The 454005-nt window shown below is 62.5% G+C and carries 407 protein-coding genes, 11 tRNA genes, 17 pseudogenes and 1 riboswitch (2 of these 436 cut by a window edge); of the genes and pseudogenes, 243 read left to right on the forward strand and 192 right to left on the reverse strand.

Annotated features, from left to right (window positions below):
- The 21 genes from rpmC to bfr all read left to right on the forward strand — a co-directional run.
- Nucleotides 1-129: the 3' portion of a 50S ribosomal protein L29 gene (gene rpmC, locus R6G97_RS22485; RefSeq protein WP_002555481.1), read on the forward strand. 63 nt of this gene lie to the left of the window's left edge; 129 of the gene's 192 nt are visible here — the last part of the coding sequence; its start codon lies off the left edge, out of view; it ends in the stop codon at nucleotides 127-129.
- 2 nt (nucleotides 130-131) lie between these two features.
- On the forward strand, nucleotides 132-398 hold the full coding sequence (rpsQ, locus tag R6G97_RS22490; protein WP_043210310.1) for a 30S ribosomal protein S17: 267 nt from the start codon (nucleotides 132-134) through the stop codon (nucleotides 396-398).
- A 23-nt stretch (nucleotides 399-421) separates the two neighbouring features.
- On the forward strand, nucleotides 422-790 hold the full coding sequence (gene rplN / locus R6G97_RS22495) for a 50S ribosomal protein L14 (RefSeq protein ID WP_008089810.1): 369 nt from the start codon (nucleotides 422-424) through the stop codon (nucleotides 788-790).
- Nucleotides 791-801: 11 nt separating this feature from the next.
- Nucleotides 802-1116, forward strand: coding sequence for a 50S ribosomal protein L24 (gene rplX, locus R6G97_RS22500; protein WP_013970637.1), 315 nt, complete (start codon nucleotides 802-804; stop codon nucleotides 1114-1116).
- Nucleotides 1117-1136: 20 nt separating this feature from the next.
- Nucleotides 1137-1676, forward strand: a complete 540-nt coding sequence (gene rplE / locus R6G97_RS22505; protein ID WP_043210306.1) for a 50S ribosomal protein L5 — start codon at nucleotides 1137-1139, stop codon at nucleotides 1674-1676.
- Nucleotides 1677-1689: 13 nt separating this feature from the next.
- Complete coding sequence (gene rpsN / locus R6G97_RS22510) at nucleotides 1690-1995, forward strand: 30S ribosomal protein S14 (RefSeq protein WP_013970638.1); 306 nt, start codon at nucleotides 1690-1692, stop codon at nucleotides 1993-1995.
- A 210-nt stretch (nucleotides 1996-2205) separates the two neighbouring features.
- Nucleotides 2206-2598 carry a 30S ribosomal protein S8 gene (gene rpsH / locus R6G97_RS22515; RefSeq protein ID WP_043210304.1) on the forward strand — a complete coding sequence of 131 codons (393 nt, stop codon included), beginning with the start codon at nucleotides 2206-2208 and terminating at the stop codon, nucleotides 2596-2598.
- Nucleotides 2599-2610: 12 nt separating this feature from the next.
- Nucleotides 2611-3144: a 50S ribosomal protein L6 gene (gene rplF, locus R6G97_RS22520; protein ID WP_043210302.1), complete on the forward strand. Its 534-nt coding sequence runs from the start codon at nucleotides 2611-2613 to the stop codon at nucleotides 3142-3144.
- A gap of 10 nt (nucleotides 3145-3154) precedes the next feature.
- Nucleotides 3155-3505, forward strand: a complete 351-nt coding sequence (gene rplR / locus R6G97_RS22525; RefSeq protein WP_011531893.1) for a 50S ribosomal protein L18 — start codon at nucleotides 3155-3157, stop codon at nucleotides 3503-3505.
- A gap of 3 nt (nucleotides 3506-3508) precedes the next feature.
- Nucleotides 3509-4009 carry a 30S ribosomal protein S5 gene (rpsE, locus tag R6G97_RS22530; RefSeq protein WP_023382626.1) on the forward strand — a complete coding sequence of 167 codons (501 nt, stop codon included), beginning with the start codon at nucleotides 3509-3511 and terminating at the stop codon, nucleotides 4007-4009.
- A gap of 2 nt (nucleotides 4010-4011) precedes the next feature.
- Nucleotides 4012-4188, forward strand: coding sequence for a 50S ribosomal protein L30 (gene rpmD / locus R6G97_RS22535; RefSeq protein WP_009397493.1), 177 nt, complete (start codon nucleotides 4012-4014; stop codon nucleotides 4186-4188).
- Between the two features lie 3 nt (nucleotides 4189-4191).
- On the forward strand, nucleotides 4192-4626 hold the full coding sequence (gene rplO / locus R6G97_RS22540) for a 50S ribosomal protein L15 (protein WP_003257107.1): 435 nt from the start codon (nucleotides 4192-4194) through the stop codon (nucleotides 4624-4626).
- Nucleotides 4627-5958, forward strand: a complete 1332-nt coding sequence (gene secY, locus R6G97_RS22545) for a preprotein translocase subunit SecY (RefSeq protein ID WP_043210294.1) — start codon at nucleotides 4627-4629, stop codon at nucleotides 5956-5958. It abuts the gene before it with no gap.
- A gap of 28 nt (nucleotides 5959-5986) precedes the next feature.
- Nucleotides 5987-6103: a 50S ribosomal protein L36 gene (gene rpmJ / locus R6G97_RS22550; RefSeq protein ID WP_011531897.1), complete on the forward strand. Its 117-nt coding sequence runs from the start codon at nucleotides 5987-5989 to the stop codon at nucleotides 6101-6103.
- A 131-nt stretch (nucleotides 6104-6234) separates the two neighbouring features.
- Nucleotides 6235-6591, forward strand: coding sequence for a 30S ribosomal protein S13 (gene rpsM, locus R6G97_RS22555; RefSeq protein ID WP_003255457.1), 357 nt, complete (start codon nucleotides 6235-6237; stop codon nucleotides 6589-6591).
- A gap of 18 nt (nucleotides 6592-6609) precedes the next feature.
- On the forward strand, nucleotides 6610-6999 hold the full coding sequence (gene rpsK, locus R6G97_RS22560; RefSeq protein ID WP_003255454.1) for a 30S ribosomal protein S11: 390 nt from the start codon (nucleotides 6610-6612) through the stop codon (nucleotides 6997-6999).
- 15 nt (nucleotides 7000-7014) lie between these two features.
- Complete coding sequence (gene rpsD / locus R6G97_RS22565) at nucleotides 7015-7635, forward strand: 30S ribosomal protein S4 (RefSeq protein WP_043210292.1); 621 nt, start codon at nucleotides 7015-7017, stop codon at nucleotides 7633-7635.
- Nucleotides 7636-7657: 22 nt separating this feature from the next.
- A complete protein-coding gene (locus tag R6G97_RS22570; protein WP_003255452.1) occupies nucleotides 7658-8659 on the forward strand; it encodes a DNA-directed RNA polymerase subunit alpha in 1002 nt (333 codons plus the stop codon).
- A gap of 42 nt (nucleotides 8660-8701) precedes the next feature.
- The gene (gene rplQ, locus R6G97_RS22575; protein ID WP_043210290.1) at nucleotides 8702-9088 is read left to right on the forward strand and encodes a 50S ribosomal protein L17; all 387 of its coding nucleotides are present in this window, start codon (nucleotides 8702-8704) and stop codon (nucleotides 9086-9088) included.
- 170 nt (nucleotides 9089-9258) lie between these two features.
- Nucleotides 9259-10698, forward strand: a complete 1440-nt coding sequence (locus tag R6G97_RS22580) for a catalase (RefSeq protein WP_043210287.1) — start codon at nucleotides 9259-9261, stop codon at nucleotides 10696-10698.
- Between the two features lie 164 nt (nucleotides 10699-10862).
- Entirely contained in the window at nucleotides 10863-11327 is a 465-nt protein-coding gene (gene bfr / locus R6G97_RS22585) for a bacterioferritin (RefSeq protein WP_028690240.1), read from the forward strand.
- Nucleotides 11328-11399: 72 nt separating this feature from the next.
- Here the strand turns inward: bfr and uvrA are convergent, their stop codons facing one another.
- Nucleotides 11400-14234, reverse strand: a complete 2835-nt coding sequence (uvrA, locus tag R6G97_RS22590; protein ID WP_043210283.1) for an excinuclease ABC subunit UvrA — start codon at nucleotides 14232-14234, stop codon at nucleotides 11400-11402.
- A gap of 129 nt (nucleotides 14235-14363) precedes the next feature.
- Between uvrA and R6G97_RS22595 the strand changes: the two genes are divergently transcribed.
- Together R6G97_RS22595 and R6G97_RS22600 are read left to right on the forward strand one after the other, a co-directional pair.
- Nucleotides 14364-15758 (forward strand): MFS transporter, encoded by a 1395-nt coding sequence (locus tag R6G97_RS22595; protein WP_317847542.1) that lies wholly within the window; start codon nucleotides 14364-14366, stop codon nucleotides 15756-15758.
- Between the two features lie 9 nt (nucleotides 15759-15767).
- A complete protein-coding gene (locus R6G97_RS22600; RefSeq protein WP_043210277.1) occupies nucleotides 15768-16313 on the forward strand; it encodes a single-stranded DNA-binding protein in 546 nt (181 codons plus the stop codon).
- A gap of 84 nt (nucleotides 16314-16397) precedes the next feature.
- Here R6G97_RS22600 and R6G97_RS22605 read toward each other — a convergent pair whose 3' ends face one another.
- Entirely contained in the window at nucleotides 16398-17780 is a 1383-nt protein-coding gene (locus tag R6G97_RS22605) for an aminotransferase-like domain-containing protein (RefSeq protein WP_182816577.1), read from the reverse strand.
- Nucleotides 17781-18054: 274 nt separating this feature from the next.
- Between R6G97_RS22605 and R6G97_RS22610 the strand changes: the two genes are divergently transcribed.
- From R6G97_RS22610 to R6G97_RS22645, 8 genes are all read left to right on the forward strand, one after another.
- Nucleotides 18055-18825, forward strand: coding sequence for an SDR family NAD(P)-dependent oxidoreductase (locus tag R6G97_RS22610; protein WP_182816575.1), 771 nt, complete (start codon nucleotides 18055-18057; stop codon nucleotides 18823-18825).
- A gap of 165 nt (nucleotides 18826-18990) precedes the next feature.
- Nucleotides 18991-22059 (forward strand): formate dehydrogenase-N subunit alpha, encoded by a 3069-nt coding sequence (gene fdnG / locus R6G97_RS22615; RefSeq protein WP_317847543.1) that lies wholly within the window; start codon nucleotides 18991-18993, stop codon nucleotides 22057-22059.
- Nucleotides 22059-23009 carry a formate dehydrogenase subunit beta gene (fdxH, locus tag R6G97_RS22620; protein WP_043210267.1) on the forward strand — a complete coding sequence of 317 codons (951 nt, stop codon included), beginning with the start codon at nucleotides 22059-22061 and terminating at the stop codon, nucleotides 23007-23009. The genes fdnG and fdxH overlap by 1 nt, the downstream gene beginning before the upstream one ends.
- A complete protein-coding gene (locus tag R6G97_RS22625; RefSeq protein ID WP_090346912.1) occupies nucleotides 23006-23662 on the forward strand; it encodes a formate dehydrogenase subunit gamma in 657 nt (218 codons plus the stop codon). Before fdxH ends, R6G97_RS22625 begins: the two co-directional genes overlap by 4 nt.
- A gap of 4 nt (nucleotides 23663-23666) precedes the next feature.
- On the forward strand, nucleotides 23667-24587 hold the full coding sequence (gene fdhE, locus R6G97_RS22630; protein WP_090346913.1) for a formate dehydrogenase accessory protein FdhE: 921 nt from the start codon (nucleotides 23667-23669) through the stop codon (nucleotides 24585-24587).
- Nucleotides 24588-24728: 141 nt separating this feature from the next.
- The gene (gene selA / locus R6G97_RS22635; RefSeq protein ID WP_182816571.1) at nucleotides 24729-26156 is read left to right on the forward strand and encodes an L-seryl-tRNA(Sec) selenium transferase; all 1428 of its coding nucleotides are present in this window, start codon (nucleotides 24729-24731) and stop codon (nucleotides 26154-26156) included.
- Entirely contained in the window at nucleotides 26153-28075 is a 1923-nt protein-coding gene (gene selB / locus R6G97_RS22640; RefSeq protein ID WP_182816569.1) for a selenocysteine-specific translation elongation factor, read from the forward strand. The genes selA and selB overlap by 4 nt, the downstream gene beginning before the upstream one ends.
- A gap of 6 nt (nucleotides 28076-28081) precedes the next feature.
- Nucleotides 28082-28177: transfer RNA gene (locus tag R6G97_RS22645), tRNA-Sec, on the forward strand.
- Between the two features lie 74 nt (nucleotides 28178-28251).
- On the opposite strand, the gene R6G97_RS22650 is transcribed toward R6G97_RS22645, so the two are convergent.
- Complete coding sequence (locus tag R6G97_RS22650) at nucleotides 28252-29241, reverse strand: asparaginase (RefSeq protein WP_317847544.1); 990 nt, start codon at nucleotides 29239-29241, stop codon at nucleotides 28252-28254.
- 70 nt (nucleotides 29242-29311) lie between these two features.
- The gene (locus tag R6G97_RS22655) at nucleotides 29312-30754 is read right to left on the reverse strand and encodes an alanine/glycine:cation symporter family protein (RefSeq protein WP_043210256.1); all 1443 of its coding nucleotides are present in this window, start codon (nucleotides 30752-30754) and stop codon (nucleotides 29312-29314) included.
- A 175-nt stretch (nucleotides 30755-30929) separates the two neighbouring features.
- Between R6G97_RS22655 and R6G97_RS22660 the strand changes: the two genes are divergently transcribed.
- The 3 genes from R6G97_RS22660 to R6G97_RS22670 all read left to right on the forward strand — a co-directional run bounded on the left by R6G97_RS22660 (nucleotide 30930) and on the right by R6G97_RS22670 (nucleotide 33709).
- Nucleotides 30930-31742, forward strand: coding sequence for a helix-turn-helix domain-containing protein (locus tag R6G97_RS22660; protein ID WP_070573912.1), 813 nt, complete (start codon nucleotides 30930-30932; stop codon nucleotides 31740-31742).
- Nucleotides 31743-31899: 157 nt separating this feature from the next.
- Nucleotides 31900-32784, forward strand: coding sequence for a sugar nucleotide-binding protein (locus tag R6G97_RS22665; RefSeq protein ID WP_043210252.1), 885 nt, complete (start codon nucleotides 31900-31902; stop codon nucleotides 32782-32784).
- A complete protein-coding gene (locus R6G97_RS22670) occupies nucleotides 32777-33709 on the forward strand; it encodes an NAD-dependent epimerase/dehydratase family protein (RefSeq protein ID WP_043210250.1) in 933 nt (310 codons plus the stop codon). The genes R6G97_RS22665 and R6G97_RS22670 overlap by 8 nt, the downstream gene beginning before the upstream one ends.
- A gap of 26 nt (nucleotides 33710-33735) precedes the next feature.
- On the opposite strand, the gene R6G97_RS22675 is transcribed toward R6G97_RS22670, so the two are convergent.
- Entirely contained in the window at nucleotides 33736-34182 is a 447-nt protein-coding gene (locus R6G97_RS22675; protein ID WP_043210248.1) for a winged helix-turn-helix transcriptional regulator, read from the reverse strand.
- A 136-nt stretch (nucleotides 34183-34318) separates the two neighbouring features.
- On the opposite strand from R6G97_RS22675, the gene R6G97_RS22680 reads away from it, so the two are divergent.
- Nucleotides 34319-35536, forward strand: coding sequence for an MFS transporter (locus tag R6G97_RS22680; protein ID WP_317848175.1), 1218 nt, complete (start codon nucleotides 34319-34321; stop codon nucleotides 35534-35536).
- On the opposite strand, the gene R6G97_RS22685 is transcribed toward R6G97_RS22680, so the two are convergent.
- The 5 genes from R6G97_RS22685 to R6G97_RS22705 form a co-directional block, all read right to left on the reverse strand.
- Nucleotides 35524-36207 (reverse strand): OmpW/AlkL family protein, encoded by a 684-nt coding sequence (locus tag R6G97_RS22685; RefSeq protein ID WP_043210247.1) that lies wholly within the window; start codon nucleotides 36205-36207, stop codon nucleotides 35524-35526. The genes R6G97_RS22680 and R6G97_RS22685 overlap by 13 nt on opposite strands.
- A gap of 109 nt (nucleotides 36208-36316) precedes the next feature.
- Nucleotides 36317-36829 (reverse strand): DUF3299 domain-containing protein, encoded by a 513-nt coding sequence (locus R6G97_RS22690; protein WP_317847545.1) that lies wholly within the window; start codon nucleotides 36827-36829, stop codon nucleotides 36317-36319.
- Nucleotides 36830-36838: 9 nt separating this feature from the next.
- Nucleotides 36839-38104 (reverse strand): ABC transporter permease, encoded by a 1266-nt coding sequence (locus R6G97_RS22695; protein ID WP_317847546.1) that lies wholly within the window; start codon nucleotides 38102-38104, stop codon nucleotides 36839-36841.
- Nucleotides 38104-38814 (reverse strand): ABC transporter ATP-binding protein, encoded by a 711-nt coding sequence (locus R6G97_RS22700; protein ID WP_043210239.1) that lies wholly within the window; start codon nucleotides 38812-38814, stop codon nucleotides 38104-38106. The genes R6G97_RS22695 and R6G97_RS22700 overlap by 1 nt, the downstream gene beginning before the upstream one ends.
- Nucleotides 38815-39387 carry a DUF2796 domain-containing protein gene (locus tag R6G97_RS22705; RefSeq protein ID WP_317847547.1) on the reverse strand — a complete coding sequence of 191 codons (573 nt, stop codon included), beginning with the start codon at nucleotides 39385-39387 and terminating at the stop codon, nucleotides 38815-38817.
- A 134-nt stretch (nucleotides 39388-39521) separates the two neighbouring features.
- Here R6G97_RS22705 and R6G97_RS22710 point away from each other — a divergent pair, with 134 nt between their 5' ends.
- Complete coding sequence (locus tag R6G97_RS22710) at nucleotides 39522-39866, forward strand: hypothetical protein (RefSeq protein WP_090346920.1); 345 nt, start codon at nucleotides 39522-39524, stop codon at nucleotides 39864-39866.
- Nucleotides 39867-39962: 96 nt separating this feature from the next.
- Here R6G97_RS22710 and trxA read toward each other — a convergent pair whose 3' ends face one another.
- The 3 genes from trxA to R6G97_RS22725 are packed head-to-tail and all read right to left on the reverse strand — an operon-like array spanning nucleotide 39963 to nucleotide 41982.
- Complete coding sequence (gene trxA, locus R6G97_RS22715) at nucleotides 39963-40835, reverse strand: thioredoxin (protein WP_043210233.1); 873 nt, start codon at nucleotides 40833-40835, stop codon at nucleotides 39963-39965.
- A 31-nt stretch (nucleotides 40836-40866) separates the two neighbouring features.
- Complete coding sequence (locus R6G97_RS22720) at nucleotides 40867-41526, reverse strand: class I SAM-dependent methyltransferase (protein WP_070573927.1); 660 nt, start codon at nucleotides 41524-41526, stop codon at nucleotides 40867-40869.
- On the reverse strand, nucleotides 41527-41982 hold the full coding sequence (locus R6G97_RS22725; RefSeq protein ID WP_043210229.1) for a lipoprotein: 456 nt from the start codon (nucleotides 41980-41982) through the stop codon (nucleotides 41527-41529).
- Between the two features lie 106 nt (nucleotides 41983-42088).
- On the opposite strand from R6G97_RS22725, the gene nrdR reads away from it, so the two are divergent.
- From nrdR to R6G97_RS22785, 12 genes are all read left to right on the forward strand, one after another.
- Nucleotides 42089-42553, forward strand: a complete 465-nt coding sequence (gene nrdR / locus R6G97_RS22730) for a transcriptional regulator NrdR (RefSeq protein ID WP_043210325.1) — start codon at nucleotides 42089-42091, stop codon at nucleotides 42551-42553.
- Nucleotides 42554-42555: 2 nt separating this feature from the next.
- Complete coding sequence (gene ribD, locus R6G97_RS22735; protein ID WP_317847548.1) at nucleotides 42556-43686, forward strand: bifunctional diaminohydroxyphosphoribosylaminopyrimidine deaminase/5-amino-6-(5-phosphoribosylamino)uracil reductase RibD; 1131 nt, start codon at nucleotides 42556-42558, stop codon at nucleotides 43684-43686.
- 43 nt (nucleotides 43687-43729) lie between these two features.
- Nucleotides 43730-44395 (forward strand): riboflavin synthase, encoded by a 666-nt coding sequence (locus R6G97_RS22740; protein ID WP_043210224.1) that lies wholly within the window; start codon nucleotides 43730-43732, stop codon nucleotides 44393-44395.
- A gap of 18 nt (nucleotides 44396-44413) precedes the next feature.
- Complete coding sequence (gene ribBA / locus R6G97_RS22745; RefSeq protein WP_043210223.1) at nucleotides 44414-45505, forward strand: bifunctional 3,4-dihydroxy-2-butanone-4-phosphate synthase/GTP cyclohydrolase II; 1092 nt, start codon at nucleotides 44414-44416, stop codon at nucleotides 45503-45505.
- Nucleotides 45506-45596: 91 nt separating this feature from the next.
- Complete coding sequence (gene ribH / locus R6G97_RS22750) at nucleotides 45597-46073, forward strand: 6,7-dimethyl-8-ribityllumazine synthase (protein WP_043210219.1); 477 nt, start codon at nucleotides 45597-45599, stop codon at nucleotides 46071-46073.
- A complete protein-coding gene (gene nusB, locus R6G97_RS22755) occupies nucleotides 46070-46570 on the forward strand; it encodes a transcription antitermination factor NusB (protein WP_043210218.1) in 501 nt (166 codons plus the stop codon). The genes ribH and nusB overlap by 4 nt, the downstream gene beginning before the upstream one ends.
- Before the next feature lie 18 nt (nucleotides 46571-46588).
- Nucleotides 46589-47551: a thiamine-phosphate kinase gene (gene thiL, locus R6G97_RS22760; RefSeq protein ID WP_317847549.1), complete on the forward strand. Its 963-nt coding sequence runs from the start codon at nucleotides 46589-46591 to the stop codon at nucleotides 47549-47551.
- Nucleotides 47548-48051: a phosphatidylglycerophosphatase A family protein gene (locus R6G97_RS22765; protein WP_043210214.1), complete on the forward strand. Its 504-nt coding sequence runs from the start codon at nucleotides 47548-47550 to the stop codon at nucleotides 48049-48051. The genes thiL and R6G97_RS22765 overlap by 4 nt, the downstream gene beginning before the upstream one ends.
- Before the next feature lie 15 nt (nucleotides 48052-48066).
- Entirely contained in the window at nucleotides 48067-48816 is a 750-nt protein-coding gene (locus R6G97_RS22770) for a substrate-binding periplasmic protein (protein WP_070573937.1), read from the forward strand.
- Nucleotides 48817-48957: 141 nt separating this feature from the next.
- Nucleotides 48958-49572 carry a GTP cyclohydrolase II gene (ribA, locus tag R6G97_RS22775; RefSeq protein WP_043210209.1) on the forward strand — a complete coding sequence of 205 codons (615 nt, stop codon included), beginning with the start codon at nucleotides 48958-48960 and terminating at the stop codon, nucleotides 49570-49572.
- A complete protein-coding gene (locus tag R6G97_RS22780; protein ID WP_090346923.1) occupies nucleotides 49569-49988 on the forward strand; it encodes an MFS transporter in 420 nt (139 codons plus the stop codon). The genes ribA and R6G97_RS22780 overlap by 4 nt, the downstream gene beginning before the upstream one ends.
- Nucleotides 49988-50800, forward strand: coding sequence for a cobalamin-binding protein (locus R6G97_RS22785; protein ID WP_043210206.1), 813 nt, complete (start codon nucleotides 49988-49990; stop codon nucleotides 50798-50800). Before R6G97_RS22780 ends, R6G97_RS22785 begins: the two co-directional genes overlap by 1 nt.
- Here R6G97_RS22785 and R6G97_RS22790 read toward each other — a convergent pair.
- The 4 genes from R6G97_RS22790 to R6G97_RS22805 form a co-directional block, all read right to left on the reverse strand.
- A complete protein-coding gene (locus R6G97_RS22790) occupies nucleotides 50778-52628 on the reverse strand; it encodes a TonB-dependent receptor plug domain-containing protein (RefSeq protein WP_317847550.1) in 1851 nt (616 codons plus the stop codon). The two genes, R6G97_RS22785 and R6G97_RS22790, sit on opposite strands and share 23 nt — an antisense overlap.
- A 108-nt stretch (nucleotides 52629-52736) precedes the next feature.
- Nucleotides 52737-54632, reverse strand: coding sequence for a 1-deoxy-D-xylulose-5-phosphate synthase (gene dxs, locus R6G97_RS22795; RefSeq protein ID WP_102082500.1), 1896 nt, complete (start codon nucleotides 54630-54632; stop codon nucleotides 52737-52739).
- A gap of 175 nt (nucleotides 54633-54807) precedes the next feature.
- The gene (gene ispA / locus R6G97_RS22800; protein WP_090346926.1) at nucleotides 54808-55695 is read right to left on the reverse strand and encodes a (2E,6E)-farnesyl diphosphate synthase; all 888 of its coding nucleotides are present in this window, start codon (nucleotides 55693-55695) and stop codon (nucleotides 54808-54810) included.
- The gene (locus R6G97_RS22805) at nucleotides 55692-55934 is read right to left on the reverse strand and encodes an exodeoxyribonuclease VII small subunit (protein ID WP_011531978.1); all 243 of its coding nucleotides are present in this window, start codon (nucleotides 55932-55934) and stop codon (nucleotides 55692-55694) included. Before R6G97_RS22805 ends, ispA begins: the two co-directional genes overlap by 4 nt.
- 243 nt (nucleotides 55935-56177) lie before the next feature.
- Between R6G97_RS22805 and R6G97_RS22810 the strand changes: the two genes are divergently transcribed.
- Genes R6G97_RS22810 through R6G97_RS22820 form a run of 3 tightly spaced genes read left to right on the forward strand, consistent with a single transcriptional unit; the run spans nucleotide 56178 to nucleotide 59845 of the window.
- Nucleotides 56178-57581 carry an MBOAT family O-acyltransferase gene (locus R6G97_RS22810; RefSeq protein ID WP_317847551.1) on the forward strand — a complete coding sequence of 468 codons (1404 nt, stop codon included), beginning with the start codon at nucleotides 56178-56180 and terminating at the stop codon, nucleotides 57579-57581.
- Nucleotides 57568-58647 (forward strand): SGNH/GDSL hydrolase family protein, encoded by a 1080-nt coding sequence (locus R6G97_RS22815; protein ID WP_317847552.1) that lies wholly within the window; start codon nucleotides 57568-57570, stop codon nucleotides 58645-58647. The genes R6G97_RS22810 and R6G97_RS22815 overlap by 14 nt, the downstream gene beginning before the upstream one ends.
- A gap of 1 nt (nucleotide 58648) precedes the next feature.
- Nucleotides 58649-59845, forward strand: a complete 1197-nt coding sequence (locus tag R6G97_RS22820; protein WP_317847553.1) for an SGNH/GDSL hydrolase family protein — start codon at nucleotides 58649-58651, stop codon at nucleotides 59843-59845.
- 132 nt (nucleotides 59846-59977) lie between these two features.
- On the opposite strand, the gene ribB is transcribed toward R6G97_RS22820, so the two are convergent.
- Nucleotides 59978-60628, reverse strand: a complete 651-nt coding sequence (gene ribB, locus R6G97_RS22825; RefSeq protein ID WP_317847554.1) for a 3,4-dihydroxy-2-butanone-4-phosphate synthase — start codon at nucleotides 60626-60628, stop codon at nucleotides 59978-59980.
- 79 nt (nucleotides 60629-60707) lie between these two features.
- Nucleotides 60708-60849: riboswitch (FMN riboswitch) on the reverse strand.
- Between the two features lie 95 nt (nucleotides 60850-60944).
- Between ribB and R6G97_RS22830 the strand changes: the two genes are divergently transcribed.
- Nucleotides 60945-62150, forward strand: a complete 1206-nt coding sequence (locus R6G97_RS22830; RefSeq protein ID WP_317847555.1) for an RtcB family protein — start codon at nucleotides 60945-60947, stop codon at nucleotides 62148-62150.
- 520 nt (nucleotides 62151-62670) lie between these two features.
- On the opposite strand, the pseudogene R6G97_RS22835 reads toward R6G97_RS22830, so the two are convergent.
- The 6 genes and pseudogenes from R6G97_RS22835 to R6G97_RS22860 all read right to left on the reverse strand — a co-directional run.
- Nucleotides 62671-63090, reverse strand: a pseudogene (locus tag R6G97_RS22835) (helix-turn-helix domain-containing protein); the annotation flags it as partial.
- A 16-nt stretch (nucleotides 63091-63106) separates the two neighbouring features.
- Nucleotides 63107-63346, reverse strand: coding sequence for a hypothetical protein (locus R6G97_RS22840; protein WP_317847556.1), 240 nt, complete (start codon nucleotides 63344-63346; stop codon nucleotides 63107-63109).
- Between the two features lie 41 nt (nucleotides 63347-63387).
- Nucleotides 63388-63738: a DUF6538 domain-containing protein gene (locus R6G97_RS22845; RefSeq protein WP_317847557.1), complete on the reverse strand. Its 351-nt coding sequence runs from the start codon at nucleotides 63736-63738 to the stop codon at nucleotides 63388-63390.
- Nucleotides 63739-63977: 239 nt separating this feature from the next.
- On the reverse strand, nucleotides 63978-66134 hold the full coding sequence (locus R6G97_RS22850; RefSeq protein ID WP_317847558.1) for a TonB-dependent siderophore receptor: 2157 nt from the start codon (nucleotides 66132-66134) through the stop codon (nucleotides 63978-63980).
- Nucleotides 66135-66312: 178 nt separating this feature from the next.
- On the reverse strand, nucleotides 66313-66690 hold the full coding sequence (locus tag R6G97_RS22855; RefSeq protein WP_043209812.1) for a hypothetical protein: 378 nt from the start codon (nucleotides 66688-66690) through the stop codon (nucleotides 66313-66315).
- A 231-nt stretch (nucleotides 66691-66921) separates the two neighbouring features.
- The gene (locus R6G97_RS22860) at nucleotides 66922-68109 is read right to left on the reverse strand and encodes an MFS transporter (RefSeq protein ID WP_090343751.1); all 1188 of its coding nucleotides are present in this window, start codon (nucleotides 68107-68109) and stop codon (nucleotides 66922-66924) included.
- A 107-nt stretch (nucleotides 68110-68216) separates the two neighbouring features.
- Here R6G97_RS22860 and R6G97_RS22865 point away from each other — a divergent pair, with 107 nt between their 5' ends.
- The gene (locus tag R6G97_RS22865; RefSeq protein WP_090343753.1) at nucleotides 68217-69095 is read left to right on the forward strand and encodes a LysR family transcriptional regulator; all 879 of its coding nucleotides are present in this window, start codon (nucleotides 68217-68219) and stop codon (nucleotides 69093-69095) included.
- Between the two features lie 44 nt (nucleotides 69096-69139).
- On the opposite strand, the gene R6G97_RS22870 is transcribed toward R6G97_RS22865, so the two are convergent.
- Nucleotides 69140-69889 carry a 3-oxoacyl-ACP reductase family protein gene (locus R6G97_RS22870; protein WP_043209818.1) on the reverse strand — a complete coding sequence of 250 codons (750 nt, stop codon included), beginning with the start codon at nucleotides 69887-69889 and terminating at the stop codon, nucleotides 69140-69142.
- 118 nt (nucleotides 69890-70007) lie between these two features.
- Between R6G97_RS22870 and R6G97_RS22875 the strand changes: the two genes are divergently transcribed.
- Nucleotides 70008-70946 (forward strand): LysR family transcriptional regulator, encoded by a 939-nt coding sequence (locus R6G97_RS22875; RefSeq protein ID WP_090343755.1) that lies wholly within the window; start codon nucleotides 70008-70010, stop codon nucleotides 70944-70946.
- A 46-nt stretch (nucleotides 70947-70992) separates the two neighbouring features.
- On the opposite strand, the gene R6G97_RS22880 is transcribed toward R6G97_RS22875, so the two are convergent.
- Entirely contained in the window at nucleotides 70993-71475 is a 483-nt protein-coding gene (locus R6G97_RS22880) for a GreA/GreB family elongation factor (RefSeq protein WP_043209822.1), read from the reverse strand.
- 2 nt (nucleotides 71476-71477) lie between these two features.
- Nucleotides 71478-71870: a hypothetical protein gene (locus R6G97_RS22885; protein ID WP_043209823.1), complete on the reverse strand. Its 393-nt coding sequence runs from the start codon at nucleotides 71868-71870 to the stop codon at nucleotides 71478-71480.
- Between the two features lie 131 nt (nucleotides 71871-72001).
- Between R6G97_RS22885 and earP the strand changes: the two genes are divergently transcribed.
- Entirely contained in the window at nucleotides 72002-73135 is a 1134-nt protein-coding gene (earP, locus tag R6G97_RS22890) for an elongation factor P maturation arginine rhamnosyltransferase EarP (protein ID WP_317847559.1), read from the forward strand.
- A gap of 48 nt (nucleotides 73136-73183) precedes the next feature.
- Entirely contained in the window at nucleotides 73184-73753 is a 570-nt protein-coding gene (efp, locus tag R6G97_RS22895) for an elongation factor P (protein ID WP_043209827.1), read from the forward strand.
- A 153-nt stretch (nucleotides 73754-73906) separates the two neighbouring features.
- Here efp and R6G97_RS22900 read toward each other — a convergent pair whose 3' ends face one another.
- The 3 genes from R6G97_RS22900 to R6G97_RS22910 form a co-directional block, all read right to left on the reverse strand.
- A complete protein-coding gene (locus R6G97_RS22900; protein WP_043209829.1) occupies nucleotides 73907-74335 on the reverse strand; it encodes an organic hydroperoxide resistance protein in 429 nt (142 codons plus the stop codon).
- A gap of 129 nt (nucleotides 74336-74464) precedes the next feature.
- Nucleotides 74465-74920: a MarR family winged helix-turn-helix transcriptional regulator gene (locus R6G97_RS22905; protein WP_043209831.1), complete on the reverse strand. Its 456-nt coding sequence runs from the start codon at nucleotides 74918-74920 to the stop codon at nucleotides 74465-74467.
- A 58-nt stretch (nucleotides 74921-74978) separates the two neighbouring features.
- Nucleotides 74979-75932: a LysR family transcriptional regulator gene (locus tag R6G97_RS22910; RefSeq protein WP_317847560.1), complete on the reverse strand. Its 954-nt coding sequence runs from the start codon at nucleotides 75930-75932 to the stop codon at nucleotides 74979-74981.
- Between the two features lie 111 nt (nucleotides 75933-76043).
- Between R6G97_RS22910 and R6G97_RS22915 the strand changes: the two genes are divergently transcribed.
- A complete protein-coding gene (locus R6G97_RS22915; RefSeq protein WP_182819132.1) occupies nucleotides 76044-76793 on the forward strand; it encodes a sulfite exporter TauE/SafE family protein in 750 nt (249 codons plus the stop codon).
- 9 nt (nucleotides 76794-76802) lie between these two features.
- On the opposite strand, the gene R6G97_RS22920 is transcribed toward R6G97_RS22915, so the two are convergent.
- Nucleotides 76803-77654, reverse strand: coding sequence for a LysR substrate-binding domain-containing protein (locus R6G97_RS22920; protein ID WP_052352446.1), 852 nt, complete (start codon nucleotides 77652-77654; stop codon nucleotides 76803-76805).
- 96 nt (nucleotides 77655-77750) lie between these two features.
- On the opposite strand from R6G97_RS22920, the gene R6G97_RS22925 reads away from it, so the two are divergent.
- Nucleotides 77751-77972 (forward strand): DUF1127 domain-containing protein, encoded by a 222-nt coding sequence (locus R6G97_RS22925; protein ID WP_043209839.1) that lies wholly within the window; start codon nucleotides 77751-77753, stop codon nucleotides 77970-77972.
- A gap of 102 nt (nucleotides 77973-78074) precedes the next feature.
- Here R6G97_RS22925 and R6G97_RS22930 read toward each other — a convergent pair whose 3' ends face one another.
- Complete coding sequence (locus tag R6G97_RS22930) at nucleotides 78075-79421, reverse strand: class II 3-deoxy-7-phosphoheptulonate synthase (protein WP_043209841.1); 1347 nt, start codon at nucleotides 79419-79421, stop codon at nucleotides 78075-78077.
- A 117-nt stretch (nucleotides 79422-79538) separates the two neighbouring features.
- Here R6G97_RS22930 and R6G97_RS22935 point away from each other — a divergent pair, with 117 nt between their 5' ends.
- Complete coding sequence (locus R6G97_RS22935) at nucleotides 79539-80294, forward strand: spermidine synthase (RefSeq protein ID WP_043209843.1); 756 nt, start codon at nucleotides 79539-79541, stop codon at nucleotides 80292-80294.
- A 319-nt stretch (nucleotides 80295-80613) separates the two neighbouring features.
- Nucleotides 80614-82324, forward strand: a pseudogene (locus R6G97_RS22940) (DEAD/DEAH box helicase).
- Between the two features lie 107 nt (nucleotides 82325-82431).
- Here the strand turns inward: R6G97_RS22940 and R6G97_RS22945 are convergent.
- Nucleotides 82432-83199 carry a DODA-type extradiol aromatic ring-opening family dioxygenase gene (locus tag R6G97_RS22945; RefSeq protein ID WP_043209848.1) on the reverse strand — a complete coding sequence of 256 codons (768 nt, stop codon included), beginning with the start codon at nucleotides 83197-83199 and terminating at the stop codon, nucleotides 82432-82434.
- Nucleotides 83200-83300: 101 nt separating this feature from the next.
- On the opposite strand from R6G97_RS22945, the gene R6G97_RS22950 reads away from it, so the two are divergent.
- On the forward strand, nucleotides 83301-83951 hold the full coding sequence (locus R6G97_RS22950; RefSeq protein ID WP_317847561.1) for a thiopurine S-methyltransferase: 651 nt from the start codon (nucleotides 83301-83303) through the stop codon (nucleotides 83949-83951).
- A gap of 60 nt (nucleotides 83952-84011) precedes the next feature.
- Here R6G97_RS22950 and htpX read toward each other — a convergent pair whose 3' ends face one another.
- Entirely contained in the window at nucleotides 84012-84899 is an 888-nt protein-coding gene (htpX, locus tag R6G97_RS22955; protein ID WP_043209852.1) for a protease HtpX, read from the reverse strand.
- 280 nt (nucleotides 84900-85179) lie between these two features.
- Nucleotides 85180-86391, reverse strand: a complete 1212-nt coding sequence (locus tag R6G97_RS22960; RefSeq protein ID WP_043209854.1) for a pyridoxal phosphate-dependent aminotransferase — start codon at nucleotides 86389-86391, stop codon at nucleotides 85180-85182.
- A 163-nt stretch (nucleotides 86392-86554) separates the two neighbouring features.
- On the opposite strand from R6G97_RS22960, the gene msrB reads away from it, so the two are divergent.
- Both msrB and R6G97_RS22970 read left to right on the forward strand, forming a co-directional pair.
- The gene (gene msrB / locus R6G97_RS22965; protein ID WP_043209856.1) at nucleotides 86555-86950 is read left to right on the forward strand and encodes a peptide-methionine (R)-S-oxide reductase MsrB; all 396 of its coding nucleotides are present in this window, start codon (nucleotides 86555-86557) and stop codon (nucleotides 86948-86950) included.
- A 13-nt stretch (nucleotides 86951-86963) separates the two neighbouring features.
- Entirely contained in the window at nucleotides 86964-87452 is a 489-nt protein-coding gene (locus tag R6G97_RS22970) for a glutathione peroxidase (protein WP_070573232.1), read from the forward strand.
- Here R6G97_RS22970 and R6G97_RS22975 read toward each other — a convergent pair.
- Nucleotides 87442-89798, reverse strand: a pseudogene (locus R6G97_RS22975) (response regulator). The gene R6G97_RS22970 and the pseudogene R6G97_RS22975 sit on opposite strands and share 11 nt — an antisense overlap.
- A 95-nt stretch (nucleotides 89799-89893) precedes the next feature.
- On the opposite strand from R6G97_RS22975, the pseudogene R6G97_RS22980 reads away from it, so the two are divergent.
- Both R6G97_RS22980 and R6G97_RS22985 read left to right on the forward strand, forming a co-directional pair.
- Nucleotides 89894-90013: pseudogene (locus R6G97_RS22980) on the forward strand (AAA family ATPase); the annotation flags it as partial.
- Nucleotides 90010-90492, forward strand: a complete 483-nt coding sequence (locus R6G97_RS22985; protein ID WP_090343767.1) for a GAF domain-containing protein — start codon at nucleotides 90010-90012, stop codon at nucleotides 90490-90492. The pseudogene R6G97_RS22980 and the gene R6G97_RS22985, both read left to right, overlap by 4 nt.
- A gap of 139 nt (nucleotides 90493-90631) precedes the next feature.
- Here R6G97_RS22985 and R6G97_RS22990 read toward each other — a convergent pair whose 3' ends face one another.
- On the reverse strand, nucleotides 90632-91399 hold the full coding sequence (locus R6G97_RS22990) for a hypothetical protein (RefSeq protein WP_090343769.1): 768 nt from the start codon (nucleotides 91397-91399) through the stop codon (nucleotides 90632-90634).
- A gap of 314 nt (nucleotides 91400-91713) precedes the next feature.
- Between R6G97_RS22990 and R6G97_RS22995 the strand changes: the two genes are divergently transcribed.
- The 5 genes from R6G97_RS22995 to R6G97_RS23015 all read left to right on the forward strand — a co-directional run bounded on the left by R6G97_RS22995 (nucleotide 91714) and on the right by R6G97_RS23015 (nucleotide 92272).
- Nucleotides 91714-91789, forward strand: a tRNA-Glu gene (locus R6G97_RS22995).
- 2 nt (nucleotides 91790-91791) lie between these two features.
- Nucleotides 91792-91867, forward strand: a tRNA-Gly gene (locus R6G97_RS23000).
- 88 nt (nucleotides 91868-91955) lie between these two features.
- Nucleotides 91956-92031: transfer RNA gene (locus tag R6G97_RS23005), tRNA-Glu, on the forward strand.
- A gap of 3 nt (nucleotides 92032-92034) precedes the next feature.
- Nucleotides 92035-92110, forward strand: a tRNA-Gly gene (locus R6G97_RS23010).
- Nucleotides 92111-92196: 86 nt separating this feature from the next.
- Nucleotides 92197-92272: transfer RNA gene (locus R6G97_RS23015), tRNA-Gly, on the forward strand.
- 115 nt (nucleotides 92273-92387) lie between these two features.
- Here the strand turns inward: R6G97_RS23015 and R6G97_RS23020 are convergent.
- Both R6G97_RS23020 and R6G97_RS23025 read right to left on the reverse strand, forming a co-directional pair.
- Nucleotides 92388-92798: a PA2817 family protein gene (locus R6G97_RS23020; RefSeq protein ID WP_043209867.1), complete on the reverse strand. Its 411-nt coding sequence runs from the start codon at nucleotides 92796-92798 to the stop codon at nucleotides 92388-92390.
- Between the two features lie 93 nt (nucleotides 92799-92891).
- Nucleotides 92892-95339, reverse strand: a complete 2448-nt coding sequence (locus tag R6G97_RS23025) for an acyl-CoA dehydrogenase (protein ID WP_317847562.1) — start codon at nucleotides 95337-95339, stop codon at nucleotides 92892-92894.
- A gap of 185 nt (nucleotides 95340-95524) precedes the next feature.
- Between R6G97_RS23025 and R6G97_RS23030 the strand changes: the two genes are divergently transcribed.
- The 3 genes from R6G97_RS23030 to R6G97_RS23040 all read left to right on the forward strand — a co-directional run bounded on the left by R6G97_RS23030 (nucleotide 95525) and on the right by R6G97_RS23040 (nucleotide 97997).
- Nucleotides 95525-96148: a glutathione S-transferase gene (locus tag R6G97_RS23030; protein WP_043214375.1), complete on the forward strand. Its 624-nt coding sequence runs from the start codon at nucleotides 95525-95527 to the stop codon at nucleotides 96146-96148.
- Nucleotides 96149-96288: 140 nt separating this feature from the next.
- On the forward strand, nucleotides 96289-97221 hold the full coding sequence (locus R6G97_RS23035) for an ABC transporter ATP-binding protein (RefSeq protein WP_317847563.1): 933 nt from the start codon (nucleotides 96289-96291) through the stop codon (nucleotides 97219-97221).
- Entirely contained in the window at nucleotides 97218-97997 is a 780-nt protein-coding gene (locus R6G97_RS23040; protein WP_043214381.1) for an ABC transporter permease, read from the forward strand. The genes R6G97_RS23035 and R6G97_RS23040 overlap by 4 nt, the downstream gene beginning before the upstream one ends.
- Here R6G97_RS23040 and R6G97_RS23045 read toward each other — a convergent pair.
- Nucleotides 97881-98522, reverse strand: a complete 642-nt coding sequence (locus tag R6G97_RS23045; protein ID WP_139205743.1) for a DUF2062 domain-containing protein — start codon at nucleotides 98520-98522, stop codon at nucleotides 97881-97883. The two genes, R6G97_RS23040 and R6G97_RS23045, sit on opposite strands and share 117 nt — an antisense overlap.
- A gap of 142 nt (nucleotides 98523-98664) precedes the next feature.
- On the opposite strand from R6G97_RS23045, the gene R6G97_RS23050 reads away from it, so the two are divergent.
- The 8 genes from R6G97_RS23050 (at nucleotide 98665) to murB (ending at nucleotide 105536) form a co-directional block, all read left to right on the forward strand.
- Nucleotides 98665-100884 (forward strand): DNA internalization-related competence protein ComEC/Rec2, encoded by a 2220-nt coding sequence (locus R6G97_RS23050; protein WP_317847564.1) that lies wholly within the window; start codon nucleotides 98665-98667, stop codon nucleotides 100882-100884.
- A gap of 109 nt (nucleotides 100885-100993) precedes the next feature.
- Nucleotides 100994-101629, forward strand: a complete 636-nt coding sequence (locus tag R6G97_RS23055) for a MotA/TolQ/ExbB proton channel family protein (RefSeq protein WP_043214385.1) — start codon at nucleotides 100994-100996, stop codon at nucleotides 101627-101629.
- Nucleotides 101626-102060 (forward strand): ExbD/TolR family protein, encoded by a 435-nt coding sequence (locus R6G97_RS23060; RefSeq protein ID WP_043214387.1) that lies wholly within the window; start codon nucleotides 101626-101628, stop codon nucleotides 102058-102060. Before R6G97_RS23055 ends, R6G97_RS23060 begins: the two co-directional genes overlap by 4 nt.
- Complete coding sequence (lpxK, locus tag R6G97_RS23065; RefSeq protein ID WP_182942604.1) at nucleotides 102060-103070, forward strand: tetraacyldisaccharide 4'-kinase; 1011 nt, start codon at nucleotides 102060-102062, stop codon at nucleotides 103068-103070. The genes R6G97_RS23060 and lpxK overlap by 1 nt, the downstream gene beginning before the upstream one ends.
- 42 nt (nucleotides 103071-103112) lie before the next feature.
- Nucleotides 103113-103298 carry a Trm112 family protein gene (locus tag R6G97_RS23070; RefSeq protein WP_003247142.1) on the forward strand — a complete coding sequence of 62 codons (186 nt, stop codon included), beginning with the start codon at nucleotides 103113-103115 and terminating at the stop codon, nucleotides 103296-103298.
- Nucleotides 103295-104059: a 3-deoxy-manno-octulosonate cytidylyltransferase gene (gene kdsB / locus R6G97_RS23075; RefSeq protein ID WP_070573253.1), complete on the forward strand. Its 765-nt coding sequence runs from the start codon at nucleotides 103295-103297 to the stop codon at nucleotides 104057-104059. Before R6G97_RS23070 ends, kdsB begins: the two co-directional genes overlap by 4 nt.
- On the forward strand, nucleotides 104059-104523 hold the full coding sequence (locus R6G97_RS23080) for a low molecular weight protein-tyrosine-phosphatase (RefSeq protein WP_043214393.1): 465 nt from the start codon (nucleotides 104059-104061) through the stop codon (nucleotides 104521-104523). The genes kdsB and R6G97_RS23080 overlap by 1 nt, the downstream gene beginning before the upstream one ends.
- Complete coding sequence (gene murB, locus R6G97_RS23085; RefSeq protein ID WP_317847565.1) at nucleotides 104520-105536, forward strand: UDP-N-acetylmuramate dehydrogenase; 1017 nt, start codon at nucleotides 104520-104522, stop codon at nucleotides 105534-105536. The genes R6G97_RS23080 and murB overlap by 4 nt, the downstream gene beginning before the upstream one ends.
- Before the next feature lie 115 nt (nucleotides 105537-105651).
- Here murB and rne read toward each other — a convergent pair whose 3' ends face one another.
- Nucleotides 105652-108840 carry a ribonuclease E gene (rne, locus tag R6G97_RS23090; protein WP_090343778.1) on the reverse strand — a complete coding sequence of 1063 codons (3189 nt, stop codon included), beginning with the start codon at nucleotides 108838-108840 and terminating at the stop codon, nucleotides 105652-105654.
- A 907-nt stretch (nucleotides 108841-109747) separates the two neighbouring features.
- Here rne and rluC point away from each other — a divergent pair.
- From rluC to R6G97_RS23105, 3 genes are read left to right on the forward strand one after another with little or no spacing between them, the layout of a single operon-like run.
- A complete protein-coding gene (gene rluC, locus R6G97_RS23095; protein WP_043214399.1) occupies nucleotides 109748-110704 on the forward strand; it encodes a 23S rRNA pseudouridine(955/2504/2580) synthase RluC in 957 nt (318 codons plus the stop codon).
- Nucleotides 110705-110710: 6 nt separating this feature from the next.
- Complete coding sequence (locus R6G97_RS23100) at nucleotides 110711-111400, forward strand: HAD family hydrolase (RefSeq protein WP_317847566.1); 690 nt, start codon at nucleotides 110711-110713, stop codon at nucleotides 111398-111400.
- Nucleotides 111393-112385, forward strand: a complete 993-nt coding sequence (locus R6G97_RS23105) for a S49 family peptidase (protein WP_317847567.1) — start codon at nucleotides 111393-111395, stop codon at nucleotides 112383-112385. Before R6G97_RS23100 ends, R6G97_RS23105 begins: the two co-directional genes overlap by 8 nt.
- An 82-nt stretch (nucleotides 112386-112467) precedes the next feature.
- Here R6G97_RS23105 and R6G97_RS23110 read toward each other — a convergent pair whose 3' ends face one another.
- Entirely contained in the window at nucleotides 112468-113046 is a 579-nt protein-coding gene (locus R6G97_RS23110) for a Maf family protein (protein ID WP_070573263.1), read from the reverse strand.
- 96 nt (nucleotides 113047-113142) lie between these two features.
- On the opposite strand from R6G97_RS23110, the gene R6G97_RS23115 reads away from it, so the two are divergent.
- From R6G97_RS23115 to R6G97_RS23165, 11 genes are all read left to right on the forward strand, one after another.
- Complete coding sequence (locus R6G97_RS23115) at nucleotides 113143-113670, forward strand: YceD family protein (RefSeq protein ID WP_043214407.1); 528 nt, start codon at nucleotides 113143-113145, stop codon at nucleotides 113668-113670.
- Nucleotides 113671-113683: 13 nt separating this feature from the next.
- On the forward strand, nucleotides 113684-113866 hold the full coding sequence (gene rpmF, locus R6G97_RS23120; RefSeq protein WP_008096416.1) for a 50S ribosomal protein L32: 183 nt from the start codon (nucleotides 113684-113686) through the stop codon (nucleotides 113864-113866).
- Nucleotides 113867-113869: 3 nt separating this feature from the next.
- Nucleotides 113870-114880, forward strand: a complete 1011-nt coding sequence (gene plsX, locus R6G97_RS23125) for a phosphate acyltransferase PlsX (RefSeq protein ID WP_090343783.1) — start codon at nucleotides 113870-113872, stop codon at nucleotides 114878-114880.
- Nucleotides 114881-115004: 124 nt separating this feature from the next.
- Nucleotides 115005-115943 carry an ACP S-malonyltransferase gene (gene fabD, locus R6G97_RS23130; protein ID WP_070573266.1) on the forward strand — a complete coding sequence of 313 codons (939 nt, stop codon included), beginning with the start codon at nucleotides 115005-115007 and terminating at the stop codon, nucleotides 115941-115943.
- Nucleotides 115944-115959: 16 nt separating this feature from the next.
- Nucleotides 115960-116700, forward strand: a complete 741-nt coding sequence (fabG, locus tag R6G97_RS23135) for a 3-oxoacyl-ACP reductase FabG (protein ID WP_043214411.1) — start codon at nucleotides 115960-115962, stop codon at nucleotides 116698-116700.
- Nucleotides 116701-116906: 206 nt separating this feature from the next.
- Nucleotides 116907-117143, forward strand: coding sequence for an acyl carrier protein (acpP, locus tag R6G97_RS23140; RefSeq protein ID WP_043214413.1), 237 nt, complete (start codon nucleotides 116907-116909; stop codon nucleotides 117141-117143).
- Nucleotides 117144-117295: 152 nt separating this feature from the next.
- Nucleotides 117296-118540: a beta-ketoacyl-ACP synthase II gene (gene fabF / locus R6G97_RS23145; protein ID WP_043214415.1), complete on the forward strand. Its 1245-nt coding sequence runs from the start codon at nucleotides 117296-117298 to the stop codon at nucleotides 118538-118540.
- A complete protein-coding gene (gene pabC, locus R6G97_RS23150; RefSeq protein WP_043214417.1) occupies nucleotides 118540-119361 on the forward strand; it encodes an aminodeoxychorismate lyase in 822 nt (273 codons plus the stop codon). The genes fabF and pabC overlap by 1 nt, the downstream gene beginning before the upstream one ends.
- 3 nt (nucleotides 119362-119364) lie before the next feature.
- On the forward strand, nucleotides 119365-120522 hold the full coding sequence (gene mltG, locus R6G97_RS23155; RefSeq protein WP_043214419.1) for an endolytic transglycosylase MltG: 1158 nt from the start codon (nucleotides 119365-119367) through the stop codon (nucleotides 120520-120522).
- Nucleotides 120523-120797: 275 nt separating this feature from the next.
- A complete protein-coding gene (gene tmk, locus R6G97_RS23160) occupies nucleotides 120798-121433 on the forward strand; it encodes a dTMP kinase (RefSeq protein ID WP_317847568.1) in 636 nt (211 codons plus the stop codon).
- A 62-nt stretch (nucleotides 121434-121495) separates the two neighbouring features.
- A complete protein-coding gene (locus tag R6G97_RS23165) occupies nucleotides 121496-123115 on the forward strand; it encodes a hypothetical protein (protein WP_317847569.1) in 1620 nt (539 codons plus the stop codon).
- 15 nt (nucleotides 123116-123130) lie between these two features.
- Here the strand turns inward: R6G97_RS23165 and R6G97_RS23170 are convergent.
- Nucleotides 123131-123238, reverse strand: a pseudogene (locus tag R6G97_RS23170) (IS3 family transposase); the annotation flags it as partial.
- 415 nt (nucleotides 123239-123653) lie between these two features.
- On the opposite strand from R6G97_RS23170, the gene rhtA reads away from it, so the two are divergent.
- Both rhtA and R6G97_RS23180 read left to right on the forward strand, forming a co-directional pair.
- Nucleotides 123654-124541: a threonine/homoserine exporter RhtA gene (gene rhtA / locus R6G97_RS23175; RefSeq protein ID WP_090345816.1), complete on the forward strand. Its 888-nt coding sequence runs from the start codon at nucleotides 123654-123656 to the stop codon at nucleotides 124539-124541.
- Between the two features lie 189 nt (nucleotides 124542-124730).
- Complete coding sequence (locus R6G97_RS23180; RefSeq protein WP_043213898.1) at nucleotides 124731-125012, forward strand: hypothetical protein; 282 nt, start codon at nucleotides 124731-124733, stop codon at nucleotides 125010-125012.
- 53 nt (nucleotides 125013-125065) lie between these two features.
- Here the strand turns inward: R6G97_RS23180 and R6G97_RS23185 are convergent, their stop codons facing one another.
- On the reverse strand, nucleotides 125066-126874 hold the full coding sequence (locus R6G97_RS23185) for an aminopeptidase P family protein (RefSeq protein WP_317847570.1): 1809 nt from the start codon (nucleotides 126872-126874) through the stop codon (nucleotides 125066-125068).
- Between the two features lie 175 nt (nucleotides 126875-127049).
- Here R6G97_RS23185 and R6G97_RS23190 point away from each other — a divergent pair, with 175 nt between their 5' ends.
- Nucleotides 127050-128162, forward strand: coding sequence for a DUF3182 family protein (locus R6G97_RS23190; RefSeq protein WP_043213895.1), 1113 nt, complete (start codon nucleotides 127050-127052; stop codon nucleotides 128160-128162).
- Nucleotides 128146-128916 carry an alpha/beta hydrolase family protein gene (locus R6G97_RS23195; RefSeq protein WP_043213893.1) on the forward strand — a complete coding sequence of 257 codons (771 nt, stop codon included), beginning with the start codon at nucleotides 128146-128148 and terminating at the stop codon, nucleotides 128914-128916. The genes R6G97_RS23190 and R6G97_RS23195 overlap by 17 nt, the downstream gene beginning before the upstream one ends.
- Here the strand turns inward: R6G97_RS23195 and R6G97_RS23200 are convergent.
- A pseudogene (locus tag R6G97_RS23200) lies at nucleotides 128895-129275 on the reverse strand (antibiotic biosynthesis monooxygenase). The gene R6G97_RS23195 and the pseudogene R6G97_RS23200 sit on opposite strands and share 22 nt — an antisense overlap.
- A gap of 88 nt (nucleotides 129276-129363) precedes the next feature.
- Between R6G97_RS23200 and soxR the strand changes: the two are divergent.
- Nucleotides 129364-129804, forward strand: a complete 441-nt coding sequence (gene soxR, locus R6G97_RS23205; protein ID WP_043213889.1) for a redox-sensitive transcriptional activator SoxR — start codon at nucleotides 129364-129366, stop codon at nucleotides 129802-129804.
- A 13-nt stretch (nucleotides 129805-129817) separates the two neighbouring features.
- On the opposite strand, the gene R6G97_RS23210 is transcribed toward soxR, so the two are convergent.
- The gene (locus R6G97_RS23210; protein WP_043213888.1) at nucleotides 129818-130798 is read right to left on the reverse strand and encodes a GlxA family transcriptional regulator; all 981 of its coding nucleotides are present in this window, start codon (nucleotides 130796-130798) and stop codon (nucleotides 129818-129820) included.
- Between the two features lie 82 nt (nucleotides 130799-130880).
- On the opposite strand from R6G97_RS23210, the gene R6G97_RS23215 reads away from it, so the two are divergent.
- The gene (locus tag R6G97_RS23215; protein ID WP_043213887.1) at nucleotides 130881-131438 is read left to right on the forward strand and encodes a cysteine hydrolase family protein; all 558 of its coding nucleotides are present in this window, start codon (nucleotides 130881-130883) and stop codon (nucleotides 131436-131438) included.
- Nucleotides 131439-131442: 4 nt separating this feature from the next.
- Here R6G97_RS23215 and R6G97_RS23220 read toward each other — a convergent pair whose 3' ends face one another.
- Nucleotides 131443-132006 (reverse strand): helix-turn-helix domain-containing protein, encoded by a 564-nt coding sequence (locus R6G97_RS23220; RefSeq protein WP_043213886.1) that lies wholly within the window; start codon nucleotides 132004-132006, stop codon nucleotides 131443-131445.
- 84 nt (nucleotides 132007-132090) lie between these two features.
- On the opposite strand from R6G97_RS23220, the gene R6G97_RS23225 reads away from it, so the two are divergent.
- From R6G97_RS23225 to R6G97_RS23255, 7 genes are all read left to right on the forward strand, one after another.
- Nucleotides 132091-133041, forward strand: a complete 951-nt coding sequence (locus R6G97_RS23225) for a DMT family transporter (protein WP_090345819.1) — start codon at nucleotides 132091-132093, stop codon at nucleotides 133039-133041.
- Between the two features lie 150 nt (nucleotides 133042-133191).
- On the forward strand, nucleotides 133192-136107 hold the full coding sequence (locus tag R6G97_RS23230; protein ID WP_317847571.1) for a monovalent cation/H+ antiporter subunit A: 2916 nt from the start codon (nucleotides 133192-133194) through the stop codon (nucleotides 136105-136107).
- The gene (locus R6G97_RS23235) at nucleotides 136107-136451 is read left to right on the forward strand and encodes a Na+/H+ antiporter subunit C (protein ID WP_043213881.1); all 345 of its coding nucleotides are present in this window, start codon (nucleotides 136107-136109) and stop codon (nucleotides 136449-136451) included. The genes R6G97_RS23230 and R6G97_RS23235 overlap by 1 nt, the downstream gene beginning before the upstream one ends.
- Nucleotides 136448-138127, forward strand: a complete 1680-nt coding sequence (locus R6G97_RS23240) for a monovalent cation/H+ antiporter subunit D (protein WP_317847572.1) — start codon at nucleotides 136448-136450, stop codon at nucleotides 138125-138127. Before R6G97_RS23235 ends, R6G97_RS23240 begins: the two co-directional genes overlap by 4 nt.
- Nucleotides 138124-138612 (forward strand): Na+/H+ antiporter subunit E, encoded by a 489-nt coding sequence (locus R6G97_RS23245; protein ID WP_070574068.1) that lies wholly within the window; start codon nucleotides 138124-138126, stop codon nucleotides 138610-138612. Before R6G97_RS23240 ends, R6G97_RS23245 begins: the two co-directional genes overlap by 4 nt.
- On the forward strand, nucleotides 138609-138887 hold the full coding sequence (locus R6G97_RS23250; RefSeq protein WP_043213878.1) for a K+/H+ antiporter subunit F: 279 nt from the start codon (nucleotides 138609-138611) through the stop codon (nucleotides 138885-138887). The genes R6G97_RS23245 and R6G97_RS23250 overlap by 4 nt, the downstream gene beginning before the upstream one ends.
- Nucleotides 138884-139249 carry a Na+/H+ antiporter subunit G gene (locus tag R6G97_RS23255; protein ID WP_043213876.1) on the forward strand — a complete coding sequence of 122 codons (366 nt, stop codon included), beginning with the start codon at nucleotides 138884-138886 and terminating at the stop codon, nucleotides 139247-139249. Before R6G97_RS23250 ends, R6G97_RS23255 begins: the two co-directional genes overlap by 4 nt.
- Before the next feature lie 28 nt (nucleotides 139250-139277).
- Here the strand turns inward: R6G97_RS23255 and R6G97_RS23260 are convergent, their stop codons facing one another.
- From R6G97_RS23260 to R6G97_RS23280, 5 genes are all read right to left on the reverse strand, one after another.
- The gene (locus R6G97_RS23260) at nucleotides 139278-139484 is read right to left on the reverse strand and encodes a hypothetical protein (protein ID WP_043213874.1); all 207 of its coding nucleotides are present in this window, start codon (nucleotides 139482-139484) and stop codon (nucleotides 139278-139280) included.
- Nucleotides 139481-139951, reverse strand: coding sequence for a hypothetical protein (locus tag R6G97_RS23265; RefSeq protein WP_043213872.1), 471 nt, complete (start codon nucleotides 139949-139951; stop codon nucleotides 139481-139483). The genes R6G97_RS23260 and R6G97_RS23265 overlap by 4 nt, the downstream gene beginning before the upstream one ends.
- 277 nt (nucleotides 139952-140228) lie before the next feature.
- The gene (locus R6G97_RS23270) at nucleotides 140229-140507 is read right to left on the reverse strand and encodes a hypothetical protein (protein ID WP_180962689.1); all 279 of its coding nucleotides are present in this window, start codon (nucleotides 140505-140507) and stop codon (nucleotides 140229-140231) included.
- The gene (locus tag R6G97_RS23275; protein WP_043213867.1) at nucleotides 140459-140653 is read right to left on the reverse strand and encodes a hypothetical protein; all 195 of its coding nucleotides are present in this window, start codon (nucleotides 140651-140653) and stop codon (nucleotides 140459-140461) included. The genes R6G97_RS23270 and R6G97_RS23275 overlap by 49 nt, the downstream gene beginning before the upstream one ends.
- Before the next feature lie 179 nt (nucleotides 140654-140832).
- On the reverse strand, nucleotides 140833-141237 hold the full coding sequence (locus tag R6G97_RS23280) for a TraR/DksA family transcriptional regulator (protein ID WP_043213866.1): 405 nt from the start codon (nucleotides 141235-141237) through the stop codon (nucleotides 140833-140835).
- A 327-nt stretch (nucleotides 141238-141564) separates the two neighbouring features.
- Here R6G97_RS23280 and R6G97_RS23285 point away from each other — a divergent pair, with 327 nt between their 5' ends.
- Nucleotides 141565-146109: a DUF6543 domain-containing protein gene (locus R6G97_RS23285; protein ID WP_317847573.1), complete on the forward strand. Its 4545-nt coding sequence runs from the start codon at nucleotides 141565-141567 to the stop codon at nucleotides 146107-146109.
- A gap of 35 nt (nucleotides 146110-146144) precedes the next feature.
- Here the strand turns inward: R6G97_RS23285 and R6G97_RS23290 are convergent, their stop codons facing one another.
- The 8 genes from R6G97_RS23290 to R6G97_RS23325 form a co-directional block, all read right to left on the reverse strand.
- Nucleotides 146145-146918, reverse strand: coding sequence for an enoyl-CoA hydratase (locus R6G97_RS23290; RefSeq protein WP_043213863.1), 774 nt, complete (start codon nucleotides 146916-146918; stop codon nucleotides 146145-146147).
- Between the two features lie 13 nt (nucleotides 146919-146931).
- Entirely contained in the window at nucleotides 146932-148059 is a 1128-nt protein-coding gene (locus tag R6G97_RS23295; RefSeq protein WP_090345830.1) for an acyl-CoA dehydrogenase, read from the reverse strand.
- Nucleotides 148060-148067: 8 nt separating this feature from the next.
- Nucleotides 148068-149261 (reverse strand): acetyl-CoA C-acyltransferase, encoded by a 1194-nt coding sequence (locus R6G97_RS23300; protein WP_090345832.1) that lies wholly within the window; start codon nucleotides 149259-149261, stop codon nucleotides 148068-148070.
- A gap of 12 nt (nucleotides 149262-149273) precedes the next feature.
- Entirely contained in the window at nucleotides 149274-150041 is a 768-nt protein-coding gene (locus R6G97_RS23305; protein ID WP_090345834.1) for an SDR family NAD(P)-dependent oxidoreductase, read from the reverse strand.
- An 11-nt stretch (nucleotides 150042-150052) separates the two neighbouring features.
- Nucleotides 150053-151699: an AMP-binding protein gene (locus R6G97_RS23310; protein ID WP_090345836.1), complete on the reverse strand. Its 1647-nt coding sequence runs from the start codon at nucleotides 151697-151699 to the stop codon at nucleotides 150053-150055.
- Nucleotides 151700-151820: 121 nt separating this feature from the next.
- Nucleotides 151821-156308: an NEL-type E3 ubiquitin ligase domain-containing protein gene (locus tag R6G97_RS23315; RefSeq protein WP_317847574.1), complete on the reverse strand. Its 4488-nt coding sequence runs from the start codon at nucleotides 156306-156308 to the stop codon at nucleotides 151821-151823.
- Between the two features lie 69 nt (nucleotides 156309-156377).
- Nucleotides 156378-157409, reverse strand: coding sequence for an AraC family transcriptional regulator (locus R6G97_RS23320; protein ID WP_317847575.1), 1032 nt, complete (start codon nucleotides 157407-157409; stop codon nucleotides 156378-156380).
- Between the two features lie 98 nt (nucleotides 157410-157507).
- Entirely contained in the window at nucleotides 157508-158371 is an 864-nt protein-coding gene (locus tag R6G97_RS23325) for a LysR substrate-binding domain-containing protein (RefSeq protein ID WP_043214119.1), read from the reverse strand.
- Nucleotides 158372-158484: 113 nt separating this feature from the next.
- Here R6G97_RS23325 and R6G97_RS23330 point away from each other — a divergent pair, with 113 nt between their 5' ends.
- Both R6G97_RS23330 and phnX read left to right on the forward strand, forming a co-directional pair.
- Nucleotides 158485-159591, forward strand: a complete 1107-nt coding sequence (locus R6G97_RS23330) for a 2-aminoethylphosphonate--pyruvate transaminase (RefSeq protein WP_043214121.1) — start codon at nucleotides 158485-158487, stop codon at nucleotides 159589-159591.
- A 37-nt stretch (nucleotides 159592-159628) separates the two neighbouring features.
- Nucleotides 159629-160456 carry a phosphonoacetaldehyde hydrolase gene (gene phnX / locus R6G97_RS23335; protein WP_043214125.1) on the forward strand — a complete coding sequence of 276 codons (828 nt, stop codon included), beginning with the start codon at nucleotides 159629-159631 and terminating at the stop codon, nucleotides 160454-160456.
- Between the two features lie 100 nt (nucleotides 160457-160556).
- Here the strand turns inward: phnX and R6G97_RS23340 are convergent, their stop codons facing one another.
- On the reverse strand, nucleotides 160557-161114 hold the full coding sequence (locus tag R6G97_RS23340; protein WP_090345844.1) for an NADPH-dependent FMN reductase: 558 nt from the start codon (nucleotides 161112-161114) through the stop codon (nucleotides 160557-160559).
- Between the two features lie 154 nt (nucleotides 161115-161268).
- Between R6G97_RS23340 and R6G97_RS23345 the strand changes: the two genes are divergently transcribed.
- Nucleotides 161269-161487, forward strand: a complete 219-nt coding sequence (locus R6G97_RS23345; RefSeq protein WP_043214129.1) for a hypothetical protein — start codon at nucleotides 161269-161271, stop codon at nucleotides 161485-161487.
- Here R6G97_RS23345 and R6G97_RS23350 read toward each other — a convergent pair.
- The 4 genes from R6G97_RS23350 to R6G97_RS23365 all read right to left on the reverse strand — a co-directional run bounded on the left by R6G97_RS23350 (nucleotide 161471) and on the right by R6G97_RS23365 (nucleotide 166014).
- Complete coding sequence (locus tag R6G97_RS23350; RefSeq protein WP_102081781.1) at nucleotides 161471-163732, reverse strand: Orn/Lys/Arg decarboxylase N-terminal domain-containing protein; 2262 nt, start codon at nucleotides 163730-163732, stop codon at nucleotides 161471-161473. The two genes, R6G97_RS23345 and R6G97_RS23350, sit on opposite strands and share 17 nt — an antisense overlap.
- Before the next feature lie 129 nt (nucleotides 163733-163861).
- Nucleotides 163862-164638: a DNA polymerase III subunit epsilon gene (gene dnaQ / locus R6G97_RS23355; protein WP_043214132.1), complete on the reverse strand. Its 777-nt coding sequence runs from the start codon at nucleotides 164636-164638 to the stop codon at nucleotides 163862-163864.
- Between the two features lie 131 nt (nucleotides 164639-164769).
- Nucleotides 164770-165216 (reverse strand): ribonuclease HI, encoded by a 447-nt coding sequence (gene rnhA, locus R6G97_RS23360; protein WP_317847576.1) that lies wholly within the window; start codon nucleotides 165214-165216, stop codon nucleotides 164770-164772.
- Between the two features lie 39 nt (nucleotides 165217-165255).
- Nucleotides 165256-166014 carry a class I SAM-dependent methyltransferase gene (locus R6G97_RS23365; RefSeq protein ID WP_043214136.1) on the reverse strand — a complete coding sequence of 253 codons (759 nt, stop codon included), beginning with the start codon at nucleotides 166012-166014 and terminating at the stop codon, nucleotides 165256-165258.
- A gap of 82 nt (nucleotides 166015-166096) precedes the next feature.
- On the opposite strand from R6G97_RS23365, the gene gloB reads away from it, so the two are divergent.
- From gloB to R6G97_RS23420, 11 genes and pseudogenes are all read left to right on the forward strand, one after another.
- Entirely contained in the window at nucleotides 166097-166864 is a 768-nt protein-coding gene (gloB, locus tag R6G97_RS23370) for a hydroxyacylglutathione hydrolase (protein WP_317848176.1), read from the forward strand.
- Between the two features lie 100 nt (nucleotides 166865-166964).
- On the forward strand, nucleotides 166965-168392 hold the full coding sequence (locus R6G97_RS23375; protein ID WP_090345848.1) for a lytic transglycosylase domain-containing protein: 1428 nt from the start codon (nucleotides 166965-166967) through the stop codon (nucleotides 168390-168392).
- 167 nt (nucleotides 168393-168559) lie between these two features.
- Nucleotides 168560-170392: an extracellular solute-binding protein gene (locus R6G97_RS23380; protein WP_202959342.1), complete on the forward strand. Its 1833-nt coding sequence runs from the start codon at nucleotides 168560-168562 to the stop codon at nucleotides 170390-170392.
- A complete protein-coding gene (locus R6G97_RS23385; protein ID WP_317847577.1) occupies nucleotides 170389-172236 on the forward strand; it encodes an extracellular solute-binding protein in 1848 nt (615 codons plus the stop codon). Before R6G97_RS23380 ends, R6G97_RS23385 begins: the two co-directional genes overlap by 4 nt.
- A 1-nt stretch (nucleotide 172237) precedes the next feature.
- Nucleotides 172238-173311: a microcin C ABC transporter permease YejB gene (locus tag R6G97_RS23390; RefSeq protein WP_317847578.1), complete on the forward strand. Its 1074-nt coding sequence runs from the start codon at nucleotides 172238-172240 to the stop codon at nucleotides 173309-173311.
- A 1-nt stretch (nucleotide 173312) separates the two neighbouring features.
- Entirely contained in the window at nucleotides 173313-174332 is a 1020-nt protein-coding gene (locus R6G97_RS23395) for an ABC transporter permease (protein WP_043214149.1), read from the forward strand.
- Nucleotide 174333: 1 nt separating this feature from the next.
- Nucleotides 174334-175932, forward strand: a complete 1599-nt coding sequence (locus R6G97_RS23400) for an ABC transporter ATP-binding protein (RefSeq protein ID WP_102081777.1) — start codon at nucleotides 174334-174336, stop codon at nucleotides 175930-175932.
- Nucleotides 175933-176201: 269 nt separating this feature from the next.
- Nucleotides 176202-176765 carry a TetR/AcrR family transcriptional regulator gene (locus R6G97_RS23405; protein WP_317848177.1) on the forward strand — a complete coding sequence of 188 codons (564 nt, stop codon included), beginning with the start codon at nucleotides 176202-176204 and terminating at the stop codon, nucleotides 176763-176765.
- Nucleotides 176766-176810: 45 nt separating this feature from the next.
- Complete coding sequence (locus tag R6G97_RS23410; RefSeq protein ID WP_043214154.1) at nucleotides 176811-177290, forward strand: nuclear transport factor 2 family protein; 480 nt, start codon at nucleotides 176811-176813, stop codon at nucleotides 177288-177290.
- Nucleotides 177291-177684: 394 nt separating this feature from the next.
- Nucleotides 177685-177930 (forward strand): DUF2790 domain-containing protein, encoded by a 246-nt coding sequence (locus R6G97_RS23415; protein WP_317847579.1) that lies wholly within the window; start codon nucleotides 177685-177687, stop codon nucleotides 177928-177930.
- 27 nt (nucleotides 177931-177957) lie between these two features.
- Nucleotides 177958-178973 (forward strand): annotated as a pseudogene (locus R6G97_RS23420) (alpha/beta hydrolase fold domain-containing protein).
- 161 nt (nucleotides 178974-179134) lie between these two features.
- On the opposite strand, the gene R6G97_RS23425 reads toward R6G97_RS23420, so the two are convergent.
- From R6G97_RS23425 to R6G97_RS23445, 5 genes are all read right to left on the reverse strand, one after another.
- Entirely contained in the window at nucleotides 179135-180169 is a 1035-nt protein-coding gene (locus R6G97_RS23425; RefSeq protein WP_317847580.1) for a GNAT family N-acetyltransferase, read from the reverse strand.
- Between the two features lie 877 nt (nucleotides 180170-181046).
- Nucleotides 181047-181364: a DUF2388 domain-containing protein gene (locus tag R6G97_RS23430; protein ID WP_043215867.1), complete on the reverse strand. Its 318-nt coding sequence runs from the start codon at nucleotides 181362-181364 to the stop codon at nucleotides 181047-181049.
- A 91-nt stretch (nucleotides 181365-181455) separates the two neighbouring features.
- Nucleotides 181456-182805, reverse strand: a complete 1350-nt coding sequence (locus R6G97_RS23435; protein WP_090346378.1) for an APC family permease — start codon at nucleotides 182803-182805, stop codon at nucleotides 181456-181458.
- 49 nt (nucleotides 182806-182854) lie between these two features.
- Nucleotides 182855-184489 (reverse strand): amidohydrolase, encoded by a 1635-nt coding sequence (locus tag R6G97_RS23440; RefSeq protein WP_317847581.1) that lies wholly within the window; start codon nucleotides 184487-184489, stop codon nucleotides 182855-182857.
- 9 nt (nucleotides 184490-184498) lie between these two features.
- On the reverse strand, nucleotides 184499-185635 hold the full coding sequence (locus R6G97_RS23445; protein ID WP_317848178.1) for an alginate export family protein: 1137 nt from the start codon (nucleotides 185633-185635) through the stop codon (nucleotides 184499-184501).
- Nucleotides 185636-185743: 108 nt separating this feature from the next.
- On the opposite strand from R6G97_RS23445, the gene R6G97_RS23450 reads away from it, so the two are divergent.
- A complete protein-coding gene (locus R6G97_RS23450) occupies nucleotides 185744-187162 on the forward strand; it encodes a hypothetical protein (RefSeq protein ID WP_317847582.1) in 1419 nt (472 codons plus the stop codon).
- Nucleotides 187163-187218: 56 nt separating this feature from the next.
- Here R6G97_RS23450 and R6G97_RS23455 read toward each other — a convergent pair whose 3' ends face one another.
- The 12 genes from R6G97_RS23455 to R6G97_RS23510 form a co-directional block, all read right to left on the reverse strand.
- A complete protein-coding gene (locus tag R6G97_RS23455; RefSeq protein ID WP_090346396.1) occupies nucleotides 187219-187830 on the reverse strand; it encodes a cell wall hydrolase in 612 nt (203 codons plus the stop codon).
- A 49-nt stretch (nucleotides 187831-187879) separates the two neighbouring features.
- Nucleotides 187880-188797 (reverse strand): AEC family transporter, encoded by a 918-nt coding sequence (locus R6G97_RS23460; protein ID WP_090346399.1) that lies wholly within the window; start codon nucleotides 188795-188797, stop codon nucleotides 187880-187882.
- A gap of 131 nt (nucleotides 188798-188928) precedes the next feature.
- On the reverse strand, nucleotides 188929-189237 hold the full coding sequence (locus R6G97_RS23465) for a DUF3077 domain-containing protein (protein WP_238556633.1): 309 nt from the start codon (nucleotides 189235-189237) through the stop codon (nucleotides 188929-188931).
- Between the two features lie 250 nt (nucleotides 189238-189487).
- Nucleotides 189488-190414 (reverse strand): LysR family transcriptional regulator, encoded by a 927-nt coding sequence (locus R6G97_RS23470; protein WP_241502446.1) that lies wholly within the window; start codon nucleotides 190412-190414, stop codon nucleotides 189488-189490.
- A gap of 66 nt (nucleotides 190415-190480) precedes the next feature.
- A complete protein-coding gene (locus R6G97_RS23475; protein WP_197853753.1) occupies nucleotides 190481-191356 on the reverse strand; it encodes a metal ABC transporter substrate-binding protein in 876 nt (291 codons plus the stop codon).
- The gene (locus tag R6G97_RS23480) at nucleotides 191353-192252 is read right to left on the reverse strand and encodes a metal ABC transporter permease (protein WP_317847583.1); all 900 of its coding nucleotides are present in this window, start codon (nucleotides 192250-192252) and stop codon (nucleotides 191353-191355) included. Before R6G97_RS23480 ends, R6G97_RS23475 begins: the two co-directional genes overlap by 4 nt.
- Nucleotides 192252-192998 carry a metal ABC transporter ATP-binding protein gene (locus R6G97_RS23485; RefSeq protein WP_317847584.1) on the reverse strand — a complete coding sequence of 249 codons (747 nt, stop codon included), beginning with the start codon at nucleotides 192996-192998 and terminating at the stop codon, nucleotides 192252-192254. Before R6G97_RS23485 ends, R6G97_RS23480 begins: the two co-directional genes overlap by 1 nt.
- A complete protein-coding gene (locus tag R6G97_RS23490; protein ID WP_090346407.1) occupies nucleotides 192995-193897 on the reverse strand; it encodes a metal ABC transporter substrate-binding protein in 903 nt (300 codons plus the stop codon). Before R6G97_RS23490 ends, R6G97_RS23485 begins: the two co-directional genes overlap by 4 nt.
- A 16-nt stretch (nucleotides 193898-193913) precedes the next feature.
- Nucleotides 193914-194483 carry a DUF6162 family protein gene (locus tag R6G97_RS23495; protein WP_043214085.1) on the reverse strand — a complete coding sequence of 190 codons (570 nt, stop codon included), beginning with the start codon at nucleotides 194481-194483 and terminating at the stop codon, nucleotides 193914-193916.
- Nucleotides 194480-194797, reverse strand: a complete 318-nt coding sequence (locus tag R6G97_RS23500) for a hypothetical protein (protein WP_043214083.1) — start codon at nucleotides 194795-194797, stop codon at nucleotides 194480-194482. The genes R6G97_RS23495 and R6G97_RS23500 overlap by 4 nt, the downstream gene beginning before the upstream one ends.
- Nucleotides 194794-195327 (reverse strand): thiamine pyrophosphate-binding protein, encoded by a 534-nt coding sequence (locus R6G97_RS23505; protein ID WP_070571318.1) that lies wholly within the window; start codon nucleotides 195325-195327, stop codon nucleotides 194794-194796. The genes R6G97_RS23500 and R6G97_RS23505 overlap by 4 nt, the downstream gene beginning before the upstream one ends.
- Nucleotides 195324-196496: a PepSY-associated TM helix domain-containing protein gene (locus tag R6G97_RS23510; RefSeq protein WP_043214078.1), complete on the reverse strand. Its 1173-nt coding sequence runs from the start codon at nucleotides 196494-196496 to the stop codon at nucleotides 195324-195326. The genes R6G97_RS23505 and R6G97_RS23510 overlap by 4 nt, the downstream gene beginning before the upstream one ends.
- Nucleotides 196497-196750: 254 nt before the next feature.
- Here R6G97_RS23510 and R6G97_RS23515 point away from each other — a divergent pair, with 254 nt between their 5' ends.
- From R6G97_RS23515 to R6G97_RS23535, 5 genes are all read left to right on the forward strand, one after another.
- On the forward strand, nucleotides 196751-205942 hold the full coding sequence (locus tag R6G97_RS23515) for a non-ribosomal peptide synthetase (protein ID WP_317847585.1): 9192 nt from the start codon (nucleotides 196751-196753) through the stop codon (nucleotides 205940-205942).
- Nucleotides 205943-206009: 67 nt separating this feature from the next.
- On the forward strand, nucleotides 206010-207059 hold the full coding sequence (locus R6G97_RS23520; RefSeq protein ID WP_043215871.1) for a TauD/TfdA family dioxygenase: 1050 nt from the start codon (nucleotides 206010-206012) through the stop codon (nucleotides 207057-207059).
- Nucleotides 207060-207071: 12 nt separating this feature from the next.
- Nucleotides 207072-210140, forward strand: a complete 3069-nt coding sequence (locus R6G97_RS23525) for a non-ribosomal peptide synthetase (protein ID WP_317847586.1) — start codon at nucleotides 207072-207074, stop codon at nucleotides 210138-210140.
- Nucleotides 210137-221875 carry a non-ribosomal peptide synthetase gene (locus R6G97_RS23530; protein ID WP_317847587.1) on the forward strand — a complete coding sequence of 3913 codons (11739 nt, stop codon included), beginning with the start codon at nucleotides 210137-210139 and terminating at the stop codon, nucleotides 221873-221875. The genes R6G97_RS23525 and R6G97_RS23530 overlap by 4 nt, the downstream gene beginning before the upstream one ends.
- An 85-nt stretch (nucleotides 221876-221960) precedes the next feature.
- A complete protein-coding gene (locus tag R6G97_RS23535) occupies nucleotides 221961-222920 on the forward strand; it encodes an alpha/beta hydrolase (protein WP_090346424.1) in 960 nt (319 codons plus the stop codon).
- A 211-nt stretch (nucleotides 222921-223131) separates the two neighbouring features.
- Here the strand turns inward: R6G97_RS23535 and R6G97_RS23540 are convergent, their stop codons facing one another.
- The 6 genes from R6G97_RS23540 to pvdM all read right to left on the reverse strand — a co-directional run bounded on the left by R6G97_RS23540 (nucleotide 223132) and on the right by pvdM (nucleotide 232318).
- Nucleotides 223132-225522, reverse strand: a complete 2391-nt coding sequence (locus R6G97_RS23540; protein WP_070571324.1) for a TonB-dependent siderophore receptor — start codon at nucleotides 225520-225522, stop codon at nucleotides 223132-223134.
- A gap of 131 nt (nucleotides 225523-225653) precedes the next feature.
- The gene (locus R6G97_RS23545; protein ID WP_317847588.1) at nucleotides 225654-227300 is read right to left on the reverse strand and encodes a cyclic peptide export ABC transporter; all 1647 of its coding nucleotides are present in this window, start codon (nucleotides 227298-227300) and stop codon (nucleotides 225654-225656) included.
- Nucleotides 227301-227327: 27 nt separating this feature from the next.
- Nucleotides 227328-228662: a lysine N(6)-hydroxylase/L-ornithine N(5)-oxygenase family protein gene (locus R6G97_RS23550; RefSeq protein WP_043211586.1), complete on the reverse strand. Its 1335-nt coding sequence runs from the start codon at nucleotides 228660-228662 to the stop codon at nucleotides 227328-227330.
- 83 nt (nucleotides 228663-228745) lie between these two features.
- Nucleotides 228746-229654, reverse strand: a complete 909-nt coding sequence (gene pvdO / locus R6G97_RS23555) for a dihydropyoverdine dehydrogenase (protein WP_043211588.1) — start codon at nucleotides 229652-229654, stop codon at nucleotides 228746-228748.
- A gap of 22 nt (nucleotides 229655-229676) precedes the next feature.
- Nucleotides 229677-230957: a pyoverdine-tailoring periplasmic protein PvdN gene (gene pvdN / locus R6G97_RS23560; protein WP_289717395.1), complete on the reverse strand. Its 1281-nt coding sequence runs from the start codon at nucleotides 230955-230957 to the stop codon at nucleotides 229677-229679.
- Nucleotides 230958-230974: 17 nt separating this feature from the next.
- Nucleotides 230975-232318, reverse strand: a complete 1344-nt coding sequence (gene pvdM / locus R6G97_RS23565; protein WP_317847589.1) for a pyoverdine-tailoring dipeptidase-like protein PvdM — start codon at nucleotides 232316-232318, stop codon at nucleotides 230975-230977.
- 185 nt (nucleotides 232319-232503) lie between these two features.
- Between pvdM and R6G97_RS23570 the strand changes: the two genes are divergently transcribed.
- Nucleotides 232504-232938 carry a hypothetical protein gene (locus R6G97_RS23570; protein ID WP_043211592.1) on the forward strand — a complete coding sequence of 145 codons (435 nt, stop codon included), beginning with the start codon at nucleotides 232504-232506 and terminating at the stop codon, nucleotides 232936-232938.
- A 124-nt stretch (nucleotides 232939-233062) separates the two neighbouring features.
- On the opposite strand, the gene pbpG is transcribed toward R6G97_RS23570, so the two are convergent.
- The 3 genes from pbpG to R6G97_RS23585 form a co-directional block, all read right to left on the reverse strand.
- Nucleotides 233063-233989 (reverse strand): D-alanyl-D-alanine endopeptidase, encoded by a 927-nt coding sequence (gene pbpG, locus R6G97_RS23575; protein ID WP_043211593.1) that lies wholly within the window; start codon nucleotides 233987-233989, stop codon nucleotides 233063-233065.
- 130 nt (nucleotides 233990-234119) lie between these two features.
- A complete protein-coding gene (locus R6G97_RS23580) occupies nucleotides 234120-235313 on the reverse strand; it encodes a tyrosine-type recombinase/integrase (protein WP_317847590.1) in 1194 nt (397 codons plus the stop codon).
- A 222-nt stretch (nucleotides 235314-235535) separates the two neighbouring features.
- Nucleotides 235536-235763 carry a hypothetical protein gene (locus tag R6G97_RS23585; protein ID WP_317847591.1) on the reverse strand — a complete coding sequence of 76 codons (228 nt, stop codon included), beginning with the start codon at nucleotides 235761-235763 and terminating at the stop codon, nucleotides 235536-235538.
- 175 nt (nucleotides 235764-235938) lie between these two features.
- Here R6G97_RS23585 and R6G97_RS23590 point away from each other — a divergent pair, with 175 nt between their 5' ends.
- Together R6G97_RS23590 and R6G97_RS23595 are read left to right on the forward strand one after the other, a co-directional pair.
- Nucleotides 235939-237102 (forward strand): invasin domain 3-containing protein, encoded by a 1164-nt coding sequence (locus R6G97_RS23590; RefSeq protein ID WP_317848179.1) that lies wholly within the window; start codon nucleotides 235939-235941, stop codon nucleotides 237100-237102.
- A 72-nt stretch (nucleotides 237103-237174) separates the two neighbouring features.
- Complete coding sequence (locus tag R6G97_RS23595) at nucleotides 237175-239727, forward strand: Ig-like domain-containing protein (protein WP_327150208.1); 2553 nt, start codon at nucleotides 237175-237177, stop codon at nucleotides 239725-239727.
- A 248-nt stretch (nucleotides 239728-239975) separates the two neighbouring features.
- On the opposite strand, the gene R6G97_RS23600 is transcribed toward R6G97_RS23595, so the two are convergent.
- Entirely contained in the window at nucleotides 239976-241733 is a 1758-nt protein-coding gene (locus R6G97_RS23600; RefSeq protein WP_317847592.1) for an FAD-binding protein, read from the reverse strand.
- Nucleotides 241734-241894: 161 nt separating this feature from the next.
- Here R6G97_RS23600 and R6G97_RS23605 point away from each other — a divergent pair, with 161 nt between their 5' ends.
- On the forward strand, nucleotides 241895-242485 hold the full coding sequence (locus R6G97_RS23605) for a TetR/AcrR family transcriptional regulator (RefSeq protein WP_052352527.1): 591 nt from the start codon (nucleotides 241895-241897) through the stop codon (nucleotides 242483-242485).
- A gap of 5 nt (nucleotides 242486-242490) precedes the next feature.
- Here the strand turns inward: R6G97_RS23605 and R6G97_RS23610 are convergent, their stop codons facing one another.
- Both R6G97_RS23610 and R6G97_RS23615 read right to left on the reverse strand, forming a co-directional pair.
- Nucleotides 242491-242664, reverse strand: coding sequence for a hypothetical protein (locus R6G97_RS23610; RefSeq protein ID WP_167358108.1), 174 nt, complete (start codon nucleotides 242662-242664; stop codon nucleotides 242491-242493).
- Between the two features lie 94 nt (nucleotides 242665-242758).
- The gene (locus R6G97_RS23615; protein ID WP_317847593.1) at nucleotides 242759-243685 is read right to left on the reverse strand and encodes an alpha/beta hydrolase; all 927 of its coding nucleotides are present in this window, start codon (nucleotides 243683-243685) and stop codon (nucleotides 242759-242761) included.
- Between the two features lie 203 nt (nucleotides 243686-243888).
- On the opposite strand from R6G97_RS23615, the gene R6G97_RS23620 reads away from it, so the two are divergent.
- The 3 genes from R6G97_RS23620 to nudE all read left to right on the forward strand — a co-directional run bounded on the left by R6G97_RS23620 (nucleotide 243889) and on the right by nudE (nucleotide 246856).
- On the forward strand, nucleotides 243889-244932 hold the full coding sequence (locus R6G97_RS23620) for a Rieske 2Fe-2S domain-containing protein (RefSeq protein WP_317847594.1): 1044 nt from the start codon (nucleotides 243889-243891) through the stop codon (nucleotides 244930-244932).
- A gap of 138 nt (nucleotides 244933-245070) precedes the next feature.
- A complete protein-coding gene (locus R6G97_RS23625; RefSeq protein WP_317847595.1) occupies nucleotides 245071-246198 on the forward strand; it encodes a helix-turn-helix transcriptional regulator in 1128 nt (375 codons plus the stop codon).
- A 106-nt stretch (nucleotides 246199-246304) separates the two neighbouring features.
- Complete coding sequence (gene nudE, locus R6G97_RS23630) at nucleotides 246305-246856, forward strand: ADP compounds hydrolase NudE (protein ID WP_197853676.1); 552 nt, start codon at nucleotides 246305-246307, stop codon at nucleotides 246854-246856.
- Nucleotides 246857-247364: 508 nt separating this feature from the next.
- Here nudE and dmpG read toward each other — a convergent pair.
- From dmpG to R6G97_RS23650, 4 genes are read right to left on the reverse strand one after another with little or no spacing between them, the layout of a single operon-like run.
- Nucleotides 247365-248399, reverse strand: a complete 1035-nt coding sequence (dmpG, locus tag R6G97_RS23635; protein WP_317847596.1) for a 4-hydroxy-2-oxovalerate aldolase — start codon at nucleotides 248397-248399, stop codon at nucleotides 247365-247367.
- A gap of 12 nt (nucleotides 248400-248411) precedes the next feature.
- A complete protein-coding gene (locus R6G97_RS23640) occupies nucleotides 248412-249320 on the reverse strand; it encodes an acetaldehyde dehydrogenase (acetylating) (protein ID WP_317847597.1) in 909 nt (302 codons plus the stop codon).
- A 16-nt stretch (nucleotides 249321-249336) separates the two neighbouring features.
- Nucleotides 249337-250128, reverse strand: a complete 792-nt coding sequence (locus tag R6G97_RS23645) for a fumarylacetoacetate hydrolase family protein (protein WP_043214685.1) — start codon at nucleotides 250126-250128, stop codon at nucleotides 249337-249339.
- Complete coding sequence (locus R6G97_RS23650) at nucleotides 250125-250952, reverse strand: alpha/beta fold hydrolase (RefSeq protein ID WP_197853673.1); 828 nt, start codon at nucleotides 250950-250952, stop codon at nucleotides 250125-250127. The genes R6G97_RS23645 and R6G97_RS23650 overlap by 4 nt, the downstream gene beginning before the upstream one ends.
- 171 nt (nucleotides 250953-251123) lie before the next feature.
- Between R6G97_RS23650 and R6G97_RS23655 the strand changes: the two genes are divergently transcribed.
- A complete protein-coding gene (locus tag R6G97_RS23655) occupies nucleotides 251124-251897 on the forward strand; it encodes an SDR family oxidoreductase (RefSeq protein ID WP_043214679.1) in 774 nt (257 codons plus the stop codon).
- A gap of 205 nt (nucleotides 251898-252102) precedes the next feature.
- On the opposite strand, the gene R6G97_RS23660 is transcribed toward R6G97_RS23655, so the two are convergent.
- The 18 genes from R6G97_RS23660 to R6G97_RS23745 all read right to left on the reverse strand — a co-directional run bounded on the left by R6G97_RS23660 (nucleotide 252103) and on the right by R6G97_RS23745 (nucleotide 269937).
- Nucleotides 252103-252489, reverse strand: a complete 387-nt coding sequence (locus R6G97_RS23660) for a steroid Delta-isomerase (protein WP_182818661.1) — start codon at nucleotides 252487-252489, stop codon at nucleotides 252103-252105.
- A 1-nt stretch (nucleotide 252490) separates the two neighbouring features.
- Nucleotides 252491-253693, reverse strand: a complete 1203-nt coding sequence (locus R6G97_RS23665; RefSeq protein WP_043214677.1) for an acetyl-CoA C-acyltransferase — start codon at nucleotides 253691-253693, stop codon at nucleotides 252491-252493.
- A 19-nt stretch (nucleotides 253694-253712) separates the two neighbouring features.
- Nucleotides 253713-254171: a MaoC family dehydratase gene (locus R6G97_RS23670; protein ID WP_317847598.1), complete on the reverse strand. Its 459-nt coding sequence runs from the start codon at nucleotides 254169-254171 to the stop codon at nucleotides 253713-253715.
- A 2-nt stretch (nucleotides 254172-254173) separates the two neighbouring features.
- Nucleotides 254174-254956 (reverse strand): SDR family oxidoreductase, encoded by a 783-nt coding sequence (locus R6G97_RS23675; protein ID WP_090345726.1) that lies wholly within the window; start codon nucleotides 254954-254956, stop codon nucleotides 254174-254176.
- A 15-nt stretch (nucleotides 254957-254971) separates the two neighbouring features.
- Complete coding sequence (locus R6G97_RS23680) at nucleotides 254972-256162, reverse strand: acyl-CoA dehydrogenase family protein (protein WP_317847599.1); 1191 nt, start codon at nucleotides 256160-256162, stop codon at nucleotides 254972-254974.
- The gene (locus R6G97_RS23685) at nucleotides 256159-257331 is read right to left on the reverse strand and encodes an acyl-CoA dehydrogenase family protein (protein ID WP_317847600.1); all 1173 of its coding nucleotides are present in this window, start codon (nucleotides 257329-257331) and stop codon (nucleotides 256159-256161) included. Before R6G97_RS23685 ends, R6G97_RS23680 begins: the two co-directional genes overlap by 4 nt.
- A 243-nt stretch (nucleotides 257332-257574) precedes the next feature.
- The gene (locus tag R6G97_RS23690) at nucleotides 257575-258450 is read right to left on the reverse strand and encodes an SDR family oxidoreductase (RefSeq protein WP_043214667.1); all 876 of its coding nucleotides are present in this window, start codon (nucleotides 258448-258450) and stop codon (nucleotides 257575-257577) included.
- A gap of 15 nt (nucleotides 258451-258465) precedes the next feature.
- Nucleotides 258466-259614 (reverse strand): acetyl-CoA C-acetyltransferase, encoded by a 1149-nt coding sequence (locus R6G97_RS23695; protein ID WP_090345716.1) that lies wholly within the window; start codon nucleotides 259612-259614, stop codon nucleotides 258466-258468.
- Nucleotides 259607-260686 carry an acyl-CoA dehydrogenase family protein gene (locus R6G97_RS23700; RefSeq protein WP_090345713.1) on the reverse strand — a complete coding sequence of 360 codons (1080 nt, stop codon included), beginning with the start codon at nucleotides 260684-260686 and terminating at the stop codon, nucleotides 259607-259609. The genes R6G97_RS23695 and R6G97_RS23700 overlap by 8 nt, the downstream gene beginning before the upstream one ends.
- Nucleotides 260687-260696: 10 nt before the next feature.
- Entirely contained in the window at nucleotides 260697-261863 is a 1167-nt protein-coding gene (locus R6G97_RS23705) for an acyl-CoA dehydrogenase family protein (protein ID WP_317847601.1), read from the reverse strand.
- A gap of 9 nt (nucleotides 261864-261872) precedes the next feature.
- Nucleotides 261873-262628, reverse strand: coding sequence for an enoyl-CoA hydratase family protein (locus R6G97_RS23710; protein ID WP_043214657.1), 756 nt, complete (start codon nucleotides 262626-262628; stop codon nucleotides 261873-261875).
- A 12-nt stretch (nucleotides 262629-262640) separates the two neighbouring features.
- Nucleotides 262641-263708 carry an NAD(P)H-dependent flavin oxidoreductase gene (locus R6G97_RS23715; protein WP_043214655.1) on the reverse strand — a complete coding sequence of 356 codons (1068 nt, stop codon included), beginning with the start codon at nucleotides 263706-263708 and terminating at the stop codon, nucleotides 262641-262643.
- A gap of 2 nt (nucleotides 263709-263710) precedes the next feature.
- Nucleotides 263711-264583, reverse strand: coding sequence for an enoyl-CoA hydratase (locus R6G97_RS23720; RefSeq protein ID WP_090345705.1), 873 nt, complete (start codon nucleotides 264581-264583; stop codon nucleotides 263711-263713).
- A 38-nt stretch (nucleotides 264584-264621) separates the two neighbouring features.
- On the reverse strand, nucleotides 264622-265425 hold the full coding sequence (locus R6G97_RS23725) for a CoA-transferase subunit beta (RefSeq protein ID WP_317847602.1): 804 nt from the start codon (nucleotides 265423-265425) through the stop codon (nucleotides 264622-264624).
- A gap of 12 nt (nucleotides 265426-265437) precedes the next feature.
- Nucleotides 265438-266319 carry a CoA transferase subunit A gene (locus R6G97_RS23730; RefSeq protein WP_043214650.1) on the reverse strand — a complete coding sequence of 294 codons (882 nt, stop codon included), beginning with the start codon at nucleotides 266317-266319 and terminating at the stop codon, nucleotides 265438-265440.
- Between the two features lie 11 nt (nucleotides 266320-266330).
- Nucleotides 266331-267227 carry a VOC family protein gene (locus R6G97_RS23735; RefSeq protein WP_317847603.1) on the reverse strand — a complete coding sequence of 299 codons (897 nt, stop codon included), beginning with the start codon at nucleotides 267225-267227 and terminating at the stop codon, nucleotides 266331-266333.
- Between the two features lie 280 nt (nucleotides 267228-267507).
- Nucleotides 267508-268632 (reverse strand): LLM class flavin-dependent oxidoreductase, encoded by a 1125-nt coding sequence (locus tag R6G97_RS23740; RefSeq protein ID WP_043214646.1) that lies wholly within the window; start codon nucleotides 268630-268632, stop codon nucleotides 267508-267510.
- A gap of 123 nt (nucleotides 268633-268755) precedes the next feature.
- Nucleotides 268756-269937, reverse strand: a complete 1182-nt coding sequence (locus R6G97_RS23745; protein ID WP_317847604.1) for an acyl-CoA dehydrogenase family protein — start codon at nucleotides 269935-269937, stop codon at nucleotides 268756-268758.
- Nucleotides 269938-270148: 211 nt separating this feature from the next.
- On the opposite strand from R6G97_RS23745, the gene R6G97_RS23750 reads away from it, so the two are divergent.
- The 5 genes from R6G97_RS23750 (at nucleotide 270149) to R6G97_RS23770 (ending at nucleotide 276013) form a co-directional block, all read left to right on the forward strand.
- Complete coding sequence (locus R6G97_RS23750; RefSeq protein ID WP_043214641.1) at nucleotides 270149-270667, forward strand: flavin reductase family protein; 519 nt, start codon at nucleotides 270149-270151, stop codon at nucleotides 270665-270667.
- A gap of 9 nt (nucleotides 270668-270676) precedes the next feature.
- Entirely contained in the window at nucleotides 270677-272374 is a 1698-nt protein-coding gene (locus R6G97_RS23755; RefSeq protein ID WP_317847605.1) for an FAD-binding protein, read from the forward strand.
- A 1-nt stretch (nucleotide 272375) separates the two neighbouring features.
- A complete protein-coding gene (locus R6G97_RS23760; RefSeq protein ID WP_052352513.1) occupies nucleotides 272376-273467 on the forward strand; it encodes a ferredoxin--NADP reductase in 1092 nt (363 codons plus the stop codon).
- Nucleotides 273468-273615: 148 nt separating this feature from the next.
- Nucleotides 273616-274362 (forward strand): SDR family NAD(P)-dependent oxidoreductase, encoded by a 747-nt coding sequence (locus tag R6G97_RS23765; RefSeq protein WP_043215143.1) that lies wholly within the window; start codon nucleotides 273616-273618, stop codon nucleotides 274360-274362.
- Nucleotides 274363-274429: 67 nt separating this feature from the next.
- Nucleotides 274430-276013 (forward strand): FadD3 family acyl-CoA ligase, encoded by a 1584-nt coding sequence (locus R6G97_RS23770; RefSeq protein WP_317847606.1) that lies wholly within the window; start codon nucleotides 274430-274432, stop codon nucleotides 276011-276013.
- Between the two features lie 123 nt (nucleotides 276014-276136).
- Here the strand turns inward: R6G97_RS23770 and R6G97_RS23775 are convergent, their stop codons facing one another.
- Both R6G97_RS23775 and R6G97_RS23780 read right to left on the reverse strand, forming a co-directional pair.
- Nucleotides 276137-277015 (reverse strand): SDR family NAD(P)-dependent oxidoreductase, encoded by an 879-nt coding sequence (locus R6G97_RS23775; protein ID WP_317847607.1) that lies wholly within the window; start codon nucleotides 277013-277015, stop codon nucleotides 276137-276139.
- 2 nt (nucleotides 277016-277017) lie between these two features.
- A complete protein-coding gene (locus tag R6G97_RS23780) occupies nucleotides 277018-278751 on the reverse strand; it encodes an FAD-dependent oxidoreductase (RefSeq protein WP_317847608.1) in 1734 nt (577 codons plus the stop codon).
- Between the two features lie 299 nt (nucleotides 278752-279050).
- Between R6G97_RS23780 and R6G97_RS23785 the strand changes: the two genes are divergently transcribed.
- The gene (locus tag R6G97_RS23785) at nucleotides 279051-280586 is read left to right on the forward strand and encodes a DUF1302 domain-containing protein (protein ID WP_317847609.1); all 1536 of its coding nucleotides are present in this window, start codon (nucleotides 279051-279053) and stop codon (nucleotides 280584-280586) included.
- Nucleotides 280587-280610: 24 nt separating this feature from the next.
- Nucleotides 280611-281993: a DUF1329 domain-containing protein gene (locus R6G97_RS23790; RefSeq protein WP_043215152.1), complete on the forward strand. Its 1383-nt coding sequence runs from the start codon at nucleotides 280611-280613 to the stop codon at nucleotides 281991-281993.
- A 77-nt stretch (nucleotides 281994-282070) separates the two neighbouring features.
- On the opposite strand, the gene R6G97_RS23795 is transcribed toward R6G97_RS23790, so the two are convergent.
- The 12 genes and pseudogenes from R6G97_RS23795 to R6G97_RS23850 form a co-directional block, all read right to left on the reverse strand.
- On the reverse strand, nucleotides 282071-283036 hold the full coding sequence (locus tag R6G97_RS23795) for a hypothetical protein (protein WP_043215155.1): 966 nt from the start codon (nucleotides 283034-283036) through the stop codon (nucleotides 282071-282073).
- Between the two features lie 14 nt (nucleotides 283037-283050).
- Nucleotides 283051-283836 (reverse strand): SDR family oxidoreductase, encoded by a 786-nt coding sequence (locus R6G97_RS23800; protein ID WP_090345679.1) that lies wholly within the window; start codon nucleotides 283834-283836, stop codon nucleotides 283051-283053.
- Nucleotides 283837-283866: 30 nt separating this feature from the next.
- Complete coding sequence (locus tag R6G97_RS23805; protein ID WP_317847610.1) at nucleotides 283867-285042, reverse strand: sulfotransferase family protein; 1176 nt, start codon at nucleotides 285040-285042, stop codon at nucleotides 283867-283869.
- Entirely contained in the window at nucleotides 285039-286154 is a 1116-nt protein-coding gene (locus R6G97_RS23810; protein WP_317847611.1) for a DUF1214 domain-containing protein, read from the reverse strand. The genes R6G97_RS23805 and R6G97_RS23810 overlap by 4 nt, the downstream gene beginning before the upstream one ends.
- Before the next feature lie 117 nt (nucleotides 286155-286271).
- Nucleotides 286272-286715: a hypothetical protein gene (locus R6G97_RS23815; protein ID WP_317847612.1), complete on the reverse strand. Its 444-nt coding sequence runs from the start codon at nucleotides 286713-286715 to the stop codon at nucleotides 286272-286274.
- Nucleotides 286716-287438: 723 nt separating this feature from the next.
- Nucleotides 287439-288074 (reverse strand): annotated as a pseudogene (locus R6G97_RS23820) (IS3 family transposase); the annotation flags it as partial.
- A gap of 193 nt (nucleotides 288075-288267) precedes the next feature.
- Complete coding sequence (locus R6G97_RS23825; protein ID WP_317847613.1) at nucleotides 288268-288558, reverse strand: hypothetical protein; 291 nt, start codon at nucleotides 288556-288558, stop codon at nucleotides 288268-288270.
- Between the two features lie 17 nt (nucleotides 288559-288575).
- Nucleotides 288576-289061, reverse strand: a complete 486-nt coding sequence (locus R6G97_RS23830; RefSeq protein ID WP_289717880.1) for a hypothetical protein — start codon at nucleotides 289059-289061, stop codon at nucleotides 288576-288578.
- A gap of 415 nt (nucleotides 289062-289476) precedes the next feature.
- The gene (locus R6G97_RS23835; RefSeq protein WP_047306864.1) at nucleotides 289477-290112 is read right to left on the reverse strand and encodes a recombinase family protein; all 636 of its coding nucleotides are present in this window, start codon (nucleotides 290110-290112) and stop codon (nucleotides 289477-289479) included.
- 232 nt (nucleotides 290113-290344) lie between these two features.
- Nucleotides 290345-290752 (reverse strand): hypothetical protein, encoded by a 408-nt coding sequence (locus tag R6G97_RS23840; protein WP_104833234.1) that lies wholly within the window; start codon nucleotides 290750-290752, stop codon nucleotides 290345-290347.
- Nucleotides 290749-291099, reverse strand: a complete 351-nt coding sequence (locus tag R6G97_RS23845) for a TrfB-related DNA-binding protein (RefSeq protein ID WP_047306872.1) — start codon at nucleotides 291097-291099, stop codon at nucleotides 290749-290751. The genes R6G97_RS23840 and R6G97_RS23845 overlap by 4 nt, the downstream gene beginning before the upstream one ends.
- Complete coding sequence (locus tag R6G97_RS23850) at nucleotides 291096-291365, reverse strand: hypothetical protein (RefSeq protein ID WP_192576887.1); 270 nt, start codon at nucleotides 291363-291365, stop codon at nucleotides 291096-291098. The genes R6G97_RS23845 and R6G97_RS23850 overlap by 4 nt, the downstream gene beginning before the upstream one ends.
- Between R6G97_RS23850 and R6G97_RS23855 the strand changes: the two genes are divergently transcribed.
- Complete coding sequence (locus R6G97_RS23855) at nucleotides 291366-291701, forward strand: hypothetical protein (RefSeq protein ID WP_192576888.1); 336 nt, start codon at nucleotides 291366-291368, stop codon at nucleotides 291699-291701.
- Nucleotides 291702-291832: 131 nt separating this feature from the next.
- Nucleotides 291833-292630, forward strand: coding sequence for a SprT-like domain-containing protein (locus R6G97_RS23860; RefSeq protein ID WP_048388313.1), 798 nt, complete (start codon nucleotides 291833-291835; stop codon nucleotides 292628-292630).
- 222 nt (nucleotides 292631-292852) lie between these two features.
- Here R6G97_RS23860 and R6G97_RS23865 read toward each other — a convergent pair whose 3' ends face one another.
- The 3 genes from R6G97_RS23865 to R6G97_RS23875 form a co-directional block, all read right to left on the reverse strand.
- Nucleotides 292853-293764, reverse strand: coding sequence for a type II toxin-antitoxin system RelE/ParE family toxin (locus tag R6G97_RS23865; protein ID WP_104833237.1), 912 nt, complete (start codon nucleotides 293762-293764; stop codon nucleotides 292853-292855).
- Nucleotides 293758-293991 carry a CopG family ribbon-helix-helix protein gene (locus tag R6G97_RS23870; RefSeq protein ID WP_104833238.1) on the reverse strand — a complete coding sequence of 78 codons (234 nt, stop codon included), beginning with the start codon at nucleotides 293989-293991 and terminating at the stop codon, nucleotides 293758-293760. The genes R6G97_RS23865 and R6G97_RS23870 overlap by 7 nt, the downstream gene beginning before the upstream one ends.
- A gap of 386 nt (nucleotides 293992-294377) precedes the next feature.
- Nucleotides 294378-295307: a trypsin-like serine protease gene (locus R6G97_RS23875; RefSeq protein ID WP_317847614.1), complete on the reverse strand. Its 930-nt coding sequence runs from the start codon at nucleotides 295305-295307 to the stop codon at nucleotides 294378-294380.
- Nucleotides 295308-295602: 295 nt separating this feature from the next.
- Between R6G97_RS23875 and R6G97_RS23880 the strand changes: the two genes are divergently transcribed.
- Nucleotides 295603-296742, forward strand: coding sequence for a glycosyltransferase family 4 protein (locus R6G97_RS23880; RefSeq protein WP_200929547.1), 1140 nt, complete (start codon nucleotides 295603-295605; stop codon nucleotides 296740-296742).
- 137 nt (nucleotides 296743-296879) lie between these two features.
- On the opposite strand, the gene R6G97_RS23885 is transcribed toward R6G97_RS23880, so the two are convergent.
- A complete protein-coding gene (locus tag R6G97_RS23885) occupies nucleotides 296880-298298 on the reverse strand; it encodes a mannose-1-phosphate guanylyltransferase/mannose-6-phosphate isomerase (protein WP_317847615.1) in 1419 nt (472 codons plus the stop codon).
- A 358-nt stretch (nucleotides 298299-298656) separates the two neighbouring features.
- Here R6G97_RS23885 and R6G97_RS23890 point away from each other — a divergent pair, with 358 nt between their 5' ends.
- The 8 genes from R6G97_RS23890 to R6G97_RS23925 all read left to right on the forward strand — a co-directional run bounded on the left by R6G97_RS23890 (nucleotide 298657) and on the right by R6G97_RS23925 (nucleotide 307840).
- Nucleotides 298657-299562 carry a DUF4214 domain-containing protein gene (locus R6G97_RS23890; RefSeq protein ID WP_317847616.1) on the forward strand — a complete coding sequence of 302 codons (906 nt, stop codon included), beginning with the start codon at nucleotides 298657-298659 and terminating at the stop codon, nucleotides 299560-299562.
- Between the two features lie 49 nt (nucleotides 299563-299611).
- Nucleotides 299612-300505 (forward strand): DUF4214 domain-containing protein, encoded by an 894-nt coding sequence (locus tag R6G97_RS23895; protein ID WP_317847617.1) that lies wholly within the window; start codon nucleotides 299612-299614, stop codon nucleotides 300503-300505.
- 231 nt (nucleotides 300506-300736) lie between these two features.
- Entirely contained in the window at nucleotides 300737-301624 is an 888-nt protein-coding gene (locus R6G97_RS23900; protein ID WP_289717885.1) for a DUF4214 domain-containing protein, read from the forward strand.
- Between the two features lie 132 nt (nucleotides 301625-301756).
- Entirely contained in the window at nucleotides 301757-302953 is a 1197-nt protein-coding gene (locus R6G97_RS23905; protein WP_317847618.1) for a trypsin-like serine protease, read from the forward strand.
- A 220-nt stretch (nucleotides 302954-303173) separates the two neighbouring features.
- Complete coding sequence (locus R6G97_RS23910) at nucleotides 303174-304412, forward strand: ABC transporter ATP-binding protein (protein ID WP_104833245.1); 1239 nt, start codon at nucleotides 303174-303176, stop codon at nucleotides 304410-304412.
- The gene (locus tag R6G97_RS23915; protein WP_234430015.1) at nucleotides 304396-305787 is read left to right on the forward strand and encodes a class I SAM-dependent methyltransferase; all 1392 of its coding nucleotides are present in this window, start codon (nucleotides 304396-304398) and stop codon (nucleotides 305785-305787) included. The genes R6G97_RS23910 and R6G97_RS23915 overlap by 17 nt, the downstream gene beginning before the upstream one ends.
- The gene (locus tag R6G97_RS23920; RefSeq protein ID WP_234430016.1) at nucleotides 305784-306890 is read left to right on the forward strand and encodes a glycosyltransferase; all 1107 of its coding nucleotides are present in this window, start codon (nucleotides 305784-305786) and stop codon (nucleotides 306888-306890) included. Before R6G97_RS23915 ends, R6G97_RS23920 begins: the two co-directional genes overlap by 4 nt.
- A complete protein-coding gene (locus R6G97_RS23925; protein WP_104833248.1) occupies nucleotides 306890-307840 on the forward strand; it encodes a GDP-mannose 4,6-dehydratase in 951 nt (316 codons plus the stop codon). The genes R6G97_RS23920 and R6G97_RS23925 overlap by 1 nt, the downstream gene beginning before the upstream one ends.
- A 244-nt stretch (nucleotides 307841-308084) precedes the next feature.
- On the opposite strand, the gene R6G97_RS23930 is transcribed toward R6G97_RS23925, so the two are convergent.
- Together R6G97_RS23930 and R6G97_RS23935 are read right to left on the reverse strand one after the other, a co-directional pair.
- Nucleotides 308085-308435, reverse strand: a complete 351-nt coding sequence (locus tag R6G97_RS23930; protein ID WP_289717888.1) for an O-linked N-acetylglucosamine transferase family protein — start codon at nucleotides 308433-308435, stop codon at nucleotides 308085-308087.
- Nucleotides 308436-308955: 520 nt separating this feature from the next.
- Nucleotides 308956-310508: pseudogene (locus tag R6G97_RS23935) on the reverse strand (IS3 family transposase).
- Between the two features lie 643 nt (nucleotides 310509-311151).
- Between R6G97_RS23935 and R6G97_RS23940 the strand changes: the two are divergent.
- The 7 genes from R6G97_RS23940 (at nucleotide 311152) to R6G97_RS23970 (ending at nucleotide 319845) form a co-directional block, all read left to right on the forward strand.
- Nucleotides 311152-312372, forward strand: a complete 1221-nt coding sequence (locus tag R6G97_RS23940) for a replication initiation protein (RefSeq protein ID WP_234429999.1) — start codon at nucleotides 311152-311154, stop codon at nucleotides 312370-312372.
- Nucleotides 312373-312750: 378 nt separating this feature from the next.
- On the forward strand, nucleotides 312751-313602 hold the full coding sequence (locus R6G97_RS23945) for a hypothetical protein (protein WP_317847619.1): 852 nt from the start codon (nucleotides 312751-312753) through the stop codon (nucleotides 313600-313602).
- 347 nt (nucleotides 313603-313949) lie between these two features.
- Nucleotides 313950-314906 carry a replication initiator protein A gene (locus R6G97_RS23950; RefSeq protein ID WP_104833254.1) on the forward strand — a complete coding sequence of 319 codons (957 nt, stop codon included), beginning with the start codon at nucleotides 313950-313952 and terminating at the stop codon, nucleotides 314904-314906.
- Between the two features lie 561 nt (nucleotides 314907-315467).
- Complete coding sequence (locus R6G97_RS23955) at nucleotides 315468-315782, forward strand: hypothetical protein (protein ID WP_104833256.1); 315 nt, start codon at nucleotides 315468-315470, stop codon at nucleotides 315780-315782.
- 561 nt (nucleotides 315783-316343) lie between these two features.
- On the forward strand, nucleotides 316344-317483 hold the full coding sequence (locus R6G97_RS23960) for an AAA family ATPase (RefSeq protein ID WP_104833257.1): 1140 nt from the start codon (nucleotides 316344-316346) through the stop codon (nucleotides 317481-317483).
- 124 nt (nucleotides 317484-317607) lie between these two features.
- The gene (locus tag R6G97_RS23965; protein ID WP_200929563.1) at nucleotides 317608-318603 is read left to right on the forward strand and encodes a ParB/RepB/Spo0J family partition protein; all 996 of its coding nucleotides are present in this window, start codon (nucleotides 317608-317610) and stop codon (nucleotides 318601-318603) included.
- Between the two features lie 711 nt (nucleotides 318604-319314).
- A complete protein-coding gene (locus R6G97_RS23970; RefSeq protein ID WP_317848181.1) occupies nucleotides 319315-319845 on the forward strand; it encodes a class I SAM-dependent methyltransferase in 531 nt (176 codons plus the stop codon).
- 120 nt (nucleotides 319846-319965) lie between these two features.
- Here R6G97_RS23970 and R6G97_RS23975 read toward each other — a convergent pair whose 3' ends face one another.
- Nucleotides 319966-321105 (reverse strand): glycosyltransferase family 4 protein, encoded by a 1140-nt coding sequence (locus R6G97_RS23975; protein WP_200929564.1) that lies wholly within the window; start codon nucleotides 321103-321105, stop codon nucleotides 319966-319968.
- A gap of 268 nt (nucleotides 321106-321373) precedes the next feature.
- On the opposite strand from R6G97_RS23975, the gene R6G97_RS23980 reads away from it, so the two are divergent.
- The 8 genes from R6G97_RS23980 to R6G97_RS24015 all read left to right on the forward strand — a co-directional run bounded on the left by R6G97_RS23980 (nucleotide 321374) and on the right by R6G97_RS24015 (nucleotide 335441).
- A complete protein-coding gene (locus R6G97_RS23980; RefSeq protein WP_104833227.1) occupies nucleotides 321374-323110 on the forward strand; it encodes a type I secretion system permease/ATPase in 1737 nt (578 codons plus the stop codon).
- Between the two features lie 16 nt (nucleotides 323111-323126).
- A complete protein-coding gene (locus R6G97_RS23985; protein ID WP_317847620.1) occupies nucleotides 323127-324449 on the forward strand; it encodes an HlyD family type I secretion periplasmic adaptor subunit in 1323 nt (440 codons plus the stop codon).
- Nucleotides 324446-325855 carry a TolC family outer membrane protein gene (locus R6G97_RS23990; RefSeq protein WP_104833228.1) on the forward strand — a complete coding sequence of 470 codons (1410 nt, stop codon included), beginning with the start codon at nucleotides 324446-324448 and terminating at the stop codon, nucleotides 325853-325855. The genes R6G97_RS23985 and R6G97_RS23990 overlap by 4 nt, the downstream gene beginning before the upstream one ends.
- On the forward strand, nucleotides 325855-326901 hold the full coding sequence (gene gmd / locus R6G97_RS23995; protein WP_234430002.1) for a GDP-mannose 4,6-dehydratase: 1047 nt from the start codon (nucleotides 325855-325857) through the stop codon (nucleotides 326899-326901). The genes R6G97_RS23990 and gmd overlap by 1 nt, the downstream gene beginning before the upstream one ends.
- A gap of 295 nt (nucleotides 326902-327196) precedes the next feature.
- Nucleotides 327197-330550, forward strand: coding sequence for a glycosyltransferase family 4 protein (locus R6G97_RS24000; protein WP_234430003.1), 3354 nt, complete (start codon nucleotides 327197-327199; stop codon nucleotides 330548-330550).
- Between the two features lie 573 nt (nucleotides 330551-331123).
- Nucleotides 331124-331900, forward strand: a complete 777-nt coding sequence (locus R6G97_RS24005; protein WP_317847621.1) for an ABC transporter permease — start codon at nucleotides 331124-331126, stop codon at nucleotides 331898-331900.
- Between the two features lie 427 nt (nucleotides 331901-332327).
- Nucleotides 332328-332585, forward strand: coding sequence for a DUF6124 family protein (locus R6G97_RS24010; protein WP_234430005.1), 258 nt, complete (start codon nucleotides 332328-332330; stop codon nucleotides 332583-332585).
- A 216-nt stretch (nucleotides 332586-332801) separates the two neighbouring features.
- Entirely contained in the window at nucleotides 332802-335441 is a 2640-nt protein-coding gene (locus R6G97_RS24015) for a DUF3616 domain-containing protein (RefSeq protein WP_317847622.1), read from the forward strand.
- 38 nt (nucleotides 335442-335479) lie between these two features.
- Here the strand turns inward: R6G97_RS24015 and R6G97_RS24020 are convergent, their stop codons facing one another.
- Together R6G97_RS24020 and R6G97_RS24025 are read right to left on the reverse strand one after the other, a co-directional pair.
- Nucleotides 335480-335716, reverse strand: coding sequence for an SGNH hydrolase domain-containing protein (locus R6G97_RS24020; RefSeq protein ID WP_317847623.1), 237 nt, complete (start codon nucleotides 335714-335716; stop codon nucleotides 335480-335482).
- Between the two features lie 224 nt (nucleotides 335717-335940).
- Nucleotides 335941-336048: pseudogene (locus tag R6G97_RS24025) on the reverse strand (IS3 family transposase); the annotation flags it as partial.
- A 2-nt stretch (nucleotides 336049-336050) separates the two neighbouring features.
- Here R6G97_RS24025 and R6G97_RS24030 point away from each other — a divergent pair.
- From R6G97_RS24030 to R6G97_RS24060, 7 genes and pseudogenes are all read left to right on the forward strand, one after another.
- Nucleotides 336051-336155: pseudogene (locus tag R6G97_RS24030) on the forward strand (IS3 family transposase); the annotation flags it as partial.
- 20 nt (nucleotides 336156-336175) lie between these two features.
- Nucleotides 336176-337342, forward strand: coding sequence for an alginate lyase family protein (locus R6G97_RS24035; protein ID WP_317847624.1), 1167 nt, complete (start codon nucleotides 336176-336178; stop codon nucleotides 337340-337342).
- Between the two features lie 2 nt (nucleotides 337343-337344).
- Nucleotides 337345-338529: a glycosyltransferase family 4 protein gene (locus R6G97_RS24040; protein WP_317847625.1), complete on the forward strand. Its 1185-nt coding sequence runs from the start codon at nucleotides 337345-337347 to the stop codon at nucleotides 338527-338529.
- Nucleotides 338526-339476, forward strand: a complete 951-nt coding sequence (locus R6G97_RS24045) for a UDP-glucose 4-epimerase family protein (RefSeq protein ID WP_317847626.1) — start codon at nucleotides 338526-338528, stop codon at nucleotides 339474-339476. The genes R6G97_RS24040 and R6G97_RS24045 overlap by 4 nt, the downstream gene beginning before the upstream one ends.
- A gap of 2 nt (nucleotides 339477-339478) precedes the next feature.
- Nucleotides 339479-340498 (forward strand): MraY family glycosyltransferase, encoded by a 1020-nt coding sequence (locus R6G97_RS24050; RefSeq protein WP_317847627.1) that lies wholly within the window; start codon nucleotides 339479-339481, stop codon nucleotides 340496-340498.
- Between the two features lie 135 nt (nucleotides 340499-340633).
- Complete coding sequence (locus tag R6G97_RS24055; RefSeq protein WP_317847628.1) at nucleotides 340634-342628, forward strand: polysaccharide biosynthesis protein; 1995 nt, start codon at nucleotides 340634-340636, stop codon at nucleotides 342626-342628.
- Nucleotides 342629-342806: 178 nt separating this feature from the next.
- The gene (locus R6G97_RS24060) at nucleotides 342807-343154 is read left to right on the forward strand and encodes a ComEA family DNA-binding protein (RefSeq protein ID WP_317847629.1); all 348 of its coding nucleotides are present in this window, start codon (nucleotides 342807-342809) and stop codon (nucleotides 343152-343154) included.
- A gap of 43 nt (nucleotides 343155-343197) precedes the next feature.
- On the opposite strand, the gene R6G97_RS24065 is transcribed toward R6G97_RS24060, so the two are convergent.
- Complete coding sequence (locus tag R6G97_RS24065; RefSeq protein ID WP_317847630.1) at nucleotides 343198-343365, reverse strand: DUF2897 family protein; 168 nt, start codon at nucleotides 343363-343365, stop codon at nucleotides 343198-343200.
- Between the two features lie 183 nt (nucleotides 343366-343548).
- On the opposite strand from R6G97_RS24065, the gene pyrF reads away from it, so the two are divergent.
- Nucleotides 343549-344250: an orotidine-5'-phosphate decarboxylase gene (gene pyrF, locus R6G97_RS24070; RefSeq protein ID WP_317847631.1), complete on the forward strand. Its 702-nt coding sequence runs from the start codon at nucleotides 343549-343551 to the stop codon at nucleotides 344248-344250.
- Nucleotides 344251-344401: 151 nt separating this feature from the next.
- Nucleotides 344402-345592, forward strand: coding sequence for an O-antigen ligase family protein (locus R6G97_RS24075; protein WP_317847632.1), 1191 nt, complete (start codon nucleotides 344402-344404; stop codon nucleotides 345590-345592).
- Here R6G97_RS24075 and R6G97_RS24080 read toward each other — a convergent pair.
- Nucleotides 345565-346479, reverse strand: coding sequence for a glycosyltransferase (locus R6G97_RS24080; RefSeq protein ID WP_317847633.1), 915 nt, complete (start codon nucleotides 346477-346479; stop codon nucleotides 345565-345567). The genes R6G97_RS24075 and R6G97_RS24080 overlap by 28 nt on opposite strands.
- Nucleotides 346480-346705: 226 nt before the next feature.
- Between R6G97_RS24080 and R6G97_RS24085 the strand changes: the two are divergent.
- Nucleotides 346706-346831, forward strand: a pseudogene (locus R6G97_RS24085) (orotidine-5'-phosphate decarboxylase); the annotation flags it as partial.
- Nucleotides 346832-346957: 126 nt separating this feature from the next.
- Here the strand turns inward: R6G97_RS24085 and R6G97_RS24090 are convergent.
- A complete protein-coding gene (locus R6G97_RS24090; protein WP_317847634.1) occupies nucleotides 346958-347959 on the reverse strand; it encodes an NADP-dependent oxidoreductase in 1002 nt (333 codons plus the stop codon).
- A gap of 197 nt (nucleotides 347960-348156) precedes the next feature.
- On the opposite strand from R6G97_RS24090, the gene R6G97_RS24095 reads away from it, so the two are divergent.
- A complete protein-coding gene (locus tag R6G97_RS24095; protein ID WP_182816014.1) occupies nucleotides 348157-348918 on the forward strand; it encodes an SDR family oxidoreductase in 762 nt (253 codons plus the stop codon).
- Between the two features lie 126 nt (nucleotides 348919-349044).
- Here the strand turns inward: R6G97_RS24095 and R6G97_RS24100 are convergent, their stop codons facing one another.
- Nucleotides 349045-350220 carry an MFS transporter gene (locus R6G97_RS24100; protein ID WP_317847635.1) on the reverse strand — a complete coding sequence of 392 codons (1176 nt, stop codon included), beginning with the start codon at nucleotides 350218-350220 and terminating at the stop codon, nucleotides 349045-349047.
- A 153-nt stretch (nucleotides 350221-350373) separates the two neighbouring features.
- On the opposite strand from R6G97_RS24100, the gene R6G97_RS24105 reads away from it, so the two are divergent.
- The 3 genes and pseudogenes from R6G97_RS24105 to R6G97_RS25040 all read left to right on the forward strand — a co-directional run bounded on the left by R6G97_RS24105 (nucleotide 350374) and on the right by R6G97_RS25040 (nucleotide 353850).
- Complete coding sequence (locus tag R6G97_RS24105) at nucleotides 350374-351771, forward strand: aminotransferase-like domain-containing protein (protein ID WP_317847636.1); 1398 nt, start codon at nucleotides 350374-350376, stop codon at nucleotides 351769-351771.
- A gap of 993 nt (nucleotides 351772-352764) precedes the next feature.
- A pseudogene (locus R6G97_RS25035) lies at nucleotides 352765-352941 on the forward strand (methyl-accepting chemotaxis protein); the annotation flags it as partial.
- A 204-nt stretch (nucleotides 352942-353145) separates the two neighbouring features.
- A complete protein-coding gene (locus R6G97_RS25040; RefSeq protein WP_371906669.1) occupies nucleotides 353146-353850 on the forward strand; it encodes a methyl-accepting chemotaxis protein in 705 nt (234 codons plus the stop codon).
- A gap of 63 nt (nucleotides 353851-353913) precedes the next feature.
- Here the strand turns inward: R6G97_RS25040 and R6G97_RS24115 are convergent, their stop codons facing one another.
- A complete protein-coding gene (locus R6G97_RS24115) occupies nucleotides 353914-355104 on the reverse strand; it encodes a benzoate/H(+) symporter BenE family transporter (RefSeq protein ID WP_317847637.1) in 1191 nt (396 codons plus the stop codon).
- A gap of 144 nt (nucleotides 355105-355248) precedes the next feature.
- On the opposite strand from R6G97_RS24115, the gene R6G97_RS24120 reads away from it, so the two are divergent.
- Complete coding sequence (locus tag R6G97_RS24120) at nucleotides 355249-355851, forward strand: glutathione S-transferase family protein (protein ID WP_070573183.1); 603 nt, start codon at nucleotides 355249-355251, stop codon at nucleotides 355849-355851.
- 113 nt (nucleotides 355852-355964) lie between these two features.
- Here the strand turns inward: R6G97_RS24120 and R6G97_RS24125 are convergent, their stop codons facing one another.
- The 5 genes from R6G97_RS24125 to R6G97_RS24145 form a co-directional block, all read right to left on the reverse strand.
- The gene (locus R6G97_RS24125; protein ID WP_043209755.1) at nucleotides 355965-356336 is read right to left on the reverse strand and encodes a glutaredoxin family protein; all 372 of its coding nucleotides are present in this window, start codon (nucleotides 356334-356336) and stop codon (nucleotides 355965-355967) included.
- 62 nt (nucleotides 356337-356398) lie between these two features.
- On the reverse strand, nucleotides 356399-356944 hold the full coding sequence (folE, locus tag R6G97_RS24130; protein ID WP_043209757.1) for a GTP cyclohydrolase I FolE: 546 nt from the start codon (nucleotides 356942-356944) through the stop codon (nucleotides 356399-356401).
- Nucleotides 356945-357015: 71 nt separating this feature from the next.
- A complete protein-coding gene (locus tag R6G97_RS24135; protein WP_043209758.1) occupies nucleotides 357016-357576 on the reverse strand; it encodes a Smr/MutS family protein in 561 nt (186 codons plus the stop codon).
- A 150-nt stretch (nucleotides 357577-357726) separates the two neighbouring features.
- Entirely contained in the window at nucleotides 357727-358047 is a 321-nt protein-coding gene (locus R6G97_RS24140; protein WP_043209760.1) for a hypothetical protein, read from the reverse strand.
- A gap of 79 nt (nucleotides 358048-358126) precedes the next feature.
- The gene (locus R6G97_RS24145; protein WP_043209762.1) at nucleotides 358127-358717 is read right to left on the reverse strand and encodes a cysteine hydrolase family protein; all 591 of its coding nucleotides are present in this window, start codon (nucleotides 358715-358717) and stop codon (nucleotides 358127-358129) included.
- Nucleotides 358718-358895: 178 nt separating this feature from the next.
- Between R6G97_RS24145 and prmB the strand changes: the two genes are divergently transcribed.
- Entirely contained in the window at nucleotides 358896-359804 is a 909-nt protein-coding gene (gene prmB, locus R6G97_RS24150) for a 50S ribosomal protein L3 N(5)-glutamine methyltransferase (protein WP_317847638.1), read from the forward strand.
- A gap of 64 nt (nucleotides 359805-359868) precedes the next feature.
- Here prmB and R6G97_RS24155 read toward each other — a convergent pair whose 3' ends face one another.
- Together R6G97_RS24155 and R6G97_RS24160 are read right to left on the reverse strand one after the other, a co-directional pair.
- Nucleotides 359869-360657, reverse strand: coding sequence for a hypothetical protein (locus R6G97_RS24155; RefSeq protein WP_043209769.1), 789 nt, complete (start codon nucleotides 360655-360657; stop codon nucleotides 359869-359871).
- Between the two features lie 198 nt (nucleotides 360658-360855).
- Entirely contained in the window at nucleotides 360856-361818 is a 963-nt protein-coding gene (locus R6G97_RS24160; RefSeq protein ID WP_317847639.1) for an alpha/beta hydrolase, read from the reverse strand.
- A 189-nt stretch (nucleotides 361819-362007) separates the two neighbouring features.
- On the opposite strand from R6G97_RS24160, the gene aroC reads away from it, so the two are divergent.
- The 3 genes from aroC (at nucleotide 362008) to R6G97_RS24175 (ending at nucleotide 364902) form a co-directional block, all read left to right on the forward strand.
- Nucleotides 362008-363099, forward strand: a complete 1092-nt coding sequence (gene aroC / locus R6G97_RS24165; protein WP_043209772.1) for a chorismate synthase — start codon at nucleotides 362008-362010, stop codon at nucleotides 363097-363099.
- Between the two features lie 112 nt (nucleotides 363100-363211).
- Nucleotides 363212-364366: an MFS transporter gene (locus tag R6G97_RS24170; protein ID WP_317847640.1), complete on the forward strand. Its 1155-nt coding sequence runs from the start codon at nucleotides 363212-363214 to the stop codon at nucleotides 364364-364366.
- A complete protein-coding gene (locus R6G97_RS24175) occupies nucleotides 364366-364902 on the forward strand; it encodes an oxidase (RefSeq protein ID WP_317847641.1) in 537 nt (178 codons plus the stop codon). Before R6G97_RS24170 ends, R6G97_RS24175 begins: the two co-directional genes overlap by 1 nt.
- 101 nt (nucleotides 364903-365003) lie before the next feature.
- On the opposite strand, the gene R6G97_RS24180 is transcribed toward R6G97_RS24175, so the two are convergent.
- Nucleotides 365004-365276, reverse strand: a complete 273-nt coding sequence (locus tag R6G97_RS24180) for a DUF3509 domain-containing protein (RefSeq protein ID WP_043209779.1) — start codon at nucleotides 365274-365276, stop codon at nucleotides 365004-365006.
- A gap of 270 nt (nucleotides 365277-365546) precedes the next feature.
- Here R6G97_RS24180 and R6G97_RS24185 point away from each other — a divergent pair, with 270 nt between their 5' ends.
- The gene (locus R6G97_RS24185) at nucleotides 365547-366068 is read left to right on the forward strand and encodes an ankyrin repeat domain-containing protein (protein ID WP_090343742.1); all 522 of its coding nucleotides are present in this window, start codon (nucleotides 365547-365549) and stop codon (nucleotides 366066-366068) included.
- A gap of 59 nt (nucleotides 366069-366127) precedes the next feature.
- Nucleotides 366128-366658, forward strand: a complete 531-nt coding sequence (locus R6G97_RS24190) for a hypothetical protein (RefSeq protein WP_043209784.1) — start codon at nucleotides 366128-366130, stop codon at nucleotides 366656-366658.
- Nucleotides 366659-366747: 89 nt separating this feature from the next.
- On the opposite strand, the gene R6G97_RS24195 is transcribed toward R6G97_RS24190, so the two are convergent.
- Nucleotides 366748-367689, reverse strand: a complete 942-nt coding sequence (locus R6G97_RS24195) for a ZIP family metal transporter (protein ID WP_043209787.1) — start codon at nucleotides 367687-367689, stop codon at nucleotides 366748-366750.
- 125 nt (nucleotides 367690-367814) lie between these two features.
- Between R6G97_RS24195 and R6G97_RS24200 the strand changes: the two genes are divergently transcribed.
- The 4 genes from R6G97_RS24200 to R6G97_RS24215 all read left to right on the forward strand — a co-directional run bounded on the left by R6G97_RS24200 (nucleotide 367815) and on the right by R6G97_RS24215 (nucleotide 371214).
- Complete coding sequence (locus tag R6G97_RS24200) at nucleotides 367815-368006, forward strand: PLDc N-terminal domain-containing protein (protein ID WP_070573200.1); 192 nt, start codon at nucleotides 367815-367817, stop codon at nucleotides 368004-368006.
- Nucleotides 368007-368228: 222 nt separating this feature from the next.
- Nucleotides 368229-370307 (forward strand): LTA synthase family protein, encoded by a 2079-nt coding sequence (locus R6G97_RS24205; protein WP_317847642.1) that lies wholly within the window; start codon nucleotides 368229-368231, stop codon nucleotides 370305-370307.
- Nucleotides 370308-370461: 154 nt separating this feature from the next.
- Nucleotides 370462-370698, forward strand: a complete 237-nt coding sequence (locus R6G97_RS24210; RefSeq protein WP_043209794.1) for a hypothetical protein — start codon at nucleotides 370462-370464, stop codon at nucleotides 370696-370698.
- Between the two features lie 183 nt (nucleotides 370699-370881).
- Nucleotides 370882-371214, forward strand: a complete 333-nt coding sequence (locus R6G97_RS24215; protein WP_043209796.1) for a ribonuclease E inhibitor RraB — start codon at nucleotides 370882-370884, stop codon at nucleotides 371212-371214.
- A gap of 60 nt (nucleotides 371215-371274) precedes the next feature.
- Here R6G97_RS24215 and R6G97_RS24220 read toward each other — a convergent pair whose 3' ends face one another.
- Entirely contained in the window at nucleotides 371275-372075 is an 801-nt protein-coding gene (locus R6G97_RS24220) for a cytochrome c (RefSeq protein ID WP_197853120.1), read from the reverse strand.
- A gap of 529 nt (nucleotides 372076-372604) precedes the next feature.
- Here R6G97_RS24220 and R6G97_RS24225 point away from each other — a divergent pair.
- Complete coding sequence (locus tag R6G97_RS24225) at nucleotides 372605-373339, forward strand: amidotransferase (RefSeq protein ID WP_043209801.1); 735 nt, start codon at nucleotides 372605-372607, stop codon at nucleotides 373337-373339.
- Nucleotides 373340-373415: 76 nt separating this feature from the next.
- Here R6G97_RS24225 and R6G97_RS24230 read toward each other — a convergent pair whose 3' ends face one another.
- The 3 genes from R6G97_RS24230 to R6G97_RS24240 all read right to left on the reverse strand — a co-directional run bounded on the left by R6G97_RS24230 (nucleotide 373416) and on the right by R6G97_RS24240 (nucleotide 376041).
- Nucleotides 373416-374387, reverse strand: a complete 972-nt coding sequence (locus R6G97_RS24230; RefSeq protein ID WP_043209804.1) for a magnesium and cobalt transport protein CorA — start codon at nucleotides 374385-374387, stop codon at nucleotides 373416-373418.
- Nucleotides 374388-374494: 107 nt separating this feature from the next.
- A complete protein-coding gene (locus R6G97_RS24235) occupies nucleotides 374495-375214 on the reverse strand; it encodes a lysophospholipid acyltransferase family protein (RefSeq protein WP_043209806.1) in 720 nt (239 codons plus the stop codon).
- 137 nt (nucleotides 375215-375351) lie between these two features.
- Nucleotides 375352-376041 (reverse strand): crotonase/enoyl-CoA hydratase family protein, encoded by a 690-nt coding sequence (locus R6G97_RS24240; protein ID WP_043209808.1) that lies wholly within the window; start codon nucleotides 376039-376041, stop codon nucleotides 375352-375354.
- Nucleotides 376042-376330: 289 nt separating this feature from the next.
- Between R6G97_RS24240 and R6G97_RS24245 the strand changes: the two genes are divergently transcribed.
- Nucleotides 376331-376420, forward strand: a tRNA-Ser gene (locus R6G97_RS24245).
- Between the two features lie 116 nt (nucleotides 376421-376536).
- Here R6G97_RS24245 and R6G97_RS25045 read toward each other — a convergent pair.
- On the reverse strand, nucleotides 376537-376746 hold the full coding sequence (locus R6G97_RS25045; protein ID WP_442800210.1) for a HEAT repeat domain-containing protein: 210 nt from the start codon (nucleotides 376744-376746) through the stop codon (nucleotides 376537-376539).
- 162 nt (nucleotides 376747-376908) lie between these two features.
- Between R6G97_RS25045 and R6G97_RS24250 the strand changes: the two genes are divergently transcribed.
- Complete coding sequence (locus R6G97_RS24250; protein ID WP_317847643.1) at nucleotides 376909-378333, forward strand: hypothetical protein; 1425 nt, start codon at nucleotides 376909-376911, stop codon at nucleotides 378331-378333.
- Between the two features lie 174 nt (nucleotides 378334-378507).
- On the opposite strand, the gene R6G97_RS24255 is transcribed toward R6G97_RS24250, so the two are convergent.
- Both R6G97_RS24255 and R6G97_RS24260 read right to left on the reverse strand, forming a co-directional pair.
- The gene (locus R6G97_RS24255; protein WP_317847644.1) at nucleotides 378508-379053 is read right to left on the reverse strand and encodes a recombinase family protein; all 546 of its coding nucleotides are present in this window, start codon (nucleotides 379051-379053) and stop codon (nucleotides 378508-378510) included.
- Nucleotides 379046-379156, reverse strand: a pseudogene (locus R6G97_RS24260) (IS3 family transposase); the annotation flags it as partial. The pseudogene R6G97_RS24260 and the gene R6G97_RS24255, both read right to left, overlap by 8 nt.
- A 250-nt stretch (nucleotides 379157-379406) precedes the next feature.
- Between R6G97_RS24260 and R6G97_RS24265 the strand changes: the two are divergent.
- From R6G97_RS24265 to R6G97_RS24275, 3 genes are read left to right on the forward strand one after another with little or no spacing between them, the layout of a single operon-like run.
- On the forward strand, nucleotides 379407-380066 hold the full coding sequence (locus tag R6G97_RS24265) for a paraquat-inducible protein A (RefSeq protein ID WP_043209687.1): 660 nt from the start codon (nucleotides 379407-379409) through the stop codon (nucleotides 380064-380066).
- The gene (locus tag R6G97_RS24270; RefSeq protein WP_090346945.1) at nucleotides 380053-380676 is read left to right on the forward strand and encodes a paraquat-inducible protein A; all 624 of its coding nucleotides are present in this window, start codon (nucleotides 380053-380055) and stop codon (nucleotides 380674-380676) included. The genes R6G97_RS24265 and R6G97_RS24270 overlap by 14 nt, the downstream gene beginning before the upstream one ends.
- Nucleotides 380669-382969 carry a PqiB family protein gene (locus R6G97_RS24275; RefSeq protein ID WP_102081568.1) on the forward strand — a complete coding sequence of 767 codons (2301 nt, stop codon included), beginning with the start codon at nucleotides 380669-380671 and terminating at the stop codon, nucleotides 382967-382969. Before R6G97_RS24270 ends, R6G97_RS24275 begins: the two co-directional genes overlap by 8 nt.
- Before the next feature lie 152 nt (nucleotides 382970-383121).
- On the opposite strand, the gene rpsT is transcribed toward R6G97_RS24275, so the two are convergent.
- Nucleotides 383122-383400 carry a 30S ribosomal protein S20 gene (gene rpsT, locus R6G97_RS24280; protein WP_010220592.1) on the reverse strand — a complete coding sequence of 93 codons (279 nt, stop codon included), beginning with the start codon at nucleotides 383398-383400 and terminating at the stop codon, nucleotides 383122-383124.
- A 250-nt stretch (nucleotides 383401-383650) separates the two neighbouring features.
- Here rpsT and murJ point away from each other — a divergent pair, with 250 nt between their 5' ends.
- From murJ to ispH, 6 genes are all read left to right on the forward strand, one after another.
- On the forward strand, nucleotides 383651-385189 hold the full coding sequence (murJ, locus tag R6G97_RS24285; RefSeq protein WP_090346937.1) for a murein biosynthesis integral membrane protein MurJ: 1539 nt from the start codon (nucleotides 383651-383653) through the stop codon (nucleotides 385187-385189).
- A gap of 118 nt (nucleotides 385190-385307) precedes the next feature.
- On the forward strand, nucleotides 385308-386258 hold the full coding sequence (gene ribF / locus R6G97_RS24290; protein WP_182816446.1) for a bifunctional riboflavin kinase/FAD synthetase: 951 nt from the start codon (nucleotides 385308-385310) through the stop codon (nucleotides 386256-386258).
- Nucleotides 386255-389086 (forward strand): isoleucine--tRNA ligase, encoded by a 2832-nt coding sequence (gene ileS, locus R6G97_RS24295; RefSeq protein ID WP_090346938.1) that lies wholly within the window; start codon nucleotides 386255-386257, stop codon nucleotides 389084-389086. The genes ribF and ileS overlap by 4 nt, the downstream gene beginning before the upstream one ends.
- Nucleotides 389079-389594, forward strand: a complete 516-nt coding sequence (gene lspA / locus R6G97_RS24300; RefSeq protein ID WP_043209674.1) for a signal peptidase II — start codon at nucleotides 389079-389081, stop codon at nucleotides 389592-389594. Before ileS ends, lspA begins: the two co-directional genes overlap by 8 nt.
- On the forward strand, nucleotides 389587-390024 hold the full coding sequence (gene fkpB, locus R6G97_RS24305; protein ID WP_043209672.1) for an FKBP-type peptidyl-prolyl cis-trans isomerase: 438 nt from the start codon (nucleotides 389587-389589) through the stop codon (nucleotides 390022-390024). Before lspA ends, fkpB begins: the two co-directional genes overlap by 8 nt.
- A 14-nt stretch (nucleotides 390025-390038) precedes the next feature.
- Nucleotides 390039-390986 (forward strand): 4-hydroxy-3-methylbut-2-enyl diphosphate reductase, encoded by a 948-nt coding sequence (gene ispH / locus R6G97_RS24310; protein ID WP_043209670.1) that lies wholly within the window; start codon nucleotides 390039-390041, stop codon nucleotides 390984-390986.
- On the opposite strand, the gene R6G97_RS24315 is transcribed toward ispH, so the two are convergent.
- Nucleotides 390987-391478 (reverse strand): GspH/FimT family pseudopilin, encoded by a 492-nt coding sequence (locus R6G97_RS24315; protein WP_182816442.1) that lies wholly within the window; start codon nucleotides 391476-391478, stop codon nucleotides 390987-390989. It abuts the gene before it with no gap.
- 108 nt (nucleotides 391479-391586) lie between these two features.
- Here R6G97_RS24315 and R6G97_RS25050 point away from each other — a divergent pair, with 108 nt between their 5' ends.
- Genes R6G97_RS25050 through thiO form a run of 5 tightly spaced genes read left to right on the forward strand, consistent with a single transcriptional unit; the run spans nucleotide 391587 to nucleotide 394613 of the window.
- Nucleotides 391587-391934, forward strand: coding sequence for a type IV pilus modification PilV family protein (locus R6G97_RS25050; RefSeq protein WP_148921582.1), 348 nt, complete (start codon nucleotides 391587-391589; stop codon nucleotides 391932-391934).
- Nucleotides 391931-392599: a PilW family protein gene (locus R6G97_RS24325; RefSeq protein ID WP_043209667.1), complete on the forward strand. Its 669-nt coding sequence runs from the start codon at nucleotides 391931-391933 to the stop codon at nucleotides 392597-392599. The genes R6G97_RS25050 and R6G97_RS24325 overlap by 4 nt, the downstream gene beginning before the upstream one ends.
- Nucleotides 392596-393081 carry a hypothetical protein gene (locus tag R6G97_RS24330; RefSeq protein WP_090346939.1) on the forward strand — a complete coding sequence of 162 codons (486 nt, stop codon included), beginning with the start codon at nucleotides 392596-392598 and terminating at the stop codon, nucleotides 393079-393081. Before R6G97_RS24325 ends, R6G97_RS24330 begins: the two co-directional genes overlap by 4 nt.
- Nucleotide 393082: 1 nt before the next feature.
- Nucleotides 393083-393481, forward strand: a complete 399-nt coding sequence (locus R6G97_RS24335) for a type IV pilin protein (RefSeq protein ID WP_043209663.1) — start codon at nucleotides 393083-393085, stop codon at nucleotides 393479-393481.
- Between the two features lie 34 nt (nucleotides 393482-393515).
- Nucleotides 393516-394613 (forward strand): glycine oxidase ThiO, encoded by a 1098-nt coding sequence (gene thiO, locus R6G97_RS24340; RefSeq protein ID WP_317847645.1) that lies wholly within the window; start codon nucleotides 393516-393518, stop codon nucleotides 394611-394613.
- A 95-nt stretch (nucleotides 394614-394708) separates the two neighbouring features.
- Here the strand turns inward: thiO and R6G97_RS24345 are convergent, their stop codons facing one another.
- Together R6G97_RS24345 and R6G97_RS24350 are read right to left on the reverse strand one after the other, a co-directional pair.
- A complete protein-coding gene (locus R6G97_RS24345) occupies nucleotides 394709-394939 on the reverse strand; it encodes a PP0621 family protein (RefSeq protein ID WP_043209659.1) in 231 nt (76 codons plus the stop codon).
- Between the two features lie 93 nt (nucleotides 394940-395032).
- Complete coding sequence (locus R6G97_RS24350) at nucleotides 395033-396052, reverse strand: outer membrane protein assembly factor BamD (RefSeq protein WP_043209657.1); 1020 nt, start codon at nucleotides 396050-396052, stop codon at nucleotides 395033-395035.
- A gap of 148 nt (nucleotides 396053-396200) precedes the next feature.
- On the opposite strand from R6G97_RS24350, the gene rluD reads away from it, so the two are divergent.
- The 6 genes from rluD to R6G97_RS24380 all read left to right on the forward strand — a co-directional run bounded on the left by rluD (nucleotide 396201) and on the right by R6G97_RS24380 (nucleotide 401311).
- Nucleotides 396201-397163, forward strand: a complete 963-nt coding sequence (gene rluD, locus R6G97_RS24355) for a 23S rRNA pseudouridine(1911/1915/1917) synthase RluD (RefSeq protein WP_043209655.1) — start codon at nucleotides 396201-396203, stop codon at nucleotides 397161-397163.
- Nucleotides 397160-397897, forward strand: a complete 738-nt coding sequence (pgeF, locus tag R6G97_RS24360; protein ID WP_317847646.1) for a peptidoglycan editing factor PgeF — start codon at nucleotides 397160-397162, stop codon at nucleotides 397895-397897. Before rluD ends, pgeF begins: the two co-directional genes overlap by 4 nt.
- A gap of 242 nt (nucleotides 397898-398139) precedes the next feature.
- On the forward strand, nucleotides 398140-400704 hold the full coding sequence (gene clpB, locus R6G97_RS24365) for an ATP-dependent chaperone ClpB (RefSeq protein ID WP_043209651.1): 2565 nt from the start codon (nucleotides 398140-398142) through the stop codon (nucleotides 400702-400704).
- Between the two features lie 368 nt (nucleotides 400705-401072).
- Nucleotides 401073-401148: transfer RNA gene (locus R6G97_RS24370), tRNA-Asn, on the forward strand.
- 4 nt (nucleotides 401149-401152) lie between these two features.
- Nucleotides 401153-401229: transfer RNA gene (locus R6G97_RS24375), tRNA-Pro, on the forward strand.
- A 6-nt stretch (nucleotides 401230-401235) separates the two neighbouring features.
- Nucleotides 401236-401311, forward strand: a tRNA-Lys gene (locus R6G97_RS24380).
- Between the two features lie 259 nt (nucleotides 401312-401570).
- Here the strand turns inward: R6G97_RS24380 and R6G97_RS24385 are convergent.
- The 3 genes from R6G97_RS24385 to R6G97_RS24395 form a co-directional block, all read right to left on the reverse strand.
- Nucleotides 401571-402866, reverse strand: coding sequence for an NAD(P)/FAD-dependent oxidoreductase (locus R6G97_RS24385; protein ID WP_253131678.1), 1296 nt, complete (start codon nucleotides 402864-402866; stop codon nucleotides 401571-401573).
- Nucleotides 402867-402950: 84 nt separating this feature from the next.
- The gene (locus R6G97_RS24390; protein WP_043209647.1) at nucleotides 402951-403124 is read right to left on the reverse strand and encodes a DUF3094 family protein; all 174 of its coding nucleotides are present in this window, start codon (nucleotides 403122-403124) and stop codon (nucleotides 402951-402953) included.
- Nucleotides 403125-403257: 133 nt separating this feature from the next.
- Complete coding sequence (locus R6G97_RS24395) at nucleotides 403258-403887, reverse strand: DUF1780 domain-containing protein (RefSeq protein ID WP_043209644.1); 630 nt, start codon at nucleotides 403885-403887, stop codon at nucleotides 403258-403260.
- A gap of 130 nt (nucleotides 403888-404017) precedes the next feature.
- On the opposite strand from R6G97_RS24395, the gene R6G97_RS24400 reads away from it, so the two are divergent.
- The 3 genes from R6G97_RS24400 to R6G97_RS24410 all read left to right on the forward strand — a co-directional run bounded on the left by R6G97_RS24400 (nucleotide 404018) and on the right by R6G97_RS24410 (nucleotide 407143).
- Nucleotides 404018-404701 carry an energy-coupling factor ABC transporter permease gene (locus R6G97_RS24400; RefSeq protein ID WP_043209642.1) on the forward strand — a complete coding sequence of 228 codons (684 nt, stop codon included), beginning with the start codon at nucleotides 404018-404020 and terminating at the stop codon, nucleotides 404699-404701.
- Nucleotides 404702-404873: 172 nt separating this feature from the next.
- A complete protein-coding gene (locus tag R6G97_RS24405) occupies nucleotides 404874-405131 on the forward strand; it encodes a hypothetical protein (protein ID WP_442800211.1) in 258 nt (85 codons plus the stop codon).
- A gap of 158 nt (nucleotides 405132-405289) precedes the next feature.
- Entirely contained in the window at nucleotides 405290-407143 is a 1854-nt protein-coding gene (locus tag R6G97_RS24410; RefSeq protein ID WP_442800212.1) for an invasin domain 3-containing protein, read from the forward strand.
- Between the two features lie 35 nt (nucleotides 407144-407178).
- On the opposite strand, the gene R6G97_RS24415 is transcribed toward R6G97_RS24410, so the two are convergent.
- Complete coding sequence (locus R6G97_RS24415; protein ID WP_043215366.1) at nucleotides 407179-408084, reverse strand: LysR family transcriptional regulator; 906 nt, start codon at nucleotides 408082-408084, stop codon at nucleotides 407179-407181.
- 109 nt (nucleotides 408085-408193) lie between these two features.
- Here R6G97_RS24415 and R6G97_RS24420 point away from each other — a divergent pair, with 109 nt between their 5' ends.
- From R6G97_RS24420 to R6G97_RS24430, 3 genes are all read left to right on the forward strand, one after another.
- Nucleotides 408194-409255 (forward strand): YeiH family protein, encoded by a 1062-nt coding sequence (locus R6G97_RS24420; RefSeq protein ID WP_090345774.1) that lies wholly within the window; start codon nucleotides 408194-408196, stop codon nucleotides 409253-409255.
- A 188-nt stretch (nucleotides 409256-409443) separates the two neighbouring features.
- On the forward strand, nucleotides 409444-410817 hold the full coding sequence (gene ppnN / locus R6G97_RS24425; RefSeq protein ID WP_043215370.1) for a nucleotide 5'-monophosphate nucleosidase PpnN: 1374 nt from the start codon (nucleotides 409444-409446) through the stop codon (nucleotides 410815-410817).
- A gap of 260 nt (nucleotides 410818-411077) precedes the next feature.
- The gene (locus tag R6G97_RS24430) at nucleotides 411078-411719 is read left to right on the forward strand and encodes a TIGR04211 family SH3 domain-containing protein (RefSeq protein ID WP_043215374.1); all 642 of its coding nucleotides are present in this window, start codon (nucleotides 411078-411080) and stop codon (nucleotides 411717-411719) included.
- A gap of 9 nt (nucleotides 411720-411728) precedes the next feature.
- Here the strand turns inward: R6G97_RS24430 and R6G97_RS24435 are convergent, their stop codons facing one another.
- From R6G97_RS24435 to R6G97_RS24445, 3 genes are all read right to left on the reverse strand, one after another.
- Nucleotides 411729-412418: an MOSC domain-containing protein gene (locus R6G97_RS24435; RefSeq protein ID WP_182818742.1), complete on the reverse strand. Its 690-nt coding sequence runs from the start codon at nucleotides 412416-412418 to the stop codon at nucleotides 411729-411731.
- 118 nt (nucleotides 412419-412536) lie between these two features.
- Nucleotides 412537-412806, reverse strand: coding sequence for a hypothetical protein (locus R6G97_RS24440; protein WP_043215378.1), 270 nt, complete (start codon nucleotides 412804-412806; stop codon nucleotides 412537-412539).
- Between the two features lie 97 nt (nucleotides 412807-412903).
- Entirely contained in the window at nucleotides 412904-413785 is an 882-nt protein-coding gene (locus tag R6G97_RS24445) for a LysR family transcriptional regulator (protein ID WP_043215381.1), read from the reverse strand.
- Nucleotides 413786-414001: 216 nt separating this feature from the next.
- On the opposite strand from R6G97_RS24445, the gene argC reads away from it, so the two are divergent.
- Nucleotides 414002-414934 (forward strand): N-acetyl-gamma-glutamyl-phosphate reductase, encoded by a 933-nt coding sequence (argC, locus tag R6G97_RS24450; protein WP_253132731.1) that lies wholly within the window; start codon nucleotides 414002-414004, stop codon nucleotides 414932-414934.
- A 57-nt stretch (nucleotides 414935-414991) separates the two neighbouring features.
- Nucleotides 414992-415678, forward strand: a complete 687-nt coding sequence (locus R6G97_RS24455; RefSeq protein ID WP_317847647.1) for a GNAT family N-acetyltransferase — start codon at nucleotides 414992-414994, stop codon at nucleotides 415676-415678.
- 28 nt (nucleotides 415679-415706) lie between these two features.
- On the opposite strand, the gene R6G97_RS24460 is transcribed toward R6G97_RS24455, so the two are convergent.
- From R6G97_RS24460 to R6G97_RS24480, 5 genes are read right to left on the reverse strand one after another with little or no spacing between them, the layout of a single operon-like run.
- Nucleotides 415707-416462 (reverse strand): ABC transporter permease, encoded by a 756-nt coding sequence (locus R6G97_RS24460; RefSeq protein WP_043215387.1) that lies wholly within the window; start codon nucleotides 416460-416462, stop codon nucleotides 415707-415709.
- Complete coding sequence (locus R6G97_RS24465) at nucleotides 416462-417667, reverse strand: ABC transporter substrate-binding protein (protein WP_090345761.1); 1206 nt, start codon at nucleotides 417665-417667, stop codon at nucleotides 416462-416464. The genes R6G97_RS24460 and R6G97_RS24465 overlap by 1 nt, the downstream gene beginning before the upstream one ends.
- On the reverse strand, nucleotides 417654-418481 hold the full coding sequence (locus R6G97_RS24470; protein ID WP_289717225.1) for an ABC transporter ATP-binding protein: 828 nt from the start codon (nucleotides 418479-418481) through the stop codon (nucleotides 417654-417656). Before R6G97_RS24470 ends, R6G97_RS24465 begins: the two co-directional genes overlap by 14 nt.
- Nucleotides 418478-419542 carry an acyl-CoA dehydrogenase family protein gene (locus tag R6G97_RS24475; RefSeq protein ID WP_182818730.1) on the reverse strand — a complete coding sequence of 355 codons (1065 nt, stop codon included), beginning with the start codon at nucleotides 419540-419542 and terminating at the stop codon, nucleotides 418478-418480. The genes R6G97_RS24470 and R6G97_RS24475 overlap by 4 nt, the downstream gene beginning before the upstream one ends.
- A gap of 48 nt (nucleotides 419543-419590) precedes the next feature.
- Nucleotides 419591-420151: a carboxymuconolactone decarboxylase family protein gene (locus R6G97_RS24480; protein ID WP_043215397.1), complete on the reverse strand. Its 561-nt coding sequence runs from the start codon at nucleotides 420149-420151 to the stop codon at nucleotides 419591-419593.
- A 102-nt stretch (nucleotides 420152-420253) separates the two neighbouring features.
- Between R6G97_RS24480 and R6G97_RS24485 the strand changes: the two genes are divergently transcribed.
- Together R6G97_RS24485 and R6G97_RS24490 are read left to right on the forward strand one after the other, a co-directional pair.
- Nucleotides 420254-421174, forward strand: a complete 921-nt coding sequence (locus R6G97_RS24485; RefSeq protein ID WP_317847648.1) for an AraC family transcriptional regulator — start codon at nucleotides 420254-420256, stop codon at nucleotides 421172-421174.
- A gap of 73 nt (nucleotides 421175-421247) precedes the next feature.
- A complete protein-coding gene (locus R6G97_RS24490; protein ID WP_090345748.1) occupies nucleotides 421248-421997 on the forward strand; it encodes a FecR domain-containing protein in 750 nt (249 codons plus the stop codon).
- Nucleotides 421998-422048: 51 nt separating this feature from the next.
- On the opposite strand, the gene R6G97_RS24495 is transcribed toward R6G97_RS24490, so the two are convergent.
- Nucleotides 422049-423458: an amino acid permease gene (locus R6G97_RS24495; protein WP_043215407.1), complete on the reverse strand. Its 1410-nt coding sequence runs from the start codon at nucleotides 423456-423458 to the stop codon at nucleotides 422049-422051.
- A gap of 439 nt (nucleotides 423459-423897) precedes the next feature.
- Between R6G97_RS24495 and R6G97_RS24500 the strand changes: the two genes are divergently transcribed.
- The 4 genes from R6G97_RS24500 to R6G97_RS24515 all read left to right on the forward strand — a co-directional run bounded on the left by R6G97_RS24500 (nucleotide 423898) and on the right by R6G97_RS24515 (nucleotide 427305).
- Entirely contained in the window at nucleotides 423898-425322 is a 1425-nt protein-coding gene (locus tag R6G97_RS24500; protein ID WP_102082487.1) for an aminotransferase-like domain-containing protein, read from the forward strand.
- A 61-nt stretch (nucleotides 425323-425383) separates the two neighbouring features.
- Nucleotides 425384-426292 carry a LysR family transcriptional regulator gene (locus R6G97_RS24505; protein ID WP_043215411.1) on the forward strand — a complete coding sequence of 303 codons (909 nt, stop codon included), beginning with the start codon at nucleotides 425384-425386 and terminating at the stop codon, nucleotides 426290-426292.
- Nucleotides 426293-426500: 208 nt separating this feature from the next.
- Entirely contained in the window at nucleotides 426501-427043 is a 543-nt protein-coding gene (locus tag R6G97_RS24510) for a WYL domain-containing protein (RefSeq protein WP_317847649.1), read from the forward strand.
- A 109-nt stretch (nucleotides 427044-427152) separates the two neighbouring features.
- Complete coding sequence (locus R6G97_RS24515) at nucleotides 427153-427305, forward strand: DUF3309 family protein (protein WP_043215415.1); 153 nt, start codon at nucleotides 427153-427155, stop codon at nucleotides 427303-427305.
- Nucleotides 427306-427448: 143 nt separating this feature from the next.
- On the opposite strand, the gene R6G97_RS24520 is transcribed toward R6G97_RS24515, so the two are convergent.
- Complete coding sequence (locus R6G97_RS24520; protein WP_043215418.1) at nucleotides 427449-428192, reverse strand: hypothetical protein; 744 nt, start codon at nucleotides 428190-428192, stop codon at nucleotides 427449-427451.
- Between the two features lie 311 nt (nucleotides 428193-428503).
- Between R6G97_RS24520 and R6G97_RS24525 the strand changes: the two genes are divergently transcribed.
- The 3 genes and pseudogenes from R6G97_RS24525 to R6G97_RS24535 form a co-directional block, all read left to right on the forward strand.
- A complete protein-coding gene (locus R6G97_RS24525; RefSeq protein WP_090345743.1) occupies nucleotides 428504-429007 on the forward strand; it encodes a VOC family protein in 504 nt (167 codons plus the stop codon).
- A 61-nt stretch (nucleotides 429008-429068) separates the two neighbouring features.
- Nucleotides 429069-429824, forward strand: coding sequence for a glucose 1-dehydrogenase (locus tag R6G97_RS24530; protein ID WP_043215421.1), 756 nt, complete (start codon nucleotides 429069-429071; stop codon nucleotides 429822-429824).
- A 630-nt stretch (nucleotides 429825-430454) separates the two neighbouring features.
- Nucleotides 430455-430934, forward strand: a pseudogene (locus R6G97_RS24535) (inverse autotransporter beta domain-containing protein); the annotation flags it as partial.
- A 12-nt stretch (nucleotides 430935-430946) separates the two neighbouring features.
- Here the strand turns inward: R6G97_RS24535 and R6G97_RS24540 are convergent.
- From R6G97_RS24540 to R6G97_RS24605, 14 genes and pseudogenes are all read right to left on the reverse strand, one after another.
- A pseudogene (locus R6G97_RS24540) lies at nucleotides 430947-431123 on the reverse strand (GTP-binding protein); the annotation flags it as partial.
- A gap of 30 nt (nucleotides 431124-431153) precedes the next feature.
- Nucleotides 431154-433301, reverse strand: coding sequence for an elongation factor G (fusA, locus tag R6G97_RS24545; RefSeq protein WP_043215341.1), 2148 nt, complete (start codon nucleotides 433299-433301; stop codon nucleotides 431154-431156).
- A 30-nt stretch (nucleotides 433302-433331) separates the two neighbouring features.
- Complete coding sequence (gene rpsG, locus R6G97_RS24550; protein ID WP_003246741.1) at nucleotides 433332-433802, reverse strand: 30S ribosomal protein S7; 471 nt, start codon at nucleotides 433800-433802, stop codon at nucleotides 433332-433334.
- A gap of 105 nt (nucleotides 433803-433907) precedes the next feature.
- Complete coding sequence (gene rpsL, locus R6G97_RS24555) at nucleotides 433908-434279, reverse strand: 30S ribosomal protein S12 (RefSeq protein ID WP_003257088.1); 372 nt, start codon at nucleotides 434277-434279, stop codon at nucleotides 433908-433910.
- Nucleotides 434280-434489: 210 nt separating this feature from the next.
- On the reverse strand, nucleotides 434490-438689 hold the full coding sequence (gene rpoC, locus R6G97_RS24560; protein ID WP_043215343.1) for a DNA-directed RNA polymerase subunit beta': 4200 nt from the start codon (nucleotides 438687-438689) through the stop codon (nucleotides 434490-434492).
- Nucleotides 438690-438753: 64 nt separating this feature from the next.
- Complete coding sequence (rpoB, locus tag R6G97_RS24565; RefSeq protein WP_043215345.1) at nucleotides 438754-442827, reverse strand: DNA-directed RNA polymerase subunit beta; 4074 nt, start codon at nucleotides 442825-442827, stop codon at nucleotides 438754-438756.
- A 219-nt stretch (nucleotides 442828-443046) separates the two neighbouring features.
- Complete coding sequence (gene rplL, locus R6G97_RS24570; protein ID WP_043215349.1) at nucleotides 443047-443418, reverse strand: 50S ribosomal protein L7/L12; 372 nt, start codon at nucleotides 443416-443418, stop codon at nucleotides 443047-443049.
- Between the two features lie 80 nt (nucleotides 443419-443498).
- The gene (rplJ, locus tag R6G97_RS24575; RefSeq protein ID WP_043215352.1) at nucleotides 443499-443999 is read right to left on the reverse strand and encodes a 50S ribosomal protein L10; all 501 of its coding nucleotides are present in this window, start codon (nucleotides 443997-443999) and stop codon (nucleotides 443499-443501) included.
- Nucleotides 444000-444199: 200 nt separating this feature from the next.
- On the reverse strand, nucleotides 444200-444895 hold the full coding sequence (rplA, locus tag R6G97_RS24580) for a 50S ribosomal protein L1 (protein ID WP_043215354.1): 696 nt from the start codon (nucleotides 444893-444895) through the stop codon (nucleotides 444200-444202).
- Nucleotides 444895-445326 (reverse strand): 50S ribosomal protein L11, encoded by a 432-nt coding sequence (gene rplK, locus R6G97_RS24585; RefSeq protein WP_043215356.1) that lies wholly within the window; start codon nucleotides 445324-445326, stop codon nucleotides 444895-444897. Before rplK ends, rplA begins: the two co-directional genes overlap by 1 nt.
- 119 nt (nucleotides 445327-445445) lie before the next feature.
- Nucleotides 445446-445979: a transcription termination/antitermination protein NusG gene (nusG, locus tag R6G97_RS24590; protein WP_011531880.1), complete on the reverse strand. Its 534-nt coding sequence runs from the start codon at nucleotides 445977-445979 to the stop codon at nucleotides 445446-445448.
- 9 nt (nucleotides 445980-445988) lie between these two features.
- Nucleotides 445989-446357, reverse strand: coding sequence for a preprotein translocase subunit SecE (secE, locus tag R6G97_RS24595; protein WP_070094637.1), 369 nt, complete (start codon nucleotides 446355-446357; stop codon nucleotides 445989-445991).
- A 43-nt stretch (nucleotides 446358-446400) separates the two neighbouring features.
- A tRNA-Trp gene (locus R6G97_RS24600) sits at nucleotides 446401-446476 on the reverse strand.
- A 55-nt stretch (nucleotides 446477-446531) separates the two neighbouring features.
- A pseudogene (locus tag R6G97_RS24605) lies at nucleotides 446532-446669 on the reverse strand (hypothetical protein); the annotation flags it as partial.
- Between the two features lie 242 nt (nucleotides 446670-446911).
- Here R6G97_RS24605 and eat point away from each other — a divergent pair.
- The 8 genes from eat to R6G97_RS24645 all read left to right on the forward strand — a co-directional run.
- Nucleotides 446912-448360 carry an ethanolamine permease gene (gene eat, locus R6G97_RS24610; protein ID WP_070573967.1) on the forward strand — a complete coding sequence of 483 codons (1449 nt, stop codon included), beginning with the start codon at nucleotides 446912-446914 and terminating at the stop codon, nucleotides 448358-448360.
- A 48-nt stretch (nucleotides 448361-448408) separates the two neighbouring features.
- Nucleotides 448409-449803 carry an ethanolamine ammonia-lyase subunit EutB gene (locus R6G97_RS24615; protein ID WP_070573965.1) on the forward strand — a complete coding sequence of 465 codons (1395 nt, stop codon included), beginning with the start codon at nucleotides 448409-448411 and terminating at the stop codon, nucleotides 449801-449803.
- 8 nt (nucleotides 449804-449811) lie between these two features.
- Complete coding sequence (gene eutC / locus R6G97_RS24620) at nucleotides 449812-450630, forward strand: ethanolamine ammonia-lyase subunit EutC (RefSeq protein WP_043210319.1); 819 nt, start codon at nucleotides 449812-449814, stop codon at nucleotides 450628-450630.
- A 107-nt stretch (nucleotides 450631-450737) separates the two neighbouring features.
- Nucleotides 450738-451196, forward strand: a complete 459-nt coding sequence (locus tag R6G97_RS24625; RefSeq protein ID WP_317847650.1) for a GNAT family N-acetyltransferase — start codon at nucleotides 450738-450740, stop codon at nucleotides 451194-451196.
- A 247-nt stretch (nucleotides 451197-451443) separates the two neighbouring features.
- Nucleotides 451444-452091 (forward strand): DedA family protein, encoded by a 648-nt coding sequence (locus tag R6G97_RS24630; RefSeq protein WP_043210180.1) that lies wholly within the window; start codon nucleotides 451444-451446, stop codon nucleotides 452089-452091.
- 6 nt (nucleotides 452092-452097) lie between these two features.
- Nucleotides 452098-452913 (forward strand): zinc-dependent peptidase, encoded by an 816-nt coding sequence (locus tag R6G97_RS24635; RefSeq protein WP_043210182.1) that lies wholly within the window; start codon nucleotides 452098-452100, stop codon nucleotides 452911-452913.
- Nucleotides 452914-453005: 92 nt separating this feature from the next.
- Nucleotides 453006-453533: an inorganic diphosphatase gene (gene ppa / locus R6G97_RS24640; protein WP_043210184.1), complete on the forward strand. Its 528-nt coding sequence runs from the start codon at nucleotides 453006-453008 to the stop codon at nucleotides 453531-453533.
- 186 nt (nucleotides 453534-453719) lie between these two features.
- Nucleotides 453720-454005, forward strand: the 5' end (the start) of a protein-coding gene (locus tag R6G97_RS24645; protein WP_317847651.1) for an XRE family transcriptional regulator. The gene runs 392 nt beyond the window's last position; the window shows 286 of its 678 coding nt (coding positions 1-286); it begins with the start codon at nucleotides 453720-453722; its stop codon lies beyond the right edge, outside the window.

The raw sequence follows: 454005 nt of genomic DNA on the forward strand, positions 1-454005 counted from the left end.
CTGCGCGACCAGTTCAATCTGCGTATGCAGAAGGCAACTGGCCAGTTGGGGCAGTCGCACCTGCTCTCGCAAGTTAAGCGTGACATCGCTCGCGTGAAAACTGTGCTCAACCAGCAGGCAGGTAAGTGATCATGGCTGAAGCTGAAAAAACCGTCCGTACGCTGACTGGCCGTGTCGTCAGCGACAAAATGGACAAGACCATCACCGTTCTGATCGAGCGTCGCGTCAAGCACCCGATCTACGGTAAATACGTTAAGCGTTCGACTAAGCTGCACGCGCACGACGAGACTAACCAGTGCAAGATCGGCGACAAGGTTTCCATTCGTGAAACCCGTCCGCTGGCCAAGACCAAGTCCTGGGCACTGGTTGAAGTCATCGAACGCGCTGTTGAAGTCTAAGGGCGAAGGGTCGGAGAAATTTTATGATTCAGACTCAATCCATGCTCGATGTGGCCGATAACAGCGGCGCTCGTCGCGTCATGTGCATCAAGGTGCTCGGCGGTTCCCACCGCCGTTACGCCGGTATCGGTGACATCATCAAAGTTACCGTCAAGGAAGCAATTCCTCGCGGTAAGGTCAAAAAAGGCCAGGTGATGACTGCCGTTGTCGTTCGTACCCGTCATGGTGTACGTCGCGCTGACGGTTCCATCATTCGTTTCGACGGCAACGCTGCTGTTCTGCTGAACACCAAGCAAGAGCCGATCGGCACTCGCATCTTCGGGCCAGTGACCCGTGAACTTCGTACCGAGAAGTTCATGAAGATCGTCTCGCTCGCCCCTGAAGTGCTCTAAGGAGATCCGACATGCAAAAGATTCGTCGTGACGACGAGATCATCGTGATCGCCGGCAAGGACAAAGGTAAGCGCGGTAAGGTGCTGAAGGTTCTCGCTGACAACCGTCTGGTTGTTGGTGGTGTCAACCTGGTCAAGCGTCATACCAAGCCTAACCCGATGGCGGGCGTCCAGGGCGGTATCGTCGAGAAAGAAGCGCCTCTGCACGCTTCCAACGTTGCCATTTTCAATGGTGAAACCAACAAGGCTGACCGCGTTGGCTTCAAGGTTGAAGACGGCAAGAAAATTCGTGTCTTCAAGTCGACCCAGAAAGCGGTTGATGCTTGAACACTGCTAGGTAGAAGACAATGGCACGACTGAAAGAGATTTACCGGAACGAAATCGCTCCCAAGCTTAAGGAAGAACTTAAGCTGGCGAACGTGATGGAAGTTCCTCGCGTAACCAAGATCACCCTGAACATGGGTCTGGGCGAAGCGGTCGGTGACAAGAAAGTCATCGAGAACGCCGTTGCCGACCTGGAAAAGATCACCGGCCAAAAAGCCGTTGTGACTTTCGCTCGCAAGTCGATTGCGGGCTTCAAGGTTCGTGAAGGTTGGCCGATTGGCGTCAAGGTAACCCTGCGCCGTGATCGTATGTACGAATTCCTGGACCGCCTGCTGGCGATCTCCCTGCCTCGGGTTCGCGACTTCCGCGGCCTGAATGCCAAGTCCTTCGACGGTCGTGGCAACTACAGCATGGGCGTGAAAGAGCAGATCATCTTCCCGGAAATCGACTACGACAAGATCGATGCTCTGCGCGGTCTGGACATCACCCTGACCACCACTGCTCGTACGGATGACGAAGGTCGCGCTCTGCTGCGTGCTTTCAAATTCCCGTTCCGCAACTGATTGGAGTAGGAAAATGGCCAAGAAGAGCATGAAGAACCGCGAGCTGAAGCGTCAGCTCACGGTAGCCAAGTACGCTAAGAAGCGTGCTGAGCTGAAAGCGACCATCGTCAACCTGAACGCCTCTCCTGAAGAGCGTTTCGCTGCCGTAGTCGCTCTGCAGAAGCAGCCACGCGACGCTAGCGCCTCGCGCCTGCGTAACCGTTGCCGCCTGACCGGTCGTCCTCACGGTGTATACCGTAAGTTCGGCCTGGGCCGTAACATGCTGCGTCAAGCTGCAATGCGTGGCGACGTACCGGGTCTGGTCAAGGCCTCCTGGTAATCGCTGCAGGTGTAGAACCGGCGGAAGGGGAGCGATCTTCCGACCGTCGGTAACTTCGCCAACGAACAAGCCCCTTCATGGGGCTTGTTTCGTTTCTGCCTTGTGTCTAGAATGACCGGCTCACCTGAGCCTGGGTTTTTTTACCCTGCCCGCTCGGGTGGTTGTGATAGCCGCAAGGCTAATAATTCTTGTATCAGGAGCATCTAGCCCATGAGTATGCAGGACCCGTTAGCGGACATGCTAACTCGCATCCGTAATGCCCAGATGGCTGAAAAGTCCGTCGTAAGCATGCCTTCCTCCACCCTGAAGGTCGCGGTTGCCAAAGTTCTGAAGGACGAAGGTTACATCGCTGGCTACCAGGTAACTGGTGAGGCCAAGCCTTCCCTGTCGATCGAACTGAAGTACTTCGAAGGCCGTCCGGTCATCGAGGAACTGAAGCGCTCCAGCCGTCCAGGCCTGCGCCAGTACAAGTCCGTCGCAGACCTGCCGAAAGTACGTGGCGGCCTGGGCGTGTCTATCGTCTCCACCAACAAAGGTGTGATGACTGATCGCGCTGCGCGCGCTGCCGGTGTCGGCGGCGAAGTTCTGTGCACAGTGTTCTAAGGGGAGATAGGCATGTCTCGCGTCGCTAAGAACCCCGTTAAGCTGCCAGCTGGCGTCGAAGTCAAATTCGCCGGCCAACAGCTTTCGGTTAAGGGTGCCAAAGGCACTCTCGAACTGAACGTTCACTCGTCTGTTGAAGTTACCGAAGAGTCTGGTGAGCTGCGTTTCGCCGCTCGCAACGGTGACCAGCAAGCCCGCGCCATGGCCGGTACCACCCGTGCTCTGGTCAACAACATGGTTCAGGGCGTAAGCCAAGGCTTCGAGCGTAAGCTCCAGCTGATCGGTGTTGGTTACAAAGCACAGGCCAAGGGCTCCGTCCTGAACCTGGCTCTGGGCTTCTCGCACCCAGTGGACTACGAACTGCCAGCCGGCATCACCGCTGAAACTCCCAGCCAGACCGACATCCTGATCAAGGGTATCGACAAGCAGCTGGTTGGTCAGGTGGCCGCTGAAATCCGCGACTTCCGTCCGCCAGAGCCTTACAAAGGCAAGGGTGTGCGTTACGCGGACGAAGTAGTCCGTCGTAAAGAAGCCAAGAAGAAGTAGGGCCTAGCAAATGACCGACAAAAAAGTTACTCGACTGCGTCGCGCTCGCAAAGCACGCCTGAAAATGCACGAGCTCGAAGCCGTGCGTCTCTGCGTGTTCCGCTCCTCGCAGCACATCTACGCCCAGGTCATTTCGGCCGACGGCAGCAAGGTTCTGGCAAGCGCCTCTACCTTGGACAAAGAACTGCGTGATGGCGCCACCGGCAACATCGACGCGGCCACTAAGGTTGGCAAGCTGGTAGCTGAGCGCGCGAAAGCCGCCGGCGTCTCTCAAGTTGCTTTCGACCGTTCTGGCTTCAAGTACCACGGCCGCGTCAAGGCGCTGGCTGATGCTGCTCGTGAAGGCGGGCTGGAGTTCTAAGTTATGGCAAATAACGACCAAAAGCGCGACGAAGGCTACATCGAGAAGCTGGTTCAAGTTAACCGCGTTGCAAAAACCGTCAAAGGCGGCCGTATCTTCACCTTCACCGCGCTGACCGTGGTAGGTGATGGCAAGGGCCGTGTCGGCTTCGGCCGTGGCAAGTCGCGCGAAGTACCTGCTGCGATTCAGAAAGCCATGGAAGCTGCCCGTCGCAACATGATCCAGGTTGACCTGAAGGGCACTACCCTGCAGTACGCCACCAAGGCCGCCCACGGCGCCTCGAAGGTTTACATGCAGCCTGCCTCGGAAGGTACCGGTATCATCGCCGGCGGCGCAATGCGTGCTGTCCTGGAAGTTGCTGGTGTCCAGAACGTTCTGGCCAAGTGCTACGGTTCGACCAACCCAGTGAACGTGGTTTACGCCACCTTCAAGGGTCTGAAAGCCATGCAATCTCCTGAGTCCATTGCTGCCAAGCGCGGCAAGAGCGTTGAGGAGATCATCTGATCATGGCAACCGTAAAAGTAACGCTGATCAAAAGCACCGCCGGCCGCCTGCCTAACCACAAACTGTGCGTTAAGGGTCTGGGTCTGCGTCGCATCGGTCACACTGTAGAAGTCCAAGACACTCCCGAAAACCGCGGGATGATCAACAAGGCTTACTACATGCTGCGCGTCGAGGGTTAATCGATGAAACTCAATGATCTGAGTCCAGCGCCGGGTTCCCGTCGCGAGAAGCATCGTCCGGGTCGTGGTATCGGTAGCGGTTTGGGCAAGACCGGTGGCCGCGGCCACAAAGGTCAAACCTCCCGTTCCGGTGGTTCGATCGCTCCGGGCTTCGAAGGCGGTCAACAGCCGCTGCACCGTCGTCTGCCGAAGTTCGGCTTCGTTTCCCTGAAAGCTATGGATCGCGCTGAAGTGCGTCTGTCCGAGCTGGCCAAGGTGGAAGGCGACGTGATCTCCGTGCAATCCCTGAAGGATGCCAACGTGATCGGCCAGAACGTACAGCGTGTGAAAATCATGCTGTCGGGCGAAGTCACTCGCGCAGTCACCATCAAGGGTATCGCAGCCACCAAGGGTGCGCGTGCGGCTATCGAAGCAGCTGGCGGCAAGTTCGAGGAATAAATGGCTAAGCAAGGTGCTCTCTCTTCGCTCGGTAAGGGCGGGATGTCGGAACTCTGGGCTCGTCTGCGCTTTCTGTTCATGGCGATCATCGTCTATCGAATTGGCGCGCATATCCCGGTGCCTGGCATCAACCCGGACCGTCTGGCGGATCTGTTTCGGCAGAATGAGGGGACCATTCTTAGCTTGTTCAACATGTTTTCCGGTGGTGCGCTGGAGCGCATGAGCATCTTTGCACTGGGGATCATGCCGTACATTTCGGCATCGATCATCATGCAGCTCATGACCGCGGTCAGCCCACAGCTGGAGCAGTTGAAGAAGGAAGGTGAAGCTGGCCGTCGCAAGATCAGCCAGTACACCCGCTACGGCACCGTTATCCTGGCACTGGTTCAAGCCATTGGCATGTCCATCGGCTTGGCCAACCAGGGCGTGGCGTTTTCTGCAGGCCTGAGCTTCTATGTTGTCGCCGTTGCCACCTTCGTGGCCGGCGCGATGTTCATGATGTGGCTGGGCGAGCAGATCACCGAGCGCGGTGTGGGCAACGGTATCTCGATGTTGATCTTCGCAGGTATCGTTGCCGGTCTTCCGAGAGCAATCGGGCAGTCTTTCGAGTCTGCGCGTACAGGCGATATCAACATCTTCGCCCTGGTCGCTATCGGTTTGCTGGCAGTAGCGATTATCGGCTTCGTGGTGTTCATTGAGCGTGGTCAGCGTCGTATCGCCGTTCACTACGCCAAGCGTCAGCAGGGCCGTAAGGTCTTTGCTGCGCAGACTAGCCACTTGCCGCTCAAGGTGAACATGGCGGGGGTTATCCCGGCTATTTTCGCCAGCAGCATTTTGCTGTTCCCGGCTTCGCTGGGTGCCTGGTTCGGTCAGTCCGAAGGTATGGGCTGGCTGCAAGACATCTCGCAGTCGATCGCTCCTGGTCAGCCGTTGAACATTCTGCTGTTTAGTGCAGGGATCATTTTCTTCTGCTTCTTCTACACAGCATTGATGTTCAATCCGAAAGACGTAGCGGAAAACCTGAAGAAGTCCGGTGCCTTTATTCCGGGTATCCGTCCTGGTGAGCAGTCGGCGCGCTATATCGATGGCGTTCTGACTCGTTTGACCATGTTCGGTGCTCTTTACATGATGGCCGTCTGCCTTCTGCCCCAGTTCCTGGTGGTGGCAGCAAACGTGCCGTTCTACCTTGGCGGGACCTCGTTGCTGATTGTGGTAGTGGTTGTGATGGACTTCATGTCCCAAGTACAATCGCACCTCGTTTCGCACCAGTACGAATCCCTGATGAAGAAAGCCAACCTGAAAGGCTACGGTGGCAGCGGCCTGCTGCGCTGATAGTCCCCTAAGGTTCGAGGAGTCGGTAATGAAAGTTCGTGCATCGGTGAAAAAGCTGTGCCGCAACTGCAAGATCATTCGTCGCGAAGGTATCGTGCGCGTGATCTGCAGCGCGGAACCGCGTCACAAGCAGCGCCAAGGCTGAGTGTGATCCGCGCTTCAAACCCAGCAGCTAGTGTGCTGCTGGGTTGATTATTCGTTTCTACAGCGATATTATCTCGCGCCCTATTTCTTGGCTTCCGGGGCGTAGGTAGCTGTCAATTGGAGTCCCACTGAATGGCCCGTATTGCAGGCGTCAACATTCCAGATAACAAGCACACTGTTATCTCGCTGACCTACATCTATGGTGTCGGTCGCACAACTGCACAGAAGATCTGTGCAGACGCTGGTGTAAATCCAGCCGCTAAGATCAAGGATCTGAGCGACGAGCAAATCGAAACCCTGCGTGGCGAAGTCGCGAAGTTCACCACCGAAGGTGACCTGCGCCGTGACATCAACATGAAGATCAAGCGCTTGATGGACCTGGGTTGCTACCGCGGCCTGCGTCATCGTAAAGGTCTGCCGGTTCGCGGTCAGCGCACCAAGACCAACGCACGCACCCGTAAGGGCCCGCGTAAGCCGATCCGCAAGTAATCGCCCAGGAATATAGACATGGCAAAACCTGCTGCTCGTCCTCGTAAGAAAGTCAAAAAGACAGTGGTTGATGGCATCGCCCACATCCATGCGTCTTTCAACAACACCATCGTGACCATCACCGACCGTCAGGGCAACGCACTGTCCTGGGCTACTTCCGGTGGTTCGGGTTTCCGTGGTTCGCGCAAATCCACCCCGTTCGCAGCCCAGATCGCTGCTGAGCGTGCTGGTCAAGCTGCGCTGGAATATGGCCTGAAGAACCTCGACGTCAACGTCAAGGGTCCAGGTCCAGGTCGTGAGTCCGCCGTTCGTGCACTGAACAGCTGCGGCTACAAGATCGCCAGCATCACCGACGTGACGCCAATCCCGCACAACGGGTGCCGTCCGCCGAAGAAGCGTCGCGTGTAATCAGGAGACAGATAAATGGCACGTTACATTGGTCCAAAATGCAAACTGTCTCGTCGTGAAGGCACCGACCTGTTCCTGAAGAGCGGCGTTCGCGCTCTGGAATCGAAGTGCAACATCGAAGCAGCCCCAGGTATCCACGGTCAGCGCCGTGGCCGTCAGTCCGACTACGGTACCCAGCTGCGCGAGAAGCAAAAAGTTCGTCGTATCTACGGTGTACTGGAGCGTCAGTTCCGCGGTTACTACCAGACTGCTGCCTCGAAAAAAGGCGCTACCGGTGAAAACCTGCTGCAACTGCTCGAGTGCCGTCTGGACAACGTTGTCTACCGTATGGGCTTCGGTTCCACTCGTTCGGAATCGCGTCAGCTGGTTTCGCACAAGGCAATCAGCGTCAACGGCAAGACCGTAAACATTCCATCCTACCAAGTTCGTCCGGGTGACGTGGTCGCGGTTCGCGAGAAGTCGCAGAACCAGCTGCGCATTGTTCAAGCCCTTGAACTGTGCGCCCAGCGTGGCCGCGTTGAGTGGGTTGACGTGGATGCTGCCAAGAAGTCGGGCGTTTTCAAGAACGTTCCTGCTCGCAGCGACCTGTCCGCCGACATCAACGAAAACCTGATTGTCGAGCTCTACTCCAAGTAAGGGCTAGAAAATAGGTGCATCCATGCAGATTTCGGTAAATGAGTTCCTGACACCCCGCCACATTGATGTGCAGGTTGTCAGTCCGACCCGCGCCAAGATCACGCTCGAGCCTCTCGAGCGTGGTTTCGGCCATACCCTGGGCAACGCGCTGCGCCGCATCCTGTTGTCCTCCATGCCTGGCTGTGCAGTAGTCGAGGCCGAGATCGATGGCGTACTCCACGAGTACTCCGCGATCGAAGGTGTACAGGAAGATGTCATTGAAATCCTGTTGAACCTCAAAGGCCTGGCTATCAAGCTGCACGGTCGTGACGAAGTTACGCTGACCTTGTCGAAAAAGGGTTCGGGGGTGGTTACCGCTGCCGATATTCAGCTGGATCACGATGTCGAGATCGTCAATCCCGATCACGTAATCGCGAACCTGGCGTCCAACGGCGCCCTGAACATGAAGCTCACCGTAGCTCGTGGTCGCGGTTACGAGCCGGCCGACTCCCGTCAGACCGACGAAGACGAAAGCCGCAGCATCGGCCGTCTGCAGTTGGACGCTTCGTTCAGCCCGGTGCGTCGTATCGCCTATGTGGTCGAGAACGCCCGTGTTGAGCAGCGTACCAACCTGGACAAGCTGGTCATCGATCTGGAAACCAACGGCACCCTGGACCCTGAAGAGGCTATCCGCCGCGCCGCGACCATCCTGCAACAGCAGCTGGCCGCGTTCGTCGACCTCAAAGGTGACAGCGAGCCTGTTGTAGTCGAGCAGGAAGACGAGATCGATCCGATCCTGCTGCGTCCGGTTGACGATCTGGAACTGACCGTACGTTCGGCCAACTGCCTCAAGGCGGAGAACATCTACTACATCGGCGACCTGATTCAGCGTACCGAAGTAGAGCTGTTGAAGACTCCTAACCTGGGCAAGAAGTCCCTGACTGAAATCAAGGACGTCCTGGCCTCTCGTGGTCTGTCTCTCGGCATGCGCCTCGACAACTGGCCGCCTGCAAGTCTTAAGAAAGACGACAAGGCGACCGCCTGATCGTCGTAATCACCGAACGTAGTGTTTGGTAAGGAATGAATCATGCGTCATCGTAAAAGTGGACGTCACCTGAGCCGTACCAGCTCTCACCGCAAGGCTATGTTCCAGAACATGGCAGTGTCGTTGATCGAGCACGAGCTGATCAAAACCACCCTGCCGAAAGCCAAGGAACTGCGCCGCGTTGCCGAGCCGCTGATCACCCTGGCCAAGGAAGACAGCGTCGCCAACCGCCGTCTGGCTTTCGACCGTACTCGTTCGAAAGCTGCCGTTGGCAAGCTGTTCAACGATCTGGGCAAGCGCTACGCCACCCGTCAGGGCGGCTACCTGCGTATCCTGAAGTGCGGTTTCCGCGCTGGCGACAACGCGCCTATGGCGTACGTCGAGCTGGTTGATCGTCCGGTCGGTGGTGCTGTAGAAGCCGCCGAGTAAGACGTCAGTCTGCTACAAGAAACCGGGCCTAGCGCCCGGTTTTTTGTGCTTGCGAGGATTATCAATTTCTATTGATGTGAATCAATCAATGAATTAGTTCTTGTAACCAGGGTTGCCCATACTTGTCAGCACGCCGATCAGCGGCAGCTAAAAACTGATAAGGAGAGCCCATGAGCAAGATTCTCACCACCGCCAGCGGTGCCCCAGTAGCAGACAACCAGAATTCCCGTTCGGCCGGGCCGCGCGGCCCGCTGTTGCTCGATGATTTTCATCTGATCGAGAAACTCGCCCACTTCAACCGGGAGAACATCCCGGAACGCCGTGTACACGCCAAGGGCTCTGGCGCATACGGTACCTTCACTGTCACCCGCGATATCACCCAATACACCAGCGCCAAGCTATTCGAGCGTATCGGCAAGGAAACAGAGACCTTCCTGCGTTTCTCCACCGTAGGCGGAGAGCGCGGCTCTGCGGACACCGAGCGTGATCCGCGTGGCTTTGCAGTGAAGTTCTATACCGAGGAAGGCAATTGGGACATCGTTGGCAACAACACACCTGTATTCTTCATTCGCGATCCGCTGAAATTCCCGGACTTCATCCATACCCAAAAGCGGCACCCGCAGTCCAATTTGAAGAATGCCCAAATGATGTGGGACTTCTGGTCTCATTCGCCGGAGGCGCTGCACCAGGTCACCATTCTGTTCTCTGATCGAGGCATTCCGGATGGCTACCGCCACATGCACGGTTTTGGCAGTCATACCTACAGCCTGATCAACGCCAAGGGCGAGCGCACTTGGGTCAAGTGGCACTTCAAGACCCAGCAAGGCATCAAGAACCTGTCGCCCGTCGAGGCCGCCCGTTTGGCAGGTACAGACCCGGACTACGCTCAGCGTGACCTGTTCGAGGCCATCGAGCGTGGTGATTACCCGCGCTGGACTGTATGCATCCAAGTGATGAGCGAGGCAGAGGCAGCAGCTCGGGAGGAAAACCCCTTTGATGTGACCAAGACTTGGTCGCAGAAGGAATACCCGCTCATCGAAGTTGGTGTGTTGGAGCTCAACCGTAACCCGCTCAACTATTTCGCTGAAGTCGAGCAGGCCGCCTTTGGCCCGAGCAACATGGTCCCAGGTGTGGGCCTCTCGCCGGATCGGATGCTGCAAGGGCGCGTGTTCGCCTATGCCGATGCGCACCGCTATCGCGTTGGCACCAACCATCAGCAGCTGCCAGTCAATGCGCCGCGTTGCCCTGTGCACAGCTACCAGCGCGATGGCGCGATGGCCTTCGGTAACTATGGCAGTGCGCCGAACTACGAGCCCAACAGCTACAGTGATGCGCCCAAACAGTCTTCGCGTCACGCCGAGCCGGCACTGGCCCTGCAGGGCGCCGCTGATCGCTATGATCACCGTGAAGACACGGACTACTACAGTCACGCCGGTGCACTGTTCCGCTTGATGAGTGACGAGCAAAAGGCACTGCTCATCAGCAATATCGCCGGGGCGATGGCGGGGGTTAGCGATGATGTAGTGCAACGTCAGTTGCAGTACTTCTTCAAGGCGGATCCTGCCTATGGCGAGGGCGTTGCAAAGGCTCTGGGCGTCAATCTCGCCTAAGTCGAAGTGATAAGAAGAACCGCCCTCATTTGGGCGGTTTTTCAATGAATATCACTACTGTTTAACCGATTTTTTGCTTCTAATTGCGCCTTTGTCCGTGACCGTAGACAAATCCTGGTTCAAACTATGAGCCATAAGCCGTTTTCACAGGGAGAAGCAGGGCGATGCAAGGTCACCCGGACGTAATCAACTACCTCGTCACGTTGCTGAAGGGCGAACTGGCAGCACGCGATCAATACTTCATCCACTCTCGCATGTATGAAGATTGGGGCCTGACCAAGCTCTACGAGCGTATCAACCACGAGATGGAAGAGGAGACGCAGCACGCCGATGCTCTGATGCGTCGGATCCTCATGCTCGAAGGTACGCCCGACATGCGCGCCGACGATCTGGAGGTCGGCAGCACCGTGCCGGAGATGATCGAGGCCGATTTGAAGCTCGAGTACAAGGTGCGTGCCGCACTGTGCAAAGGCATCGAATTGTGCGAGCTGCACAAGGACTACATCAGTCGCGACATTCTGCGTGCGCAACTGGCCGATACTGAAGAAGATCACACCTATTGGCTGGAGAAACAGCAAGGCCTGATCAAAGCGATCGGCCTGGAGAACTACCTGCAGTCGCAGATGTAATGCCCCACGCCTTCCGCGAGGAGGTGGCGCCAAGCAAAGCCCCTGGCATCAACATGTCAGGGGCTTTTTTCGTCACACTCGGTCACGCTCCAGCAGCGGCTTGAGGTAATGGCCGGTATAGGACTGTTTCATCTCGGCCAGTTCTTCAGGCGTACCGCAGGCGATGATTTGCCCGCCCTTCGAGCCTCCCTCCGGACCAAGGTCCACAAGCCAGTCGGCGGTCTTGATCACATCCAGGTTGTGCTCGATCACCACCACGGTGTTGCCGTGATCGCGCAAGCGGTGCAGCACATCGAGCAGTTGCTGGATGTCAGCGAAGTGCAGGCCCGTGGTCGGCTCGTCGAGGATGTAGAGCGTCTTGCCGGTGTCGCGCTTGGACAGCTCTCGGGACAGCTTGACCCGCTGCGCTTCGCCGCCGGATAGCGTTGTAGCCGATTGCCCGAGCTTGATGTAGGAAAGCCCGACATCCATCAGCGTTTGCAGCTTGCGCGCCAGGGCGGGGACCGCGTCGAAGAATTCACGGGCGTCCTCGATGGTCATTTCCAGGACCTCGTGGATGTTCTTGCCCTTGTACTTGATCTCCAGCGTCTCGCGGTTGTAGCGCTTGCTCTTGCACACATCGCACGGCACATAGATGTCCGGCAGGAAATGCATTTCCACCTTGATCAGACCATCGCCCTGGCAGGCTTCGCAGCGACCACCCTTGACGTTGAACGAGAAGCGCCCTGGGCCATAGCCGCGGGCGCGCGACTCCGGCACGCCGGCGAACAGCTCGCGGATCGGGGTGAAGATACCGGTGTAGGTCGCCGGGTTGGAGCGCGGCGTGCGGCCGATGGGGCTCTGGTCGATATCGACCACCTTGTCCAGGTGTTGCAGGCCGTCGAGGCTGGTATGAGCAGCCGCTTCCAGGCTGCTGGCGCCATTGAGGGCCGTGGCCGCCAGTGGGAACAGAGTATTGTTGATCAGTGTCGATTTGCCCGAGCCGGAAACCCCGGTGACGCAGGTCAGCAGGCCGATCGGCACTTCGAGATCAACGTTTTGCAGGTTGTTCCCGCGGGCGCCTTTGAGCTTGAGGGCAAGCTTCTTGTCGCGGGGGGTGCGCTTGGCCGGCACGACGATTTTCTTGCGCCCGGACAGGTATTTGCCTGTGAGCGAGTCGGGGTGAGCCATGACTTCCTCAGGCGAGCCTTCCGCGACGATCTTCCCTCCGTGCACGCCCGCGCCAGGGCCGATGTCCACCACATAGTCGGCTAGACGGATCGCGTCCTCGTCGTGCTCCACCACAATCACGGTATTGCCAAGGTCCCGCAGGTGATTGAGGGTCGCCAGCAAGCGGTCGTTGTCGCGCTGGTGCAGGCCAATGGAGGGTTCGTCGAGAATGTACATCACCCCCACCAGGCCAGCGCCGATCTGGCTGGCCAGGCGGATGCGCTGGGCTTCGCCGCCGGAGAGGGTCTCGGCGCTGCGGTCCAAGGTGAGGTAGTCGAGGCCGACGTTGACCAAGAACTGCAGTCGCTCGCAAATCTCCTTGAGGATCTTCGCCGCGATTTCGCCGCGTCGGCCTGTCAGGGTCAGGTCGCTGAAGTAGTCGCTGGCTTCGCCGATCGGTAGGTTGGTGACGGCCGGCAAGGTCTTCTCGCCCACCCACACGTGACGCGCTTCACGACGCAGGCGAGTGCCGCGGCAGTCCGGGCAGGGTTGGGTGCCCAGGTACTTGGCCAGCTCTTCGCGCACAGTGGCTGATTCGGTCTCGCGGTAACGCCGCTCCAGGTTGGGCACGATGCCCTCGAACGGGTGCGAGCGCTTGACGATGTCGCCACGGTCGTTGAGGTACTTGAAGTCGACGCTTTGCTTGCCACTGCCGTGCAGAATGACTTTCTGGTGCTCGGCCGACAGCTCACCGAATGGCAGTTCGAGACTGAAACCGTAGTGTGCCGCCAGGGAGCCGAGCATCTGGAAGTAATAGACGTTGCGCCGATCCCAGCCACGAATGGCGCCCTCGGCCAGGGTCAGTTCAGTGTTGACCAGGCGCTTGGTGTCGAAGAACTGCTTGACCCCCAGGCCGTCGCAGGTCGGGCAAGCGCCGGCCGGGTTGTTGAAGGAGAACAGCTTCGGCTCGAGCTCGCTGATGGCATGCCCGCACACCGGGCAGGCGAAGCGCGCGGAGAAGATCATCTCTTCTCCTGTCTCGTCGTCCATCGGCGCTACCAAGGCGATGCCGTCGGCCAGCTTCAAGGCCGTTTCGAACGACTCCGCCAGGCGCTGCTGCAAGTCTTCGCGGACCTTGAAGCGGTCCACCACCACATCAATGCTGTGCTTTTTCTGTTTATCCAGCTTGGGCAGCTCGTCCAGCTCGTAGAGCTTGCCGTTGACTCGGGCGCGCACGAACCCCTGGGCGCGCAGTTCGTCGAACACCGCCAGATGCTCGCCCTTGCGTTCGCGCACTACCGGCGCCAGCAGCATCAGTTTGGTGCCTTCCGGGCGCTCGAGCACCAGGTCGACCATCTGGCTGATCGTTTGCGCCTCCAGCGGAATGTCGTGGTCCGGGCAGCGTGGCGTGCCGACGCGGGCATAGAGCAGGCGCAGGTAATCGTAGATCTCGGTGATGGTGCCGACAGTGGAGCGTGGGTTGTGGGAGGTCGACTTCTGTTCGATGGAGATGGCCGGCGACAGGCCTTCGATGGTATCGACGTCAGGTTTTTCCATCATCGACAGGAACTGCCGGGCATAGGCCGACAGGGATTCCACATAGCGCCGCTGGCCCTCGGCGTAGAGGGTATCGAACGCCAGGGACGACTTGCCGGAGCCGGACAAGCCGGTGATCACGATCAGCTTGTCCCGGGGCAGGGTCAGGTCGATGTTCTTCAGGTTGTGGGTACGTGCCCCACGAATCAGGATCTTGTCCACTGCGGCCTCGCTCGGCGGGCATAAACAAGGGAGTATAAGGCGCGCTGCCAGTACGCGGCAAAGCGTCGCGTAGATGCTGTTACGCTGTCGGACTGATAGAATCGCCGCCGGTTCACACGAGGTTATTCCATGCACGACACGCACAACGAGCGCATGAGTGGCAGCGAAACCCGCGCTGCTGGCGGCCTGGCCCTGGTCTTTGCCTTTCGTATGCTGGGCATGTTCATGGTCCTGCCGGTGCTGGCGACCTACGGCATGGACCTGGCCGGTGCCACGCCGGCGCTGATTGGCCTGGCCATCGGGGCCTATGGCCTGACTCAGGCTGTCTTGCAGATCCCGTTCGGGATGATTTCCGATCGCATCGGCCGCCGTCCGGTCATTTACCTCGGATTGGTGGTGTTTGCGCTCGGCAGTTTGCTGGCGGCCCAGGCGGACTCCATCTGGGGCGTGATCGCCGGTCGCATCCTGCAAGGTGCCGGGGCGATTTCGGCCGCCGTCATGGCGCTGTTGTCCGACCTGACCCGTGAACAGCACCGCACCAAAGCAATGGCCATGATCGGCATGAGCATCGGCCTGTCGTTCGCGGTTGCCATGGTCGTCGGCCCGTTGCTGACTCGTGCCTTCGGCCTGTCAGGATTGTTCCTTGCCACGGCAGGACTTGCCCTGGTGGGTATCGTGCTCATCGCCTTCGTCGTGCCTAGCGCACACAGTGCCCTGCAGCACCGAGAGTCGGGCGTGGCCCGCAAGGCGCTCGGCCCGACGCTGCGTCATCCGGACCTTCTGCGCCTGGATGTGAGCATCTTCATCCTCCACGCCATCCTCATGGCCAGCTTCGTCGCGCTGCCCTTGGCCTTCGTCGAGCGTGGCGGCCTGCCGAAAGAGCAGCATTGGTGGGTGTACCTGACCGCGTTGCTCGTTTCATTTTTTGCAATGATCCCCTTCATCATCTATGGCGAGAAGAAGCGCAAGATGAAACGGGTGTTGCTCGGCGCGGTCAGTGTGCTGCTGATGGTCGAGGTGTTCTTCTGGCAGTGGGCTGACAACTTGCGCGGACTGGTGATCGGCACCGTGGTATTCTTTACGGCATTCAACCTGCTGGAGGCATCGCTGCCTTCGCTGGTGAGCAAAGTGTCGCCCGCAGGCGGCAAAGGGACGGCCATGGGGGTATATTCCACCAGTCAGTTCCTAGGCGCCGCACTGGGAGGAATCATCGGTGGCTGGTTGTTCCAGCACGGTGGTCTGGGCATGGTGTTCCTCGGTTGCGCAGGGCTGTGCGCCGTCTGGTTGGCCACGGCATTGAGCATGAACGAGCCGCCGTATGTAACCAGCCTGCGCATGCCGCTGTCGCCTGAAGGTGTCCGGGAAGCCGGGCTGACCGAGCGCCTGCTGGCTGTGCCGGGTGTGACCGACGCCGTAGTGGTGGCGGAAGAAGCCGCCGTCTATATCAAACTGGATACGAAAATTTTGGACCGTGCGACCCTTGAGCGTCTGGTGAACCCAGCGTCTTCGGCGTGCGAAGCCTAGGAGAACGTTATGGCCCGTGGGGTTAACAAAGTCATTCTGGTCGGCACTTGCGGTCAGGATCCCGAAGTCCGCTACCTGCCCAACGGTAACGCCGTGACCAACCTGAGCCTGGCCACCAGCGAGCAGTGGACCGACAAGCAGTCCGGCCAGAAAGTCGAGCGCACCGAGTGGCACCGTGTTGCCATGTTCGGCAAAGTCGCCGAAATCGCTGGCGAATACCTGCGCAAAGGTTCCCAGGTGTACATCGAGGGCAAGCTGCAGACCCGCGAGTGGGAAAAAGACGGCATCAAGCGCTACACCACCGAAATCATCGTCGACATGCAGGGCACCATGCAGCTGCTGGGCGGTCGTCCGCAGAACCAGCAACAGGGCGGCGACCCGTACAACCAAGGTGGTGGCAACTACAACCAAGGTGGTGGCCAGCAGCAGTACAACCAGGCGCCACGCCAGCAGGCTCCGCGTCCACAGCAGGCTCCACAGCGTCCTGCGCCACAGCAGCCAGCTCCGCAACCGGCCGCTGACTTCGACAGCTTCGACGACGATATTCCGTTCTAACGGATCGCTGCCCGATCAGTACTCGAAAAAAAGCCGCAGCCAGGCAACTGGCTGCGGCTTTTTCATGCGCGCTCTAAAACGGGGTCAATAGAACAACCGTGGCTCTGGTGAGTCCAGCAAGCTGGCCAGTTTGGTCAGCGCAAAGGCGAGCTCGTCCCGGGTGGGGGCCATCAGCGCAATGCGCACGCCGTTGGGCGCGTCGCTGCGTTGAGGCAGGAACTGGCTACCGCTGACGACAGTTACGCCGTTGCTGCGTGCCAGGTGGGCGAATTCATCGCTGGTCCAAGGGGCTGGGAGTTCGAGCCAGAGATGGAAACTGTGGGGTTGGCTGCGGATCGAGTACTTGCCGAGGATGTTCTTGGCCATCTGCTGGCGTGCGGCGGCTTCCTCCTGCTGGGTTCTTAACAGTTGGTCCGCCCTGCCGCTGTTGATCAAGTTGCTGGCGAGCTGGGCCATCAAGGGCGAGGGCATCCAGACGCTGCTGCGCACCATCGAGGACAAGCGCGACAACATGTGTGGCGGTGCATACAGATAACCGATGCGCAGCGCCGGCAACACGCTCTTGGACAGGCTGGTCAGGTAAATGGAACGCTCCGGTGCATAGGCGGCCAGGGGCTTGTAGCTGGACGTCGGCGCCAGGAATCCGTAGATGTCGTCATCGATGATGACCAGGTCGAACTCGCGGGCAATAGCGGCGATGGCCTCACGCCGGGCGTGGGGCATGATCGAGTTGGTCGGGTTCTGGTGTGTAGTTACACAAACCAGCAGGGTAGGGCGATGCTCGAGGCAGGCGGCGCGCAGCGCCTCAGGAATCAGGCCATGCTCATCCACGGCCACGCCCTGAAGGCGCCGGCCCAGGCTGTGGGCCAAGGAAATGATACCGGGGTAGCAGAAGGATTCGCACAGAATCACATCGTCGGTTTTCGACAGGCTGCTGAGGGCGACCAACAGGCCGTGCTGGGCGCCGGAGGTCAAGACCACCTGCTGCCAGCTGGCATCCGGCAGCCAGCGCCTGATCCAGGCCGCGCCCGCTTCCTTGTGGACGGCATGACCACCGTCGGTGACGTAATCGAGCGCCTGGATCAGGTCGGCGGCGTCGGCCAGCTCGTGGAGCGAGCCGCGCAACCACTGTGTCATGTGGGCGTCGTTTGGCTTGATGATCGACAAATCGATCTGGCCGTTTTCATTGCTGATGCCCGTGCTGCGAGTTGCCGGGGCAGCAGGGGCTTTTGAGGCGCGTACAAAGGTGCCGCGTCCTACTTCGCCGATCACCAGACCCCGCTTGGCCGCCTCATCATAAGCCCGGCCAATGGTGCCTGGCGTCACGCTCAGGCGCTCGGCCAAGTCCTTGAGCGTCGGCAATCGGTCGCCGGCTACCAGCTTCCCGCTGGCAATGTCCTGTTCAAGGGCATCGGCGATCATCAGGTAAACCGGTTGCGTCAGGGCGCTGTAATGAGGAACCCACATGAAATGGCACCAGTATAGGGTGAGCGGGCAAGCCTAGCATGAATGTAATAGGGGTGTAATCAAGGTGAATTACTCCCCAAGTCCATTACATGAAGTCACTTGATTTTCGCATATACAGACAATAATTACTTATCAATCAAAGGGTTGTGCGAATTGGTAAGATCAAGGAAATAAAGTAATTGAATCGATGATATTTTCCTGATTACCATCATTGGATCGATGTAATCTCGCCGTAACAAGCACCTGACCTGATGTTCGACCTCTGGAGATCCTTATGAAAACCGCATTTGTAACTGGCGCTTCCGCAGGCTTTGGCCGCGCCATCTGCCGTACGCTGGTCGCAGAGGGCTACCGGGTCATCGGTGGCGCTCGGCGCATGGACAAACTCAAGGAGCTCGAGAGCGAACTGGGCGACTCGTTCATCCCGCTGGCGCTGGATGTCACTGATCCGGCCTCGGTGGACGCGGCTGTCGAGTGGATCGGCAAGGCCTCGTTGAACATCGATGTGCTGGTCAACAATGCCGGGCTGGCGCTGGGCATTGATCGGGCGCAGCAGGCCAGTGCCGAGAACTGGCAGCGGATGATCGACACCAACATCACCGGCCTGACGATGGTCACACATAAAATCCTCCCCCGCATGGTCGAGGCCGACAGCGGCCTGATCGTCAATATCGGCTCCATCGCCGGCACCTATCCGTACCCGGGCGGTAACGTGTATGGCGCCAGCAAGGCATTCGTCCGACAGTTCAGCCTCAACCTGCGCGCCGACCTCGCCGGCACCCGGGTACGGGTGAGCAACATCGAGCCGGGCCTGTGTTCGGGTACCGACTTCTCGGTGGTTCGACTCAAGGGCGACCTGGACGCCGTGGAAGCGCTGTACCGCGACGTCGAGGCGCTTCTGCCCGAGGACATCGCCGCCACCGTAGCCTGGATCGCAGCCCAACCGGCGCATGTGAACATCAACACCATCGAGATCATGCCGGTGGCGCAAAGCAGCGCGGGGCTGAACGTGGTGCGTAATCTGCCTCGTACCGCGCAGGCGTGAGGGGCAAGGGCTGTTTCACTGATGAAACAGTCCTTTGAGCCATGTCATCGCGTATTAAGGATTCTTGGCTAGAGTTAGGGTTGGTGGCCATCCGTTGGCCGCCACCGTGAAGTCCTTGAGGCGTCGGCGATGTCCCGACGTCCAGAACCTGATCAGGAGTGCACGATGGACCTCAACCGTCGGCAGTTCTTCAAGGTCGCCGCGATCGGCCTTGGAGGCTCGAGCCTTGCGGCGTTGGGCATGGCCCCGACCCCCGCATTCGCCGAGCAGGTGCGCCACTTCAAGCTGGCGCACACCAAAGAAACCCGTAACACCTGCCCCTACTGCTCGGTCGGCTGCGGCCTGATCATGTACAGCCAGGGCGATGCGGGCAAGAACGTCAAACAGAACATCATCCACATCGAAGGCGACGCGGACCATCCGGTCAACCGCGGGACCTTGTGCCCGAAAGGTGCGGGCCTGCTGGACTTCATCCACAGCCCGAACCGCCTGCAATACCCCGAAGTTCGCAAGCCTGGCAGCAAGGAGTGGACCCGGATCAGCTGGGACGAGGCGCTCGATCGCATCGCCGATCTCGTGAAAAAGGACCGCGACGCCAACTTCATCGAGAAGAACGCCCAAGGGCAGACGGTCAACCGTTGGCTCAGCGTGGGCTTTCTCGCAGCGTCCGCCGCTTCCAGCGAAGCTGGCTATCTGACGCATAAGGTCATTCGTTCATTGGGTGTTCTGGGGTTCGATAACCAAGCGCGTGTCTGACACGGCCCGACGGTGGCAAGTCTTGCCCCGACGTACGGCCGTGGTGCCATGACCAATCACTGGTCCGATATCGCCAATGCGAATCTGGTCCTGGTGATGGGTGGCAACGCAGCAGAAGCGCACCCGTGCGGCTTCAAGTGGGTGACCGAGGCCAAGGCGCACAACAAGGCGCGGCTGATCGTGGTCGACCCGCGGTTCACGCGTACCGCCTCGGTGGCGGACTATTACGCGCCGATCCGTACCGGAACCGACATCGCCTTCATGGGCGGGTTGATCAACTACCTGCTGAGCAACGACAAGATCCAGCACGAATACGTGCGCAACTACACTGACGTGTCGTTCATCGTCAAAGAAGGCTATGGCTTCGAGGACGGGCTGTTCAGTGGCTATGATGCGGACAAACGCATCTACGTCGACAAGTCCGGCTGGGGCTATGAGTTGGGCGAGGATGGTTTTGCCAAAGTCGATCCGACCTTGCAGCACCCGCGTTGCGTCTACCAGTTGATGAAGCAGCATTACAGCCGCTACACCCCGGAAGTGGCGAGCATGACCTGCGGCATGCCCCAGGACGCCATGATGAAGGTCTGGGAAGAGATCGCCACCTGCTCGCAGCCGGGCAAGACCATGACGATCCTGTATGCACTGGGCTGGACGCAGCATTCGATCGGTGCACAGATCATCCGTAGCGCGGCCATGGTCCAGCTGCTGCTGGGCAACGTCGGCATGCCGGGGGGCGGGGTCAACGCCCTGCGCGGTCACTCCAACATCCAGGGCCTGACCGACCTGGGGCTGCTGTCCAACTCGCTGCCCGGTTACCTCACCCTGCCCGGCGATGCCGAGCAGGACTACGCCGCCTTCATCGACAAGCGCGCCTCCAAACCGCTACGCCCAGGGCAGTTGTCCTACTGGCAGAACTACGGCAAGTTCCATGTCAGCCTCATGAAGGCCTGGTACGGCCCCAACGCTACCGCCGAGAACCACTGGGGCTATGACTGGCTGCCCAAGCTCGATGTGGGCTCCTACGACGTGCTGCGCATGTTCGAGATGATGAGCCAGGGCAAGGTCAACGGCTACTTCTGCCAGGGCTTCAATCCGATCGCCGCGTTGCCGGACAAGAACCGCGTCACCGCTGCGCTGGCCAAGCTCAAGTGGCTGGTCGTGATGGATCCGCTGGCCACCGAGACGTCCGAGTTCTGGCGCAATGCCGGGCCCTTCAACGACGTCGATACCGCCAATATCCAGACCGAAGTGATCCGCCTGCCCACCACCTGTTTTGCCGAGGAGGATGGCTCGCTGGTCAACAGCAGTCGCTGGTTGCAGTGGCACTGGAAGGGCGCCGATGGGCCGGGCGAGACCCGCACCGATGTGCAGATCATGAGCGAGCTGTTCCTGCGCTTGCGTCATCGCTACAAGACCGAGGGCGGTGCGTATCCTGATCCGCTGCTCAACATCAACTGGCCTTACAAGATTCCCGAAGAGCCTTCGCCTGAGGAGTTGGCCAAGGAAATGAACGGCTGGGCGGTCAGCGACTTCACCGACCCTACCGGTGCCACGCTCAAGGCTGGCCAGCAACTGGCAGGCTTCGGCCAGCTCAAGGACGACGGCAGTACGGCGTCCGGCTGCTGGATCTTCGCCGGTAGTTGGACCGAGCAGGGCAACCAGATGGCCCGGCGCGACAACAGCGACCCTTACGGCATGCATCAGGTGCAGAACTGGGCCTGGGCCTGGCCGGCCAACCGCCGCATCCTCTACAACCGCGCCTCCAGCGACCCGCAAGGCAAGCCTTGGGATCCGGAGAAAAAACGCCTGGTGTGGTGGAACGGCAAGGCCTGGACGGGGACCGACGTGCCGGACTTCAAGGTCGACTCGCCGCCGGAAGCGGGGATGAACCCGTTCATCATGAACCCCGAGGGGGTAGCGCGGTTCTTCGCCATCGACAAGATGGCCGAGGGGCCGTTCCCCGAGCACTACGAGCCGTTCGAGACGCCCATCGGCATCAACCCGCTCAACCCGCAGAACAAGAAGGCCATCAGCAACCCGGCCGGGCGCGTGTTCGACTCGGTATGGGACACCCTGGGCAAGGCCGACGAGTTCCCTTACGCGGCGACCACCTACCGACTGACCGAGCACTTCCACTTCTGGAGCAAGCACTGCCGCCTCAACGCCATCGCCCAGCCCGAGCAGTTCGTCGAGATCGGCGAGGTACTGGCCAACGAGAAAGGCATCAAGGCGGGCGACCGGGTGCGGGTCAGCTCCAAGCGCGGGCATATCGAGGCGGTGGCGGTGGTGACCAAGCGGATCCGTCCGCTGAAGGTCAACAACCAGACCGTTCACCAAATTGGCATTCCGCTGCACTGGGGCTTCACCGGCATCACCCGGCACGGCTACCTGACCAACACCCTGGTGCCGTTCCTGGGTGATGGCAATACCCAAACGCCGGAGTCCAAGTCGTTCCTCGTCAACGTGGAGAAAATCTAATGGCCCAGCAAGACATCATCGCCCGCTCGGCCACCACGACCGTACCGCCTTCGGTGCGCCAGCAGCAGGAAGTCGCCAAGCTGATCGACACTACCAAGTGCATCGGCTGCAAGGCCTGCCAGGTGGCGTGCTCGGAGTGGAACGAACTGCGTGACGAGGTCGGCCACAACCATGGCACTTACGACAACCCCCAGGACCTGACCGCCGAAACCTGGACCCTGATGCGCTTCACCGAGCACGAACGCGACGATGGCAACCTGGAGTGGCTGATTCGCAAGGATGGCTGCATGCACTGCGCCGAGCCAGGTTGCCTGAAGGCCTGTCCGAGCCCGGGGGCGATCATCAAGCACGCCAACGGCATCGTCGACTTCAACCAGGACCACTGCATCGGCTGCGGTTATTGCATCACCGGCTGCCCGTTCAACATCCCGCGGATTTCGCAGAAAGACCACAAGGCCTACAAATGCAGCCTGTGTTCCGACCGCGTGGCCGTGGGCTTGGAACCGGCCTGCGTGAAGACCTGCCCGACCGGGGCGATCGTCTTCGGCAGCAAGGATGAAATGAAGGTGCATGCCGCCGAGCGCATCGTCGACTTGAAGTCCCGGGGCTTCGACAAGGCCGGGCTGTATGACCCGGATGGCGTCGGCGGTACCCACGTGATGTATGTGCTGCACCACGCCGACACGCCCAAGTTGTACGCCGGGCTGCCGGATGCGCCGGTAATCAGCCCGTTGGTGGGGTTGTGGAAAGGCATCAGCAAACCGCTGGCGCTGCTGGCGATGGGCGCGGCAGTGCTGGCGGGGTTCTTCCACTATGTGCGGGTCGGCCCGCAGCGGGTCGAGGAGGACGACGCCCTGGCGCCTGCCGATGACAGCGTGCATCAGGTGGACCCGTCGGTGCATGTCTATGATCCGACCAAGCCGGGTGGGCAAGGGGGGCCGCGGCCATGAGCGACAACAAACCGATCCTGCGCTACAACGCCAACGAGCGCAGCAACCACTGGGTCGTCGCGATCCTGTTCGTGATGGCCGGGCTGTCGGGGCTGGCACTGTTCCATCCGGCGCTGTTCTGGCTCAGCCATCTGTTCGGCGGTGGTCCGTGGACGCGCATCCTGCACCCATTCCTGGGCGTGGCGATGTTCGTGTTCTTCCTGGGGCTGGTACTGCGGTTCTGGCGAGCCAACTTCATCACTGCCAATGATCGTTTGTGGCTGCGCCGTATCGACCGGGTGATGCGCAACGAGGAGGAGGGCGTACCTCCGATCGGCAAGTACAACGCTGGGCAAAAGCTGCTGTTCTGGACCCTGCTGCTGTGCATGCTGGTGCTACTGGTCAGTGGCGTGGTGATCTGGCGCGCCTGGTTCAGCCAATACTTCGACATCGGAGCGATTCGCCTGGCGACCTTGCTTCATGCGCTGGCGGCGTTCGTGCTGATCCTCAGCATCATCGTGCATATCTATGCCGGCATCTGGATCAAAGGCTCGGTAGGCGCCATGCTGCATGGCTCGGTCAGCCGCGCTTGGGCACGCAAGCACCATGAGTTGTGGTATCGCGACGTGACCGGCGACAAGTCTCCGGGCAATCACGGCAGAAAAGAAGGATGAGCGCTTGAGCACGATACTTGAACCCGGGCAGATCGAAGCGTCGGCCGTGGCGCCGCCGTTTCTGAACCTGCCGCCCGCCAACCTGTTCGAACGGCGCGCCGAGCGCCTGGAGCACCTGGCCGAGGGCAATGCCCTTGGCCAGTACCTGATGCTGGTCGCGCGGTTGTGCCGCCTCCAGCAGCAGCTTGTGGATAACCCGCCCGGTGACTTGCCGGTGGCACACGAGCGCCAGCGCCTGTGCATAAGGCATGGCTTGCCGCCGCTGGCAGCCGACAGCCTGGTACGCGAGGGGTCTTGGCTGGCTTGGCTGCAGGCGCTGCTCGAGCGCTTCGATGAGGCGTCCGACGGGCCCTTGGGCGAGGCGCTGCGGACCTTGCGGGAAAGCGACGACAGTCAGCGCAAAGGCTGGGCCATTGCCCTGCTGGCCGGCCAGTACGATGCCGTGCCGGCGGCGCTGGTGCCCTTTATCGGCGCTGCGCTGCAGGCGGCCTGGTCCTATTGGCTGCTGGCGCTGCCGGAGGCTGAACTCAAGCCCGCCGACAGCCTGGCCCAATGTCCGGCCTGTGGATCACCGGCCATGGCTGGGGTGGTGCGCAACCGCGGCAAGCACAATGGCCTGCGATACCTGGTCTGTTCACTGTGTGCCTGCGAGTGGCATGTGGTGCGGGTCAAGTGCGTGTACTGCGAATCGAGCAAGGACTTGCGTTACACCAACCTCGAGGATGACCGGCACGCGCCAGGCAAAGCGCCACTGCGCGCCGAATGCTGCCCTGGATGCCAGCGTTACCTAAAGCAGAGCTACTTGGAGAACGACGCTGCGGCCGAGCCGCTGGCCGATGACCTGGCGAGCCTGGCGCTGGATATCCGCCTGGACGAGGAGGGCTTCCAGCGGCTGGCGCCGAACCTGATGCTGGCGCCGGGATAGAGGAGAGTGTCTACACTGCAACATCGAGTTGCCCTGTTCGCGGGTAAGCCCGCTCCCACAAGGTTTGGCGCATTGCGGTGGGAGCGGGTTCGCCCGCTAGCAGGGCACAACAGACTAAGGATCAGTTTAAGGTAGTACTGCATGTCCTCGAGCCCCGCCAGCGACACCCCACGCCTGCCGTCCATCGACACCCTGCTACGCCACCGAACCTGCGAGCCGCTGATCGAGCGCCATGGCCGCGAGGCAGTACTAGCCACCCTGCGTCAGCTGCTTGGCGATCTGCGCGAACCCGCTCGCCTTGGCCAGATGAGTGCAGTCGAGCTGGCGCCGGATGTCCTCAATGGCCGCGCCGGCGAACGCCTGGCCATCCAGCAGCGCAGCCAGGTCCGCCGTGTTTTCAACCTTACCGGCACGGTGCTGCACACCAACCTTGGCCGAGCGCTGTTGCCTGAGGAGGCAGTGGAGGCCATGCAGATCGCCGCGCGCCACCCGCTGAACCTGGAGTTCGACCTGGCCACCGGCAAACGTGGTGATCGCGACGACCTGATCGAAGGTCTGATCCGCGAGCTCACCGGGGCCGAGGCCGTGACGGTGGTCAACAACAATGCCGCTGCCGTGCTGCTGGCACTCAACAGCCTGGGCGCGCGCAAGGAGGGCGTCATCTCCCGGGGCGAGCTGATCGAAATCGGCGGCGCCTTCCGTATCCCCGACATCATGGCCCGCGCTGGTGTCCGCCTGCATGAGGTCGGCACCACCAACCGCACCCACGCCCGTGACTACGAAGGTGCGATCAACCCGCGTACCGGCTTGCTGATGCGGGTGCATTGCAGCAACTACAGCATCCAAGGCTTCACCACCCAGGTATCGACCGCCGAGCTGGCAGCCATCGCCCACGCCCATGGTTTGCCTCTGCTGGAGGACCTGGGCAGCGGCAGCCTGCTCGACCTCACCCGCTGGGGCCTGCCGGCTGAGCCCACGGTGCGCCAGGCCCTGGCCGACGGCGCCGACATCGTCACCTTCAGCGGCGACAAGCTGCTCGGTGGACCCCAGGCCGGCATCATCGTCGGGCGCAAGGAGCTGATCGCCAAGATCAAGAAGAACCCCCTCAAGCGCGCTCTGCGGGTCGACAAGATCACCTTGGCCGCGCTGGAGGCCGTGCTGGCGCTGTACCGCAATCCGGATCGGCTGGCCGAGCGCTTGCCCAGCCTGCGCCTGTTGACTCGCCCTCAGGAAGAGATTGCGGCCCAGGCCGAGCGCCTGGCTCCGGCACTCGCAACCTGCCTGGGGGCGCAATGGACCGTGAGCGTCGAGCCGGCCTTGGGCATGATCGGCAGTGGTAGCCAGCCGGTGGCGCGTCTGCCCAGCGCCGCCCTGTGCCTGCGTCCGCAGGTGTCGAAGAAGCTGCGTGGGCGCAGTTTGCACGTGCTGGAGCGCGCCTTGCGCGATCTGCCGGTGCCGGTGCTCGGACGCATCGACGACGACGCCCTGTGGCTCGACCTGCGTCAGCTCGACGATGAGGCCCACTGGCTGGCGCAACTGCCAGCACTGCGCCTGGGGCCGGTCCAGTGATCGTCGGCACCGCCGGCCATATCGACCATGGCAAGACTGCACTGCTCCAGGCCCTGACCGGCCAGGCCGGTGACCATCGCCAGGAAGAGCGCGCCCGGGGCATGACCATCGATCTCGGCTACCGCTATGCTGCGCTGGCCGAGGGGGCGCCCTTGACGGGTTTCATCGACGTCCCCGGACACGAGCGCTTCATCCACAACATGCTCGCCGGTGCCCATGGCATCGACCTGGTGTTGCTGGTGGTGGCCGCGGACGACGGCGTCATGCCGCAGACCCGTGAGCACCTGGCGATCATCGAGCTGCTGGGCATCCCCCAGGCCTTGGTGGCGATCAGCAAGTGCGACCGGGTCGAGCCGCAGAGGGTGACGCAGGTCCAGGCTCAGGTGTCGGCGCTGCTGGCGCCCGGGCCCTATGCGCAGGCGAAGCAGTTCCCGTTGTCCAGCCTCACCGGGGAGGGCGTCGAGGCGTTGCGCCAGGCGCTGCTGGACGCTGAACACACTGTAGGTCAACGCAGCGCACGCGGCGGTTTCCGTCTGGCCGTGGATCGGGCGTTTGCCGTGGCCGGCGCCGGCGTCGTGGTCACCGGCACCGCCTTGGCCGGGCAGGTCAGCGCGGGTGATACCTTGCTGCTGGGCAAGGCCGGCAAGCCGGTACGGGTGCGCGGGCTGCACGCGCAGAACCAGGCCGCGTTGGTGGCCCAGGCCGGCCAGCGAGTGGCGCTTAACCTCCACGCCGAGCGCCTGGCGCTGGAGCAGATCCATCGGGGCGACTGGCTGGTACCGGACTGGCTGCATGCACCCTGCATGCGGGTGGATATCGATCTCACGTTATTGCCCAGCGAGACGCGTACCTTCGAGCATTTCAGCGCCGTGCACGTGCATCTGGGCACTCAGGATGTCACGGCGCGTGTCGCGTTGCTTGAGGGGGAGAAACTGCAGGCAGGCCAACGGATGTTCGCCCAGTTGCTGCTCAACGCACCTTTGCAGACGGTGCATGGCGATCGGCTGGTGCTCAGGGATCAGCGCGCCCAACGTACCTTGGGCGGTGGGCGTGTGCTCGACCCCTTTGCCCCGAGTCGGCAGCGGCGAAGTGAAATGCGCCTGCGGCAGTTGCAGGCTCTGAGCGAGGCCCATGCCTTGGAGCAGGCCTTGCCGGCCTTGCTCGATGCCGCTCCTGGCGGGCTGGATCCGCAACGCTTGGAGCGTCAGTTCAACCGACAGCGCGAAACCTGGGCATTACCTGAAACGGTCCAGGTCATCGCCACGCGGCAAGGGCCATTGCTATTCGCCAGGCACCACTGGCAAGCGCTGAAAGAGCGGATCACGATGCAGTTGGCGCTGTTCCATGAGCAGGAGCCTGACCAGCTGGGGCCGGATCGCGACCGCCTGCGCAGGTTCGCCGCGTTGCCCATGGAGCGTTCGGCGTTCGTCAGTTTGCTGGAGGAGTTGCTCGAAGCCGGCGTAGTCGTCAGTAGCGGGCCGTGGTTGCATCTGCCGGAACATAAAGTGCAATTGAGCGACGCCGACGCTGTCTTGTGGGCGCTGCTGGAGCCTGAGTTGTCGAGGGGGGAGTACGATCCGCCCTGGGTCAGGACGTTGGCCGCGGCGCAAGGACGCGATGAAGCCGACGTGCGCCTGTTGCTGCGCAAGCTGGCGCGGCTGGGGCTGGTGCACCAGGTGGTGCGCGATCTTTTTTACCCTGAAGCGACTGTCCGGCGCATGGCAGACATGCTGTTGCAGCTGTCGGCCAGTACGCCGATAGTGCAGGTGGCCGCGTTTCGCGATATGTTGGGCATCGGTCGCAAACGCAGTGTTCAGATCCTCGAATACTTCGACCGAATCGGCCTGACCCGGAGGGTCGCCGACCAGCGTTACATCCGAGCCGACAGTGCACTGGCCGAGCAGCAGACCAGGCACTGACTACAAGGAAGGCAATCGCGCCCGGTGGCGCGGCCGGGCTTCAAACCCGGTTGGGGACGGCATCCGTTCCCGGGCAGGTTCGACTCCCGCTGCCTTCCGCCATTTCTCCGAGAACCTCTGGGGAGCGAGTTTATCGAGGCGTCGAACCGCCGCGAATGCGTCAGTCTGGACGACCTTCAGGCCCGCTCACCGCACAGGTCCAGGGCAAACCAGTGCTCTGCCGCCTGCACATCCAGCCCTGCGCCCAGCAGTGCGAACAGCTTGCCCAGCGCCGCCTCGCGGGTCATGCCGCCGCCGCTGACCAACCCGGTATCGCGCAGGCGGCTGCCAGCGGCATAAGTATCGAACACCACCGAACCTTCAGAGCACTGGCTGATCGCAACGATCATTACCCCGCCTGTGCGGGCTTCGTGCAGCGCGTCCAGCAGCGCCTGGTCATCCGAAGGGCCGGTGCCGCTGCCATAGCATTCCAGCACCAGACCCTGCACGCCGGTAGCGAGCATCGCCTGCACGAAGCCGGCCTGCAGGCCAGGCACGACCGGCAGCACCGCAAGGCGCACCGGCTGGCGGCGTTGGCGATAATCCAGTGTCGGCGGGATCGCCGTGGCGCGCTCGCCTTCGCGGTGGCGGGGCAGAGCTGCGAAGGCATCGAAGGCTTCGCTGCGCAGCTTCGAGGCCCGGCAGCCATGCAGCAATTGGCCATGGAAGTACAACTGCACGCCATTGCCCAGGCCGCTTTCGAACAAATTCAGGGCGCCAAGCAGGTTGTCCCAGGCGTCGCTGTCCGGCGCACCGGCCGGCAGCATCGAGCCGGTCAGCAACACCGGTACAGGCAAGCCCAGCAGCAGGAACGACAATGCCGCCGCGCTGTAGGCCAGGGTATCGGTGCCATGCAGCACCAGCACACCGTCATGGCCGTCGTGTTCCACCGCCTCGACGATGGCATCGCGCATGGCCAGCCAGTTGGCCTGTTGCATGTTGGCGCTGTCGATCAATGGGTCGAGTTCGCGCAGCGACCACTGAAGGCGGGGCGCCACGGCGTGCAGCGCCAGGTGCTCGCGCATTCGCGCCTCGAAGCCGCTGGCCGGCGCCAGGCCCTCAGGGGTCTGCAGCATGCCGATGGTGCCACCGGTATAGAGGACGAGAAGATTCTTGACTGCACGCATGGAAAGCATCCGTAGCGATGAGCGGAGAAGGAAAGCCGCCCCGGACGGGGCGGCTGGGCAGCAGAGGATATCAGCGCTGTGGCTGAGCTTGGGCGACGGCTTTGTCAGCGGCGGTTTCAGCCTGAGGATTGGCCGGCCAGGCGTTGCGGTCCAGGTCCAGGTCAGCGAACTTGCTGGAGTCGAACACCGGCTGGTCGATGCCCGCGCGGCGCTGTTCGTCGTAGTCGCGCATCACACGCAGACCGACCTTGAATAGCAGGGCCAGAGCGATCAAGTTGACGAACGCCAGGCAAGTCATGGTGATGTCGGCGAAGGCGAACACGGTCGACAGGTCTTGCATCGAGCCCCATACCACCAGCGCCAGTACCAGACCGCGGAAGATCATCAGCACGACGCGGTTGCGGCTGAGGAACTGCAGGCTGTTCTCGCCCAGGTAGTAGTTGTAGAGGATGCAGGTGAAGACGAACAGCGACAGGGCGATGCTGACGAACAGACGGCCCCAGTCACCGACCACGGCGGCCAGCGAGTTCTGGGTCAGGACGATGCCATCACCTTCGAAGCCCGGGGTGTAGAAGCCCGACAGCAGGATCAGCAGCGCGGTGCAGGTGCAGATCACGAAGGTATCGAGGAACACGCTGAAGGCCTGGACCACGCCCTGGGCGCCCGGGTGCTTCACGGCGGCCACGGCGGCGACGTTCGGCGCACTGCCCAGGCCCGCTTCGTTGGCGAACACGCCACGCTTCACACCCATGACGATGGCGCTGCCGAGCAGGCCGCCGAACGCAGGGTCGAGGCCGAAGGCGCTCTTGAAGATGGTTTCCAGCATGGCGGGGACGTGTTCGATCTGGGTGCCGATCACGTACAGGGTCACGCCGATGTAGGCCAGGGTCTTGATCGGAACCAGCAGGTCCGACACCGCGGCGATGCGCTTGATGCCGCCGATGAAGGTAATGGCCAGCAGCACGGCCAGGACGATGCCGGTGTGCTTTGGATCGAAGGCAAAGGCGTTCTGCAGCGAGTGGGTCACGGTGTACGACTGCAGGCCGATGAAGGCGAAGCCGTAGGTGACCAGCAGCAGGATCGAGAACACGATCGCCATGCTTTTGAGCTTCAGGCCGTGCTGGATGTAGTACGCCGGGCCGCCGCGGTACAGGCCGTCGCCGTCGGCGCGCTTGTAGACCTGGGCCAGGGTGCATTCGAAGAAGCTGCTGGACATGCCCACCAGCGCGGTGACCCACATCCAGAACACGGCGCCTGGGCCACCGAGGGTCACGGCGATGCCGACGCCCGCGATGTTACCGGCGCCTACACGGCCGGCAAGGCTCAGCATCAGGGCCTGGAACGAGCTCAGTTGGCCTGCCTGGCCGCGGAGGGATTCCTTGAAGACCCCGAACATGTGGCCGAAATGACGGAACTGGACGAACCGAGAACGGATGGTGAAGTAACCGCCGAGTCCGACGATCAGCACGATGAGGAGTTTCCCGGAAAGGAAATCGTTGAGTGCTTCGAGCATTGAAAAATGACCTCGATTCTTATTGTTCGTGTGGAAAGACCAGCGGGCGGCAGGCGCACCGCTATTGGGGGCGCATGGTTGGCCATGACAACAACGGTTACAATTTCGCGTGTTGCTCTGACTTGATGCGACTTGATGCTAAACTTGCACCACTCGCATCATCTGGACCCTTCTCATGGGCGATCATTTCGCTATCAATCTCAAACTGGCGTGCAGTCATTACCGCTCTATTTCAGAGGTTTGCCGACAGCTTTCGATCAACCGCGCGCAGTTCAACAAGTACCTCAGCGGCCAGAGCCGTCCGACGGCTTACAACCTCAAGCGCATCGGCGACTTCTTCGGTGTCGAGGAATACGAATTGGGTCTGCCGCCTGAGCAGTTCGCCCGCCTGATCGGGGCTCGCAATCTGTCGGCCGAATCCGGACCGCAGAACGACCCGATCAGCGAGCTGTTCAAGCCGCTGCATGCCCATGCGGGCAATCTGTCGCGTTATTGCGGCTATTACTTCGAATATTCCAACTGCATGTCGGTCCCAGGCTCGATTCTGGTGTCGCTGGTGCACCTGTGGGAGGAGCGCGGCAGCTTTCTGTTCGAGCGCCAGGAGCGACAGGAGCGCTCCAGTGCCACCGATCTGCATGCAGAGGTACGTTGCCGCTACCTCGGCGCAGCCTTCCAGTTGCAGGACCGGGTCTTTCTGATCGACTACGAATCACTGACGCTCAACGAGATGAGCCAGACCGTGCTCATCCCCAGCTTCAAGAGCCGCATCACCCGGCTCAACGGTTTGAAGACCGGAGTCTCCAGTGGGGATCGGCGCAACCCGGCCTGTACCCGCGTGGTATGGGAGTACCTGGGCGAGGAGATCAACCGCATCAACGCCTACCGCCAGGTGAGGCTGTACCGCCCGGAGGACCCGCGCATCGATGACGACGTACGCGAGCGCCTGAAGGCAGGGCCGATCAGCAACGGCTTGTTCGAGATCGAGTGAGCGCGGTCCCGCGACGCATGCGCCGCGCTGCTTGGCAATTCGTCATCGACGCCGGATGTCCTGTCGCGCCCAGGCATGTGCTGTGGTTGGACTTCCCCGAGAGGAACCCGCAAAATGTCCGCTTCCTTCTATCAACCTGTTCGGATCTGCTGACTCTATGCGTATGCGCCTGATGCTGTTGGGTGGTGGCAATGCCCTCGGGCAAGCGCTGATTCGTCTCGGGGCCGAAGAGGACATCGGATTCCTGGCGCCGCGCCCACCGGAGAACGGCTGGGGGCCGGCCAGTCTTACGCAATTGCTTGACGATCACCGTCCCGATGTCGTGGTCAACCTGGCGTACTATTTCGACTGGTTCCAGGCCGAGTCGGTCAGCGAACAACGCCTGGCGTTGCAGGAGCGGGCCGTTGAGCGGCTGGCCGAGCTCTGCCAGCACCACCAGATCATTCTCGTGCAGCCTTCGAGCTACCGAGTGTTCGATGGCTCAAGGGCCACGGCCTACAGCGAAAAGGATGAGCCGGTGCCCTTGGGCCTGCGTGGCCAGGCGCTCTGGCGGATCGAACAGAGCGTTCGGGCGACCTGTCCGCAGCATGTGCTGCTGCGTTTTGGCTGGGTGCTCGACGAAAGCATCGACGGCGTGCTCGGCCGCTTCCTCACCCGCGCCGAACAACCCCAGGAGCTGCTGCTGGCCGATGACCGCCGCGGCAATCCGACGCCGGTCGACGACGCCGCACGGGTGATTCTCTCGGTGCTCAAGCAGCTCGATTGCGACGCACCCCTGTGGGGTACCTACCACTACGCCGGCAACGAGGCGACCACGCCGCTGGCGCTGGGCCAGGCGATCCTCGGCGAGGCGGCGCAGTGGCACAAGCTGGCCGTGCAGGCCCCTACGCCCCAGGCCCATGCCGCGCGCCCCGATGCCAGCGAGGAACCGCAGAACGCGGTGCTGGCCTGCAAAAAGATTCTTCACACCTTCGGCATCAAGCCCCGCGCCTGGCGCGCCGGCTTGCCGTCTCTACTGGACCGGTTCTACCGACATGGCTGACGCCCCCATCCTGATCACCGGCGGTGCCGGCTTCATTGGCTCCCACCTGTGCGATGCGTTGCTGGATAAAGGCTATGCGGTACGGGTGCTCGATGACCTCTCCACCGGCAAGCGCGCCAACCTGCGTCTGGACCATCCCGGCCTGGACCTGATCGAAGGCGACGTCGCCGATGCCGAACTGGTACGCCGGGCCACGGCAGGCTGTCGCGCCGTGGTGCACCTGGCCGCGGTCGCGTCGGTACAGGCGTCGGTCGAAGACCCGGTGCGTACCCACCAAAGCAACTTCATCGGTACCCTCAATGTCTGCGAAGCCATGCGCCTGGAAGGCGTGCGGCGTGTGTTGTTCGCCTCCAGCGCGGCGGTTTATGGCAACAACGGCGAGGGCCAATCGATTGCCGAGGACACGCCCAAGGCGCCGCTGACCCCTTATGCGGTGGACAAGCTGGCCAGCGAGCAGTACTTGGACTTCTATCGTCGTCAGCACGCGCTGGAGCCGGTGGTGTTCCGTTTCTTCAATATCTTCGGACCGCGCCAGGATCCATCTTCGCCCTATAGCGGGGTCATCAGTATCTTCTGCGAACGTGCTACCCAAGGCCTGCCGATCACGGTCTTCGGCGATGGCGAGCAAACGCGAGACTTCCTATACGTGGGCGATCTGGTCCAGGTGATGGTCCAGGCGCTGGAACTTGAACAGGTCGAGGAAGGCGCGGTGAACATTGGCCTGAACCAGGCGACCTCGCTGAACCAGTTGCTGGCGGCGCTGGAAAAGGTAGTCGGCAGTTTGCCTGCCATCCAGCACGGGCCGGCGCGCTCGGGCGACATCCGCCATTCACGGGCGGACAACTCCCGCCTGCTGGCGCGTTTCGACTTCCCGCAGCCTACCTCGATGGTCGACGGATTGGCCCGGCTGTTGGGCAAAGCCTGATCTCCTTGATCAGCGCGCGTCACGGGTCATTGCCCATGGCGTACGCGCTGGCGATGGCAGTCCTGCGGGCCGAGTAAACGGCCATCCTTGGCCCGCACCTGCAGGCGTTCGATGGGTTGGCCGCTGACGTTGTCCAGCAGCACCGAGCGCTCATCCCCCGCCTTGAACAGGAAGCGCTCCCCCCACTGGCGTAAGCCAATGACCACAGGAAAGACCGCGCGCCCTTGCTCGGTCAGCACGTATTCCTTGTAGGCACTGCCATCGGACGCCGGCTGCAGTTCGAGCAATCCGCTTTCCACCAGCAGCTTCAGCCGCGCGGCCAGGATGTTCTTCGCCAGTCCCAGGTTTTTCTGGAACTCACTGAAACGTCGCAGGCCATCGAAGGCGTCTCGCAGGATCATCATCGACCAACGGTCGCCGATTACGTCCAGGGCACGGGCCACCGGGCAGGGGTCGTTTCTCTCGTCGGGCATGGGCGTACTCTGTGCGGGATAACTGGTTGCAGATTAAAACCAGCTTTGCTAAATAGCCAGCAGCTGGTTTCTATTTGAAACCAGATTGCCTGAGGAGCTTGCCATGCCTTCCCTGACATCCGCGTCGCCTGGCCACATGCAGCCAAGCCGGGCGCTGACCTTGCTGCTCGCGGCCGCCTGTGCCCTGGCGGTCGCGACGGTGTACTTCGCCCAACCTTTACTCGAATCCATGGCGCGCAGCCTGGCGATACCCCAGGCCTACATCGGCTTAGTGGTGGGCGCGACCCAGGCGGGGTACGCCATTGGCTTGCTACTGATTGTTCCGTTAGGCGATCTGCTTGATCGCAAGCGCCTGATTCTTGGTCAGTTGCTGATGTCGGCGTTGGCATTGCTGGCAGTGAGCATGGCCTGGGATTGGGCCGTGCTGCTGGCAGCCATGGGAATGGTCGGGCTGATGGCGGTGGTGGTTCAGGTAATGGTCGCTCATGCCGCAACCTTGGCTTCGCCGTCCAGACAAGGGCAGGTGGTGGGCACGGTCACCAGTGGCGTGGTGGTGGGTATCCTGCTGGCGCGTCTGGTCGCAGGTGGCCTTGCCGACCTGACCGGCTGGCGTGGTGTCTATGTCGGGGCGGCCGGCTTGTCGCTGGCGATGGCATTGCTGTTGTGGCGGGCGTTGCCTGCTGTCGCGCGCAATCAACAGGGGCCGGGGTACTGGAGACTGCTGGGCTCGCTGGTCGGGTTGTATCGGCATGATCGGCTGTTACGCCAGCGTGGCCTGTTCGCGTTGCTGGTCTTCGCCGTCTTCAGTGTGTTCTGGAGCGCCATGGTATTGCCCCTGAGCGTTGCGCCCTTGGCCCTGAGCCCTACCCAGGTTGGCCTGTTCGGTCTGGCGGGCCTGGCCGGTGCTTTGTCGGCATCGTGCGCTGGACGCCTGGCCGATCGCGGGCTGGGCAACCGTACCACTGGCCTGGCATTGGCGCTGCTGGCGTTGTCATGGCTGCCGAGCGCCCTGCTCGAGCAATCACTATGGGCCTTGGTGGTGGGGGTGTTGATTCTGGATTTAGCAGTGCAGGCGGTGCATGTGACCAACCAGAGCCTGCTGCTGGCCGGACGTGGCGAAATGGCGAGTCGGCTGATCGGCGCCTACATGTGCTGTTATTCGATCGGCAGTGGGTTAGGGGCGGTGGCCGCGACCTGGGTATATGCCCGATGGGGCTGGCTGGCGGTGTGTGGCCTGGGCGCGTCGATCAGCGCTTTGGCCTTGGGCTACTGGGGGTACCTGGAGTTTGGCGGGAGCGTGAAGCGTGACATGGCGGCCGAGGCCGCCATGTCGGGTGGGGGTCAGAACTTGTAGCCCAGGCCCACCATGTAGACCCACGGATCGACATCCACGTCGACCTTGGTCTTGCCCACGCTCAGGGCGCTTGGGCCGTCCACGGTGGCCTTGGTGTCGATGTCGATGTACCAGACCGAGGCGTTGACCAGCAGATTCTCGGTGAGCATGTAGTCCATGCCCAGCTGGGCAGCCAGACCCACCGAATCTTGCAGCTTCAGGTTGCTGAAGCCCTGCTTCTTGCGGGAGCTGCTGAGGTCTTCATCGAAGAAGGTGGTGTAGTTGATGCCAACGCCCGCGTAAGGCTGGAACTTCGAGGAAGGCTCCATCGGGTAGTACTGCAGCGACAGGGTCGGCGGCAGTTGCTTGATGTCGGCCAGCTTGCCATCCAGGCCAGGGCCAAGGCCTTTGACAGCCACGGTGTGGTTGAACGGCGTGGCAGCCAGCAGCTCCAGGCCGACGTGGTCGGTGAGCATGTAGGCGAAGGTCAGGCCCAGCTGGGTGTCGCTGTCCAGGGTCGCCTTGGTGCCCGATACCTTGGTGCCATCGAGCTTGAGGTCGCTGCTGTCTTCGTTCGGCGCTACGGTGATGGCACCGGCACGCATGATGAAGTCACCGGCCTGGTGGGCATGGGCGACGGGGGCAGCGAGCGCCAGGGCAATGAGCGAGGCGCCGAGCAAGGACTTGTTCATGGAAGCTCCCAAAGGACGTAAGTAATCGAGTAGTCCAATGGTAAGGAGCCGGCCGAAACGAACTGTTGATTCAGCTCAACGAAGACGTGTCACAACGCCTAAACAGCGCTCATTGAAGCTCGTAGGCGTAGATCTTTTCAGCTTCCATCTGGTAACCGGCATCGGCCAGTTCACTGCTGGTGGTTTTGACCTGCATCCGGCCTTCGATCCAGTAGGGCTGGTAGAGGTCTTCGATGCGCACGCCCATCTCGCTGACGATATGCACGATCTGGTTCGGCGGTGGCGGCGGCACGTGGATGCAGGCGCCGTAATAGGGCACCAGGAGGAACTCGGTGGTACGGCCTTCCTCGCTCACTTCCAGCGGCACGATGTAGCCGGGCAGCTTGACCCACTGCCCATCCAGCGCCTTGACCACCGGAGCGTGGGGCGCCTGCTGGCGCGCGGCAGGGGCTGATTCGGCCAGGGCGTTACCCAGTTGTGACAAATCATGCAGCGGTGCCATCTGGGCTGGGACCACCGGCGCCCCCTCCGGGATCAAGGCAGGCCAGTCCAGGGTTCTGGGCTCGTCGCCCCAGGCAGGGGACAGAATGAACAGCAGCAACAGTACAAGTTTGCGACGCATGATCGATTCTCAGAGATGGATCGACAGGCCATCGGCCAAAGACTGACGATAGGCACGCCAGGCCGGCACGCTGCCCATCAGCAGCGCGGCACCCAGGATGATCGCCAGCAGCGTCCATTCGTGGGCGCTCGGCCAAGCCAGCGGCAGGTAGAGGCCATAGTTGGCCTGCACGTAGCCTTGGGTCAGGACGATTCCCGCATACAGCAAGCCTAGCCCGGCACCGATACCGGCCAGTGCCAGGGTGAGCGCTTCGAGCACCAACAGCCCGGCTATGTGCCAGGGGCGCGCGCCCACCGAGCGCAGGATGGCCATTTCCCGGCGGCGCTCGTTGAGGCTGGTGAGGATCGCCGTGAGCATGCCAATCAAACCCGTCAGTACCACGAACAGCGACACCACGAACAATGCCTGTTCGGCTGTGCCCATCAGGCTCCAGAGTTCCTGCAGAGCAACCCCAGGGAGGATTGCCAGCAGCGGCTCGCTACGGAATTCGTTGATTTCTCGCTGCAGGCTGAAGGTGGCGATCTTGTTGTTCAGGCCCAGCATGAACGCCGTGATCGCGGCGGGTTGCAAGTCCATGCCGCGCGCCTGGTCGGCGCTGATGCGTCCGGCGCCACGGGCTGGAACGCCGTTGTGCCAATCGACGTGGATTGCCTCCATGCCGGCCAGGCTGATGTGCAGGGTGCGGTCCACAGGCGTGCCGGTGCGTTCGAGGATGCCGACGACGGTAAAGGGTTTGTCGTCGTGCTTGACCAGGCTGATGGCGGCCACGCCGTGGGCCAGCACCAGCTTGTCACCGAGTTTGTAGTGCAGCGCCTCGGCCACTTCGGCGCCCAGCACCACTTCGAACGGGTCCGCTGCGAAGGGTCGGCCTTGGCTCAGGGCCAGATGTTGCTGGCGTGCGAACTGGTAATGGTCGAAGTAATCGCCTGTGGTACCCATCACCCGATAGCCGCGATGGGAGTCGCCGAGGGAAATCGGGATGGCCCATTTCACCCGCGGGTCCTTGGCGTAGTGTTCGAAGCTGTCCCAGCGGATGTTGTTGGTGGCATTGCCGATGCGAAACACCGAGTACAGCAACAGGTTCACCGACCCCGAGCGGGCGCCGACGATCAGGTCGGTGCCGCTGATGGTGCTGGCGAAGCTGGCGCGGGCCTCCGTGCGCACACGCTCCACAGCCAGCAACAGGCACACCGACAGTGCGATGGCAAAGGCCGTCAGGAAGGCGGTGAAGCGGCGGTTGGCCAGGCTGGCCAGGGCAAGGCGGAGCAAGTACATCAGGCCTCCTGGGGCTTGGCCGCGCGATTGAGTTCGACCAAGGACAAGTGACGGTCGAACAGCGGAGCCAGGCTCTGGTCATGGCTGACGAACAGCAGGCTGGAGCCGGCCGCACGGCATTCGTCGAACAACAGGCGGATGAACGCCTCGCGGGTATCGGCATCCAGCGCCGAGGTGGGCTCGTCGGCGATCACCAGCTCGGGCTGGCCAATCAACGCCCTGGCGGCGGCGACCCGCTGCTGCTGGCCGATCGACAGGCTGTCTGCGCGCCGGGCAAGTAGCGCCGGGTCAGTCAGGCCCAGGTGGGCCAACAGCGTGGCGGCCGCCTGGTCGATGCTGCCATGGCGCTGGACCGCCCGTGCGGCGCGGCTGCGTGAGAAGCGGCAGGGCAACTCGACGTTCTCCCGTACCGAGAGAAACGCCAGCAGGTTGAACTGCTGGAAGATATAGCCGGTGTGGTCGACCCGAAACCGATCACGGGCGCCCTGGCCCAAGGCGGCGAGGTCCTGGCCGAGCAGCAGGATCCGGCCTTGATCGGGGCGATTCACTCCGCCCAGCAAGCCGAGCAATGTAGTCTTGCCGCTACCGCTAGGGCCCTTGAGGAACAGCGCTTCACCGGCTTGCAGGCGAAACGCGGGAATGTCCAGCAAAGGTGGCTGGCCGGGCCAGGCGAACCGCAGCCCTTGTAGGTCGATCAGCGCCTGGCTCATTCAGAACGCGACCACGCTGTTGATGGGGGAGGCTTGCAGGCCTTTCTGGCCGTTCGGGCCAATCAATTGCACATTGATCTTCTGGATCGCCGGGAAAGCCCGGAACAGCGGGGCGAGGTCTACCTGGGCGAGCTTGCCAGGCGCTACGCATTTGAATTGGTAATGGGCGTTGACGTCGGCGTGTTCATGCCCGTGCTCGTGACCATGCTCGTCATCGTCGTGGGCGTGTGGTGCATCGCCAAACAGCGGGCTGCCGAGTTCCTGGGCGTCCTCCGTGCAACCGGCGGCCTGGTCCACGCCGAATAACTTCAACGGTTGCTCAAGTTGCTGGCGTACGGCGGCGACCTTGGCCTTGTCGGTGTCGCGGGTGGCTGCATGTTCGAAGCCGACCAGGTTCATCGCCGGGCTGTCCAGCTCCAGTTCCAGGGTATTGCCATCGAGCACCACGTTGAGCGTGGCCACACCATGTTCATGGGCGCCGAGGGTACCGTGGGCATGATCGTGATCATCGTGGGCCTGGGCTGCAACCAAGGGAAGCAGGGCGAAGGGTAGGGCGAGAAGCAAGCGGCGCATGGAGGACTCCAGGGGCGGGCAAGAAATGGTTTCGTAATGTTATAACAAGTTTTTCGGCGCTGACCACCTGCCTGGCGCAGGTTTCATGTTCATGGGAGCATGAAGCCATCGACCCTGTAGGTAAGGAAGGTAGCGTGAGAATACGTGGACAAATCGGCGATTGGCCGGTGGACCTGACCATCGAGCTGGAGCCTGCGGAGTGGGCGCAGTTGGGACATCAACTGGAGGCGCCGGCCATTGCCGAAGCGGCGGCTACGAACGCAACCACCCCACCACAGCAGGACGATGGACAATGGTTGGCTGCCTGTGAGCTGCTGCGTCAGGCCGTGCAGATCAGCGGGCCGGAGTTGCTGGGGCGCCTGGAAGGACTCGCCGGCAGCACGGCAGCGGGCAAGCGGCTGTTGGTGCGTTTGCGCCACAGCAATGAGGTGAAGGTGGAAAGCGGCCCGGACGCGCCGGTGTATCACTGGGTAGGATGAGCGAGGGCCGCTGTGCGGCCCATCGCAGGCCATCCCGACAGCACATTGGGAGCTGGCGTAGCCTGCGCTTGGGCTGCAAAACAGCCGCAATGACGATCAGAACATCGCCGCCGACAGCTTACGCCGATAAACGCTCACCAGCGGATGATCATTGCCCAGCAGCTCGAACACCTGCAGCAACGCCTTCTGCGGCAGGCCATCTTCGTAGCCGCGGTTGCGCTGGAATAACTTGAGCAGGCCCTCGAGCGCTGGCTCGTACTGCTGGCGAGCCAATTGCTGGATGCACAGCTGGTAGGTTGCTTCGTCATCCTGCGGGTTCTGCGCCAGGCGGCTCTTGAGCTCGGCAACTTCCGGCAGGCTGGCGGCCTGGCGCAGGAAGGTCAGCTGGGCCTTGGCGCCGGCCAGGGCGGCCTTGTGCTCGTCGGTCTTGACCGCATCCAGCACCACCTGGGCTTCGCCCAGCTCGCCTCGCTCGGCCAGGCAACGGGCATAGAGGATCAGCCCCTCGACATTGCTGTTGTCTTCGCTCAGCAGCGCCTGGAGCAGCGCTTCGGCTTCGCTGAAGCGGCTTTCGGCGAACAGTGCCTTGGCCTGCTCCAGCGGCGAGGCGGTCGGTGCGGCGGGCATTTGCACGTGGGGTTCGAGCATCGCGCGGATGGCCGACTCAGGCTGGGCGCCGGCAAAACCGTCGACCGGCTGACCGTCCTTGAACAACACCACGGTCGGCAGGCTGCGGATACCGAACTGGGCGACGATCTGCTGCTCCACATCGCAATTGACCTTGGCCAGCAGCAACTCGCCCTGGTAACCCTCGGCGATCTTGGCCAGCAGCGGCATCAGCGCCTTGCACGGCGCGCACCATTCGGCCCAGAAATCCACCAGCACCGGCTTGTGAAAAGAATTCTCGATGACCAGTTGCTGGAAGGTGGCATCGCTGGCATCGAAAATGTACGGCGTGTCTTGGTTCATCGCGACTCTCGCAAATCCTTGAATGGCACCACTATAAAGGCTCGCGGCTGGCGTGGTACAGGCTGACCCGGCGGAATTCGTGTGGCTCGGCCAGGTCCGGCAGGGTCAGCGCCTCGAGCACGCCAAGCGCCTGATAGCGCGGATGATCGAAGTTGCGCACCCGGGAATCGGCCACCAAGGCCTGGCGACCGCGGCTGAGGAATTCATCGAGCAGTGGCAGGTTGGCGCGGTCGTAGAGCACGTCGGCGACGAGGATCAGGTCGAAGCGGTCTTGCTCTGCGAAGAAATCGCCGCTGTAGCCAAGTTTCACGCCGTTGAGCGCGGCATTGGCGCGACAGGCATCCAGTGCCAATGGGTCGAGGTCGCAGGCCACGACTTCCAGTGCGCCTGCACGTGCGGCGGCGATACCGGCGATACCTGAGCCTGCGCCGAAGTCCAGCACCCGCTTACCGCGTACCCAGTGCGGTTGCTCGGCCAGGTAGCGGGCCATGGCCAGGCCGCTGGCCCAGCAGAAGCTCCAGTACGGCGGTTCGTCGAGGATGCGCCGGGTTTCCTCGGGGCTGAAGGCGCGGTCCATGTTGTCGGCGTCGATCAGCCACAGCTTCAGTTCGCAGTCAGGTAGCTCGCTCTCGACCAGACGCGCCTCGCCGATCAGACCGCTCAGGGCCCGCTGCAGATGCAATGGGGGCATCTAGGGCGCCTTCTCGAAGCGCAGGGGACCAGTGACCTGGGTGGTGGCCTGGGCGATACGCAGAGGTGGCAGGTGCAAGATCAACTGCCCAGAGCGACTGGCCCGGCCGCGCAACTCCACGCGAGCGCCGGCAGGGAAGGCTTCGGGGCTGAAGCGCAGGCGATAGGGCAGGTCCTGTCCGGTACCGGTGAGGTTGCTGCTCGCCAGCAGGCGCTGCGGGCGGCCACGCTCATCGATGACCAGCAGCGCCAGTTCCACTTCGGCGCCGGCCGGCACTTGTAGCAAGGTGCCGCTCAGTTCGCGCTGATAGGCCGGCAGCGGGCCCAGCTCCTCGCCTTTTTTCTTCACGGCCTTGGCCGGGGGCGCGGTGACAGTTTGCTCGGGCTTGGGTTGGTCGCTGCCGCAGGCGGCGAGCAGGCCGGTGAGGCACAGCACGACGAGCGCTCGGTAATGCATGGGGGTAATCCTTCGCAGGCAGAATTCCATGGATGGTAACCCCTTTGGCTTGTCTTGCCAGTGGGATGCGCTACCATGGCCCTCCCTTTTTTTGTTGCCTGCCACCATGCACTGTCCCTTTTGCGGTGCCAACGACACCAAGGTCATCGACTCGCGCCTGGTCGCCGAGGGCGAACAGGTGCGCCGCCGCCGTGAATGCGTCGCCTGCGGCGAGCGCTTCACCACCTTCGAGACCGCCGAGCTGGTCTTGCCCCGGCTGATCAAGCAGGACGGCACCCGCCAGCCCTTCGATGAAGAAAAACTGCGCGCTGGCATGCAGCGAGCGCTGGAAAAACGTCCGGTCAGTGTCGAGCGCCTGGAAGCGGCGCTGGCGCACATCAAGCACAAGCTACGCGCCACCGGTGAGCGCGAGGTCAAGTCGCTGGTGGTGGGCGAACTGGTGATGGCCGAGCTGCGCAAGCTCGACGAAGTCGCCTACATCCGTTTCGCATCGGTCTACCGGCGCTTCCAGGATCTGGACGAGTTCCGCGAAGAAATCGACCGCCTGGCCCGAGAGCCCGCCAAAGAATGACCATGCCAAGCCAAACCGCCATCCTCGATGCCCACTACATGGCGCGAGCCCTGGAATTGGCCCGCAAGGGCCTGTACAGCACCCATCCCAATCCGCGTGTGGGGTGTGTGATCGTGCGGGACGGCGAGGTGGTCGGCGAAGGCTGGCACGTGCGAGCCGGCGAACCCCATGCCGAAGTCCATGCCCTGCGCCAGGCCGGCGAGCGCGCACGAGGTGCGTGTGCCTACGTGACGCTCGAGCCTTGCAGCCACCATGGCCGCACTCCCCCATGCGCCGAGGCGTTGGTGCAGGCTGGCGTGGCCCGGGTCGTGGCGGCGATGCAGGACCCCAACCCGCAGGTGGCAGGCAACGGCCTGCGTCGCTTGGCCGAGGTCGGCATCGAGGTCAGCAGCGGCGTGCTCGAGGCTGAGGCCCGGGCGCTCAATCCGGGCTTTCTCAAGCGCATGGAGCATGGACTGCCATTCGTACGGGCCAAGCTCGCCATGAGCCTGGACGGTCGCACTGCCATGGCCAGCGGCGAGAGCCAGTGGATCACCGGCCCTGCAGCGCGCGCCGCGGTACAGCGCCTTCGCGCCCGTTCCAGCGTGGTGCTGACCAGCGCCGAAAGCGTGCTGGCCGACAACGCCCGCATGACCGTGCGCGGCGCCGAACTGGGCCTGGACCCAGACACCACCGCCCTGGCCCTGGCACGTCCGCCATTGCGTGTCCTGATCGACGGACGCTTGCGTCTGCCGCTGGACGCTCCGTTCTTCCAGGCCGGCCCGGCCCTGGTGGTGACCGCCGTCGCCGCCGACCCTCGCTACGCCCAGGCTGGCCACGAACTGCTGAGCCTACCAGGCGAGCATGGCAGGGTCGATCTCCCAGCCTTGCTGCGCGCCCTGGCTGCCCGTGGTGTCAACGAAATCCTGCTGGAGGCCGGCGCTGGCCTGGTCGGCGCCTTCGCGAGCCTGGGTTTGGTGGATGAGTTCCAGTTGTTCGTCGCTGGCACCTTCCTGGGCAGCAGTGCTCGCCCGCTGCTGGACTGGCCGCTGGCAAAGATGAGCGAGGCCCCGCGTTTGAAAATCACCGAGGTGCGCGCAGTCGGCGATGACTGGCGGATCACGGCCATTCCCTTGCCGGCGTCCGGCGTATAATGCCTGGCTTGCCACGCGCAGCCCTGTTCCCGAGGAGGACACAATGTTCACCGGCATCATCGAATCCATCGGCACCATCCGCAGCCTGACGCCCAAAGGCGGTGACGTGCGCGTCTATGTAGAGACCGGCAAGCTTGACCTGGCCGACGTCAAGCTCGGCGACAGCATCGCCGTCAACGGCGTCTGCCTGACGGCCGTGGAACTGCCAGGTGACGGCTTCTGGGCCGATGTCAGCGTCGAAACGCTCAAGCGCACCGCCATGGTCGATCTCAAGAGTGGCAGCCGGGTCAACCTGGAAAAAGCCCTGACCCCCACCACCCGCCTGGGCGGTCATCTGGTCAGCGGCCACGTCGACGGCGTCGGCGAGATCATTTCGCGCAGCGATAACGCGCGCGCTATCCAGTTCCGCGTGCGTGCGCCCAAGGAGCTGGCCAAGTACATCGCCCACAAAGGGTCGATCACCGTCGACGGCACCAGCCTGACGGTCAATGAGGTCGATGGCGCTGAGTTCGAGCTGACCATCGTCCCGCACACCCTGTCCGAAACCATCATGGCCGACTACCGCGCAGGTCGTCGGGTCAACCTTGAGGTCGACCTGCTGGCCCGTTACCTGGAGCGTCTGCTGCTGGGCGACAAGGCTGCCGAGTCGAGCAAGGGCAGTGGCATCACCGAAAGCTTCCTGGCCGCCAACGGCTACCTGAAATCCTGATTGAGAAGGGGGTGCCGAGTGGCGCTCAACAGCATCGAAGAGCTGGTGGAAGACATCCGCCAGGGCAAAATGGTCATTCTCATGGACGACGAAGACCGTGAGAACGAAGGCGACATCATCATGGCCGCCGAGTGCTGCCAGGCCGAGCACATCAACTTCATGGCCAAGCACGCCCGTGGCCTGATCTGCATGCCGATGACCCGCGAGCGCTGCGAAACGCTCAAGCTGCCGCTGATGGCGCCACGCAACGGTTCGGGCTTCGGTACCAAGTTCACCGTATCGATCGAAGCGGCCGAAGGCGTCACCACCGGCATCTCCGCCGCCGACCGCGCGCGCACCGTGCAGGTGGCCGCCGCTCGCGATGCCAAGGCCGACGACATCGTCAGCCCAGGCCATATCTTCCCGCTGATGGCCCAGGCCGGCGGCACCCTGGCCCGCGCCGGGCACACCGAAGCGGCCTGCGACCTGGCGCGCATGGCTGGGTTCGAGCCCAGCGGTGTGATCTGCGAAGTGATGAACGACGACGGCACCATGGCCCGTCGCCCGGAACTCGAGGCCTTCGCCGCCGAGCACGGCCTGAAGATCGGCACCATCGCCGACCTGATCCACTACCGCATGATCCACGAGCGCACCGTGCAGCGCATCGCCGAGCAGCCGCTGGACAGCGAGCTGGGTCAGTTCAATCTGGTCACCTACCGCGACGCGGTGGAGGGCGATGTGCATATGGCCCTGACCCTGGGCACCATCTGCGCCGAGGAGCCGACCCTGGTGCGCGTGCACAACATGGACCCGCTGCGTGACCTGCTGATGGTCAAGCAACCGGGCCGCTGGAGCTTGCGTGCAGCGATGAGTGCCGTGGCCGAGGCCGGCAGTGGCGTGGTACTGCTGCTGGGCCACCCGCTGGATGGTGACGTGCTGCTGGCGCACATCCGTGAAAGCGCCGGTGACGCCCAGCCCAAGACCCCGACCACCTACAGCACCGTCGGTGCCGGCTCGCAGATCCTGCGTGACCTGGGGGTGCGCAAGATGCGCCTGATGAGCTCGCCGATGAAGTTCAACGCGATATCCGGATTCGATCTGGAAGTTGTAGAATACGTGCCCTCCGAGTGACACAGGCGTAACTGTCGTCCTGCCGCTCGTGTCCAAACCCTCCCGCAGGCCGCGTGTGCGCGGCCTCGCTCTTTAAGATGAGAACACCGGAATGACCCTGAAGACCATCGAAGGTACCTTCATCGCCCCCAAAGGTCGCTATGCTTTGGTGGTTGGCCGCTTCAACAGCTTCGTCGTCGAAAGCCTGGTGAGCGGTGCCGTTGATGCCCTGGTACGCCATGGCGTCAGCGAAAGCGACATCACCATCATTCGTGCCCCGGGCGCCTTCGAGATCCCGCTGGTTGCACAGAAAGTCGCCCAACAAGGCGAATACGACGCGATCGTCGCCCTGGGCGCGGTGATCCGCGGCGGTACCCCGCACTTCGAATACGTGGCGGGCGAGTGCACCAAGGGCCTGGCCCAGGTGTCCATGGAGTTCGGTGTTCCGGTGGCCTTCGGTGTTCTGACCGTCGACTCCATCGAGCAAGCCATCGAGCGTTCCGGCACCAAGGCCGGCAACAAAGGTGCCGAAGCTGCCCTGTCCGCCCTGGAAATGGTCAGCCTGCTGGCGCAGTTGGAGGCCAAGTGATTAGCGACGAAAGCGATCGTTTCAACCCGCGCGAGCCACGCGCGGCGGATGCCGGCAAGCCCTCGAAGAGCGCCAAGCGCCGCGAAGCCCGCAAGCTCGCGACCCAGGCGCTGTATCAGTGGCACATGGCCCAGCATTCGCTGAACGAAATTGAGGCTCAGTTCCGGGTCGACAACGATTTCTCCGATATCGATGGCGCCTATTTCCGCGAGATCCTGCACGGGGTTCCGGCAATCAAGGGCGAGATCGACAAGGCCCTGGCTCCGTGCCTGGACCTGCCGCTTGAGGAACTCGATCCGGTCGAGCTCGCGGTGCTGCGCCTGTCCACCTGGGAGTTCATCAAGCGCGTCGACGTGCCGTACCGCGTCGTGATCAACGAAGGCGTGGAACTGGCCAAGGTCTTCGGTGCCACCGATGGTCACAAGTTCGTCAACGGTGTGCTGGACAAGCTGGCTCCGACGCTGCGTGACGCGGAAGTCAAGGCGAACAAGCGCTGATCGCGGCGCTTTCCGACCATGGGTGAGTTCGAGCTGATCCGCCATTACTTCGCTGCCGCGTCCTGTGCGCAGGGCGGCGAAGGTGTGGTCCTCGGCATCGGTGACGACTGCGCCCTGCTGGAACTACCGGTCGGCGAGCAGTTGGCGGTGTCCACCGACACCCTGGTCGAAGGCGTGCATTTCCCTGCGGCCTGCGACCCACTGCTACTTGGCCAGCGTTCCCTGGCGGTAGCCGTCAGCGACTTGGCGGCCATGGGCGCCGACCCGATCGGTGTCACCCTGGCCCTGACATTGCCCGGGGTTGGCGCCGACTGGCTCAGGCAGTTTGCCGACGGCCTCAACCTCATGGCCCACCGATGCGGTGTCAGCCTGATCGGCGGCGACACCACCCGCGGCCCCTTGAGCATCACCGTCACCGTGTTCGGCAAAGTGCCCGCCGGGCAGGCCCTGCGCCGTTGCGGTGCCCGGCCGGGCGATTTGCTGTGTGTCGGCGGTCATCTGGGCAATGCCGCAGGTGCCTTGCCGCTGGTGCTGGGCCAGCGCCAGGCGCCCGTCGAGGTCGCCGAGCCGCTGCTCGCCCACTACTGGTCGCCGATGCCCCAGCTTGTCTTGGGCCGGCAGCTGCGCGGTCGGGCCACGGCAGCACTGGATATCTCCGATGGGCTGCTCGCCGACTGCGGCCACATTGCCAAGGCTTCGGGCGTTGCCTTGGAGGTGAACGCCGAGCAGGTGCCCGTCTCGCCGGCCCTGGAAGCCTTTCTGGGGCGCGAGGCGGCCCTGTACGCCGCGCTCACCGGCGGTGACGACTACGTACTGGCGTTCACCCTGCCTGAAGCACTTCTTTCATCCTTGCCTGAAACGGGCGTCATCCATGTCATCGGCCGCGTGCGCGAAGGGCAGGGTGTGAGCCTGCGCGACCGGCAGGGCCAGGACATCACCCCGACGCAACGGGGCTATCAACATTTTAGGGAGACACCGTGACCGACCACCCCAACCAGGTGCCTGCGGAGTTCGTTCCGCCTTCGGTCTGGCGCAACCCCTGGCATTTCATTGCCTTTGGCTTCGGTTCCGGCACTTTGCCCAAGGCGCCCGGCACCTGGGGCTCGCTGGTCGCCTTGCCGTTCATCCCGCTGTGGCAGATGCTGCCGGACTGGGGTTACTGGCTATTGCTGGGCATCACCATGCTGTTTGGCTTCTGGCTGTGCGGCAAAGTCGCCAATGACTTGCGGGTGCACGACCATGAGGGCATTGTCTGGGACGAGATGGTCGGGATGTGGATCACCCTGTGGCTGGTGCCAGAAGGCTGGCAATGGCTATTGGCGGGGTTCTTGATGTTCCGCTTCTTCGACATCCTCAAGCCGTGGCCGATCCGCTGGGTCGACCGTCACGTGCACGGCGGTGTCGGGATCATGCTCGACGACATCCTGGCTGGTGTGTTCGCCTGGCTGGGCATGCAGGTGTTGGTATGGGTGGTTGCCTGACTTAAGGAGTGGGTCATGGGCATAAGGACGGTGCTGCTGGCAATGGTGTTGCTGCTTGGCCCAGGGGCGAGCGCGGTCATGGCTGAAAGCCTGCCCAGGCAGATCCATCTGGTCAGCGAAGAGTGGCTCGACTACACCAACGCCGATGGCACCGGCGTGGCGTGGGATGTGCTGCGCAAGGTCTTCGAGCCCGCAGGCGTGAAGGTACTGACCCAGAGCGCGCCTTACAGCCGGGCGGTAGGGTTGGTCAAGCGCGGCGAAGCCGATGCCTGGGTGGGCTCCTACCACGAGGAAAACGACGACAACCTCTATCCCCGCTGGCATTTCGATGTGGATCACATCTATGCCCTGGGCCTGGTCAGCAAGCCTGTGCCGACGCCCGAGAGCATCGGCCAGTACCGGCTGGCCTGGGTACGCGGCTATGAGTTCCAGAACTACCTGCCTCATGTCAAAAGGTACCGCGAGGTCCAGCGCCGCGAAGGTATCCTGCCGATGCTCGAGCACGATCGTGTGGACTTCTACATCGATGCCTTGACCGAGGTCGACTATGTCTTGGACCGGGCACCTGATCCTGACCGCTGGCGTCGTACCCATGTTGCAGAGCTGCCGCTGTACCTTGCCTTCGCTCGCAACGACAAGGCCAAGGCGCTGAGCGAACTGTTCGACCGGCGCATGCAGGAACTGGTGCGCAGCGGAGAGCTCAAGCCTATTTTCGAGCGCTGGCAGCAGCCGTACCCTTTCACGCCAGAGAGCCAGCCGTACTGATATGGCGTGAGACGCTGTGAGAGCGCCGGCGTCTGAACATCGAACTTTTCGATCTTAAGCGGCGATATTCAGCCTGCGCATGCTCTGCAGCCTGCTGATACAATCGGGCCATTGAAAATTGCCTACTTTTAGGAGCACAACGTGCCCGTCGTCTTTGTCGCCGCCTCGAAACTCCCGACTCCCTTCGCGATCTTCACCATGCATGGTTTTCTCGATGAAGCCACGGGCCGCGAGCACGTGGTGCTCAGCCTGGGTGATATCGCCGATGGTCAGCCGGTGCTGGGGCGCCTGCATTCCGAATGCCTGACCGGCGATGCGTTGTTCAGTCAGCGCTGCGACTGCGGCTCGCAACTGGAGGCCGCCCTGCAGGCCATCGCCCGCGAAGGCCGTGGCGTGCTGCTGTACCTGCGCCAGGAAGGTCGCGGGATCGGCCTGTTGAACAAGATCCGCGCCTATGAACTCCAGGACGGTGGCGCCGATACCGTCGAAGCCAACGAACGCCTGGGCTTTGCTGCGGACCAGCGCGACTACGCGATGTGCCTGCCGATGCTCGAACACCTGGGCGTGCAGTCACTGCGTCTGATGACCAACAACCCGCGCAAGGTCAAGGCACTGACCGACATGGGCATCAAGGTCGCCGAGCGCGTCCCGCTGCACACTGGGCACAACCCGCACAACCGTCACTATCTGGCCACCAAGGCCGGCAAGCTCGGCCACATGATGGGCAACGAGCACCAGGGCGAGCCCCAGGCGTGACCCGCGGCCAGGTGAAGCGGCGCCTGGCGCTGGCCTGGTGGCAATACCTGGCGGTGGGCCTGGTGCCGTTGCCAGTGATGGCCTGGGCCTTTGGCGGCGGCGATGCCTTGATTCCCGTCTTGGCGATGCCCCTGTTCATTGCCGGTGCTGCGACCATGTTCCTCAGCCTGCCGCGCTTTGGCGCGTATAAGCGCGCCTTGATCGCGACGTCCAAGGCGCTGGGTTCGCCGGAGGAGCCGCAGGCCTGGATCGTACTGGCCCAGGTGCGGCGCATGGCCATGCTGTTCGCCTGCTTCCCGGCCTGGGTAGCGGCGCTGTCGGTGCTGGTGGGCCTGGAGACAGTGCCTCAGGTGCTGCTGGCGCTTTCCACGGTGGTACTGCTCTACCTCTACCGCATCCCTCGCCAGCTGGGCTGATGCGCGTACTTCTCTGCCTGTTGGCCCTGCTGGCCTTCGGCGCCCTGGCCGAAGACAGGCCAAGGGTCATCAGCCTGGCGCCCTCAATGAGCGAAATCATGCTCGAACTGCACGCCGAGGACTTGCTGGTGGGTGTGCTTGATGGCGGTGAGCGGCCTGCGGCGTTGTCTGGCCTGCCATCGGTGGGACGCCATGGGCAATTGGACATGGAGCGCCTGCTCAGCCTCAAGCCTGATCTGTTGCTGCTGTGGCCCGACAGCGTGGCCCCGGCCCAGCGCGATCAACTCAGGCACCTTGGGATCGCGACGTTCGTCGGTGAACCCAAGGATATCGACCAACTCATCGGGCAGATCGAAACCATCGGACAGCGGGTCGGGCGAGCGGAGCAAGGCCGGCAATACGCACAGGCCCTGCGTGAGCGGCTGCGCAGCTTGCGCGAGCAGTACCATCGTGAACGACCGCTGCGAGTGTTCTACCAGGTTTGGGACAAACCGCTGTACACCCTCGGCGGGCGGCAGATCGTCAGCGACGCTTTGACGGTTTGCGGTGCCAGCAACCTGTTCGCCGACCTTCCCCAGCCTGCACCACAGGTGAGCGTGGAGGCCGTACTGTTGCGCGATCCTGACGTGATCCTGGCCGGTGATCCGGCGCAACTGGCGAGCTGGAAGGCCTGGCGTACGCTCAGTGCGGTGAAGGCCGACCGCCTGCTGGTGGTGCCCGACAAAGGCCTGGAGCGCCCCAGCGGTCAGATGATCGACGCCACGGCACGTTTGTGCGCGTTGCTGGAGGCTAAAGCACCGGTGTCCAGGTGACGCTCAGCAGCCAGGTGCGGCCTTCTTCGCGATACCCGTAGTTGGCGCCCTCATAGTTGTAATGGGTGCGGCTGTATTGCTTGTCCAATAGGTTGTCCAGCTTCAGGTCGAACTTCACCTCATTGGTAGCTGCCCAGCTGCCGCGCAGTCCCAGTAGACCGTATCCGCCAACAGTGTCGGTGTTCGCTTCATCGTTGTAGCTGCTGCTGACCGCCTGCCAACTGGCGCCTAGCGCGAAACGTTCGAACTGCCGATCGAGGTCCAGGCTCACAGTACGCCGGGCACGGCGGGAGAGGGTGTGGCCGCTGTCGCGGTCGCGTGGATCGATCAGCGAGAGGCCCAGTTGGGAGGTCCAGCCGTCCCAGTCCTGGCTCAGAGCCATCTCGAAACCATTGACCCGCGCGGAATCGACATTCTCCGGGCGTACGCTGTAGTTGATAGCGTCCTGCAGGTCGGTGCGATACAGCGAGGCTTCCAGCTTACTGCGCTCGCTCAGCTGGCTGCGCCATTGCAGCTCGTAACTCTTGGAACGTTCAGGCTTGAGATCCGGATTGTTGTAGCCCGGGAAGTACAGGTCGTTGAAAGTCGGTGCCCGAAAACCTTCGCTGTACGAGAGCAGCACATCGTTATTCACGTTGAGCGGTACTGTCAGGCTACCGCTCCAGCTGGTCTGGCCGCCGAACTGCTGGTTGCGGTCATGACGTACGCCAAGCTCGGTGGAAAAGTATTCGCCACGGAATCGGTGCTGGGCGAAGGCGGCGCGGTTCCAGCGGCTGTCTTCGGTGAAATCGGCACTGGCATGGACACGATCTTCGTACCAGTCGCCTCCCAGCAGCAGGCTGTTGCGGTCATCCAGTGTCAGGTCGTTCTGCCAGGTGGCTTGGTCGCGGTAGGTATTGAATGGATAGCGGGTCCCGGCGAGTTTGTCGCGGCTTTCGTCGCGATTCTCGCTATGGGCCAACTCCAGCCGACTATTCCATCCCTCGCTGACCTGAGCGTCCAGATAGCTGCCGATGCTGCTGACGGAAAAGTCCGAATAGGGCTCTTGTGCGCTGAAACCACGAGGCTCGTCGTACTCGCGGCGTCCACGGCTATCGAGCACATTCAGCCCTGTCTCGAAACGTTCGCTGAAGGTGTGGCTTAGACTCAGGTTGAATGACTTGTTGCGGTAGGCGTCATGATCCGCGTCGCTGGCAAAGGATGGCCCGGTCGAATCGATGCCTGCCGTCTCATCCAGGCTGGCGCCGAGGTTGAAGCGGGTCGCCTCGCTGCCGCCGGAGAGCCCGAGGCTGCGCTGGAAGCTCTGGTTGCTGCCCGCCGCCAGGCGCAGGCGTGGTTGCAGGCCAGGACCTGTGCCGCGACGGGTGAAAATCTGGATGACCCCGCCAATGGCATCGCTGCCATAGATCGCCGAGCGTGACCCGCGCAGCACTTCGACCCGCTCGATCTGGTCGACGTCCAGGTATTGCAGGGCGCTGTCCCCGGATGTGGCATTGGCGATGCGCACGCCATCGACCAGCACTAGGGTCTGGGCCGCCTTGGTGCCGCGGATGAAGATCCCTGGCAGGCTGCCGCGTCCACCGGTGGGCGCTACCTGAACGCCAGGCACACGGGTCAGCAGGTCGGTGACATTGGAGGGTTGCAGGCGATCAATGTCGTGACGGGTGAACACGGTATTCGCGGCGCTGGTGGCGCTGCGCGACTCGACCTGGCGACTGGCGCTGATCAGCACGTCGGGGAGTTTGAGGGCATCGTCGCGATCCGGTTCGGCGGCCAGCAAGGCGGTGGGCAGGCAGAAAACTGCAGTGGCGAGGGACGAAATCTTCATCGGTAGTTCCATAACATTCGCGGGCAAGCCCCGCTTCCCCAGGGCTTGAGAGCAACCCTGTGGAAGCGGGGCTTGCCCGCGAATGCGTCAATCAGACAGCGTAAAGGCTTACAGGCCGAGCTTGGCCATCCGGGCCTTCACCGAGGCTTCGATACCGGCGGCATCGAGCCCGCACTCGGCCAGCATCTGCGCAGGCTTGGCGTGTTCGACGTAAATGTCCGGCAGGCCCAGGTGCAGCATCGGCTTGAGCACGGCTTCCTGGGTCAGGAACTCACTGACCGCAGCCCCCGCACCGCCCATGATGGCGTTCTCTTCGATGGTCACCAGCAGATCATGGTGGGCGGCCAGTTCCAGCACCAAGGCCTCATCCAAGGGTTTGACGAAGCGCATGTCGACCACGGTGGCGTTGAGGCCGTCGGCGACCTTCATGGCCTCGGCGAGTTGCACACCGAACACCAGCATGGCGACTTTCTCGCCTTTGCGGCGAACCACGCCCTTGCCGATTGGAAGCGGCTCCAGGTCGCCACTGATCGGTGCGTTGGGGCCGGTACCACGAGGGTAGCGCACTGCCGCCGGGCCGTTGTACAGGTGGCCGGTGCTGAGCATCTTGCGCAGTTCGTTCTCGTCGCTTGGGGTCATCACCAGCATGCCCGGGATGCAACGCAGGTACGAGAGGTCGAAGCTGCCCGCGTGCGTCGGGCCGTCTTCGCCGACCAGGCCTGCGCGGTCGATGGCGAACAGCACGTCGAGGTTCTGTACCGCCACATCGTGGATCAACTGGTCATAGGCACGCTGCAGGAAGGTGGAGTAGATCGCCACCACCGGCTTGGCACCTTCGCAGGCCATGCCTGCGGCCAGGGTGACCGCGTGCTGCTCGGCAATCGCCACGTCGAAGTAGCGCTCCGGGTAGCGTTCGCTGAAGGCCACCAGGTCCGAGCCTTCCTTCATTGCGGGGGTGATGCCCACTAGGCGATTGTCGGCCGCGGCCATGTCGCACAGCCATTGGCCGAACACCGCCGAGTACTTCGGCCCGCTGACCTTCTTCGGTGCGACCGGTTTGTCGGCAGGTTCGAGCTTGGTGATGGCGTGGTAGCCGATCGGGTCCACTTCGGCCGGGGCGAAGCCTTTGCCTTTTTTGGTGATCACGTGCAGGAACTGCGGGCCCTTGAGGTCACGCATGTTGCGCAGAGTGGCAATCAGGGTCGGCAGGTCGTGGCCGTCGATAGGGCCGATGTAGTTCCAGCCCAGTTCCTCGAACAAGGTGCCGGGCACCAGCATGCCTTTGGCGTATTCCTCGGTGCGGCGGGCGATTTCCCAGGCGCCGGGCAGGCGCGACAGGACCTTCTTGCTGCCCTCGCGCATGCTCGCGTAGGTGCGGCTGGACAGGATCTTGGCCAGGTAGTTGGACAGGCCGCCCACGTTGCGCGAGATCGACATGTCGTTGTCGTTGAGGATCACCAGCATGTCGGCGTCGACTTCCTGGGCGTGGTTCAACGCCTCGAAGGCCATGCCGGCGGTCAGCGCGCCGTCACCGATCACCGCGATCGACTTGCGTGGGTCGTTCTGCAGGCGGGCGGCAATGGCCATGCCCAATGCGGCACTGATCGACGTGCTGGAGTGGCCGACACCAAAGGTGTCGTACTCGCTCTCGCTGCGCCGCGGGAAGGCGGCGATACCGTCCTTCTGGCGCAGGCTGAGCATACGTTGGCGGCGGCCGGTGAGGATCTTGTGCGGGTAGGCCTGATGGCCCACGTCCCAGACCAGACGGTCGTCCGGCGTGTCGAAGACGTAGTGCAGGGCGATCGTCAGCTCGATGACGCCCAGGCCGGCGCCGAAATGCCCACCGGTCTGACCAACGGTATAGAGCAGCTCCTGGCGCAGCTCGTCGGCCAGGGTCTCCAGGTCGGCTTCAGCCAACCGGCGCAGGCCGGCAGGCGTGTCGGCGCGGTCCAGCAGCGGCGTGACCGGGCGTTCGCGGGGGATCTCTTGAAACGTCGTGGGCATCAGGCGAGTCGTTATAGATGTGAAGACGCGGCAGTTTACCCCATTGTAGGAATTACTGCCCATTCAGACGCAGGTTGCATGCCCCCTGTGCGGGCCGGCTCACCCGCGAATGCGCAGGTCAATTGAGCATCGCATTTGCGGGCTAGCCGGCTCTCACAGTCGAGGTGTCAGGGTTTCAGTGGCGACGTTCGACGATGTAGCGGGCCAATGCGCGAAGGGGGGCTGCGCTGTCACCGAAGCCTTCGAGTGCTGCCAGCGCCTGGTCGCGCAGCTCGAGCGCGTAGGCTTTGGCCGCTTCCAGGCCGAGCAGGGCCGGGTAGGTCGGTTTGTCGCGGGCGATATCGGCCCCCTGGCGTTTACCGAGGGTGGCGGTGTCGCTCTCCACGTCGAGAATGTCGTCCTGCACCTGGAAGGCCAGGCCAATGGCCTGTGCATAACGTTGCAAGGCCTCGAGCTGCGCTTGGCTGGCGCGGGCGCTGGCCAGGGCGCCAAGGCGCACGCTGGCTTCGATCAGGGCGCCAGTCTTGTGCCGGTGCATGTATTCAAGGGCGCGCTGGTCGAGCTTGAGGCCCACCGAGCCCAGGTCGATGGCCTGGCCGCCGACCATGCCCGCTGGCCCAGCAGCCTTGGCCAGAGCCTGGACCATGGCCAAGCGAGTGGCGTCGTCCTGAGGGCTCAGGCGCGCATCGAGCAGGGCGCTGAAGGCCAAGCTCTGCAGGCCGTCGCCGGCCAGAATGGCGCAGGCCTCGTCAAAGGCTTTGTGAGTGGTGGGCTGGCCACGACGCAGGTCGTCGTCATCCATGGCCGGCAGGTCATCATGCACCAGTGAATAAGCGTGGATCAGCTCCACAGCGCAGGCGGCGCCATTGGCCTGCTCGGCCGGGGCACCGAAGGCCTCGCAGGCAGCGTAGGCCAGCAGTGGGCGTACGCGCTTGCCGCCGTTCATCACGCTGTAGCGCATGGCGGCGTAGAGGCGTTCGAGCTCCTTGGAAGGCGCCTGGAACAGCGGTTCGAGCGCAGCATCGACACGTGCCTGGCAGTTGGCCTGGTAGGCGCTGATCATGCTTCGGGCTCCGCATCGAAAGGCTGGGCCGCCAGTTCGCCATCGCGTTCGAGCAGGATCTGCACCTTCTGTTCGGCCTGTGCCAGGGCGCCCTGGCAGTCACGGGTCAAGGCAATGCCTTGTTCGAAGGCGGCCAGCGACTCTTCCAGCGACAACTCGCCGTTCTCCAGGCGCTCAACCAAGGCTTGCAGGTCGGCGAGGGATTGCTCGAAATCGATGGAGGCTTTTTTGCGGGCCATGGCGACTGTCTCGGTGGCATTCAGAACGGCGCGACACTAGCAGAGCGGGGCAGGGGGAGCAAACCGGGGAGGGTAATCATTCGTCGCATTTTGTTGCATTTGTGTCGGAGGCGGCAGCTTGCAAATTGCAAAGCGCTCAGATTGTGAGCGTTTTGGCCCTCTGCCATAATCCCGCGCGCTCTGCGCCGCGGCCTACAAACCGTCGGCATCTCTCCTACTCGATGTCACGTAACGGATTACGTTGTGAGCTTCCTTTCGATCGAATTCGGCCTCTGCTTCACGCTGTTCTTCATTGTCTATTGGAGCCTGTGCTGGAGCATACGTCTGCAGAACGTGCTGCTGCTGGCGGCCAGCTATGGGCTGGTGGCGAGTTTCAGCCTGCAGTCGCTCTACATACTGCTGGGTTACAGCGTGCTGGTGTACCTGCTCGGGTTGCTGGCGGCGCGTTACCCGGGGCGCTGGTTCAGCCGGGCTTTGTTGCTGGGGTTGGTGCTGGGCTGCTTCTACCTATTCAAGTACCAAGCGTTCTTCGTCGAAGGCGTGCAGGCCGCCCTTGCCCAGTCGGGATGGCGCGTGTCCTTGCCGGTGCTGGAAGTGCTGGTGCCGATTGGCATGTCGTTCTACATCTTCCATTCGGTGAGTTACTTGGTGTCGATCAACCGGTGCGAGCTGGCGCCAGCCGCGCCACTGAATCTTGCGTTGTACCTGGCATTCTTCCCAAGCCTTGTGGCTGGCCCGGTCAACCGTGCCCTGGACATGCTGCCCCAGATCCGTCCAACTGCGATCCGCCAAGTGCTGGAGCCACAGCGGGCCTTGGGGCTGATTGCCCTGGCAGTGGTCAAAGTGTTTTTACTCGGTGGTTGGCTGGCCAGCGAATGGGTGGATCCGGTGTTCGACACGCCTGGCAGCTTCACGCCCGAGCAGGTGTTGCTGAGTGTGTATGGCTACAGCTTCCTGATCTATTTCAACTTCAGCGGTTACACCAACCTGGTGACCGGCATCGCCCTGCTGCTGGGTTTTCGCCTGCCGGAGAACTTCAACGCGCCCTATGCGGCGCACAACCTCAAGGCATTCTGGGGGCGTTGGCATATCAGCTTGTCGCGCTTCATCCGTGACTATGTCTACATCCCCTTGGGCGGCAATCGCCAGGGCGTGTGGCGCGGCAACCTGAACATGTTGCTGGCCATGTTGGTGTCCGGCCTTTGGCATGGTGCGAGCCTGAACTTCATTCTCTGGGGCGCGCTTCATGGTTTGGGGCTGGCGGTCTACAAGCTGTTCGATCAACTGCTGCCTGGGGCCAAGGCACTGCCGGGGGCAGGGCTGGCTGCGCGATTGCTGACCTTCCACTATGTGGCATTCGCCTGGGTGTTCTTCCGCAGTACGACACTCGAGGGCGCCTGGGAAATGCTCGGCAATGTCGCCCAGGTGAGCATCGCCGGATTGTCGTCCTCCACGGGTTTGGCGGTGCTTGGCTGCGTGTTGTGCGTGGCGACTTATCCACAGTGGCTGGCGATCTTGCGCCAGGGCTTTGCCGCCAGCCAGCGCCTGCCGTGGCCGTTGTATCCGGTGCCGCTGGCGGTATTCGTGTCGTTGGTGATCTTTGCATCGCAATCGGGCGTGCCGGGGTTCATCTATGCCAGTTTCTGATATCCGACAGTTGTTCCAGGCGCAGTTGGGCGCTGCCCGGGTGCTTTACGCGTTGGTCATCGCTACGCTGCTGCTGTGCTGGCTGAACCAGGACTCGATCAAGCTGTATTGCCAGCAGAAATACCACCAAGGTTGTGAGCTGCCGGTCATCGGCCAATCGCCTGCCTGGCGCTTTGGCGCAAGCCTTACCTTGGCACTGGAAGACGCACGCGACAGCTTTGTCGACAGCCTGCGGCGCAATACGCAGGTGGCCGCGACCCCGGCGCCTGTCGTCCTGCCGCCGACCATGCCGGTGGTGACCGTGGATCTGCAATCGGTCGCTCCGCCTGCCAAGCCTCGGCCAGCGCCCACGGTACAAGTGCCGCCGGCCAAGGCCATGCTGCCGATCGTAGCGCCCTCCGGCACGCTGGCGAGCCTAGCCACCGGCGATGAAGTCTTTCTGGTGGGGGACTCGCTGATGCAGGGCGTGGCGCCGCACCTGGCCAACAGCCTGCGCAAGCGCTACCAGATCAAGACGGTCAACCTTAGCAAGCAAAGCACCGGCCTCGCCTACCCGGGGTTTTTCAACTGGCCCAAGACCGTGACCGACACCCTGGCTGCCAATCCGAACATTCGCCTGATGATCGTGTTCATGGGGCCGAACGATCCCTGGGACATGCCCCAGGGCAAGGGCAAGCCGTTCCTGCGTTTCAAGTCGCCTGAGTGGGAGGCGATCTACCGCTCGCGGATCGACGCGATCCTCGAGCAGGCCCGCCAGCGCAAGGTCCAAGTGATCTGGGTTGGCCCGCCGAATATGGAACAGCCTCGGCTGTCCACGGCGATGGCTTACCTCAGTGGTCTGTATCAAGAGCGTACGGCGTTGTTCGGCCAGCACTATGTCTCGGCCAACCCGTTCCTTGGCTACCCTGACGAGCAGTTCACCTATGCAGTGCAGACACCAGAGGGGCAGCGGGTCAAGGTGCGGGGCGACGACGGCATTCATTTCACCATCACCGGTCAGAAGATGATCGCAGCACAGGTGCTGTCGCTGATCGCCTTCCCGGGTTTGACTGTTACAGGACATTGAAATGCGCCAATGGCATCACCTGCTGGGCCTGACCCTGCTGATCTGCGCCCTGCCAGGCTGCAGCACCGGTGCGGGGGCTGCCGCGCAGGCACAGCCTGCGGCCAGGACGATTCCCGCACAGCCGGCGCGTCAGGATGGCAACATCGCGCTGCTGGCGAACAAACTGCGCGGCGCCAATCGAGCGGGCGTCTCCATCGTCCAGTTCGGTGACTCGCATACCGCCGCCGACCTGTTCAGCGGCGAGCTGCGTCGGTTGTTGCAGCAGCGCTATGGCGATGGGGGTATCGGCTTGATACCGGCATCGTCCGTGCCGGGAATCCGCAACGACCGGGTGATCGTCGCCAGTGCGCGGCAACAGTGGGAGTTGGTGTCGGCGCGCAATCAGCAGAGCAGCCAGTTTCCCCTGGGTGGATACTTGTCGCGGCCGGTGCTGGCAAACGCCAGCGTGACGCTTCAGGCCCGCGACCCCGATACGCAGCGCTACCGAATCTCGGCGTTGTACCAGGCAGCAGGCAACAGCACGCTGGTGGCCAATGGCAACCAGCGGCGCATGCTTTCGGCCAGCAATGGGCAGTGGCGCTTCAGTCCGGCGTTCACCAATCTGAGCTTGCCGGTGCGGCTCGGCGTGGAAGACAGTCAAGGTGTGATACTGGGTGGCTGGTACATCCAGGGCCAGAAGAACGCCGGCGTGACCTATTCGTCCCTGGGCATCAACGGTGCTCGGCTGGAGGTGGTGAACAAGTGGCAACCCGGTTGGCAGGAGAGCCTCAAGACCCTGCGACCGGACTTGGTGATGCTCGCCTACGGCACCAACGAAGCCTTCGATGACACTCTCGACCTGAGTCTCTACCAATCGCAGTTGGACGCGGCCCTCAGCGGACTGCGTCAGGCGCTGCCGCGTGCGGCGATCCTGTTGATAGGCCCGCCCGACTCGATCAAGCATCGCAAGGCTCGCACCTGTACGGCCCGCCAGCCGCAGCCGTTGGCGTCGGTGATTCGCATCCAGCGCCAGGCCGCGCAGAAGCACAAGGCGCTGTTCTGGGACTGGCAGGCATACATGGGTGGGCCGTGCTCGATCGCGGCCTGGCAAGCGAGTGGGCTGGCGCGTCCGGATCTGGTGCACCTGACCGCCGAGGGGTATCGAAAAAGCGCGGCGGGGCTGTATCAATTCTTGAAAGGGCCGCTGCAGCTGCGCTGACAGCGGCAGCATTGTGAGCGCCGAAGACGGCCCGCTCCCGCAAAAACCACGATGCTCTCGAGAGCGCCTAGGATCTAGTGGGAGCGGGTTCACTGCGCAGAAGTCGCCGCGCAGCAAGCATGTTGCGCTGACTCAGGCCGGCACGGCTTCGCGCTCGGCCATCGCCTCGCGATAGCGCGCCAACTCCTCGATGGTCAGCACCGGCAGGTTGTACTGGCGGGCATAGACCGCCACCTGCTCGCCCCGGGCCATGCTGCCGTCGGGGTTCATCAGTTCGCACAGCACCGCCGCCGGGCGCAGGCCGGCCAGGCGTGCCAGGTCCACCGAGCCTTCAGTGTGGCCACGACGTGTCAGGACGCCGCCATTGCGCGCACGCAGCGGGAACACATGCCCGGGGCTGACGATGTGGCGCTGCTCGGCAGTGGAGCGCAGCGCGGCTTCGATGGTGGTGATGCGGTCCTGGGCGGACACGCCGGTGCTGACGCCCTCAGCCGCTTCGATGCTGACGGTGAAGCCGGTGCCATGGCGCGCCTGGTTGTTCTGCACCATCGGCGCCAATTGCAGGGCGTCGACCGTGGCTTCGTCCAGGCACAGGCAGACGATGCCGCTGCAGTCGCGGATCATCATGGCCATGGTCTGCAGCGAGATGTTCTCGGCGGCGGCGATGATGTCCGCTTCGTCCTCGCGGTCGTCATCGTCGAGCAGCAGCACAGGACGCCCGGCCTGGAAGGCGGCGATGGCAGCGGTGACATTGGGGAATTGGGGATGATGCGTGGTGGACATGAAACGCTCCTCGTAAATGATCGATGAACGTCTCGGGGCGAACAAAATGCGCGCGCAGGAGCACCGGATGGCCCCCGCCTGACGCCTTCTTTCATCCGGACTATGACCGTCGGCCCTGGAATCTCACCAGGTCTGCTGACCCCCGGCATGGCCGGGGCGCTCGCGGGCTTATCTTTCGATTTACCGCCGGTGGGGACTTTCACCCCGCCCTGAAGACCGGGCAAGCATACCCCACTGTGCCACCCCGCTGGCAAGCCGGCGGTGTACGACCTTCGGCGGTATCATGGCCACCAAGGCTTTTGTGAGGCAGTACATCATGGACATTCTCGACGTCGCCGGCGGCAAGCCGGTCAAGCTGTGGACCGAAGGCGTGCCGGTGGAGGACGACGCCCGCAAACAACTGATGAATACCGCGCGCATGCCGTTCATCTTCAAGCACCTTGCGGTGATGCCGGACGTGCACTTGGGCAAGGGCTCGACCATCGGTAGCGTCATCCCTACCGTCGGGGCGATCATCCCGGCTGCGGTGGGGGTGGACATCGGTTGCGGCATGATCGCCGCGCGCACCTCGCTGCACGCCCGTGACTTGCCGGATAACCTGCACGGCCTGCGCAGCGCCATCGAAAAAGCCGTGCCCCATGGCAAGACCTTCGGGCGGCGTGACCAGGGCGCCTGGGACGCGGTGCCTAACCATGCCGACCAGGCTTGGCGCGGGCTGGCCGCGCGTTTCAAGGCGATCACAGACAAGTACCCGCGCTTGGAGAAAACCAACAATCGCCATCACCTGGGCACCCTGGGTGGCGGCAACCATTTCATCGAGGTTTGCCTGGATGAGGCCGACCGCGTGTGGTTCATGCTGCACAGTGGCTCGCGCGGTGTCGGCAACGCCATCGGCAACCTGTTCATCGAACTGGCCCAGGCCGACATGCGCCAGCACTTGGCGAACCTGCCCGACAAGGACCTTGCCTACTTCGAAGAAGGCAGCCGGCATTTTGCAGACTACGTGGAGGCGGTGGAGTGGGCCCAGGACTTCGCACGGCACAACCGCGAGCTGATGATGCAGGCGGTGATTGCCACCACGCGCAAGGTCTTGGGCAAGCCTTTCGAAGCGAATCTCGAGGCGGTCAATTGCCACCACAACTACGTGCAGCGTGAGCAGCACTTCGGCCGTGAGGTATTGGTCACCCGCAAAGGCGCGGTGTCAGCGCAAAAAGGCCAGTTGGGTATCATTCCCGGATCCATGGGCGCCAAGAGCTTCATCGTGCGTGGGCTGGGCAATGAAGAGTCGTTCTGCTCCTGCAGCCATGGCGCAGGTCGGGTGATGAGCCGCACCAAGGCCATGAGCCAATTCACTGTCGAGGACCAGCGGCGGGCCACGGCACACGTGGAGTGCCGCAAGGACAAGGACGTGATCGATGAGATCCCGATGGCCTACAAGGACATCGATGCGGTGATGCACGCCCAGCGAGAGCTTGTGGAAGTGCTTCACACCTTGCGTCAGGTGGTGTGTGTCAAAGGCTAAGCCTTGTAGGTGCGGGTTCGGATGATGATTGCGCCGAGCCCTTGATTGGGTGCGGAGAATCCTCCACCGGCGAAAAAAGTAGGATCTCGAGCACCCCTCGTTCTCTTTTCGGAGAGAAGCTTTTAGGACCCTTCCCAAACCACTGAACACCTACCTACGGCCCGATTACCTGTTGGTTTAATCCCGCCCCTACTGGATATCGGATGATCAGAAGGGGCACAGGGATGTCGCATGTTTTTTCGGCCTGGGTGCTCGTTGCCGTTGGCTGCACGAGCTTGATCATTGCCGCAGCGCCCATGTCACGCAGGGGATAGGAGCATTTGCGGACAATTAAAAAGCCGGCTTGTGGCCGGCGATTTTTGCAAATAACTACATGATTTTATGAGTATTTATGGTGTGCTTTTGTTTTGTCCCCACATTTGTCCCCCCATGTCGATGCAGCGTGCCTTCGGTCGAAGGTGACATTGTATACAGTTGATTTAACAGGCCTTGAGTTAGGGAGCCCTTCCAGAGTTTCGTTGGTGCGGCTGAGGTGCGGCTTGATGTCGTTGGCAGCCCAGATCCGCTGAACGCTGGCAGGAGAAATGCCAGCGACACGCGCCATGCTACGGCAGCTTCAGCGTAGCTGACCGATGCGCGGTTGAGTGACCTGCTAAAGTGTTCGCTTCAAGGGTTCGGCAGGCAATCAAGGCTTGCGGCCTCGTCCCGGTAAATCCAGCAACCCCTGAAGACGCAGTGCTAGAAACCGCTTGCACCAGCGCGTGACGGACACCACGGAGAGGCCCGTCAGCTCAGCGATTTCATTACGTGTCTGACCTTGAGCGGCCAGCAAAATTACACGCGCTCAACAGCCATCGCGTTGGCTGATGGTGGCAGACCGAACTTGTCGGCTCAGCTCAACTTGTTGATTGTCACTGAGCTCGATGTCTTGAGAATTCATCGCTCCACTCCGTGTCCTATCTGACCAAGGAAGCGTAGCTCAAACGGAACACTTCTTTTTGAGACAGTGAATCGCCCCTGGTTTCGTAGACACCTCCAAGCCTCATAATGAGGCCCAAATAGGAGGTGCCATGAGTCGTCAGCGTTACCCCGAAGAATTCAAGATCGAAGCGGTCAAGCAAGTGACCGAGAAATTTCTCGGTCACTTGCTTGACCGCTTCGATCTTGAATTCTTCGGGGTAACGCTGACGACTCATGGCACCTCCTATTTGGGCCTCATTATGAGGCTTGGAGGTGTCTACGAAACCAGGGGCGATTCAATCTGAATTATCCCGACGTCTCGAATCTCATGCGGTTCACTCAGGTCGTCGGAAGGTGCTTTAGCAATTGCAGCAAAAACCTTTTGACGAAGTTCTTCAGCCTCTACCTTCCATATTGGAGAATCTTGACCGTCTCTGGCCGCTTGAATCTTTCGTTTCCAGTCTGCGAGGATGGACAAACTAGCGGTTTTAGCGACGTTGCGGTTCCCCGTTCTCAAGCTTTTCGTAAGAACCTTTTTGAAGAAAAAGTCGGGGTGTGTTCGTACGTCCAGAGGGATGTCCAGGCGGACGTGCCAAGTGCCGCCTTTCAGAATGAGATGATCTGCCATGGGTGGCGCTCGGTGGTTTCTATCCACTGATTCTACCCAAAATGCGGTTTTGCTCCAATGGTGCCGGTTTTGAAGGGTTTGTATCATTTATGGCGGTGAATCCCTTCTTCACCGCCACATTCCACAAGAAGCCCCCGCGCAGAAATGCCGGGGGCTTTTTGTTTGTTCGTCTTTTGGCTCAGGGCTGCTGTGCAACCCGTCCTGTCCCGCAATGGGGCTGCCAGGCAGCCCCTGATCTCTCAGAAGCTGACCGAAGCCGACAGTCGCGCTATGCGTGGTGCGCCCTGGAATAGGTAGTTGTCGCCCAGGTAGTTCCCCACATCCCGCCAGTAGCGTTTGTCGAAGACGTTATCCACCGTCAGGCGCAGCACAGTCTCATAGCCGCCGATGCGGGTGCGATAGCGGCTGCCGAGATCGAACACCGTATAACCACCCACCTCCACGTTCCCCGCCTGGCTTGCATACTTGCTGGCGCTGTAGCGGGCGCCGCCGAGCAGGGCCAGGCCTGGGACCGGCAGGCTGTAATCGGCCTGCAGTGCCGCGCGCAGACGCGGGACGTTGATCGCCTGGTGCCCTTCGTAGTCATCGGTGCCACTGTTCTGCACCCGGGCATGAATCGCCGCAGCGCTGGCCTGGATTTGCAGGCGCGAGGTCACCCAGCCGCTGGCACCCAGTTCCAGGCCGGTATTCTTCTGCTGGCCTTGCTGCACATAGGTGAAGCCGCCGTTTTCCGGGCGTGCGTATTGATAGGCCTGGCGGATCTGGAACAGCGCGGCGCTGAAGCTCATGCCCTGCCAGTCATGCTTGATGCCTAGCTCCGTCTGGTGCGACAGAGTGGGGGCGAGGATTTCAGAGGCATTGCTGGCGAACCAGGGCGCGGTACCGCCGGCGGACAGGCCTTTCGAGTAGCTCGCGTAGAGCGTGGTGTCCGGCTGCGGCTTGTAGATGAGCGCGGCGTTGGGCAGCAGCTGGTATTGCTGGGTATGGCGACCAGCATCGCCGTTCTCGTTCCAGGTTTTTTCGTCCAGACGCACTTCGCGGGCACCGATGACGCTTTGCCACCGTTCGTTGAAGGTGATCGTGTCGTTGATGAATAAACCGTATTGGCGGCTGTCCAGGCGGCGTTCGCTGGAACCGACGGGAGCGGTGGCCGGAGGGACTGCAGGTACATCTTCGTTGATGTTGCCGCTTCCGACGCCAATGTTGTAGTAAGGGCGTTGATCCAAGGTGCGACGCTGTGCACTCGTTCCCACCGTCAGCTCATGACCCACGCCCAGGGCGTCGAAGCGGCCATTGAGCATGGCCTGTGCTTCGTCGATGCGACGGGTGTCGTCCGGGCTTCGGAAGTCATAGATGTCGTAGTCGCCTTCGGGGCTGAAATAATTGGGTACCGCGGCACTTGCACAACTGGCTGCGCCGTAGCAACCCCAGGCGAATGCGCTGTAATCATCGATCACTACCTTGCTGCGCGAGGCGCTCAGGGTGCCGCTCCAGGCATCGCTGAAGCGGTACTCGAACCGCCCACCCACGTTCAGCGAGTCGTTCTGCACAGGCTTGGCCCAACGCTGATAGGCCAGATGGTCGTCAGGGTCCACGCCATGGGGCACTTCGGTACCGCCCAGCAGTTGATACCCTGGAACCGACAGTTGCTCGCGATGTTGGTACTCGGCATCGAGTTGCAAGATGGCATCGGGGTTGATCTGCCAGTCGAACGCCAGGGAGGCGAAATCGCGCTTGCCGTCGGCATGCTCCACGTAGGAGCGGATGTCTTCATGGGCCAGGTTGGCGCGCAGGCCAAACTGGCGCTCGCTGCCGAACCAGCCCCCGAGGTCGGTGGCCAGGTAGCGCTCGCCTTGTTCGTTGGTCGATACGCTGACGCTGCGCACGTCCTCCGGGCGCTTGGTCACGTAGTTGATAAGGCCGCCAGGCGCCGACACACCGCTCTGCAGGCCCGACAACCCCTTGAGCAGTTCCACTTGCTGCTTGTTCTCCAGAGCCACGTTCTGCTCGCCAGCGATGGTCTGACCGTTGATGCTGTAGCTGCTGGCGGCGTTGAGCTCGAAACCCCGCACATTGAAGTTCTCGTAATAGCCGACTGGGGCGTAGCTTTCACCGACCGAAGCATCGCTTTGCAGCACTTCGCTGAGCGTGCGGACCTGGCGATCATCCAACAACTGGCGACTGAACACGCTGACCGAGGCTGGTGTGTCGAGCAGCGGGCCTGGTTGCAAGCCGCCGACCTGGGCTTCGCGAGCCTGATAACCCTCGTCGCCGTAAACCTCCGATACGCGCAGCGGCGCCAAGGTCACGCTGTCATCGGCTAGCCCTTGGGCGCTGTGCAGGGCAAGGCCCAGGCCGAGCAGGCTGAGGGGCAGACGAGGGCGAAGCGAGGTCATGCAGGGCTCCTTGAAGGCTGGGCGCGGGGGGCGCAGATGCCGGGATGTCAGGCAGGATGGGCGCCGTCGGCGTTGCGTCGGACGGGCAAAAGGGCGCCATGGTAGCAGGCGCGAACGCCCCAGGCGCCAGCATTTCGCAGGCACCTGGGGACTGAAACGATTGGGTGAAGAAAAAAGATCAGCGAGCGGCGGAGCGCTGATGTTTTCGCCAGTTGTCGTCGATCTTCGACCAGGTCTTGCCGTCGGTAATGGCCATCAGTTTGCGGCCGTCCTTGAAGGTGGCCAGGAAGGTAGCCTCTTCATCCTTGCCGCCTAGCCAGAGCCCGGCAAGCAGGCCGACGGGCCCTGCTACCAAGGCACCGGCCACTCCCCAGCCGATGGCGCTGCCCAGGCTGCGACTGGGCTCGAGGCTGGCGAGCCTGAGGTCCTTGATGCGAGTGAGGGAAATCCGCTCGCCTGGGGATGGGCTGCGCGGGGTCTTGAGTGTGAGCGATCCATTGCGATACTCGCCTTCACCTTGCAAGAAATCGCCGGATTGCACCGTGAGTCTTGTCATTGTGTCGTCCTGTCCGGGAAAGGGCTTTGACCAGCGCCTACTGAGCGCTGTGGCGCTCGGCAAGTCAACGGGCAGGCGACGGAGGGTTGGTGGCGCACTGCCGCAGGATTTTTGCTGTAGCCCACGGGCAGGTACAACGATGTTCGTCTGCGCCGGCTGTTTCGCGGTTAACCCCCCACAAGGCTTGCGTAGGCCCGATGGGAGCGGGTTTACCCGCGAAAGATCAGACCGTCACGCCGACTGCATGGCCAGCTTGCGCTTGCGTTCGGCCAGCGCCCATACCACCAGGGCCAGTGTGCCGATGACCAGGCCGGCCACGACGATCCCCATCCAGCCCTGGCGTTGGAACAACTGGGTGCCCAGCAACGAGCCCAGCGCACCACCGATGAAGTAGCAGGTGATGTACCCGGCGTTGAGCCGTGTGCGGGCTTCTGGGCGCAAAGCGATCACCGCGTTCTGGTTGCTGACGTGTATCAGCTGCACCGCAAGGTCCAGTACCAGCACTCCGATCAGCAACGCCATCAGCGAGCTCTGGGCAAAGCCCAGCGGCACCCACGACAGCAGCAGGGCGACCAGCCCGACGGTAGTGCCCAGCGAGCCCTGGCCACGGTCGGCCAGGCGTCCGGCCCAATTGGCCGACAATGCACCGGCCGCCCCCGCCAGACCGAACAGGCCGATCACGGCATCGGAGTACTGGTAAGGCTCACGGGCCAGGAGGAAGGCCAAAGGGGTCCAGAACAAGGCGAACAGACTGAACGCCAGCAGGCCCAGCAGCGAACGCAGGCGCAGTACCGGTTCTTCGACGAACAGGCGGAACACCGATCCGATCAGGGCCGGGTACTTGAGTCCCGCGTGGGAGTGGTGCTGCGGCAGGCTGCGATACAGGGCGATGGCGGTCACCGCCATCAATACCGCGGCCAGTACATAGATGCTGCGCCAGCCGCCGATCTCTGCCATGAACCCTGCGGCAGTACGTGCCAGAAGAATGCCCAGCAGTAGCCCGCTCATCAGCGTGCCCACGGCGCGGCCGCGTTGCTCTGGGGCGCTAAGGGTGGCGGCCATGGGCACCAGCACTTGGGCCACCACTGAGAACAGTCCGGTCAGCGCCGTGCCGAGCAACAGCCAGGGCAGGCTCGGCGCGCAGGCGCTGATCACCAGGCCCAAGGTGGCGATGGCGACCATGCAGACGATCAAGCGGCGCTGTTCGAACAGGTCGCCGAGCGGCGCCAAAAGCAACAGGCCAGCCCCGTAGCTGAGCTGGGCGGCGATGACGATGGTCCCGGCGCTGGCAGTGTCCAGGCCAAATTGTTCGGCGATGCTGTGCAGCAGCGGTTGGGCGTAGTAGTTGCTGGCCACGGCCAGGCCGGTGGCGGTGGCCATCAGCAGGATCAAGGCGCGGCTCAGGGAGGGGGTGTTCATGGTTGCTCTCATTGCGGGCAATCGGAAGTGAAGGCAAGTATCGGGAAGTGCACGGCATGACGCCAATGTATAGTTTTCAACTTATCTATCTCGAAAACAGATCAATCATGAACTTCAAGCAGCTCGAATATGCCTTGGCCGTGGCCGACACCGGCAGTTTCACCCGCGCGGCCGAGCGCTGCCATGTCGTGCAGTCGGCACTCAGCCATCAGGTGGCCCGGCTGGAGGCGCAACTCGGGGTGAACCTGTTCGAGCGAAGTTCGCGGCGGGTGCGGCTCACGCCAGCCGGTGAGGCCTTCGTGCGCAGTGCGCGGCCGGCGGTGGAAGCGGCGCTGCGCATTCCAGAGGACGTCGCGGCGGCCTGCGGCCAGGTGCGAGGACGCTTGGCGATCGGTGAAATCAGTTCGCTCACGGCGCTCGATCTGGTTGATCTGCTGGCGGTGTTTCACCAGCGCTACCCAGACGTGGACATCCGCTGGTTGACCGCCAAGAGCGAATGGCTGGTAGCCGATGTCAATGAGCGGCGCCTGGATGTCGGCTTCATCGGCCTGTGGCAGGGCGAGACGTTGCAGGGCGTGCAGCATCGTTTGCTGGCCCGTGAGGCCTTGGTGGCGGTACTGCATCCGGATCATCCTTTGGCAAATCGTGGGCAACTGGCCCTGGCAGCGCTCTCGGACCAAGTGTTGGTGGACTTTCCCGAAGGGACCGGTGCGCGCCGGCAGACCGATGAGGCGTTCCTGGCAGCGGGTGTGCAGCGTCGGGTGCAGTTTGAGATCGGTCATATCCGCCTGGTGGAAAAATTCGTCCAGCGCGGCATGGCCGTGGGCTTGGTCCCCGAGCGCATCGCCCAGGGTTTTCAAGGCGTGGCCATGGCGTACCTGGACGAGGCGCCTGTGCGTCACTTGTACGCGGTGTGGTCGAGCAGCCCGACGCCGGCGGCGCGGGCGTTCCTCGAGTTGCTCCAGGCGCATCTGCAGCCACTGTGAGATGTCGCCTATTCGCGGGCAAATCCGAGAAGAGGCGACACGACTCAGGCGGCAAAGCCGCCGTCGGCCGTCAGGCTTGCGCCGGTGATATAACCGGCTTCAGGGCCAGCCAGGTAGGCAACGAAGCTGGCGATCTCTTCGACTTTCCCGTAGCGCCCGATGGCCATCAGTGGGATCAGGCTGTCGGCGAACTCGCCCGACGCCGGGTTCATGTCGGTGTCCACCGGCCCGGGCTGCACGTTGTTCACGGTAATGCCCTGTGGGCCCAGGTCGCGAGCCATACCCCGGGTCAGGCCGACCAGTGCCGATTTGCTCATGGCATAGGGCGCGCCGCCTGCGAACGGCATGCGCTCGGCGTTGGTGCTGCCGATGTTGATGATCCGTCCGCCTTGGCCCATATGACGTGCCGCCGCCTGGCTGGCGACGAACACGCTGCGCACGTTGATGGCCAGCATACGGTCGAACTCGGCCAGGTCGAACTCGGTCACCGGCGCCACGGCGAGCACGCCGGCGTTGTTCACCAGGATGTCGAGGCGGCCAAAGGCTTCGACGGTCGCCTGCACGGCCTGCTGCACGGCGGCGGCATCGGCGCTGTCGGCGCGCAGCGCCAGTGCCTGGCCGCCTTCGGCGTGGATGTCGGCAACCAACGTGGCAGCGGTCTCGGTAGCGCTGACATAGGTGAAGGCGACCTTGGCGCCTTCCTTGGCCAGGCGGCGGACGATCGCCGCGCCGATGCCGCGAGAACCGCCCTGGACCAGAGCTACCTTGCCGTTGAGGTTGAATGTGTTGGACATGCTGATCTCCTGCTTCCAAGCAAGGCCCGATGCCTTGGATGGACGCAGTATCGACCCTGGATTACCTGCTGATAAGATGGCAATCACGATTAGCAGAGTAAACCTTAGGTTGATAATCATGGCCATGGAATCGTTCAGCACACTGGAGTGCTTCATTCGCAGTGCCGAGGTGGGCAGTTTCGCTGAGGCGGCCCGACGCCTGTCCCTGACCCCGGCGGCCGTCGGCAAGAACGTCGCCCAACTGGAAGCACGATTGGGCGTGCGGCTGTTTCAGCGCAGCACGCGCAAGCTCACCCTGACCGAAGCAGGGCAGCGGTTTCTGGGCGAGGTCAGCGACAGCTTTCGCACCATCCAGTACGCCATGGCTAACCTGGCCAGCGCCGAAGGCCAGCCGGCCGGGGCGTTGCGGGTGAGCATGGGCACGGTGTTCGGGCGGCTGTACGTATTGCCATTGCTGGGAGAGTTTTTGCAGCGATACCCGGCGATCATCCCGGATTGGCACTTCGACAACCGCCAGGTCGATCTCATAGGCCAAGGTTTCGATGCAGCCATCGGCGGCGGCTTCGAGCTGCCGCCGGGCGTGGTGGCGCGCAAACTGACGCCTGCGCATCGGGTGCTGGTGGCTGCACCTGACTACTTGCAACGCCACGGGCCGATCGAGGCACCTGAGGCGTTGCCGCGCCATACCGGTATTCTCATCCGTTCGCCCCAGACCGGCCGCGTGCGTTCCTGGCCGCTGACCAGCCGCTGGCAGGAACAGCGGCCTTTGCAACTGCACCAGGCGATGACCATGAGCGATTCGGACGCCGCCTGTGTGGTGGCCGAGCAGGGATTGGGCATTGCCTTGGTCAGCCTGCCGTTCGCAGTGCCCTATCTGGTGGCCGGGCGTTTGCGTAGAGTGCTGCCGGATTGGTACGTCGACGATGGGCATATCAGCTTGTACTACGCCGAGCACAAGCTGCTGCCGGGCAAGACCCGGGCGTTCATCGATTTTGTGGTGCAGCGGTTTGCCGAACAGGGGTTGGCGAGGCGGTTCAATGCTCTGGAAACGCTGTAGATTTGCGGGTTTGGCGTGGGTGGATTCACCCCGCCGATGGGCCCGCTCAGACCACCTCGACTACCACCTGAACCTGAGCCACGCCGGCCACCACCAAGCTCACTTCGTCATCGACCTTCTTGCCCAGCAACTGCTGCCCCAAGGGCGAGCGCGGGGTGATGACCGTTACCTGTCCATCCCCTGCATCGATCTTGAGCCCGGCGGCCTCGGGACCTAGGAACAGCAGACGTTGCTCACCGCTTTCGTCTTCCAGAGTGACAAGGTTGCTGATCTGGATACCGCGCGCCGGATCATAGTCGCGTAGCAGCAACTGCTGGTACGCCAGCAGCGACTGGCGGATCTCGGCTGTGCGTCGGGCCTGGCCGGTGGCGAGATACGAGGCCTCGAGACTCAGGGTGTCGTATTTGTTCTCGGCGATGTTCTCCTCAGCGGTAGCCGCTTCGTAGGCGGTCTGGGCCGCACGACGGAGCACATCCTCATCGCGTGCGAGGGTCTCGACGATACGGGCGAGCAGGGCAGTCTTGTCCATGGTCAGTAGCAGAATTCCAGCACGTTGGCCTGGCTCTTGTCGGTGGGGGCGGTGCGGTTCTGCTGCAGCCAGAACTGGCACTTGGGGTTGTTCAGGTTGCGCGGGTTGCCCTGTGCGGCATCGGCGGCCTGGCGGGCCTGTTGCTCCTGCAGGATCACCTTGTAGCGTTCGAACATCTCGGCCTGGGCATCGGCGGGCTGGGCGGGTGCTGGCGCAGCGGGGTAGAGGGCCGGTGCAACGGTCTGGGCCACCGGTTGCACCTGCTGCGGCCACCACCGCCAGGCCAGCCATAGGCTCAGGGCGATGGCCACGGCGCCGAGCCATAGGCCAAAGGCCACGCAGAGGATCAGCTGCGCAGGCTTGAGGGTAATCTTCAGTTCGCGGTGACGGGGCATGAGGGCCTCCTGGCAGGCAGTTCTTGGCCTGCATTGTCGCATGGCGGCGGTCGATATTTTCAGCTTCGCGCTTTCGTCTGCGACAATTTATCCGCAGAATCCGCGGTTTTTCCGCGGTGAGGGGAGTGGGCATGAAAGCCACCTGGGACATCTTCTGCACAGTCGTGGACAACTACGGCGATATCGGCGTGACTTGGCGCCTGGCCCGGCAACTGGTGGCCGAACAGGGCCTGGCCGTACGCCTGTGGGTGGATGATCTGACCGCGTTCGTGCGCTTGTGTCCGCAAGCCGATGCCGGTGCCTCGCAGCAATGGCAGGCAGGTGTCGACGTGCGGCACTGGCCGGCCCTGTGGCAGCCGGTGGAGCCCGCCGATGTGGTGATCGGCGCCTTTGGTTGCCGGCTGCCTGCGGACTACGTCGAGGCCCTGCGGCTGCTTCCCCAGCCTGCGTTGTGGCTGAACCTCGAATACCTCAGCGCCGAAGACTGGGTGGAGGGCTGCCACGGGTTGCCTTCGCCACAGGCCAATGGCCTGCGGACGGTGTTTTTCTTCCCAGGCTTCACCGACAAGACCGGCGGCTTGCTGCGCGAGGGCTCGCTGCTGGCTCGGCGTGAGGCCTTCGAGGCGGATCCAGCGGCACGCCGGGCGTTTCTCCAGCGCCTGGGTGTGCAGGTGGAGGAGGGCACTCGGTTGATCTCGCTGTTCGCCTACGAGAACGCGCAACTGGGGAACTGGCTCGAGGCGCTGGCCGAGGATGCCCAACCCAGCCACCTGCTGGTGCCAGAGGGGCGCATCCTGGCCGATGTGCGTCGTTGGCTCGACGCGCCAACCCTGGGCGTTGGCGATGTGCGGCGCAGAGGCGCGTTGACCGTGCAGATCCTGCCTTTCGTCAGCCAGGATGACTACGACCGGTTGCTCTGGGCTTGCGACTTCAATGCCGTGCGTGGCGAAGATTCGTTCGTGCGCGCCCAGTGGGCCGGCCGGCCCATGCTGTGGCACATCTATGTCCAGGAAGAGAACGCCCATTGGGAAAAACTCGAGGCGTTTCTCGCACTTTATCGCCAAGGCCTATCAGAAAAAGCAGGGGATGCGCTGGTCGATCTTTGGCGTGCCTGGAACAAGGATCAGGGCATGGGCGCCGCCTGGCGCGGGGCGCTTGGGCACTGGCCGGAGCTCGTGGCCCATGCCCGCCAATGGAGCGCCGCACAGGCCGCTCGGCCGGACCTTGCCACGACGCTGGTACAGTTTTACCGAAATTGGCTATGATACGCGGCCTCGATTTTTATAAATCCATCCAGATTCGGATACTTCGTAATGAAAACTGGTAAAGAACTGAAACCCGGTACCGTACTGCGGATCGACAACGACCCGTGGCTGGTACAGAAAGCCGAATTCACCAAGTCCGGTCGCAACAGCGCGATCATGAAGACCAAGCTCAAGAACCTGCTGACCGGCTACAAGACTGAAACCGTCTACTTCGCCGACGACAAGCTGGACGACGTGATCCTCGATCGCAAGGAAGTCACCCTGTCCTTCATCAGCGGTGATGCCTACACCTTCATGGACACCACCGACTACACCATGTACGAACTGAACGCCGAAGACATCGACGCCGTTCTGCCGTACATCGAAGAAGGCATGCAGGACGTCTGCGCCCTGACCATGTACGAAGAGAAAGTCGTATCGGTCGAACTGCCGACCACTATCAGCCGTCAGGTCACCTACACCGAGAACGCCGCCCGTGGCGACACCTCGGGCAAGGTCATGAAGCCGGCCAAACTGGCCAACGGCACCGAAATTCAGGTTGCCGACTTCATCGAGATCGACGAGTGGATCGACATCGACACTCGCGACGGCAGCTTCAAGGGCCGTTCCAAGAAGTAATCCTTCTTGCGATCGCAAAAAACCCGGCCTCGGCCGGGTTTTTTTATGCCACTGCAAAATCTTCATGTGATGCCTGGCAGTGCCTTTTACGGGGATGAACCCGCTCCCAGGAGACACCGTGGCCCTGTAGGGGCGGGTTTCGCGCGAAGAGGCTCAGACGGTCACATGCAGCCTGACATCCACATTGTTGCGGGTGGCGTTGGAGTAAGGGCACACGTGGTGCGCCTTCTCGACCAGGTCCTCGGCTTCGGCCTGGGCCAGGCCTGGCAGGTTGATGTGCAGATCGATGTCCAGACCGAACCCGCCGGGGATCTGGCCGATGCCGACCTTGGCCGTGATCGAGCTGTCTGCTGGCAGTTGCTTCTTGGCCTGGCCTGCGACGAACTTCAAGGCGCCGATGAAGCAGGCCGAGTAGCCGGCGGCGAACATCTGCTCAGGGTTGGTGCCTTCGCCGCCTGCGCCGCCCAATTCCTTGGGAGTGCTCAGTTTGACCTCGAGCTTGCCGTCGCTGGAGCGGGATTTACCATCGCGACCGCCGGTGGAGGTTGCTTCAGCGATGTACAGGGGAGTGACCTTTTGCATCTTGAGCCTCGCTTGTGTGCTGTGCGCCATGGCGCTGGGGTGGGTACGGGACTTAAATTAGCGCTCAATTATTTTGCGCGCAAGATAAATTTGCCACCGCTCATCGGAACGGCCCTACCAGCATAGCCCTCAGAGGTTTTTTTGCAGGCTGGCGCGCAACTCCAACAGGTCGGCTTGCAGTTGTTGCAGACGTTCGACGCTACGCCCGCTGGCTTGCAGGATGCACGGGGGTACGCGCTTGGCCTCGTTCTGCAGGGCGCGGCCCTTGTCGGTCAGTTCTACCAGTACCACCCGTTCATCCTCACGGCTGCGGGTGCGCTTGAGCAGGCCTTCGCTTTCCAGGCGTTTGAGCAAGGGTGTGAGAGAACCGGGATCGGTGAGCAGGCGTTGGCTGATCTCGCCCACGGTCAGGCCGTCCTGCTCCCAGAGCACGAGCATGGCCAGGTACTGCGGATAAGTCAGGCCCAAGGCTTGCAACAGGGGCTTGTAGACCTTGGTCATCAGCAACGAGGTGGAGTGCAGGGCGAAACAGACCTGGTTGTCCAGCAGCAGCTCGTCGCAGGGGGCTTTGGTGGTGGCGTTCATGCAGGTCCTTCAATGAGTTCAAGGTGAAAATCTAGCACGCTGATGGTTAGCGCGCTTACTACCCGCGCATTTCGCTGCGCAGGGCCAAGTCCCATGGTGGTATCGGGCTGAATCGGCTCTTGAGGAATTCGAGCAGCAAGCGACTGCGAGAGTTCGTTTCATGTGCCAGGCGCATTGCATAGATGCCGCTGCTTTCTGCTGGCGGCAGGCCGTTGTCGCAGAACAACGGCACCAGTTCACCCCGCAGCAGGTAGTCGCTGATCAACCACGTGGGCAGGTGCGCGATGCCGAGCCCGGCCAGGGCGCCGAACAGCAGGGTTTCGGCATTGTTGGCTGCCATGCGCATGCGCGCGGGGCGGTACAGGCGTGCCTGGCCATCTACCGTGAAGCGCCAGGCGAAGGGGGGAGCCAGTCCGTCCCAGTCCAGGCCGTGGTGCTCCGGCAGTTCGCTGGGGCAGGCCGGTACGCCGCGGCTGGCCAGGTAGGCGGGGCTGGCACAGGCAATGCGCACCATGTACGCCAGGGGTGTGGCCACCAGGCGGGTGTCGGCCAGGGGGCCTGCACGCAGTATCAGGTCGACCTCTCCCAGGTGGCTGCCGTGCAGGTCGACGAAGCTGTCGATCAAGCGTAGTTGCACATCCAGGCCCGGGTAGGCCGCCAGGAAATCGGCAATCGCTGGGGCCAGGTGGCGACGCCCGAAGGCAGCCGGGGCATCGACGCGGATCAGGCCTTCCGGCGCGCTGCTCAAGGACACCGCTTCGGCCCGCGCCAGGCGCAGCTCCTCGATGATGCGCCTGGCACGTTCGGCGAAAGCCTTGCCGGCGGGCGTGGCTCGAACCGCGTGGGTGCTACGGTCGAACAGGCGGCTGCCCACCGCCTGTTCGAGATTGTCGATGCGCCGCGCCACGGCCGAAGGCGTCAGCGGGTGACGCCGGGCGGCGGCGGAAAAACTGCCGGTTTCCAGTACATCGAGGAACAGGCTCAGTTGTTCGGTGAGAATATCGGGGCTCATGGTGGCTCTGCTTGTGCGAATAACGCAAAGCCATTGTGCGCTGCTGTGCGTTTCCGTGCCAGGCATCAATCGCTAGCATGCGGATAATCGTTGAATGTGGATGAGGCCCTGATGATCGAGTGGTTGATGAACATAGCGTTGGGCGCGGCCCTGGGTACCCTGGGTGGTCTGTTCGGCATCGGTGGCGGTCTGATCGCCATACCGGCCCTTGGAGTGCTGTTCGGCCTCGACCAGCAACTGGCCCAGGGCACGGCCTTGGTCATGGTGGTGCCGAACGTGTTGCTGGCGCTGTGGCGCTATCACCAGCGCAACCGCATCGAACTGCGCCACGCGCTGCCGTTGGCGGCGTGCAGCTTTTTGTTCGCTTGGCTTGGGTCGATCTGGGCGGTGGGCATCGACGCCCATTCCATGCGCCTGGGCTTCGTGGGCTTTCTGGTGGCGCTGGCGGTGTGGAATGTGGCGCGGATGTTCCTACCGGTCGCCCCGCCGAGCACCGAGCTGCGCTACCCCTGGCCGTGGCTGGGCGTGCTGGGCAGTTTCGCCGGTGCCATGGGCGGGTTGTTCGGGGTAGGCGGGGCAGTGGTGGCCACGCCGATCTTGACCAGCGTATTCGGCGCCACACAAGTTGTGGCGCAAGGGTTGTCCCTGGCCTTGGCCGCGCCCAGCACACTGGTGACACTGGTCACTTACGGCGTGCACGGGAGTGTTGACTGGCACGCGGGTATCGCGCTGGCCATCGGGGGCCTGCTCAGCATCAGCTGGGGAGTGAAGCTCGCCCACGCGCTCCCGGAAAAAGTACTGCGTACGCTGTTCTGTGCCTTCCTGGTGGTCTGTGCGGTGATGCTGGCGTACGAGCTGTAGTTGCCGGCCTTACTTGAATCCTTCCACGATGTAATCGGCCATGCAGTCGGTGATGGGCGACTGATGCTGGGTATTTCGCAGCAGCATCACGTTGGCCAAGGGCAGTTGCGGCAGGCCTTCCTGCTCACCGAGGGTGCGCAGATTGCCGCTGATCAGGCTCTGCAGTTGCGCTGTCACCGCCAAGCCAGCGGTGACGATGGCGAAGATCGCCGCGAGGCTGGGGCTTGTGTAGGCGATGCGGTAGTCGATGCCTTGGCTTTCCAGGGCATTGCAGGTCCAGGCGCGGCAGAAGCAATCGGTGTTGAACAAGGCCAGAGGCATGGGCCGCTGCTCTTGCGGGCAAAAGCCCTGGGCTGCGGCCCAGACCAGCCGCTCCTGGCGCAGCAATTGGCCAATCTCGTTGCCAGGCTCGCGGGTGACGATGGTCAGGTCCAGATCCTGGCGCAGCATCAGTTGCTTGGACGAGTCGCAGTGCACCTCCACCTGGATCAGCGGATACGCCTGGGCGAAGCTTGAAAGAATGGTAGGCAGAAAGCGCATGGCGTAGTCGTCCGGCGTGCCGATGCGCACCACGCCGACCATGTGCGGCATGCGCAGGGTGTTGAACACCTCGCCCTGCAGCTTGAGGATGCGCCGGGCATAGCCGAGCAGGACCTGGCCTTCGGCGGTCAGGCGGACTTGGCGGCCGTCGCGCTCGAACAGCTGGCGTTGGAGGATGTCTTCTTCCAAGCGTTTCATCTGCATGCTCACCGCCGACTGGGTGCGGTTGACCACCTCGCCGGCGCGGGTGAAGCCGCCTTGCTCGGCAATTGCAACGAAGGTGCGCAGCACATCCGAATCCAGGTTCTGGTACTGGGACATTGCATCAATCTCCGAGATGCATGGCATCAGAAACATTCGTTGGATTGATCTTAAGCCTGGCGAGAGACTGAAGCCATCTTCACGGAGGGCTTCAAGATGAAAGGTCAGATCACTTCCCTGTACGTCAAACCTGCCTTTTCGATCACCCATCTGGGAGAGGCCGCACTGGCGCGGATCCTTCGCTGGTATCAGCTGTACCGTCAGCGCCGCGAGCTGCTGAGCCTGAGCGATGCGACCTTGCATGACCTGGGGTTGAGCCGGGCGGATATCCAGCAGGAGGCCGAGCGGCCATTCTGGGATGACCCACTGCGCAAATGACCGGGTGTTGCGGTGGTTTTTTGCGGGTTAACCCGCTCCTACAAGGGTATTGCCACCCTTGCGGTAGCGGGTTTACCCGCGAAGCCGCGACGCGATGCGCCCTTAGCGACGCACTTGCTTGAGCGTTTCGGCAATCAGGAAGGCCAGTTCCAGCGACTGATCAGCGTTGAGCCGTGGATCGCAATGGGTGTGGTAGCGATCCGACAAGCCATCCTCGGTGATCGGGCGCGCTCCGCCAATGCACTCGGTGACGTTCTGTCCGGTCATCTCGATGTGGATGCCGCCGGCATACGAGCCTTCGGCCTGGTGCACCTGGAAGAACTGGCGTACCTCATCGAGAATCTGCGCGAAATCCCGCGTCTTGTAGCCGCTGCTGGCCTTGATGGTATTGCCGTGCATCGGGTCGGAGCTCCACAGCACTTTGCGGCCTTCGCGCTCGACGGTGCGGATCAGCCCGGGCAGGTGATCGCCTACCTTGCCGGCGCCCATGCGCACGATCAGGTTCAGGCGGCCGGGGTCGTTGGCCGGGTTGAGGGTGTCGATCAGGCGGATCAGTTCCTCAGGGTTCATGCTCGGGCCGACCTTGACCCCGATCGGGTTGTGCACCCCGCGCAGGAACTCCACATGTGCGCCATCCAATTGCCGGGTACGGTCGCCGATCCACAGCATGTGCGCCGAGCAGTCGTAGTAGTCGCCGGTCAGGCTGTCGCTGCGCACGAAGGCTTCCTCGTAGTTGAGCAGCAAGGCTTCGTGGGCGGTGAAGAAGCTGGTTTCGCGCAATTGCGGCGCGCTATCCAGGCCGCAGGCACGCATGAAGGCCAGGGTTTCGTCGATCCGTCCGGCCAGTTGGTGGTATTTCTCCGACAGCGCCGAGTTGGCGATGAAGTCCAGATTCCATTTGTGCACCTGGTGCAGGTCGGCAAAGCCGCCCTGGGCGAACGCGCGCAATAGGTTCAGGCTGGCGGTGGCCTGGTGGTAGGCCTGCAGCAGGCGCTCGGGGTCCGGAACGCGGCTTTGCTCATCGAAACCGATGCCGTTGACGATGTCGCCCCGGTAGGCCGGCAGTGTCACCTGACCGATGGTCTCGTCGCCTGCGGAGCGCGGTTTGGCGAATTGCCCGGCCATACGCCCGACCTTCACCACCGGGCAGCCGGCGGCGAAGGTCATGACGATCGCCATCTGCAGCAATACCTTGAAGGTGTCACGGATCTTGGCTGCCGAGAATTCGGCGAAGCTTTCGGCGCAGTCGCCACCCTGAAGCAGAAACGCCCGGCCCTCAGTCACCTCGGCGAACTGCCGGCGCAGCTCCCGGGCCTCACCGGCGAACACCAGGGGCGGGTAACTGGCCAGGGTCTGCTCGACCTTGAGCAGGTGCGCAGCATCGGGGTAGGTCGGTTGCTGCTGGATCGGCAGGGCGCGCCAGCTATCGGGACTCCAGGGTCGGTTCATCACAGGCTCGGTGTTGTCGGCTATAGGCATGATCGCCATGGTATCAGTTGGCGACGCGCTTGTTGCACCGGGGGCATTGGCGGAGAATGTCGGCTTTTGCGCGCACAGGTGTCGGTCATGGGGACGGAGCGGGAAGAGCGGTTGTTGGCCCGGGTCGAGGACGCCTTCGGGGTCATCAGCGTCTATGAAGTGGACGACTACCGCTTCCTGGAGTTTGGCGATGCCATCGAGCAAAGCTGCACGTTTACCGCCGACCCCAGCTGGCTGGAGTACGACTACACTCGCGCCATGCTGGTAGGCGCACTGTGCCATGAGCAGCCCGAGAGCGCGTTGTTCCTCGGCTTGGGGGCCGGCACCCTGACCCAGGCGTGTTTGAAGTTCCTGCCCTTGGACGATGTCGAAGCCATCGAGCTGCGGCCGGATGTGCCGCGCCTGGCCATGGAGTACATGGGCCTTGACGATGATCCGCGGCTGTACGTGCGGGTTGGCGATGCCCTGGAACTGCTGCCGACCGCCGAAAAGGCCGATCTGCTGTTCGTCGACCTGTATACCGACCACGGGCCGGGCGTCGGTCATCTGGCGTGGGGCTTTTTGGAAAACTGCCAGAAGCAGCTAAACCCTGGCGGCTGGCTGGTGATCAACCAGTGGGCTGGCGATGATGGCAGGCCGCTGGGCGCGGCCTTGCTGCGTGGGCTGTACCATCGCCATTACTGGGAACTGCCGGTGAAGGAGGGCAACGTCATCCTGCTGGTACCGGCCGATCTCGAGCAAGTACTGGACCTGGACGGCGTGGGTGAGCGCGCCGCGGCCCTGGCGCCGCGTCTTGGGTATTCGCTGGAGTATCTGATCAAGGCGATCCGGCCCGCGACCTGACGGTTGACGAGCGTCTGGGAGGCGTCGCTTTCCATCGAGGCTGTAGAAACGATTCAGCGGCGACGACGCGATAGCGGCAAGGTGGCCCTCTCCACTGAAAAAAATCTCACGGTCGGGCACGGATTCGGGTATAGTACGCGCCGGTCTTTTAGCGGACCTCAAAATCAGGTGGTGCAAACCCTCCGAGTCCAGCTTCGGCTGCACGTCCGCTAGGCGGACCTCCCCAAGACGTTCCTTTTTCAATCGTTTTCGCAAATCCCCGCCGCCAAAGCTGCCTGGGTGACCTTTTGGTCTTTCAAGGCATGTGCAGCTTTGGAGCATGGGTCTTTGCGGATGCACATAGAGGCAGACCCATGACCCAGGAAACCGGCGGATTCGCCGCTCTCGATCTTCATCCGAACATCGTTGCCGCCGTGCTGGCCACAGGCTATGAAGAGCCATCGGCCATCCAGCAACAATCGATCCCGATCATCCTCGCCGGTCACGACATGATCGGCCAGGCGCAGACTGGCACCGGCAAGACCGCTGCCTTCGCCCTGCCGATCCTCAACAAGATCGATGTGAGCAAGCGCGAACCGCAAGCCCTGATCCTAGCGCCAACCCGCGAGCTGGCGCTGCAAGTAGCCACCGCCTTCGAAACCTACGCCAAGCAGATGCCTGGCGTGAACGTGGTGGCTGTCTACGGTGGTGCCCCGATGGGCCCACAACTGCGCGCCATTCGTAACGGCGCACAGATCGTCGTCGCCACCCCGGGTCGCCTGTGCGACCACCTGCGCCGCGACGAGAAAGTCCTGTCCACCGTCCAGTACCTGGTACTCGACGAGGCAGACGAAATGCTCAAGCTCGGCTTCATGGACGACCTGGAAGTCATCTTCAAGGCCATCCCGGAGTCGCGCCAGACCGTACTGTTCTCCGCCACCCTGCCGTCTTCGATCCGCTCCATCGCCGAGCGTCACCTGCGTGAACCGAAGCACGTCAAGATCCAGAGCAAGACCCAGACCGTCACCGCGATCGACCAGGCCCACCTGATGGTCCATGCCGACCAGAAGATTCCGGCTGTGCTGCGTCTGCTGGAAGTGGAAGAGTTCGACGCGCTGATCGCCTTCGTACGGACCAAGCAAGCCACCCTGGACCTGGCCGCCGCGCTGGAAGCCAAGGGCTACAAGGCCGCCGCGCTGAACGGCGACATCGCCCAGAACCAGCGTGAACGTGTCATCGACTCGCTCAAGGATGGCCGCCTGGACATCGTCGTCGCGACCGATGTCGCCGCCCGAGGCCTGGACGTACCGCGCATCACCCACGTGTTCAACGTCGACATGCCGTACGACCCGGAGTCCTACGTGCACCGTATCGGCCGTACCGGTCGTGCCGGTCGCGATGGTCGCGCACTGCTGCTGGTCACCCCACGTGAGCGTCGCATGCTGCAGGTCATCGAGCGCGTGACCGGGCAGAAGGTCGCTGAAGCCCGCCTGCCGAACCCGCAGGCCGTGCTCGATGCACGTATCAAGAAGCTGACCGCAAGCCTGGCACCGATGGTTGCCGAGGCAGAAGCCAGCCATGGCGAGCTGTTCGACCGCCTGACCGCAGACCTGGGCTGCAGCCCGCGTGCCCTGGCTTCGGCCCTGCTGCGCAAGGCCACCAACGGCCAAGCCTTGGACCTGGCTTCGGTCGAGCGTGAGCAGCCTCTGGTGCCGACCTTCACCCCGCGTGAGCGCGGCGAGCGTTCCGATCGCGGTGAGCGCAGCGAGCGTGGTGATCGCGAGCGCCGTGCGCCAATGCCGCTGGCCGAAGGCCGCGTGCGGTGCCGCACCGCCCTCGGTGCCCGTGACGGCATCGCCGCCAAGAACCTGCTCGGCGCGATCCTCAACGAAGGTGGCCTGGCGCGTGACGCCATCGGCCGTATCCAGGTACGTGACAGCTTCAGCTTGATCGAGCTGCCTGAAGACGGCCTGGAGCGTCTGCTGTCCAAGCTCAAGGACACCCGTGTGGCTGGCAAGCAGCTGAAGCTGCGCCGCTACCGCGAGGATTGATCCTGGCGCAATGAAAAAATCCCCGGCCTAGGTCGGGGATTTTTTTGTCGGTGCATTGGTGTGATGGGCTGTACAGGGCCGCACAGGCCTGGGACGTGAAACGTTCCTCAGTCGAACCGATAGATGTCCATCCCAAGCGCCCCCAAGGTGAATCCTTGATGGACGACACCAAACCGCTCGCCAGCCCCCAGGGCAAAGAACAACGGCAACAGGTGTTCGTCGCTGGGGTGATTGCGCACGGCAAATGGCGCCTGTTGTCGGTAGTCGAGCAGCGCCTGCCGGTCATTCTGCGTCAGCTTTTCCACTACCCAGTCCCGAAACGCCAGCGCCCACGGCTCGATCACGTCCGGCCCGGCGTGCCAGTCTAGCTCGCTCAGGTTGTGAGTAATGCTGCCGGAGCCGATCAGCAGTACGCCTTCGGCGCGCAACCCGGCAAGCGCTTCGCCAACTTTGAGCTGCAGGGCTGGGCCAAGTTGGCTGGGCAACGACACCTGGATGACGGGAATGCTGGCATCCGGATACATCAGCGACAGCGGCACCCAGGCGCCGTGGTCGAAGGGGCGGTGGGTATCCAGGCGGGTGGGCAGGCCTGCTGCCGTCAGGCGGTCGCTCACCTGTCGGGCCAGTTCCGGCTCACCGGGGGCGGGGTATTGCACGGCATACAGCGCGGCAGGAAACCCATGAAAGTCATGCCAGGTTTGTGGCTGTGGATTGCCCGTCACCAGCAACTCGCGGCTCTCCCAGTGCGCCGATACCACGATGATCGCCTTCGCAAGCGCCAGGTCATTGGCCAGCTTGGACAATGCGGGCCCGCTGGCGCCGGGTTGCAAGGCGAGCATGGGCGAACCATGGGAAATGAACAGGCTGGGCAGCATGGCGATATCCTGACGGGTAAGATGCGTTCATCTTCGATCAGTTACCGATCGATATCCAATATAAGTTTTCAGCGCATTTCATCGAAAAACCGGGAGGAAGCATGGAGCCGGCGTTCTGGCACAAGCGATGGGCGGACAATCAGATCGGCTTTCATCAGGCGCAGGTCAATCTTTATCTGCAAACCTATTGGCCTGCATTAGGCCTGGCGCAGGCTAGCCGCGTGCTGGTGCCCTTGTGTGGCAAGAGCCTGGACCTGGCCTGGCTGGCGGGGCAGGGGCATCAGGTTCTGGGCGTTGAGCTGTCCCGGCGTGCAGTAGAGGACTTTTTCAACGAACACGGCTTGGCGCCGCAGGTGACCCAGCAGGGCGCCTTCGAAGTATGGCGCAGCGGTGATGTGGAACTGTGGTGCGGGGATTTCTTTGCGCTGACGGCGCAGGATGTGGGCGATTGCGTCGGCCTGTATGACCGTGCGGCGGTCATTGCCTTGCCCCCTGCCATGCGCGAACGTTACCTGGCGTTGCTGTCGCGGCTGTTGCCGGATGCCTGCAAGGGCCTGATGGTGACGCTCGATTACGATCAGGCACGGCTCGACGGGCCGCCGTTTTCGGTAACGGATGACGAGGTACGGACTGGGTTCGCTGGCTGGCGGGTGGAAACGCTCGAAGAGCGGGAGATCATTCAGGAGAGCCCAAAATTCGAACAGGCCGGAATCACGAGTCTGATCGAGCGGGTATATCGACTGATGCGCTGAACGAGCGTCCAGCGTGCACGAAAAAGGGCGACCGAAGTCGCCCTTTTTCGTGCGCTTGGATCAACCGCGGCGGCGCAGCGCCTCGATGCGGTCTTCCAGTGGCGGGTGGCTCATCAGCAGGCCTGCCAGGCCGTGCTTGAGGCCGCCATTGATGCCGAACGCCTTCAAGGTGTCGGGCATGTGCACAGGCATACCTTGCTCCACGCGCAGGCGCTGCAGGGCGCCGATCATCGCGCCGGTGCCGGCCAGCTGGGCGCCGGCTTCGTCGGCACGGTATTCGCGGCGGCGCGAGAACCACATGACGATCATGCTGGCCAGGATACCCAGGATCAGCTCGGCGACGATGGTCGCCACATAGTAGGCGATGCCTTGGCCTTCTTCGTTCTTGAAGATCACCTTGTCGACGAAGTTGCCGATGATGCGGGCGAAGAACATCACGAAGGTGTTCACCACGCCTTGCACCAGCGCCAGGGTGACCATGTCACCGTTGGCCACGTGGCCGATTTCATGGGCCAGCACGGCACGCACTTCATCAGGCGAGAAGCGCTCGAGCAAGCCCTGGGATACGGCCACCAGAGCGTCGTTGCGGTTCCAGCCGGTGGCGAAGGCGTTGGCTTCGTAGGCTGGGAAGATACCCACTTCCGGCATCTTGATGCCGGCCTCGCGGGACAGTTCCTCGACCGTCTGCAGCAGCCACTGTTCGTGGCGGGTGCGAGGTTGGCTGATGATCTGGGTGCCGGTGGTCATCTTCGCCATCCACTTGGAGATGAACAGCGAGACCAGCGAGCCGGCGAAGCCGAACACGGCGCAGAAGACCAGCAGTTGGCTGAGATTGAGGTCAACGCCGTTGGCCGCCATGAACCCGTTGAAGCCGAACAGGCTCAGGGTAATGCTTGCAACCAGCACCACCGCGAGGTTGGTGGCTACAAACAACAGAATGCGCATCATGGTTGTTACGTTCTCCTGACGGATGAAAATGTCGCGTACTGCGGGCTATATAAGGGGCGGGTCACACTGATTCAACCGGCCGACTATTTCAAACTGTGTACGGCGGAGTATGGCAGAGGATAGGGCGTGGGCTGTGGGATAGAGCGTTGCAGGATGTAAGAACTCTCCTGCAGAAAACGCTCCATGACGGCGCTGCGAATCATCGAGGACTATCGCCGACACCGAAGGCAGTCGGGCGACGGCGATAGCCTGGGAACGGACACAGTCCCCCTCCGATAGCTTACTGCTGGTAGGTGCGCAGGAAGTTGCCGATCCGTCCGATGGCCTGCTCCAGATCGTCCACCCGTGGCAAGGTCACCACGCGGAAGTGGTCCGGCCAAGGCCAGTTGAAGGCCGTGCCCTGGACGATCAGCAGTTTTTCCGACAACAGCAGGTCGAGGACGAACTTTTCGTCATTGTGGATCGGACAGACTTTCGGGTCGATCTTGGGGAAGGCGTACAGCGCGCCCATGGGCTTGACGCAGCTCACCCCGGGAATGTCGTTGAGCAACTCGTAGGTGCGGTTGCGCTGCTCGAGCAAGCGGCCTGGCGGCAGTACCAGGTCGTTGATGCTCTGATAGCCGCCCAGGGCAGTCTGGATCGCGTGCTGGGCCGGCACGTTGGCGCACAGACGCATGTTGGCCAGCATGTCGATGCCTTCGATGTAACTCTGGGCGTGCTGCTTGGGCCCGGAGATGATCAGCCAGCCGGAGCGGAAGCCCGCCACCCGGTACGACTTGGACAGGCCGTTGAAGGTCAGGCAAAGCAGGTCCGGGGCCAGCGACGCGGTGCTGATGTGCACGGCTTCGTCGTAGAGGATCTTGTCGTAGATCTCGTCGGAGAACACCACCAGGTTGTGCTGGCGGGCCAGCTCCAGCATGCCCAGCAGCAGTTCCTTGGAGTACACAGCGCCGGTCGGGTTGTTCGGGTTGATGATCACCAGGGCCTTGGTGTTCGGGGTGATCTTGGCCTTGATGTCTTCCAGGTCCGGGAACCAGTCGGCCTGTTCGTCACACAGGTAGTGCACAGGCTTGCCGCCCGCCAGGCTGACGGCGGCGGTCCACAGCGGGTAGTCCGGGGCCGGGATCAGCACTTCATCGCCGTTGTTGAGCAGTGCCTGCATGGACATCACGATCAGCTCGGACACGCCGTTGCCGAGGTAGATGTCCTCGATGCCCACACCCTCGATCTGCTTTTGCTGGCAGTACTGCATGACCGCCTTACGCGCACTGAACAAGCCTTTGGAGTCGCTGTAGCCCTGGGCGGTGGGCAGGTTGCGGATCACATCCTGGAGGATCTCGTCCGGCGCCTCGAAGCCAAACGGCGCCGGGTTGCCGATGTTCAGCTTGAGGATGCGATGGCCTTCCTCTTCCAGGCGTTTGGCGTGCTTGAGCACTGGGCCGCGAATGTCGTAGCAGACATTGGCGAGCTTGTTCGATTTGCTGAACTGCATGATGTGATCCCGATTGAGAAGTCGCGGCGCGCCGCCGTCAAAAGGTTTGAAAAGGGCGGAGTGCATGCCAGACTGGCTGGCAAAAGAAGCCAACTAATATACGTGTCACCCCCGCCATAAAGAAAGACGGCGCGAGTGAAATTCAGCCTGCCGAGGTTCCCCCATGCAAAAGATCGACAAAACCCTGGAAGAATGGCGCCAGATGCTGGATCCGGCCCAGTATGAGGTGTGCCGTTTGAAGGGCACCGAGCGCCCCTTCAGTGGCAAGTACAACAGCGAGCGTCGCGATGGCATCTACCACTGCATCTGCTGCGACCTGCCATTGTTCGACTCGCGAGCCAAGTTCGACTCCGGCTGCGGTTGGCCCAGTTTCTACGAGCCGATCGAGCAGAGCGCCATGATCGAGATACGCGACACCTCCCACGGCATGATCCGTACCGAAGTCACCTGCGCGCGTTGCGATGCCCACCTGGGCCACGTGTTCCCCGATGGCCCGCCACCGACCGGCCTGCGCTACTGCATCAACTCAGTGTGCCTGGACCTCAAGCCGCGTGACTGACCGGAGACCTGCGATGGCCGATACGCTGAAGAACATCCGCTGCGTCACCTTGAAGGGCGAGCAAAAGGTGCTGGGCGACTTTCCGGGCAAGGCGCTGCTGGTGGTCAACACCGCCAGCCAGTGTGGTTTCACGCCCCAGTACAAGGGCCTGGAGCAGCTGTGGAAGCAATACCGCGAACGCGGGCTGGTGGTCCTCGGGTTCCCCTGCAATCAGTTTGGCAAGCAGGAGCCCGGGGATGCCTTGGACATCGCGCAGTTCTGCGAGCGCAACTTCGGTGTGAGCTTCCCGTTGTTTCGCAAGATCGAGGTCAATGGCCCGGATGCCCATCCCTTGTTCGTCGAGCTGAAAAAGCGTGCACCCGGCATCCTGGGCACGCAGCGGATCAAGTGGAATTTCACCAAGTTCCTGGTCGACCCTGCCAGCGGCAAGGTTACCCGCTACGCCCCCAACACCAAGCCTGAGGCGCTCAAGGCGTCGATCGAGGCCTTGCTCAGCCGCTGATCGGCACCCAGTGGTCGACCAACGCCAGCAACTCCTCGCGACGAAACGGCTTGGCCAGGTAATCGTTCATGCCGGCGGCGCGGCAACGCTCGCGCTCCTCGGGCATGGCGTTGGCGGTCAAGGCAACGATCGGCAGTGCTGGCCATCGCTCGTCCTGGCGGATGCGCCGGGTGGCCTCGTAGCCGTCCATCACCGGCATGTTGCAGTCCATCAGCACCATGTCCACCGTCTCCTGATCCAATTGCGCCAGGGCCTCGGCGCCTTGGGTGGCGAGCAGCACCTGGCAACCGAGTTTGACCAGCATGCCTTTGGCCACCAGTTGGTTGACCGGGTTGTCCTCTACCAGCAGGACGCGAGCCCGTATTGGCTGGTGCTGGGCCTGCAGGTGGCGCCGGGGGACGTCGGCCTCGACACCCTCCAATGCGCGGCGCAGCGTCTGATACAGAGTGTTGCGTGCCAGGGGGCGCGCCAGTTGCAGCAGGGGGGCCAGTTGCGTGGCGTGCTCCTGGGTGAGGAAGTTGCCATACGCAGTCACCAGCAGAATCGGCGCCTGCAGGCAGGAGCGCAAGGTGTCCAGGTGGGCCACATCGTCGGTGATTACCAGGTCGGGCGTGGCGTCGGCGGCCTGCGCTGCATCATCGAAGCCGTGATAGGACAGTCCCCAGCCAGGCAGCAGCTTGTGCAACAGTTCGGTCAGGCCACTGGCGGCGTTGCTCAGAACGATGACGCGCCCATGCAAAGGGGCGGGCGGGATGGCCTCGGTGTGCGCGAGCAGCGGCAGCTCAGCCGTGAAGCGGCTGCCAAAGCCTGCCTCGGAGTCGATGTGCAAGTGACCTTGCATGGCCTTGCACAGGTTGCGGGTCAGGGCAAGGCCTAGCCCCGTGCCGCCGTACTGGCGGGTGATGCCGGCGCCGGCTTGGGTGAAGGGCTGGAAGATGCGCGCTTGGGCCTGTTCTGGGATGCCGATGCCGGTGTCGCACACTTCCAGGCGTACGCCCCCGACGATCGGCGTCAGGCGCACATCGACCCGGCCAAAGCGGGTGAATTTGAGAGCGTTGGACAGCAAATTACTCACAATCTGCCTTACCCGGGTCGGGTCGCCCAGCACCGTGCTGGGAAAGTCGGGGCTGATCAGGCAGGTCAGTTCGACGTTGGCTGCCGCGTTCTGCGACAGCAGATTGGCGGTGTCCTCGACCATCGCGCCCATGTCGAAGGGGATGCGCTCAAGCTCCAGTTGCCCGGCATCGAATTTGGACAGGTCGAGAATATCGTTGAGCAGTTCTACCAACACCTTGCCCGAGTCGTGTGCGATGGATAGCTGCTGGCGTTGTTCGGCGGCCAGCGGGCTGTCCAAGGCCAGGGAAATCATGCCGAGCATGCCGTTGAGCGGCGTGCGGATTTCATGGCTCATGTTGGCCAGGAATGCGGCTCTGGCCTGGGCCATGTCCAATGCCTGTTGGCGGGCGTGCTCCAGCTCTTGGTTGGACTGGCTGAGGCGGTTGTTGCTGGCCTTGAGCTCGTCGGTACGGGCCGAGACGATATCCTCCAGTTCGTTCAGGTACTCGGTCAGGCGGTTTTCGGCATGGCGGCGTTGCTGGATCTCGGTGGACATGCTGACGAACTGCTGGTTGGCGACTTTGACCAGCACGCCGATCTCATCCTGTTCATGGCCATGGGGGCATGTCAGGCGTCCTTGGTGGGGATGGCGCGGGTCGCTACTGCTCAGAGCGGCGATCACCGTTACCAGCGGCTTGGTCAGCATCATATAGAACAACGCCAGGAGAATGCCGGCCAGCACCAGGCTGCGGGCGAAACCACTGACCAAGGTGACGCCTGCGCGGTCCAGAAAGCGACCGCCAAAGGCATAGGTGTCGATGTCCAGATACAAAGTGCCGAGGTATTCATTGGGCAGGCTGGACAGAAACAAGCGTTCCTGAAACTGGCGCTGTTCGCCAAACAGGAAATCGCTCAGTGGCCGGTAGCGGTCTTCCTGGCGAGGGCGGCTGGCGTCGGCCAGCACGGTGTCGTTGTTGTCGACCAGGCGCGCGCGGATCACCGCCGGCGATTGCAGCAGGCCACCGATCAGCTCTTGGGCAAGCTCTGCGTCGATGTTGTAAGTGATGCGCGACAGCGGATCGTGGCTGATTTGCAGCAGCGCCTGCACCTCGCGGTTGATGGACGCGTCTTCGCTGGCATAATCGATGCCGATCTGCACGAGGCTGAGCAGCGCCCCCAAGATGAAGCCGACCATGACTGTCAACCGGGCTTGCTTGTATGACAGGCGATTGGTGAACTTGATATCCATGGAGTCCGAGCCGGTTTACGTCCCTTGCGCTGCGCAAGCATAGTCGATACAGCCAAGCTGCTCGCGTTGGTGTCAGGTTCTTTACCGCTCGATCATGGGCTTTGGCGGCACCTCTAGCCCGGGGGCGGCATCGTGCGAAGCCTTGGACAAACTCGTCGTGCGCCGGTCGTCCGGCTGCGGCATCCGTAATGGCCGTTGTGCCTATCAGTTCGCCCGGTATTGGTTCGGGCGGCAATTGTTGGAGCAGAAACAATGATCGACCTCAACGCCAGCGGCTCCGGCCTCGATGGCTACGACCTGCTGGCCGCGCAAGTGCAGGCGCTGTTTGCCGACGAACGCGACTTCATCGCCAATGCCGCGCAGTTTTCTGCGTTTCTCTATCATCAGATCGAGGACCTGAACTGGGCTGGCTTCTATCTCAACCGCGACGAGCAATTGGTGCTCGGCCCGTTCCAGGGCCAGGTGGCCTGCGTACGCATCCCCTTCGGCAAGGGTGTGTGCGGAGCGGCCGCGGCATCGCGTCAGACCCAGCGGGTCGAGGATGTGCATGTCTTCCCAGGCCACATCGCCTGTGACAGCGCATCCAATAGCGAGCTGGTGATTCCACTGGTGAAGGCGGGCAGGCTGATTGGTGTGCTGGACCTGGACAGCCCGAAGCTGGCGCGGTTCAGCGAGGCGGATCAAGCCGGGCTGGAACGCCTGACGGCGATTTTCCTTGAGTTGACAGACTGCTGAAAACGACAAGGGGCCTATGAAAGCCCCTTGTCTTTGCTGCGCTTTTCTGTGGGAGCGGTTTTGTCCGTGCACACTGGCGTAGCGCGTTATCTGCTTCGCGCAACGAGCAGTTTGACGAAGTGGTCGCGAGGATCAGCCCTCAGTCGTAGAGCGCTTTCTTTTTCCAGTTTTCGCTTTCGTCGGTCTTCAGACCTTGGGTCAGCGCATTTTCGTCGTTTTCCGCAGGTTCCATCTTGTCCTTCACCAGTGCGTCGGCACGGGCCAGGAGCTTTTCCAGGTAGATGCGCTGTTCGTCGTATTGCTTGGGGTCCTGCTGTTTGCGCAGGTATTGCACACCCCGGTCGAAAGCCAGCCGCGCCTGACCGGGTTGGTTCTGCTGCAGGGCTTGCTGGCCCAGGTTGTTGAAGAACTCGATGTGCAGCAGGACCAACAGGTGGCGAATCTCCTTGACCCAATACTTGCCTTCATTGGTTTGCAGGAAACCCTCCTGAGTGGCGCGTACGATCTGGTTGTGCAACGACTCCAAGAGAAAACGCACTTCCTTGGCTTTGGCCTCGGTCTGGATCGGACTGGGCGGGTTGTTGATCGCAATGCCGTCGCCTTGGGCAACGAGGCTTTCCAGCTCGCTGATACGTCCCTTGATCTCGGCGTTGTGCTTGTCCAGTGCCAATTGACGTTGATAAAGGTTGAGCTCCAGGCGGGTCAGCAGCACCTTGAGGGCTGGCGTCATGAGTTGCCGGGGGAAGGTTTCGCTGATTTCGCCGCAGCGACGCAGGCGTTCTGCCAGTTCTATTTTCAGGCGAGCGCGCTCAAGCTTGGCGTTTTCCACGACATTATTGAGGTAGCCGATCACGATCAGTAGCGCGATACCTGCCACGATGAGCAAGGTGATCAGAAGTGGTGTCACCGTTAACGCCTCGTCAAATAGATAATTTCCGACTTGAGTGTAGGAGAGTTCGCCTATGGCCGGGTAGGGCTATCCGACAGGATTGCGAATTGCTCTGCTAGCACTTTGCCACGAGCTTGCCGACCTGCTGTCAAAAAATCAACGCCAGCCGTTGGGCGCATCATGCCTGTTGTCTTTCTAAAGCCGGAAGTCATTGATTTAAATAAATTTCCAGAAAGGGGTTGACGCCCCCTCAAGGCATCCATAGAATGCGCGCCACTTGCAGCGTAAAGCTCACAGCAAAGCGCGGCAGGGAGTGAAAAGTTGTAGTGTGTGTCCCCTTCGTCTAGTGGCCTAGGACACCGCCCTTTCACGGCGGTAACAGGGGTTCGAGTCCCCTAGGGGACGCCAATGCGGGAATAGCTCAGTTGGTAGAGCACGACCTTGCCAAGGTCGGGGTCGCGAGTTCGAGTCTCGTTTCCCGCTCCAGTTTTCCTGAGTTCTGCCTCTGGCAGAGCTTGAAAATCCAGTCGCTGTCGAAAGGCATTGAGCTGGTGCGCTGAAAAGCGTTGGGTATGTCCCCTTCGTCTAGTGGCCTAGGACACCGCCCTTTCACGGCGGTAACAGGGGTTCGAGTCCCCTAGGGGACGCCATTTGCGGGAATAGCTCAGTTGGTAGAGCACGACCTTGCCAAGGTCGGGGTCGCGAGTTCGAGTCTCGTTTCCCGCTCCAATTCAAAGCTGTATCGTCCATGGCGATGCAGTGGCGATGAAGGCCAGTACGGCGCTTCATGCCAAATAGCGGTTTGCTTCATATTTGCGGGAATAGCTCAGTTGGTAGAGCACGACCTTGCCAAGGTCGGGGTCGCGAGTTCGAGTCTCGTTTCCCGCTCCAAATCGAAAACGCCCTCTCAGACGAGAGGGCGTTTTTTTTTGCCGTTTCTGGCGTCGGCACCTGCGCTCCCGTTTTTTTGGGGGCAGGGCAAGCCTGTGCTTGCCCTGCTGGGGCATCAATGCTTCGGTGTCTGTTCAGGCAGGCTCAGCAGTTGCTTTTGCTGGTTCCAGTCGAAGGCTTCACCGTTCTGTTCGGCTTCGTAGCGCAGGTCTTCGAGTTGCTGGTACACGGCCAGTTCTTCATCGGGCATGAAGTGCAGGCAGTCGCCGCCGAAGAACCAAAGCAGGTCTCGTGGTACCAGGTGGGCAATCTGCGGGTAGCGCTGGATTACCTGGCAAATCAGGTCTTGGCCCAGGTACTGGCTTTCCAGTGGATCCTGCGGCAGCAGGGTGAGCAGTTCATCGAAGCGTTCGAGGAACAGGGCGTGGCTCTCTTCCGGCACCTGCTCGGCTTCACCCAGGGCGACCAAAATGGTGCGCAGGTGCTGAAGCAGTTGCAGGTGATACTCCAGGTGCGGGTTGGCCATGGAAGGGTCCTCGGTATGGCTGAAACGGGGGCGGAGTATACGCCGGTTGCGCGGGTTGTGCTGAGCGTGTCAGCACAACCCGATCGCCAGGAGTCAGCGTATCGCGTCTTTGATCGGGCGCAGCGCCTCCTTGTCGAATGCGTCCACATCGATCACCCGTCGCCGAGCTGCCTGCGCCTCATGCAAGCGCTGCCCCTCGGCAGCTTGCAGTACGCCAGCCTCGACGGCAGCGTCTATCGCTGACTGCCCGGGTGCGGGATGGACCTTGCCGTGCCTGATCGCCTCGTGCAGCGCCTTGTGCAGAGGGGCGCACTCTGCCAATAGGTCGCTGGCCCGTTGCAAGGCTGCCACCGGGTCGGCTTCTGCCTGCGGACGGAAGCAGCCGCTCAGCAGCTCTTCAAGCGCAGGGTCTCCCTTGCGCCGCCCAATCAACTCCGCCACCTCGGCATCCAATTCATCGCTTGGCCCGGTGTGGCGACGTCCCAGAGGGAAGACCAGCATACGCAAGGCGCAACCGACGAAGCGGTTAGGGCAATTGTCGAGCAGGCGATCCAGTGCGGCCTCCGACTGGCCCAGGCTTTCCTCCAGGGCCCAGCGCAGCAATGGTTGCAGGTGCTCCGGTGAGCCCAAGTCGTGGTAGCGCTTGAGAGACGCCGAAGCCAGGTACAGATAGCTCAATACATCGCCGAGGCGCGCACTGAGGCGTTCCCGGCGTTTGAGTGCACCGCCGAGCATCATCATCGACAGGTCCGCCAGCAGTGCAAATGCCGCAGCTTGTCGGTTCAGTGCGCGGAAATAGCCTTGGCTGAGGGCATCACCTGGTACCTGCTCGAAGCGACCCAGGCCGAGCCCCAGTACCAGGGTGCTGGCGGCATTGCCGGCGGCGAAGAGGATATGTTTCATCAACAAGTCATCGAACTCGGCGAGCGCCTGCTCGTGGTCCTCGCGCCCGGCAAGGGCCATTTCCTCGAGCACGAACGGATGGCAGCGGATCGCGCCCTGACCGAAGATCATCAAATTGCGTGAAAGAATGTTGGCCCCTTCGACGGTGATGGAGATCGGTGCGCCCATCCAGTTGCGTGCCAGGTAATTGTTCGGGCCCAGGATGATGCCTTTGCCACCATGTACATCCATGGCGTGCTGGATGCATTCGCGACCTCGCTCGGTAAGGTGGTACTTGAGAATCGCCGACAGCACCGAGGGTTTTTCGCCGAGGTCGACGGCCTGGGCGGTCAGTATCCGGGCGCTGTCGGCCAGCCACGCGTTGCCGCCAATGCGGGCCAGGGAGGCTTGGATGCCTTCGAAGGCGGCCAAGGGAACATTGAACTGTTCGCGAATGCGTGCGTACTGACCGGTCACCAGGCTGCTGTACTTGGCTGCACCTGTGCCTCCCGCGGGCAGGGAAATGGAACGGCCCACGGACAGGCAGTTCATCAGCATCATCCAGCCTTTGCCGAGCATGTCCTTGCCGCCGATCAGGTAATCCAGCGGTATGAAGACATCTTTGCCGCTGTTGGGGCCATTCATGAAGGCCGCGCCCAGCGGGAAGTGGCGCCTGCCGATTTCGACACCCGGTGTATCGGTGGGCACCAGCGCCAGGCTGATGCCCAGATCCTGCGTGTCGCCCAGCAGGTGCTCCGGGTCATAGGCCTTGAAGGCCAGGCCCAGCAGTGTCGCGATCGGACCAAGGGTGATATAGCGCTTCTCCCAGTTCAAGCGCAGGCCGATCACTTCTTCACCTTGCCATTGGCCTTTGCAGATCACGCCGGTGTCTGGCATGGCGCTCGCGTCCGAGCCGGCCAGTGGGCCGGTGAGGGCGAAGCAGGGGATTTCCTCGCCGCGAGCCAGGCGAGGCAAATAATGATTGCGTTGTTCCTCAGTGCCGTAGTGCAACAGCAGCTCGGCCGGGCCCAGGGAGTTGGGCACCATCACCGTCGAGGCCAGGTCGGCGCTACGGGTAGCCAGTTTCATCACGATTTGAGAGTGGGCATAGGCCGAGAAACCTTTGCCGCCGTATGCTTTGGGGATTATCAGAGCGAAGAAGCCATGGGCTTTGATATGCGTCCACGCTTCTGCTGGCAGGTCCAGGTCCTGACTGATCTGCCAGTCGCTGACCATGGCGCAGAGGGCCTCGGTGGGGCCGTCGATGAAGGCCTGTTCTTCGTCGGTCAGCGTGGCTGCCGGATAGTCGAGCAGGATATTCCAGTCGGGGCGGCCGCTGAACAGTTGGCCATCCCACCAGACCGTGCCGGCGTCGATGGCCTCGCGTTCGGTTCGTGACATCGGCGGCAGCGTGCGCCGGAACCATTGGAACACAGGGGTGGTGAACAACTTGCGCCGCCATTGCGGCAATACCAAAAATGCGGTCTTGAAGGCCAATACCAGCCAGATCAATGCCAGCAGCCAGGCAGGGGCGTGCCCCCAGATGCCCATCAGTAACACATATACCGCGACGGCCCCCAGGATCTTCAGGGGAGCCAGGCGCCGATGCGTGAGGTACGCCGCACCGATCACCAACACCACCAACCACAGCAGCAACATAATCCTTCCTCCATGGAACATTGGGTACGAGCTATCCCACAGAGCTTAGACCTGCCTGGCGGGACGGCCTGACCTGAACAGTGACAGGGTATGGCGGCGAGCGTTCAGCGCAGTCCGGTGTTTCACCAACCAGGCCGGCGGATTGGAGTAGACTATCGGGCCTCTGCATACCAAAGGACGCTGTCATGCTGAAGATCTGGGGCCGCAAGAACTCGAGCAATGTGCGCAAGGCACTGTGGATTGCCCATGAACTGGGCCTGGACTTCGAATCGATCGACGCTGGCGGCGCCTTCGGTGTGGTGGACGAGCCGCATTATCGGGCGCGCAACCCTAATGGCTTGGTGCCGATGCTCGAAGATGACGACTTGGTGCTCTGGGAGTCCAACGCCATCGTTCGCTACCTGTGCGCCCAATATGGCCGCGACCAAGGCTGGTATCTGGACGATCCGCGCCAGCGCGCCTTGGCGGACAAATGGATGGATTGGACCACCTCGTCCTTCGCTACGCCATTCCGGCCGTTGTTCTGGGGCCTGCTGCGCACGCCGGAGGACCAGCGCGACTGGGTGGCCATCAATGCTGCCCACAAGCAATGCGCGCAGTTGCTGTCGATCGCCGACCAGGCCCTGGCGGACCAGCCTTACCTGTCCGGCCAGCAGATTGGCATGGGCGATATCCCCCTGGGCTGTTTTATCTACGCCTGGTTCGAAATGCCGATCGAGCGCCCGCAGATGCACCATCTGAGGGCCTGGTATGAGCGCCTGCGCCAACGCCCGGCCTACCAAGCAGCGGTAATGACGGCATTGACCTGAACACCGTGGTCATTTCGATAGTCATTATCGATACACATGACTGTACTTGCGCGGCCAGGGCTTGCACCATTGGCCGCACTCACTGCGCCAGTGATCAGCCCTGGCGTGTCCTGAACCCTTTTCTCGGTACCTGACCCGCTATGAGTTCCGCCCTGTCCATACGACAGCTGACCAAGACCTACGGCAACGGCTTCCAGGCCCTCAAGGGCATCGACCTGGATGTCGCCGAGGGTGACTTCTTCGCTTTGCTTGGCCCCAACGGCGCCGGCAAGTCCACCACCATCGGCATCCTCTCCACCCTGGTCAACAAGACCAGCGGCACGGTGAATGTGTTCGGCCATGACCTGGATCGCGACCCTGCCGCGCTCAAGCGTTGCCTGGGCGTGGTGCCGCAGGAGTTCAACTTCAACCAGTTCGAGAAAACCTTCGATATCGTGGTCACCCAGGCGGGCTACTACGGCATCCCGCCCAAGCTGGCCAAGGAGCGCGCCGAACAGTACCTGACCCAACTGGGCCTGTGGGATAAGCGGGATGTGCAGTCGCGCTCGCTCTCCGGCGGCATGAAGCGCCGCTTGATGATCGCCCGGGCGCTGATTCACGAACCGCGCTTGCTGATTCTCGATGAGCCGACCGCGGGTGTGGACATCGAGCTGCGCCGTTCGATGTGGAGCTTTCTCACCGAGCTGAACCAGAAAGGCATCACCATCATCCTGACCACCCATTACCTGGAAGAAGCTGAGCAGCTGTGCCGCAACATCGGCATCATCGACCATGGCACCATCATCGAGAACACCAGCATGCGCAAGCTGCTGAGCAAGCTGCACGTGGAAACCTTCGTTCTCGACCTCAAGCAGGATCTTGCCCAGGCGCCGGTGCTTCAGGGCTACCCGTGCCGGCTGATCACGCCGCACACCCTGGAAGTGCAGGTGGACAAAGCGATGGGCATCACCGCGCTGTTTGGCCAACTGGCATTGCAGCAGATCGAAGTGCAGAGCCTGCGCAACAAGACCAACCGACTCGAGGAGCTGTTCGTGTCACTGGTAGAAAAAAACCTGTCGAAGGTGGCCGTATGAGTCTGGACCTGCGCACCAACTGGGTCGCCCTCAACACCATCGTCTACCGTGAAGTCCGGCGCTTTTTGCGCATCTGGCCGCAAACCCTGTTGCCGCCGGCGATCACCATGGTGTTGTATTTCGTGATCTTCGGAAATCTCATCGGTCGACAGATCGGCGACATGGGCGGCTTCACGTACATGGAATACATCGTGCCGGGGTTGATCATGATGTCGGTGATCACCAACTCCTACGGCAACGTGGTTTCGAGCTTCTTTGGCAGCAAGTTCCAGCGTTCGATCGAAGAGCTGATGGTCTCGCCGGTATCGCCGCACACCATTCTCGTCGGCTATGTGCTCGGAGGCGTGTTGCGTGGCCTGGCTGTCGGGGTGATCGTGACCATCCTGTCGATGTTCTTCACCCATCTGCAGGTGCATCACCTGGGTGTCACTGTCGCGGTGGTGCTGCTGACCGCGACCATCTTCTCGCTGCTGGGCTTCGTCAACGCCGTGTTCGCGCGCAATTTCGACGATATCTCGATCATTCCGACGTTCGTGCTGACGCCGTTGACCTACCTCGGCGGGGTGTTCTATTCGATCAGCTTGCTGCCGCCATTCTGGCAGACCGTGTCGTTGGCGAACCCGGTACTGCACATGGTCAACTCGTTCCGCTACGGCATCCTAGGGGTGTCGGATATCCGTATCGGCACTGCGATCACCTTCATGTTGGTGGCCACTGCAGTGCTTTACCTGCTGTGCGTTCGTCTGCTGGTTAGCGGCCGTGGCATGCGTGCCTGAGGCGTGCCTGGCTGCCCCCTGGGCCTTGCGCCGGCGCCATTGCCGGCCTACCCACCAGCGCCAGTACAGCATGGTGGCGAAGTAGGCGAACAGGCCCAGCACCAGCCCACACACCACCGAGCCCAGCAGGAAGGGCTGCCAAATCGTCGACAGTTGATCGGTGACCCACTGGACGGTGATTTCGTCCGGCAGCGTGCGGGGCGGCACCTGCATCAGCCAGGCGCCGGTCATGTAGGTGACGAAGAACACCGGCGGCATGGTCAGTGGATTGGTCAGCCAGACCAGGCTGACCGCGATTGGCAGGTTGCCCCGCAGTGGGATTGCCAGGCTGGCGGCCAGCAACATCTGCATGGGCATGGGAATCAGTGCCGCAAACAGGCCGACGCCCATGGCCCGCGCCACCGAATGGCGGTTCAGGTGCCAGAGGTTGGGATCGTGCAGCAATCTGCCGAAAAAGCGTAAGGACTTGTGTTCGCGGATGCTGGTTGGATCCGGCATGTAGCGTTTGAAGAGACGGCGCGGCATGTACGCTCCCGGCAGGTGAATGAGGGCAGTATGCCTTTTTTGCCTGACGACCTTGTTCAGAGTTTGTGACAATTATTGAGCAAGGTCGGCCGACTTTTCAGCTAAGCCTCAGAGGGCTGTTTCGCTTCTGGAGCTCTATCTCATGCGCACAGGGATGTTCGCGCTCGCACTCGGGCTGTTGAGCCTGCGTTTTCTGCCTGCATTGCCATCGGTCGGCGCGATGCTGACGATGCTGTTGCTCGGCGTGGTTTGTCTTCCTGGCAGAGCCAGGGCTGTAGGTTGCTTTCTCCTCGGAATGAGCTGGGCCTGTTGGTCGGCGCAAAACGCCTTGGATGATCGTCTGGAATCCGCGTTGGATGGGCGAACCCTGTGGCTGGAGGGGCGGGTGGTGGGATTGCCCGCACTACGAGGGCGATCCGTGCGCTTCGAGCTTGCGGAGCCTACCTCGCGTCGCACCGCCTTGCCGCGTCGGCTTCAGTTGAACTGGTTCGAGGGGCCACAACTGAGCGCCGGCGAGTACTGGCGCCTGGCTGTCACGCTCAAGCGACCCCATGGCCTGCTCAACCCCCATGGTCCCGACTGGGAGGCGCTTTTTCTCGCGCGGCGGATCGGCGCCGTGGGCACCGTCAAGGCTGGGCAGTTATTGGCACCCGCCACGAACAACTGGCGCGACGCGGTGCGCCAACGCTTGCTGGCAGTCGATGCCCAGGGGCGCGAAGGTGCCCTGGCGGCGCTGGTCCTGGGGGATGGCTCGGGGCTTGCGCGCTCGGAATGGCAGGCGTTGCAGGCCACCGGTACGGTGCACTTGATGGTGATTTCCGGCCAGCACATCGGCTTGGTGGCCGGGCTGGTCTATGGCTTGGTGGCGTGGCTGGCGCGCCTGGGCCTGTGGCCCCAGCGTCTGCCATGGTTGCCTTGGGCGTGCGCGCTGAGTCTGGTTTCAGCGTTGGGGTACGGCGGGCTCGCAGGGTTCGGTGTGCCGGTGCAGCGAGCTTGCCTGATGCTGGCGATGGTCCTGCTCTGGCGTCTGCACTTCAGTCATCTGGGGGCGCTCCTGCCGTTGCTGGCTGCCCTGTGTGGCGTGCTGCTGATCGAACCGTTGGCGAGCCTGTTGCCCGGGTTCTGGCTATCGTTCGCCGCAGTCGCCGTTCTGGTGTTCTGCTTTGCCGGGCGCCTCGGCGGCTGGCGGCCGTGGCAAGCCTGGAGCAGGGCGCAATGGGTGGTCGCGGTGGGCTTGTTGCCGGCCTTGCTGGCGCTGGGTTTGCCGATCAGCCTGACAGCGCCGCTGGCCAATCTGTTGGCGGTACCCTGGATCAGTTTTGCCGTGTTGCCGTTGGCGCTGCTGGGCAGTGCGCTGTTGCCGCTGGGCCAGCCCGGTGAGCTGTTGCTGTGGTGGGCAGGCGGGTTGCTGGAAATATTGTTTCAGCAGTTGGCGCTGTTGGGGCAATGGCGTCCGGCCTGGGAGCCCCAGGCATTGACGCCGTGGGCGGGACTGCTGATCGGATTGGGGGCGGCGTTGCTGTTGCTGCCCCGGGGTGTGCCGCTGCGTGGACTGGGGGGCGTGATGCTGATGGCTCTGTGGGCTCCACGGGAGCCAGTGCCGCAGGGGCAGGTTGAAGTCCTGCAACTGGATGTGGGGCAGGGCCTGGCCGTGCTGCTGCGAACCCGCACGCACAGCCTGCTTTACGATGCCGGCCCCGCCAAGGGTGACATGGACCTGGGGGACCGGGTGGTGTTGCCGACCTTGCGCAAGCTTGGCGTCAAGCACCTGGATCTGATGTTGATCAGTCATGGCCACGCCGATCATGCCGGCGGCGCAGCGGCTATCGGGCGCGGTCTGCCGCTGGGTAGGGTGCTTGCGGGGGAGCCTGAACAATTACCGGAGGCTTTGCGGGCACGCCGGTGCGTCAGTGGCGAGCGCTGGCACTGGGATGGGGTGGACTTCATGCTTTGGCAGTGGGCAGGGGGGCCGGCCGGTAACGAGCGTTCCTGTGCGCTGCTGGTACAGGCCCAGGGCGAGCGGTTGTTACTGGCCGGCGATATGGAGGCTGGTGCCGAGCGGGCTTGGCTGGCAGCGACCGATGCGCCGCGCATCGACTGGTTGCAGGCGCCGCACCATGGCAGTCGCAGCTCGTCCACCGAGCCGTTCATCCGCGCTACGTCGCCAAGGGGCGTGATGATTTCCCGGGGGCGTTACAACAGCTTCGGTCATCCGCATCCGCAGGTCGTGGAGCGTTACCGGCGGTACGGGTTGAGCGTTCATGACACCGCGATCGAAGGCGCTTTGCGCCTACGCCTGGGCACCCATGGCGAGGTCGAGGGACTGCGGGCGCAGCGGCGGTTCTGGCGACAGGGGCAATGAATGCCCATGCGCAGGTCATAATGTGAACGGCCGGCTCCCTGACCTTCGGCAGATGAGCCCCCCACGGTCCTATGGTAGAGTGGCGGCCTTTTTCAAGGGGATGCTTACTGTGTGGGAATTGGTCAAGTCCGGTGGTTGGATGATGCTGCCGATCATTCTGAGTTCCATCGCCGCCATGGCTATCGTCGCCGAGCGCCTGTGGACCCTGCGCGCCAGTCGCGTGACCCCACCGCACCTGCTGGGCCAGGTGTGGATGTGGATCAAGGACAAGCAACTGACCAGTGACAAGCTCAAGGCCCTGCGCGCCGATTCGCCGTTGGGCGAAATCCTCGCTGCGGGCCTGGCCAACTCCCGCCATGGTCGCGAGATCATGAAAGAGTGCATCGAGGAGGCCGCCTCCCGGGTCATCCATGAGTTGGAGCGCTATATCGGTACATTGGGCACCATCGCCGCGATGGCCCCCTTGCTCGGCCTTCTGGGTACGGTGCTGGGCATGATCGATATCTTCAGCGCCTTCATGGGCTCGCAGATGACTGCCAACCCGGCCGTTCTCGCGGGTGGTATTTCCAAGGCCCTGGTCACCACAGCCGCCGGCCTGATGGTGGGGATCCCGGCGGTCTTCTTCCACCGGTTCCTGCAGCGACGCATCGATGAGCTGGTCGTCGGCATGGAGCAGGAGGCAATCAAGCTGGTCGAGGTGCTGCAAGGCGATCGCGAAGTGGAAGTGGCCGGAGGCAAGGCGTGAAGTTCCGGCGCAACCGGCAACGGGAGAACGTGGACATCAACCTGGCGTCGTTGATCGACGTGGTGTTCGTTCTGCTCCTGTTCTTCGTGGTCACCACCACCTTTACCCGCGAGACCCAGTTGCGCGTCGAGCTGCCCGAAGCCGCCAGTGCCACCCAGGCACCGGCAGAGGAGGGCAAGGTTGTGGAAATCACCATCAGTGCGGACGGCGTGTATTCGGTCAACAACCACTTGTTGCCCAAGAGCGATCTGGCGACCTTGACCGAGGCGCTCGAGCGCGAATCGGGCGGGGACATCACCCTGCCGCTGGCGATCAGCGCGGACGGCAAGACGCCGCACCAGGCTGTGGTTACCGCAATGGATGCGGCCGGCAAGCTCGGCTTCAGCAAGTTGCGCATGACCACCGTCGAGGCCGCGCAGGGTACTCCTTGATGGCTTTCGCTGACCGTCTGCTCGCGGCCTGGTATGCCGGGCATCCGGCGCTTGCGCTGTTGCGCCCGCTCGAGGCCCTGTACCGGCGGGTGGTGACGCGCAAGCGTGCACGTTTTCTCAGGGGTGACAGCGCCAGCTACCGAGCGCCGGTGCCGGTGATCGTAGTGGGCAACATCACGGTCGGCGGCACCGGAAAGACGCCGATGATTCTCTGGTTGATCGAGCACTGTCGTCTGCTTGGGCTCAAGGTCGGGGTGGTCAGTCGGGGTTATGGCGCAGCGCCGCCCAGCCTGCCTTGGCGTGTCCGGGCAGACCAGAGCGCGCAGCACGCCGGTGACGAACCGCTGTTGATCGTTCAACGTACAGGCGTGCCTCTGATGATCGACCCCGACCGTTCCTGCGCCGTGCAGGCGCTGCTGGCCAGCGAGCCGCTAGACCTGATCCTGTGCGATGACGGCATGCAGCACTACCGCCTGGCGCGTGACTTGGAGCTGGTGCTGATTGACGCCGCCCGCGGCCTGGGCAATCGCCGTTGTCTGCCGGCGGGCCCGTTGCGGGAGCCGGTCGAGCGTCTGGCCGAGGCCGATGCGGTGCTGTACAACGGCGCAAAGGTGGACCTGGACGACGGCTTCGCTTTCGGCCTGCGGCCCTCGGGACTGGTCAATCTGCGCAGCGGCGAGCGTCGCCCACTCGATCACTTTCCGGCTGGCCAGGCGTTGCACGCCGTGGCTGGCATCGGCAATCCACAGCGTTTCTTCAATACATTGCAAGGGCTAAACTGGCAGCCGATACCGCATCCCTTTGCCGATCATGCGCAGTTCAGCGTCGAGAACCTGGCGTTCAGTCCGGCGCTGCCGCTGGTGATGACCGAGAAGGATGCAGTGAAGTGCCGGCCCTTTGCGGCCGACGACTGGTGGTACCTGGCGGTCGACGCCGTGCCATCCCAGGCCTTTGCCAACTGGTTCGACGGACAGTTGCAGCGTCTGCTGCCTGAACGTCTCCAGCCCTGAGCCTTTTTCTTTTTTCCGGCCTTTGGCCTCAAGGAAGCCTCCATGGACACCAAATTGCTCGATATCCTGGCCTGCCCGATCACCAAGGGCCCGCTCAAGCTCAGTGCCGACAAAACCGAGCTGATCAGCAAGGGCGCGGGCCTGGCTTATCCGATTCGTGACGGCATCCCGGTGATGCTGGAAAGTGAAGCGCGCACCCTGACCGACGACGAGCGCCTGGACAAATGAGCTTGAATTTCACCGTGGTGATTCCTGCCCGCCTGCGCTCGACCCGCCTGCCGGGCAAGCCACTGCTGGCGATTGCCGGCAAGCCGATGGTCCAGCATGTCTGGGAACAGGCCCGCAAAAGCGGCGCCAGCCGCGTGGTCATCGCCACCGACGATGCCAGCATCGTCGAGGCTTGCCAGGCATTTGGCGCCGAGGTCCTGCTGACCCGTGCCGACCACGAGTCCGGCACTGACCGACTGGCCGAAGTGGCCTCGCATCTGGGCCTGCCGGCTGACGCCATCGTGGTCAATGTGCAGGGCGACGAGCCTTTGATTCCGCCGGTGATCATCGATCAGGTGGCCGCCAACCTTGCAGCCCATCCGGAAGCGGGCATCGCGACGTTGGCCGAGCCGATCGCCGAGCCTGAAACCGTGTTCAATCCCAATGCGGTCAAGGTGGTCAGCGATAAGCATGGTCTGGCCCTGACCTTCAGCCGTGCACCGCTGCCTTGGGCGCGAGATGCGTTCGCCAAGCGCCGCGACAGCATCCCCGAAGGCGTTCCTTACCGCCGTCATATCGGTATGTATGCCTACCGTGTGGGTTTTCTCCAGGACTTCGTCAGCTGGGGCCCTTGCTGGCTGGAGCAGACCGAAGCGCTGGAGCAACTGCGCGCCCTATGGCATGGCGTGCGCATTCACGTAGCAGACGCCATCGAGGCCCCGGCCGTCGGCGTGGATACTCCTGAAGACCTGGAGCGCGTTCGGCGCTTGCTGGAGGCCTGATGCGCGTTCTGTTCGTCTGCCTGGGCAATATCTGTCGTTCACCGACTGCCGAAGGTGTATTGCGCCACCAATTGCAGGCCGCAGGACTTGCCGAGCTGGTGCACGTGGCCTCGGCCGGCACCGGTGACTGGCACGTCGGCAAGGCGCCCGACAGCCGTACCTGCCGCGCGGCCTTGGCGCGTGGCTATGACTTGTCCCGTCAGCGTGCCCAGCAGGTCAAGGCAGAGCATTTTGCCGAATACGACCTGATCCTGGCGATGGACAAGAGCAACCTGGCTCATCTGCACGCCATGCGTCCCCACGCCGCGCCCGGTGAACTGGATCTCTTTCTGCGCCGCTATGGCGCAGCCTTGGATGAGGTACCGGACCCGTACTATGGCGGCGCCGAAGGTTTCGAGCAGGTCTTGGACCTGATCGAAGCTGCATGCCAGGCGCTGGTCGTTGAAATCAAGGGGCGGCTATGACGAGCTGGCAGGAACGTGTCTCGCTCAAGCCCTACAACACCTTTGGCATTGACGTGAAGGCACGCTATTTCACCCAGGCCCATGACGATGCGCAGGTCCGTCAGGCCCTGGCTGAGGCCATCGAGCGGCAAGTGCGTGTGCTGGTGATCGGTGGCGGCAGCAACCTGCTGCTGACTGGTGACATCGATGCCTTGGTGTTGCATATGGCCAGCCGAGGCCGTCGGGTGTTGCAGGACGATGGTGATCGGGTCGTGGTGGAGGCCGAGGCAGGCGAGCCTTGGCATCCCTTCGTGCGGTGGAGCCTGACACAGGGCTTTTGCGGTCTGGAGAACCTCAGCCTGATCCCGGGCACCGTTGGCGCCGCGCCCATGCAGAACGTCGGTGCCTATGGCGTAGAGATCAAGGACGTATTTGCCGGCCTAACCGCCTTGGATCGTGAAACCGGCGAGTTGCGGGACTTTGCTCTGGAGGAATGTGCCTTCGCTTATCGGGACAGCTTGTTCAAACGCAACCCTGGGCGGTGGCTGATCCTGCGGGTGCGTTTTGCTCTGAGTCGAACCCTGCATGCGCATCTGGATTACGGCCCGGTTCGCCAGCGTCTGCTGGAGCAGGGCGTTCATGGGCCGACCGCCATGGCCATCAGCGAAGCTATCTGCAGCATTCGCAGGGAAAAACTGCCTGACCCGGCCGAGCTTGGCAATGCCGGCAGCTTCTTCAAGAACCCTGTGGTAACGGCGGCGCTGGCCGAGCAGATTCGCGAGCGCTTCCCGGGCGTGGTGGCTTATCCGCAGGCAGATGGGCAGGTGAAGCTGGCTGCAGGCTGGCTGATCGAGCAGGCGGGGTGGAAAGGGTACCGGGACGGGGATGCCGGGGTGCATCGTCTGCAATCGCTGGTCCTGGTGAACTATGGCCGGGCAAGCGGGGCACAGGTGCATGACTTGGCGCGCAGGATACAAGCCGATATCTACGAGCGCTTCGGGGTCGAGCTGGAGATGGAACCGAACCTGTACTGATCCTTGGGGGCTGCTACACAGACCATCGTTCAAGTCAGTCTCGCGGTAAATGTTCCCGAAATGAAAAAGCCCCGCCAGTTCACACTGGCGGGGCTTTTTCATTCAACCGATGGCATCAACCGTGATTAGGTTTCTGCTCATCGGTGGTCGCCAGCGCTTCGGCAGCCTGTGCCTCGGCGGCAGCCTTGGCAGCGGCTTCGGCTTCGCGCTTGCGGCGACGCACTTCACGTGGGTCGTTCGGTGCGCGGCCGTTTGGCAGCATCACAGTGGCAGGCTCGGCCGGAGCCGGGGCTTGCTCTTGTACGCTGGCCTGGACAGCTACCGGAGCGGGCTCGGCCACTTCCGGCTTGGCCTCGGCAGCCTCGGCAGGCTGCTCGGCAACCGGTGCTGGTGCGGCTTGCTGCTCAAAGGCAGGGGCTTGCTCAGCTTCGCCGGATTCCACGACAGCAGCTTCTGTAACCGCTTCGGTAGTTGGCGCTTCGACGACCGGTTGTGGGACCACTTCGACCACGGGCTCGGCGCTTGGCTCGGTCACCGCGACCGGCTCGCTGAGCGGTTGTTCGACCACGGGTGCGATGGCGAGCTCTTGAGCCTGGTCGATCTGCTCGACGACCTGCTCGGCAGGCTGGGCAGCTTCCTGGGCTTGGGCAACCACGTTGGTAGCCTGTTCGGCCTGCTGGTTGGCCTGGGCTTCGGCTTCGGCACTGATGTTGCTGGAGGCAACGGCAGCGGTGACGGCAAGGCCAGCGGCCAGCTCTGCACCCAGCTCGGTAGCCTGGTGTTGCTGTGCTGGTTGCTCTTCGCCGGTGGCTTCGTCTTCACCACCTTCGATCAGCTCGCCATTGGCATTGCGTTGGCGCTCGCGACGGTTGCTGCGACGACGCTGGCCGCGGGAGCGACGACGTGGGCGTTCGCCATCGGCGCCGTCCTGTTGCTCTTCCTGCAGCAGCTCTTCGTTTGGCAGTTGTTCCTCGGCGGCCTCGGCGACCTCGGTACCTGCGCGAGGCTGACGCTCTTCACGAGGTGCGCGTGGTTGACGCTCTTCGCGTTCGGCGCGCTCTTCGCGTGGTGCGCGTTCTTCGCGCGGGGCACGCTCTTCACGAGGTGCACGCTCTTCACGTGGCTGACGTTCTTCACGAGGCTGACGTTCTTCGCGCGGTTGGCGCTCTTCACGTGGCGCACGTTCCTCGCGGGCTACACGTTCTTCGCGCGGGGCACGTTCTTCACGTGGCTGGCGCTCTTCACGGGCGGTAGGGGCGGCATCCAGAGGTTCACGCAGTTCGCGCACGCGCTCTTCACGGTTGCCGCGGCGGTCTTCGCGCGGCTGACGTGCTTGGCGCTCTTCGCGTGGAGCACGCTCCTCACGGGGGGCGCGTTCTTCACGCGGGGCACGCTCTTCACGTGGCTGACGCTCTTCGCGCGGGGCGCGCTCGCTGCGTTCTTCGCGTGGTTTGCGGTCTTCGTCGCGACGGCCGTTGCGATTGCGGCTCTGCTGACGACCGTTGCGGCGCTCTTCGTTGCGCTGTGGGCGCTCGGCAGCCGGTTTCTCGGTGTTGGCGACCGGTGCGGCTACAGGTTCGTCCTTACCGGCGAACAGGCTTACCAGCGATTTGACCAAGCCTTTGAACAGGCTTGGCTCCGGAGCGCTTGGTGCCGGTGCGACTGGTGCGGCCGGTGCCGGCTCGGGTGTGCTGGGTGCCGGCGCGTTGGCGCGGGCCGGGGCGGTCTTGACCGCGGCTTCCTGGCGAACCAGGGTGCGGGTGGCAGTCGGCTGCGGCGCTTCTTCGGTTTCGGCGGCGGCGATCTCGTAGCTGGACTGGTTGTTCAGCACGTCCGGATTGTCGTCGCGCAGGCGCTGGACTTCGAAGTGCGGCGTTTCCAGGTGATCGTTCGGCAGGATGATGATGCGGGCGCGGGTGCGCAGTTCGATCTTGGTGATCGAGTTGCGTTTTTCGTTGAGCAGGAAAGCTGCAACCGGGATCGGTACCTGGGCGCGTACCTCGGCGGTACGATCTTTCAGGGCTTCTTCCTCGATCAGGCGCAGGATGGCCAGGGACAGCGACTCGACGTCACGGATGATGCCGGTGCCGGAGCAGCGTGGGCAGACGATGCCGCTGCTCTCGCCCAGGGAAGGACGCAGGCGCTGACGGGACATTTCCAGCAGGCCGAAGCGCGAGATGCGGCCAACCTGGACGCGGGCGCGGTCGGCCTCGAGGCATTCACGCACGCGCTCTTCAACGGCGCGCTGGTTCTTGGCCGGGGTCATGTCGATGAAGTCGATGACGATCAGGCCGCCGATATCACGCAGACGCAGTTGGCGGGCGATTTCCTCGGCCGCTTCCAGGTTGGTCTGCAGGGCGGTTTCTTCGATGTCGCTGCCTTTGGTGGCGCGCGCCGAGTTGATGTCGATGGAGACCAGGGCCTCGGTCGGGTCGATGACGATGGAGCCACCGGAGGGCAGGTCGACCACACGCTGGAAGGCGGTCTCGATCTGGCTTTCGATCTGGAAGCGATTGAACAGCGGGACGCTGTCTTCGTACAGCTTGACCTTGCTGGCGTACTGCGGCATGACTTGGCGGATGAAGGTCAGGGCTTCTTCCTGGGCGTCAATGCTGTCGATCAGCACTTCGCCGATGTCCTGGCGCAGGTAGTCGCGGATGGCGCGGATGATGACATTGCTTTCCTGGTAGATCAGGAAAGGTGCGGCGCGATCTTGGGAGGCCTCCTTGATGGCGGTCCACAGTTGCAGGAGGTAGTCGAGGTCCCACTGCATTTCTTCGCTGCTGCGGCCAAGGCCGGCAGTGCGCACGATCAGGCCCATGTCGCCTGGGACGGTCAGGCCGTTGAGGGCTTCGCGCAGCTCATTGCGCTCTTCGCCTTCGATGCGACGGGAGATGCCGCCGGCACGTGGGTTGTTGGGCATCAGCACCAGATAGCGACCGGCCAAGCTGATGAAAGTGGTGAGGGCGGCGCCTTTGTTGCCGCGCTCTTCCTTCTCGACCTGGACGATGACTTCCTGGCCTTCGCTCAACACTTCTTTAATGTTGACGCGGCCTTCTGGCGCCTTCTTGAAGTATTCGCGGGAGATTTCCTTGAGCGGCAGGAAGCCGTGACGTTCGGAGCCGAAATCGACGAAAGCGGCTTCGAGGCTGGGTTCGATCCGGGTGATCCGGCCTTTGTAGATGTTGGCCTTCTTCTGCTCGCGCGCCCCGGATTCGATATCCAGGTCGTAGAGACGTTGGCCATCCACCAGGGCTACACGCAACTCTTCGGGTTGAGTTGCGTTAATCAGCATTCTTTTCATGTTGTACCGTCGGTTTCCGGGCTGCCGGAAACGGCGTTCGGCACACACGACTTCTCATGGTCGGTGCCAAGGTGCGCAAAGGGTGGCGGGCCACCCCCGTGTCCAACGACATTCGGCACCAGCCGGTTGCCCAGCCTGCCGTGGTCGCGACGACGCGTCCTGTTTTGCGGTGCCTGGCGGCCGGTGTGGTCGAACCGAGTACTTCATCTCGGTGCCTGGGCTTGCCTCGCTGCATTGCCATTGCTCGGCGTAGCTTGGCTACGACGGGGCGTGGCGCCTTGCCTGGCAAACCCTGGCACTCGAAGGTGAATCCTCGAACAACCGTACAGGCCACTTGCACTCAGTCAGGAGGAGGAATCAGCCGTGGGCCGTGGACACTTTCGGGGGTGTCTGCGAAGCCCGGGTCCGCTTGCCAGGCCAGCCTGGGGCTGGTGGCCGGATGCCGTGCTACACGGTCCGAGGTCTGTGCATCTCCACCCTGCACGTATCCCTGATAGTTCGGGTGCTGCCGCGCGCTGAATCCGCAACGGGTTGCATTTTTCGTCAGTTCCGATTCGGGAACTGGCGCCATTTATGTCCAAGGCAGGTATTTCCGAAGCATTCGCCGGGCGATGCGTGCAAGCGCCAAGGGGCGGGCAGAGGTACGGCGAAAAGAAGCGGGTAAGCAGGTGAAACACCGCACTTGTCGTTTTTTTTCGGTCTTCTCTACACGGCGCTGGTGGCGATTCCAGGCATTTCGGTAAACTGGCGAAAACCCCGTCGGACGGCCTCGCGTCCTCGAGAATTGCGATGGTCAGGGGCGGGCCTGTAGCCTGCTGCCGCTGGCCTGCCGCTTTTGGCGGCGTTCGCGACTATAGCAGCAATGATTAAGTGCTTCAATTCCATAAAAAATTGTTATGATTCCTCCATGACGACCAATACCCCTCCGACTTCCGGCGTTCAGCTGATCGAAGTCGCGCCGGAGCTTGCCGGCCAACGCATCGACAATTTCCTCATCACGGCCCTCAAAGGCGTGCCCAAGACCTTGGTTTACCGCATCCTGCGTAAAGGCGAGGTGCGGGTCAACAAAGGGCGGATCAAGCCTGAGTACAAACTGCAGGCTGGCGACATCGTACGAGTGCCGCCTGTCCGTCTGCCTGAGCGCGACGAGCCGGCGCCGGTGGCCCAAGGCCTTTTGCAGCGTCTGGAGGCGGCTATTGTCTATGAAGACAAGGCGCTGATCGTGCTCAACAAGCCAGCCGGCATTGCCGTGCATGGCGGCAGTGGTCTGAGCTTCGGCGTGATCGAGGCACTGCGTCAGCTGCGTCCGGATGCCAAGGAGCTGGAGCTGGTGCATCGCCTCGATCGTGACACCTCCGGGCTGCTCATGATCGCCAAGAAGCGCAGCATGCTGCGCCATCTGCATGCCGCGTTGCGTGGCGACGGTGTCGACAAGCGGTACATGGCGTTGGTGCGTGGCCACTGGCCAACGTCCAAGAAGCAGGTCAGCGCGCCGCTGCAAAAGAGCAACCTGCGCTCCGGCGAGCGCATGGTCGAAGTCGATGAGGAGGGCAAGGAAGCGCTGACGCTGTTCCGCGTCCTGCGTCGCTTCGGCGACTTCGCGACCATGGTCGAGGCGCGTCCGGTGACGGGGCGTACCCACCAGATTCGTGTCCATACCTTGCATGCCGGGCATAGCATCGCCGGGGACAGCAAGTATGGTGACGAAGACTTCTCCAAGGAGATTCGCGATCTGGGTGGCAAGCGTCTGTTCCTGCATGCCTATGCCCTGACCGTGCCGCTGCCCGATGGCGGTGAGCTCAAGCTCGAGGCTCCGGTGGATGAGGTCTGGTCCAAGACTGTGGAGCGCTTGAGTGCGACTTGATCGTTCATGAATAAACCCTATGAGTTGTTGATCTTCGATTGGGACGGCACCCTGGCCGATTCCATTGGGCGTATCGTCGAGGCCATGAATGCCGCGGCTGAGCGTGCCGGCGAAGCCTCCAGCAGCGATGCTGCGATCAAGGGCATCATCGGTCTGGCGCTGGGGGAGGCGATCTCCACGCTATATCCTCACCTGGATGCCGTTCAGGTCGAGGTTTTCCGGCAGCACTACGCCGATATCTACATGGCCCTGGATCAACAGCCTTCGCCGTTGTTCGATGGCGTGGCCGAGTCGTTGGAGGCTTTTCGTGCCGACGGCTACCGTCTGGCGGTAGCCACCGGCAAGGCGCGTCGTGGTCTGGATCGGGTGCTCAAGGCCAATGGCTGGGAACGTTACTTCGACATTACCCGTGCCGCCGACGAGACGCGCGGCAAGCCACATCCGCTGATGCTCGAGCAGATCCTGGCTCACTGCCAGGTCGAACCCCATCAGGCGCTGATGGTCGGAGACTCTGCATTCGACTTGCAAATGGCCAGCAACGCCGGGATGCATTCGGTTGCGGTGGGATATGGTGCTATGTCATTGCAGGTCTTGAGCGAATTCGGTCCACAGGTGTGCATCGATCATTTTTCACAATTGCGCGAGTGGCTCGCTTGTTCGCGCACGGTCAATTCCAAGGTAGGTAAGCATGGCTGATGAGTGGCGGGCGCCCGAGCCCGAAGAGTCGGAAGAACGCGAGGAGCGCAAGAGCTGGAAGTTGCTGGAAAAGACCCTGCTTGCAGGTGTCCAAGAGCAGCGTCGGGCGCGGCGCTGGGGCATTTTCTTCAAGCTGCTGACCTTCGTTTACCTGTTCGGGCTGTTGGTGCTGTTCACGCCCATGATGGATGTGGACAAGGCTGCGTCGCGCAGTGCCAACCATACAGCGTTGGTAGAGGTGCGTGGCATGATTGCCGACGAGGAGCCAGCCAGTGCCGACAATATCATCAAGAGTCTGCGAGACGCCTTCAAGGATGCCAAGACCAAGGCTGTGATCATGCGCATCAATAGTCCTGGCGGCAGTCCTGTGCAGTCGGGTTACGTTTACGACGAGATCCGCCGACTGCGTGCTGAATACCCTGCGATCAAGCTTTATGCGGTGATTGCCGACCTGGGCGCGTCGGGGGCTTATTACATTGCCAGTGCGGCTGATGAAATTTATGCCGACAAGGCGAGTCTGGTGGGCTCCATCGGTGTGACCGCTGCAGGTTATGGTTTTGTCGGCACCATGGAAAAACTGGGTGTGGAGCGGCGGACCTACACCGCAGGCGAGCACAAGGCGTTCCTGGATCCGTTCTCGCCGCAAAAGCCAGAAGAGACCGCGTTCTGGCAGGGCGTGCTCGATACCACGCATCGTCAGTTCATCGCCATGGTCAAGCAGGGGCGCGGCGGTCGCCTGAAGGACAAGGAGCATCCAGAGCTGTTCAGTGGCCTGGTCTGGTCGGGCGAGCAGGCCAAGGAACTGGGGCTGGTGGATGGGTTGGGCAGTGCCAGCTACGTGGCGCGTGAAATCGTGGGCGAGAAGGAGTTGGTGGACTTCACTGTCCAGGAGTCGCCGTTCGATCGCTTCTCCAAGCGCTTGGGTGCCAGCGTGGCTGAGCGCCTGGCTATGTGGATGGGTTTCCAAGGGCCATCGCTGCGCTGACATCAAGCCCGCTCCAGTCATTGGGCATCGCTCGCGCATGTGAGGCGATGCCCCTAGGGGCTGGGTTACTTCGTTCAGACCTTCAGGGAATCTGCACACCTTCTTTCAAAAGCATGTCGACCAGTCGGATCAGCGGTAGCCCGATCAGGCTGGTTGCATCGCAGCCGTGGGTGCTCTGGAACAAGCTTACCCCCAGGCCTTCGGCCTTGAAGCTGCCTGCGCAATCCAGAGGCTGTTCCGCTGCCACATAGCGCTCCACGCTTTCGCGATCGAGTTCGCGCAAATTTACGGTAAAGGGCACGCAATCCACCTGGCATTGGCCTGTGGTGCTGTTGAGTAGCGCCAGGCCGGTGAGAAAGGTGACCTGCTGGCCGCTGGCGGCCAGCAGTTGTTCGCAGGCGCGTTCGAAGGTATGTGGCTTGCCCAGGATCTGCTCGCCGAGCACCGCTACCTGGTCGGAGCCGATGATCAGATGGTCGGGGTGGCTGGCCGCAAGCGCCTCGGCTTTCTGGCGGGCCAGGCGACGAACCAAAGTGGTGGCCGGCTCGTCATCCAGGCGCCGCTCGTCTATATCGGGGCTTGCCCAGCTGAAGGGCAGGTGCAGGCGCTCAAGCAGTTCGCGCCGGTAGGGGGAGCTGGAAGCCAGTAACAGGGGAAGCATGGTAGACTCCTGGGCAGATGAACCAAATTCTAACATGTGAGATGCCGCCGAATTTCCTTTGACAGGGGCGGGGGGCATCCCTAGAATGCTGCGCCTATGTTGAATGACCCGATTCCACCTCACGTTGACCCGCGCAAATTGGCCGATCGTGGCGTAACCATCCAAGGTTCGCTGCAACTCGCTGATTTGGAAAGACTCTGCGACCCGCTGTCCGACGATGTCGGTACGGTGCAGGCGAAGTTCGATTTTGAGCGAGACGAGCAAGGCGCTGTGGTGTTTCACAGCGAACTCGATGTCGAAGTCAAGATGGTTTGCCAGCGTTGTCTTGAGCTGGTCACCCTGCCGATTCACAGTGAATGTACGTACGCTGTGGTGAAGGAGGGTGCGAATACCCAGTCGTTGCCGAAAGGCTATGACGTGCTGGAACTGGGCGAAGATCCTTTGGATCTGCAGGCGTTGATCGAGGAAGAGCTCTTGCTCGCCTTGCCTATCGTGCCTGCTCATCATCCGGAAGAATGCCAGCAGCCGGCGGGCGCAGATGAGCCCGAATCGAGCAAGGACGAGGTATCGCGGTCCAACCCGTTCAGTGTTTTGGCGCAGTTAAAGCGTGACCCAAACGTTTAGGAGTTAATCAATTATGGCTGTTCAGCAGAACAAAAAATCCCGCTCTGCCCGTGACATGCGCCGTTCCCACGACGCCCTGTCGGAAAACGCGCTGTCCGTAGAGAAGAGCACCGGTGAAGTACACCTGCGCCACCACGTTTCGCCAGAAGGCGTATACCGTGGTCGCAAAGTGATCGACAAGGGCGCTGACGAGTAATCCTTGTCCGCTCAGATCATCGCGATCGACGCAATGGGCGGGGACTTCGGTCCCCGCAGCATTGTTCAGGCAAGTATTGCTTGCCTCTCGGCTACCCCCTCGTTACACCTGACCCTCGTCGGTCAACCCTCCCTCCTCGAAGATCTTGTCAGCAGTCTGCCGGCTGCGGATCGCGCGCGCCTGCAAATCGTAGCGGCAAGCGAAGTGGTGGGTATGGACGAGCGGCCATCACAGGCATTGCGGGGTAAACCTGACTCGTCGATGCGCGTCGCCCTGGAACTGGTGCGTGATGGCAAGGCGCAGGCCTGCGTGAGCGCCGGAAATACCGGTGCGCTCATGGCGCTGTCGCGCTTCGTGCTCAAGACGCTGCCGGGCATCGACCGGCCGGCTATGGTGGCGGCGATCCCCACGCAGGCAGGGTATTGCCAGCTGTTGGATCTTGGCGCCAATGTCGATTGCAGCGCCGAGAACCTCTATCAGTTCGCCGTGATGGGATCAGTGGCCGCCCAGGCGCTGGGAATCCATCGTCCGCGGGTAGCGCTGCTCAATGTTGGCACCGAGGACATCAAAGGCAATCAGCAGGTCAAGCTTGCAGCGAGCCTTTTGCAGAATGCTCGCGGGCTCAACTACATTGGTTTCGTCGAGGGCGATGGCCTCTACCGTGGTGAGGCCGATGTGGTGGTGTGCGACGGTTTCGTCGGCAATATCCTGCTCAAGTCCAGCGAAGGTCTGGCCACCATGATCGGTGCGCGCATCGAGGCGCTATTCAAGGGGAGTGTGTTGGCCCGGGCTGCTGGTGCCATGGCCATGCCCCTGCTCAAGCGACTGCAGGCCGACCTGGCCCCGGCGCGGCACAATGGCGCGAGCTTCCTCGGTCTACAAGGTATCGTCATCAAGAGCCATGGTTCTGCCGGAGTGCAGGGCTTCCAGAGCGCCATCCAGCGTGCGCTGATCGAAATCCAGGAGAACCTGCCGCAACGCCTGCATGGTCGCCTGGAAGATCTCTTGCTTTAATTCCCGCCGTGAAATGGTTAAATGTGACCGCTTGGTCTCTTTTCCCATCCAAGTTTTCAGTTTCCGCGTCCAGCCCTGGGCTCGACGCACCCTATCCGACGACAAGATCATAAGGGCTTGTTCAATGTCTGCATCCCTCGCATTCGTCTTTCCCGGTCAAGGTTCCCAGTCGCTGGGCATGCTCGCCGAACTCGGCGCAGAGAAACCGGTAATCGTCGAGACCTTCAAGGAGGCTTCCGAGGCTCTGGGCTATGACCTGTGGCAGCTGGTCCAGCAAGGTCCGGAGGAACAACTCAACCAAACCGACAAAACCCAGCCGGCAATCCTCACTGCATCCATTGCCCTGTGGCGCCTGTGGCTGGAAGAGGGTGGTGCGCAACCAGCCTTCGTTTCCGGCCATAGCCTGGGCGAGTACAGCGCGTTGGTCGCTGCTGGCAGCCTGAGCCTGAAAGATGCCGTTCGCCTGGTCGAGCGTCGTGGCCAGCTCATGCAAGAGGCCGTTCCTGCAGGTCACGGTGCCATGGCGGCAATCTTGGGCCTGGATGATGCCGATGTTGTGGCGATCTGTGCAGAAGCGGCTGAAGATGAAGTGGTCAGCGCGGTCAACTTCAACTCGCCAGGCCAGGTGGTCATCGCCGGCAACAAGGCCGCGGTGGATCGCGCCATGGAACTGTGCAAGGCCAAGGGTGCCAAGCGTGCGCTGCCGCTGGCGGTCAGCGTGCCATCGCACTGTGCATTGATGAAGCCTGCCGCCGAGCGCTTCGCCGAGGCGGTCAACGCCATCGAGTGGAAGGCCCCGCAGATTCCGGTCGTGCAGAATGTCACCGCCGCGATCGCCGCCGACCTGACTGCCCTCAAGCAGGACTTGCTGGCCCAGCTGTACCAGCCTGTGCGTTGGGTCGAGTGCGTGCAGACCCTGGCCGCCAATGGTGCGGTCAACCTGGTCGAGTGTGGCCCTGGTAAAGTCCTGGCTGGTCTGAACAAGCGGTGCGCCGATGGCGTGACCACCTACAACCTCAATACCCCTGACGCCGTCGCCGCCACCCGTGCGGCGCTGGCCTGAAACTGGAGAAGCTTGCATGAGCCTGCAAGGTAAAGTTGCCCTGGTCACCGGCGCCAGCCGCGGTATCGGCCAGGCTATCGCCCTGGAACTGGGCCGCCAGGGCGCGACCGTGATCGGCACCGCTACCTCGGCCTCGGGTGCCGAACGTATCGCCGCGACCCTGAAGGAACACGGCATCAATGGCACCGGCATGGAGCTGAATGTGACCAGCGACGAGTCGGTCAGTGCCGTGCTCGCGGCCATCGGTGAGCAGTTCGGCGCACCGGCCATCTTGGTCAACAACGCGGGTATCACCCGCGATAACCTGATGCTGCGCATGAAGGATGATGAGTGGTTCGACGTGGTCGACACCAACCTCAACAGCCTCTACCGTCTGTCCAAGGGCGTGCTGCGCGGCATGACCAAGGCACGCTGGGGTCGTATCATCAGCATCGGCTCGGTCGTCGGTGCCATGGGTAACGTCGGTCAGGTCAACTATGCTGCCGCCAAGGCCGGTTTGGAAGGCTTCAGTCGTGCCTTGGCGCGTGAAGTGGGCTCGCGCAACATCACCGTCAACTCGGTGACTCCGGGCTTCATCGATACCGATATGACCCGTGAGCTTCCAGAAGCACAGCGCGAAGCTCTGCAGTCGCAGATTCCGCTGGGTCGTCTGGGTCACGCCGACGAGATCGCCAAGGTGGTTTCCTTCCTGGCATCCGATGGCGCGGCCTACGTGACGGGCGCCACCGTGCCGGTCAACGGCGGGATGTACATGTAAAAACCTGCAGCACCAATGTGACGGATTGCTTCAAAAAAGTGTCATACACGGAGCCTAAAATCCGTTATAAAGCTGCAACCAGATTCCAGGCAGAGGGTCAGGTGTCTTCGAGATCGGCGCGTTCCGCTTGAAAAGCAGGCGTCTTTCTATAAACTTGGTCACCGGCCAGCTGCCTGACATATGTCCATTAGGAGTGAAAACTAGGTATGAGCACCATCGAAGAACGCGTCAAGAAAATCGTCGCCGAGCAACTGGGCGTCAAGGAAGAGGAAGTGACTGCTGAGAAGTCCTTCGTCGATGACCTGGGTGCCGATTCGCTTGACACCGTTGAGCTGGTGATGGCTCTGGAAGAGGAATTCGAGACCGAAATCCCTGACGAAGAAGCCGAGAAGATCACTACCGTTCAAGCTGCTATCGACTACGTCAAAAGCCACCAGGCCTAAGACGCAGTAGTCGACGCTTCTTGTCGGGAAAAACCGCACTGCCTTTGCCGGCGTGCGGTTTTTTCTTTGCGAGTGCCGAGAGCCTGTTGCCATTTCATTCCATTGCCTGAATGCAATGGCAAGAGACTCTGTTATTAGAAGAGGAGAGTACTGTGTCGCGTAGACGCGTCGTGGTCACCGGTATGGGTATGCTGTCGCCACTGGGTACCGATGTACCGAGCACTTGGCAGGGCATTCTGGCTGGCCGCAGTGGCATTGGGCCGATCGAACACACGGACCTGTCTGCCTATACCACCCGTTTTGGCGGCTCGGTGAAGGGCTTTGAGGTTGAGCAGTACCTGTCGGCCAAGGAAGCTCGCAAGCTCGACCTGTTCATCCAGTACGGCCTGGCGGCCGGTTTCCAGGCGGTACGCAATGCCGGCCTGGAAGTCACCGACGCCAACCGCGAGCGTATCGGCGTGGCCATGGGCTCGGGCATCGGCGGCCTGACCAACATCGAAGAAACCAGTCGCACCTTGCATGATCAAGGGCCGCGGCGGATTTCGCCGTTCTTCGTGCCGGGTTCGATCATCAATATGATCTCGGGCTTCCTGTCGATCCACCTGGGTCTGCAGGGACCGAACTACGCTATCGCCACTGCATGCACCACCGGCACCCACTGCATCGGCATGGCCGCGCGCAACATCGCCTACGGTGAAGCCGACGTGATGATCGCCGGCGGTGCCGAAATGGCAGCCTGTGGTCTGGGCATGGGGGGCTTTGGCGCCTCCCGTGCACTGTCGACGCGCAATGATGAGCCGACCCGCGCCAGCCGTCCATGGGACAAAGGCCGTGATGGCTTCGTGCTTTCCGATGGTGCTGGTGCCCTGGTTCTCGAAGAACTCGAGCATGCCAAGGCCCGAGGCGCGACGATCTATGCCGAGCTGGTTGGCTTTGGCATGAGCGGGGATGCCTACCACATGACTTCGCCGCCCGACACCGGTGATGGCGCTGCGCGCTGCATGACCAATGCCCTGCGTGACGCTGGCATTCAGCCGGAAGAGGTCAGCTACATCAACGCCCATGGTACCTCGACCCCGGCGGGCGACATCGCCGAAGTGGCCGCGATCAAGCGGGTGTTCGGCGAGCACGCCTACAAGCTGGCCGTGAGCTCGACCAAGTCGATGACCGGCCACCTGCTGGGCGCCGCCGGTGCGGTGGAAGCGATCTTCAGCGTACTGGCGATCAACAGCCAGATGGCGCCGCCGACCATCAATCTGGACGAGCCGGACGACGGCTGCGACCTTGACTTCGTGCCTCACGAAGCCCGCAGCATGCCTATCGATGTAGTGTTGTCCAACTCCTTCGGCTTTGGCGGGACCAACGGTTCGCTGGTGTTCCGCCGGTTCGTCGGCTGATGCACAGTTGGATCGACGGCCAGGCCGCGACTGCACTCAATCTGCAGAACCGCGGCTTGGCCTATGGCGATGGCCTGTTCGAGACCATCGCCGTGCGTGCGGGCAGGCCTAGCCTGCTCACGCAGCACCTTGATCGCCTGGCATTGGGTTGCCAGCGACTGGCGATCGAGGCTGACCTGCCACTGATCCGCGACGAAATCATCGCTTACGCCAGCCAGCTCGGTGAAGGCGTGGCCAAGCTGATCCTCACCCGTGGCGACAGCCTGCGTGGCTATGCACCTGCTGCCGGTGCCGCGCCCCGTCGTATCCTCCAGGGCAGCCCGTTGCCTGCCTATCCTCGGGAAAACGCCGAACACGGCATACGGCTGTTCGACTGCCAGACCCGCCTGGCGGAACAACCGCTGCTGGCCGGGCTCAAACACCTGAACCGCTTGGAACAGGTATTGGCCCGCAGTGAATGGCAAGGCACCGATCACGCCGAAGGGCTGATGCGCGACATGCAAGGGCGGCTGATCGAGGGGGTGTACAGCAACCTGTTCCTGGTGCGCGACGGTGTGCTGCTGACGGCGGACCTGAGCCGCTGCGGTGTCGCGGGCGTGATGCGTGCGGCGTTGCTCGAGCAGGCCGCAGCACTCGGTGTCCAGACCCAGGTGCGCGACCTCGCGTTGGCGGAGTTGGAGCAGGCTGACGAAGTGTTCCTGTGCAATAGTGTGTACGGCGTCTGGCCGGTGCGCGAATTCGCGGCACTCAAGCTTAACTGGTCGCCAGGCCCGCTCACCCGTAAACTGCAGGCCGTTGCCCGTACGTTACTGGAAACCTGATTCGTGAGACGCAAATTCCTGCTGTTGCTGGAAATGGGGTTGATCCTGGCTGGCCTCGCTGTGGGCTGGTCGGCCTGGAAGGTCAACTCGGTTCTGGAGCAGCCTCTGCACGTGACGCAGGAGCAACTGCTCGACGTGCCCAGCGGCACCACCCCTAATCGTATGTTCTATCGCATGCAGAGCGAAGGACTGCTCGATGATGCCGTCTGGCTGCGCCTGTACTGGCGTTTCAACATGGCCGGCACCCCATTGCACACCGGCGAATATCGTCTGTCTCCGGGCATGACCGTGGCCGAACTGTTCGAGGCCTGGCGCCGGGCCGATGTGGTGCAGTACAACCTGACCCTGGTCGAGGGCTGGACCTTCCGCCAGGTGCGCGCCGCAGTGGCCAAGCACGAAAAGGTCAAACACACCCTTGACGGCCTGTCCGACGCCGAGGTGATGGAAAAGCTGGGGCATACCGGCGTGTTTCCTGAAGGTCGTTTCTTCCCCGACACCTACCGTTTCGTGCGGGGCATGAGCGATGTCGAGCTGCTGCAGCAAGCCTACATGCGCCTGGAGGAAGTCCTGGCCAAGGAATGGGCCGAGCGGGCCACTGATTTGCCTTATCGTGACCCATACCAAGCACTGATCATGGCATCGCTGGTGGAAAAGGAAACCGGTATTCCCCAAGAGCGCGGGCAGATCGCCGGTGTGTTCGTGCGTCGTCTGCGCCTGGGCATGATGCTGCAGACCGACCCGACCGTGATCTACGGCATGGGTGAGCGCTATAACGGCAAGATCACCCGGGCCGACCTACGTGAGCCGACGCCCTACAACACCTACACCATGACGGGCTTGCCGCCGACACCGATCGCCATGGTCGGTCGCGAGGCGATCCATGCCGCGCTGAACCCCTCCGATGGCACGAGCTTGTATTTCGTCGCCCGCGGCGATGGCAGCCATGTGTTCTCGGATGACTTGGATGATCACAATAGCGCGGTGCGTGAGTTCCAGCTCAAGCGCCGCTCCGATTACCGCTCCAGCCCCGCGCCGCAGACGCAGCCGGATGCGAGCGAGCAGGCGCCGGCCGAGTCGGGTCAGAACCCGATCCCTGAGGGCGATGCACCTGCCAGCGACCCTGCGCCGGGCGATGCGCCGGCACCTGACGAACAACAGTAAGGACTGCCAGTGAGCGGCTTGTTTATTACCCTGGAAGGCCCCGAAGGCGCGTTATATTCGCTTTGACTACTATGTAAACCAAAAAAAATATATTCAGTAGTCGTGCGATGTAAACCAAAGCTATCCTTCCCCGACCAAGTCCTCCGAGCCCGAAAGCAAAAATCAGAGGGCATGGTGCTGCTGTCAGAAAGGGAGGATGTGGACTTGACGATTACATTCTCTTCTACCACGATGTAAACCAATGCCCCCTCCACCAAAGCCACTAGGACAAGCGAATGGCGCAAGGCTGTCTGATCGTATGTGACGGAAATAACGGGGCAGGTAAGTCTTCGGTTATCCGTGCCATCGAAGAATTTCTCCACTCACGAGGCAATTCTTATCTCGTGACTCGCGAGCCTGGCGGAACCCGCATCGGTGAAAAGATCCGGAGCGTGGTGCTTGATCCTGAGACCCCAGAGCTTTGCGATACGACCGAGCTGCTCCTATTTGCTGCTGCTCGCGCTCAGCACTTGAAAGAGAAGATCATTCCAGCGATCCAGGCCGGTAAGGTAGTGGTTTGTGATCGCTTCACTCCCGCGACGGTAGCGTTCCAGCACTACGGAAGAGGGATTCCCCTAAGCCTGGTGCAGAGCATCAACGGTTTCGCGCTTGAGGGCTTTTCTCCGAACCTCAATATCATCCTGGACGTAGATCCGGAGATCGGGATGAGGCGGGTGGCGTCCCGTGGCGAAGGACTAGATCGTATGGAGATGCAGAAGCTGGAATTTCTAACACGAGCCCGTGAAGGCTTCCTGCGGCAAGCAGAGGAGGCGCCAGACACTTTCGTAGTGATTGACGCTTCTCAGCCTTTTGACGCGGTGAGCGAAAACGTGCTCGCTGCAGTCAATGCCCTGCTAGCAAAACTCGCGTAGGTGCCGTTATGCGATACCTCCACAAGTATCGCAGTGAGACAAGCGCTAGCTCCACGGATCAAGTGGATATTTCGTCCAACTATTTGGAAAGACCAGATTTCGATTTCTCAATCCCCCTGCATTCTGGCCTGCATTATGTCTTTATTCGAGGCGCGGGCATGGCAACGAATGCAAAGGGATATGAGCTACGAATGGCAATCAATAAATTCCTAGATTTTTCATCAGACTATAATTCTAAAACCCTACCCGCTCTACAGATTTTAGCTCTTAATGATATTGGGGCGGAAGAATATCTATGTTTCGAAGATTATTTGCGACGCAATGACCTCAGGGTCTACCTAGCTATTCGGTTAAAGTCAGCGCTTGTCCATGTGGCGCGGCGGTTTGATGATGGAATGCCTATTCTCAAACTTCCTGTAATCGAAGAGCCAAAAACTACCCCAACTGAACCGCTAACCGATCAAACGGATGACGACTTTTATACGGCTATGTATAAGGAAGTCGATCTGTTGCGGGAAAAGCTTGCTTTTCAAGAGCAAGAACTTACTGCAAAGCCTTATGATAAATGGGAGGTTTGGGAGTTAAGTCGCGAGCTGATGACATTGCCCAAAGGGGAACGCTCAAGTTGGGTTATCGACCCGCTGAGGGCTGCAGCCACACTAAGTTACGAGGGCTTCCCTTTTTACACTCGTCCCGAGTGGATCGAATGTATGAGTGTCGATGCGCGAGCTAACACTCTGAGCCCTATCGGTAGGACACCTTTAGAATTTGTCTTGTCCTGTTGCATGCACAAAGGATTCTTACGGCTGAGAGCGCCTGGTTGTATCGGTTTTCAAGAACTGTTCCAGCTCATGTATCCATGTGCTCAAGACCAAGCTACTCTCGCTATTTTCATCCAGAGACAGTTAGGGTGGAATAAAGAGTCGGTATTGGCTTTGGATAAAGATAAGTATATACATCCTATTTCCGAGTTGGCAAAGGATGATGTTGTGTTACTCGTCTCAAGTAAGATTAGATCCCAAGGACAAGGCAAGGCCTACATCACCCCCAAAGCAGCCTTGGCTACTAGCAGCAGATCTGACCCTTACTCTGGCTACAATCTTATAAAGCTCGCATGTGATCTTTCAGAAGGTTGCAGAAGGTACCTGAAGCTCGATCCCAGAATCGAAACGGACGATAAACGTCATCAATCTCCTTTCCTATTCTGTCAAGACCCAAGATCACCTTGGAGTGTTCATGACCGGCTGGGTACGTTAGATGCCCAAGGCCACTGGAATGCCGGCGTGAAAGCTTTTTTGTCCAAAGCACAGTTGACGGAAAATGGTGAACTTCTTCAGAACGTGGAAAGTCTGCCGTCGCGGTTGCGCGTAACATCACTTCAAAACAACAAGAACAAGCGCCGTCAGCCAGTGGCCCTAACAGCCCTGCTTTATGGTCATTCCGACCCGGTCACCACGGACACCCATTACGATAGTTCTGCAGCCGCTACGGTCATGCGCAGAAAGCGTTTTCTTGATTTTCAGGAACGTTTCATCAAAAAAGGGCAAGAGGGTGAATTCAAAGGACTCATGGGCAAGCCTGCAGGACAGGAGTCTAAATATCCTAGGTTCAGAATATTCACCCTGATCGGGCACGATAGACCGCTGTGGGCATGCTTGGACTCTACTCAGCCCTCATACTGAATCGCCCCTGGTTTTCTAGACACTCTCCAAGCTCAGGAAATAGCGTTTCTCATACTCTACTGGAGACAGCTGCATAGCACTGCTGTGTCGGCGTTTAGGGTTATAGAACATCTCGATGTAATCAGCGCTTTGCTCAACCGAGGCCGCGCATTCTACGCTTTCCTCTAAGTCTGTCAAGCGTTTATTTTGAAGTTTTTTCCGAGAAACCCGTTCAACTTCAACCGCTTAACTCGCTGCGATCTCTCGTAGCAGGAGGCGAATCATACAGCGTTAAAACCTGCTGTCAACTGCCTTTTTCACCGCTGCCGATCAGAAGACCGAAGCCCTTCCGATATTACCTGAAGCGTTCAACTCGTTGATTATCAAGGAGTTTTGCGTTTCGACTACGTCGGAAGTGGGGCGCATTATAAGGAGATTCGAACCCCCGTCAACAGGTATTTAAAAAAACATCACCTTTATACTCTTGCGACCCACCTGCCCCATTGCGCACTATAGTGCGCACACCGCGTTACCCTCTCAAAAGGATTGCCTGCCCTAAATGAACATCCAGCCCCGCAGCCTGGCCGCCACACTCTTTCCTATCGGCTTGCTGATCATTGCCATGACGTCGATTCAATCTGGCGCTTCTCTGGCCAAGACCATGTTCCCTGTCGTCGGGGCCCAAGGCACCACCGCGCTGCGCTTGGTGTTCGCCAGTATCATCATGTTACTGCTGCTTCGACCATGGCGAGTGCGCATGAGCACCGCAGCCCTGCGCAGCGTGGTTATCTACGGCTTGGCACTGGGCGGGATGAACCTTCTCTTTTATATGGCTGTGCGCACCGTCCCGCTGGGAATCGCTGTCGCTCTGGAATTCACCGGCCCCTTGGCCGTGGCACTCCTGGCCTCGCGACGGGTCATGGACTTTCTCTGGATCGGACTGGCAGTCATCGGCTTGCTGCTATTGATCCCGATCGGCCAATCCGATCATGCCATCGACCCAACAGGCGCTGCGTATGCCTTGGGCGCCGGGGTCTGCTGGGCGCTCTACATTCTTTATGGGCAACGCGCAGGGTCCGAACATGGCATCCAGACCGCCGCCCTTGGCGTGTTGGTCGCCGCACTATTCGTCGCCCCCATTGGCATCGCCCATGCCGGCAGCGCACTGCTGACCCCTGCCCTGCTTCCGGTGGCCCTCGGTGTCGCGATTCTCTCGACAGCACTTCCCTACAGCCTGGAAATGATTGCCTTGACCAAGATGCCCGCACGGACCTTCGGCACCTTGATGAGCATTGAGCCTGTCATTGCGGCGCTTTCTGGCCTGCTGTTTTTGGGTGAAGTGCTGACAATCGCCCAGTGGCTGGCGATTCTGGCCATCATCACTGCATCGGTAGGCGCAACGTTGTCCATGCGCCGGGAAGCACCGGCCGCCGTAGCGGCAGACTGACATGAGAAATCTTTTCATTTGACAGGGAATTTCCGATTGTCTCACCCTGCCTGCCTGACTAAGCTGTCATAAAAATTTGATCTTTACGCTATCTACTGTAAAAACAGGGATGTTGGAGAACCTTCAGGAAGAAAAGAGCGAAAACGACAGAGCCAGACGTGCTGGTCGGCTCTGCTTTTAAGGACAGGAATGAAACGTATTTTTCTCATCCTGGTCATCTTGGCCATTGCTGGATGCGCCGCCACCTCCAAGACGGAGGTGAAACGGGGAAAGAAGGGCTTGCACATCAACTGCTCAGGCTTGTCCTCTTCTTGGGACAAGTGCTACAGCAAAGCGGCCACCTCCTGTGGCAAACGTGGCTACAAAGTCATCGCCCGCTCCGGCGAAACCGATGAGGAGCCGGGCGACTACCTATTCGGCATCAACCCTGCCGGCTACACCAGCCGCAGCATGATCGTCCTGTGCAAATGACATGAAAAAAGGGCAGCCCATCGGCTGCCCTTTCTCGTTACTGCCCTTCCCCATCAAAGGGGCGCAGTGCGTGCCTCGAGCCAGGCCAAGGCTTCGTCCTTGAGCAATGGCGCCAGTCGTTCACGTACCGTCGCATGGTAGCTGTTGAGCCACTGCACATCGTCCTGCCCAAGCAACTCTGGGATCAAGCAACGGGTATCGATCGGGCACAAGGTCAAGGTTTCGAAACAGAGAAAGTCGCCAAACTCACTCTTGCCAGCGTCGCGGTTCACAACGAGGTTCTCGATCCGCACCCCCCAGGCTCCTGGCCGGTAGGTACCAGGCTCGATGGAGCTGATCATGCCCACTTGCATGGCCGTCTGTGGCAGAGTCGGCGCCTGATAGGCAATCACTTGTGGCCCCTCATGGACATTCATGAAATAGCCCACGCCATGCCCGGTGCCATGCCCATAGTCGACCTGGTCAGCCCAGATCGGCGCGCGGGCGATGGCATCGAGCAACGGCGACAGGATCCCGCGGGGGAAGCGTGCCCGCGACAATGCAATCATGCCCTTGAGCACACGGGTACAATCCTGCTTCTGCTCGAGGCTGGGAACGCCGATCGGCACCATCCGGGTGATGTCAGTGGTACCCCCTACATATTGGCCACCAGAATCGATCAACAGCAAACCATCGCCTTCGATCACCGCATGGGACTGCTCAGTCGCCCGGTAATGCGGCATGGCACCGTTGGCGTTGAACGCTGCGATGGTGGAAAAACTCAACGACACGAACCCCGGCCGGCGCCCACGCGCCGCGCTCAATCGTTCGTCGATAGTCAGCTCGGTGATGGTTTGCTTGCCTAAGTTGGCCTCAAACCAGGCGAAGAATTCGCACAACGCCGCGCCGTCCTGCTCCATTACCTGACGGATATGCACCAGATCTTCTTCGCCCTTGCGGGACTTGCTCAAGGTGGTCGGATTGATACCCTCGAGCAATTGCACATCGGCGCTCAGGTGATCCAGCAAGCCACAGGTGACACGGGCCGGATCCACCAGCAAGCGGGCATTTGGGGGTATCGCGGCCAAGGCCCGGCCGATTTCTGCATAGTCGCGCACCGAGATCCCATCGACCGCCAGCACATGGCGCAGGTGATCGTCGACTTTGTCCAGGCCGACGAACAGCGTTGCCTGCTCCTGCCCGATCAACGCGAAGGAGACAAATACCGGGTTGTAGGACACATCGCTGCCGCGCAGGTTGAACAACCAGGCAATGTCGTCGAGAGTGGCGATGAAGTGCCAATCGGCGCCGCGCTCAGTCAGGGTCTGCCGCAGTTCGGCAAGTTTTTCCGCACGACTGACGGTCGCATGAGGCGGTAGATGCTGGTAGACCGGATTGCCTGGCAGAGCCGGCCGCCCGTCCCAGACCCGCTTCAGCAAATCCAGATGGGTCAGCAAGCGCACTTCGCGGGCCTTCAGTCGCTCCTGCAACTGCCGGGCGGAGGCCAACGCCATCACTGCTCCATCGACGGCCACCGTTCCCTGGTACCGAACATGCTCACCAAGCCACTCCAGCGCCCCTGGTTGGCCAGGCAGCAACTTCATCAGCTCGATGCCACTGCCCGCCAGTTCATGCTGGGCCTGCTCCCAGTAGCGGCTATCGGCCCACAGCCCGGCGAAATCGGCCGTGACGACCAAAGTCCCTACTGAGCCATGAAAGCCAGACAACCACTGGCGGCCTTGCCAGTGCCCTGGCAGATACTCGGATAGATGGGGGTCAGCCGAGGGGACCAGCAAGGCATCCACGCCTTCGCCGGCCATTATCTCGCGCACACGCGCCAGGCGGGCCGGGACGCTTTGCTGAATCGGGGACTGAATGTTCATGCGCACTCCTGCGGATACACCATCGGCTATTCCAAGCCGTTGATAATGGAGCAGCCGGCCATGCCCTGCAATCGCCGCGCGGCATCGGCGAGCCACGGCCATTGATCATGTCGGCTGAACTTTGCCCGCCCAAGTGCCTTCAGACTCCATACATCCCAGCGGACAGACTTCGCCTATGCCCCAGTCCAGCGACCCGAAAACCGCCGTTGTCCTGCTCGACACACGTGAACACACCCCCGAGCACGAGCACGCGGTCCATCTCAAAATCGCCAATTACCTGGCTCGACTGCTGGGTATCGATCGTGTGGAAACCCGACTGCCCTCGACCAGCACCGGTGCCTTCTATTATCTGCCCACCGAAACCCTGGTTGATTCACAACGCTACCGCGCCATGGGCATCCTCGACGAAGACGACCTGTTCGGTGGTGTGGTGCCTTTCCCATTCGTGGCGACCAAGGCGATTTCCCACCCTTTGCCGGCCAATGCCAGCTTCCCGCCCGGCTGGAGCGACGCCTTCGCCCAGGACGCGTGCGATGCCCTCTTGCGGGGCTATACCGTTTTCAGCAAAGCCGACGCTCGGCAAGCTGCGCGCTTGCTGCTAAACGAGGGTCCGCTGCGGGTCAAGCCGGTACTGGCCTGCGCCGGGCGAGGACAAGCCGTGATCGAAGAGGCACAGGACCTCGAACCGATGCTTGCGCAAATGGACGACAAGGCGTTGGCGCTCGTTGGCCTCGTGCTCGAAGAGCATCTGGAACAAGTACAGACCTTCAGTGTCGGCCAGGTGCGGGTGGGACAATTGAGCTGCAGCTACTACGGCACCCAACGCCTGACTCACGATCACTCGGGCACCGAAATCTACGGTGGCTCGGACCTGATCGTGGTTCGAGGGGGCTATGAGGCCTTGCTGCAACTGCCACTGGAAGATCATCTGCGTCTGGCGATCACCCAGGCCATGACCTACGAACGCGCCGCCCAGCAGCACTTTCCAGGCTTCATCGCTTCGCGCCGCAACTACGATATCGCCCGCGGTCTGGACGCGCGCCAGCACCTGCGCAGCGGGGTGTTAGAGCAATCCTGGCGCCTGGGCGGTGCCAGCAGCGCCGAGGTCCTGGCCCTGCAGGCCTTCGCCGATGACCCAGCCCTGTTGCAGGTACGCGCTTCGAGCCATGAAGTCTTCGGTACCGCCAAATTGCCGGCCGACGCCACACTTTTCTACCAAGGAAACGACAGTGAACTTGGACAACTCAGCAAATATGCACGGATACGCCACCATGACCATTCAGAGTGAAACCGTAGAGTTGCAGGTCGAGGACGGCCGCATCGCCGGCACCGTGGTCAGCCCCGGCAGCAAGATGCCGGCCATTCTCTTCGTCCACGGCTGGGGCGGCAGCCAGCAACGCGACTTGGCACGGGCACGACAGATCACCGGCCTAGGCTGCGTGTGCATGACCTTCGACCTGCGCGGCCACGAGAAGACCGAAAGTCAGCGATTGACCGTCACCCGCCAACAGAACCTCGAAGACCTTCTGGCCGCCTATGACCGCCTGGCCAGCCACCCAGCAGTGGACCCGAGCGCCATCGCGCTGATTGGCAGCAGCTATGGCGGCTACCTGGCGACTTTGCTCACCACTCAGCGGCCAGTCAGATGGCTTGCCTTGCGGGTCCCGGCATTGTATTGGGACGAAGACTGGGGCACCCCCAAGCAAGCCTTGGACCGCCAGCGCCTGAACAACTATCGCCAGCGGATTCTGGGCCCAGCCGACAATCGCGCCCTGGCAGCTTGCGCCGAATTCACAGGCGATGTGCTGCTGGTGGAGTCCGAGCATGATGATTATGTGCCGCACAATACGTTGATGAGCTATCGCTCGGCGTTCGTTGCTGCCCATTCCCTGACCCATCGCATCGTCGATGGGGCGGATCATGCGCTGTCCAGCGAAGAGAGCCAGAAAGGCTACAGTTCGATCCTCGCGTCCTGGATCGCAGAAATGGTCATCGGCGCCCGTCTGGACCGTTACCCGCATTACGCCCCGTGGTATGCCTGAGGCTCACCGACCTGGCAATGCAGACCGCCATCCTCGCCTCGTACGAGGCTGCGCAACGTCTGGAAGGCGGCGAAGTTCACGCCCCGTGCTTAGTGCTGGCACAACAGGTCGAGAAACGGCTCCTCGACGAAGAAGCTGGCAGCCGCTGCCCATTCATGGCGTGATTGCCATTGCAGGTATTGGAGCACCCGACTGCCGTCATCGCTGGCTTGAATACTGACGCCAAGCAAACCGTCACAACGCACTGCCAGCTCTTCACTGCGCACTACCAAGGCATCAGCCAAGGCATGCTGGCAAGCTGCCGGCACTTCGTATTCAATCATCTGGGTAAACCATAAAGAATGGGGCTGAGCCGCCATGGACAGTCTCCTTGTTGCGGATGCTTGCTGCACGATGGCTAACAAGGCTAAAACCTCCAGTTAACTCAAGGTCAAGGGATTTTTTTCCATGTCTGGCACCCATCAGATGATGCTGAGCGTCGGCCAGTTGGCGGCCCGAAGCGGCGTGGCGGTCACCGCATTGCACTTCTACGAAACCAAGGGGCTGATCCACAGTACGCGCAACGCCGGCAACCAGCGCCGCTATCCGCGCTCGATGCTGCGTAGAGTCGCCGTGATCAAGATGGCCCAGCGATTGGGTATCGCCCTTGCCGACATCGCCAAAGCCCTCGACAGCCTGCCCAACGATCACGTACCGACCGCCGAGGACTGGCGCCGGCTGTCGGCGCGATGGCGTGAGGACCTCAATCGCCGTATCGACGAACTGACCCTGTTGCGCGACCAGCTGGACGGCTGTATCGGTTGCGGCTGCCTGTCACTCAAAGAGTGCCCGCTGCGCAATCATCAGGACCGCCTGGCCGAGGAAGGGCCAGGGCCGCATCCGCAATGACAACCGCAGTCTGTCATGCCTGGACGAAGCGCCGGCGGTAATCGCTGGGTGTCGATCCGGTGATGCGCTGGAAGACCTTGCGAAACGCTCCCGGATCCTGATAGCCCACGCCCCAGGCGATCTGATCCACGCTGCGCCGCGTGAACTCCAGTAGCCGGCACGCCCTCACCACCCGTACCTGTTGGCAGTATTCGGTTGGCCGCATGCCGGTCGCCGCTCGAAAGCGACGCAAGAAAGTGCGCGGCTCAAGACCTGCGCACAACGCCATGGTCGTAAGGTCCACCTCCTGCGCGCCACTTCCCTGCAACCAGTGCTGGACTTTGAGCACTGCTTCGTCGCCATGGTCCAGCCGCGGGTTGAAGCGTGCGCCGGGTGAGGTCGTGGCAAGAGGCTCGACGGCCAAATAGCGTGCGGTCTCACGGGCCAGGGTCGCGCCGAGAAAGCGCTCCAGCAGGCGCAGTCCCAGGTCGGTCCAGGCCATCAGACCTGCCGAGGTCATGATGTCGCCATCATCGAGCAACGGCTGATTGGCCACCACCTCGATATTGGGAAAGCGCTCGGCCAGTGCCTGCGCGTAGTTCCAGTGAGTGCTGGCCTGACGGCCATCGAGCAAACCACTGGCGGCAATGAAGAACACTCCGATGCACACCGAGGCGAGCACCGCGCCCTGCCCATGCCATTGGCCGAGCGCGGCGCGATGATGCTCGAGCACCGTAGGCCCGGGGGCCGACGCCAGGCTTGGCGGAATCACCAACGCACGTACCTCATGCGAAGGTTGCGGCAAGCTGTCATGGATAGCCCGAACCTGCCCGTCGCCCTCGACCTGCCAATGGCTGACGCGCAACCTCGGCAGATCGCCCGCTCCAAGTTCCGCGGCCACCCGGTTGGCTACCGCGAACAGATCCGTCAGGCCCATCACCGCCGCACCCTGGGCGCCGGGATAGATCAACACGCCGATTTCCAGGATGTTGGGGCTGTCAGTTTTTGCCGTCATTGTGTCGATCGCGCCAATCCCAGAGGTGGTCGTCCAAGCCTATAACTATCCACATCCAACCACTACTGCCATAGGAGGCAGCATGAGCAAGCAGGCCCTGATCATCATCGACATCCAGAACGACTACTTCCCCGGCGGCAAGTGGACCCTCGACGGCGCCGATGCAGCCGCCGACAACGCCGCCCACCTGCTCGATGCCGCTCGCGAGCGGGGCGACTTGGTGGTGCATGTACGCCATGAGTTCGACAGCGCCGACGCGCCGTTCTTCGCTCCGGCCTCCAAGGGCGCGCAGATCCATCCCAAGGTCGCACCAGCGCCGGGAGAACCGGTGGTGCTCAAGCATCAGGTCAACGCCTTCCGCGATACCGATCTCAAGTCCCTGCTGGACGAGCATCAGGTCAAGGCCGTGACCATCGTCGGCAGCATGAGCCATATGTGTATCGATGCCGCGACGCGCGCCGCCGCCGATCATGGCTACCAAGTCACAGTGGCCCATGATGCCTGCGCCACGCTACCTCTGGAGTTTGCCGGCGAGCTAGTTCCTGCCGCCCAGGTCCACGCCGCTTCCATGGCTGCCTTGGCGTTCGCCTATGCCCGCGTCGCGAGCACCGAGCAACTGCTCGGCGAATACGGTGCCTGAAAGGTCATATCACCACATTGCGCACGAACCGCGTGGGCTCGCTGCCGTCGTTGCGATAGGCGTACCGGCAATTGCTGGGAAACACGTGGAACTCGCCGACCTGCAAGCGAAGCTCGCGCGATTCGATCAGTAGTGTCAAGCAACCTGCGACCACGTAGATCTGCTCGCTCCACCCCTCGGCGTCAGCGTCGCTGACATAGCACTCCCCTGGCGCCAGGGTCCACTCCCACAATTCGACTTCACGCATGGCGGGGCTGCTGCCCAACAGTACGGCCTTGCTTAGTGGATGCTCGCCTGCCCAGGCCAGCTCGTTGATTCGGCTCGGATCGCGTTGTCCAGGCGCCTGGATAAGCGTGCTGAAGACCACTCCGAGCGCTTCGGCGATCAGGTCGAGCGTCGTCAGGCTGACGTTCTTTTCACCCGCCTCGATGGCGACCAGCATGCGCCGGCTGACCCCGGATCGTTCAGCCAGGGCCGTCTGGCTCAACCCCGCGGCATGGCGCAGTTGGCGGATGTTCTGACTGACATGTTGCAGCACCGAAGCACGGTGCGAGGCATCTTTGTGCACTATATTGCTCACAGATTAGGATTGCGCAGTATACTGCCCACTTTGCGGCGGATTGTGCGCCGCCCTCTTTGAGCGCGCAAGACCATGACTCCATCCTCCAGCCCGTCGAAAACCACCATATCCCTGCGTTTGAGCAAGGCAGAACTGGTACTGGTATTCATCACCATGCTCTGGGGTGGCACTTTCCTGTTGGTGCATAACGTCATGACTGTCAGCGGCCCGATGTTTTTCGTCGGCCTGCGTTTTGCCGCCGCAGCGCTGTTCGTGGGCCTGGTGTCGGCGCGCTCACTACCGGGGCTGACCCTGACCGAGCTCAAGGCCGGCATGCTCATCGGCGTATCGATCATGCTGGGGTATGGCTTGCAGACCATGGGCCTGCAGACCATCAGCAGCAGCCAGTCGGCGTTCATCACAGCCCTTTATGTCCCCTTCGTGCCGCTGTTGCAGTGGCTGGTGCTCGGGCGCCGCCCGGGGCTGATGCCAAGCCTCGGGATTTGCCTGGCCTTCATCGGCTTGGTGCTGGTGGCAGGCCCTGATAGCGGAACCTTGAACCTCAGCGAAGGTGAGCTGCTGACCTTGGTCAGCGCCGTGGCCATCGCAGCCGAGATCATCCTGATCAGCCGGTATGCCGGCCAAGTCGATGTGCGTCGTGTCACGGTGGTTCAACTGCTAACCGCCTCGGCCCTGGCCTTTCTCATGATCGTTCCGACCCAAGAGCGCATCCCGGACTTCTCCTGGCTGCTTCTATGTAGCGCCATCGGCCTGGGCGCCATGAGCGCGGTGATCCAGGTAGCGATGAACTGGGCGCAGAAATCCGTATCCCCCACCCGCGCCACCCTCATCTACGCCGGCGAACCGGTGTGGGCCGGCATCGTCGGGCGCATCGCCGGGGAGCGACTGCCAGGCCTGGCATTGCTTGGGGGCTTGCTGATCGTGATCGCCGTGGTGGTCAGCGAATTGAAGATCCGCCGCACCGACGAGGGGCCGGCCACGCAAGAAAGCCGCGACGCTCACGAACGCGAACCAGGCCTGTGAAGTCCCGCTCAGCAGCTATGCTTTGAAAAAAACTGTTATAAAAAAACAGCTTTTCACACCCCATATGTAGGAATGTTCAACCGCTTGCGTGTTGGTGATCAACTCCTCGGCACGTATGATCCTTGGCAAACTCCTCCAGATTAGAACGCTATGTCATTGATAGTGCTATTGCTTCTGCCGTTCGTGGGCAGTTGCCTGGCAGCCGTGCTGCCGCACAACGCACGCAACGCAGAGTCCATTCTCGCCGGGCTCGTCGCCCTGGCGGGCACCATCCAGGTAGCATTGCTGTACCCGCAGATCGCCCATGGGGGCGTCATCCGCGAGGAGTTCCTCTGGTTGCCCAGCCTCGGGCTGAACCTGGTCCTGCGCATGGACGGCTTCGCCTGGCTGTTCTCCCTGCTGGTGCTCGGCATCGGTACGCTGGTGTCGCTGTATGCGCGCTACTACATGTCGCCCCAGGACCCTGTGCCCCGCTTCTTTGCCTTTTTCTTGGCGTTCATGGGCGCCATGCTCGGCCTGGTGATTTCCGGCAATCTCATTCAGCTGGTGTTCTTCTGGGAGTTGACCAGCCTGTTCTCCTTCCTGCTGATCGGCTACTGGCACCACCGCAGTGATGCTCGCCGGGGCGCCTACATGGCGCTCATGGTCACAGGTGCCGGCGGTTTGTGCATGTTGGTCGGGGTGCTGCTGCTCGGCCATGTGGTCGGCAGCTACGACCTGGACAAGGTCTTGGCTGCCGGCGACCTGATTCGCCAACATGCGCTGTATCCCGTCCTGCTTCCCTTGATCCTGATCGGAGCGCTGAGCAAGAGCGCCCAATTCCCTTTCCAGTTCTGGCTGCCCCATGCGATGGCAGCGCCAACCCCCGTCTCTGCGTACCTGCACTCGGCCACTATGGTCAAGGCGGGAGTGTTCCTGCTGGCCCGGCTGTGGCCGGTGCTTTCGGGCAGCGAGGAATGGTTCTGGATCGTCGGCGGTGCAGGTGCCATGACCCTGCTGCTCGGCGCCTTCTGCGCCATGTTCCAGAACGACCTCAAGGGCCTGCTGGCGTATTCCACCATCAGCCACCTGGGCTTGATTACCCTGCTGCTGGGCCTGAACAGCCCGCTGGCCGCCGTGGCCGCGGTGTTCCACATCCTCAACCATGCCACCTTCAAGGCCTCGCTGTTCATGGCCGCCGGCATCATCGACCATGAAAGCGGTACGCGTGACATTCGTCGCCTGAACGGGCTGTTCCGCCTGATTCCGTTCACCGCCACCTTGGCCATGGTGGCCAGCGCCTCGATGGCCGGCGTTCCGCTGATGAACGGTTTCCTGTCGAAGGAGATGTTCTTCGCCGAGACCGTGTTCATCAGCTCCACCGCCTGGGTCGAGGCCACATTGCCGGTGATTGCCACCCTGGCGGGCACTTTCAGCGTGGCATACGCGCTGCGCTTTACCGTCGACGTTTTCTTCGGCCCCACCGCCCAGGATCTGCCGCATACCCCCCACGAGCCGCCGCGCTGGATGCGCGCACCGGTCGAACTGCTGGTGCTGACGTGCCTGGTGGTGGGCATTTTCCCCGCTCAGTCGGTCGGCCCGTTGCTGGCCGCAGCCGCGTTGCCGGTGGTCGGCGGGACCTTGCCTGAATACAGCCTGGCCATCTGGCACGGCTGGAACGCCCCGCTGATCATGAGCCTGATCGCCATGTGCGGCGGTGTGGTGCTCTACGTGCTGTTGCGCGAGCAACTGCGTCGAGGCCGCTTCCCACACCCACCGCTGATCGAACGCTTCAACGGCAAGCGCCTGTTCGAGCGTGGCCTGGTGCGCCTGATGCTGCTGGCCCGCCGCCTTGAAGGGCTGCTGACCACCCGCCGCTTGCAGAAGCAACTGTTCATGCTGGCATTGGCGGCCTTCCTCGCCGGGCTCCTGCCGATGCTAGACAGCGGCCTGAGCTGGGGTGATCGACCGAAAATCCCCGGGTCGGGCGTGTTCGTCGCGCTCTGGCTGATCGCGATCGCCTGTGCCATCGGCGCCGCTTGGCAGGCCAAGTACCACCGCCTGGCGGCACTGATCATGGTCAGTGTCTGCGGCCTGATGACCTGCATCACCTTCGTCTGGTTCTCCGCGCCTGACTTGGCGCTGACCCAACTGGTGGTCGAAGTGGTGACCACCGTGCTCATCCTGCTCGGCCTGCGCTGGCTGCCACGACGTATCGAAGGCGTCTCGGCGCTAGGTGCTACTCAGGAGCGTGCGCGCCTTCGCCGCCTGCGCGATCTGCTGCTGGCCGTATTGGTCGGCGGTGGCATGGCCTTGCTGTCCTACGCCATGCTGACCCGTCCTACGCCCAACGACATTTCTTCGTTCTACCTCAGCCGAGCCCTGCCTCAAGGCGGCGGTACCAACGTGGTCAACGTGATGCTGGTGGATTTTCGCGGCTTCGATACCCTCGGCGAAATTACCGTCCTGGTGGCCGTGGCCCTTACCGTATTTGCCCTGCTGCGGCGCTTCCGCCCACCGAAGGAAAGCATGCAGTTGCCGGCCCAGCAGCGCTCGCTGGCGCCAGATGTGGTCACTGATTTGATCAACCCGCGCCATGCCACCGACACCGCCCTGGGTTTCATGATGGTGCCGGCCGCGCTGGTTCGCCTGCTGTTGCCGATCGCATTGGTGGTGTCGATGTACCTGTTCATGCGCGGCCACAACCAGCCAGGCGGAGGATTCGTCGCTGGCCTGGTGATGTCGGTGGCGTTCATCCTCCAGTACATGGTCGCCGGTACCCAGTGGGTCGAGGCCCAGATGAGCCTGCGACCGCTGCGCTGGATGGGCACGGGCCTGCTGTGCGCCACCCTGACCGGCGCCGGAGCCATGCTCCTGGGCTATCCGTTCCTGACCACCCACACCGCCCATCTGCACTTGCCTGTGCTGGGTGACGTGCACGTGGCCAGCGCGTTGTTCTTCGACATCGGTGTCTACACCGTCGTGGTCGGCTCCACGCTGTTGATCCTCACTGCCCTGGCGCACCAGTCGGTACGCGCCTATCGACCGGGCACGCCCACTAAATCCAGCCAAGCAGGAGCCGCCTGATGGAAGAAGTCATTGCCGTGGCCATTGGCGTGCTAGCCGCCTCCGGGGTCTGGCTGATCCTGCGCCCACGTACCTACCAGGTCATCATGGGCCTGTGCCTGCTGTCCTATGGTGTCAATCTGTTCATCTTCAGCATGGGTAGCCTGTTCATCGGCAAGGAGCCGATCATCAAGGAAGGCGTGACACAGGATCTGCTGCATTACACCGATCCTCTGCCTCAGGCGCTTGTGCTCACCGCGATCGTCATCAGCTTTGCCATGACCGCACTGTTCCTGGTGGTGCTGCTGGCTTCGCGCGGTCTGACCGGCACCGACCACGTCGACGGCCGGGAGCGTGAAGAATGAGCCTGATGAACCAACTGATCATCGCCCCCATCCTGCTGCCGCTGGTCACAGCCGCCTTGATGCTGTTGCTGGGCGAAAAGCGTCGTCCGCTCAAGGGGCGCCTGAACCTGTTGTCCACGCTGATTGGCCTGGGCATCGCCATCACCTTGCTCACTTGGGTACGCGGCCAGGGTCAGGCCGAATCGATCGGCGTCTACCTGCCCGGCAACTGGCCCGCACCGTTCGGCATCGTCTTGGTGGTGGATCACCTATCCGCGCTGCTGTTGACGCTCACCGGCATCATCGGCGTCAGCGCCCTGCTCTTCGCCAGGGCCCGCTGGGATGGCGCGGGCGCCAGCTTCCACGCCCTGTTCCAGATCCAACTCATGGGCTTGTATGGCGCCTTCCTGACAGCGGACCTGTTCAACCTGTTCGTATTCTTCGAGGTGCTGCTGGTCGCCTCCTACGGCTTGCTGTTGCATGGTTCGGGACGGGCTCGGGTCAAAGCTGGCCTGCATTACATCGCCATCAACCTGTTCGCTTCCTCGCTGTTCCTGGTGGGCGCAGCGATGCTCTATGGCGTGACCGGTACCCTTAACATGGCCGACCTGGCGCTGAAGATCCCGCTGGTGCCGGAGGCCGATCGCGACTTGCTGCACGCTGGCGCGGCAATCCTGGCCATGGCCTTCCTGGTCAAGGCCGGTATCTGGCCGCTGAATTTCTGGCTGGTGCCGGCCTATGCCTCGGCCAGTGCACCGGTCGCGGCACTGTTCGCCATCATGACCAAGGTTGGCCTGTATGCGGTGCTGCGCCTGTGGACCCTGCTGTTCTCCAGCCAGGCCGGCGCTTCGGCGCACTTCGGCGGCCAATGGCTGGTCTATGGCGGCTTGGCCACTTTGGCGGTGGCGGCACTGTCCATCCTCGCCGCCCAGCGCCTGGAGCGCCTGGCCGGCCTGAGCATCCTGGTCTCCGCCGGCACCCTCCTGGGGTCCATCGGTTTCGGCCAGCCGATCCTCACCGGCGGTGCATTGTTCTACCTGGTGAGCTCGACCCTGGCCCTGTGCGCGCTGTTCCTGCTTGCCGAGCTGGTGGAGCGCTCGCGCTCGGCCAACGAGGCGCCGCTGGATGAAGAGGACGATGCGATTCCTTCGCCACTGGAGTCGCTGCACCCACCCAAAGGCATCAATCTGGACGACGAACAAAAGGCGGTGATCGGCCAGATCATTCCTTGGACCATGGCATTCCTGGGGCTGAGCTTCATCGCCTGCGCCTTGCTGATCATCGGCATGCCACCGCTGTCGGGCTTCATTGGCAAACTGAGCCTGATCAGCGCGTTGTTCAATCCCCAAGGTTTGGGTGTGCCGGCCGATCAGCCGCTGTCCGCCTCCGCCTGGTGCCTGGTGGCGCTGTTGATCCTGTCGGGCATGGCCTCGCTGATCGCCTTTGGCCGTGTGGGTATCCAGCGTTTCTGGAAGCCAGAGGAGCGTCCTTCTCCCCTGCTGCGCCGCTATGAATGCCTGCCCATCGTCATCCTGCTAGGTCTGTGCATCCTGCTCAGCGTCCAGGCCGAACCCTTGCTGCGCTACACCCAGGACACCGCCGCCAGCCTGCAAACGCCCGATACTTATATCCAGGCGGTGATGGCGACGCGTCCGGTCCCTGGCCCGACCACCGCCGACATACAGGTGCAGCCATGAGCCGATTGATTCCCGCCCCACTGCTATCACTGTCGCTGTTTGCCCTGTGGCTGCTGCTCAACCTGTCAGTCAGCCCCGGCAACCTGTTGCTCGGCGCTGCCCTGGGTATCCTTGCGCCCCTGCTGATGGCCCCGCTGCGTCCCCAGCACGCCCATGTCCGGCGGCCGTGGGCGGTGGTGCGGCTGATCTGTCGTGTCGGCCTGGATGTCATCCATTCCAACCTGCTGGTGGCCCGTGGTGTGCTGTGCGCCGGCCATCGCCCGCCGCGCTCGGCATTCGTCCATATTCCCCTGGCGCTGCGCGATGCCCATGGTCTGGCGGCGTTGTCGATGATCACGACGGTGGTACCAGGCACGGTCTGGTCGGAGCTGGCGCTGGACCGCAGCGTCTTGCTGCTGCATGTGTTCGATCTGGAGGACGAAGCGGCTTTCATCGAGCACTTCAAGCACACTTACGAGCGCCCGCTGATGGAGATTTTCGAATGACCGGCCTGCTTGCCAACGCCGTCCTCGCCAGCCTGTTCATCTTTGCCATCGCCATGGCATTGGCACTGGTCAGGCTGTTCCGTGGTCCCTCCGCTCAAGACCGGGTCCTGGCCCTGGACTACCTCTATATCCTAGGCATGCTGATGATGTTGGTCCTGGGTATCCGCTATGCCAGCGACACTTATTTCGAAGGCGCCTTGCTGATCGCGCTGTTCGGCTTCGTCGGGTCCTTCGCCTTGGCTAAATTCCTTCTGCGTGGCGAGGTGATCGAATGAACGAAGCCTTCGATATACCGCTCTGGCTGGAGCTGGTCACCGCCTTACTGCTCTTGGCGGGCAGTCTGTTCGCCCTGATCGGCGCTGTGGGAATGTTGCGATTGAAAGATTATTTCCAGCGCATGCACCCACCGGCCCTGGCCTCGACCTTGGGCGCCTGGTGCGTGTGCCTGGCCTCGATCCTGTATTTCTCCTGGCTCAAGCAAGGCCCGGTATTGCACGCCTGGCTGATACCGGTGCTGCTGTCGATCACCGTACCTGTGACCACGCTGTTGCTGGCCAGGGCGGCGCTGTTCCGCAAGCGCACAGCGGGAGAGGCTGTACCAGAAGAAGTCAGCAGTGGGCGGGACGGCGGAAACTGACGCCCGCATCAAAACCTCGGGGGTGGCCTCACCCCTGCGACAGGCGTTGCAGCTCCCGGCGCACCATGGCGGCGAATTCAGGCGGGCTGAGTTGGTACAGCTGGCCTGCAACCCAGGCCAGCCAGGCATTGCCCAGTGCCTCGCGCTGCGCCAGCAGCCGCTCAGCCTGCTCGACGGCCTGCGCCTGATATTCTCGATGAAATTGCGCCCTGCCGGTGGGTGCTTTGTCGCTCATTCGCTGGCCTTGAACGTGGTCAGCTCGCCCTTTCGCCATTTGGCGACCTTGCCGGTCACGGCCTTGAGCAACTTGCCGAGGCCTTCCTGCACTTGTTGCTGCGCCGCGAACACCAGCATCACGCCATGGCCTTCACGAAAGACGATACCTTCACCTTCCGGCACCGAAACGAAGGCATAGTCACCAACGCCATAGACGTTCAGCTTGATTTCCCGAAAGCGCAGCTCCAGCTTACCGCCCTCGCGGCTGGGCAATACTGCCGCACGGAAGTGGTCGCCCACTTTCAATTCAAGGTGCTGCTTGTTGTCGACCACCAGAGCGTCATCGGTATCGATTTCGGCCATGTAAAGGCCATCGGGGCTCTGCTCGGTGACATAGACGAAACGCCCGTGAAACAGCTTGGCCAACTTGGCCCGCAAATCGCCCAGGGCGAACAACGCGTGGGTATCCAGTGTACTGACTGCCAATGAAGAATTCCTCGAACCGGTTACAGGCGCCCCAACCGAAGCCGGGGCGCAGACATATCAAGTCGATGTCATGAAAGACTAATGAAGCGATGCACGAAACGTCTGTGCAGGCATGCGATGCGGCAGGCAGGAATCGTTACTCTAGCTTGCCAGCCAAGACCCCAAGACGGCTTTTCGGCAGTTTCTTCAATAGGAAACGTAATGTTCTGACAACAAATTTGCAGGAAAAGATGCAATAGATAATGTCAGGCCCTTTGCAGTACAGGCCCGGTATCCATCAGCGCATTACAGGGGAAAGAATATGCACGAAAACACCGAAATCCGTCGAGAGTCCAAGCGCATTTCTTGCCTTAGCAGAAGCGACCCCCGGTTTATCGTCATTCCCGCCGGCATCGATTTCTTTCATATTGCCGAACGCACCACCGGCCGCATCAAGGGTTTTCGGCGTCGCCATCAGGACGCCTGCGACCTGGCACGCCGGCTTGAACAATAACGCCTGGCCACTGCTCAGGCTGCTTTGCCCTTTTCCAACTGTGCCAACCATGCCGCCTGGCATTCGACTGCCTCTTTGCGACTGCCAAAGGCCGTACCGCGGCGCTCGCCGTTCACCAACACCACCCAGCAGACACGCCGGCCCATGGCCTGCAGTGTCGCAGGTACACCTGAACCAATCATGACAGCGACATCGACTCGGCTATTCATCATCCCCTCCGGAACTTAATTAGCAACCTAACGATATCGCCATCATACGCCCGCCCGGCAAGCGGAAAAAGCGCGCACCAGCACAGCTGTATTGCATCTACGGCAACAAATGCGCCCAGCAGACGAAAACGCAAAAGGCCCCATGAATCGCTTCATGGGGCCTCTGCTGGACATGACGATCAGATCTGGCGCTGGTGGCGGTCGAGCTGTTCGTGACGTTCCTGGGCTTCGATGCAGTATTTGGTGGTTGGGCTGATCAGCAGACGCTGCAGGCCGATAGGCTCACCGCTGTCGTCGCACCAGCCGAAGCTTTCGTCAGCGATGCGGCCCAGAGCCATTTCCAGCTGCGGCAGCAGGCGCTGGTCACGCTCGATGGCGTTGACCAGCCAGTGGCGCTCTTCTTCCACCGAGGCCACGTCGGCCGGATCCGAAGGCGTGTCCAGGCTTTCGATGGTGGCGCGGCTCAGCTCGATGCGCTCGTGGGTTTCGACTTTCATCGCTTGCAGCAGGCCAGTGAAGAAAGCCAACTGTTCGGCATTCATGTAGTCATCGGCCGACATAGCCAGCAACTGTTCCTTGGTCATCGATTTCTCTATGAAAATATAGGCATTTTGGGCGATTCGGGTGTCGCCAACGACAGTTCGTGGGCAACGAAATTCTTAAAGCGCCAACCGGCTCTGTTTTACAGGGGGCGGCAGTCTAAGGCGGCGGGCCGTGTGGGGCAACACCATTGATCCGTGAATTTACCCGAAATGCCCCTTGTTGCGACCAGCACCACGGCATCAGCTCGTCGGTTTTACGCTGCAAAAGGCAAAGCCAGGCGAGGCGCATGCACAACGTGGTAGCGGGCTACCGACCTCGGCGTCACGAAGGCGGCTTTGCTAATGGACCGTTCATATTCGGAGCTGTCCATGAGCAACCCTTCCCAACGCCCCGCAAGCCCAAGCCTGGAATGCCAGGTGGCGATCCGCTTCAGCACTCGCCCGAGCCTGTTCGACATCGCTGACCAGGTGCTTGCCGAACAATGGCTGACACGCCGCCTGCCGTCCAGTGCGGACCCTCGTGAGCTGTTTCTGGTCAGTCTCGGCCCGGCGTCGGCGCCACCTTTTATCCGCCCGTTGAGCCATGTGCTCGTCGAGCGTTATTGCCTGCGCCGTACGCTGAATCTGACGCCTCACGAAGATTACGTCACCTCCGTACCAGAACATGCGCCCCAGAAGGCATTGTCACTGGATCTTGACCCTCTGGCACTCATGATCAATGAATGCGGCCCGTTCATGCTGGAAGCCTATCAGCAAGCCCTGATCAGCTTCTGGAGCGATACCGATGACAAGGGACAGACGCCCTGGCAGTGGTACAGCGATTACCTGCAACAACAGTTCACCCAGGCCGTTCTGGACAGCAAACGTGACACGACACTGCCTGAGCAGGCCCTGACGACGGCGCAATGGGTGCAGGCGCATCCTGACCCACGCACACACGCCAGCCTGGAGCCCTTCCAGATTCAGGTCAACAATCTGCGCATGGACTTCATGAACAACTGGCAGCTGGATCCGGAGCTCTCCAGTGCGCTATTGATCGAACACGGTGGCGCCCCAGCCGAGAAGAACACGACATTGCTCTTCACCCCTACCGGGAAATTGACGTCCTTCCCTTCACGCCAAGCGCTGCTGGCCCACACCGCCAGGCCCTGGCCATCGTTGCCCGGTGTATCCGGGCCAGACGTACACCTGATTGTTCCGACCTTGCCCTATTTTCAAAGCCAGGCACTCGGGGTGCTGTGCCAGCAGTTACATGGATCGCATCTGACAGCCTGGCCAGAAGACGATCTGGTCCGCGCGACCGATCTGTCGACCGCCCTGGACCGCCTGACATCGATGTTCGGCCTGTGCAGCCCGGCCGAGGCCACCCTGCACGAGCGCCTGGCAGGCCATTTGCCCGTCTGGCTGAAGGAGGCTTCCCCGAAAAAACTGTTGCGCTACAGCACGCTGCTGACCCAGATCGCCCAAGGCTATCATGACGCCCAGTACACCTCCTGGCTCGATGGCGTGCCCGATGCCCAGACATTCGCCACGCAGCAACTTCTGGCGCGCATTCAGAAGGATCACCCCGAGGCCAACCTGGACCTCTCGACGCTCAGAGTCGTCAATGCCCAAACCACCGTAGCCGCACTGCCGGTCCAGGAAACCATCGCCACGGACAATGCGCCACACACCGAAACCTTCACCCTGCCTCAACTGGCAATCAGCAACCTGGGGCTGTTACGCCCAGGCAAGGTCACGGTCCAGGCACTCGACGGCAAGCCGGTGCCGGACTGGTTCGATGAATCCTACTTGCGCAACCTCATCACCAAGGTGGATGTCGCACAGCACTACCCGGCCATGCTGCTTTCCACGCTGCTCGATGATCCGATGCAACGGTCTCGTCGGGAATCGTTGCTCAGACGGCAGTTGCACACACAACTCCCCGCCCTTGCCTTGGAACTGAACCTGCGAGGCAAACCAATAGGCTTCGACGTCATCAAGGATATCGGAGACGTATTTGGCGAGGCCCCGCAACGCAGTACTGCCTGGCAAATGCGCCCACTCGGATTGCTTAGAAGCCTGGATGCCAGCCCCGACCATCCGCTCAACACCTGGCTGATCGAAGCACAAACCGCCACCTCACAGCCCTGTCTGCTCTACCGCCCGCTGCACAGCGAGCCCTTGTTAGCTTTCGAGGACAGACAGGCGCTGCTTGACGCAATTGCCGCCCCCGGTCCACTACAAGATGACCTGCTCGAGCGTTTGCCCGAACAGGCCCGCAAGGTCTACGCCCATGGGGGCTTTCTCGAACCGCACCTGTTCCATCCCCTGGAAGATGACTGGGCCGTCCCGTTCGGCGCCCCCGCCCCGGTCACCCTGGCGCAGGAGCCAGCACTGACCGACCCGGCCCACGCCATCTACCACGGGTGCATCGATGAAACCATCAGCCAATTCCAAGCCCATGCCCAGACCAGCGCCCAGGCCCGTTGGGAGCGCTGGAAATCCCTGGGCTGGCTGCTGCTCAATACTGCACTGCCCTTCGCAGCCGAACCGTTGGCCGCACCGATCTGGACCATCCAGCTGGAAACCGCCTTCCTCGAACTGGTGGGCGAGCACCAATACCAGAGCGCGGGCGAACGCATCGCCTCCCTCGTGGAGTTTCTCGTCAATCTGGCGCTGCTTCTACTCAACCATGCTTTCAAGCGTATCGAGGTGGTGCGTGAAGCCGCTTCGCGCGGTTCTCAAGCCGACTCTGCCACAGCCTTGCTACCGGCCCTGCCGACCTTGACAGTGTCGCCACGTGAGCAAGTCCTCGACTTTTCCTGGGCAAACCCCAAACGCACGCTCGACCCGCTACAGCGAAAGACTCTAGAAGGACTCTGCGCGGATATCCCCTTGGCCCGGTTGGGCAAGCCCATCCCCAGCGGCCCCTTGAAGGAGCTGTTTCTCTATAAAGACAGAAGCTGGGCTGCGATCGACGACAAGGTCTACCAGGTCGAGTTCGACGCCAATCAGCAATGCCCGCGCATCGTCAACAGCAAAGACGAACTCATCAAAGGCCCTTGGCTGCGACGCGATGAAGCCGGTCGCTGGCAACTGGATCTGGGCCTGCGCCTGCGCGCTGGCATGCCCCTGCACCGCCGGGTCGAACAGTTGCGCAACGCCAACCAACAAGAGTTGGCAGCGCTGCAGGCTCAGATCCAGCAGGACGTGACCTACCAGAAAAGCCAACGAGAATACCTCGACAAGGTGGCACGGCTCGCCCACCGCCACGCACCCGACAGCATCCTGCGCAACTATCTGGCAAAGCTCGAGGACTTCACCACGTTCTGGCAAGAACACTTGAAACGCATCCATCAATTCAACGGCCTCAAGCCGCTGCACGAATACAAGATCAAACGCGCCTACGCCCTGTACCAGCAATTGCACTATGCAAAGAAAGTCGATGAAACCCTGACTTGGTTGCACGCGCCCATCCGGGAGCAAATCGATGAAATGATCAAGCGTCATCACGGGGGCTACGAGCTTACCGAGGCCGACAAACGTAGCCTGGGCCAACGCATCGAGACCTTGCTGCCACTGCTGAACAAGTTGCTGGACAACAGCCAGCACCTGGTCGATAGCATGGAGCAACTTCAGCGCCTTGCCAGCCGTTCGCAACCGAAGATCGTCGAGTATCGCGACGCGGCCGCGATCGATTGGGAGTTGGTCAAGTCGCCACTGGCGTGGCGCTGGTCGCGCATCGAGGCTTGCGTCAACCGCTTGTCGCTGCTCGAAGCACTCGACGACGACAGTGAGTATTGGCTGCAGCGCTGTGGCGAAAGCCTTGATCTGGCGTTCGCCCAGCGCCAGCAACTGCTTACCCTCGGGCAACCTAATGACGATGTGATCAGTCGGTTGGCCGTCAGCATCGACCGCCACTTCAAGACGGCTCGTCGTCAGCTGGGCAACCTCAAGACACACTTGGACCAGGACACAGCCCGACAGACCCTTGCCCGCCTCCAGGAAGACATCGACAGCGCTGCCCAGGAGCTGCAACCCACGCTCGACGAGCACGCGGCAACGCTCCCCCGCACCACCGTCAACCAGCTGCGCAAACAAGTGCCAGGCCTGATCGAAACCCAGGAAGGCGATGTGCTACTGGGCAATGTCCGTCCAGATGACGACACTGTCGTCGATATCCCCATTGCCTCGCACAATGCCGGTGCTCGCAGCTACAAACTGGAGAACGATCGGTGGGTGCAGTTGGCGACGAAAACACCTGCCAAACCCACAGCCGTGCGCAAGCTCAAACACGTGCTCAAGGACAGCCAAGCGCGCCTACAGAGCGCACGCAAAGAACTGCAACGCCTGGAAGGCGGCACCTTCAGCCAGTACCTGCCCATTGAGATCGAAGAGCTGCTGCACCACCAGCGCGATCGCCTGCGTACCTTGCGCGAAGCGATCGAACAGCACCTGACGGCCGACAACCAGACAGACGAGGTCAGTGGCAACCGCGATGCCGCGGGGACGATCAAGGAACTGGAAGACCTGGACGCCCTGCTCACCCGCAAAGCGATCGAGCTGCGCACCAACGCGGCGCTGGAGCAAAAACCGCGCATGGCCGAGCTGCGTTTTCTGATTGACCAAGGAGTAGTGACCGTCCGCAGGGAGAACCCGCGCAAGCTGCTCGCCCGGGTCAAGGGCAGACCCGCGGACTACCTGGACGACTACGGGGTCTACAAGGGCGAATCATTGCTGTGGGTCGCGCACTTTCACTACCGTACGCTCGAGGCCGACCAGCGTGCCTTCGTCGCTGGCCACCTCAAGCCGGCAGCGCAGCGATACGCCCAAGGCGCGCAGGTCAATCGGCCGGACACGGGCCAGACCGAAGACGTCTACCGCAGCCCAATTTCCCTGGCCGACGCACAGCAGTACTTCTTCAACATCTGAAACGACCGGGGCGCCCTCAGGCGCCCCGACTGTTCTCAACGATCCTTGAATTGCGCCTCGCGCTTGGCGATGAAGGCGGCCATGCCTTCTTTCTGGTCCTCGGTGGCGAACGCTGCATGGAACACCCGGCGCTCGAAGCGCACCCCTTCGCTGAGGGTGACTTCGAAGGCGCGGTTGACGCTTTCCTTGACCATCATGCTCACCGGGATGGATTTGCTGGCGATGGTCGCGGCGACCTTCAGGGCCTCCTCGAGCAATTCAGCCTGCGGCACCACGCGGGCCACCAGGCCAGCGCGCTCGGCCTCTTCGGCGCCCATCAGGCGACCGGTCAGGCACAGTTCCATGGCCTTGGCCTTGCCCACCGCACGGGTCAGGCGCTGGGTACCGCCCATGCCAGGCAGCACGCCGAGGTTGATCTCAGGCTGGCCGAACTTGGCGTTGTCGGCGGCCAGGATGAAGTCGCACATCATCGCCAGCTCACAACCACCGCCCAAGGCAAAGCCGGACACAGCAGCGATGATCGGCTTGCGGCGGTTGGCGATACGGTCGGCGTCGCTGAACAGGTCTTCGACGTAGATCTGCGGATACTTGAGCTCGGCCATTTCCTTGATGTCAGCACCCGCGGCGAAGGCCTTGGCCGAGCCGGTGAGCACCACGCAGCCAATGTTCGGGTCACGCTCGAGCTGGTCCAAAGCCTGGTTGATCTCGCCGACGATCTGCGCGTTCAGGGCATTGAGCGCCTGGGGCCGGTTGAGGGTGATCAGGCCGACCTTGCCATGGATGTCCAACAGGATGGTTTCGAATGCCATGCAGACTGCTCCTTCAAAGATTGCGCGCAATGACCATGCGCTGAATGTCGCTGGTGCCTTCGTAGATCTGGCAGACCCGAACGTCGCGGTAGATCCGCTCCAGCGGGAAGTCGCTCAGATAGCCATAACCGCCGAGCGTCTGCAAGGCATCCGAACAGACCTTTTCTGCCATTTCCGAGGCGAAAAGCTTCGCCATGGAGGCTTCGACCAGCGCCGGACGGCCTGCGTCGCGCAGTGCCGCGGCATGCAGCACCATCTGCCGGGCCACGGCGATGCGCGTGGCCATATCGGCCAGGCGGAAGGCCACGGCCTGATGCTCGATCAGTGGCTTGCCGAAGCTCTGGCGCTCATTGGCGTAGTCGCGCGCCACTTCGAATGCCGCCCTGGCCATACCCACGGCCTGGGAGGCAATGCCGATGCGCCCGCCCTCAAGGTTGGCCAGGGCAATCTTGTAACCCTCGCCCTCTTCGCCCAGGCGATTGGCCATCGGCACACGCACCTCGTCGAACACGATCTGGCAAGTGTCGGAAGCATGCTGACCCAGCTTGTCTTCGACCCGCGCCACCTGGTAACCCGGCGAATCGGTGGGCACGATGAACGCACTGATGCCACGCTTACCGGCCTCAGGGTCGGTCACGGCGAAGACAATCACCACCCCGGCGTTCTGTCCGGAGGTGATGAACTGTTTGCTGCCGCTGAGCACATAGTGGTCGCCGTCGCGGCGTGCGCGGGTTTTCAGGCTGCTGGCGTCGGAGCCGGCCTGGGGTTCGGTCAGGGCGAACGCGCCGAGCATTTGGCCGCTGGCCAGCGGCGTCAGGAACTGCGCTTTTTGCTGCTCGTTGCCAAAGCGCAGGATCGGCACGCAGCCGACCGAGTTGTGCACGCTCATGATGGTCGAACAGGCACCATCGCCCGCGGCGATTTCTTCCAGCGCCATGGCATAGGCCACATACCCGGTGTCGCTACCGCCCCATTGCTCCGGCACCAGCATGCCGAACAGGCCCAGCTCAGCCATCTCGGCGATGGCCTCGCGAGGGAAGCGGTGCTCCTTGTCCCACTGCTCGGCAAAAGGTTTCAGGCGCTCCTGCGCGAATGCACGGACGGCGTCGGCGATCTGTTGTTGCTCGTCAGTTACCAGCATGGTTCACCTCAATACAGGCACTCGACGGCCATGGCCGTAGCCTCGCCACCGCCGATGCAGATGGCCGCCACGCCGCGGCGCAGATTGTTCTGGCGCAAGGCCGATAGCAAGGTCACCAGGATGCGTGCGCCGGAGGCACCGATCGGATGGCCCAGGGCGCAGGCGCCGCCATGGATATTGACCTTCTCGTGCGGCAGGTCCAGGTGTTTCATGGCCGCCAAGGTGACCACCGCGAAGGCCTCGTTGATCTCGAACAGGTCCACCTCGGCCAGGTTCCAGCCAGTGCGCTTGATCAATTTGTCGATGGCGCCAATGGGTGCGGTGGGGAACAACGCCGGGGCGTCGGCGAAGGCCGCGTGGCCATGGATCACCGCCAGCGGCTTGAGCCCGCGCTTTTGCGCCTCGGAGCGGCGCATCAACACCAGCGCGGCAGCGCCATCGGAAATCGAGCTGGAGTTGGCGGCCGTCACGGTGCCGCCGTCGCGGAAGGCCGGGCGCAGTTGCGGGATCTTGTCCAGGCGAGCCTTCGGTGGCTGCTCGTCGTCACTGACCAGGCGCTTCTCTTTGCCCTCGGTGACCTCCACCGGCACGATCTCTGCGGCGAAGCGGCCGTTCTTGATAGCGTCCTGAGCGCGGGTCAACGAGGCGATGGCGAACTGGTCCTGAGCCTCGCGGCTGAACCCATTGGCCTGGGCGCAATCCTCGGCGAAGGTGCCCATCAGACGGCCCTTGTCGTAGGCGTCTTCCAGACCGTCCATGAACATGTGGTCGATGATCTTGCCATGGCCCATGCGGTAGCCGCCGCGGGCTTTGTCCAGCAGGTATGGCGCATTGGTCATGCTTTCCATGCCGCCGGCCACCACCACATCGGCGCTGCCGGCTAGCAGCAGGTCATGGGCCATGATCGCCGCCTGCATGCCCGAGCCGCACATCTTGTTCAGGGTGGTACAGGTGGTGTGCTTGTTCAGCCCCGCGCCAAGCGCAGCCTGGCGTGCCGGTGCCTGGCCGAGGCCTGCCGGCAGGACACAACCGAACAGCACCTGCTCGACGCTGTCGCCCTGGATACCGGCACGCTCGACGGCGGCACGGATGGCGGCAGCGCCCAGCTGCGGCGCACTCAGGCTCTTGAGGTCGCCCTGCAGACCGCCCATGGGCGTGCGCACGGCGCTGACGATGACGATCGGGTCGTTGGCGAGTGTCATGTGCGGATCTCCTTACTTGGCAGCCATGCGCAAGGCACCGTCGAGGCGGATCACCTCGCCGTTGAGCATGCTGTTCTCGATGATATGGCGGGCCAGGGCTGCGTATTCCTGCGGGCGCCCAAGGCGCGGCGGGAACGGCACGCCAGCGGCCAGGGAGTCGCGGACCTCCTGGGTCATGCCGGCCATCATGGGCGTCTCGAAGATGCCTGGGGCAATGGTCATCACGCGGATACCGAAACGCGCCAGCTCACGGGCCGTCGGCAAGGTCAGGCTGGCGATGGCGCCTTTGGAAGCGGCATAGGCGGCCTGGCCGATCTGCCCGTCGTAGGCGGCGATCGAGGCGGTATTGATGATCACCCCGCGCTCGCCGCCTTCGTCCGCCGCCCCTTCGGCCATGGCCGCCGCCGCCAGGCGCAGCAGGTTGAAACTGCCGATCAGGTTGACGTTGATCACCTTGGCGAAGCTGGCCAGGCCATGGGGGCCATGTTTGCCTAGGACCTTCTCGGCGCCGACGATGCCGGCGCAATTGACCAGCCCGTGCAGGCTGCCGAAGGCGCTGACCGCAGCATCGACGGCCGCTTTGGCCGCCTGCTCGTCGCTGATGTCGGCGACGGCGAAGCGGGCCTGCTCGCCCAGCTCACGGGCCTTGGCCTCGACCGCTTCGGCATTGAGGTCGACCAGCATGACCTTGGCACCGGCGGCGACCAGCATCTGCGCGGTGGCAGCACCGAGCCCGGAAGCTGCGCCACTGACGATGAAATGCTTGTTGGCTATCTGCATGATGTACTTCCTCAGGCGCTGGCGTGTGAAGCCTGCGCGGCTTGTTGTAGGGCAATTTCCTGATTACGCAGGATGAAGCGTTGCAGCTTGCCGCTCGGCGTCTTGGGCAGCTCGCTGACGAATTCGATTTCCCTCGGGTAGGCATGGGCGTACAGACGCTGACGCACATGCTGGCGCAGGGCTTCCTCCAGTTCGGCGCTGCCTTCGAACCCCTTGGCCAGCACCACGAATGCCTTGATCAGTTCGGTACGTTCCGGATCGGGTTTGCCGATCACCGCAGCCTCGATCACCGCTGGATGTTCGATCAGCGCACTCTCCACGTCGAACGGCCCGACCCGGTAGCCTGAGGTGGTGATCACATCGTCACTGCGACCGACAAAGCTGATGCTGCCATCGGCATTGAGCTCGACGGTGTCACCGCTCAGGTAGTACTTGCCGACGAAGGCCTTGGTCGGCAACCCGTGGTAGCCCCCGAACCAGCATAGCGGCGACTGTTCGCGATCGACGGCGAGGATGCCGGGCTGTCCGGACGGCAACTCGTTGCCCTGCTCGTTCAGCACCACGATGCGGTGGCCGGGGATGGCGAAGCCGGCCGAGCCTGGGTGGACGGTATGCTTGAGCGCGTGGTGGTTGCACAGCACCATGCCGAGCTCGGTCTGGCCGTAATGGTCGTGGATGGTCACGCCCAGCTCGTCCGCGAACCAGCGAATGACCTCCGGGTTCAGCGGCTCGCCGGCACTGCTGACCACCCGCAGACGACCTTTGATCGGTGCCGAGAAATCGCTGCCGGCGGCTATCAGCAGCCGATAAGCAGTCGGTGAGCCGGCCAGGTTGGTGATGCCGTGCTTGTCGATCATCCGTGCGCAGCTCTCGACGCTGAACGGGCCGTCGTAAAAGGTGGTGGCGTGCCCCAAGGCCAACGGGCCGGTGACGGCGTAGTAAAGACCATAGGCCCAGCCCGGGTCCGCCAGGTTCCAGAAGTTGTCGTCCGGGCGCAGATCGATGGCATCGCGCATGTAGCCTTGGAAGGCGACGATGGCCCGCAACGGCACCTCCAGTGGCTTGGCCGGCCCGGTGGTGCCGGAGGTGAACATCAGCAGGAAGGGGTCGTCCCCAGTACGCCACACAGGCTCGCATTCGTTGGGGGCAGCGTTGAGCTCGGTATGAAAATCCAGCTCACCGGCCGCCGCGCCCACCGTGATGATCGTCGGGCAATCCGCGACATCGTTGAGCTTGGGCCGGTTGTTGCGCTCGGTGACCACCACACGGGCGTGGGACCGCTCCAGGCGATGCTCGATCGCCTTGGGACCGAAGGCGGTGAATAGCGGCTGGTAGACCGCCCCCAGACGCCAGGTGGCGAGAATGCTCACCAACAACTCAGGGGTGCGTGGCATCAGGCCGGCGACCCGGTCACCGGCGCCGACGCCTTGAGCCTTCAAGACATTGGCAAAGCGCTTGGCCAGGGCCTGCAGTTGGTCGAAGCTGTAGACCGCGCCATTACCGTCGCGATCCTCCCAGATCAACGCAGGCCGATCGCTGCCCACATGGCGGTCGCAGCATTCGACACAGGCATTCAGGGCCTGCAGGTTGCCCTGCAACGCAGCCTGGACAGCCTGGGTGTAATCGAACGAACGGGCGGCTTCGGCGTAGTCACGCATCGTCAGACTCCTGGTTATTGTTGTTGGAGTGGACCCTTTGTCTGACGATGTTCGCGCCGGTCACCCAGGCCGGCAATGGCCAAAGCTGTCAATCTGGATGACCGGTTTGGCCGTTGTCATCTCACGCCTGATCGAGGGCCTGCGACTCGAGGATTTCGCAGGTCAACAGCTCGACCCTCTTCTGCACCGCCGCCTCTCGCGCCTTCTGCAAACGCGCCCATCGCTCGGTGTACTCCTGGCTGGAGAGCCCTGTGCGGGCGTCGTCCAGTTCCGAGCCTTGCGCCTCGAAAGACGCGCCAAGATCGGCAAAGGCCGCCGGATGGCGGGCTTGCACGTAGTCGCGCCAGAACTGCCTCCCCCCCAGGCTCTCGGCCAGCGCTTGATTGGTTTGCGCAGCCTGCACGGTGCGCAAGGCCTCTTGCAACTGTGCTTCGCTGACGTTGGCCAGGTTCGTGAAGCGCATCGTGCGCGGCTGGAAAGGCAAGTCCAGTGTCTGGGCCAGGCGCACCCGGTAGAACAGATCGATCTCGACGGCATCGACGGCCCGCCCGGCAGCCACCCGCTGGGCAATGTCCCGGGAGGCGAAACGCTGCACCTGATCCAGGCGGAACAACTTGCGGCCCAGCTCCAGCAGCGCTTCGCCTGCGTCTTCAATACCCGTTCGATTTTCCACCTCGACCACCTGCCGGTGCACCAGCAGGTCACTGAACTGACGGGCAACGCTGTCGCTGCAGGTGCGCGGCTGATTGGCCCACGCATACAAACCGTCGCGCAGGGACGGGTTGTCGGCCAGGAACCCAATGAGTTCCCAGACTTGCTCGGCCAGATCCGCTGGCGTGCGTTGGTAATCCGATGTGCGTCGCAGTTCGCCCAATAGTTCGAACAGGCCGTTGCTTTCGGGTGTCGCGGCAAGGCTGTCCCATTGCGCCTGTCGAGCCTCGCGCAGATCGGCCTGGCCATCGTGCAGCCACCGGTCACGGGTTGTGATTGCTTCCACAACCTCGATGTCCAGCGGGTCATGGGGCAAATGGTCGATATCCAGCGCAACCAGGCGAGCCAATTCCCAAGACGGCAGCGGATTGCCCTCGATGATGAACGCCATCCGATGCGCCAAAGGCATGTGCAGCGTCTCGGTCGGAACACTGGCGATCAGGTTGTCACGCAGATCCACGTATGTGAGCCGTTCGCACAACTCGAGGCCCGACGGCCAGGTAGCCAGGCTGCATCGGCGCAGGCGTAGCTGATCCAGCCTTGGGAGATGGTTCCAGCGCATCTCCTGCGCCCCCAGTGGATTGAAGCTCAGGTCCAGCACCTGAAGCTCGGGCAATGTCGTGAGAATAGCGATGCCGGCGGCATCGAGCCGAATGCCGTTGCGCGCCAGCTGCAGGCTGCGCAGTTCGGACAGATATCCCAAGCCTTGGGGCACACGGCGCAGGCGGTTGTCCGCCAGGTTCAATCGCCGTACGGAACCGAAGCAGCGCAGGAACGGCGTAGGCACCTGCTCAAGATCCATGCTCGACAGTGACAGTTCCGTTACGTGCGCGAACTCGACCTCCGTGGGTATCTCAGGCAGGACCTGCGACGCGAAACCGCTCAGGTCCAAGCGCATGCCTTGTGGCTGCCCGTCTTCCCCGGTCACCGACTCCCCCTGCAGCCGCCAGCATTGGCGCAACCGCTGGCCCAGGTGTTGGCGCAGCGTGCGCCTGGATGCGCTCCCTTCAGCCGACACCCATCGGTTGAGCGCCTCGTCGAGCTGGGCATATTGGCTCTCCTGGACCAGCAACACTTCGAACGGCGAACCCGGTAAGCTGAGCAATTGCGCGAGAAATGCTTCCACCCGCTCGTCATCGAACTGCGGGTAAAGGCTGCGAATACGTATCCGCAAGGTGTCCGCCGCACGCTGACGCACCGCGCCACGGCCACTGAGTGGATAGCCGAGCCGGCCATCGGTCAGGCGCCGGGGCAGATTGAGCGACGCTGCATGCTCCGGCCAGCTGAGCAGTTGCAACAGTGCCTTGCGCGTCGTCGGCAGTCGACCTTGAACCAGCAAACGCAACGCCTGTGGCACATCGCCGGCTGCCAAGCCCAACCGAGTGGCCTGCTCGGACGTCAGCGCGGCGCTGACCGCCTCGAAGATCCCGCCCGGCTCGGCGACGTCTGTTTCCAGCTCACGCCCATGGTAGTCATAGAGACGGAACCGGCCTTCCTTGCGCACCAGCAACGTTCGGGCCTCGTCACGCCTGGCCGTGGGCGCGATCACCGCCAGACGCGGGCCGGTGTCCGAACCTTCACGCAGCTCCAGGTTCACCTCTTGTGGCCAGTTGGGCACACGCGACAGCACGGCCAACACCAGTTCACCACACAGGTTGCTGTCGGCATGGGACAGGTAGACCCCTTCCAAGGCGCGCGCCAATCGAGCGTGCTGACTGAGCACGCGCGCCCTGCGCGCGAGCGCCAGAGGTATTCGGGACTCGGCCAACGCCAGGCTACGCTGCGCCGCGGACACATCGCTGATCGCGTCCTGAGCATAGGCCTCCGGTAATCCGGGAAAATCCCGCTTCAGCAGGGTGCGCAACGCATCGTCGGCCAGGGTCTCCTGGCTCAGGTGCTGGAGCAGTTGCTCGCGTAGCAGCGCCTGGTCACCCAGCAATTTTTCACGTCGGGCCGTCGGGCTCAGCGTCTGCAGTTCAGGTCGGGCATCGCACCATGCCTGGATCTGCGCCTCGCCCTCGGTGCCGGCGACCAGGTGATCGAAGAACGCCTCGATTCGTCCATGGGCCTCGAAACGCCGCAAGGTGCTGCGCAGTTGCACTGGCAATGGGCGGTTCTCCACCAGTAACGCGCGCAACTGGGTTTGGTCCATCACCGCGATGCGCAGAATCTGCTCGGCATGCTCGGCGTCCAGGGGCTCGGGCATCGGCCACAAGGTATCGAGCATTTGGGCGCTGTCGCTCCACTCCAGCGGGTTGTCCTGGCGCAGACGCCAGCAGCGCTCGCCATTGGTCTCGACGATTGGACCAAACGCGTCCTGGCGCTCAGGATGACGCAGACGCCAGGGGCCGTCCGATACCGGCCGGTGTACTTCGTAGTAGCGTTGCCCCCGGCGCAGCCAGCGCCGCTCGCCCGTACCACAGAGCCCATCCGGCGCAGGCTGGGGGTCGGCCGGCGAACACGCATAGACACTCAAGTCGTTGTTCCAGAGCCGAGCCGTGCTGCCATCGACCGTCACCGGTTCCAGCGCATCGACGAACGCGCTGCGCTCAAACCCACTGGCCACGGCCTGGGCGCCGGTGGCCACCACGCCGGCCACCGCCAGGTTCTCTGCAACACCCAGCATATGATCAAGCGCCTCGTGCTGATGACCGCGCTGCCAGTCCACTGCCCCCTCGAACACATGAGCCAATGTCTGCATGACGAACTGCCCCAGCAGCACGGCCCCGACAGTAGGCACGAACAACCCGGCCAGATTGGCCAAGCCAAGCCCCGCGTCCTTCCAAGCCTGCAGCCTGGACTTGCTGGCCTGGTGGTCCACTTCGGCGGTCGGTACCAACAGCAGGCGGGCATCGGCTTTCAGGCGCTCAACCTGGCGCTGCACAAGGCCATCGAATACATCGCCAGTCACCGGTTCGCCTTCGATCTGCAGATCAGGCTGGGTATCGGCCAGGCGCAGTTTGAGCAGTGCCAGCCATTCTGGCCGCTGGCCGAGCGCGATTCGCTGGCTGAACGATTGTTGATACTCCGGCCGCTTGAGTGACTCAACCAGGGCCTGGTTCAAGGCCGAGCGGGAAGAATAATGGCGCACGGCATGCTCCGGATCCCCTCCCAGGTAGAGCACCTGCCCCACATCCTCACCTTCACTGTCGCGCAGTTGCACCAGCAACCCATCCACCAAAGGCTGCCCGAGTACCGTCAGCAAGCCGGGATAGGCGAGTGTCTGCTCGCCCTGCTCGCTGCCAGCATCCACCACCCGCTCCAAGGCCGCCTGCGCGCTGCTGTCCAGCCGTCCTTCCAGCCCAGCGACAGCGGCCGCAAGCTTCAGACCTGCGCGCTTTTCGCCAGCCAAGGCGGTGCAAGTGGACGGGTCGAATACCTTGTTCAGCAAAGCCTGATAGCCAGCACCGGCGTCCAGCGCGCGGCATTGCCGGACCAGCTCGGTCAGGTCAGGTGTCAGCACGGTGTCTTTGCCTTCGGCCACCAAACCACTGCCGTCGTAGAACCGGGCGCCCTCGGTGAAGTTCTGCATCAGTCTCAGCAGACCGGGATGGCGACGCTCATCGGGCGTGTAATCCAGCCAACCGGTGCTCAATGGAACCTGCAGACTGGGCAGGATCTCGCGCCATTGCAGCGTATCGGGGGCCGGCGTGGTGGGCAGCAGCGGGCGCAGTTTTTCCTCCGCATACGCCTTGAGCCCGACCAGGGCTTCGGTCGCCTTGCTCACCTTGGCCTGGCTGGCCTTCAGTGCCTTGTAATGCGTCCGAAGCGCGCTGATCTGCCCAGGCGTGCCCTGCTCCAGCCAAGCAGGCAATCGCTTGATGATGAAGTCATCGGTAGCCGTGGCCAGCTTGGCTTTTTTTGCCGCATCCAGGGGTAGCTTGTCGCGCTTTGTCATGGTGAACCCTTCGTGTCGAAAGGCGCCACCTTGGCGACAGGCCGTCTCGCGCGGCAGACGGAAATCCGCCTAGGGCAGTGCCTTGGCCGGGCCGGACGTTCCGCTCAGCTCGCGGTAGTGCCCTGGGTTGCACCCAAACCATTTACGAAACGCCTTGTAGAAGGAGCTGCTGTCAGCGAACCCCAGACGTTCGGCGATAGTGCCCAGCCCTACCTCACAATCGGCCAGCCATTGGATCGCCAATTGGCGCCTTACGCTGTCCTTGAGGCCCTGGTAGGTTTGGCCTTCTTCGGCCAGACGACGGCGCAGCGTCGATGCAGACAGGCACAGCTGGCGTGCCAGCGTTTCGGCATCCGGCCAGGAGGCCGGGTCCAAGACCAGCAGGTCGTGGCGAATGCGCCGTGCCAGGCTGGCCGGATCGCGGTACTTGACGAGGATGTTGCCCGGCGCTTCGGCCAGAAAACGCTGCAGTTCCTCTGCTGTGCGCTTGAGCGGTACATCCAGGCAGTCGGCGGCGATGATCATGCGCGTGCGGGGTCGGTCGAACTGCAGGTTTTCCGAGAACATCACCCGATAATCGTCGCAAAACGGCGGCTCGGCACAGCGCAAATCGATGGCCAGGATCGGGATGCGTCGCCCGGCCAGCCAGCAGGCCACGCCGTGGACGATCATCCAGAAGGTGAAGTAGGTAAAGGCGCGGCGCGGTGTCTCCCGCGGCTCGTTGATGACGATTTCGGCCAGGCTCTGCTGGCGCACCAGGCTCGGCTGCAGGTCCTCGAGCATCAACGACAGAAACGCCAGGGCAGTTTCCAGCCCTGCAGCGAGGGTGGGTTGGGCCATGCTGGCCCGGCACAGGAACGCCAGGCTGCCACTGCGCAGGCCGCGCGGGTCCATGGCGAAGAATTCGTCATTGCAACGGCGCGCCAGCAGGCGCCAGAGCCGGGCGTAGGCTTCTGCACTGACCCGTGCCTGGGGCAGGTCGAGCTCGCTGGCGTCGATGCCAGCACGGGCCAGCAAGGGCGCGTCAGCCTGCCCGGCCGGGCAGGTCTGCAACAGCGCCTCGCGCACCAGTTGCATGGAAATGGTGTCTTTCTCGCTCATTGGCCATCCAGCGCCTGTGTTGTTTCAGCCGGCCATCTTAGGCCCGTGGGGGAAAAACGCCAGCGCCGAGCAGCGGGGCTTGCTGCGTGGCGCTTGCTTCAAAGGCTTGCGGCCAACCCCAGGAACGCCTGGATCAGCCGCAATTCCCGGCGCCGCTCCAGGCAGCCGATCATGTGCCGATTGACCAAGCCTTCCCCGGCCAATGGCCTGGCCACCACCCGAGGGTCGTGGGCCACCTCCATCGACGAGACGATGCCAAAGCCCAACTCGGCCGCCACCGCCTCGGTGACCGCCTCGCGGCTGTCCAGCTCCAGCAACACCCGAGGCTGCACCTTGGCCGCGGTGCAGGCCTGGTCGAAGGTGCGCCGGGTCATGGAGCTGGGTTCGCGCAGTACCATGATCTGGCGGTCCAGGTCAGCCAGAGGCAACTCGCCCTCGCCTGCAGCCCAAGGATGGCTGGCCGGCAACAACACGCACAGCCGCGAGTCCCCCAGGCTTTGCAAGTACAGGCCCTTGCGCGGCTCGACCTCGGTGAGCACGGCCACGTCGGCGTGCTCGGACAACAGCGCCGCCAAGGTCTCCTGGGCGTTGCCCAGGCGCAGGTTGACGGTGATGCCCGGATAGCGCGCCCGCAGCATGCCAAGCATCGGCATCACCCGATGCGGGCCATCGGCCGCGACCTCCAGGCGCCCAGTGAGCAATTGCCGATTGGCCTCGAGCATCGCCTGGGCCTCTTCGGCCAGGCTGAACATCGCCCGGGTGATGGCCGCCAGACGCGTGCCCTCCTCGGTCAACTCCACCCGTCGCGCGGTCCGGCGCAACAACGTGATCTGGTAGTGCTCCTCCAGCGCCTTGACGTGTCCGGTCACCGCCGGCTGGCTGATGAACAGGCGCGCCGCGGCGCGGGTGAAGCTGCCTTCGCGGGCCACCGCATCGAAGGCGCGCAGTTGGAACAGGTTCATAGCTATCGGCCTTACTTATGGCTGGCATAACGACAAACAATTTGATTGATAACTCGGCAAATTGCAATTTAGGCCCCGTAAGTTTCAGCCCACCGCTTGTGAGGAATACCGGAATGAGCAACGCCCCGATCCTGCTGACCCCTGGCCCATTGACCACCTCGTCCCGCACCCGCCAAGCCATGCTGGTGGACTGGGGCTCCTGGGACCGCGACTTCAACCAGCTGACCGCCAGCCTGTGCGAGCAACTGCTGGCCATCGTCAACGGCGCGGCCACCCACCACTGCGTCCCTCTGCAGGGCAGCGGCACCTTCGCCGTGGAGGCCGCCATCGGCACCCTGGTGCCACGCGACGGCAAAGTGCTGGTGCTGATCAACGGTGCCTACGGCCAGCGCCTGGCCAAGATCTGCAAGGTCCTGGGCCGTGCCTACAGCACCTTCGAGACCGCCGAAGACCAACCGACCACCGCCGCCGATGTCGACCGCCTGCTGGCCGCCGACCCGGCCGTCACCCACGTGGCGCTGATCCACTGCGAAACCAGCACCGGCATCCTCAACCCGCTGCCCGAGATCGCCCAGGTGGTCAAACGCCACGGCAAGCGCCTGATCATCGACGCCATGAGTTCCTTCGGCGCCCTGCCGATCGATGCCGCACACGTACCTTTCGAGGCCCTTATCGCCGCCTCCGGCAAGTGCCTTGAAGGCGTACCGGGGATGGGCTTCGTCTTCGCCGAGAAAAACGCCCTGGCCGCCTCCGAAGGCAACTGCCACTCCCTGGCCATGGACCTGCAAGACCAGCAGGCGTACATGGCCAAGACCGGCCAATGGCGCTTCACCCCGCCCACTCACGTAGTGGCGGCGTTGCATGAAGCCCTGGTGCAATACAACGAGGAAGGCGGCCTGCCCGCTCGTCACCAACGCTACGCCGACAACTGCAAGACCCTGCTCGAGGGCATGGCCAAGCTCGGCCTGCGCAGCTTCCTGCCTGCCGAGATCCAGGCGCCGATCATCGTCACCTTCCATGCTCCGCGAGACGCTCGCTACCAGTTCAAGGACTTCTACGAGCGCGTCAAGGCCAAGGGTTTCATCCTCTATCCGGGCAAGCTGACCCAGGTGGAAACTTTCCGCGTTGGCTGCATCGGCGTGGTGGGTGCCGAGGGCATGCAAGCTGCCGTCGATGCCGTAGCCCAGGTGCTGCGGGAAATGGAAGTGCTGGACATCTAATTCAACGACCGACCCTTTTCTTCAGGAACCCGCGCATATGAACTACAGCAACCCAACCCAGCTGCAAGCCGCCATCCTCGACTGGGCCGGTACCGTGGTCGACTTCGGCTCCTTCGCCCCGACCCAAATCTTCGTCGAAGCCTTCGCCGAATTCGATGTCCAGGTGTCCATCGAAGAAGCCCGTGGCCCGATGGGCATGGGCAAGTGGGATCACATCCGTACCCTGTGCGATGTGCCCGAGATTGCCGAGCGCTACCGCAAAGTGTTCGGCCGTACGCCGACCGATGACGATGTCACCGCCATCTACGAACGCTTCATGCCCCTGCAGATCGAGAAGATCGCTGTGCACTCGGCGCTGATCCCAGGCGCCCTGGACACCCTGACAGGCCTGCGCAAGGATGGCCTGAAGATCGGCTCCTGCTCCGGCTACCCGAAAGTGGTGATGGACAAGGTGGTGGAGCTGGCCAAGCAGAATGGGTATGTCGCCGACCACGTGGTGGCCACCGACGAAACCCCGAACGGTCGTCCGTGGCCGGCCCAGGCCCTGGCCAACGTGATCGCCCTGGGCATCGATGATGTCGCCGCCTGCGTCAAGGTCGACGACACCGTGCCAGGCATACTCGAAGGCCGTCGCGCCGGCATGTGGACCGTCGCTCTGGTCTGTTCGGGCAACGCCCTGGGCCTGACCTGGGAGGGTTACCGCGCCCTGAGCGCCGAGAAGCTCGAAAGCGAGCGCAAGCGCATCCACGCGATGTTCGAAAGCTCCCGCCCACACTATCTGATCGACACCATCAACGAGCTGCCAGAGGTCATCGCCGACATCAACCGTCGCCTGGCCAAAGGGGAAATGCCACAGGCCTCGTAAGCCTCAGGTGCCGCTCGCGGACAAGCCCCCACTTACAAGGGATGCACTGCCCCGTCAGTGCGGGCTCGTCCACGAATGGGTCGGATCGCTCATGCAGATGTCAGACCGCGCGGTTGAGCTTCACCCAGGCCGCGAACTTGTCGATGAAGGCCTGCAGGAACGGGCGAGTCTTGTCATTGAGCTTGCCCGAATCTTCGAACAGGCTCGCCGCCCCCCCGAGGTAGGCCTCCGGCATCTGCATGCAGGGCATGTCCAGGAACACCAGCGCCTGACGCACCGCATGGTTGGCCCCGAACCCTCCAATCGCGCCCGGCGATACGCTCACCACCGCTGCTGGCTTGCCGCTCCAGGCGCTTTGCCCGTAGGGTCGCGAGCCCACATCGATGGCATTCTTCAACCCACCAGGCACCGAGCGGTTGTATTCAGGGGTGACGAACAGCACCGCGTCGCTGCGCCGGATCTCGTCGCGAAAACGCTTCCAGGCCTCCGGCGCATTGGCCTCGACATCTTCGTTGTACAACGGCAGGTCGCCGATTTCGACGATCTTCAGCGCAAGGCTGGAGGGCGCCAACTCTCCCAGGGCCCGGGCCACCTTGCGGTTGTAGGAATCCTTACGCAAGCTGCCGACGACGACCGCTACCGAATAAACCTGGCTCATGGTGGTGTGCAACCTCTATTGGTTGGGGAAGTTGTAGTTATAGATGACCGCTCCCCATTCCCGGAGTTTTTTTCCCACCTGCGGAAAACTTCCCCCCGGTTTCATCGGTCTATGCCTGCAGATGTTTCCGATAATTTCAGAGGTTTTCTCGCAAATGGCAGCAATCCTGGTCGGCCAATTCCACGCTCGTGACGCCGAAGGCCGCATCTATCCCGTGCACGAGTTCCAGGAGTCGACGCTCCAGGCCGACGGCAGCACCCTCGGCGCCCCCATCGTCACCTACCGACTGCCCGTCGGCGACCGGGTCAATCACCTGGGCGAAGACCGCTTCGAACTGGCCCGCAGCGGCGTTGAACTCATCCGCATTCCTTGATGCAGTCGACCGTATAGACGGGGCCCTGGCCAGCGTCTTCGCATTGCAGGCCATGGACATCGGCGACAAAACCCGGAAAACCGCTGTTGAAGGCCCGGGCGAAGGCCAGATAGTCGATGATTGCCCGCGTGGAGTCGGTAAAGCGCTCCCCCGGCATGATCAACGGAATGCCCGGTGGATACGGCACCAGCATGACCGCCGAGACACGCCCCAGCAGCGCCTCGATCGGCACGGCCTCCACCTCTGCCCGCACGAGTTGGTCATAGGCTTGGGCCGGGCTCATGGCCATCTCCGGCAAACGGGTGAACAGCCGCTTGAGCTGCTTGGCCGTTGCATTGGTCCGGTAGCAGTCATGCAACTGCTCACACAGATCACGCAGCCCTAGGCCCTGATAGCGTGACGGCGCTACCGCCATCACGCTGGGCAGACAAAGACTCAACGGTGTGTTGCCATCGTAGTGGCGCTTGAACTCCAGAAGCTCGGTGAGCAAGGTGCTCCACTTGCCCTTGGTAATACCCATGGAGAACAACACCAGGAAGCTGTACAACCCGGTCTTCTCCACCACCAGCCCTCGCTCCCAGAGAAACTTGCTCACCACCGCCGCCGGAATGCCGTGCTCGCCCAAGGCGCCCCCTGCCGTGAGCCCCGGCATCACCAGGGTGACCTTCAGCGGGTCGAGCAGCACGTAGTCCTGCTCCACTTCGCCAAAACCGTGCCACTCGGCGCCCGGCTGCAGCAGCCAGTCCTGCGCCGCCAGGCGGTGGATCCCTTCGGCTGCAGGTGGCTGCCAGATGCTGAACCACCAGTCATCAGCGGCGATGTGTTCACGCAGGTTAGCCAGTGCACGACGAAAGCTCAGGGCTTCGTCAAACATCTCCTGCAACAGCGAGCGCCCGGCCGGGCCTTCCATCATGCTCGACGCCACGTCCAGTGACGCCAGAATGCTGTACTGCGGCGAGGTGGAGATGTGCATCATGAAGGCTTCGTTGAAGCGGTCGCGGTCCAGTTGCCGCTGGCTGCCATCCTGCACGTGGATCATCGACGCCTGGCTGAACGCTGCCAGCAGTTTGTGGGTGGAATGGGTGCTGAACACCAGCGGGCTGCCGTCGCCACGCGCTGTGCCCATGGCATAGCGCCCGGCAAAGAACTCGTGGAAGGCGGCATAGGCGAACCAGGCTTCGTCGAAGTGCAGCACCTCGACACTGGCGCCGAGCTCCTGCTTGATCAGCCCTGCGTGATAGCACAAACCGTCATAGGTGGAGTTGGTCACCACGGCCAGGCGAATACGCGCCGCCCGCCCCCGGGCCAGAGGGTTGGCCTTGATTTTCGCCTGAATCGAGGCCGCGCTGAATTCGCTGAGCGGGATCGGACCGATGATGCCCAGTTCGTTGCGCTCCGGGCACAGGTAGACCGGGATGGCGCCAGTCATGATGATGGCGTGGACCACCGACTTGTGGCAGTTGCGATCCACCAGCACCAAGTCGTCGCGACCGACCATGGCATGCCAGACGATCTTGTTGGCGGTCGATGTGCCGTTGATCACGAAGAACGTGTGGTCGGCGCCGAAGTTACGCGCAGCTCGGGCTTCGGCCTCGGCCAAAGGGCCTGTGTGGTCGAGCAGTGAGCCGAGCTCGGGCACCGAGACCGACAGGTCCGAGCGCAAGGTGTTTTCCCCGAAGAACTGATGGAACGCCTGCCCCACCGGGCTCTTGCGGTAGGCCACGCCACCGCCATGACCAGGCGTGTGCCAGGAATAGTTCGATTGCGCGGTGTGCTGCACCAGGGCCTTGAAGAACGGCGGTAACAAGCCGTCGAGATAATTGTGGGCGGCGCGGGCGACTTGACGGGCAAGAAAGGGGACGGTGTCTTCGAACAGGTAGAGGATGCCGCGCAACTGGTTGAGCTCGCTCATGGCTTCAGCCGGGGCATATTCGAGGGTGACCTGTTCACCGAGGGCGAAGATCGGCAGGTCTGGCGCACGTTGTCGCGCCAGGCGAATCAGCTCAGCCATGCTTTGCAACAGATGAGCGTCTTCTCCGACGCCTTCGGCGGCGATCAACATGCAGGCCAGGCCGTGATGGGTCGCCGCTACCAGCCTGGCTTCAGCCTGGTCGGCGGCGGCCAGGATGGCGAAACCGTCCTGGGCGAGCTCCTCGGCAATGCCGCGCACGCGCTCACCGGCGACGCTGTCGGCCTTGATCGCGCGGTGGACGATGAGGATGGGGAACTTGAGGTCCTTGTACATCGGCAACTACTCCCTTCGCAGGACAGGTCCGTCCTTTCAGGGTAGAAGCTGGCCGATCAGGCTGCGCATCTTTCTGCGGGCGCTGGCGTCGCCTGGGAAAGGGCCGCAGAGCGGCCCCGGTATAGCCAATCAGCTGGCGGCAGGCTCCGTGAGCGCCTGCCACATCGACGGCGCCCCCGCCGATTTGGCGATCGCTGCCAAGCGCTCGGCATGTGCTTCGAGCTCCTCGGCACTGGCCAGGATGACCCGCCCCGGCTGGCGCCCGACAATGCGGCGGATCTCGCTGCCGGTACCGCCTTCGCCGGACTCGTCGCCGTCTGCCCCATGGGCCGCCAGCGACAGGCTGGTCTGGCCACCGGTCATCGCCAGGTAGACGTCGGCCAGCAGTTCGGAGTCGAGCAGTGCGCCGTGCAGCTCACGACCGGAGTTGTCGATGCCATAGCGTTTGCACAACGCATCGAGGCTGTTGCGCTGGCCCGGGTGCCGCGCCCGCGCCAGCATCAGGGTGTCGATGACGGTGCAGTATTGGGAAACGTCGGCGCGGTCGTGCTGGCCCAGCAGGGCGAACTCGTTGTTGATGAAGCCAACGTCGAACGCCGCGTTGTGGATGACCAGGTGCGCGCCTTTGATGTACTCGAAGAACTCTTCGGCGACATCGGCGAATCGCGGTTTGCCGATCAGGAAGGCATCGGTGATGCCGTGCACCCCGATCGCGCCTTCGTCACTCTCGCGGTCCGGTTGCAGATAGACGTGGAAGTTGCGCCCGGTCAGGCGCCGGCCGATGACCTCGACGCAGCCGATCTCGATGATCCGGTGGCCTTCGGTGACCGGCATGCCGGTGGTTTCGGTATCGAGGACGACGTACCGGTTGACTTGCTGCTCCACGCGGGTGGCTCCAACTTGCATCAGGACAAAGCCGGGATTGTACCCCAAACGACAGGGTGGGGCGCTACGTCGGGTGAACCCGCTACCACCTGACCAACCCAGGCTTTGTGGCAGCGGCCATACCCGCTGCAGTGCACCTTTGACTCAAGGACTCAGCGCTTGGCACGCACTTCGTCGACACCGCGGTTGGCCAGTTGGTCGGCACGCTCGTTGCCAGGGTGGCCGATGTGTCCACGCACCCACTTCCAGGTAACCTTGTGACGGTTGACCTGCTCGTCGAGCTGCTGCCAGAGGTCGGCGTTTTTCACCGGTTCCTTGGCCGCCGTTTTCCAACCGCGCTTCTTCCAGTTGGCCATCCACTCGTTGATGCCTTTCATGACGTATTGCGAATCGGTGGTGAGCACCACCTCGCATTCACGCTTGAGTGCCATCAGCCCCTGGATCGCAGCCATCAGTTCCATGCGGTTGTTGGTGGTGTCGCGCTCGCCGCCCCACAGCTCCTTCTCGACGCCTTTGTAAATCATCAGCACACCCCAGCCACCCGGGCCCGGGTTGCCCTTGCAGGCACCATCGGTGTAGATCTCGACGCTCTCGCTCATGTACCGCCTTTTCGCTCTGTGATATCGACCGCAGGCCCCTCAGGGCTCACTGTGGCGACGATTGACCTTGGCCAGCGGCAACGGCAGCAGTTTGCCCATGGGCTCGCGGCGCTCCAGGCGCAGCGGCCGCAGGCCCACCACCATCTTGCGCGCCACCACCAGGTAAACCCCGCCGCCAGCAGTCTGCCAACCGCCGGCCATGCGCTCCCAACCGGCCAGGCGCTGGTGCCAGGCCGGCGAAGCAAGCGGCGGACGATAGCACCCGAAGCGGCGTTTCTCCAGCGCGAAGCCCAGCAGGTTGAGCCAGTCGCCAAGACGCGACGGCGAGATGCAACGAGCCTTGCGCAACGCCCCGTGACTGAAGAAATGGCGCACGCCCCAACTGCTCCAGGGGTTGATCCCGACGATCAGCAGATGCCCGCCCGGGCGCACGGCGCTGGCGGCTTCACGCAACAAGCCATGGGGCGAGAGGCTGAAATCCAGGCCATGCTGCAGCACCACCACGTCGGCGGCATGCTCGGAAAGCGGCCAGGCCTGTTCTTCGCAGACGATTTCCACTCCCGGCAAGGGGGCGCCCAGGCGCACGTTGCGCTGCACTTGAGGCGCATTGGGCGGAGGCTCGGCACAGGGGCCGTAATGCACCAAGAAGCCGCCGAAGAAGCGGCCGAGTTCATCCTCGAGGAGTTTTTCCTCCTCGCGCAACATCAACTGCCCGAGCGGCCCGTTGAACCACTCACGGGCCAGGCTCATCAGCGCGATCCAGTCAGGATCGGCCTGGGCAAAGGCTTTGTCGGTCATTGCGTTCTCCCTCGAAGGTTCTCCGTCCGCGCCATCGCGGCTAAGATGCCTTCATGTTCACGCCAGGCGATTCGGTACGCACATGATACAGATCGATGCTCTTCCCGCTTTCTCCGACAATTACATCTGGCTGTTACAGGATACTGCCAAACGCCGCTGCGCGGTGGTCGACCCCGGCGATGCCGCCCCGGTGCAAGCCTGGCTTGCGGCCAACCCCAGCTGGGTGCTGGAAGACATCCTGATCACCCACCACCACCACGACCACGTCGGCGGCGTTGAAGCCCTTAAGCACGCCACCGGCGCACGCGTCTGCGGCCCGGCCCAGGAACGCATTCCAGCCCGCGACCTGGCGCTGGACGACGGCGACCAAGTAAAGGTATTGGGCCTGGACTTCGACATCATTGCAGTGCCCGGCCACACCCTGGGCCATATCGCTTACTACAGCGCGCCGCTGCTGTTCTGCGGAGACACCCTGTTCGCCGCCGGATGCGGTCGCCTGTTCGAAGGCACGCCCGAACAGATGCACCAGTCCCTGTCGCGGCTGGCCGCACTGCCCACCGAGACCCGAGTGTACTGCACCCACGAATACACCTTGAGCAACCTGCGTTTCGCCAAGGCCGTGGAGCCGGAAAACCTGCACGTTGCCCAACGATTTGCCGACGTTACCCGGTTGCGCGATGAAGATCGCATCAGCTTGCCCTCGACCATCGGTCTGGAACGGCTCACCAACCCCTTTCTTCGCACGGCTGAAACATCAGTTAAACAAAAAGCAGACGAATGGAAGGGACATTCCAATACAAGCCAAGCCTCTGTTTTTGCTGCCTTGAGGTCTTGGAAAGACACCTTCTGATAACCCCAAGATATATCGCAACCCGTTGTCAACGGTTGACCCGGGGGGGACCGGTTTCTAGAATCGCCGAAATTTTTCGCCCGGAAACCTGTCCCAGCCGATGTCTTCCCGTAGCCGCAGAACCTCTCATTCCGTCGCCCTGACGCGTCTGGCCCAAATCAGCGCGCTGGCTCTGGCCGCCACCTTGGTGGGCTGCCAGAGCACCCGTCAGCTCGACGAATCCGACAGCGTTCGCGCAAGCTACCAGGCGCGCGTCAAGCACAAGCCTGCCCCGCTGATGGTCAAGAAAGCCGAGCAAGCCCCCCAGGATGTCTGGGAGCGCATGCGCCAGGGCTTCGCCTTGCAAGACAACATCGACGTCAACCCACGCATCGAGCAGCAACGCCTGTGGTTCGCCAGCAACCCGTCGTTCCTGGAAAACGCTGGCGAGCGTGGCAGCCTCTATCTGCACTACATTGTCGAGCGCCTCGAAGAGCGCGACATGCCGCTGGAGCTGGCTCTGCTGCCAGCGATCGAAAGCGCCTACAACCCGATGGCCTACTCCCGCGCCCATGCGGTCGGCCTGTGGCAGTTCATCCCCTCGACCGGTCGCCACTTCAATCTGCGTCAAACCAATTTCTACGATGGCCGCCGCGACATCACCGCGTCGACCAACGCTGCGCTCGATTATCTGGGCCGCCTGCACGACATGTTCAACGGCGACTGGCTGCTGGCCCTGGCGGCCTACAACGCCGGTGAAGGTACCGTGAGCCGGGCTATCGAGCGCAACGAGCGCCTGGGCCTGCCCACCGACTACTGGAACCTGCCGCTGCCCCAGGAAACCCGCGACTACGTGCCCAAATTGCTGGCCCTGTCGCAAGTGGTCATGACTCCGCAAGCCTACGGCGTCAGCCTCAGCCCCATCGCCAACGAACCTTACTTCGAAGCCGTGGCCATCAACGATCGCCTGGACCTGTCGCGTGTTGCGGCGTTCGCCGACATCGACGAGGACGAGCTGATCCAGCTCAATCCGGCCTTCAAGAAACGCATGACCGTGGACGGTCCCAAGCAGCTGCTGGTGCCCACTGCCAAGGCCCAATTGCTGACCGACAGCCTGTCCAACCTCAAGCCTGAGGAACTGGTTAGCCTGCAACCGAACAAGGCCGTGTTCCAGGCTGCCCTGGCCGAGACCAAGGCACCTGCGGCGACCCGCAGCTACCGGGTCAAGCGTGGCGACAACCTGGGCGCCATCGCCAAGGCCAACCGCGTGTCGGTGAGCGACCTGAAGCGTTGGAACCGCCTCTCGGGCAACCACCTCAAGGCCGGCCAGGTGCTCGCCTTGCGCGGTGGCAACCCATCGAGCGGAGCCGCCAACCGTGTCGCGGCCTCCAAGCAGCGCTCCACTCAATACAAAGTCCGCAAGGGCGACTCCCTGTATGCGGTGGCCAAACGCTTCAACGTCGAGATGAAGCATCTCAAGCGCTGGAATCCACGTAGCGGCCATGCCCTCAAGCCTGGCCAGACGCTGACCGTCTACCTGTCGCACTGATCCGATTGCCTTGGGGCCGCTGCGATGGGTGACAAAGCAGCCCCCGAGGACAAATCCAGTCACACTCCCCCGCGCCCAGCCCCGCGCCAGACACCCTTTTTCCATCCCAGACAAGCTGTTACTGTAGCCCGACCAACGCCCCACGCTGCCTGGATCGGATCACCGACTTGATACGTCCCCTCCTGTTGCTTTCACTCAGCCTCGCCATGAGCCTTCCCGCTGCCGCAACGGTGAGCGAAAGCCACGGTTATGCGCAGTTCGGCACCCTCAAGTATCCAGCCACGTTCACCCATTTCGACTGGGTCAACCCGCAAGCACCCAAGGGCGGCACGTTGCGGGCAATGGCGTTCGGCACCTTCGATACGCTCAACCCTTACACCTTCAAAGGCTCGAGCCCGGTCACCACGCCGAATTTCCTGCAGTACGGGGTCAACGAGCTTAATGAGCCGCTGATGGTCGGCACTGGTCAGTACGATCCTTCCGGAGACGAGCCCACCTCCAGCTACGGACTGATCGCCCGCTCCGTTGAGTACAGCGAGGACCGCAGCTGGGTCGTGTTCAACCTGCGCCCCGAGGCGCGATTCCACGACGGCCACCCCATCACCTCAGCGGATGTCGCGTTCTCCTACCGCACCCTGCTCAAGGAAGGCCATCCGATCTACCGCACCAACCTGCAGGAAGTGCAGCGCGTGGACATCCTCGGCCCGCTGCGCATCCGCTTTGTCTTCAAGCGCGCCGGCAACCCGCTTTTGATCCTGCGCCTGGGCGAGATGCCGGTGTTGCCCAAGCACTACTGGAAAGGCCGCGACTTCAAGGCCACCACGTTCGAACCACCGCTGGGCAGCGGCCCGTACCGTATCACCGAAGTTCAGCCCGGCCGGCGTCTGGTGTTCGAGCGAGTGAAGAACTACTGGGGCAAGCACCTCGCCGTCAACCGCGGCAAGTACAACTTCGACCGTGTCGAGTACGAGTTCTACCGCGACGCCACGGTCGCCTTCGAAGCCTTCAAGGCCGGCGAGTTCGACATCTACATCGAGCATCAGGCCAAGAACTGGGCCAACGGTTACACCTTCCCGGCCATCCGCCGCGGCCAGGTGATCAAGGCGCAGATCCCGCACCGCATCCCGACGCAAACCCAGGGGCTGTTCATGAACAGCCGCCGGGCCAACTTTAGTGACCCGCGGGTGCGCCAGGCCCTGGGCCTGATGCTCGACTTCGAGTGGACCAACCGCGCCCTGTTCAGCAGTGCCTACCGCCGCTCGACCAGCTACTACCCCAACAGCGAGTTCGCCGCCAGCGGTCTGCCCAAGGGCAAGGAGTGGCTGCTGCTGGCGCCGTTCCGTGACGAACTGCCGCCCAAGCTGTTCACCGAACCCTACACGGTGAGCCACACCGACGGGCGCGGCATCAGCCGCCAGACCCTGCGCCAGGCCCTGGCGCTGTTCGCCCAGGCCGGCTGGAAGCTCGATGGCCAGCGTCTGGTCAATGCCAAGGGCCAACAGTTCCGCATGGAGTTGCTGCTGGTCAACCCGAACCTCGAACGCATCCTTCAGCCCTACGTGGAAAACCTCGCCAGCATGGGCATCGACGCCCACCTGCGCACGGTCGACCGCGCCCAGTACAAGCAGCGCCTGGATCAGTTCGACTTCGACATGATCCTCATGACCCTCAACCAGACCCTGAGCCCGGGCCTGGAGCAATGGCTGTACTTCCACTCGAGCCAAGCCTCGGTCAAGGGCAGCAAGAACTACGCTGGTGTGAAAGACCCTGTGGTCGATCACTTGCTCGACACCCTGCTCGCCGCCCGCACCCGCGCCGACCAGGTCGCTGCGGCCCGCGCCCTGGACCGGGTGCTGTCGTGGCAGTACTACATGATTCCCAACTGGTATCTCGACAATCACCGCCTGGCCTACCGCAACCGGTTCGCCTTCGTCACCACGCCGCCCTATACCCTGGGCCTGAACAGCTGGTGGCTCAAGACTTCGGAGAAAGCCCAATGATGCCAACGCACCCTTTGCGCCTGCTGGCCGGCAGCCTGTTGCTGGCCTGCCTGAGCCTACCGGTGATGGCCGCGCCGCAACACGCCCTGACCCTCTACGGCGAGCCGCCAAAATACCCGGCGGACTTCAAGCATTTCGCCTATGTAAACCCTGACGCCCCCAAGGGCGGCACCTTCCGCCAGTCCAGCTTCGGCGGTTTCGACAGCCTCAACCCGTTCATCAACAAGGGCGTGCCAGCCGACGACATCGGCCTGATCTACGACACCCTGATGCGCCAGAGCCTCGATGAGCCCTTCACCGAGTACGGCCTGGTGGCCGAGAAGATCGAAAAAGCCCCCGACAACGGCTGGGTACGCTTCTACCTGCGCCCCGAGGCACGCTTCCACGACGGCCACCCGATGCGCGCGGACGACGTGGTGTTCACTTTCAACGCGCTGATGAGCAAAGGCGCACCGCTGTACCGCGGCTACTACGCCGACGTCGCCGAGGTGATCGCCGAAGACCCGCTGCGGGTGCTGTTCAAGTTCAAGCACAAGAACAACCGCGAGCTGCCACTGATCCTCGGCCAGCTGCCGGTGCTGCCCAAGCACTGGTGGGAAGGCCGCGACTTCGACCGTGGCAACCTGGAGATTCCGCTGGGCAGCGGCCCGTACAAGGTCGCCCAGGTCAAGGCTGGGCGCTCGATCCGCTACGAGCGGGTCAAGGACTACTGGGCCAAGGACCTGCCGATCAACCGCGGCTTCTACAACTTCGATGTCATGACCTACGACGCGTATCGCGATAACACCGTCGCACTGGAAGCGCTCAAGGCCGGGCAGTTCGACTATTGGCTGGAGACCAGTGCGAAGAACTGGGCCACCGCCTACGACATCCCGGCGGTGCGCGAAGGCCGGCTGATCCGCGAGCAATTGGCCAACGGCAACCCCACCGGCATGCAGGGTTTCATCTTCAACTTGCGCCGCCCTGTGTTCCAGGACGTGCGGGTGCGCGAGGCGCTGAGTCTGCTGCTGGACTACGAATGGACCAACAAGCAGTTGTTCAACGGCGCCTACACTCGCACCGGCAGCTATTTCGAGAACTCCGAGATGGCCGCCAGCGGCCTGCCAGGGCCGGATGAACTGGAGATCCTCGAGCCCCTGCGCGGCAAGATCCCCGAGCAAGTCTTCACCCAAGCCTTCCGCAACCCGGTCAGCGATGGCAGCGGCATGATCCGCGACCAACAACGCAAGGCCTACAAACTGCTGCAGGAAGCCGGCTGGAAGATCGTCGACGACAAGATGGTCGATGCCCAGGGCAAACCGGTGTCCCTCGAGTTTCTGCTAGCCCAGACCGAGTTCGAGCGCATCCTGCTGCCGTTCAAGCGCAACCTCGCCGACCTTGGAATCGAGCTGAACATCCGCCGCGTCGACGTTTCCCAATACATCAACCGCCTGCGCTCGCGCGACTTCGACATGATCGTCGGCGGTTACCCGCAATCGAGCTCGCCGGGTAACGAGCAGCGTGAGTTCTGGACCAGCGCCGCCGCCGACAACCCAGGCAGCCGCAACTTCATCGGCCTGCGCGACCCGGCCATCGACCAACTGGTTGAGCAGTTGATCAACGCAGACTCGCGCCAGAGCCTGATCGCCCACACCCGCGCGCTGGACCGCGTGCTGCTGTGGGGCTACTACGTAATCCCCAACTGGCACATCAAGACCTGGCGCGTGGCCTACTGGAACCACATCGGCCATCCTGAGGTGTCGCCCAAGTACGACATCGGCATCAACACCTGGTGGATCAAGCCAGGTGCGAAGCCGGCCGAGGCCCAGGCCGAAGAAGCGGCAGCCGCGCAAGAGGCGAACTGACATGCTGGCCTACATCCTGCGTCGCCTGCTGCTGATCATCCCGACCCTGTTCGGCATCCTGATCATCAACTTCATCATCGTCCAGGCCGCTCCCGGCGGCCCGGTGGAACAGATGATCGCCAAGCTCGAAGGCTTCGAAGGCGCTACCAGCCGCATCGCCGGCGGCGGCGCTGAAGTCTCGGTGGCCGGCTCCAACTACCGTGGCGCCCAAGGCCTGGACCCGGCCCTGATCGCCGAAATCGAGCGCATGTACGGTTTCGACAAGTCGGCGCCCGAACGCCTGTGGATCATGATCAAGAACTACGCCCGCCTGGACTTCGGCGAGAGCTTCTTCCGCGATGCCAAGGTCATCGATCTGATCGCCGAGAAGATGCCCGTGTCTATCTCCCTGGGGCTGTGGAGCACGCTGATCATGTACCTGGTGTCGATCCCGCTCGGGATCGCCAAGGCCGTGCGCCATGGCAGCCACTTCGATATCTGGACCAGTTCGGCAATCATCGTCGGCTACGCCATCCCCGCCTTCCTGTTCGCCATCCTGCTGATCGTGCTGTTCGCCGGCGGCAGCTACTTCGACTGGTTCCCCCTGCGCGGACTGACCTCCAACAACTTCGACGAGCTCTCCACCAGCGGCAAGATCCTCGATTACTTCTGGCACCTGGTGCTACCGATCACCGCGCTGGTCATCGGCAACTTCGCCACCATGACCCTGCTGACCAAGAACAGCTTCCTCGACGAGATCAACAAGCAATACGTGGTCACCGCCAAGGCCAAGGGCCTGAGCCGCTCGCGGGTGCTGTACGGTCATGTGTTCCGCAACGCCATGCTGCTGGTGATCGCCGGCTTCCCCTCGGCGTTCATCGGCATCTTCTTCACAGGTTCTCTGCTCATCGAGGTGATCTTCTCCCTCGACGGCCTGGGCCTGATGAGCTTCGAGGCAGCGATCAACCGCGACTACCCGGTGGTCTTCGGCACCCTGTTCATCTTCACCCTGCTGGGGCTGGTGGTGAAACTGATCGGCGACCTGACCTACACCCTGGTCGACCCCCGCATCGACTTCGCCAGCCGGGAGCATTGACATGGCACTCTCCCCTCTCAATCGCCGGCGCTTCGAGCGCTTCAAGGCCAACCGCCGCGGCTGGTGGTCACTGTGGATCTTCATCGTGCTGTTCGGCCTGAGCCTGGGCGCCGAACTGATCGCCAACGACAAACCCATCGCCGTACGCTACGAAGGCCAGTGGTACTTCCCCGCCTTCAAGCGTTACCCGGAGACCACCTTCGGCGGCGAATTCCCCCTGGAAGCGAACTACAAGAGCCCCTACATTCGCGAACTGCTCGCGGCCAAGGACAGCTGGGTGCTGTGGGCGCCCATCCCGTTCAGCTACCAGAGCATCAACTACGACCTCAAGGTCCCGGCCCCGGCACCGCCCTCGGCGGACAACTGGCTGGGCACCGACGATCAGGGCCGCGACGTGATGGCCCGGGTCATCTACGGCTTCCGCGTCTCGGTGCTGTTCGCCCTGACGCTGACCGTGCTCAGCTCCATCGTCGGCGTCATCGCCGGCGCCCTGCAGGGTTTCTATGGCGGCTGGGTGGACCTGGCCGGCCAGCGTTTCCTGGAGATCTGGTCGGGCTTGCCGGTGCTGTACCTGTTGATCATCCTCGCCAGCTTCGTACAGCCCAACTTCTGGTGGCTGCTGGGCATCATGCTGCTGTTCTCGTGGATGAGCCTGGTGGACGTGGTGCGCGCCGAGTTCCTACGCGGGCGCAACTTGGAATACGTGCGCGCCGCCCGTGCCCTGGGGATGCGCGACGGCCCGATCATGTTCCGGCACATCCTGCCCAACGCCATGATCTCCACCATGACCTTCATGCCGTTCATCCTCACAGGTGCCATCGGCACCCTCACTGCCCTGGACTTCCTCGGCTTCGGCCTGCCACCGGGCGCCCCCTCGCTCGGCGAGCTGGTGGCCCAAGGCAAGTCCAACCTGCAGGCACCGTGGCTTGGCATCAGCGCCTTCGCCGTGCTGGCGATCATGCTGAGCCTTCTGGTGTTCATCGGCGAATCCGCCCGCGATGCCTTCGACCCGAGGAAATGACATGAGCGAACACAACCTGATCGAAGTGCGCGACCTCTCGGTGGAGTTCGTCACCGGTGAACACGTGCATCGCGTGGTCGATGGCATCAGTTTCGACATCCGCAAGGGCGAGACCCTGGCCCTGGTCGGCGAAAGCGGCTCGGGCAAGTCCGTCACCGCGCATTCCATCCTGCGCCTGTTGCCCTACCCCCTGGCGCGCCACCCCAGCGGCAGCATCCGCTACAACGACCAGGACCTGCTGCAGCTCGGTGAAAAGCCCATGCGCCGCATCCGCGGGGACCGCATCGCGATGATCTTCCAAGAGCCGATGACCTCGCTGAATCCGCTGCACACCATCGAAAAGCAGGTCAACGAAATCCTCCTGCTGCACAAAGGCCTCACCGGCAAGCAGGCCACTGCCCGTACCCTGGAGCTGCTGGAGATGGTCGGCATCCCCGACCCGCACAAGCGCCTCAAGGCCCTGCCCCACGAGCTGTCCGGCGGCCAGCGCCAACGCGTGATGATCGCCATGGCCCTGGCCAACGAGCCCGAGCTGCTGATCGCCGACGAGCCCACCACCGCGCTCGACGTCACCGTGCAATTGAAGATCCTCGACCTGCTCAAGGAGCTGCAGGCCCGCCTGGGCATGGCCCTGCTGCTGATCAGTCACGACCTGAACCTCGTGCGACGCATCGCCCACCGCGTGTGCGTGATGCAGTGTGGCAAGATCGTCGAACAGGCCGACTGCACCACCCTATTCAAAGCCCCGCAGCACCCCTACACCCAAATGCTGATCAACGCCGAACCCAGCGGCGCCCCCGCCCACAACCCCGTGGGCGACCCCTTGCTGGAAGTCGAAGACCTGCGCGTGTGGTTTCCCATCAAGAAAGGCCTGCTGCGCCGCACCGTCGACCACGTCAAAGCCGTGGACGGCATCGACTTCAGCCTGCCTCAGGGCCAGACCCTCGGCATCGTGGGTGAAAGCGGCTCCGGCAAATCCACCCTAGGCCTGGCCATCTTGAGGTTGATCGCCAGCCGCGGCGGCATCCGCTTCCACGGCCAGAACCTCGAAGGCCTCAGCCAGAAAGACGTGCGCCCCCTGCGACGGGAAATGCAGGTCGTGTTCCAAGACCCCTTCGGCAGCCTCAGCCCCCGCATGTGCGTGGCCGACATCGTCGGCGAAGGCCTGCGCATTCACCGCATCGGCTCCCCTGCAGAACAGGAAGCGGCGATCATTGCCGCGCTGGAGGAAGTCGGCCTGGACCCCCGCACCCGACACCGCTACCCACACGAATTCTCCGGCGGCCAACGCCAACGCATCGCCATCGCCCGCGCGCTGGTGTTGAAGCCTGCGTTGATTCTGCTGGATGAACCCACCTCCGCGCTGGACCGCACGGTACAGCGGCAGGTGGTGGAGTTGCTGAGGAATCTGCAGCACAAGTACAACCTGACGTACCTGTTCATCAGTCATGACCTGGCGGTGGTGAAGGCGTTGAGTCATCAGTTGATGGTGATCAAACATGGGCATGTGGTTGAACAGGGGGATGCGCAGACGATTTTTCATGCGCCGCAGCATGCGTATACGAAGCAGTTGCTGGAGGCGGCGTTTTTGGAGGTTTAGGGGCCAGGACGGACCTGTTACGCGCGTTTTAATGGCTAAGTGCAGGAGAGGTCTCGCCTGCACCTGGCTTTTGAAAGAGCCCCACGCGCAAAACGTACGTAAACCTCACCAGCATCCGTCAGGCGCACCGTCCTGAACGGCATCTCTATATCCTATCGAGCCAGATAACGTTGTATAAGCGCTTGTAAATCAAGCATATTTTATTTTTCTTTGAAACTGCTGTAGCGAGGGTATTGACCATGGAGAACGATCGTTCTACCGTTGCCGACATGAACAGCGAAAGTAGTAACGACACCAAAGAGCGGCTATTGAAGATCGGGGAAGACTTGATCTATCGCGGCGGAATTGCTGCAACCGGAATGGATCTTTTAGTAAAGACATCTGGTGTCGCTCGCAAGAGTATCTACCGCTATTTCGGCACTAAGGAAGCGCTCGTAATAGAAATTTTAAAGCGCCGCGACAGAAACTGGATGCGATGGTTCGAGTCGGAAGTAAATAAAGCCGATTCAGCAGCAGACAAGCTGCTACGCATGTTTGATGTGCTTTGCGACTGGTTCGCCTCTGAAAATTTCAGAGGATGCGCATTCATTAATACCGCCGGTGAAACAGGCGACCCAGAAGATCCAGTACGACGTGTGGGTAAAGAGCACAAAGAAAACGTAAAAGCGTTTGTGCTCTCTCTCTGTAAAGAATATGGCTTCGATGATCCAGAGGCGCGTGCGCGCCAATTTCTGATTCTGATCGACGGCGCCATCACCGTTGCCCATTTACTTGGTGACAGCCGATCAGCAGTTGATGCAAAAGCCATTGCACAGCAACTGCTGAATCGTTAATCGCCAGTAGGCGGGCGATACCAGCCCAGTAAGCGAGGAATTAAAATGTCCGCTCATAACGAAGTACGCCCGCCCGTACCGCCATTCACACGTGAAACCGCCATTCTCAAAGTACGTCTGGCCGAAGATGGTTGGAATAGCCGCGACCCAGAAAAAGTCTCTCTGGCTTACTCCCTTGATACCCAATGGCGTAACCGCGCTGAATTTGCATTTAACCGTGAGCAAGCAAAGAATTTCCTGACTCGTAAATGGGCCAAAGAACATGAGTACCGTTTGATCAAGGAGCTGTGGGCATTCACCGAGAACCGCCTGGCCGTTCGCTATGCTTATGAATGGCACGACGATTCTGGTAACTGGTTCCGCTCGTACGGTAACGAAAACTGGGAGTTCGGTGATGACGGTCTGATGATCAACCGCTATGCCTGCATCAATGACATGCCCATTAAGGAATCCGAGCGCAAGTTCCATTGGCCTCAGGGCCGTCGTCCAGACGATCACCCAAGCTTGTCCGATCTGGGCTTGTAAACGTTTCCCGTGTACACGGAAGTTCACCCTATTTTCTCTATGTTCTCTCACTCTGTAATTGGCGTGGCGCCCGATGGGTTCCCAGAGGGTAAGCCACGCCTTTAAATGCTTTTGAAGCATGGCGCTGATACGCCGCTCTCCTTCCCTTCTGCTGCATGCTCGCTAGCGCGCGCTCTGCGTGGCTGACAGGCGGCCCTCGGTACTGACCACCAACGCCATCCGGCGGTCCTTTCTGCCTGACTGCGGGACGCTTTCACACCGTGGGTTGGGTGATGCGATTGTTCAATGAGAACAATAGCGCAAATATATTTTGCGCGCTAACTATTCAGACACAAAATAAACCCACGCAGTAAGCAGTCGCTGATCCCAATATCCACGCTCACGGAGAATCATCATGACTTTTAGCAAAGCACTCGCCATCGCCACCCTGACCTTTGGCACCAGCGTCGGCGCCTTTGCCCAGAGCGCCACCTCCTACCACTACGGCATGAACTTGGACATCGCTCGAGTGATCGCTGTAGACGCGCCGGCCAACACCGCCAGCTACGCCAGCACCGCCACCCTCACCTACCGCGACAGCCACGGCAAGCTGCAGAAAATCAGTTACCTGCGCCCCACCACCTCCGCCAACCAGAACTAATGACTCCAGCGTCCCAGGAACTTGACCATGAAAATGTCCCGCACCCTCACCGCCGGCCTGCTCGCCCTCGCCGTCAATAGCGCCTTCGCCGCTGGTAGCCCCGGTGTTGAAACCACCACTCAAGGCTTCCTGCAGGCCCTAGCCGCGGGTGGCGGTAAACCGTTGGAAACTCTGTCCCCGAAAGATGCCCGCGGCGTGCTCACTGGCGCCCAGGCCAGCGTGAAAGTGGATGTCTCCGGTATCCAAATCGAGCGCCGCAGCATTCAGGTCGACAGCCAGGCGCTGGAGATCCGCGTGATACGGCCACAAGGCGCGAAAGGCGAACTGCCTGTGTTCATGTTCTTCCACGGAGGTGGCTGGGTGTTGGGTGACTACCCGACGCACGAGCGCCTGATCCGCGACCTGGTGGTCGGCTCCGGTGCAGCAGCGGTCTATGTCGACTACACCCCGTCGCCGGAAGCCCAATTCCCCACGGCCATTAACCAGGCTTACGCCGCCACCCGCTGGGTTGCCGAGAATGGCAAACAGATTGGTGTCGATGGCAGCCGCCTGGCGGTGTAGGCAACAGTGTCGGTGGCAACATGGCGGCGGTGGTCGCGATCAAAGCCAAGGAGGCCGGCACGCCCAAGCTGCGGTTCCAAGCCTTGTTGTGGCCGGTGACTGACGCCAACTTCAACAACGGCTCGTATAACCAGTTCGCTGAAGGTCACTTCCTGACCCGCAATATGATGCAGTGGTTCTGGGACAGCTATACCACCGATCCGAGGCAGCGTAACGACATCCATGCATCGCCACTGCGCGCCAGCCTGGATCAGTTGAAAGGCTTACCGCCAGCATTGGTGCAGACCGCCGAGATGGACGTGCTGCGCGACGAAGGCGAAGCCTATGCCCGCAAGCTGGAGGCTGCCGGTGTACCGGTGACCGCCGTGCGTTACAACGGCATGATCCACGACTTCGGCCTGCTCAACGTACTCAGCCAGGTGCCTGGAACCCGCAGTGCATTGGACCAGGCTGCCCAGGCGATCAAGCAACACCTGAAGTAATCGAGAGGGACCGAACCGGGGCGGCATTGACGCCCCGGTCGTGCTTGTAGGCTCATCGGCACCTTGTACCGGCCAGCCCACCGATCGGCATACCGTTCCCTGCGCGAAACGGTGCAAAGCCTTGAGCAGCCTCGGCTCTATTCGTTCACCAACAAAGAAGGTCAATCACCGAGCCGCCACTCAAGGATCGGAAGACTTCGGGCCCCGCCATCGATCGGGCGCGATACATCGCCCACATGCCGGGCCCCGAGCCGCTCGTAGAAGGCCCTGGCGGAAGGATCCGACTCAACCGCTAGAATGGTTACGCCCAGCCCGCGTGCTACAGCCAGGGCGTGGTCTACCAGGCGCCGTCCGTGCCCTCTTCCCATGGCCGAGGGATCAACCCAGCAATGCTCCAGTTGCCAGCCATCCTCGCCGTGCTCCAGCCCATAGAAGCCCAACAATGCGCCATCCGCTGCGGTCAGCACCGCATAATGGCCGGTCAGTTGCGTAGAGTGGATGGTCAGCGCGCCCTCCCACGCATTCATCCAAGCTTCGGGATAACCCCAATGAGCCTTGCTGCGCCGGGCCAAGGCGCTCAGAGCCTGCGCATCCGCCTCACGTGCCGGACGCAGCGTTGGGGTGTCGTCCATCAGCATCGCTAGCGCCGCCGGGTCGGTAGCCAGCAGACTGAACTGGTGCAGGCTGAGGAAGCGCCCGCCCTTGTACTCCACATCTCGCAACGTTCCCTCCAGCACAAAGCCGAGGCGCTCCAGCAAGCGGGTACTGGCGGAGTTTTCAGGCTCGACATCTGCATGGATGCGGTGCACGCCGAGGGTATCGAAGGCGAAGCGGAGGATGGCGAGCAGGCAATCCTGCATCAGCCCCTGACCCCAGTTTTCAGGCACCAGCCAATAGCCGATATCCACGCTGCGATCGGCTTTAGACCAATCATTGAAGCCACAAGCACCTATCAGTTCGTCTCGACCCGGTAAGGCGATACCCCACCAGATGCCTCGATCCTCCTCCAGCAGCGCGTCGTACCAAAGCATTTGCTCGTGGGTCGCCTCGATGCTATCGAAAGACACACCATAGTGAGCAATAACTTGCGGGTGGGAAAGTCCGGTAAAAATCGCCGCTACATCGCCGCAATGTATCCGGCGCAGTGTGCAACGCGGGAGCAAGAATTCGGGAAACTCGACAGAAAAGTCCATCATTATCAAATTCACAGGCCTGGATCACCGGAAAATCTTCTCAACAAAGGACGCGGGTCTACAAGGACTGTCAGGAGAGGGATGGCACAACAGAAAAATAGGGCGATTGCGTGGTGTCGCCATCAAGCGGTTTGGGACGGCAGTTGCTGAAAGCGACTGGCAGGTTGAATCGCCCCTGGTTTCGTAGACACCTCCAAGCCTCATAATGAGGCCCAAATAGGAGGTGCCATGAGTCGTCAGCGTTACCCCGAAGAATTCAAGATCGAAGCGGTCAAGCAAGTGACCGAGAAAAGGTGTGAAGACGGGAAGGCGCGGGTGATCGCTTGGCCGGTTCAGTGGTGGGGGCGGCACTGGCTGAAGGCGTGGCCAATGCCAGGGTCAACGGAAGGACCGCCTGGACGCCGATGTTGAGCCAGGCAACGGTCCGGGTCGCGAAGGGCGGCCCGCCGTAAAAAATGTGCTTTTTCAATGAAGTTATCATTCCCTGAAGGCCTGAAATGTAACTTCGCGATGGAGCTGTTTATTCGCCCGGCCATTGCCCGTTCGCAAGCAATGGACAGTTTTAGGTGCACTGGATGAAAAGTGACAAAGAGGAAATAACCAACACCAAGGCGAAGCGGTTGAAAGCAACTTCCATCTTTTCGATAGATGTTACGAGGCCGCCAAACGCAATGGATTGGAAATGCAGTATTTGCGAGTTTCTAACAGCGTCAGGAGGCTTTCAGGGGCAGAATTTACGAAAACGAAAAGAGCGGATCTGTAGGGGGAATCGCATGGAGGTCTTGAATAACGGGATTGGTGTGTTGCGCATCTTCAACGAAAAGGGCCGCAGGAATGCGGCCCTTGGTTTGACGCAGCGTCGAGTGAACGCAGGTCGACGTCAGTTATCAGTCAAGGGATCATCCTGGGAGAGCAGCGCATTGGCCAGTTCCTCGTCACTGGCCTGCAACCCAGGGTTGTCCTTGCGGGCCTGCTCCAGCGCCGATTCCACATAGGCACCGCGAATGACGCCGCCGCTGGCCACGAAGGCCGACAGCTCATCGCGGGCCGGGATGATCCGTTTGTCGTCCTTGAAGGTCGAGTACAGCGAGGCGGAGACCCCCGCAGATGTGGCGACATCGCCCGCATCCACACCAGCCAGGGCAGCCCCTGCCGGGAGCAGGAGCAAGAACGAAGGAACGAGCAGTAGACGGCGCATGGCAAGACCTCCAGGTGAAGCCCAAGGGATTTACTGCATGTTGTTAAGAGCGGTGGCGGTGCTCAGGAGTTCCATTGGCCGCGCCTGTCTGTCACACCTGTAGCGCCATGCGCCCTTGACCACGCAGGTAGAGGCCGTAGCCCAGGCCCAGTGCCAGCCACAGGCTCCCGAACGCCAAGGTCGCGGCGCTCATCCCACCTATTACCGTCAGTACAACGGCAATCCCCACCACGGGCACCAGCCAGTGGGCGAACCACCGCCGGCTACGGCCTTGGATGCCCAGCTTCACCAGCACCGAAAGGTGCAGCAGCACGAATGCACAGAGCGCACCGAAGTTGACGAACGACGCCAGACTGTCGATCCGCTCGCACATCACGATGGCGATCACCAGCGACAGTGCGGTCGACAACAGCAGCGCCACGTGAGGCGTGCCATGGCGCCGGTGCAGACGGGCGAACAACCCCGGCAACTGGCGATCGCGGCCCATGGCGAACAACACCCGGGACACACCCACCTGCATCGGCAGCACATTGGTGAACCCACACATCAAGGCGATCAGCCAAGCCACCGCCACGGCGCTGAAGGGGCTGATCTGCACGGCCAGCAGTTGATAGATCGCACCGGAGGCATCCGCGATGCGTAACCCCGGCATCAGGTTGCCCAGCACCCAGGTGCTGAGGACGAACAGCACCGCGCAGATCAGCAATACCGCCAGAATGGCCCGCCCGACCAGGCGCCGGTCGCCACCCTTGACCTCCTCCGAAAGGGTCGAGATGGCGTCGAAGCCTAGGAACGACAGCACGCAAATCGAGGTGGCCGCGAACACCTTGCCCAACTCGAGCTGGTTGGCGTCATACAGCGGCGCCAAGGTCAGCGCACCGGCGCCTTTGCCGTCGGCCAAAGCATTTACCGCGAGCATGATCAGCCCCAGCATGACCGCGAACTGCACGACCACCGAGACCAGGCTGATGCGGGTGGTCACCGATACGCCGAACCAGTTCACCGCCAGCGAAACCACCACCAGGCCCACCAGGCAACTGGCGCGGTCCAGGCCCGGCACCAGCGTTTGCAGGCCGACCGCCATGACCAGGAACACCAGCGCCGGAATCAGCAGGTAATCGAGCAGAATCAGCCAGCCGGCGATGAACCCCGGCAACTCGCCCAGGCTGTGCCGGGCAAAGCCGTAGACCGAGCCTGAGCAGGGCACTTCGGCCGACATGGTGGCGTAGCTCTGGGCGGTGAAATACATACACAGGGCGCCGAGCAGGTAGGCCAGGGCGATCAGCCCGCCCGAGGCCTCCCAGACGAAGCCGAAGGTGGTCAGAGGCGCCATCGGCGCAATGTAGGCCAGCCCGTAGGCGAGCAGGTCTTTCATGCCCAGGGTGCGCCGCAGTGTCGCGCCGCCCTCAAGGCTCACAGGTTTCTCGGTGGCAAGGCCCATGGTGAGCTCCGGTTCTTGTCGTTGTTGGAGGGGGCGGCGCAGGTGCGGGTCAGCCGACGAAGCCTGCGTGGCGGTGGACTTCCTGGCCTTCCAGGAGGGTGAGCAGGACCTCGGTGGCGCCGATCTCATGGGGCGCGATGCTGTACAGGTCGCGGTCGAGCAGGATCAGGTCGGCGTACTTACCCACGCTCAAGCTGCCGGTGCTGTCATCGCGCCAGGCGGCATGGGCGGCGTTGAGGGTGTAGCCACGGATCGCCTCGTCGATGCTGATCCGGTGCTGCGGTGTGTGCGCCGGACTGTCGGGGCCGTGGGCAGGGTTCTGGCGGGTGACCGCGCACTGGATGATCTGGAACGGGTCGAAGGTGGTCACGCCCCAGTCGCTACTGACCATGCAGGTCACGCCCTGGCGGATGAACTCGCCGATCGGGTAGGTCCATTGCGCACGGGCCTCGCCAAGCATGGCATCGACCAGCGGGTCGGCGTCGGGGTTCGGTTGTGCCCAGAGGGTCTGGTAGTTGGCCAGGATGCCCAGTTCGCGAAAGCGTGGGATGTCCGCCGGATGCACCACTTGTAGGTGGGCGATCTGGTGGCGCGCGTCCCACGGGCCATTCTGGCGCCGGGCATGTTCGATACCGTCGATGGCCGCACGGGTGGCGCCATCGCCGATGCTGTGCACGTGCAACTGGAAGCGCTCGCGGTCGAAGGCGGCGAAGCACTCGTTGATCTGCGCCTGGGTGAACATCAGTTCGGCATTGCCGCCCGTGTCGCAACGCGGTTCGAGCAACACGGCGGTGCCGTTCTCCAGCACGCCATCAAGGAAGAACTTGGCCGAATGCAGCGACACGCGCTCGCCCTGATAGGTGTTGCGCAAGTCGATCAGTTCGCGCAGTTGCTCATCCAGCGGCTTGTGGGCGAACACCTTGGCGGTGGCGCGCACGCGCAGGGTGAGGTCACCGCGCTCAAGGCACGCCTGGTAGTTCTTCATGTAGTTGCGGCTGACCATCGCATCGAGCACGCCGGTGATACCGCGGCTGTTGAATACTTTGCTGTAGTGGGCCATGGCTTGGAGGTAGTCCGACTCGCTGTAGCCTGGGGCAATGCGGCCCATGGCCCAGATGGCGTCTTCGACCAGCCAACCTTTGGGGGTGCCGTCGGCCAGGCGCAGGTAGCTGCCGTTGTCCGGCTCCGGACTGCCGGGTCGTACGCCGGCCGCTGCGAAGGCGGCGCTGTTGGCCCAACCGTTGTGGTAGTCGCTGGCGAACATCAGCGCCGGGCGGCCGTCGGTGACGCTGTCGAGCCGCTCTTTGGTCAATTGCTCGGGGGTGAAGCGCGCCGAAGAAAAGCCCACACCACGGATCCAGGGTTTGTCCGGGTTGGCCTGGGCGAAGTCGCGGATGATCGCCAGCAGGTCCTCGACGCTGGTGGCGTCGTACAGCGCCGCGTTGTGGTAGAGGTCGGCGCTGCTGAGCTGGAAATGCACGTGGGTATCCTGCAGCCCCGGCAGCATCAGCTTGCCTTGGGCATGGATGCGCCGGGTGGCGGCATCGGCCAGGCGTTCGATGGTGGCGTTGTCGCCCACGGCCAGGATGCGGCCGTCGCGCACGGCGATGGCCTCGGCCCTGGGCAGGTGCGGGCCCTGGGTACGGATGTCGGCGTGGGTGATGATCAGTTCGGCGGTCTGCATGGCAGGTCCTCAGTAGAGGTAGGTGAAATACATTTCCAGGGCGCGGAAGGTGTCGTCGCCCAACGCCTGCTTGGCTGCGCCCTGGGGTTTGACCCAGTTGTAGGCCAGCGAGGTGTGCAGGTGGGGCGTGGGGTTCCAGTCGAGAAAGACCACGTTCTCGTCGGCGAAGCGGCGATCGTCCACGGGCATGCCGTTGAAGTGCTTTTCGTCCAGCGAGAACTGGTAATGGATGCCGCCCAGCGTCACGGTATCGCTCAGGTGGGTCTTGAGGGTCCACTGGCTGACCCGCTCGTTGCTGTTGAACAGCAAGTAGTTGCCGACCACGTCGCCGATCAACCAGGTGCTCCAGTCGATGAAGCCCTTGCTCAGCGGGTCCCAGCTTTTCTGGGTGCGATCGCCGGGGGCGTCGTCACCGGAGAAGCGCGCATGGCGATAGCTGAGGATCGGCGTAAGCGGCAGGTGCGCGAACCGGTAGTCGGCCTGGGCGTACCAAGCGTCGGCGTGGTAGTGCTTGCCTTCGCCGCTGCCGCGTTGCGCGGCGTACTCACCGTGCAAGGTCAGGGCATCCAAGCTTGGCAGCTGGCCGTTCAGGGCACGCAGATTGAAAACCTGCATGCCATCGCGGGCAGTCAGGTTCTCGCCATGGCCGGCCAGGGAGTCGACCGCCATGGCCATGGCACCGAGGGTGACGCGGTCGGCCAGGCGGTAATCGAGGTTGATGCCGTTGAGGCGAAAGTCGCCTTGGTGATTGTCGCTGCGCAGGCTGAAGACCTGGGCCTGGAGCACGTCGTGGGTATAGCCGAGCAGCGCCGAGTCGCGAAACGCGGTGCGCGGGGCGAGCCAGTAGGCGCCGTCATCGAACATGTCGAGGTTGCCGTCGGCGACGATGAACCCCGTGCCGACCATGAAGTTCTGCCGGCCTGCGGTCAGGCGCCAGTCGCCTAAGCGCAGTCCGCCGTAGGCTTCTTCGAGGGCGAAGCGGCCATCGGCGCTGCGGGTGTAGCCACCGGCATCGCCGTCGCCCTGGGTGGTGGCGCCGATCACCGACGCACCGCCAAGCACTTCCACATCCGGCGCCAACGCATAAGCCAGTCGAAACTCAAGTATTGGCTCGCCTTCGATGACTCCGGTTCGCTGAGCAGCCAGCAGGTAGGGTCCGTTCCAAACTATGGCAACCAATTCAGTGGCCACACCAATCCGGCATGGACGGTCACGGGAACGGACGTCAGCGGCACCTTTGGTCTGCAATTGCACATGGAAGGCTTCACGACGCCTGTGAAGCGAGGACTTTGGCTGCTTCTGTCGCAAAAGGTGGAGGATGAATTCGATCTTTTGTTGGAAGGTTCGCCTGCGACTGAGGTGGGGTACTTCTGGCGGGGCCAGCCGCAGCGGGTCACGCTCAAGCCCAAGGACACGAGCCCGTTGAGCGCAGGTACGGCGCTTAAAAGCCGACTGCAATTCCGTGATGCCCAAAGTTTGCCCGTATCGAAGCTGGTGGCGAACCCGGATTACGGTGTCCCGCGCCCGATACCGGTCGATGGCAACGAATGGACACTGACTGGGGCGTCGGATACCAGTGGACGGTTCGGTCTGGAAGTCTGGGTGGAGGACTTCGATACCCCAAGGGTGCTGTCCACAGCTGTACTGATGTCGAGCCACTTGGACGATGAAGTGGATTACACGTTGTCAGGCTCCGATATAAGCGAACCGCCCATCTTCCGACGCAATGTGGGGCGCACGATCAGCTTGAAGCCCAAAGCTGGCAGCCCGCTCACCCAGTTGGATCTCGTCGCCCGTCTGTCATTCAACGATGGCGGCACGTTGAAGCAGGCCGATATGAACGCTGTACCTGGATATGGTCAGCCCACGACGGTCGCCAAAGGACTGAACTGGACATTGACCGGGACAGATGTCAGTGGCGTGTTCGGTGTAACGGTGACGATGGAGCGATTCCAAACGCCCTTTGTGCTTGGAACGTGCGGGCTGTTGTCTACCCGGCTCGAAGACGATGTGAGTAACGGCCAACGCACAGGTGTATTCATCAAGCGGGGGGCGAAAAATCCTCGCGGGGCGGAGGCGACCTATCCTGCAGACAGCCCGCTCATAACGCTGGGGGCCAAACTGTCGCTCAAGATCACTGACAGTACCACTGGACTCGTGACTGCCGTACCAAGCGAAGGCAAGCCGGCGGACATGAATGCGACGGGTGTCACCAGCTGGGCGTTGACAGGCGCCTCCTCGAAAAGTGGTCAAGGCATGGCGAACATCCATTGCTCGCTTTACCCGGACTCTTTCATCAAGGCGAATCTGTTCTTCGTGCACATGCCTGATATCGCGGATGAAGTGGAGATATCCTGGAAGGGCGTTGTGATACCACGAGCTAAGTGGACAGAAAATGCCTTTGAAATAACCGCCAAAGCAGAAAAGCTGTCGTTCAGGTTCAAGAACTTCAAGGGCGATCCTCTCGGACTCAAAATAGAGCGTCTGACGTCCGATGCAACGGTGACCTGTAATCCTGGCGTGTCTTCGAGTGTGCCGGCGTCCAAAGGCTATTGGGAAATAAAGGGAGCCACTGACCGCAAACGCACCTGCTCGATGCAAATCAGTGTGACCTATAACTCGACAACGATCGGGCTGGGCGGGTTCACCCTCTGGTCATCGGTGATGCCTTGAGAGAACAGGCGCGCTTTCAGCATCGCCTGGGAAGGGCAGGTCGATGATCCGTGCGGTCATCGCGCCAACGCCTGATTAGGCCTGTAAAACAAGAAATGCGTGGTCTCGGCCGTCTTGCGATAGGCCTTGGCCCACTGCGGCCGCACCGTGCGGTCATGGAAATACAGCGCGCCGCCCGTGGGGTCCTTCAACTGCTGGTTGAGGGCCTTGCGGGCGATTTCTTTGGCCACGGCATAGCGCTGCTCCTCCTCGACCTGATCAGGTCGCCCATCGCACCACCAGGAAAACTGGCAGGCCTTGGTTTCCACCCCTTGCTTGACCACCCCGCAAATCGTATCGGGGAAGCCTTCGTGGCCCAGACGGTTGAGTACCACACTGGCCACGGCGCTCATGTCCTGGGCGTTGGCGCCTTTCGATTCCCAATAGATGGTGCGCGCAAGGCAGGTGATGCTGTCATCCAACGGCGCCTGGCCGGCGGGGTCGACCGCTTTCACTTCACCGGGCGTGAGGGTTTCTTTCTTCTTGGGCGGTGGCGCGTCATCGACCACTTTCTCTTCCAGCACTTGCGCCTTGTCCTCGGCCACGGCGGCCTTGGGGCTGTCGGCTGCGTGCAGCGGGCCTGCGAGCAGGGCCAGGGTCAGGCCGAACACCAGCGACGAGGTGCGCATGGTCGAGTTTTCCGCGAGGTGAGGTGAATCACAGTCTAGCCAAGCGGATTCAACTCAGCGCCAGGCTCAGCACCAGTGGCAGGGTGACGGCGGCAGCGACGGTCTGCAGGGCGATGATCGTGGCCATCAGCGGTGCGTTGCCGCCCATCTGTCTGGCCATCACATAGGACGACGACGCGGTCGGCAGGGCCTGGAACAGCACGGCCACCACCGCCGCCTGACCGCCCAGGCCCAGCAGTCGGCACAGGCCCCAGGTGGTCAGTGGCATCACCAGGAACTTGAACGCCGAGGCCGCCACCAAGGGCCGCACCTGCCGGCCCAGGCGAGCGCCGCCCAGCGCTGCGCCCACGCACAACAACCCCAGGGGCAGGGCGGCCTGGCCCAGGGCCTTGACCGTGGGCTCGAGCCCTGGCGGCAGGCCCAGCCCGGTCACCCGCAACAGCAGGCCGCCGGCGCAGCCGACGATCAACGGGTTGGCGAAGATCGCCCGCAGCACCGTGATTGGCGAGCTGTGCCGGGCGCTGAAACGGGCGAACACCAGCACACACAGCAGGTTCACCAACGGCACGATGGCAGCGTTGGCCACTGCCGCCAGGGCGATGCCGGCACTGCCGTAAAGACCTGCGGCGAGGGTGGCACCGATGTAGTTGTTGAAGCGCACGCCTCCCTGGAACACCGAGGTGAAGTCAGCGCCGTCGTGGTTGACCGCGCCCTGGTAGAGCACCAGCAGCAGCGCGCCGAGCACGGTCGAAAGCATCAGCACGCCGACCATGCCCAACACTGGCACGCCGTCCAGGTTGGCCGTGGCCAGGCCATGCAGAAACAAAGCGGGCAGCAGCACGTAGTAGCTCAGACGCTCGGCACCGGGCCAGAACGTCTCGCCCAGAACCCCCCGCACCCGCAGCACGGTGCCCAAGGCGATCAGCAGGATGATGGGGAGCAGGGTAGTCAGGAGCAGAGGGAGCATGGCGGCAGTCCGTGTCGGGTTCCGGCACAGACTAGCCGCGCCAGTCAGCATAAAAAAACGTTGTTTTCTGCAGTGACCCTTGAGGAAAACTGCACGGTCAGCGGTCAGGTCTCGTGCAGTCACAGCCATGGCTAGTCGATGGTCTTTGTCACCTGCTGTCTCTCCAGCCCATCCAGCAGCGCCTCCACCAATGCCTTGCCGGCCTCCAGTGCATGGTCATTGCCCAGCAGCAGGTCATGGCAGGTGCCGTCGGTTATTTGCAAGGCTTTGAGGTTGCTGGCGCAGGCGCCTTTGAGCAGGGAACTGAGATGGACCAGGGCGTCTTCGAGTTCGACGCCAGCGCAGACGCTGAACAGGGGAGGATGGCTGTGTTCGCAGCTGCCGAATGCGGCGGGAGCCGTGGTGCTGCGGTGGGGTGGGTCCGGGATGGCTTTCGTCATTGTGTCGCTCCTTGATTCAATGGAGCCGCCACAATTCGCTACCAAACGAATGGTGACGGCTGTACGCAGGTTGGTAGACCGGGAATCAAGGAAACCGGCGCGCACGAGTGCGCCCTACGCACAGCCGCCATGACACGAAACAGCCAGGCACTAAAAAAGCGCCAGCTGAAACGCAGAGCGGGCGCTTGTGCGCCTTGATTGATCGCGGGCTACCAAACCCGGCTGCTGGATTGACAGCAGCGCGCACAGGTTACCGGCCTAGGGCAGGCGATTCAAGGCGCGATTCCGGCAGGGGGCCGCTGCGCGGCCCATCGCAGGCCTCCAACGCGGTCTTGAGCACGGCGCTCAGGTGCCGCCGCTGGCTCTTCTCATGCTCGAGCAACACCACCCGGCGGACTAGCTGCGGCTCGCCGAACGGCAGGCGGATGGCCGGGGGGAGGCGTTCGAGGTCGTCGTCGGCCATGGGGATGATCGCGACCCCAAGCCCCATGGCCGCCATGCGCGCGAGCGCCTCCTGGCTGTCCAGCTCCATCTGTTCGTGCACTTGCAAGTGCTGGCGGCGCAGCTCCTGTTCGATCTGCCGCCCGGCCCAGGCGCGCTTGTCAAAACGCAAGAAGGGCTGGCTGGCGAGCAGCTCGGGCAGGCTTTGGCCAGCGAGCTCGGGGCTGGCGATGGCCCAGAAGCGGTCTTCGAACAGTGGGGTGTGGTTCAGGCTCTGGGGGTAGGGTGGCACTGGCTCGGTGGTGATCGCCGCATCCAGCTCGCCATCCTCCACGCGCCGGGCCAGCTCAGCTGACATGCCGGAAAAAACGCTGATGTGCAGCTGCGGATGATGGGCCTTGATCCACACCAGGGCCTTGGGCAAGCGCCGGGCCAGCACTGTGTGGATCGCCCCGAGGCGCAGGCGCCCCCGCAGGCTCGGGCCATTGGCCAGGGCATCGGCCAGCTCGTCATAGGCGGCCAGGATGCTTTCGGCGCGGGCCACGGCCAGTTGCCCGGCCTCGGTCAGTACCACCTGACGCCGGCTGCGGTCGAACAGCGGGACCTGCAGTTCGTCCTCGAGGGTCTTGATGTGCAGGCTCACCGCCGAGGGCGTCAGGCTGAGCAGATCGGCGGCGCGGGCGAAGGTACCGTGGCGGGCGATGGTCACCAGGGTGCGCAGGGCTTTGAGGGACACGCAGGCGGCTCCGGGCTGGAATGAGCGCACGTTACAAGTTCGCAGCCGCGCACGGCAAGGGCCGGCTCAGCCTTGGCGCAACGCGGCCACCACCTGCTCGACGCTGGCCTTGAGGCCACCGACGGTGTCGTCCGGGTCGCTGTCGAGCACCAGCAACCGGGCGCCCGCGGCCTTGATCGCCTCGGCCACCGGAGGGGCGGGCTGGCGGTGGTGCAGCACCAGGGCCACGTCCTGGGCCTTGAGGGTGTCGCCCAAGGCCTTGAGGTCGGCCTCGTGCCAGGTGTCCTGGGCGGGCACCGGTTGCTCCACTACATCCAGGTTCAGACCGCTGGCCAGGTAACCCAGGCGGTCGGACAAACTCACCACGCTCAGGTTATCGACCTCGGCCAACTGCGTCTGGGCCTCGGCGGCCAGGCTCAGCAACTGACGCTTGAGGCTGGCGAGGTTGGCCTGGATCTTTGCTTTGTCCGCCGGCGACAGGCGCTCCAGGTCATTGGCCACCACGTCGGCCATGCGCCCGAGGTTGGTCGGGTTGAGCCAAGGGTAGGCGGTGAAGGCGTCTTCACCTGTGACCGCGATGCCCGGCAGCGCACCATCGACCGGCCGCGCCGCATCGATCTCGACGATACGGATGTTGCTGCGCCGGGCCATGGGGTAGAGCGGGTCGTCGCGCCAGATCGAGCGCACGCCGATCACCGCGTCGGCCTGTTGCGCCGCCTTGTGCAGACTGGCGCCGCCCCTGCCGCTGAAGTACGACGGCTGGCGCGTGGCTGGCAAGTTGGCCGGTGCTGCGCGCTTGAGCTGCACCGAGGTGCCGTCGAGCAGAGCCTGCGCCAGGCTGTGGGTGACCGGTAACGTGGTGAGTACTTCGGTGCTGTAGGAGAGCGTGGGCACGCCGGCCAGGGCGAGGGCCAGCGTCAGGTGCTTGAGGGAGAGGGTCATGCCGGGTTTCCTTGCAGGCGGGGGACGAGGGCGCGGGCCAGGGCGGCGAGGGCGAAGCACCCGCCGGCCACCAGGATGATCGCCGCGCCCGAGGGCACAGGCAGGTCGAAGACGATCGGCAGCAAGATGCCGAGCAGGGTGCTCAGGGTGGCGATGAACACCGACAGGAAGAAAAACCCCTTGAGCGACTGGCTGACCAGCCGGGCCGCCGCCGCTGGAATCACCAGCAGGGCGCCCACCAGGATCGCCCCGATCACCTTCACCGAGGCCACGGTGACCAGCGTCACCAGCACCACGAACAGGTAGTCCAGGGTCTTGACCGCCACCCCGCGTACCGCCGCCAGTTGCGGGTTGAAGCTGGCCAGCATGATGCGGTTGTGGAGCGGCAGGGCCAGGGCCAGGACCAGGAGCGCGACGATGCCCAGCACCACCAGGTCCTGGGCGCTGACGGTGAGCACCGAGCCGAACAACACGTTCTCCAGAATGTGTACGTTGATCTTGCCGGCCAGCATCAGCAGCAAGCTCGCGCCCAGCGCCAGGGACACCGAGAGGAACACGCCGATCAACGTGTCCGGCGAGAGCCCGGTGCGGTTGCGCAAGAAATTGAGCAGCAGGCCAAACAGCAGGCAGTAGCCGAACAGGCTGCCATAGGGCCCGGTGTAGGGCTCGCCCAGCAGGATGCCCATGGCCACGCCGGTGAGCGCCGCGTGGCCGACCGCCTCGGAAAAGAAGGCAAAGCGCTTGACCACCACCAGGGTGCCCAGCCCGCCCAGCACCGGGCCGATCATCAGGCCTGCGAGCAGGGCGTTGATCACGAACCCGTAGGCCAGGGCCTCGGGCAGGTAGCCAGCGGTGGCCCAGGCCTGGACCAACTGGCGGAAGGCGTCATAGCTCATCAGGCAAGGCTCCCGCTGCGAGGGTGAACGCTGAACAGGCCAAGCAGGCGCTGCGGTGTGAGGGCGTGGGCGGGTGGGGCGTCGAACAGCACCTGGCGGTTCAGACCGGTGACCCGGTCGGCCAGGCGCAACACGGCTTCAAGGTCGTGCTCGATCCACAGCACCGTGGTACCCGCCTGGCGCCAGGCCGTGAGCAGTTGCTCGAACACCTGGATACCGGCTTCGTCCAGGGCCGACATGGGTTCGTCGAGTACCAGCAGCTGAGGTTCGGGGATCAGCCCTTGGGCCAGCAGCACGCGCTGGCGTTCGCCCCCGGAGAGGGCGCCCATGCGCCGGTTGCGTTTCTCGAGCATGCCGACCCGCGCCAGGGCCGCGTCGATGGCTGGCCGCACGCGACCGGCCAGGCCCAGGAAGGCCGGGCGACGCTGGCACAGGGCGGCCATGAAATCGTCCACGGTCATCGGCAGGCCCCGGTCGAACTCCAGAGCCTGGGGCACATAGCCGATCACTTCGCGCTCGGTCGGCCAGTGCAGGGTCAACTGGCCCTGGTGCGGCATCTGCCCAAGCAAGGTCTTGATCAACGAACTCTTGCCGCCGCCATTGGGGCCGACGATGGCATGCACGCTGCCGGCGGCGACGCTGAAGGCCACGTTTTCGAGAATGCGCGTACGCCCCAGGGTCAGGTCGATGCCGGCGAACTCGATGCGCGGCCCGCAGGCGGCGCCGAGGTGGGCGGCTGCGGTCATGTGCGGGTCTCCTGGATGGCGCGTACCACGGTGTCCAGATTGCGCTTCATCTCCACCTCGTACTTGTCCTGGGTGTACTCGCCGTAGGAGATGTGGGTCAGCGGGTAGATGCGCACGCCCGCTTCGCGCTGGATGGTGTCGACATAGGCTGACGGGAAGTCCATCTCCGAGAAGATCACCTGCACATCCAAGGCCTTGAGCTGGTCGATGGTCTTCTTGAGCTGCGCCGGGCTCGGCTCGATGCCATGGGCCGGCTCGACCACGGCGGTGACTTCCAGACCGAAGTCGCGCACCAGGTAGTCGTAGGCGGCGTGGATGGTGGCTACGCGCAAGGTGGCGTCCGGTGCCTGGGTGACCTGGGCCAGGGCCTCGGCGCGCAGCGTGCGCAGGCGCTTGGCGTAGGCGCGGGCGTTCTGGGTGTAGGCCTTGGCGTTGTCCGGGTCGAGCTTGCCCAGCTCGCGGGCGATGTTGTTGACCTGGGCGATGGTCGCGCTGATCGACAGGAAAGTGTGCGGGTTGACCACCTTGCCCGCGCCCCGGGCGGCGATCCCGGTGGCGGCCAGCAGCGGCACGTTGGCGTTGGACTCGATGGTCTTGATGTCGGGTTTTTCGCTGGCGGCGATCATGCGGTCGGCAAAGTCATCGTGGCCCACACCGTTGAGCACGATCACATCCAGGGTGCCGATGCGCTTGATGTCTTCGGCCCGCGGCTCGTAGGCATGGGGGTTGAAGCCTGCCGGAATCAGCGGTACCACCTCGGCCTTGTCGCCGACGATATTGGTCACATAGCTGTAGTAGGGGTGCAGGGTGATGCCGATGCGCAGGGGCTTGCCGTTGTCGGCCTGGGCCAGGGCCGGCAAGGCGCAGGCCAACAGCAGGGTGAGGACGAAGCGGAGCATGGGGGTATCCTTCGGTTCAGTGGCGGTGTTGGCGGGTGACCCCGGCGTCGTAGTGGCTGACCACCTGCTGCCAGCCGGCGGCGATCAGCGCGGTCTGGCCCAGGTCGTCCGGGGCCAGGGCGCTGCGGTCACGGCGCAGCCAGACATCCGGCTGTTCGCCGTCGCCAGAAGGCAGGATCAGCAGCAGGCTGCCCGCCACCTGGGCGTCCTGGCTGCGGCCCAGGTAGGCGCCGCTGGGCAGTCGCTGCCAGTGGTGACCTCCGCGGCGCTGGCTGCTGGCGTCGGGCACGAAGGGCGGCAGGCCTTCCTCGGCCAAGGCCTCCACGTCCGGGACCTGGCCGCTTTCCTCGCGCAGCAGCGCGATCTCCTCGACCGCTACCCACAGGTCGGTGTACAGGCCTTGCTCGGCGGCGGTGAGGTCGCGGCGGGCATCGATCTGGTGGGCCGCGATGGCCACTTCGTCTTCGCGCTCACCGCGCAGCACCACCACCGTGGTGGCGAGGGTGATGATCAGCAGGGCGGCGAGCAGCACGTACAAGGTCTCGTGCCCGGCACCGGCCGGGCGTACCACCTGGGCCCGGCTCATGGCGCGCCTATGTCGGCATGGTCGACTTCCACCACATGGCCGGGGCCTGCGTCGAACAGCACATAGAACTCACCCTCGGGGCGCTTGAAGGTCAGGGTGGAGTCTTCGCCGAGCTTGCTGGCCAGCAGCACCTGTTCGTCATAGCCGATCACGTCCAGGGTCACTCCCGGTGCGCCGCTGCCGTCGGAGAACCCGCCTTTGCAGGTGATCTGGTCGGCCGATTCGGTGCATTCGCACATGGGGTTATGGGCCTGCGCAGGCAGCGCGACGCCCAGCAGCAGGGGCAGGGCGAGGACGCCCATCCAGTGTTTCATTGCTTGCCTCCTTGTTTCTGAAGCCACGCCACGGTGGCCGGCGATGCCTTGGCCAGCGGAATCGAGGCCTGGTGCATCTGCCCGTCCCAGCCTTCGAAGGTGAGCCACAGCTCGGCGTCGGGCCGGGTCTTTTGCGGAATGTTGACCTCGCCGGTCATGCGATAAGGCGTGCCGACGAACAGCGCGCCGGCTGCCCGCAGGCTGCGCGGTTTGCCCACGCGCAGGTACACCGCCTTGATGTCGCTGCACTGCTCGCACAGGGCGATCTTGAACTGCTTGAAGTAGCCCGCCGGGCCGTCGGAGCGCGGCGCCTCGTCGAAGCGCTCGGCCAGGCGCACGCTCCACGGGCCGGCATTCAGTTCGCCCAATTCACGTTCGCCCAGGCCGATTTCGCCACGGTCCATCGAGGCTTCATGCAAGTACTTGGGCATCAGCCCGAGGGGAATCAGCACCAGCAGGATGTTCAGGTGAAATCGCCACTTCAGCCAGAAACGTTTGACTGGCGACTGGGGTGGGGTGTGCTTGCTCATAGGCTGGCCTCCGACGCGGTCGCCGCGCGTGCCCGGGGCTGGCGCTTGAGCGCAGCGGCGGTGGCCTGGGCGGTGCGCTTGGTCCAGATCAACAGGCCGCTGAGCACCATCAAGGTCAGCATCAGGCCAAAGAAGGCCCAGATCAGCTTGACCCAGATACCGCCGAAATCACCGGTGTGAAGCGGGCGCATGGACTCGGTGACGAACTCCAGGGCCGAGCGGTCCGAAACCATGAACGAAGCCTCGACCTTGCTGTTGTAGGGGTTGACGTTGACTGTTTCGAACATCAGCGGATACCAGCCGCGCCCGCCCATGTAGTAATGGCTGTAGGCATTGCCCGGCAGGGTGATGAAGGTCACCTCGAAGCCTGGGAAGCGCTCGGTGGCGGCGCGCTCGGCCTCGTCCAGGCTGATCGGCGTGGGCGCCTGGCCGTCGGCGGTGCGCGGCACGTCTTCGCGGGCGATGGCCGGCACGATCGGCTCGCTGGAAATCGTCACGTGGTTATCGGCCAGCGTGGCCTGGATCAGGAACCAGGTGCCGGTGATGGAGATGGTGGCGATGAACCAGATCGACCAGACCCCGCTCAGGCGGTGCAGATCGCCCCAGAAGATCCGCGAACCGTGGCCCAGGCGCGGCAGCTTGAAAAAGCCTTTCCAGAAGCGCTTGTACACCACCAGCCCGGTGACCAGCGAGGCGAGCAGCGGCAGCCCCAGCAAGGACACCAGGTACCAGCCCCAGCTATAGCCGTTGGTGAACGGCACCAGCCACCAGCCGTGCAGTGCCCGGGTGAAGGCTTCGAAATCGAAGGTCGGGCTCTTGCCCTGGATCGCTCCGGTGTAGGGGTTCACGTACAGGATCGGTGACGTGCCGTCGGGGTAGGTGACGCTGGCGGTGAGGGCGAAGTGCGCCTCGCCCGGCTTGCTGATGTAGTTCACCGCGATGGCCGGGTCGGCGCGGTGGATCGCGTCGAGCACCTGCTGGTAGCTCAGCGGCTGGGCGTCATCGTGGGGCTTGCTGGCGCGCACGTCTGGGTTGGCCAGCCAGACGATTTCTTGGCTAAGCACGGCCAGGGTGCCGGTCACGCAGACGATCAACACGAAGAACCAGATGGGCAACGCCAACCAGCTGTGCACCAGGAACCAGGTTTTGGAGCGGGACTTTTTCGACATGAGTACCGGTCTTGTTGGGCAAATGAGCCACGACATCGCGCAACGGCCCAGGCGGGCTTTTCGCGACTGAATCGCATTCGTTTCTATATGTGACGAATGAGCGGCAAAAACCTGCGGGGCAAAATGCAAAAAAATATTTCAAAGCCTCTGGGCCGCGGCGTTGCGCCGAGCCTAAATCCGCCGAATTGAGTTTCGTTCCTAACTGCATGCGAGTGCCCCGGCACTACGAATGAACTTTTAGGAAGACGCCCAGCATGAAACCTGAAGACGCCGAGAAGCTTGCCCGTCGCTTTATCGCCCTGCCGTTGGACAAGCGGCGCCTGTTTCTTCAGGCCTTGGCGCGAGAAGGGGTGGAGTTCTCGCTGTTGCCCATTCCTGCGCAGGTCGAGGGCATCGCCTGCGCGCAGCCGTCCTACGCCCAGCAGCGCATGGGGCTGTTGTGGTTGCTCGATCCAGAAGGCGCAGCCTACAACCTACCCGGAGCGGTGCGCCTACAGGGCGTGCTGGACCTGGACGCACTGAGCGCGGCCTTCGAGGCGCTGGTGGCGCGGCATGAGCCGCTGCGCACGCTGTTCCGCCTGGAGGAGGGCATCTGGTATCCCCGCGTGCAGGCGCCTGGGCCACTGGCGCTGGAGCGCCACGATCTTGCAGGTTGCGCCGAGCGCGAGCAGCGCTTGCAAGACATCGCCCAGCAGCAGGCGGGCCTGCCGTTCGACCTGCAGGAAGGGCCGTTGCTACGGGTATGCCTGGTACGCCTGGCCGAGGACGAGCACGTGCTGTTGCTCACCTTGCACCACATCGTCGCCGATGGCTGGTCGATGAACGTGCTGATCGACGAATTCAGCCGCCTGTACGCCCAATGCGTGGCGGGCCAGGTATCCCAGTTGCCGCCGCTGCCGATCCAGTACGCCGACTACGCCCTGTGGCAGCGAAGCTGGCTGGAGGCGGGCGAGTTGCAGCGCCAGCTCGACTATTGGACGGCCCAGCTGGGCGATGAACAGCCGGTGTTGGAATTGCCGACCGATTTTCCCCGGCCAGCCGCACCGAGTTATCGCGGCGTGCGCCTGGAGTTCGCCATCGACCCTGCGTTGGCCACGGGCCTGCGCACACTGGCCCAGCAGCAAGGCGTGACCTTGTTCATGGTGCTGCTGGCCTCGTTCCAGGCCCTGTTGCACCGCTACACCGGCCAGCAGGACATTCGTGTCGGCGTGCCGGTCGCCGGGCGCGGCAAGGCCGAGACCGAAGGGTTGATCGGCTTGTTCGTCAACACCCAGGTGCTGCGCGCCCAGCCGCGTGGGGATCAGCCGTTCAACGCGCTGCTGGCTGAAGTCCGTACGGCAGTGTTGGGCGCCCAGGCGCACCAGGAGCTGCCGTTCGAGCGTCTGGTCAACGCCCTTGAGCCTTCGCGCGATGCTGCCCATTCGCCGCTGTTCCAGGTGCTCTACAACCACCAGCCCGTGGTCGCCGACCTCGAGCAGTTGTACATCGCCGACGGGCTCAAGGCCTCGCGCCTTGAGTTGGGTGGGCGCACCACCCAGTTCGACCTGGCCCTGGACACGCTGGAAAAGTCTGGCGCCCTGCACGCAGCCTTGACCTACGCCTGCGACCTGTTCGAGCAGGCCAGCATCGAGCGCTTGCGCGAGCACTGGCTGAACCTGCTGCAGGGCATCGTCCAGGCGCCGGATGCACGCCTGGGCGACCTGCCGCTGCTGGGGCATGCCGAACGCGAGCGTCTGCTGCGCGGCTGGAACGCCACCGCCGAGCACTACGAAAACGGCCCCTGCGTGCAGCGCCTGATCGAGGCGCAGGCCCTGCGCACGCCGGATGCCCCGGCCTTGGTGTTCGGCAGTACGCAGTTGAGCTATGCCGAACTGAACGCCCGAGCCAACCGCCTGGCCCATCGCCTGATCGAGGCAGGCGTCGGCCCTGAGGTGCTGGTGGGCATTGCCCTTGAGCGTTCGCTGGAGATGGTGGTCGGCCTGCTGGCAATCCTCAAGGCCGGCGGTGCCTACGTGCCGCTGGACCCGGACTACCCCGCCGAACGCCTGGCCTACATGCTTGAAGACAGCGGTGTGAACCTGCTGTTGACCCAGACCGCGCTGCGGACACGCCTGCCGCTGAACGCCGACCTGCGCATCTTGTGCCTGGACAGTGCCGCCGCCGACTGCGCCGGGTATCCGCACAGCGATCCCGCCTGCCAGGTCAGTGGCCACAACCTGGCCTATGTGATCTACACCTCCGGTTCCACCGGCCGCCCCAAAGGTGCTGGCAATAGCCATCAGGCGTTGTTCAACCGCCTGGCCTGGATGCAGCAGGCCTATGGGCTGCAGGCGTGCGACAGCGTGTTGCAGAAAACGCCGTTCAGCTTCGATGTGTCGGTGTGGGAGTTCTTCTGGCCGCTGATGGTCGGTGCGCGCCTGGTGGTGGCCCAGCCCGGTGCCCATCGCGACCCGGCACAACTGATCCAGATCATCACCGAGCAGGGCATCAGCACCTTGCACTTCGTGCCCTCGATGCTCCAGGCCTTCATCCATGAGCCGGGCGTCCAGGCCTGCACCAGCCTGCGACGCATTGTCTGCAGCGGCGAGGCCCTGCCGGCCGAAGCCCAGGCCCAGGTGTTCGCCCGTTTGCCTGGGGCGGGCCTGTACAACCTCTACGGCCCGACCGAAGCCGCCATCGACGTGACCCACTGGGCCTGCATCGAGGATGGCCGCCACAGCGTGCCGATCGGCCGGCCCATCGCCAACCTGCGCACCCACATCCTCGATGCCGAACTCAACCCGGTGCCGGTTGGCGCCGCCGGTGAGCTGTACCTGGGCGGCGTGGGCCTTGCGCGTGGTTACCACCGCCGCCCGGCGCTGACCGCCGAGCGCTTCGTGGCCGACCCATTCGGCTCCGGTGAGCGCCTGTACCGCACCGGCGATCTGGCGCGTTACCGCGAAGATGGCGTGATCGACTACTTGGGGCGCCTGGATCATCAGGTGAAGATCCGTGGCCTGCGCATCGAACTGGGCGAGATCGAGGCCGGCCTGATGGCTCACCCGGCGGTCAAGGAAGCGGTGGTGCTGGCCCAGGACAACAAGCTGTTGGTCGCCTACCTGGTGCCGTCGGCGCAGGTGGCCGATAGCGGCGCGCTGCAGGCGCAGCTGCGAGCCCATCTACAACTGAGCCTGCCGGTGTTCATGGTGCCGGAGTGCTTCATGCTCCTGGAGCGTCTGCCGGTCACTGCCAACGGCAAGCTCGACCGCAAGGCCCTGCCACGCGCCGGAGCGGTACGCCAGCAGCACGAGGCGCCGCACAGCGAACGCCAGCGCGCCTTGGCGCAGATCTGGCAGCCGTTGCTGGGCGTCGAGGCGGTCGGGCTGGACGATAACTTCTTCGCCCTGGGCGGCGATTCGATCATCGCCATCCAGGTGGTCAGCCGCGCCCGCCAGGCCGGCCTGCGCCTGAGCCCCGCCGATGTGTTCAAGCACCAGACCCTGCGCGAGCTGGCCGAAGCCGTGGAGCAGGCGCCGCTGGTGCAGGTCGAGCAAGGGCCGCTGCAGGGCGAGGTGGCGTTGACGCCCATCCAGCATTGGTTCTTCGAGCAGACGATTCCGACGCGCGAGCATTGGAACCAAGGCCTGCTGCTGACCCCGCGCGAGCCGCTGCAGCCCGAGGGTCTGGAGGCGGCCCTGGTGCGCCTGGTCCAGCAACACGACGCCTTGCGCCTGCGCTATCGCCACACATTGACCGGCTGGCAGCAAACCCACGCCGAGGCGGCGCCTGTGCAGCTGTGGCATCGTCAGGCTGCGTCGGCCCAGGCCTTGCGCGCTCTGTGCGACCAGGCCCAGGCCAGCCTGGACCTCGCCGACGGCCCACTGCTGCGTGCGCTCTTGGTGCAGATGGCCGATGGCAGCCAGCGGCTCTTGCTGGTCGCCCATCACCTGGTGGTGGATGGGGTGTCCTGGCGCGTGCTGCTGGAGGACCTGCAGCAGGCCTACCGTCAGCAGGCCTTGCCGGCCAAGACCAGCGGCTACCAGCACTGGGCTGCACGTTTGGGCGATTACCTGCCTCGAGCTCGTCAGCAATTGCCGTTCTGGCTGGCGCAGCGCGCCAGCGCGCCACTGCCGCACGACAACCCGAATGGGCGCAGGGTCAACGCCAGCGCGGCCGTGCTGACCTGGCGCCTGAGCGCCGAGCGCACCCGCCAATTGCTGCAGCGCGCAGGCCAGGCCTACCGCACCCAGGTCAACGACCTGCTGTTGACCGCCCTGGCCCAGGCCGTGGCTGACTGGAGCGCTCAGGCGGACTGCCTGGTACTGCTCGAAGGCCACGGTCGCGAGGCGCTGTTCGACGACATCGATCTGAGCCGCACCGTGGGCTGGTTCACCAGCCTGTTCCCCGTGCGCCTGAAGGCTGCGCCGACGCCGGGCGAGGCGATCAAGGCGGTCAAGGAGCAGTTGCGCGCGGTGCCGGACAAGGGCGTCGGCTATGGTGTGCTGCGCTACCTGGATGCCGAGGCCGGCGCACAGCTGGCCGCCCAGGCGCAGGCGGGCATCCTGTTCAACTACCTGGGCCAGTTCGACCAGCAATTCGGAGACGACGCCTTGTTCGCCCCGGCCATCGAAGGCAGCGGCCAGTCCCAGGATCCTATGGCGCCGTTGGCCAGCGCCTTGAGCTTGGAAGGGCAGGTGTACCAGGGCCAGCTGGTGCTGGAGTGGCGCTACTGTCGCGAAAGTTTCGACACCTCCACACTCGAGCGTCTGGCCGAGGGCTTCGGCCAGGCCCTCGAGGCGTTGCTTGACCATTGCCTGGCCCCCGGCACCCTCGGCGTGACACCTTCGGACTTCCCTTTGGCGCGGCTGAACCAGGCACAACTCGATGGCCTGGCCTTGGACTGGGCTCACGTCGAGGATGTGCTGCCGCTTTCGCCCTTGCAGCAGGGCATGCTGTTCCACAGCCTCTACGCGCCCGAGACCCGCGCCTACATCAACCAGTTGCAGGTGTGCATCGACGGCCTGGACGTGGCGCGCTTCGCCGCCAGCTGGCAGGCCGTGCTCGCACGCCACGACGTGCTGCGCAGCCAGTATCACTGGGAGGCCCTGGCGCAGCCGGTGCAGTCGATCGCCCGCGAGGTAGCACTGCCACTGCAGGTGCTGCCGGGTGAAGGCGCGGATATCCAGCGTATTGCCGATCAGGAGCGCACCCGCGCCTTCGCCCTGGACCGCGCACCCTTGCTGCGCCTGGTGCTGGTGCACCTGGGCGGCGAGCGCTACCAGTTGATCTACACCAGCCACCACATCCTCATGGATGGTTGGAGCAACGCTCAGCTGCTGGGCGAGGTGTTGCAACGCTATGCAGGCGGCCAACCGCCGGTGAGTGCGGGCAAGTACGCCGATTACCTGGCCTGGCTGCAACGGCGCGACCCGGCCTTGGACGAGGTCTTCTGGCGCGGCCAGCTCCAGGCGCTCGAAGCACCGACCCTGCTGGGCGAAGCGCTGCCCCGCGAGGCGGGCGAGGAGGGTTTCGGCGAGTTGGTCCACGGCTTGGACGAAGCCTTCAGCCAACGCCTGGCGGCGTTCGCCCGGGCCCAACAGGTGACCGTCAGCGTGGTGTTCCAGGCGGCCTGGGCGTTGCTGCTGCAGCGCTACTGCAACCAGCCATCGGTGGCCTTCGGCGCCACCGTGGCCGGGCGCCCCGCGCAGTTGCCGGGCATCGAGCAGCAGGTCGGGTTGTTCATCAACACCTTGCCGGTGATCTGCGCGCCGCGTGCGACCCAGCGCGTGGCTGCCTGGCTGGGCGAGGTGCAGGCGCTTAACCTGCAACTGCGCGAGCACGAGCACACTTCGCTGGTGGACATCCAGCGCTGGGCCGGCCAGCAGGGGGCCTTGTTCGACAGCCTGCTGGTGTTCGAGAACTTCCCGGTGGCCGAGGCGCTGCGCCAAGGCGCACCGGGCGGCTTGCGGCTCTCGCAGGTCAGCAACGTCGAGCAGACCAGCTATCCGCTGACCCTGGGCATCGAGCAGCACCAGGGCCTGGTACTGACCTTCAGCCACGACCGCACCCGGATCGGCAGTGCACAGGTGGCGCAGCTGCGCGATGCCCTGGTGCACCTGCTTGCGCAGTTCGTGGCCGCGCCTGAACAGCCGCTGGCGAGCCTGGGCCTGCTCGATGCCGCGCGCCACGCCGAGCGCCTGGCCCAGGGCGGGCAGCCGCGGCTGACGCTGGACAGCCCGCTGTTGGCGCACCAGCGCTTCGAATGCCAGGCAGCGCTCACGCCACAGGCGCTGGCCCTGATCGCCGGCGAGCAGCGCTGGACCTACGACAAACTCAATGCCCAGGCCAACCGCCTGGCCCATCGCCTGCGCGCATGCGGCGTGGGTCCTGGCCAGCGCGTGGGGCTGTCGGTGCGACGCGGGCCGATGATGATCGCCAGCCTCTTGGCGGTGCTCAAGGCGGGCGCCGCCTATGTGCCGCTGGACCCCGACTACCCGGCCGAACGCCTGACCTACATGATCGAGGACAGCGCCCTGAGCCTGTTGCTCATGCAGCCTGGTTTGCTCCAGGCGCCGGCCGGGCTGCCTTGCCTGCTGCTGGAGGCGGGCGAGGGCTGGCTGGAGGGCTACAGCCCGGAAAACCCGGTCAACCTGGCCAGTGCCCAGGACCTGGCCTACCTGATCTACACCTCCGGTTCCACCGGCCAGCCCAAGGGGGTGTCGATTGCCCATGCGGCACTGCGCGAATTCTGCGTGATCGCCGCCGACTATTCGCAACTGGTCCCCGAGGATCGAGTGCTGCAGTTCGCCACCTTCAGCTTCGACGGCTTCGTCGAGCAGTGCTACCCGCCGCTGTGCGTGGGCGCCTGCTTGGTGCTGCGCGGCGATGAGCTGTGGGACACCACGACCCTGTACGAGCAGATCATCGCCCAAGGCATCACCCTGGCCGACCTGCCGGCGGCGTACTGGTTCCTGCTGGCCCAGGAGTGGGCCGCCAGCGCGCCGCGTGAGGCCGGGCGCCTGCGCCAGGTGCATGTGGGGGGCGAGGCGATGTCCGCCGAGGGGCTCAAGCTGTGGCACGCGGCTGGGCTGGAGCATGTGCGGCTGGTCAACACCTACGGCCCCACCGAGGCCACGGTGGTGTCGAGCACGCACCTTTGCACCTTGGCTGACAGCGCGGGCGCCATCCCCATCGGCCGCGCGTTGCCGGGGCGGGCGCTGCACATCCTGGACGGCCACGGCCACCTGGCCCCGGCAGGTCTGGCCGGCGAGCTGTGCATCGCCGCAGGCGCGGGCCTTGCCCGTGACTACCATGGCCGTGCGGCGCTGACCGCCGAGCGCTTCGTGCCAGACCCGTTCGCCGGCACCCCGGGTCAGCGCTTGTACCGCAGCGGCGATCTGGCGCGGGTGCGCGCCGATGGCGTGGTCGAGTACATCGGCCGGGCCGACCATCAGGTGAAGATCCGTGGTTTCCGGGTCGAACTGGGTGAGCTGGAAGCGCACCTGCAAGCGTTGCCCATGATCCGCGAAGCAGCGGTGCTGGTGCACGAGGGCGCCACCGGCAAGCAATTGATCGGCTACGCCGTGCCCACCGCGCCTGCGCATACCAGCGCCGAACTGACCCGCGCCGTGCGCCAGGCGCTCAAGGCCCGCTTGCCGGACTACCTGTTGCCGGCCCAGGTGGTGGCGCTGGCAGCGCTGCCGCTCAACCGCAACGGCAAACTCGACCGCACGGCCTTGCCCGCGCCCGAGGCCCTGGCGCTTGAGGGTGGCGAGCCGCTGCGCGAAGGCCTGGAGCAGCAGCTCGGGCAGATCTGGCAGCAGGTGCTGGGCCTCGATGGCCTGGGCCGCGAGGACAACTTCTTCGACCTGGGCGGCCACTCCCTGCTGGCCACCCAGATCGTTTCCCAGGTGCGCCGGCAACTGGGGCGTGCAGTGAGCCTGCGGGCGCTGTTCGAGCATCCGCGGCTGTGCGATTTTGCCGAGCAGGTGCGCGCCAGTGCCGATCAGGCCGTGCTCGCCCGCCCGGCCATGGCGCGAGACCCAGGGCCGGGCGAGCAGCCATTGTCGTTCGCCCAGCAGCGCCTGTGGTTCCTCTGGAGCCTGGAGCCGCACAGCTCGATGTACAACATGCCCGGCGCCCTGCGCCTGCGCGGCCCACTGGATCCGGACGCCCTGCGCCGTACCTTCGAAGCCTTGCTGGCGCGTCATGAAGTGCTGCGCAGCACCTACCACGAGGCGCGCGGAAGTACCTGGCAACAGGTGCGTGACGACCTGCCGCTGGCGCTGCGTTACCGCGACTTGCGTGGCCTGGCCGATGCCGAGGCCAGTGCCCAGGCACTGGCCCGCGAGGAAGTCGCGCAGCCGTTCGATCTGGCCAACGGCCCACTGCTGCGTGTGCAGGTGCTGCAACTGGCCGACCAGGACCATGTGCTGCTCATGACCTTGCACCACATCGTCGCCGACGACGGCTCGTTCCGTGTGCTGATCGACGAGTTCGTGAGCCTCTACAGCGCATTCGCGGCAGGCGAGCAGCCGACCCTGCCAGGGCTGAACCTGCAATACGCCGACTTCGCCCGCTGGCAGCGCCAGTGGTTGGAGCAGGGCGGCGAACTGCAACGCCAACTCGCCTGGTGGCAGGCCCATCTGGGCGAGCATCACCCGGTGCTGGAGCTGCCGCCGGACCCGACCGCCGAACCCGGCGAAGCCGGGCAGGGCGCGACCTGCCACTTCACCTTCGACCTCGCCCAGAGCGCGGCCTTGCGCCGGTTCGCACGGCAACGCCAGCAGTCGCTGTTCAGCGTGCTGCTGGCCGCGTTCAACGTGGTGTTGCAACAGCGCACCGGGCAGGCCCGCCTGCGCATCGGCACCGACATCGCCAACCGCAACCATGCCGAGCTCGAGCGCATGGTTGGCTTCTTCGTCAACCAGCTGGTGTTGCAGGTGGAGCTTGTGCCGGCGATGACTGCCGATCAGCTGCTGACCCTGTGCAGCCGAACGTTGATCGAGGCATCCGAGCACCAAGACCTGCCGTTCGAGCGCCTGGTCGAGGCCCTGCGCCTGCCCCGGCGCAACGGCCGCTCGCCGCTGTTCTCGATCAAGCTGATCCACCAGGAAGGCGTGGGGCGCCTGCCGTCGATGGGGGCGCTGCAGGTCAGTGACTTCCCGTCCGGGCGCCAGGCCGCCGAGCTGGACCTGGTGGCGGCGTTCTACAACGACGACGAGCACCTGCACCTGAGCTTCGAGTATCCGGCCGGGCGTTTCGCTCCGGCCACGCTGGAGGCGATGTTCGAGCAGGTCCGGGCGGTGCTCGCGGCGCTGGTCGGGGGCGCAGCCACCCTGGGCGAGCTGTCGGCCCGGGCCGAGCAGGTCTGGCGTGACCACCAGCAGCGCCAGAGCAGCGAACGCGCCGCCCGCCTCAAAGGGCTGCACCCGATCCGCCGGCGTCGTTCCAGCGCCGTCGAATGACCTGATTGTTCAACGACTTTTGCGGCGGCTCGCGACGAGCCGCCATGGTCCAGTTCCAGGAGGCGTCATGTCTGTCACTTCATTGTCCTCTCGCCCCATGCGCGGTGCGCGCAAGCGCATTTCCAGCGACACGTCCAGCCTGGTCAGCTTCCGCCCGTTGTTCGAGGCGGGCTTTCCGCTGCTGTGTACGCCCACCGTGCCAGGGGTCGATCTAGTCGCCTGGGCGGCGCAGAACCGCGCGCTGATCCAGCAGCAATTGCACCAGGGGGCGGCGATCCTGTTCCGCGGCTTCGATGTGGCAGGTATCGATCAATTCAACCAGTGTATCGACGCGATTTCCGGCGGCGCCCTGCAGTACCTGTTCCGCGCCTCGCCACGCACCCAGATCACGGGCCAGTTCAACATCTACAGCTCCACTGACTACCCGGCCGGTGAGCGGATCTTCCCGCACAACGAGCACTCCTATTCGCCGGTGTTCCCGCTGCATTTGTACTTCTACTGCGACACCCCCTCCCAGACCGGTGGCCAGACGCCGCTGGGCGATACCCGGCTGATCCTCGACCGCGTCGATCCGCAGGTGCGCGAAGCCTTCGCCCGCAAGGGCATTCTCTATGTGCGCAACTATGGCGACGGCATGGGCCTGCCGTGGCAGACCGTGTTCCAGAGCGAGGTGCGCAGCGAAGTGGAAGCCTACTGCGCGCAAATCGGTGTAGAGGCCGAGTGGAAACCAGGCAACCGCCTGCGCACCCGTCAGCGCGGCCCGGCCATCGTCCGCCACCCGCAAACCGGCGAGCGCATCTGGTTCAACCACGGCACCTTCTTCAATGCCCTGACCCTGCCTGACAGCATCCGCGACAACCTGCTGCGCGAGTTCGGCCCGCTGGACTTGCCGCAGAACACGTTCTTTGGCGATGGCACGCCGATCGGCGATGACGTGGTGCGCCACCTGCAACAGATCTACCGCGACGTGATGGTCGAATTCGACTGGCAGAAGGGCGACGTGGTGCTGCTGGACAACATCCTCACCGTGCATGCGCGCAACGCCTTCACGGGCCGTCGAAAAATTCTCACCGCCATGGCGATCGCGCAGAAAAGCGCCGATCTGGCCCACGATTAAGGAGCTCCACACATGACCCTCTCCCTCCAGCCAGGCCATGACGACGTAGGCGGTGAACTGTTCCAGGCCTCTGCCCAGCAGGCGCTGGCTTTGGCCAACCAGGGCGAGCACCCAGGGCACGCTTGGGTGGTGCTCAGCGTCGCACGCCTGCCCGATGCCGGCGCGCTGTCCGCGCACCTGGCGACCCTGGGTGCGCGCCACGAAATACTGCGCACCCTATACCGCCGCCTGCCGGGCATGGCCTGGCCGCTGCAGGCCGTGCAGGCGCAAGTGCCTGGCGCCGTACATGCCGAGGCCGACCGCGACCTGGACCAGGCGCTGGCCTGGGCCAGGGCCCAGGTGGGTGCAGCCGGTGCCTGCAGCGTGGCGGTGAGCGCCCTGGCCGGTGCCCAGCCACGCCTGTTGCTGCTGGGCAGCGCGGCCAGCCTCGACCGCGCCAGCCTGCTGATGGTGGCGGGCGAGTTGGCCGTCTTGTGCGAGGGCCGCGTGCTCGCCGACAACCACGAGGCGTTGCAGTACGTCGACTTCGCCGCCTGGCAGCAGGAACTGCGCGAAGATGAGCTGGGCCGCCAGGGCGCGGCGTTCTGGCAGGCGCTGGTGCGCAGCCATCAGGTCAACCACCGCCTGGCCTTCGAAACCCCAGGCCACGCCAACGCTCGCCACCAGGCCAGCCGTGCCGATCGGACGCTCGAGGCGCTGCTGTCGAGCGACGGCGGCGAGGCGCGGGTGCTGGCGCTGTGGGGCGCTTTCCTGGCCCGTATCAGCCAGCAGGACCGCTTGCTGATCGGCCTGCACGTGGAGGGCCGCAACGAGGATCTGGCCGATGCCTGTGGCGTGTTCGCCCGGGCCCTGCCGGTGGCCTTCGACCAACGCCAGGGCGCCAGCCTCGATGGGTTGACCGACGAGATGACGACCCGCCTCGAACAGTCGCGCTCCTGGCTGGACTGCCTGAACGAGTTCGACCTGGGGCTGTGCCGCTACGGCTTCGTCCATCGCCCGAGCGCCGCTGAACAAAGCGTTTTGGCGCTGGACGCCGAAGGGCCGGCCGAGCGCCTGCGCCTGGTGCTAGGCGAAGGCCTGGTGCGCCTGGATGCCGATGCCGCTGCCTTCAGCGTCGAGGCCTTGCAGATGCTGCTGGGGCAGTTCCTGCACTTTGCCGGTCAGGCTCTGGTCGCGCCAGCGCAGGACCTTGCCGAGGCCGGCTTGCTCGATGAGGCTGGGCGCCGGCTGGTGCTGCAGGGCTTCAACCCCCAGGCCGCCTCCCTGCGCCAGGCGCGGCAGTTGCAAGCGTTGTTCGCCGAGCAGGCCGAGCGTCAGCCCCAGGCCATCGCCTTGAGCGTGGGCGGCGAGCGGCTGACCTATGGCGAGCTGGAGCGCCTGTCGAACCAGGTGGCCAACACCTTGCGCGCCCAGGGCACAGGCCCGGACCAGGTGGTGGCGGTGTATGGCCAGCGCAGCCGCGAGCTGGTGGTGGCACTGCTGGGCATCCTCAAGGCCGGAGGCGCCTACCTGCCGCTGGACCCGAACTACCCGGCCGAGCGCCTGGCCTTCATGCTCGCCGATGCCGGTGCCGAGCAGGTGCTGGCCTGCCTGCCGCTGCCTGCGGCCTGGCAGCAGAACCCGCGTTTGACGGTCACTTCCCTGGCCACCGATGCGCCCGTGTGGTCGGCCAGCGAGCAGGCCCCGGCGCCACTGGGCGATGCCGACAATCTGGCCTACGTGATCTACACCTCCGGCTCCACCGGCAAGCCTAAGGGGGTCATGGTCAGCCACGCCAACGCCGTGGCCTCGACCTTGGCCCGTGGGCATTTCTACCGCGAAGCGCTGGGCAATTTCCTGATGCTGTCGTCGTTCTCCTTCGACAGCTCCGTGGCCGGTGTCTTCTGGGCGTTGAGCCAGGGCGCGACACTGACTCTGCCGGAGGAGCACAGCTACAAGGATCCGCAACAGCTGGCCGCGCTGATCGCCCGGGAGGGCGTGACCCATTACCTGACGTTGCCCTCGTTCCACGGGCAGATCCTCGAATACCTCGATGCACCGAGCCTGCGCTGCGTGATCGTCGCCGGCGAGGCCTGCACCCAAGAGCTTGCGCGGCGCCACGGCGAGCGTCTGGCAGGGGTTTCGCTGGTCAACGAGTACGGACCGAGCGAAGCCACCGTGTGGTCCACCGCCACCTACCTGGACCCGGCCGACGGCCATGGCATCGCCATCGGCAAGCCGGTCCAGGGCCTGCGGGTGCATGTGCTGGACGCGCAGTTCGAACCGGTCGCGCCGGGTGTCGAGGGCGAGCTGCACGTGGCCGGCGATGGCCTGTGCCGTGGCTACCTGGCGCGGCCGTCCCTGACCGCCGAGCGCTTCTTGCCGGACCCGTTCGCCCAGGAACCGGGGCAGCGCCTGTACCGCACAGGCGATGTAGCGCGCTACCGGGTCGACGGTACCCTGGACTGCCTTGGGCGCCTGGATCATCAGGTCAAGCTGCGCGGTTTTCGCATCGAGTTGGGCGAAATCGAAAACGCCCTCCGCGCCGGGCGCGGCGTGGACGATGCGCTGGTGATCGCCCATGACACCGCGGCGGGTAAACAATTGCTGGCCTTCGTCGTTTCTACTCAGGAAGGTCACGAGCAACTGGGCCTGGACCTGCACAGCCACCTCTCCCAGGTGCTGCCCGAGCACATGCTGCCGGCGCGCATCCGGGTGCTGGAACGCTTCCCGCAGACCCCCAATGGCAAGCTCGACCGCAATGCCTTGCTGGCCCTGGACAGCCGACGCAGCCAGTACATCGCCCCGCGCACGGACCTTGAGCGCACCCTGGCCGGTATCTGGGCCGAGGCCCTGCAGGTGGACAAGGTCGGTGTGCAGGACAGCTTCTTCGAGCTCGGCGGCCACTCGCTGCTGGCCACCGCGATCCGTACCCGGATCCAGGAAGCCTTGGGCCTGACGATCCCGCTGCGGGTGTTCTTCGAGGGCGAGACCCTCGAGCGCCTGGCGCAGGAGATCGATGCATTGCGCGAGCAAGCCGGTAATCAGCAAAACACAGTGGACTCCCTGGAGGCGCTGTTCGACGAGGTTGAAGCTCTATGAATGCGGTACCGGACAGAATGCTGGCGCTGGCGCAACGGTTTGCAGGGATGTCGGCCGAAGCCCGACAGGCGCTGCAAGGCAAGATGCGCGAGCAGGGCCTGACCCTGGAAGCCCTGCCGATCCCGCCGCGTGCGGCGGGTTTGCAGGTGGTGCCGGCGTCCTACGCCCAGCAGCGGCTGTGGTTCATCTGGCAACTGGAGCCACAGGCCAGCGCCTACAACCTGACCGGTGCCTTCCGCCTGCGCGGCCCGCTGGACCGTGCGGCCCTGGAGCAGACCCTGGCCGCGCTGCTGGCGCGCCATGAAGTACTGCGCACCACCTTCCGCCTGGAGGCGGGGGCTGTGCAGCAAGTGATCCACCCTGCGATGGCCTGCCCGCTGGAGCAGGTCGAGGCGCACGAGGCAGGCCTTCAGGCTGCCATCGCCAGCGCTGCCCGGGCACCGTTCGACCTGGCCCACGGCCCGCTGATGCGCGCCCGGTTGGTCCGGCTCGGCGCCCAGGATCATGTGTTGGTGCTCACGCTGCACCATATCGTCACCGATGGCGCCTCGTTGCCCATCCTGATCGAGGAATTCACCCGCCACTACGCGGCGTTCGCCAGCGGCCAGGCGCCGCAGGTAGAGGCCCTGCCGATCCAGTACGCCGACTTTGCCCTGTGGCAGCGGCTGTGGCTGGAGGCGGGCGAGGGCGAGCGGCAATTGCAGTATTGGCGCGAGCAGTTGGGCGATGAACACCCGCTTTTGAGCCTGCCGCTGGACCGCAAGCGCCCGAGCGTACCCAGCCAGCAGGGCGATTGCGTCAGCGTCCAGGTGCCCGCCGCAACCTTGGAAGGCCTGCGCCAGTTGGCCCGCGAGCAGGGCTGTACGCTGTTCGTGGTGCTGCTGGCGTCGCTGCATGCGTTGTTGCACCGCTACAGCGGCGAGCACGACATCCGTGTCGGCGTGCCGGTGGCCAACCGCACACGCCAGGACGTGCAGACGCTGCTGGGCTTTTTCATCAACACCCAGGTGCTGCGCAGCCAGCCGCAGCCCGAGCAACCCTTCCTGGACCTGCTGCAGGCCCTCAGGGCTGCGGCCGTGCAAGCTCAGAGCCATCAGGACGTGCCGTTCGAACAACTGGTGGACGCGCTGCAGCCAGAACGCAGCTTGAACCAGAGCCCGCTGTTCCAGGTGATGCTCAATCATCAGCAGGCCGCCGAGGGCAGTGCCCGCTGGTCGTTGCAGGGGCTGGAGGTCGAAGTGCTGGCGGTCGATGAACGCAGCACCAAGTTCGACCTGATGCTCGATACCGTCGAAGGGCCCGAGGGCCTGAGCGCGGCGTTCACCTATGCCACCGACCTGTTCGAGGCCGCCACCCTCGAGCGCATGGCGCGCCACTGGTTGAACTTGCTGCAAGCGATCGTGCGCAATCCGGCCACGGCCCTGGGCGAGTTGCCGATGCTCGATGCCGCTGAGCGCGCTGCCACCCTGGCCGAGTGGAACCCCAGGCCGGCCCGGCATGAGCTGCGCGAGTGCCTGCACCAGCGCATCGAGCGCCAGGCGGCCTTGCGCCCAGCGGCCACCGCGGTGGTCTGCGAGGGCGAGCGCCTGAGCTATGGCGAGCTCAACCGCCGGGCCAACCGCCTGGCCTGGCACCTGCGTGCCCAGGGTGTGGGCCCGGACGTGCGCGTGGGCATCGCCTTGCCACGCTCGCTGGAGATGCTGGTGGGGCTGCTGGCGATCCTCAAGGCCGGTGGCGCCTATGTGCCGCTGGACCCTGAATACCCCGAGGAGCGCCTGGCCTATCTGCTCGAAGACAGCGGCACGCGCCTGCTGATCAGCCAGGCGCCGCTTGCCGTGCGCCTGCCGCAGGTCGAGGGCCTTCAGACGCTGTTGCTCGACCAGGCCGGTGCCTGGCTGAGCGAGGCGCCCGAGCACGACCTGCCCAACCTGACCGACCCCGACAACCTGGCCTACGTCATCTACACCTCAGGCTCGACCGGCAAGCCCAAGGGCACCTTGTTGCCCCATGCCAATGTGTTGCGCCTGTTCCAGGCCACCCAGCAGTGGTTCGGCTTCGACGAGCACGATGTGTGGACGCTGTTCCATTCCTATGCGTTCGATTTTTCGGTGTGGGAGATCTTCGGCGCATTGCTGCATGGCGGCACGTTGGTGGTGGTGCCCTATGCCACCAGCCGTTCGCCCCAGGACTTCCACCGCCTGTTGCGCGAGGAGGGCGTGACGGTGCTCAACCAGACGCCGTCGGCCTTCCGCCCGCTGATCGAGGTGGCGTGCGCGGCCCGCGACCAGGGGCCGCTGGCCCTGCGCACGGTGATCTTCGGCGGCGAGGCCCTGGCGGTGGCCGACCTGCGGCCTTGGTTCGAAGCCTTCGGCGATCGCCAGCCGCAACTGGTGAACATGTACGGCATCACCGAGACCACGGTGCACGTGAGTTACCGGCCACTGGGCTGGGCCGACCTTGAATCGAGCAACAGCAGCCCGCTGGGCGAGCCGATCGGCGATTTGTCGTGGTACGTGCTCGACAGCCGTTTGAACCCGGTGGCCAAAGGCTGCGTGGGCGAGCTGTACGTGGGCGGGGCGGGCCTGGCACGGGGCTACCATCAACGCGCGGATCTGACTGCCACGCGCTTTGTGGCCGACCCCTTCGCCGAGCGCCCTGGGGCGCGCCTGTACCGCACGGGCGATCTGGCCCGCTACAGCGCCGACGGCAGCCTCGAGTATATCGGCCGGATCGACCATCAGGTGAAGATCCGCGGTTTTCGCATCGAGCTGGGCGAGATCCAGCGCTGCCTGCAACAGCATCCGCAGGTCGCCCAGGCCCTGGTGCTGGTGCACGAGGCTGGCGCCAGCAAGCAACTGGTCGGCTACCTGGTGGCCAAGGCTGGCGTCGAGGCCGGCAGCAGCACCTTCGGCCAGGGCCTGCGTGACTACCTGCGCGGCGAGCTGCCTGACTATATGGTGCCCGCACACTTGATGGTGCTCGACGCCTGGCCGCTGACCAGCAACGGCAAGCTCGACCGCAAGGCGCTGCCCGCGCCGGGCCTGGCGCCGTCGCGAGGGGCCTGGCAAGCGCCGCAGGATGCGCTGCAGGCTGACCTGGTCACGCTCTGGGAAGAGGTGCTCAAGCGTGCGCCGGTCAGCATCGATGACAACTTCTTCGAGCTCGGTGGCGACTCGATCATCGCCATCCAGCTGGTCAGCCGTGCCCGTCAGAGCGGCATCCGCTTCAGCCCCAAGGATCTGTTCCAATACCAGACCGTGCAAAGTCTGGCGCGGGTCGCGGTGCGCAGCGAGGCGGCCGTCCACAGCGATGCGCCGGTGGTTGGGGAGGCGCCGCTGACGCCGATCCAGCAGTGGTTCTTCGAGCAGCCCGTGGCCCATCGCGCCCACTGGAACCAGTCGGTGTTGCTGGACCTGCGCCAGCCGGTCGATGCGCAGCAGCTGCGTAGGGCGCTGGCCTGCGTGATGCGCCAGCACGACGCCCTGCGCCTGCGCTTTGTGCAGCAGGCCGGCCAGTGGCGTCAATGGCATGCCGAGGAGGGCGCCGAGCAGCCAGTGCTGCAGCACGCCCACGCCTGTGACGAGCAGGCCTTGCTGGCGCTGTGCAACCAGGCTCAGGCTAGCCTGGATCTGGCCGAGGGACCGCTGCTGCGCGCCCTGCTGGTGGACATGGCAGAGGGCGGGCAGCGCTTGCTGTTGGTGGTCCATCACCTGGTGGTGGACGGGGTGTCCTGGCGGGTGCTGCTGGAGGATCTGCAGCAGGCCCTCCAGCAATTGGCCGCCGGCGAGCAGCCGCGCCTGCCGGGCAAGACCAGCGCCTACCAGCAGTGGGCCGGGCGCCTGGTACAGCATGCGCAGAGCCCGTCATTGCTGGCCGAGGCCGCGTACTGGCACGCCCAGTACCAGGACGTGACGCCAGGCCTGCCGAGCCAGGCTGTGTCCCACCCGGTGGCGCAGGAGATCTGCGCCGTGCAGACCTGCCTGGACCCGAACCTCACCCGCCAATTGCTGCAGCAGGCCCCGGCAGCCTACCGCACCCAGGTCAACGACCTGTTGCTGACCGCCCTGGCCCAGGTGATCTGTGCCTGGACCGGCCAGGCCTCGACCCTGGTGCAGCTCGAAGGCCATGGCCGCGAAGACCTGTTCGAGGACATCGACCTGAGCCGCACGGTGGGGTGGTTCACCTCGATCTTCCCGGTCAAGCTGACCCCGGCGCTGGATGCCGGCGCCAGCATCAAGGCCGTCAAGGAGCAACTGCGTGCGGTGCCGAACAAAGGTATCGGTTTCGCCATCCTGCGCTATTTGGCCGACGTGGGGCTGGGGGCGCTGCCGGCACCGGCCATCACCTTCAACTACATGGGCCAGTTCGATGCCAGCTTCGATGCACAGGCGGCTTGGCAACCGGCACGCGAGCGCGGCGGTGACGAGCAGGCGCCGGGCAACACAGTGCTCGAAGGCCTGAGCATCAATGGGCAGGTGTATGGCGGCGAGCTGTGCCTGAGCTGGTCGTTCGACCCGCGCCGCTTCGCCCAGACCCAGGTGCAGGCCCTGGCCGACGCCTATGGCCAGGCCTTGCGTGCGCTGGTCGAGCACTGCCTGGCCAGCGATGGCGGGCTGACACCGGCCGATGTACCGCTGGCGCAACTGCACCAGGCGCAGCTCGATGCCCTGAACCTTGTGGCGCGCGACGTCGAAGACCTTTACCCGCTGTCGCCGATGCAGCAGGGCATGCTGTTCCACAGCCTCTACGACGATGAGCCAGGCGCCTACGTTCACCAACTGCGCCTGGACGTCGAAGGCCTGGACGTCGAAGCCTTGCGGGCGGCCTGGCAGGGGGCGCTGGACGCCCATGACACCCTGCGTGCGCGCTTTTTGTGGGGCGATGAACTGCGCCAGCCGTTGCAGGCGATCGGGCGCCAGGTGCGTCTGCCGCTGGAACGGCTGGACTATCGCGGCCAGCCGCGCAGTGCCCTGGAGGCATTCGCCGAAGCTGACCGTCAGCGCGGTTTCGATCTGGCCCAGGCACCGCTGCTGCGGGTCAGCGTGCTGGACACCGCCGAAGGCCGGCAGCACCTGATCGTCACGCACCACCACATCCTGCTCGATGGCTGGAGCACCTCGCAGTTGCTCGGCGAAGTGATGCAGCGTTATGCCGGCCAGACCCCGGCCAGCAGTGCCAGCCGCTACCGCGACTACATGGCCTGGCTCGTCGTCCAGGATGCCCAGTCCGCCCAGGACTTCTGGAGCGCCCAGCTGGCGCCGCTCGAAGAGCCGACCTTGCTGGCCAATGGTGCTCAGGCCGAGCCTGGCGCAACGGGCTTCGGAGAATATTTCCAGGTGCTCGACCCGGCGACCAGCGAGCGCCTGGGCGCGTTTGCCCGGCAGCACAAGGTCACCCTCAACAGCTTGGTGCAGGCCGCCTGGCTGCTGCTGTTGCAGCGCTACAGCGGGCAAGCCTGCGTGGCTTTCGGCGCCACCGTGGCTGGCCGTCCGGTAGACCTGCCGGGCATCGAGCAGCAGTTGGGCCTGTTCATCAACACCCTGCCGGTGATCGCCCGCCCTGAACCCGGGCAATCGGTGGCGCAGTGGGTACAGGCGATCCAGGCGCTGAACCTGGACCTGCGCGAGTACGAGCACAGTCCGCTGGCCGAGGTGCAGCGCCTGGCAGGGCTGGGCAATCTGTTCGACACCTTGCTGGTATTCGAGAACTACCCGCTGGCCGAGGCGCTGCAGCAGGGACCGGACACGGGCTTGCGCATCCTCGATGTGCAAGGTCGCGAACAGACCCATTTCCCGCTGACGGTTTCGGCCGACTTCGGCGCGCGCCTGTCGCTGCGCTACAACTATGCCCGCAGCGCCTTTGGCGACACCTTCATCGCCAGCCTGCACGAGCACCTGTGCAACCTGTTGCAGGCCATGGCCGCAGCGCCTGAGCAGGCGCTGGGCCAATTGACGCTGCTGGGGGATTCGGAGCGCGATTTGCAACTGCTGGCCTGGAACGACACCCAGGTGGCCTTCGCGCCAATGCAACCGGTGCATCGGCTGTTCGAGTCGCAGGCCGAGCGTGCGGGGCAGGCGCCGGCACTGGTGTTTGGCGATCAGCAACTGGACTACGCCGAGCTCAACCGCCAGGCCAACCGCCTGGCGCACCGCTTGCGCGCGCACGGGGTGGGCCCGGAGGTGCTGGTCGGCATCGCCGCCGAGCGCTCCCTGGAACTGGTGATTGGCCTGTTGGCTGTCCTCAAGGCCGGTGGCGCCTACGTACCGATGGATCCGGACTACCCGGCCGAGCGCCTGCAGTACATGCTCGAGGACAGCGGCGTGGGCTTGCTGCTCAGCCACAGCACCCTGGTAGCGCGCTTGCCGCTGGTCGATGGCGTCCAGGTGCTGTGCCTGGATCAGCTGGACCTCACCCAAGGCCCGGACCACAACCTGGACCTGGCCCTGGACGGCGCTTCGCTGGCGTACATGATCTACACCTCGGGTTCCACCGGCCGACCCAAGGGCGCGGGCAACCGTCACGACGCTTTGTACAACCGCCTGGCCTGGATGCAGGCGGCCTACCCGCTGGGCGCGGGGGACACGGTGTTGCAGAAGACGCCGTTCAGCTTCGATGTGTCGGTGTGGGAGTTCTTCTGGCCGCTGATGGTCGGCGCCCGCCTGGCCATCGCCGAGCCCGGGGCGCATCGGGACCCGGCGCAACTGGTGGCGCTGATCAACCGTCACCAGGTCGATACGCTGCATTTCGTGCCGTCGATGTTGCAGGCGTTCGTGCGCGACGAGGGCGCGGCCTCCTGTCACAGCCTGCGCCAGGTCATCTGCAGTGGCGAGGCGTTGCCCGCCGAATTGCAACGCCAGGTGCTGCGCGTGCTGCCCAAGGCCGGGCTGTACAACCTGTACGGCCCCACCGAGGCGGCCATCGACGTGACTCACTGGACCTGCCGCGACGACGGTGGGCACAGCGTGCCGATCGGCCGTCCCATCGCCAACCTGCGTACCTATATCCTCGACGACAGCCTGCAGCTCCAGGCCGTGGGCCGGGTCGGTGAGCTGTATTTGGGCGGCGTGGGCCTGGCGCGCGGTTACCACCAGCGCCCTGGGCTGACCGCCGAGCGTTTCGTCGCCTCGCCATTCGACGCCGGCCAGCGGCTGTACCGCACCGGCGACCTGGCCCGCTACCGCGCCGACGGGGTGATCGAATACATCGGCCGAATCGACCATCAGGTGAAGATCCGCGGCCTGCGCATCGAACTGGGCGAAATCGAGGCCGCCCTGGTCGAACAGCCCGGCGTCGCCGAAGCCGTGGTACTGGCGCTGGAGGTGGGCAAGAGCACGCAACTGGTGGCGTATCTGGTACCCAGTGCCGGCGCGCTCGACCCCGCGGTGCTCAAGGCTGCCCTGGCCGAGCGACTGCCCGAGCACATGCAACCGGCTCAATTGATCGAACTCGAACGCATGCCGGTGACGGCCAACGGCAAACTCGACCGGCGACGTCTGCCGGCACCTGAGGCCCGCACGCGTCAGGGGCGCGCACCGGCCACGCTTGAGGAAGCGAGCTTGCTGGCGGTCTGGCAGGCGCTGTTCGAGCGCGACGACATCAGCGTCGAAGATGACTTCTTCGAACTCGGTGGCGACTCGATCGTGTCGATCCAGGCCGTGGCCCTGGCGCGCAAGGCGGGGCTGTCGATCACGCCCAAGGATGTGTTCAGCCACCCGACCCTGGAGGCTTTGGCCCAGGTCGCCACCGCCCTGGCACCGGCGCTCGAGACGCCGGTGGCGCGGGTGTCGGTGGGGCTTTCGCAGGCCCAACTGGCGCGCCTTGGGCTCACTGCCGCGCAAGTGGAGGACGCCTACCCGCTGTCGCCCATGCAGCAGGGCATGCTGTTCCACGCGCTGCAGGACAGCGACGATGGCCTGTACGTCAACCAGATCGAAGTGGGCGTGGTGGGCGTGGATCCGCAGCGCATGCTTGCGGCGTGGGAGGCGGTAGCCCGCCGCCACGCGATCCTGCGCACCGCGTTCCTCTGGGAGGGTGAGCAGGAGCCGCTGCAGGTGGTGCTGCGCGAAGTGCCGCCGCTGCTGACCGTGCTCGACTGGCGCAACCGCGCCGACGCCCGGCAGACCGTGCGCGTGCTGGCCGATGCCGAGCGCGAGCAGGGCTTTGCCCTGGGGAGCGCGCCGTTGCTGCGGGTGCTGTTGGTGCGCATCGATGAGCAGCGGTACCGGCTGATCTGGACCTACCACCACATCCTCATGGATGGCTGGAGCGTCTCGCGGCTGATCGGTGACGTGCTGCGCCACTACAGTGGCCAGGCGCTGTCTCCGGTGGCCGAGTACCGTCATTACATCGGCTGGCTGCAGCGCCAGGATCCGCTGACCAGCGAAGCGTTCTGGAAGACTGCGCTGGCAGCGCTGGAAGGGCCGACGCACCTTGCCCGTGCCGTACCGGTCAAGCAGCCGCAGGCGGGCTATCACGCGCTCTACACCCAGCTGGATGCAACGCAGACCACGCGCCTGCAGCAGTTCGTCCAGGGGCAAAGGGTGACCCTCAACACCTTGGTCCAGGCGGCCTGGCTGCTGCTGTTGCAGCGTTACAGCGGCCAGCGCACGGTGACCTTCGGCGCCACCGTGTCGGGGCGTCCGGAAACCCTGGAAGGCGCCGAGCAGATGCTTGGGCTGTTCATCAACACCTTGCCGGTGGTCAGCAGCGTACCGACCACCCAGGCCGTGGGCGACTGGCTGCGTGAGCTGCAGGCCTACAACCTGCGCATCCGCGATCACCAGCACACGCCACTGGGCGACATCCAGCGCTGGGCCGGGCAGGGCGGCCAGGCGCTGTTCGACAGCATCATCGTGTTCGAGAACCAGCCGGTCGATCGCACGCTGCGCGAGTGGGACGGCGACTCACTGCGCTTTGAGGAGGTATCGGACTTCGGCCTGACCAGCTTTGCCATGGACCTGATGGTCAGCGTGGAGGAGGGCGGTCTGCGCATCGAGTACATGCACCAGCGTTCGCACTTTGATCTTGCGACGGTCGAGCAGATACGCGCGCACATGGAAAGCCTGCTTTGCAGGCTGTGCGACGATGCCCTCCAGCCGGTCGGCTGTCTGGGCCTGGTCGAGGGCGCGCCACGCCAGTTGCAGGCGGCCGCGCCAACTGTGGTCAACACCCCGGTGCATGAGCTGATTGCCCGTCGCGCCCGGGAGCTGCCACAACACCCGGCGTTGGTGCTGGGCGAGCAAGTGCTCGACTACGCTACCCTCGAGCGCCGCGCCACGGCCTTGGCCGTGCGTCTGCAAGCGCTGGGTGTTGGGCCGGAAACCGTGGTGGGCGTGTTCATGGAGCGCTCGCTGGAGCTGGTGGTGTCGCTGCTGGCGGTGCTCAAGAGCGGCGGTGCCTATGTGCCGCTGGACCCGGAGTACCCAGCCGAGCGCCTGCGCTACATGATGGCCGACGCGGGCATGGCGGTGTTGCTGACCCAGCATCGCCTGCAGGATCGGGTGACCCTGGCGCCATCGGTGACCTGCCTTGCGGTCGATACGCTGGTACTCGATGAAACGGTCGATGCCTCGGGCTTGCCGGCGGTTCAGGACCTGGGCCTGGCCTACCTGATCTACACCTCGGGTTCTACCGGCAAGCCCAAGAGCGTCGCCGTGGCCCATGGGGCGATCAGCATGCATGTGCAGGCTATCGCCCAGCTCTACGAGATGGACCACGACAGCCGCGAGCTGCACTTCATGTCGTTCGCCTTCGATGGTGCCCATGAACGCTGGATCGCCACGTTGATCAGCGGCGGCACCCTGGTGATCCGTGACAACAACCTGTGGACCGCCGAGCAGACCTTGCAGGTGCTCAAGGCGCAGCGCATCACCATCGCCTGCTTCCCGCCGGCGTACTTGCTGGAGCTGGCCGAGCAGGCCGAACGCCAAGGCGAGGCGCCGGCCGTGCGCATCTACTGCTTTGGCGGTGATGCAGTACCGGATGCCAGCTTCGAGCGGGTCAAGCGCAGCCTGGCGCCACAGTACCTGGTCAACGGCTATGGCCCGACCGAGACCGTGGTCACGCCGCTGCTGTGGAAGACCCCAGCGAGCGGGCATTGCCAGGCAATGTATGCGCCGATCGGTCTGGCGGTGGGGGCGCGGACCCTGTACGTGCTCGATGGCGACCTCAATCCCTTGCCGCCGGGCCTGGTCGGTGAGCTGTTCATCGGTGGCGAGGGCGTTGCCCGCGGCTACCATCACCACCGCGGCCAGACCGCCGAGCGCTTCATCGCCGACCCGTTCGGCGCGCCGGGAGCGCGGCTGTACCGCACGGGCGATTTGGTGCGCATGCGCGCCGATGGCGTAGTGGATTACGTGGGGCGCGTCGACCATCAGGTCAAGGTTCGGGGCTTCCGGATCGAGCTGGGCGAGATCGAGGCGAGGCTGCGCGAACAGACCGGGGTCAAGGATGCCTTGGTGGTGGTGCGCGACACACCGCAAGGCCGCCAGCTGATCGGTTATGTGGTCGCCGCTGCCGAACAAGGGTTGAGCCAGCGCCTGCTGGCGGCCCTGCGCGAGCGCCTGCCGGACTACATGGTGCCGGCCCAGGTGGTGGTGCTGGCGCAGTTCCCCCTCACGCCCAATGGCAAGCTCGACCGCAAGGCGCTGCCGGACCCTGACTTCGGTGCCCGCGAATTCGTTGCACCGCGCACGCCCCTGCAGGCGGCGCTGGCGCAGGTCTGGCAACAGGTGCTGGGTGTCGATCAGGTGGGCATCACCGACAACTTCTTCGAGCTGGGCGGCGATTCGCTGCGCACCTTGAAGGTGATCTCCCAGGTACGGGCGATGCCGGGGCTGGGCTTCGAACTCAAGCTGCGCGACATGATGGCCAACCCGACCATCGCCGGCCTGACCGCCGCCCAGGGCCAGGCGCCGGAGCCGTTGCTGCTGCTCAACCAACCGGTGACGGATGCAGCGCCGCTGTTCTGCCTGCATGCAGGGTTCGGCACAGTGTTCGACTACGAGCCCCTGGCCCGGCGCCTGGAAGGGCAGCGCACGGTGTACGGCGTGCAGTGCCGGATGCTGCTGGACCGCCAGTGGCAAGACTTGTCGCTGGCGCAGATGGCCAGTGACTACGCCGCTGCCATTCGCGCTCGCCAGCCCCAGGGGCCGTATCACTTGCTGGGCTGGTCGCTCGGCGGCAGCCTGGCCCTGTTGGTGGCTCAGGTCCTGGAGGGCCAAGGGCAGAGCGTACGCTGGCTGGGCCTGGTGGACAGCTACGTGCCGCTGGGCACCCGTGAGCAGGCCGAAGCGCTGCGCGAAGACCTGCAGGCCTTCCTCTGCGCCACCCTGGGGATGGACCCGGACGCGGTGCAACCAGTGCTCGACGGGCACGGGGCGATCGAGGCCCAGGAGGTGGGTGGGTTGATTGCCGAGGTGATCCAGCGTCAGCCACAACAGGGCGCGGGTTATGCCTTGCTCGGGGCCGATGAGCTGGCGCATACCTTCATGGTCAGCCAGCGGCTCAAGCAACTGTCGCGCGAGCTGCCGATGTTGCCGGTGGTCAAGGCCGAGCTGCGTTGCTGGTGGGCCAGTGCCAACCCGACCGGTGAGCGAGCGGCGCTCGAAGCGCAGCAACCGCGTATTGCCCACACCGAGGTGGTGCGCGCCAGCCACTACGACATCCTGCATAGCCCCGGCTGCCTTGATGGGGTGTTGGCGACCCTGGAGCCGGTGCGGCTGCCTCAAGCCTGACCGGCCAGTCTGGCGGTTTGCAGTAAATAGCCACGCCCGGCTTACGTTAGTGAGTCGAGCGTGGTTTTTTTTTGGAGACCGATCGATGCCGCTGCACCCTGATATTGAAGGATTTCTCGAACTGGTGGAGTTCGGTCGCCTGACCGGCAAGAGCCAGCCCATGCATGAACTGTCGCCGCAACAGGCACGCGAGCAGTTCGCCCAAGCTTCACGGCTGCTGGACAGCGCCCCAGCCGGCAACCTGGAAATCACCCAGCTGACGATCCCCAGCCGCGACGGCCAGCCCCTGGCGGCGAGGGCCTATCAGCGTGCCCAGGGTGCGGAGCGACTGCGTCCGGTATTGGTGTATTTCCATGGGGGTGGCTATGTGGTAGGGAGCCTGGACTCCCACGACACCCTATGTCGTCGCCTGGCCTTGGCGGGGGACTTCGTGGTGCTGTCGGCGGACTACCGGTTGGCGCCGGAGCACAAGTTCCCCACCGCATTCAACGATGCCGAGGACGTGGCGCTGTGGCTGCTCAATGAAGGCGCCCGTCATGGCCTGGATGCCGGGCGGGTGGCGTTGGCAGGCGACAGCGTCGGCGGCAGCCTAGTGGCCGCGCTGGCGATCCGCGCCGCTTCGGCCCCGGAGCAACTGGCGTTGCGGCCGAAGGTCCAGGTGCTGCTGTACCCGGTGCTGGACGCGGCGGTGGAGCGACCCTCGCTGGAACGCTTCGCCGAGGGCTACCTGCTGGAGAAGCAGTCGCTGCGCTGGTTCTACCGGCAGTACGAACGTGATACTGCAGACCGGCTGGACTGGCGCTTCTCGCCGATCCATGCCCAGCTGCCAGCGCAACTGGCGCCGACGATCCTGTGGCTGGCCGAGTTCGATCCATTGCTCGATGAAGGCCTGGCTTATGCCGAACGGGTGCGCGGGGCTGGGCTCGAGATCGACTGCGAGGTCAAGGCAGGCATGACACACGACTTTGCACGCATGGGCGAGGTGGTAGGCGAAGTGCCCGAAATGCTGACGACGCTGGCGCAGGAAATCCAGCGGCGGCTCTGAGCGCTTGGGGGCCGCTGCGTGGCCCATTAGGGGCGCAGCGGTTTTGCTTGCTTTTTCCAAGAAAAAAGTAAGCCGCCGTAAGGGCGCAAGGGTGAATCAGCGTCACCCAGCTCAATGGCTAAGCCCACAAACCTCAGAACCGACACAGCCCCAACGAAAAAGCCGGAGCCCACACACGTGGCTCCGGCCTCCTGGTCCTGCCTGGCGCCGATCAGTAGCGGGCGCGCAAGGTCAAGGTCAGATTCCGCGGTTCGCCATAGAAGTTCGACCCCCAGGCACTATCAACCCGGTCGTAGTACTTGCGATCGAACAGGTTGTTGGCGGTCAGGGTCGAGCTCAGGTGCTCGCTGAATTTGTAGCCCACCTGCGCGGTGGTCACCGCGTAGCCACCCTGAACGAAGTCGACATCACCGCGTCTGTAGGAGGTTTCGCTGACCACACGGGTACCCCCGGCCACATGGAAGCCTTTGAGCGCGCCGTCGAGGAACTCGTATTTGGTCCACAGATTGAAGTTGTGCTTGGGCGTGATGGTGCTGAACTGGCTGCCTTTGCTCACGCCGTTGGTGGTGTCGTCCTCCAGCAGCTTGGTCATGGTGAAGGCATAGCCGGTGGCGATGCTCCAGTTGTCGGTCAGGTTGCCGGTCAGCTCGGTTTCCCAGCCTTGGCTGCGCACCTTGCCGCTGGCTTCGTAGCCATTGACGCCGTTCCACTGGGCACGGTTCTCGTCGAAGATCTGGAACATCGCCAGGGATGCGTTCAGGCGACCATCGAGCAGTTCCTGCTTCAGGCCCACTTCATACTGCTTGCCCTTGTGCGGGCCGACCATCTGCTTGCCGGTGGCGTCGGTTTCGCTCTGGGGCTTGAACACGCTGGTGTAGCTGGCGTAGGCCGAAAGCTCGGGGGTCAGCTTGTAGACGATGGCGCCATAGGGAATGGCCTTGGCGTTGGTCTCGGTGGACGGGTTGCCGAAGTTGTTGAAGAAGGTGTTGGCGTTCTTCGCGTCAGCTTCGAACCAGGTCACGCGGCTGCCCAGGATCACGTCCAGCTCGTCGGTGACACTGAGCTTGGTGCGGCCATAGATCCCGTACTGCTCACTCTTGGAGTAGTTGAAGTTGGTGTGCGGCATGTCCAGGTGCGGCAGGTCGTTGGCGCCGCCGATGCCGATCGGAAAGCCGTCCGCCCAGCCGTCGCCGTCAAGGTCCGCTGTGCCGTAGGTGAAGGCTTTGTCCAGGTGCTGGTATTCGCCACCGAGGGTGAACTCGTGGGTACGACCGGCGAAGGTGAATGGCGAGGTGACGAAGCTGTCCAGACCCATGGTCTTGATGCGGGTGTAGTAGGAGTACATCGACGCGATGGCGGTATTGGTCGCCGGGTCCACGCCGTCGGTGGTCCAGGTGAACTCGCGGGTGGGGGTGCGGGCATCGCGGTAGGTCAGCGAGGTCTTCCACTGGCCGCCATTGTCCAGGGCGTGGTCGAGTTCGGTGAAGGCTTCCCAGGTCTCTTCCTTGAGCGTGTTCCACTTGGCATCGATGTAGGTGTGACGGCCCACATCCAGCAGCTTGCCGTTGGCATAGGCCGGCAGGCCGAACGCCGGAGTGGAGTCGTTCTTCTGGTAGGCACCACCGAACGACAGGGTGGTGCTCGGGTCCAGGTCCATTTCCAGGCGACCATAGAACATCGGGCGCTCGTTCTCGACATAGTCGACGAACGATTTGTTGTTCTCGTAGGCGGTGACCGCACGGCCGCGGATCGTGCCTTCGGCATTCAGCGGGCCGGTGACGTCGACCATGGTGCGATAGCGGTCCCAGGAACCTGCGGCCACCTCGCCGTTCAGGGCGAAGGTGTCCAGGGCGCGCTTGCGCACCACGTTGATGGTACCGGCCGGCTCGCCGGACCCTGCGTACAGGCCGCTCGGGCCGCGCAGCACTTCGACGCGGTCATACATGGCCAGGTCGAAGCTGGTGGCCATGTCGCCTTGGCCGGTGATCTGCGAGACGCCATCGACCTGCACCTGGTCCACCAAAAAGCCGCGCATGTACACGTCGTTCAGGCTTGAGCCGGTGTTGTAGGTCTTGATGGTGGCGCCGGTGACCTGGCGCATCGCGTCCTGCAGGTTGTTCATGTTCTGGTCATCCATGCGCTGGCGGGTGACCACGGTCACCGACTGCGGGATGTCCTTCAGGCGCTCGGTGCCTTTGCCGATGGTGACCGCCTGAGCCGCGTAGGAGTGCGTGCCTTCGGAGGTGGCGCTCAGGGCCTGGCCGTCGATCTGGATGTTCCCCAACTCCAGAGCGTCGCCCGCCGAGGGCCCCTGCAAGGTGACCTGGGAGCCGTCGATGCTGTAGCGCACGCCGGTGCCTTGCAGCATCTGGCGCAGCGCTTGCTGCGGCTCAAGGCGACCGTTCACCGCGGTGGAGCGCTTGCCGCCGACGGTGTCAGGGCTGAACAGGATCTGCAGGTTGGTCTGCTGGCCGAGGGCTTGCAGTGCCGAGCCCAGCGGTTGCGACGGGATGTTCAACTGAATTTCCTGGGCCTGGACCAGCGCTGCGCAGGGCAGCATGAGGGCCAGGGCCAACGGTGACAGTGCGTGTTTGACAGACATCGTGCTTCCTTTGAAGGAACTTGTAATTTTTTGGGTGAATGAGAGTTGTTCGTATTCAAGGAGAAGACGCATAGCCTTCTGGAAACCGGAAAAAATTCTTGCAGGTAGGGGTAAAAAAGACGCGCCTGGGGTCAGGCGCGCTCGGTCAAGGGATGCAATTGGCCGCCACGTACTTCGATGAGCTGGTCGGCCAGGTCGAAGTAGCGGTCGTCGTGGGAGATCACGATCACGGTCTTGCCCTGGCGTTTGAGGTCCGGCAACAGCTCGGTGTAGAAGACCTTGCGAAACGCCGGATCCTGATCGGCGGCCCACTCGTCGAACACCAGCACCGGACGCTCGTCGAGCCAGGCGTGCAGCAGGGCCAGGCGTTTGCGCTGACCGGTGGAGAGGTCGGTGGTCGAGAACGCGCCGTCGCGGATGGTCACCTTGTGCGCCAGCTCCAGGCGCTCGAGGTAGGCCTGGGTGTGCTCGGGGAGCACGCCCTTGCGTTCGAGCAGTTCCTGGAAGAGGAAGAAGTCGGCGAACACGGTGGTGAACAGCTGGCGATAGTCGTCACGCTGGGCAGGGCCGACGGCCTGGCCGTTGAGCAGTACCTGGCCGCTGTCGGGTTCGTACAGGCCCAGCAACAGCTTGATCAGGGTGGTCTTGCCGCTGCCGTTCTGGCCGACGATGAACAGCAGTTCACCTGGCGTGACCGTCAGATCGAATGGCCCCATGCGAAATGGTGGCAAGCCGTCGACGCTGGGGAAGGCATAGGTCAGTCCACGCAGCTCCAGGCTTTTGAGCACAGGGCGTGCGCCGGTCTCGTTGGCGGAGAGCAGGAACGGCTCGGGCGTGGAGAACGCGGCGTTCATGTCGGCGATGCGCTTGAGGGCGACGGCGTTGCGGCTGATCAGCGGCAGCAGGCTGAGCACCGATTCCATCGGGCCTTTCATGAACAGCAAGGTCATGATGAAGCCGCTGAGCACGCTGTTTTCGACCGGCACCCCCCAGGTCTGCTGGGCCAGGCACAAGCCGATGACCATGAAGAACAGCAGCGAGCCGAAGGTGCTGGCACTCAGGAAGATGTTCACCGAGCGGATTTGCAGTGCGGCGATGCGCTGCACGGTGGGAATCACCTGCTCGCGGTACAGCGTGTGCCGGCGCTGGCGGTGCATGCGCAGTTCCTTGGCGCCCTCGGCCATGCTGCGGTAGTACTTCTGCAACTGGTCTTCTTCTTCGCGGGCGGCTTCGAAGCCGCCCATGCCATGGCTGCGCGCCACGTACTGGGCGATGCAGCCAAGCACCACAGCGCTGGCGGTGATCAGGAACAGCGTCCCATCGAGCATGGCCAGGTAGCCCAGGCAACCCAAGGTCACGGTCAGCGAGACGATCAGCTGCGGCAGGCCGAAGGTGAAGTCGCTCACGGTGTCGATGTCGTGGGTCAGCACCGGGATCAGGCGATGGCTGCGGTAGCGTTCCAACTGCTCGATTGGGGCGCAGAGTACCTTGCCGCCCAACGAGATGCGCAGGCGCGCGATCACCTGCTGGCCAACGTAATTGGTGCCGATGTTCGCGGCGATGGCGCAGCCCAGGGCCAGCGCGCACAGTCCGGCGAAGCCGAGCATGACCGCGCTGGCGATAGCCTGCTCGCTGTGCATCAGGGCGTTGATCCTCGCCAGCAGTGCGGTCACGCTCAGGCCGCCGACGATCCCCAGCACGATGGAGACGGCCAGGGTGGGCAGCAGCGGGCGCAGGATCGACAGCAGTTCGCGGGATGTAGCCTTTGTCGAGCTCATGAAGCGTCCTCAAAAAACGGCCGCGCGTTACGCGCGGCTCAGGGCGACGGCTTCACGCAGCCCGGCACGCTGGCCGGCCAGGGTCTGGTACAGCGACTGACCGATTTCGCTGGCGCGCATCGGCAGCACCGAGAGCAAGGTGTCGGACAGGCCGTGTGAGCTTTCGCAGAACCCTTGCAGGTACACCGCCGCCTGCAGGTCGTCGCTGGCCAGGGCCCGGTAGTCGCGATCGACCACGAAGTCCTTCAGGTGCTGCTGCAGGGGCGCCAGAAGCTCGCGGTGCGAACGGCGTTCGTAGCCGGTGGCAAGGATCACCGCGTCGTAGCGATGGGTCTGCTGCTGGTGTGTGGCCAGGTCCTGCAGGGTCAGCTCGATGCCCTCGGCAGTGGCGGTGGCCGCTTCGACTTGACGGCGGCAGAGCACGGCGTGACGGAACTGGTGGGCGACTTTCTGGCGATAGAGGATGCCGTAGATGCGCTCGAGCAGGTCGATGTCCACCACCGAGTAGTTGGTGTTGTGGTACTCATCGATCAGTTTCTTGCGCTCGGGCTGGCTCTGGTTGAACACCAGGTCGGTGTACTGCGGCGCGAAGATTTCATTGACGAAGGGGCTGTCGTCGGCGGGTTTGAGCGCCGAGGCGCGTACGATCATGTCGACCTTTACCGATGGGTAGCTGTCGTTCAGGTCGATGAACGCCTCGGCCGCGCTCTGGCCAGAGCCGATGATGGCGATGCGCATCGGCTTGCCGTCGCTGCAAGGCAGGGCCGCCAGGCTCTTGAGGTAGGTGGAGTGGTGGAAGACCCGTGGATCATGCTTGAACGCGGCGAAGGTCGCCGGCACTTTCGGCGTGCCGCCGGTGCCGACCACCACCGAGCGGGCCAGGCGGCGGCGCTCCTGGCCGCCCGCCTCGCGGGAGATCACTTGCAGGTGCTGGATGCGCCCGGCTTCCAGGACCGGCTCGATGCGCACCACTTCCTCACCATAGGCCGCCTGGGTGGCGAAGTGTTCGGCAGCCCAGCGCAGGTAGTCGTTGTACTCCAGGCGGCAGGGGTAGAAGGTGCCCAGGTTGACGAAGTCCACCAGGCGCTGCTTCTGGTGCAGGTAGTTGACGAAGCTGTAGGGGCTGGTGGGGTTGCGCAGGGACACCAAGTCCTTGAGGAAGGAGATCTGCAGTTCGCTCTGGGTGGCCAAGGTGTCGCCGTGCCAGCGGTAGTTGCGCTGCTTGTCGATGAACAGGGCATCGAGGGCGTAGCCGTGGGTGTCGGCGAGTTCTTCCAGGGCGATGGCCAAGGCCAGGTTGGAAGGGCCGAAGCCTACGCCAATCAGGTCGTGAAGGGGCTCGGAGGTTGGGTGCTGGCTCATGGTGACGATTCCTCGGGGTCTGTCGGAGGTGGGTGCCTTGAAGGCACCCGGGTCCTGCGCATGTACACCGATAGAACGAGCCGTCAGCCGTGCAATTTAGAACTCTTCTCGTTCTCCAGTTCCCGGACGACGCGAAAGCCGATCCAGTCGCCGCGATCGTCCGGATAGGTCTGGTTGCGGTTGCCCGAGCGGGAGAAGATCGGTGCTTCGCCCCAGTCGTTGCCGCGCAGCTGCACCAGCTCGCAGTTGGGTTCCTTCCAGGCGCTGCCATCGCTGGGCGCGCCGACGTAGCTGTCGTGATAGCAGTCGGCAGTCCATTCGTAGACGTTGCCGTGCATGTCGTACACGCCGAAGGCGTTAGGCGGGTAGCTGCCCACGGGAGCGGTATAGCTGAAGCCGTCCTTGGGGCCGTAGACGTTGGCGTGGCGGGTGATTTCGTAGTCGGCATCCGGGTCCAGAGGGAAGGGGAATGGCCCAGTGCTGCCGGCACGGGCCGCGTATTCGCGTTCTGCCTCGCTGATCATGCGGTAGGTATGGCCAGTCTTTTTCGACAGCCAGGCGACATAGGCCTCGACGTCCTTGTAGCTCATGCACACGGCAGGGTGGCGGTCGGCGGTTTTGGGGTCGAGCTTGTAGCTGGGGACGCTGTTGGTGCAGCGCCGGCCTGGGCGATCGTCACCGTCGGCGATCACCGTACCGGTCTGTTTGAGGTAGGCCTGCCACTCGCCTGCGGTAACGTGGAAGCGGCTGATGGCGAAGGGCTTGTCGAAGGTCACCAGGTGCAACGGGCCCTCGTCAGGCTGACGGCCGACCTCATCGTCCGGGGTGCCCATCTGGAAGCTACCGGCGGGCAGTACCACCATCTGCGGGCAGTCCTTGCAGTCCTGGAACACTTCGCCGGGCTTGTGGTCGTGCGCGCCTCGGGCCGGGCCTGCGAGCAGGCAGCCGAGCAGGCCGAGTAGGGATAGCGGGCGTAGCAGGTTCGTGGGCATCGTGGATTCCTTGCTGTGGCGGTCATAGCGTGCGCTTGAGCAGCGCGAGGGTACGGTCGAGTTCCTGTTCGTCGTTGAGCAGGCCCGGCGCGGTGCGGATCACCGGGCCTGCGTCGCGGTACACGGCGTCGACCATCACCCGGTGTTCGATCAGGTAGTTGGCGAACCGGTCCTGGTCTTCCTCGGCCTTGACGCGGAAGAAGGTGAACCCGGCCGAATGGGTGCTGCCTTGGGGGGTGACCAGTTGGAGTTGGTCGATTTCCGCCAGGCGCTGTTTGAAGTAGTCGTTGAGCTGGTGGATACGCGCCTGCACATCGGCCTTGCCCAATTGCAGGTGCAGCTCGAAGGCTTTGCCGACTGACCAGCGGTGCTCGAAGCTGTGATAGCCCCCGGGGGTCATGATGGTGGCGAAGTCCTCGTCCTCGGAGAACGTGGCGAAGGTGGGTACCAGATGGTCTTGCAGTTTTTCGCTGGCGGCGCAGATCAGGCCGGTGCCCCGGGGGCCGAACATCCACTTGTGGGTGCCGGCGATGAAGTAGTCGCAGTTGAAGTCGGAAAACTGCGCATCTTCCACGCCGAACCCATGCACGCCATCGACCACGTAGACGATGCGATCCTGCTCGTCGCGGTCGCGATTGTGCCGACGCACCAGCTCGCCGATCTGGCCAATGGGCAGTTTCACGCCGCTGCCCGAATGCACCCAGGTCATGCCCAGGACGCGGGTATTGGGCCTGATGGCGCGGTCGATGGTCTCCAGGATGCGCTCAGTGCTGACGTTCCAGGCCTCGTCGAACAGGCGAAGCTTTCGCACCTGGGTGCCTTGCCGGCGTTGGCGAAGGTCGAAGCTGGTGTTGGCCGAGTAGTGTTCGTGCTCGGTGGTGAGGATCTCCTGGTGCGGCGCCACCTTCAGGCCCGCGTAGATCATCCCCAGGCCTTCAGTGGTGCTGCCGGTCAGGGCAATCTGGCGGGGTTTGACGCCCAGATAGCGTGCGGCCCACTCGCGGACCTCGGCCTCGCGCTTCCACACTGCCTGGCTGTGCCAGTCCATCCACTGCGCCGGGTTGCGGTCGAGTTCGGCGCGGTAGCGGTCGATGCTCTCCTGCACTGGCCGAGGGTGGGTGGTCACCAGGAAGTTGGACAGGTGAATCACCTCCGGCGCCTGGGGAAACAATGTGCGCAGCTGGCGCCATTTGTCCTGGCCGGTCAGCGACGCGGGCGCGGCGACGGCCAGGGCGTGGGGCATCATGGGAAGGCTTGCGGCCAGCAGGCCGGCTTGCTTGAGGAAGGTACGGCGATTGCTCATGAGCGGTCAGGCCTTGATCAGCGGTGGGCGACAGGGTGGGCGGATTTCTGGACCTGCTCCCACACGCGCAGGAAGTTGCCGGCCCACAGCTTGGCGATGTCGGTTTCGCTGTAGCCGCGGGTGAGCAGTTCGGCGGTGACATTGCGGATTTCGCTGACGTCCTTCCAGCCGTCCAGGCCGCCGCCGTCATTGAAGTCCGAGCTGATGCCGACATGGTCGATGCCGACCTTCTTGACCGTGTAGTCGATGGCATCGACGTACTGCTTGAGGGTGGCCTTGGGCTCTTCCTCGAGGATGCCGTAGAGCGAACTTGCGTACTCGCCGAAGCGCGCCTCGGGCCAGATGGCGATCACCGCATCGCCTGGCATCAGGGCGTTGGCCAGGCCCTGCAAGGGCGGCAGGTCGAAACGCGTGCGCAGGGCCTGGAGCTTGTCGAGTACTGGCTTGCCCAGCGGTTTGAGGTACTGGCCGAAGCCGACCACCTGGATCACGCCGCCGCTGTCCTTAATCAGTTGCATCTCCTTGTCGGACAGGTTGCGTGGAATATCCACCAGTGCCCGGGGCGCGGAGTGGGAGGCGACGATCGGCGCGCGGGAAAGACGGGCGACATCTTCCAGGGCCAGCGTGGACATCTGCGACACATCGATGATCACGCCCAGATCGTTCAGGCGCTTGACCGCCTGCTCACCCAGCGGCGACAGCCCGCCAAGGGCATCGGCGGTGTCGTTGAAGAACGGCAGCGGTCGCGAGGAGTCGGCCCAGTCGTTGTTGCCGGTGTAGCTGAAGCCGAACATGCGCATGCCACGCGCCGCCCACAGGTCGAGCTGGGACAGGTCGTGGCCGAGCGGGTAGGCATTGAGCATGCTGATGAAGATAGCGAACTTGCCTTCGCCGTTCAGGCGTCGGAAGTCTTCGGGGGTGTAGGCGATGCCCACTTGGTTGGGGAAATCGCGGACCATGCCGGTGATGATCTTGTAGCGCACTTCCTGCTGGTGGCGGGCCTCGTCGACGAAGCCCGGGGTGGGACGGTGCGGGGCGTTGGGCCCGTTCCAGATCTCCGGCCAGCCGAAAATCGTCAGCGCCGCGCCGGAGAGTCGTCCACGGCCGGCCTTGACCAGGTCGAACTGGCCCGGACCGTCCTTGTCGAGCTCGTTGCCTGCTGTACCCAGGTCCAGTGGCACGGTCACATGGCTGTCGAAAGAGAGCATGTGCTCGTGCAGGGCATTGGCCTGCTCGACGATGGGGCGCGGGTAGCCAGGATCCTGGCCGAACCAGTGGAAGTAACCGGCAGCGCCAAGGGCGGCTGCCAAGGCCAGGGGCAGGCCGATGTACAGGGCTTTGCGGGAGCGGGTCGTGGTCATTGCCATCTCGTTGCAGGGCTGATCGGGGCGAGGTGCCGGGCAGGTGTGGGCCAGGGCAGGGCTCGGGTATCAGGTGGACGAATGGCGGGACGGCAAATTTATTGGCGGGCGCTGACGCTCAAGAAGTGCGCCGGGCGGCCGATAGTTACTGCGTCTAAATGGCCCTAATGGGCAGGGAGAAACACATGGTAGGCATCACAGGGATCAACATCGCTAGCCCATCGCTGGCCACGACCACCCAGGCGGGCGAGGCGGACAAGACCGAACAGGGCAAGGCGACGGGCGTGCAGGTCGATCTTTCCGGGCTGCGTGATACCGCGCAGGCCAAACAGGCCAAGCAAGCGGAAAGTGCCGAGGACAGCGGTGAGCCGCCGCACATCAAGCAATTGCGGGAGATGATCAAGAAGCTGCAGAAGCAGCTGGCCGAGGAGCAAAAGCAACTGGCTCAGCTGGCGGCCCAGAACATGGACGAAACCAGCAAGCTGGCAGCGATCACCGCCAAGCAGGCGAGCATCGCCACGATCAGCGGTGAAATCCAGGCGGCCACCGCGCAACTGTTGGAAGCCCTGAGCAAAACCGGCGGCAGCAGCGCCGGTGGCATGGTCAGTACCCAGGCTTGATACCGGGGATGCGCATTCGCGGGTAAATCCGCTCCCACAGGTTTTGCGGTGCTCTCACGAACCCCGCCATACCTGTGGGAGCGGATTTACCCGCGAAGCAGGTGCCGCGCAGCATGGTCGCGGATCAGTCGTTGGCTAGGCGCGGACGGCTCTGGCGCTCGGCCTTGTACTGCATCGCCACCGCCGGTGCCGGCTTGGCGCTGCCGGTCTCCAACCACTGGCGCATGCGACTGGCATCGGCGAAGTGGGTGTACTTGCCGAAGGCATCGAGGATCACCATGGCCACTGGGCGATTGTCCATCTTGGTCAGCAGCACCAGGCAGTGGCCGGCCTCGTTGGTGAAGCCGGTCTTGGTCAGCTTGATGTCCCAATTGCTCTTGTTCACCAAATGGTCGGTGTTACGGAAGCCCAGTGTGTAGTTGGGCTTGCGGAACGCCACGGTCTTTTCGCGGGTGGTGGAAAGCTCGCTGAGCATCGGGTACTTGCGCGAAGCCATCAGCAGCTTGGCCAGGTCACGGGCGGTGGAGACGTTCTGGGTCGAAAGGCCGGTGGGCTCGACATAGCGCGTGTGCGCCATGCCCAGGCTGCGCGCCTTGGCATTCATTGCCTTGATGAACGCGCTGTAGCCACCCGGATAGGCGTTGGCCAGGCTGTTGGCGGCGCGGTTCTCCGAAGACATCAGGGTGATCAGCAGGGTCTCGCGACGGTTGAGCTGGCTACCGAGCCGCACACGGGAATAGACACCCTTCATCTCCGGGTTGTTGGCAATGGTCATGGTGAGCATCTCATCCATGGGCAGCTTGGCGTCCAGCACCACCATGGCGGTCATCAGCTTGGTGACCGAAGCGATGGGCACTACGCGGTCGGCATGGCTGGAATACAACTCCTGGTTGGTGTTCAGGTCGATCAGCAGGGCGCTGCCGGAGGCCAGGTGCAGCTTGGCGGGGTCGCGTTGTACCTGGGCCGGGGGTTGTGCAGCAGCGGTCGACGGAAGGGTCGCGGTTCCTGTGAGCAACAGCAGCAGGCTGAGGATGGACAGGGAAGTTTTCACGTTGAGGCTCACTAAAAGTTGGTATGTCGTTGGCTGTGCAAGGGTTTCCCCCAAAAAACCGATGCATTCTGGAGTATGGCCGAACGGCTGTCGAATGCCTTATATCCAAAGGGCGCAAGGTGAAGGAAATTTAATCCTGTACCAATTCTGTACCAATTAGCTGCTGCTCCAGCTTCGCCAATTCGGACCAATCGTTGGCCGAAGTAAGCCACTTTGCATAGGTGGAAAGAAGCACTTGCACCGAGTGCCCAAGCTGCCCTGCAATGAAGGCAGGATTCATCCCTGACATGAGACACATCGTGGCATAAGTGTGCCGACAGTTGTACTGGGGCCGATGCCTCAAGCTCAGCGCTTTCATCGCGTGGCCGAAGTGGTTGGCCGGCGTTTCCGGCACGGTCATATGCGGCGAGGCGCCGGACGGCTGGAAGATAAAAGGCGAGGTCGTCGAGACGCGCCGCTTCTGCCGGGAACGGTAGTGCGCGATCTCCTTGGCCCGCTCAAGCGCCGCCAGGGCCCGGCTGTTCAGCATGACGGTTCGGGTGTACTTGGTCTTCGTGCGCTCGATGACCTGTTTTTCAACTACGATCCGGCAGATGTGCGCCGTCTTCTTTTCCCAGTCGATCTCGTCCCAGCGCAGGGCCATGATTTCTCCGGTGCGCATCCCGGTGTAGAAGGCGAACTCGTAGAAGGCTGCGTAGACTTGGTGACACCGGGTCAAGTTGGCATACAGCCACTCAATTATCGAATCCGCCTCTTCCACAGTGAAGGGGTCTACCTGCTTCCTGCTCTTCTGTGGCAGCTTGATAGGATCCGCCGGGTTCTTATCGACTACCCCATCAAACACAGCCTGCTTGAAAAGCCGCTTCGCAATGGCAATTGCTGCGCGCTTTACGGTAGAGCTCTTCCACTCGGTCGCCGTGACCACCTTCCTCAAGTCCATGGTTGATATGCCCTTGATGGGGCGTACCGCCAGGCTGGGCATCCAGTAGTTGTTCAACAAGCCCTTGTAGTTCACCCGCGTGTCATTCACCACTTCCAGGCTATCCAGCCAGCTTTGCGCGTATTCGCCGAACAGCAGTTCATTGGTCCTGGTGATGTAGCCCGAGCTTGGGAAAAGCTCGGCGTACCGTTGCTCATCCAGCACGCCGTGCTTGGCCAGACTGACTACCTGAGCGCGTAGATCGGCTGCCGCTTTGATCCCCTTGGCGGTCTGGGGGTGCGCGAGTGTTTCGGATCGACGCTCACCGTTGACAGTAAAACGGATGCGGATTGATTTGCCGATGAATTCGACTCCAGTGGGTAGCCCCAGCTTCCTTCCAGCCACGCTTCGTATCTCCTGATGCTGTAAAAAATCCGGCCGTCGATCTTCTTCCAGACCCCCTCAGGGATCACGCCGCGGCTTCGCTTGCCTTCCAAGGCCCGCTTGGTCGTCCCGACCAGCTCGGCCATTTTCTCCTCCGGCACCTTGTCAGATACATAGGCCACCGGCTGGCGCTCTTCGTCTTGCATGATGGTCTCCACGCCGCCGGTGGCGGCAGGTTGGTGGTCAGTATTCGTCTTCTGTAATGGTGTGCTCGACGGATTGAGAGCGAGCGTCAGCCGCCCCCACGAAGACCTGGTTCAGAGCGGTGTCCTGCAGGGCGCCGACCGCGTCAGTGCCCTCGTCGTCTTCGCCGAGTACTGGCAACGCCTGGTGGCGGATTAGATCGATGCCCACGCCTTCTGGCACATCGAATCGGGTAACGACTGTGGTGGTCACGGTGATGATTGGCATGGCAATAGCTCTCCACGCCCGCGCATGTCGGCGGGCTTGAGTAGTTGGGGGAGGGGTTAGGCTGGAATCAGCCGCAGCGGACGCGCGACGAGTGGAACGTCTGCGGGCGAGCGGGGCGGACAGCCTCGAAGTAGAGGCTCCACATGTCGTCCCAGGCCTCTTTCATCGTTGAGCCCTGGCCGGTGCACCCCATCCTCCGGCACCACCAGGAGCCGAGAGCTGGAGCAAGCAGACCGACCCAAGCAAAGTCGCCGCCATGCGCACCCTGGCCGGCAGCCGCTACGACCTGGTCGAGCGCAACAACAACATCGTGCTCGAATACCGCAAGAAAGAAGTCATTCGTCTGAACGTTGCCCGCCAGCTGGCCGGGGCCAGTGGCGAACGCAAGTCCTTGCAAGTGACGGTGCAGAGCAAGTACGGCCTGGAGCGCATCGACTGGAGCGCCGCCACCTTGCTGCAGGCCGGTGGCAAGATCGAGCATCTGGGCGGCAGCGACTATCAACTGACCCTGCCCCAATACCGCACCGGTGCCCAGGCCGTGAACACCTACACCCTGCATGGCGTGGCCGTGGACAAGCAAGGCAACCGCTCCAACCGCAGCGAAACACAAGTCACGGTCAACGCGCCGGTGTTCGATGCCGCGCGCAGCACCTTCCTGCCCACCGACAGCGTCGTGCCGACCAAAGATGGCGTCCAGGTGGTGACCTTGACCGTGCGCGACGCCCAGGACGGCCTGATCGATGTGCCGCTGAGCGACCTGAGCATGGCCGTGACCCGTGGCACCGCGAGCACCGGCGCCAAGGTCTCGGACTTCAGCCGTAAATCGGTCGGGGTGTACGAAGTGACCGTCACCGCCGGCACCCTGCCGGAGGCCCTGACCCTCACGCCGTCGGTCCAGAACACCGCCTTGGCTCAAGCCAACATCGCGATCATGGACCGGGTACCCGACGCCGGCACCTCCACTTTCAAGATCGCTCCCGACGAGATCGACACCACCGGCACCGACGTGGCCACCCTCACCCTGACGGCCAACGATGCCGACGGCAATCCGGTCCCGGACATCGCCGATCAACTGACCTTCGCCATCAAGGATGCCGCAGGCACCTCGCCAGGCACCGGCATCACCCTCGGCCCAGTGACCGAAACCACCGCTGGCAGCTATAGCGCACGCCTCTCCGGCACCAAGGCCGGTGTGTGGACCGTCACCCCGCAATTCAAAGGCAGCGCCCTCGGTACCCTCAAAGGCACCGTGACGCTGACTGCCGGCCCCATCGCGGCAGCACGCTCGACCCTCACCGCCGCGCCAAACAAAATCATCGCCGGCGGCGGCGCCATCTAGGTCCTGACGCTGACCGCCAAGGACGCCGAAGACAACCCGATCTCCGACATCGCCAGCAAACTGTCTTTCAGCGTGAAGAACGACAGCGGCGCGGATGCAGGTTCCGACGTCACCGTCACCGCCTTGACCGAATCCGCGCCAGGCGTCTACAAGGCGAACCTGAGCGGGACCAAAGCCGACACCTGGACAGTAACGCCGCTCTTTGAAAGTGCCGCCCTGGACCTCGAAGAGAAGGTAATCGTGGAGCCGGGCGCAGTGGACGTCGGCAAATCGGTTTTCACTGCCAACCCACTCTCCGTCGTGGTAGGGACTGGCGAACCCGACCTTAAACTGGAGGCCAAAGATGCCCAGGGCAATCCTGTTTCCGGCATCGCGGCAAACCTGAGCTTCGATGTGCGCGACAGCTTCGGCACACCGGCGGGTTCCGAAGTGACCATCACCCGTCTGCAGGAAACCACCCCAGGCATTTACACCGCCAAGCTCAGCGGCACCAAGGCCGAAGTCTGGACCGTGACCCCACAGCTCGAAGGCAGCGCCTTGAGCGGCTTGGCCACCGACGTGACCTTGGTTGCCGGTACCTTGGACACTTCCCTGTCCAAATTCACCGCCGCACCAAACCCTATCGTTGCCAACGGCGGCGACAGCTCGCAGCTCACTCTCAGCGCCAAGGACGCCAAGAACAACCCGATCTCTGGCCTGGCAACCAAGCTCACCTTCACCGTGAAGAACGACCATGGCCAGGAGGCCGGCACAGCCGTCACCATCGAGAACCTGAGCGAGTCCGCGCCAGGCACCTATACCGCGACCCTCAAAGGCAGCAAGGCCGACACCTGGACCGTGGCGCTCATCCTCGACGGCGCCGCCACCGGCATGAGCGAGAAAGTGATGCTGATCGCTGGCGTGGTGGACGCAGGCACCTCGACGATCGCCGCCGCCCCGGACACCATCACAGCGAATGGTTCCACCCCGTCCGAACTGACCTTCACGGCCAAGGACGCCAAAGGCAACCCGGTCACCGGTATCGTTGGCGACCTTGCCTTCAACGTAACTGACAGCGCTGGCGGTGCGGCGGGTAGCGACGTGACCGTGGAACCCCTCAAGGAAACCACCCCGGGTACGTACACCGCGACGCTCAAAGGGAGCAAGGCCGATGTCTGGACCGTCACCCCACAGCTCAAGGGCAGCGCCATCGGTAGCCTCGCAGCCAAGGTGACCCTGACGCCCGATGCACCGGACGCCAGCCGGTCGAGCTTTGCCGCCGCACCGACCCCCATCGAAGCCAGCGGCAGCGCTTACTCGGTTCTGACATTCACCGCCATGGACGCCAAGGACAACCCGGTCACCAAGAGTGCCGACAAAGTGACCTTCAGCGTGAAGGACAGCAGCGGCGGCGATGCTGGCTCTGATATCACTGTCACCGAGGTGAAAGAAACCTCACCGGGCGTGTACGAAGCGAAGCTGAGCGGGACCAAGGTCGATACCTGGACCGTAAGGCCAGTGTTCGAGGGTGCCGCTGTCGGCAGCCTGAGCGAAACCGTGACCCTGATAGCCGGCCCGGTCGCACCGGGTACGTCGAGCTTCACCGCCAATCCACCCCGCGTCCTCGCTGGCAGCGGAAACACCAGCAAACTGACGTTCACTGCCCAGGACGCGCACAACAACCCGGTCACCGGCCTCGCGAGCAAGCTGAAGTTCAGTGTCGAAGGCACTGCCGGCACACCGGCGCCAGGAGATGTCGATGTCAGCGCGATCACGGAAATCGGCACCACCGGTGTGTACGAGGCATTGTTGGGTGGCACGCTGGTAGACACCTTTACCGTGACGCCACAGGCTGATTCGGTGGACCTGACTGCTCTGGCGCAGCCTGTCGAATTGTACTCGGCTGCACCGCCAGCGGAGGCTCACTCTGACATCAAGGTAAGCAAGGACAAGATCCTTTCGGATGGTGTCGATCAGAGCAAGATCACCTTCACCGTGGCGGACGATGCCGACCGCCCTGTCAGTGGTATTGCGGATAAAATCATCTTTGTGGCAGTGGATAACGGCGGCACTCCAGAAACCAATATCCAATTCGGTGCCATTACTGAAGAAGGAACTACAGGTGTCTATACCTCTTGGGTGTCGGGTGATGTGGCTGGCAAATTCAAGGGGCAATACAGGGTCGTTCCACGTATCGAGGGTAAACAGTGGCGTATAGCTGCGCCGTTCGAATTGCTCGGTATCGAGTTTGCCAGCGCGACCAATGCCTATGGCACGGTTCTTCCGTTCCCGAAAAACATCGGCTTCCCAAGCTCATCTTTCTTAAACGCAGAATTCACTTTGACGCTCTCGGAGAATGTCGACCCTAATGACTACGAATGGACATCTAGTGTGGATTGGCTGGCCCCTCAAGGAGCAGGCCGCTTCAAGTTCATTTCCGAAGCGCCCAAAGGTAGGACGAGTGTGACACTCAAGGCCAAGCGAAAAGGCAGCAACTTCGAGCCAACATATACCTTCGACAAGAAATATTGGTTCCATATAGGCGAAGACAATGTGCCGATCACACCCGATGAGGTTATCGCTCAATGCAACGCGAAAGGAATGAGCCCTGTATCAGCAATTCTGTATGCGGCAGGGGGGGGCTGACAAGACAAGACGGCCTGCTCGCAGAATGGGAGGAGGTGCGACGAGATGATTATTTTATAGTAGCCGTAGACCTAACTCATGATTGGGGCCGTGTACCAGGAACAAAATACTTCACCTCGCCTGACGATCCCAAAGAACTGGACAAACCGAGCCGCCTCCTTTGTTTTTACTAAATTGATCCTATAGAACAAGCCCCGGTTTTTACCGGGGCTTTTTATTTGATCAGTAAAAGACCAGGAGCCCCCACGCTATCTAGCGTATGACCTCTCGTCCCCACTCCCCCGCTCAATCGGCACCCGCCGCGCCAGATGATCGGCCGCGATGAAACCAAACGTCATCGCCGGCCCGATCGTCGACCCCGGCCCTGGGTAGGTCTTGCCCATCAACGCCGCGCTGGTGTTGCCGATGGCATATAACCCTTCGATCACCGCCCCGTCCGCGCGCAACACGCGGGCGTCGGCGTCGGTGCGCAGGCCGCCTTTGGTGCCCAGCTCGCCGGCATCGATGCGCAAGGCATAGAACGGCCCGCGCTCCACCGGCCCCAGGCACGGTTTGGGCCGGCAGTTGCTGTCGCCGTAATAGCGGTCGAACAGGCTGTCGCCTTTGCCGAACTGGGTGTCCACGCCCTGGGCTGCCATCTGGTTGAAGCGCTGCACGCTCTGCCCCAGCCCCGCCGCGCTCACGCCGATTTTGCCCGCCAACGCCGCCAGGCTGTCGGCGCGGTAGATGACGTTGTCCAGCCAACCCTCGGGGATCTTGCTGTCCGGCTGCACCGAGCCAGGCAGCAACACGCCACAGGGGTAGCGCTTGCGGTATTCGGCATCGAAAATCAGCCAGGCCGGCACGTTGGCGCCGGTGCGCGCCTGGTCGGCGTACATGGCGTAGATGATGTCCGGGTACGGCGCGGCCTCGTTGACGAAGCGCTCGCCCCGGCCATTGACCAGGATGCACCGCGGAAACGCCCGCTCGACGAACAGCGCACGCTGCTTCTCCTCGCCCGGCACCCGCACGGTGGGTGCGCCCCATACATGGTCCATCAGCGCCACGTCCGCGCCCTGCGCAAGGCCTGCGCGGATGCCGTCGCCCGTGTTGATCGGCGGCGCGGCTGTCCATTCGGCGCGGGTCGGGCTGGGCAGGTACTGCTCGCGCATTGGTTGGTCGGCTTCGAAGCCGCCGCACCCGAGGACCACCCCAAACGCCGCGCGCACGTTCAACGGCTGGCCCTGACGCTCGACCACCAACCCCGTCACCTTACCCCCATGGCTCAACAGGTTGCGCATCGGCGCTTGCAACCACAACTCGATCTGCCGCGCCTGCATCGCCACGCGCAGGCTGGCGACCAGGGCGTTGCCCAGGGTCAAGCGCCGATCACGCCGCGTGCGCCGGCGCCAGGCAAAGTCGGCCATGTATTTGAGGCCCAGGCGCGCGGTGAGCCACAGCCAGCCGGGCTCCTTGGCCAGAATGGTGTGGGCCTCGACCTGAGTCATGGCGATGCGCCCGGCGATCAAGGTCGCAGGCGACGGCGCGCGCAGACGCTGGAATTCATCCCCCAGGCGCGCCGCATCGAAGCTCGCCGGCTCCATGGTGCGGTAGCCGGGCTTGCCGCCCTCGCGTTCGGGGTAGTAGTCCGGGTAGCGCTCCACGGCGCGAAAGTACGTCTGCGCCTGGGCGGCCAGGTAGCCGACCATGCGCGGGCCATGCTCCAGATAAGCCTCGATGCGCGCTGGGTCGTAGTCCTCGCCGACCGTGGCACGCAGGTAGGCCCGGGCCTCTTCCCGCGAATCATTGCCACCGAGCCCTTCGATCTGGTCGTTACAGGGGATCCAGATCCCGCCCCCGGAGATGGCGGTGGTGCCGCCGTACTCGGCGGCCTTCTCCACCATCAATACCGACAGCCCCTGGTCGTGGGCCCGTAGCGCCGCAGTCATGGCCCCAGCGCCTGAACCGACCACGACCACGTCGTAGACGGCGTCCCAGTGCACAGCCTGCTGATTGTCATTGTTCATCGATGCACCTCCCCGCTGGCGGCCGCTGGCCGCGATTCCATGGAGATCGCACTATGTCACATATTTTTATTTGTGAGCCATTGCGATGACACAAAAACTTGCAGCCGTGCCATTAAGTGCGACAATCGCCGCCACTCCCAATGATCACAGAAGGTTCCGCCATGACCCGACAACTGCGCTGGGGCGATGCCAGCCGTATGGACAGTGCCGAGCAAGGGCGCCAGCAAATCCTCGAATGCGCCCTGGCGGCGATGAGCGAGATGGGCCCGGAGGGGTTTGCCATCGACGACGTGGCGCGCCGGGCGAATATTTCCCGACGCACGCTCTACCGCTACTTCGCCACCAAGCAGGCACTGGTACAGGCAGTGATCAGCAGCGAGAACGCCGGATTCTTCAGTGCCATGCAGGAGCAGTTGGTCAGCTTCGAGGACGACTTCGAGCGCTACCTGGAGGAATGCCTGTGCTTTGCCGTGCGCTACCGCGACCAGCACCGGGGTGGGTTTCACCAGGGCTACCTGGCCAAGGCGGCCAGCCCCGAGGTGTTCGCCTACATCCTTGAGGACATCGCGCCGTTGTGGCAGCAAGTGCTGGCAGGCCCCTTCGAGCGGCACGTGCAGCGCCACGGCGCCAGCGTCAGCCTGGACGACAGCATCGCCCTGATCAGCCGGCTATGCCTGGCCTACTGCCTGGTGCCCGAGGCGCCCGAGCAGATCCGCAAGCAATTGCGCCTGCTGCACCACATCGGTACCTGAGCCCGTCAGGGCAACAGGCGCATGGAACTGGGTACCGGCATGTAGCACGGCTGGTAATTGGGCTGGCAGTAGTAGGCCATGCTCAGCGGCATGGGCAAGGGGCGTGTGACCGCGGCCACATAGGCGGCGGCGAAGGCACACACGATCAGGGTCAGGCAAAATCTTGTTGTTGTTTTCATGGCCATGCCTCTATGCGCGAGGGAGACGTTGTGAAGCCAGACTAGAAGCGACGTTCTCGGCCCGCCTCGTCCAAACGGACGAGGCGGATCAATTTCACGACAGCGCCCGACGGATGTCCGCCGCAGCCCCCTGCAACGCTCGGGCGGCCGCCTCGACGAACGGCGCCAGGCTGACGAAGCCATGCACCATGCCGTCGCAGCGCTGCAAACGCACCGCCACCCCGGCCGCCTGCAGGCGCTCGGCGAAGGCCTCGCCCTCATCGCGCAGCGGGTCGTACTCGGCGGTCAGCAGCGTGGTGGCCGGCAGGCCCTGCAAATCGTCATCGCGCAGCGGCGAGGCCAAGGGGTCGGCGCCCTGCTCCGGGCGCTCCAGGTACTGCGCCCAGAACCATCCCATCATTGCCCGCGACAACAGGTAGCCCTCGGCGAAGTCGCGATAGGACGCGCTGTCGCACGCCGCGTCCGTCACCGGGTAGAACAGGCATTGGTGACGGATCGCCGGGCCCTGGCGCTCCCGGGCCAGCCGGCTCACGGCAATGGCCAGGTTGCCGCCGGCGCTGTCCCCGGCCACCGCCAGGCGGCGGGCGTCCACCCCCAGCGCATCGGCCTGCTCGACCAACCAGCACGTGGCGGCGTAGCAGTCCTCGGGCGCCGCCGGGAAGCGCGCCTCCGGCGCCAGGCGATAGCCCACCGACACCACCACCGCGCGGGTCTCAAGGGCCAGGGCGCGGCACAGGTTGTCGTGAGTGTCGAGGGTGCCGATGACAAAGCCGCCGCCATGGAAGAACACCAGCAGCGGCAAGTCCTCCCGGGCCACCGGGCGGTACAGGCGCGCCGGCAGCAGGCCCGCCGCCCCGGCCACTTGGAGGTCGCGCACTTCGGCCATGTCCGCCCCCGGCAGCGGCGGCATCAGGTTGTCGGCGTGCAGGCGGTATCGCACGGCATCGAGGGTGGCGTAGTCCGGTTCGCCCTGGGCGGTGAAACCCTGGAGCACGGCGGCCAACTGGTTATCGAGGGGCATGGCGCTCTCCTTGAACGTTGCGAGGTAGGCATGCACGCCAGTAGATCGGCACCGTCGATAGCGGCCATCGTCCGTTCAGACGATGACCGATGCGTCACGCGCGGCAGAATCACTCGGGTGCATCAGTACCGCCAACCGAGCTGCCAATGACCAAGGTGGCGTGGTACGGCCGGCGGCCCCAACAAAGACCGGAGAACAACAACATGAGCACGCTGCACCGTATCGAAGCCAAACTGCTGGAGGACCGCTACGCGCGCGGCTGGCATTGCCTGGGCCTGGCGGCGCAATACCGTGATGGCAAGGCGCACCGCCTGGATGTCTTCGGCACCCGCCTGGTGGCCTTCCAGGGCGAGGACGGCCAGCTCAACATTCTCGACGGCTATTGCCCACACATGGGCGCTGACCTGAGCACCGGCTGCATCGAAGGCAACGCCATCCGCTGCCCCTTCCACAGCTGGCGCTGGAACGCCGACGGCGTGTGCGACGACATCCCCTACGCCAAGCGCATTCCTCCACGGGCGAAGATCAAGCGCTGGCCGATCATGGAGCAGAACCATCTGCTGTTCGTGTGGAACGATCCCGAAGGCAACCCGCCGATCGCCGAGCAGGCCATCCCACGCATCGACGCCTGTTTCGACGACGCCTGGGCCCACTGGGAAATCGCCGATCTGAAGATCGACACCAACTGCCGCGAACTGATCGACAACGTCGCCGACATGGCGCACTTCGGCAGCGTGCATGGCGCACCGGTCGATGAATTCAGCAACGTTTTCGAGGGCCACACCGCCGCCCAGATCATGCGGGCGCGCAGCGAGCGGTTGTCCGGTGACAGCGAGCTGACCACCGTGGCCACCTACTATGGCCCGGCCTACCAGATCACGGAAATGACCGGTGCCATGGGCGGGCAGCCGATCCACTCGATCCTGCTCAATTGCCACGTACCGATCGACCTGAACAGTTTCACCCTGCGCTATGGCGTGCTGGTCAAGAAAATCCCAGGACTGTCCGAGGAGGAAAACCAGGCCATCGCCAAGGCCTACGTCAAGCAGGCCCAGGAAGCCTTCTACGAGGATGTGGCCATCTGGCACACCAAGACCCGCGTCGACAACCCACTGCTGTGCGACGGCGACGGCCCGGTGTACCAGCTGCGTCGCTGGTACGAGCAGTTCTACACCGACGTCGCCTTGCTGGCCGATGAGACCCGCGACTGCAAGCAATTCGTCGTGCGCAGCCGCGAGCGCGTTTGACCGTTACACCGCCTGGCACAACCTGGCAACCGCCCGAACGGGCGGCTGTCGGGCCCCCGCAACAGGACATTGCGCGCGGACAAGGGCTGCCTATATGCTCGCGGCGCCAATGCTAATAATAAGAAGCGGTAACCACCGATGCAGACTCTCAGTTTCGAAGACTTCAGCGAGCTGGTCGGCCAGCTCTACGAGGGCCCGCTGGAATCCATCCCCTGGGTCACCTTTCTCTATCAGCTCAACAGCCTGCTGCACAGCAAGTACGTCACCTTCATCCTGCGCCCGCCCAGCACCCAGGTCGACGGCCTGATGGTCAGCACCACCGGCAGCTCCAGCGACGCCACCGCGTCCTACAACAAACACTTCTTCGCCTTGGACCCGTTCGTCGGGCTGCCCAACCGGGAAGTGGTGGCCCTGGCCGACTTCATGCCCGAGGCCGAGCTCAAGCAGTCGGAGTTCTTCCGCAATTTCCTGGAGCCGGTGGATGTGTTTCACATCCTGGGGGTGGACATCAACACCAACGACGGCGCTCAGTGCCGCCTGCGTATCAGCCGCGGGCGTGACGATGCGCCCTTCGTCGAATCGGAAAAACACCTGCTGGCGCGGTTCATCCCGCACCTGGAACGTTCGATCAAGCTGCACATGCAGCTCAACCGCATCGAGACTGAACGCAACCTGTATGCCGGCGCCGTGGACCAGATGGCCGTGGGCACGATCATCCTCGACGACACCGGCAAGGTGCTGCAGACCAACCAGGTGGCCGAGCGCCTGCTGCAGGAAAAGGACGGCATCAAGCAGGTCAATGATGGGTTGCAGGTCGGCAGCGCCCGGGATACCCAGGAGTTTCGTCGCCTGGTGCGCCAGGCCATGCTCTCGCAGAAGGGCAACCTGGCGTCGGTGGTCGAGGCCATGCGCGTCAAGCGCCCCTCCGGGCGTGCCGACCTGGGCATCATCGTGCGTTCAGTACCGCTGTCGGCCTGGAGCGAGGGCAAACAATGCCCGACCGTGGTCATTTTCATCAGCGACCCGGAGCAGCAATCCTCGGCGCCCCAGGAGATCGTCCGCGCCCTGTTCGACTTCACCCCGGCCGAAACCCAGTTGGCGATGCTGCTGGCCAACGGCCTGACCCTCGACGAAGCCTCCGAGGAACTGGGCATCAGCCGCAATACCTCGCGTGCGCACCTGCGCTCGACCTTCTCCAAGACCGGCGTCACACGCCAGACCATGCTCGTGCGGTTGATCCTGCGCAGCGTCGCCACCTTGGGCTGAAGCCCCGCCCTACCCCCCTGCCTGGCCATCGTCCGCTCGGACGATGGCAGGTGCCGACTGGCAGCGCACAGTAGCCCTGTCGCTTTCCGTCGCCAGAGGCCCCGCCATGCGCCAGAGCCCAACCATCCTCAAGACCGAGCTGCTGGCCCAGAGCAGCCACTTCCAGATCGAAGCCCTGCACCTGCGCTTTAGCAATGGCCAGCATCGCGTCTACGAGCGCCTGCGTGGTACCGGCTACCGCTCGGTGCTGCTGGTGGCCATGCCGGATCCGCAGCATGTGCTGATGGTGCGCGAGTATGCGGTGGGGGTCGAAGGCACCATCCTCGGCTTGCCCAAGGGCGGTGCCGATACCGGTGAGGGCTATTTGGAGGCGGCGCAGCGTGAGTTGGGTGAGGAAGTCGGCCTGCGGGCCGGTCGGCTGACCGAGCTGGGTGAGCTGACCTTGGCGCCGGGGCATCTGTGTCACCGTTGTCGGGTGGTGCTGGCTGAGCAGCTGAGTCCTTGCAGCAATGACGGTGGGGATGAGCCGGAGCCTTTGGAGTGTTTGGCGGTGGCTTTGGCGGACGTTCCCAAGCTGGTGGCCACGGGTGAGCTGCATGAGGCTCGGGCTATTGCAGCGTTGTTCATGGCGATGGGGGTCCTGGCTGAGCGGGGCTGAACTCAAGTTGGGCATGGGCTTGGGCTTGAGCTTTCAGATTGGGTGAATATCCGGTGTTGGCGGTGGCGCCACCGGCGCTTTTCGCCTTTACGGCGACCTACTTTTGCTCTTGGGCAAAAGTAGGCAAAAACCGCTGGCTCCCACATCCGGCCCGGCGCTTCGCACCGGGTCCCCTCGCTGCGGTGTCTTACGGGGCTTCGCGGCCTCCGGCTGGCTACGCCAGCCTCCATCTCGCGACTTCGGCTACGCCGAAGGGCGCTGCGCGCCTGCCCCTCCAGACACCTCCTCTCGGCCTTCTGAGGTCGCGATCGGTGGTGGCTGAACCGTCGCGCATCAAAAGCAACGGCAACGGCAAGGGCAAGGGCAAACAAGCTGATTATTTGTTCTGGTCTGCGCTGGAGACTGTGGGAGCGGTGGTTCGGCGCTCAGGCGCCGACCTGACGGTCGGCGCAAATGCTTGGGGGTGCTGGCGCAGTTGCGATGGGCTGCAAAGCAGCCCTTTGGGGTTTCAGGTTGGCAGGAGGTTGCGGGCGCGGGAGAGGGTCAGGGCGAGGTCTTCGATCATGTCTTCTTGTCCTCCCACGGTGCCGCGGCGGCCTAGCTCTACCAACAGGTCGCGGGCGGGAATGCCGTACTTGAGCTCGGCGCGCTTGGCAAACAGTAGGAAGGAGCTGTACACACCGGCGTAACCGAGTGTCAGGGCGTCGCGGTCCAGGCGGATGGGCTGGTCCATCATCGGCACCACGAGGTCTTCGGCCACGTCCATGATGCGGTACAGGTCCACGCCGCTGTTCACGCCCATGCGCTCGAGTACGGCGACGAACACTTCCAGCGGGGTGTTGCCGGCACCGGCACCCAGGCCAGCCACGGAGCCGTCGATACGCACCGCGCCGGCTTCGATCGCGGCCAGGGAGTTGGCAATCGCCATGCCCAGGTTGTGGTGGCCGTGGAAGCCCACCTCGGTTTTCGCCTCCAGCCCTTGGCGCAATACGCCGATCTTCTCGCTGACTTCATCGGGCAGCATGTAGCCGGCCGAGTCGGTGCAGTAGATGCAGTTGGCGCCGTAGCTTTGCATCAGGCGCGCTTGCTCCAGCAGCTTCTCGGCGCTGACCATGTGCGCCATCATCAAGAAGCCCACGGTGTCCAGGCCCATCTTCGCCGCCATGCCGATGTGCTGCCCGGAGACGTCCGCCTCGGCGCAGTGGGTGGCCACGCGGATGGTCGAGACGCCGTGCTCGTGGGCCATCTTCAGATGATCCAGAGTGCCGATGCCTGGCAGCAGCAAGGCCGAGACCTTGGCCTGCTTGAGCTTGGGGATCACCGCGCTGAAGTACTCCTCATCGCTGTGCGCCGGGAAGCCATAGTTCAACGAGGCCCCACCCAGGCCATCGCCGTGGGTGATTTCGATCAGCGGCACGCCGGCGGCGTCCAGGCCGGTGGCCACATCGACCATCTGCTTGAGGCTGATCTGGTGGCGCTTGGCATGCATGCCGTCACGCAGGCTCATGTCGTGCAACAGCACGTTCTTACCTTGAAGGTTCATCACCACCTCTCCTCAGCGGGCTGGCAATTGCAGGGTGCCCTTGTGGGCTTCTTCGGCGAACATCTCGGCGGTGCGCAGGCCGGCGGCGGTCATGATGTCCAGGTTGCCGGCCGACTTGGGCAGAAAGTCCCCCAAGCCTTGCACCTCGATGAAGATCGATACCTTGTTGCCGTCAAACACCGGGCCGTTGACTAGCTTGTAGCCGGGCACGTAACGCTGGACCTCTTCGACCATGCTCAGCACCGACGCGCGGATGGCGTCCTGGTCGGGGGTGTCGTCGGTCAGGCAATGGATGGTGTCGCGCATCATCAGCGGCGGCTCGGCCGGGTTGATGACGATGATCGCCTTGCCGCGACGGGCGCCACCGATACTTTCCACCGCGCCTGCGGTGGAGCGGGTGAACTCGTCGATGTTCTGGCGGGTACCGGGGCCCACGGAGCTGGACGACACGGTGGCGACGATCTCGCCATAGGCCACTGGCTGCACCCGCGACACTGCCGCCACCATCGGGATGGTCGCCTGGCCGCCGCAGGTGACCATGTTGACGTTCATCGCGAGCTTGGCCGCGTGCTCCTTGAGGTTGACCGGCGGTACGCAGAACGGGCCGATGGCCGCCGGGGTCAGGTCGACCATGATCACGCCCAGCTCGTTGAGCTTGCGGCTGTTGTGCGCATGCACGTAGGCCGAGGTGGCGTCGAAGGCGATGCGGATGTCATCGTCCAGCACATGGGGCAGCAGGCCGTCGAGGCCGTCGGCGGTGGTCTTCACCCCCATCGCCCAGGCACGCTTGAGGCCTTCGGACTCCGGGTCCACGCCCACCATCCACACCGGCTCGATCCACTGCGAGCGGCACATTTTCATCAGCAGGTCGGTGCCGATGTTTCCCGGGCCGATAATGGCCGCTTTTAGTTTCTGGCTCATGGGCCTTGCTCCTCGATCAGGCTCGGAAGGACACCTGGGCACTGCCCAGGCCGTCGATGGTCAGGGAAAAGCGGTCGCCTGCCCGCACCGGCTCCAGCGGCACCAGCGAGCCGGAGAGGATCACTTCGCCCGCCTTGAAGGGGATGCCGAAGGCGCCGAGGGTGTTGGCCAGCCAGGCGACCGCGGTCAACGGGTTGCCCTGCACCGCCGAGCCCAGGCCCTCGCTCAGCAGCTCGCCGTTCTTGAACACGCGCATGTGCAGCGCCGGCAGGTCGAGTTCGCGCGGGTCGACGCGTTCCTGGCCGAGCACGAACACGCCGCACGAGGCGTTGTCGGCCACGGTGTCCTGAATGCGGATGCGCCAGTCATGGATGCGTGAGTCGACGATCTCGAAGCACGGCGTAACGTAATCGGTGGCCGCCAGCACATCGGCCTCGGTCACTCCCGGGCCGATCAGGTCGTGCTTGAGCACGAAGGCGATCTCGCCCTCGGCGCGCGGCTGGATCAGGCGGTTCCCGGCGAGCGAGATGTCGGCGCCATTGTCGAAGGCCATACCCCGGGTGATGAAGCCGAAGTCCGGCTGGTGCACATCGAGCATGCGCTGCACGGCAGCCGAGGTGACGCCGATTTTCTTGCCGACGATGCGATCGCCCGCCGCCACCCGGCGTTCGATGCAGTGCAGGGAAATATGGTAGGCGTCTTCGATGCTGATCTGGGGCCAGCGCTCGGTCAGCGGGGCCAGGGTCTGGCCGTCGCACAGGGCCTGGTAGAGTTCGTCGCCGTGCTGGCGGCGCAGTTCGAGGCTCATGCTCGGCCCTCCGCGAGGAACGCCAGGCATTCGCGGTTGAACAGCTCACGGTGCTCGACCATCACCCAATGGCCACACTCGCTCAGCAGCACGAAGCGGATGCGCTGGCAGGCCAGCATCAGGGTGTTGGCCCCGGACACCGGACAGAACTTGTCGTTCATGCCCCAGAAGCCGAGGATCGGGCAAGCCAGCTGCGACAGCTGTTCGGCCATGTTCGGCACCTCCATGGTCGAGAGCACGCACGGGGGCTGCTCAGCGACCACCGCGACCCGCTCGGCGACGGTGTCATCGTCGATCAGCGAGGGGTCGAACAGTTGCAGGCCCAGCAGGCGCCTCATGCCGGCAGCGTCGCGCAGCTCGCCACTGGCAAAGGCCGCGGCCATGCGCTGGATGCCTTCCATCTGTAGGTAGTACTGGGCCTTGTCCATCAACCCGCCGGGGGCCATCAGCACCAGGCGCGCCACCCGCTGCGGTTGGCGCAGGGCGATGGCAATGGCGATGGCGCCGCCCAGGGAGTTGCCGACCAGGGTGCAGCGCTGGATGTCCAGCGCGTCGAGCAGCCCCAGCAACGCCTCGACGAAGAAGTCCAGGGTGTAGGCGGTCTGTGGTTTGTCCGAGGCGCCGTAGCCCGGCAGGTCCGGCACGATGGCGCGGTAGCCGGCGGCGGCGAATTGCGGGTAGTTGCGCTTGAAGTTGCTGTGGCCGCTGGCGCCTGGACCGCTGCCATGGATGAATACCACCACCTCGCCCGTGCCGACGTCCTGATAGTGCAGTTGCAGGCCATCCGCCAACCTGACCTTGTGCCCTTGCGCTGCTGCGCCCATGGGGAAACCTCCCGGCTTGTTGTTGTACCGGGATTATTCAGAGCGGCCAGGGCATACGGCATCGTCCAACAAGACTACAAGCGGCGCCCCTAGTCCCTTTGGACGTTGGCCGCACGGCAATGGCTGCCTAGCATCGAGGCAACCTTCCGACAGACAAGACAAGGCATTTCCATGCATGACCCATTGGATTTTCGCGGCAAAGTGGTTCTGGTCACAGGTGGTGCCAAAGGCGTGGGCCGCGGTATCACCCGCCGCTTCCTGGAGTGCGGTGCGAACGTGGTGATCTGCGGCCGCCAGGCACCGGAGCGGCTGCCCAGCGGCGGCGGCAAGCAGGCGGTGTTCATGCAGTGCGACGTGCGTGACCTGGAGCAGCTTGAGCAATTGATCGGCAACGTGCTCAAGTTCTTCGGCCGCCTCGATGTGCTGGTCAACAACGCCGGCGGCGCGCCGTTCGCCGAAGCGGCCACGGCCTCGCCACGGTTTTCCGAGTCCATCGTGCGGCTCAACCTGCTGGCCCCGCTGAACCTGTGCCAGTTGGCCAACCGGGTGATGCAGGAGCAGGCCGAGGGCGGCGCCATCGTCAACATCTGCAGCGTCAGCGCCACCCGCCCCTCGCCCGGCACCGCCGCCTACGGCGCCGCCAAGGCCGGCTTGCTCAACCTGACCCGCTCGCTGGCGGTGGAGTGGGCGCCCAAGGTGCGGGTCAATGCGGTCACTGCCGGGTTGATCCTGACCGAACAGGCCGAACTGCATTATGGTGACGCCCAGCAACAGGCCCAGGTGGCCGCGACCGTGCCCTTGGGCCGCTTGGCCGAGCCGGACGACATCGGCGACACCTGCCTGTACCTGGCCTCGCCGCTCGCCCGCTATGTCAGCGGCGCCGACCTGATGGTGCACGGCGGCGGCGAACGCCCGGCTTTCCTCGATGCGGCGAAAAGCCAGTGACCTGGGCACAGCGAAAAGCGCCGAGGACTTCCCGGTGTTCGCGGGTAAATCCGCTCTCGTAGACGCAGGCAAAGCCTGCGATGGGCTGCAAAGCAGCCCCATTTGCACCGACTCCACAGACCAGAACGCAGCGTAGCACCTGTGGGAGCGGCGGTTCGGCGCTCCGATTCACCCGCGAACACCGGCGTAGCCGGTGCAATCGCTCTCAACGCGACTGGAGGTTCACTTCGCTCCAGAAGGCCTTCATGCTGCGGATCAGGCCGTGCTCATCGAACTCCATCACATCGATCACCTGCAGCGAGCATTCGCGCCCGTCCCAGGTGAGGTCCACCCGAAACGGCACGGCGCCGCAGCCGTTGTGGGTAGCGCGCACAGGTCCGGTGAGGGCTGCGGACACATTCATCTGCCCCAACCCTTGCCGATAGAACGCACTGATCGCGTCCATCCCACGCAACGGCGGCTGGCCCACCGGGTCTTCGACGGTGGCATCCTCGGCGTACAACGCCAGGATGCCGTCGATGTCCCCGGCGTCCACCAGCTCGACGTAACGCTGCATGCTCGCCTGCACCTGCTCTGGCGTCGGTAGGGCCATCTCAAGCCACCTCGAACAGCGCAGCAGCGCCCATGCCACCGCCGATGCACATGCTCACCACCACATAGCGCACACCCCGGCGTTTACCCTCGATCAACCCATGCCCGACCATCCGCGCCCCCGACATGCCAAACGGGTGGCCAATGGCAATTGCGCCGCCGTTGACATTGAGGCGGTCGTTGTCGATGCCCAGTGTGTCGCGGCAGTACAGCACCTGGCAGGCGAACGCTTCGTTGAGCTCCCACAGACCGATGTCATCGACCTTCAGGCCATGGCGCTTGAGCAGTTTGGGGATCGCGTACACCGGCCCGATGCCCATCTCGTCGGCCTCGCAACCGGCCACCGCCAGCCCGCGATAGATCCCCAGCGGTTGCAACCCGCGCTGCTCGGCCAAGCGCGCGCTCATCAGCACCGAGGCCGAGGCGCCGTCCGAGAGCTGGGAGGCGTTGCCAGCGGTGATGAAACGCCCGGCTTCGGTCCACTGCCCGCCCCCCCACACCGGCTCCAGGGCCGCCAGGCTGGCGGCGGTGGTGTCGGGGCGGTTGCACTCGTCCTGCAACAGGGTCACCGCTTCATGACGGCTCTCGCCGCTTGCCTTGTCGACGATCAGCTTCTGGGTGGTCAACGGCGCCAGTTCCAGGTCGAAGCGCCCGCCCTGTTGCGCGCTGGCGGTGCGCAGTTGGCTCTGCAGGCTGTAGGCATCCTGTTCTTCACGGGTGATGCCGTAGCGCTGGGCGACGATTTCGCCGGTCTCGAGCATCGGGATGTAGGCCCGCGGGTCGCGTTCACGCACCAGGGTGGACTGCCAGCGGTAGAGGTTCTTGTGCTTGTTCTGCACCAGGGAGATCGACTCCAGGCCACCGGCCACGGCAATGTCGAGCTCGTTGCAGAGGATGCCCTTGGCAGCGATGGCGATGCTCATCAGGCCCGAGGCGCACTGGCGCTCCACCGCCATGCCGGACACCTGCACCGGCAGCCCGGCGGCCGTGGCGCACAGGCGCCCAAGGTTGTAGGCCTGGGTGCCCTGCTGGGCGGCGGCGCCGATGATCACATCGTCCACTTCGTCCGGCGCGATGCCTGCGCGGCGTACCGCTTCGGCTACCACGTGGCCACCCAGGGTCGGGGCCTCGGTGTCGTTGAAGGCGCCGCGAAAGGCCTTGCCGATGGGCGTACGCGCCGTGGAAACGATCACTGCTTCGTTCATGCTGGACTCCTTGGATGACTCATGCCGGGTAGTACCGGCTGATGGTGTCGACCACGCAGCCAGGACGCTCCTGGCCTTCGATCTCGACGCTGACGCGGATCACCGCCTGCACCCCGCTGCCGACCGCCTCGGTCGAGACCAGCAAGGCACTGCCGCGCACCCGCGCCCCCACACGCACCACCGACGGAAAACGCACACGTTCACAACCATAGTTGACGCCCATGGCGATGCCCTGAACCTCGATGATCTGCGGCAAGAACAGGTTGACCAGCGACAGGCTCAGGTAGCCGTGGGCGATGCAGGCGCCGAATGGCCCCTGGGCCGCGCGCTCGGGATCGACGTGGATCCATTGGTGGTCGCCACTGGCCTCGGCGAACAGGTCGATGCGCGCCTGGTCGATGCGCAACCAGTCGCTTTTGCCAAGCTCCTGGCCCACCGCTTCGTGCAACGCCTCGGGTGTGCGGAAGATACGCGCCATGTTCAGGCCCTCTGGCTGGAAACCGACAGCACTTCGCCGGTCATGTACGAGCTGTAGTCGCTGGCCAGGAACATCATCACGTTGGCCACTTCCCACACCTCGGCGGCGCGGCCAAAGGCCTCGTTGGCCGCCAGCTGGTCGAGCACCGCCTGGGGCGCGGAGCGGGCGAGAAAATCGTGCATGGCGATGCTCGGGCTCACCGCGTTGATGCGGATGCCATGCTCGGCAGCTTCCACCGCCGCGCAGCGCGTCAGGGCCATGACCCCGGCCTTGGCCGCGGCGTAGTGAGCCTGTTGCTTCTGCGCGCGCCAGCCGAGCACCGAGGCGTTGTTGACGATGACGCCGGCGCGACGCGCCATCATGTACGGCAGCATGGCGCGGGTCATGCGCATGGTGCCGGTGAGGGTCACATCGAGCACCCGGTTCCATTCATCGTCGGGCATCTCCACCAGTGCCCGCGACCCACCCAGGCCGGCGTTGTTGATCAGCACATCGACGCCGCCCAAGGTACCCTCGGCGACCTCGACCAGGGTACGCACCTGATCTTCGTCGGTGACATTGCACAGGCGCCCATGCACCTGGGCAAGGCCGGTGGCCTCGCGGATGCGCGTGACCGCTTCATTGAGCCGGCCTTCGTGGATGTCACTGATCATCAGGGCCCGGCAGCCCTCCTCGGCCGCACGCAAGGCGGCAGAAAAACCGATGCCGGAACCGGCCGCAGCGGTGATCAGCACCGACTTGCCGCGCAGCAGGCCATGGCCGGGAACATAGTGTGGAACGGACATGCGAAGACTCCTCGATCAGGGACGCGGGCGCGGCTCCCGGGGCATGCCCAGGGCGCGTTCGGCGATGATGTTGCGCTGGATCTCGTTGCTGCCGCCGTACAGGGTGTCGGCGCGGCTGAACAGATACAGCGATTGCAGGCGGTTGAGCTGATACGGCGCAGCCTCGAGCAACTCGGCCTGGGGGCCGAGCACGTCCATGGCCAGCTTGCCGAGGCTGGCGTGCCAGCTCGACCAGCCCAGCTTGTAGATGGTCGCCTCGCGGCGCAGCGTGCCGTCCTGAGGCCCGGAGAGCATGCGCAGCGAGTTGTAGCGCAGGATGCGCAGGCCACACCACGCCTCGGCCAGGCGCTGGCGCAGGTGCGGGTCACGGTCGGCGCCGTTGGTACGAGCGATGGCGATGATCTCGTCGAGCTCGTTCTGGAACTGCATCTGCTGGCCCAGGGTGGACACGCCGCGCTCGAAGCCCAGCAACGCCATGGCGATCTTCCAGCCCTCGCCCGGCTGGCCGACGATGTTCGACGCCTCGGTGCGGGCGTCGTCGAAGAACACCTCGTTGAACTCCGAGGTGCCGGTCATCTGCTCGATCGGCCGCACGCTGATGCCCGGCTGGTCCATCGGCACCAGCAAGAACGACAAGCCCTGGTGGCCGACGCTGCCCGGCTCGGTGCGGGCCAGCACGAAACACCAGTCCGATTCGTGGGCCAGCGATGTCCAGACCTTCTGCCCGTTGATCAGCCAGTCGCCGTTGGCATCCTGTGCGGCGCGGGTCTTCACCGCCGCCAGGTCCGAACCTGCCCCCGGCTCCGAATACCCCTGGCACCAGAACGTGGTGCCTTGGACGATGCCCGGCAAGAAACGCCGCTTCTGTTCGTCGCTGCCAAACGCCGCGATGGTCGGCCCGGCCAGGCCCTCGCCGATGTGCCCTATACGACCGGGCCCTCCGGCGCGGGCGTATTCTTCGTGGAAGATCACCTGCTGGCTGATCGACAGCCCTCGCCCGCCATGCTCCGGCGCCCAGCCCACGCAGGTCCAGCCGCCCTCGGCGAGCTTGCGCTCCCAGGCTTTGCGCGCCTCGGGGAACATGTGCTCATCCCCCGGGCCGCCGCGAAAACGCAGGGCTTCGAACTCGCCCTGCAAGTGGGCGGCCATCCATTGGGCGACCTCCTGGCGAAAGCGCTCGTCCTGCTCACTGAAACGGATCTTCATGGCTGCTCCCCGATAATCACGCTGGCGATTTGTTGCAGATGCCAGGCCGGTGCGCCGAGGTAGATCTCGCTGGCCCGGGCACGCTTGAAATACAGATGCGGGTCGTATTCCCAGGTAAAGCCCACGCCGCCATGCAACTGGATCGACTCGGCAGCGCAGTGGAAGTACGCCTGGGAGCACTGGGACTTGGCCAGGGAAGCGGCCAGTGGCAACTCTGCGGCCACCTGGGCGTCACCGGCGGGATCCAGCGCCTCCTGGGCGACGCAGGCGGCGTAATAGCTCGCCGAACGGGCACATTCGACTTGCAGCATCATGTCGGCGGCGCGGTGCTTGAGGGCCTGGAAGCTGGCCAAGGGCCGGCCGAACTGCTGGCGCTCCTGCAGGTAGGCCACGCTCAGGTCCAACGCCTGTTGGGCGCCGCCGACCTGTTCGGCGGCCAGGCCCACGCAGGCCAGGCGCAGCATGTCCTGCAGTTTTGGCCAGGCCGTACCGGCCTCGCCGAGCACCGCGTCCGGGCCCACGTACAGACGCGTGAGGCGCACGCGGCCCAAACGCCGGGTCTGGTCCATGGTCGGCTGCCACTGACGCGCCAGGCCCGTCTGCCCGGCCTCGACCAGGAACAGGCTCACGCCCGCCTCGCCCGTGCTGCCGGCCAGACGCGCGGCGACCACCAGCAGGTCGGCGCTGTGGCCGTCGATCACCTGGGCGTATTCGCCGTCCAGCACGTAGCCTTCGCCTTCGGGCGTTGCCGTCACGCCAATACCTTCGGCGGACCAACCACCCCCATCGCCCCAGGCTGCGGTGCCGCGCACACGGCCTTCGGCGATGGCCGGCAGCCAGCGCTGTTTTTGCGCCTCGGTGCCGGCCAGCAGCAGCGCTGGCGTGGCCAGGCAGGTAGTGGCGAAGAACGGCGAGCACAACAGGCGCCGGCCCATCTGTTCCAGGAGGATGGCCAGTTCGACGAAGCCCAGGCCCAAACCGCCGTAGGCTTCGGGAATGTGAATCGCAGGCCAGTACATTTCGTTGCACAGGCGCTGCCAGAGGTCGGTGTCATAACCGGTTTCGCTGACCATGGCCGCGCGCACGGCGGCACAGTCGGACACATCGGCAAGGAAGCCCTCGGCCGATGCGCGGATCATTTCCTGTTCGTCGCTCAATGCAAAGTCCATCGCGGCGTCTTCTACTCGTCTGGCCCAGGTGCCTGCGAGTGTGGCCAGATGCGCTGGCGGTCGAATCGGCCAAGTGGACTAGGCGCGGTGGTGTCTGCTTCGCGGGTAAATCGGCTCCGCCGGTTATCACAAGACAACCCCGCACCAGCGAAAGGACCACGCATAGATTGTGTGTAGGCAAAAAAAAACCGCACCACCCTGGCATGTGGTGCGGCCCCGCCCTAATGGCGAAAAAACCTCGAATCAGCTGCCGTAGACTTTCTGTGCCGGCACGGCACGCTCCAGCAGCTCACCGACCGCCGCGCCCACCTGGGCCACGGCCCAACGGCCTTGGTTGTCGACCAGCGGGCCGCGCCGCCAGCCGTCGGCGATGGACAATTTGCCGCCTTCGACCTCGAACATCTGCCCGGTGACGCCAGCGGATTCGCGCGAGCCCAACCACACCACCACTGGCGCGACGTTCTCCGGAGCGAAGTAATCAAAGCCTGCTTCGGGCTTTTTCATCACCTCGCCAAACACCCCTTCGGTCATGCCGGTACGGGCCGCCGGGGCCAGGGCGTTGACGGTGATGCCATAACGCGCCAGCTCCGCCGCCTGAACCAGCGTCAAGGACGCGATACCGCCTTTGGCTGCGGCGTAGTTGGACTGCCCGATCGAGCCCTGCAGGCCCGCGCCGGAGCTGGTGTTGATGATGCGCGCATCGACCTTGACGCCATTTTTGGCCTGCTCGCGCCAGTGGCGTACGGCATGGCTGGACAGGCAGAAGTGCCCCTTCAGGTGCACCGCCACCACCGCGTCCCAGTCCGCCTCGGTGAGGCTGGCGAACATGCGGTCGCGGCAGATGCCGGCGTTGTTCACCACCACATCGAGGCCGCCGAAGGCCTCCAGCGCGGCGGCGACGATGCGTCCTGCGTCTTCGTAATGCGTGATGTCGTTGCTGTTGGCGATGGCCTGGCCATCCTGCTCGCGGATCTGCGCGACCACCGCTTCGGCTGCGTCGCGGTTGATGTCGTTGACCACCACCTTGGCGCCCTCGGCCGCGAAGGCCAGGGCGTAGGCGCGGCCCAGGCCGCCGCCTGCGCCAGTGATGACCACGACTCGGTTGTTGCAACTGCTCATGGGACTCTCCTGCGCTTACAGGCGCTCGATGATGGTGACGTTGGCCTGGCCGCCGCCTTCGCACATGGTCTGCAAGCCATAACGCCCGCCGCTGCGCTCAAGCTCGTGGAGCAGGCTGCACATCATCCGGGTGCCGGTGGCACCCAGTGGATGGCCCAGCGCGATGGCGCCGCCGTTGACGTTGGTCTGGGCGTGGGGGTAGCCGGTCTCGTTGATCCAGGCCATGGCCACCGCGGCGAAGGCTTCGTTGATCTCCACCCGGTCGATCTGCTCCAGGCGCATGCCGGCGCGCTTGAGCGCATAGGCGGTGGCCGGGATGGGCGCGGTGAGCATCCACACCGGGTCGGCGGCACGCACGCTCATGTGATGGATGCGCGCCCGGGGTGTGAGGTTGTAGCGCTTGAGCGCCGCCTCCGAAACCACCAGCAGCGCGCTGGCCGCGTCGCAGGTCTGGCTGGAGACGCCCGCGGTGACGCGGTCGCAGCCAAACAGGATGTCGAGCTCGGCCATCTTGTCCAGGCTGGTGTGACGTGGGGTTTCGTCATGCTCGACCCCGGCCAGGGGCACGATCTCACGGGTGAAATAGCCCTGCTCGATGGCCCGCAGCGCACGGCGATGGGACTCCAGCGAATAGGCCTCCAGCGCCTGGCGGCTGAGCTGCCAGTGCTCGGCGATCATCTGCGCGGAGCGGAACTGGGTCGGCGGGGTCGAGCCGTAGCGGCGCACCCAGCCTTCGGAACCGGTGAACGGGTTGGTGAAGCCCAACGGCTCGGCGGCGGTCATGGCCGAGGAAATCGGGATCTGCGTCATGGTCTGCACGCCGCCTGCGACCACCACGTCCTGGGTGCCGCTCATCACCGCCTGGGCGGCGAAGTGCAGCGCCTGCTGCGAAGAGCCGCACTGGCGGTCGACGGTGGTGCCGGGCACCGCGTCGCTGAGGCCGGCCGCCAGCCACGCGGTGCGGGCAATGTCGCCGGCCAACGGGCCGATGGTGTCGACGCAGCCGAAGATCACGTCGTCATAGTCTTCATCGGGGATCGAATTGCGCTCGACCAGGGCGCGCAGCACGTGGCCGCCCAGATCGGCCGCGTGGATATGGGCCAAGCCACCTTTGCGTCGCCCGGTGGGCGTGCGCAGGGCATCGACGATATAAGCTTCAGGCATCTTCTACCTCTGCCGACATGAACGTGGTGCCGGCCCCTATGGCCCGGCGTGAGTCGAACAGCGCCTGGCGGATCCGCGCCTTGTGCAGGGCATGGTCGCCCCAGGCCTTGTCCAGAGCCCAGGCGCGCTTCATGAACAGCTGCAGGTCGACCTCCCAGGTGTACCCCATGGCGCCATGGGTCTGGATGGCGTTGCGGGCGGCCAACAGCGCCGCCTCCGAGGCCGCCAGGCGCGCGTGGGACACCGCCAGCGCCTGCCCGGCCTCACCGTGGGCCACCGCGTGGGCGGCGCGGTACAGCGGGCCTTTGGCGAACTCGATGCGCACCGCAACATTGGCCATCAAGTGCTTGACCGCCTGGAACGAGCCGATCGGCTTGCCGAACTGCTTACGCTCGAAGCTGTAGTCCACGGCCAGGTCCACCATGCGCTTGGCCAGGCCCAGCAATTGCGCCGCGCAGCCCAGCGCGCCGCGCTCGAAGGCGCGCGCCAGCAACCGCGCGGCCTCCTCGCCACGGGCTACGCAGGTGGCCGCGCCCGGGGTCCACAGCACCTGGTACAGCTGGCGGCTCGGGTCCACAGACAGGTTGCGCACCAGCTCGACATCTTCGCGCGGCACGGCGTGCAGCTCATCGGCGTGGCTGAGCAGCAGCAGGTCGGCCACGTGGGCGTCGCTGACCAGCGGATTGCCCGGCTCGCTCACCGCCAGGCGCGCCTGGCCCTCGGCCACGCGCCCCAGCCAGTCCGCCTTCAGGCCCTCGTGCGCCGCGCCCAGTTCGGCCAGCAGCGGCACCGCCACCAGCATGGTCTCCACCAGCGGCTCCGGCAGGCCCGCATAGCCGCATTCCTGGGCCAGCAAGACGAAGTCCAGGGCGCCCAGGCCCATGCCGCCGTACTGCTCCGGCACGGTCAAGGCAGTCAGGCCCAGCTCCACCAGTTGCCCCCAGAGCCGGTCGCAACGGCCGCTGTCGCTCTGCCACAGCTCGCGGATGCGCTCGGGCGTCACTTCGTTGATAAAGAAACTGCGTACGTTGTCCTGGAAGAGCAACTGGTCGCTGTTGAAACTAAAGTCCATGGTCTGCTCCTCAGGCACGCGGCATGCCGAGCATGCGGTCGGCAATGATGTTGCGCTGGATCTCGTTGGTGCCGGCGTAGATGGGGCCGGCCTGGGCGAACAGGAAGCCGTCCAGCCATTGACCGACGTCCCCAGCAGCCGGCGCCTCGGGCAGCAGCTCGCCGCGCAGGCCCAGGATGCTCATGGCCGTTTCGTGCATGCGCAGGTCAAGCTCGGACCAGAAGATCTTGTTGGTCGAGGACTCCGGCCCGATGCGCCCGCCTTTGACCAGCTGCGAGGCGGTCATGTAGGTGGACTGGGTGTAGGCCTCGGCATCCAGCCAGGCGCGCATCACCGCCTCGCCGATGGCCGGGTCCCGGTCGGCGCGTTCGCGGTTGGCCTGGTACAGCTGCACCAAGCGCCGGGCGGTTTCCTGGAAGCGCGCCGGCGAGCGCAGCATCAAGCCACGCTCGAAGCCCGCCGTGGACATCGCCACGTGCCAGCCCATGCCCTCCCCGCCGAGTACGTTCTCCACCGGCACGCGCACATCGTCGAAGAAGATCTCGGCAAAGCCTGGCAAGCCGTTGAGCTGCGCAATCGGCCGCACGGTGATGCCGGGGCTGTTGAGCGGCACCAGAATGAACGTCAGGCCGTGGTGACGCTGGGAACCCGGGTCGGTGCGGAAGATGCCGAACACCCAATCGGCCCATACCGCCCGAGTCGACCAGGTCTTCTGGCCATTGATCACATAGTGGTCGCCGTCACGCTCGGCGCGCGAGCGGATCGCTGCCATGTCCGAGCCTGCGCCCGGCTCCGACCAACCCTGGGCCCAGATGTCCTGGCCGGTGGCCATGCGTGGCAGGAAGCGCGCCTTCTGCGCCTCGGTGCCGTACTCCATCAGGGTCGGGCCGAGCAGGAAGATGCCGTTCTGGTTGACCCGCGCCGGTGCACCGGCCCGGTAGTACTCTTCTTCGAAGATCAGCCATTCGATCAGGTCGCAGCCGCGCCCGCCCAGGCGCGTGGGCCAGGTGACCATGCCCCAGCGGCCTTCGTTCAGGCGCGCTTCCCAGGCGCGGTGGGCGGCAAAGCCTTCCTCGGTGTCGAACGAAGGCAGCGGTTGGCTCGGCACATTGGCCTGGAGCCAGGCCCGCACTTCGGCGCGAAAGGCCTGCTGGGCAGGGGTGTAGGTAAGGTCCATGGTCTGCCCTCAGCCGTTGAAGTTCGCGTGGCGCTTCTCGACGAACGAGTCGCGGGCTTCCTGGGAGTCCTGGGTGCGGTAGGCCTCGAGGGTGAAGCCCTGCTCCCAGCGGTACTTGTCTTCCAGGTTGCCGTCCTCGATGCCGGTGAGCGCTTCCTTGGCCAGGCGGATCATCGCCGGGCTCTTGGCGGCGATGGATGCGGCGATGCCCAACGCGGTCTCGCGCAACTGCTCGCGCGGCACCACCCGCTCCAGCGCGCCCAGGCGGTAGGCCTCGGCGGCGTCGATCATCTCGCCGGTGAAGTACATGTGGCGCACCTTCTGCACTGGGAACAGCCGCTGCAGGTGGGCACCGCCGCCCATGGCGCCACGGTCCACCTCGGGCACGCCAAAGCGCGCGCAGTCGGACGCGACGACGATGTCAGCGGCACCGCAGATGCCAATGCCACCGCCCAGGACGAAACCGTGCACGGCGACGATCACCGGCACCTTGTTGCGATGCACGGCCTTGAAGGTGTCGTAGTTGCCCTTGTTGACCGCGACGATCAGGTTGCCGTCTGCAGCCAGCTCCTTGATATCGACCCCGGCGCAGAAGCCACGGCCTTCGGCGCGGATGACGATGGCCCTGACCTGCGCGTCCTCGCCCAGCGCCTGCAGGGTGCTGGCGATGTCGGCCCAGCCCTGGCTGTTGAAGGCATTGACCGGGGGATGGTTGAAGACCATCTCGGCAACGCCGTTATCGATGCTCACGTTGAATGGTTGCACTGGGAGTCCCCCTCACGAAATTCGGCGACACAGCGCGCCCAGGCGCTGCTCGGCGTCCCGGACGATCTGCTCTATCAATTCGGCGCAGCCCGGCAGGCTGTCGATGCCTGCGGCCACCTGCCCGGCCGGCAACACGCCTTCGGCGGGCAGACCTTCGACCATGGCTTTCTGGATGACCATCGGCGCGTTGGCCGCCATCAGGCTCTGGGCGGCGCTCAGGCCGCCGTCGCGGCGCATCTTCAGGGCGCTGCCCAGCAACTGCCCCAGGCCCAGGCCCGTGTGACGGCGGTAGGCCAGGCCACTGCGCACGGCCAGCAGCCAGCGACGCAGGCCGCTGCTGGTTTCCAGCTCATCGAGCAGCTCGTTGCGGATCATGCGTTGCGGCAAGCCATCGATGGCCCGGCTGACGATCACCGCCGCCGGGTCCTTGACCGCCAGGTAGCGCGCCAGGGTGGCCTGGGGCACCGGGCTGTCGGCGGTCATCAGAAAACGCGTGCCCATGGCAATACCATCGGCGCCCTGGGCCAGGGCAGACACCAACCCGCGGCCATCCTTGAAACCACCTGCGGCCACCACCGGCACCTGCACCGCGTCGAGCACCTGGCCCAACAGCATGGCCGTGGGCACCGCACCGGTGTGGCCACCGCCCTCGCCGCCCTGCACGGTCACCACGTCGGCGCCCATCTCCACGGCCTTCTGCGCGTGCTTCAGCGCGCCCACCGTGGGCATGCAGACCACCCCGGCATCCTTGAGCCGGGCGATCATCTGCTTGCCTGGCGAGCGGCTGTAGCTGACCGCGCGCACCTGGTGGCGCACCACCAGTTCGACGATCTCTTCGGCGTTGGCCTGGTACATGTGGAAGTTGACCCCGAACGGACGGTCGGTCAGGCGTTTGGTCTCGAGGATCGCTGCCTCCATCTGCCGAGGTTCGATGGTCGCCCCGGCCAGAAAGCCAAAGCCCCCGGCGTTGCAGGTGGCGGCCACCAGGCGCGGGTCGGCGACCCAGCCCATGGCGGTCTGGATGATCGGGTAGCGGCAGCCGAGCAAGGCGGTCAGGCGGGTATCGAGCGACACGGCCATGCTCACGCCCTCCCCGGTTCGCGCTGGGAGCTGGCCATGGCCTTGGCGTCGTAGCCGCCCAGACGATCGCCGGACACCAACTCGTTGTGAGCGTGGGCGAAGTGGTGCAGGCCGAACACCATGTCCATGGTCGAGCGCTTGCCCATCAGGTCTTCGGCGTTGTTCACCGCCTGTTTGCTCAGTTGCAGGCCCAGGCGCGGCATCTGGGCGATCTGCCCGGCCATGACCAAGGTCTCCTGTTCCAACTGCTCGCGGGACACCACGCGGTTGAGCATGCCCATCTGGTAGGCACGCGCCGCCGGCATCGGCGCGCCGAGGAAGAGAAACTCCTTGGCGATACGCGGATTGAGCTCATGCACGTGGGCGAAGTACTCCACCCCCGGAATCCCCATGCGCACCACCGGATCGCGGAAGTACGCATCGTCACTGGCCACGATCAAATCGCACACCCAGGCCAGCATCAGGCCGCCGGCGATGCAGGCGCCCTGGACCATGGCGATGGTCGGCTTGGGCATCTCGCGCCAGCGCCGGCACATGCCCAGGTACACCTCCTGCTCACGGGCGTAGAGGAACTCGCCGCCAGGCTTGTCGACATGGTCGTACCACAGGCTCACGCGCTCGAAGCTCTGGTTGACGTCACGCCCTGGGGTGCCGATGTCGTGCCCGGCGGAGAAGTGCTTGCCGGCCCCGCGCAGGACGATGACCTTGACCTGGTCATCGGCGCACGCACGGGCGAAGGCCGCATCCAGGGCATAGGTCATCCGCGAGTTCTGGGCGTTGTGGTACTCGGGGCGGTTCATGGTGACCAGGGCTACCGCGTCCCGCACTTCGTACAGCACCACCTCATCGGCCTCTTTATTGTTTTGCTCGCTCATTACTGCACTCCGGCAAGGCGGTTGGCTGGAACGGGCTGTCAGCGCGCGGAGCGCTGGCCCGGTGGGTTGTCCTTGAGCTGGCTGGCGCGCAGGTTATGCGGGTCCAGTCGCTGGATCAGCTGCAACTGCGCCTCGGTGGGCGCGGTGGTCACCGGGCAGTGCTCAGGCACATGCAGGGCAAAGCCTGTGTTGTCACACACCTCGTCCAGGCTCACGCCAGGATGCAGAGAGCGCACGCGCACCTGGTGCTCAGGCCCGAGGAAGTCGAGCACGCACAGGTCGGTGACGATCAGGCGGATGTCGATGTCTTCCAGCGACCAGCCACGGGCCAGGCGCGCGGGGTTGTAGCCCACCGAGGCGACCACGTCGCACTCGCCTTCGACGAACACCCGGCGGTTGTGGCTGGGCACATAGAACGAGTTGGCATGACTGATGGAGTTGCCCGGCAGGCCCCGCACGCCCAGCATCTGCGCCTTGGGCTTGTGGTAGTCGCCGCCGATGCAGGAGATGTTGGCCTGGCCGAAGCGGTCGACCTGGATCGGGCCGATCATGGCGTGGCGCTTGCCGCTCCAGACGTTGTCGAAGATGCGCGAGAAGCCCATCCAGCTGTCGCGTTTGGGCACGTAGCCATTGCGCGCACCGACCGGCACGGGCTCGGCGACCATATAGGCTTCCGAGTCGGTCATCATCAGTCGTGGGTTGTTGTCGAGCATGCTCAGGGACGCCGCCAGGCGTGGGATCACGCCGATGCCGGTGGCCAGGACTTCGCCGTCGTCGCGCCAGGCTTGGGCGGCGGCGCAGATCATCAGTTCGGCGAGGCTGTAGGTGCTTGCGGTGGTCATGACGTTCCTCGCTTAGAAAACCGGCAGGGGCAATCGACGGATGGCCTCAAGGCCCCCGCAACGCTCCAGGTACTGGGAGTGGGAACAGGCCACGTACTGATCGACATAGGCCTGCCAGCCCTCTTCGCTCTGCGCCGAGGCGGCGTAGGCCTTGAAGTGCGGCACGTCGAAGCCATACAGCGGCGCGCAGGACGAGGGGTGCGCGCCACCGGGCACGTGGGCCACGGCGGTGGTCAGGTTGCGCTCCCAGAACACCTGGTGCGCACGCGCAGGCTCCGCGTGGAACCACGCGCTGTCGACCCACTCGTCGCAAGTGACATAGGTGCGCGCCGCAGCCCGCACGAACAGATCGTCCATGTAGTGGTCGGGGCCGGCGATCTGGCACACGCCGCGCGCATCGGCGCGGTCCACGTGCACCAGGGCGGCGTCGAGCTTGAGCGCTGGCATCGCGACCCAGTCACGGCCATCGGCGTAGGGCGAGGCGATCAGCTTGATCTCGGGGTTGTGGCGCAACACGTCGGTGCCCAGGCCCACCGCGGTGGGGATGAACGGCACGTTCATGGCGGCGGCACGCAGGCCCAGCAGCAGCATGCCTTCGTCGATCTCCATCACTTCCAGGGCGCCTTCCTGGCGCGCCTTGCGAAAGTACGGCTCGAGTGGGATGAAGTCGAGGGAGACAAAGGCGAACACCAGTTTCTTCACCTTGCCGGCAGCGCACAGCAGGCCGACGTCAGCACCGCCGTAGGCGACGATGGTCAGGTCCTTGAGGTCCGAGCGCAGGATCTCGCGCACCAACGCCATGGGCTTGCGGCGCGGGCCCCAGCCGCCGATGCCGAGGGTCATGCCGTCGCGCAACTGGGCGACCATCTCGGCCGTGGTCATCTGTTTATCCATGGGTGTTGTCCTCATTGGCGGCCGACGCTGAAGTCGTGGCCCCACTGGCTGACCACCGTGCTTTCGAACGGGGTGTGCCGGCTCCAGTCGACCACCAGGCCGTCGCAGCCGTACTCCAGGTCGAAACCGGACGGGGTCTTCATGTAGAAGGAGATCATCTGGTCGTTGGTGTGCTGGCCCAGGGTCGCGGAGAGCTTCACGCCGTTGGCGTGCATGCGGTCCAGGGCGCGGCCCACGTCTTCCAGGCCCGCGACCTCGACCATCATGTGCACGCAACCGCTAGGCACCGGGCATTCGAAGATCGCCAGCGAGTGGTGACGGCCGTTGTTGCAGTGCATGAAGTAAATGCGTTTTTCCGGCTCGGCAGGGCCCGGGGCGAAGCGCACTTTCATCAGGTCCGACAGGCCAAAGCCCATCACCTGCTCGTAGAAATCGCGGCAGCGGTCGAAGGTCGGTGCCGGCAGGACCACATGGCCCATGCCCAGCCCGTCGCTGACGAAACCGCGCACGCCCACCGGGGAGACGAAGCGGGCGAAATCCTGGCGCGGGCCCCAGTACAGCTCGTGGCGGTTGCCATCAGGGTCGGCGAACAGCGCCAGCGCCTGGACCTGGCGCAGCGCAGCTTGCTCAGCGCTGCCCTGCTCCACCGCCACGCCGGCGGCGTGCAGCTCGGCCACGGCCTGGTCGAAGGCGGCCTGGCCGGCTACTTCCCAGCCACAGGCGCCGAAACCATCCTGGGCGCTGCGCTGCACCAGGATGCGGTACGGGCGCTCGTCCATCTTCAGGAACAGACGCTCGCCGCGCTCGTCCTCGACCACCATCATGCCCAGCACTTGGGATGCGTAGTGACGCCACTGCGCCAGGTCGCTGGAACGTACGGTGACGTAACCCAGGCCACGGATATCCATGCACGATCTCCTCGTTTTGTACTTGGCGTATTCAAGCCAGTCAGGGGGTTGGCGGCATCGTCCAATAGGACTACCGGCCCGCAGGCCGCGTGATACCGGCAGAGCAACGGCCTTGCTCGGCGGCGAATGCTTCGCGGGCAAGCCCGCTCCCACTGGTTTGGCGCCATGCGCACCAACAGCACAGAACCTGAGGGAGCGAGTTCACCCGAGAACACCGGCAAGGCCGGTGCCATACCCCGCGCTTGCGCAAATGGGGCTGCGTTGCAGCCCCCCGATGGGCTTACTGCTTGTTGCGAAAATGCGGGATGACCTTCTCGCCGATGTTGCGCAAGGTCTCCAGCTGAGCCCACTGCGGCACGGTGCCCATCTGGCAGATGAACAGGATCTCGTCGGCGCCGGCATCGATCAGGCGCTGCACATAGCCAATGCAGTCCTCGACGGTGCCGTAGGCATGGTTGGGGTTCATCATCGCCATGGTCGGGTCGGAGAAGTCCACGCTCACTTCCTCGGAGGCAAAGCGCGACTTGATCACCGCCTGGCCATTGCCATCGACGTAGGTGTCGTCTTTCCACTTCTGCGGATCCGGACGCTCGCCGCCGCCGTACCAGTAGCCCAGCGACTCCATGAAGTAACGCTGGCCGCGAATACCGATGCGGCGCGCGGTTTCGTTGTCATCCAGCACGATGGCCGGGCACAGCGCAGCGATGTGGCGGTTCGGGCGGAAGCCCACCTGATTGCGCGCCTCACGGTTGTCGAAGGCCTGGTGGTAGACCTCGACCTTCTTGGCGATTTCCTCGGGCCCACCGAAACCCAGCACCAGCGCGCCCATGCCACGGCCGCCGGCGTTTTTCAGCGAGTCGGTGTTGGTGCAGGCCAGGTACATCGGCGGGTGCGGATCCTGGTAAGGCTTGGGGTGGATCGGGCGCTTGGGGATCTTGACGAAGTCGCCGTGGTGCTCGATCTCATCCTGCACGAACATTTTCGGGATCAGGTACATGGCCTCGTCGATCTGCGGCTGCAGGGTCGCCAGGTCATAGCCGAAGGTGCCGGCCTCCTGCTGGGTGCCGCCCTTGCCCACGCCAAAATGCACACGGCCTTTGGACAGCAGGTCCAGGGTGGCGATGCGCTCGGCCACCTTGACCGGGTGGTTCATCGCCGGCGGCAGGCACACCACGCCGTGGCCGATGCCGATGCGCTCGGTCTTGCCGGCCACGAAGGCGAGCATGGTTTCCGGCGCGGACATGTGCGAGTAGTTGGTCAGCGCAGTGTGCTCCACGCACCAGAAGGTGTCGAAGCCCAGCTTGTCGGCCAGCACCGCCTGCTCGACGGTGTCATCGAAGATCTTGCGGTCACCCTCGCGGCTGGCATCGATCGTCTGGGCTTCGTATATCAACGAGAATTTCATGTGCGTTCCTTGTTGTTCTGTTGACGTTGGCCGGCAACGCCGGCCTTGGTCACATCCTCTGGCATCGCGGGTGGGCTCGAATCCCTAAAACGGACTAGCCGGTTTCGGTGAGCGCCCGGCGGTTCAGAGGAAGAAGTCGGTAGTGTCCTGGCCCATGCTCACGCCGCCGAGGTTCCAGGCGTACTTGGCCGGGCTGTTGGCGACGTGGGCGCGACCTGTGTGGATGTCGCGGAACGCACGGTTGATCGGGTGGCCACGGAAAATGGTCGATGCACCGCTGTTGAACATCATCTGTGCCGCCGCCTTGGCGCAGCGGTCGGCCACCAGGGCCGAGTCGTAGCGCATCTTCACCCGCGCCTGCATCCCAAGCGCGGTGCCGGCGCAGGCATGGTCGAGCATCACCTCGAAGTTGCGCAGCAGCACGGTGCGGCACTCATCGACGCAGACCATGGCATCGGCCAGGGCGCTCTGGGCGGCCGGGTCCTGGAGCATCTTGCGGCCATCGTTGACCGCCACCCGCGCCTTGTTGTGGGCGATGAAGTGATCGACCGCGCCCTGCAACGCACCGATCGCCGAGGACGACACCGCGCGCACGAAGATCTGCCCGAACGGCAGGCGGTACAGCGGCGAGGTGTTGACCGCATTGCCCGGGCTGTCTTGCATGAAGCCATCGACGGCGCGGTGGGTGCGGTACTCGGGCACGAAGGCGTCCTCGACCAGCACGTCATGGGAGCCGGTGGCCTCCAGGCCCATCACGTTCCAGTTGTCGAGGATCTGGTAATCGCTGCGCGGCACCAGGAAGGTGCGGTAGTCCGGCGCGCCGCCCGGCTCAGCCGGCGGCACCATGGCCCCAAGGAACGCCCACTGACAATGCTTGCTGCCGGAAGAGAACCCCCAACGCCCACTCAGACGGAAGCCCCCTTCGACCCGCTGGACCTTGCCCACCGGCATGTAGGACGAGGAGATCAGCACGGAGGTGTCCTGCCCCCAGACATCCTGCGCGGCGCGGTCATCGAACAGCGCCAGCTGCCAGTTGTGGATGGCCACCACGCCCAGCACCCAGGCTGACGACATGCACCCCTCGGCCAGGGTCATCTGCACCTCGAAGAAGTCCTTGGGTTCGAGCTCCAGGCCCTGCCAGCGGGCCGGTTGGAGAATGCGGAAGAAGCCTGCCTCGTGGAAGTCAGCGAGGGTCTGTTCCGGCAGGCGGCCCATCTGCGCGGCCTGCTCGGCACGTTCACGCAGCACCGGCACCAGTTCACGGGCGCGCTGGCGCAACTGTTGGCGTACGAGGTCTTGATTCATCTTGTTGTTCTCCTCTGATCGCCCCGATCCCCGGAGCGTGCGAGAGAGGCGTTGGGCCTCCACCGTGGCCATTGCAACAAGGTCAATCGCGCGCGACATCCCTCAAACGGACCATGTGGGGTGCGCATTGACTAGTCCCCTCGGACGATGTTGCCCCTTGCAGTCGTTGGAAGAATTCATCCCACTGAGACAGCCAACCCGAGGGCGTGCGATGAACGACAACAACAATTTGAAAGCCGACATGCTCCAGGCCATGCGCCGCCTGGCCAAGTCCGTGACCATCATCAGCACCAGCGACGGCAGCCAGCGCTTCGCCATGGCCGCCACTGCGGTGGATTCGCTGAGCACCGAGCCGCCATCGCTGCTGATCTGCGTCAACCAGAGCGCCTCACCTCACGCCGCGCTGGCCGCCGGTGCCAGCTTCTGCGTGAACATCCTGGGCCTGGAGCAGCAGCACCTGGCACACCTGTGCAGCGGCAGCATCAAGGGCGAGGCGCGCTTCGGCCAAGGTGAGTGGCTGACCAGCGACGAAGGCATCCCGTACCTGGCCGACGCCCAGTCATCGATCCTCTGCCGCCAGGATGGCCAGTTCGCCTACGGCACCCACACGGTCTTCATCGGTCGCATCCTGCGCATCCACACCACCCCGACCATCACCCCGCTGGTGTACCTGGACGGCCACTACACCACCACTGCCAAGCCTGCGCCCCTCGCGGCCAGTGTCGGCTGAGGCGCGGCCATGGCGAAGCACGCGGTGACAGCACCGCTGCGCGTCGACAACGCCGAGCAACTGCACTGGCAGCAGCGCGCCGACCTGGTGGTGGTCGGCTTCGGCGGCGCCGGTGCCAGTGCCGCCATCGAGGCCGCCAGTCGCGGCCTTTCGGTGTTGGTACTGGAGCGCTTCGCCGGCGGCGGCGCCACGGCCCTGAGCGGTGGCGTGGTCTATGCCGGCGGCGGTACGCCCCAGCAGTTGCAAGCGGGCTACCCGGACAGCAGCGAGGCGATGTTCAACTACTTGCGCAAGGAGGTAGGCGATGCGGTCAGCGAACAGACCCTGCGCACTTTTTGCGAAGGCAGCCGGGAGCAACTGGCCTGGCTGGAGCGCCAGGGCGCGGTGTTCGAGGGCAGCATGGCCCCACACAAGACTTCCTATCCCAGCGACCGCTACTACCTCTATTACTCGGGCAACGAGGCGGTGCCAGCCTATGCCGTTGATGCCGCCGCCGCGCCCCGCGGGCACCGCACCAAAGGCACAGGCATGTCCGGTTCGGCGCTGTTCCGTGCCCTGGCCGACAGCGCCCGGCGCCGTGGCGTGCAGGTGCGCACCCAGTGCCAGGTGCGGCGTTTGGTGATCGACCGTGACAACCAGGTGATCGGCGTTGAAGCCTGGCAATTGCCCGCCGGCAGCCGCGCGGCACGCAGCCATGCGCGATTGGCGCGCTGGGCCGCCGCCGTGCACATGTACGTGCCGGCGTTGTCCGCCAGGCTGCGGGCGCGCATGCAGCGCCTCGAGCAACGCCATGCCCGGCCGGTGCGGGTCCGTGCCGATCATGGTGTAGTGCTGGCCAGCGGCGGTTTCGTGTTCAACCGCCAGCTGTTGGGAGAGTATGCGCCGCGCTACCTCGATGGCCTGCCCCTGGGCAGCAGCGGCTGTGACGGCAGCGGCATCGACCTGGGGCGTAGCGTGGGCGCCAGCCTTGGGCGCATGGACAAAGTCAGCGCCTGGCGCTTCATCAATCCACCGCGGGCTTGGGCGCGCGGATTGATCGTCAACGCCCGGGGCGAGCGCTACTGCAACGAAGAACTCTACGGCGCCACCCTGGGCCATGCCATGGTCGAGGAACACGACGGCCGTGCACTTTTGATCCTCGACCGCACCTTGCGCAACCAGGCCCTGGCGCAGGTCGGGCCAGGCAAGGTGTGGTCGTTCCAGCGTTTGCCGGTGCTGCTCAACCTGCTGTTCAACTGCCGCCGAGGCAACACGCTGGAGCAGTTGGCCGACCGCTGCCGGTTGCCCGCCGACACCCTGCGCCGCAGCGTGGAGACCTACAACCTGGCGGCCCGTGGCGAGACCACCGACCCGCTGGGCAAGTCCGCCTCGATGCTGCATGACTTGGGCCAGGGCCCCTGGTATTGCCTAGATCTGTCCTACGACAGCCGCCTTTACCCCTGCCCGACCCTGACCTTGGGCGGACTGCGGGTGTGCGAGCAAAGCGGCCGGGTGCTCGACCAGCAAGGCGCCCCCATCGCCGGGCTGTACGGCGCCGGCCGCTGCGCCGTGGGCGTTGCGTCGAACCTGTATGTCTCGGGCCTGTCCCTGGCCGATTGTGTCTTTTCTGGCCGGCGCGCCGCGGCCCATGTGGCCGAGCTTGCCGCAAGCCAACGTGCCTCTGAAGGAGAACACCCATGCAACGCGCAACTGACCCGTGGCCGCTGACATGAACATCCAGGCCACCCCAGACCAGACCCAGGCCAGCCCGGCGCCTGCCAGCACGCTGCGCCTGCAGGTGAGCGCGGTGATCGACGAGACCGCCGATGCCCGCTCGCTGGTGTTCGACGTCCCGCAGGCACTGCGCGAACGCTTTGCCTACAAACCCGGGCAGTTCCTGAGCTTTCGGGTGACCGTGGACGGCAAGCGCCTGACCCGTTGCTACTCGATGTCCAGCTCGCCGTGGACCGATGCACAGCCCCAGGTGACCATCAAGCGCGTCGAAGGCGGGCGAGTGTCGAACTGGATGAACCAGCACGTGCAGGCCGGCGACTGGCTCGACGTGCTGCCGCCGGCCGGGCACTTCTGTCTCGACCAGCGCCAGGCGGCCGACGCCAGCCGGCCCTTGGTGCTGTTTGGCGGCGGCTCCGGCATCACCCCGGTATTCTCCTTGCTCAAGGCGGTGCTGCACAGCGGCCAGCGCCCGGTGCTGCTGGTGTATGCCAACCGTGACGAGGCGTCGGTGATCTTCCGCGATCAATTGCGCCTGCTCACCCGGGCCCACCCGGAGCAATTGCAGGTGGTGCACGTGCTGGACTCGGTGCAAGGCTTTCTCGATGCCGCCCAGGTACGCCAGCTGGTGCGCCATTGGCGTGGCGCGGACTACTTCATCTGCGGGCCAGGGCCGTTCATGGACACCGTGGAAACCACCCTGCTGGCCTTGGGCGAAGCACGCGACAGCATCCATGTGGAGCGTTTCGTCTCGCCGCCCGACCCGGACAGCCAAGGCGCCGCACAGGCCCCGGTGCCACTTGACGGCACCGGCTGCGAGCTGCTGCTGGTGGAGCTGGACGGTGTGACCCACCAGATCGTGCCGCGCCCGGGCGAAACCCTGCTGCAGAGCTGTCGTTCGGCGGGGCTGGATGTGCCGTACTCGTGCGAGGAAGGGTTCTGCGGGGCCTGCATGTGCACCGTCGAGGAAGGCCAGTCGCAGCTGACCCGCAACGATGTGCTCAGCCAGGCGGAGCTTGCGGCCGGGTGGACCTTGGCGTGCCAGGGGCATCCGCAGGGCGCGCGGGTGCGATTGAAGTTTCCTGCCTAAGGCTTTCGAGGTCGCCCTGGCCAATTCGCGGGTTTACCCGCGAAAAAGCCAGTCCCCCCTAGTCTCTACAGACGATCCCACCCGCCCCCGCAACAGGTAGACTCGCCACAGCAGCAGCTTCACAACAATAAAAGACAGAGGTTCGAATATGGCTCGTTTGCAAAACAAGGTCGCGGTGGTCACCGGGGGCGCGTCGGGCATTGGCCTGGCCTGCGTGCGTCGCTTCAGCGCCGAGGGCGCCCAGGTGGTCGGGCTGGATGTCGGCCAGGCGCCAGCGGACTTCCCGGGCCTGTTCATGACCCTGGATGTCCGCGACGAAACCCAGGTGCAGCAGGTGATGGCCGAGGTCGTCCAGCGTTTCGGCCATATCGATGTGTTGGTCAACGCCGCCGGCGTCGCCAGCCAAGGCAGCGTCACCAGCGCCAGCACCGCCGACTGGCAGCGGGTCCTGGACATCAACCTGACCGGCAGCATGCTCACCAGCAAGCATGTGCTGGGGCAGATGCAGGCCCAGCGCAGCGGCTCGATCATCAACATCGGCTCGATCTTCGGCCTGCAGGGCTGCGACGGCAACGTCGCCTACAACGTCTCCAAGGGCGGCATCAACCAGCTGACCCGCAGCATGGCCATCGACTATGGCTACGCCAATATCCGCGTCAACGGCCTGTGCCCAGGCCTGATCGAAACGCCGATGACCAGCATGGTCCGCGAGAACCAGGCGTTCCATGATTTCTTCGCCTCGCAGCACATGCTCAGCCGCCCCGGGCAGCCGGAAGAAGTGGCCAATGTCGCGCTGTTTTTGGCCAGCGACGAGGCGTCCTTCGTCAGCGGGCAGATGATCGCCGTGGACGGTGGTTTCTCCGCCGGCCGCCGCTTCGCCCCGCCCAGCGCCTGACCGACCCGGCCGGGCCTGGCGCCCGGCCTTTCCCTTCGTCTATCGATCCTCTGCCTGAGTAGGCCACATGCCGTCCGTGGAAAACGCCCAGACCTTCCCGCAACTGTTCGCCCTGGCCGCCGAGGCCTACGGCGAGCGCCCGGCCATCGAAGACGCCGGCGATCCCATCAGCTACCAGCGCCTGGACCAGTTGCGCCGCCAGGCCGCGCGTGCCTTGCTGGCCCTGGACGTGCCGGTGGCGGCGCGGGTGGCAGTGTGGGCTCCGAACCTTTGGGAGTGGATCGTCGCGGCCGCCGCCCTGCACAGCGTCGGCGCCACCCTGGTGCCGCTGAACACCCGCATGAAAGGCGCCGAGGCTGCGCAGGTGCTGCACGACAGCGGCACCTGTGTGCTGTTCTGCATCAGCCGTTTTCTCGACACCGACTACCCTGCCCTGTTGGCCGACCAGACCTTGCCCACGCTGCGCCAGGTGATCCACCTGCGCCCTGAGGGCGATGTCGGCCAAGGCCTGGCCTGGGAGGACTTTCTCGCCCTCGCCGAGCAGGTGCCCGACGCCTGTTTGAGCGAACGCGAACGACAGGTCACGGCCGACACCTTGTCGGACCTGCTCTTCACTTCCGGCACCTCGGGCAAGCCCAAGGGCGTGATGAGCTGCCATGGCCAGAACTTGCGCGTGGTGCGTGACTGGAGCGCAATCGTCGGTCTGCAGGCGGGCGATCGCTACCTGATCGTCAACCCGTTCTTCCATTCCTTTGGCTACAAGGCCGGCTGGGTCGCAGCGCTGATGCGCGGCTGCACCCTGCTGCCGCAGCAGGTGTTCGACACCCAGGCGCTGCTTGAATGTATCCAGCGCGAGCGCATCAACGTGCTGCCCGGGCCGCCCACGTTGTACCAGTCATTGCTGGCCCACCCCGAGCGCCAGGCGTATGACCTGGGCAGCCTGCGCATTGCCGTGACGGGCGCGGCGTCGATCCCGGTGCAGATGATCCGGCGCATGGCCAGCGAGCTGGGCTTTGCCACCATCGTCACCGCCTACGGCCTGACCGAGGCCTGTGGCTTCGTCACTATCTGCCGGGCCGGCGACAGCGCCGAGCGGGTCGCCACCACCTGTGGCCGGGCGATGCCTGATGTCGAGGTGTGCTGCGTCGATCCCCAAGGCCAGCCGGTGCCGGCCAATCAGCCGGGCGAGGTGCTGGTGCGCGGCTACAACCTGATGCGCGGCTACCTGGACGATCCGAGGGCCACCGACGAGACGATCGACGCCCAGGGCTGGCTGCATACCGGCGATGTGGGGGTGCTCGATGACGAGGGCTATCTGCGCATTACCGATCGCTTGAAGGACATGTTCATCACCGGTGGTTTCAACGTGTACCCGGCGGAGATCGAACAGACTCTGGTGCGTTATCCCGGTGTGGCCCAGGCGGCGGTGATCGGCATTGCCGACGAGCGTCTGGGCGAGGTCGCCATGGCCTTCCTGCTGCCGGTGCCGGGGCAGCGGATCGACGAATCAGCGTTCTTGGCCTGGTGCCGGGTTCAGATGGCCAATTACAAGGTGCCACGGCGGGTCCAGGTGCTGGACAACATGCCGCTCAATGCCACCGGCAAGGTGGCCAAGCAGGTGTTGCGCGCTTGGGTCGCGGAGCCTGTTTGAGAACCACGGGGGCGCGTTGCGCCCCATCGCTCCGCTGACGCCCACAGCTACCGTGCTGCTCAGCAGGGCGAGATTCGGTAGCGCTGGCGGAGCCTGCGATGGGCCGCAACGCGGCCCCGGGGTTCAGATGACCCGCGCGGGATGCTGCTGGCGGGGCTCGCCCAACATGGCGCGGTGCGACGGAGGCTGGCGGCCGTCAGCTTCGGTGATGCCGTAGCGTGGGGCGACCTCGGCGCTGATGAGGGTCTGGCCGCTGTAGTCGGCCAATTGCGGGTCATTGAGCAAGGCATGGATCAGGCGCCCGTTGAACTGCGGCGTCTCGGCGTTCTCCAGGAACGCACGGTACTGCTCACCATGCTGCTCCCCGGCAATGCGCGTGCGTTCGGTCAGCTGCGGCCCGAGCCACAGCGAGACCGCCGCCACGCCACGGCCTTCGAAGTCGATGGCCATGTCCGCCGCGAACTTGTCGCAACCGGCCTTCTGCGCGCCATACGCCGGCCCGTGCATGTAGCAACCGGCCCCGAAGGACGAGGTGAAGCACACCAACGCACGCCCGCTGCGCAGTAGCAAAGGGGCCGCGTGATAGCTGGCGACATAGGCCGAGCGCAAGCCGACGTCGAGGATGCGCACCAGCGACAGCGGTTTTTCCCAGAACGGGCCCGGCTCGATCAGCTGGTCATGGATATGGGCAACGTTGTTGACCAGCAGATCCAGCTGGCCGCATTCGCGCTCGATGCGTTCGAACAGCGCCCGCACCTGCTCATCGTCGCCATGGTCACAGGCCAGGGCGATACCCCGTCCGCCCGCCGCGTCGATGGCATCGGCCGTGCCCTGCAGGTCACCCTCCAGGGCCTGGCCATAGAGCGTCGAGCCGCCCTGCCCGGCCATCCGCCCTGTGACGTACACGGTCATGCCCGCCTCACCCAGTGCCTTGGCAATACCGCGCCCGACACCGCGACTGGCGCCTGTGACCAACGCTACCTGTGGCCTTTCGTTGTGCATGCTTACCTCCCAGTGGTGGCCAGGGTCGGTTGACCCTGGTTGTGTTCGCTATGGGCATGGATATGGTTGGCCGCCAGGTAACCGAAGGTCATGGCCGGGCCAAGGGTGGCACCGGCGCCGGGATAGGTGCGGCCCATCATCGAAGCGGCGCTGTTGCCGATGGCGTACAGCCCCAGGATCGGCCCGCCATCCTGGTGCAGCACCTGGGCGTGCGTATTGGTGAGCAAACCGCCCTTGGTGCCGATGTCGCCGGCATCCACCCGCACGGCGTAGAACGGCCCCTTGGTCAGCGGTGCAAGGCATGGGTTGGGCTGCACGCCGGGGTCGCCGTAGTAGCGGTCGAACAGCGACTCGCCCTTGCCGAAATCGTCGTCGCGGCCCTGGGCGGCCATGGCGTTGAAGCGCTGTACAGTGCGGCCCAGGCCGGTGGCATCGACGCCGATCTGCGCCGCCAGCGTGCCCAGGTCATCGGCCTTGTGCAGCACCTGGCGCAGATGCGCCGGCAATCGCCAGTCCGGCTGGGCATAGCCGGGCAGCAACGGGCCACAGGGGTACTTGCGCCGGAACTGGGCGTCGAAGACCATCCAGCACGGCACGCTGGTGGCGCCTTCGCGGTTGTTCGCGTACATGGCGTAGACAATGTCGCTGTAGGGCGCACCTTCGTTGACGAAGCGCTCACCGGCCGAGTTGACCAGGATGCAGCCAGGCAGGTTGCGCTCGACGAACAGCGCGCGCTGCTTCTCCTCGCCCGCCACCTGCACGGTCGGCGCCCACCAGCTGTGTTCCATCAGGGCCGTGCGTGCGCCAACGGCCACGGCCGCGCGAATGCCATCACCTGTGTTGTGCGGCGGTGTGGCGCTCCAACCGGCATTGGACGGTTGCGGGTGATACTGCTCGCGCATCGCCTGGTTCCGCTCGAAACCGCCGGCGGCGATGATCACCCCTTGCCGGGCCTTGATGTTCAGCCATTGCCCGTCGCGCAGCACTCGGGCGCCGCCGATGCGCTCGCCGACGATCAACAACTGATCGAGCCGGCAATCGAGCCACAGTGGCACGCCTCGGTCGAGCAACGAGCAGCGCAAGGCGCCCACCAAGGCGTTGCCCAGGGTCAGGTAGCGGTCGCGGCGCGACAGCCTGCGGCCCTTGCGGTCGCGCCAGTAGCGCCACAGCACCTTGGCGGTCAGGCCCATCCAGCCTTTGCCTCGGCACAGCAAGACCCGCGCTTCCTTCATGGTCATGGCCATGCGCCCCATCATCAACGTACCGGGGGATGGTGCGCGCATCCGCAGGAATTCATCACCCAGCTGCGCGGCGTCGAACGGCAACGGGTCCATGGAACGGTAGCCGGGCTTGCCGCCCGGCACTTCGGGGTAGTAGTCGGTGTAGTGGGCCTGGGCTTCGAAGCGCACGCGGGTGTCGCGCTCCAGGTACTGGACCATGGACCGGGCATGCTCGACGTAGGCCTCGATGCGCCCGTCGTCGACCTCGCCTTGCGTCACGGCCTTGAGGTACGCCACCGCCTCGGCGGCCGAGTCCGCCCCACCCAGCGCGGCCACGCGGTGGTTGTCGGGGATCCAGATCCCCCCGCCGGACACCGCCGAGGTGCCGCCGTACTGCTCGCTCTTCTCGATCACCAGGGTATCGAGCCCCAGGTCATGGGCTCGCAACGCGGCGGTCAGGCCGCCCGCACCCGAACCGATCACCAGTACATCGCAACATTCGTCCCACCTGATCATGCACGCACCTCCTCGGGGCAGACGCCTCCAAAGCCCGCGCCGGAAAAGGAAGAACGCGGCCGGGGCCAAGGGCTCGCTCGATTGTCTGGCGCGGTGCATGACCGGACATCGTCCGATGGGACTAGCGGGTCACCACCGATTGCGCGTAGTCCACTTGGACGATGTTGGTCCAAGGGTCCGGTCCCATAGTCGGCCCTGCTTCACCTCCCAAAACCGGAACGTCGGTCGGGCAGGCATGCCCGCGCATGAGGACGACAATGATAAAAACAACAATCGCCCCCCAACCCCTTAACACGTACGTGCGTCTGTCCCTGTTGCTGCTGGCCGGGGGCCTCGGCCAGCAGGCCAGTGCCTTGACCTTCCAGCCCAGCGATGACCTGAGCATCGATTGGGACACGACGTTGTCCTACAGCCTTGCCTGGCGTACCGAGAAGCGTGACCACAAGCTGGTGAACAACGCCGACGGCAACGACGGCGACAACGCCTTCGACCGCGGCAGCCTGATCACCGACCGGGTGGGTTTCCTCACCGAAGCCAACCTGCGCTGGCAGGAAAACTACGGCCTGTTCATGCGCGCCTCGGGCTTCTACGACAAGGCCTACGACCAGAGCAACGACAACGACACCGGTACCTCCAACTGCTTCGCCAGCGGTGTGTGCAGCAAACCGAACCAGTTCCCCAAGGACACCGTCGACCAGCACCGCGACGACCTGCGCCTGCTCGATGCCTATGCCTACGGCACCTGGGACATGGCCGGGCACAACCTCAACCTGCGCGTGGGCGACCAAGTGGTGAGCTGGGGTGAAAGCCTGTTCTACCCAGGCGTCTCGGGCGCACAGAGCCCGGTGGATGCCACCAAGGCGACTACCCCCGGCGTCGAGGTGAAGGAAGTGCTGCTGCCGGTCGGCCAGGTGTTCGGCCAGTTCAGCCTAACCGACGACCTGGATGTGGAAGCCTACTACCAGTACAAGTGGGAAAAGACACAGTTGTTCGGCGTCGGCAGCTACTTCTCCACCACCGACTTCATCGACCGTGGCGGCTACAGCGACGCCAGCGGCTTCGTCAAGCGCCTGCCCGACGACGAGCCCAGTGACAGCGGCCAGTACGGCCTGGCCCTGCGCTACAGCGCAGCGTCGCTGAACAACACCGAGTTCGGCCTGTACTACGTGCGCTACCACGACAAGACCCCGACGCTGGACTTCCAGAGTGACCTGGGCTTCTACCGTGCGCGCTACTTCGACAACATCGACCTGTACGGCGCAAGCTTCGCCACCGTGCTCGGCGATACCAGCCTGGCCGGCGAAGTCAGCTACCGCGACGGCCAACCGGTGATGGTCGACAACGGTTTCTCCAGCGCGGTACGCGCCGAGACCTTGCAGGCCCAGGTGTCGGCCATCCACGTGTTCGGCCCCAATGCCTTCTCCGATAACACCACCCTGACCGGTGAGCTGGTCTACAACACCGTGCTCAACAACGACAAGTCCGACCCGCTGACCCTGGCCCCTGGCTTCTCGCTGCCGGGCACCGACTCGCTGGTCGGCGATCGCGATGCCTGGGGTTACACGGTGCAAGTCAACTTCGACTACAACGACGTGTTCAGTGGCTGGGACATGTCGGTGCCGATCAACTTCAGCACCGCCGCCCAGCACGACAGCGCCCTGACCGGCTCGATCAACTACGGCCAAGGCGACGACCGCGCCAGCATCGGTACCACCTGGCGCTACCTCGGCAACTTCACTGTCGAGGCCCTCTACAGCGCCTACCTGGGCAATGCCAACAACTCGCCCTGGGCCGACCGCGACAACGTTGCCCTCAACTTCAAATACCGGTTCTGAAGCCCCCGACGGAGGATCATCGACATGTCCAATCTCAAGCATCCCTGGATACGCACCACCCTCGCCGTCGCCCTGCTCGGCAGCAGCCTGGCCCTGCAGGCCAACGTCAGCGGCACCAGTGCCGCATCCCTGGGCAAGGACCTGACGCCCATGGGCGCCGAGCGCGCCGGCAACGCCGACGGCAGCATCCCGGCCTGGACCGGCAAATGGCGCGGCGCACCGCCCCAGGTGAAATTCGCCGGCCCCGGCACCCCCTACCCGGATCCCTATGCCGACGAAAAGCCGCTGTTCGTCATCACCGCGCAGAACATGGACCAGTACGCGGCCAACCTCTCTGACGGCCAGAAAGCGTTGTTCAAGCGTTATCCCGACACCTTCAAGATGCCGGTCTACCCCAGCCACCGGGATTTTCGCGTCGATCCGGACACCGAGGCGGCCATCAGCCGCAACGCCGCCAGCGCCAAGCTCAGCAGCGACGGCAACGACGCCCTGGACGCCTTCGGTGCCTCGCCGTTCCCGGTGCCGAAGAACGGCAACGAGCTGATTCTCAACCACACCATGCAGGCCCGTGCGATCACCGAGGAGGCCAACTACAACCAGGTGGTGGTCTACGCCGATAACAACCGCGTGCTGGAGAAGGTCAACTACAAGATCTACTCGCTGTGGTCCGACCCCAAGCAGAATGCGCAAAGCACCAACGGTGTGTTCACCGACTTCCTGCTCACCACCCTGGAGCCTGTGCGCAAGAAAGGTGAGATCGTCGTCGGTCACGAGTTCATCAACGCCGCCGCCCAGCCGCGCCAGGCCTGGCAGTACACCCCTGGCCAGCGCCGCGTGCGCCGTGCGCCGACCGTGGGCTATGACTCCCCGACCGGTGCCGGTGGTTTCCGCGTGTACGACGAGGACCGCCTGTTCAACGGTGCCACCGACCGTTACGACTGGAAGATCGTCGGCAAGAAAGAGATCTACATCCCGTACAACAACTACAAGATCGACAGCCCGCAAGTCAGCCAGGCCGATATCATCAACGCCGCCGGTCACATCAACCCTGACCTGATGCGCTACGAGAAGCATCGCGTCTGGGTCTTGCAGGCCACCCTCAAACCGAGCGCGCGTCACATCTATGCCAAGCGTACCTTCTACATCGACGAGGACAGCTGGGCTGCCATCCTGGCCGACAACTACGATGCCCGTGGCCAGCTGTGGCGCACCAACATGCAGACCTCGGTGTATGCCTATGACATCCAGCGCTTCCATGCCCGTCTGGGCCTGTACCACGACCTGATCGCCGGGTCCTACATGGTCGACCGCCTGCTCGACGGCCAGACCCCGGCCAAGCTCAACGCCAGCAACTTCGGCGCTGACGAATTCACGCCAGGCAACCTGCGCAAGCTCGGCACCCGCTAAGCAGCGACCACCTCAAAGCCCCGTGTCGAAAGACCCGGGGCTTTTTGTTTTGCCTTGTGCTTTTGGGGTGGGAGGGATCAGCCGGGGTAGCAGGCGGCCAGGCGCTGGGCGAGTGCTGGCAGTTGTGCGGGGCTCAGGCGATTGATGCCCGCGGCACGCACCCGGCCGCCCCCGCTGGGGAACTGCCGGCAAAAGGCATCGGCGGACCAAAGCGCACCGTCCGGCACGCGCAGGCTGAACATCCAGTCGCCATCAGGCTTGGCGCTGAGCAGCCCCACGGCACGTCCAGGCGCGGCAGCGGCCAGGTCGTTGGCCAGCACACCGCTGACTCGCCGCGCCCAGGCCTGTTCCGGCAAGCGGAACAGGCGCATGCCCGGCCCTTCGCACCACGGCGAAAGCCCCGCGGCGGCGGCCATGTCCGCGGCGTAACCGGCCCGCAGCACGGCAAAGCTTGCGCTGTGCTGCACGAAATCCAGCGGGTCGGCATAGGGCAACAGCTCGGCGGCCAGGGCCAGCGGATCGAAGTGCAAATCGGCCACGCTGTCGCCATAAGCGTTGTAATTGAGCAATTCGCCCAACTGCGCCAGGGCCGTCAGCTCAGGTGCGCCCAGACCATGGCGTTGCGCCAGGGCCCGTGCCGGCCCGGCCATGCCATCGCCAAAGGCCGCCACCACCGCCCAGCGGTGGGCCTTGCCTTGCAGCCAGGTGTCGACCAGCAGGCTGGTACACACGTGCGCCGCCGTGTCGATGTGCGCATCGAAGGCCGGATGCTGGGGCAGTTCCCCGGCAAAGTGATGGTCGAAGTAGCGCACCTGGGCGCCGTCGGCCAGCAAACGCTGGACGTCTTCGCGGTTCTGCTCGTGACCGATGTCCAGCACCGTCACCCGCTCGCCGGGGCGGGCCTTGACCCGGCCCAGCAATGCAATGTCGCGCTTGACCCCGCTGACCAGTTGCACGTTTGGGTCGAGTTCGCCCGCCAGGCGCAACTGCTGCAGGGCACACAGGCCATCGGCGTCGCCGTTGAAAGCGCAATGATCGATCATGACCGCCCCCTTCACTACATCACTTCGCCGCCATTGGCGTCGAGCTGCGCGCCGTTGATTGCGCTGGAATAGTCCGAGGCCAGAAACAGCGCCGCCCGGGCGCATTCATCATCGGTGCGCATACGCCCGCCGGGGATGCCCGCGCTGAACTCGGCCTTGACCTGCGCCTCGCTGATCCCGCGGGCCTCGGCACTCTGACGGACCACCGCCTGCACCGGCGCCCCCCACATCCAGCCGCAGGCCAGGGCATTGACGCGGATGCCATACCCGGCCTGCTCGCAGGCCAGGTACCGCACGCTGGCGGCCAGGGCCGCCTTGGACGCCGAGTAAGCCGCGCCGCCCGGGTAAGGCTTGCGCACACCGAGCGTATTGATCATCACGATCGCCCCTGCGCCCTGCTCGCGCATCGCCGGCAGCACGGCCCGGGACATGTTCAGCGAGCCCAGCAGGTTGACCTCAAGCGCCTCGCGCAGCGGCGCGTTGTCGGCCTCTTCCACGGCCTGGAAACCGCCGTGGGAGAACGCGCTGTTGACCAAGGCATCGATGCGCCCGAAGGCCTGCAGGGTGGCTTCGGCAAACCGGGTGCAGGCCTCGGGCTGGGTGATGTCGGTGGGCACGCACAGCACGTCGCAAGCGTGGCCCAGGGCGAGAATGCGGGCGCGGGCGTCGGCCAGCCGCTCGGCGCTGCGAGCCCCGATGGCCAGGGCGCGCGCACCTTCGCGCGCGGCCTCCAGGGCCAGCTTGATACCCAGGCCCGGGCCGATGCCGGAGATCATCACGACTTTGTCGTTCAACAGCATGGAGTGTTCCTTCTTCTGGTTGTGAGGGTGTCAGGCACGGGCGCGCAGGTGGCGGCTGCGGTATTGGGCATAGTCGCGCTGCAAGATGGCCTCGGTAAGGCCGAAGCGCTCGGGGGTGTAGTGGTGGCTGGCGCGCTTCTCGCGGCCGTTGTCGGCCAGCCAACGCACGATGGCTTCGCGCACCGCGTCGCTCAGGTCCAGGCCGGCGAACGCGTAGATACGCTCGACCACCGCCAATGGCTGGCCAAGGGTGTCTTCGAAATGCACATCCAGCACACGCCCTGCGGGCAGCAGCTCGCGCACGGCCATGGCATGACGAAGGGCACGGGCCATGCGGCGGTTCCACTGCTCGCCGACGGCCTCGGCATCGGCCTGGTCGCTGTACAGCTGCCACAGGGTATGGATGAAGCTCGCCAGCGACGGGATGGTGCTGGCAGGCTCGCGGTGAGTGAGGATCACCTGTGCGCCTGGGAAGACCTTGATCAACAGCTCCAGGGTATGCAGGTGCTGGGGGCTCTTGAGCAGCCAGCGACGGCCCGGTGCGATACCGCGCAAGCCCTGCTGCCATTGCAGGAACTGCAAGCAACGCTTGAGGTAGTGGTAGACCTCGGTCTGGTCCTGGCGATCGAGCCAGGCGGTGTAGCTGGGCACATTGACGTAGGAGTCCATGGCGCAGAGGAAGCTGTGCTCCATCAACATGAACTCTTCATCGGCCTGCTCGGCATCGAGGGGGTGGATGGCCAGCAACTGCGGCAGGTGCTCGACCATTGCCGCGACCTCTGCGCGGGCGCGCTGGATGCGCGCCTCGGGCTGGGCCGGGTCTTCGCCGGGCAGGGGCGCCAAATAGCGGGTTTCCCACCAATGGGCCTTGCTGAACTGCGGATCGACCGCCAGGGTGCGCTGCAACAAGGTGGTGCCGGTGCGCGGCAGGCCGACGATCACCAGCGGGTCGTCGACAGGTTGCGCCAGGATTTCGGGGAAGCGCTTGCAGTGCTCCTCCACCACCAAACGGTTGGCCAGTTGCGCCACCAACTTTTCGCGCAGCATGCCGCGCCCGGCGGACGACAACCGGGCCTCCAGCTCCAGCGCCTGAGCCAGCACTGCCAGGGCCTCTCGGTAGTTACCGGGGCCGAAATCCTGCAGGCCGCCGGTCCGGGCGCTGGCGTCGGCCAGCAGGCGGTCTGGGGCGAATTCACTGTTGATCATCGGACGAGCTCCTCAAGGGCATGCAACTTCACGACGCGGGTGCTGGGGTGAACATGGGATTTCGCGCCGACCCAGCGCAGGCACAGGGTGCCGTGGGGGTGACCGGCGGTGTGCAGCCAGTTGGCCAAGCCCGGGTCACGGGCGCTGAGCACCATGCGCAGGCCACCGTTGTCGTCCAACTGGGCCGAGTGTTTGTTCAGGCAGATGCGGTGGTAGCGGTAGTCCAGGGATTCCATCCAGTAGTTGTTGATCTGCAGGTTCCAGAAATCGCACGCCGGTACGTGGTCGACCTCGATCAGCAACGCCTCGTCGTCAGCCAGCGCCCAGTACGAGTGGTAGTAGAAGATGTTCGGGTCGCCCCCCACCGACTGGCACAGCGCCTGGTCGGCCGGCGGCAGCTCATTGGTGTGGGCCTGGTAGCCCTGGGCCCAGTCGGCGAACAGCCGTGCGGTGTTTTCCACGAACGAGGCGGCGCGCTGCAGGCCTTGCTGCAGGAAGGCAGGGTCCAGCGGCGCGGGCACCTGGTCGGCGTCCAGGCGCTCGATGTGCAGCCGTGCAGGCTGCTCGGTGGCGCGGTCGAGGAAGGTCTGGCGCACGATCAGCGCGTTACTCTCCGGCTCCAGGCGCAACCAGTTGCCGCTGGCCTGCGGGTACTGGCTGAGGATGATTTCGAAGTTGCCCTGGGCATCGAGCTCAAGCTGGCTGGCGTCGATGAAGCCGGTCTGGATCATCTTGCCGTCGGTCTCGTAGCCGCCTTTTTGTGTGCCGAAGCTCAAGTAGGCGACACTGCCGCGCTGGCCGCTGACGCGGTAGCGCTGGGCGCCATTGAGGCGGGCGTAGCGGTACAGGTTGTCGGGGTTGTCGGCGCCGATCTTGGCGGTTTCATGGGAGGGTGTGATGAAGCCTGGGAAGTCCGGGTCGGCGAACTCCAGGTGCATCTCCAGGGCGATGCGCAGCAGGCGCGTGAGGTAGCGAAAGCCTTCGGCGCGGGTCTGCGCATCGGCCGGCGCCTCGGCGCGCAGGATCTGCTCGCCGCTGCGCCTTAGCTGTTCGCAGAACCGGTTCCAGGTTTCACCGCTGCACACCTGCTGCTCGGTTGGGTCGTTAACCATGAGGGTCTCCTTGGGGGGCGGAATGCCGCGGGTTGGGAGACCATAGGAATTGCGACCCTCGGAGTACTACGTCCGAGCGGACTAAAGCGCTCTGTGCAGTGCGGTCAATACAACGGTTTATTTCTTGGATGCTGGGTAATAAAAACTTTTAGATATTTCATGCATTTTTTTATTTTGTTGCACCCCCTTCAAATATTCATGCCTGGAGGGAAACACCACGTTCCAGCCTGCCGCCAAATACTGCTTATCATTTGGATTAGCCCCAATGATGCTCCCATCCGGACTAACGCTAATGGCAATAAAGTGGTTTTTCCCTCCCGCCTCAACCTTATAGATTGGGCGGGCCGAGTCGCGTCCATGTGCCTTGCCTTGCTGACCCACGATCTCTCCCTCAGTGAGGGCTTTCATGATGATCGACTGTATTTCTACATCTTTAGTGAACCCGACGGCTTCAAAATCACCGTAATGATTTTCTCTGATGTGCCTCCACCCCTCCCCCTTTGACTTGTCTCCTTTTTTGTCTTTATCCGTTCCATGAATCGCCCCTGGTTTCGTAGACACCTCCAAGCCTCATAATGAGGCCCAAATAGGAGGTGCCATGAGTCGTCAGCGTTACCCCGAAGAATTCAAGATCGAAGCGGTCAAGCAAGTGACCGAGAAATTCTCGGTCACTTGCTTGACCGCTTCGATCTTGAATTCTTCGGGGTAACGCTGACGACTCATGGCACCTCCTATTTGGGCCTCATTATGAGGCTTGGAGGTGTCTACGAAACCAGGGGCGATTCATGAAGTGGACGAGCTGCGGGAGCTATTCAGTAATCAGGGAAACCCGGATTTGACTCGTTTGCTGAGGGTTCTGCAAATCTTGGAGGTCAAGCTTTCGGCAGTTCCATGTTCGAGCTGACTGGCTATCCGAGAAGTTTCCGAATCGGAAACTGGTTAATGTACTTTGCTACTTTTCAGAATTTTCGTCAGGCTTGCCGAGGAAATTCATGAAAACATTTGCAGCGGCAAAAGCGTCTTTATCGGAATTGGATACTCGCTTACTCTGTCGAGGGTGATGCCTCTCGGCAAATCAGGCTCGTCACCGCGATGGCTGGCAGACGGTTCCCCAATCACCAGCTTGTTGCGTAACCAGCCAGTAAAACTGCCATCCCCTGGCCGCTTTCCCTTCCTTTCTAAAAAGCCAGGAGTCGATTCAGTCACAAGCGATTTCAGAAAAGAGGTTCCCATGAAAAACGAAAAGACGACGGTTGATCTTGCCCAGCAGCCGTGGACACGGGTTTAAGCACACATCCTGGCCTCGAAGGCCTCTGGGCTGATGTGCCCCAGCGTGCTGTGTCGCCGCTGGCGGTTGTAATCGGTTTCGACGTATTCAAACACGGTTTCACGCATCTGGGCGCGGCTCGTGAAGCGCTCGCCGTGGATGCACTCGACCTTCAGGCTGTGGAAGAAGCTCTCTGCACAGGCATTGTCGTAGCAGTTGCCTTTGGCGCTCATGCTGCATCGCAAGTGATGGGCGCGGATCAGCTCCTGGTAAGCCGCTGAGCAGTACTGGCTGCCGCGGTCGCTATGCACGATCACGTCATTAGGCTGCCTGCGTCGCCACAGCGCCATGTGCAAGGCATCGCAAACCAAGTCGGCCGTCATGCGTTCGTTCATGGCCCAGCCGATCACCATCCGTGAATACAGATCGATGACCACTGCCAGATACAGCCAGCCTTCCTCCGTATGCAGGTAGGTGATGTCACCCACCCATTTCTGATTTGGCGCAGATGCCTTGAAATCCTGCTTGAGCAAGTTCTCTGCCACTGGCAGGGAGTGCTGAGAATTGGTCGTGGCCTTGAACTTCTTGGCGGCCTTGGCACGCAGTCCTTGCCGTTGCATCGAGGCGGCTACCGTCTTGCGATTGCAGGGTAGCTCCTGCTTGGTCGCCTCGTCCAATCCACTGTCAAAGTGAACCAGCTGGGTCAGTCCGGTCAGTTGCCACCAAGCCGAAGAAATCCCCTCATTGCGGTCTGCCCCACTAGGCAGCGCCAAAGCCCCGGTCAATTCCACCAGGTGTTGCTTGGCCGATTCGATAAGAGCCTGCTGCAGGCGCGCATAGCGTTCATCAGACACTTTCAGTCTCCTCGGTTGCTGATTTCTGCTCGGCATCGAGCGCGGCGACAACGGTGCAATGGTCAAGCGACACAGCGCCTGACAAACCATCCACGAAGATGACGGCCTGGCCGCACATCACCCACGCGTTGCCCCTTGTTTCGGCGCGGTGTGTTTCACCCTGGCCGTATATTTCGGCGTAGCTGACCAGGGCACTATGCTTGTAGGTGCTGTTCCAGTCGTGGCATTGGGCCTTGGCGTGCAGCTCTTGTTGTTCAAAGCTCATGGTGGTTGGCTTCGGCATCGGGCTTTCCTTGCGTGTTAGGTGAATTGAATGAAGAAATAACCCGCCTCGGCGCCTTGCGGTGCTTTTCGGGCCTGCTTATCAAGAATGAGGTGGCCAATGCCGTCCTCAAAGATGCCTTCGTACCGTGGCCCAATGTCCTCAAGCTCTGAGGCGTTTAGCTGTAGCAGCCACATATAGCGAGAGCTGGGTTCATAAATCGGGTCCTGCAGAAAAGCAGGTCGGCCTGTCACCTTGCTGATTTCCAGGCCGAAATCATCGTCCTCCAGCTCGGCATCTTCCTCTGCCTCGGTGAATTCTTCCTTGCGGATGAACACACGGTCGAGAATGAAGGCTGACTCTGGTGGTGGCAGCTCATGATCTGTGAGGGTGTGAAGAATCACCCTGGCGTATCCACTATCCCGGGCAGTTTGCAGCTCTGATTGCTGATGCACGGTGTATCGCCGCATGGTCGACAAGTTGAAGCCGTTGGCCTTCCGGTTCGGCGCAATGAACACGGTCATGGCCATGCCAGGTGGCAAGAACCGGACGGGCAACAGTGCCTCGGTCAAGGTACAGAGCGGCGTGAGGGGAACGTTTGTATCCGGCGTAACCGGCCACAGTGCTGGATCTATGAGCTAGGGGTAGCTCATGAAGGGGGGGTAGCTCATAGGGTGAGCTAACCTAGCTCATGGATAATGAGCTAGGGGTAGCTCATAGATTGTGAGCGACGGTCGCTCACGGATGATGATCGGGGGTTCGTGCATACAGTGAGCGAGGTGCAAGCCTGCAGGCCGCGAATTTCAAGGGTCGGCAAGTCATCGTTCTTATGATCTCCTAACCCCAGCTGCATTTGCCTTGGCTGTTAGGGCCTCAAAGTCGCCTGCCGGCGGCGGCCAGCCGTGAATGGCTGACAGACTCCGGCTGCGCCTGCGCTAGTCACCCATTCCCGCCCGGCTCGACTGACAGCTCATCACGAATACGCATCACGGTGGTGGTTGAACAGTCCGCGTGCCTGGCGGTAGCGCGGATCCCGAGGTTCGCGCCCAGTAGCTCGCGCACCCGCTTGCGTAGATCCTCGTCCACTGGCCTGCCCTTGTACACACCAGCTGCTTTAGCTTTGGCGATGCCCTGGCTCTGCCGCTCCCGCCGCTGCTGATAATCCTTGCGGGCAATTGCCGCCATCATGTCGATCATCATGTAGTTGATGGCCGACAGCATCCGGTCGGTGAATTCATCGTTGGTGGGCAAGGTCATGCCCTGGTGACTGGTTGGAAGGTCGATAGCGACGATACGCAGTCCCCGCTGATCAATCGCGCCCTTAAGTTCCCGCCAATCCTGATCACCCATGCGCGATAGTCGATCAATACTCTCCACCAGCAACACATCGCCTCGCTTGGCGTCTTTCAGCAAACGGATCAGTTCGGGTCGGTTGGCGTGCGAACCGCTAGCGTTCTCCATGTAGCTGGCAGCGATAGCCAGGCCGAAGCCAGTAACGAAGGTTTCCAGTTGGTCGCGGGCGCGACTTGCATCCTGGTCTTCTGTCGATGCTCGTAGATATGCGCGGATGAACATAGTGTTACCGTATCAGTTTGAGTGTACTCAAATCATTGTATCAGTATGGGCGTATTTTAAATCACCGCACCTGAATTATTGGAGCGGTCACAGCTGTGACATTTGGGGTATACCCAATTGTGACGATATGGTTTCCCGGTCCCCGAAGTGACGAATGCTATGGTTGGGCGCGTGGATAGCCGCATAGCCGATGGGTGCAACGTCAACCAATTCGTCACTCCAGGGACCGGGATCAGCCTTGCAGTTTGATGAACTCTCGATACAACCGCGCCAATACAGGTTGAGCGGCTTCCAGCTCGGCCAGTTCTGCCGAGGTAACTTTTCGATGTTCCAAAGCGCTTACCACGGGGGCTGCCAGCTTCTTGGCTTCTTCCTCGCCGTAGTCTTTGACCCATTGGTCATATCCGCCCGGGTATCGGCCCTGTTCGCCTGCCTGACGCAGATCAAACAGCGCCCGGTCATCCCTTTGGTGTGCGTGCTTCAACTGCTCAGTCCATTTCTTTCGGTCGGACAGCTCAGGGCCGAACATTTCGAGCAGACGGGTATCGGCCAATGTACGCAGTGAACGGTTGATACCCGCCAAGCTTTCCTGCAATGGCTGCAGCAGCTGGGCGAGTTCCTTATCGGTGGGGGTGCTCATGGGTCAACGTCCTTGGTGGTCATGGAATGGGTCTGCCAGTACCGAAGCCGTTCGGCGTCGGCTTCCAGCACGAAACGATCGATCATTTCAGCAGGTGCGCAGATCTGCGCGCACCGCCAACCCTCCGGGGTTTGAGTGAGGTAGCTGGAATAGATTTTGTCGCGAATTGCCAAGGCACGCTGTTTCGTCAGGCCATGTGCATTGGCGACCGCGACAAGACCCTTGCCTTCGACCAGGATTTCAAAGGCGACGTCGAGGCTGCGCTGGTGCATTTTCGACTTGGTGCGGATCCGCTCGAATTCTTCACGCGGTATCCGCAGGTCCTGGTCATGGTGCCGGGCCGTCATTCCGAGTCTTTCCAGCGTTCGGCCAGCTGCTTACGCGCTTCCTCCAGCTCGGCCTTGAGGTAGGTATTCTCCGAGGTCAGCGTTTTGACCTGCGCCTCCAAGACGGTGTTGGCTTCGCGCAGCTTGCCCAGCTGGTCATCGAGTAAGGTTTGCTGAGTCGATGCCGGTGGGGCGCCCTTGTCTGCACCTTTCTTGCCACCGCTGTGTACGCGAAGTGAACGATGGCCAAGGACCCGACCACGGCACGCGAAGCGATGGTCGCGCAAATGATGGAAGACTTTGATGCCATCGTGCGGCGCCTGGAACAGGTTGACGCCGACCTGGCGGCGAAGACTTCCGAAGCCGTACGCGATGCAGCAGGCAAAGTCCTGCTGCAGACGCAGCTGAACTTCGAGTCGATGATGGAAGAACAGCGCAACGCACTGGTGCAGGCAGGACGCGAAGCGGCGGCCCGGATTGGGAATGAGATCAACCGCAGTGCGGCCAACCTGGTGACTGCACAGGCTGAGCGCCGGGCGGTTGGGTACTCGGTAGCTCTGCTACTGATTGGTGCGGCGCTAGGCGCCGCCATCGTGTACGTCGCCTACTTAGCGGGACGGTGAGGGGGCTTGCCCCCTTTTTTTGATGTGTAACCTGTATCGTACGATACAGGTTACAATGTCTGTAACGTTCACCCCCCCTGACGCCGAGTGATCAGCATGGGGGATTCTCGCGTGCGAGAAATGGAGGCCGCATGTCCGCAACCCCAAGCCAGCTGCTCTATGACGAAATCGAAGGAGCGTACGATTGGTTCAATGATCGGTTGTACGGTGGCCAGCTGCCTGGCTGCATCTTCACCCTGCAGCGCAAGGCCAACACTTTCGGCTATTACTCGCCATCGCGCTTCCTGCGCCGGAATGGCTCGGGTAAGAGCGATGAAATCGCGCTGAACTGCGCCTACTTCGCGCATCGCAGCATCAAGCAAACGCTGTCCACGCTGGTACATGAACAGGCGCATCAGTGGCAGGATCGCTACGGGAAGAAGTCTCGCGGCGGCTACCACAACCGTGAGTGGGCCGACAAAATGGAGGCCATCGGGCTGATGCCTTCGCACACGGGCGAACCTGGCGGGCGTCGGTGCGGGCAGCAGATGACGCACTACATCATCGAGGGCGGTCCCTTCGATGTTGCATGCGACGAATTGCTCGCAACCGGCGCCATGATTTCCTGGATCGATATCGTCACCCAGCGGGTGCCAATGTCCGCAACGCAGTTGTACGGGCCAGGTGGGGAGCCTTTACCCCAGCCCGAAGATCCGACCATCGACATACCGGCGCTGACTGTCGCGGGTCTGATTCAGCCGGCCACGCCGGCTGAGGATCCGAAGAACAAGCGCAAGTACACCTGCCCGAGCTGCAAGTTGAACGTATGGGGTAAGCCAGGCCTGAGCGGGCGGTTGCTCTGTGTGGATTGCGACGTACGTTTCCTTGAGGCCGGCGAGCTGGTGGAAGTGCCGCCGGACTCTGATGCCCAGCCGGGCGGGGACGACTGAGAACCGAAAGGGCGTCAGTTGCCCCAGCTTGGCCGCTGCCGGCGAGGCGACTTGCTGCTGGACAAGCCCTAACGTATATATGCGTTAGGGCATAGGATCAGCAGGAGGGACTGAGCTCTCTGTACGAAACATCCTGGCACGCGATGTGGCGTTGCAAACCGCCAGACCTTCGCGCCAAAGCATTTCGTATGGAGCCAGGCTCCGCATCGGCTGACCTGACGCTTACTTGAGCGCCGTGTTCAGATAAGTATCGACCAGGATGCGCTCGGCCTTGCGCTTGCCGGCGCGCAGGAAGGCCTGGAAACGCTCGCTGGCCATCAGCTTGCCAGCCTGGGTGTCGAGGCGTCGGCGCACGCTGTCGGGGCCATGCTGCTGGGCATGCGAACAGGCCAGGGTCTCGACCAGCTTGGCGCGGAATTTCTCCAGGCCACGTCCGCTTTCCACCCGCTTCCAGGTCGAGACGAAGAAGGTTTCGCCACGCCCGGGTCCGTCGCAGGCGACATAGGACACTGCGCACAGTCCCACACCGCTGCGCTTGCGCCAGTGCACCGCACTGCGCTCATCCAGCGTCAGCACGTCATCTTCCAGCCAGGCGTAGCCGCTGTGGGTCAGATGGATGATCGCCGCTTCCAGCGCCCCCAGGGTGCTGCCGAAGGCCTGGTCAGCGAAACGCGCCTGCAGCACCACCTGCTTGTCGCGCACCACCCGCACCGACCAGCCGGCCCCACGTGCGTCGCGGCTGATACCGCGCGGCACGCGGTAGATCAGACCATCAACCGCCCGGTCGTAGCAGCGCAGGCCCGATACATCCACATCGGAATGCACCCGCGCTTCGGGCTCCTGCTCCAGCGGTTGGTTGATCGGCTGGCCACTGCGGTGCAGAAAACGCAGGATCTGCACCGACTCGGGAGTGACATGGAAGGTGGTCAGGAACGGCCAGCGCTTGAGAGCCAGCTCCCCGATCCCGGAGGACTCGGCAGACGGCTTGGCGGCGGCCGGCTTGTGCTCGAGGATGCGGCTTTCGGCCACCACATCATGCACGATGGCCTGCGCCTGCTCGGCGCCGAGGCGTTCCTTGTAATGCTCGTAGATATCGTCGAGGTCCGCACTGGCCTTGCGTGTCAGCTTCAACATGTCGGGGTCTGTCTCCACTTGGCTTCGATATCGCTGAGGTCCAGCAGGCGGCCGGCACGAACATCGGCCAGGCCTTCCTCGACCGGATCGGGCGCGGTCTGCTGTTCGAGGTAGCGGTTCAGCGCCTGGCGCAGGTGCCAGGCCTGGTCACGACGGGTCATCTGCGCCAGATGCTGCAGGCGCTTGAATTGCTCGGGTTCCAGAGGGAGAGAAACAACGGCTGTCATGGGAAGATCCTGCGAAGGCCTGGCCAGTACCAGGGACGATTCGCAATGCCATGATCGACTGGCGCTCCGGTTGCCAGATGGATCAATTGAACACAAATAAAACCAATATCAAATAGCCATGACCTTTCCACTGTCCGGCTATTTATCATTGACGCGATGAAACAATGACCCGCCGGTCACGAATTAGTTCCCTTTTATATCAAGGCATTCTATTAACACGGCGGGTTCAAGGCGGACTTATTGTTCCTCAGCAAGCATGTACGAACAAGGCCGTAAGCAAATAACAAAGTGCCACTACTGTGTCGAAACAGAAATAATTTCCGCTCACGTCGATCAATTATTTCCGTCCCTTTGCATTGGCACGCCGTGCGCCGCTATCGGACTGCTTACAAAAACGACTTACCGCTCGTCGGAATGCTCCAGCGAGCGCAGGTAATCGGCCACCGCAATCCGGTCGACCTTGCGCTGGCCTGCCCACAGGAAGTGTCGCCAGGTGTCGCTGTCGAGCAGCCGGTCGACCTCCTGGCGGATGCGTTTCTGTTCCGCATAGGGCACTTGCGCCGGCGGGTTATCCATCCGCCAGGCGGCTTCCAGCACTTCGACCAACTTGCCGCGCAGCTTCTCCAGGCGGCGATACCGGCCACCTTGCCACCGATGAACGCCGGGCCACCGCTGTCACCGCTGCTGAGTATGCCCTCGCTCTGCCCCAGTCCGGTGTGCTTGAGGTTGAGGAAACGCCCCAGGGCGTCCTGGGCACTGCTGCCATTGTCGAAGTCGGCGATCAACTGGGTACCGGGTTTGGGTGCCCAGGGCATGATCGCACCCGCCTTGGCCTTGAGAGCCGAGGCATCGGCATCGAACGTGTTGCTGGCCTTCTGACGGATCGGCGCCCCTGAGTAGCTGCTGGACGTTCCCGCCGCACCGGTGCCCGGCTTGCCATAACCGACGAAGGTCATGGCTTGGCCAATCTCGTCGCTGGCCCGGTAGATGTCGTAGCGCTGGGCGGTGACCGGCGCATGGCCATTGAGCCAGACGATGGCCAGGTCGTTGTTCAGGCTGCTGGCGTCATAGCCCGGCAGGATCGTGGCCTTGCTCGATGTGAGGGTCTTGACCCCGGCGCTGGTCTCGAAGGTCACGGTGCTCGGCGCGCTGCCGTTCTTGAACAGATGCGCCGTGGTCAGGATCGCCTGGCCGCCGTAGAGCAACACGCCCGTTCCATAGACACCTCCTGTGGAAACCTTTACGACGCCGTCATATCCCTGACCTGGCGCAGCCTTGTTGCGTGAATCGGCATAGGAGGTGACCGTGGAAACCATGAGCATGTACCGGGTGATGGCTTACCTGCATTGTGTCGGCGGCGCGACAACACGATTAAGGGTCGTCCGTCGGATTTGGAATCAATACGCCATTATTTATTTGGCCCGCCACCGAACGCCAGGGCATGTGCCGGGTCAGATCCCGACGCCTTGCGCCATGCCATGATCCCCCTGTCGTGTTAGGCTCCGCGTCCTTGTTGCGCACACCTGCCGACAGGAATCTGAACGGCCTGGATGCCCGCCGGCGCTTCATGCCTGAAGCCCGGCCCTTTATTGAACCGAGATAGATCACAGAATGAAGATTGGCTTGAGTTGTACGGTCTGGGCAGGCGGCGAACGCGCCGGCCACCTGGATGGCATCGGTACCTATTCGCGCGCCCTGTGGGGTGGCCTGAACGACCTCACCCAGCAGACCGGCGACCAGCTCATCCCCTACGCCTTCGGCCGTGACCTGCCGCACATGGCCTGCGGTACGCCGCGCCAGCTGGCCGAACGCTTCCCGGTGCATGCCCTGCTCAGCGGCATTCTCAAGCTGCCCCTGGCCAACTCCCGGGCCATCGCCGGCGAAGTCGAGCTGTTCCATGCCACGGACCACTATATTCCGCGCATCGCCGGCGTGCCGACCGTGGCCACGGTGATGGACGTGATCCCGATGCTGCACCCGGAATGGATCAAGAACGACCTGCGCAGCCTCAAGAGCTGGCTGTTCAAGACCGCGATCCGCAAGGCCGACCACATCATCACCATCTCCGAATACAGCAAGCAGGACATGGTCGAGCACCTGGGCATCGCCCCGTCGCGCATAAGCGTCACGCCGCTGGGCGTAGAGCCGGTGTATTTCGAGCGTATCGACGCGGCGCACAAGCAGGCGGTGCTCGACAAGCATGGCCTGAAACCCGGCTTCTTCCTGTTCGTCGGCACCCTGCAGCCACGCAAGAACCTGCCGCGCATCCTCCAGGCCTTCAAGCAACTGCCCGCCACCGTGCGCCAGGAGCACCCGCTGGTGATCGTCGGCCGCGACGGCTGGAACAACGAAGAGCTGCTGCCACAGTTGGCCGCCCTGCAACAGCAGGGCGAAGGTCGCTGGCTCAGCTACCTGCCGCAAGACGAAGTGATGGCCCTGCTGCAGAGCGCCGCCGCCCTGACCTTCCCGTCGCTGTACGAAGGCTTCGGCCTGCCGGTGATCGAAGCCTTCGCCGCGCAGTGCCCGGTGCTGGCGTCCAACAGCACCTCGGTACCGGAAGTCGCCGGCGATGCCAGCTGGGCCGTGGACCCCTACGACGTGGACAGCATCAGCAGTGCCATGCAGGCGTTGCTGGAGCAGGATGCGTTGCGTGACGAGAAGGTTCGCCTGGGCCTGGAGCGTGCGCACCAGTACACCTGGAAGGAATGCGCGCGGCAGACCCTGGAGATCTACCGCCAGGTGCGCGGCTGAAGCGGATGAAGCCGATACTGGCCAGTTAGGTCGCTCCAGCAAAGTCTGAGAATGCCTGACAGGCCTGTATGCGCCTAAAGCCCCTGTCGATTCCCGGCAGGCCCGGCACCTGAAGAGCTGCCGGGCCTGCCAAGGGCTTACTTGGCCAGACGCCCGTAACGGTCTTCGAAACGTACGATGTCGTCTTCGCCCAGGTACGAGCCGGACTGCACTTCGATCAGTTCCAGCGGCACCTTGCCGGGGTTGGACAGCGAGTGCTTGACGCCCAGAGGGATGTAGGTCGACTGGTTCTCGGAGAGGATCAGTTCCTGGTCGTCGCAGATCACTCTGGCGGTACCGGACACCACGATCCAGTGCTCGGCGCGGTGGTAGTGCATCTGCAGCGACAGGCACTCGCCCGGGCGCACGAAGATACGCTTGACCTGGTAGCGGTCGCCCATGTCGATGGTGTCGTAGTGACCCCATGGACGGTTGACCAGCGGATGGGTGACGAACTCGGGCCGCGCCTCGTTCTGCAGGCGCTTGACCACTTCCTTGACCTGCTGGCTGTCGTGCTTGTTGGCAACCAGTACGGCGTCCTTGGTCTCGATGACGATCAGGTCCTCGACGCCCACGGTGGCCACCAGGCGGTGATGCGACTGCACCAGGCAGTCCTTGGTGTCGATGGCCAGCACGTCGCCTTCCAGACGGTTGGCGTTTTCGTCATGCGGGCCGACGTCCCAGATCGCCGCCCAGCTGCCCAGGTCGTTCCAGCCGGCATTCAGCGGCACCACCAGGCCGGCATCGGTGTGCTCCATCACCGCGTAGTCCACCGACTCGTCGTCGCACAGCGCGAACTGCTCGGCCGGTACATGGGTGAAATAGCTGTCGACCTGCGCCTGCTGCAGGGCCACGCGGCAGGCACTGAGGATGTCCGGGCGGTGACGTTGCAGCTCGGCGATGAACTTCGAGGCGCGGAACATGAACATGCCGCTGTTCCACAGGTAGGCGCCCGAGGCCAGGTATTCGGCGGCCAGCTCCGGCGACGGCTTTTCCTTGAACGCCGCGATGGCGAAGCCGCCCTGCTCGATGGCCTGGCCACACTGGATGTAGCCGAAACCGGTTTCCGCGTGGGTCGGGGTAATGCCGAAGGTCACCAGGCGGCCAGCCTCGGCATGGGCCTGGGCGACCTGCACGGCGGCGCGGAAGGCCTGCTCGTCATGAATGTGGTGGTCGGCGGCCAGCACCAGCAGCACCGGGTCGCTGCCGTCGGCAATGGCCTGCAGCGCCGCCAGGGCGATGGCCGGCGCGGTGTTGCGGGCCAACGGCTCGAGGATGATGCGCTGGCTGGTGATTTGCGCCACGCGCAGCTGCTCGGCGACGATGAAGCGGTGGTTCTCGTTGCTCACCACCAGGGCCGGTGCGTGCTCCAGGCCGTCCAGGCGCGCCAGGGTGCGCTGGAACATGGTTCCCTGGTCCTGGCCGTCCAGCGCCAGAAACTGCTTGGGAAAGCTCTGCCGCGACAGCGGCCACAGACGCGAACCGCTACCACCAGCCAGGATTACGGGGGTGAACATAGATACTCCATTCTGATAGCACGCAGGCATGCGAAGCGCCGCATTATCCGGGGGCTGCCAGGGGGATGCAATAACAGTCGGCGGGCTGTTCAGGGCCTGGGGGCGGGGATTTCTGGCCTTGAGGGGGGGCCTGTGTGGTGGCCCGGTGAAGGCGCGGGCTTGCTCGCGAAAAGACCTGCCACGGTGTGGAAGCCATTCGCGAGCAAGGTGAACGAGCCGCCCTGCGCCGCTGCGCCCACCATGACGAACGGCGGGAACATTGGATCCATGCTTGAGTCCAACGTCGCGTTTTCTTACGCCATTGTGTCGATTTCGATACAACGGCCTGGTTCACGCGTTACAGCATTAAGGACGATCCATGGCCACGCTGAAACTTCATCAACCCATCAATATGACCACGCTGCAGGCCTGGGATGGCGAATTTTCCATCGCCGACAGCACGCATATCAGGGCCACCGATGGGGTAAGAACCCAGGATTATTTCGGCACCTTCCAATACAGCAATGACGACTTGAGCGGCGGCACCCTGACTTCCACGGTCGCCTACCAGAACGGCCTGTATTACGAAGTCACCGACCTGAACAGCGATGCCCTGACCATGGCCGGGTACATCAATGACTTCGATTTCAAGGGCGCCTTGAACGAAGTACTCAAGGGCAACGACACTCTGATCGGCTCGGACGGCAACGATGTCCTGACCGGAGGCGCCGGCAATGACCACTTCGACGGCGGTGCGGGCCTGGACACCGTCGCCTACAGCAACGGCCGCGCGAACGTCACCGCCACGGCGGCCGACGGCGGCTACGTACTGCAGATGCCGGGCAAGACCGACACCCTGGTGAACATCGAGCGGGCCAGCTTCGGTGATGGCTCGACCCTGGCCCTGGACGTCGACCAAGGCCAGAACGCCGGCTCCGCCTACCGCCTGTACCAGGCGGCCTTCGACCGCAAGCCGGACACCGGCGGGCTGAAATACTGGATCAACGACCTGGATAAGGGCGCCAGCCTCCAGCAAGTGGCTAAAGGTTTCGTCGACAGCGCCGAATTCAAGCAACTCACCCCGGCCACGGACAACAAGTCGATCATCAACAGCTTCTACCAGCACGTGCTGCATCGCGACGCCGATGCCGGTGGCTTCCAGTACTGGGAAGACGCCATGGCCCAGGGCATGACCGCCAGTGAAATGCTGGTGTCGTTCTCCGAAAGCGCAGAGAACCTGAACAACACCGCCGCCGACCTCAATGGCGGGCTGTGGCTGGTCTGATCGCCCTCTTCACCCTTACCTTCAACTGCAATCGGGACAAGGAGTCTCCATGGCAACTATTAGCTACAAAAGCCCTTTCGACGCCACCGACCTGGATCGCGCCTCCCATGCGGGCGTTAACGGGCAGGTCGTCAGCAGCAACAGCATGCGCATCGTTTACGCCGATGGCGCCTACAAAGCTGAAGTCAGCGGCTTCCTCGGCTCGGGTAATCCTCAGGTCGACAAGTTCACCGGAGTCTCCTACTCGAAGAACGACGTCGTGTTTCTCAGCGTCACTGGCCTGGATATCAAGGTCGCCGACGCGTCGAGCACCACGTCGTTCTATGACGGTGACGACACCTACCGGGGCTCGGCAGGCAACGACCAGTTCATCGCTTCGCTGGGCAACGACACCTACTTCGGCGGCGAGGGTACCGACACCGTTCACTACAGCGCGCTGAGCAGCGACTTCAAAGTCGATTCCCTGGGCAGCAACCTGACCAACATCGAAGGCCTGGGCAAGAAAGACACCCTGTTCAGCGTCGAGCGCGTGCACTTCACGCAGGACGACAAGACCGTTGCTCTGGACGTCGGCCAGTGGCAGAACGCCGGCGGCGCCTACCGCCTGTACCAGGCCGCCTTCGATCGCAAGCCGGATATGACCGGCCTGAAATACTGGATCGGCGACCTGGATAACGGCGCCACCCTGCAGCAAGTGGCCCAGGGCTTCGTCGACAGCGCCGAGTTCAAGAAGCTCAACCCTGGCTCTGACAGCAAGTCCATCATCAACAGCTTCTACCAGCACGTGCTGCATCGTGATGCCGATGCAGAAGGCTTCAAGTACTGGAAAGATTCCATGGCTCAGGGCATGACCGCCAGCGAGATGCTGGTGTCGTTTTCCGAGAGCACGGAAAACATGAACAATGCTGCCGCCGACCTCAATGGCGGGTTGTGGCTGGTGTAACCCTGCACAGGGTTTAAAAACTGTGGGAGCGAGCTTGCTCGCGAACGAGCCACTGCCGAAATCCTTCAACCGGCCGCTCTCACAGCTCCAGGCGCTTGGCTAAGTGCTATCATTTACTTGTATCATGCCTCATACAAATCCTCACCCTGCGATGCCACCGGCAGCGTGTTCATCGCGCAGAGCCTGCTGAGCTTCGATGCATCTTCATTACCTCGGAAAAAGACGCCCTGGATGGCTCGTGTCACGTTCAATAAACCCTTCACAGCCAATGACCTGCTCATCGCCACCAATGCCGGCTACTTTGGCACTCTGGTTGCCCAGAGCAGCACCCACTTAAAAGTCGTCTACGGCAGTTACTCGGCAGAAATGTATGGCTCGTCACTCAATGGCAGCGTGCGCTACGCGGTGGTCGATAGCCTGGTCTATTCGAAGAATGGCGAGCCTTTCGCGACCATCACCGGCATGAACCAGCACCTCAATGACAGCAACCCGGCCGCCTACTTGTATGGCGATGATGTCTATACCGGTTCATGGGGTAACGATCACTTCTACGCGTGGCCGGGTAACGACTATTACGATGGCGGCAGTGGTATCGACACCGTTCATTACAATGCACAGGCCAGTGAACTGACCGTGGTCAATAACGGTAACTTCTACGCCGTGGGCATCTGGAACAAAGTCGACACCCTGGTCAATATCGAGCGCATCCAGTTGGGCGATGACGGCGCCGTCATGGCCCTGGATGTCGGTCAATGGCAGAACACCGGCGGGGCCTATCGTCTTTACCAGGCGGCCTTCGACCGCCAACCCGACATGGCCGGGCTCAAGTACTGGATCTCGGACCTGGACAGAGGCGTCAGCCTGCAGCAGGTCGCCAAAGGCTTCGTCGACAGTGCCGAATTCAAGGCGCTTAACCCGGGTAACGACACCGCGTCGATCATCAACAACCTCTACCTCAATGTTCTGCACCGCCAGGCCGATATCGATGGCTTCAATTATTGGAAAGACTCCATGGCCAAGGGTATGACCACCAGCGAGATGCTGGTGTCGTTCTCTGAAAGTGCGGAAAACATCAATAACGTCGCCGCTGATCTTAATAGTGGGCTGTGGCTGGTGTGATGCCACAGGAAAGAAGGTGACATCGTGTCAGTAGCAATGGGCTGAGTAGTGCGCAACTCGCAACTTCAATGAGCCCCGAAAGCGATGCTATAAACAGCCATCCTCCTTCTGCTACTAGAGAGCCATCTACCCATGGTTTCGAGCGTCACCGGCTACACCGATACACGTAACCGAGCATGGACCAACGAAGGCTACGACGGCGTCGTGTTGCTCACCGTGGGCAACTACCAGGGCAGTGGCGCACTGCTATACGGCGGGCGCGCGGTACTGACGGCGGCTCATCTGTTCGAGGACGGCGTCACTTCCGCCCAAGTGACCTTCCAGACCGCTACGGGCACGCAGACCCTGGCCAGCAGCAAGGTGTGGATCCACCCGGCCTATGACGCCGTGAACACCAACAACGACCTGGCAATCGTCTGGCTCACCGACCAGGCCCCCGCAGCGGCCAACCGCTACGACCTGTACCGCAGCAGTGACGAAGTCGGCCAGACGATGACGCTGGTCGGCTATGGCCTGCCGGGCACAGGTGCCACGGGGACGTTGACGAATTACGGTGGCGCACCGATTCGCCAGAAAGCCAGCAATACCTTCGACAGCGATGTCGGCAGGCTTACTACGGTATATGGCAACGACCTGAGCTGGGCGCCGCAGGCAGGTACGCAGTTGCTGGCCGATTTCGATAACGGCAGAAGCACCAACGATGCCCTGGGCCGCCTGCTGGGTCTGAGCAATACCGGCCTGAGCAGCAACGAAGGCATCATCACCCCTGGCGACAGCGGCGGCCCTGCGTTCATCGCTGGCAAGGTAGCGGGGGTCGCCAGCTACATCACCTCGCTGAGCACCTCAACCACGCACCCCGACATCGATAGTCAGATCAACAGCAGCTATGGCGAGATCGCCGCATGGCAGAGGGTCAGCGCCTACCAGCAGGTCATCGACCAGACCCTGCGCGCCAACCAGCCCGGTGCACCGACCTGTGCCGACCAGGTACAAAGCCATATCATTGAGGGCGACAGCGGCCTGAGCCTGGGTTATTTCTGGATATCGCTGCCTTTTGGCCGCCCCAACCCCAGCCAGCAGTTGAGCGTCACCTATGCCACCCGTGACGGCACGGCCAAAAGCGGTGAAGACTACCTGGCCAGCAGCGGCACTCTGGTGTTCTACCCCGGTGAAGACCATGTGGCATTGCCAGTGGAAGTCATCGGCGACACCGCGCCCGAACAGGATGAATACTTCTTCCTCGACGTAACCAGCCCGGGTAACGGCAGCATCAGCCCCATCACCCTGAGTGCCATCCGTATCATCGTCAACGACGATGTCTTGGCCTGAGCACCCAGGGCACATTTCCCCATAGCTGCTGTCATACACCGCGCATTCGAATATGCCATGCAGGGCCGGGCGTCAGAGCCTGTTACAATGCCGCGCTTTACCAGGCCCGGTGCAAGCCGCCCCGCAGTGGCATTGACCTGCGCCCTACCCCATGACCAGCGCGCCCTGCGGGCGATTCGACACACGCCGGAAATGACCTACCTGACAAAGAGTTGCATGCATGCTTGAAGTGGAAAACGTCTGCAAGGAGTTCAAGCTGTACAACAGACCCTGGCACAGACTCAAGGAAATCGTCCTGCGCCGCAGCTTCCACCGCACCCACCGGGCCCTGGACGGGATTTCGTTCAAGGTCGCCAAAGGCGAGACCCTGGGCATCCTGGGGCGTAACGGCGCCGGCAAGTCGACCCTGCTGAAGATGCTCAACGGCGTGCTGCTGCCCGACGCCGGCAAGATCCATCTCAGCGGCCGGGTCACCGGCCTGCTGGAGCTGGGCACCGGCTTCGATCCCAACCTCAGCGGCTTGCAGAACATCACCGGCAACGGCCTGCTGCTGGGCATGACCCGCGAGCAGATCGAGGAACGCCGCCAGGCCATCGTCGAGTTCTCCGAACTGGGGCAGTTCATCCACGAGCCGATCCGCACCTACTCCTCGGGCATGAACATGCGCCTGGCGTTTTCCATCGCCATCCATGCCGACCCCGAGACCTTCCTGATCGACGAAGCCCTGTCGGTGGGCGACGGCCACTTCCAGCAGAAGTGCATGCGCCGCATCAAGGAGTTCCGCGCCCGCGGTGGTTCGATCATCTTCGTGTCCCACGACCTCAACGCGGTGAAGATGATCTGCGACCGCGCCATCGTGCTCAGCGAGGGCAAGGTGGTCGCCGACTGCAGCCCTGAAGACGCGGTCAACGTCTACAACCAGCTGCTGGGCGCCGACGACGAAGAAGAGTACAGCGAACGCCCGGTGAACGAGGCCGGCTATGGTTCGCGCCAGGCCGTGCTCGAAGCGGTCACCTTCGCAGGCCAGGCCTCGCAGAGCAACATCCTGGCCAGCGGCGACACCGGCGTGCTGGACGTAACCATCGCCGCCCAGGCCGACCTGCCCGACGTGGCCCTGGGCCTGATGATCCGCGACCGCTTCGGCCAGGACATCTACGGCACCAACAGCCATTACCTGGAACACCCGATCGCCCTGCAGCGTGGTGAACGGCGCCACTTGCGCTACCGCCTGCCGATGCGCCTGGCACCAGGCAAATACACCATTACCCTGGCCCTGCACGAAGGGGCCGACCACACCACCCATTGCTACCACTGGCGTGACAACGCCATTGGCTTCGAAGTGGCGGGCATCAACGGCCCCTTCTTTGGCGGTGTGTGCAACCTGGAACCGGAACTCCAGGAAATCGCTCTGTCCTCCTCGACCCTGAATGGAACCTCGCGTAATGCTCATACCCAATAATCCGGATCTCGACTTCCAAGAGCTCAACCGTCGTATCGAGGCCGAGGTCGAGCGTTACAAGCACAAAGCCGCCGATCGCCCGTTGCCGGCCTTCAACCCGCTGCCCTCGAACAACCACGACCGTCCGTACAGCTGGCTGCAGCTGGTTCAGCTCGAGGACGAGGCGCTGGTGCGCGCCGCCTTCCCGACCCTGTTGGGACGCAAGGCCGAAAGCGAGGAACTGCAGCGCTACCTCAACCGGCTGCGCTCGGGCTGGGACAAGTTCGAGATCCTCGCCGAGCTGCGCGACTCGCCGGAAGGCGTGCGCCAGAACACCCCAGTCGAGGGTCTGCGCCGCGCGCGCATGAAGAACCGTATCCGGCGCATTCCGATACTGGGCAAGCTGGCCATGACCCTCTATGGCCTGCTGCAGAGCGAACAGCGCAACCGCTACTACGTGGCCCGCCTGGACCTGCTGGCGCGCCAGAACCGCCTGCAGGTCAGCGAGCTGCATACCCTGCGTGACCTCAGCAACGCCCACGCCAGCCTGCTCGATGACCACCAGACCTATGCCGAACAGCAAAGCCTGGCGCTGCAGGAGGCCAGGAGCGTGCAGCAGGAACTGCGCATGCGCCTTCAGCAGCTGGAGCGCCAGCCGCGTACCGTCATGGCCGCCCCAGGCGAAGCCCAGGCTGTCGTGGCCGTGCCCGAGATGCAGCACCAGAGCGGCATCCCGGATAGCTTCTACCTGGCCTTCGAGAACCGTTTCCGTGGCGCGGCCGAGACCATTCGCGAACGGCAGGCCTACTACCTGCCGATCATCGACAGCGTCGCGCCGCTCAAAGCCGGCCTGCCGCTGGTGGACATCGGCTGCGGGCGTGGCGAATGGCTGCAGCAGCTGCCTGAACACTGCGCACGCATCGGCATCGACCTCAACTCGATGAACGTACAGACCTGCCTGGACCAGGGCCTGACCGCCCACCAGCAGGACGCCCTGGTGTGGCTGGCCAACCAGCCGGAGAACAGTCTGGGTGCGGTGAGCGCCTTCCACGTCATCGAGCACCTGAGCTTCGAGCAGTTCAACACCCTGCTCGACGAGTGCCTGCGCGTGCTGGCGCCCGGCGGCATGATCATCTTCGAGACCCCCAACCCGGAGAACATCGCCACCGCCGCGCACTACTTCTGGATGGACCCGACCCACCTGTCGCCGCTGCCGCCGGCCTTCACCGAGTTCCTGGTGCAGTTCAAGGGCTTCGACCAGGTGCAGATCCACCGCCTGCAACCGATTCCCGAAGAGCACCACGTTCACGAAGACAGCGAAGCCGCACGGCGCATCAACGCACTGTTCTGCGGGGCGCAGGACTATGCCGTCGTCGCGACCAAGAGCCTGACATGACCTCACTGCGTATCGATCAGTTCGCCGCCACCGTCGCGGTCGGCGATGGCGTCACCAACAGCCTGCTGTTCACCCGCAGCCTGTTGCGCAGCCTGGGCTACCAGTCGGACATCTACAGTTTTTCGATTCCTGCCGCGCTGAAGGGCGAAGTCCTCAGGGCTCACGGCTTCAAGGACTCGACCTGCGACCTGCTGCTGTATCACCACTCGATGGGCCACGACCATGGCCCCTGGTTGCTCGACCAGCAGTGTCGCAAAGCCATCGTCTACCACAACATCACCCCGCCGGCGTTCTTCCCCAAGGACAGCGACTTGCGTCGTTATGCGCAACTGGGCCTGAAACAGCTCAGAGACTGGCGTGATGAGTTCGTTCACGCCCTGGCCGTCTCGCCGCTGAACCACAGCGAACTGATCGAGGCCGGGTATCCGCATACCTTCACCTTGCCGCTGCTGGTCGACTCCCAGCGCCTGGAAGGCCCCACGGCCGTGCCCGGCTTCATGGCCAGGCAAACCGGGCACTTCTATCTGGCGGTCGGGCGGCTGGCGGAGAACAAGCGTCAGTTCCTGTTGATCGAGGCCTTTTACCACCTGCTGCAGCTGCAGAAAGATCACGGCCAGCAAGCACCGCAGCAACGGCTGATCGTGGTCGGCGGCACCACCAGCGAGCACTACGCCCAGGGGCTTGAGCAGTACATCTTCGATCTTGGCCTGCAAGGCCAGGTGCTATTGGCTGGCAAGTGCTCGGACGCCGAACTGCGCTGGCTTTACCGGCATGCCCGGCAGTACTGGTGCGCCAGTGCCCACGAGGGCTTCTGCATGCCGCTGCTGGAGGCGAACCACGCTTCGCTGCCGGTGGTCACCCAGGCACGCTCGAACATTCCCGATACCTTGGGCGAAGGCGGCCTGCTGATCGACAGCGACGACCCGGTGGTCTTCGCGGCGGCCAGCAACCTGCTGGAAACCGAACCCGGCCTGCGTGAAAAGACCATAGCCGCCGGGCTGCGCAACCTGCAGCGCTACGAGCGCGAGAACCTCAAGCAGCAGCTGCAGCAATGGCTGGACCAGCTCGGACTCTCATCATCCAGTGACGGAGTGAAAACCTGATGCCACGCGTGTTACTGACGGGCGCCAACGGCTTCGTTGGCAAGATCCTCACCCAGCGTCTGCGTGACGCCGGCTACCATGTGACCGCCCTGAGCAGTAGCGAACCACAGCTTGGCCACCCCGCCGACCAGCAACGGGTCTGCGACATCCGCGACGCCGAGGGTGTCCGCCAGGCGGTGGCCCAGGTGCGGCCCAGCCATGTGATCCACCTGGCGGCAGTGTCCCATGTGCCGACCAGCTTCCAGGATCCGCTAGGCACCTGGCAGACCAACGTAATGGGCAGCATGAACCTGCTCGAGGCCCTGCGCCTGGAGGCGCCGGAGGCCTTCGTGCTGTTCTCCAGCTCCTCGGAAGTCTACGGCGCGGCGTTCAAGTCCGGTCAGGAAGTCGACGAATACACCCGCTGCCAGCCACTGAACCCCTACGCAGCGAGCAAGGTGGCCGCCGAAAGCGCCTTCAACGAATACTTCCGCCAGGGCCTCAAGGGTGTGATTGCGCGACCGTTCAACCACATCGGTGCCCAGCAGAGCCCCAACTTCGTCACCGCCTCCTTCGCCCGCCAGATCGCTCTGATCGAGGCCGGCCAGCAGGAGCCGGTACTCAAGGTCGGCAACCTGGAAGCCAAGCGCGATTTCCTCGACGTGCAGGACGTGTGCAGTGCCTACCTGGAACTGCTCAAGCTGGCCGACAGCACGCAGGAATACCCGCGCTGCATGAACATCGCCAGCGGCCGTTCGCTGAAGATCCGCGAAGTGCTGGACACGCTGCTGAGCCTGAGCCAGGCCAGCATCCAGGTCGCCCAGGACCCGGAACGCCTGCGCCCTTCGGACATCCCGGTGGCCATCGGTAACAGCACCGCGCTGACCCGCAGCACCGGCTGGCAACCGCAGATCCCGCTGCAGCAGACCCTGCGCGAGCTGCTCGACTACTGGCGGCAACAAACGGTCTGAAGCCGCCCGCATCCCGAGCAAGCTCCAACAACGCTCGAACGGTCTGACACCGAACCCGAACCCGTTGGAGCTTGCTCGCGAAAAAGGTCTGGCGCGGTGTGAAGCCCTTCGCGAGCAAGCTCGCTCCAGCAAAATCGCAGGGCCTGACACTGCCTTCAGGCCCGGCCCGTGGGAGCGAGCTTGCTCGCGAAAAGGCCTGCCTCGGTGGCGCGGCCCTTCGCGAGCAAGCTCCAACAATCCTGCATCAGGCGCTGACCACCGGTGCCACGCTGGCGATCGCCTGTTCGAAGTCGCGCACGAAGCGCGGGGTATCGAACAGTGGCGAAGTGGCGCGGTTGGCGGCCAGGCGCTGGCGCAGGCCCGGCAGCAGTTGGGCGTCGGTGGCCAGCTGCACGGCACGCGCTTCGTAGTCGGCCTGAGTGGTGGTGATCAGCTCCGGCAGTTCCAGGGCAGTCAACAGCGCCCCGGCCATGCGCGAAGCGAAGGTGCGGCCTGAACGGGTCAGCACCGGCAGGCCCATCCACAGCGCATCGTTGGCCGTGGTGCCGGCATTGAACGGGTAGGCATCGACGATGCTGGACGTATGCCTGGCCAACTGCTTGCGATCATCCAGATCGCGTGCAACTGGATCGACTGCATCCTGGTTTTGATGCAGTTTCTGAGCTGATTTCCATCAGCTCTTGTTCGTATGCTGCCCGGCCTAGATCCTCCCTCGATCCAGGCTGGTCAAGATGCGGCGCAGCGGCGTCCTTGATATCGGTCATGTGTGGCCCTCCGTTTTCCGTATTCTAACCATGATGCGGAATCGGTCAGCACAAAAAAACCTTTTGTCTGATCCGTGTTAACAGGGGCCGCGTGGATTCTGGGTTTACGGTATATCCACAATACGAAATCGCCAGTAATGGCAATGTGATTTCATGTCGGTTCGTACTTCACCGATATTTTCTGGTACGGGTCGTATTTCACCGATAAAAAATGCAGCGAGGAGGGCCTTCACACCCCCTAAAACAGGGACCTGAACGACGGTTTTCGGTCTTGGAACTGCAGGGCGGGTGTTGTGGCCATAGTTCGTATTTCCGGCGTTTTTCAAGGTAGTTGTCGCGTCAACCGTCCAACTATGCCGCATGTTTCTCCTGCTGCTCGCCTCGGTCAGGGTTAAGCAGCACCGCTCCAATCGGCTCCCAGTTTCGCGTCTGGCCTGACCAGCGCTGCGGGTTCCTTTGCCGGGCCTGTTCGTACAGCTCATGACGCCGCGCCAGGATCTGCTGATCCTGTCCACGGTGCCGCTCAGCCGGGGTCACGAAGCGGATCCGGCTATGCCGGTGCTCGTGGTTGTACCAACGCATGAAGTCCCTCACCCAGCTTCTGGCCGCGTCCAGGTCGGCAAAACCGCTCGACGGCCACTGCGGGCAGTATTTCGGTGTCCGGAACAACGATTCCGAGTACGGGTTATCGTTGCTCACCCTCGGCCGTCCGCGTGACGGCTTGACGCCCAGGTCGTGCATCTTGCTCAGCAAGGTCACCGACTTCATCGGGGCACCGTTGTCCGAGTGCAGCACCAGCGGTTCAAACAGGCAGCGCTCGCTGATCACACTGCGCTGTAAGAGCGCGGCGGCGCTCTCACCACTCTCGGCCTCATGAACCTCCCAACCCACCGCCTTGCGGCTGTAAATATCTTCGATCAGGTACAGGTAGTAATACTGGCCGCGCACCTTCGACGGCAGATAAGTGATGTCCCACGACCAGACACGATTGGGCGCCTTGGCCGCATGCGTTGTGGGCGCAGCATGTCGTCCGGGGCGCTGACTGCGGCCACGGTGATGGTGTTGCCCCGCGGCCCGCAAGACACGGTAGAACGTCGACTCCGACGCCAGATAGCGCTGTTGATCCGCCAGGCGCGGGACGATCTGGGTCGGCGGCAAGTGCGCATATTCCGGGCTGTTGCACAGGGCGATGATCGCTTATCGTTCGAGGTCGCTCAGCGCATTGCGCGGAACAGGCCTCACTGTCGTCGTGCGTGCGTCGGCGCTGATGTCCTCGGTGGCCGTCCAGCGCTGCAAGGTTCTGAGCGATAGCCCGACCTCACTGCACGCCATGCCCTTACGGGCCCCGGCCTGGATCGCCTCGGTCAACCAGGTCACCAGCAAGTGCCGTTCCGGCAAGGCGGTCAATTGTCCTCGTTGTCGATCCTCCAGTAGTCGTTGAGCTTTTTTCGCAGCACCAGCAACGCGGCGGTTTCAGCCAGCGCCTTCTCCTTGCGATGTAGCTCTCGCTCAAGCTGTTGAATACGCTTCTTGTCCTTGCGCGCCTGCTCTCGCTCTTGCTTGCTCAGGGGCTTTTCGGGCTGCATGCCGTTGATGAAGGACTGCCGCCATTGGCTGATCTGCTCGAGGTACAAGCCTTTGCGACGGCAATACTCACCCAGCTCGATCTCGCTGAGGCTGGCGGTTTCAAGGATCACGGCGAACTTCATTTCGGCGGACCAGTGCTGGGGCGACTGGTTGGATTCGGACACGACACACCCTTCGGATCTGGATTGTTTACGCCAGTTGGACAGGGACATTTCGCTGACTCCTTCGCGCCGGGATACCTCGGCCATGGTCAGGCTCAGCGGGGGAAGCAACATCTTGAGCAACTGGGCTTTACGTTCTGCTGAATAGTACGGCACTCATGGTCTCTTTCCGCCCCCGGGATGGTGTTTTGGGAAAAAACGGAGAGGCGACAACTATCCTGACACCGGGGGCTTCACCGATGCGATTCGTATATCGCCGATGGAGTTTTTTTTGCTCGCCTGCCCTCGTATATCGCCGATTTTTAATCTCGTACATCACCGACACCCTGGTCGTATATCGCCGATGCTCGTTTTCGTATTTCACCGACGTGCGAAGCGTGTGAATCCCCCGAAATTGAAGGGCGGTTGCGCTTTTTGGGTTGGAGATCAATGCGCTTTGCAGGTCGTACAAAGCTGCCAATTCAATATAGAAAGGCGGTTCTTGAATCCGCAAGAAACCCAGTAAATACGCGGGTTACAGCGGGTTGACGGGGGAGAATTGAGGCTCTAGCCTTCGCCAAAACTTGCTCAATGATTGGCACTTTTTAGGAAGGTTTTATCGAAAGGTCGAGCGATAAATAGAGGATCCGGCCACCGTTGCCGGGGGAAAAAAAAGAGCCCACACATCTGGTCCTGGCAGATCGATGACGTGAGGGCCCCTTTCAGGTAATTCGAGTATGGACACCTGCACTCTGCTGCGCAATACGCGGCACGGTTTAATTCGCCCTGAATTTTTCAGCTTCTTCACTGAGGCCTGCAGGTGAGCAACCTCATCACCGCGGCTTCGACGGCGCCTGCACATCCTGGCTACTTCCAGCCGGTGTCAGCAATGAGCCGTATCCTTGAAGAGGCCTCCTATCTAGCACGTTGCAGTGACAACAAAACGGCAATGAGAGTACGGCCGCGTGAATACGCGATCCGCTACCCCTACATGCAGGTAAATCGCCCAGGACGCGTGTCATGGCTCGTTTTCGATCTCGACCATGCCAACTCCCTGATCTGGGACGAGCATGGCTTGCCACCGCCAAACTTCATTGTGCGTAATCGCAACTCAGGCAACTCACACATCTACTACGCGATTGTCCCTGTGTGTACCACCGAGCGAGCCCGTGAAAAGCCGATCCTATACATGAAGGCTGTCTACGACAGCATGGCCGCACTGCTCAAGGCTGATCCGGATTACCACAGTGGCCCAGTTGCCAAGACACCTGGTCATCCGTGGTGGATCACCACCGAATTGCACAATCATGTCTATGATTTGGGCGAACTGGCTGAAGAACTCGACTTGGCCAGGCCGATGCCTTTGTGGTCCAAAGGACCCGACATGGACGCAGTGTCACATTCCAGGCATTGCACCTTGTTTGAACGTGTCCGTTTTTACGCTTACAGCATCGTCAATGCTGAGCGAGCTGATGGTTACTTCGAGTCGTTCTACTCTCGGGTCCTCGCGCAATGTCACAACGACAACCGTTTTCGCACGCGAGAGCGTTACAACGACCTGCCCCACTCATCAGTGCGCGCCACGGCCAAATCGATTGCCCGGTGGACCTGGGCTCATTACCGCGGTAGCGGCGACTACCACCGAGGTGTGATGGAGCTTGATCGATCGCTGCCATTGGAGGAGCGCCAAAGCCTGGCCGCCAGGCGGACACATGCAGTCAGACAAAACCAGACCGCACACAAGATCCGTGGTGCTTGCCGGCAGTTGATCGCCAAAGGGGCACAGCTTACCTACACGGCTATCGCCCTGACTGCAGGCGTATCACGACAAACCGTGGCCAAGTACAAGGCGGTCATCACAGAAGCACAGTCGCCGTCGGTTGTTCCCCTTCGCCCTAAGCAGACGCCCCTTACCCCCGCAGCACCACAACCAGCCGGTCCAAACAATGGGGCTGAGCCAATGAAAGCCGGTGTAAAGAATGCTGTATATCAGGTACCTGCCCCTACCGGGGTTGCTTTGCTCCCGCCGTTGCCTGATTAGCTATTCAGATGGTGGGTGTGTATGGGGAGTGATTCGACACACTGAACCTCCAGCCTGCACAACATCACCTGCTCTACTCCGTACCACGTTCATTCAATCCTTGGATATCTCTGCTTGGTGCGGTGCCGCTCTTGTTAATGGGCGTGCCCCTACGTGGAATCTGGTGCCTCACCCTTACGAATCGCTCAGATTGCAGCGTAGAGCGCGCTCTTTATATCTGAATGGCCTTTGAAGTCGCATATGTCAGGGCTTGCCAGGTTGCGGCCGCGGTGGTGAAATCTATTTGCACTTTGCGTACGTACGTACGTTATTCTTTGTTCTGAAGCGTTCCTGCTTCCCCGGCGGCTACCGGGTCGAATTTCTCTAGGAGTGCTGAAGATGAATCCTGTGCAAATGGGTTTGAGCTTTGATGAAACCATCGCCGAAGCTGCTTTCAGTGGTAGCGAGAGCTGGTGCTCGCCTGAATATACCCATGATGCCTATAAGGCGATGCTGGACACTGCCTGTGCTCATCTGCATGACGTACCCAGCGAAATCCGTCAGTTTTTCGAGCAGAGCATTGAATCCTGTCTTCGAGCTTTGCAGCAGGAAAAGCGCTGCGGTACCGACATTTTTCGTGCTGGCTCGTTTTTGTGGAGATCTGCATTGCCCGTATCCATGGATCAATGGGCGGAATTGTCTTTTCTGGCAGACGCTGGTGGCTTGAATGGATGCCGTTTCAAGCAGCGCCGCGCACCGCGCTCGCAAACGCTGGGTATCCATGCACCTGGTGTCGGTTCGATAGTCGTGCAGGCCTGGCTGAAAAGCGCTGAACAGCGTTGCTGGTGTGAGTTCGTTCCGTGGGAATCGAGCTTCTTCCGGGCCAGTTTCCGAGACGTTGTCCATCTGCATAAGCTTGACTCCCACCGTTGGGATGGTGCGGTTTGCCCGGCTGCTTTCGCGGAGGCCGGCGACAAGGTCCCGTCTGTCCCAACTGTGAAGGTCAATGGCCGACAATTCGTGATTATGGGCGCTTCATATTTCCGTGAGTTTCGGGATAGCCATGGCCGGACGTTCGTTCGGCACTGTGATTGGCCGATGCAAACCTACAGCTATGGGGAGTTGTGCAAGCTGTGGGATGCAGGTGTCCTGGAGCGAGGAGACTGCCGCGGCTTGATGGCCAAGGTGCAGGGTGAGGTGTGTGTAATGGCCGAGATGGTCATGCTTTACGACGATAAAGTCTTGCCGTAAGCAGAGCGAAGCCCGGTCGGCGGCTACCGGATCCGGGCTTCTACCAGAAATGAACTCGTCTAGGAGCGTCTGGGTTCGGACATGATAACGACTGCAACCAGCTACCTCAACCGACCCTATTATGCGAGATGGGAACGTGGCGCACGTTTCTACGAACTGCGGATCCTCGTAGATCTAATCGGTCACACCGTGGCTATGCGCAGCTGGGGAATCTCAGGGGAGCTTGGTGTCGGTGAAATACGAAACGTACTGGCCTCGGATGAGGCCTGCACAAAACTGATACTCAGGGTCAGTCGGCAGCTGCACAAGCGGCGCTATGTACCTGTGTACAATGGCGGGATCGCGTGATGATCGAGATGAAGATAGCCGATATGGCAGTGGAAGATGATAAGCCCCTCAAAAGAGGGCGAAAATCAAACGTAGTCCCCTACGTACAAACTGACATGTTCCAGGCGAACATTGTTGAGTGGCCAGTGAAGGATGACCTGGCCAGCATGGAATTTCCGCTGTTCAGCCTGTCGACCAAACCTGATACGAGCGTTCGTGAGTACAGCCAGCCCGGCACCAACAAGCGTGTTCGCATCATTCCGCCCGTGATTGGTGCCGCCACCGTATTCGATAAAGACCTGTTGCTGTTCCTCGGGTCGCAGATCATCGAAGCCCGAAAAGCAGGAATGCCAATTTCCAAGCGGGTTAAGTTCGATACGTACGATTTTTTGACAGGTACATCCCGGGATCCCGGTGGAAACGCATATTCGAACGTTTTGGACATGCTTCGACGATTAAAGGGTACTCAGCTCGAAACCAATATCGTTACTGGTGGTCAAGAGCAGACGAAGGGGTTTGGCTGGATCGAAGACTACACCGTCACCAAGACCGCATCCAATGGCAAAGGCGTGTTGGAATGCGAAGTCGTGCTGTCCGAGTGGATCTACAACGCTTTCCTGCATTTTGAAGTGATGAGCATTGATCGGCGCTACTTTGGGCTGCGGATGCCTCTTGAACGGCGGCTATATGAGCTCGCTCGTAAACACTTGGGAAACAAGATGATTTGGGCCGCAGACATTGTTGCACTGCAGCAAAAATGTGGCTCCAAGCAGAGCCTCACCCACTACAGGGCCGAGATCCGCAAGATCATTCAGCGTGACCTGCTGCCGGACTATCACATGGGGCTGGATACCAGTGTGAAGCCTCATCGAATCGTGTTTTACACGCGTGATGAGCAATCGCTCCTCGAGGAGCTGGCGGTAAAAGGGGAAATGGAATGGTTCGCTTCGCTAGAAAAGCGAGACATGGAGAGTTGAATGCCAGCGCGATCGAGGCTTGAGCAATACGATCATTTGATGGGGGAGTGTACAGACCAGGCCATTGCTGAATTAGCTGACTGCAGCACGGAAGCTGTGCGGCGGCGCAGGCTCAAGATTGGCAAAGATCGATTTGCCTTGGCCGAGTCCACCCCCCTGCCCTTCTTAAATATCAACATCTTTTTGGCAAGCGCCCTGTCGCTGACATTGCCAAGCTCGCAGGCGTATCGGCTTACTTCGTCATCAAGCGTATGAAACAACTGGGAAAACCCACCTTTAAGCGATCAGCGATCACAAATTTCGACCACCTGCAGGGGACGATGTGTGACCAGGCATTGGCCGATCTCGCTGGTTGCTCGAAGGAGTGCGCGCGTCGGCGCCGGCTGCGCCTGGGTATCTCAGCAAACCGCGACACCCGAGAAAAAAATTAGCCAAGTCGTCGTATATCGCCGACAAATACTGTTGCATGCGTACGTACATACGTATAATGTGTGTAAGGAAACCCACCGTGTTGTGCCTGGCGGCTACCAGGCTAACCAATCAGCGTCTAGGAGCAATATCATGAAGCGCATTTCGTTATGGTCGGTTGATCGCGACGATACCCTCCACATTGATGATGAAATCGAAAAACTGGAAGAGGCCCGATCGGTGATGATCACTGCGAATCGAGCCCTTGTGGAAGGCGATGATTTGAGTCTTGCCCGTTTGGGTTTCGATAGTGACCACATCGACGATCTGAAAGTACGTCATTCCGAGGGTAAGCCTGGGTTTCCTGCATATGTCCTGCGCAACCTCCAGGACTCCATCCAGCAGCTGTCGGACTTGAAGCGCGGTGCCAATGACGGTCGCGGTGCGAGGCTCGTTGAGCAACAGTGATAAGCTTTGTTGATGCGTACGTATTGTACGTGCGTACGTATCCATAAATAAGCAAACGGTTTATCATTGTCGCGACTTCAATCCATATGGGGGCCTGTTCATGGCATCACGAAAAGACACTGCGCCGGCACCTTCGCAACCTAAGCGGAGTGCCAAAACGATCACCATGCGCGACGATTACCATGAGCGCCTTCGCAAGCAGGCATTCGAACAAAACACTGCTATGTCGTTCCTGATCGAGCAGGCACTTGAGATGATGTGGGGCATCGAGCGAACTCCGCCCACGAAGTAAGCCCTCAAAGCGGGTTCGCAACGAGCCCTGCTTATAGCCACATTGCCACAAATCCCCTCCCCCTCCCTTTTCAGATGCTCTCAGCCTTCGCTTGCTGCGGCGTAGGCGTCTGCACGAGTGCTTGGGCCTCTCATAGTGTTGTTACTAGCAACACAATCGGCCAAAGGGTTCAGGTATTTGTTCAAAAAAATGCAAACAACCTGAATTCCACTGTTTGCAACAGGAATTCAGGATTTATACTGAATGCAACAGCAAAACGGAGAAGTGCTATGAACTCGAATGTGGAAATGGTCGAAGATGTTGCAACCTACGTGGATTTCAATGAGTTGTTTTTCACGCCCCGTTTCGCCGCAGACTGCTTTGGTCTTACGACTCGACGCCTGAAAGACATCGAAGAAGCAAACAACATCGAGATCCGTCGCGTGCCGCGCGGAACCGTCACCTCTCGGGTTTATACGCCTTCGGACCTTTTCGATTTGGCAGCACTTCGCCGTGAACTTGGGCACTTGAAAGGCTTGGCGCGCCAGGTGGTCATGTCCACCTACATCTCGAAAGGTGGCACCAACAAAACCACCACAGCAGTCGGCCAGGCTATTACCTGTTCTTTAGCCGGGTTGCGCGTTCTTCTGGTCGACAATGATCCCCAGGGTGATACGTCGAGCATGCTCGGCTACGACCCGGACGCTACTCCAGAAGATTTGCAGGAGCTTGGAATCCCTGCTGACCGCATCGTTGATGGTCACCTCGGCCACTTGATCAGCCCAATGCTTCGCATGCGATCGTTTCAACCCAAAACGCTTGATGAAGTCATCAAGAAACCTTTTGGTGAAAGTGGCCCCCACCTGATCCCCGCCGATGCATCGCTAGAAGATCTGGGCGTGGCTTTGGACGCAGCCAATAACTCGGACATGTGGTACGCGAAGTGGGTTGAAGATGGTAAAGCCGGCAAAATTCCAGGCTGCGACCTATCGCAATACGACGTCATCATTTTTGATAATGCGCCCGCAGGTTCGCGCCTGACCAAGAACTCAGTAGCCGCAAGCGATCTGCTCATGAGCCCAGTCCGAATGGACAAATTCTCCTTCAAGGCGATCCTGCGACTGCATGACTGGTGCGCTGGTTTCGCACGCGAATACGGTTTCGCACCTGAACTGGTAGCTGTGCCGACCATGTTTGCAAAGGGGCGTCCTCGGATGCTGAACAACCTGTACAGGTTGAACCAGCTTTTCCCAGGTCGGGTGACCGAGGAAAAGATTTTTCACTCTGCAGACTATGTGAACTCCCTCGATGACGGTGTCCCCCTGATGTTCTGGAAGGGTGCTAACCGGGACACCATCGAAAACGCTCGCGCAGTGCATGCCGAGGTTTTGGAGAAAATCCGCCATGTTGCTGCTCAGCCCCAAGAGTGAGTGTTGCTACTAGCAACAGGGTTCATATGTTCAAGAGTGTTGCTACTAGCAACACGCAACGATTTTGTTGCTAGTAGCAACAGCGTATTGGAATGTTGCTAGTAGCAACACAGGAGGGTGATTAATGAAATCCACCGACTACCCAGGCAAGCCAAGCACGGCAATGGCATCACTGCGCAAGCCTACGGAAATGCCGCCGACCACAGGTAACCGTGGCAGCAGGGCGGCGATGCTCCAACAGGCCATGGGATCTGAGCAAGAGGCTGATACGAAGCAACTCATTGCTCAACACGCTCAAGAAGGTCAACTCATACTCAAGGACGAATGGCTCGAGGAGGTCCCAGTTGAGCTGATCGATCCCTCTCCGTATCAGCCAAGGATGTTCTTCGACCAAGCAAAGCTTGAAGAGCTCGCTGGCTCGATTGACTCTGTGGGCCTGGGTAAACCGATTACAATCCGGCCTGTAGGGGAGCGTTTCGAGCTTATCGGCGGTGAATGCCGGTGGCGGGCTCACAAAATGCTGGGCCGCGACAAAATCATGGCTCATGTTAAGCCAATGTCAGACGACATGGCGATGCTTTTGGCAATCACCGACAACCTTCAAAATGAGCTAACGGATTACGAAAAAGCTGTTAGCTATCAACGATATATGCTGAAAGGCGCTGATAAAAGCCAGCGGGCATTGGCTCGACGCCTTGGTGTAGATCACACAGTCGTGAACCGCTGCCTTGACCTAATTCAGCTGCCCGAACAGATCAAGGAAATTCTGAACACCAAGCCCCACTTGATTACAGCGAACTATGCGAAAAAGTTTGTGGAGCATTCAAAGGCGGATGTGAACATCGTCCATCGCATTGTAATTCAAATGGCCGAGAAGGGGACTGGCCAGGAAGCCGCACTTCGCATGATTGGGCAGAAGCTTGCTGCTTGTAGCGGTCCTAAGCCCATGATGACAGAACCTCGGAAGCTGCAAGGGGTTGGCTCAGTTCGTTTAAATGGGCGCAAGCTGGAATTCAAGATTGATAAGGAAGTGGACCCTCAGAAAATCATGGATAAGCTCGCAGCCTTCCTTGATTCGATTGATGCCTCTGAATTTGCTACACAGGGCACGCGAAATTGAGCATGGCCAAGCCCGCCCCGATCGGGGCGGGTTCAATCAGCTAACGGGGCGAAACGCATGGGAATGCCTAGTGAACCACATCACGTCAGGTACGTTCTGAGCCTGGCTAGGCAATGTCCGTTTCCAGACTGGCTCTTGCTACCGCAAGGTCAGCGTTGCCGCCGTAGCCAGATGAATAGGCAATGGATTGCCTGCGTGACTCGGTTAGCGACTGGATTTCTTGAAACGTTAAGACTGTTTTTTGATGGCATTTTGCCGTTTTTATAGTTTTGGTTATAAAAAATTAACTGTAAAAAACGACAAAAATTTGTACATTATGAGATCGTCGGAAAAATTCCTTAAAAATCCCGACAGCCGCCGACTTCCTTGGGGCAACACTTGAGTTTTTACCCTTAAGTGATGACCTTTTGCCATCATTTAAAGACACGCACTACCCCTCGCTGCGCCGATCAGATGACCGGTCATGTCGGAACAGTCAGTGTCAGGTGTGGATCACAGGTGGACGGCCTGTCCGCCAGGGCGCAGCCTTGACCCTCCCCGGCTCTTGACCTAGTGTGCGTTGCAACCTCCGCTGGCCAGCGGAACACTTCCCTCACCCTCTGCTTAGCCGGCAAGTGCCTTGATCGAGTAATTGATTGTGAAAACCTTCCTCCATGTAGGTTGCGGTCCTAAGAACAAGAGCGGCACGACCAGAGACTTTGCTTGCGAGCAGTGGCAGGAACTGCGCTTCGGGATATCGACCAAAGCGTCAACCCGGACATCGTCGGCACCATGACCGACATGTCACAGGTCAAGGACGCCTCGGTGGATGCGCTGTTTTCCAGCCACAACATCGAGCACCTGTACCCGCACGAGGTCCCGGTGGCGCTGGCAGAATTCAAGCGTGTGCTCAAGCCAGGCGGCTTCGTGGTCATCACCTGCCCCGACCTGCAAGCGGTCTGTGCGCTGGTGGCCGAAGACAAGCTGACCGACGCGGCCTATGTCTCGCCCGCCGGCCCGATCGCCCCCATCGACATTCTCTACGGCCATCGCCCAGCCATGGCCAACGGCAACACCTACATGGCGCAACGTTGCGGCTTCACCAAGCGAGCGCTGACCGGCACCCTGCAGGCCGCCGGTTTCGACCTGGTCCTGCCGATCCAGCGCACCCACCCGGCCTACGACCTGTGGGCCATCGCCGCCCTGGCGCCGATCACCCACGAAGAAGTCGTGGCCCTGGCCAAAGAGCATTTCTCGGAGTGATGAATAGCTAGCTATATATAAAGCCAGCTAGCTAGGTGAAGGCCCGGCGGTTTTGTTGGAGCTGGCTCGCGAAGGGCCGCACCACCATACCAGACCTTTTCGCGAGCAAGCTCGCCCCCACTACAGGTCAGCCCGAACCGGCACTGCGCCGGGCACCAGCAGTTCCTTGTAGACCTGTACCGTCGCCGCGCACATGCGTTCGGCGGTGAACACCTTCTCGAAACGCGCCCGGGCCTGGGCGCCGAAACGCGCGGCCAGGCCCGGCTCGTCCCACAGGCGGCGCATGGCTTCGCGCAATGCCGGCGGGTTCTCTGGCGGCACGGCAAGGCCGGTTTCGCCATCGATATTGACGAAGGTGGTGCCGGTGCCGATCTCGCAAGAGATCATCGGCTTGCCATACATCGCCGCTTCCAGCAGGGAAATGCCGAACGCCTCGGAGCGCAGGTGCGACGGGAACACCAGCGCATGGCAGCGCTGCAGCAGGCAGGCCTTGTCTTCGTCGTCCAGGCGCCCGAGGAAGCGCAGGTTGCGCAGCCCCAGGCGCTCGGCCTGGGCCCTGAGTTCCTGTTCCTGCGGCCCGCCCCCTAATAGCAGCACCGGGTAATCCGCGCCCTCCAGGGCATCGAGCAGCGTGTGCAGGCCCTTGTAGTAGCGCAGCACGCCGACGAACAGGAAGAACTTCTCCGGCAGCTGCGCCTGCCAACGCGCCTGGCACTGCGCCGACACCTGCGGGTAGGCCGCCTCGTCCAACCCGTAGGGCACCACCACGGTCTTGTCGGCGAACGGTTTGAGCGTTTCGCTGCTGCGCTGGTAATTGGGCGAGGCCACCAGAATGCGGTCCATGCTGCCCAGCATGCGGTTCATCAAGGGCGCATAGAACTTCAGCAGGGTGCGCTGCTTGATGATGTCGGAGTGATAACTGAGCACCGTCGGGCGGCCATGGCGGGTGGCGAAGTGCACCAGGTCCATCATCGGCCACGGAAAGTGGAAGTGCACCAGGTCAGCCTCGGCGGCCATGTCCTTGAAGCGCTTGAACACCGTCAGGGAAAACCCCGTGGAGGCCAGGTTGAAGTTCTCCTTGACCCGCACCACCTCATGGTCGGCCACCTGGATGCGCTCCGGCACGGGGTTCGGGCTCAGGGTCAGCACCTGGCCGTCCACGCCCAGCGAGCGGCAGCCCTGGCTGAGCTGGAACATCACCTGCTCGATGCCACCGGTGGTGTCCGGGTAGTAGGTCTTGAAGAAATGAAGAACGCGCATGAGGTACCTGTTGCTACTGCTGGAAGCAAGATGACGCGGTGAAACCGCTCTGGAACGGGGAGTGTTGTTCGTCTGAAACGCTGGCGTTGCCAGGCAGTAGGAAAAGCCGTGCAAGGCCGAACTTTACCCTTTGAATCCGGCACTAGCCAACCGTAAACAGGGAAATTTCCTTTATAGACTTTACAAAGCCGCTTTTTTCATTTGTTGACCGATAGGCGGGTGTTACACTTTTGCGCTTTTCAACACCCCCCCAGGCAGTCAGGACGTTATGCAGAAAAATCATGAAAACAGCTTGCAGGCTGCACTAAAGGCCTGTAAAGGCGCTTTCATATCAGTTGGTGTCTTCAGCCTCTTTGTCAACGCCCTGATGTTGGTTCCAACCTTCTACATGCTGCAGGTCTACGGTCGAGTACTGACCAGCAACAACGTCACCACCCTGGTGATGCTGACCATCATCATGTCCATCCTGGTGATCACGTCCGGGACCCTGGAGTGGGTGCGCTCGCGCATCATGGTACGCGTCAGCACCAAGCTCGACGTGCTGCTCAGCCGCCACGTCTACAAGGCCAGCTTCAAGCGCGCGCTGGAAAGCGGCGGCATGGATGCCTCGGCCCAGCCCATGAATGACCTCACCAGCCTGCGCCAGTTCCTCACCGGCAACGGCGTGTTCGCGTTTTTCGATGCGCCCTGGCTGCCGATCTACATCGCCGTGATGTTCATGTTCCATCCGTACTACGGCTGGGTGGCCATTGCCAGCGCCATCGTCCTGCTGATCCTCGCCTATGCCAACGAGAAGGTCACCGGCAAGGCCCTGGGCGAAGCCAACAAGGAAAACATTGCCGCCACGCTGAACACCACCAAGAACCTGCGCAACGCCGAAGTGATCGAGTCGATGGGCATGCTCGACACCCTGATCGCACGCTGGAGCCAGCGCCAGCGCAAGGTGCTGCTGCTGCAGTCCAACGCCAGCGACAAGGGCGGTGTGGTCAGCACCCTGTCCAAGACCTTCCGGTCTTGGGTGCAGTCGCTGATCCTCGGCCTGGGTGCCTACCTGGCGATCCAGCACGAAATCAACGCTGGCCTGGTCATCGCCGGTTCCGTGCTGCTGGGCCGTGCCCTGGCGCCGATCGACCTGATCATCGGCAGCTGGAAAGGCTTCATCAGCGCGCGTACCCAGTACAACCGCCTCAACGACATCCTCGACAAGATGCACGCCGAGCCGCAGCGCATGCCGCTGCCGGCGCCGAAGGGCAACATCCAGGTCGAGAACCTGATCATCGGCGCCCCCGGCTCCAAGACCCCGATCCTCAAGGGCATCGGCTTCGGCGTACCGGCCGGTGCCGTGGTCGGCATCATCGGCCCCAGCGCCTCCGGCAAGTCGACCCTGGCCCGTGCCCTGATGGGCGTATGGGCACCGCAGCATGGCTCGGTACGCCTGGACGGCGCCGACCTGCACCAGTGGGACAAAGAGCTGCTCGGCCCGCACATCGGCTACCTGCCCCAGGACATCGAACTGTTCGAAGGCAGCATCAGCGAGAACATCGCACGCTTTGCCACCATCGACCCGGAAAAAGTCGTGCAGGCCGCGCAGATCGCCGGCGTGCATGAAATGATCCTGCTCCTGCCCGAAGGCTACGACACGGTGATCGGCAGCGACGGCGTCAACCTCTCCGGTGGCCAGCGCCAGCGCATCGGTCTGGCCCGTGCCCTGTACGGCATCCCCAAGGTGATCCTGCTCGACGAACCGAACTCCAACCTCGACGAGGTCGGCGAACGCGCCCTGGCGCATGCCATCCAGTACCTCAAGCAGGCCGGCTCGACCGTCTTCGTCATCACCCACCGCACCAGCATCCTGTCCCAGCTGGACCGCCTGCTGGTCATGCAGAACGGCGCAATCACCATGTACGGTCCACGTGACCAGGTCATGGAAGAGCTCAACAAGCAACAGCTGGCCGCGCAGAAGCAGGCCCAGGTCAGCGCAGGCACCGCACAGGCCGGTGCCTGACAGGACGACGACACAGATGACTCTTATTCTCGCAGGCAAGACCGACAACTTCGCTGACCTGCCGACGTCGGACCGTAAGATCCGCAACCTCGGCTTCGGCATCCTCCTGGTGGTATTCGGCATTTTCGGCACCTGGGCCGCCGTGGCCCCGCTGGACGGCGCGGTACACGCCCCCGGCGTGGTGACCGTGCAGACCTACCGCAAGACCGTGCAGCACCTCGAAGGCGGCATCGTCAAAGAGATTCTCGTGCGCGACGGCGACATGGTGAAACGCGGCGACCCGCTGATCATCCTCGACGACGGCCAGCTGCGCGCCGAATACGAAGTGGCCCGCAACCAGCTGATCAGCGCCCAGGCCATGGAGGCGCGGCTGATCGCCGAGCGCGATGGCAAGGACCATGTCGATTTCGGCAATATGCTCGACCCTGAAAGCGCCCGTGCCGCCGAGGCCCGTGCCAGTGAAACCCAGGTGTTCAACACCCGCCGCGGCGCACGCCAGGGCCAGGTCTCGGTGCTGCAGGAGCGCATCGGCCAGCTCAACGCGCAGATCAAGGGCACCGAAGCGATGATCGCCACCAAGACCAGCCTGGAGAAATCCTACGGCGGCGAGATCGGCGAACTGAGCGAACTGCTGTCCAAGGGCTTCGTCGACAAGCAGCGCCTGCTCGACCAGCAGCGCAAGCTCGACTCGCTGCGTTCGGAAATCGCCGAGCATCGCTCGAACATCACCCGCACGCGCCTGCAGATCAACGAAACCGAACTGCAGATCCTGCAGGTCAACAAGGACTTCAACTCCGAAGTTGCCAAGCAGCTGACCGAGACCCAAGCCAAGGGCTATGAACTGCAAGAGCGCACCGCCGCCATCCAGGACCGCCTGAGCCGCATCGTCATCCGCGCCCCCGACGACGGCATGGTGATCGGCATGACCGTGCACACCGTCGGCGGTGTGGTGCGCCAGGCCACCCCACTGCTCGACGTGGTGCCATCGGTGTCCGAGCTGATCGTCGAAGCCGAAGTGTCGCCGCAGGACATCAACCGCGTGGCCATCGGCAAGCACGCCGACATCCGCTTCACCGCCTTCAACAGCGCCACCACCCCGGTGATTCCAGGTGAAGTCATTCGTGTGTCGGCCGACCGCCTGACCAACGAACGCACCGGCCAGCCGTACTACCTGGTACGCGCCAAGGTCACCGAAGAAGGCCTGCAGAAACTCGCTGGCCGCAAACTGGTGGCCGGTATGCCGGCTGACGTACTGATCAACACCGGCGAGCGCACCATGTTGCAATACCTGATGCAGCCGGCGCGCAACGCCATTTCTGAATCGATGATCGAGGAATGATTGTGCGCCTGATCCCCTGTGTATTGTCGGGCATGCTGGTGCTGCAGGTGCACGCGGCCGAGCCCAAGATCGCCGTGCCCTCGACCCCCAAGGCGCCGGCCAGCGGCGTCAGCGCCAAGGAATACTCCGCCGACCTGCTGTCCTTATATAAGGAAGCGCGCCTGGAAGACCCGCGCATCCTCTCGGCCTACGCGCGTGCCCAGGCCGGCAAGGAACATGAACGCGAAGCCTTCGGCAGCCTGTTGCCGCAGATCTCGGCCAATGCCGGGGCCAACCGCATCAAGCAGGTCAACGAACAGGTCGACCAGGTCTACAACAGCGAGAACTACAGCATCGGCCTGAGCCAGATCCTCTATAACAAGAAGGCCTGGGAAAACTGGCAGCGCTACAAGAGCCTGGCCAAGCAGTCGTTGTCCGAGTCGGACGAAGCCCAGGCCGAAGCCACCGTCGACCTGGCGCAGCGCTACTTCGCTGCCCTGGCCGCCGACGACGAGCTGGAACTGACCCAGGCCGAGCGCCGCGCCACGCAGAAGAATCTCGACCAGGTCAGCGCCCTCTACGAGCGCCAGTACGCCAAGAAGACCGACGTGCTGGAACTGCAGGCCCGCGTCGACCTGCTGGCCGCCCAGGAAGTGGATGCGCGCAACCAGGTGCGCGTGACCCGCGCCGCGCTGTCGGAAATCGTCGGGCGTCCGGTGACCGAAAAACTCAGTCGCGTACGTGACGATGTGCAACTGAAAGTTTCAGACGAAAGCCTGGAAAGCTGGGTGCGCCTGGCGCAGAACGAAAACCCTGCCATCAAGTCCAACCTCAGCGCGGTGGAAGCCGCCGAGGCCGGCGTACGCGGCGGCAAAGGCGATCACTACCCCACCCTGAACCTGAACCTGAGCGCGCAGAACACCAACGAGGGCTACAACAACGCCCTGGCACCGAAGACCGACAGTTATGTCGTGGGTGTCGCCTTGTCGGTACCCATCTATAGTGGTGGTTCGACCTCGGCGCGGGTACGCGGGCTCTACCAGGATCAGGTCGCCGCCGAGCAGCAACTGGAATACACCCGGCGTCAGGTGGTCAAGGAAACCACCAATGCGTACTTGACCGCAGACTCCAGCGTCGAAAAAATACGCGCCAACCGCAATGCCGTCGCTTCTGCGGAGCAGTCGAGCCTGGCGTCCCAGGAAGCGTTCAAGTACGGCGTGGTCAATGCCGTCGACGTGCTGACCGCGACCCAGAACGAGTTCAAGGCGCGTCGTGACCTGCTCAAGACGCAGTACGACTTCATAACCAATTTGTTCATCCTCAATCGCTGGGCCGGCAAGGTTTCGGCTGACAGCGTAGAAAGCGTGAACGTATGGCTGAGCAACAACAGCAAGACTGAGCCAGCCCCAGATCGGAAAACCAAGTAATGACCCAGACGCAGAAGACAGCAATCATCACCGGCATCACCGGCCAGGACGGCGCCTACCTCACCCAATTGCTGTTGGAAAAAGGCTACAAGGTCTACGGCACCTACCGCCGTACCAGCTCGGTCAATTTCTGGCGCCTCGAAGAAGTCGGCGCGCTGAACCACCCGAATCTGGAACTGGTCGAGCACGACCTCACCGACCTGTCGGCCAGCATCCGCCTGATGCAGAAGGCCGAGCCAAGCGAAGTCTACAACCTGGCCGCGCAGAGCTTCGTCGGCGTGTCCTTCGACCAGCCGCTGACCACCGCCGAGATCACCGGCCTGGGCGCGGTGAACCTGCTCGAAGCGATCCGCATCGTCAACCCGAAGATCCGCTTCTACCAGGCCTCCACCTCTGAGATGTTCGGCCTGGTGCAGGCCGTTCCACAGGTCGAGAGCACCCCGTTCTACCCGCGCAGCCCTTACGGCGTGGCCAAGCTGTACGCGCACTGGATGACCATCAACTACCGCGAGTCCTACGACATCTTTGGCTCCAGCGGCATCCTGTTCAACCACGAGTCGCCGCTGCGCGGCAAAGAGTTCGTGACGCGCAAGATCACCGACGCCGTGGCGCGCATCTCGCTGGGCATGCAGGACGTGCTGGACCTGGGCAACCTCGACGCCAAGCGCGACTGGGGCTTTGCCAAGGAATACGTCGAAGGTATGTGGCGCATGCTGCAAGCCGACCAGCCTGACACCTTCGTGCTGGCCACCAACCGCACCGAGACCGTACGTGACTTCGTGTCCATGGCATTCAAGGCCGTCGACATCCAGCTGGAATGGAAAGGCAGCGCCGACAACGAACACGGCATCGACACCAAGACCGGCAAGACCGTCATCCAGGTCAACCCGAAGTTCTACCGCCCTGCGGAAGTGGAACTGCTGATCGGCAACCCCGAGCGCGCTAAAAAGCTGCTGGGCTGGGAACCGAAAACCACCCTGGAAGAGCTGTGCGACCTGATGGTCAAGGCCGACCTGGAGCGGGTCAAGACCGGCAAATCGTTCTGATATCTAGCTAGCTAGATATATAGATAGCTATGAAAGCCGCGTGAAAACGCGGCTTTTTTGTACCTGCAAGCCGCCGCTCCCGAAACCCTGTGGGAACTGGGATAAAGCGGTTCAAGTCGTGGGAGCGAGCTTGCTCGCGAAGGGCCGCGACACCGAGCCAGGCTTTTTTCGCGAACAAGCTCGCTCCCACAGGTACCCGACCGGATCCAGTGCTTTCACCCCAGGGCCGAGTCCTACAAAATAGTCCGTTTACGCCCATCTTCTTTTTCTCTCTCCATTGTCACCAGGTCCGTTCATGCACAACGAAACACAGGTCACCCTCCACCAATTCGCGAACAGCGTCAGTCGCGGCGACGGCATCAGTAACGGCATGATGCTGACCCGCAAGCTGCTGCGTCAGGCCGGCGTGAAGTCCGAGATCTACTGCATCGACCCCAAGCCAGAGGTGGCCGGCGATGTGCTGTGCATGGACGACTACGTACCCGGCAGCGCCGACGCCCTGCTGGTGCACCACGGTATCGGCAACCCGGTGGAGACCTGGCTGCGTGAACTGCCCGAACGCAAGTTCATGGTGTTCCACAACATCACCCCCGGCGGCATGTTCCCCGCCGACCACCCGATCCAGCCGATGCTCGCCCACGGCTGGGAGCAGGTGAACACCTGGCGGCACTGGCTGGCCGGCAGCATCGCCGACTCGCGGCAGAACCTGCAGGAACTGCTGCAACGCGGCTACCGCCCGGACAACACCGTGGAAATTCCGCTACTGGTCGACCTGGAACGCATCCAGCCCCACGCCGCCGAACGCTGCGACACACCGCGGCCGTTCACCCTGCTGTTCGTCGGCCGCGTGATGCCGCACAAGAACCAGCTGGGCCTGGTCGAAGCCTTCGCCCTGCTGCTGCGCCGCGTCCAGGTGCCGCTGCAACTGCTGCTGGTCGGCGGCTTCACCGTGCCGGCCTACAAGGAACGCATCGAGCAGCGCATCGCCGAACTGGGCATCGACGACTACGTCACCCTCACCGGCAAGGTCGACGACCCGACCCTCGAAGCCCTGTACAGCCGCAGCGACCTGTTCGTCTCGCTCAGCCACCACGAAGGCTTCGGCATGCCGCTGATCGAAGCCATGGCCCACGGCCTGCCGGTGCTGGCCTTCGATGCGCCAGATAGCAACGTGGTGCACACCCTGGGCAGCGCCGGCCTGCTGCTGGAAAGCGACGCCCCGGAAGTGGTCGCCGCCACAATCGCCCAGCTAATGGAAAACCCGGCGCTGCGCCGCAACATCCGCCAGCACGCCGCCGCACGCCTGCAGGAGTTCGGCTACCAGGCGCTGTACGACCGCCTGCGCAGCTACATGGCCGGCTTCGACATTCACCTGCCGGAACACCGCTTCCCTACCCTGCCCACCCCGGCCGCCGTCGACTGCCGCATCGAAGGCCCGTTCGACAGCACCTACAGCCTGGCCCTGGTCAACCGCGAACTGGGCCGCGCCCTGCAAGCGCAAAGCGCACAGACCGCCCTGCGCGCCAGCGAAGGCCCGGGGCCGATCCCGGTGGATCAGCAGTTCCTGCTCGACAACCCCGACTGCGCCAGCCTGCATGCCCGCGCCGAACAACCGGCGCGCAACGTGCTGCGCCTGATGTACCCGCCGCGGGTCACCGACATGGCCGGCGACCTCAACGTCATGTCGTGCTACGGCTGGGAAGAGTCCTGCCTGCCGCAGGAGTACTGCCACGACTTCAACCACCAGACCCACCTGGTGACCAGCATGTCCGGCTGGGTGACCCGCACCCTGCGCGACAACGGCGTCACCGCGCCGCTGGCCACCGTGGGCCTGGGCGCCGACCACATCCTGCGCGCCCCGGTCGATGCCGCCGCCCTGCCGGCACTGCCCAAGGCCACTGCTGAACGCCTCAAGCTGCTGCACGTGTCGTCGTGCTTCCCGCGCAAGGGCGTCGACGTGCTGCTGCAGGCCTACGGCCAGGCCTTCAGCGCCGAGCAACCGGTGGTGCTGATCATCAAGACCTTCGCCAACCCGCACCACGACATCCAGCAACAGGTGGCCGACTGGGCCGCCAAACTGGCCAGCGCGCCGGCGGTGGAACTCATCGTTCAGGACCTGCCCGACGGCGCCATGCGTGCCCTGTATGAACTGGCCGACGTGCTCATTGCGCCGTCGCGCGGCGAAGGCTTCGGCCTGCCGCTGGCCGAAGCCATGCTGCACCGCCTGCCGGTGATCACCACCGGCAACGGTGGCCAGCGCGACTTCTGCACCCCCGACACCGCCTGGCTGATCGACTACCGCTACGAGCGCGCGCGCACCCACCTCAAGGCCGCCGCCTCGGTGTGGTTCGAACCCAGCGCCGAGCACCTGGCCAGCCTGCTGAGTGAGTTCCACCAGGCCTGGGCCCAAGGCCAGCTGGCCACCTTCAGCGCCGCCAAGGTCGCCGCCGCCGAAGCGCTGATCAACCAGCGCTTCACCTGGGCCGCCGTGGCCCGCGCCAGCCTCGACGCCTTCGAAGCCGCGCGACAGCAACCGCTGCTGAAGAAGCAACCCAAGCTGGGCAGCGTCACCACCTGGAACAGCGCCTGCGGCATCGCCACCTACAGCCAGAAACTCCTGGAGCCGGCCTTCGGCCAGGAATGCACGGTGTTCGCCAACAGCGATGCCACCCTCACCGCCGGCGACACGCCGAATATCCAGCGCTGCTGGCGCGCCGGCGATGGCGACAGCCTCGACGAACTCAAGCAGGCGATCATCGCCTCGGGCGTCGACACCCTGCTGCTGCAGTTCAACTTCTCGTTCTTCAACCTCAAGGCCTTCGCCAGCCTGCTGGACTGGACCCACGCCCGGCAGATACAGACCCTGGTGGTGTTCCACTCCACCGCCGACGTGACCCACGGCGACACCCTCAAGTCGCTGAGCCACATTCGCGAGTCCTTGCAAGACTGCGCGCGCCTGCTGGTGCACAGCGTCGGCGACCTGAACCGCCTGAAGGACTTCGGCCTGGCCGACAACCTGCTGATGTTCCCCCACGGTGTGATCGACACCCCGGCACCGGCCCCAGGCGCTGCGCAAAAGGCCGCACGCCTGGACGGCAAGACCCTCATCGCCAGCTATGGCTTTCTGCTGCCGCACAAGGGCATGCCGGAACTGATCGAGGCCTTCGCCCTGCTGGCCGCCAAAGACCGCAACCTGCACCTGCTGCTGGTCAACGCCCAGTACCCGGTGCCCGCCTCGGCCGAGCTGGCCGACGCCTGCCGCGCGCGCATTCAGCAGCCGGACCTGCAAGGCCGGGTGACGCTGATTACCGATTATCTCAGCGACGAGCAGTCGTTGTCGTGGTTGGGCATGGCTGATGCCATTGTCTTCCCGTATCAGCACACCCAGGAGTCGTCCAGTGCCGCAGTACGCTGGGGATTGAGTACCGGTCGTCCGGTTCTTTGCACGCCGCTGGGCATCTTTGAAGACGTCGCCGACGCCGTGACCTTCCTGCCGGGCACCAGCAGCGAAGCCATGGCCGAGGGTTTGCGCCGTGAACTGGCCGCCGGGCCCAAGGCGCTACAAGGCGATTGGCTGCGCAACCACGGCTGGACAAGCGTTTCAGTTCGCTTGCGAAACATTCTCATTGCCCTGCAGCAACAAGAATGATTGAACTTTTTTCCTTCGCGCTTAGCAGAATTTTCCTACGCGTCTAGAAAAAAATTCTTATGGACAAGTATCAAAAAGTTGGGTGTCAGCTATTGTTACGCCGCTAATTTGACGGGTATGATCGGCGCACCTCGTAGGATATTTCCTTGAATGCTTTAAGAAAAAGCTCAGAAAATGACCTACGAGGATGTCGGAATTTTCCGATTTCCCATAACGGGGGCCACGGCCCTGTGGGACGTGGCAACAGGCAAGGGCCGACGGGCTCTTTTCCCTAGTCAGGGAAGCCTGAGTGTCGATATCGACTCATATTGGAGATGAAAACGTAATGGCTACTACTTCTGCACAAGTTCAACAGCTGTATGTCGCTTACCTGGGCCGCGCCGCCGACAAAGGTGACGTATCGCAAGTCACCTTCGCCAACGGCGTTGTCAGCCACGTCTAATCGTGACTGACTCGCTGTGATGGGCTTCGGCCCATCATTGGACGATGAAAAAAACCCGCCCCTCAAAAGGCGGGTTTTTTTATGCCCCTGTACTGCGTATGCTTGCCTGCTCGCTGTTTTTGGACCCTTCGATGAACTGGAACCTGCTGCTCAACTTCACCCGCCAGGACCTGATCGACCGCCACTCGGCCTCGGTACTCGGCGCGGCCTGGACCTTCATCCTGCCGCTGATCAACATCCTCATCTTCACCCTGGTGTTCTCCAACATCATGGGCATGCGCCTTGGCGGGCTGGGCCAGGACCTCGGCAAATGGGGCTACAGCGTGTACCTGGTCAGCGGCCTGCTGGCCTGGAACTGCTTCGCCGCCACCCTCACCCGGATTACCGGCGTGTTCCATGAAAAGGCCCACCTGATCGGCAAGGTGCGCCTGTCGCTGTGGAGCCTGCCGCTGTTCGTGGTGCTCAGCGAAACCGTGCACTACCTGATCGCCACCGGCTTCTTCATGGTCTTCCTGATCGCCATCGGCTTCGACTTTTCCTGGCACCTGCTGTGGTGGATTCCGATCTTCCTCTGCCAGCAGCTGCTGGCCTATGCCCTGGGCATCACCTGCGCGATTCTCTCGGTGTTCATCCGCGACATCACCCAGGTGGTCGGCGTGGTCACCCAGCTGTGGTTCTGGCTGACGCCTATCGTGTACGTGGCGAATATTCTGCCCGGCACCATCCAGCAGCTGGTGGCGCTGAACCCCTTCTACCACTTGGTACTGGCCTACCGCGCCGCACTGATCGGCGGCCAGGCCCCGCACCTGCTGTCCATCAGCCTGCTGGTGGCCTTCTCCCTGGCGCTGCTGGGCGTGTCGATCTTCGTCGGCCGCAAGCTGGAACGCGATATTCGCGACTTCCTCTAAGGCCGTTGTGAGAGCGAGCTTGCTCGCGAAAAGGTCTGGCGCGGTGTTGCGGCCTTTCGCGAGCAAGCTCGCTCTCACAAAAAAACCTGCAATCCGCGCCTATGGGGCCATGATTGCAAGACGCCTCTCTTTCTCTTGCAGGACATTTCCGAGAGAATTCCAGCGCCTTGCGCCTGCATATGCGGCTGTCTAGTCTGCGCCGGTCGCTGCCAATTCAGCGATCGGGTTTGGTAGCCCGCTGTGATCCGGTGCAATGCGCCACTTCTTTTAAAGGCCTTCATGGCCTTTCATTTATGGTGGCCGTGCGCTTGGCGTCTTCGGACGCGCCGGTTTGCCTGATCACCGGTCTACCAACCTGCTGCACGGCCGCCACCCTGTTCTTTGGTAGGAACGGAAGCGGCTCCTTGAATGATCAGGAGTTGTAGCCATGAAAAAGATCGTCCCCGATCCACCCTCCCACGAATCCTCCCTCGTCCTGCTCGAATGCCGCGTGGCCCACGCCGTCGAGCTGCTCAACTGCGCCACCGCCACGGCCTATGAAAGCGCCGAAGGCCTGCAAGGCCCGCCGCGTCACCTGGCCATGGCCAGCCTGCACCTGATTACCCAGGCGCAACTGGCCCTCAACCAGGCCTTGGACCAATGGTCGGTGCCGGCGGTCGAGCCCGAGGAGGGGCTAAAGGCCTGAACCCTGTTGGCACGAGCTGGCTCGCGAAAAGGTCTGGTTCGGTGTTGCGGCCTTTCGCGAGCAAGCTCGCTCCTACAAAGCCCCCGCAATCCGTTGGAGCGAGCTGGCTCGCGCCTACAAAGCCCCGCTCCAACAGCCCGGAGCGCCTCGGTCACCATTTCGTCAAACTGCGTTGGTAGGGTCGCGTATCCCTTCTGATACCGAGTACTTACCTTCATGGCCACCCTCCGCGAGTCGATCACCGCCTTTTACAAGAACATCCTGGGCCGTGAGCCGGATGCCGGTGGCCTGGCTTATTGGCAGGCACAGGTCGAGAGCGGGCAGATCCAGCTGGCGGAGGTGGTCAGCAGCTTCACCACCTCGGCCGAAGCGCAGGCCGTGGTGCAGCCGATCATTGCGCTGTACCAGGCCGCCTTCGGCCGCACACCGGACACCGGCGGCCTGCAGTACTGGGTGGCGCAGATGCAGGGCGGCCTGTCGTTGAGCGACGTGACCCAGGCCTTCGCCCAGTCCAGCGAGTTCGCCAGCGTGGCGGGTACGTCGAGCACGCAGTTCATTACCGCGCTGTACCAGAACACCCTGGGCCGCGCACCGGACGCCGGCGGCCTGGCCTATTGGGTCGAACAGGCCGCCAATGGCAGCAGCCCGGCCAGCCTGCTGGCGTCCTTCACCGCATCGGCAGAAGGCCAGCGCGTCACCAGCGAAAAGGCCCAGGTGGTGCTGACTTACCAGGGCGTGCTGGGCCGTTCGCCGAGCACTGCCGAACTCAACAGCGCGCTGCAGGCCAAGGGCACGCAGAGCAGCGTCGAGCTGATCAACAGCCTGGCCGGCAACCTGATCAGCAACGGCGACCCGGCCACGTCTACGCCGACCACGCCGGTGACCCCGCAACCCACCGAGTTCACCTTCAAGCCCCAGGTCGGCAGCGCCTTCGGTTCGTCCGATGCCTCGGGGGTGGTGAGCTGGGGCAATTACCTGATCGTCGGCGATGACGAGTCCAACGTGGTGCGGATCTACGAGAAAACCGGCGGCGCCGCGCTGAGCGAGTTCGACTACGGCACGGCCCTGGGGCTGAGCGACGAGATGGACTTCGAGGCCATGACCCTGGTCGGCGACATCCTGTACCTCACCGGCTCGCACAGCAACAACAAGAAGGGCCAGGAAGCGCCGGGCCGTGAGGTGATCACCGCGCTGAAGATCACCACGGTGAATGGCCAGCCGCAGTTGGCGGTCACCACCGATAAATACACCGGCCTGGTCGCTGCGCTGAGCGCCTGGGACGCCGCTGGCGCCGATGGCAAGGCCGCGGGCTACTACGGTTTCGCCACCTCGGCCGGCGCCGGTATCGCGCCGGAGAACACCAACGGCTTTTCCATCGAGGGCCTGACCGCCTCGCCAGACGACAGCGCGCTGTGGCTGGGCTTTCGCGCCCCGCAGCTGGACAGCGGCACGCGTGACAAGGCGCTGATCGTGGCGGTGAACAATTACACCCAGGTACTGGCCGACAGCAGCGTGGCGCCGGTCTTCAGCGCCATCGAGCTGAACCTGGGCGGGCGCGGTATCCGTTCCATCGACAAGGCTGCCGACAGCAGTGGCTATCTGATCATCGCCGGGCCTTCAGGCAGCGCCAGCGATCTGGTGCCCAACGATTTTCGTCTGTTCACCTGGGACGGCAACGCCACGCACCAACCGGTGCAACTGAACAACGACCTGGATGCGTTGCTCAAGGCCACCGGCGGCAGCTTCGAGTCGATCGCCTCGCCGGCCAGCATCAAGCCCGGCACCCAGGTGCTGTTGCTGCAGGACAACGGCGACACGCTGTGGCCAGGGCAGAGCCAGATGTCCAAGGACTTGGCCCCCGCCGACCAGCAGTTCAAGAGCAACCTGGTGACCCTCGGCCAGCCCTTGACCGACACCACGGCACCCAAGCTGGTGGCCAGCACCCCGGCCAATGCCGCCACCGAGGTGTCGAAGAACACCACCAGCATCACCCTGACCTTCGATGAAGGCGTGCAGCTGGGCAGCGGCAGCATTGTGCTCAAGGATGGCACCGGCACGGTGCTGCAGAGTTTCGATGCCAGCCACCTGAAGGTGGATTACAACCAGGTGCAGTTGTTGCCTTCCGCCAAGCTGGTGGCCGGCACCCAGTACAGCGTCGAGCTGCAGGCCGGTGCGGTGGTCGACCATTACGGCAATGCCATCGCCGCGCAGAGCCTCAGCTTCCAGACCGGCCAGACGCCGCATTACAACCTGTTGATCAGCGAAGTGAATTCCAACGCCAGCGGCGGGGATTTCATCGAGCTGTACAACTACGGCAGCAGCATCGACCTGTCGAACTGGCGCTTCACTGACTCGGACAACAAGACCTTCGCCTCGGGGGTGTCGCTGGGCGGCAACCTGACCCTGGAGGCCGGCAAGACCCTGGTGATCGCCTCGGTGAAAAGCGCCGACTATGCGGCCTTCCTCAATGCCTGGGGGCTGACCGACGCCAGCCATGTCATCAGCGTCGACGGCCCGGGCCTGGGCAAGGGCGATGCGGTGGTGATCTACGACCAGAACGGCAACGTGGCGACGGCCTTCAACTATGGCACCAGTAGCTTCGAGGCCGACGGCACGTTGATTGCGACCGCGGCGATCAGCAGCGGCAGCGTCAAGGCCGCCAGCCATGCCGGCGTGGCCTTCGGTGCCGCGCAGGCGGGTTATTCGGCGGTGTGGGACCAGACCTCGACCAGCGACCCGCACTACACCGCCGCCAAGACCGACACCCTCGGCGCCTATGCGCAGAGCGGCGACGCCAACTCGGTGGGTTCACCCGGCGTGGCCATTACCCTGGTGGGGCAGCCGCTGGAACAGTGAAGCCGCGCCTACAGGTTCATGGCCACGCCTTGGTTGGCTTATAGCAGACCCTGGATGAAGCGCTGGAGGTCCGGGGCCAGGCGCATGTTGCCGTAGCCGCTGACATGGTCGGCGTCGTAGAACAGCGGCCGGCCCTGGTCTTCGACCTGGCAGTTCTGGCCGGGGCACAGGGTGGGCAGCGGGTCCCAGACGCGCACCGCCGGCATCTGGCTGGCCAGCCGTCCAAGAAGGTCGGTCACCGGGCGGCGGTAGGTTTCCATCTGTCCACGCGGCACGCTACGACCTTGCCGGCCGCTTCGCGATCAAGTCTACGAGATCCGACACGATTCACCTGAAGGAGGGGAATTTTCGCGCCCGCGAAAAAAGTTTCAGCCGGGTCTTCAGGACTCACAAGTGACCTAGGGTTAGCTCATGCTGATAACGTCCTGATGGCGCGTGGCCTCACATCATCCTCGACACGCAGACATCTCCCATGGAATAATGAATCGCCCCTGGTTTTCTAGACACTCTCCAAGCTCAGGAAATAGCGTTTCTCATACTCTACTGGAGACAGCTGCATAGCACTGCTGTGTCGGCGTTTAGGGTTATAGAACATCTCGATGTAATCATTACATCGAGATGTTCTATAACCCTAAACGCCGACACAGCAGTGCTATGCAGCTGTCTCCAGTAGAGTATGAGAAACGCTATTTCCTGAGCTTGGAGAGTGTCTAGAAAACCAGGGGCGATTCAGTTTGGGGCAACAAGCTGACGCTCTATCGCAGCAAATTGAGTACCACATACTGGGAAATCATCTCTTTTCTAATGGGAAAGCCTTGGTGTTTGCCGGAACATATCTGGATGGTGCGTTCGCTGACCGCTGGCTGATTCAGGGGTTGCGAATTCTTGATCGTGAGATTCCTGAGCAGTTCTTGCAAGATGGGGCGCATTTCGAGTTGTCACCTATGTACCACGCGACAATGCTTTGGGATGTATGCGATTTGATAAACCTTGCTCGCTGTTCCGGAGTAGCTGCTTTGTCAGAGCGCTTGTCTCTTTGGAGCAGCATTTTAGCACGTGGGCTGCATTGGCTCGAAAGTATGCTTCACCCTGATGGCAGAATCGCTTTTTTTAATGACGCAGCTTTCGGTATAGCTCCGGAGTACTCTAAGATTTTGGAGTACGCCAAAAAACTTGGTGTGTACCCTCCAGTACTTTCTCAGCAAAAAGCGATATTCAATGCAGCTAGTGGTTATGTGGCTGTGGTACCTTGTAATAGAGTCAAAGCCCTGTTGGATGTGGCGTCGGTAGGTCCAGACTATCAGCCAGGACATGCACATGCGGATACCTTGAGTTTCGAGCTGAGTGTGTTCGGTCGCCGTTTAATTGTAAATTCTGGAACATCTCAATATGGCGAAGATTTGGAACGCCACAGGCAGCGGAGTACAGCTGCACATAGTACTGTTGAGGTAGACGGACATAACTCTTCAGAGGTTTGGGCTGGATTTCGTGTAGCAAGACGTGCTCGGCCTATGGTTCAACGATTTGATGTGCAACAGGGGTCAATTATTATTCATGCAAGTCACGACGGATACCGTCATCTTCCTGGAAGGCCGGTGCATCATCGTCAGTGGAAATTTACAAGTGATGAACTTGAAATTGTCGATAAGGTAGTCGGCAGGCAAACTACATCAGTTGCTCGCCTATATCTTCATCCTGATATAAAAATTCAACAGGTAGATGGTGCTTTTGTAATAGATATAGGGGGGCGTGATAAGGCATACATAGAACTTCAAGGGGCCGATCGAGTCACATTGATGGCGTCTACCTGGCACCCGGAATTTGGGCTTTCACTAGATAATCAATGTATTGAGGCTGTATTTACTAAAAATTCCTTACTTACTCGTATTCGCTGGAGTTGAACGTGAGAATTTTGTTGCTTAGTTTTTACTTTCAACCGGACCTATCGGCAGGGTCTTTCCGCACTACGGCCTTGGTGCGAGCGTTGCTTGATCGATTACCTGCTAACGCCAGCCTGGAGGTAATCACGACTCAGCCTAATCGTTATAGTAGCTTTTCCTTGGAAGCACCCTTTCAGGAGCAACTATCGCGGCTAACAATTCATCGCGTACCGTTATCGCATCACAACAGTGGCATGCTGGATCAGTCTCGCGCATTTCTTGGGTATGCGAGGCGCGTTATAGGTATAGTAGGCAGTCAAAGATATGATTTAGTTTACGCTACTTCGTCTCGATTGATGACGGCTTCGTTAGGGGCTGTTGTCGCAAGGCGTATAGGTTGCCCATTGTACCTAGATATCCGAGATATTTTTGTTGATACTATTAAGGATGTACTGCCGGCCAAGTTTAGTTGGTTGCTCAAGCCAGTATTTTCTTTGGTGGAGAGCCTCACAATTCGTGCTGCCAGTCGAGTGAATGTTGTTTCGGCTGGATTTCTACCGTACTTTCAATCACGATACCCTAAAGGTAGTTTTGTTGTATTTACAAATGGTATTGATAATGAGTTTCTTGAGGCTCAACCTTCGCAAGCTTATGAAAGTCAAGAAAGAATCTTGACGGTATTATATGCTGGTAATATTGGCGAGGGGCAGGGATTACATTCCATTATTCCTTCGCTCGCTAAGCGTTACGAGGGGCGCTTAAGATTTCTATGTATAGGGGATGGCGGACGAAAAAAACGTCTAGAGCAAGCTCTTGATAGTTCTGGTGTGACAAATGTCGAAATAGTACCGCCGATTTGTCGAGCTGATTTGATATCAGCTTATCAAGAGGCTGATGTGCTGTTTTTGCATTTAAATGATTACGGTGCATTTCGCAAGGTATTACCCTCAAAATTGTTTGAGTATGCTGCTTTAGGGAAGCCAATATGGGCGGGGGTCGCAGGCTACTCAGCAGAATTTATTCATGAGTATATTTCAAATGCTGTAGTTTTCAGCCCCTGTAATGTCGATGAAGCTGAGCGTTCATTTGCATCACTGGATATGATGACAGCTCCGCGACCTGAGTTTGTCAAGAATTTTTCCCGAGCTAACATCATGCAGGCTTTGGCGCGGGACATAATTTTGCTCAAACAAAGTACATCTATATGAATATTCTCCTCACAGGTATCACGGGTTTTGTTGGGCGCGCCGTGGCAAGGCGCTTGTTACAGGACGGGCATCGACTGCGAGCAGCAGTACGAAGAAATAGTCCAGGCGATTTCGATGATATTGAGGTGGTCAAATTTGACCAGCTAGAGGATCACGATTGGTCTACGGCCTTAGAAAGACAGGATGTGGTGGTGCACTGTGCGGCTCGTGTGCACGTGATGAATGAACAGTCGCAGGATCCATTGAGCGAGTTTCGGCGAGTGAATGTGGAGGGCACACTTAATCTTGCTCGAAGCGCGGCTCGGGTGGGAGTAAAGAGGTTCGTATTCATTAGTTCGATCAAGGTGAATGGAGAAGGCACTCTGCCAGGAAAGTTGTTTTTCGCAGATAGCGTAGTTTCACCTTTGGATCCATATGGGATCTCCAAAAGGGAGGCAGAAGAGCAATTACTTGCTTTGGCCGACGTCAGTGGTATGGAGGTAGCAATTATACGTCCTGTTTTGGTCTATGGACCGGGCGTTAAAGCAAATTTCTTAAGTATGATGGGATGGCTGGAAAGAGGGATTCCATTACCATTTGGAGCAATTCACAATAAACGCAGTATGGTTGCTTTAGATAATTTGGTTGATCTTATTTCTATATGTGTGCTGCATCCGGCTGCGGCTAATCAAATTTTTTTGGTCAGTGATGGCGAGGACTTGTCCACTACCCAATTGTTGCAACGCACCGCAAATGCACTTGGTAGACGGGCTCATTTGATACCAGTTCCCGCTTGGATATTGATTCTTATAGCACGTTTGTTTGGTAAGTCAGCTGTTGCGCAACGTCTCTGTGGCTCGTTGCAGGTAGATATACAGAAGACCCGCTTATTGCTAGGTTGGACACCGCCAATGAGTGTGGATCAGGCTTTGAGCAAAACTGCCCGTAATTTCTTGGAGCGTCGATAGCGATGGATTTTTGGTTTTGCTTGCCTTTGGTTGCCGCGTTTTCGACATTATTAACTGGTGGAATTCGGCGGTATGCGCTATCGCATAGTTTGATAGATATGCCTAATGACCGGAGCTCTCATACAATACCTACTCCCCGTGGCGGGGGGGGGGCGATTGTTTTGAGCTTTCTGCTATCGCTGCCATTATTGTCAGTGGCTGGCTTGGTGATGTGGTCTATTACCTGGTCCCTTGTTGGTGCTGGAGCGTGTATTGCTATTCTCGGCTTTCTTGATGATCATGGTCATATCGCAGCTCGCTGGCGCTTGCTGTGCCACTTTGCAGCATCTATCTGGGCTTTAGTCTGGATAGGAGGATTACCCTCGCTTAAAGTGTTTGGAGTTGATGTTGATCTAGGCGTCGCAGGGCAAGTAGTCGCTGCAATTTATCTAGTCTGGTTGCTTAACTTATATAATTTCATGGATGGTATAGATGGTATCGCCAGTGTAGAGGCTATTTGCGTCTGCTTAGGGGGTGCTTTGTTATATGCGCTGATCGGTCGAGAAGAAAATTCGTATATTCCTCTATTGTTAGCTTCGGCTGTGTTCGGCTTTCTATATTGGAATTTTCCTCCCGCGCGTATTTTCATGGGAGATGCAGGAAGCGGATTTCTTGGGATCATCTTGGGACTCCTCTCCCTACAAGCGGCATGGACTGCACCCCAGTTGCTTTGGGCGTGGTTGATCTTACTAGGGGTTTTCGTGGTTGATGCTACGTTTACCTTGATGCGTCGACTCATGCGCGGCGTAAAGGTTTATGAAGCTCATCGCAGTCACGCTTATCAATTTGCTTCTCGTCAGCACGGAGGTCACCTGCCAGTGACCCTCGCTGTCTTAGTGATCAACGTCGTCTGGCTTTTGCCGTTGGCGGTTTGCGTTGCGCTAGGCTTGATAGATGGCATCATAGGTATTCTTATTGCCTATGTCCCATTGTTGTTGCTAGCGATTAAGTATCGAGCTGGCGAGGTTGAAACACCTAAGTGAGTTGGTGTGTTTACCATGAAAGATGAAGATTGCGGTCAGGATGAGGCCAATTGGAAACTGCTTCTTTCTAGAGCAGAAAAGGGTAATATTTCGAATAACGCCCACGTCTTGAAAAGGTGAGGATTTACTTAGATTATGGATAAATTAAGAGCACGCATGCTTGGATTACCTCGCCGTTACAAGCGGGGGCTGCAGGTCTGCGCTGATCTTGTGTTGGTCTGGTTAGCGCTATGGCTGGCATTCGTCGTGCGACTTGGGGTCGATGACATGATCAATCCTATTGAGCGTCATCTATGGCTTTTCTCGGCTGCACCATTGACCAGCATCCCTATTTTTATCCGTTTCGGTATGTATCGCGCGGTAATGCGTTATTTTGGTAACGACGCGCTGATTACCATCGTCAAGGCTGTTAGCCTCTCTGCGCTCCTATTGGCACTTATCGTTTACTGGTATGGCAGTCACACGGCGGTCGTGCCTCGCTCAATCATTTTTAACTACTGGTGGTTGAGTTTGATTATGATAGGCGGGGTCCGCCTGATCATGAGACAATTTTTTCTTGGCGATTGGTTTATTGCGAACCAGCATGTTCCATTCAGGACTCGTGACAATGGCTTGCCTAAAGTTGCTATCTATGGGGCCGGCGCGGCAGGCAATCAGTTACTTGCGGCGCTTAGGCTTGGGCGTGATATGCGTCCAGTGGCATTCATAGACGATGATGAAGGCGTCTCCGATAGGGTGATAGCTGGCCTGCAGGTATTTCACGCCAAAGACATCCAGAAAATGATCGATCTCACGGGAGCAGAACAGGTGTTGCTGGCTATTCCGTCCAGTAGCCGCGCTCGTCGTCGAGAGGTGCTAGGATATCTTGAGAACTTTCCTTTGCATGTACGCAGTATTCCTAGTTTCATGGATTTAGCTAGCGGTAAAGTTAAGGTTGATGATATTCAGGAAGTTGATATTGCAGATTTGTTAGGGCGTGATGCCGTCCCTGCACAAGAAGACTTGTTAGCTCATTGTGTTAATGGAAAAACGGTAATGGTTACCGGGGCGGGAGGGTCGATTGGTTCCGAGCTATGTCGCCAGATCCTATCGTTGAAGCCTACTGTGCTCCTCCTATTTGAGCATAGCGAATTCAATTTGTATAATATCTATGGTGAGTTGGAGGCGCGTGTTACAAGGGAGTCATTACCAGTTCGAGTGGTGCCGTTCTTAGGTTCCATTCGTAATCAGAGGCATTTGCGTGGCACGATGGTTATGTGGCGTGTGGATACAATATATCACGCAGCTGCATATAAGCACGTTCCTATGGTTGAGCATAATATTGCGGAGGGTGTGCTCAATAATGTGATAGGGACATTAAATACAGCAGAGGCTGCACTGCAGGCAGGTGTTTCTAATTTTGTACTCATCTCGACAGATAAAGCTGTGCGACCGACCAATATTATGGGTAGCACCAAGCGTCTGGCTGAAATGACGTTGCAAGCCTTGAGTCGCGAAGCTGCACCTGTATTATTTGGTGACTCTGAAAATTTTGCTACAGTTAATAAGACACGATTTACGATGGTACGTTTTGGCAATGTACTCGGCTCGTCGGGCTCAGTAATTCCGCTATTCTACAAGCAGATAAAGGCCGGTGGCCCTTTGACAGTCACCCATCCCAAGATTACCCGCTATTTTATGACTATTCCCGAAGCAGCCCAGCTTGTAATTCAGGCGGGGTCAATGGGGCAGGGGGGGGATGTATTTGTTCTGGATATGGGGTCGCCTGTCCCTATCGCGACGTTGGCGGAGAAGTTAATTCATTTATCAGGCTTGAGCGTGCGCTCAGAACAGAACCCTCATGGAGATATAGCTATAGAGTTTACTGGCCTGCGGCCAGGGGAAAAGCTCTACGAGGAGTTGTTAATTGGGGATAATGTTGCACCCACAAGGCACCCGATGATTATGACTGCAAGCGAGGATTATCTTGAATGGGAATCGCTCAAAGAACGCTTGACAGAATTGCTTGCGGCAGTTTCCAAAGACGACTTTAAGCGCGTGCGTCAGTTGCTCCGCGAAACTGTAAGCGGCTACTCTCCGGATGGTGAGATTGTCGATTGGGTCTATCAGCAGAAGCGCTCAGAGCACTGACAATCTGATAGGTGTCTTTCTTTTTTCTTACGGCTGACGGCATTTATGCTGTCAGCTGTTGAATTCTGTAATGATTAAATTTTTAAAAGGCTTCCCTGACCTCTGCAGATCCATTAGTTTTATTTTGGCAGCAACGGAAACGCTGTCTTCTAAAACCGTATCTCACAGGAGTGCCCCCATGCGTAACACCATCCTTTCCTATCTTGTCCTCCCCCTTTTCACTGGTCTGTCTTTCTCTCTAAGCGCCGCTCACAACCCTTCTGCAGCACCCGCCACAGAACTTACGACACCTAAGGTGATGAGAGCCTCCTCCAACCTGCAACCCGTAAAAATTGATCTCAATACTGCAGATGCCCCAACACTACAACGGGAGCTCAACGGAATCGGCCGGGCCAAGGCCGAGGCGATCGTGGCCTATCGCGAGGCCAACGGCCCGTTCGCATCGGTAGATGAACTGCTGGAAATCAAGGGCATCGGCAACGCGCTGCTGGAGCGCAACCGCGACAAGCTGGTCGTGACAGAGTAACCAGTAGGGGAGTGGCCGATCCGCCAGGGTCGGCCATCAAGCATCAACGATCCTGCGAATCCTTGGCATCCGCCTCGGCATTGCGCTCGTGGATCTTCTTCAACTGCTCTTCGGTCAAAGGCAATTTCTTTGCCGTATCGCGCAGCAGCATCAACCCGCCGACGATCGAGCCAAGGGCTATGATCAGTATCAACCAGGCATACCAGGGCATGACGTTCTCCTTGTAGACCATGGATGGCAAACGCTTGCTTAGGTTCGAGCGGTTGTCGCTTCCATTGGTTCAATTATAGGAGGAACCGGGTGCCGGGCCAATTCTCATGACCCGTGGGCCCCAAAGCCTGGTCCACATCGTTTACAATGCGCGCCGTTTTCGACTTGCCAAGAGACTCTGTCCATGTCCGCCTGCCAGACGCCCCTGATCGTTGCCCTGGATTTCCCTACCCGTGAGGCCGCCTTGAAGCTGGCTGACCAACTCGATCCGGCGCTGTGCCGGGTGAAGGTCGGCAAGGAACTGTTCACCAGCAGCGCTTCGGGGATCGTCGAGACCCTGTGCGAGAAGGGCTTTGAGGTGTTCCTGGACCTTAAGTTCCACGATATCCCCAACACCACGGCGATGGCAGTGAAGGCCGCAGCCGAGATGGGGGTGTGGATGGTCAATGTGCATTGTTCCGGTGGCCTGCGCATGATGTCGGCGTGCCGCGAGGTGTTGGCCAAGCGCAGTGGTCCACAGCCGTTGTTGATTGGCGTGACGGTGCTGACCAGCATGGAGCGCGAGGACTTGGCAGGGATCGGCCTGGATGTGGATCCGCAGGAGCAGGTGCTGCGTCTGGCGGCGTTGGCGGAGAAGGCGGGGATGGACGGGCTGGTGTGCTCGGCGCTCGAGGCGCCGGCGCTGAAGGCGGCGCATCCGTCGCTGCAACTGGTGACGCCGGGGATTCGTCCGGCGGGCAGTGCGCAGGATGACCAGCGGCGGATTCTGACACCGAGTCAAGCGCTGGATGCAGGGGCGGACTACCTGGTGATCGGGCGTCCAATCAGTCAAGCGATCAATCCGGCGCAAGCATTGGCTGCAGTTGTGGCCGAGATCCGCAGCTGATTTTTTGGCATAGTGATCTGCAGAAACGAGCGGTGCCATGATCATGGTTGTAGTTGCTGTTGGTGCCGGGGAGGGCCTCAGCAGCACCAGACTCGGCTTTGGATGAGCATCGCGCGGTGAATATAACAGCCATTTATCTGGATTATGTTTGATGTCAATTGATATGCCGCTAACAACCAAGCCTCAACGTTTAGAACGCGTAATCAGTGGCTACCTGTTGCCGTTAGGCTGGGTGGTCGTTCTGACGGGGATTTTCTGGGCGTGGGACCGGTCGGTGTACCACAAGCTGTTTTATATTTTTCTGGCCTTGCCTACGTTCTTGGCTTTAGCGCTCCAACCTCGACTATTCGCAACTCTGACGAGTAACCCTCTGTTTGTTGCGTTTTTGATGTTTAGTGGTTACATGCTGTTGAGTCTTGCTTGGTCCGATGGAGATAATTCTATAAGCAGCTTATTAAAGCGACCACTTTATATAGCGATGCTACTTTTTTCAGCTGGCATTATCATTATGCGGTGCCCTGAGTCTCTCAGACAAGGTACGTGGCTGGCGGCAATCTTTGCGGCAATAGTGGCGGGCCTCTCCTTGATTTATTTCAAGTTTTCGGCTAGTTCTGTATGGCGTCTAAGCGGCTATGGTGCGCTTTACAATCCGCTACTTACTGCTCATGTATTCGGTGCATTTGCCGCATTCTGGTTGGCATCATGGTTTCAGGCTCGAAGCGCAATTAGTCCACTGCCGATCATTTGCTTGATGGTGCTGGGGGCAGCTATTCTGGCAACCGGTTCACGCACACCATTGATCGGATTGGCAGCTGCGTTTGGCTGGCTTCTGATTGTCGGTGACCGTCGACGCGGTTTGATTGCGTTGGTGGCAGTCGCTTTCATTCTTATTAGCATTGGAATCACTCACCCTGAGGCTTTTACCCAGCGAGGATTGTCCTATCGTCCGGCTATTTGGATGGAATCGCTACGTCAGATCGGTGAGCATCCTTGGCTGGGTCATGGCTTCGACACACCAATGACGGTGATCATTCCTGGGTTGGCGACGACTTTGGCTGACCCACATAACATTGAACTGGGCGTGCTCTATTCAGGCGGAATAGTAGGCCTGACGCTTTGGTTGACGCTCTATGGTTTGGCGATCTATTTCAGCTGGGTTCACCGCAAACATGCCATGGTCACCCTCGCGGCGACTTGGCTTGTATTTGGTTTTGCGTCGGGCCTGACTGAAGGCAACGCCTTCATGTCACGCCCGAAAGAACACTGGTATCTGATCTGGATACCAATGGCCTTGGTTTATGCTCAATCGTTAATTTACTGGACCCGCAAGCGAGTCGTTTGACAAGTCATCAAACGCCAGACACCACGTAAAGTTTTCTTGTTCCAGTACTTGACCGGGATTTCCGCAAGGATTTCCCGGGCCAGTGCCTTGTCACGGTTGGCGTACTTGAGCACCATAGAGTTACGAAAATTCATGCAGACTTGTTCGTATTTCGGGTGGTCTCGGAAAACTTCGTACGTTCTTAATACGTTGTCCACCATGAAGCGGCCATTCTTGAACGTATTACTAGGGTGGTCACGATATTGGGCCAGCACTTCGCCAAGCACGTCGATGTAGTAACCTGCATGAGTAATTGCCAATTCAATATAAACATCTTCCAGTCTGATGTTGGCATTGAAACCTCCGACCTTCTCCAGCGCCTCACGTCGCAGCATGAGCGTCGCTGCCATTGGGCCTGGTTTTCGATCTAGGAAGAGATCATCGAAATCGAGACGACGGAACGGTAAGTGCCGCTTACGCTGCTCGCGGGGGCCCATGACGTTGCCATCTTGGTCAATGGTCTCGATGTTGGCAGAACAGATACCGACTTCAGGCTTGTCCTTCATGTACTCCACCTGCCTAGCGATACGGTGGGGAAGCATGATGTCATCAGAGCCGAATGGAACAATCAGGTCGCCACGTGCGCGTTCAATCGCTTCATTAAGTGTGCGCGCAAGGCCTTTGTTAGCTTGGAATCTTAAATCGAAACCATATTCTTCCTGAAGACGCTTCAATATCGAGGGGCTGTCATCTTTTGAACCATCATCGATAACAAGTAATTCGATGTTTGAATAGGTCTGATTAATCACACTTCCTATGCTTGCTTCGATATAGCGTGCATGGTTATAAGACGCGATGATAACTGTCACCAAAGGTGTATCAGAAACATCGTGACGTTCGGCACCCATAAACAATTCCTAGGTTGAAACCTGACTGCAGATATGCGGTTTGTCACGCTCAGTCTAGCTAAAGCGGCGTAATTTCATCTTAACATCGGTGGACGGGTAAAGAAATTTTGATAGGCAGCGCCAACCTAGCGTCGAAGGCGTGGGAGTGTGTCAAGGTTTTGCCGGCTGGTCTAGGGCGCTACGTTCGTGGGAGGCGTTTGCGGATGGTGGAGAGAAACGCTTGTGTCGGGTCCTTGTGCTGCGCCAGGCACTGGACGCGGGTTCGGATTACCTGGTGATCGGGCGTCCGATCAGCCAGGCGGCGGACCCGGCGCAGGCGTTGGCGGCCGTTGTGGCCGAGATTCGCGGCTGATAGTCGCTCGTGTGGGGCTGCTGTGCGGCCCTGCGCGGGTGAACCCGCCCCCACAGGGTTTTCGTGGTGCTCTAGCACCGCCGTACCTGTTGGAGCGGGCTCAGGGCCGCAGCTTTTAGGCTGGATTCAAACCTTCAACACCAACTTCCCGAAGTTTTCTCCGCTGAACAGCTTGAGCAGCGCCTCCGGGAAGGTCTCCAACCCCTCCACTACATCCTCCTTGCTCTTCACCTCGCCACTGGCCAGCCACCCGGCGATCTCCTGTGCGGCTTTGCCGTACTCCTTGGCGTAATCCATCACCACGAACCCTTCCATCCGCGCGCGGTTGACCAGCAGCGACAGGTAGTTGGCCGGCCCTTTGACGGCTTCCTTGTTGTTGTACTGGCTGATGGCGCCGCAGATGACCACGCGGGCCTTGAAGTTCAGGCGGCTGAGCACGGCGTCGAGGATGTCGCCGCCGACGTTGTCGAAGTACACGTCCACCCCTTTGGGGCATTCGCGTTTGAGGCCGGCCAGGACGTCTTCGGCTTTGTAGTCGATGACGCCGTCAAAGCCGAGCTCGTCCTTCAGGTACTGGCATTTCTCCTTGCCACCGGCGATGCCGACGACGCGGCAGCCTTTGAGTTTGGCGATTTGCCCGGCGATGCTGCCCACGGCACCGGCAGCGCCGGAGAGGACGACGGTTTCACCGGCCTTGGGTTGGCCGACGTCGAGCAGGGCGAAGTAGGCGGTCATGCCGGTCATGCCCAGGGCTGAGAGGGAGCGGGGCAGGGGGGCCAGGCGTGGGTCGATCTTGTACAGGCCTTGGGGCTCGCCAACGAAGTAGTCCTGCACACCGAGCGGGCCGTTGACGTGATCGCCGGGCTTGAAGTCAGGGTGCTGGGAGGCGATCACTTCGCCGACGCCCAGGGCGCGCATCACCTGGCCGAGAGCGACGGGGGCAATGTAGGACTTGCCTTCGTTCATCCAGCCGCGCATGGCGGGGTCCAGGGACAGGTAGAGGTTTTTCACCAGCACTTGGCCTTCGGCGGGCTCGGTGACGGGGACCTGCTCGTAGGTGAAGTCGTCGCGGCGCACGGCGCCGACGGGGCGTTTGCTGAGCAGGAAGCGGCGGTTGGTCTGGGGCATGGCGGTTCCCTTTGGGAATGGGGTAGGCAGCTTGAACGTTCAAGATAGACGCCTTTGATAGCCCGAGGGCCGGTGGCGATCAAGTTTCACTGCTTGCGCAAATACACCTCGATACACCTGGATGATCGTGCTGCCCAGCGCGCGGCTGTCATGACTAGACTCAGCCTTCATAACGAATCAGCGTTCAGGAGCCCGTAATGAGCATGACGTTTTCCGGCCAGGTAGCCCTGGTCAGCGGTGGTGGGGCGGGGATTGGCCGGTCGACGGCACAGGCGTTCGCTGTCGAGGGTTTGAAGGTGGTGGTGGCCGACCGGGATGTGGAGGGCGGCGAGGCGACGGTGGCGCTGATTCGCCAGGCCGGTGGTGAGGGGCTGTTCGTGGCCTGTGATGTGACCAAGGACGCCGAGGTGCGCCATTTGCACGAGCGCATCATCGAAGCCTACGGTCGCCTGGACTACGCCTTCAACAACGCGGGCATCGAGATCGAGCAGGGCCGTCTGGCAGAGGGCAGCGAGGCGCAGTTCGACGCGATCATGGGCGTGAACGTCAAAGGCGTGTGGCTATGCATGAAGTACCAACTACCGCTGATGCTCGCCGCAGGCGGCGGGGCGATCGTCAACACTGCGTCGGTCGCGGGGTTGGGAGCGGCGCCGAAGATGAGTATCTACAGCGCCTCCAAGCACGCGGTGATCGGCCTGACCAAGTCGGCGGCGATCGAGTACGCCAAGAAGGGCATTCGGGTGAATGCGGTATGCCCGGCGGTAATCGATACCGACATGTTCCGCCGGGCCTATGAGTCCGACCCGCGCAAAGCGGAGTTCGCTGCCGCGATGCACCCGGTGGGACGCATCGGCAAGGTCGAGGAGATCGCCAGTGCGGTGCTTTATCTGTGCAGCGATGGCGCGGCCTTCACCACCGGTCATAGTCTGGCTGTCGATGGTGGGGCCACGGCTATTTGAGGCCAATTGAAGCTGCGTCGGCCTTTTCGCGGGTTAACCCACTCCCACAGGTTCTCCGGTGTTCTCATCAACATCGCTGTGCCTGTGGGGCTGGTATTTGCACGGCTGAAAAGTGCAGGCAGTCCGCTACCGCGAGCCCTGTGGGAGCGTGTTTACCCGCGAATGGGCCCGTGCTGACAACCATAGGGTCAAGGCAACCACTCCACACCCCGCTAGTAACACGGCGCCAAACACAACCAACGCTGTTCGTGAGCCAAGACGGTCACTGAGCAGCCCCGTGAAGATCACCGGCAGGCTGAACCCCAGGTACGCCAGCAGGAAGAAACCCGCGCTGGCCCGGGTCTTCTCAGGCCCTGCCAACTGGTTCACTGCCGCCAGTCCACCCAAGTAAATGAACCCGTAGCACGCGCTGCTGGCAGCGACCGCGCCCAGCAGCACGGCAGCCAGCCGCCCACTGTCGGCGCCCCAGGCGAGCAGGGCGTAGCTACACGGAAGAATCGCCAATCCGAGCAAGGTTGCACGTACGTTGGACATGCGACGTGCCATGGGCTGGAACAACAGGCCACAGCTGATCACGCAGAAGGTCGAAAAACCGGACCAGGCGCTCAGCCCGTGTTGACGCAAGACCCCCGGCAACAGGGCTATCACCAGGCCTACGCAGGCCCAGGCGAGCAGGATGGCCAAGCCATAGGCCAGGCTGCCACTGGGGTAGAAGGGCAGGCGCAGCATGGCGCCGCGCTGCGCAGGACGCAGATCGGGCAGGCGCCAGACCAACACCAGCGCGACGGCGGCGAGCAGCAGTTGCAGGTGGAAGCTGCCCGGCGTCAGGGTGGGGCCGCGCAGCAGGAAGAGGCTTGTCAGTGCAGCGCCCAGGCCAAAGCCCAGGGATGTGCTGGCGGTCACCCAGGTGGCGGCGCGACTGCTGTCGTGGCCAGGCATCAGCTCACTCATGTAGGCGGTGGCGGTCGCTGAGGCCAGGCCCGTGCCCAGTCCAAGGAATAGCCGCGCCAGGCCCAGCGTCTGCAGGCTCGGGGCGAGCAGCATCAGTCCCGTGGCGATCATGGACAAGGCGAGGGCCGTGAGAATCAGCGGCCGTCGGCCGACTCGGTCCGCCAGGCCGCCCAACGCCAGCAGCACGGGCAACACGCCCAGCACATAACCGGAGAAGGCCACCGCTGTGGCGGCCGCGCCTTGACCGGAGAGGTCGGCGTAAGCGATGTACAGGAGCGCCTGCAGGTTTACGGCGAGGGTGATCAGGCACAGGGCGAAGGCCAGGCGGGCCGGGGCTGAGCGGGTGGGCATCTGGGCATCCTTGGGTCATTCGTAGCGGCTGCTCGCGGGTTGCCCGCGAATGAGCCAGTACGACCAACAGTGGTCTGCTCCCCTTGCATCAACAAGGCACACTCCCGGCGCATTTGTGATTAACTGTTCGGCAAAAATCAGCGAACACTTCCCATGCCTATCGTTTTGGATCGTGACTGCGCCACCCCGCTGGTCCAGCAACTGACCGAGCAGTTGCAAGCCTGGATCGAACAGCAACGCCTGCGCCCTGGCGCGCGGTTGCCGTCGATCCGCACTCAGGCGAGCAACCTGGCTGTCAGCCCGGCCTGTGTGATCGAAGCCTATGACCGCCTGGTGGCCAGCGGCTGGCTTCAGGCGCGCCACGGTACGGGCTTTTTCGTCGCCGAACGCAAGCCAGGCCTGCCGCTGGAAGAGGAGCAAGCCTGGGGCGAAGCGGTGGATGGCAGTTGGCGACAGTTTCGTGAAGGCCATGACGAACTGCTCAAGCTTGGCTGCGGCTGGCTGCCCAGCGCATGGCGTGCCAACACCGAGGTGGCCCAGGCCGTGCGCCTGGTCAGCCGTGGCAAAGTGGAGGATCTGTTCGATTATTGCCCGCCCCTGGGCCTGGCCAGCCTGCGCCAGCAACTGCACAAGCGCCTGTCGCGCATCGATATCGCCGCTGGCCCCGAACGCATCCTCACCACCCAAGGTGCCAGCCATGCCCTCGATCTGCTGGTGCGCACCCTCTTGCGCCCAGGCGACGTGGTATTGGTGGAAAGCCCGGGGTACTACAACCTGTTCAACCTGCTACGCCAGCACCAAGTGCGCATGCTGCCGGTGCCGCGTACGGCCAGTGGGCCGGACCTGGACGAGCTCCAACGCTTGCTCGTCGAACACAGCCCGTGCGTGCTGTTCACCAACAGCCTCTATCACAATCCCACCGGCACCAGCCTGACGCCGAAGGTCGCCTATCGCCTGCTGGAGCTGGCCCGCGAGCACGACTTGCGCATCGTCGAGGACGATATCTACGCAGATTTTCAGGATGGCCCGGCCACGCGCCTGGCCACGCTCGACAGCGAGCAGCGGGTGATCTACATGGCCAGTTTCTCCAAGACCCTGAGCAGTTCGCTGCGGGTGGGCTACCTAGTGGCCGATGCGGCGCTGATCGGCCGCTTGGCGGAACTGAAGATGGTCACTGGCATCGGTACGTCGCGCTTTGCCGAACAGGTAGTGGGGCAGATGCTTGCCAATGGCAGTTACCGCAAGAGCGTGCAGCGTCTGCGGGTGCGACTGGGGCAGCACATGGCCAAGCTGCTGGGGCAACTGGAGGCGTTCGGCTGGGAGGTGTTCTGCGAACCCTATGGCGGGATGTTCGTCTGGGTACGCTCGCCCGGGCGCGACTTTGCTGCCCTGGAGCGCGTAGCCCTGGATAACGCGGTGCTGCTGACGCCGGCCAGTGCGTTCGATCATCAGGGCGCGCCGAGTGACTGGCTGCGGATCAATGTCGCGTATGGGCAGGACCAACGGGCTCAGGCGTTCTTTCGGTACGCAGGGCGACCTTCAGCACGCTGAAAGCGACACGCTCATAGCTATTTGACACCATTGTGACGGGTGGGGCTTGTGGGTGGGGTTGCGCAGTTGCCACTCTTGGCTGAAAAAGGGCTGTCGTGCAGCCTGAAAACAGCGATGGACTGGCAGGGGGAATGGGCGATGCGGGCGACCAAGCACGGTGTTCTGGCCAACCTGGGCATGGCCCGCAAGCTGGGGCTGGGCTTTGCCCTGGTGCTGTTGCTGACCCTGGCGGTGGCCGCCATCGGCGTCTTCGCCTTGCAGGGCCTGGGCCAGCGCTTCGATGGCCTGCGCCAGATGAGCCAGTTCAACACCGACCTGCTCACGTTGCGTCAGCACGAACAGGGTTTTGCTTTGCGCTCGGACATCAAGGAAGCCGAAACCTTGCGCAAGGACCTGCAAAGCCTGATCGAGCGTGCCCGCACGCTCCCGGCCTTGGCTGCCACCGAAGGCGACCTGACCGCCTATGGCCAGGCCTTCGATGTCTTCGTCGAAGCGGTGCAGGCCAAGGAACTGGCCTTGGACATGGCCAGCTGGTCGGTCTCCAGTGTCTCCAATAACCTCGATGTGCTGCAGTCAGGTCTTACCGACGATGGCACCTACACCCTCAAACAGTCCCAAGGCCAGCAGGGCAGCGAGTTCCTCGAGCAGGCCGGCCAGGTGGCGCAGGTCTCGCGTCTGATGCTGCAGGCCATGGACGAGGCGCGGGTGCGCCTGGAGCAGGGGCGCAAGGGGGAGGAGGCGGTCAACGAAGGGCGCATCGCCCAGACCGTGGAAGCGGCGAGCCTGGTCGATCAGCTCAAGGCGTCGGTGAGCGACACCGGTTATCAGAGCGTGTTGGGCGAAGTGGCAGGGCACATCGCCAGTTTCTCCGACAAGCTCAACGAGTACACCGATCTGCTCGCCAAGGAGCAGGGCATCAAGGCTCAGTTGCAGGCCCAGGCCGAGCGGGTCACCCAGCGGGTCAACCAGGCCTATGCGAACCAGGAGCAGGTCATGCAGGGCGAACTTGCCCGCAGCACGGTCGCCATCGCCCTGGCCACCGCGCTGGCCTTGCTGGTTGGTGTGCTCGCCGCCTGGTTGATCACCCGCGCCGTGGTCGGGCCGCTCAAGCGTGTGATCGCCCGGGCCCAGCGCATCGCTGCGGGCGATCTGGTTGTCGAGGCCGAAACCACGCGGCGCGATGAGGTCGGCCAGCTTACCTTGGCCATGCAGCAGATGGCCGCCGGGCTTGCCGGCATTGTCAGCGGCCTGCAACAGGGCATCGAGCAACTGGCCGGCAACGCTCAGGCGCTGTCGGCCGTCACCGAGCAGACCAACCGTGAGGTGGGCAGCCAGAAGGAAGAAACCGAGCAGGTGGCCACCGCCATGCAGCAGATGACGGCCACCGTGCACGACGTGGCGCGCAACGCCGAGGAGGCCGCCCAGGCGGCCCAGAGCGCCGACGACAAGGTCGAGTCAGGCCAGCAGGTGGTGCGCCAGAGCATGCAGCGCATCGAGCAGCTGGCTGCCGCGGCGGAAACCGCCAGCGCTGGCATCGACAGCTTGAGCGCCGAAATCCATACCATTGGCGACGTACTGGAAGTGATCAAGAGCGTCGCCGAGCAGACCAACCTGCTGGCGCTCAACGCGGCGATCGAGGCTGCCCGGGCCGGCGAACAGGGACGCGGTTTTGCCGTGGTGGCCGATGAGGTGCGGGCCCTGGCGCGGCGCACCCGGCAATCCACCGAAGAGATCGAGCGCCTGGTCGCCAGCCTGCGCGGTAACGCCCAGCAATCGGTGTCGCAGATTCGCGGCAGTACCGAGCTGGTGCGTCTGGCGGTGGCCGATGCGCTGCACACCGAAAGTGCGCTGGGCAGCATCGCGGCCGCGGTGTCGTTGATCCAGCAGATGAACCAGCAGATCGCCGCGGCGGCGGAGCAGCAAAGCTCGGTGGCCGAGGAGATCAGTCGCAGCGTCACGCAGATCCGCGGCAGTGCCGATCAAGCTGCCCTGGCCATGCAGGACAACGCCCGCTCGAGCGTCGAGCTGGCTCAGTTGGGCACGGATCTCAAGGGCATGGTCGGCCATTTCAGATTGTGATCGAGTGTGTCGGCCCTTCGCGGGTCAACCCGCGAACAGGCCGGCACTGGCAACAAGACATCCTCAGCCTTTGCGCGGGCTCAGGATCAGCAAGGTCAACACCCCCGCCACGATCCCCCAGAACGCCGAGCCGATCGAGAACAAAGTGAACCCCGAGGCCGTCACCATGAAGGTGATCAGGGCCGCCTCGCGTTCACGGGCTTCTCCCATGGCCACGCTCAGGCCATTCATGATCGAGCCGAACAGCGCCAGTGCAGCAATGGACAGCACCAGCTCCTTGGGCAGCGCCGCAAACAAGGCCGCTAGCGTGGCGCCGAACACCCCGGCGATGCCGTAGAAAATCCCGCACCACACCGCCGCGGTGTAACGCTTGCTCGGGTCTTCATGGGCATGGGGCCCGGTGCAGATTGCCGCGCTGATTGCCGCCAGGTTCACCCCGTGGGAGCCGAACGGCGCCAGCAGCAGCGAGGCGAAGCCGGTGGCCGAGATCAATGGCGAGGCCGGCACCTGATAGCCATCGGCCCGCAGCACGGCGACGCCTGGCATGTTCTGTGAAGTCATCGCCACCACGAACAGCGGGATGCCGATGCTGATGGTCGCCGCCAGCGAGAAGCTCGGGGTGGTCCACACCGGCTTGGCCACCTCCAGGTTGAAGCCGCTGAAATCCAGCAGGCCCAGGGCGCCCGACAGGGCGGTGCCCACCAGCAACGCGGCCAGTACGCAGTAGCGTGGCGACAGGCGCTTGACCAGCAGGTAGCTGAAGAACATGCCCAGCACCAGCACGGTACGGTGCTGGGCGGCGACGAAGATTTCGCTGCCGATCTTGAACAGGATACCGGCCAGCAGCGCCGAGGCCAGGGACGCAGGAATGCGCCGCACCAGGCGCTCGAAGCTGCCGGTCAAGCCGCAGATGAGCACCAGCACCGCGCAGGTGATATAGGCGCCGATGGCCTCGCCATAGCTGACTCCGCCAAGGCTGGTGATCAGCAGTGCAGCGCCTGGGGTCGACCAGGCAATGGTGATCGGCGTGCGGTAGCGCAGCGACAGGCCGATGCTGCACACCGCCATGCCGATCGACAAGGCCCAGATCCACGAGGAAATCTGCTCGCTGGTCAGCCCAGCAGCCTGGCCCGCCTGGAACATCAGCACCAATGAGCTGGTGTACCCCGTGAGCATGGCGATGAAGCCGGCGACGATCGCCGACGCAGAACTGTCTGCCAGGGGGCGCAGGCGCGCGGAGGTGGCATCGGTCATTGAAAAGTCCTTGTAAAGGTGTAAGCAGTTTTTTCAGACTACCGTGACCTGGCGCAATCGATGCGATACAGCAGCCATTGCATTTAGCCGTACAGTCGCCAACTATTGGGCGCGATTGCGCAACTGCACGAGAGGGGAGGGGCGATGTACAAGGTTTATGGGGATTACCAGTCCGGCAACTGCTACAAGGTCAAATTGATGCTGCACCTGCTGGATCGCCCTTACACGTGGCAGCCGGTGGACATACTCAAGGGCGAAACCGAAACGCCGGAGTTCCTCGCGATGAACCCCAACGGCAAGGTCCCGGTGCTGCAGCTCGAGGATGGCACCTGCCTGTGGGAGTCCAACGCGATCCTGAACTTCCTGGCCGATGGCAGTGAGTTTTTGCCCACCGAGCCACGTCTGCGCACCCAGGTGCTGCAATGGCAGTTCTTCGAGCAGTACAGCCATGAGCCGTACATTGCCGTCGCGCGGTTCATCCAGTTCTACCTGGGGCTGCCTGATGAGCGCGTGGAGGAATACCGCAAGCTGCACAAAGGCGGCTACAAAGCGCTCAAGGTCATGGAGAGGCAACTGCAGATGACGCCGTATCTGGTTGGTGACCAGTATTCGATCGCCGACGTGGCGTTGTATGCCTACACCCATGTGGCGCATCAGGGCGGTTTCGACCTGACGGACTACCCCGGCGTGCGGGCGTGGTTGGCGCGGGTGGCGAGCCATCCGCGGCATGTGCCGATGGTGGACTGATCCAGGCTTTTTGCTAGCTGCTCCGGCTCTTTCGCGGGTAAACCCGCTCTGGCAGGGTTCTTGGTACCTGTGGGAGCGGGTTTACCCGCGAAAAGGCCGGAGCAGCCTGGGTTTCAAACTGCCGCGAAGCGTTTGTCCAGGTAGGCGATGATGGCCTTGGATTCGTACATCCAGGTCACCTCGCCGGCTTCCTCGATCCGCAGGCATGGCACCTTCACCCGGCCACCGCCTTCAAGCAAAGCCTGGCGGTGTACCGGGTCGTTCTTGGCGTCGCGCAGGGCCACCGGTACGTTGAGGCGGTGCAAGGTGCGGCGGGTCTTGACGCAGAACGGGCAGGCATGGAACTGGTACAGCGCCAGGTTCTGGGCGTCTTTGGCGACCTGCGCCTGGGCTGCGGCATCACGCTTGCGCTTGGCCGGGCGGCTGATCCAGTCACCGAACACGATAAGCTGGCCGAGGCCGACCCGCAGGGCTTTGACGATCATGGACAACTCCTGAACAAAAGAAAAAGCCGACCCCTAAGGGTCGGCTCGCAGTCACACGCCGATCACTTGATCAGGCTGAGGAACTCGCTGCGGGTGGCGGCATTGGAGCGGAACTCGCCAAGCATCACCGAGGTGATCATGGTGGAGTTCTGCTTCTCGACGCCGCGCATCATCATGCACATGTGCTTGGCCTCGATGACCACGGCCACGCCAGCGGCGCCGGTCACTTTCTCCACCGCTTCGGCGATCTGGCGGCTGAGGTTTTCCTGGATCTGCAGGCGGCGGGCGAACATGTCGACGATGCGCGCGACCTTGGACAGGCCCAGGACCTTGCCCTTGGGCAGGTAGGCCACGTGGGCCTTGCCAATGAAGGGCAGCATGTGGTGTTCGCACATCGAGTAGAGCTCGATGTCCCGGACCAGCACCATCTCGCTGTTGTCGGAGGTGAACAGCGCGTCGTTGGTGACTTCTTCCAGGGTTTGTTCATAACCGCGGCAAAGGTACTTCATGGCCTTCGCGGCCCGCTTGGGCGTGTCGCGCAGGCCCTCGCGGGAGACGTCCTCGCCGAGCTGGCTGAGGATCGCGGTGTAGTTCTGTTCCAGGGACATGGATCTACCTGTGGGGGATTAATCGCAAAGACGAAGGGTACGGCGGCGAGGGCGAGGCTGCAAGCCTGGCGTCACTCGTCGCGTCCTTCGAGCATGGTGCGCTTGAGCATCACATAGACCGCGCCTGTGCCGCCATGGCGGGCCTGGCAGGAGGTGAAGCCGAGCACCTGCGGGTGCTGGCGCAGCCAAGTGTTGACGTGGCTCTTGATCATCGGCCGCTTGCCGTCCAGGCGCGCAGCCTTGCCGTGGGTGACGCGCACGCAGCGCACTTCGAGCTTGGTGGCCTCGGCGATGAAATCCCAAAGGGTCTCGCGGGCTTTTTCCACGGTCATGCCGTGCAGGTCCAGGCTGCCTTCGAAGGCGATCTGGCCGAGTTTGAGCTTGCGGATCTGGCTTTCCTGTACGCCGTCACGGCGCCACATCAGTTCGTCCTCGGCGCCGACGTCGATGACGAACTGGTCGGACATGCCATCGACCACGAGGGGTTGGTCGCTGTGCACGGTCGCGGCCATGCGCAGGCCGGCCAGCTTCTTGCGGTCGGCCTTGGGTTTGCCGACATCGGCGCGGTCGTGCTTGATCGGCTTCACGCCGCGCATCTGGGCGCTGAAGAGGGAAAAATCGTCGTCTTGCATGGTGCCTCCACGTAGGGGGCATATTTTACGTGAGTGGGCGGTGTTGTGTCGCCTGTTGGCCTTTTCGCGCCGAACCGATCCGCCAGGTACAGCGACACCCTTTGAAACGTGAACGCAGATGTCGGAGGAAGCGGCTAGCAGCACACGCTGCTAATCGTGCTTTTTCATCAGGTGCGGCGAGAGGTTCAACCCATGCCCGCGGCGCAGGCGAATCCGGCTGCGGCGCCAGAAGCGCACGCCCAGGTAGAGCAATAGCAAACCGACCACCACCAGGATCACCGACAGTGGGCGGTTGGCATTGAGTTCGGCCAGGGCGCTGTAGTTGCCCAGAAGGCCTGCGACGCCGGCCATGGCCAGCAGCACGCCGAGGGTGGCCACCAGGGCGGACAGGCCGGCGGCCAGGCGCGCACCCCAGTTGCGCGGTTCGCGCTGGCGCAGGCGTTTGGCGTCGAAACTGCCTTTGAGCTTCATTCCGATTTGCTCTGTAGGTATCCGGAATTCGACCTAGGGTCGGCCCTGGGGTTCCGCCCGTCTGCCGGGCGGTCGTGGCTCAGATCAGGCTGGCGGTCGGGGCGACGCAGGCGAAGTTGTCGGCCATCACGGCCATTTCACACTGATGGATCTGCGCAGCCGGAATGACCGTGTCCTTGAACGCCAGGTCGCGGGTGGTGGAGGCATCGGCGACCAAGGTGCAACGATAACCATAGTCCTTGGCGCGGCGAACGGTGGTGCTGACGCTCGAATGGCTCATGAAACCGCAGACGATGAGGTCCAGATGGCCCAGCTCCTGCAGCGTTTCGTGCAGCTTGGTGTTCTTGAAGGCGTTGGGCATGCGCTTTTCGATGATGATCTCACCCTCGCGAGGCTCCAGCCCCGGGATGAACTCGCCGCGGCTACCCTGCGGGTCGAACAGGCCACCGACGGTGCCCAGGTGGCGTACATGGATGATCGGACGGCCGGCCTTGCGCGCGGCGTCGAGCAACCGGGCGATGTTGGCCACGGCCTCGTCCATGCCCGACAGCGCCAGGGGACCGCTGAGGTACTCCTTTTGCGCATCGATGACAATCAGGCTGGCTTGGCCCAGCTTGGCCGGCGGATAGTCGCGGCCGCTGAGGCGGAACATCGTGGTTGGAACGGACATCAAGGGCTCCTTGGGTAGGGCTTTTGTATACCTATTCTCCCTTGCCTCGGCGCCAATGTGAATGGTTGACATTGCAGACAGCATGGTTACTGGCCTCTGGCTACCGACCGGGCAATCGAAGGGAACATTTGTGTCGGTGGGCTGTTAGACTTTTGTCCTGTCTTAAAAGGAGTCACCCGTGATCACATCCCGCCTGCGCACCCTGCGCGACCATATCCGCTGGGCGGTCAGCCGCTTCCATGAGCACGACCTGTTCTTCGGCCACGGTGCCGACAACGCTTGGGACGAAGCCCGCCTGCTGGTGCTGGGCGCCGTGCACCTGCCGTGGGAGGTGGCCGACAGCTACCTGGACTGCCAGCTGGAAGATGACGAGCGCGTGCGCCTGCAGCACCTGCTCAAGCGCCGAATCGAAGAGCGGGTGCCCACCGCCTACCTACTGGGCGAGGCGTGGTTCTGCGGCATGTCGTTCGTGGTCGATGAGCGTGTGTTGGTGCCGCGCTCGCCCATCGGCGAACTGATCGAAAAACGCTTCGAGCCCTGGCTGGCCACGCCGCCTGCGCGCATCCTTGACTTGTGCACCGGCTCCGGCTGCATCGGCATCGTCGCCGCCGACGTGTTCCCCGAGGCCGAGGTGGTGCTGGCCGACCTGTCCTTCGATGCCTTGGAAGTCGCCAACCACAACATCGAGCGCCATGGCTTGGAAGAGCGTGTATACACCGTGCAGGGTGATGGCTTCGCCGGCCTGCCCGGGCAGCGCTTCGATCTGATTCTGTCCAACCCGCCGTATGTCGACGCCGAAGATTTCGCCGACATGCCGACCGAGTATCACCACGAGCCCGAGCTGGGCCTGGCCTGTGGCAACGATGGCCTGGACCTGGTGCGGCGCATGCTCGCCGAGGCGGCTGACCACCTGAATGAAAAAGGGCTGCTGATCGTCGAGGTGGGTAACAGCCAGGTGCATGTCCAGGCGCTGTATCCAGAGGTGGACTTCGCTTGGCTGGAGTTCGAGCGGGGTGGGCATGGCGTGTTCATGCTGACTGCCGAGCAGTGCCGTCAGCACCAGGAGCTGTTCCGCTCCCGCGTCTGATCAAGACAGAGGGCTGCGCTGCAGCCCTTTTCGCGGGTAAACCCGCGAAAAGGGCGCCACGTCTCTAGCGCGTGGCGATCCAGATCAGCAGTCCCGCCTGGAACACGGCAAACGCCACCAGGCACGTGATGGTAAAGCGCAGGCCGCTGTCTTCGCGGCGGTACTTGGCGACCCGTTCATCCCGCTCGCGCAACTGCGCCTGCTTCTCCAGCAGCTGTTGCTCGGCCTGTTGCAGCATTCCGGCAGCCTCGAGGATGTCGACGCGCTGGACCTTTTCATTGTTCCAGCCGCCCTTGAGCTGGCCTACCGTGGTATCCACGGTGCGCCCCTTGAGCAGTTGTCCGCCTTCGTATTCCACCTCAAGCCCTGCACTGCGCAGTACATGGTCGCGGCGCAGGCGGTTGTCTTCGTTCAGGGCATCCTTGCTGGGCAGGGCTACGCCTTCGACTTGGTAGTTCGACCAACGCTGTTGCAGCCACTGCACCGCCTGTCCCAGGAGGAACCGCCCCAGGCCGCGGTTCGCCGGCTCGAGCTGCAAGCCACCGTCACCGCCGATACGCACCTGGCGCTGTTCGTGATCGACACGGATGTCCAGCTGGTTCTGCTCTTTGCGCACTTTCTGACCTGGCAGGCGGATTTCCAGCCGCAGCAGGCTGTGCGTCTTGCTATGCCGCTCGGCATGGCCGAACTCGACGAAACGCAGCGGACGGGCGCCGCTGTTGCGGTCGGTGGGCAGGGCTGCCAGGCGCAGCAGTTGGAAGTGTTCAGGGGCCAGGTCTTCCCATGGCAGCGGAGCGCTTGCTGGGGCTTGTGGCTCTTCGTCCGCCTCAACGGCGGCGGGGGCGTCGGTCATCGGAAGTGTCCTCGAATGCACGGCGGGCAGGACGGTGGAAAGGGGCTGATGCGTTGCCCAATCGCGAGGCAATGCCACTCCTACATTCAATCAGTGGGAGCGGGTTTGTCCGCAATGGAGCGCAAACGGCCTCAAAAACACCGATCACTGCCTCGATCAACCGGTTATCGGCAGCAACGGAGACTTCCTGAGGACAATCTAGGCCGGCGGCAGCTGGCGAATGAACGCCACGATCCGCTCACCCAGTTCACGGGCCAGCGGCAGCCCCGGGTTGCGGTAGCTGTCGCGCTGCTGGCTCATGTCCCGAGGGGTGATACGCAGCATGTGGTTCATGCCATCGATCAGGGCCAACTGCGCGTCGGGCTTGGCGGCCTTGAGGCGTTCGGCGTCGGCGACGTCCACCTGCACGTCGTTGCGGCCCTGGATGATCAAGGCGGGCATCGGCAGACGAGCGAACGCTGCTGCCGGGTCCTGGCGCAGCAACGAGATCAGGTAAGGCTGCACGCTCGGGCGAAACACATCGCGCAGCGGCCCCGGCACATCCAGAGAGGTCTGTCCGGCCTGCAGGCGGCCGATCAGCGCATTGCCGCGCGCCAGTTCTGCCGGCGGCAGGCGCTGGGCCAATTGTTCGCGCAGCACCTCTGCCACGGGGCGACCGCTGCCGGCCACGGTGATCACCGCGCTGGCGCCGGCCTGTTCAGCGGCCAGCGTCGCAATCAGCGCGCCTTCGCTGTGGCCAAGCAGGATCAGCGGACCGAAGCGTGGGTCAGCCCTGAGTTTGCGGCCCCAGGCCACGGTGTCGGCCACGTAGCGCTCGACGCTCAGGTCCCGCTCATCGGGCGTGGCCGGTTGGCTTGCGGCAACGCCGCGCTTGTCGAAACGCACGCTGGCGATGTGCTCGCCGGCCAGCAGCAGGGCCAGACGCTTGAGGTTGTCCAGGCGACCACTGGCGGGGTTGTTGCCGTCGCGGTCGGTGGGGCCGGAGCCGGCAATGATCAGCACTACCGGCGGCGGGGTGGCTTGTTGCGGCAGCAGCAGGCTGCCATGGAGCACGCCCTGGCCGGTGTCCAGGTCGATGGGGCGTTGCAGTACGGTCGGGGCGGCGGCCTGGGCGAGGCCTGAGCACAGCAGCAGAAGCAGGGCGGCGAGGCGCAACATCATAGGGCTACTACTTGGTGGGATGTCGGTTGGACCGGGTGGCTGACCGAAGGTTCTCTCATGCCCCTTCGCCGATGAACCCACTCCCCTAGGTTTGAGCGTGATCGAAGGGGCTGAACCGACCACCCGAATAAAGGGAATTTCCGTATACTGCCCGCCTCCCTCACATTCAGGCAGATTCGCGGAGCGTCCATGTCCGGCAATACCTACGGCAAGCTGTTCACTGTCACCACCGCAGGCGAAAGCCACGGCCCGGCGTTGGTCGCCATTGTCGATGGATGCCCTCCGGGTCTGGAAATCTCCCTGGCCGATCTGCAGCACGACCTGGATCGCCGCAAGCCGGGCACCAGCCGGCACACTACCCAGCGCCAGGAACCGGATGAGGTCGAAATCCTCTCGGGTGTGTTCGAAGGTCGTACCACCGGCTGTTCCATCGGTCTGCTGATCCGCAACACCGACCAAAAATCCAAGGACTATTCGGCGATCAAGGACCTGTTCCGCCCAGCCCACGCCGACTACACCTACCACCATAAATACGGCATCCGCGACTACCGCGGCGGCGGCCGCAGTTCGGCCCGCGAGACCGCCATGCGCGTGGCTGCCGGCGCCATCGCCAAGAAGTACCTGGCCACCCAAGGCATCCGCGTGCGTGGCTACATGAGCCAGCTGGGCCCGATCGAAATCCCGTTCAAGACCTGGGAGTCGGTCGAGCACAACGCCTTCTTCAGTCCTGATCCTGACAAAGTGCCGGAGCTGGAGGCCTACATGGACCAGTTACGCCGTGACCAGGACTCGGTCGGCGCGAAGATCACCGTGGTCGCCGAGGGCGTGATGCCTGGCCTGGGCGAGCCGATCTTCGACCGCCTGGACGCGGAGCTTGCCCATGCTTTGATGAGCATCAACGCCGTCAAGGGCGTGGAGATCGGCGCCGGTTTCGCCAGTGTCGCCCAGCGTGGCACCGAGCACCGCGATGAGCTGACGCCTGAGGGCTTCCTGAGCAACAACGCAGGCGGCATCCTGGGCGGGATCTCTTCCGGCCAGCCGATCGTCGCCCACCTGGCGCTCAAACCGACGTCGAGCATTACCACCCCGGGCCGCTCCATCGATGTCGACGGCAACCCGGTCGAGGTCATCACCAAGGGCCGTCACGACCCATGCGTGGGCATCCGTGCCACGCCGATCGCCGAGGCGATGATGGCTATCGTGCTGATGGATCACCTGCTGCGCCACCGTGCGCAGAACGCCGATGTGAAGGTGAATACCCCGGTGCTGGGCCAGCGCTGATTCGTCCGCACGGGTCACTTCGCGAGTAAACCCGCTCCTAGAGGACTACCGCAGGTCCTGTGGGAGCGGTCCCCCGTGAAGGAGCCGGCACAGGCAACCAAAGGCCCCGCCCATGCCCCCGATTCCCTACTGGCGCCTATCCAGCTTCTACCTCTTTTACTTCGCCTTGCTCGGCTCCACCGCGCCGTTCCTGGCGTTGTACTTCGACCATTTGGGCTTTTCGCCGGCACGCATCGGCGAACTGGTGGCCATTCCCATGCTGATGCGCTGCATCGCACCCAACCTGTGGGGCTGGCTGGGGGATCGCAGCGGCCAACGGTTGCTGATCGTGCGCCTGGGCGCTTTGTCGACTCTGGCCACCTTCTCGCTGATCTTCATCGACAAAAGCTACGCCTGGCTGGCACTGGTGATGGCGCTCCATGCGTTCTTCTGGCATGCGGTGCTTCCGCAGTTCGAGGTGATCACCCTGGCGCACCTGCACGGGCAAACCTCGCGCTACAGCCAGGTGCGCCTGTGGGGCTCGATCGGTTTCATCCTCACCGTGGTCGGCCTGGGACGGCTGTTCGAGTGGCTAAGCCTGGATATCTACCCGGTGGCGTTGGTGACCATCATGGCCGGGATTTTCATCGCGAGCCTCTGGGTGCCCAATGCCCAGCCGGTGGAGCATGCCGAGCGCAAGGGGGCAGGGGGCTTCCTGCGGCAACTGGCGGCGCCGGGTGTAATGGCGTTCTATGTGTGCGTGGCGCTGATGCAGCTCAGCCACGGCCCTTACTACACCTTCCTCACCCTGCACCTGGAACATCTGGGCTACACCCGTGGCGCCATTGGTTTGCTGTGGGCGCTGGGGGTGGTGGCCGAAGTGCTGGTATTCATGGCCATGAGTCGAATCTTCGCCCGGGTTTCAGTGCGCCCTGTGCTATTGGCGAGCTTCCTGCTGGCGGCGCTGCGTTGGCTGTTGCTGGGGAATCTTGCGGATATTCCAGCGGTGCTGGTGTTTGCCCAGCTGCTGCATGCGGCGACCTTCGGCTGTTTCCATGCCGCAGCCATTGCCTTCGTCCAAGGTAGCTTCGGCGCGCGTCAGCAAGGGCAGGGGCAGGCGTTGTATGCGGCCTTGTCTGGCACCGGCGGTGCCCTGGGCGCACTCTATTCGGGCTACAGCTGGAAACTGCTGGGCCCGTCCTTCACCTTTGGTATGGCCAGCGTCGCGGCGCTCGCGGCAGCCGTTATCATTGCCCTTTGTTCGAAACAGACCAGGACCAGCCCCTGATGAGCATTCTCAGCGTTTTCCATCTCTACACCCCCGAGTTGCCGAACAAGGTGCTGACCCACCACGACGATATCGCCGCCACCCTCGCCGAGCAGGGTGTGCGCCTGGAGCGCCGTACCGATGAGCTGCGCATCCGCCCGGGCACAGCTCATGAGCAAGTGTTGGCCAAATGCCATGGGCTGTTGGACCAACTGATGACCACACATGGCAGCGTCGCGTTCGGCCTGCTCAACCGCGATGGCCTTGACCCGAGCCAGGCTGACCTTCGCGATGAGCATGTGCACGAAGCGGTTGAAGTGTTTGCCGTGATTGGCGGACGCGGACAGGTCAGCTTGCGCCTGGGCGACTACGTGTATGCGGTGTTGTGCGAGAAGGGCGACGTGTTGGTGATTCCCGCCGGCGTGCGCCGTTGGGTGGACTTGGGGGACAACCCGTTCTGCCTGGCGTTGCGCCTGTTTGGCAGCGAATCGGGGATGCAGCCGCAGTTCACCGGCGATTCGACGGCCCGGCAGTTTGCCGGCATGGATGAGTTTTGAGGTACGTTTTTCACGGATAAGCCGCCCCCACAGCCACTCCACCGCCTTTGGAACGATGGAACACCTGTGGGAGCGGGTTTACCCGCGAAAGTCGCGCCGCATCAGCGATAGGTCGGCAGGGCAAAACGCTGCTGGCTCTGCAACATCGAGATCACTGGAAGCTCACTGGCCTGTTCGGCCAAGTCGCGGCGGATGGCGCTGATCGCCCAGGACAACTGCTCGGCGCTGTGCAACTGTGCGTAGGTCAATGCACGGCGAGTCACCTTGCCATCGGCTGCCCGCAGGGTCAGCTGGATACCGCCGTCGGGGCGAGGCTGGGTTTCGACTTGATAGGCGCAGAATACCGAGGCGAACTTTTCCTGGATGAGGTCCATATCTCAACTCCTGACTGTTGTATGGGCAGACGTGAGTTGAGTGTTGCAGTGACCGTGCCATCCTCGCCGATTTGAAAAATACCTTTAAAATCAATGAGTTGTGAATAAACTAAATCTGGGCAACCGTGCATTTCGCATGGTCGTGCATTTTGCACAGTGCAATTTGCAAGAGTCATAAGGTTTGTCTTTCGAGCCGATAGAATCTGAACCTTTGACCGCCTGGCAGTGCCTGACGAAGACTTGGGCTCTTTTCTTGCCAGGAGGTTCCAGATGTCCGACCAACAGCCCACCGCCATGACTGACGAAGAGACGGCCGCATTTGCCGAAGAAGTCTTCGAGCGTGCCCGGCGCGGCGATGCGCCGATGCTCGAGCGCCTGCTGCAGAGCGGTCTGCCCGCCAACTTGCGCAATCACAAGGGCGACACCTTGCTGATGCTGGCCAGCTACCATGGCCACATCGACGCGGTGCGTGTGCTGCTGGCCCATGGCGCCGACCCGCTGATCGCCAACGACAACGGTCAACTGCCCATCGCGGGAGCCGCATTCAAGGGTGACCTGGCCATGATCCGCTTGCTGATCGAACATGGCGTGCCAGTGGATGCCGCCGCCGAGGACGGTCGTACCGCCCTGATGCTCGCGGCGATGTTCAACCGCAGCGAGATACTCGAGTTCTTGTTGGCTCAAGGTGCCGATCCTGCACGCCAGGATGCCCGTGGCGCCACTGCCTTGGTCGCCGCCCAGACCATGGGCGCACCGGACACTGCCGCGCGCCTGCAGACGCTGGCCGGCTAACCCTCAGGGGGCATTTGCGGCTATCCTTGGCGACTTTTTCGCCAGCGCAGGGGCCCCCCATGAAAAACCAGTTGTCCGAACTCATCAGCCTCATCGGCGCCGGCTGCATGCGCGAGCAAGACATCGAGCGCATCGCCGACGAAGCAGCCCAGGCCTACGCCGATCCCGCCGCCTTCCTGGCCGCCAACCCAGACATCAACTACGACGACAGCTTCCCCATCCCACTGGGTGAATGGGTGGTGGTCGGCAGCCTGCCGGACACCGTGCTGTTCCAGGCCGATAGCTACCAAGAGCTGTTCGAACGCATCACCGACTCATTCGACAAGAGTGTGCCGTTCAACCTCAAGCCCAAGCAGCTGGCGCGCACCGAGCCGCTGACCGCGCTCAATCGCATCCAGGTCCAGATGGGGGCCCTGAACAAGGAGGCCGGCGGTTATGTGCTGGTCAACTTCAGCCAGTTGCTCGATGACGAGTTGCAGATGGTGATGGTGGGGCAGAACGACCTGGCCCGAGTGCTGGAGTTGGGCGCTGAGGTGGGGATCAAGGTCGAGCCGGCGTTGGAAGCATTGAAGGTCGCTGTTCACGTCTGATGGGCTGCTCGTTCGCGGGTGGTCCCGCTTCCGCAGGTATCGATGCGGACCTGCCGGGAGCGGGTTTACCCCCTGATGAGGCGGTAGCGTCAGCCCAACGCGGTATCGAGGAACATCATCACCGCGAATCCGCCCATCAGGCCCAGGGTTGCCGACGTTTGGTGCCCATTGCGGTGGGTTTCGGGAATCACTTCATGGGACACCACGAAGATCATCGCACCCGCCGCCAAGCCCATGCTCACCGGATACGCCAGTGCGAAGCCGGTAGAGATACCCAGGCCAATCACCGCACCCAGCGGCTCCATCAGGCCGGAGCCGACCGCCACCAGCGCCGCCTTGAGGTTCGACAGGCCTGTCGCGCGCAGAGCCAGGGCCACGGCCAGGCCTTCGGGGATGTCCTGGATGGCAATCGCGCTGGTCAGCGGCAGGCCGATGTTCATGTCGCCGTTGGCGAAGCTCACGCCGATGGCCATGCCTTCGGGCAGGTTATGCAGGGTGATCGCCAGCACGAACAACCACACCCGGTTGATGCGCTCCGCCTCTGGGCCGCAAGGGCCAGTGCTTTCATGTTCGTGCGGGGTGAAGCGATCAAGGCCAAGCATCAACAGCACACCCAATCCCATCCCCAGCACCACGGTGAAGGCCGCTGCCGGGCCATTGCCGGTGATTTCCCGGGCAGCGTCCAGGCCTGGCAGGATCAACGAGAAGGAACTGGCCGCGAGCATCATCCCGGCGGCAAAGCCGAGCATCACGTCCTGGCTGCGCGTGCTGACATCGCGCAGCACCACTGCCAGCACCGCGCCCAGGGCTGTGGCGCCGAACCCTGACAGCCCACCCAGCAGCGCCAAGTGCAGGTTGTCGGCATGGTCGCCATGGATGGCATTCCACAGGCTGGCCGCGAGCAGGCCGAGCACGACCAACAGGCTCAGGCCCAGGCCGGCGCTGAGCCATGGGGTGGTCGCGGCTTGTTGCCGCCAGGCGTTGAACAGCGAGGCGGGAGCAGGACTTTCAGGAGCGTGGGCAGGGGGCATGCGGACCTCGTGACAATGTATGAACGCAGTCTAGCCATTGACCTATTCCAGCGGCCAAGCATTCCATTCTATCGACGCAATAGCCGGCTATGCTTGGCAGCAAATCTTTTGCCAGGAGCAGTCGCATGGGGTCCACCTTCAACAGCCTTGTCGGGCTCATCATTCTCGCCCTGGACATCTGGGCGATTCTTCACGTGCTCAAGAGCGGCGCCGAGGTGGGCATCAAGGTGCTCTGGATCTTGTTGATCGTATTGCTGCCGGTGATCGGGCTGATCATCTGGGCCATCGCCGGGCCCAGGGGCAACCTGAAATTCTGAAGGCAGCGGTACCAATCCGGCCCATTGGCAGGTTTATCCGCCAATGGGCCTGCTAGACACCGCAAACGCCGGCTCGTGACGAAATTTTCACACTGGATTATCGAAAATCCGCGCCGCACAATGCTGCGTTGGCCCAATAGCCGTGCTTTGATGGCCGGGCCCTTCAGGTAGCAGGGCGATTTCGCCTTTCCGCAAACCCGCAATCCTAGGATCCCCTCATTCATGGCTAACACGGATGCCTTGAAGCAACGGGCCGTGCCGGCTCCGTTCGCGCCGACCCTCAAATCGCACCTGGCCTATACGCTGCTCAGCGGCCTGGTGATCATGCTGATGCTGAGCCTGGTTCGCCTGGCGTTGCTGATCTACAACAGCGACATGATCGGCGACACCCCATCTTCCACCGTCGCCGAAGGATTCCTCAACGGCCTGCGCTTCGACCTGCGGGTGGTGGTGTACCTGAGCATTCCGCTGTTGCTGGCGTTGCTCAGCCCTTGGGCTATGGCCCGTCGCGGGTTCTTCCGCCTTTGGCTGACCTTGACGTCCAGCGTGGTGATGTTCCTTGGCCTGATGGAAATGGACTTCTACCGCGAGTTCCACCAGCGCCTGAACGGCCTGGTGTTCCAGTACATCAAGGAAGACCCCAAGACCGTCCTGAGCATGCTGTGGTACGGCTTCCCGGTCGTGCGCTACCTGCTGGCCTGGCTGTTCGGGACCTGGCTGCTGAGCCTGCTGTTCAAGGGTATCGACCGCCTGACCCGCAATGGCGGAGCCTCCCAGAGCCTGGCTCCACGTCGGATCGCCCCTTGGTACCACCGCCTGGCAGTGTTCATGGTGGTACTGCTGGTAGCCGTCGTGGCTGCCCGTGGCACCCTGCGCCAGGGCCCGCCGATGCGTTGGGGGGATGCCTTCACCACCGACTCGAACTTCGTCAACCAGCTTGGCCTGAACGGCACCTTGACCCTGATCGACGCGGCCAAGAGCCGTTTCGGTGAAGACCGTGCCAATATCTGGAAGCCCACCGTCGAGCAGGACGTGGCCACGCAAACCGTGCGTGATCTGTTGCTGACCCCTCACGACACCTTGGTCGATGCCGACGAAGCGGCTGTGCGCCGTGACTTCCAGCCGCCCGCTGACCGCACCCTGCCGGTCAAGAACGTCGTCGTGATCCTCATGGAAAGCTTCGCCGGTCATTCGGTGGGCGCCCTCGGCAGCCCGAATAACATCACGCCGTACTTCGACAAGCTGGCCAAGGAAGGCCTGCTGTTCGACCGTTTCTTCTCAAACGGCACCCACACCCACCAGGGCATGTTCGCTACCATGGCGTGCTTCCCGAACCTGCCTGGCTTCGAATACCTGATGCAGACCCCGGAAGGGGGGCACAAGCTGTCTGGCCTGCCAGCGCTGCTGAGCGCTCGTGACTACGACGATGTCTACGTCTACAACGGGGATTTCGCCTGGGACAACCAGTCCGGTTTCTTCGGCAACCAGGGTATGACCACTTTCATTGGCCGTAACGATTTCGTCGATCCGGTGTTCTCCGACCCGACGTGGGGCGTGTCCGACCAGGACATGTTCGACCGGGGCAACGAGGAATTGGCCAAGCACGATGGCAAAAAGCCGATCTACGCGCTGCTGCAGACGCTCTCCAACCACACCCCGTATGCGCTGCCCAAGGACCTGCCGGTCGAGAAGGTCACAGGCCAGGGCCGCCTGGACGAACACCTCACGGCCATGCGCTATTCCGACTGGGCACTTGGCCAGTTCTTCGAGAAGGCGCGCAAGGAGCCGTACTTCAAGGACACCCTGTTCGCCATCGTCGGCGACCATGGCTTCGGCAACCAGCAACAGGTCACCGAGCTGGACCTGGGCCGCTTCAACGTGCCGTTGCTGTTGATCGCCCCGGGGATCCAGGAGAAGTTCGGTGCGGTCAACCACACCGTGGGTACCCAGGTCGACATCGTGCCGACCATCATGGGCCGCCTGGGTGGCCAGACCCGCCACCAGTGCTGGGGCCGTGACCTGCTGAACCTGCCTGAGGGCGACCCGGGCGTGGGCATCATCAAGCCGTCGGGCAGCGAGCAGATCGTTGGCTTGGTCAAGGGTGACCGCATCCTCATCGAGTCCAAGGACATGACCCCGCGCCTGTATCGCTACCAGCTGGGTCGCGAGTTCAAGGCCGAGCTGATCGAGAGCCCCGACCAGCCTGAGCTGCTGAAGAACCTCGAGTCCTACATCCAGACGGCGACCAAGAGCCTGATGGACAACACCGCCGGTGTCGTCCATGGCGTGCCCAAGGACTGACGCCCTCGCGCGCTCCCTCCCACAGGTGATGGCCAAGCCTTCACTTGTGGGGCGGGCTTTCCCACCACTGCGGTGAACTGAACAAACGCCCTCGTCGACGGTCAAGGATACTGGCAGCACATACCCGGTATTCTTTGATTGAGAGGACAATTCAATGAAAGAGTGGGAAGTCACCTTCGTCGACCAGAATGGCGTACAGAGCTCACTGCTCTACAACGGCGATCAACGCCCAAGCGATGAGCAAGCCGCCCGCCTGATCCGCTCGCATTTGTTCCCGGTCATCGATGAACTTGACCTCAATGACTTCCAGGACCGCAGTCCATTCCCCACCGTGCGCTGGCTCAAGGAGCAGAGCGGCGTCTCCATCACCCGCATCGAAGAAAGACCCTGAACGCGCTGCGCTGGCGTTGTGAGCCAGCAGGCACTACGCTCAGACGAGGCCCGGATCTTTCTGCGGATCCGCGTCGGCTCCATTCGCGTCTCTCATTAGCTCGATCTGCCAGGCACTCGATTGTGCAAAGCAGGTGCGTTGTGCACGGAAAGTCTATCCATTGCGTTTGTAGGAGGACGTTTCATGAGCAGCCAGAACGACGATATCAGCAGCAATGTCCTTCGCCAGATGAAAGCTGGCGGTTTCGACTTCACCCGAATCCATCCCATCGAGTTCTATGCGGTGTTCCCTGACGAGGCTGGTGCCCGGCGTGCGGCCGGACAGTTCCGCGGTGAATCCCTCAATGCCCAGGTACGTGAGCTGGACGACGGCGCTTGGCACCTGGAGCTGAGCAAAATCATGTACGCCACCTACCGAGGGATCGGGGCCTTCGAGGAGGCCTTCGAGCAGGTCGTCTCGCCCTTTGGGGGCGAGGTCGAGGGATGGGGCGTGAAGCAGGAGCGGCCAGTCGCCTGAATACCCTAGGCCAGGGGCCGCTGTGCGGCCCTTTGCAGGCTGCGCCGGCGGCACAACCTTTCAAGGCTTGCGCTTGGCCATGTGCGCCAGGTAGGCGATCAATGCGTCGAGCTCTTGCTCGCTCAGCACGTTTTCGGCAAACCCTGGCATTTTCGCCTGGGGCCACTGCCGTAGGCTTTGCGGATCACGAATGTAGCGGCGCAAAAAGCCCGGCTGGAAGTACTCGGTGGGGTTGTGGGGCACGTTCAAGTCTGGTCCGAACTGGGCATCGCCTGCGCCATTGAGGCGGTGGCACGCCAGGCAGTTCTGCTGGAACAGAGCAAAGCCCTGGCGTACCGGATCGTTCGCTGCGAGCGTGGGGTCGGGCAGTAGGGCAGGGAAGCGCTCCTGCACCGGTGCCAGGCGACGAATCGTGGTGATCTGGAACGGCCATTGCTCTGGGCGGATGTTCCCGGCTTGAGGGTCGGTCCACACCAGGTAGAACGGCCCGGCACCCGGTTTGCCGTTGCCCAGCGCCGGCCAGGGTTTGGCCGGGTCTTCCACGGCCAGCCAGGCCCGTGCGGGGCCGGCCTGGAGCAAGGGCGCGGCAGGCATTTCGGCGGCGAAGCCATCCAGCGCGACGGCTTGCAAATGATCGTTGGGGCCAACCCCCTCGAGCAGTGCACTCAATGGCACAGCGCGGTAGTGCATGGAGCGCTTGTAGGAGACATCCTGCTCGATACTGATGTCCTGGGCCTGTGGGTGTGCCAGCAATGCCTCGCTTTGCCACTGGCGCGCGGTATGACCGAATTCCAGATGCAATTGCGCCGCCGATAGCGGCAGACAGAACAGCAAGGTCAATAGGGCAAAGCAATTGCGCATGGGTAATCTCCAACCTTGAGTGGTCGGCAGATTACCTGTGCAATGCCAACAATGGCCACGGCTGCGTTTATCCGAACAAGCGTGTCAGGTTCGGCAGGATGAGCAGCAAGGTCGTGGCGAAGAGAATGAGCCCGGCTTGGCGTACTTTCGATTGTCTGAACATGGCGGACCGCCTTCTTGTTGTTATTCCTGAATAGCCCTTGGCTTCCTTGTCTTGCTTCGGGTCGATCGCAACGGCGCTCGGTGACGCCGGTCGTGCATGCCTCGTGTGTCTGGATATACAACCAACAGTAGGGTGTGCGTTATCCATGTTTGAGAACCCTTTGTTCTATTGGCAGATTCGTTGATTTCTTTCGTTTATGAGGCCAAGGGCTATCACGCTGGCATCCTCTGGCTAGACAGGTGCGGCATGAACGAGCGCCCCGGTGAAATTAGTGACCGTTCGTCAGTGCATCCTACTTGCTTGTAGGTAGGTTTCGCGTCAGTCTCTACAGCAAAAATCCCACACACGTCGTTCAGGACTATCCCTATGTCGTTACGCATCTGCATCCTGGAAACCGATGTCCTGCGACCGGAGTTGACCGCGCAGTATCAGGGCTACGGAAGGATGTTCGAGCAGCTGTTCTCGCGTCAGCCGATCGCAGCGCAGTTTCACGTCTATAACGTGATGAACGGCGAGTACCCTCCCGAGGGCGAAACCTTCGATGCGTACCTGGTGACCGGCAGCAAGGCGGACTCGTTCGGCTCCGATCCGTGGATCCAGACGCTCAAGGCCTACCTGCTCAAGCTCTACGAGCGTGGCGAGAAGCTACTGGGTGTGTGTTTCGGCCATCAGGTGCTGGCGCTGGTGCTCGGCGGCAAGACCGCGCGGGCCGATCAGGGCTGGGGCCTGGGTATCCACCGTTATTCCTTGGCGGCCCATGCGCCGTGGATGGATCCTGAAGTGTCCGAACTGACCCTGCTGATCAGTCACCAGGACCAGGTTACCGAGCTGCCTGAGGGTGCTACGGTCATCGCCTCCAGCGATTTCTGCCCCAATGCGGCCTACCACATCCGCGACCAGGTGCTGTGCTTCCAAGGGCATCCGGAGTTTGTCCATGACTACTCCCGCGCCTTGCTCGACGCGCGCCAGGATGTGTTGGGCGAAGAGGTCTACCGGCGAGCGATCGCCAGCCTGGAGCAAGACCACCAGGGCGATCTGGTCGGCAAGTGGATGCTGCGGTTCATCGGGCACTCGGACAAGGCCAAGGAAAACGCGGCATAAAGAGCCCTGTGGGGGCCGCTTTGCGGCCTCTCACAGGCTTCAAAGCAGCTCGAAGATCGGCCCGTGCGGCAAACGGCTACAGCCAGCCCGAGCGCTTGAAGCTTGCGTACAGCGCACTGCATCCCACGCCAATCACGCCTAGAACTCCAAAGTACCCGTAATGCCAGCCAAGCTCCGGCATGTTCTGGAAGTTCATCCCGTAGATGCCTGCAATGGCGGTGGGGAACGCCAGGATCGCCGCCCAGGCAGCGAACTTTCGCTGCACGATGCTCTGGCGTGACGACTCCAGCAGCATGCCGATCTCGATAGTCTGACTGGCGATGTCGCGGATACTGGCCAGATCTTCCATCTGCCGAGTGACGTGGATCTGCACGTCCCTAAAGTACGGGCGCATGTTCTTGTCGATGAAGGGGAAGTTCAGGCGCTGCAGCTCCTCGCTGACCTCGACCATCGGCGCCACGTAGCGGCGCAGGCGCAGGATGTCCCGGCGCAGGCTGTGCAGGCGCTGGATGTCCTCTTCTTGGAGCGAATTGCTCAGCACGCTCTGTTCCAGCTCCTCGATCTCGCCGTGGATGGCCTCGCTGACCGGCTGGTAGTTCTCGGTGACGAAGTCGAGCAAGGCGTAGAGCACGAAATCTTCGCCATGCTCGAGCAACAGCGGGCGCGCCTCGCAGCGTTGGCGCACCAAGGCATAGGATTTGGAATGGCCGTTGCGGCAGGTAATGATGTAGCCGTTGCCGGCGAAGATGTGCGTCTCGATGAACTCCAGCTTGCCTTCATGGCGCACCGGGGAATAGGTGACGATGAACAGGGCGTCGCCAAAGGTCTCGAGCTTGGGGCGGCTGTGCTTTTCCAGGGCGTCTTCGATGGCCAGTTCATGCAGGCCGAACTGGCGCTGCAGGTTGGCCAGCTCTTCGGCATTGGGCTCTTCCAGGCCGATCCAGACGAAGTGCCCTGGCTTGCGGGCCCACTCGCTGCCCTCGTCGATACTGATATTGGTGACCTTCCTGCCGGCGCTGTACACCGCCGATGCCACGACTCGCCCCATGGTTGTCCGCTTCTTCGGTTGAACACCCGATACAGCTTGGGCTCAGTCACGTCATAGAGCAACCATCGCCTGTGTCGCTGAGGGCGTCGAGCGCATTGCCGAGCGAATCAGCTTTGCGCCAGCTCGCCCTCCATGCGGTCGATGCACTGCTGCATCTGCGTGCGGCATTGCTCGATCAGTACCGGCAGATCCTGCTGGCTCAGGCCGGCAGTAGCGATCGGTGGCAGCGAGCGCACGATCACTGTGCGCTGGCGCCAGCTGTTCAGGCCCAGGCGCTTGGAGTAGCGACTGACGCATACCGGCACGATGGGCACACCGGCCTCGACGGCCATGTGGAACGCGCCTTTCTTGAAGGCCAGCAAGTGCTCGCCGGGGTTGCGGGTGCCCTCGGGGAAGATCCAGATCGAGGTGTCGTTACGCAAGATGCGGGTGGTCACCTGCATGGCCTTGCGCGCCTGGTAGGCATTCTTGCGATCCACCAGCACGTTGCCGCCAAGCCAGAACAGCTGGCCGAACAGGGGGATCCAGCCCAGGCTCTTCTTGCCGATGGCCACGGTGCGTTGCGGTACCACCTGGCCGAGGATGAACAGGTCGAAGTTGGACTGATGATTGGCAACGATGACGCAGCCGGGTGGTTGGTCCCACAACGGGCCGACCTCGGCCTTGACCTTGATCCGCATCAGCCAGGCGGCAGGCAGGCTGTAGAGGCGGGCGAACAGGCGGCTATTATCGGGGTTGAACGGCCGGCACAGGCCGATGACCAGACCCGCCACGCCGACGAACAGAAAATGCAGTGCCAGAAGGAGCATGCGGAGCATATAGAGCATGGGACGACTCACACACCAGACAGTCGCGGCGCAGTGTACGGGTGTGCACTGCCTGGGGCAAACCTTTGGGTGTTGTGTCATGGCAAAGCCCGCGGCTAGAGGCGCGCGGGCTCGCGTTTGTGAAAGGCGCTGTCGACTCAACCCATTTGTTGCTGGTCCAGCAAGATGGCGTTGTCCAACGTCTCGAGCAGGTCTTTGCGCACCTTCAGCTTGGTGTTTTTATGCGCCAGCATGTTGATCTTCTTCAACTCGCGGGCGGCAGCCAGGGCAGCCTCCTGCAGTTGTTCAGCGGGCACCACTTTGTCGAGGAAGCCTGCATCCACCGCGGCATGCGGGTCGAACACTTCGGCATTGATCACCGCACGATGGAAGGCCGAACGGCGTAGACGGTCACGGGCCAGCTCGATGCCGGCGTGGTGCATGGTCATGCCGATCTGCACTTCGTTCAGGCAGATCTTGTAGGGGCCCTCGACACCGATACGGTAGTCCCCTGACAACAGCAGGAACGCGCCCTTGGCCACGGCGTTGCCCGGGCAGGCGACCACCACCGGGAAGGGGTGGCTGAGCAGGCGACGGCTCAGGGTGGAGCCCAAGGTGACCAGGCCGACGGCTTCCTTCGGGCCGCTGGTCATCACCTTGAGGTCGTAGCCGCCGGAGAGAATGCCCGGCTGGCCGGTGATGATCACCACGGCGCGCTCTTGCACGGCGCGGTCCAAGGCGGCATTGAAGGCGGCGATGAGATCCGGCGAGATGGCATTGACCTTGCCGTTGTTCAGGGTCAGGGTGGCGATGCCGTCTTCGGCATGGTAGGTAATCAGCTCGCTCATGACAGAGTCCTTTGGGTGACGTGGCGACGACGGTACCCAGCGACGCCGGTCAGGTAAAGCGATAAGGCTGACCGGTCGGTCAGCGTCTGGGCCGCGCCCCTTGCCGCGACGGGGCAGGGGCAACATGGGCTGTAAAAGCACTGGCCAGATTGGCAGCATTGCCCTGGCAGGCCCGTTGTTTTGGCCAATTGGCTTAAGCGCATGAAAATTCTGAAAAAAATACTTGCCAAAGGAAAAGGCTTCTACTAAATTAGCGCGCCTCGACAGGCTGAACTGCTTGAAGAGATCCGGTGAAGTGTCCGAGTGGTCGAAGGAGCACGCCTGGAAAGTGTGTATACGAGAAATCGTATCAAGGGTTCAAATCCCTTCTTCACCGCCACTTTCAGAAAAGCCCCGCAAATCAATGGTTTGCGGGGCTTTTTCTATTCTGGGTTCTACCCAGCAATTCTATCCAGCGCCATTTCTGCCCCAGAACAATGGCAGGGCGTTCCTGGTCTAGCCTGCTGCGCGTCCTAGCGCTTCCGCTGCCGCCGTACGAACCTCGGCATTCTGAGTGCGGTCATTTACTGCCTTGGCTAATTCTGCACACGCATCAGGCCCGCCTATATGGCCTAGTCCGCGCGCTGCCCCAGCACGAACCTCAGCATTCTGAGTGCGGTCATTCAGTGTCGATACGAGGGCCTTAAAGGCTTGTTGCTTGTCCATGCGACGTTCCTTTGGATTGGGGGATTACAAGTCTACCCTGACAACGGAGTGTCCGTGCAAAAAAACGATAACTACTTATTCTGCATCTAGGCATGATTCCATTTTGTTCTCATTTCCTGTATCAATTCATGATGGCGCGCTTAGAAACGTTCGGAGGTTATTGTGGAAGTCTGGGAGTGGGAAAGTTTCGAGAAGGTTGTCACGCCCTCACGTTTCAAGGTTATTGATTCAGGTCCATTGTATGGGCCGATTACAGGGTTTTCAGTTAGGCGGGGACCAAAGTTTGAAATATTGTTATCTACGGAGTCTGCTGGTGATTCTGAATCACAGGGTGTTAAGCATGTGTCGGGCACGGTTAGAAATAACATTGATTCAATAGTGCTTGAAGACGTCTCTGGGTGTTTGGGTCGTGTTGTTGGTATAAGTCCTTTCTCTAGTGTCAAGTCGAATGACTACATTTCCGGTAAGTCTTTAACTAAACAAGAGTCTACGATTTCTTATGTGGAAGTCGTTATTCCTAATGTCTCGGTTGACTATAAAGTTGACTGGGTTTTGAATATGGATGACGGTGATATCATATGGCCGCATAAGCATGAAGTTAAGCTTGAAAGTTCTACTAGTAGCGAATGGGGGGATGATTTCTTAAGCTTGGTGACGAATGATTCTAAGCACCGATTTGGTAGGGCGTGCTTTTGCTTTTCTGTGAACGGAATAGATGTTGTTGTTGGGCGTACCAGGGGGGAGCGTAGCGAGCCAGATAAACGAGGATATCTGCTGTACAAAGGTGATGTCTCTGATGATGTTCGCTTGAAAATATTGGGGTGCGTATCATTCGCGCTTGGTATGTATTTAGTGCATATGGGGTCTGCGGGATTTTCCAGTGCAGGCTATCTTGCATACACGAAATCGATAAGCGCATACAGTATTGGAGGGCGGGTGTTTGAGCTTGGTAGAATGCCGCCTGCACCATTAGGGTTCAAATACCAAGGTGAGCTTGATCCAGATGTAACTGTTAAGGTCATACGTGCGTTATACGAAAATTATGATCGACTGAACCTAAGAACTCTTTTTTGGCAGTATTGGCATGCCCAGTGTGCGCCCTATCACGTGGCTGCTGTTCATTTTGGTGCGGCGATTGAGTTCTTGCAAAAGAAATACATGGAGGTTTTCGGGAAGCTGTCACTAGGTGTTATCTTGCCCAAAGCGGAATGGCGAAAGCTCCGAGATGAGATTCGTCTATTGCTGGAATCTAAAAGTATATCGCCCCATGAACTGGAACTCATTAATAGGCAGCTTGAAGGTTTGAATCGTGCGCCACAGAAGGTGGTAATGGAGCGATTTCTTGATGCATTGGGGATTTCAATCGGGGAGGTTGAACTGTCTGCCTGGCAGCATAGAAATGATGCTGCACATGGTAATGATCGCTCTGATAGCGATCCGATTGACATAATACGCGGAAACAAAGTTTTGCGTGTTATGCTGGATCGGTTGATTTTGTCAATCACTGTTTCGTCGGACTATTATTTTGACTATTACTCATATGGTTTCCCGGTTCGAAACTTGGCTGATCCAATTCCGGAAAACTAGTTTTTGATGTCGCAGATGGTTTTCCAGTTTTGCAAGAGATAATTTCACCACTTGCAATTGAATGCTTCATGGCAGGGACCCTCGCAACTAGTTGCCAATTAGGTACCATCAGCTTTTCACCCCCTCCCTGGGGTGGGGGTATAGCTAAAAAGGCCTCCTAGAAGGTGTGTCCGGTTATTTTGTCCATAACCGCTTCACTGTAGACAGGCTTACTTCTAGGTGTTTTGCTACGGCAGATTGTGATAATCCCTCGGCTTTGAGGTTTTGCACATCCTTCACGGATGTCGCCACTGGGCGACCGAGTTTGGTCCCTCCGGCTTTTGCCCTTTGCAAGCCTGCTTGTGTGCGTTCAATCAACAAATCACGCTCAAATTGAGCGACAGCAGCTAATACACCCATTGTCATTTTACCGGCCGCGCTGGTCAGATCGACACCACCCAACGCCAAGCAGTGGACCCTTATTCCTTTCCCTTCCAGAAACTCAACGGTCGATTGCACATCAATGGCGTTTCGCCCAAGCCTATCGAGCTTGGTGACAACCAATACGTCACCTGATTCCATGCGCTCCAACAACTTGTTGAAGCCTGCACGTTCGCTAGTGCTGGTGCTGCCGCTGATCGTTTCTTCGATTGCTCGTTGTGGTTGCAGATCGAATCCGGCTGCTTTGATTTCTTGGATTTGATTCTCTGTGGTTTGAATCGCCCCTGGTTTTCTAGACACTCTCCAAGCTCAGGAAATAGCGTTTCTCATACTCTACTGGAGACAGCTGCATAGCACTGCTGTGTCGGCGTTTAGGGTTATAGAACATCTCGATGTAATCGAACTCAGTAGTGAAACGATGCATCGCCGATGGTAGTGTGGGGCTTCCCCATGTGAGAGTAGGTCATCGTCAAGATTCATTTCGCAAAACCCCTATCTGCGCGAGCAGGTAGGGGTTTTGTCTTTTCTGGTGCCGACCGCTACGCTCCACTAGCAAGCGGTCCGGCACCCAGAGCCATCCCCATGGCCATCATCTCCCACAATTTGAGTCAGAGCACTAGAATAGCCTCCATTCATCTATTCAGAATTTCGATATGCCTAATCCTGTCGACTCCGAAGCGCTGGCCCATTTGCCGCTGGATAAGCTCGTGGCTTGCCACGAATGCGACCTGTTGATGCGTAAGCCGGTGCTACAGAATGACGAAAAGGCACATTGCCCGCGGTGTGGCTACGAGCTTTATGCTCATCGTCACAACGTGGTCAATCGCAGCCTTGCGTTGGTGTTGACGGCCTTGCTGCTCTATGTGCCCGCCAACTTTCTGCCCATCATGCAGCTGCACTTGCTCGGTCAGACGTCGGACGACACTGTCTGGAGTGGTGTGCTAGGCCTATTCAACTCGAATATGCGCGGCGTGGCAGTCGTCGTGTTCCTATGCAGCATGGCGATCCCATTGCTCAAGCTTCTCTGCCAATTACTGGTTCTGTTGAGCATTCGCCTAGATATCGGACGAAGTTACGGATTGCTCTTCTATCGTATTTATCACCACCTGCGTGACTGGGGCATGCTCGAGGTCTACTTCATGGGGGTGCTGGTTGCCATCGTCAAACTGGTCGATCTTGCGGAACTGACCATAGGCCTGGGGCTGTTTTGTTTCATCAGTTTGTTATTGGTCCAGGTATGGCTGGAGGTAGTGATGTCACCACATCAGATCTGGAGTGCGTTGTCGGGGGAGGATGAGCATGCGGGCGATTGATGCAGGCATCTTGGTCTGTAATGAGTGTCATGAGCTGAACCGGCAGGCATCTGGCAGTGATGCGCAGTCCTGTACCCGTTGCGGCGCCACCGTGCATGCACGGCGCCCCAACAGTATCGTGCGCACTTGGGCGCTTCTGATCACCGCGTCCATTCTCTATATTCCCGCCAACGTGTTGCCGATCATGACAGTCAGCGCGCTGGGGCAGGGCAGCCCGGACACGATCATGTCTGGAGTCATCACCCTGCTCAAGCACGGCATGTTGCCTATCGCCGCCGTGGTGTTCATTGCCAGTATTCTGGTGCCCACCTTCAAGCTGGTGGGTATCGGGCTGTTGTTGTATTCGGTGCAACGTCATCAACCGCTGTCGGCGCGTCAGCGGATCCTGATGTACCGCTTCATCGAGTTCATTGGCCGCTGGTCCATGCTGGATATCTTCGTCATCGCCATCTTGGTGGCGGTGGTGAATTTCGGCCGTATTGCCAGCGTCGAAGCCAACTTGGGCGCCGTCGCCTTCGCCTCTGTGGTGATACTGACGATGCTTGCAGCTTTAACTTTCGATCCCCGACTGATTTGGGATAACACGGAGTCGGATAACGACCATGAGTGACATGCCTACGGCTAAAACCCGCCCAGCTTCGAACTGGTCGGCGATATGGATTTTGCCGCTGATTGCCTTGCTGATAGGTGGCTGGCTGGCTTGGCAGGCCTATCGTGATTCAGGGGTAGATATCCAGGTTCGTTTCCTGTCCGGTGAAGGCATCGTCGCCAACAAGACCGAAGTCATCTACAAGGGCATGTCCGTTGGCAAGGTGAAGGCCTTGGTGCTCGATGCCAAAGGAAGCAATACGGGTGTCATCGCCACCATCGAGATGAGGAAGGAGGCCGAGCCGCATCTGACCACCGGGACGCGCTTCTGGCTGGTGAAGCCGAGCGTCAGCCTGGCAGGGATCACAGGGCTGGAAACGCTGGTTTCAGGTAACTACATTGCCGTCAGCCCCGGTGAGGGGGAGAAGACCAAGCGCTTTACCGCCCTCTCCGAGGCACCGCCGTTGTCCGATAGCGAGCCGGGCCTGCACCTGACCCTCAAGGCCGATCGTCTGGGCTCGCTCAATCGCGACAGCCCTATTTTCTACAAGCAGATCCAGGTCGGCCGGGTGAAGAGCTACCGCCTTTCCGAAGACCAGGACACGGTAGAGATCAAAGTGTTCATTGAGCCGGCCTACGCGAATCTGGTGCGCAAGCACACACGATTCTGGAATGCCAGTGGCATCAGCATCGATGCGGATCTATCGGGTGTGAAGGTGCGCAGTGAATCCTTGGCCAGCATTGTCGCCGGGGGCATCGCCTTTGCCACTCCCGAATACCGCAAGGACAGTCCTCCCACCGACCCCAGCCTGCCTTTCCGTCTGTACGAGGACTTCGACGCTGCTCAGGCGGGTATCCGTATCAAGGTCAAGCTGACCGACTACGAAGGCCTGCAGGCTGGGCGTACCCCTGTCATGTACAAAGGTATCCAGGTGGGGTCGTTGAAGACGATGAAGATCGCGGACGACCTGACCAGCGCCACGGCCGAGTTGACACTCGACCCGCTGGCCGAAGACTACCTGGTCGAAGGGACGCAGTTCTGGGTGGTCAAGCCTTCCATTTCGCTGGCCGGTATCACGGGCCTGGAAGCCTTGGTCAAAGGCAACTATATCGCCATACGTCCAGGCGAGAAGGGCGCCAAGCCACAGCGCGAGTTCGAGGCGCGCCCGAAGGCGCCACCGTTGGACCTGAAAGCGCCAGGCCTGCACATGGTGCTGTTTGCCGATAACCTGGGCTCGCTGGAAGTCGGAAGCCCGGTGATGTATCGCCAGGTCAAGGTCGGTAGCGTGCAAAGCTACCAGTTTGCTCGCAACAGCAAGCGCATCCTGATTGGCGTGCATATCGAGAAGGAGTACGCCCATCTGGTCAACGGCTCCTCGCGCTTCTGGAATGCCAGTGGCATCACCTTGTCTGGCGATCTTTCGGGGATCAAGGTCAAGAGTGAATCGCTGCAGACGCTCATGGCAGGTGGTGTGGCATTCGATACGCCAAAGGCTGATGTGCCTTTGAAACGGCGCATTCCCCGCTTCCGCCTGCACGACAATCAGGAGGCCGCGGATCGTGCGGGTACCCTGATCACCATTCGTGTGGATCGCGCCGATGGCCTTAAGCCAGGCACGCCTATCCGCTTCCGCGGCCTGGATGTGGGGAGTGTGGAAAGCGTCGACCTGACGTCCGACCTGCAGGCTGTGCTGCTGCGGGCGCGCATCACCGGAGCCCAGGACCGCATCGCCCGGGTTGGTACCCAGTTCTGGGTGGTCAAGCCGGCCTTTGGCCTAGTGCGTACCGAAAACCTCGATACCCTGGTTGGCGGGCTCTACCTTGAGGTGCTGCCAGCGTTGAAGTCCAAGGGGCCGCAGCGCGACTTTATCGCCTTGCCCGAGGCGCCCGAGCTGACCGAGCCGGAGGTCGGCTTGCCGCTGACCCTCAGTGCACCGCGTCGTGGATCCATCAAGCCCGGCGTGCCGGTGACCTATCGTGAGGTGACAGTGGGCAAGGTGACGGGCTTCGAGCTGGGGCAGACCGCTGATCGTGTCCTTATCCACATCCTTATCGAGCCTCGCTACGCGGCCTTGGTGCGTGGTGGGAGCCGGTTCTGGAATAGCAGCGGCTTTGGCTTCGACTGGGGCCTGTTCAAGGGCGCCACGGTTCGCACCGAGTCCTTGGAGACGCTTATCGATGGCGGGATTGCCTTCGCGACGCCCGATGGCGACAAGATGGGCAGTCCAGCCCGGCCGCAACAGACCTTCGCCCTGTTCGACAAGCCTGAGGATGAATGGCTGCTGTGGGCGCCGAAGATCCAGATCGGCAAATAGTACGTGCAAAAGGGGCCGCAGTGCGGCCCTGTCACCATGCAAGGCTCGGCGCGTTGCGTGGTGACGGGGTCTCACTGCGGCCCTTTTCATTGGCTCAAATCGCAGGCAATAAAAAACCGACCCTAGGGTCGGTTTTTCGACAAGCGCATCGCTTAGGCAGCTGCAGCTTCTTTCAGCGCCTTGATGTGGCCATTCAGACGGCCTTTGTGGCGAGCAGCCTTGTTCTTGTGGATGATGCCTTTGTCGGCCATACGGTCGATAACAGGCACAGCCAGGGTGTAGGCGGCTTGCGCTTTTTCGGCGTCTTTTGCGTCGATGGCCTTGACTACATTCTTGATGTAGGTGCGGACCATGGAACGCAGGCTGGCGTTGTGGCTGCGACGCTTCTCAGCCTGTTTTGCACGTTTCTTGGCGGAAGGTGAGTTGGCCACCGTCGAGCTCCTCGAAAGACTTTAGGTAAATAGCAAACAAAATAGGCCGCGAATCATGCCGATCAGTCGAACGGTTGTCAAGGCCACCTTGAGGGTTCCGCCGAGCGGTTCGCGAGCGTGAAGGAATGATTCCTTTCTGCGCAGCGACCTGTAAACTCGGGAGTTTTGGCTTCCCCTTCAACGGCGCGGAAGTATCGCACATTCGGGCGCTTTCTGGCAGCGCCCTCCGTCCCTGGCGTGAAATTTTTCCATGAACCTGCTCAAATCCCTGGCCGCCGTCAGTTCCATCACCATGATCTCCCGGGTACTCGGGTTCATACGCGACACCATCCTGGCGCGGGTTTTCGGCGCCGGTATCGCGACCGATGCCTTTTTCATCGCCTTTAAGCTGCCCAACCTGCTGCGCCGGATCTTCGCCGAAGGTGCGTTCTCGCAGGCGTTCGTGCCGATTCTGGCGGAGTACAAGACTCAGCAGGGTGAGGAAGCGACCCGCACGTTCATTGCCTACGTCAGCGGCCTGCTGACCCTGGCACTGGCTCTGGTCACCGCCCTGGGAATTCTCGCCGCGCCCTGGGTGGTCTGGGTGACCGCTCCGGGCTTCGTCGACAGTGCCGAAAAATACGAGCTCACCACCGCCCTGCTGCGGGTGACATTTCCTTATATATTGCTGATCTCGCTTTCCTCGCTGGCCGGGGCGATCCTCAATACCTGGAACCGTTTTTCGGTGCCGGCCTTCACCCCGACGCTGTTGAACGTCGCCATGATCGCCTTCGCCGTGCTGCTCACCCCGTATTTTGATCCACCCATCATGGCCTTGGCCTGGGGTGTGCTTGCCGGGGGGCTGGCGCAGCTGCTGTACCAACTGCCGGCATTGAAGAAGATCGGTATGCTCGTGCTGCCGCGGCTGAACCTGCGCGACACCGGCGTCTGGCGTGTGCTCAAGCAGATGCTGCCGGCGATCCTCGGAGTGTCCGTCAGCCAAATCTCGCTGATCATCAACACAATCTTCGCCTCCTTCCTGGTGGCCGGTTCGGTGTCCTGGATGTACTACGCCGACCGCCTCATGGAGTTGCCCTCCGGCGTGCTGGGCGTAGCGCTGGGCACCATCTTGCTGCCGACCCTGGCCAAGACCTACGCCAATCGTGACCGGCACGAGTATTCGCGGATTCTCGATTGGGGGCTGCGTCTGTGCTTCTTGCTGGTGCTGCCTTGCACCTTGGCCCTGGGCATTCTCGCCGAGCCGCTGACCGTCGCGCTGTTCCAGTACGGCAAGTTCACTGCGTTCGATGCTGCCATGACCCAGCGCGCCCTGATCGCCTATTCGGTCGGCCTGCTCGCGCTGATTCTCGTCAAGGTGCTGGCCCCGGGCTTCTATGCGCAGCAGAATATCCGTACGCCGGTGAAGATCGCGATCTTCACCTTGGTCTGCACCCAACTGCTCAACCTGGCCCTGATCGGTCCGTTGCAGCATGCGGGCCTTGCCCTGGCGATCAGTCTTGGGGCTTGCCTGAATGCCGGTTTGCTGTACTGGAAGCTGCGCAGCCAGCAGTTGTTCCAGCCGCAGCCGGGCTGGGCGGTGTTTCTGTGCAAGCTGGTACTGGCGGTGGGCCTGATGTCCGGTGTGCTGCTGGCTGGCATGCATTACATGCCAGCCTGGGAGCAGGGCGGGATGCCTGAGCGATTCCTGCGTCTAGGGGCATTGATCTTCGCGGGTGTGGTGACCTACTTCGGTTGCCTGTTCCTGTGCGGGTTCCGGCCTCGGCATTTTGCCCGCAAGGCCTTGCACTAAGGCCGATGTCGGGTCAGACGTCGGTTTTTCGCATTCCACGTCACCCCCTGGCGCTGCTGCCTGTCACCGGCGCCCGGGTGTGGTTATAATCGGCCACTTTATGAGCAAGAAGCGCGTTATGCAGCTGGTTCGAGGTCTTCACAACCTGCGCCCCGAGCACCGGGGCTGTGTCGCCACCATTGGCAACTTCGACGGGGTTCACCGTGGCCACCAGGCAATCCTGGCGCGCCTGCGCGAGCGTGGGCAGGCGCTTGGCCTGCCAACCTGCGTGGTGATCTTCGAGCCTCAACCACGTGAATACTTCGCCCCCGATACCGCACCTGCTCGCCTGGCCCGGCTGCGCGACAAGGTCGAACTGCTGGCTGCCGAGGGTATCGATCGGGTCCTGTGCCTGGCCTTCAACCAGCGCCTGAGCCAGCTCAGCGCCCAAGAGTTCGTCAAGGCCATCCTGGTCGACGGCCTGGGTGTGCGCCACCTCGAAGTGGGTGACGATTTCCGCTTCGGCTGCGACCGCGCCGGCGACTTCGCCTTCCTGGTCGAGGCCGGGCATCAATACGGTTTCAGCGTGGAGGCGGCCAACACCGTCATCCAGGACGGACTGCGGGTGAGCAGCACCGAGGTGCGCAAGGCGTTGGCCCAAGCCGATTTCGAGCTGGCTGCGCACCTGCTGGGCCGCCCCTACCGTATAACCGGCCGGGTGTTGCACGGCCAGAAGCTGGCGCGCCAGCTCGGCACCCCCACCGCCAATATCCAGCTCAAGCGCCGCCGCGTGCCGCTGAGCGGCGTCTACCTGACCAGCGCCGAGATCGACGGCAAGGTCTGGCCAGGTGTCGCCAACATCGGGGTTCGTCCCACCGTCGCCGGTGATGGCCGTCCCCACCTGGAGATTCATCTTTTGGATTTCGCCGGCGATCTGTATGGCCGGTGCCTGACGGTGGAGTTCCACCAGAAGCTGCGCGAGGAGCAGCGTTTCGCCTCCCTGGAGGCGCTGAAGTCGGCGATCGACGCGGACATCGCCGCCGCACGTGCCCATTGGCACGCTCAACCGCTAACGAAGAGCCTGAAATGACCGACTACAAAGCCACGCTTAACCTTCCGGACACCGCCTTCCCGATGAAGGCCGGCCTGCCTCAGCGCGAACCGCAGATCCTGCAGCGCTGGGACAGCATTGGCCTGTACCAGAAGCTGCGTGAAATTGGCAAGGATCGTCCGAAGTTCGTCCTCCATGACGGCCCGCCCTATGCCAACGGCAAGATTCATATCGGTCATGCGCTGAACAAGATCCTCAAGGACATGATCGTCCGTTCCAAGACCCTGTCGGGCTTCGATGCGCCCTACGTACCGGGCTGGGACTGCCACGGCCTGCCGATCGAGCACAAGGTCGAGGTCACCCACGGCAAGCACCTGACCGCAGACCGCACCCGCGAACTGTGCCGTGAGTACGCCGCCGAGCAGATCGAAGGCCAGAAGACCGAGTTCATCCGCCTGGGTGTGCTGGGCGACTGGGACAACCCCTACAAGACCATGAACTTTGCCAACGAGGCTGGTGAAATCCGTGCCCTGGCCGAGATGGTCAAGCAAGGTTTCGTGTTCAAGGGCCTCAAGCCTGTGAACTGGTGTTTCGACTGCGGATCGGCCCTGGCCGAGGCCGAAGTCGAGTATGCCGACAAGAAATCCCAGACCATCGACGTGGCCTTCCCGGTCGCCGATGCCGACAAGCTGGCTGCCGCCTTCGGCCTGGCCAGCCTCGCCAAGCCCGCCGCCATCGTCATCTGGACCACCACCCCTTGGACCATCCCGGCCAACCAGGCGCTGAATATCCACCCGGAGTTCAACTACGCCCTGGTCGACACCGGCGAGCGCCTGCTGGTGCTGGCCGAAGAACTGGTCGAGTCCTGCCTCAAGCGCTACAACCTGGAAGGTTCGGTGATCGCCACCGCGCCGGGTTCGGCACTTGAACTGATCAATTTCCGTCACCCGTTCTACGACCGCCTGTCGCCGATCTACCTGGCCGACTACGTCGAACTGGGCGCCGGTACCGGCGTGGTGCACTCCTCGCCAGCCTACGGTGAAGACGACTTCGTCACCTGCAAGCGCTATGGCATGGTCAACGAAGACATCCTCACCCCGGTGCAGAGCAACGGCGTGTATGTCGAGTCGCTGCCGTTCTTCGGCGGCCAGTTCATCTGGAAGGCCAACCCGGCCATCGTCGACAAGCTGAGCGAAGTCGGCGCGCTGATGCACACTGAGACCATCAGCCACAGCTATATGCACTGCTGGCGTCACAAGACCCCGCTGATCTACCGCGCCACCGCCCAATGGTTCGTCGGCATGGACAAGCAGCCCACCACCGGCGAGCCGCTGCGTGAGCGTGCCCTCAAGGCCATCGAAGACACCAAGTTCGTGCCGTCCTGGGGCCAGGCCCGCCTGCACGCGATGATCGCCAATCGCCCTGACTGGTGCATCTCGCGTCAGCGCAACTGGGGCGTGCCGATTCCGTTCTTCCTCGACAAGCAGACCGGCGAGCTGCACCCGCGCACCGTCGAGCTGATGGAAGAAGTGGCCAAGCGCGTCGAGAAGGAAGGCATCGAGGCGTGGTTCAAGCTGGATGCCGCTGAATTGCTCGGTGAAGAAGCCGGCCAGTACGACAAGATCTCCGACACCCTGGACGTCTGGTTCGACTCCGGCACCACCCACTGGCATGTGCTGCGTGGTTCCCACGATATCGGCCATTCGACCGGCCCGCGCGCCGACCTGTACCTGGAAGGCTCCGACCAGCACCGCGGCTGGTTCCACTCTTCCTTGCTGACCGGCTGCGCCATCGACAACCATGCGCCATATCGCGAACTGCTGACCCACGGCTTCACCGTGGACGAGAGCGGCCGCAAGATGTCCAAGTCGCTGGGCAACACCATCGAGCCACAGAAGGTCAACGACACCCTGGGTGCCGATATCCTGCGCCTGTGGGTCTCGGCCACCGACTATTCCGGCGAAATGGCGGTCTCCGAGCAGATCCTGCAGCGTAGCGCCGACGCCTACCGTCGTATCCGTAACACCGCGCGCTTCCTGCTTTCCAACCTGTCCGGCTTCGACCCGGCCCGTGACCTGCTGCCGGCCGACGACATGCTGGCGCTGGACCGCTGGGCCGTCGACCGCACCTTGCTGCTGCAGCGCGAACTCGAAGAGCACTACAGCGAGTACCGTTTCTGGAACGTCTACTCCAAGGTGCACAACTTCTGCGTTCAGGAGCTGGGTGGCTTCTACCTCGACATCATCAAGGACCGCCAGTACACCACCGGCGCCAACAGTGTCGCCCGACGCTCCTGCCAGACCGCGCTGTACCACATCAGCGAGGCCCTGGTGCGCTGGATCGCCCCGATCCTGGCGTTCACCGCCGACGAGATCTGGCAGTACCTGCCAGGCGAGCGCAACGAGTCGGTGATGCTCAACACTTGGTACCAAGGGCTGTCCGAGCTGCCGGAAGGCTTCGAGCTGGATCGCGCCTACTGGGATCGCGTCATGGCGGTCAAGGCAGCGGTCAACAAGGAGCTGGAGAACCAGCGCGCGGCCAAGGCCATCGGTGGCAACCTGCAGGCTGAAGTCACCCTGTTCGCCGAAGAAGGCCTGAGCGCCGACCTGGCCAAACTGGGCGATGAACTGCGCTTCGTGCTGATCACTTCCGCCGCCAGCGTGGTGCCGTTCGTCCAGGCGCCGGCCGATGCCGTGACAACCGAAGTCGAAGGCCTCAAGCTGAAAGTCGTCAAGTCCGGCCATGCCAAGTGCGGCCGTTGCTGGCACTTCCGCGCCGACGTCGGCAGCCACCCGGAGCATCCGGAAATCTGCGGCCGCTGCGTAGACAACCTCAGCGGTTCCGGCGAGGTGCGCCACTATGCCTAATCCTGCAGCGGGGCGCTTGGGGCGCCTTGCCTGGCTCTGGCTGAGCCTGGTGGTCCTGGTCCTTGACCAGGCCACCAAGGTCTATTTCGAGGGTGCCCTTAAGCTGTACCAGCAGATCGTGGTCATCCCCGATTACTTCAGCTGGACCCTGGCCTACAACACTGGTGCTGCATTCAGCTTCCTGGCCGACAGCTCCGGCTGGCAGCGCTGGCTGTTCGCCCTGATCGCGGTGGTGGTCAGTGCGGTGCTGGTGGTCTGGCTCAAGCGCCTGGGGCGCAACGACACCTGGCTGGCCGTGGCCTTGGCGCTGGTGCTCGGTGGTGCGCTGGGCAACCTGTACGACCGCATTGTGCTGGGCCACGTGGTCGACTTCATCCTGGTGCACTGGCAGAACCGTTGGTATTTCCCGGCCTTCAACCTGGCCGACAGCGCTATCACCGTTGGTGCGGTGATGCTGGCGCTGGATATGTTCAAGAGCAAGAAGTCCGGAGAGCCTGTCCATGACTGAAACCCGTATCGGTCAGAACACTGAAGTCACCCTGCACTTCGCGCTGCACCTGGAAAACGGCGACACCGTCGACAGCACGTTCGACAAGGCACCAGCCACCTTCAAGGTGGGCGACGGTAATCTGCTGCCAGGCTTTGAAACCGCGCTGTTCGGCTTCAAGGCCGGTGACAAGCGTACGCTGACCATCGTCCCTGAGAACGCCTTCGGCCAGCCGAACCCGCAGAACGTACAGGTCATGCCGCGCTCGCAATTCGTTGACATGGAGTTGTCCGAAGGCTTGCTGGTGATCTTCAACGACGCCGCCAACGCCGAGCTGCCTGGCGTGGTCAAGGCGTTCGACGACGACCAGGTGACCATCGATTTCAATCACCCACTGGCTGGCAAGACCCTGACTTTCGAGGTGGAGATCCTCGAGGTCAAGGCCCTGTAAGCCTGGAGCCGAGCATGCAAATCAAACTCGCCAACCCTCGCGGATTCTGCGCGGGGGTCGACCGGGCGATCGAGATCGTCAACCGCGCCCTGGAAGTCTTCGGCCCGCCGATCTATGTGCGTCATGAAGTGGTGCACAACAAGTTCGTGGTCGAGGACCTGCGCAACCGCGGGGCCATCTTCGTCGAAGAGCTCGACCAGGTGCCGGACGACGTCATCGTCATCTTCAGCGCCCATGGTGTTTCCCAGGCCGTGCGCCAGGAAGCGGCCGGCCGGGGGCTGAAGGTGTTCGACGCCACCTGCCCGCTGGTGACCAAGGTTCACATCGAGGTGGCCAAGTACAGTCGCGATGGCAAGGAGTGCATTCTCATCGGCCATGCCGGGCATCCGGAAGTCGAGGGCACCATGGGCCAGTACGACGCCAGCAATGGCGGCGCGATCTACCTGGTCGAGGATGAGGACGATGTCGCCAACCTTCAGGTTCGCGATCCCGAGCACCTGGCCTTCGTGACCCAGACGACTCTGTCGATGGATGACACCAGCCGTGTCATCGACGCCCTGCGTGCGCGCTTCCCGAACATCGGTGGTCCGCGCAAGGACGACATCTGCTATGCCACGCAAAACCGTCAGGACGCCGTCAAGCAGCTTGCCGATGAGTGTGACGTGGTACTGGTGGTCGGCAGCCCCAACAGTTCCAACTCCAACCGCCTTCGCGAGCTGGCCGAACGCATGGGGACCCCGGCGTACCTCATCGACGGTGCCGAGGACCTGCAGCAAGGCTGGTTCGAGGGCGTGGCCCGTATCGGCATCACCGCTGGTGCCTCGGCTCCCGAAGTGCTGGTGCGTGGCGTGATCGAACAACTGCGTGCCTGGGGCGCCACCGGCGCTGAAGAGCTCGATGGCCGGGAAGAGAACATCACCTTCTCCATGCCCAAGGAACTGCGGGTTCGCTCGCTGATCTGATCAGGCGCCTGCGCACCGTGACGAGTCTCTCGTTCCGGTGCGCAGGTCGACCCTGCCGCTGGGTGCCAACACCACCCAATACCGGCTCGTTTGCTCCGTGCGTGGGCAAATCTCCAACGTAGCCCCGAGAAACCCGCGATTGCCCCGCAGCGGAACGCCCAGGCCGCTGAATGTCACCTCTTTATCCACATTGCTGGCGATCTCGAGCCTGCGCGCAAGGCGTTGCTCGTGCAGTAGTTGCCCGTTGTGTGCCAGGTGTGTACGCCAGCCCAGACCCCAGTCCCCCTCCAACGCTTGTACCTGTACCGCTTGCTGCTGTAGCACGGCATGGCTGCGTGCGCTACGCAGTGCTTGCGCCAAGTAGCGGGCCGCGGCGGCTTGGTGCAGGTCGTGACTGAGATTGGCGTAGGCCGGCAATCCAACTTGTGCCAGAAGGCTGATCAGCGCCAAGGCGCACATCATTTGTATCAGTGTTGCTCCACGTTGCTGCACCGTGCATTTCTCCCAGGACGTGCTTCGCTGTAGCTTCGAGGCCGACGGACAGGGCGTCCAGTCGGCAGATTTGGAGAGCAAGAGCAGGAAAATTCCCAGGAGGGAAGGATGCAAGCGAGGGAGCGCGGCATAACGCTGCTGGAAGTGCTGTTGACGATGACTGTGTTGGCGCTGGGGTTGTTCGCTGCCGCGGCTCAACAATTGCGCGGGTTGCAGATAAGTGACGAGGCGCGGCGTGACAGCCAGGCGGTCTATTTGGCGCAAGGGTTGTTGGAGCGCGGCAGGGCGGTCGGTGTCCTGCCGGAGGCCGAGCGGGCGGATTGGCAAGGCCGGATTCGCCGGCTGCTGGGTGCTTCGGCGCAAGGTCGGGCGACGGGCGCCGGTGAAACCTGGTCGTTGGAAATTCACAGGTCAGGCCAGGCGCTCATCAGCTTGCGGGGCAGGGTATCGCCATGAGGCATACCCAGGCAGGCTACGGGTTGCTCGAGGCCTTGCTGGCGCTGACGATCGGGCTGGTACTGCTGGGGACGGCGAGCCAGGTGTTCGTGTCCACCTATCAGGCTTGGCAAGCGCAGGCCGCCACGGCACGACTGCAGGATGACGCCCGGCTGGCGTTGCATCGCATGGCTCAGGACATCCGTTCGGCCGGTATGTTGGGCTGCCTGCGTCACGACGCCATCACCTTCGACAGCCCGGCGGCAGCCGCCGCCTTCGCCCAGCCTGTGCGCATCGCCCGAACCGGGGGCGGACGCCTGGAGAGCCTGAACCTGGTCGGTGAGCAATTACCCGGTACCGGGCGACAAGCGGACTGGGTACTGCTGACCGATTGCCTGAGCTGGGCCCAGGTGAGTAACCCGCGCGACGTCAGCGCGCGATCCGATGCGCTGCTGTTCCCCCTCCAGCGCATTGCCTACCAACTGCAGGGTAATGATTTGCGGTTGGTGCGTGGCAGCCAGTCCCAGACGCTGATCGATCAGGTGCGTGACCTGCGCGCCACGCTGGTGCCGACGCAAGAGGGCGGGCGCGTCGATGTGCAGCTCACGTTGTTCGATCCGCGCCACCAGATCGAGCTGCGGCATGAGATGAGTGTGGCCCTGCGCAACCGGTTGCCCGAGTCATGAGGCGCCAACGGGGTATCGTCCTTCTGACCGGACTGCTGCTGAGTCTGCTCTTGGGGCTGCTGGCGGCATCGGCGCTGCACGACGCCCTGCGGCTGGCGCGCTCGACTGCTCAACTGCTGGTCAGTGCCCAAGCACTGGAGCAGGCAGAGGCAACCTTGCTGGAGGGCCGTGACCGCTTGCTGCGGGCGCCGCCAAGGCCCTGCGCGCCGCCCTGTGCGCCGCCCGCCGAAGCCCATGATGTGCGGGGCGGGGAGGCGGCATGGCAGCGAGCGGAGCAGGGTTTTTTCTTTTTGCAGAACCTGGGTGAAAGCACTCGGGCGGTACATGTCCCCGAAGACATCCCTGTGCGCCTGTTCAGGGTCACGGCGGTGAGCCAGCACCTGACGGCGCGGCATGTGCTGGAAGCAATCTACGCCGTTGAGGCAGGGCAAAAGACGCGCGCCCAGCGCATCGTATGGCGCCAACGATTGAGGGAACAGTGACATGCAGCGAGGCCTTGGCCTGATCGAATTGTTGATTGTGCTGGCGGTGACCGGCATTCTGGCAGCCATTGCCTACCCCAGTTACAGCGACCAGCTCAGGCGTGCCGCGCGAAGCGAAGTGATTGGCCTGCTGCAGGACGCAGCCCTGCGTCTGGAACGCCACAGAGCGCGTACTGGACAGTACGCCGATCCTGACCCTCAGGTACCGCCTTTGCCTGTCGGCACACGCTATTACCGCTTGCTGGCGCAACGTGACGACGACAGCTTCGTGCTGCTCGCCAGGCGCCTGCCCGAGGGCATGATGGTTGACGATCGTTGTGGCGACTTCCAGCTCGATCAGGCTGGAGTGCGTGGCAATCCGGGTGCCGGCATGCCGGCCGAAGATTGCTGGGGGCGTTGAAGGCCCGGATTTAATTCAGCTAGTGGATCGACAGATGAGCAAGCAAGTAGTGGTTGTCGGTGGTGGGGTGATCGGGCTGCTGACGGCGTTCAACCTGGCGCCGAAGGTCGACCAGGTGGTGGTATGCGATCAGGGTGAGGTGGGGCGCGAGTCGTCCTGGGCCGGCGGCGGTATCGTCTCGCCGCTGTACCCCTGGCGCTACAGCCCGGCGGTAACGGCCCTGGCGCACTGGTCGCAGGACTTCTATCCACAATTGGGTGAGCGCCTGTTCACCTCTACCGGCATCGATCCGCAAGTGCATACCACCGGCCTGTACTGGCTGGACCTGGACGACGAAGCCGAAGCCCTGGACTGGGCTCAGCGCGAGCAGCGGCCGTTGAGCGCTGTGGATATCTCTGCGGCATACGATGCAGTACCGGTGCTTGGCCCTGGCTTCAAGCGCGCCATCTACATGGCGGGGGTGGCCAATGTGCGTAACCCGCGCTTGGTGAAGTCACTCAAGGCTGCATTGCTGGCGATGCCCAATGTGACCCTACGCGAGCATTGCCCGGTCAGCGGGTTCTGCCAGGAAGGTGGCCGCATCACTGGCGTACACACTGCCGAGGGCGTGCTGACGGCGGACGAGGTGGTGCTCAGTGCCGGTGCCTGGAGTGGCGACCTGCTGCGTACACTGGGGTTTGAACTGCCGGTGGAGCCGGTGAAGGGGCAGATGATCCTGTTCAAGTGCGCCGAAGACTTCTTGCCGAGCATGGTCCTGGCCAAAGGGCGCTATGCCATTCCGCGTCGTGACGGGCACATCCTGGTGGGCAGTACCCTCGAGCACGCCGGATACGACAAGACTCCCACCAACGAGGCGCTGGAAAGCCTCAAGGCTTCGGCGGTGGAGCTATTGCCGGCCTTGGCGAATGCCGAAGTGGTAGCACATTGGGCTGGCCTGCGCCCTGGCTCGCCGGAAGGGATTCCCTATATCGGGCCAGTGCCGGGGCACGAAGGGCTGTGGTTGAACTGCGGGCATTACCGCAATGGGCTGGTGCTGGCGCCCGCATCGTGCCAGCTGTTCACCGACCTGTTGACCGGCGGTCAGCCGATCATCGATCCGGTGCCTTATGCGCCAGGTGCGCGTCTGGTTTGACTTCGCAGCTCCCGCAGGATCTGTGGGAGCGCGTTTATCCGCGAATAGGTCGGCGCCAGCACGAGGCAGTTGTTCCGCACAGCCAACGATCGACCTCAGCGCTGTTGCCCTGGCCCTTGCTCCAGATGAGCCTGGCTGCAATACCAGTCATTGCCCCGTCGCAATGCGCGATCGTTGGGTAGGTGCACGCCGCAGTGGGCGCAGCGCACCATCTTCAGCGGGTCATCGAGCTTGGGCTCGGAGGAAGACTGCTGGCTGGCGTTGAATTTGCGCCACAGCCAGAACGCAGCGCCGATCACGGCGATCCAGAAAAGTAGACGAACCATGGTGTCCAGTTTGTCGAGAGGAAAGACCGACAGTCTAGGGCGCAGCCAATAAAAAAGGGAGGCCTTGGGCCTCCCTTTCTGTTGCGCGTGATATCAGTCGAACAGACCAAAGGTCATGTAGCTGAACCACGAGCGGTCTTTTTCGGCTTCTTTCGGGCCTTCCGGCAGGATCGGGTTGCCGTCCTCGTCCTTGGGCAGCAGCTCTTCAGGCATCTCCGAACGCGCATCCTGGAACTGCTTGACCACGTCCTGGTTGGCGCGGGTTTCGCCCGGCGGCAGCGGGGTCTCGGTTTCGATCAGGCCCAGGGTGGCCTTGGACAGCCAGGAGCGGTTGTCGGCTTCTTCCTGCTTGGGCTGGAATTGACCGTCGACCAGGCTCGGGTGGTCCGGGTAGTTGAGCTTGAGGGTTTCCAGGCTGGTGGCAGCCAGTTCGTCCAGGTGCAGGCGCTGGTAGGCCTCGACCATTACGGCCAGGCCGTCGCCGACCGATGGGGTTTCCTGGAAGTTCTCGACCACGTAGCGGCCACGGTTGGCGGCGGCCACATAAGCCTGACGGCTCAGGTAGTAGTCGGCGACGTGAATTTCGTAGGAAGCCAGCAGGTTGCGCAGGTAGATCATGCGCTGCTTGGCGTCCGGCGAGTAGCGGCTGTTGGGGAAGCGGCTGGTCAGCTGGGCGAACTCGTTGTAGGAGTCGCGGGCCGCACCTGGGTCACGCTTGGTCATGTCCAGTGGCAGGAAGCGCGCCAGCAGGCCGCGGTCCTGGTCGAACGAGGTCAGGCCCTTGAGGTAATAGGCATAATCGACGTTCGGGTGCTGCGGGTGCAGGCGGATGAAGCGCTCGGCGGCGGATTTGGCAGCCTCCGGCTCGGCATTCTTGTAGTTGGCGTAGATCAGTTCCAGCTGTGCCTGGTCGGCGTAGCGGCCGAACGGGTAGCGCGATTCCAGGGCCTTGAGCTTGTTCACGGCGCTGGTATAGCTGTGGTTGTCCAGGTCGGCCTGCGCCTGCTGGTACAGCTCGGCCTCGCTGAGGTTCTCGTCGACGACTTCCTTGTTGGAGGAACAGGCAGCGGTGAGCCCGAGAATGGCGATCAGCAGCAGGTGTTTCACTTGCATGGCGGCTTGCGTCCCTTTGACGGCCGCTGTCTTGGGCGGTGCCGTCCTGTTATGATGAGCGCCCCCGGCCAAACCCGGGGCAAAAGAAGCCGTATTTAACCACAAGCGTGCAGCTGAAACCAAAGGCTGTGCGCCCGCCGAATCGAGCATGTCCGAGATCATTCAACTTAGCGCAGAGGTCCCGTCCGAACTGGGGGGCCAACGCCTCGACCAAGTCGCCGCCCAACTCTTCTCCGAGTACTCGCGCTCGCGCCTGTCCTCGTGGATCAAGGACGGCCGCCTGACGGTCGACGGCGCGGTACTGCGCCCGCGCGATATCGTCCACAGTGGCTCCGTGCTGGCCCTCGACGCCGAGCAGGAAGCCCAGGGTGAATGGGTGGCCCAGGACATCGAGCTGGATATCGTCTACGAAGACGACCAGATCCTGGTGATCAACAAGCCTGCCGGGCTGGTGGTCCACCCGGCGGCGGGCCATGCCGACGGCACCCTGCTCAATGCCTTGCTGCACCACGTGCCGGACATCATCAACGTGCCGCGTGCCGGTATCGTGCATCGCCTGGACAAAGACACCACCGGCCTGATGGTGGTGGCCAAGACCCTGCAGGCCCAGACCAACCTGGTCGACCAGCTGCAAAAGCGCTCGGTCAGCCGCATCTACGAGTGCATCGTGGTCGGGGTGGTCACCGCCGGTGGCAAGATCGACGCGCCTATCGGCCGTCACGGCGGCATGCGCCAGCGCATGGCGGTGACCGACGGCGGCAAGCCTGCGGTCAGCCACTATCGCGTACTCAAACGCTTCCGCTCGCACACGCATGTGCGGGTCAAACTCGAAACCGGCCGTACCCACCAGATCCGCGTGCACATGGCCCATGTGGGCTTCCCGCTGGTCGGCGACCAGACCTACGGCGGGCGCTTCCGCATTCCACCGGCAGCCAGCGTGGCCATGGTCGAGGCGGTCAAGCACTTCCCGCGCCAGGCCTTGCATGCGCGCTTCCTGGCGTTGGACCACCCGACCACCGGCGAACGCATGGAATGGGCTTCGCCGTTGCCGGATGATTTCGTCTGGTTGCTGTCGCTGCTCGCCCAGGACCGTGAGAGCTTCATCGGATGAGCGGCCTGACGCAGTCGCTGCTGTTCCCCGACTGGCCGGCCCCGGCCTCGGTGCACGCCTGCGTCACCACCCGCGAGGGCGGCGTCAGCCTGCCGCCCTACGAGTCCTTCAACCTGGGTGACCACGTGGGCGACGACCCGGTTGCGGTCGGCGAGAATCGCCGCCGCCTGAGCGACGCCTTCGGCATCCGGCCGGCCTGGCTCAAGCAGGTGCATGGCCTGGTTGTGGCCGATGCCGACCCGGCGGTGGTGGCCGAGGCCGACGCCAGTTTCACCGACCAGCCCGGCATCGCCTGCACGGTGATGACCGCCGACTGCCTGCCGGCCCTGTTCTGCGACCGTGCCGGTACTCGCGTGGCGGCCGCTCATGCAGGCTGGCGCGGGTTGGCTGGCGGTGTGCTGGAAGCCACGCTCGATCGCCTCGGTGTTCCTGCCGACGAGGTGTTGGTATGGCTGGGTCCGGCCATTGGGCCACAGGCGTTCGAGGTGGGGCTGGAAGTGCGCGATGCTTTTACCGCCGTGCACCCCGAGTCTGCTGCAGCCTTCGTCAACGGTGAGCGCCCGGGCAAACTGATGGCCGATATCTACCAGCTGGCGCGTATCCGCCTGGCGGCCCGTGGGGTCACCGCTGTGTATGGTGGTGGTTTCTGTACGGTCAACGACCCTCGCTTCTTCTCTTATCGACGCACGCCGCAGGGTGGGCGTTTCGCTTCGTTGGTCTGGCTGCGGCCTTGATGCCCTAGGGGCCGCTTCGCGCCTCATCCCAGACCTCGCCAGCGCCTATAGTCTCGCGAATATCTTGTAGAAGCCTGCCCGGGCGCGCAAAGCGCTCTTGGTCAGATCCGCACTGCTGACCTATGTCAACCCCGCTAAGCTTGAAAAACCCAGAATCAGCCTTATCTATTGGTCATCTCAGGCAGGTTCTTCATTACAGGTGCTATCCATCGCTCCGCCTGCCCTTATAGGAAGGTATCCCCATGCGAATAGACCGTTTGACCAGCAAGCTGCAACTGGCGTTATCCGATTCCCAATCCCTGGCCGTGGGCATGGACCATCCGGCCATTGAACCTTTGCACTTGATGCAGGCGCTGATCGATCAGCAAGGCGGGTCCATCAAGCCGCTGCTGATGCAGGTCGGCTTTGACATCAATGGCCTGCGTCAGGCTTTGGCCAAAGAGCTGGACCAACTGCCGAAAATCCAGAATCCCACGGGCGATGTGAACATGTCCCAGGACCTGGCGCGCCTGCTCAACCAGGCCGACCGCCTGGCCCAGCAGAAGGGCGACCAGTTCATTTCCAGCGAGCTTGTGTTGCTCGCCGCCATGGACGAGAACAGCAAGCTTGGCAAACTCCTGCTCAGCCAGGGCGTGAGCAAGAAGGCGCTGGAAAACGCCATCAACAACCTGCGCGGCGGTGCGGCGGTCAACGACCCCAATGCCGAGGAGTCGCGCCAGGCTCTGGACAAATACACCGTCGACCTGACCAAGCGCGCCGAGGAAGGCAAGCTCGACCCGGTGATTGGCCGTGACGATGAGATCCGCCGTACCGTGCAGGTCCTGCAGCGTCGTACCAAGAACAACCCCGTGCTCATCGGTGAGCCTGGCGTGGGCAAGACCGCCATCGCTGAAGGCCTGGCCCAGCGCATCATCAACGGCGAAGTGCCCGATGGCCTCAAAGGCAAGCGCCTGCTCGCCCTGGACATGGGCGCGCTGATCGCTGGCGCGAAGTATCGCGGTGAGTTCGAAGAACGCCTCAAAGCGTTGCTCAACGAATTGTCGAAGCAGGAAGGCCAGATCATCCTGTTCATCGACGAACTGCACACCATGGTCGGCGCCGGTAAAGGCGAGGGCGCCATGGACGCCGGCAACATGCTCAAGCCGGCCCTGGCCCGTGGTGAACTGCACTGTGTGGGCGCAACCACGCTCAACGAGTATCGCCAGTTCATCGAAAAAGACGCAGCGCTCGAGCGCCGCTTCCAGAAGGTGCTGGTCGAGGAACCGAGCGAGGAAGATACTATCGCCATCCTGCGTGGCCTGAAGGAGCGCTACGAGGTGCACCACAAAGTGGCCATCACCGACGGTGCCATCATCGCCGCGGCCAAGCTCAGCCACCGCTACATCACCGACCGTCAGTTGCCGGACAAGGCTATCGACCTGATCGACGAAGCGGCCAGCCGCATCCGCATGGAGATCGACTCCAAGCCTGAAGTGCTCGACCGCCTCGACCGTCGTTTGATTCAGCTGAAGGTGGAGTCCCAGGCGCTCAAGAAAGAAGAAGACGAGGCCGCGAAAAAACGCCTCGAGAAGCTGACCGAGGAAATCGAGCGTCTGGAGCGTGAGTACTCCGACCTGGAAGAAATCTGGGCCTCGGAAAAAGCCGAGGTGCAGGGTTCTGCGCAGATCCAGCAAAAGATCGAGCAGGCCCGTCAGGAACTCGAAGCTGCCCGCCGCAAAGGTGACCTGAGCCGCATGGCCGAGCTGCAGTATGGGATCATCCCTGATCTTGAGCGCAGCCTGCAGATGGTCGACCAGCACGGCAAGACCGAGAACCAGTTGCTGCGTAACAAGGTGACTGAAGAAGAAATCGCCGAAGTGGTCTCCAAGTGGACCGGCATCCCGGTGGCCAAGATGCTCGAAGGCGAGCGTGAGAAGCTGCTGAAGATGGAAGAGTTGCTGCACCAGCGCGTGATCGGCCAGAACGAAGCCGTCACCGCCGTGGCCAACGCCGTACGTCGCTCCCGGGCCGGTCTCGCCGACCCGAACCGCCCAAGCGGCTCGTTCCTGTTCCTCGGCCCGACCGGTGTGGGCAAGACCGAGTTGTGCAAGGCGCTGGCCGAGTTTCTCTTCGATACCGAGGAGGCCATGGTACGGATCGACATGTCCGAGTTCATGGAGAAGCACTCCGTGGCTCGCCTGATCGGCGCTCCACCCGGATACGTCGGTTACGAGGAGGGCGGTTACCTGACCGAGGCTGTGCGTCGCAAGCCGTATTCGGTGGTGCTGCTGGACGAAGTGGAAAAGGCTCACCCGGACGTGTTCAACGTGCTGTTGCAGGTACTTGAAGATGGCCGCTTGACCGACAGCCATGGCCGTACCGTGGACTTCCGCAACACGGTGATCGTGATGACCTCCAACCTGGGCTCGGCGCAGATCCAGGAACTGGCCGGTGACCGTGAGGCGCAACGTGCTGCGGTGATGGACGCGGTAAGTTCGCACTTCCGTCCGGAGTTCATCAACCGGATCGACGAAGTGGTGGTGTTCGAGCCGCTGGGGCGCGAGCAGATCGCCGGTATCACCGAGATCCAGCTTGGCCGCCTGCGCAGCCGTCTGGCCGAGCGCGAGCTGTCGCTGAGCCTGAGCCCGGAGGCCTTGGACAAACTGATCGCAGTCGGTTACGACCCGGTGTATGGCGCACGGCCGCTCAAGCGTGCGATCCAGCGCTGGATCGAAAACCCGCTGGCGCAGTTGATCCTCGGTGGGCAGTTCCTGCCTGGTGCGGCGATCACCGCCAAGGTCGAAGGCGACGAAATCGTCTTTGCCTGAGCCCGGCAGTCAAGAAAGAGCCCCGCCTTGGCGGGGCTTTTTCGTTTCGGCTTTGCGGCGTTGGGCCTGTCGACGCAGTTGCTCGGTAACGCAAACCCCTGATTTTTCTGGGCCCGATCTAACTAGCTGAATATTTTGAAAAAAATGCTTGCACAGAAAATCGAGTGCCCCTAATATACGCCCCGCTGTCAGGCACTACGCAGATCACCAGCGGTACAAGGGATCTGAAAACAATTTGCAAATCAGTAACTTGAAAGCAAATTGGGGGTTGACAAGCAAAACGAAGAATGTAGAATAGCCGGCCTCAGCAGCGACAACGCTGAAGAGTTCGAAGCTAACACAGGCTTCGAAGTTGTACGAAGTTCAGTTCCGCGATAGCTCAGTCGGTAGAGCAAATGACTGTTAATCATTGGGTCCCTGGTTCGAGTCCAGGTCGCGGAGCCAATTTCGGGGTGTAGCGCAGTCCGGTAGCGCGCCTGCTTTGGGAGCAGGATGTCAGGAGTTCGAATCCCCTCACCCCGACCATTTTCCGGGTCGTTAGCTCAGTTGGTAGAGCAGTTGGCTTTTAACCAATTGGTCGTAGGTTCGAATCCTACACGACCCACCATGTAAAAAGGGCATCTCGAATGAGATGCCCTTTTTCTTTTGCCTCGAATTTATCCAAACTTGTCACTGCACGACGGCACCCGTCAGTGCCCCTTCAAAGATTTCGGGCAGTACCCGACGATGAAGCACAAAAAAAGCACCTTCCGGTGCCTTGATGTGTATCGCCGCCGGTTGGGGGAGCGGGTTTGCCTGCGAAAGCGATAGCCGATTCACTATCGTACTCGCGGACAACCCCATTCCTCCAAGCGAGGGCTGGCCTGTCAGTGCAGTTTCAGGCGCGGCTCAGTACCCCGCCCAATCTTGCTACCCAGCATCATCAGTGCCGTGCGGAAGAACCCGTACAACGCCATCTGGTGCATCCGGTACAGCGACACATAGAACATCCGCGCCAACCAGCCCTCCAGCTTCACGCTGCCCATCAGGTTACCCATCAGGTTGCCCACCGCCGAGAAGCGAGACAGCGAAACCAGCGAGCCGTAGTCCTTGTATTCATAAGTCGGCAGCGGCTTGTTCTCAAGCCGAGCCCTGAGGCTCTGGGCAAGCATCGAAGCCTGCTGATGCGCGGCCTGGGCCCGTGGCGGCACGTTGCGGTCGCTGCCGGGTTGCGGGCAGGCGGCGCAGTCACCGAAGGCGAAGATGTTGTCGTCGCGGGTGGTCTGCAGGGTCGGGCGCACCACCAGCTGGTTGATGCGGTTGGTTTCCAGGCCATCAATGTCCTTGAGGAAGCCTGGCGCCCGGATACCGGCCGCCCATACCTTGAGGCTCGCCTGGATCACTTCGCCGGACGCCGTCTTCAGACCATCCTCGGTCACTTCACTGACCGCCGCGTTGGTCATCACTTTCACCCCGAGTTTTTCCAGGGTCTTGTGCACCGGCACGCTGATACGCTCAGGCAGGGCAGGCAACACGCGTGGGCCTGCCTCGATCAGCGTGATGTGCATGTCCTTGGGCTGGATGCGGTCCAGGCCGTAGGCCGCCAGTTCGTGGGCCGCGTGGTGCAGTTCGGCCGCCAGTTCCACACCGGTGGCGCCGGCGCCGACGATAGCCACGCTGATCTTCTCGCTGGCCACATCACCGGCATGGGCGCGCAGGTAGTGGTTGAGCAACTGCTGATGGAAGCGCTCGGCCTGCTTGCGGGTATCCAGGAACAGGCAATGCTGCGCTGCACCGAGTGTGCCGAAGTCGTTGGTGTTGCTGCCCACGGCGATGACCAGGGTGTCGTAGCCCAGGGTGCGCGCAGGCAGCAGTTCGCGACCTTCTTCATCGAGGGTTGCGGCCAGTTGGATCTGCTTGGTCTCACGGTCCAGGCCGCTCATGCGCCCCAGCTGGAAATTGAAGTGATTCCACTTGGCCTGGGCCACGTAGTTCAGTTCGTCTTCCGAGGAGTTCAGCGAGCCGGCGGCCACTTCGTGCAGCAGGGGCTTCCAGATGTGCGTGAGGTTGGCGTCGACCAGGGTGATCTCGGCCTGCTTGCGCTTGCCCAGGCTTTTACCCAGGCGGGTCGCCAGTTCCAGGCCGCCGGCGCCGCCGCCGACAATCACGATGCGATGAGTCATGGGGATATCTCATAAGGTTTAAGGAATTCTTGGCCCCAAGGGCCGGCCGCGACAGGGGCGAGGGGAGGGCGAGCGCAAGGCAGCTCATAGCACCAGTCCACTCAACAGGCGGCTAAGCAGGCCCAGGCCGATGGTCACAGCCACCACTACCACGAGGAGCAGCAAAGGCCGGAATGGCTTGCGCTCGACTCGATGCTGAGGTGCCTGCAGGTATTCATCGACACGACGCTGATCTTCTGGATTCAAGCGGCTGGTCATGGTGGGCCTCGTCAGATAGACGCTTGTGACTGCGAAAACACCACAGGGTTCTCGCAAGCACTTGATATCGAATGATAATGCTTTCTATCACTGGCGCCGAGTGTACGCCATCGCAAAGACTCTCGGCAGTGGATCAAAGACTGATACCGACATCGAAGACAATGCTGCGCCCCAGGTTCCCGCGCAGAAAATCCGGTGCGTCGGGGTGGGCGAACAGCACCCGGGCGAACGTCGGCCCCACCAGCGACAGCGAGCGCCACCCCTGGCGCAGGTATTCGGTAGGCGGCGGGAAGTGGCTGTTGAGGTCCAGCACTTCGCGCTTGAGGCTGGCGAAGGCGATGATATCCAGCTCGCTCAGATCCAGCCCGCGTTCCCGATAGTTGTGCGCCTTCTTGCGCAGCGTCGGGGCCAGGCGCCCGAGCAGCTCCTGGGCGCTGATCCGCCTTGGCCGCGCCTCGCGACGCACCAGCTGGCTCAGGGAAAACGCACTGCGCCGGCGTTGCAGCTCCTCGCGCCATTCGTCATTGAGCCGGCGCCCTTCGTCGAGCACGAAGAACACCTCGAAGGCGGCATCACGAAACAGCACGTCAGGCGGCTCCTGGCCCGCCGGTGTGAAGTCCTCGCTGCGATAAGCGATGTTCAAGCCTTGCAACAGGCGCTGGCACACCCAACGCTCTCGTTCCCATTTACGGGCGTTGGAGAGGAAGGCATTGGCTTGTTCGGCCTGGATGGTGAGCAGGCGCAGGTAGTCTGAGTCATCCATGGGAACAAGCTTAGTCGCTAATCCATGACGGTAAGATGCTGTTTGTGCGCAGGAAACCGGTGGCAGAACGATAGCCTCGGCAATCGGGTGTAGACTCGGCGTATCCGCGGCCGTCCGAAGGAGCGAACCGGTGATCAGTGCGCAGGTCCTGTCCACCGCCAGCCTGACCCTGGGTTGGCTCGGCTATGTGCCCCTGTTGGTATGGGCCCTGAGCCGCACGCGTTGGGTCGAGTTGTTCAGTGACAGCCGTCGCCAGCATTTATTGTTTGGCACGGTCTTCGGCTTGTTCGTGCTGTGGTTGGTCCGGCGGGATTTCGACACAGGCGTCTCCTACCACTTCATCGGTATGACTGCGGTGACCCTGTTGCTGGACTGGCCGCTCGCGGTACTCGGCGGTTTCCTCGCCCAACTCGGGTTGCTGGCGCTGGGCCGACAGGACCTGGCCGCCCTGGGCGTCAACGGCCTGTTGATCATCGGCCTGCCGGTGCTGGTCACGGAGGTCTGCGCGATCCTGGTCGAGCGCGCCCAGCCGCGTAACCTGTTCGTCTATATCTTCTCTGGATTTTTCGCCGCGGCGTTGTCGGCCTTGCTGTGCGTCCTGGCTGGGCTTGGCCTGCTCTGGCTGGATGGACGTTTCGCCATGCCGGAATGGCTATCGGACTTCATTGGCTACCTGTGGTTGATCATCTTCCCCGAGGCTTTTATCAATGGGACGGTGATCAGTGCTTTAGTGGTGTTTTGTCCGGAGTGGTTGGAGACGTTCAATCGCACCCGATATTTACAGGCGCCTTGGAATGATGACGAGAGGCGTTGAATAGTTATCGCCGGTAGTCAGTTCTTGTTTGATAGTTCCAACAGTGTCTGTAGTACGTTTCCTTGTTTGACCTTTTACTGCGCTTGCGCCGTTGCCGCGTGCTTCATACGTCCCTACTCTCGATCCGCTGTTGGTGCTGAATCATTAAGGGAAATACGTATGAGGTACATGAGTGTCTGAAGCCCGGTCGTTTATCAATCTTGAAACCAAAAATTATGAATCGCTTAAATCAGAGCTGATGCTTTCACGAAATCAACTCGCAAAATTCAATGTTTTAAATGCGCATCTTGCCGGCGGTGTGGTGATAAAAGGTGAGCTGGTTATTCTCGGTGATCCCTCTACACCAAACTGCACCAGCCATGAGGCCTTTCTGATGGCCGAGGCTGCAAACATCCACGCCGATCTGGCCCGCAATGGTCCAGATGACTGAATCGCCCCTGGTTTCGTAGACACCTCCAAGCCTCATAATGAGGCCCAAATAGGAGGTGCCATGAGTCGTCAGCGTTACCCCGAAGAATTCAAGATCGAAGCGGTCAAGCAAGTGACCGAGAAAGCGCGCGCCACTCGACCTTCACCCCTGCCCATACCGTGCTGCCGGCCGATGGCAAGACTCAGCAAACCCTGACCCTCGCCATCCGCGACGAGCAGCAGCAGCCGGTGGACATCGCCTTGGCGGATATCAAGATCACCAGCGACCACGTACGCGCAGGCAAGCACGGGGACGACATCAAGGTCTCGGATCCAACACGCACCTCGCCTGGCGTATACGAGATCCAGGTCACTGCCAGCAAGACCGAGCAGACAGTCACCCTGACACCGACGGTTCAGGGCACGGCACTGGCGCAAGCCTTGGTTTCCACAACGAGCGTGCTACCGAACCCAGGCAGCTCTCGATTCTCGGCAAGTCGGCCCACCATTGCAGCTGATAACAAGGCCACCACCACCTTGGCCTTTGACGCCAGGGATGCGAATGGCCTGCCACTCGAGGGCATCGGCAAACACTTGGCGTTCGTGGTGAATGGCGCCAGTGGCAATGTCTCGCCACCGGATGTCACCGTTGAAGCCATCGTGGAAAGCGCAGGCACTTATACCGCGAAGCTGCGCGGCCTCCTGGCAGGCCATTACACCGTTGCGCCTCATTTTGACGGTAAGCCCGTCGGTACCCTGAAAGCCAGCGTGGAATTACAGGCACTGCCGCCCGCGGAGCTCAACTCAGCGTTCAAGGTTATGCCACCGTCCATCGACGCAGATGGCTTCGACTCAACAACCTTGACGTTCATAGCAAGGAATGCCGACAACAAACCCGTGAGCGGCCTGGCCAACCTACTCATTTTCAACGTGACCGATGACAGCGGCAAACAGCCTGAACCCGGCAAGATCACCGTGACGGCTATTCAAGAAAAAGGCACGACAGGGGAATACAGCGCCACGCTGCGTGGTACTCAAGCTGGGGACTTTACGCTCACACCTGAAGTCGACGGTGACGTCATGGACTCACTGGCAAAATCAGTGGAGCTGAAGGTCTTACCGCCTGCGGCAGGAAGCTCCCGGCTCGTGCTAAGCAAGACCGATATCCTGGCAGATGGCGTGGACGAGGCGAAAGCATCGTTCATTGTCAAGAACTCGCTTGGGCAGCCAATCAGTGGCATTGTCGGCCAAGTGTCATTTACCGTGACCGACTCAAAGGGCAATCCTGCGTCGGATGTTGAATTGAGCCGTATCGTCGAAGTTGGAAACACAGGGGTGTACGAGGCTACATTGAGCGGCTCGCAACCCGATCTTTACACCATGACGCCCAAGATCGATAACGAACCTTTGGGAGCGGATGCGCGCCTGTCCCTGATGAGTACTCACATCACCGAACTCCACAGTTACTCGTATCCTGGTAAATATTCACACGCTGTCGATAGCGGGTTCCCCACGACGGCTTACGATCGCGTAGGGTTTTCCGCAACACTTGCAAACGGCGCCCATTCCAAAGATTACAACTGGTCATCCAGTGTCAGCTGGTTGACCCATCGCTCCTCCGGCCTTTTTATATTTTCCACTCCGCCTGATGATGCTTCAGGCGAAATCACCATTACGGGAACCCGCAAGGGCAGCCACGTCTCACACAGCTACACCTTCAGGATAAAAAAATGGTTTTATATCGATAACTCATTATCAAGGAATTGGGCTGCCGCGATGAACAGGTGTTCCGCTCTTGGACTTCAGCCAGTGTCCAAGGCCGACGCCACAAAAGGAGAAGGCGTAATAGGAGTCGGTACCCCAGCTTCAGAGTACGGCTTCGTGGGCTATTCTTTTCTGGCCAACTCTACGTGGCTGTCCGACCCCGCTGGCGCAGGCCACTATCTGCGCCTGCTTCTCATGGACGGGGCAACCGAGGTGGCACCTGAAGGCTCAGTCGATGGCAAAGCAATTTGCTACAGAACCTTAAAGTAACAAACGACCGAGCCCGGTTACATTTCGTACAAAACCTAAACAGCACTACGGCCAACGACTGGTACGTCCGCGAAACACAACCCCAAGAACCGCCGCGCCGCCCTCGACGGCGCGGCGGCATGGGGCATCAGTATCGAGAAATGCCGCGCTAATGGCTGCGGTGCAATGCCCAGCCGGTACAAGGCGTTGTCTTCATGGCGAATGGACATCGCCGACACGAAGCCAATGCCCATCCCCGCCCGTACCGCTTCCTTGACCCCCTCCACTCCGGCAATTTCTAACGCCACGCGCATCGGCACACCCTCCCGGGCAAAGGCGCGCTCCACCAACTGCCGTACCCCCGAGCCACTTTCGCGCAGCACCAACGGATACGCCCCCAGCGCTTGAAGCGTCTGCACCTGAACGCCGTCGGCCAGCGGATGGCCGCTCGGAACGATGGCGACGATCTCGTCCTCGCGCCAGGCGGTGACGCTGGTGCCAAGCGGTAGTTCCTGGCCTGGCGGGCCTTCGATCAAGGCGATGTCCAGCTCACCCAGAGCCGCGACGATTTCCGCCGTGTTGCCATGGGTCGTGGTGATCGCGATATCCGGGTAGCGGGCGTGGAAGTCCGCGATCAGGTAGGGCAACAGGTAACTGGCTGGGGTGGTACTGGCGCCGATGCGCAAGGTGCCGCGCTCCATCCCACGCATGGCGTCGCGCAGGGCCTGGGCCTGGAGAAAGGTCTCGCGCAGGCGTTGGGCGTGGCCTAGCAGTTGCTCGCCGGCGGCCGTCAGGCGCACCCCGCGTCCGGCACGTTGATACAGCGGCTCACCGAACGCTTCCTGCAGCAACTTCAGCTGACCCGACACGGCCGGCTGCGACAAGTGCAGCGCGGCGGCGGCGTGACTGATGTTGCCGTGCTCGGCGACGGTGGCGAAAGTTATCAGTTGTTCAGGGGTCATACGTTCAAAATATCAGCTAAGCGGATACTTGCCATCCTAAATCACGATTTTTTATAAGCTTATAACTGAATTAACGTAGACCTTATCAATACACATCGGAGGTCTTACCATGGCCACGGCCCACCCTACTCCCGCCCTTGCGCCTTCCCACGCGACCCGTGGGCGGCTCAACGGTATTCTGTTCGTCGCCCTGTTCGCCCTCGCCGTCACTCAGGTGGCGGCCCTGCCGGCCATCGCCGGGCTGGGGATCAGCCCGCTGATCGTCGGCATCGTCGCCGGTGCCCTGTATGGCAATGCTCTGCGCTATGGGCTGCCGGAAAGCTGGGCGGCGGGGGTCAACTTCTCGGCGCGCAACCTGCTGCGCCTGGCCGTGGCGTTCTTTGGCCTGCGGGTGAGCTTGCAAGAGATCGCCCAGGTGGGCTGGTCGGGTCTGACAGTCTCGCTGCTGGTGGTGGTCAGCACCCTGCTGGTGGGCCTGTTGGTGGGCATGAAGGTGATGAAGCTTGACCGCGACACGGCGCTGCTGACCGCTGCGGGCAGCGCGATCTGTGGCGCAGCTGCGGTGCTGGCATTCGAATCGGCGCTGCGCTCGCAGCCACACAAGGCGGCCATGGCGGTGGGCAGCGTGGTGCTGTTCGGCACGTTGTCGATGTTCCTTTACCCACTGGCGGTCAGCGCCGGCTGGGTGCAACTCGACAATCTCGGCGTAGGCCTGTTCTTCGGTGGCACCCTGCACGAAGTGGCGCAGGTAGTGGGTGCGGCCAGCAACGTGAGCCCCGAGGCCACCCACATCGCCACCATCGTGAAGATGACCCGTGTGTTGCTGTTGGTGCCGGTGCTGCTGGTGGTGGGCCTGTGGGTCAGCCGCTCGCGCAAGCAAGGCCAGGCCCAGGGCGGCGGGCGTATCGCCGTGCCATGGTTCGCCTTTGGCTTCCTGCTGCTGGTATTGGTCAATTCGTTGCAAGTCCTGCCGGCAGCGGTGGTGAACACCATCAATAGCCTCGACACCTTCGCCCTGACCATGGCCATGACCGCGCTGGGCATGGAAACCCGCGTGAGCCAGATCCGCCAGGCTGGCCCGCGCGCGCTGATCACCGGGGCGATCCTCAACCTGTGGCTGATCGGTGGCGGTCTGGCCATCACCCTGGGAGTACAACGGCTTTTCGGATGAATGGCAGCGGCTGATCCCGGAGCGCCGTGCGCCATCGCAGGCTATGCCGCCGCCCACGATCGTGCAGGGCTGGGGTAACCGCTTGGCAAGCGGCAATGAGGCTTTTTCTGCGCCCCCCTCGTTGCCGTGCGTTTTTGTCGGTATGGTGGTGTCCAAGTAGGAAGTTTCATTGCACAGGAAAGACTTAGATGCCCCAACGCCATGTCATCAACGCATCCGTCAGCCCCAAAGGCAGCCTGGAGACGCTGTCGCAACGTGAAGTCCAGCAACTGAGTGAAGTCGGTACCGGCAGCCTTTACACCCTGTTCCGCCAGTGCGCCCTGGCCATCCTCAACACCGGCGCCCATGTCGACAATGCCAAGACCATCCTCGAGGCCTACAAGGACTTCGAGGTGCGTATCCATCAGCAAGACCGCGGCGTACGCCTGGAGCTGCTCAACGCCCCGGCCGACGCGTTCGTCGATGGCGAGATGATCGCCAGCACCCGCGAAATGCTGTTCAGCGCCCTGCGCGATATCGTCTACACCGAAAGCGAGCTGGCCAGCCAGCGCATCGACCTGGAAAGCTCCCAGGGCATCACCGACTACGTCTTCCACCTGCTGCGCAACGCCCGCACGCTGCGTCCGGGCGTGGAACCGAAGATGGTGGTGTGCTGGGGCGGCCACTCGATCAGCAGCGAGGAATACCAGTACACCAAGAAGGTCGGCCACGAGCTGGGCCTGCGCAAGCTGGACGTATGCACAGGCTGCGGCCCGGGCGTGATGAAAGGCCCGATGAAAGGCGCGACCATCGCCCATGCCAAGCAGCGCATGCACGGCAGCCGTTACCTGGGCCTGACCGAGCCGGGCATCATCGCCGCCGAAGCGCCCAACCCGATCGTCAACGAGCTGGTGATCCTGCCGGACATCGAAAAGCGCCTGGAGGCGTTCGTGCGGGTCGGCCACGGCATCATCATCTTTCCCGGTGGCGCAGGCACGGCCGAAGAGTTCCTGTACCTGCTGGGCATCCTCATGCACCCAGACAACGAAGGCTTGCCCTTCCCCGTCGTGCTCACTGGCCCGCGCAGCGCCGAGGCGTACCTGCAGCAGTTGCATGCCTTCGTCGGCGCGACCCTGGGCGAGACGGCCCAGCAGCATTACCAGATCATCATCGACGACCCGGCCGAAGTGGCCCGGCACATGGTCGAGGGACTCAAGGCCGTCAAGCAGTTCCGCCGCGAGCGCAACGATGCCTTCCACTTCAACTGGCTGCTGAAGATCGAGGAAGGTTTCCAGCGCCCGTTCGACCCCACCCATGAAAACATGGCCAACCTCGAGCTGCGCCGGGACCTGCCGCCCCATGAGCTGGCCGCCAACCTGCGCCGGGCCTTCTCCGGGGTGGTGGCGGGCAACGTCAAGGACAAGGGCATTCGCCTGATCGAAGAGCACGGGCCGTACCAGATCCGTGGCGACAGCGCGGTGCTCGACCCGCTTGGGCGCTTGCTGCAGGCCTTCGTTGATCAGCACCGGATGAAGTTGCCCGGTGGGGCAGCGTATGTGCCTTGTTATCAGGTAGTGACCTAACCCGTCGCGACCGCTGAGCGGCTGAACTCGCGCCCAACAGGTCCGCACGGCCCTTGTGGGAGCGGGTTTATCCGCAAAGCGGACACTACATAGCTCGCGCCAGCGCCACAGCCGCTACTCGCAACATCCTGCAGACATTTCCTACAACAAGCAGTGAACCTGCCTCGATAAAAACGGTCTTTCGCTGACGGTCAACTCACCGACCGGTTCATCGGCCCAGTCATCGGGCCTACTTTTGTCCAGCTCCAGCGAAGATCACCATGCCTGATTCCCGACCAGCCTCCTTTGCCCTTGCCCCCCTGCTCGCAGCCTCCTTGCTTGCCTTGGCTATCCCCGCGCATGCCGAAGAACCGGCCAGCGACGCACGCTGGGTCAGCGACAGCCTGAGCACCTATGTGCGCAGCGGCCCCACCAACGGCCACCGTATAGTGGGTTCGGTCAAGGCCGGGCAGAAGGTCACGCTGGTGGGCACCCAAGGGGAATACAGCCAGGTCCGCGGGCAAAACGGCGATCTGGTATGGATCCTGAGCAGCGACCTGCAATCGGTCCCGGGCCAGGCCGAACGCCTGCCGGCACTCGACGCGCAGGTGACGCAGCTGTCCGAACAGCTCAAGACCATCGACGACAGCTGGAAGAATCGCGTCCAGGGCATGCAGGAAACCCTCGACTCGCGCAAGGCGCTGATCGACGAACTGGAAACGCGCAACAAGTCGCTCAACGAACAACTCGACCAGGTGCAGTCGTCGCTGCGTGACACCCAGGCGCGTCTGGGTGATGAGAACAAGCAAGTGATGATGCGCTACATGGTCTACGGCGGCAGCATCGCCGGGGCCGGTCTGCTCGCGGGATTGATCCTGCCGGCATTGACCCGCGGTCGTAAACGCAACGACCGCTGGTTCTGACAATAGCCCTCAGGCGCCGTGCAGACGCGGCGCCCAGTCTTCGACCTGGCGATGCTCCAGGCGCCGTTGCAGGGTCTTGCGCCAGGATGGCACCAGCGGCAATGCCAGGCATTCGCGTAACAGCTCAGGCTCTAGGTGTTTATCGAACAGCACCGCCGACAGGCGCGCCACCGACCATTCGCCGTGCGGGCGCTCGACCAGCTCCAAGCGCTCGCCCGCCTGCACCACGCCCTCCTCCAGCACCCGGTAATACCAACCGGTGCGCCCACTTTGCTGAACGCGCAAGGCCATCTGCGCCACGTCGAAGCGGTCGTTGAGCTTCCAGCAGGGCATGCGCCCCTGGGACACCTCCAGCAGCGCCGACCCCACACGAATCCGGTCGCCCAGGCAGACATCCGCCTCGCGCCAACCGGTGGTGCTGAAGTTCTCGCCGAATGCGCCGGGCTCGGCCAGCAATGGATGCTCGCCAAGCTCTGCCGCCCAGGCTGCATAGTGCTCGCGGGGATAGTGGTGGATGGCCTTTTCCACACCACCGTGGACCCGCAGATCCCCCTGCTCGTCGCCTTCGAGCCCGAGCCGTCCTACGGCCAGCGGCCCTTGGCGGGGGTGCTTGGCAATGGCACTGCGCGAGCCAGGGCGGGTGAAAGGTTGGGCCAAGCCTGTGAGCAGGTTGTCCAGGATGAGGCTGTTCAGAGTCATGCCAGGGTCTCGTTGGGTTGCCGGCGCAAAGCTTACCCCAGAGACACGAACGCCACGATCATATTCGCCTACCCAGGCCCATCGCACCGGTGGCGACCAGGCCCGGGCGGTCGGCGCGCTACTTGCCGCGGGCCTTGTTGTAGATGGTTTTGGCGCGGTCGGCTGAAGCCTGGCATTCAGCCATGTTGCCTGCGGCCTGAGCCTCCTTGGCCTGGTTGAGCAGGTTCTGATAGTCCTTGGCCATGCCGCCATGCAGGGCCTGGCCATCGGTCCGGTGGATATCCTCAAGTTCCTTGATCTTGGCGGCGCAGTTGGTTTCCGGGCCGGTTTCGGCGTGAACGGTGAAGCTCAATGCAGAAGCGATCAGCAGCAGTGTCAGGGATTTCATGGTGTGTTCTCCGTGAGAAAAGCCGGACTTCTGACAGGCACGTCGGCGGGCCCGACGCAGCCAAAAGCATAGCCTTGCTCAAAGATTCAGCCACAGTTCATTGACGCAAGCGCTCCAGCGCCTGCAGCACGTACCCGGTTGCCCGCTCCACCTGCCCCTCCCGGCAGGCGATCCCCAGCTGACGCCAAAGGCCAGGGCGCAAGGGCCGACGGGCAATCCGCGGGTTCAGCCGCTCCGCTTCGCCTTCTTGGGGCAGCAGTGTCGCGCCATAGCCTGCCGCCACCAGGCTCTTGATCGCATCGTTGTAGTTCAGCTCGATGCGCGCCTCGGGGTACAGCCCCGCTGCGGCGAACCATTCCGCCGTCACCCGCGACAGTTGGGTGGTGTTGTCGTTGAGTATCAGCGCTCGCTCGGCCAGCCAGGCCGGCGTGACCTTAGCGGGCGGCTGCCAGTCGGCCGGCAGGTAGGCCATGATCGGATCGCGTCGCCAGGGGGTGAGCTTCACCCCTCTGCCCGCTACCTGGGGCAGCGCCACCAGGCCGATGTCCAGCGTGCCCTCACGCAGGCGCGCCAGGGAAGCCTGGGAGGTCAGCACCTGCACCTGCACGTCGATGCCCGGATGCGCCTCACGCAGGTGCGCCAAGGCTTTGGGCAGCAGATGGGCGATGGCCCCGGTGGAGGCCCCCAGGCGCACACGCCCGGTCAGCCCCTGCACCTGTCGACGCACCTCGTCCAGGGCCAGGTCGGCATCGGCCAGCAGGCGACGGGCGCGGCCCAGCAGCGTCTCGCCCACGGTGGTGGGGCGCACCTGGCCTCGGGTGCGGGTGAGCAGCGGCGCCCCCACGCGCGCTTCCAGCTCGGCCACGTGCAGGCTGATGGTGGGCGCAGCCAGGTTGAGCTGACGAGCGGCCTCGGCGAAGGAACCGAGGTCGGCGATGACCACCAGCGTGCGCAGGCGGTCGAGGCTGATTTCGCGCATGGGGGGCCTCTGGGGGCTGGCCTGTTCGCGGGTAAACCCGCTCCCACAGGTACGGCGTGGATCCTGGTTCAGCGGTCGGCCTGGGAGCGGATCTACCCGCAAAAAGACTGACACGGTCATTCATTTTTTCTGAATCCAAGCATCATGATATTCAAATTTTCTTTCGTCCAGCCGCAGGCGAGCATAGGCCATCTCTCTCGCACACGGATCCCGACCATGCACACCCCTCTCGTCTTCATCGACGGCGACCAAGGCACCACCGGCCTGCAGATCCATGCCCGCCTGCAAGGCCGCCAGGACGTGCGCCTGCTGACCCTGCCGCACGCCGAGCGCAAACACCCGCAACGCCGCGCCGAGGCCATCAACGACGCCGACATCGCCCTGCTCTGTCTGCCTGACGACGCAGCCCGTGAAGCGGTGGCGGCCATCCACAACCCGGCAGTACGTGTGATCGACGCCAGTTCCGCCCACCGCACCACGCCCGGCTGGGTCTACGGGCTACCTGAGCTGGACGCCGAACAAGCCGAGCGCATCGCCCGGGCCAAGCGGGTGAGCAACCCCGGTTGCTACCCGACCGGCGCCATCGCTCTGCTGCGCCCGCTGATCCAGGCTGGGCTGCTGCCGGCGGACTATCCGCTGAGCATCCATGCAATCTCGGGGTATTCCGGGGGTGGCCGGTCGGCGGTGGAACTTCATGAGCAAACTAGCGCCGTCAAGGTGCCTGCCCTTCAACTCTATGGCCTGGAACTGGCCCACAAGCATGTACCGGAGATCGAGCGACACGCCGGGCTCGCTGCACGCCCGGTGTTCCTGCCGGGTTATGGCGACTACCGCCAGGGCATCGCGCTGAGCATCCCCCTGCAACTGCGCCTGCTGGCCGGCGGCATCACCGCTGAACACTTGCAAACCTGCCTTGAGCAGCACTACCACGGTGCACGCCATGTACAGGTGATGCCACTGCATCAGCAGGGTCCGGCCAGCAAACTGGACCCCGAGGCGCTCAACGACACCAACGACCTGCGCCTGGCCCTGTTCGCCAACCCGGCCTACGGCCAAGTGGTGCTCACGGCCGTGTTCGACAACCTCGGCAAAGGCGCCTCGGGCGCCGCCGTGCAGAACCTCGACCTGATGCTCGCCGCCCTGGGTTAGACTGTGCCTCCCGCGCCGCTCGGCGCGGGACGGTTCGACCCTGCTGGAGCTTGCCCGATGTTCATTCTCAGCCACCTCGACGGTGTGCCCCCCGAATCCTTCCAGAATCAGATCCGTCAGTTGGTCATCGACCATGTCGGTGAACTGAGCAGCGTGGCCATCACCCCGGACAACCCGCTGTACCCGCTGTACCAGTACGGCGTCGGCCTGGAGGTGCATCAGTATTTGCAGGCCATGGACGGCACCCGAGGTCTGGCCGTGGAACTGACCCTGGCCTTGGATGCCGAAGCACCGGACCGACTGCTCGGCTTCGCCCTTGCCCTGCCTGCCCAGGATGACGATCAGGCCTGCGTGCTGGCGTTTCTGGCCGTGCACCCAGACCACCGCCGCCAAGGCATCGCCCGAGCGCTGCTGGCCGATGCCCAGTCACGCTATGCCTGTGTCGAGCTCAATGTCTTTGCAGGGCAAGTGCCATGGTTCGAGGCGATGGGTTTGCAGGTGGCCGCCGCCGCCGGGCCGCAGGTGCTGATGAGCAGCACCGGGCACGCCAGTGGCGCACTGATCGGCCGTCTGGACATCGCCCCGATCTATCGCACCACTGAAGTGCGGCAGATTCACGCCTACCTGCTCAAGCAGCATGGCGACGAGGCCATGCTGGCGGCGGAAAAACAGCGCGACGAACGCCTTGATGCCCTGGCCTTGCAGGCACAGGCCTGTGTGAAGCAGCGCAAGACCGTGCATTGAACGGGACCGCTGGGCGGTCCCGGCGATTTCAGGCGTGTACCCACCGCCGATGCAGCCCACGGGCCAGTGCATCGAGCATGAACCCCAGCGCACCGATCAGCAGCACCATGGCCATCAGCTCCGAATAGGCCAGCCGGTCACGCGTATCGAGGATGAAATAGCCTAGCCCTGCGCTGACCCCAAGCATCTCGCACGGCACCAGCACGATCCACAGGATGCCGATCGCCAGACGCACACCGGTCAGCACATGGCCGATCACCCCAGGGATGATCACCTTGCACAAGGTTTCCCAGCGCGTGGCGCTCAGGCTACGGGACAACTGCAACCAGCGCGGATCGAGCTGGCGCACGCCTGCGGCGGTGTTGAGCAGGATCGGCCACAGCGCGGCGAAAGCCAGCAGGAAATAGATCGGCTGGTCGCCCACCCCCATCAACATCACCACCACCGGCATCCACGACAGCGGCGAGATCATTCGCAGGAACTGGAACGCCGGTGTGGTCGCAGCCTCCAGGTGGCGGTAACTGCCCACCAGCAAGCCCAAGGGCACGCCAACCGATAGCGCCAGCAACAGCCCCACCAGGATGCGCTTGAGACTGACCCAGACATGCCCATAGACCTCGCCCTCGCCCAGCAATTGCACCAGGCTGGCCAGCGTGGCCTGGGGCGAAAAACGCGCCGAAAGGCCGTCGGCCTCGCCAAACACCTGCACCCCCGCCCACCACAGCAGCAACAGCCCCAACAGCCCCGCCAGGCCCAGGAGGCCATGCATGACAGACTTGCCCATCAGACGGCGAACTCCTCATGGCGCTCGAAACTGTCGGGCTGGCCGAACGCCGCCAAACCACCGGCCGCCTCGATGGCTGTACGCACGAAGCGATCATCGACCAGGTCGCGCGCCACCTGGGCCGGGTCCAGCCCGGCCAGGAAGCCACTGTCGCCCTCGATCAGCGTGCCTTTGAGGTGCTTGACCAGCGCTTCGGTGTAGCTGGGGAATGGATACGGCTGGAAGTCGATGCGTTTCTCATCCCATTGCTGATGCGCGATCGCACCGCTGGCGATATAACCGGCGCGGTCCTCTGCGGCCGGCGCCAACACCTTGGCGAGCACCTGCGGGGTATGTGGTGTGTACTTGTTGGGGCCGGCCTTCGACAGCAGCGCGGCTGCCTCGGCCCGATGGTCGCGGGTCCACAGCTGGGCCTTGACGATGGCATTGACCACCTTCTGCGACCACTCGGGGCGGTTGTTCAGGTCGTGCTCGTGCATGAACACCACGCAGCAGGCATGGTTACGCCACACATCGCCGGTAAAGCGCTGCACGCGTCCGACCTTCAGGTCCTCGGCCAGGGCATTGAAGGGCTCGGCGACGATGTAGCCGGCGATACGCTTGCTGGCCAGGGCCGGCGGCATGTCCGACGGCGGCAGCACCAAAAGATTGACCTCGTTGGCCGCCAGCGACGCGTTGGCCGGCTTGGAAACCGGTGTAAGGCCATTGGCTTGCAGCAGTTGCTGCACCACCACGTTATGGATCGAATACCAGAACGGGATCGCCACGGTCTTGCCACCCAGTTGCTTGATGTCGGTGATGTCCGGCGCCACGGTCAGGCCCGAGCCGCCCACGTGGTTCCAGGCCACCACCTTGGCCGGCACTCGGCTGGCGTAGCGAGCCCAGATGGTCATCGGCGAAAGCAGGTGGATCACGTTGACCTGGCCCGAGATGAACGCTTCGATCACTTGGGCCCAGCTACGCAGCAGCACCGGACGCTCGGCCTTGATGCCCTCGGCTTCGAACAGGCCATTGTTGTGCGCCACCAGCAACGGCGTGGCGTCGGTGATCGGCAGATAGCCAATGCGCACCGGGGCGTCCGGTTCGCTGGCGGCACGCGCCTGCAAGCTCGAGAGCAGCGGCAAGGCGCCTGCCGCGGTGAGCATGGCGCTGAGCTTGATGAAGTCGCGACGGGAAGTAGTAGAACAGCAATCATCCATGCACATGGCGAGCCTCCGACGGCAGCGGCAAGGGAGAAGGAACAGGGTCTGGGCAGCGGCTCGCCCGCCGTAGGGTCTTGAGGATCTCGATACGCAACGTGCCCAGCTCCTCGACCCGCTGCGCCCGTGGCTGCGGCAGGTCGACAGCCCATTGCCCGAGGATGTGCGCCGGGTGGTCGCCCAGTAGCAACACGCGATCGGACAACAGCAGGGCTTCGTCGATATCGTGGGTGATCAGCACCGCCGCCGTGCGATGGGTGGCGATCAGCTGCAGCAGCAGTTGCTGCATGTCGGCGCGGGTCACCTCGTCCAACGCGCCGAAGGGCTCATCGAGCAACAGCACCTGGGGCTGACGCGCCAGGCAGCGGGCCAGCGCAGTGCGCTGGGCCATGCCACCGGAGAGCTGCGCGGGGTACTGGTTGCGCGCGTGGTCCAGCCCCACCGCCTCGATGGCATGGTCGATACGGGCGCGTCGCTCGGCTGCATTGAGTTTGGGCTGGCGGGCGAAGTCCAGGCCGAAAGCGACGTTCTTCTCCAGGCTCAGCCAGGGCAGCAGGCTCGGGTCCTGGAACGCCACGGCCAGACGCGGGTGCGGCCCGTGCAACGGCTCGCCGTGCAGGGTCACGCTGCCGCCGCAAGGTTGCTGCAACCCGGCCAGCACGCGCAGCAGGCTGGACTTGCCCACTCCGCTGGGCCCCAGGATGCTGACCACTTCTCCCGGCGCCAGGGCCAGGTCGAAGCGCTCCAGTACAGTCTGCCAGCCGCCATCGCGAGGGTAGCCCAGGCTGATGTCGCGGGCTTGGAGTAACGCCTGGGTCATGCTGCAGCCGCCTGACGCTGCAGCTCGGCACGCAATTGCACCAGGCTCGGGGTGACGATGGGCACGAACGCCGACTCGCGCCAGCGCCGGGCGAAACCTTCGCCATACGCGGTGAGGTAAGCCTTGCCGCCGCTGGCCTGCAGTTCCAACTGCACGGCATCGGCTGCGCTTTCAGCAAGGAGGATGCGCAGTTTGAACAACGCCGCCGGCTGCTGAGTGAAGCGCCCTTCCAGCAAGCCCTGCTTGAGCTCGTCCACGGTATTTTCCAAGCGCTCGGCCAGTACCTGCCGGGCCTCGTCGAGGAACGATCCGCGCCCCTGCAGGTGCCCGCTCACTTCCTCCAGTGCACGCCGCGCAAGGCCGATGGCCATGCCGCACTGCAGTGCCAGAAACGCCGGACGCACTTTAGGCAGGAACTCACGGGCATTGTCATGCAGCAGCCACTCGCGCCCCAGTGCTACCTGATGGAATGCCAGCGCGGCGGTGTTGCTCGACTGCAAGCCCATCAACGCCAGGTCGTCGGAGCGCTCAAGGCCCGCCAGGTTCGAAGGCACTGCCACCACGAACGGAGGGCCGCCGGTGGCGTCTTCGATCGCCGCAGCCACGGCAAAGCCGCTTTTGCGCAGGTTAGTCACCCAATGCAGACGGCCGTCGAGGGCCCAGCCGTTTGCCGCGGGCTGGGCGCAGACTTGCAACGCCTCGATGCCCGACAGGTATTTCATGGCGTTGGATAGGCCGGTGGCACCGGCCAGCTCACCGGCGAGCAGGCTAGGCAGCAGCCGCTCGCGCAGGCCCTGGTTGGGGCTCTGCAGCAGGTACTCGATGAACGAGCGTTGGCCCCAGCAGACAAAGGCCGCGGCCAGGGACCGGCTGGCAATGGCGGCGATGGCTTCGACGGCGTCGGTGACCCGCCCGCCCGAGCCGCCCAGGGCGGGCTCGATACCGACCCGCAGCAGCTGCGATTCGGCGATGTGCGCCAGTACCAGGTGCGGATCGCACTGGCCCTGGTCGATGGCTTCGGCATTGGCATCCAGCCATTGTCGAAATGCGCAATCAAGCATGTCCCTACTCCTTTGTTCGAAACGCCGGCCAGGCCGGCACCAGGCGGATCAGGCCGAAGGCTGCCAGCGGTATTGGCCCAGCTCGTCATTGAGCGGCGTCTGGGCGAACACATTAGCAAAGTTGCACAGGGTCGCGAGGCTCACGCCGAGAATCGCTTCCAGGGCGTTGCCTTCGCTGTAGCCGGCCTCGCGCAGAGCGCCGTAGGTAGCCTCACTGACGTTGCCACGGGTGGCGATCACTTCGCGGGTGAACGCGGCCAGGGCTTCGTACCGGGCATTGGGCAGCTCGCCGCGGGCACGCAGGGCGTCGACCACTTCCTGAGGCAGCTTGGCCTTGTTCAGCGCCACAGCGGTGTGACCGGCGACGCAGAAGTCGCAGCCATGCTCGGTCGCGGCGATCAACTGCACCACTTCGCGCTCAGCCAGGGTCAGCTCGGCCTTGCCATTGAGTGCCGAGACGGTCACGTAGGTTTCCAAGGCCGCCGGCGCATTGGCCAGCACGCCCAGCAAGTTGGGGATGAAACCTGAGTTCTTCAGGGCGTTTTCCAGGAAAGGCCGTGCCGCTTCCGGGGCGCTTTGCAGAGTGTGTAGAGTAATGCGCGATGTCATGGAGTGGTCTCCTTGGGTAGGTGTGCTTATAGTCTGTTGGTTATAAGAATTCCCCTCCATATTCATCAGTCGCCTTTCCTTGCTCCTGAGTCTTTGCATTAGATGATTTCATCCAGCCATCTTGTCGATTGGTTATTAGAGCGCCTGGAGCTCGATGCCAGCCTGTTCCATGTGGGCCGCTACTGTGGCGGCTGGCATGCCAGCACCCAGGGGATGGGCCGAGCCAGTTTCCACCTGGTGGTGCAGGGGCATTGCTGGCTGCATGTCGACGGCCATCCCGAGGCCGTTCGCCTGGAACGTGGCGATGCGGTGTTCCTGCTGCGCGACCTGGGCTACCGGCTTTCCAGCGATGCCGACCCGGCCAGCGCCTGCACTCAGCCGCGACAGCCCATGCAGCCTCTGGACAGCCAGGCCGAGGAAGGCGTCGGGTTGATGTGTGGGTTCTTTCACTTTCAATCGGGGCTGTCGACGCTGATCGTCGACGGCCTGGCCGACTGGATCCTGCTGCGCGCCGATGACCCGGCCGGGCATGCCGCGCGGGCGTTGTTCGAGTTGATCCTGGCAGAGTGCCGCCGCCCACCCGCGCCCTCGCAGACGTTGCTCGAGCGCCTGACTCATCTGTTGTTCCTGTACGTGTTGCGCCAGCAGGTGCATGCCGGGGAGACCTTGCACGGGCTGGTCGCCCTCGCCCGCCAGCCAGCCTTCGCCACGCTGCTGGAGCAACTGATCGCCAGCCCAGGCCAGGCGTGGACGCTGGAAAGCATGGCCGCCTGCACGGGCCTTTCGCGCTCGGCATTCTTCAAACGCTTCAACGATCTGGCCGGCCAATCGCCAGGCCAGGTGCTGCTGGCGCTGCGCATGCGCCATGCCTGTCAATTGCTCAAGGCCGGCAATACCGTGGAGCAAGTCGGGGCCCAGGTGGGGTATCAATCGGTGGCGGCCTTCACCCGGGCGTTCGCCAAGGCCGTGGGCGTGCAACCCGGCGCCTATCGCCGCCAGCACGAAGACCCGCCAGACCACTGACGCCGCGCAGGGCCTGGGCTTGCGCAGGGGGCTATGCTTGAACTGAGCTCAGCCAGAAATACGCCCCACGCCCATGATCCCACCCCGCCTGTTTCCACGCCTCGCCCTGCCCCTGGCCATTGTGGCCCTGGTGGCGGCCTCCGCCCTGCTCGCCTCTCCGTGGATGGGCCAAGGCTTCGAGCTGGCCGACCTTGCCACCGACAGCCAGCACCGCCTGACCCGCAAGCTCGAAGACGGCAGCCTGCTGACCCTCGACGCCAGCTCTTCGGTGGATGTGGAATTCGATGCCCTCCAGCGGCACCTGCAATTGCTCAAGGGCCAGCTATTGATCGAGATCGCCACAGACGATGCGCGCCCGTTTCGGATCAGCACCCCCCAGGGCACCTTGCGCCCCTTGGCGGGGCAATTGATCGTCGAGTGCCTGGGCGATGTCAGCGAGGTCAGTGTGCTGCGAGGCCAGGCCGACCTCGAGGGCGACAGCGGCCATTTGTCATTGCACGAAGGCCAGCACCTGCGCTTGGAGGCCAGCGGCCCCGGCACCCTGGGGAGCGTGGACAGCGGCACCTTGCAGGCGGCCTGGCATCTGCAGCGCCTGCCCGCAGACGGCCAGCCCCTGAGCGAGACCCTGGAGCGACTGGCCCGTCACCGTCAGGGATTGCTGTGGTTCGACGCCGAGGCGTTACAAGGCCTGCGGGTCTGGCGCGACCTGCCCTTGGACGACAGCGACCAGGCCCTGGCCGAGCTGCGCGCCGAGCTGCCCATCAAAGTAGACACCTACACCCGCTGGCTGACCGTGGTGAGCCGGTCGGACGCGCAAAAATGAAAACGGCCGGGTCCCCGAGGGGAGCCGGCCGCGTCATGCAGCAAGAACGCCTTAGTGGCGGTTGCCGGTACGGATCTGGTGCACCACGCCCATGGCCACCACGATGGCCGCAGCGATACCGGTGGAGATCACCAGGATCTGGTAGTCAGGCATGAACGCCATGGTCACCAGGGCCGCCACGATGAAGGCGATCACCAGGTAGGTCAGCCACGGGAACAGCCACATCTTCAGGCGGATCTCCTTGCCTTCGGCCTGCAGCTTGCGACGCATGCGCAGCTGCGAGAAGGCGATCACCAGGTACACCAGCAGGGCAATCATGCCGGTGGTGTTCATCAGGGTTTCCAGCACGTCCTTCGGACGCAGGGTCTCGCTGAAGTTGATCAGCGCGCAGAAGATCGCCACCACGCACGAGCCCATGATCGCGTACACCGGCACGCCGGTACCGGCGCGGGTGATCTTGAACATCGACGGTGCATCGCCACGCTGGCCCAGGGAGAACAGCATGCGCGAGGCGGTGTAGTGGCCGGAGATCAGGCAGCTGCTCACCGAGGTCAGCACCACGAAGTTCATCAACAGCTCGGCGTACGGCACACCCAGCAGCTCCAGGGTACGACGGTAGGCGCCGTAGCCGGACTCCCCCAGGTGCGGGTCGTTCCACGGCACCAGACAGACGATCAGGAAGATCGAACCCACATAGAACAGGCACACACGCCAGACCACCGAGTTGGTCGCCTTGACGATCTGGGTGGACGGATCCTTGGCTTCGGACGCCGCGATGGTCACGATCTCCGCGCCCAGGAAGGCGAACATCACCCCCAGCAGCGCTCCGATCACCGTGGTGATGCCATTGGGCATGAAGCCTTCGGCGGTCAGGTGGCTCATGCCACGCACTTCACCGAACTGCCAGATGTTGAACACCGCCGCGGTGCACACGGTCAGGAAGCAGACGATCGCCACCACCTTGATCAGCGCGAACCAGAACTCGAACTCGCCGTAGTGCTTGACGTTGAAGAAGTTGACCGTGATCAGCACCAAGGTCGTGGCCAGCACGAACACGTTGACACTGACGCCAGGGAACCAGCCATGCAGGATCTTGCCCGCCACGTAGGCTTCCCAGGCCATCAGGATGACCCAGTACCACCAGTACAGCCAGCCGATGGTGAAACCGGCCCAGCGGCCGATGGCGCGATCGGCGTAAGTGGAGAACGAGCCAGTGTCCGGCGAGGAAGTCGCCATCTCGCCGAGCATGCGCATGATCAGCACCACCAGGATGCCGCCGGCCAGGTAGGCCAGGACCGCAGCCGGTCCGGCGCTGTGGATCACGCTGCCGGAACCGACGAACAAGGCGCCGCCGATAACCCCGGCGATCGACATCATCGTCAGGTGGCGCGACTTGAGCGAGGCACTGAGTTTGCTCTCGTGCGCTCCCTTCGCGGTGGTGGATGTGGATGTTGCGTCCATCAGTTGTGTACCCCGTGCTTCTTTTTATCCAAGGAAAAACTGTGAAACCCCGATGGCTATCGGTCTCACCTAACATCAGTACTTATGCGGGCAGGAAGGTGTGCTCTGGGGCACACGCAGGCCTTCCATGGCGGCCTGCTTACGCGTCCGAAGGCTGGCCCCCGGACGAACTGAAACCTGTGCTGGCCGAGCGGCAACGGCTCGGTGCGACGAAATGAAGGTGCGAGGCAAACCTCGACGGCAAAGCAGCGAATTTGTGATTGTGCATGACGCTGACATGTACGCTGGTGGCGATAACTGACACGTAATGTAAAAATGTCTGCCACCCAGAGCCATGCACAGTGGCACGAAATACGCACTGCACTGTACAGGCCGCCAATGCAATACACCCGCAACACCCTGCAGGCGCTTGGCGATACGCACCCCTGAAGGCACCCGAATGCTGCAACTACACCCCGACTCTTCCACGCCGCTGGTCAACCAGATCATCGATGGATTGCGCGAGCTGATCGACAAGCAGACCCTCAAGCCTGGCGCCAAGGTGCCGTCGATCCGCGCCTTCGCCGCCACCTACTCGGTGAGCACGTTCACCGTGGTCGAAGCCTATGACCGCTTGGTGGCCCAAGGCCTGCTGGTCAGTCGCGGCAACGCGGGGTTCTTCGTCAACCGTGCAGCGAGCGAGTTGCTCGACACCCAGCATCAGGAGGCCGACACCACCCGGCCGACGTTCAACTCCGAGTGGTATCTGCAACAGATCTTCGAAACCCGCCAGTTGCCTTACAAAGCCGGCTGCGGCTGGCTACCCAACGACTGGATGTACGAAGACGGCCTGCGTCGTGGCCTGCGCCAGGTGGCCGGCAGCCCCCTGGAACTGTCCGGCTATGGCGACCCCATGGGCCTGCCCGAGCTGCGTGTGCTGACCGCGCAGAACCTGCAACAAGAGCTGTCGATCGTCGCCAATCCTGCACAGTTGATGCTCACCCACGGCGCCAGCCAAGCCTTGGACCTGGCCGTGCGCACCCTGGTACGTCCAGGCGATGTGGTGCTGGTGGACGACCCCGGCTACCCCAACCTGATGAGTATCCTGCGCACCCAGGGCGCAACCCTGCTGGGCGTGCCGCGCACCCCGGCCGGCTACGACCTGGACCACCTGGAGCGCCTGCTCGCCCATCACCGACCCACGGCGTTCTTCACCCAGCCGCACCTGCACAGCCCCACCTGTTCGCGTACACCTCTGCCCCAGTTGCATCGCCTGCTGCAACTGGCCACCCGCCATGGCTTGCGTCTGGTGGAGAACAACCTGTACGCCGACATGATCGCCGAGCCGCAACCTTGCCTTGCCAGCCTCGATCACCTGCAACAGGTGGTGTACGTGGGCAGCTACTCCAAGAGCATCTCGCCTAATGTGCGGGTCGGCTACCTGCTGGCAAACCCTGAACTCATGCAACAGCTGCTGCACCTGAAGATGCGCTCTGGGCTCACCACCTCCCAGGTGATGGAGCGCGTGGTGTATGCAGCCATCATCGACGGCCGCTGGCGCAAGCACCTCAAGCGCCTGCGCCAACGCCTGGCCGAAGCCCACCAGGAAGTTGGCCGGCACCTGCATCGGCTGGGCTTCGAGCTGTTCACCGAGTCCGACGAAGGCATGTACATCTGGACCCGCCATCCCGCCATCCCGGACAGCGCCGCGCTGCTGGACGATGCCTTGGAGCAAGGCATCATGCTCGGGCCCGGCCAGTTGTTCATGGTCGACGCCAAGGCCACCGGCTGGATGCGCTTCAACGTGGCCTTCAGCACCGAGCCGGCCATGTGGGAATTGCTGGAGAAGGTGCTGGTCAAGCATGTGCGCCGGGGCGGGCTGTAGCCCCCGGCCCTGCCACGCGCCGCTAAACTCAAGTCTCTCCCGTTGATCATCGAACCCCACCATGCCCAACCGCCCCTTCAACGACCGCCTCGACTGGAACCTGCTGCGCACCTTCCGGGTGATCGGCCAGGAGCTCTCCATCAGCCGCGCCGCAGCGCGCCTGCACCTGACCCAACCGGCGGTGAGCCAGGCGCTCAAGCGCCTGGAAGAGCAGCTCGGTCGCCCGCTGATCGCCCGCCGCGGACCACGCTTCGTGCTCACCGAGGTGGGCGAGCGCTTGTTCGAGCTGTCGGGCGAAGTGTATGGGCAGGTCGCGCAGATCAGCGGGCTGCTGGAGCAGCCGAGCGCGGAGGTGGTCGGCAAGGTACGCCTGCTGATGATCAGCCGCTTGTGCTGTCAGCGCTTCGATGACTTCCTGGCGCGCTTTCACCAGCAGTACCCGCGGGTGGAGATGGAGATCGAGGTGATGCGCAGCACCGACATCGTCGCCGCGCTGCAGGAAAAGACCGCCACCGCCGGCCTGAGCCTGAGCCGCCACCGCCATGCCCGCCTCGAGCAGCGTCTGCTCCAGCGCCAGCGCTATGCATTTTTCTGCGGCAAGCACCATCGCTTGTTCGGGCAGTTGGAGGGCAACCTCAAGCAGGAGAATTTCGTCAGTTTCAGCAGCGACCAGATCGGCGGCATGCTCTCGCCGTTGACGATCTTCCGTGACCAGCAAGGCTTCACCGGCCGCATCGTCGCCTCCTCGCCCAGCTTCGAGGAAGTCCGCCGGTTGGTGATCGCCGGGTTCGGCATCGGCTGCCTGCCCGAACATGGTGTGCAGGAGGACGTGGCCGCCGGACTGCTGTGGAAACTGCCGCCGCTCGACGGCATCGCCGACGTGGATGTGCACCTGCTATGGAACCGCGACCAGCGCATGAGCCGGGCCGAGCAAGCCTTCATCGAGGGGCTGTGCGAAAGCCTGGCGTAAGCACAAGGACGGCGTAGCCTCCCCTAGAAATTGGCGGACGCCTTCGATGGGCCGCACAACGGCCCCAAACCCTCAGCCCATATCGCCCCCGCCGCCATCGCCGCCATCGCCACAAGTTGGATCCGATCTGCCAGCTTGTGTATGCTTCCTGGCATAGCCAATCGCCACTACCTGAGCGATCAGCCTACTGCCCGACAAGGATGCCGCGTTGCCCAGCCATACCACCCGCCACACCGTCGCTCGCCAATGGCAGCTGCTCAACCTGCTGCCCCATCGTCACCCCGGCATGAGCGCCACCCAATTACAAGCGGCACTGGCCAGGATCGGCCACAAGACCACCAAGCGCACGGTCGAACGCGACCTCAACGAACTGGCGACCCTGTTCCCATTGCAATGCAATGCCAAAGGCATGCCCTATGGCTGGCACTGGAAGCCGGGCCTGACCCTGGGCGAGGTTCGCCCTCTGCAACCGAACGAGCTGGCCAGCGCACCATCGGTGCAATTGCAGGCCTGGGTCGACGATGCCCTGGCCCTGCGCCTGCAACGACAGCCTTTGGCCGCGGACATGCGCCTGAACGCGCTGTCCGATGGCGGCGCCCAACTCACCGCCACAGTGCAGGACAACGCCACGCTGATGGGCTGGCTGCTGTCCCAGGCTGGCGCGATCCGCGTTCAGGCGCCCGAGGCGCTGCGCAGTGCCATGCTCGAGCTGCTGCGCCAGAGCCTGGACCTGCACGAGGAAAACACCTGAAGCGAAGATCCGGGATTCGATGGAATCTTTGCGTTCACGCAACAGTCGGACTTAACAAGAGGCCAACATTGCCGGGCCCCTTCCCATCCACTGACGCAAGGATTCAACCATGGTCACGATCCTCATCATCATCCTGATCCTGCTGTTGATTGGTGGTTTGCCTGTGTTCCCCCACTCTCGCGCCTGGGGCTACGGCCCTTCCGGCATCATCGGCGTGGTGCTGGTCGTGCTGTTGGTGTTGTTGTTGATCGGCTACATATGAGTGTGTGCCGGTAGCGGCCGATTCGCGGGTAAACCCGCTCCCACACGGCTTGCGCTGGTGCCAGTGGGAGTGGGCTCACCCAAGAAGCGGGCTCGGAACAGTCCTTGTGGAAGCGGGTTTACCCGCGAAGCAGGCGCCGCGAATCAGACAGCCTTGCGAAGACGCGCCAGCTTGCGCCGCTGCCTCAGGCACACAGCACACAACCCCAGCACAGCCACCGCCAGCCCCGCCACCAGCACACTGACCTCGCGGCTATAGCGCCCGACCCAGGCCGGGAACCCCACCAGTTCCCGGTACACCTGCACATCCGCCGCCCCGCCGGCATGGCGAATGCTGATCCCGCCCTGGCGAATCAGTGAGTAGTCGGAGTCGAAGTACACCCACACCTTGCACGCCCCTTCCCGCCCGATCGCGTCGATATCGATCGTGCTGGTCGGCGCCTGGAGGATGTTGTCGTTGCCGGCGTCGTCGCGAATCTGTACCAGCCCCTTGGCTGGCAGACGGATGTGCACGTTCTTGAGCGGCGTCTGGCCCTTGTTGCGCAGCTCGATGAGCAGGCCGGTGCGATGGTCCACCAACCCCGCCTCGAAGGGTTTGGCGAACAGTTGCAGGTAAGGCGCCTGGGCCAGGTCGACCAGCTTGTCGACCTGCTGATGGTTCAACGCGCCTTTGCCGATGGCGCTCACCTGGGCGTGCAGGCGCTCGTACTTGAGCAGATCGTTGGTGGTGCTGATGCGTTCGCTGAATTGGCTCGGATAGGTCAGGTAGGCGTAGGTCAGACGCGCCTCAAGACCGCTGTCGTCCTTGAGCGCCACAGACAGCGCAGCAACCGAGGTCGCGACGACCAGCACGCCCACGAGGGCTTTCCCGACTTTTTCCCAGCTCACCTTGGCGGTTCCTTTTGTTGCTGTATTGGCGATACGCAATGGCCGGCAAAGGGTGCCAAGGTTCGGGGACGGGGGCAAGGGCGAGAAACGTGGGGCTGCGGGTGTCCCATCGCTGGCTTCGCCTAATCCCACTGCGGCCTAAGTCGCATTTTGTAGGAGCTGGGGAGGCCTGCGATGGGCTGCAGCGCGGCCCCCAGCCGGATCATGTCGCGAGGCGACGAAGTTCGTTGCCTAAATGACACACATTTATTATTTTGTGCCATTATGCCGACACAAAATAATAAATACGTGACATAGAGAGGACGCACGCCATGCACCACCCTGCTCCGCAAGCCTTCGATCAGCTCGGATTCGTGGTCCAGGACCTGGACCAGAGCATCGACCATTGGCTGCAACTGGGCGTCGGACCTTGGACGGTGTTTCGCGATGTCCAGCTTGAGGGCAGCTATCAAGGCCAGGCCGTGGAGGTTCGCATGAACGTGGGCCTGGCCTATCAGGGCGGCCTGCAGATCGAGCTGATCCACACCACCAGCGACGGCCCCTCCCCTTACCGCGACGCCCGGGGCCTGCACCACATGGCCTGGCTGGTGGACGAGCTGGACAGCGCCGTCGCCAACCTGCGCGAGCGTGGGCTGCAACCGGTATTCGAAGCCGGCAACGCCACCACCCGCGTCTGCTACCTGCAAAACCCCAATGAGCCAGGCGTGCTGTTCGAAGTCATCGAAGGCGCAGGCCTGCGCCAGATGATCGACCACGGCATCGCTCAAGCCCGCGAGTGGAATGGCGAGCAGCCAGTGCGGGTGTTCGCCGGCTGAGCATTCCCCTGCTCCGGTGCGAGCACCGGGGCCCTTTGATAACAACAAAAGGAGCTACACGATGAGTCGATTGGCAGGCAAAGTCGCCCTGATCACCGGTGCCGCACGCGGCCAGGGCGCAGCAGAAGCTCGGCGTTTCGTCGCCGAGGGCGCGAAAGTTGTGATCGCCGATGTACTGGAAGCCGAAGGCCGGGCCTTGGCCGCCGAATTGGGTGATGCCGTGCGCTTCCAACCGCTGGACGTCACCCAGCCCGAGCAGTGGCAGGCGGCGGTCGAGGTGACCCAGGCGCAGTTCGGCAAACTCGATGTGCTGGTCAACAACGCCGCCATCCTGCGCATGGCGCCGCTGGAGCACTGCTCGCTGGAGGACTACCGGCGGGTGATCGAGGTCAACCAGGTTGGCTGCTGGCTAGGCATGAAATCGGTGCTGGCAGCCATGCGCCAGGCCGGCGGCGGCTCGATCGTCAACGTGTCCTCCACCGCCGGCATGGAAGGCGTGGCCTATGGCACGGCCTACTCCTCGAGCAAGTTCGCCGTGCGCGGCATGACCAAGGCAGCCGCCCTGGAGCTGGGCGCCTCGGGGATCCGGGTCAACTCGGTGCACCCGGGCGGCATCGACACAGTCATGTCACGTCCACCGGAAATGGCCGATTTCGACCCGGCGCAGGTCTACAAAGGCCTGCCGATTCCGCGTATCGGCCAGCCCGAGGAAGTGGCCAACCTGGTGTTGTTCCTGGCCAGTGACGAGTCCAGCTATTGCACCGGCTCCGAGTTCATCATCGACGGCGGGATGCTCGCTGGTACTTCCTTTGGCTGAGAGTCCAACCCCTGGGTGCGCGCTGCGCGCCCAGGCACTTACAGTTACCCCGCCCTATGCTGAGCAACTTCACCCGCCTATTTCAGCCCCTTCACCGCCACCTATAGCGTTGCCCTACACCTCCACTTCCAAAAGTTATCAAACTCAACAAAAGTGGATCATTCCCACAGTTCCAGCCGGTTCGTCCCGTACTCTTCGAATACTCCAACGCCTAACGTGTCTGCGGTCTTTCGACTAACAGACCTGTAACTCACAAGACACTTCAAGTTCGACGCCGCATCGCTGGATGGCTTGTTTTTTGTGGGTTCCAGACATTTGCCTGCATCGCCATGGCGGATAACAACGCTGGCTCATCAACCCGATAGAAAGTCAGGGCGAAGTTTCCCCTGCAACTTTCCTTGCCGTTTGTAATTCACGGCGGGTGATGCAGGCGTTCGCCTGTACTCGGCGTTTGGAGAACTTTCGGAACCTCTAATGATTAAACGTGTCCCCTCGCAACTGTCATCTACCACTCGAACATTGACCTGGATGAACATCGCCATCCAGGCCACCTTGCCGTTGACCGTTGCTCTTACCTCCACCCACGCCGGTGCCGACAGTGACCGTCTGGAAGCACTCAGCGCACAGCGCATGCCCTTGCCGGAGCTCAATTCCAACGGTGTGACCCGCGAGACGCTGGACAACCAGGACGAAGAACAGGCCCGCAAGGCCGCCAGCCTGGCCAACGGCACCGCCAACTTCCTCACCTCGGACGTCAACAAGGCCGACGCCGCCTCGTCCATGGCCCGTGGCATGGCGGCAAGCGAGGCCAGCGGCCAGGCTCAGGCATGGTTGAGCCGCTTCGGCACCGCCCGCGTGCAGATCGACGTCGACGACAAGCTCTCCCTGGCCAGCTCCTCCCTCGACTTGCTGCTGCCGGTCCGGGACGAACAGAAACACCTGCTCTTCACCCAAGGCAGCATCCATCGCACCGACGACCGCAACCAGGCCAACTTGGGTGTGGGCGTGCGTCGTTTCAACGATGGCTACATGCTCGGCGCCAACACCTTCTTCGATCACGACCTCTCGCGCAGCCACTCGCGCCTGGGCGTGGGCGTTGAGTACTGGCGCGACTACCTCAACGCGTGCTTTTTCTTCTGGAGCCGAGTCGATCTTGTCGAACTCAACGACGGCCGAACCGAAGACTTCGGAGCAGACGCGGGTCAGAGCTGCAGTCAGAGTGGTCTTACCGTGGTCAACGTGGCCGATGGTGCCGACGTTAACGTGGGGAAGGGAACGATCAAATTTTTCTTTAGCCACGACAGTGAACCTCTTGCCTAAAGGGCTGGATTAGCCTTGTTTTTTAACGAGTGCTTCGACGATGTTCGACGGAGCTTCGGAGTACTTGGAGAATTCCATGGAGTAGCTTGCGCGACCCTGAGACATGGAACGGACGTCGGTTGCATAACCGAACATTTCTCCCAGCGGGACTTCTGCACGGATAACCTTGCCGGAGACCGAGTCATCCATACCCTGGATCAGACCACGACGACGGTTCAGGTCACCCATCACGTCACCCATGTAATCCTCAGGGGTTACTACCTCAACCTTCATGATCGGTTCAAGCACAACACCGCCGCCCTTCTGAGCCAGCTGCTTGGTCGCCATGGAGGCCGCGATCTTGAACGCCATCTCGTTGGAGTCGACGTCGTGGTACGAACCGTCGAACACGGTAGCCTTCAGGCCGATCAGAGGATAGCCGGCAACGACGCCGTTCTTCATCTGCTCTTCGATACCCTTCTGGATCGCAGGGATGTATTCCTTCGGAACAACACCGCCAACGACTTCGTTGGTGAAGACCAGGCCTTCAGTGATGTTGCCGTTGGCATCCTGGTCCGGCTCGGAGAAGCGGATCCAGCAATGACCGAACTGACCACGGCCACCGGACTGACGAACGAACTTGCCTTCGATCTCGACACCGGACTTGGTGATCTTCTCGCGGTAAGAAACCTGCGGCTTGCCGATGTTGGCTTCAACGTTGAATTCACGCTTCATGCGGTCAACGATGATGTCCAGGTGCAGCTCACCCATACCGGAGATGATGGTCTGACCAGTCTCTTCGTCGGTCTTGACGCGGAACGACGGGTCTTCCTGAGCCAGCTTGCCCAGAGCGATACCCATCTTCTCCTGATCCTGCTTGGTCTTCGGCTCAACGGAGAGCGAGATTACAGGCTCAGGGAAGTCCATGCGCTCAAGGATGATTGGCTTGTCGGCGTCGCATAGGGTTTCACCAGTGGTAACGTCTTTCATGCCGATCAGGGCCGCGATGTCGCCAGCGCGAACTTCCTTGATCTCTTCACGCTGGTTGGCGTGCATCTGCACCATACGACCAACGCGCTCTTTCTTGCCTTTGACCGAGTTGATGACCGAGTCACCAGAGGTCAGAACGCCCGAGTAGACGCGAACGAAGGTCAGGGTACCAACGAACGGGTCGGTAGCGATCTTGAACGCCAGAGCCGAGAACGGCTCGTTGTCGTCGGCATGACGCTCGTCCTGCTGCTCTTCGGTGATCTCTTCCTTCGGCGTATCAGCCAGATCAGGGTGGATACCCTTGATCGCAGGAATCTCGGTCGGAGCAGGCAGGAAGTCGATCACGGCATCGAGAACCAGGGGAACGCCCTTGTTCTTGAACGAGGAGCCGCAGACGGCAGGAACGATTTCGCTCGCCAGAGTACGGGCGCGCAGACCGGCCTTGATCTCTTCGACAGACAGGTCACCTTCTTCAAGGTACTTGTTCATCAGCTCTTCGTTGGCTTCAGCAGCGGACTCGACCATATTGGCGCGCCACTCTTCAGCCAGCTCCAGCATATCGGCAGGAATTTCTTCCTCGCGATAGGTGGTGCCCTTGTCGTCATCGTTCCAGTAGATGGCCTTCATCTTGATCAGGTCAACCTGACCCTGGAAGTTGTCTTCCGAACCGATAGCCAGCTGGATTGGAACCGGGGTGTGACCCAGACGGTTCTTGATCTGGCCGACAACGCGCAGGAAGTTGGCACCAGCACGGTCCATCTTGTTCACGTAAACAACACGTGGAACGCCGTATTTGTTGGCCTGACGCCATACGGTTTCGGACTGCGGCTCAACGCCAGAGGTACCGCAGAATACGACGACCGCGCCGTCGAGTACGCGCAGCGAACGCTCAACTTCAATGGTGAAGTCAACGTGGCCGGGGGTATCGATGACGTTTACGCGGTAGTTGTCGTACTGACCACGGGAGCCTTTCCAGAAGGTGGTAACGGCAGCGGAGGTAATGGTGATACCGCGCTCCTGCTCCTGCACCATCCAGTCGGTGGTCGCGGCGCCATCATGCACCTCGCCCATCTTGTGGCTCAGACCTGTGTAGAACAGGATCCGCTCGGTAGTGGTAGTCTTGCCCGCGTCAACGTGCGCGCAGATACCGATGTTACGGTAGCGGTTAATTGCTGTAGTACGAGCCATAAAGCCCTCGCAAAAAGATTGATGCTTGAATTAGAAGCGGTAGTGCGAGAACGCCTTGTTGGCCTCGGCCATACGGTGCACGTCTTCACGCTTCTTGACTGCAGCACCCTTGCCTTCAGCAGCATCCAGCAGTTCACCGGCCAGGCGCAGAGCCATGGACTTCTCGCCACGCTTGCGGGCGTAGTCTACGAGCCAGCGCATTGCCAGAGCATTACGACGGGACGGACGAACTTCAACCGGAACCTGGTAAGTGGCACCGCCTACACGGCGGGACTTTACTTCGACCAGCGGAGCGATGGCGTCGAGAGCTTTCTCGAAGATTTCCAGGGGGTCGCTGTTCTTGCGTGCTTTGACGGTATCCAGGGCACCGTAAACGATGCGCTCGGCTACGGCCTTCTTGCCGCTTTCCATCACGTGGTTCATGAACTTGGCGAGAATCTGGGATCCGTACTTCGGATCGTCCAGGATCTCACGTTTTGCTGCTACACGACGTCTTGGCATGATAAGCCCTCAAACGGTCTTCAGGTTAGCCCGGGACGCGGGTCTTCGACCCCTGCCCGACCTTACTCTTATCGACTCAAAAAATGGATGTCTGCAAACGGCCGATTACTTCGGACGCTTGGTACCGTACTTCGAACGACCCTGGTTACGGCCTTTAACGCCCGAAGTATCCAGAGAGCCGCGAACGGTGTGGTAACGAACACCTGGCAAGTCTTTTACACGGCCGCCACGGATCAGAACGACGCTGTGCTCTTGCAGGTTGTGGCCTTCACCACCGATGTACGAGGAAACCTCGAAACCGTTGGTCAGACGCACACGGCATACTTTACGCAGTGCCGAGTTAGGTTTTTTCGGCGTGGTGGTGTACACACGGGTGCACACGCCACGACGCTGCGGGCAGTTCTGCAGCGCAGGTACGTCGGATTTCTCGACGGTACGCTTACGCGGCTGACGTACCAGCTGGTTGATAGTTGCCATCTACTAGCTCCACTGATTGTCTTGCGACGCTATTGTCTTGCAAGAAAGCCAAAAATTGGCGAGACGGAGCCTCACCAAATTTAAGGGTACAAAAGTCTAAAGAGGATCTTGCACCCAGTCAAGACGAGGCCCCGGCCCTCCCCGCCCGGTCATCGGCAACAATTCATGTCGCCAATGACGTGGAGGATGAACCGGGGCCTAGCCCTGTTCTTAGTTACCGCTGGAGTTCAGCGCTTCGGTCAGTGCGGCTTCCACCTCACTGGCACTTACACGCAGCGGCTTGTCGGCATCACGGCGGCGCTTGCGCTCGCTGTGGTAGGCCAGACCGGTACCTGCCGGGATCAGACGACCCACGACCACGTTCTCTTTCAGGCCGCGCAGGTAGTCGCGCTTGCCGGTGACGGCCGCTTCGGTCAGGACGCGCGTGGTTTCCTGGAAGGAAGCCGCGGAAATGAACGACTCGGTCGACAGCGAGGCCTTGGTGATACCCAGCAGTACACGCGAGAACTTCGAGACGAACTTATCTTCGGCGGCGAGACGCTCGTTCTCGACCAGCACCTGAGTCAGTTCCATCTGGTCGCCCTTGATGAAGCTGGAATCGCCGGATTCGGTGATCTCAACTTTACGCAGCATCTGACGCAGGATGGTCTCGATGTGCTTGTCGTTGATCTTCACGCCCTGCAGGCGGTAAACATCCTGAATCTCGTTGACGATGTACTTGGCCAGCGCGCTTACACCCAGCAGACGCAGGATGTCGTGCGGATCGCTCGGACCGTCGGAGATAACTTCGCCGCGGTTTACCTGTTCGCCTTCGAAGACGTTCAAGTGGCGCCACTTCGGAATCAGCTCTTCGTACGGCTCGCTGCCATCGGTCGGCGTGATGACCAAGCGACGCTTGCCCTTGGTTTCCTTACCGAACGCGATGGTGCCGCTGACTTCAGCCAAGATCGAGGCTTCTTTCGGACGACGCGCTTCGAACAGATCGGCAACGCGCGGCAGACCACCGGTGATGTCTCGGGTCTTGGACGTTTCTTGCGGAATACGCGCGATAACGTCACCTACACCGATCTGTGCACCGTCAGCCACACCGACGAGGGCGTTGGCCGGCAGGAAGTACTGGGCTGGAACGTCGGTACCCGGCAGGTACAGATCCTTGCCAGCAGCGTCGACCATCTTGATCGCTGGACGGATTTCCTTGCCTGCGGCAGGGCGATCCTTGACGTCCATCACTTCGATGTTGGTCAGGCCGGTCAGCTCGTCGGTCTGACGCTTGATGGTGATGCCTTCCTCCATGCCCACGAAGGTCACGGTACCTTTGAGTTCGGTAACGATCGGGTGGGTGTGCGGGTCCCACTTGGCGACGATGGCGCCAGCTTCGACCTTCTCACCTTCCTTGACCGAAATCACCGCACCGTAAGGCAGCTTGTAGCGCTCACGCTCGCGACCGAATTCGTCGGCGATGGCCAGCTCGCCGGAACGCGAAACGGCAACCAGGTTGCCATCGGCACGCTCGACCTGCTTGAGGTTGTGCAGACGAACCATACCGCCGTTCTTCACCTGGACGCTGTCGGCAGCCGAGGTACGGCTTGCAGCACCACCGATGTGGAACGTACGCATGGTCAGCTGGGTACCCGGCTCACCGATCGACTGGGCAGCGATAACGCCGACAGCTTCACCAATGTTCACCTGGTGACCACGAGCCAGGTCACGACCGTAGCACTTGGCGCAGATGCCGTAGCGGGTTTCGCAGCTGATCGGGGAACGCACGACCACTTCGTCGATGCTGTTCAGCTCGATGAACTCCACCCACTTCTCGTCGACCAGGGTACCGGCCGGAACGATGACGTCCTCGGTGCCTGGCTTGAACACGTCACGGGCGATGACACGACCCAGTACACGCTCACCCAGCGGCTCTACAACGTCACCGCCTTCGATGTGCGGGGTCATCAGCAGACCCTGATCAGTGCCGCAGTCGATCTCGGTCACGACCAGATCCTGTGCCACGTCAACCAGACGACGGGTCAGGTAACCGGAGTTCGCGGTCTTCAATGCGGTATCCGCCAGACCTTTACGAGCACCGTGGGTCGAGATGAAGTACTGCAGTACGCTCAGACCTTCACGGAAGTTCGCGGTGATCGGCGTCTCGATGATGGAGCCGTCCGGCTTGGCCATCAGGCCACGCATACCGGCCAGCTGACGGATCTGGGCAGCGGAACCCCGCGCACCGGAGTCAGCCATCATGTACATCGAGTTGAAGGACTCTTGCTCGACTTCGTTGCCATCACGATCGATGACCTTCTCTTTCGAGAGGTTGGCCATCATCGCCTTGGACACTTCGTCGTTCGCCTTGGACCACAAGTCGATGACCTTGTTGTACTTCTCGCCCTGGGTTACCAGGCCGGAGGCGTACTGGCTCTCGATTTCCTTCACTTCATCGGTAGCGGTACCGATGATGCGCGCCTTCTCATCTGGGATAACGAAGTCGTTAACACCGATGGAAACGCCGGAAATGGTCGAGTAGGCAAAACCGGTGTACATCAGCTGGTCGGCAAAGATGACGGTTTCCTTCAGACCCACCACGCGATAGCACTGGTTGATCAGCTTGGAAATCGCCTTTTTCTTCATCGACTGGTTGACGACGTCGAACGGCAGACCGGCTGGCACTACCTGGAACAACAGCGCACGGCCGACGGTAGTGTCGACGATACGGGTGTTCTTGACGATGCTGCCGTCGCGCTCTTTCACGGTCTCGTTGATACGGACCTTGATCTTGGCGTGCAGCGCAGCTTCGCCGGCGCGGAATACGCGGTCGACTTCCTGCAGGTCGGCGAACACACGACCTTCACCTTTGGCGTTGATGGCTTCACGGGTCATGTAGTACAGACCCAGAACCACGTCCTGGGACGGCACGATGATCGGCTCACCGTTGGCAGGCGACAGGATGTTGTTGGTCGACATCATCAGCGCGCGCGCTTCCAGCTGGGCTTCCAGCGTCAGCGGCACGTGAACGGCCATCTGGTCACCGTCGAAGTCGGCGTTGTACGCAGCACACACCAGCGGGTGCAGCTGAATAGCCTTGCCTTCGATCAGCACCGGCTCGAACGCCTGGATACCCAGACGGTGAAGGGTCGGTGCACGGTTGAGCAGTACGGGGTGTTCGCGGATCACCTCGGCGAGGACGTCCCACACCTCCGGCAGCTCGCGCTCGACCATCTTCTTGGCAGCTTTGATGGTGGTCGCCAGACCGCGCATTTCCAGCTTGCCGAAAATGAACGGCTTGAACAGCTCCAGCGCCATCTTCTTCGGCAGACCGCACTGGTGCAGGCGCAGGGTCGGACCTACGGTAATTACGGAACGACCGGAGTAGTCCACGCGCTTACCGAGCAGGTTCTGACGGAAGCGACCTTGCTTACCTTTGATCATGTCAGCCAGGGACTTCAGCGGACGCTTGTTCGAGCCAGTGATGGCGCGACCGCGGCGGCCGTTGTCCAGCAGGGCGTCGACCGCTTCCTGCAGCATGCGCTTTTCGTTGCGCACGATAATGTCCGGCGCCGACAGATCGAGCAGGCGCTTCAGACGGTTGTTACGGTTGATCACCCGGCGGTACAGGTCGTTCAGGTCGGAAGTCGCGAAGCGACCGCCATCGAGCGGAACCAGCGGACGCAGATCCGGCGGCAGAACCGGCAGAACGGTCAGGACCATCCACTCAGGCAGGTTGCCCGAGCCCTGGAAAGCTTCCATCAGCTTCAGGCGCTTGGACAGCTTCTTGATCTTGGTTTCCGAGTTGGTCTGCGGAATCTCTTCGCGCAGGCGACCAATTTCGTGCTCCAGGTCGATAGCGTGCAGCAGCTCGCGAACAGCCTCGGCACCCATACGGGCGTCGAAGTCGTCACCGAACTCTTCCAGCGCTTCGAAGTACTGCTCATCGTTGAGCAGCTGACCCTTCTCGAGGGTGGTCATGCCCGGATCGATAACGACGTAGCTCTCGAAATAGAGCACGCGCTCGATGTCACGCAGGGTCATGTCCATCAGCAGGCCGATACGGGACGGCAGCGACTTCAGGAACCAGATGTGGGCAACCGGCGAGGCCAGCTCGATGTGCGCCATGCGCTCACGACGAACCTTGGCCAGAGCGACTTCAACGCCGCACTTCTCGCAGATGACGCCGCGATGCTTGAGGCGCTTGTACTTTCCGCACAGGCACTCGTAATCCTTGACTGGGCCAAAGATCTTGGCGCAGAACAGGCCGTCACGCTCAGGTTTGAACGTACGGTAGTTGATGGTTTCCGGCTTCTTAACTTCACCGAACGACCACGAACGGATCATTTCAGGCGACGCCAGACCGATGCGGATGGCGTCGAACTCTTCGACTTGACCCTGGTTTTTCAGCAAATTCAGTAGGTCTTTCAAGGCCTTTCCTCCTGGCGGAGCAGGAAGCGGGCAATACCTGCCCCGCTCCCCTTCGCGTCACGTGTTATTCGGTTTCCAGATCGATATCGATACCGAGCGAACGGATCTCTTTGATCAACACGTTGAAGGACTCGGGCATGCCCGGCTCCATACGGTGATCGCCATCCACGATGTTCTTGTACATCTTGGTACGGCCGTTCACGTCGTCCGACTTCACTGTGAGCATTTCTTGCAGGGTGTATGCCGCGCCGTATGCTTCCAGCGCCCACACTTCCATCTCCCCGAAACGCTGACCACCGAACTGCGCCTTACCACCCAGCGGCTGCTGGGTAACCAGGCTGTACGAACCAGTGGAACGCGCGTGCATCTTGTCGTCCACCAAGTGGTTCAGCTTGAGCATGTACATGTAACCAACGGTCACAGGACGCTCGAACTTGTTGCCGGTACGGCCATCGAACAGGACCATCTGGCCGCTCTCAGGCATGTCGGCCAGCTTCAGCATGGCCTTGATTTCACGCTCCTTGGCACCGTCGAAGACCGGCGTAGCCATCGGCACGCCTTTCTTCAGGTTGTTGGCCAGCGCGATGATCTCTTCGTCCGAGAACTCGTCCAGGTTTTCCTGACGACCACCGATCTCGTTGTAGACCTCGGTCAGGAAGCTGCGCAGCTCAGCGGCTTTGCGCTGCTCTTCGAGCATGCGATCGATCTTCTCGCCCAGGCCCTTGGCCGCGAGGCCCAGGTGGGTTTCAAGGATCTGACCGACGTTCATACGCGAAGGTACACCCAGCGGGTTCAGAACGACGTCGACTGGAGTACCGTTGGCGTCGTGCGGCATGTCTTCGACCGGCATGATCACGGAGACCACACCCTTGTTACCGTGACGGCCTGCCATCTTGTCGCCCGGCTGGATGCGGCGACGGATAGCCAGGTAGACCTTGACGATCTTCAGCACGCCCGGTGCCAGGTCATCGCCCTGCTGCAGCTTGCGCTTCTTGTCTTCGAACTTGTCGTCCAGCAGACGACGGCGATCGACGATGTACTGCTGAGCCTTTTCCAACTGCTCGTTCAGAGCATCTTCGGCCATGCGCAGCTTGAACCACTGGCCGTGCTCCAGACCGTTCAGTACGTCGTCAGTGATCACGGTGCCTTTCTTCAGGCCCGCGCCACCATCGACCACCTGGCCGTTCAGGGCTGCACGCAGACGCTCGAAGGTCGCGCCCTCGACGATGCGGAACTCTTCGTTGAGGTCCTTGCGGATCTCGTCCAGTTGCATCTTCTCGATGGCCAGGGCGCGGCTGTCGCGCTCAACGCCGTCACGGGTGAAGACCTGGACGTCGATGACAGTACCTTTGGTGCCGGTCGGCACGCGCAGGGAGGTGTCTTTTACGTCGCTGGCCTTCTCACCGAAGATCGCACGCAGCAGCTTTTCTTCTGGAGTCAGCTGGGTCTCGCCTTTCGGAGTGACCTTACCGACCAGAATGTCGCCAGCGCCGACTTCAGCACCCACATAGACGATACCGGCTTCGTCCAGCTTGTTCAGCGCAGCCTCACCCACGTTCGGGATGTCCGCAGTGATTTCCTCTGGGCCAAGCTTGGTGTCACGCGCCACACAGGTCAGTTCCTGGATGTGGATAGTGGTGAAGCGGTCTTCCTGAACCACACGCTCGGACAGGCAGATGGAGTCTTCGAAGTTGAAGCCGTTCCACGCCATGAACGCGATGCGCATGTTCTGACCCAACGCCAGCTCACCCATGTCGGTGGACGGGCCGTCGGCCATGATGTCGCCACGCGCGACCACATCACCTTTGCTCACCAGCGGACGCTGGTTGATGCAGGTGTTCTGGTTCGAACGGGTGTACTTGGTCAGGTTGTAGATATCCACACCTGCTTCGCCGGTTTCTACTTCGTCATCGGCTACACGCACGACGATACGGCTGGCGTCGACCGAGTCGATCACACCACCGCGACGAGCAACGACGCAGACGCCGGAGTCACGAGCAACGTTGCGCTCCATGCCGGTACCTACCAGCGGCTTGTCGGCGCGCAGGGTCGGAACAGCCTGACGCTGCATGTTCGAACCCATCAATGCACGGTTGGCGTCGTCGTGCTCGAGGAACGGAATCAGCGAGGCAGCGACGGAAACAACCTGCTTCGGCGAAACGTCCATCAGGGTGACGTCTTCCGGCGCCTTGACGGTGAATTCGTTCAGGTGACGTACGGCGACCAGCTCATCGACCAGTTGCTTCTGCTCGTTCATCGCAGCGGAAGCCTGGGCGATCACGTGATCGGCCTCTTCGATGGCAGACAGGAACACGATTTCGTCGGTGACCACGCCTTCTTTCACCACGCGGTACGGGCTTTCCAGGAAGCCGTACTGATTGGTGCGGGCATAGGCCGCCAGGGAGTTGATCAGACCGATGTTCGGACCTTCAGGGGTCTCGATCGGGCACACACGGCCGTAGTGAGTCGGGTGTACGTCACGGACTTCGAAGCCTGCACGCTCACGGGTCAGACCACCTGGGCCGAGCGCGGAGACACGACGCTTGTGGGTGATCTCGGAGAGTGGGTTGTTCTGGTCCATGAACTGCGAGAGCTGGCTGGAACCGAAGAACTCCTTCACCGCCGCCGCGACCGGCTTGGCGTTGATCAGGTCCTGCGGCATCAAGCCTTCGCTTTCCGCCATCGACAGACGTTCCTTGACCGCACGCTCGACGCGCACCAGGCCGACACGGAACTGGTTCTCGGCCATCTCGCCAACGCAACGGACACGACGGTTACCCAGGTGGTCGATGTCGTCGACGATGCCTTTGCCGTTACGGATATCGACCAAGGTCTTGAGGACGTCGACGATGTCTTCCTTGCTCAGCACGCCCGAACCTTCGATCTCGGTACGACCGATACGGCGGTTGAACTTCATGCGGCCAACAGCGGACAGATCGTAACGCTCGGCGCTGAAGAACAGGTTGTTGAACAGGGTCTCGGCGGCATCCTTGGTTGGCGGCTCACCTGGACGCATCATGCGGTAGATTTCCACCAAGGCTTCCAGCTGGTTGCTGGTGGTGTCGATCTTCAGAGTATCCGAGATGAACGGACCACAATCGATGTCGTTGGTGTACAGCGTCTCGATGCGTACAACCTGAGCCTTGGCGACCTTGATCAGCAGCTCAGTGGTCAGCTCGGTGTTGCATTCGGCAAGGATCTCGCCGGTGGCCGGATGCACGATGGCCTTGGCAGTGGTGCGGCCCAGGACGTACTCCATTGGAACGTCCAGCTGCTTGACGCCGGCTTTTTCGAGCTGGTTGATATGGCGCGCGGTGATACGACGGCCTTGCTCAACGATGATCTTTCCGCTGCCGTCATGGATATCCATGACCGCGACTTCACCACGCAGACGCTGAGGCACCAGTTCCAGGCTGAGTTTTTCGCCGGAAACGTGGAACACGTTGGTGGTGTAGAAGGTGTTGAGGATTTCTTCGGTGCTGTAGCCCAGCGCTCGCAGCAGTACCGAGGCCGGCAGCTTGCGGCGACGGTCGATACGAACGAACACGCAGTCCTTCGGATCGAACTCGAAGTCCAGCCAGGAACCGCGGTAAGGAATGATACGGGCGGAGTACAGCAGTTTGCCGGAGCTGTGGGTCTTGCCACGATCGTGGTCGAAGAACACACCTGGCGAACGGTGCAGCTGGGAAACGATTACACGCTCGGTACCGTTGATAACGAAGGTACCGTTCTCAGTCATCAGGGGGATTTCACCCATGTAGACTTCTTGCTCTTTGATGTCCTTGATCGCTTTGTTCGACGATTCCTTGTCGAAGATGATCAGGCGCACCTTCACACGCAGCGGAACAGCGAATGTCACACCGCGCAGGACACATTCCTTCACATCGAAAGCCGGCTCGCCCAGGCGATAGCCGACGTACTCCAGGGCAGCATTGCCGGAGTAGCTGATGATCGGGAATACCGATTTGAAGGCCGCGTGCAGGCCGACGTCGCGGAACTGATCCTTGGATGCTCCCGCCTGCAGGAATTCGCGATACGAATCCAGCTGGATGGCCAGGAGGTAAGGCACATCCATGACGTCCGGCAACTTGCTAAAGTCCTTGCGGATACGTTTTTTCTCAGTGTATGAGTAAGCCATCAGCGTTCCCCAGCTTGGTCACCTGCTTGTTTGGCTCCTTCCGAGCGGAAGCAGCCAGAAAATCTGCAAACCCCATGGTTTGCACACCCTCTTGGGTGTTTTACAGCTCGTTATCGGGGCCGACCTGATCGGCCACCAATAACGGAAAAAGGCCGGTGGCATAAGCCACCAGCCGTCAGCCTTTCGCTCAACGCTTGGGCTGGAGTCGCAAAGTCGAAATTACTTCAGCTCGACTTTAGCGCCTGCTTCTTCCAGCTTCTTCTTCGCGTCTTCAGCGGCTTCTTTCGAAACGCCTTCAGCGATGACAGCAGGAGCGCCGTCTACTTTCTCTTTGGCTTCTTTCAGGCCCAGACCGGTCAGTTCACGAACTGCCTTGATCACGTTGACCTTCTTGTCGCCAGCTTCGGCCAGAACGACGTTGAACTCGGTCTGCTCTTCAGCAGCGGCAGCAGCGCCACCAGCAGGGGCAGCAGCAACGGCGGCAGCAGCGGTAACGCCGAAGGTTTCTTCCATCGCTTTGATCAGTTCAACAATTTCCAGAACGGTTTTCTGGCCGATCGCTTCGATGATTTGCTCGTTAGTCAGAGACATGACTATGAATTCCTGTATTGGGGTGACAGCCTACGCGGCCATCAAATTAAACGTTTGATTTCGAAATAAGCTACGCGGCCTTAGGCAGCAGCAGCTTCTTTCTGGTCGCGCAGAGCAGCCAGGGTACGAGCCAGCTTGCTGGTTGCACCTTGGATTACGCTCATCAGCTGTGCGATAGCCTCGTCGCGAGTTGGCAGAGTTGCCAGCACGTCGATCTGGTTAGCGGCAAGGAACTTGCCGTCGAACGCAGCTGCCTTGATCTCGAACTTGTCCTGACCCTTGGCGAACTCTTTGAACAGACGAGCAGCAGCGCCCGGATGTTCATTGGAGAAGGCGATCAGGGTCGGGCCTTTGAACGCGTCGTTGAGGATCGAGTACTCGGTGCCTTCAACAGCGCGCTTGAGCAGGGTGTTACGTACGACACGTACGTAAACGCCAGCTTCGCGGGCCTCTTTACGGAGTCCGGTCATTGCGCCTACAGTCACACCACGGGCATCAGCCACGACAGCGGACAGAGCGACTTTGGCAGCCTCGTTGACTTCAGCGACGATGGCCTTCTTGTCTTCGAGTTTAATTGCCACGGGTTTACTCCTGGTTTCTACCGTTTCATCCAGCCGAGGCCGGATGTCGTTTTGGTGTCTGATTCGGTAACGAATCGGGAGCACCATCTGCGTAGGCTTGTGGTTTAAGGCTTGCGCCGCCTACGGTCTTGGATAGCCCCCGCCAGGCAGGGACCCCAATTTTCAGCAGCCGGTGCGGACAGGGCCGCACCGGCCGAGCATTACACGTTCAGCGAGCTCTGATCGATGATCAGACCTGGGCCCATGGTGGTGCTCAGGGTGACGCGCTTGACGTAGATACCTTTCGAGGAAGCCGGCTTGATACGCTTCAGATCGGCGATCAGGGCTTCAACGTTTTCCTTCAGCTTGCCAGCTTCGAAGCCGACCTTGCCAACGGAGGTGTGGATGATACCGTTCTTGTCGGTACGGTAGCGAACCTGACCAGCCTTGGCGTTCTTGACGGCGCCGGCTACGTCTGGAGTTACAGTACCCACTTTCGGGTTCGGCATCAGGCCGCGAGGACCCAGGACCTGACCCAGCTGACCTACAACACGCATGGCATCAGGCGATGCGATTACGACGTCATAGTTCAGGTCGCCGCCTTTCATTTCGGCAGCCAGATCGTCCATACCTACGCGGTCAGCGCCGGCAGCCAGAGCAGCTTCAGCAGCTGGGCCCTGGGTGAAGACGGCAACGCGAACGGTCTTGCCAGTGCCATGCGGCAGCACGGTAGCGCTGCGAACGACCTGGTCGGATTTACGCGGGTCAACACCGAGGTTGACGGCGATGTCATAGGACTCGACGAATTTGGCGGCCGGCAGCGAAGCCAGCAGAGTCGCGGCCTCTTCGAAGTTGTAGGCCTTGCCTGCTTCGATTTTCTCGGCGATAGCCTTTTGGCGCTTAGTCAGCTTAGCCATTACACACCCTCCACGTTCAGGCCCATGCTGCGGGCAGAGCCGGCGATGGTGCGCACAGCTGCATCCAGGTCAGCGGCAGTCAGATCAGCCTGCTTGGTCTTGGCGATCTCTTCCAGCTGAGCACGGGTAACGGTACCAACCTTGACGGTGTTCGGGCGAGCCGAACCACTGCTCAGGCCAGCAGCTTTCTTCAGCAGAACCGAGGCAGGAGTGCTCTTGGTTTCGAAGGTGAAGCTACGGTCACTGTAGACAGTGATGATCACTGGAGTCGGCAGACCTGGCTCTTGACCCTGAGTACGGGCGTTGAAGGCCTTGCAGAATTCCATGATGTTAACACCGTGTTGACCCAGTGCTGGACCAACGGGTGGGCTTGGGTTGGCCTGGCCGGCCTTAACTTGCAGCTTGATGTAAGCCTGAATCTTCTTAGCCATGAGCTACTCCAAAATCGGGTACGAACGCCAGATGGCTCCCCGTATGACTTGCGTTTTATCCCAGTGACGACAAAACCCCGCAGCACATAGGGCTGCGGGGTATGGGATGCGTCGTTCGCCTAGACCTTCTCGACCTGGCTGAACTCGAGCTCTACCGGAGTAGAGCGACCGAAAATGAGCACTGCAACCTGCAGCCTGCTCTTTTCGTAGTTAACTTCTTCGACACTGCCATTGAAGTCAGCAAACGGACCATCAATGACTCGAACCACTTCACCCGGCTCGAACAGCGTCTTGGGCTTAGGCTTGTCACTACCATCGGCAACGCGACGCAGGATAGCTTCAGCTTCTTTATCGGTGATCGGCGCAGGCTTGTCTGCGGTACCACCAATGAAACCCATGACACGAGGGGTGTCCTTGACGAGGTGCCAAGTCCCTTCGTTCATTTCCATCTGGACCAGCACATAGCCAGGGAAGAATTTGCGCTCGCTCTTGCGCTTCTGGCCATTGCGCATTTCAACAACTTCTTCGGTCGGGACCAGGATCTCGCCGAACTCGTCTTCCATGCCAGCCAGCTTGACGCGCTCGATCAGGGAGCGCATCACATGCTTCTCGTAACCCGAGTAAGCATGCACGACGTACCAACGCTTAGCCACGGGACACCCTTAGCCAACAATCAAGGAGACCGCCCAGCCGAGCAGGGAATCGAGACCCCACAGCAGCAACGCCATAACCAACACGACAACCACAACAATGAGCGTGGTCTGAGTGGTTTCCTGGCGGGTCGGCCACACGACTTTACGAATCTCGGTACGAGCTTCCTTCGCCAGCGCAAAGAACGACTTACCCTTCGCAGTCTGCAAGGCGACAAAGCCCGCAGCGGCAGCCAGAGCAAGAAGCGCAAGGACGCGATACAGGATTGGAGCTGCGGAGTAATACTGATTACCCACAACACCAACGACTACCAATACAACAACAGCCAGCCACTTGAACAGATCAAAACGCGATTCTTGGGCTTCAGTTTTGGGAGTCATCGAGGAGGATCCTGTGAGAAGAAAGCCATCACACCGAGGTGAATGGCAGGTCAGGAGGGAATCGAACCCCCAACCTACGGTTTTGGAGACCGTCGCTCTGCCAATTGAGCTACTGACCTTTAACGCTGTATCAGGCCGGCCATTATGCCGGCCTGATCATGAGAAATCAACTACTTATTCAATAATTTTTGCTACGACGCCGGCGCCGACGGTACGACCGCCTTCACGGATAGCGAAGCGCAGACCGTCTTCCATTGCGATGGTCTTGATCAGGGTAACAGTCATCTGAATGTTGTCACCTGGCATTACCAACCAGCAGACCAAGAACCTGCTGGTGAGCTACGACATCAATCCGCTGGGCTTCTTCTAAATCGCGTTGCCTTTTTCGCGGGTGAACCTGCTTCTGCAGTGCTTGTGCTGTGGGGCTGGGTTTACCCGTACGGCCCAACAACCAGGGCGATGGCGTGCACCACCGCTCTGGCTCGCTTCTTGCCAGACCAATCACCAAGGGCCGGAACGCTTCTGGCCACCAAGAAAAACAACAGGTGAACACTATGCCAAGCGATCACTCCGGCAGCGCGCCGGCGAGCTCTTCGGTCGACTTCGAGAAAGTCGACGCGGATTATTTCCAGCACCGACAACTTAAAAAAGGCGCCGCCGGCTGGGTCCTGCTGGTCGGCCTGGGCGTGGCGTATGTCATCTCCGGTGACTATGCCGGCTGGAACTTCGGCCTGGCCCAAGGCGGCTGGGGTGGCATGTTCCTCGCCACCTTGTTGATGGCCACCATGTACCTGTGCATGTGCTTTTCCCTGGCCGAGCTGTCCTCGATGATCCCCACCGCCGGTGGCGGCTACGGTTTCGCGCGCAGTGCCTTCGGGCCTTGGGGCGGGTTCCTGACGGGCACGGCGATCCTGATCGAATACGCGATCGCGCCCGCGGCCATCGCTACCTTCATCGGCGCCTATTGCCAGTCACTGTTCGGCATCGGCGGCTGGATGGTCTACCTGGCCTTCTACATCATCTTCATCGGTATCCATATCTTCGGTGTCGGTGAAGCGCTCAAGCTGATGTTCATCATCACCGCCGTCGCCGCGATCGCCCTGGCGGTCTTCCTGGTGGCCATGGTGCCCCATTTCGAGGCATCCAACCTGTTCGACATCGCCCAGACCGACGCGGCCGGTGCCAGCAGCTTCCTGCCCTTTGGCTACGTCGGCATCTGGGCGGCGATCCCCTACGCCATCTGGTTCTTCCTCGCGGTCGAAGGCGTTCCCCTGGCAGCCGAAGAAACCAAGAACCCTCGCCGTGACCTGCCACGCGGCCTGATCGGCGCCATGCTGGTGCTGGTCGCCTTCGCCCTGCTGATCTTGGTGATCGGCCCCGGCGGCGCCGGTTCCGAAGCCTTGAAGGCTTCCGGCAACCCACTGGTCGAGGCATTGGCCAAGGCCTATGGTGGTTCCACCTGGATGGGCAGCTTCGTCAACCTGGTCGGCCTGGCCGGCCTGATCGCCAGCTTCTTCTCGATCATCTACGCCTATTCGCGGCAGATCTTCGCCTTGTCGCGCGCCGGCTACCTGCCGCGCAAGCTCTCGGAAACCAACAAGAGCAAGGCGCCGGTACTGGCGCTGGTGATCCCCGGCATCATCGGCTTTGGTCTTTCGTTGACCGGCCAGGGCGACCTGCTGATCCTGGTGGCCGTGTTCGGCGCCACGCTCTCCTACGTGCTGATGATGGCCGCGCACATCACCTTGCGCATCCGCCGCCCCAAGATGGAGCGTCCTTACCGCACCCCAGGCGGAGTCTTCACCTCGGGCGTGGCCCTGGTGCTGGCCTGCGTGGCCGTGGTCGCCGGTTTCCTGGTGGACCCACGTGTGGTGATTGGCGCTGCCGTGATCTATGGGGTATTAATTGCCTACTTTGCTTTCTACAGCCGTCACCACCTCGTGGCGGGGACGCCGGAAGAAGAATTCGCTGCGATCCAGAAGGCCGAAGAGGCCCTGCACTGATCGCCGACTTACGCCGCGGGTCGACCCGCGGCGCTCTGGAGATTCTGTATGGCAAGTTTCGTACACACGGTAGGCAACCAGATCTACCGCTTCGACAGTCTCAAGGACGTCTTAGCCAAGGCCAGCCCGGCCCGCTCGGGCGACTACCTGGCAGGCGTCGCGGCCAGCAACGATGGCGAGCGTGTCGCCGCGCAGATGGCCTTGGCCGACATCCCGCTGACGCACTTTCTCAACGAGGCGTTGATCCCTTACGAGGCGGACGAAGTCACCCGGCTGATCATCGACACCCATGACAAGCAAGCCTTCGCCCCGGTCAGCCACCTGACCGTCGGCGGGTTTCGCGACTGGCTGCTTAGCGAGGCTGCCGACGAACAGAGCCTGCGGGCCCTCGCCCCCGGCCTGACTCCGGAAATGGCCGCGGCGGTGTCGAAGATCATGCGTGTCCAGGACTTGGTGCTGGTCGCGCAGAAGATCCGCGTGGTAACGAAGTTTCGCGGCACCATGGGCCTGCGCGGACGTCTTTCGACCCGCCTGCAACCCAACCACCCTACCGACGAACCGGCCGGTATCGCGGCGAGCATTCTCGACGGCCTGCTGTATGGCAACGGCGATGCCATGATCGGCATCAACCCGGCCACCGACAGCATCGCCTCGATCTGCACCCTGTTGGAAATGCTCGATGCCATCATTCAGCGCTATCAGATTCCGACCCAATCCTGCGTACTGACCCACGTCACCACGTCGATCGAAGCGATCAACCGTGGCGTGCCGCTGGACCTGGTGTTCCAGTCCATCGCCGGCACCGAGGCTGCCAACGCCGGTTTCGGCATCAACCTCAACGTACTCAAGGAAGGCTACGAGGCAGGCCTGTCGCTCAAGCGCGGTACCGTCGGGCAGAACCTGATGTACTTCGAGACAGGCCAAGGCAGCGCGCTGTCGGCCAACGCCCACCATGGCGTGGACCAGCAAACCTGCGAAACCCGCGCCTACGCCGTGGCGCGTCACTTCAACCCGTTCCTGGTCAACACCGTGGTCGGTTTCATCGGCCCGGAGTACCTGTACAACGGCAAGCAGATCATCCGCGCCGGCCTGGAAGATCATTTCTGCGGCAAGCTTTTGGGCGTGCCCATGGGCTGCGACATCTGCTACACCAACCATGCCGAAGCCGACCAGGACGACATGGATACGCTGCTGACCTTGCTGGGCGTGGCCGGGATCAACTTCATCATGGGTATCCCCGGCTCCGACGACATCATGCTCAATTACCAGACCACCTCCTTCCATGACGCGCTCTATGCGCGCCAGACCCTGGGCCTAAAACCTGGGCCTGAGTTCGAGGCCTGGCTGGAACGCACCGGGATCTTCACCCAGGCCGATGGCCGGGTACGCTTCGGTGACCAACTGCCGCCAGCCTTCCGCCAGGCACTGGCACAGCTTGCATAGGGATGACCATGGACCGACAGACACCCACTCCCGAAAATCCCTGGCTGGCCCTGCGCAACCTGACCCCGGCACGCATCGCCCTCGGCCGCACCGGCACCAGCCTACCGACCGGCGCGCAGCTGGACTTCCAGTTCGCCCACGCCCAGGCCCGCGACGCCGTGCACCTGCCCTTCGACCACGCTGGCCTGCGCGAGCAACTCAATGCCCGTGGGCGCGAAACCCTGCTGGTGCACAGCGCGGCCAGCGACCGCCACCAGTACCTGCAGCGGCCCGACTTGGGCCGGCGCCTGGACGAGGATTCCGTCCAGCGCCTGCGTGAACACGCCCAGACCAACCCGGGCGGCGTCGATCTTGCGATCGTGGTCGCCGATGGTCTGTCGGCCCTGGCCGTGCATCGCCATACCCTGCCCTTCCTGGCCCGCTTCGAAGAGCAGGCCGCAGCCGACGGCTGGCGCTGTGCACCCGTCGTGCTGGTGGAACAGGGTCGTGTGGCAGTGGCCGATGAAGTCGGTGAACTGCTCGGCGCGCGCATGACGGTCATGCTGATTGGCGAACGCCCGGGCCTGAGCTCGCCCGACAGTCTGGGTCTGTACTTCACCTATGCGCCCAAGGTCGGCCTTACCGATGCCTACCGCAACTGCATCTCCAACGTCCGCCTGGAGGGCCTGAGCTACGGCATGGCGGCCCACCGTCTGCTGTACTTGATGCGCGAGGCCTGCCGGCGCCAGCTCTCCGGGGTGAACCTCAAGGACGAAGCCGAGGTGCACAGCATCGAGAGCGAGGCGGCTTCAGGCAAAAACGGAAACTTCCTGCTGGGAGAGCGGTAAAAAACATGTAATGGAAGGCGGATTGCGCTTCTAACCTGCTTTGGGCAGCATGCGATTGAAGCTGCTGGCAATCCGCCGTATCCCCAAATGGACACTGAGGGCCGCACATGCGCATCATCAAGGCAACCCTGGAACACCTCGACCTGCTGACCCCATTGTTCGTGAAGTACCGCGAGTTCTATGGGCAGTTGCCCTACCCGGACAGCTCATGCAGTTTTCTGGAAAAACGCCTCAAGCGGGGCGAATCGGTGATCTACCTGGCCCTACCGGATGACGAAGAGGGTCGCCTGCTTGGCTTCTGCCAGCTGTACCCGAGCTTTTCCTCCCTGTCGCTCAAGCGCGTGTGGATCCTCAACGACATCTACGTGGCCGAAGATTCCCGGCGCATGCTGGTGGCCGATCATCTGATGCGTGAAGCCAAGAAGATGGCCAAGGACACCAACGCCGTGCGCATGCGGGTCTCTACCAGCAGCGACAATGACGTGGCACGCAAGACCTACGAATCGATCGGTTTTCGCAAGGACACCGAGTTCGAAAACTACATTTTGCCGATCACTCAGGACTGAGCACCGCCTTATCCTGTGGGAGCGGGTTTATTCGCTCCCACAGGGGGATGAATCGCTTGGATTCCCTGAGCAACGCCCCTCGAAACCCGCCGCTACAAACTCCCCGGGCACATTCCTGCCATCGCCGTATAATGCCCTTCCTGTCATGTGTGAAAATTTACCCATCCGCAGGTAAAAAAGCCTACGCCCTTGGCACAGTCCGTCATCGTGCGCCCGTAGCTGCGGGTCAAGAACACAGGTGTTGTACATGGAATTCAACCCGCTGGACCTTATCCTGCATCTCGATGCTTACCTCGATCTGCTGGTCACCAACTACGGCCCCTGGATCTACGCGATTCTCTTCGCGGTTATCTTCTGCGAAACCGGCCTGGTGGTGATGCCCTTCCTGCCGGGCGACTCCTTGCTGTTCATCGCTGGCGCCGTCGCTGCAGGCGGTGGCATGGATCCGGTACTGCTGGCCGGCCTGCTGATGGCGGCGGCGATCCTGGGCGACAGCACCAACTACGTCATCGGCCGAACCACGGGCGAGCGACTGTTCCGCAATCCCAACTCGAAAATCTTCCGCCGCGACTACCTGCAGCGTACCCATGACTTCTACGAACGCCATGGCGGCAAGACCGTGACCATGGCGCGCTTCCTGCCGATCCTGCGGACTTTCGCGCCATTCGTCGCTGGCATCGCACACATGCTCTACCCGCGTTTTTTGGCCTTCAGCATCACAGGTTCGCTGCTGTGGGTCGGCGGCCTGGTGACCCTGGGCTACTTCTTCGGCAACGTCCCGTTCATCAAGCAGCACCTGTCGCTGATGGTCGTCGGCATCATTATCCTGTCGCTGGTGCCGATGATCCTGGGTCTGCTGCGTGGCCGCCTGGGCCGCACGGCGAAGGCCCACTGACCGGTCATGTGGTCGCTGCGCGCCTGGCGTCGCCGACGTACCCTGGCTCGATACCCCGTCGATCCGCAGCTGTGGCAGGTGATTCGCGAGCGCCTGCCCATGCTCGACGGCATCAGTGACGAAGAAGACCGCACCCTGCGTGAAGCCTGTGTGCTGTTTCTGCACGACAAGCACCTGACCGCCTTGCCCGGGGTGCAGTTGGACGACGAACAGCGTCTGTTCCTCGCCGCCCAGGCCCAACTGCCGCTGCTGCATCTAGGCGAGCTGAACTGGTACCAGGGCTTCCACGAAATCATCCTCTACCCCGACGACTTCGTGAGCCCCCAGCGCCACCGCGACGCCAGCGGTGTCGAACACACTTGGGACGCCGAGCACAGCGGTGAAGCCTGGCAACAGGGCCCCGTGATCCTGGCTTGGCCCGGGGTGCTGGCCAGTGGCGGCTGGGAAGGCTACAACCTGGTGATCCACGAACTGGCCCACAAGCTCGACATGCTCAATGGCGATGCCAATGGTCTGCCGCCGCTGCACAAGGGCATGCGCGTGGAAGACTGGGCCAGCGCCATGCAGCAGGCCTATGACGACATGAACCGGCAATTGGACGCCAATCCCGACGCCGAGACCGCCATCGACCCGTACGCCGCCGAAAACCCGGCGGAATTCTTCGCCGTCACCAGCGAGTACTTCTTCAGTGCGCCCGACCTGCTGCACCAGGTTTATCCACAGGTGTACCAGCAACTGGCGCTGTTCTATCGCCAGGACCCGCTCGCACGCCTGGACCGGTTGCAGGCCGAGCACCCTCTGTACCGCGAAACCCAGGCCTGACGGGGCCGCACATCCGGCGGGGCGTGGCATGCCCGGTAGGAATGTGCCTATAATCGCCGCCACTTTTTGGTCAAACACGGGGGCACTGCCCAATGAGCTACAGCAAGATTCCGGCGGGCAAAGACCTGCCGAACGACATCTACGTCGCCATCGAGATCCCGGCTAACCACGCGCCGATCAAGTACGAGATCGACAAGGACAGCGACACCCTGTTCGTCGACCGTTTCATGGCCACCCCGATGTTCTACCCAGCCAACTACGGCTACATCCCGAATACCCTGGCCGACGACGGTGATCCGCTGGACGTGCTGGTCGTGACCCCGTACCCGGTCGCTCCAGGTTCGGTCATCCGCGCCCGTCCGGTCGGCGTCCTGCACATGGACGACGAGAGCGGTGGCGATGCCAAGGTCCTGGCCGTTCCGCACGACAAGCTGAGCCAGCTGTACGTCGACGTGAAGGAATACACCGACCTGCCAGCCTTGCTGCTGGAACAGATCAAGCACTTCTTCGAGAACTACAAAGATCTGGAGAAAGGCAAGTGGGTCAAGGTCAAGGGCTGGGAAGGCGCTGATGCCGCCCGTGCCGAGATCACCAAGTCGGTTGCCGCCTACAAGGGCTAAGACCGGATTGAAGAAAAGCCCTGCTTCGGCAGGGTTTTTTTTGCCTGGTTGAAATGCACGGCACCTTCACGCGAAACGGCCTACTTTGCCCTACGCAAAGCTCCGACAATTGCATTTATTTCCTACAAAACTCATCAACTCCCGGTTCATTCCCGCCCCCGCACCGACTCGCTAGACTCGGCCTCCATGAATACTTCCGGTGACCGTCTCAGAGTCCTCCTCCAGGAGTGCCACCTGACCCCTTCCGACTTTGCCATCCTTCGCGGTGTCACACCCCAGCACGTCAACAACTGGTTCAGGCGCGGCGTGCCCTTGGCCCGGCTGGACGATATCGCCGAACTGTTCTGCGTACATCGGCGCTGGCTGCGCACGGGCGAAGGGCCCAAGCACGTCAATCCACTCGCGAACCCATACCCCTCGCACCTCAACATGGCGCAACCAGCCAATCAAGAAGGGACCTTCATCCGCCTCC

The organism is Pseudomonas sp. HTZ2 (genome assembly GCF_033173945.1).
In the GTDB taxonomy this organism is placed as follows: domain Bacteria; phylum Pseudomonadota; class Gammaproteobacteria; order Pseudomonadales; family Pseudomonadaceae; genus Aquipseudomonas; species Aquipseudomonas guariconensis.

Coding starts and splice junctions, on each gene's coding strand:
- rpsQ (WP_043210310.1), top strand. CDS start 132: ATGGCTGAAGCTGAAAAAACCGTCCGTACGCTGACTGGCCGTGTCGTC.
- rplN (WP_008089810.1), top strand. CDS start 422: ATGATTCAGACTCAATCCATGCTCGATGTGGCCGATAACAGCGGCGCT.
- rplX (WP_013970637.1), top strand. CDS start 802: ATGCAAAAGATTCGTCGTGACGACGAGATCATCGTGATCGCCGGCAAG.
- rplE (WP_043210306.1), top strand. CDS start 1,137: ATGGCACGACTGAAAGAGATTTACCGGAACGAAATCGCTCCCAAGCTT.
- rpsN (WP_013970638.1), top strand. CDS start 1,690: ATGGCCAAGAAGAGCATGAAGAACCGCGAGCTGAAGCGTCAGCTCACG.
- rpsH (WP_043210304.1), top strand. CDS start 2,206: ATGAGTATGCAGGACCCGTTAGCGGACATGCTAACTCGCATCCGTAAT.
- rplF (WP_043210302.1), top strand. CDS start 2,611: ATGTCTCGCGTCGCTAAGAACCCCGTTAAGCTGCCAGCTGGCGTCGAA.
- rplR (WP_011531893.1), top strand. CDS start 3,155: ATGACCGACAAAAAAGTTACTCGACTGCGTCGCGCTCGCAAAGCACGC.
- rpsE (WP_023382626.1), top strand. CDS start 3,509: ATGGCAAATAACGACCAAAAGCGCGACGAAGGCTACATCGAGAAGCTG.
- rpmD (WP_009397493.1), top strand. CDS start 4,012: ATGGCAACCGTAAAAGTAACGCTGATCAAAAGCACCGCCGGCCGCCTG.
- rplO (WP_003257107.1), top strand. CDS start 4,192: ATGAAACTCAATGATCTGAGTCCAGCGCCGGGTTCCCGTCGCGAGAAG.
- secY (WP_043210294.1), top strand. CDS start 4,627: ATGGCTAAGCAAGGTGCTCTCTCTTCGCTCGGTAAGGGCGGGATGTCG.
- rpmJ (WP_011531897.1), top strand. CDS start 5,987: ATGAAAGTTCGTGCATCGGTGAAAAAGCTGTGCCGCAACTGCAAGATC.
- rpsM (WP_003255457.1), top strand. CDS start 6,235: ATGGCCCGTATTGCAGGCGTCAACATTCCAGATAACAAGCACACTGTT.
- rpsK (WP_003255454.1), top strand. CDS start 6,610: ATGGCAAAACCTGCTGCTCGTCCTCGTAAGAAAGTCAAAAAGACAGTG.
- rpsD (WP_043210292.1), top strand. CDS start 7,015: ATGGCACGTTACATTGGTCCAAAATGCAAACTGTCTCGTCGTGAAGGC.
- R6G97_RS22570 (WP_003255452.1), top strand. CDS start 7,658: ATGCAGATTTCGGTAAATGAGTTCCTGACACCCCGCCACATTGATGTG.
- rplQ (WP_043210290.1), top strand. CDS start 8,702: ATGCGTCATCGTAAAAGTGGACGTCACCTGAGCCGTACCAGCTCTCAC.
- R6G97_RS22580 (WP_043210287.1), top strand. CDS start 9,259: ATGAGCAAGATTCTCACCACCGCCAGCGGTGCCCCAGTAGCAGACAAC.
- bfr (WP_028690240.1), top strand. CDS start 10,863: ATGCAAGGTCACCCGGACGTAATCAACTACCTCGTCACGTTGCTGAAG.
- R6G97_RS22595 (WP_317847542.1), top strand. CDS start 14,364: ATGCACGACACGCACAACGAGCGCATGAGTGGCAGCGAAACCCGCGCT.
- R6G97_RS22600 (WP_043210277.1), top strand. CDS start 15,768: ATGGCCCGTGGGGTTAACAAAGTCATTCTGGTCGGCACTTGCGGTCAG.
- R6G97_RS22605 (WP_182816577.1), bottom strand. CDS start 17,780: ATGTGGGTTCCTCATTACAGCGCCCTGACGCAACCGGTTTACCTGATG.
- R6G97_RS22610 (WP_182816575.1), top strand. CDS start 18,055: ATGAAAACCGCATTTGTAACTGGCGCTTCCGCAGGCTTTGGCCGCGCC.
- fdxH (WP_043210267.1), top strand. CDS start 22,059: ATGGCCCAGCAAGACATCATCGCCCGCTCGGCCACCACGACCGTACCG.
- R6G97_RS22625 (WP_090346912.1), top strand. CDS start 23,006: ATGAGCGACAACAAACCGATCCTGCGCTACAACGCCAACGAGCGCAGC.
- selA (WP_182816571.1), top strand. CDS start 24,729: ATGTCCTCGAGCCCCGCCAGCGACACCCCACGCCTGCCGTCCATCGAC.
- R6G97_RS22650 (WP_317847544.1), bottom strand. CDS start 29,241: ATGCGTGCAGTCAAGAATCTTCTCGTCCTCTATACCGGTGGCACCATC.
- R6G97_RS22655 (WP_043210256.1), bottom strand. CDS start 30,754: ATGCTCGAAGCACTCAACGATTTCCTTTCCGGGAAACTCCTCATCGTG.
- R6G97_RS22660 (WP_070573912.1), top strand. CDS start 30,930: ATGGGCGATCATTTCGCTATCAATCTCAAACTGGCGTGCAGTCATTAC.
- R6G97_RS22665 (WP_043210252.1), top strand. CDS start 31,900: ATGCGTATGCGCCTGATGCTGTTGGGTGGTGGCAATGCCCTCGGGCAA.
- R6G97_RS22670 (WP_043210250.1), top strand. CDS start 32,777: ATGGCTGACGCCCCCATCCTGATCACCGGCGGTGCCGGCTTCATTGGC.
- R6G97_RS22675 (WP_043210248.1), bottom strand. CDS start 34,182: ATGCCCGACGAGAGAAACGACCCCTGCCCGGTGGCCCGTGCCCTGGAC.
- R6G97_RS22680 (WP_317848175.1), top strand. CDS start 34,319: ATGCAGCCAAGCCGGGCGCTGACCTTGCTGCTCGCGGCCGCCTGTGCC.
- R6G97_RS22685 (WP_043210247.1), bottom strand. CDS start 36,207: ATGAACAAGTCCTTGCTCGGCGCCTCGCTCATTGCCCTGGCGCTCGCT.
- R6G97_RS22690 (WP_317847545.1), bottom strand. CDS start 36,829: ATGCGTCGCAAACTTGTACTGTTGCTGCTGTTCATTCTGTCCCCTGCC.
- R6G97_RS22695 (WP_317847546.1), bottom strand. CDS start 38,104: ATGTACTTGCTCCGCCTTGCCCTGGCCAGCCTGGCCAACCGCCGCTTC.
- R6G97_RS22700 (WP_043210239.1), bottom strand. CDS start 38,814: ATGAGCCAGGCGCTGATCGACCTACAAGGGCTGCGGTTCGCCTGGCCC.
- R6G97_RS22705 (WP_317847547.1), bottom strand. CDS start 39,387: ATGCGCCGCTTGCTTCTCGCCCTACCCTTCGCCCTGCTTCCCTTGGTT.
- trxA (WP_043210233.1), bottom strand. CDS start 40,835: ATGAACCAAGACACGCCGTACATTTTCGATGCCAGCGATGCCACCTTC.
- R6G97_RS22720 (WP_070573927.1), bottom strand. CDS start 41,526: ATGCCCCCATTGCATCTGCAGCGGGCCCTGAGCGGTCTGATCGGCGAG.
- R6G97_RS22725 (WP_043210229.1), bottom strand. CDS start 41,982: ATGCATTACCGAGCGCTCGTCGTGCTGTGCCTCACCGGCCTGCTCGCC.
- nrdR (WP_043210325.1), top strand. CDS start 42,089: ATGCACTGTCCCTTTTGCGGTGCCAACGACACCAAGGTCATCGACTCG.
- ribD (WP_317847548.1), top strand. CDS start 42,556: ATGCCAAGCCAAACCGCCATCCTCGATGCCCACTACATGGCGCGAGCC.
- R6G97_RS22740 (WP_043210224.1), top strand. CDS start 43,730: ATGTTCACCGGCATCATCGAATCCATCGGCACCATCCGCAGCCTGACG.
- ribH (WP_043210219.1), top strand. CDS start 45,597: ATGACCCTGAAGACCATCGAAGGTACCTTCATCGCCCCCAAAGGTCGC.
- thiL (WP_317847549.1), top strand. CDS start 46,589: ATGGGTGAGTTCGAGCTGATCCGCCATTACTTCGCTGCCGCGTCCTGT.
- R6G97_RS22770 (WP_070573937.1), top strand. CDS start 48,067: ATGGGCATAAGGACGGTGCTGCTGGCAATGGTGTTGCTGCTTGGCCCA.
- R6G97_RS22785 (WP_043210206.1), top strand. CDS start 49,988: ATGCGCGTACTTCTCTGCCTGTTGGCCCTGCTGGCCTTCGGCGCCCTG.
- R6G97_RS22790 (WP_317847550.1), bottom strand. CDS start 52,628: ATGAAGATTTCGTCCCTCGCCACTGCAGTTTTCTGCCTGCCCACCGCC.
- dxs (WP_102082500.1), bottom strand. CDS start 54,632: ATGCCCACGACGTTTCAAGAGATCCCCCGCGAACGCCCGGTCACGCCG.
- ispA (WP_090346926.1), bottom strand. CDS start 55,695: ATGATCAGCGCCTACCAGGCCAACTGCCAGGCACGTGTCGATGCTGCG.
- R6G97_RS22805 (WP_011531978.1), bottom strand. CDS start 55,934: ATGGCCCGCAAAAAAGCCTCCATCGATTTCGAGCAATCCCTCGCCGAC.
- R6G97_RS22815 (WP_317847552.1), top strand. CDS start 57,568: ATGCCAGTTTCTGATATCCGACAGTTGTTCCAGGCGCAGTTGGGCGCT.
- R6G97_RS22820 (WP_317847553.1), top strand. CDS start 58,649: ATGCGCCAATGGCATCACCTGCTGGGCCTGACCCTGCTGATCTGCGCC.
- ribB (WP_317847554.1), bottom strand. CDS start 60,628: ATGTCCACCACGCATCATCCCCAATTCCCCAATGTCACCGCTGCCATC.
- R6G97_RS22830 (WP_317847555.1), top strand. CDS start 60,945: ATGGACATTCTCGACGTCGCCGGCGGCAAGCCGGTCAAGCTGTGGACC.
- R6G97_RS22840 (WP_317847556.1), bottom strand. CDS start 63,346: ATGAGTCGTCAGCGTTACCCCGAAGAATTCAAGATCGAAGCGGTCAAG.
- R6G97_RS22845 (WP_317847557.1), bottom strand. CDS start 63,738: ATGGCAGATCATCTCATTCTGAAAGGCGGCACTTGGCACGTCCGCCTG.
- R6G97_RS22850 (WP_317847558.1), bottom strand. CDS start 66,134: ATGACCTCGCTTCGCCCTCGTCTGCCCCTCAGCCTGCTCGGCCTGGGC.
- R6G97_RS22855 (WP_043209812.1), bottom strand. CDS start 66,690: ATGACAAGACTCACGGTGCAATCCGGCGATTTCTTGCAAGGTGAAGGC.
- R6G97_RS22860 (WP_090343751.1), bottom strand. CDS start 68,109: ATGAACACCCCCTCCCTGAGCCGCGCCTTGATCCTGCTGATGGCCACC.
- R6G97_RS22865 (WP_090343753.1), top strand. CDS start 68,217: ATGAACTTCAAGCAGCTCGAATATGCCTTGGCCGTGGCCGACACCGGC.
- R6G97_RS22870 (WP_043209818.1), bottom strand. CDS start 69,889: ATGTCCAACACATTCAACCTCAACGGCAAGGTAGCTCTGGTCCAGGGC.
- R6G97_RS22875 (WP_090343755.1), top strand. CDS start 70,008: ATGGCCATGGAATCGTTCAGCACACTGGAGTGCTTCATTCGCAGTGCC.
- R6G97_RS22880 (WP_043209822.1), bottom strand. CDS start 71,475: ATGGACAAGACTGCCCTGCTCGCCCGTATCGTCGAGACCCTCGCACGC.
- R6G97_RS22885 (WP_043209823.1), bottom strand. CDS start 71,870: ATGCCCCGTCACCGCGAACTGAAGATTACCCTCAAGCCTGCGCAGCTG.
- earP (WP_317847559.1), top strand. CDS start 72,002: ATGAAAGCCACCTGGGACATCTTCTGCACAGTCGTGGACAACTACGGC.
- efp (WP_043209827.1), top strand. CDS start 73,184: ATGAAAACTGGTAAAGAACTGAAACCCGGTACCGTACTGCGGATCGAC.
- R6G97_RS22900 (WP_043209829.1), bottom strand. CDS start 74,335: ATGCAAAAGGTCACTCCCCTGTACATCGCTGAAGCAACCTCCACCGGC.
- R6G97_RS22905 (WP_043209831.1), bottom strand. CDS start 74,920: ATGAACGCCACCACCAAAGCCCCCTGCGACGAGCTGCTGCTGGACAAC.
- R6G97_RS22910 (WP_317847560.1), bottom strand. CDS start 75,932: ATGAGCCCCGATATTCTCACCGAACAACTGAGCCTGTTCCTCGATGTA.
- R6G97_RS22915 (WP_182819132.1), top strand. CDS start 76,044: ATGATCGAGTGGTTGATGAACATAGCGTTGGGCGCGGCCCTGGGTACC.
- R6G97_RS22920 (WP_052352446.1), bottom strand. CDS start 77,654: ATGTCCCAGTACCAGAACCTGGATTCGGATGTGCTGCGCACCTTCGTT.
- R6G97_RS22925 (WP_043209839.1), top strand. CDS start 77,751: ATGAAAGGTCAGATCACTTCCCTGTACGTCAAACCTGCCTTTTCGATC.
- R6G97_RS22930 (WP_043209841.1), bottom strand. CDS start 79,421: ATGAACCGACCCTGGAGTCCCGATAGCTGGCGCGCCCTGCCGATCCAG.
- R6G97_RS22935 (WP_043209843.1), top strand. CDS start 79,539: ATGGGGACGGAGCGGGAAGAGCGGTTGTTGGCCCGGGTCGAGGACGCC.
- R6G97_RS22945 (WP_043209848.1), bottom strand. CDS start 83,199: ATGCTGCCCAGCCTGTTCATTTCCCATGGTTCGCCCATGCTCGCCTTG.
- R6G97_RS22950 (WP_317847561.1), top strand. CDS start 83,301: ATGGAGCCGGCGTTCTGGCACAAGCGATGGGCGGACAATCAGATCGGC.
- htpX (WP_043209852.1), bottom strand. CDS start 84,899: ATGATGCGCATTCTGTTGTTTGTAGCCACCAACCTCGCGGTGGTGCTG.
- R6G97_RS22960 (WP_043209854.1), bottom strand. CDS start 86,391: ATGCAGTTCAGCAAATCGAACAAGCTCGCCAATGTCTGCTACGACATT.
- msrB (WP_043209856.1), top strand. CDS start 86,555: ATGCAAAAGATCGACAAAACCCTGGAAGAATGGCGCCAGATGCTGGAT.
- R6G97_RS22970 (WP_070573232.1), top strand. CDS start 86,964: ATGGCCGATACGCTGAAGAACATCCGCTGCGTCACCTTGAAGGGCGAG.
- R6G97_RS22985 (WP_090343767.1), top strand. CDS start 90,010: ATGATCGACCTCAACGCCAGCGGCTCCGGCCTCGATGGCTACGACCTG.
- R6G97_RS23020 (WP_043209867.1), bottom strand. CDS start 92,798: ATGGCCAACCCGCACCTGGAGTATCACCTGCAACTGCTTCAGCACCTG.
- R6G97_RS23025 (WP_317847562.1), bottom strand. CDS start 95,339: ATGTTGCTGCTGTGGTTGGTGGTGTTGGTGATCGGTGCGGCGTACCTC.
- R6G97_RS23030 (WP_043214375.1), top strand. CDS start 95,525: ATGCTGAAGATCTGGGGCCGCAAGAACTCGAGCAATGTGCGCAAGGCA.
- R6G97_RS23035 (WP_317847563.1), top strand. CDS start 96,289: ATGAGTTCCGCCCTGTCCATACGACAGCTGACCAAGACCTACGGCAAC.
- R6G97_RS23040 (WP_043214381.1), top strand. CDS start 97,218: ATGAGTCTGGACCTGCGCACCAACTGGGTCGCCCTCAACACCATCGTC.
- R6G97_RS23045 (WP_139205743.1), bottom strand. CDS start 98,522: ATGCCGCGCCGTCTCTTCAAACGCTACATGCCGGATCCAACCAGCATC.
- R6G97_RS23050 (WP_317847564.1), top strand. CDS start 98,665: ATGCGCACAGGGATGTTCGCGCTCGCACTCGGGCTGTTGAGCCTGCGT.
- lpxK (WP_182942604.1), top strand. CDS start 102,060: ATGGCTTTCGCTGACCGTCTGCTCGCGGCCTGGTATGCCGGGCATCCG.
- R6G97_RS23070 (WP_003247142.1), top strand. CDS start 103,113: ATGGACACCAAATTGCTCGATATCCTGGCCTGCCCGATCACCAAGGGC.
- kdsB (WP_070573253.1), top strand. CDS start 103,295: ATGAGCTTGAATTTCACCGTGGTGATTCCTGCCCGCCTGCGCTCGACC.
- R6G97_RS23080 (WP_043214393.1), top strand. CDS start 104,059: ATGCGCGTTCTGTTCGTCTGCCTGGGCAATATCTGTCGTTCACCGACT.
- murB (WP_317847565.1), top strand. CDS start 104,520: ATGACGAGCTGGCAGGAACGTGTCTCGCTCAAGCCCTACAACACCTTT.
- rne (WP_090343778.1), bottom strand. CDS start 108,840: ATGAAAAGAATGCTGATTAACGCAACTCAACCCGAAGAGTTGCGTGTA.
- rluC (WP_043214399.1), top strand. CDS start 109,748: ATGACGACCAATACCCCTCCGACTTCCGGCGTTCAGCTGATCGAAGTC.
- R6G97_RS23100 (WP_317847566.1), top strand. CDS start 110,711: ATGAATAAACCCTATGAGTTGTTGATCTTCGATTGGGACGGCACCCTG.
- R6G97_RS23105 (WP_317847567.1), top strand. CDS start 111,393: ATGGCTGATGAGTGGCGGGCGCCCGAGCCCGAAGAGTCGGAAGAACGC.
- R6G97_RS23110 (WP_070573263.1), bottom strand. CDS start 113,046: ATGCTTCCCCTGTTACTGGCTTCCAGCTCCCCCTACCGGCGCGAACTG.
- R6G97_RS23115 (WP_043214407.1), top strand. CDS start 113,143: ATGTTGAATGACCCGATTCCACCTCACGTTGACCCGCGCAAATTGGCC.
- rpmF (WP_008096416.1), top strand. CDS start 113,684: ATGGCTGTTCAGCAGAACAAAAAATCCCGCTCTGCCCGTGACATGCGC.
- fabD (WP_070573266.1), top strand. CDS start 115,005: ATGTCTGCATCCCTCGCATTCGTCTTTCCCGGTCAAGGTTCCCAGTCG.
- fabG (WP_043214411.1), top strand. CDS start 115,960: ATGAGCCTGCAAGGTAAAGTTGCCCTGGTCACCGGCGCCAGCCGCGGT.
- acpP (WP_043214413.1), top strand. CDS start 116,907: ATGAGCACCATCGAAGAACGCGTCAAGAAAATCGTCGCCGAGCAACTG.
- pabC (WP_043214417.1), top strand. CDS start 118,540: ATGCACAGTTGGATCGACGGCCAGGCCGCGACTGCACTCAATCTGCAG.
- tmk (WP_317847568.1), top strand. CDS start 120,798: ATGGCGCAAGGCTGTCTGATCGTATGTGACGGAAATAACGGGGCAGGT.
- rhtA (WP_090345816.1), top strand. CDS start 123,654: ATGAACATCCAGCCCCGCAGCCTGGCCGCCACACTCTTTCCTATCGGC.
- R6G97_RS23180 (WP_043213898.1), top strand. CDS start 124,731: ATGAAACGTATTTTTCTCATCCTGGTCATCTTGGCCATTGCTGGATGC.
- R6G97_RS23185 (WP_317847570.1), bottom strand. CDS start 126,874: ATGAACATTCAGTCCCCGATTCAGCAAAGCGTCCCGGCCCGCCTGGCG.
- R6G97_RS23190 (WP_043213895.1), top strand. CDS start 127,050: ATGCCCCAGTCCAGCGACCCGAAAACCGCCGTTGTCCTGCTCGACACA.
- R6G97_RS23195 (WP_043213893.1), top strand. CDS start 128,146: ATGACCATTCAGAGTGAAACCGTAGAGTTGCAGGTCGAGGACGGCCGC.
- soxR (WP_043213889.1), top strand. CDS start 129,364: ATGTCTGGCACCCATCAGATGATGCTGAGCGTCGGCCAGTTGGCGGCC.
- R6G97_RS23210 (WP_043213888.1), bottom strand. CDS start 130,798: ATGACGGCAAAAACTGACAGCCCCAACATCCTGGAAATCGGCGTGTTG.
- R6G97_RS23215 (WP_043213887.1), top strand. CDS start 130,881: ATGAGCAAGCAGGCCCTGATCATCATCGACATCCAGAACGACTACTTC.
- R6G97_RS23225 (WP_090345819.1), top strand. CDS start 132,091: ATGACTCCATCCTCCAGCCCGTCGAAAACCACCATATCCCTGCGTTTG.
- R6G97_RS23230 (WP_317847571.1), top strand. CDS start 133,192: ATGTCATTGATAGTGCTATTGCTTCTGCCGTTCGTGGGCAGTTGCCTG.
- R6G97_RS23235 (WP_043213881.1), top strand. CDS start 136,107: ATGGAAGAAGTCATTGCCGTGGCCATTGGCGTGCTAGCCGCCTCCGGG.
- R6G97_RS23240 (WP_317847572.1), top strand. CDS start 136,448: ATGAGCCTGATGAACCAACTGATCATCGCCCCCATCCTGCTGCCGCTG.
- R6G97_RS23245 (WP_070574068.1), top strand. CDS start 138,124: ATGAGCCGATTGATTCCCGCCCCACTGCTATCACTGTCGCTGTTTGCC.
- R6G97_RS23250 (WP_043213878.1), top strand. CDS start 138,609: ATGACCGGCCTGCTTGCCAACGCCGTCCTCGCCAGCCTGTTCATCTTT.
- R6G97_RS23255 (WP_043213876.1), top strand. CDS start 138,884: ATGAACGAAGCCTTCGATATACCGCTCTGGCTGGAGCTGGTCACCGCC.
- R6G97_RS23260 (WP_043213874.1), bottom strand. CDS start 139,484: ATGAGCGACAAAGCACCCACCGGCAGGGCGCAATTTCATCGAGAATAT.
- R6G97_RS23270 (WP_180962689.1), bottom strand. CDS start 140,507: ATGCCAGGCGGCATGGTTGGCACAGTTGGAAAAGGGCAAAGCAGCCTG.
- R6G97_RS23275 (WP_043213867.1), bottom strand. CDS start 140,653: ATGAATAGCCGAGTCGATGTCGCTGTCATGATTGGTTCAGGTGTACCT.
- R6G97_RS23280 (WP_043213866.1), bottom strand. CDS start 141,237: ATGACCAAGGAACAGTTGCTGGCTATGTCGGCCGATGACTACATGAAT.
- R6G97_RS23285 (WP_317847573.1), top strand. CDS start 141,565: ATGAGCAACCCTTCCCAACGCCCCGCAAGCCCAAGCCTGGAATGCCAG.
- R6G97_RS23290 (WP_043213863.1), bottom strand. CDS start 146,918: ATGGCATTCGAAACCATCCTGTTGGACATCCATGGCAAGGTCGGCCTG.
- R6G97_RS23295 (WP_090345830.1), bottom strand. CDS start 148,059: ATGCTGGTAACTGACGAGCAACAACAGATCGCCGACGCCGTCCGTGCA.
- R6G97_RS23300 (WP_090345832.1), bottom strand. CDS start 149,261: ATGACACTCGCCAACGACCCGATCGTCATCGTCAGCGCCGTGCGCACG.
- R6G97_RS23305 (WP_090345834.1), bottom strand. CDS start 150,041: ATGCAGATAGCCAACAAGCATTTCATCGTCAGTGGCGCAGCTTCCGGG.
- R6G97_RS23310 (WP_090345836.1), bottom strand. CDS start 151,699: ATGCGTGACTACGCCGAAGCCGCCCGTTCGTTCGATTACACCCAGGCT.
- R6G97_RS23315 (WP_317847574.1), bottom strand. CDS start 156,308: ATGACAAAGCGCGACAAGCTACCCCTGGATGCGGCAAAAAAAGCCAAG.
- R6G97_RS23320 (WP_317847575.1), bottom strand. CDS start 157,409: ATGAGCGAGAAAGACACCATTTCCATGCAACTGGTGCGCGAGGCGCTG.
- R6G97_RS23325 (WP_043214119.1), bottom strand. CDS start 158,371: ATGAACCTGTTCCAACTGCGCGCCTTCGATGCGGTGGCCCGCGAAGGC.
- R6G97_RS23330 (WP_043214121.1), top strand. CDS start 158,485: ATGAGCAACGCCCCGATCCTGCTGACCCCTGGCCCATTGACCACCTCG.
- phnX (WP_043214125.1), top strand. CDS start 159,629: ATGAACTACAGCAACCCAACCCAGCTGCAAGCCGCCATCCTCGACTGG.
- R6G97_RS23340 (WP_090345844.1), bottom strand. CDS start 161,114: ATGAGCCAGGTTTATTCGGTAGCGGTCGTCGTCGGCAGCTTGCGTAAG.
- R6G97_RS23345 (WP_043214129.1), top strand. CDS start 161,269: ATGGCAGCAATCCTGGTCGGCCAATTCCACGCTCGTGACGCCGAAGGC.
- R6G97_RS23350 (WP_102081781.1), bottom strand. CDS start 163,732: ATGTACAAGGACCTCAAGTTCCCCATCCTCATCGTCCACCGCGCGATC.
- dnaQ (WP_043214132.1), bottom strand. CDS start 164,638: ATGCAAGTTGGAGCCACCCGCGTGGAGCAGCAAGTCAACCGGTACGTC.
- rnhA (WP_317847576.1), bottom strand. CDS start 165,216: ATGAGCGAGAGCGTCGAGATCTACACCGATGGTGCCTGCAAGGGCAAC.
- R6G97_RS23365 (WP_043214136.1), bottom strand. CDS start 166,014: ATGACCGACAAAGCCTTTGCCCAGGCCGATCCTGACTGGATCGCGCTG.
- gloB (WP_317848176.1), top strand. CDS start 166,097: ATGATACAGATCGATGCTCTTCCCGCTTTCTCCGACAATTACATCTGG.
- R6G97_RS23375 (WP_090345848.1), top strand. CDS start 166,965: ATGTCTTCCCGTAGCCGCAGAACCTCTCATTCCGTCGCCCTGACGCGT.
- R6G97_RS23385 (WP_317847577.1), top strand. CDS start 170,389: ATGATGCCAACGCACCCTTTGCGCCTGCTGGCCGGCAGCCTGTTGCTG.
- R6G97_RS23390 (WP_317847578.1), top strand. CDS start 172,238: ATGCTGGCCTACATCCTGCGTCGCCTGCTGCTGATCATCCCGACCCTG.
- R6G97_RS23395 (WP_043214149.1), top strand. CDS start 173,313: ATGGCACTCTCCCCTCTCAATCGCCGGCGCTTCGAGCGCTTCAAGGCC.
- R6G97_RS23400 (WP_102081777.1), top strand. CDS start 174,334: ATGAGCGAACACAACCTGATCGAAGTGCGCGACCTCTCGGTGGAGTTC.
- R6G97_RS23405 (WP_317848177.1), top strand. CDS start 176,202: ATGAACAGCGAAAGTAGTAACGACACCAAAGAGCGGCTATTGAAGATC.
- R6G97_RS23410 (WP_043214154.1), top strand. CDS start 176,811: ATGTCCGCTCATAACGAAGTACGCCCGCCCGTACCGCCATTCACACGT.
- R6G97_RS23415 (WP_317847579.1), top strand. CDS start 177,685: ATGACTTTTAGCAAAGCACTCGCCATCGCCACCCTGACCTTTGGCACC.
- R6G97_RS23425 (WP_317847580.1), bottom strand. CDS start 180,169: ATGATGGACTTTTCTGTCGAGTTTCCCGAATTCTTGCTCCCGCGTTGC.
- R6G97_RS23430 (WP_043215867.1), bottom strand. CDS start 181,364: ATGCGCCGTCTACTGCTCGTTCCTTCGTTCTTGCTCCTGCTCCCGGCA.
- R6G97_RS23435 (WP_090346378.1), bottom strand. CDS start 182,805: ATGGGCCTTGCCACCGAGAAACCTGTGAGCCTTGAGGGCGGCGCGACA.
- R6G97_RS23440 (WP_317847581.1), bottom strand. CDS start 184,489: ATGCAGACCGCCGAACTGATCATCACCCACGCCGACATCCGTACCCAG.
- R6G97_RS23450 (WP_317847582.1), top strand. CDS start 185,744: ATGGAAGGCTTCACGACGCCTGTGAAGCGAGGACTTTGGCTGCTTCTG.
- R6G97_RS23455 (WP_090346396.1), bottom strand. CDS start 187,830: ATGCGCACCTCGTCGCTGGTGTTCGGCCTGACCCTGGCCCTGCTCGCA.
- R6G97_RS23460 (WP_090346399.1), bottom strand. CDS start 188,797: ATGCTCCCTCTGCTCCTGACTACCCTGCTCCCCATCATCCTGCTGATC.
- R6G97_RS23465 (WP_238556633.1), bottom strand. CDS start 189,237: ATGACGAAAGCCATCCCGGACCCACCCCACCGCAGCACCACGGCTCCC.
- R6G97_RS23475 (WP_197853753.1), bottom strand. CDS start 191,356: ATGACCCTCTCCCTCAAGCACCTGACGCTGGCCCTCGCCCTGGCCGGC.
- R6G97_RS23480 (WP_317847583.1), bottom strand. CDS start 192,252: ATGAGCTATGACGCCTTCCGCCAGTTGGTCCAGGCCTGGGCCACCGCT.
- R6G97_RS23485 (WP_317847584.1), bottom strand. CDS start 192,998: ATGACCGCAGCCGCCCACCTCGGCGCCGCCTGCGGGCCGCGCATCGAG.
- R6G97_RS23490 (WP_090346407.1), bottom strand. CDS start 193,897: ATGCTCCGCTTCGTCCTCACCCTGCTGTTGGCCTGCGCCTTGCCGGCC.
- R6G97_RS23495 (WP_043214085.1), bottom strand. CDS start 194,483: ATGAGCCGGGCCCAGGTGGTACGCCCGGCCGGTGCCGGGCACGAGACC.
- R6G97_RS23500 (WP_043214083.1), bottom strand. CDS start 194,797: ATGAAACACTGGATGGGCGTCCTCGCCCTGCCCCTGCTGCTGGGCGTC.
- R6G97_RS23505 (WP_070571318.1), bottom strand. CDS start 195,327: ATGAGCAAGCACACCCCACCCCAGTCGCCAGTCAAACGTTTCTGGCTG.
- R6G97_RS23510 (WP_043214078.1), bottom strand. CDS start 196,496: ATGTCGAAAAAGTCCCGCTCCAAAACCTGGTTCCTGGTGCACAGCTGG.
- R6G97_RS23515 (WP_317847585.1), top strand. CDS start 196,751: ATGAAACCTGAAGACGCCGAGAAGCTTGCCCGTCGCTTTATCGCCCTG.
- R6G97_RS23520 (WP_043215871.1), top strand. CDS start 206,010: ATGTCTGTCACTTCATTGTCCTCTCGCCCCATGCGCGGTGCGCGCAAG.
- R6G97_RS23525 (WP_317847586.1), top strand. CDS start 207,072: ATGACCCTCTCCCTCCAGCCAGGCCATGACGACGTAGGCGGTGAACTG.
- R6G97_RS23530 (WP_317847587.1), top strand. CDS start 210,137: ATGAATGCGGTACCGGACAGAATGCTGGCGCTGGCGCAACGGTTTGCA.
- R6G97_RS23535 (WP_090346424.1), top strand. CDS start 221,961: ATGCCGCTGCACCCTGATATTGAAGGATTTCTCGAACTGGTGGAGTTC.
- R6G97_RS23540 (WP_070571324.1), bottom strand. CDS start 225,522: ATGTCTGTCAAACACGCACTGTCACCGTTGGCCCTGGCCCTCATGCTG.
- R6G97_RS23545 (WP_317847588.1), bottom strand. CDS start 227,300: ATGAGCTCGACAAAGGCTACATCCCGCGAACTGCTGTCGATCCTGCGC.
- R6G97_RS23550 (WP_043211586.1), bottom strand. CDS start 228,662: ATGAGCCAGCACCCAACCTCCGAGCCCCTTCACGACCTGATTGGCGTA.
- pvdO (WP_043211588.1), bottom strand. CDS start 229,654: ATGCCCACGAACCTGCTACGCCCGCTATCCCTACTCGGCCTGCTCGGC.
- pvdN (WP_289717395.1), bottom strand. CDS start 230,957: ATGAGCAATCGCCGTACCTTCCTCAAGCAAGCCGGCCTGCTGGCCGCA.
- pvdM (WP_317847589.1), bottom strand. CDS start 232,318: ATGACCACGACCCGCTCCCGCAAAGCCCTGTACATCGGCCTGCCCCTG.
- R6G97_RS23570 (WP_043211592.1), top strand. CDS start 232,504: ATGGTAGGCATCACAGGGATCAACATCGCTAGCCCATCGCTGGCCACG.
- R6G97_RS23585 (WP_317847591.1), bottom strand. CDS start 235,763: ATGCCAATCATCACCGTGACCACCACAGTCGTTACCCGATTCGATGTG.
- R6G97_RS23600 (WP_317847592.1), bottom strand. CDS start 241,733: ATGAACAATGACAATCAGCAGGCTGTGCACTGGGACGCCGTCTACGAC.
- R6G97_RS23605 (WP_052352527.1), top strand. CDS start 241,895: ATGACCCGACAACTGCGCTGGGGCGATGCCAGCCGTATGGACAGTGCC.
- R6G97_RS23610 (WP_167358108.1), bottom strand. CDS start 242,664: ATGAAAACAACAACAAGATTTTGCCTGACCCTGATCGTGTGTGCCTTC.
- R6G97_RS23615 (WP_317847593.1), bottom strand. CDS start 243,685: ATGCCCCTCGATAACCAGTTGGCCGCCGTGCTCCAGGGTTTCACCGCC.
- R6G97_RS23620 (WP_317847594.1), top strand. CDS start 243,889: ATGAGCACGCTGCACCGTATCGAAGCCAAACTGCTGGAGGACCGCTAC.
- R6G97_RS23625 (WP_317847595.1), top strand. CDS start 245,071: ATGCAGACTCTCAGTTTCGAAGACTTCAGCGAGCTGGTCGGCCAGCTC.
- nudE (WP_197853676.1), top strand. CDS start 246,305: ATGCGCCAGAGCCCAACCATCCTCAAGACCGAGCTGCTGGCCCAGAGC.
- dmpG (WP_317847596.1), bottom strand. CDS start 248,399: ATGAACCTTCAAGGTAAGAACGTGCTGTTGCACGACATGAGCCTGCGT.
- R6G97_RS23640 (WP_317847597.1), bottom strand. CDS start 249,320: ATGAGCCAGAAACTAAAAGCGGCCATTATCGGCCCGGGAAACATCGGC.
- R6G97_RS23645 (WP_043214685.1), bottom strand. CDS start 250,128: ATGAGCCTCGAACTGCGCCGCCAGCACGGCGACGAACTCTACCAGGCC.
- R6G97_RS23650 (WP_197853673.1), bottom strand. CDS start 250,952: ATGGGCGCAGCAGCGCAAGGGCACAAGGTCAGGTTGGCGGATGGCCTG.
- R6G97_RS23655 (WP_043214679.1), top strand. CDS start 251,124: ATGCATGACCCATTGGATTTTCGCGGCAAAGTGGTTCTGGTCACAGGT.
- R6G97_RS23660 (WP_182818661.1), bottom strand. CDS start 252,489: ATGGCCCTACCGACGCCAGAGCAGGTGCAGGCGAGCATGCAGCGTTAC.
- R6G97_RS23665 (WP_043214677.1), bottom strand. CDS start 253,693: ATGAACGAAGCAGTGATCGTTTCCACGGCGCGTACGCCCATCGGCAAG.
- R6G97_RS23670 (WP_317847598.1), bottom strand. CDS start 254,171: ATGGCGCGTATCTTCCGCACACCCGAGGCGTTGCACGAAGCGGTGGGC.
- R6G97_RS23675 (WP_090345726.1), bottom strand. CDS start 254,956: ATGTCCGTTCCACACTATGTTCCCGGCCATGGCCTGCTGCGCGGCAAG.
- R6G97_RS23680 (WP_317847599.1), bottom strand. CDS start 256,162: ATGAAGATCCGTTTCAGTGAGCAGGACGAGCGCTTTCGCCAGGAGGTC.
- R6G97_RS23685 (WP_317847600.1), bottom strand. CDS start 257,331: ATGGACTTTGCATTGAGCGACGAACAGGAAATGATCCGCGCATCGGCC.
- R6G97_RS23690 (WP_043214667.1), bottom strand. CDS start 258,450: ATGAGCAGTTGCAACAACCGAGTCGTGGTCATCACTGGCGCAGGCGGC.
- R6G97_RS23695 (WP_090345716.1), bottom strand. CDS start 259,614: ATGCCTGAAGCTTATATCGTCGATGCCCTGCGCACGCCCACCGGGCGA.
- R6G97_RS23700 (WP_090345713.1), bottom strand. CDS start 260,686: ATGGACTTTAGTTTCAACAGCGACCAGTTGCTCTTCCAGGACAACGTA.
- R6G97_RS23705 (WP_317847601.1), bottom strand. CDS start 261,863: ATGGACCTTACCTACACCCCTGCCCAGCAGGCCTTTCGCGCCGAAGTG.
- R6G97_RS23715 (WP_043214655.1), bottom strand. CDS start 263,708: ATGGCCGTGTCGCTCGATACCCGCCTGACCGCCTTGCTCGGCTGCCGC.
- R6G97_RS23720 (WP_090345705.1), bottom strand. CDS start 264,583: ATGAGCGAGCAAAACAATAAAGAGGCCGATGAGGTGGTGCTGTACGAA.
- R6G97_RS23725 (WP_317847602.1), bottom strand. CDS start 265,425: ATGACCACCGCAAGCACCTACAGCCTCGCCGAACTGATGATCTGCGCC.
- R6G97_RS23730 (WP_043214650.1), bottom strand. CDS start 266,319: ATGGATAAACAGATGACCACGGCCGAGATGGTCGCCCAGTTGCGCGAC.
- R6G97_RS23735 (WP_317847603.1), bottom strand. CDS start 267,227: ATGGATATCCGTGGCCTGGGTTACGTCACCGTACGTTCCAGCGACCTG.
- R6G97_RS23740 (WP_043214646.1), bottom strand. CDS start 268,632: ATGAAATTCTCGTTGATATACGAAGCCCAGACGATCGATGCCAGCCGC.
- R6G97_RS23745 (WP_317847604.1), bottom strand. CDS start 269,937: ATGAATCAAGACCTCGTACGCCAACAGTTGCGCCAGCGCGCCCGTGAA.
- R6G97_RS23750 (WP_043214641.1), top strand. CDS start 270,149: ATGAACGACAACAACAATTTGAAAGCCGACATGCTCCAGGCCATGCGC.
- R6G97_RS23755 (WP_317847605.1), top strand. CDS start 270,677: ATGGCGAAGCACGCGGTGACAGCACCGCTGCGCGTCGACAACGCCGAG.
- R6G97_RS23760 (WP_052352513.1), top strand. CDS start 272,376: ATGAACATCCAGGCCACCCCAGACCAGACCCAGGCCAGCCCGGCGCCT.
- R6G97_RS23765 (WP_043215143.1), top strand. CDS start 273,616: ATGGCTCGTTTGCAAAACAAGGTCGCGGTGGTCACCGGGGGCGCGTCG.
- R6G97_RS23770 (WP_317847606.1), top strand. CDS start 274,430: ATGCCGTCCGTGGAAAACGCCCAGACCTTCCCGCAACTGTTCGCCCTG.
- R6G97_RS23775 (WP_317847607.1), bottom strand. CDS start 277,015: ATGCACAACGAAAGGCCACAGGTAGCGTTGGTCACAGGCGCCAGTCGC.
- R6G97_RS23780 (WP_317847608.1), bottom strand. CDS start 278,751: ATGATCAGGTGGGACGAATGTTGCGATGTACTGGTGATCGGTTCGGGT.
- R6G97_RS23790 (WP_043215152.1), top strand. CDS start 280,611: ATGTCCAATCTCAAGCATCCCTGGATACGCACCACCCTCGCCGTCGCC.
- R6G97_RS23795 (WP_043215155.1), bottom strand. CDS start 283,036: ATGATCGATCATTGCGCTTTCAACGGCGACGCCGATGGCCTGTGTGCC.
- R6G97_RS23800 (WP_090345679.1), bottom strand. CDS start 283,836: ATGCTGTTGAACGACAAAGTCGTGATGATCTCCGGCATCGGCCCGGGC.
- R6G97_RS23805 (WP_317847610.1), bottom strand. CDS start 285,042: ATGATCAACAGTGAATTCGCCCCAGACCGCCTGCTGGCCGACGCCAGC.
- R6G97_RS23810 (WP_317847611.1), bottom strand. CDS start 286,154: ATGGTTAACGACCCAACCGAGCAGCAGGTGTGCAGCGGTGAAACCTGG.
- R6G97_RS23825 (WP_317847613.1), bottom strand. CDS start 288,558: ATGCCGAAGCCAACCACCATGAGCTTTGAACAACAAGAGCTGCACGCC.
- R6G97_RS23830 (WP_289717880.1), bottom strand. CDS start 289,061: ATGACCGTGTTCATTGCGCCGAACCGGAAGGCCAACGGCTTCAACTTG.
- R6G97_RS23835 (WP_047306864.1), bottom strand. CDS start 290,112: ATGTTCATCCGCGCATATCTACGAGCATCGACAGAAGACCAGGATGCA.
- R6G97_RS23840 (WP_104833234.1), bottom strand. CDS start 290,752: ATGAGCACCCCCACCGATAAGGAACTCGCCCAGCTGCTGCAGCCATTG.
- R6G97_RS23845 (WP_047306872.1), bottom strand. CDS start 291,099: ATGACGGCCCGGCACCATGACCAGGACCTGCGGATACCGCGTGAAGAA.
- R6G97_RS23855 (WP_192576888.1), top strand. CDS start 291,366: ATGATGGAAGACTTTGATGCCATCGTGCGGCGCCTGGAACAGGTTGAC.
- R6G97_RS23860 (WP_048388313.1), top strand. CDS start 291,833: ATGTCCGCAACCCCAAGCCAGCTGCTCTATGACGAAATCGAAGGAGCG.
- R6G97_RS23865 (WP_104833237.1), bottom strand. CDS start 293,764: ATGTTGAAGCTGACACGCAAGGCCAGTGCGGACCTCGACGATATCTAC.
- R6G97_RS23870 (WP_104833238.1), bottom strand. CDS start 293,991: ATGACAGCCGTTGTTTCTCTCCCTCTGGAACCCGAGCAATTCAAGCGC.
- R6G97_RS23875 (WP_317847614.1), bottom strand. CDS start 295,307: ATGGTTTCCACGGTCACCTCCTATGCCGATTCACGCAACAAGGCTGCG.
- R6G97_RS23880 (WP_200929547.1), top strand. CDS start 295,603: ATGAAGATTGGCTTGAGTTGTACGGTCTGGGCAGGCGGCGAACGCGCC.
- R6G97_RS23885 (WP_317847615.1), bottom strand. CDS start 298,298: ATGTTCACCCCCGTAATCCTGGCTGGTGGTAGCGGTTCGCGTCTGTGG.
- R6G97_RS23890 (WP_317847616.1), top strand. CDS start 298,657: ATGGCCACGCTGAAACTTCATCAACCCATCAATATGACCACGCTGCAG.
- R6G97_RS23895 (WP_317847617.1), top strand. CDS start 299,612: ATGGCAACTATTAGCTACAAAAGCCCTTTCGACGCCACCGACCTGGAT.
- R6G97_RS23900 (WP_289717885.1), top strand. CDS start 300,737: ATGGCTCGTGTCACGTTCAATAAACCCTTCACAGCCAATGACCTGCTC.
- R6G97_RS23905 (WP_317847618.1), top strand. CDS start 301,757: ATGGTTTCGAGCGTCACCGGCTACACCGATACACGTAACCGAGCATGG.
- R6G97_RS23910 (WP_104833245.1), top strand. CDS start 303,174: ATGCTTGAAGTGGAAAACGTCTGCAAGGAGTTCAAGCTGTACAACAGA.
- R6G97_RS23915 (WP_234430015.1), top strand. CDS start 304,396: ATGCTCATACCCAATAATCCGGATCTCGACTTCCAAGAGCTCAACCGT.
- R6G97_RS23920 (WP_234430016.1), top strand. CDS start 305,784: ATGACCTCACTGCGTATCGATCAGTTCGCCGCCACCGTCGCGGTCGGC.
- R6G97_RS23925 (WP_104833248.1), top strand. CDS start 306,890: ATGCCACGCGTGTTACTGACGGGCGCCAACGGCTTCGTTGGCAAGATC.
- R6G97_RS23945 (WP_317847619.1), top strand. CDS start 312,751: ATGAATCCTGTGCAAATGGGTTTGAGCTTTGATGAAACCATCGCCGAA.
- R6G97_RS23950 (WP_104833254.1), top strand. CDS start 313,950: ATGATCGAGATGAAGATAGCCGATATGGCAGTGGAAGATGATAAGCCC.
- R6G97_RS23955 (WP_104833256.1), top strand. CDS start 315,468: ATGAAGCGCATTTCGTTATGGTCGGTTGATCGCGACGATACCCTCCAC.
- R6G97_RS23960 (WP_104833257.1), top strand. CDS start 316,344: ATGAACTCGAATGTGGAAATGGTCGAAGATGTTGCAACCTACGTGGAT.
- R6G97_RS23965 (WP_200929563.1), top strand. CDS start 317,608: ATGAAATCCACCGACTACCCAGGCAAGCCAAGCACGGCAATGGCATCA.
- R6G97_RS23975 (WP_200929564.1), bottom strand. CDS start 321,105: ATGCGCGTTCTTCATTTCTTCAAGACCTACTACCCGGACACCACCGGT.
- R6G97_RS23980 (WP_104833227.1), top strand. CDS start 321,374: ATGCAGAAAAATCATGAAAACAGCTTGCAGGCTGCACTAAAGGCCTGT.
- R6G97_RS23985 (WP_317847620.1), top strand. CDS start 323,127: ATGACTCTTATTCTCGCAGGCAAGACCGACAACTTCGCTGACCTGCCG.
- R6G97_RS23990 (WP_104833228.1), top strand. CDS start 324,446: ATGATTGTGCGCCTGATCCCCTGTGTATTGTCGGGCATGCTGGTGCTG.
- gmd (WP_234430002.1), top strand. CDS start 325,855: ATGACCCAGACGCAGAAGACAGCAATCATCACCGGCATCACCGGCCAG.
- R6G97_RS24000 (WP_234430003.1), top strand. CDS start 327,197: ATGCACAACGAAACACAGGTCACCCTCCACCAATTCGCGAACAGCGTC.
- R6G97_RS24005 (WP_317847621.1), top strand. CDS start 331,124: ATGAACTGGAACCTGCTGCTCAACTTCACCCGCCAGGACCTGATCGAC.
- R6G97_RS24010 (WP_234430005.1), top strand. CDS start 332,328: ATGAAAAAGATCGTCCCCGATCCACCCTCCCACGAATCCTCCCTCGTC.
- R6G97_RS24015 (WP_317847622.1), top strand. CDS start 332,802: ATGGCCACCCTCCGCGAGTCGATCACCGCCTTTTACAAGAACATCCTG.
- R6G97_RS24045 (WP_317847626.1), top strand. CDS start 338,526: ATGAATATTCTCCTCACAGGTATCACGGGTTTTGTTGGGCGCGCCGTG.
- R6G97_RS24050 (WP_317847627.1), top strand. CDS start 339,479: ATGGATTTTTGGTTTTGCTTGCCTTTGGTTGCCGCGTTTTCGACATTA.
- R6G97_RS24055 (WP_317847628.1), top strand. CDS start 340,634: ATGGATAAATTAAGAGCACGCATGCTTGGATTACCTCGCCGTTACAAG.
- R6G97_RS24060 (WP_317847629.1), top strand. CDS start 342,807: ATGCGTAACACCATCCTTTCCTATCTTGTCCTCCCCCTTTTCACTGGT.
- R6G97_RS24065 (WP_317847630.1), bottom strand. CDS start 343,365: ATGCCCTGGTATGCCTGGTTGATACTGATCATAGCCCTTGGCTCGATC.
- pyrF (WP_317847631.1), top strand. CDS start 343,549: ATGTCCGCCTGCCAGACGCCCCTGATCGTTGCCCTGGATTTCCCTACC.
- R6G97_RS24075 (WP_317847632.1), top strand. CDS start 344,402: ATGTCAATTGATATGCCGCTAACAACCAAGCCTCAACGTTTAGAACGC.
- R6G97_RS24080 (WP_317847633.1), bottom strand. CDS start 346,479: ATGGGTGCCGAACGTCACGATGTTTCTGATACACCTTTGGTGACAGTT.
- R6G97_RS24090 (WP_317847634.1), bottom strand. CDS start 347,959: ATGCCCCAGACCAACCGCCGCTTCCTGCTCAGCAAACGCCCCGTCGGC.
- R6G97_RS24095 (WP_182816014.1), top strand. CDS start 348,157: ATGAGCATGACGTTTTCCGGCCAGGTAGCCCTGGTCAGCGGTGGTGGG.
- R6G97_RS24100 (WP_317847635.1), bottom strand. CDS start 350,220: ATGCCCACCCGCTCAGCCCCGGCCCGCCTGGCCTTCGCCCTGTGCCTG.
- R6G97_RS24105 (WP_317847636.1), top strand. CDS start 350,374: ATGCCTATCGTTTTGGATCGTGACTGCGCCACCCCGCTGGTCCAGCAA.
- R6G97_RS25040 (WP_371906669.1), top strand. CDS start 353,146: ATGACGGCCACCGTGCACGACGTGGCGCGCAACGCCGAGGAGGCCGCC.
- R6G97_RS24115 (WP_317847637.1), bottom strand. CDS start 355,104: ATGACCGATGCCACCTCCGCGCGCCTGCGCCCCCTGGCAGACAGTTCT.
- R6G97_RS24120 (WP_070573183.1), top strand. CDS start 355,249: ATGTACAAGGTTTATGGGGATTACCAGTCCGGCAACTGCTACAAGGTC.
- R6G97_RS24125 (WP_043209755.1), bottom strand. CDS start 356,336: ATGATCGTCAAAGCCCTGCGGGTCGGCCTCGGCCAGCTTATCGTGTTC.
- folE (WP_043209757.1), bottom strand. CDS start 356,944: ATGTCCCTGGAACAGAACTACACCGCGATCCTCAGCCAGCTCGGCGAG.
- R6G97_RS24135 (WP_043209758.1), bottom strand. CDS start 357,576: ATGCAAGACGACGATTTTTCCCTCTTCAGCGCCCAGATGCGCGGCGTG.
- R6G97_RS24140 (WP_043209760.1), bottom strand. CDS start 358,047: ATGAAGCTCAAAGGCAGTTTCGACGCCAAACGCCTGCGCCAGCGCGAA.
- R6G97_RS24145 (WP_043209762.1), bottom strand. CDS start 358,717: ATGTCCGTTCCAACCACGATGTTCCGCCTCAGCGGCCGCGACTATCCG.
- R6G97_RS24155 (WP_043209769.1), bottom strand. CDS start 360,657: ATGACCGACGCCCCCGCCGCCGTTGAGGCGGACGAAGAGCCACAAGCC.
- R6G97_RS24160 (WP_317847639.1), bottom strand. CDS start 361,818: ATGATGTTGCGCCTCGCCGCCCTGCTTCTGCTGCTGTGCTCAGGCCTC.
- aroC (WP_043209772.1), top strand. CDS start 362,008: ATGTCCGGCAATACCTACGGCAAGCTGTTCACTGTCACCACCGCAGGC.
- R6G97_RS24170 (WP_317847640.1), top strand. CDS start 363,212: ATGCCCCCGATTCCCTACTGGCGCCTATCCAGCTTCTACCTCTTTTAC.
- R6G97_RS24175 (WP_317847641.1), top strand. CDS start 364,366: ATGAGCATTCTCAGCGTTTTCCATCTCTACACCCCCGAGTTGCCGAAC.
- R6G97_RS24180 (WP_043209779.1), bottom strand. CDS start 365,276: ATGGACCTCATCCAGGAAAAGTTCGCCTCGGTATTCTGCGCCTATCAA.
- R6G97_RS24185 (WP_090343742.1), top strand. CDS start 365,547: ATGTCCGACCAACAGCCCACCGCCATGACTGACGAAGAGACGGCCGCA.
- R6G97_RS24190 (WP_043209784.1), top strand. CDS start 366,128: ATGAAAAACCAGTTGTCCGAACTCATCAGCCTCATCGGCGCCGGCTGC.
- R6G97_RS24195 (WP_043209787.1), bottom strand. CDS start 367,689: ATGCCCCCTGCCCACGCTCCTGAAAGTCCTGCTCCCGCCTCGCTGTTC.
- R6G97_RS24200 (WP_070573200.1), top strand. CDS start 367,815: ATGGGGTCCACCTTCAACAGCCTTGTCGGGCTCATCATTCTCGCCCTG.
- R6G97_RS24205 (WP_317847642.1), top strand. CDS start 368,229: ATGGCTAACACGGATGCCTTGAAGCAACGGGCCGTGCCGGCTCCGTTC.
- R6G97_RS24210 (WP_043209794.1), top strand. CDS start 370,462: ATGAAAGAGTGGGAAGTCACCTTCGTCGACCAGAATGGCGTACAGAGC.
- R6G97_RS24215 (WP_043209796.1), top strand. CDS start 370,882: ATGAGCAGCCAGAACGACGATATCAGCAGCAATGTCCTTCGCCAGATG.
- R6G97_RS24220 (WP_197853120.1), bottom strand. CDS start 372,075: ATGCGCAATTGCTTTGCCCTATTGACCTTGCTGTTCTGTCTGCCGCTA.
- R6G97_RS24225 (WP_043209801.1), top strand. CDS start 372,605: ATGTCGTTACGCATCTGCATCCTGGAAACCGATGTCCTGCGACCGGAG.
- R6G97_RS24230 (WP_043209804.1), bottom strand. CDS start 374,387: ATGGGGCGAGTCGTGGCATCGGCGGTGTACAGCGCCGGCAGGAAGGTC.
- R6G97_RS24235 (WP_043209806.1), bottom strand. CDS start 375,214: ATGCTCTATATGCTCCGCATGCTCCTTCTGGCACTGCATTTTCTGTTC.
- R6G97_RS24240 (WP_043209808.1), bottom strand. CDS start 376,041: ATGAGCGAGCTGATTACCTACCATGCCGAAGACGGCATCGCCACCCTG.
- R6G97_RS25045 (WP_442800210.1), bottom strand. CDS start 376,746: ATGGACAAGCAACAAGCCTTTAAGGCCCTCGTATCGACACTGAATGAC.
- R6G97_RS24265 (WP_043209687.1), top strand. CDS start 379,407: ATGCCTAATCCTGTCGACTCCGAAGCGCTGGCCCATTTGCCGCTGGAT.
- R6G97_RS24270 (WP_090346945.1), top strand. CDS start 380,053: ATGCGGGCGATTGATGCAGGCATCTTGGTCTGTAATGAGTGTCATGAG.
- R6G97_RS24275 (WP_102081568.1), top strand. CDS start 380,669: ATGAGTGACATGCCTACGGCTAAAACCCGCCCAGCTTCGAACTGGTCG.
- murJ (WP_090346937.1), top strand. CDS start 383,651: ATGAACCTGCTCAAATCCCTGGCCGCCGTCAGTTCCATCACCATGATC.
- ribF (WP_182816446.1), top strand. CDS start 385,308: ATGCAGCTGGTTCGAGGTCTTCACAACCTGCGCCCCGAGCACCGGGGC.
- ileS (WP_090346938.1), top strand. CDS start 386,255: ATGACCGACTACAAAGCCACGCTTAACCTTCCGGACACCGCCTTCCCG.
- lspA (WP_043209674.1), top strand. CDS start 389,079: ATGCCTAATCCTGCAGCGGGGCGCTTGGGGCGCCTTGCCTGGCTCTGG.
- fkpB (WP_043209672.1), top strand. CDS start 389,587: ATGACTGAAACCCGTATCGGTCAGAACACTGAAGTCACCCTGCACTTC.
- ispH (WP_043209670.1), top strand. CDS start 390,039: ATGCAAATCAAACTCGCCAACCCTCGCGGATTCTGCGCGGGGGTCGAC.
- R6G97_RS25050 (WP_148921582.1), top strand. CDS start 391,587: ATGCAAGCGAGGGAGCGCGGCATAACGCTGCTGGAAGTGCTGTTGACG.
- R6G97_RS24325 (WP_043209667.1), top strand. CDS start 391,931: ATGAGGCATACCCAGGCAGGCTACGGGTTGCTCGAGGCCTTGCTGGCG.
- R6G97_RS24330 (WP_090346939.1), top strand. CDS start 392,596: ATGAGGCGCCAACGGGGTATCGTCCTTCTGACCGGACTGCTGCTGAGT.
- R6G97_RS24335 (WP_043209663.1), top strand. CDS start 393,083: ATGCAGCGAGGCCTTGGCCTGATCGAATTGTTGATTGTGCTGGCGGTG.
- thiO (WP_317847645.1), top strand. CDS start 393,516: ATGAGCAAGCAAGTAGTGGTTGTCGGTGGTGGGGTGATCGGGCTGCTG.
- R6G97_RS24345 (WP_043209659.1), bottom strand. CDS start 394,939: ATGGTTCGTCTACTTTTCTGGATCGCCGTGATCGGCGCTGCGTTCTGG.
- R6G97_RS24350 (WP_043209657.1), bottom strand. CDS start 396,052: ATGCAAGTGAAACACCTGCTGCTGATCGCCATTCTCGGGCTCACCGCT.
- rluD (WP_043209655.1), top strand. CDS start 396,201: ATGTCCGAGATCATTCAACTTAGCGCAGAGGTCCCGTCCGAACTGGGG.
- pgeF (WP_317847646.1), top strand. CDS start 397,160: ATGAGCGGCCTGACGCAGTCGCTGCTGTTCCCCGACTGGCCGGCCCCG.
- clpB (WP_043209651.1), top strand. CDS start 398,140: ATGCGAATAGACCGTTTGACCAGCAAGCTGCAACTGGCGTTATCCGAT.
- R6G97_RS24385 (WP_253131678.1), bottom strand. CDS start 402,866: ATGACTCATCGCATCGTGATTGTCGGCGGCGGCGCCGGCGGCCTGGAA.
- R6G97_RS24390 (WP_043209647.1), bottom strand. CDS start 403,124: ATGACCAGCCGCTTGAATCCAGAAGATCAGCGTCGTGTCGATGAATAC.
- R6G97_RS24395 (WP_043209644.1), bottom strand. CDS start 403,887: ATGGATGACTCAGACTACCTGCGCCTGCTCACCATCCAGGCCGAACAA.
- R6G97_RS24415 (WP_043215366.1), bottom strand. CDS start 408,084: ATGACCCCTGAACAACTGATAACTTTCGCCACCGTCGCCGAGCACGGC.
- R6G97_RS24420 (WP_090345774.1), top strand. CDS start 408,194: ATGGCCACGGCCCACCCTACTCCCGCCCTTGCGCCTTCCCACGCGACC.
- ppnN (WP_043215370.1), top strand. CDS start 409,444: ATGCCCCAACGCCATGTCATCAACGCATCCGTCAGCCCCAAAGGCAGC.
- R6G97_RS24430 (WP_043215374.1), top strand. CDS start 411,078: ATGCCTGATTCCCGACCAGCCTCCTTTGCCCTTGCCCCCCTGCTCGCA.
- R6G97_RS24435 (WP_182818742.1), bottom strand. CDS start 412,418: ATGACTCTGAACAGCCTCATCCTGGACAACCTGCTCACAGGCTTGGCC.
- R6G97_RS24440 (WP_043215378.1), bottom strand. CDS start 412,806: ATGAAATCCCTGACACTGCTGCTGATCGCTTCTGCATTGAGCTTCACC.
- R6G97_RS24445 (WP_043215381.1), bottom strand. CDS start 413,785: ATGCGCGAAATCAGCCTCGACCGCCTGCGCACGCTGGTGGTCATCGCC.
- argC (WP_253132731.1), top strand. CDS start 414,002: ATGCACACCCCTCTCGTCTTCATCGACGGCGACCAAGGCACCACCGGC.
- R6G97_RS24455 (WP_317847647.1), top strand. CDS start 414,992: ATGTTCATTCTCAGCCACCTCGACGGTGTGCCCCCCGAATCCTTCCAG.
- R6G97_RS24460 (WP_043215387.1), bottom strand. CDS start 416,462: ATGGGCAAGTCTGTCATGCATGGCCTCCTGGGCCTGGCGGGGCTGTTG.
- R6G97_RS24465 (WP_090345761.1), bottom strand. CDS start 417,667: ATGTGCATGGATGATTGCTGTTCTACTACTTCCCGTCGCGACTTCATC.
- R6G97_RS24470 (WP_289717225.1), bottom strand. CDS start 418,481: ATGACCCAGGCGTTACTCCAAGCCCGCGACATCAGCCTGGGCTACCCT.
- R6G97_RS24475 (WP_182818730.1), bottom strand. CDS start 419,542: ATGCTTGATTGCGCATTTCGACAATGGCTGGATGCCAATGCCGAAGCC.
- R6G97_RS24480 (WP_043215397.1), bottom strand. CDS start 420,151: ATGACATCGCGCATTACTCTACACACTCTGCAAAGCGCCCCGGAAGCG.
- R6G97_RS24485 (WP_317847648.1), top strand. CDS start 420,254: ATGATTTCATCCAGCCATCTTGTCGATTGGTTATTAGAGCGCCTGGAG.
- R6G97_RS24490 (WP_090345748.1), top strand. CDS start 421,248: ATGATCCCACCCCGCCTGTTTCCACGCCTCGCCCTGCCCCTGGCCATT.
- R6G97_RS24495 (WP_043215407.1), bottom strand. CDS start 423,458: ATGGACGCAACATCCACATCCACCACCGCGAAGGGAGCGCACGAGAGC.
- R6G97_RS24500 (WP_102082487.1), top strand. CDS start 423,898: ATGCTGCAACTACACCCCGACTCTTCCACGCCGCTGGTCAACCAGATC.
- R6G97_RS24505 (WP_043215411.1), top strand. CDS start 425,384: ATGCCCAACCGCCCCTTCAACGACCGCCTCGACTGGAACCTGCTGCGC.
- R6G97_RS24515 (WP_043215415.1), top strand. CDS start 427,153: ATGGTCACGATCCTCATCATCATCCTGATCCTGCTGTTGATTGGTGGT.
- R6G97_RS24525 (WP_090345743.1), top strand. CDS start 428,504: ATGCACCACCCTGCTCCGCAAGCCTTCGATCAGCTCGGATTCGTGGTC.
- R6G97_RS24530 (WP_043215421.1), top strand. CDS start 429,069: ATGAGTCGATTGGCAGGCAAAGTCGCCCTGATCACCGGTGCCGCACGC.
- fusA (WP_043215341.1), bottom strand. CDS start 433,301: ATGGCTCGTACTACAGCAATTAACCGCTACCGTAACATCGGTATCTGC.
- rpsG (WP_003246741.1), bottom strand. CDS start 433,802: ATGCCAAGACGTCGTGTAGCAGCAAAACGTGAGATCCTGGACGATCCG.
- rpsL (WP_003257088.1), bottom strand. CDS start 434,279: ATGGCAACTATCAACCAGCTGGTACGTCAGCCGCGTAAGCGTACCGTC.
- rpoB (WP_043215345.1), bottom strand. CDS start 442,827: ATGGCTTACTCATACACTGAGAAAAAACGTATCCGCAAGGACTTTAGC.
- rplL (WP_043215349.1), bottom strand. CDS start 443,418: ATGTCTCTGACTAACGAGCAAATCATCGAAGCGATCGGCCAGAAAACC.
- rplA (WP_043215354.1), bottom strand. CDS start 444,895: ATGGCTAAGCTGACTAAGCGCCAAAAGGCTATCGCCGAGAAAATCGAA.
- rplK (WP_043215356.1), bottom strand. CDS start 445,326: ATGGCTAAGAAGATTCAGGCTTACATCAAGCTGCAAGTTAAGGCCGGC.
- secE (WP_070094637.1), bottom strand. CDS start 446,357: ATGACTCCCAAAACTGAAGCCCAAGAATCGCGTTTTGATCTGTTCAAG.
- eat (WP_070573967.1), top strand. CDS start 446,912: ATGCCAAGCGATCACTCCGGCAGCGCGCCGGCGAGCTCTTCGGTCGAC.
- R6G97_RS24615 (WP_070573965.1), top strand. CDS start 448,409: ATGGCAAGTTTCGTACACACGGTAGGCAACCAGATCTACCGCTTCGAC.
- eutC (WP_043210319.1), top strand. CDS start 449,812: ATGGACCGACAGACACCCACTCCCGAAAATCCCTGGCTGGCCCTGCGC.
- R6G97_RS24625 (WP_317847650.1), top strand. CDS start 450,738: ATGCGCATCATCAAGGCAACCCTGGAACACCTCGACCTGCTGACCCCA.
- R6G97_RS24630 (WP_043210180.1), top strand. CDS start 451,444: ATGGAATTCAACCCGCTGGACCTTATCCTGCATCTCGATGCTTACCTC.
- R6G97_RS24635 (WP_043210182.1), top strand. CDS start 452,098: ATGTGGTCGCTGCGCGCCTGGCGTCGCCGACGTACCCTGGCTCGATAC.
- ppa (WP_043210184.1), top strand. CDS start 453,006: ATGAGCTACAGCAAGATTCCGGCGGGCAAAGACCTGCCGAACGACATC.